The following is a 461373-nucleotide window of genomic DNA, read 5'->3' as shown; positions in this document are numbered from 1 at the left end:
GCCTCGACGTGGTTGCCCTGCTGGAGACGCGCATTGCCCAGCGCGAGCCGCGTCCCGAAGTCGTCCCCCGCCTTCAACGCCGCCACGAGCCGCTCGATCGCGCCGGGCAGATCCCCCTCGGCGAGCTTCCGTTTCCCGAGGCCCGCGAGCGGCCCCGCCGCGCCCGGCCGCAGCACGAGCGCGTGCTCCAGCGCGGCCTTCGCCTCCGCCGCGGCCTCCGGGCGGTCCAGGAGGAACGCCCCGAGTGCCGCCTGGGCCGCGAACACGTTCGGATCGACCTTCACCGCCTCGACGAGCTTCGCCCGGGCGCCCTCCATGTCCCCACGCCGCGCGAGCACGTTGCCGAGCGCCGCCAGGCACACCGCTTCGAGGCCCTTCTCCGTCCTGCGCAGAACCTCCGCCTCGTACGCCACGTCCTCCAGCGCGTCCGCGGCGACCCGAGCGGGGCTCTCGGCCATGAGGGTGACCCGCGCCCGCATTTGCGCCCGTTGCACGCGCGGATCACGCGGCGCGAGCTCGTGCGCGTGGGCGTAGGCGGCGAGGGCCTCCCCGTACCGACCCTCCACGAGCGCGCGATCCCCCCGGCCGAGGTGCGTCACAGCGAGGTCGGGGAGCGCGTCGCACCCCCCGACGAGCGCCGCGACCAGCAAAAGGGGCCGCAAGGCAGCTTGGCAAGCCGCGGCGCGAGCGGCGGTTCGGCGATCCATCGGCATGCCGTTGTACTCCGCCCGGTCGCCCCCGCGAAAGCGTCCCGACTGCCACGCAGCTTGACAGCTCACGCGTGGTCAGGGTTTTCTGCAGATATGCGCCTCGATCGCCGCCTGGGGCGGACTCGGTCGATCCTGGCCGGGGCCGTGGTCTTCCTTTTCGCGTGCCCTTCGCTCGCGCAGGAAGCGAGCGCGACCGGCGCCCTCGAACGTTTCCAGCCCTCCGTCGCCGGCGACGCCCTCTTCGGCGTCCCCTCGCCGGGCGTGTCTGGACACCTCGTGCCCCGCGCCAAGGCCGTCGTCGACTTCGGCCTGAGCCCGCTCTCGATCCAGGAGGGCGACACCCGCTACGCCATCGTCTCGCAGCAGACGTTCCTGCACGTGAACGCCTCGCTCGCGCTCTGGGATCGGCTGCTCGTCTCGCTCGACATGCCCTTCGCGCTCGCGCAGGGCGGCGAGAGCCCCACCGTCCTCGGCGCGCAGTTCGCCTCGCCGCAATCGGCCGAGGTCGGCGATCTGCGCATCGGCGCGCGCGTGCGGCTCTTCGGCGCGGATCGCGGCGCCTTCCAGGTCGGCCTCGGCGGGTACCTCTACACGCCCACCGGTCCGAGCGGCTACGCAGCCGAGGGCGCGGTCCGCGGCGAACCCCACGTCGTCCTGGGCGGGCGCGTCGATCGGTTCCTGTACAGCGTCTCGCTCGGCACGACCCTGCGCGCCTCGGCCCGTCCGCACACGTTCGACGCGCGCGCCGGCGCAGCCGTGGTGTTCGGAAAAGACTTCTTCCAGGTCGGCCCCGAGTTCTCGCTCTCGACGCCGTTCGCGCGCGAGATCCTCGTCGACACGCCGGACACGCGGATCTCGGTCGCGTCCCCGGTCTCGGCCGAGCTCCTCCTCGGCGCCAAACTCCGCCCGCTGCCCTTCCTGGTCGTCGGCGCAGCCGCGGGCCCGGGTCTCACGCAGGGTTATGGAACGCCCGTCTTTTCTGCGGTCGGCAGCATCGGCTACGAGCCCCAAGCCGCCCCAGCCGACAAGGACACGGACGGCGACGAGATCCCCGACAAACGCGACGCCTGCCCCGATACGCCAGGCCCGGCGAACGACGATCCCCACAAGAACGGCTGTCCGGTCGACACCGACGGCGATCGCATCGCGGACAAACAGGACGCCTGCCCGAACGAGCCAGGCCCGAAGAACGAGGATCCGACGAAGAACGGCTGCCCGCCCGACACGGACGGCGACACCATCGTCGATGCGAAGGACGCCTGCCCGAGCGAGCCCGGCGCGAAGAGCGCGGATCCCAAGAAAAACGGCTGCCCCGTCGACACGGACGACGACAGCATCCGCGACGCCGTGGACGCCTGTCCCAAGGATCCCGGCGTGCCGAACGAGGACCCGAAGAAGAACGGCTGCCCGCCCGATCGCGACGCGGACACGGTCCCCGACAAGACGGACGCATGCCCGGACGTGCCCGGAAAACCCGACGAAGAAGCCAGGCTCAACGGCTGTCCGAAGGTCGAGGTCACGTCAAAAGAGATCATCATCCGGCGCCAGATCCGCTTCCGGTTCGGGCTCTCGAGCCAGTACCAGACGGTGGATCCGATGAGCGACGACCTCCTGCACGAGGTCCGCGACGCGATCCTCCAGCACCCCGAGATCGAGCTCATCGAGGTGCAAGGCCACGCCGACGCGGTGGGCGCCGACGAGTACAACAAGATCCTCTCGCAGAGCCGCGCCGACTCGGTGCGCGCCTGGCTCATCAAGCGCGGGATCCCACCCGAGAAGCTCATCGCCAAAGGCTACGGCGCAACGGTGCCCGTCGACTCGAACGAGTCGAAGGAAGGACGCCAGCAGAACCGCCGCGCAAACTTCGTGATCATCAAGAAAAAGGAGCCTTGAACCTCGCCCGAGGCCGGCTCTAGAATCGACCCATGGCTTCCCTCGCGCGTCTCTCGGTCGGATCCCTCGCGATCTTCGCGGTGGTGGGCGTCCTCGGCTGCGACGCAGGAGGCCTGCTCGTCGTCGAGGACAAAGAGAACGAGCCCCCGCCCGTCGCGGCAAAGGGCCACCCCGCGACGGAAATCGTCGCCGGCGGCACCCAGGTGCGCAACGGCAAGTACAAGCTCATCTACACGATGGGCCAGCCAACGCCGCAAAGCGTCCAGCAATTGCCCGAAGGCCGACGCCTGAACGGCGGCATGCCCGGCGCCACGCAAGAGCCCTGAGGGGCCGCCACGCCGGGGCAGCGCCCCGGCGCAACGGCCTGCGCGGAGAGGTTCGGCTATTGCCCGTTGTGCATGAGCGGCAGGAGCGCTTGCAGCCACGCGAGCGACGGATCCGCGGCTGCGCTTGGGCCCTGCGTGCTCGGGTTCTCGGCGCGCGCGGGCCTCGACGCGAGGTCGTCCGGCGCGATCCCGAAGCGTAGATCCGCGTAATGGGAGAGGCGCCCGTTCTGCATGAGCTCGTCCGCGCGGTTGCAGACGATGTGCCACTGGAAGGGCATGTTGGACGCCCCGCCGCCGAGCTCCACCACGTCGAAGCCTGTCGCGGTCTTGTTCTTCACGACCACGCCGCGCGTTTGCTCGTTGTCCTCGAGCTGGATGAATACGCGGAGCGGGTGCCGCTCGTCGATCTGGACGTTGGCTGTGAAGATGGGGTCGAGCTCGACGTGGGCGAAGCCGTGGTCGAGCTGCGCCTCGCCGTAGTCCTCGAAGAGGACCTCCGGCGCCTCGGGCGCGTAGAGGGTCACGCGACGCTGGCCCGTGGCATCGGTCGGGTCGTGGACGTTCGTCGAGACGGTGCCGGCGCCGAAAATCTTGAATTGCGTGAGGCCGTTCCAGTAGTTGACGCGGACGATGGCGCCGAGGTTGTCGGTGTACTCGGCCTGCGCGACGCCCGTGGGGGCGAGGCTCCTCGAATAGGTGCCCGTGTCCCAGCCGGTGAACGAGCCGCCGGAGCCGGCGACGAGGATGTAGCCGTTGACGTTCTGGCCCGCGCCGTGGATGGCGGTGCCGCTCGTGTTGTTGTTGTCGCCGTACACGGCCGCGAGGCCCCTCTGGCTCGTCACGCCATACACGCCCGCGCCCCCCTCGTCCCCGATACCGGCCGCCGCCGAGTTGATGCCGACGATCGCGGCGCCGGTGGTGGTCGTGTTCTCGGTGAGGATCGTGCGGACCGTGCTCGCCGAGGTGACGTGGAACGGGGAGTTCGGGGCGGTGGTGCCGAGGCCGACGTTGGTGCCGTTGTCGAAGAGCCGCGAGTTGCCGCCCGTCGTGGCGCTCGTGAACTTGATGACGTAGTTCGTCGTGCCGTTGATGTTTGCCGAGCCTGCCGGGCCCTGCAGACCTTGCGGCCCCTGGATGCCCTGCGCGCCCTGTGCCCCCTGCGCGCCCGTCGCGCCCGTCGCGCCGGCTGGACCGATCGGCCCCTGCGCGCCCTGGATGCCTTGGGGACCCTGCGCGCCCACGGCGCCCGTCGCGCCGATCGGCCCCTGCGGGCCCTGGATGCCTTGGGGACCCTGCGCGCCCACGGCGCCCGTCGCGCCGATCGGGCCTTGCGGACCCATCGGACCTGTCGCGCCGGCGGGTCCCACCCCTCCCACGGGACCCGTCGCACCCTGCGGACCGATGGGTCCAATCGCGCCGGTGGGGCCTACAGCCCCCTGCGGACCGGTCGCACCTGTCGCGCCGGCGGGTCCCACCCCTCCCACGGGACCCGTCGCACCCTGCGGACCGATGGGTCCAATCGCGCCGGTGGGACCTACAGCCCCCTGCGGACCCATTGCACCTGTCGGGCCCATGGGTCCGACGTCCCCTTGCGCACCCGTCGCACCCTGCGGACCGATGGGTCCAACCGCGCCGGTGGGACCTACAGCCCCCTGCGGACCCATCGCACCTGTCGGGCCCATGGGTCCGACGTCCCCTTGCGCACCCGTCGCACCCTGCGGACCGATGGGACCCACCGCGCCGGTGGGACCTACAGCCCCCTGCGGACCCATTGCACCCGTCGCGCCCATGGGTCCGATGGCTCCTTGAGGACCGGTCGCCCCCTGCGGACCCATGGCTCCAACCGCGCCGGTGGGGCCTACAGCCCCTTGCGGACCCATCGCGCCCGTCGCGCCCATCGGCCCCATGGGACCCACCGCGCCGGTCGCGCCCGTCGTACCCGTTGCGCCCGCGGGACCCATCGGACCCATCGGCCCCGCCGGACCCATCGCGCCGGCCGGACCCATCGGGCCCATCGGCCCCGCCGAACCCATCGGCCCCGCCGGACCCATCACGCCCGTCGGACCCGCGGGCCCCACCGCGCCCTGCGCGCCGACCGGACCTTGCGGACCCGTCGGGCCCACGAGCCCCGTCGGCGGACCGACCCACTCGCCGTTGTTGTTGATGACCTCGGTCCCGTTGATCGTGACGCTCGTCGGGTGGATGTCCCCGTTCACGTCGTTCGCGAGCAACGCGTACGGCACGCTCTGGATGGGCGCGCGGGGTTCGAGCTCCGGATCGTTATCGATCGTGATCCCCAGGTACCGCACCGAGCCGTCGAAGAGTTTCTCGAACGGCACGATCGAGCCGAGCGAGACCGAGTAAAACCCCTCGTCGAAGTCGACCTTGTGCTGCTCGCTCCAGAGCGGTGTCTGCGCGTTCGCCGCGTCGTAGATCGCGAACGTCACCGTGAGCGAGCCGTGGATCGGCGCGTCGTCCGCGTCGAAGAGCCGCCCTTGGTTGGTGATCGTCACGGGCACGGCCGCGCTCGCGCTCATGGCCGCCGCCGACACGCTGCCTGCGAGGAGTGCAGCCGTGAGCCACCGCCGGATCGAGTGAGTCCTCATGCCAAGCGCTCCGCCGAGTCGAAAGGATCCAGAAGCCGATCCGCGAACGCGCGCGCGTTCGATCGAGCGCGCGTGGATCTCCTCTCGATCGTAAACGCCTCGCGAGAAAACAGTCAATCGCCGCGGTGGCGTTGCGGGCGTGGTCTTGCGAGCCAGCCGAGGACCACCACGCCGAGCAGATTCGCCGCGAGGTCGCCGAGGCTGAAGGTCCGCGCCGGCGAGAACCTCTGCGCGCACTCCTCGATCGTGGCGAGGAGCCCCACCACCACGGGCCCCGCCGGCAGCCCGATCCACGGCACGCGCGCGTCGCCTGTGGCCCGCCGCGCGAGGAACGAGGCGCCGCCGAGCAGCCCGAAGTGCAGCACCTTGTCGAGGTAGGGCGTGGACAGGACGGCGAGCGGCAGCCCCCGCGCATACGCGAGGCCCGAGATGATCCCGAGCAGCACCACGTACCCCGCCAGGGCGAGCCGCCACACGCGGACCGAGCGCTGCACGCTCCTCTCCGGATTCGTGCCCACAAACGACGAAGGGCGCCGCGTGTTCTGCGGCGCCCTCGTCGTCCTTCGTGCCGGTGGAGCTGAGGGGAATCGAACCCCTGACCTCCTGACTGCCAGTCAGGCGCTCTCCCAACTGAGCTACAGCCCCGTCGTGCTTGGGAGGCGCAGTATCTACAGCCTCCCAGCCCGTTTGTCTCCTGTTTTTTTAGCGATCCAACCTACACCGGAGCACTTTTCCGCCCGCGCGGGGGACCGGGGGGGGACCGGGGGGAGGTCTGGACGGTCAGAAGCCCATCAACTTGGCGATGTAGTACTTCATGGTCTCGGTCGTCCCGCCGCCGATGCGGAAGAGCCGCTGGTCGCGCCAGGCACGGGCGATCGGGAAGTCCTCGATGTAACCCCAGCCGCCGTGGAACTGCAGACACGTGTCCATGATGTCGCTCACCACGTCGCCCACGAGCACCTTCGCCATCGAGATGTATTTCACCGTGTCGAAGCTGACCGCCTGCTTCTTCACGTAGCGCTCGTCGTTGTAATGGTCGACGCACTTGTACACGAGGGACTTCGCCGCCTCCGCCCGCGTGTAAAGGTCCACGAACTTGTGCTGCCAGACCTCGCGCTTGAGGATGGGCTTGCCGAACGCCACGCGATCGCGGCCGTATGCGATCGACTGCTCCAGCATGTAGAACCCGCCGGCGAGCGCGCTGACCGAGCCGATGAGCCGCTCGCTCTGGAAGTTCTGCATCAGGTACATGAAGCCCATGTTCTCCTCGCCGAGCAGGTACCGCTTCGGCACCCGCACGCCGTCGAGGAAGAGCTCCGCCGTGTCCGAGGACTTGTTGCCGATCTTCTTCAGCTTCTTCGAGACGCTGAAGCCCGGCAGGTTCGTCGGGACCAGGAAAAACGAGCAGCCGTGCGCCCCGCGGTCGGGGGTCGTCTTCGCCAGGAGCGTCACGAAATCGGCCCGCGTCCCGTTCGTGATGAACGTCTTTTGCCCGCTGAGCACGTAGTCGTCGCCGTCCTTGCGCGCCGTCGTGAGGATGCCGGCCACGTCGCTGCCCGCCGCAGGCTCGCTCACGCCGAGCGAGATGACCTTGTCCCCCGCGAGCACGGGCTTCAAAAACTCCTCGATCTGCTCCTTCGTCCCGAGGTCGCTGATCACCGGGGTCGCCATGTCGCTCTGCACGAGCAGGCCCATGGTCACGCCGGCCAGGCGTGAGCGCGGCAGCTCCTCCGCCTTCGCCGCGCTGAACCAGTAGTCGAGCCCCATGCCGCCGTGCTCTTCGGGGAAATGGGCGCCCAGGATGCCGAGCTCACCGGCGCGCTTGAACACCCAATTCGGGAAGCACTCCTCGTCCTCCCATTCCTCGGCGTGCGGCGCGAGCTCCTTCTCGGCGAACGCGCGGACGGTCTTCCGGAACTGCTCGTGCTCCTCGGTGAACGGCTGCCACATGGCCACGAACTCCTCGGTTTTCGCCGGCCCCCAGGGCGCTCTCACCCCATGATTTCCCGGCGTTTCTACGATGATTCGTACACGAAATATTCACGGGCGCAAGAGGAAGAAATGTGAGGTCGTACCCCGGCCGGCGAAGCCGAGGGAACCGCGCGCCCCCGCTCCCAAGCTCTGCTAGCCTCGGTCCCCCCGGATGCGGTTCCTCCTCCTCTCGCGCAACCAGAACCTCTACTCGACCAGCCGGATCGTCCTGGCCGCCCGCGCGCGTGGCCACGAGGTCACGGTCATCGACCCGCTCGACCTGCAGATCGTCGTCTCCAAGGGCCGATCGAGCCTGCTCCACGAGGGCAACCCCGTGCCTCGGTTCGACCTCGTGATCCCCCGCATCGGCGCGAGCATCACGAACTACGGCCTCGCCGTGGTGCGCCAGTTCGACCTCATGGGCGTGCCCGTGCTGAACAGCGCGGTCTCCATCGCCCGGAGCCGCGACAAGCTGCGCGCGCTGCAGCTCCTGAACCGCAAGAACATCGACGTCCCCGCGACGATCTGCGCGCGGAGCCCGGCCGGCGTCGACTCGGCGCTCGCCCTCGTCGGGTGTCCCGCCATCGTCAAGCTCCAGCAGGGCACGCAGGGCATCGGCACCATGATCGCCGAGACCCCCCAGGCCGTGCATTCGCTCCTGGAGACGCTCTGGGCCATGGGCCAGGACATCGTCCTGCAGGAGTACGTCCGCGAGTCGAAGGGCCGCGACATCCGCATCCTCGTGGTCGGCGGCCGCGTGGTCGCCTCGATGCGCAGGGTCGCCAAGCCCGGCGAATTCCGCTCGAACCTGCACCGCGGCGGCAAGGGCGACAAGGTCAAGCTCCTGCCCGCCTACCGCAACGCGGCCATCCGCGCGGTCAAGGTGATGGGCCTCGAGGTCGCCGGCGTCGACATGCTCGAATCGAAGAAAAAGCCGAAGATCCTCGAGATCAACAGCTCCCCCGGGCTCGAAGGCATCGAGCGCGCGAGCGGCATCGACGTGGCCTCGGCCATCATCGAGCACGCCGAGAAGTACGCCCTGACGCACGGGCGCATCTCGCAACGCGAGGTCGATCTGCGCATCACGAACGTGATCCACGACGAGCGCATGCCGCCCCGGCGTCTGCCGCCCATCCCCACCCGCATGAACGGCCGTCTCAACGGCCGGGCCCGCGGAGTGCCGTCTTGAGCCTGCGGATCGAGCCTACGGAGGGCGCGCTCGTCCTCACGATCGACCGACCGAAGACCCGCAACGCCCTCGACCGAGACCTCACCCGCCGCCTCGCCGAGGCCATCCGCGTGGCCGAGGCCGATCCCGCGGTCCGCGGCATCGTGCTCACCGCGACGGGCGAAGAGACGTTCGTTTCAGGCGGCGATCTCCACGAGATCAGCCGTGCCGTGCGGGAGCAGGCGGGCCCGTCCGTGGTGCTCGACATGTACGAGGACCTCGTGCTCCTGGAGACGAGCGCGCTGCCCGTCGTGGCCGCGGTGCAGGGCGACGTCTACGGCGGCGGCTGCGAGCTCTTGCTCCTCTGCGACATGGTGATCGTCGAGGCCCACGCCTCGCTCGCATTCCGGCACGCCCGCATGGGCCTCTCGCCGGCCTGGGGCGGGCTCACGCGGCTCGTCGAGCGCGTGGGGCCGATCGAGGCGCCGCGGCTCATGTTCTCGGCCGAGAAGATCGGCGCCGAGGAGGCCGCGCGGATCGGGCTCGTGAACGAGGTCGTCCCCAAGGGAACGTCACGCGAGCGGGCGATCGAGCGCATCGGGCGGATCGCCGGCGGCGCCCGTGACGTGGTCGCGGCGCAGAAACGCGCGCTCACGGCGGTCCGCGCGGCGATGCGCGGCGACGCGATCGAGCGCGAGCGGGCGACCTTCGCCGAGGTCTGGGGCGGCCCGGCTCATCAGGCCGCGCTCGACGCGTTCTTCAAGCGACGCGGATAGGTTCTACGGGACGTACACGAACCCGTGCGCGCCGCGCCCGATGCGCCAGCGCTTCGAGGCCACATCCCAGTTGAAGGACGACACGGGCCCGCTGCCCGCGGCCGTGCCCACCTTGCGGGCGCCGCGTGGGCTCGCCGTGATCTCGTAGACGTCGCCGCCGGGCAGGATGCACCCGTGCGTCCCGCCGTCGCGCCGGGCGTATTTCTCGCCGAACGAGGCCTCCGCGGACGTGTCGATCGGCGCCTCCAGCGCGCCGCCGGAGGCCAGGTACACGAGCCGGAGCTTGTTGTCCTTCGAGGTCACGATCGCGCGTGTTCCGCCGTCGAACGGCAGGATCGCGCGCATCCCGAGGCCCGGAAGATCCCCGAGGATCACCGTCTCCACGTCCGCGGCGGGCGCGCCGTGGGCCACGCGGTGGACCATGCAGACGCCCGTGTCGCAGAGCACGTACACCGTGTCGGCGTCGAGCGCGCTCGCCGAGAGCGCGGCGGGCGCGGCGTAATCGGACGAGCGCAGCGCCTCGCCCGTGCGCGGCACCCAGCGGTAGAGCGTGCCTTGCGGCGCGATCAGCAGGTCGCCCGAGGGCACGAGCGCGATGCGGATCTTGAACGAGCCCACGCTGCTCATGAGCGGCCCGAACTGCGGCCCGAGCCGCCCGTCGAGGGCCACGGCGCGCACCCGGAGGTCATCGACGGCCACGTAGGCCGCGCGGTCCACCGCGGTTTGCCCCGCGCAACAGGCGATCTCCACGACGTTGCCGCCGAGCTCGATGGGCGACCGGATCGAAGGGGATCCGCGCAGATCGTCGACCCGCCAGAGCATGTTGTCGTCCCCGCCGCCGATGAGCGTCTTCGTGACGGGATCGTAGGCGACGGCTTGCTGATCGCGCATCGTGAAGAAGGGTCGGTTCGTGGACCGCCAGCGCTCCACGAGCGGCTCCGAGCCGAACACCTTGCGGCCCTTCAAGACGTCGACGATCGCGAACTCGTCGTCGTCGCTCGCATACGCGACCTCGCCGGGCCGATCCGGCATGGGGAAGACGTCGTTCACGTCCTCGTCCGTGTCGAACACGTGGGTCTTGCCCGTGGCTACGTCGAGGAGCGTCACCGTATCGCTCTCCGAGCCAAACGCGACGTGCTTGCCATCCGCGGAGAACCGCATGCGAACCGGCACGTCGACGGTCGCCGCCGCGCTCTGCTTGAGGCTCGGGTACTCGACGACCCGCACGCGGCCGCCGGAAAGCGTATAGGCGAACCGCGTGCCGTCCGGCGCCGCGGCGACATCCAGCACGGGCCCGGGGACGAGGCGCGAGCGCTTCGCCAGGGTCTTCGTATCGTGTTGCCAGAGGCCCGTGACGCCGGCGACGACGAAGGACGACCCGTCCCCGATCGGCGCTGCGGCCGTGGCCGAATGCGGCACGAAGCGCGTCTTGCCGTTCGCCTGCTTCTGCAGCGCCCCGCGCATGGGCAGCCTGCTGTCGAGGCTCAGGCTCGGCTCCTGCGCGCTCCCGTGGACGGGTTGACGTTCGGCCTGCGCGCCCTCGGGCGCGAGCGGCGCGCTCGGCTCGCCCTCCTCGGCCTCGGCCTCGGATGCGCCCGCGCCGCCGCCGACGCCGAGCGAAGGCCCCGTCGTGGGCGGTGACGATCCCGGCCCCGGCAGCCCCTTCATCAACGACGTGCACAGGCCCATCGGGCAGCCGCAGCACCCCGATGCGCCTAGCACGAGGGGAAACAGGATCCCGGCCGTGACACGCGCGAGGAGACCGAGGAGGTGGGTGCGCACCCGGACATGAGAGCGAAAGGGCGGGCGCATGGCAAGCGAGGCCGCAGCGAGACCCCGGCGAAGCGCGGATACCCTCCACGAAATCGAAAGGACGCGACCCGCAGCACCGCCATGCAAACGGCGCATTGGCTGTCATGGGCCTGACAGGCACGAATTATAAATTGCAGGATTGCAATGACGTAGCGTACGGTGGTAACAAGATCGCAAGCAGGACAACTCATGCTCCAATCCTTTCTCGACGCATGCCCGGGCATCTATTTCGTGACGAGCCCCGAGGGCGTCATTACAATGGCGAACCGGGAGGCCGCGCGCTTCTTCGGCGAGAAGGGCGCGGTGGGGCGCTCGCTCGTGGAGACGGTGCATCCCGAGGATCGGGGCGCCTTCCAGGCGTCATGGGCGCGTCTGCCGAAGGACGGCGAGGCGCTCCGCGCCGTGAGCAGGCTCCGGGGGGCGGACGGGCACGACCAGGCCTTCTCCTGGAGCGCGCGCCGGGTGAGCGATGGCCCCGCAATCCACGCCGTGCTCCTCCCCGCCGCGCCTGCCGCGCAGCCGAGCGAAAATGATCCGGAGCGGATCCTGCGCGTGCTGCTCGACAACCTGGACATCGCGGTGACCGTCGTGGATCGGAACGGCTATGTCACCTTGAATGACGGCAAGAGCCTGATCACGAGCGGCCTCGGACCCAACTTCAACCTCGGCAAGCACCTCCCCGAGGCGTACGCGCACGATCCCGTGATCCTGGAGAACGTCGAGCGCGCCCTTCGCGGCGAGGACCGTCACTACATCGTCGAAGCGCACGGCGTCCTCTGGGAGAACTGGTTTTCCCCGGTCAAGAACGCCGACGGCGAGGTCGTCGGCGCCATCTGCTTGTCGTGCGACAAGAGCGAATCGAAGCGCGCCATGCAGGACATGCAGAACAGGCTCCATCTCATCGAGCGTCAGCAGGAGGTCATCCGCAACCTGGAGACGCCGATCATCGAGGTATGGGACCGCGTGGTCACGCTCCCCATGGTGGGCGTCGTCGACAGCGCCCGCGCCGCGCGGGTGATGGACGACCTGCTCACGGCGGTCTCCCGGCAGAGCGCTCGTTATGCGATCCTGGACCTCACCGGCGTCGAGATCGTGGACACGGCGACGGCGGCCCACATCCTCTCGCTCATCTCGGCCATTCGCCTGCTCGGCGCCGAGGGCATCATCACGGGCATCCGGCCGACCGTCGCGCAAACCGTGGTGAGCCTCGGGCTCGACCTGTCACGCGTGATCACCTGCGCGAACCTGCGGGAGGGGCTCAGGCTCTGCATTCGGCGGATGCACGCGCAGGCGCAGGCGGATGCGAGTGTGGGGGCGCTGGTCTGAATCTCCTCAGGTGCGCGAGGCAGGAGGCGGGTGGGGGACCGATCCTCGTTTCGCGTCTCCACCCGCCCCGGGCCTCTACGACGGCTCCTCCCTCGGCCCGGAGGAGCACCCCCGGGGTGGCTTCCCGCTCGGTGCTTCCCTCGCGGAGCCTGGGAGGGGGTGCTTTCACGCTATCTGTCTTGCGGGAGGGACCTGCTTCGGGGTGGGAAGACGTTATGCGTGGAGGAACGGATGCCTGCCCTTGGGTGCCTCGTCTCTTCGCTCCCGAAAGCAGGATCCACCCCCAGGGTCGTCATGTGCGGTGGATTGAAAGAGGGGCGGCAGGCCTGGGGTCGCATTGGGGCGTAGGAGCCTGAAGGAAACCCCGACGCGGGGCCTCGGCATTGCGGGGCGCAGGGAGAGAGGACCCTGGCCGGGGTGGGCGGTTCTTTTCGGGAGAGGGGAAGGGGCCTCGATGGGGCTCGACCGAGCGTTGCCGTCACATGGCGAAGACGATGGCTCGATGGAGGTCCACGGCCTGGTCCCATGCTCCCGGCGGCGGTTCCTCCCCCTGAATGCATACTCTCCGCCCGTCGAGCGCGATCCATACGGACCTGGCAAAAGCTGACAGCAGGACTTCGCCACGCATGGAGTGCTCCCCGTGTTGTGGCGCCGCGACGACTCGCTCGAAAAGTTCGGTCTCCGAATGTCGCGCATCATGCAGCCAGTCGATCTCGCTTCCGATGATCCACCAGCCGTCCCGCTGCCGGATGGTGCAAGAGCCACGACCCAGTTCCAGCACGTCGGCCATCAAGTAGGCGAGCAAGTAGATGGGCTCGAGCTTGCCCAGGGGGAAGAATTGCTGAGGTCGTGCGCGAACCCACGGGAGAGCATCCACAGGTTGGAGATTCATGCCGTCGTCACGGGGTGAAAGGCGCGACGGTGAAGCCGCATATGACATAGGCTATGCCCCAGCGATGTCCCTCGGCAAGCGCCCGACCAAGATGGAGTCCAGCGCGCTATAGATACTGGTCCCAGCCAGTTGAATCCTGTCACCGAGAAGATAGACGCGGCCTATGCCGTCGATGGCGAGAAATACCTCACCATTGTACGCCTCGCCCAGGGGAAAGAGATCACTCCCAACCTGATCCCGGAAGTCACCGAACCGGTCCTCTTCGCCGCTCGCAAGCTCCGGGTCCACGTCGAAGCCACCGCGGGCGCACGCGAGACCGGGCCCTTTGCAGTCCACACGAAGACCGCCAAACTCCTCCAGAGCTTTTTCGGCCGCCATCGACATGCGAAACCCGTTGGGGGTTTCCAGCTTTTGCCGCCACCTTGCAACACGCCGCGTATCTCGGCGACCTTTGTGCCATCCGGCGGCCATCAATCGGGCTTCGGTTTGTGCAGACCATTCCAGAGACTCGGACCGCTTCAGCGCCTCCTGCCACGCTCGCTCGAACTCCTCCACGGAGATCTCGTGCTCTTCACCAAGCTCGAGGACCTCGAAGGGTTGATCCGCGAGATACTTGTTGTGAGCCTCGTCCCCCCACCGCCACGTCTCACCATAGACCTCGACCTGGCGACTCGGCCAGCCGTCCGTGACCTCCATGTATGCGGTTCCCACTCCGAGTTCGGACTCGGCGTAATGCTTGAAGTATTGCTTCATGGCAGCGTCTCTCCGGCTCGAAGGGAGCGGCGGTAACCGAAATGAACTCACCAGAGCTTCACGTCGTGGTTGCCGAGAACCCGCTCGCCGTCAGCTCAAAGAGCAGGCCCTGGAGCGCGATAGCCATCGCCTCCGCTTCGGTGTCGGCGTACGAGCGGCTGCTGATCACCCGCATCGTCTCTCCTGCCAACACCGTCTGTGCGGGTGTCAGTGGTGGCATGACCATGTTGGGGTCGTAGACGTGGGCGGTAGCTACCGCCATCCACTTCCGGGGCGGCACGTCCGGGTCCGTGGGAGCGTCAAGGATTTCAAATGCCGTAATTTGGCACGAAATCCCGCGTCGATGGGTCTTCGTCGAGTCGGTCATCTACATGCTCCCCACACGCAAAAACCCATGTTGGGTTCGAGAATGTCTTCCAGTAGCGTCGGTCGCGTCACTTGCCATGACGTGGGCCTAACATACATTCCAGGCGTTTGTGGGTACAGAACGAGACGCGGTGCGTTCCCGCCGGGCGGGATCACGAGTCCACCGCTTCCGAGTGTGCCCCTCATCGCAGCCTGTTGAGCAGCCGCCTCGGGCAAAAAATACGACAATGGGATTTGAAGCCACGTTCCCGGCGGAATTTTGGTCGAACCCGGAATGGTACCTCCATGCCCTTCAAACACTGGCTTTTCGATTGAGCCCCGAATGACCTGTCCTGGCAGCGGCGGCGAGACGATCTTCGCTCCGCTCGCCGGTCCTCGCACTGCCCCAGCAGCCAAATTCCTCCCACCGCCCACGAGCACCCCACCCGCGACGGTCTGCACCACCATCTTGACCGCGTGATACCCATGCGCCCCCGCCGCCCCATAATCTCCTCGATCGACCGCGTCCTTTAGCTCGCCCACACTCCGCAGCGGATTGAGCATCCCGAGCAGGGCCTTCGCTGCGCCTGCAATGCCCCCCTCCTCGTAGCCACCGACGCCCGTGGATATCACGCCGGTCCAGAGCTGGAACCCCTTGTAGGCGAAGTAGAGGTTCGGCGCAGCGAGGATCGCTGCGCCGGTGATTGCCGTGTCGATCGTGTCCTCCACCCATTCCGAAGCGAACCCGCCGAGCGTGTCCAGGGCGACGTCCCAGCCGTCCTTCCTGTCCTGCTCTCCGCCCCCGGGCGCGGGGGCCGCGCGGAATGCCGTGGTGGTCCCCCAGGATCCGAAATCGAGCGCATCACGCAGCGCCCCCGATTCGGCCGCCTCTGTCGCCTCTTCCTCCTGGTCTGCAACGACCTCGACAAACGCCGCGTGGCTTTCGATGTATGTGCCCCCATCCCCGGACGCTTGATAGTAGGGACCGTACGCGGTGAGCTCCGGACTGAACCCGCTCGGATCCGTGAACGTCAGCGGATTGTTCTCGACGTACGAATACGGATTCCAGCTCTGCGCCGAATAGATATTCGGGACCAGCGGATCCGGCGTGAGGAACCGCCCGATCTTCGGGTCGTACATGCGACCGCGCATGAACACGAGACCTAGCTCCTCGTCCCCGAGGTGCCCGGTGAACCCGAGCGACGTCTCCGACGAGAAGGGGCCCGCGGGCGGCGTTCCCCATTGCGGGTTCCGTCGCGCGCCGAACGGATCGTAGCTCCGCCGCTCGACCGCCGTCCCCGTCTCGTTCGAGACGACATCCACGGAGCCGAGGTGATCGACGTGCAAATACCGCCGCGTCGTCGCGGCTCCGGAACGCGTCACGACGGCGACCGTCCGCTCGCCCGACCTGACGTGGTACCGGTGTTCCACAGCCCCCGTGGCGAAGTTCGTCACCCGTTCGTAGAGCTCGTCCACGTAGACGGATACGAGATCCCCAGCCGTCTTCCGGATCCTTTGCTGGTCCCCGTCATAGTCGAACAGCACGTCCCCGGCGCCATTGGCAAAGGTCAGGCGCTTCGGCAGGTCGAATGCTGTGTACTCGACCGTCGCGTCTGGTCGCCCGATTTGATTGCCGACCGCATCGTGCGCGTACGCGCCGAGCTGCGTGCTCTCGAGCACGTGCGGTCGGCTGAGAGCGTAGTCGTACGCGCCCGCGCCGGGCGACGACAGCAGGTTGCCGTTCGCGCCATAGGTCCACGACCGCGCGCAGGGCGCTTCCCCGTCGAACGCCGCGCACGAGAGGCGCTGGAGCTCGTCGTACTGGAACGTCTCGACCTGTGGGACGAGGTTCCGTAGATCCTCGCGCCGCGTGACATTCAGCGCCTCGTCGTACCCGAACGAAAGATGCTGGAGCGTTGTCGCGGTGGTCGTTCGGATCGAGGAAATCCGGCCCCGGGATCCATCGTAGACCCGCTCCGTCTCGGCACCATTGCCGAAGAGCTCCCCGGTGATCCGGCCGGCTCCGTCCACGCTCGTGATCGCCCACGTATCCACGAGGCTGCCGACCTCGTGTACCCTGACGAGGTGCCCGGCGTCGTCCCACACGTTATCGATTCCGAACGAAACACCCGCCGCCTCGGGGTACGTCACCCTCGAGAGTCGGCTTTGGGCGTCGTAGTCGAATCCGATCGTGAACGTCTCCACGCCGATGCCGAGCTCGGTCGCGATGGGTCGCCCCGCCCCGTCGTAGCTCCACCGCTTGGTGTGGCCCTTCGGGCTCTGGACCTCGTCCATCGCACCGATCCCATTCGGCGCCGTGTCCCAGGTCCAGAGCGTCTCCCCGTCGGCGTCGACGCGCCTCGTCACACGCCCGAGGCCGTCACGTTGCGAGAGCGTCTCCCGCCCGAGCGCGTCCTGTGTCCACCAGGACTCGCCGAATCCGGTGTAACGCGTCACTGTCGTGCCGCGGTCCGGTTCGTGGAGCGTCCGAACGCGCCCGAACGCGTCCCGCTCCATGGTCGTGATCGTCATGGCATTGCTGCCGCCGTCGGGCTCCGTGACCGTCCACAGCCCACCGAACGGTCCGTATCCATACGTCGTTTCTTTATCGTTGGCGTCGATGACCTTCACGATGCGGCCGAGACCGTCCACGTGCGTGACGGTGTGCCCTCCACGCGCATCGAAGATCCACACCTCCGAGCCCTCGTGCTGCGTCCTCGTCACGCCCCCCCAGGGAGAGAAGTGCTTCGTGACGCGGCCGAGGCCGTCACGCTCGAACCGGTGGTAATGCCGATCGGCCCCAGGCGTTGTCTCCGCCGTGGGCACGAGCGCACGCTCGACGTGTTCCCCGAACGAGTCGTATGTGATTTCGTGGAGCGTCCTCGGACCGAGCACGCCGGCCAGCGTGGTTCCACGGGACCATTGCCGGATCGGACGCCCAAGACGATCGAGCTCGACCTCTTCGGCCCCCCACCCCGGCGTGGTTGTGCGTACGCGGACCACGTTCGCCGCGTCGCGCAGAATCATTCTCGTCGTCTCGACTCCACCCGGCCGCTTTTCCTTCACGACCCGACCAAAGTCGTCGAGCGCCCATTGCGTGGCGCGACCATTTGGATCGATCACCGTGAGCGGGGCGCCGAACCCTGGATGATACTTCGCGAAGCTCAAGTGCCCCTTCGCGTTACCGCTCGCGTACGGAAAGATGCCTTCCGGCTCGTAGGCCGTACATGTTGCACGTCGCCCCTCGAACGCATCACGCGCGACCGTCTTCGTGATGTTGCCGAAGACATCCCGGCCGAACGAAACGTCCACCCACGAGTCAGGGTCTCCAGGCGAACTGACGGTCATCCCCGACAGGCGACCGCTTCCATCGTACGTTCGTGCCGCCGTGCGGCAAAGTGTACGTCCACCGGCAGTGCTGCAATGCTCCTGGGTCTCCAGAAGTCCGATTTGCCATGTCGCCGTGTCATTCTCGAACGTCCGCTTCACCTCCTCGATCGTGTCCGCCTGCGAGTCGAGTGTGCCGCCGAAAAGGTCGAACTCCCGTGCGACGAGCGTCTTCTCCGCGAGCGCGTTCCCGAAGTCGTCCGTGTCGAGGAGCATGTGGATCGACTCGGAGAGACGCGTCGTGTCCGCGGTCCCTCCGGACGCGGCCTTGGCATAGAGCTCAAAGCGCCCCTGGAAATCCGCAGCCAGCACCAGCAGATGGAGCTCTCCCTGCTCCACTCGCTCCCGGCGGTACACCGGCATCGTGAAATGGCTCGCCCCCCCGCTCGACGGCATCAATTGATGCATGATCGAGCTGAACGAAAGCTCGACCGTGACATCGTCCGTCCTCCGCGTCGTTGCCCACCGCATGACCTGGGTCGGCTGACCGGCAAAGGGAAAGGTGCGAAAACCCGGATCATACGTCTTGTTGTCGTAGATCTCGATCCGCCCTGCATCCTTGTCCACGTCCCGCACCACCCGCTCGGCGAAGCCGAGAAAACCGCGGCCGAGACGATGGAAGCGCGCATCCTTGTAAAACAGATCGTAATGGCGCGGTTTTTCCCCCGCCGTATCGACCTCGTACGCCGCGACCACCCGCCGCGGCCCTGCCACGCACCGCACGGGGTACTCGCACCCCTCCGCCCGCTCGTACACGCTCGGATCCGCGAGCGTCGCGTACTTGATCGCCACGCCGGGCCGGAACTCCGGATCGCCGGGCTGGTGGCGCGCCATTCCATCCGTCACCGACGCGAGCGTGTCCACGTGCGCCGCGCGGTTGAGAAACACGCGAAAATTCTCATCAATCGGAAGGAGAACGTCGTTGGCGCCGTCCCCGTTCGCCTCCATCACACGCGCCGCGAACGGATGCGCGATGGTAACCCCTGCCGCGGTAAGGAGCGTGCTGAACGTGATTTCCGGTACATCGACGATCGCGAACGTCCCATCCCCGCGCGACCGCAGCACCGACCAGTGGGGCACGCCGCCCGCGAAATGGTTCAACGGGATCAGCAAATCCTGCAGTCCATCGCCATCGAAATCGATGGGCGCCCCGAGCTGCGCGAACGTATCCGACGGGAGCAAGACGCCCGGCAACGCGTTCACGCTCGGCAAATACCCGGCGCCCGTGTTCAAGAACGTCGCGGGCTGGCCATTCGAAAAGCCCGTCTGGACCGCGTCAGGCAAGCCGTCGCCGTTCACGTCGAGGAAAAACATTCCGCCGCCTGGCGGCACGGTGGGGAGGTCTTGCGCTGTCGCTGCGAAGCTCCCCGGCCCCCGCCTCGTGACGGCGACGTATTCATTGAGGAATTGCGGGGATCCGTCCGGCAGGATCTGCACGTCGGGGACGACGAGCTCGCTCTTTCCATCTCCATCCACATCGACCGTGTAGAGATCCGAATTGCAGGGCTGGATCTCCAGCGTCGGGATGACCTCTGTCGTAGCGGCAAAGCCGCCGGGCGTGGGCGCCCACGGGCGGTACGTCCATGCGTAGAGAACCGGCGCCTTCGTGCACGTGACGAGATCCGCCATCCCATCGCCATTCATATCCGCGAGGTGCGCGGAGGCGTCGGGGCCCCGGAGGCCCGTCGGGATGCTTTGGCTCCCGGGGAACGGCCGCGAGACGCCGGTATTATGCAGGTCGAAGGTGCCGTCGGCCTGCGCGCGGAGCACCTGCCACGTCGTCGCATTGCCGTTCATGTCGTGCAGGAAAAGATCGAGCTTGCCGTCGTGGTCGATGTCGATCGGGGTGCCGCGCTCGAGAATCGGCGTGGAGTAGACGTCGAAGTCGAGAAAGAACGCTCGCTCGAATTTGGCGGCAAACGGGCTGGCCGTAAAGAAGTACGTGACTGGCGGCGGTGGAACCGTCGACTCGCCGTCGGCCATCACCACGTCATCGAGCCCGTCTCCTTCGAGATCCGTGGTGATCACGGAAGCGGTCGCGTGAACGGGGACCTTGAGTGTTGTCTGGACGTCCTCGAACCCGAGCGGCGGCATGTTCCATCCAAACCGCGTTGCCGGCTTGCAGAGGCCTTGCGCCGAGCATTCCTTCAGCGAGGAGAGCAGACTCCGGCCCGTCGTCGAGCTCGATGTATATGCGAGATCGTACCGCCGGACGATCGTGTTGAGGGGCGCTCTCATTTCGATGCTGGAGAGCAGCCGCGACGTTCGCAGCTTCATCCCGCCCGTGAACGTGGTCCGTACGAGCGGCGCCGAGCGTTCGTTGTACACGAACACCACCGAACGCGTCGGAGGCAAATTCGGGTGCCCCGTGTACGAGATTCGATCGGGCAAGATCTCGGTCGTATAGGGGTGCGCCGGATCTACGATATTTTTATGGTTGTGGTATGTGAACCCGATCCAGTTTCCGCTTCGATCCGTCGATCGCGCTGCCCACCACGCCCGGACCGCTCCATTCGAGGCTAGCGCCTTGCTGTCTTCCGTCGTTCCGTAATCGACCGTCAGCCCTTCTTTCGTGGTTGCACGCAGGCTCGACGGTCCCAGCGTGGGATCCCAACCGGCGGGGAAGAAGGCGAGCACCTTCGTGAAGGACTCGGGGATCGTACGATATTCGATGACGCCTGCCCCCTCGCCGACCTTCACGAGCCGCCGCCCATCGATGCACAACGGATCTTTGTCGTCGTACGCAATCGGCGCGATCGCATCATCCTGCGCCTGGTTCTTCGGGCAACGCGTCACCCGCGAGAATCCGGACAATGAAATACCGAATCCCACGACACCGTCCCCGGATCCGTCGTACTCGAGCGCAATTCTGGGCGACATCCCTGCGCGCCCAGGAGCGGCTTCGAGCGGCAACACGTATCGCGCGTCCCCCGTCGCCGTGACGCTGAACGATCCCGCGGTGGCCCCGGCATCGGACGGCTCGCTGGACGAGCTCAGGTCCGCGGGAAACGCTGCTCCCGACGTGGGGCACTCCGGGTCTGGCTGAGGGCCAGGTGTCGGTCCCGGATGATTCGGTCCCCCTTGGGCCAGGCGAGCTTCCTCGAGCCTGGGTTCGCCGTGCCCGGTGCAAGCGGCCGTCGCGAACACGGTTACAACGAAGAAGAGGAGGGGGAGAAGGTGCTTTCCGGAAGTACGCCGAGATACGCGGGGGGCGACCATGGCGCGCACTAAGCCTGCGCACGAGCACGTCTGTCGGCTGCCATGCTCCCGCGGGCACACGGCTTCACCACAAGCTTGCGCCTAGATCCACCAGGGGAAGCGCGTCGCCCATCTCTCCTGGGTCGTCGCCCCGGTGCTCGTGGTCACCGAGCCCAAGCGCTCCAAATGTGTTGCCGCCCCAGCATTTGACGCGACCTTCCTGGAGGATCGCACACGTGTGGGAGCCGCCCGGAACGACGGCGACGGCCACAGCGTCTGCGCCGAGATCGATGTAGGGCAGGTGATCCCCCATCTCGTCCGGACCGTCACCGCGGGCCTGCGTGTCCCCAAGACCGAGCCTGCCATACCCGTTGTGGCCCCAGCATTTCACGCGCCCGCCGTCGAGGACAGCGCAATTGCCTGCGATAGCGATCGCCGTTGCGCCGGCTCCAAGGTCCACGGCCGGCAAAACGTCGCCCATCTCCCCCGGCTCGTCTCCCCTATGGAACGTATCCCCCTGCCCGGTCGAACCGTCGGTGCCGCCGCCCCAGCATTTGACACGACCATCGTGGAGGAGCGCGCAGGTGTGGTTGCCCCAGGCTGCGATGGCCAGAGCCTTCGCGCCGGTCCCGAGGTCGATGGCAGGCAGCGCGTCGCCCATCTCGCCCGGGCCATCCCCTCGCGTCTCTTTGTCCCCGGTTCCGAGCTGGCCTGAGGAACCGTTCCCCCAGCATTTCACGCGCCCGTCCGCGAGCAGCGCGCAGCTATGGTACTGGGCCGCGGAGATGGCGACGACGACCGCGCCGGCACCCAGGTCGACGGCCGGCAATGCGTCGCCCATCTCGCCCGGTTCGTCTCCGCGGTCCTTCGTGTCGCCCAATCCGAGCGCACCATAGGTGCCGTATCCCCAGCATTTGACGCGTCCGTCCGCGAGCAGCGCGCAGATATGGGAGACGCCCGCCGCGATGGAGATCGCGGTCGCGCCCGTACCGAGATCGACGAAGGGAAGCGCATCGCCCATGTCCCCCGGCTCATCTCCCACGGACTTGCTGTGACCAAGGCCGAGGACGCCGTTCGAGTTGCCGCGACACGTCCATCACGGAGCAGCGCGCAGGTATGCCCACTGCTACTGACCACATCGACGACCCGCGCCGCCTCCCCAAGCTTGACGGCCCGCAGGTGCTTGCCCATCTCGCCGGGTTCATCCCCCAAATCCTCGAACTCCTCGCTTCCGATCCTGCCGCTCGATGCGCTGCCCCAGCAGCGAGCTTTCTCATCCGAAAGGACCGCGCAGGTGAATCCGCCGCCTGCGCTCACGAGCTTTCGGTGCCTGCACCAGGGCGAGCACAAGGGACCGCCATCGCACTCCTCCCCGAGGTCCCGCTGGAGGAATCCATCGCCTTCTCCAGGGAATCCCCCAGGGGGGAGGAGGACAAGACGACAATCCTTAAACCAGGTCCCTGAAGGGATCAACCCAAGAGAGAGAAGGGCGACATGCAGAGCGGCGTGCAGCGTCCGTCGGATCGGCATTGCCGTCTTCGCAGGTCTCGCCGAAGGCGAGGACGCCGTCGCCGCAGCACAGGGTGGCTGCCCGTGCTCATCGCAGGACTGAGCGCCGCTCGCGCAGATGCCCACGTTCTCGGTGCCCGCTGGGCCGGTGTAGCAGGCGACCGGGACGAAAGGGACGCAAGCCGTGGGCTCATCGTCGCCTGAGGTGACCGTGAGGGGGAGATCGGTGCGACCGCCACAGGAAAGGAGGGCGGAGAGAAGCGCGAGGACGAGGGGGCGCGTGTACGGGGAGGACATGGGGGAGAGGTGCAAGCTCGCCCACCACATCTACGAAGGCGTGTCAAGCGCAACGAGCCGGGCGCGTGGTACCCTCGAGAATCTCAGCCTTCGCTCGTGCTTGCGCCGGACGTCGCGCCCGCGGGCACCTCCGGGCTATCCGCCTTGTCCTTGCTGGGCTTCGTGCTCTCCCATTCGCGGATGGGCCGGAGCAAGGCGTCGGCGCGCGCGGCCGTCTCGGGCTTGCCGCGCTTGACCGTGCCAGCCACCTGGATGACGTAGGCACGAATCGAATCGAGCAGCGTGTCCTTGCTATCGCGCACCTCCGGCGCCTCCTCCGGGACCTCCGTCGTACCGATGACGGCCCCATACACGGCCTGCATGTGCTTGAGCAGCCCGAGGACCGGGCTCGCGCCGATGGCGTCGATATGCGCGTTGAGCCCCTCCCGCTCAATGGTCGAGAGCTTGGTCTCGATCGCCGCCCACTCCTCCTTCACCTTCAGGTTCACGAACTTCCGCCCATCGGGAAAGACGCGATCCATGAGGACAACCGCGTCCTGCCCCGCCGGCAGGAACTCCGCGAGCGAGGCCCACGCCGCGCAGATATCGTGGAAGGCGCCGCCGACTTTATCCACGCGGCGATCCGCCTCCTTGACCGTCAAAAGGCCGGAAGGCGTCTTCGCGACGGCCTGCAGGAGGACGATGCGATCCGCGACGATCTGCGCGACGGCCTCCGTCACGCTCGCAGGGAGATCGTTGTGCTTGGAGGCGGCCGACTCGACGGCGCTCGCAAGAGCGATGGCGCCATTCGAATCCACGCGGGGGAGCTGGACGAGATCAACAGGGGCGAATGTACGGGACATAGGTGCCGCACCGTACGCGCTTCTGGCCGCTCATGTCCAGCCCGTCGGACGTGAGGGCAGACACACGCCACGTTGACAGGATCCGAAGTGTCTGATCGCCTTGGGCGATGACGTCTCCACGCCTGCGGAACGTCCTCTCGTTCGGGGTCCTCGGTTGCGCGACGGCGGCGCTCGTGCCCCTCGGTTGCGCGGCCAAGATCCTCCATCCCGCGCAGCCGGACGACCGCCCGCGGGTCCCCGACGCCACCGCGGAGCGCTTGCGCGCGTGCGTGGAGGAGTTCGGTGGCGACCTTCCCCGGGGGTACTACACGTTCGACTATACCGTGACGGTCGATGAAGAGGGCGGCGTGGTCGATGTGGCGTCGAAGGGCGTGCCCCACGCGGATCTCGCGGGGTGTACGCGAATCGCGCTGCGAGGCATGACCCTCCCGGAGGAACTCGTCAGGCTGCGCGGACTGCGCCTGCCCGAGTCGCCCGCTTCTACGCACGGGCAGACGGCGGCCGAGCGTGGGCTCGTCGGCAACCCCGGGGTGCTCGTGGCCGTGGCGATCGCCCTCGCCGACCTCATCATCGAAGCGGGCCCCATCGTCGTCGTGGTCGCCGCGTCGGTGGAGATTGGCAAGTCGGAGATTGCGGAGGCGGCTCGGAAGCGGCCCAAGCCGAACCTGAATAACTGCCTTGATGCTGCCGCGGCCGGCGGTGTGCTTTGGCAGAACTTGTGCAATTCGATCCCCAATCCCCGCGCCCGTGAGAGGTGCTGGAGTCTAGTGAATGAAAGCGAACAGGAAAAGCGCGGTTGGTGCAACGAGAAATTCGGGAGGTGGTAATGTCCAAGCCTAAAAAGATCACCTCGAGAACCAAAGGAACGCGCTGGATGGCCGAGCGCCGTCTCGAGCGGCGTGATGCCGTCGGGGGCATCGTGGTGGTCCGCATCGGTGTTCCTGTATGGCCCCCTGGCGTCGGGCCCTGGAAATGCCCGTTCATCATCCTGGGGCTTGGCGACGAATCGATTCAATTTGGTTACAGCGAAGATTCGATGGGGGCCATCCAGAATGCCTTGAGTGGCATTCGCAGCAAGCTCGTGCAGAGCGGAATTCCGCTTCGATGGGAGCTGGAGGGGGCTGAGGAAAATGACACTGGGTTTCAGATGGCTGTACCCTCCGCATATGGCCTCGGTTTTCAACAACACCTTGAAAAAATGATTGAAGCGGAGATGGAGGAGCGCGCCCGTCTCTTTCGCGAGCTCATCGAGCGTCGCAAGGCTCGACGCAAGGCGGCAACGAAGGCGCGGGCGAAGCCACGAACGAAATGAGTCTTGGAGAACGGACGAGCGCGGGCGCGCGGGTCTAGACCGGCGGCTCCTCGTTGTTCTCCCGCGCCGCGCGATTGCCGAGCTCCAGCAGGAGCGACCCGGGCAACGTCGTATTGATCTCCCGGCCTCTCCACCGCTCCTCGCTGTGACCCGGCGGCGGCAACATGCGCGCGATCGCCGTGGAGATCATCCCGAACAACCGCGGCATGAGGCCATGCAGGACCGGCAAGATCCGCCCCACGAGCCCGAGGTGCACCTCGCGTCGCCCTTCCCGCGCTGCGCGCACGATGCGCGCGGCCGCGACCCGCGCGTCAATCGAGAGCAGCGGCAACGACGAGAGCACACTGAACCAGGCGAACTCCTCCTTTTGCCGCCCGAGAAACTCCGCATTGTAGAACGAGCCCGTCCGCATCGGCCCCGGCACCACCGTCGTCACCTTCGTCCCACGCGCCCGAAGCTCGGCGGCGATCGCCTCCGAAAAACCCACCATCGCGAATTTCGAGGCCGTGTAGCCGAGCATGTGCGGCAGCGGCACGCGCCCGCCGACCGAGGTCACGTTCACGATCCGCGCGTCCGGCCCGAGGTGCGGCAGCGCCGCGAACGTCATGTGCACCGCGCTCCAGAAATTCGAGCGCATCGCCTCGTCGACTTTCGCCGTGTCCATCATGTCGAGCGGCGCCACCTGGATCACGCCCGCGTTGTTCACGAGCACGTCAATACGCCCGAACCGCGACACCACGCTCTCCACGAACGCAGCCGCATCCTCCGCCTTGCCGAGGTCACGCGCCTCGCCGAGCACGTCCGCGCCGTGCCGGCTGAGCAAGAGCCGCGTCGCACGATCCACGGCCTCCGCGTCCCGCCCGCAGATCGCGACGTGCGCCCCCTGCCGGACGAACTCCTCGGCCATGAGCAGCCCGAGCCCGCGCGACCCGCCGGTCACGACCGCGACCTTGCCTTCGAGGCGAATGGCGCGCGCCCGCCGAGCGAGCCAGCCGATCGACAAACCCAGCACCGACAGCCCGGCCAGCGCGGCCATCCGCGACATGCGCCCGTGTAGAAATCGCGCCACGGCTCCCCCCCTGGCTTTCGAGGGGCAAACCGCGTACCACGACGAACGGGCGCTCAGACCCGGTCGTCCATGCAATGTTACAACTGGAAAAACTGGCGGATCTTGGCGAGCAGCGCCGAGCTCTTCGCTTCGGCCTCGGCCCGCGTGCTCCGGGAGGCGCGCGCGGAGAGGTTCTCCTCCAGGGCGATCTGCCGATCGACGAGGGAGCGCGTGATCTGCTCGACGAGGCGCGGATCCGCGGCGAGCACCTCCTGGAAGGCGCCTTTGTTCAGCTCGACGAGCTCGCAGTCCGTCGTCGCTTTCACCGTGGCGGCGCGCTTCTCGCCCGTCATGAGCGACATTTCCCCGAAAAACTGCCCCGGGCCGAGCCGTGCCACTTCGGCGACGCTCCCGCCCTCGCCGCGGCCCACGATCACCGCGAGCTCGCCCTTCTGCACGATGTAGAGCTCGCTGCCCGTCTCGCCCTGCCGAATGACGGCCTCGCCGGGCATGAAATGGCACGTGCGCGAGAGCCCCGCGAGCCGCTCCAGCGAGGGCTCGGGCAGCGGCGCGAGGAAATCGACCGCCTTGAGCGCCGCCTTCCGGCGCCCCGTGTCCTGCTTCGCCTCCTCCGCGCGCGACTCCGCCGTCACCGCGTGCATGTGCACCGTGCGCATGCCGTACGGAATGGAGATGCCGGCGCGCTTGAACGCGTGCCAGATCCGGTGTCGCACCGTGGAGTCGATCCGGTCGCGCAGCGCGAAATCCTCGATGAAGTAATTGACGACGTACTCGATGCCATTGTCGTTGAATCCGCGCGTCTGCGCCGCGGGCGGCGGCTGCGAGAGGATGCCGGGGATTTCCTGAATCGACTGGAGCAGGGCCTCCTCCACGACGCGCGGCGAGGCATCGTAGGGCGCGTGCACCGTCACCGTGCGCCGCGCGATGTTCGTGGGCTTCGTGAAATTGCGGATCGTCGTCTTCGCGAGCACGCCGTTCGGGATGATGAGCTCGACTTGCTCCAGCGTGAGCACCGTCGTCGCGCGCCAGTTGATCTCGATCACCCGGCCGATGAGCTTCACATCGGCGTCGAGCCCGATCCAGTCGCCGACCTCGAACGGCCTCTGCGCCTGGATCGCAAGCCCGGCGAAGAGGTTGCCCAGCGTCTCCTGCAGCGACAGACCGATCACGGCCGTGAGCAGCGCCGACGTCGTGAGCAAGGAGCCGGGCTCGACGCCCACCTCGCGCAGCACGATCGCCAGCGCCCCGAGGTAAACGAGCCCCTGGACGATGTCGCGGATGATCCGCGGCAGCGGCTTCGACAAGCGCGCGCGGACGATCCCGTCGACGACGAGCACGAAGAGCGCGCGGGCCAGCGAGAAGAGCAGGAAACACAGGCCGAGGACCTCGAGCCCGCGCTCGATCTTCCCTTCCGGCAGAGGCAACCGGACGAGCAAGGTGAGGATGTGCAGCCCAAACAGCACGAGCGGCGTCCGCAGCGTGGCTTTTCGCTCGGCGCCCGGCAGGACGAGCGCGCAGAGGAGGAGCACCACCGCGCCGATGCCAATGCCGATCGCGCCCGTGCCGAGGGTATGGACGACGTGCTGGGAGAAGTCGGAGCTCACGTTTTGCAAGGAAAACCCGGTCTGGCGGCGCCCTCAGGGGCAGCCCTGGCCCGCCCCGTCACAATCGTTGAAACAGGACTGGCAAACGAGGCAGATCGCGGTCTCGTTGTAAAGATCGAGCCCGTCGGGGAACGTCTCCAGGCACTTGTTGAAGCAAGCCTGGTCCTGGCAGCCCGGCAGGCAATTGAGCAGGCCCTCGCAGTCCGGCACCGCGAGGCACTTGGTCCACAGCCCGTTGCACGCGCCGTTCGTCGAGCACTCGACACAAAACCCGCAATCGCCCTGGTTGTCGCAGGCCATGGGGCCGCTCGAGACGCTGCTGCTCACGACGCTCGGGCCGCCGGGGCCCGGGCCCACGCTCGACACGCTGGGGCCGGGGCCCACACTCGAAGTCATGGATGCGGGGCCGTCGGACGAGGACTGGCTCGCCCCGCCGGCCCCGCCCGTCCCCTCGCTCGGCGCGTCCACGACGACCTTCGCGCCGCAACCCGCGGCGAGCCCGAGCCCAAGGGCGACCATCGAAAAAGCGACGGCGTGCTTCATCGCGCGCAGCATACATCGGGTCGGTTGGGGGCCGGCAGGATCTTTCTTCCCCCGGGCGCCGGTTCGAGGCATGAATGGGGCGATGGGCGAGGCCCTCTCCCGCGTCCTGGATCCTGCCGCGCTCGACGCCTGCGACAAGCCACGCGGGCGGCACGTGATCGAGGTGCCGCGCGGCTGGGCCGGCGCCGTGATCGAGGTCGTGATCCCCGCGCGCGTCGCCTGCGCCCGCTGCGACGGCGGCGGCTGCGACGGGTGTGGTCGGCGCGGAGGCCACCGCGTCCCGGGGGATCCGACGGCGCGCCTCGTGCGCGTGCGCCTGCCGAGCGAGATGGAAGGCGGCGTCATGCTGCGGATCCTGCGGCCGTTTGGCGAGGATGGCGTGGGGATCGCGCAGCTCCACCTCGAAGCGCGCGCGGGCGCCGCCGCGAGCACGGGCGTCACGTGGTGCGAGGCCGCCGTGCCCGAAGAAGAGTCACGCATCGAGCGCGCCGAGCGCGCCGAACCTCGTGTCGCCGCGTCGCTCTTCGGCGCCCGGAAGGCCGCTGCCTACGCGACGATCGCCGTCGCGCTCGCCGCGCTCGTCGCGTTCGCCGTCGGGCGCTGACATCCGCTCGCAGCGGCGTGTACGATGCCGGCATGTTGCTCGGCTTCGGCCCTCGCGCACGCGCGTATGCCTCGTGGTCCACGTGGGTCCTCACCGCGGGGCTCGTCGCCGCTTGCGACAAACCTGCGACCGGCCCCACGCCCCCGGCCCCGTCCGCGTCGGCCTCCGCGCCCGCGCCCGCGCCCATCGCGGCGCCCCCAGAGCCACGGCCGGGCGAATACGACGAGCCGCGCCGCGTCCTCGCGCGCATCCAGGGCAACCTCGAACGCGTGGCCGACGGAAAGGAGCCCGTGAAATTGCCTCCCGGCGTGGAGGCGCACCCGTTCGATGCGCTCGTCGGGGCGTACAAGGCCGTGCTCGCGGGGGATCCGAGCGCAGCGGACAAACTCGCGGCGGTGGCCGAGCAGGCGCAATCGAAGCTCGACGCGCTCCTCGCCGCGGGGCGGCGTGAGGGCAACGGGGGCAAACCCAAGGACGGCGACACGGCCGATTACGTGCGTCGCGTCGGGGCGATCGCCAAGGCGAAAGCCAAGGGGCCCGAGGGGACGATGACTCAGCTCGTGGCCACGATGCGGCTCGTCGACGCCGCGCTCGTGCTCGCGAGTGCGGACGACTATCGGAACGTCGATTACGACCTCTTCAAGCGATCGGAGGGGTACGTCCTCCGCGAGACCGACCGATACCGCGACGGCGATTGGCTGCGTCTGCCCTGCCGCACGATCCTCGGCCGTCGTGCCCTCGTCGAGGGGGCCGCGAAGCGCCTGGACAAGGCCGCGGGCCCGGTCCTCGGCTGCCCCACGCCCGCGGGCCGGGAGCTCGATTTCGACCTGATGGAGCGCTTCGCGAAGGAGCCGGCCGCGAATGTGGCGGAGGTGCTCGCCAAGAAGCCCGAGCCGCCGAAGGAAGAGCTTGCTGCCGCTGAGCCAACGGCGCCGCCCGAGCCCTGGGATCACGACGCGGCGCTCCTCTACATGGGAGACAAACCCGACGCCGCAGAGAAGCCGCTCGAAGCGGCGGCGAAGAAGAGCACGGAGGGCAAGCTCGATTACGCGCTGTTCTTGCACGCGTTCCGGGCACAATCGGCCACGCGCGACGCGAAAATCAAGAACCTCCTCGGCGAGGTCGAGAAGATGAGCCGCGCGGCGGCGAAGAAACGCGACGACGAATTCATCCTGAAGGACGAATCGGTTGGTCTCCGCGCGTACGATGGCACGGACGAGAGCCTGCTCGGGATCCTCCGGGTCGCTTCCTCCACTGGGGCCGCGAATTCATCATCGGCCTTCTATGGCATCCCTTGCGCGGTGCTCGTCGCGCGGCCGAAGCTCCTCGAAGCAACGACGCCGCTCTTCGGGGGCAACCGCGACAATTTCCTCCCGCGCTCGGGTTGTAGCTGGGGGCGCGGCTTCGTGCGGGGCTTCCCCGACCGGGAGCTCGACGCGTACACGAAGGCGAGCGTCGAGGCCGACGGCAACTTCTACCTCAACCACGGCGGCACGCTCCGCTTCGCGCTGGCGGCCGCGCTCAAGGAGCAAGAGGAGACGATGCGGGTCGACCCGAAGAAGTTCCTCGCCAAACCCGAGCCGGCCATGGCGCCTTACGAGACCTGGTCGTACATGACGCCCGAGAGCCGTGCCATCTTCGGCCGGCTCTCCCGCCTCGCCGAGGCCCTGGAGAAGAAGCTCGTCGCCCATTATCAGACCCGTGGCCTCGACGAGAAGCAGGCGAAACACGCCGCGCACGTGGGCCTGTTCGAGGCCGTCTGGGGCGCCTCGTGCGGGGACGCGCCGCCGCGCCGCTCCTTGCGCAAGCTCGTCACGGACGGCGCGCCGGCCGCGGAGCTCCGCGTATTCATCCAGGCCGGCGAGCCCCAAAACGCCGCGCGCCTCGCGCCCTTCGAGACCTGCGCGAAGACCACGGGCAAGGATCCGCTCGTGCACATGGCGGTGCTGAACCCCGCAGCGCTGCCGGTCCTGTGGGAGATCTCGGTCGAACCCGGGAAGGAGAGCGAGCTCGACCTCGTGGTCGATCCGAACGCGCCGAACGATTTCGGAAAAACCCCGCTCATGGCGGCCGCGCAGCAGGACCGCGTGGAGGCCGCGCGCCTCCTGCTCCAGCGCGGCGCGGCCGTGGATCGGACGACGTTTCAGCCGCACGATCCCAGGCTCGCGAGCGACGCGCGCACCGCGCTCATGTACGCGGCCGCGCGTGGCTCGCTGCCGATGATCCGGCTCTTGCTCGACGCGGGCGCCGACAAATACGCGGCCGATACGAAGGGCCGGCGCGCGTTGCATTACCTGCTCGGCCACGGGCCGGTGCCGGCGAACCGTGTCCTTTCACCGGTGGAGCTTACCGAGGCGGCGAAGCTCCTCTTCTGAAGGCAAGATCGGCGAAGGCTCCCCCGGCGAGACAATCCACACCCGCCGCATCGCGCGCGTCACGGCCACGTGGAGCGCTCGCCGATGCTCGGGAGCGTCCGGCCAAACCTTCGCGCTCGCGTCCGGGATGATCACATAATCGAACTCGAGCCCCTTCACCTCGGAGACCTCGGTCACCTCGATCCCCGGCCCGAACGAAAAATCCCCGTCCCGCACGAGGCGGCACGGCATGCCTCGGGAGACGGCCTCGTGCACGGCCCGCGCGGAAGGCTCGTCGCGCGCGATCACCGCCACGGAGGCATAGGGATCGTCGGCGCGCAAGTGCCGCAGTGCCTCGCAAAGGACCGACGCAGCGTGCCCCTCGCCGGCCGTGATCGTCCGCAGCACGTCCGCGCCTTCCCGCGGCGCGCGCGGCACCTCCGCGGGCGCGTCGGCGCCGAGGATCACGTGGGCAAATTCCACGACGGGCCGCGGCGAGCGGTACGACGTCTCCAGGAATGCCGGCTCGCTCCGCACGGCGAGCGCCTCCATCACGGCCTCCCACGAGCGGAAATGGCCCGACCGATCGATCCGCTGCGCCGCATCCCCGGCCACCGTCACGCTCCCCTCGGGATCGAGCGCGCGCCCAATCACGCGGAGCTCGATCGGCGCGAGCTCCTGGGCCTCGTCGAGCACGATGTGCGCATATCGCGACAACGCTCCGGCCCGCGTCGCGCTCGCGCCCGTCCGGCGGTGGAGCAATTCGAAGAGGAGCGCATAATCCTCCACGTCCACCGTGCCCGACGTCTCCTCGGGCGTGCCGGCGTCGAGCGTCCGCCCATCGAGCGTGGCGAGCCTGTCCGCGTCCACGTGCGCATAGGCCTCCTCGCTCGTCATCGCGAGCTGCTGCTTCGTGTGCGCCGCGACCTGCTCCACGATCCCCGCGGGAAGATCGCCCTCCGACGCCTCGACCGCGCGCGCGAGCAGCGCCCGATCCCCGACGAGCCGGCGGTGATCCCCCCGCACCCGCGCGAGTTTGTCCTGCTCCTCGGCGAGCGCCTCGCGGAGGAGCCGCCCCTTCTCGCCGGTCGTTTCTCGCGCCAACCCCGCCTCGATCGCCCGCAGCCGGTCTCGCAGGAGGGGCTCGTCCCGCGCTTCGAGCGCCTTCCGGAGCGCGCCGCGGAAGCCGAGCAGGCGGTCGAGCTTGCGCGCGATCGCGCTCGTGCCCTCGTCGATCAGCCGATCGATCGCCGCGAAAAGCGCGGGATGCCGCTTGAGGCGGCTCGCTGCGAACGGCGGATCCGGCGGCTCATGGTGCGGCAACCACGAAAACACGCGGCGTGCCTCGGCGCGGATCCAGTCCTCGAACGTGCGGACGAAGACGCCCTCCACGGCGAGCCCTTCCAGGATCCGCTCGGACAAACGACGGAGCCCCGGCTCGGGCACGAGCACGAGCATACGTTTGGCCGGAAAGACCTCCGGGAACCGCTGGCGCAGCGCGGCCACGCGGTGCAGCGCCACCGTGGTTTTTCCCGAGCCGGCCGAGCCGAGCACGAGCAGCGGCGCGCGTGGCTCCCGATCGACGAGGGCCTGCTGCTCGGCGTCGAGCGTGATGAACGGATTGCGTGTCTCCGGCGTCCGCCGCGGCGACGTGGGATCCACGAGCCGCGGGGCCCATGCGCGTGGCTCGAAGCGCCAGGTCTCCCCCTCGTGCAGCAGCACGCCGCCCGGGACGGTGATGCTCGCGAGCGCCCCGCCCTCGAACGTCAAGAGGCGCCGCTCTTCGACTTTGCCCTCGATGACACGGCCATCCACCTCGATCTCGTAGTCCTCGCCCTCCTCGCACGAGAAAAACACCTCGGCGATCGGCGATTTTCGCCATTCCACGATCGTGACGCCGCGCTTGCCGTCGAGCAGCGGCGCCGCGCCGAGCAGCACGTCTCGGACGCGGCCCGCCACGCGGACGCGCAGATGCGCGAAATAAGGCGCCGCCGGATCTGGCAGCGTGTCCACGCGCGCCCGCGAAAGCCGTGCCCGCTCCTCGTGCATTTGCGCGAGCAGCGCCGGCCTATCCTCTTCTCCTGCCGTGTTCCATTCGTCCCGGAGCGCGCGCAGGCCCTCCCCGTCCGGCCGCGCGCCTCTGCGAGGGCCTCGCGCCTCTGCGAGGGCCTCTTGTGTCCGCGCGAGGAGCCGGAGCTCCTCGGCGACAATAGGCCCGGGTTCGCTGGAAAAGGGCCGTTCGCCCGTACCTTCCATGCTCCCTCCCGCCGGGTGACGGAAAGGTCACCGGCGAGGCGGAAACTACGGGCGAGGCCCCTTTCGAGCAAGACTTGAAAACGAGAATGTTTTTGCTAAGATGTATGGCGTTGGTGAGGGGGACGATTCGTCACTCGGTGACGTAGACGGTGCCGAGGCACATCTCGTCGTTCGTCCCCTCGCCCCAGTTGATGTCGTACATCTCGGGGTTGTCCCAGGTGCACTTCAGGTGGAGTTGATCGCCCGGCTCGAAGCGGGTGGGCGCCTTCAGGCGATAGCTCCCCTGCCAGTGGAAATTCCAGTCCGGGATGTCGAGGAGGCATTCCTCCGCGCCGCCGCGCACGAGCTGGAGCGAGCTGCTTTTGCCGCGCGTGTGCATGTGCAAGCCGCCGCTGTAAATGTTGACGGGCGTGTTCGACGGCAGCGCGCCGCCCGTGGCGAGGCTCAAGTACGCCGTCGGATCGGCCGTGACCTCGTGGACGATGTCGCTCGTGTGCGCGGGGAGCGTCATCGTCTGCTGCGTGACCCAGGAGATCTTCGTGAACGGCATGATCGCGGCCTTCTTCTCCACGGTCTTGTCCGTGCGCACGAGGATCTTCGTCCGATCCGGGACCGGCGCCGCCGACAACGTGTTGTAATGCATTTGCACGATGAGCTTCGAGCCCGGGGGAATCTCGATGCCCGTGCCCTCCGGATAATCGGCGCCGGTGCTGCCAGGCACCCACGCGCCGACCCAGCCCGCAGACGAAGGCCCGCCGCCGGGGCCGCCATAGCAGGTCCAGCCGACGCCCGGCTCGGCGTCGTCGAGCGCCTGAAAATCCGCGAGTTTGTCCGGCTTCGCCACGAACGCGATGACGTGATGGACGATCGGCCGCTCGCCGGGCTCGACGCCGAGGCCCGTGATGTACGTCGTCTCCTGCGCGGGCCAGTCGACGAAGAAGCAATGGTAATCGTCCGGCGAGATTTTCGGCGTGTAGGCCTCGGGAATCGGCAATTCGAGGTCGATGCGGGAGAGCGTCTCCGCGGTGTCCTCCACGGGCACGGGCGCGTCCGCGGGGTTGCCCTCGGGCGCCCCGTCCGCTATCCAGCGCGTGATCGTGCCGATCTGCTCGTCCGTGAGCGAGCGATCGCCGAGGTAATCGTTGCAATCGTTGTCCGCGGGCCAGGGCGGCATCGTTTTCGCCACGACGGCGGCCTCGACGGCCCCGCGCATCGCCTGCACCTCCTCGTACGTCGTGAGCGCGAAGGGGCCGACGCCGCCCTCGGCGTGGCATTTTCCGCATTTCGTGTCGACGAGCGGCTTCACGTCGCGATGGTACGTCGGTCCCCCCGCCGCGGGCGTGCCCGGCCCGCCGCTGCTTCCACCATTCGTGCAACCCGCCACAACGCCGAGCCCCACGAGCACACACGCAATCCGGACGCCGTCGAAAGCAAGCATGTTCTCCTCCTTTACCGCGGTTGATTCCGCGCCGCGCGCTCGAGCATTCCTTCGAGCTCGATCCACACGGCGCGGGTGGCCTCGTCCACCGAGAGCTCCTGGTTCCTCCGGAGCTCCTCCCACATCAAAAAACTCGCCGCCGCCGCGAGACCCCCGAGCAGCACGCCCCGCATCTCCTCCGGCGCCGCCTCGATCTCGGGCTCGAACACCGCGCGAATGGCGGCCCGGTGCATGCGCGCTGCCTCGCGGAGCTGTCCCGCGAGGAATGCCGAGTCGTATGAGAACAGCACAGCCGCGCGGCGCACGGGCGCGACGAGCTCGTGGAACCGACAAATCCCCTCGGCGAGGGCTCGCGCCCGCTCCGCCGCCGTCCCCTCCCGCGAGAGCTTCGGCCAGAGCGCCATGACCGTCTCCATCCGGCGCCGCGCCGCACACGCGAGCAGGTCGTCGAGGTCCGTGAAATGGTTGAAGATCGCCCGCCGCGACACCCCCGCGCGCTCGGCGATTTGCTCGGCCGAAGGACGCACGACGCCCTCTGAAAGCAGCGCGAGCAGCGCCTCCACGATCGCCTCCCGCGTGCGCTCGGCCCGCGCGTGTCGCCCATCGGCCTGCGTCTGCGTGGCGGGCTCCTTCGCGTGGGTCACGAGGACCACTCTACCTATATGCACTCATGGTGCAAGTAGTTTTTTTGCACGCCGAGTGCATGTTCTCTCGTGTTAGAGGCCTCGCATGCCCGACGTCCACCTCGAACGCGACGGCGCCGTCGCCACGCTCGTCCTCGACGACGCCCGCCGCAAAAACGCCATGAGCCCCGAACTCGGGGACGCACTCGCCGCGCGCGTCCGCGAGATCTCGCGTGATGCCTCCGTGCGCGCCGTCGTGCTCGCGGGCGCGGGCGACGCGTTTTCCGCGGGCGGCGACCTCGCCATGCTCGAACGCCTGCGCGCCGCGAGCTTCGCGGAGGCGCGGGCCTTCATGCTCGGGTTTTACCATCGGTATCTGTCGATCACGGAACTCGATGTGCCCGTCGTCGCGGCCGTGCGGGGCCCGGCGATCGGCGCGGGGCTCTGCGTCGCGCTCGCCGCCGACCTCGTCGTCGTCGACGAAGACAGCCGGCTCGCGCTGAATTTCGCCTCGCTCGGCCTGCACCCGGGGATGGGCGCGACGTACCTCGTTCCACGCCGCGCGGGCGCCGAGCGCGCCGCGGAGCTTCTGCTCACCGGCCGCCGCTTCACGGGGCGCGACGCCGCCGCCTGGGGCATGGCCCTCGAAGCGCTCCCCGGCGATCGCGTGCGCCCCCGCGCCGCCGAGCTCGCCGCGCAGATCGCGGAATCAGCCCCGCTCGTGGTGCACGCGCTGAAACGATCCCTCGGCATTCACCGCGGCGCGCTCGCTGAGGCCCTCGACCGCGAGGCCTACGAGCAGGCCGTGAGTTATGCGAGCGAGGATCTCGGCGAAGGCCTCAAGGCCGCGAGCGAGAAACGAAAGCCTGCCTTCTCCGGTCGCTGAATCCGCGATTCACGCGTTTCCCGCGGTCCGTCCCCGCGGCCGCGCGCCCGCCGCCCGCGCCGGCACGCGCATGCAGGCGCGCAGCGCGGCGCGCAGATCCGGCCACATGCGCGTGCCGCCGAGGTCGGCCGAAAGCGAGACGAGCGCCTGCGCCACCTTCGGCTGAATGCCCGAAAGCGCGCCGTCGGCGCCAAGAAGCTGCACGGCCCGCAGGATGCGCACGATGTGCTCGGCCACGGCCCCGTCGACCTCCTCCACCGCCGTGAGATCGATGATCACGTGCTGGCTCTGCGTCCGCACCACGGTATCGAGCAATCCCTGCATGATTCGCTCGGCGCGCTGATCGTCGAGCACGCCCACCACGGGGAGCGTGATCACGCCGTCCCATACCTCGATGATCGGTAACGAGAGGTGCTGGATCTGCTCCTTTTGCTCGGCGATGACGCGGAGCTTGTCCTCGATCTCCTGCTTCGCCTTCATGCGCGCCGTCACGTCCGTGATGAACCCCTCGAGCGCGACGAGCGCGCCCGACGCGTCGAATACGCCGCGCCCCTCCTCCTCCACCCATCGCAGCTCACCGGATTTTGGAAAGATGCGATATTTCAGGCTGTAGGGGATACGTGCTGCGACCGCCGCATGAATTTCGCCCCACACGCGCTCGGTGTCCTCCGGGTGGATGAGGGCGGCGACCGAGACCCCAGCGGCCTCGCCGACCAGCTCGTCGGCCTTGTACCCACAGATGAGCTCACAACCCGCGCTCACGAACTCCATGGTGTACCGTTCGTCGTTGCGACACCGGTAGACCATGCCCTGCAGGTTCCCGAGCAGCGTGCCGAGGAACCGCTCCCGCTCCCGCGCCTCGGCCTCCGCGCGCCAGAGCGCGGTCACGTCGTGCGCGACAATGCGGAAGAGCCGATGTTCGGCGAAGGAGACCCCGCGCCATTCGAGCCAGCGCAGATCTCCCTCGGGCCGCACGAGCGGGAGATCAAAGGAAACGATGTCCCGTGTCGTCCCGCGCGCGAGCGCCGCCGACGCCTCCACGCGGGCGTCCGGCGCGAAGAGCGCGACGAGCCCCGCGGCTTGGAGCTCGTCCTCGCTCCGCCCGGCGACCTGACAAAACGCCGGGTTCGCGCAGACGATCCCCCCGTCGAAATCCACTTCGAGGCAGGGAGCGGACTGGAAACGGAAAAATCGCTCGGCACTGGGATCTCGATGCGTCGTCATACAAATGGCACGCGGGTCCGAGATCCATCTCAACCGCGGGGTAGACCCAGGTCAAGACCAACCAGCGCGAAATCGTGCGCGAAGAAAAGTGTCAACCGCGCAACGCCGCCATTGCGACAGCCGGGATACGCCCCCATCCAGGGCGGGCATAATACCGAAGCAGCCGCTCCGCCGTGACGGCCATATTGCGGTGATCGTAGAAGAAGGGTGGCCGTGGAAACGTCTTCAGCGGTCCCCGAAGAACCGCCTTCTCGATACGCCCGAGCATGACGGTGTTGTGGACGAATCCGATGCCGCTCTTCACGTCGGCGAGCGTCACGCTCGGATGACCCCCCCAGGGCGCCGTGACGGTCCCGTACACCAGGCCGGGCCAGTGATTCACGGCGACGGCGCCATAACGGAGCTCGTCGATGGCACGCTCCAAGGCAGCCCCGACGACAGGATCTTCTTCCAGAATGTTCGGACAAACGATCGACGCGGAGAGCGTGCCCCAAAGGGTTTCGTTGCAGAAGCGCGTCGCGGCGGCGAGGAACTCGGCCGGATCCTGGGAGCCGACCGACACCTCGCTGACGATGCCGCAGAAGGGCTCGGTCGAAAACAGCGGCTCGCGCGCGTCCGCCGCGTCGAGATCGGTGATCATCGTCCAGGGCAAGGTCCCGGGGCTCGCCTCGCCGACCAAGCGGACGTGGTCGTGCCCCTTCACGAGCGAAGCGTGGCGCAGCGGCGCGCCCGGGTAATACGCCTTCCTCGGGCGAACCTCGCCGAGGGCCTGCTGGAGTTTGTCGAGGAACAGGTCCCGCTGCGCCCAGCCGCGGGCGAGGACGAGCATCTTGGCGGCGTTGCAGTTGAACGAGGCGTTGTTGACGATCTGCGTGGCGATGCTGCGTGCCTGGAACCAGAGCTCGTCCTCGGCGTAGAGGTACGGCACGACGACGACGGGGCTCACGTTGCCGAGCTCCGAGGTGATGGGCTTCTTCAGGACGGGATCGTTCGCCGCGCGCCGGGCGTCCTGCTCCGCCCCGGGTTTGCCCCACACGATGATGTCGTGCGTGTGCTGCGAGCCCGTGATGTGCACATGCGAGACCAGGCGATGCGACGCGAGGTAGCTGCCGACCTCCGGCCCGCCGTGCACGATCCGGACGAACCCGCGCGAGACGAGCGGCGCGAGCATGTCTTCGAGGATCGGCCCGAGGTACGCGTTGACCGGGCTCGTCTTCAGGAGGACGACACGGCCCTCGTTGAAGAGGGTGTGCAGCGTATCCATCGGCCCGATGCTCGCGACGTTGCCCGCGCCGAGCACGAGCGAGACGCCGCCCTCGGGGTCGGCTTGCCGGTAAAACGCGGCCTGCTCGGCGCGGACATCGGCGCGGCGGACGCCACGTTCGAGGTGTACGTCGCAGGTGAACCCCGAGAGCAGCGCGCCGTCCGAGCCGCGCATGGGGAAGACGCGGACCTTCGTGCGGCCGTCGTCTTCACGGACGGCGCGGAAGGGCAGGCGGGGCGCGCCGCGCGCGGCGATCTGGTCGAGGGCGTCGGCGAGGGCGGCGACGTTGCTCGCGATGGTGCAGGGGCCGGCGAGCCACTCCTCGCCGGCGATGGGGGCGGCGGGGTCGATGCCTTTTTCGAGGCAGCTCGCCTGGACCATTCGCAGGGCGGCGGCCTCGACGCGCGGCAGGACCTCCTCGCGCAGGAGCCGGGCCTTGTCCCGCGGGGGCAAACGCGCGAAGGCGCGGGCGCTGTCACCGAGCTCGGCGAGGGCGCGGTCGAGGTCGTTGTGGCTGGGCTCCACGCGGGACACGGGGCGGTCTTCGGCGACGCTGACGGTCATGAGGGGCGCGAGGGTAGCCCAGGCGGCCGAGGGATTCGACCCGAACACGCTGGCGCGTTGCTTGTATCGTGGCGCGTGGGGCCGGGCTCCGGTACATTCGCAGACGATGGCACGTCGTTCTTCGCCTTGGATCTTGCTCGCCACGGTCACCGCGGCGCTCAGCGTGACCGCGGCCGCGCCGGCGCAGCAGCCTTCCCCCCCGGGGACGGCGACAGCCCCCACCGCGCTCCCGACCCCGCCGCCTCCGCCGGCGCAGGGACAACCGCCGCAACAGGGCACGCCGCCGCAAGGACAACCGCCGCAAGGACAACCGCCGCAGGGCACGCCGCCGCAGCAGCCCGGCTACCCGCCGCAGCAGCCGGGGTATCCTCCGCAGCAACCGGGATATCCGCAGCAATATCCACAAGGGTACCCGCAGCAACAGCCGGGCTACCCGCAGCAGCAGCCGGGATATCCGCAACAATATCCGCAGGGGTATCCGCAGCAACAACCGGGCTACCCGCAGCAGCAACCGGGTTACCCGCAACAGCAGCCGGGGTATCCGCAGCAGCAGCCGGGTTACCCGCAGCAGCAGCCGGGTTACCCGCAACAGCAACCGGGGTATCCGCAGCAGGGGTACCCGCAGGGCTATCCGCAGGGCTATCCGCAGGGCTATCCACAAGGGTATCCGCCGCCGGCCGGATATCCGAACGCGGCGGGCACGGGCCCGACGCCGCCTCCGCCGCCGCCGCCGCCGAAATGCTGTCGCTGGTCGGCGCGCGTGAACCCCTTCGACCTGCTCTTCCGGCGCCTGAGCTTCGAGGCGGAGGTCGCCGTGTGGGGCCCGATCGCGCTGCAAATCTCGCCGACGTGGATCTGGGGTTCGCCCACGGAAAACCTCGACGCGAGCGGCTGGGCGCTGGCCGGCGACATCGGCGTGTATTTCGAGGGCAAGGCGCTGCGTGGCTTCTGGCTCAAGGGCCACGTCGGCTACGAGAGCTTCGACGCGACGGTGACACACCCGCAGCTCACGAACGTGAGCGCGACGCAAAACGTGAGCTCGATGATCCTCGGCGGCATGATCGGCAACACCACGGTCTTCACGCGCGACGGCGGATTCTCGCTCTCCGGCGGCATCGGCATCGGCGTGGCGCTGGCCGATCCGGTCACGGTCATTGCGGAGTCGAAGGATCCACGCTTCCCGAGCGTGGGGGTGACGTTTTACGACAAGGAAGGCGCGATTCAGATTTTGGGGACGTTCGGGCTCGGTGTGACGTTCTGAGCGATCCGCCGATCACGGGTCCGACGCCGATCCTCATTTCGTCTTGAACCGCAGGACCCCGTCGGGCACGAGCAAGGCGGGGTTCGGCGCGGTATTCGTGCCGGGCTCGAGGTAGGCGCGAAACGCGATGACCGCGACGCTGCCCGGTGCAATGCCGTTCGGGCACGGCGCGTCCGGGACCTCGAGGCAAAACGCCTCGCCATTGCAGGTTTGCGCGATCTTGTAAGCGTAGAGCTTGTCCACGAGCGGGTGGTTCGGCAGGTACTTCGCTGCGCTGCCTTTCCAGCTCTTGCTCGAGACGGCGGCGACCCCGACGAGGTGCTGGAGCGCGTACACGCTTGCATTCGCGTACGTCGCTTTGCCCGTCTGCGAATGGTCGACCCCGTGGACGATGATGAAGTCTTTCGCATTCACGGGCCACAGGAAGGGCCCCGTGGCCGGATAAATCGTGTCGCGATTGTCGCCGGCGCAGCTCTTCTCCCCGGCGATGCAGGCATACGGATCGGGCGTCCCTTCCGTCATGGTCTCGATCGTCGCGTCATGCGTGCCTGCATACGCCGCGAGGATCGCTTGCTCGAGCTCCGCGGCGGCCGCGGCGTAGGTCGGGTTCTCGTCGTTCGTCGCGTCCTTGGGTCGCGGCGTCGCTTTCCCATAAGGCTCGGCCGCGACGGGCGGCGTGGAGGGGGTCAACCGATACACCGTGACCGGCGGCGCGTTCAACCAGGCGTCTCCGGCGGCCGCGTCCTCGAAGATCGCGGAGCGGAAGAGGACACCGAACGTATCGTCGGTCTCCTCGAGCCCGAGGTGCGTGTTCATGGAATCGATGGGCGCGATGTTCACGGCCGAGGCGGGGATGCCGGACGCGATGGCCGCCTTCTTCACGCGCTCGCCGATGGCGGCGTTGGGCGTGTGCACGACGAGCGCGCGGCGGCCGTACTTGACGCCGTCCATGGGCCCGTCGACGCCGATCACGCCGATGTTGAGCGTCTCGGCGAGGCTCGCGAAGACCGGCGTGCGCGTGTTCGTGCCGGTGCCGTCGTCGCGGGCCATGAGGTAATCGGTGAATCCGAAGTAAGCGACCGACGGCGGCGTTTCCCCGAGCCATACCACGGCCTCGTCCGCGCGGAGGCGGTAGGTATTGGCGAGCCCGCCCGCGTCCTCCTCGGGGTTCGGCGTGGTTTGTCCAGGAGCGCGGGGGAGGTAATACGCGGCATAGGGGCTCGACGGATTGTTTCCTGCGCAGGATTTGCCCTCGCCGCAGCAATCGGCGAGGTCGAGGAGCTTGAACGTTCCTTCGCGCACGGAGAAGCTGTCGGCTTCGAGCGCCGCGACGAAATCGACGGGCGCGCCACCGGAGCCGCCTTGGCCGGAGCCGCCCGCGCCGCCTTGGCCTTGGCCGCCGGCGCCGCCCGAGCCCCCGGGCGTGCCGGAGCCGGAGGAACCGCAGGCGGCGAGGGTGAGGCCGAGGAAAAGGAGAGGGATGTGCTTGGTCATGGCGGCTTCGTCACCCAGGAGGGGTGGAAGGTTAAAATCTCGAGGGCTCGTTTCCATTCGACCCAAGGCGACACCGGATTGCTTGCTGGCTCGCCGCCCTTCCCCTCGCTCGCCAGCTGTGTTAGGCGCCCTCACATGTCCCACTCTTCCCTCGATCCCGCCCTTTATGCCCGCGCCCCGGTCATGACCCTGGAGGGCGGTATCACCTTGTGCCGCGTCCTCGCGGAGTCCTGCCCCGCGGGGATGCCTTCCTCGGTGACGAAGGCCGCCAAACGGCTCGTCGATACGGCCGAAGCCGCGCAGGTCGCGCACACGGCGCGCAAGAAGGCGCTCGGCAAGGGAACGGACGAGGATTCGCGGCCCATCGACCGTGCGGGTGACAATTCATGGAGCGCGCTGCGCGGGCGGCTCCAATCCTATGTGATGCTCCCCGAGGCCACGTATCCGGACGCGCGGCGCGCGAACGAGATCCTCGCGAATCTTTTCGGCGAGGGTGGCCTCTCGTTCTTGACCGAGTCCTATCCCGAGCAATACGCCATCGCCGAGTCCGTGCTCCGGCGCATCGACGGCGAGGCATTCGCGACCGATATCGACCGAATCGCGGGCAAGGAGTTCCTCGACAACGTGCGCACGCAGCACGTCGCCTACGGGAAGATGGTCGCGGGGCTCCTCCAGCGCGAAACGGCGCTGACCGAGGACCTCGGCGAGCACGTACGCGCCATGGGAGAAGCCCTCGTCGAGTACGCGACCAAGGTGCTCGCCACGGTGGAGCGAGACGAACCCGCGACGATCACGCGGGCCCGAACGGCACTGCGGCCGATCGACGCGTTCCGCGAGGCGACGCAAAAGCGGCCCTCGGGGGGAAGCGGGTCCGAAGAGGCCGGAGGGCCCGCCGCGAACGGGTGAAGGCCTCACGCGGTCGTCGATCGGCATGTCCGGGGCCCCCGCAAGGGGCGCGAGGAGGCCGATCGACGTGGAAGGCGCAGCATCGATGGCGTTCCGGGAGGCCAGGAGGCTCGAAGGCGCGGCTTCAAGGAGGTCTCGGAAGGCCGGAAGGTCTCCGGAACAAGCCGGTAGAGGACGCGGGAAGGAGGATCGGTCTGTTCGGAAGTGGTTTCAACCTGATCGGGAAGCCTTTGTGCTTTCCAGATCACAACTTTTAGGGGGCAAGCTCATGACGCATCACAACCTGACATCCCTGCCGAGAGACCTTCTGTGGCTGCGCCGCCTCTTCACGGTCTTCGTGCTGCTCGGGTTGTATTCTGCGAGCCGTTCATGGCGAACACTTGACGCATGGCACCCTGTCCCCAGCTTCGCCATGCTTTACCACCTCGTGCTCCTGGCGCTCATCGGGATCGCATGCGTGGCGGCGTGGCGCGGCCACTTACGTGCCTGCCTTCGTGTCGCTCGTCATCGTCGACCGAGCGATCAGTGCATTTGGCGCGCTCTGGTTCTTTCTGGAGAGGGCTCTACCCAGTTCGTATTTTTATTCGAGCGACCATCTGGAATATAATGTATGGAATCTTGGATGCCTTCTACGACGAGGCTTACAACAGGGTGTACGCCCCCACCTACCTCTCCCGCAACCTCCCCGTCTTCGCCTTCGCGCTCTTCTCCGTCGTCTACCTCGCCCGCCGCTTCCCGCCCCGCCTCACCGCCCCTTCGAAGCCGTCTGCCGCCGAAACACCCTCTCCCGCAGCAGATTGAATCCGAAGATCGAAATCGCCGCGAGCACCGCGCCCATCGCGAGCCGCTCGTCCCAGGCGTGTAGTTTCCCCCGCGCCGACTCGACCGCCTGCCCGAACAGATACCCCGCCCCTGCCACGACCACGGCCCACAGCGCCGCCGCCATCGCATTCAGCACGAGGAAACGGGCGGTCGGGATGCGGCTCAGGGCAATCGCGACCGGCGCCACGTTGCGGATCCCGTAAATGAAGCGGAAGCCGAAAATGAACAACGTCGGGTAACGCTCCAGGAGCGCCGTCGCCCGCGCGAGATGCGCCCCGAGCTTCGGACGCCGATCGACGAAGGAACGCCCGAAGCGCTTGCCGAGGAAATACGCGATCTGGTCGCCCGTGGCGGACCCGACGAACGCCGTCAAGACGACCCAGGAAAATCGCAGATGCTGCTGGTGGGCCGCAAAGCCCCCGAGCATCGCCACGGTCTCGCCTTCGAGGAACGTGCCGATGAGCACGGCGACGTACCCGTACACTTGAATGAGATGCTCCACGTCCCCCCCGTGGCGTCACCCGCTCAGAACACGATGCGCCCCATCGAAAGCCGCACGCCCGCCGATTTCGGCGTCGCTTGCACGAGCTTGATCTCGGTCTTGTTCAAGAGGACGAGCGTGATCCCCGTGGCCACCAGCGCCGCGCCCACGCCGAGCGTGACGAAGCCGCCCGTCGTGAGGGCTTTGTTTTCGCCCTGGATCACCTTTCCTTCGCTGTTCAGCGTCGCGCCGTCGGCGCTGTACCCAACGCCCAGCATGATCGCACCGCCGAGGACGGCCGCACCGCCAAAGCCGCCGAAAAGAAACCCGAGCTGCCGGCCCAGGAAGCTCCCGCCGTCCACGTTCGCCACGACGTCGCCGCCCACGTTCGACAGCAAAAACCCCCGCGACGGCACCATTCCGTCGGCGCCGAAGAAAAAAACCTCGTTTTTGCGGCCGTCCACGATCCGATCGCAGGGCGCATCACACGCCGTCCGCACGAAGATCCCCTCGCCCGCCTGGTCCGAGACCACCCCCGCGATTCGCAAGAGCTTCACCCCCGGCCGGTCCGCCTCGATGTGAATCCGCGGCGTGCCTTTCCCCGGCGCCTGCGCGGGCTCGTGCGCGGGCTCCTTTGCCGGCTCCACGGCGGGCGGCGCAGGCTTCGGCTCTTCGGGTTTGGCAATGCCGGACGGCGGCGCCGTGGGCTCGGCGGCCTCGGGCACCTTCGGCGACGCAGGGTCCTGCCCCGGCGCGGGCGGCGTGGGCGGGGCGCCAGGCGGCGCCGCGGGCGCATCGGGCGGGCCCGGGATGGCCTGGGCAAACGCGGGCGGCGCGAAGGCAAGGGCGGCAAGGACGGAGGCGAGGCAGGCAGAGCGCATGAGGCTCTCCGATACCGGCGAAACGCGCCTCCGGCAAGGGGAAATACGATCAGCGCCGCCACTTCCGGCCGAACAGGAATCGAATCGCGCCGGGCGCTCGCCGACGCCAGTTTTTTTCGTTGTGGGCGCCGCGCTTTGCCGCGACGAACTTCAGCGAATGCGGGTCGTAGCCTCGCTCGACGAACCTGTACGCGAGGCGCTCGGCCGCCCGCAAGAGGCCGCCGCCCGCCTCCAGCGCGCCCGCGTCGAGGTAGATGCGCGAGGCGCGCGGGCGCGGGTGCGAATCGATCCAGTCGAAGATCGCGCCGCTCCCGATCTGCAGCGACGGCGACATGCTCATCGCCAGCCCGAACCGATCCGGCGCGCGGAGGTGCACATAAAGCGCGGCGAGCCCGCCCATCGAGGAGCCGCCGACGCCCGTGTCGGCCGGATCCGTCGATACCCCGAAATGATGCTCGATATGGGGGCCGAGCCCGCCGCGCATCCAGTCGAGCAAAAGCTCGAGCCTGCCGGGCCCCGTGCGCGTCGGGAACGGCGAGAGCTCCTCGATGCGCTCGTGCCCGCCGTGGTCGATGCCCACGATCACGGGCACACGCTCGCCGCGGGCCGCGAGCCGCGACCCCACGTCATGCAGGTGCCAGCCGCCGGCGAACGAGGGTTCGTCGTGGAAGAGGTTCTGCCCGTCGAAAAGGTAGAGCACGGGCGGCTTCATCGGCGAGCGTCGCGGCGGGACGTACACGCGCACATGGCGCGCCGAAAGGCCGGGGACGTGAAACGGGCCGAGGAGATGTACGGTGGGTTCGGACATGAGGTAGTCGAGATTGCGCGAACAGGACACACCTGCACGTCCGCGCGAGCGTGCGGTGTTGTCCCACATTTTCGGTGGTCTTGCGAGGCCGCGCGCATGGATGGTAAGGGACGAGGCGATAATGACCCACGACGTCGAAGGCTTGATCCGCGGGGCCGGCTTGCTCGAAGGCCTCGGGCCGGACGCGACGAACAGCCTGCTCGAGCGGATCGTCGTCCAGCGGTACGAATCCGGCGCGCAGATCGTGCGGGAGGGTGAAATCGGGGACGCGGCCTTCGTCCTGGTCGAGGGCATTTGCCAGGTGTTCGGCGCGCGGCCGGGCGGCGGCGTGATCCGCCTGGCCCGCCTCGAACCCGGCGCGCTCTTCGGCGAGCAGGCCCTGCTCGGCCGCGCGGGCGGACGAAGGGCGGCCACCGTACGCGCGACGGGCCCCGTCGCCGTGGCCCGCATCGCCGCCCAGGATTTCCGCAATGTCCTTCCGCCCGACCACCCGCGCCGCGAGGCCCTCGTGCGCCTCGGCGAGGAGCAGCTCCGCGACCGGCTCGTGCAGCAGTCGAGCTTGTTCCGAGCATTGCGTGCGCTCGGGGGGGCCGAGGGCGGCGAACACGACGGACTCGGCGCCAAGCTCGTCACGTACGAGCGCGGCGAGGCGCTTTTTTATCAGAGCGAGCCCGCCGACGCGGTGTACGTCGTCATCTCCGGGGCCGTCGGCGTATATGTCGAGAAAGACGGGCGCCCGCAGCTCCTCTCGCGCGTCGAGGCTGGCCATTGCGTCGGCGAGCGGGGCCTCTTGCGCCGCGAATCCCGCTCGGCCACCGCCGTCGCCGAGGACCCGGTCACGGCCTTCCGCGTGCCCGGCGATCGATTCCTCGCGATCCTCGAGCAATCCGCCGAGCTACGCGAGTATTTCGACAGCCTGGAGAGCGTGTACGAGCTGCCCCACCGCGGGTTCGTCACCATCTTCGCGGGCAGGTTCCTGGGCAAACCCTGCATCACCTCGTTGTATCACCTGCCCCGCGGCCGCCACGCCGTCGCCTCGCACGTCCCGGGCGAGGAACTCCACCACCTCGCCGTCAGCGAGCCGGGACTCGAAGGCCCGCCCGACGAGCGCGGAAAATACCGATTCATCGACGCGCGCCGCGGCCTCGAACGCGAAATCGTGGTCACGCCCAACGACGGCCGTATCCTCTCGTTCACCGCCCGCGGCGACTGGGTCGATCTCCCCAAGCTCTACGCGCTCGCCCTCGAAGGCGGCTCCCTCTCGCCCTGGCAATGCGCGGCCTTCACCGAGACGGGCTCGATCGACCTCGAAGCGCCGCCCTCGCTCCGGCCCGACGACGAAATCGTCTGCACCTGCATGCGCGTGCGCAGGCGCGACCTCCGCCGCGCCATCCTCGCCGGCTGCAATACACCCGAGGCCATCCGCGACCGCACCCGCGCCGGCAGTGCCTGCGGCGCGTGCCTGCCCCGTATTGCCGACATGCTCGGCAAGAGCACCTGGACCTCGGCCGAGATCGTCTCCGCCACCGACGTTTGTCCGGGCGTACGCGCGTTCCGCCTCGTCCCCCGTGACGGCGAGGTCCTCCACGCCGAGCCGGGCCAGCACGTCGTCATCCAGGCCGAGATCGACGGCCGCTTCATCGAACGCCCGTATACCCTCTCGGCGCCCACGTCGAGCGGCCATTACGAGATCACGGTCAAGCGGCTCCCGGGCGGCGTGTTCTCTACCTGGCTCTTCGAGCGCCGCCCCGAGGACGCGCTCATCCGCGTCTCCGCGCCCGGCGGCCATTTCACGATGCCGCCGAACGATCGGCCCGTCGTGTACCTCGTCGCCGGCATCGGCGTGACGCCCGCCATCGCGGCGTGCCGCGCGATCCGCGAAAAGGGCAGCGCGCGGCGCGTCCACGTCGATTACTCGGCGCACAGCCCCGCCTCGGCCCCTCATGCCGACGAGCTCCACGCGCTCGCCGCCGCTTGCCCGAACGTCACGGCCCGCATTCGTTTCACCGAGGTATGGGGCCGGCTCGGCGCCGCCGAGATCGCCTCGCTCGTCGAGACCCACCCCGACGCCGATTGGTTCCTCTGCGGCCCCATCCCGTATCTACGCGCGATGAGCAACCTCCTGCTCGAACAGGGCGTGCTCGATACGCATCTCCACATCGAGGAGTTCATCGCGGGCAGCGTCGTCGTCGCGCAGCCCGGCCGCAGGCCCTCCTTGCTCGCACCTGCGACGCTCGTGCCCCCCGCGCACGTGCCGCCTTTGCACCTGCCGCCTTCGTTTCCCACGAGCCTCCTGCCGAAACCCCCGCCGGCCGTCGACATCTCGTATGCGCCGAGCTCGTCCGCGCGCCCCGCCGCGCCGCCCCCCACGACGCCGCCGAGCGCCCCTCCACCGCACGCCTCGGGCATGCTCCCGCCGGCCCCGGGCACCCTTGCGCCGCCCTCGTCCGCCCCCGCCTCGTCGCCGATTCCCTCCTCCAAATCACGCGCGGATGGCGTTTGTCCCTTTGCGCACGGCACGCACCGGGAGGACGGCCTCGGCGTCATTCCGCCCGTCGTCGCAGGGCAGGACACGAGCGTCGCCGAGGAGGCGCGGGCCTATCTCGCCCAGTTTTACCGGGAAAAAGGCGCGCCCCGGGCGTTCGAGGTCCGATGGGCCCAGGTCTCCGCCGAGCTCCAGCGCACGGGCACCTACGTCCAGACCTACGACGAGCTTTCCTTCGGCGCCAAACTCGCCTGGCGCAACTCCACCCGCTGCATCGGGCGCCTCTTCTGGAACGGGCTCGAAGTGCGCGACATGCGCCATCTCACGGACGAGGACGAGATCCTCTCGGCCCTGGTCGAGCACATCGAGCTCGCCACGCACGGCGGAAACCTACGCGCCATGATGACCGTCCTCGCCCCGACCAACCGCGCCGGCGAGGGGCCACGCATCTGGAACGGCCAGCTCCTGCGTTATGCGGGATACCCAAACCCGGACGGCACCGTCACCGGGGATCCGATGAACGTCGAGCTCACCACGAAGGCGCTCGAGCTCGGCTGGAAAGGCGGCGCACGCACGCGCTTCGACCTGCTCCCGCTCATCGTAAAGCTCCCTGGCCGCGAGCCGCGCTGGATGGAGATCCCTCGGCGCGTCGTGCGCGAGGTGCCGCTCGCGCATCCCGATCTGCCGTGGTTCGCCTCGCTCGGGCTCCGCTGGTACGCGCTTCCGGCCGTCTCCGAGCTCCTGCTCGACATCGGCGGCGTGAAATATCCTGCCGCGCCTTTCAACGGCTGGTACATGGCGACCGAGATCGGCGCGCGCAATTTCAGCGATCCCTATCGGTACAACATGCTCCCTGTGATCGCCGAGCGGCTCGGGCTCGACATCCAGCGATCCTCCTCGCTCTGGCGCGACCGCGCGCAGGTCGAGCTCGTACGGGCCGTCGTGCACTCGTTCGAGCGCGCGGGCGTGAAGATCGTCGACCACCACACAGCCTCCGAGGATTTCGTGCAGTTTGCCCAGGCCGAGCAAGGCCAGGGCCGCTGCGTGCACCTGCGCTGGAGCTGGATCGTCCCGCCCATCGGCGGCAGCGCGACGTCGGTGTTCTACATGGATGAGGACCGTCACCCCGACGTCATGCTCAAGCCGAACCTCTTCTATCAACCGAAGCCCTGGACCGGGGCCGCCTGATCCTCCGCCGTAGCGGACGTCGACTTTCTGCCTGGGACAGGCTCATCGCACGGGCAGCGGGATGCAAGCGCGCAGTATTTCGTCGCAGGTGGGTGTTCCCCTACGGAATTGTCAATGGAATGGCGTACATTTCCTGCGATTGTTTCGCGAACGTGTCGAGACAGACTATGCAACGGGTAAAAACCATGTAGGCTGCCTGCTGGGGTGTGATTCACCAGGAGGTCCGTCTCAATGGCTCCGCACGTCCTGCTCGTCGATGACAGCACCACCGTTCGTATGGTCATCGCCGCGGAGCTGCGGGAAGCTGGCTTCCGGGTGACCCCCGTGCCCACGCTCGATGCGGCGCGGCGCGCGATCGCGCAGTACCGCGACCGCGACCCGTTCCAGCTCGCCATCCTCGATGTGCTCCTGCCCGACGGCGACGGGATCGACCTGCTCCGCGAGATTCGTCGGGATCCGGCGCTCGAGCGCCTGCCGGTCATGATCCTCTCGAGCGACGCGCGCTTCGGCTCGCGCCTCCGCGGCCTCGGCGTGGGCGCCGACGACTTCGTGGGCAAACCGCACTCGAAATCGTACCTGATCAACCGCGCCCACGCCCTCACCGGCAACCCGCAGACCGAAGCCGCCCCGCGCGCCTGGCGCGTGCTTCTCGTCGACGCCGACGGCGCCCTGCGCGAGGCGCTCGGGAAGGTCCTGCGCATCGGGCACGGCTGCGACATCGTCTCGCTGGAGAGCGTCGACCAGGCCGCCCAGTTCCTCGACCTCGAAGGCGCGGGCGTCGACGGCGCCGTGGTCGACCGGAGGTGCTTCCTCCGCGTGCTCGGCCTCCTCCGGTCGAAGCAGCCGAACGGCGTGCCCATGATCGTGCTCGACGATTCTCCCTCGGCCACCTGGCCTCCCGCAGTGACGGCAAAGCGCAACGCGGCCCTCGCCTCCGCGCTGGTCATGCCTCGCACGATCGAGCCGAGCACCGTGGCCGATGTCCTGGTGCACAGGCTGGTCGAAGAAGCCTCGCCTGCCGTTTCATCGAGCAGCAAAATTCCGATTGCTACGATTGACGCCGTGCGTCGCCTCGCGCGGGGCGCCTGAACCATTCGTGAGTTCACCCCCACCGAAATGACAGAAAGCTGAAACTCCTGGGCGGAGGCGGCGGGGTAGCCTTCGTTGCCTTGTCCAAGTCCACCGTCGATCCGACCGTGCTCGACATCGAGCTCCCCGCGGTGCCTTTTCCATCGGTCCGCGCGTCGGCGCCCATGCCGCCCGCACGGCCCGAGAACTGGACGCGCAGCCTCTTCCACGTCCTCTCCGCGCTGGTCGCGCTCGTCATGCTCCGCGTCGTGCCGAGCCGCGGGTGGTTGATCGCCGCGAGCGTATCGCTCTGCGTGTGGGCCTGGTCCTGCGAGATCGCCCGCCGCCTGAGCCCGGCCGTCAACGAGAGGATGATGAAGTTCTTCTCGCGCGTCGCCCACCCGATGGAGCGGCACCGGGTGAACTCGTCCACCTGGTATCTCACGGCCCTGGTCGGCCTCTCGCTCTTCGCGCCCTTTCAGGCGGCCGAGCTCGGCGTCGTGATCCTCGGCCTCGCCGACCCGGCGGCGGGCTTCATCGGCCGTCGCATCGGGCGCACGAAGATCCTCGCGAACCGCTCGCTCGAAGGCACGCTCGGCTTCTTCGCCGTCGGCACGCTCGCCGCGCTCGCGACGCTCACGGCCTTCCACGGCCTGCCGCTCCCCGCGATGCTGCTCATCGCCTCGGCCGGCGCGGCCGCGGGCGCGATCGCCGAGCTCGTCTCCTCGCGCCTCGACGACAACTTCACCATCCCGGTCACGGTCGCGATCGCCAGCTCCATCGCAGGCGCGTTCGTCCCGGCGTCCTGATCTATCCTGGGCGTCCATGCGCCCACTCCTCGGCTTGCTCGCCTTCCTCCCGTGCTTCGCCGCGTGCAGCGACGAGCCGCCCGGAGGCGCCCCGCCGCCCGCACCCGACGCGGGCACCGACGCCGGCCCCGTCTCCTTCCGCAGCGCCCTCTACCCCGAGGATTGGACGCCCTCCTTCACGGACGCCGAAGGCCACTTCCTCCACGACTTCTCCTACGCGGGCTACCACCTCGCCGAGGCCCCGCCCGGCGCGCCCGCCGCGGCCCCGACCTTCGACGTCGTCACGCATGGCGCGGATCCCACCGGGCAGATGGACGCGACCTTGGCCGTGCAGGCGGCCATCGACGCGGCCGCGGCCCAGGGCGGCGGGATCGTCACGTTCCCCGAGGGCCTCTATCGGATCGACGACAAGCTTGTCGTCGCTGCGTCCGGCGTCGTCCTGCGCGGCGCGGGCTCCACGAAATCGCGGCTCCACTTCACGCGATCGGCGGGCATGAGCTACGACGCGCACCTCGCCTTCGTGGGCAAGGCCGAGCCGAACCTCGAGCTCCCGCTCGCCGTGGACGCGACCTCGCGCGCCGACGTCGTCGAGGTCGAGAGCGCCGGGGACCTCGCGCCCGGCGACGACGTCCTCCTCGGCTGGACCCTCACGCCTGCCTTCATCGAAGAGCACGGCATGACGGGCACGTGGACGGCCTTCAACGACACCTGGCAGCCCTTCTTCCGCCGGACCGTCGTCGCCGTCGACAAGACCTCCTCCCCGCACCGGATCACGCTCGACGTGCCGCTGCGCTACCCGGCCAAGCTCCGCGACGGCGCGAGCCTCCAGCGCGTCACGGGCCTGCTCCGCGAGTGCGGCGTCGAGTCGCTCGGCATATCGAACGCCGTCTCCTGGGCCGAGGCCTGGGCCGCGTCGCAGGTCCACGCGATCGACCTCCGGCGCGTCGTCGACTGCTGGATCAAGGACGTCGCGTCGTTCCCCTCGCCCGCCGCGCCTGCCGAGGGCCCAGGCAGCGGCGCGCACCTCGCCTCGGGCGGCATCCTCCTCGAAGAGGCCACGCGCGTCACCGTCGAGCACGTCTCGCTCGGCCTCGCGCAAAACCGCGGCGGCGGCGGAAACGGCTATCTCTTCGAGATCCGCCGCTCGAACGAGATCCTCGTCGCGGACAGCGAGGGCGACGGCGGGAGGCACAACTTCATCCAGAATTGGGGCTTCGGCACGACCGGCTGCGTCTTCTTACGCATTCAAAGCAAAAACGGGGAATCGCTCACCGACATGAACGACGCCTCGGGCTTCACGGGTTTGTCCGAGTTTCACCACTCGCTCGCCATGGCGAACCTCATCGACGCCTCGACCTTCGACGACGGCTTCTCCATCGTGAACCGCAACGACGAGAGCACGGGCGCCGGCCACACGGGCACCGAGAACGTGCTCTGGAACAACCGCGGCAAGGGCGCGCTCCGATCGCTCCAGTTCGGCACAGGATACGTGATCGGGACCGAGGGCCTCTACGTCACCACCGAATCGCCGCTGCCGATGGCCCTCGGCACCTTGCCCGTCGACTGGGTCGAGGGCCTCGACGAAGGCGACACGCTCGACCCGCCTTCGCTTTACGAAGATCAACGCAGCCGCCGCCGCGCGCGCTGACGCTACACGAGCGCCCCCCGACTGGCCTCGTTCGCTCGTACGAGCCGCAAGAGCTCCTCGGACACGCTCGACAGCTCCGAGGCCGTCTGGAGCGTCTGCTTCGCGCTCGTCTGCACCTCGCGCGCGGCCTCCGACACGGACTGCATCGCTTGGTTCACCTGCTCCATGGCCGTCGTCTGGTGCCGCGTGCTCGCCTCGATCTCGCGCGACGAGCGCGCCGTGTCCACCACGTACGTGCGAATGCGCTCGAAGCTCGCGCCCACGTCCGCGAAGCTGCGCGTGCTCGCCTCCACGGCTTTTGCGCCGTTCTCCGTGGCCATCACGGTCGTGTTCGTCGCGCCCCGCACCTGCTCGACCAGGTGCTGGATGTCCCGCGCGGCGCCGGACACGCGATCGGCGAGCTTCCGGATCTCGTCGGCGACCACGCCGAAGCGCCGCCCCGCGTCCCCTGCGCCCGCCGCCTCGATCGTCGCGTTGATCGCGAGGATGTTCGTCTGCTCGGCGAGCTCGCGGATGATGTCCACGATGCCCCCGATCTCCTGGGATCGCTGGTTCAAGCCGAGCATGTGCGCGACGACCCGATCGACATGCTTGCGGGTCCCATCGACGGTCTCGCGCGCCGCGGTCACGGTCTGATCGCCGCCTCGCGCGGCTGAGGACGTGTCCTCCGCGATGCGACTCACCTGCACGGCGCTCTCGGCGATCTGACGCGAGGTGGCCGTGAGCTCGCGGATCGTCACCGACACCTGCTGCGAGGTCGCGACCTGCTCGTTCGTCGAGCTCGCTTGTTGCGTCGCGGCGGCCTCGAGCTCACGCGCGGCGGCGCGCATGCGCGCGGCGGCGGACCCGATCTGCCGGTTCAGCACGCGGACGATGAAGGCGCCCAGGCCGCTCACACAGACGAACGCGAGAAAGCATGCGCCCACGAGCGTCCGGGCGAACGAACGCACGAGCTCGTCGACGGCCGCAGCCCGTATCCCGAGCAGCGTGCGCTCCTCGGCGATCATCTCGTCGATGATGGCCCGCACCGCGTCCATCGTGCGTTTGCCACGCCCCGTGGCGACGAGCTTCACCGCGGACTCGAGCCCCTCGCTCTTGCGCGCGTCGATGGCGCCGGAGAGCGCGATCCGCTCCTCTCCGACAAGCTTTTTCAGCTCCGGAAGGCGCTGCTGCTGGCGCTCGTTGTCGCTCGTCAGGCGCTCGACCTCGGCAAGCGCTCGCTCGATGGCCTCGTCTCCCTCGCGGTAAGGATCCAGGAACGACTCGTTCCCGGTGATCACGTAGCCGCGCTGGCCGGTCTCCATGTCCTGGAAGGCGGAGAGCGTGCTCGACAGCGCCGTCAGGACCTCGCGGGTGTGCCCCACGGCATCCGTGGCCACGAGGAGCCGCTGGGTCGTCACGTAGGCGTACGAGCCGATGAGCACCAGAAAAATGAGAGGAAGCGCGATGGCCGCGCTGAACTGCTTGCCTACTGTCCAGGTCCTCGACCCTGCCATGCGTCCCATCCTCCAACGGCTTGCGAGCTCCCCTCGCGGCCTTACGCCGATTTCGATAGCGGCCCAGGGTTTACTTTACGACACGGAAGCACCCAGGACGTACGCATTCCGAGGGCGTCGTGAATCTTCGAAGGACGCACGGCCCATCGAGCGTCAGCGCAATGACGCCGAGCCCCGAATCCCACGACATTTCGCGAATGGCATTCGGGAGACTCCGGGCTTCGCCGCTTTTTTTCCCATCGTGGCGGCCCGGACACACCTTTTCGAGATCAGGAGTCGTCGTTCTCGTGGGTGACGCTCTCGAGGGCGAGCACCGAAGTTATCGAACGTACCGGCGTTTTCGTTCCGCGAGGAGCCGCAACGAACGAAACGAAACCATGCGTATCGTTCTGCAACGAGCCTCCGCAGGATTCAGCACTTTCGTGCGAAGTTGGATGAAGACCCCATGTGCGTTGCCTCGCCGGGAGGAGCGCAAGGGTTGCACGCTTCACGCAAAGGTTGCAGGAAGGGGCTCGACAAGTGGGAGGGGAGGCTTGTATATGACTTGGCAAACGTCTTGCCAGGCGCCGCCCCTATGACCACGCCCCTCCTCGTCTCGACGCTGATGAAATCCCCCGTGCTGTCGGTGACGCCCGACACGCTCGTGGATGAGGCTTACCTGCTGCTCGCGTCGCGACGCATCTCGTCGGCGCCCGTCGTCGACGACACGGGCAAGGCGCTCGGTGTCGTCTCATTGACCGACCTCCTGCGCATCGGCCGCCTGCAACCGGCCTCGCTCGCGGGCATTCAGCCGATCGACCTGCCCACCGAGCCCGTCTCGGATCACATGCACAAGGGCGTGCTCACGGTCTCGCCGAACGCGCCCGTGACGGCGGCGGCGCGGATCATGGCCGACGAGCACGTGCATCGCGTGTACGTCGAGCAGGAAGGCAAGCTCGTCGGCGTCTTCAGCATCGAGGAGGTGCTCTCCTCCGTGCGCGCGCTCCGCCTCGAAGCGCCGATCGGCGACGTGATGACGAAGCCTGTGATCTCGCTCCCCCTCACGGCCACGATCGCCGAGGCCACCTCGCGGCTCGACCGCGCGCAGGTGACGGGCGTCGTGATCGTCGACGAGTACCGCCACCCGGTCGGCGTCTTCACGCAGGTCGAGGCGCTCGCCGCGCGCAGCTTCGTGCCCGATACGAAGGTCGAGGACGTGATGAACTACGGCATCCTCACGCAGCACGTGAAGACGCCGCTCTACCGCGCGGCGGCGCACGCCTTCGAATCGCGCGCCCGCCGCGTGCTCGTGCTGGAGAATGGCGAGCTCGTCGGCCTGATCACGGGCCTCGACTTCGCGCGCGTGCTCGCTCGGGCCTGATCAGTACGGCTTCTGCCCGACGTAGTTCCCGGGCGGATCGTAGTTGCAAACCCAGAATTCCCAATCCCCGCCGCCGAGCGGCGAGCCCGTGCTGCATTTCGCCATGCCGCACCCGAGCCTCGTCGTCTTCGCCCAGACGACCTGGGTGTAGTGGCCGCACACGTCCGAACATTCGTTCGACGAATAGATGTAATCGGCCTTCTCGGAGACCCAGTTCGAGACGACCTTCTCGGCGGTCGAGCCATTGGAGCTCGCGTAGAGGTTCTCGCCGTAGTCATTGCTGCTGTGCTCCCATACGCATTTCTCTGCGTAGGCCTGGGCGACAGCGGCGATCTTGGACGACCAGACGAGGGGCGGCAGCGGCTCTGCGGCCGGCGGATCGACGGACGCGCGCGCCGCGTTGTGGGCCTCCGTGATCCCTTGCATCGAGGCCGGCTCGCCCGCATTCGTGTTGCCGCCTCCCTCGTCGTCAGAGCAGCCCGCGGCGGCCAGAAGGAAAGGAACGAGCACGAGCCCATAGAAAGGTGAAATGCGTTTCATGGCGCGATCGTGGCACGCCGCGGCGTCGGGACGCAAGACGCCTCGGGGCACGCCTGCCGGATCAGCGACGGTGTCCTGGAAAGCGCTGCACGACGCAGGCTCTGCATCACCTCTCCGTTCCACAGGGAGACGAGCGATGACGACGCGAGCGAGCCGATCATCGGCGCCTCGTACGCCACGGGATGCACGCTGCCATCCGGGTCGATGCACGCCTGCTCCCATTCCATGCGACACGTCAGGAAACGCGTGCGATTGGCGAAATCGTCGGCCGCGCGAAAAACCTGAAACGCGGGATCATCGCCGGCCACGCAAGGACAGGCGCCGCCGGGATCGAGATGATCCACGAGCACGACGCCCGCCGGCGCGAGGATCGCCCCGAGCTCGCGGATCCCACGAAGCACCCGCTCCCCCCGCGGATCGATCCATTCGACCTGCGCCCGCGTCGTGCACGGAAAAACCTCCTCGACCTTCAACCAATCGACCCCGAGCGAAGCCACGAGCCTCCCGAGCGCGGGCAATTCGTCCACGTTCGAGGCCGTCACGACCGTCGAGATCCCGATCCGCACGTCGACCCCACGCGCCGCGCGACGCCGGATCATGCCCTCGATGTTCTTCACGAGGGTCGCGAACCGCCCGCCGATCCGGAGCCCGTCGTTGGTCCCCGCCGTCGCGCCGTCGAGCGAAAGCGAAAGGCTCGTCAGCCCGAGATCACAGAGCGCATCGAACCGCGCCTCGTCGAGCGCCATTCCATTGGACAGCAAGTGCACGTCCGTGCGGCCCGGACGACCCGCGCGGCCTTTCTGGATCGCCGCGAGCACCTCCGGGAAAATCGGCGCCACGAGCGCCTCGCCGCCGTGCACGAAGCCCACGTACGCGGCGGCCGCGAACGGCTCCCGCAGCGCGTCGAGGAGCCACGGCTGCACCGTGCGTGCGCGCCCGCTCCGCGTCTTCTCCGGCGCGTCCGTGATGCAATGGGCGCAGCGCAGATTGCACCGCTCGGTCACGGTCACGTAAAGCCGCACGGGCAGCGGCGCGACCACGCGCCCCGCGCGAAACGCGTCGCCGGACGTCTCCGACGCCGAGGCCCCCTCAATCGCAATCGCCGCCGCGCCCTCGCCCCGCCCCGCGCCTTGGGGCGCCTCCGGCCTCGGAATCGTGAACCATTGCCCTGCCCCGCCCGCGCGCCCGACGAGCCGCCCCGATTCCAATCGAAACACGTACGAGACGCGCCGCGCCGACGCCGGCAGCCGCGCCTCGAAGACAACGTGCTCGTCCTCCTCCGCATCGACCCGCATGGCCTCCTCGCGCATCCCTGCACCCTCGTCCCACCGCACGACGAGGCCGCTCCCGTGCCCGCGACGGAGCGCCGCGCGAATGCAGAGCCGACCGTCCTCCTCCACGCCCACGAACGGGCGCACCGGCGCGTGCAGGATCGGCTCGTCCGCGCCGCCCACCACGAGCACGTTGTTCCGCAGGCCGCCCCGCGCCCGTGTTCGCGGGTTGTCCGGGTCGAGCTCCCAGCGCGCGCCCTCCACGTGCAGCTTGTACTCGTGCACCCCGATCGCCGCCTCGATCGTCGCCTCGAACGACCCGTCCTCGCGCCGCGCCATCGGCGTCGGATGGAACGCCGACCATTCCCCGCAGATCGACGCGAACGCCGCGGGCCGCTCCGGCCGGTAGAAAAACGTCACGGGAACAGGAGCCACCCGCGTACGATACGCGAATCCGCGCCACGCGGGAGGGCCCTCCGGCTTCGCGGGACTTCTTCCACCGGAGTGTTCACGCGCCTCCGGAAAGCGTGGACAAGGGCCCTACCTTGTCTCTTCCCTGCCCCTCGGCTCCGCTGTAACCTGCGCACAAGGCCATGGTCCAAAAACGTCCGCATCCTGGGCGATCCCGAGCGCGGTGGCTCGGGTTTTCAGCGGCAATCGCCGTCTTCGGCGCTTCGCTCACCGCATGCGTCGGCGTCATCGGCGACGCAGACGAGGACACGACCGAAGCGGAGTCGCTCGTCCTCGCCGCGCCCGCGCTCCCGCGCCTCACGGCCGCGCAGTACCAGAACTCGCTCATCGAGCTCTTCGGCGCGAGCATGCCGAAGGCGCCGCTCGAAGATGACACGAAGCCGTTTCTCTTCTACAACATCGGCGCTTCGAGCACGACGCTCTCCGAGTTCGGCGTGCAGCAATACGAGGAGTCCGCCGACGCCATCACGCGCTACGCGTTCGCCGATCCGGCCCGGCGTGCGGCCTTCGTCGGCTGCGAGCCCGCCGCGCCCGGCGACGCCTGCGTCGAGAGTTTCCTGCGTCGCTTCGGCCGGCGTGTCTTCCGGCGCCCGCTCACGGACGAGGAGGCCGCTCGCTGGGTCGGAATCGCGCAGACCCTCGCGGATCCGAGCGCGTGGGAGGGCCTGCGCCTCGCCGTCTCGGGCTTGCTCCAGTCCCCTCATTTCCTTTATCGGGCCGAGGTCGGCGTCCCCGACGATGCTGCCCCCGGCCGGCGCAAGCTCACGGGATACGAAATGGCCACGCGCCTCTCGTTCCTCCTCTGGAACCAGGGCCCGGACGACGCGCTCCTCGACGCCGCCGAAAAAGGCGAGCTCGACAAACCCGAAGGCGTCGCCGCGGCGGCCGAGCGCCTGCTCGACGATCCACGCGCGCGCTCGGCCATGCAGGCGTTTTTCCGGCAATACCTCGACCTCGGCCGCCTCGACGGTGTCCAGCGCGACCCGGCCGCGTATCCGTATTTCACGCCCACCCTCAAGGAAGCCATGCGCCGCGAGGTCGAGCTCCTCGTCGACGACGTCGTCTTCGAAAGCCGCGGCGACGCGCGCAGCATCTTCAGCACCCGCAAGACGTTCGTGAATGCGGACCTCGCGGCGCTTTATGGCATCGAGGCGCCCGGCGCGACGACGGACATGTTCGTCCCGGTGGAGCTGCCCGCGGACGGTCCGCGCGCCGGCCTGCTCACGCTCGGCGCGTTCCTCACCATGAATGCCCACGAGACCCGCACCTCGCCCACGGCGCGCGGCAAATACGTCCGCGAGCGTGTCCTTTGCCTGGAGGTCCCGGCCCCGCCTCCGGGCGTCGACACGACCCTCGATCCACCGATGGGCGACCCCAAAACGGTGCGCGAGCAAATGGAGGCGCACCGCACGAACCCCGCCTGCGCCGCGTGCCACAACTTCATGGACCCGCCCGGCTTCCTCTTCGAGCATTTCGACTCGTCGGGGTATTACCGCACCGTCTTCGCGGGTGACGTGCCCATCGATTCGTCCGGCGACCTCGACGCAAATCCCTCGCGAATGCGCGCGAGCTCGCCACGGTCCTCGAAACCGAGCCCCGCGTCGGCCGTTGCATGGTCCAGCAGCTTTATCGCCACGCGCAGGGGCGCGTCGAGACGAAGGGCGAGCGGCTCGCGCTCGAAGACCTCGCCTCGCGCTTCGCCGGCGCCTCCTTCGATTTCCGCACCCTCTTGATCGAGCTCGTCACGCACGACGCCTTCCGTTACATCGGCAAAGAGGAGAGACCGTGAAGACCACGCCCCTTTCCCGACGAACCTTCCTCCGGGGCGCCGTGGGCGGCACGGCCGTCGCCCTCGCCTTGCCCACGCTCGAAGCAATGCTCGGAGCGCGCGGCGCCGAGGCCGCGTCCACCGGGCCGATCTTCGGCATCTTCTTCTGGGGCGGCGGTTTGCCCTGGCACGACGGCCACGGCGCGCCCCAGGCCGGCCACCCCGACCTCTGGACGCCCTCCACGACCGGCAAGGACTATACGCCGAGCGAGCTGCTCGCGCCGCTCGCGCCCTATCAGCCGAGCGTCGTGACGGGTTTGACGCCGCATACCGAAGTGCCGGATCTCCCGGCGGGCCAGAGCGACGGGCACATGCGGGGCTTCATGGTCTCGATGACCGGCGATCGCATTCGCCCCGAGGGATTCGATCACCCCTCGCACACGCTCACTGCGCTGCGCCCGACGCTCGACCAGTACATCGCGAAACACCCGGATTTCTATGGCCCGGAAGCCCCGCGCTTCCGCTCCCTCGTCCTCGGCGCGAGCACCGCGCGCTTCCACGATTACGGGCACTGGAACGCAATCTCGTACAACGGTCCGGACGACCTGAACCCGCCGATCCTCGATCCGGGGCAGCTTTATGATCTCCTGTTTGGCGTCGCGGCGGACACGGCCGGCATGAAGCGCCGGGCGCTCCTGCTCGATGCGGTCCTGGAGGACGCGAAGAGCCTCTCGGGCCGCGTCGGCGCGGCCGACAAGCAGCGCATCGAGGCACACCTCGAACACCTCAACACCGTCAAGAACCGCCTCGAATTCTCGGGCGAGTCGTGCGCGCCCCCGGGCAAACCCGCGCCGAACGAGGAGCTCGTCGCAAAGACCGAGATCATGGGCTCTTTGCTCGCCTCGGCGCTCGCCTGCAACATGACGCGGGTCTTCTCGTTCATGCTGAGCTCCCCCGCGACGACGCACGTCTTCGGAAACCTCGGCGTGCCCAACGATTTTCATACCACCGTCCACGAGGGTGCCTGGGAGCACGCCCGCGCGGGCATCCTGTATCAAATGCAGGCCTTCGCGGCGTTCCTCGGCCGGCTCCAGGCCGTCGTCGAGCCGACGGGGGGCACGCTGCTCGATCGCGCGCTCGTCTTTGGCCTCTCCGAATATGGCGAGGGGTATCAGCACAGCGTCGCCGAAATGCCCTGCGTCCTCGCGGGCGGCGCCAATGGGAACATCCGCCGCAACGTCCACGTCCGCAATCCCGGCGGCAATTACAGCAAGGCCCACGTCACCATGCTGCGCGGCGTCGGCCTCGAAACGCCGAGCTTCGGCTGGAACGGCGGCCAGACGTCCGAGGCCTTCGGCGACATCCTCGTGTGAGGCGCGTGCCATTGCCTTCCCATCCCCCCTCGTCTTTGCGAACCCTCGGCGCCGCGGCATCGCTCCTCGCGTCTTCGCTCCTCGCCCCGCGGACGGCGTTCGCCGTCCAGCCCACGGGATACCTCGACAACGCCGGGTGCGACGCCATCGCCGGCTGGGCCCAGGATCCCGACGTCCCGAACCAGCCTATCGACGTCCACGTCTATTACGGCGGCCCGGCGGGCACCCCCGGCGCGCCTGCCATCGCCGTCCGCGCGAACGTCCACCGCGACGATCTCTGCGCGGCCATCGGCTCGTGCGAGCACGGCTTCTTCGCCCCCTCGCCGCTCGCCCTGCACGACGGCAATGCCCGCGACGTCTACGCCTACGGAATCGACACCGGCGGCGAGGGCAATCCGGCGCTCGGCAACAGCCCTCGCACGCTCCAGTGCCCGCCCGCCGCGCAATCCGGCGTGCGTCGCAAGGTCGTCGGCGCCCCCACGTACGACGCCTGGCGATTCTCGTCTTTTTGGGACCTCTTGCCCCTGCCCGCGGCCGACGCCGACCTCCTCCCCGACGGCCCGGATATCCCCGACAAACCCGAGCTCGTCCAGGCCGACGACGGCACGGGGCAGGTGTGGCTCGTGGACGGCGGCGTGCGCAGGCTCGTCACGCCGGGCGCCGCAGCGACCTGGCGCTTCGACCTCGGAACGGCCGCCGTACGCCCCGCGGCCGACGTGGTTGCCCTCGTCGAGGGAACGCCCCTTCGCCCGCGGCCCGTGCTTTTCATTCGTGGCGCGCTTTACCTCGTGGACGACCCGCAACCCGTCGTCCCCGGCGGGGCGAGCTCCTCGACGTCGGGCGCTGGCGGCGCGGGCGGAGGCGACTGGGGCGAGGGCGGTGAGGGCGGCGAAATGACGCCGGCCAACCCTTCCAGCGGCGGGTGTACGATGCATACACCCGAAAGCAATGACGCGCCTGGGTTTTTCCTGCCAGTCCTCGCCGCAGCCGCCATCGCCGCGCGGCGCACGCGCCGAGCGTAACGCCTACTCTCCGGCCATCGGCGGCATCGGCCGCGGACCGGGCGGATCGAGCGGCGCCTCCTCGCTCGGGTTCCCCACGAAACGCGGCGCGCCTCGCTCGTCGATCGCGACCCGCAAAAACCGATGCCCGGTCACCCCCTCCCGGGTCACATCGAGTTCCAGGAGCGTGCCCGTGTGGCTCCCCGTCCGCGTCATGCCCGAAAACACGAAATTGCCGATCCCGTGCGCGATCAGCCGCCCTCGATATCGCTCCGCCGGCTGCACCACGTGGGCATGCGCCGCGATGACCGCATCCGCCCCGGCGTCGATGAGCTCGCGACTCGCCTCGCGCTGATACTTCGTGGGCGTGAGCATGTATTCGATCCCCCAGTGAACGAACACGATCACGACATCGGCCCGCTCCCGCGCCCGTTCCACGTCCTGCCGCGACCGCGCACGACCTCGATCCACGTGACCGATCAACGCGATTCGTACCCCGGACACCTCCCGCACCACGAACGCCTCACGCCCGGGGCTCGCCTGCGTCGTCCCGAAAGCGCCGAGCCCCGCGGAGTCGAGGCGCTCGAGCATCTCGAAATACCCCGCCTCCGACATGTCGAGCGTGTGGTTGTTCGCCACCGACACCATATCGAAACCCGCGTCGCGCAAGAGGCGCGGTGTCTCCAGCGGCGCGACCAATGGCTCGGGAATCGCGGGCTCGCCCTGCGACGTCACCACGCATTCGAGGTTTCCCACGAGAAGATCGTACGACCGCAGCCGCTCGGCCACGTGCGCAAAAGGAAACCCCGCTTCCAAACCTTTCTTGATCACCGCCCCGACCCCGAGCGCCATCGACACGTCGCCCACGAAAGCGACGGTCGCGCGCGGCTTCTGTGCCGCGGGCGGCGCCTCCAGGGACACGGGCGGCGGCGCGGGCCTCGGAATCACGCTCGCGAGGGGGACCGGACGGCCGGGCGCCCCCGACGCGCCACTCGAAGACCACGCTGCCGCGAGCACGAGCCCGAGGAGCGTCAAAGCCGAGGCGCGGCGCGCTTGCATTCCGCCGATACCCTACACCATCCCCTCTCCGCGCGAAAAGTTCCGGAGCGCTCAGACCGCGAGCACGTCCCGCAGATCGAGCCCTGGGATCACCTCCGCGTGCTCGTGCACGAGCCGCCGCACGCCCTCGGCCAGCACTTCCTCGATCTTGCTCCGGACGAGCCCGGGTACGACCGTGGCCTCGGACGCCGGATCCTGGACCGCGAGCGCGAGCCCCGCATCGAGCGCCACCTCGCCCCCGGCGAAGCGCACCACCCCCGCGACCACGCGCACCAGCGATTCGAGCCCCGCGACCTCCTCCAGCGTCCCACGCAGCCGCAGCCGCGACAGCGTCACGGCCCCGCCGCGATCGATACGAATGCACGTGAGTTCCACGAGCGGGCTTCCGCCGTTGACGACCGAAAGCGCCTCGCTCGTGATCGTGATCGATTGCAGGTTCGCGGCCTGGACGCGCGCCGCGTTCGACGTCCCTGCGGCGATCGTCGCGAGGTTCCCGCTCCCCTTGATTTGCACGTGGATCGCCCCGCCGGCCGCCACCGAGAGCCCCGTGCCGTTCTGCTCGTACACGAAGGGCTCGCGCAGCGCGAACGTCGCCTCGGCCGCGGGATCCCCGAGATCCGCAATGGATACGTCCGACGTTCCGCTCGAAGGCGCGCTCCGGAAATTGTCGGCGATCGCCTCGAGCGTGGCGAGCGCGGTCTCGTCCCGCATCGGATCGTAGCCGGGGACCGCCATCTTCGTGCCGCGCAGGCCCGCGGCGAGGATCTCCACGATCTGCTTTTTGGCCTCCCCCGTGAAATCCAGGAGCCCCTCGCCCGGGCCGTCGATCGAGGAGACCCACGCCTCGATGCCCGCGTCCGAAAAACGCACGTCCGCGCCCCCGAACAGCATGTTCTTCGCGGGCCACAATGCGTCGACGACGATCGGCGGATCACACCGCAACGTCAGCCGATCCTGCGCGATCCGCAGCCGCACGCGGCTCGCGAGCTCGGTCCGGAGCGCGCGGGTCCAGGTCCGGCTGAGGTTCTTGCCGCGGGGCAGCGTGAAGGACAAACCAATGTCACGAAGCTCCACCCCCGCAGGGAGCTGACCGAGGAGCTTGCTCGTCGTCGGGTCCGCCATGTCGCCCATCCCCACACCCCTGTACGAAGTTGCGAGACCGATGAACTTTTTACCGCGAGTGGGTACCAAAGGCAACACCCACCCGGGCAGCAATTCTTCACCTTCCGGGAGTTGACTTTGTGACCGCCGGTCACTAACACGGGGTGACCACCGGTCATTACCAAGGACGGGTCATGCATCTTCGCCGCTTCTTAATCAGGACCGCCATCCCTTCCCTCACCTTCGCCCTGCCGGCCCTCGTGGGCTGTGGCGGCACGGAGCCCGCGGGGCCCGAGCAGCCCGGACAGGAAGAGCTGCTTGCGCCCCCGGAAGCGGGCAAGGGCGTGCAGTTCAAGATGGTCACGAAGCTCGACGCCGGCACCGAGGGTGAGCATTGCATGTTCGTGCAGGCGCCCGCCGAGGGGCTCTTCGTCAGCCGCGACGAAGTGCGCTACTCGAAGGGCAGCCACCACTTCCTGCTCTACCAGACGAGCTACGAAGAGATCCCGACCCAGAAAGAGGACGGGACCGTGGTCGATACGAGCGGCGTGTTCGACTGCTCCGACGGCGCCACGAATGGCTGGGCCGTGGAGAAGCTCGTCGCCGGCTCGCAGAACGCCGACGGCGACTCCATGCTGCGCTTCCCCGAGGGCGTGGCCATGAAGGTGCGCCCGGGCGCCGTGCTCCTCATGAACGCGCATTACATCAACGCCTCGATGAAGACCATCGAGCCCGAGGTCCGGGTGAACCTCTACACGGTCCCCGAGGCCGAGGTGAAGACGGAGGGCGACATCCTCTTCCTCTACAACCCCTTCATCCACGTCGGGGCGCAGGCCGAGGGCCGCGCGCGCATGCGTTGCCCCGTGCACAAGGACATCACGATCGCGAACGTGCAATCCCACATGCACGCCCGCGGCGTCGGGTATGCCGCGTCAATCGAGGGGAAGGCGGATCCGTTCTACACGAGCACCGAATGGGAGAACGTGACCGTCAAGGATTTCGGCGAGGGCCTCAAGATCAAGGCGGGCGAGCGGTTCGATTACTGGTGTGACTACTCGAACGCGCAGGCGAAGGACGTCTTCCAGGGCCCGCGCTCGACCGACGAGATGTGTATGCTCATCGGCTCGTATTACCCGGCGGATCCGGCCACGTCGAACTGCCTTGCCGAGCCCTCCGCTCCCAACACGCCGAACTTCATCGGCGGCGAGTGGGTGGGCAATGGCAAGGCGACGTGCGCCGAGTCGTTCGCCTGCGTGCAGCAGGCCATCGGCGGCATGGGCGGCCTCGAGGCCATGACGCCCTGCGTGACGAACGCCGACGAAGCGGTCTCGCGGGAGTTCTCCGACGCCTTGCGTTGCTTCTTCAAGCTCGGCCCGGGCCAGGATCCGGCGATCGTCTGCAAGACCGAGTTCGACGCCTGCCTCGCGAAGTGACCCTCCCCGTGCGGATCACGCTCGCCCGAGCGTAATCCGCCCCCTCTCCCTGCCTCAATCGAGCGACAAGAGCCCTCGCCGCACCGCGAGCAGGATTGCGCCCACGTGCACGCCGTGGATGATCTGCCCACGTTCGATCGCGGGCACGATCTCTTTCGGCTCCATCAGCGCCACGTGAATGTTCTCCGCGGGATCCATCCGTTGCTCGGAGGCCCGGCGCGCGCCCGCGGCGAAAAAGAAATGGGCGCGGTTCGTGTGCCGGCTCGGCTCCGTGTTCGTGGTCAGGAGCGGCAGCCAGGTCGCCGCGACGAACCCCGTCTCCTCCTCGAGCTCGCGCCGCGCCGCCTGCTCAGGCGTCTCGCCCGCGTCGATCACGCCTGCCGGCAGCTCCCGGCTCACACGCGCCGCGCCGTGTCGATACTGATCGACGAACACGACCTGCCCCTCCTCCGTCACCGCCAGCACCGAGGCCCAGTCGGGCGCCTCGATCACGTGGAACTCGTCGATCTCGCCGCCGTGCGGCAATGCGATGCGCTGCTCGTGGACGGTCAACCATCGACGCGCGACGATCGGGCGGCTCTGCATCACGGACCAGGGCTTCATGCGCCCTTCCCTAGCCTCCCTCCGCGGCCCCCGCAAGGCCGCCGTCGCGATCCGCCCATCCGAGAGGGGCCCTGCCCCCTCACGATTGCATCGCGCGAAGCGCCGCGACCGAATGCAACGTTTCCCTTCACCCGCCGGTTTGTCAGGACGCGCAGCACACCCGGAGCCTGTGTCGCCGAGGCGTGGACCGGACAACGTCCTTTCTTCTTTTTGCGCGTTTTTCATAGATCTTCACGATTTCGACGAACCATGGGGCGCTCAATGGAACTTCGTTGGCGTCGGCACCCGGACCGGTGAAATCGTGCGCTTGCATTGACGCACATGCGCGCGCCCTGCTTCCTTGCGTCATCCACATTCTGTCCCGATGGCTCCACGTGGATGCCGGGCCATGGAGGAAATACGATGAGCGCTGGTACGAAGAACATCGGCTTTGCGGGCCGATCCGTGGTTGCTTTCGTCCTCGTCTCCGGCGCGCTCGGCGCCGGGTGCGCGGGAGCGCCGAGCGGCGACGAGGCCGTGGCCGACACGTATGCGAGCTTCGAAGAATTCGAGGCCGTTACGTATCGTGAGCCAGACACGGGCATCTACATCGTCGACGGCGACACGCCGATCGACGACGTCAAGAAGCTGGAGGAGTTTTACGAGACGTACGTCCGCCACGGGGCGCTCATCATCCACCGCGCGGGCGGCCAGGATGCAAAGTGGAACGACACCCAGAAGCTCAACCTCACGTACTGCGTGAGCACGACCTTCGGCACCCGCTACGACGCGGCGGTCCAGGCCATGAAGGACGCGACCGCTGCCTGGGAGGCCGTGACGAACGTGAAATACCAGCACGCGTCCGCCCAGGATGGGAGCTGCACCGCGCAGAACAGCAACGTCCTCTTCGACGTGCGGCCCACGAATTCGGGCGGCCAGTACCTCGCGCGCGCGTTCTTCCCCGGCGACGCCCGCAGCAGCCGCAACGTGCTCATCGACAGCGGCGCATTCGGCAACAACGGGCCGACCACGCTCACCGGTATTCTGCGGCACGAGCTCGGCCACACCCTCGGCTTCCGCCACGAGCACACCCGCCCCGAGGCCGGCACGTGCTTCGAGGACAACCAGTGGCGTGAGCTCACCCCCTACGACTCCAAGTCGGTCATGCATTACCCGCAATGCAATGGGACGGGCGACAAGACCCTGAGCCTGACCGACAAGGACAAGCAGGGCGCCGTTCTGGTCTACGGCGCGCCCGGCGGCGCGCCCCCGGCCCCGGAGCCCGGCGATCCCGGCCCCGGCGACCCCGGCAATCCTCCGGCTCCGGGCGGCTCGCCGACCACGCAGAGCTTCAGCGGCACCGTGAGCAAAACGCAGCTCGCGCAGCTCGCCCCGCTCTCCGTGGCCGCGGGGACGACGTTCCAGGTCACGATGACCGGAAAGGGCGACCCCGATCTTTACGTGCGGTTCGGCGCGCAGCCCACGGCCTCGAAATGGAACTGCCGCCCGTACAAGACCGGCCCGAACGAGGCGTGTAGCCTGACCGTTCCTGCGGGACAATCCCAGGCGTTCATTGCGGTGTATGGATACAACTGGGGCCAGTATCAGCTCTCCGTGACCTATACGGCGCCCTGAGCCCGACACGCCTTCGCAGCTCCGCGCGGCGCCCCTCCCGCCGCGCGGGGCTGCCGCTTTTCCCGGCGCCCCTGCGGCGCCGGTCCCGCCTCGCCGGGACGCGCGCGAACTGGTTGAACGGAACCCAGCGTTTCCGTACCATCCCGCCCGCAAGTCCCCCACGTCCCTGTTCGAGGCGAATTCATGAAACGCTCGGGAGCCTTCCGGACTCTGCTCGGAGTCCTTTTCCTTGTCACGTTCCACGCCGGCTGCGGCGACGACGGCCCGCAACAACCGCCGCCCGCCGTGGACGCCGGCAGCGAATGCCCGCCCTCGCAGCACCCCGACGGGTTCGACGGCTGCACCTCCGATCCATGCACGCCGAACCCCTGCACCGAGCCGCGCCGCACCACGTGCAAAGACGAAGGCGGCATGGCCTCGTGCCAGTGTGATCCGGGCCATCACGACGAGGCCGGCGCGTGTATCCCGGATACCACCTGCACGCCCACGACCTGCGGCGGACACGGCTCCTGCGACGCGACGAGCGGAACGGTCATCTGCACCTGCGATCCCGGCTTCGCGGGCGATCATTGCGTGGACTGCGACACACAAGGCGGATACATCCCCGACGGCCAGGGCGGGTGTACGAATACCCCTTGTGAGCCGAACCCCTGCTCTTCCGACAAACCCATGTGCTCAGTGCAAGGCGGCATGATCGTGTGCGGCTGCGGCGCCGGCACACACGACGAAAACGGGTTTTGCGTGCCCGACGCGACGTGCATGCCCACGACCTGCGGCGGACACGGCGTGTGTATCGACGCGGGCGCCGGCAGCCTGAGCTGCACCTGTGACCCGGGCTGGGCGCCGCCGAACTGCGGGACGTGCGACGATGCGATGGGATACCACCCCGACGGCGCGGGCGGCTGCACGCAGGATCCTTGCTTGCCGAACCCCTGCAAGGAGCCGCACCAGACCGTTTGCAGTGCGCCGAACGGGATGCCGGTGTGCGGCTGCGACGCCGGGTATCACGACGAGGGCGGCGCCTGCGTCGTCGACGAGGTCTGCGCGCCCGCGAGTTGCAGTGGGCATGGCGCCTGTTCGGATGCCAACGGCGTCGTCGTTTGCACTTGCGATCTGGGGTATGCCGGCGATTCCTGCGCCGACTGCGACGTGGACGCGGGCTATCACCCCGACGGCATGGACGGTTGCACGCAGGATCCCTGCTTGCCGACCCCGTGCGTCGCTCCCCACAAGACCGTATGCACGCCGAACGGCCCGCTCGCGGTCTGCTCCTGCGATTCCGGGTATCACGACGACGGCCAGGGCGGATGCACCAACGACCCTTGCAAGCCCGACCCCTGCCTCGCGTTGAACCAGGCCTGCAAAAACAACGGCGGTGTGGCCGAGTGTTACACACCCGCCTGCAATGACGGCAACCCCTGCACCACCGATACGGTCGTCAATGGCGCGTGCACCTACACGACGCTGCCGAACGGCGCGGCCTGCTCCACGACGCTCTGCTTGACGGGACAAACCTGCCAGGCAGGCACCTGCACGGGCGGCACGGCCCTCACGTGCAACGACGGAAATCCCTGCACCGTGGACACCTGCAACGCGCTCACGGGCTGCGCGAACACGGTCGACAACACGCTCCTTCCGGACGACGGCATTTTCTGCACCACCGATGTCTGCCAAAACGGCGCGCCCAAGCACACGGCGACGAACGCGCTCTGCAACGACAACCTTTATTGCACGGGCACCGAGAGCTGCACGCCTGCGAACCCAAGCGCGGACGCGAAGGGCTGCATCCACACGAACGTCCCCGTGGCGCCGCCCGCACCCGGCCCCTGCGCCTCCTATGGCGCGTGCAATGAGGCCACGCAGAGCTTCCCGCTGATCCCGAAGTCCGCGGGCAGCGCCTGCAATGACGGCATCCCCTGCACACAGGGCGACACATGCGACGCTGCCGGCGTCTGCAAGGGCGCTCCGACCGCGGGTTGTGCAGGGAACCTCGATTGCGCGACGACCACGCCGATGCCTGGTGGAATCGACGTCCCGCTCGGCACCGTCTCCGGCACGATCACGCTCGGCGGGCAGCCGCTCCCTGCGTCCAGCTACTATGCCGGCGCCATATTTTACCTGAAGGCCCGGGACACCGGCGCGCAGCATGCCGTCGCATCCTTTAACTACAGCGGCAGCGGCTACATGCTCAATGGCCCTACCTGGACCACGAGCTTCCTGCCCGGCATCTACGACCTCTGGTACCGGAAAAACTGGGACAACCAGTACAACACTGTCTCCGCCACCAGCAGCGGAGATCCCAATCCGAACGGCATGCGGATCCTCCAGACGAACCTCGTCCTCGGCGCGGGCGCGAACACGTTGCACATCAATGTCCCGACGGCCACGGTCTCGGGCACCATCACGCTCGGCGGACAGCCGCTCCCCGCGACGAGCTACTACGCCGGCGCCACGTTCTACCTCAAAGCGAAGGACACCGGCGCCCTTCATACCGTCGCCTCCTTCAACTACAGCGGCAGCGGCTACATGCTCAACGGCCCCACCTGGACCACGAGCCTCCTGCCCGGCGATTACGAGCTCTGGTACCGCAAAAACTGGGACAGCCAGTACAACACCGTCACCACCACCGGCGACGGCGATCCCAATCCCAACGGCATGCGGATCCTGAGCAAGAACGTCACGATCACGCCCGGAGCCAACACGCTGAATATCGATGTCCCGCAGGCCACGGTCTCGGGCACCATCACGCTCGGCGGGCAGCCCCTCCCCGCGATGAGCTACTACGCCGGCGCCACGTTCTACCTCAAAGCGAAGGACACCGGCGCCCTCCATTCCGTCGCATCCTTCAACTACAGCGGCAGCGGCTACATGCTCAATGGCCCCACCTGGACCACGAGCCTCCTGCCCGGTGAATACGAGCTCTGGTACCGCAAAAACTGGGACAGCCAGTACAACACCGTCACCACCACCGGCGACGGCGATCCCAATCCCAATGGCATGCGCCGTTTGAGCGGAAGCGTCACCATCACGCCCGGAGCCAACACACTGAACATCGATGTCCCGCGGGCCACGGTCTCGGGCACCATCACGCTCGGCGGACAGCCGCTCCCCGCGATGAGCTACTACGCCGGCGCCACGTTCTACCTCAAAGCGAAGGACACCGGCGCCCTCCATTCCGTCGCATCCTTCAACTACAGCGGCAGCGGCTACATGCTCAATGGCCCCACCTGGACCACGAGCCTCCTGCCCGGTGAATACGAGCTCTGGTACCGCAAAAACTGGGACAGCCAGTACAACACCGTCACCACCACCGGCGACGGCGATCCCAATCCCAATGGCATGCGCCGTTTGAGCGGAAGCGTCACCATCACGCCCGGAGCCAACACACTGAACATCGATGTCCCGCGGGCCACGGTCTCGGGCACCATCACGCTCGGCGGACAGCCGCTCCCCGCGATGAGCTACTACGCCGGCGCCACGTTCTACCTCAAAGCGAAGGACACCGGCGCCCTCCATTCCGTCGCCTCCTTCAACTACAGCGGCAGCGGCTACATGCTCAACGGCCCCACCTGGACCACGAGCCTCCTGCCCGGCGATTACGAGCTCTGGTACCGCAAGAACTGGGATAGCCAGTACAACACCGTCACCACGACGACTGTCGGCGATCCCAATCCAAACGGCCTGCGGCTCCTCGACCTCGACGTCACGATCACAGCCGGGAACAACACGCTCGACATCGACGTGCCCATGACCACCCTCTCGGTCCCGATCACACTCGCCGGACAGCCGATCCCCCCGATGAGTTATTACGCCGGCGCCACGTTCTACTTCCGCGCCATCGATACGGGCGCCCTGCACGCCGTCGCGTCCTTCAATTACAGCGGCAGCGGGTACATGCTCAATGGTCCCACCTGGACGGCGAGCCTTCTGCCCGGCGTCTACGATCTCCTTTATCGAAAAAACTGGGACAGCCAGTACGACACCGTCACCGCGACGACCGTCGGCGATCCCAACCCGAACGGCTTCCGCAGACTCGGCGCCTGCCTCGCCGTGCCGTGAACCTCTCGCCGACGCCCGCCCGCTCCCGCGGTTGACCGCGCCCCGGGGCTAGGATATCCCCGCGCCATGCGAACGCGCTCGGTCCTCCTCGCCCCCTTCTTCTTCCTCGTCGTCGCCTGCGGCGGCGGGGCCGCTCAGGAACCGAAGACGTCCGCCGACGCAAACACGAGCGAGACCAGCGGCGACGGCAAGCCCCGGCCGCCCGAGTGCGAGGCCGTCGGCAAGCACCTCGTGGCCCTCGAAGATCGGCCGAAAGGCAACGGCCCGTCCGAGGAAATGCGCTCGCTCACGGGTGCGTTCCTCCGTCTCTCCGACGCGCTCAAAAAGGAGCCCATCGAGACGCCCGACTTCAAGGAGGCCGTCGCCGAGCTCGCCACCCAGGCCGAGAGCTTTGGCAACCAGCTCAAGTCGATGGGCCCGATCGTCGACGAGATGGAGCAGATCAAGGGCCAGCTCAGCGCGTGGGAGAAGAAGGTCACGTCCACGGCGAACGCGTTCGACGCGACGTGCAACAACGGGCCGAAGGCCGAGTGTGATGCCCTCGGCGTCGAGCTCCAGAAGGTCCCCCGCATGGAGGGCGAGAAGTTCGCCGAGCATGCGGCCGCGATCGAGAAGTTCATCGCAGCGATGGAGAAACTCCAGGTCAAGGACGCGAAGGTGAAGTCGAGCCTCACGGCCATGCTCGGCGCGCTCAAGGAGGGCGTCCCGCCCATGCGCCGGTTCGCGACCCTGCTCAACGAGTCGAAGAAGGTCGACCCCGCGGGCGACGAGTTCAAGGCCAAGGTGAACCGCGTCGCGGCCATGTGCGGCGTGAAGCCGGAGGAGTGAGCTTCTCCTCGCTCGCCATCGCCCCTCGATGTCCGCGCCCGCCCAAGCCCTCGGCGCGCCCGCGAAACCCTCCGGGCTCCGCGCCTTCTTTGGCCTCGATCTCCTCGACAACCGTTACCCCGCGCTCCACGGCCTGCGCGTCGTCGCGATCGTCAGCGTCGTCCAGTACCACGTCACGTGGATCTTCTGGGGCGAGCAAGGCATCCCCCTCGATCGCGGCTTCGTCGACCGATCCCTCTCGATCTTCTTCGGGATGGATCTCTTCTTCCTCCTGAGCGGCTTCCTCATCGGCTCGATCCTGCTCCGCTCCCTCCAGAAGAACGGCACCCAGGATCTGCGCCGCTTTTATCTACGCCGCGTCCTGCGCACGTTCCCCTCGTACTACGTGGTGCTCACGATCCTCGCGCTCGCGCTCCCGCTCACGGCGACGCAACGCGCGCACCTGCCCTACGAGTACACGTACCTGACGAACTTCGTCTCCTTGCACCGCCCCGACATCATCATGTTCTGGGGCTGGTCGCTCTCGCTCGAAGAGCAGTTTTACCTGACGGTCCCGCTCCTCTTTTTCGTGCTCCACCGCCTGCGAAGCGAGCGCGCGCGCTTCTGGCTCCTCGGCGCGCTCTTCCTCGCGGCGCTCGTCGTGCGGCTCGTCATCTACTTCCGTTACCGCCCGTGGAACGATTTCATCCTCTACGGCGCGCTCTACTTCCGCACGCACACGCGCTTCGACACACTCGTCGCGGGGATCCTCCTCGCCTTCATCCACCAGCGCCACGGCGAGACCGTGGGCCGCTTCCTCGCGCGGCCCTTCCACCGCGCGCTCCTCGCGATCCCGGCGCTCACGTGCCTCTGGCTCCTCTTGAACCCCGCGATGTTCGGCGAAGAGCACGTCCAGCTCGTGCACGTCTTCGCCTGGGGCACCGTGACGAGCCTCATGTACCTCTGCGCCCTGCCGCTCCTGCTCCACGGCGACGGGTGGATCCACCGTGGCCTCTCGGCGCCCTTCTTCCGCCGCGCCGCGACGCTCGGTTATGGCGTCTACCTCGTGCACATCCCGATCATCGACCACGTCGTCCTGCCCGCCGCGAAGGCCCTCCACGCGAAGCGCGTCTCGCTCCTCCTCGTCTGGCCCGCGGCCCTCGTGGCGACGATGCTGATCTCGTTCGTGATCGGCTACGCGATGCACGTGCTCATCGAAAAACCCTCGCTCCGCCTCCGGGAGCGCTTCGCGGGTTAGGGATCGAAGGGCTTTCCGAACCCGCGCGGCGGCAGCTCCGCGAAGGTAAAACCCTTCCGGCCCTCGGTGATCCACGAGAGCGACGGCGAATCGAGATCCCGATCGAGCACGAAGCGCGCCGATCGCGGGCCACGCGGGCCGACGTCGAGGACCGTCACGCGGACGCCGGGCACCGTGAAGACCTCACCTTGCGCGATCGGGGCGTCGTAGCTGCGGAAGAGCGCGCCCGATCCCATCGGGAAGAGGCTGTGCTCCGGGGGCACACGGATGTCGAGCGTGCGCGCGTCACGCCGCAGCACGAGCGCGTGACCCGTCTGCGCGAGGATCCGCCAGCGCGCGGGCAACCGGCCCCGATCATCGAGCGCGAACGGCAGGAAAAACGCGCTCGCCATGCAGCGGAGCACGACCACCTCGGCGTCCTCCGGCGCCTCGATTTGCCCGCGCAGCTCGGCCGAGTGCTTCGTGAAGTCATCGGCGGATCGCTGCTGCCTCCGCGCCATGAGCCACGCGGTCCCGGGCCCGTGCACGAGGTGCGCGAAGCCGAGCGCCACCGCGGCGAGCCCCGTGAGCTGCGCTGCCGCGCTCCTCGGCCCGCGCGCCGCCTCGTCGCTCGCCGGGGAGAACCAAGCATATTCGAGGAGCATGGCGACCGCCGGCGCGATGCCGAGCAAGCTCGCGCCGAGCACACGCGGCGAGGGCACCACGGGCAATACCGGCACGAGCGCGAGCACCGAGCCGAGGAGGAGCCACGCGATCCGCGGGCGGCGCGCCTCGTCCTGCGCCGCGTACGCACGCCGCAGCGGCACGTAGAGCAACGCCGCGGTGCCGACCGCGAGGAGCACGGGCAGCACGACCGGTGTGTTGTTGGGCAACAGCGTCTCGTCGTCGAGCGCGAGCCAACCATCCGCGACGAGCGTGAAGAACCTCCGCGGTACGGCGCGCAAGAACAAGCCCGTCTCGCGGAACGGATCCGTGTAGAAGCCCGAGCCGAACGAGCCATACCCGCCCCGATGCCGCACGTAGAGGTACGCGACCGTGGGCAACACGAACGTCGAGACGAACGCGGCGCGCCGGAGCAGGCTCTCGCGTTTGCCCACGATTTCCAGGGCGAGCACGTAACCGCCGAAGCACACGGCGTACTCGCCGGAGAGAAGCGCCAGCGTGAAGAGCAGCGTCGCGAGCGCGGCATCACGCAGCCTTCGTTCCTCGCGGAAACGCGCGTGCGCGGCGAGGGCCGCGAACCCGAACGTGAGCGAGAGCAACGCCTCGCGGTTGGCGAGCCAGGCCAGTGGAATCGCGTGGGCGGGCGCGAGCGCGAACACGGCCGTCGCGATCGCCGCCGCTCGCGCCGAAAGCGCGCGCCGGAAGAGAGCGCGCGCGCCGAGCACCATCGCCGCCCACCAGGCGAACGAGTGCAGGTGCATCAGGAGCGGCGCGCCGCGAAACGCTTGGTGTTCGAAATAATGAAGGGCGCTCGCGAGCGGGCGGAAGAAGCGGATCTGGAGTTCGGGGTGCGCCCACCACGGGAGCATGCCGCGCTCGGTGAGGGCCGCGCGATCGGCGTCGTTGATGAAGTCGTACAGGTCGAACGGGCCCCGCTTGCCGGGGAACGTCCCCTCGATCATCGACGCCTGGAGGTAATCGTCGAGCAGGAAGGGCGTACGGATCGCGGGGAGGTAGACGATGACGCCGAGCAGCAAAATGAGTCCGAGGCCCATCCAGGTGCGTCGACGTTGCATGACTTCTGACAACGCTGCAATTGTCGCGCGGGGCTGCGGCGTGCGGGAAGAGCGAGGGGCCGCGTCGTTCGTCATTGTCGAGAGCCACAAGGAGAGAGTTGTGGAGAGCGCGGCATTCGGGTACTCTCAGACCACAAACTCGTGAAATACGCTAGCGTCACCTGGTTGGTCCTCGGTCTCTTGGCAGTGAGCTTCTCCGCCTGCGCGACCTCCGAGCGCCCGGAGTTCGGCAACCAGCCTTCCGGCGGCGAAGGCGGCGACGGCGGTGACGTCGGACCCGGCGGCGGCGGCGGGGCCGGCGGCAGCGGCGGCGACGGCGCGGGCGGGAGCACGGCGTCGAGTTCCAGCAGCAGCAGCAGCGGCGGCGGCGCGGTCTGCGTGAACCAGTGCAACGCCGACGCGGACTGCCAGAATAGCTGTCCCGCGGCCCCGCAAGGCGGCGCCAACTGCTGCGACGTCCCGACCCATGGCTGCTACATCGTCGGCTCGTTGTCCTGCCCGACGGGCCAGGGCGGCAGCGGCGGCACGCCCATGTATTGACGGATCTCGGTCAACGTGGGGGCTCGTCCCCCACACCCCCCGCAAGACTTCGTCAAAAGCGTCGATCGACCCGGACGGCAATCGTCGGCCCGAGACCCCAAGCGGCTCCGCGGCATGGGTTGATGTCTCCATACTGACAGGGAAATCGATCGACCACCCACGCGGCGCCTGCCGATGCGCCGATGGCGAGCGAACCCGGCTCGCCATGCCCGTGGATCCATTGCCGAACGCCGAGGGTCGCATAGGCCCATAGATCGAGGCCATACCCGCCGTCCATGGTGACGGCCAATCGTCGCGTCACCGGCACGTCGAGCCCGCCGGTCACGTGCGAGAGCGCGAACTGCGTCTGCTGCGTGTAATAGTTTCGGATCAGCGAATACCCCAGCTCCGCCCGCAAATGCGCGCCGTCCAGGCTGCCAAGCCGCATCGCCGGTGCCACGGAGAGGCCACTCGGACCAAAATATTGCATTCGCCCCCCGATGCCGAGGCCGACCTCAACGTAATCGGAGGAGAACGCCCCGCGCAGCCGGGCATGCACGATGGTGCCCGGCCCCTCAGGGACGAGGACGAACGCGAACGGAGAGAGCTCGAAGCCGAGCTTGAAGGGCCGCTGGAAATAATACTCGACCGAGAGATCCCCGATCGCGCCCCCGCCCGGCCCGATCATGTTGAAGAACGGGCGCACGGTGCCCTGCACGCGGACCATGTTCCGCGCGAGCGGCGGGAGCATCCACGACCGCTTGACCTCGGGCGGGGCCGTTTCCTCGGCGGCCTCGGCCCGCGTCGCCCCCGCGGCGAGGGCAACCACGAGGGCGGCTGCATGCAAGCGTGTCTGCCTCATCCGCGGACCCTCGCGACCTCGAGCTCCTCGGCGTAACGCAGGAGCGAGCGGAGGCGCTCCTCGTGCGAGCGCGTGTCGATTCGATCCTGCGGAATGGCGCCTGCGCGGAGCGCCGCTTCGATCCCGGGTTGGCTCGTGAAATGGAAGCTCACCTCCTCCACGCGCCGCCGGTCGATGTCGACGCGGGGGAGCCTGCCCACGCGCCGGGGGGGCAAACCCGCCCGCGCGGGGTCGATGCACGACGTGAGATCCGCCGCCGCATCCATGCGAGGCCCGAGGCTCTCGATGCCGAACCGCGTGGCCAGCGTGGCCGCGATCGAGACGTGCTCGAATTGCGTGGAGACGACCTCCCCCGCGCGCACGGACGGGCCGATCACCAGGGAGGGGACACGGAAGCCGAGCTGGCGGAACGCCGGGCGCGGGTCCTCCGTGGTCGGCGGGGGCACGTGGTCGAAGAACCCGCCGTATTCGTCGAATGTGATGAGGAGGAGCGAGCGCCCCCATTGCGGGCTCTCCTGCATCGACCGCACGATGCTGCCGAGCAGGGCCTCGCCGAGGGCCAGGCTATGCGGCGGGTGGAGGTCGGAGGACCAGAAATCCGGGTCGATGAGGGAAAAGTTGGGCAGGTTGCCGGTGCGGGCGTCGTGGAAAAAGGTCTCGATCCGCGTGCAGACCATCGGATCGTTGCCCCCGAGCGGGCGCCCCCGGAAGCCCGCGTGATACCAGTGTGCGGGCCCGGCGGTGTACGCCTTCGCGGACCAGCAGCCCTTGCCGAGCTTTTCCCATAACGTCGCTGGCCCGTCCGCGATCGGATCGTTCGTCGTGATGCCCTGCGACGTCGCGGCGTGCAGGAAAAACCGGTTCGGCCAGGTCGGCCCGAGCACGGACGAGAACCACCGATCACAGACCACGTATTGATCGGCCAGCGCATAAAAGAGCGGAATCTGGCTCCGATCGTGGTACGTCATCGCGTCGCGCTGCCGCCACCGGACTCCCGTGTTCGCCCGCAAGAACCCGTCGTTTCGCCCTCCGGCGAAGGCCACGTGCGCCGCGTCCCAGGTGTGCAGCGGGCCGTGGTGCGCGCACGGAGCTGCTGCCCGGTGCATGGCCATGGTGGTGCCGTCGTCGTCCGCGTTCGTCTCGCCGCCTTCGAGCCCGTCGACGGCTTCCCGCGCGGGGTAATCGGGGTCGAATGCGAGCGCCCCGAGGAAGTGGTCGAAGGAGCGGTTCTCCATCATGACGACCACGAACGTGTCGATCCCGGCGAGCAATCGCCTCGGCGTGGGCGCGCCGCTCGCGTCGAAATCGGGGCCCACGGCCGGCGCCGCGGGTCCGGCCTCACAACGATCGGGCCCCGCCGCGCACCCGCTCCCGAGCGCCGCGGCGCCGATGCCTGCCCCGAGCCCCTTCAGCGCCGCGCGGCGTGACACCTGTCCCGTGAGCCCTCGCAAAGAATGTCGTCGTATCATGGCTGAGCCCGTCAATATCATCATCAGCACGACTTCGACGACGAGCAAGCTCGATCGGCAGAGCGCGAAGCTTTCGACCCCCGGGAATAAAAGGATCTTGCGTTATGGCGTGATATCGAGGCAGGGGGCGTCGAACGCCCGGTCCGGCGGAGCCGCAGATTCCGGGAATGCCAGAGTTGCCTACGCCGCGCTCGCGAACGGCGTCCGCTTGTGCGGCAGGCCGGTGAGCTTCGCGTAGAGCCCGAGCGCCTGCGCGACCACCTGATCCATGTTGGAATATCGGTACGTCGCCAGTCGACCGATGAAATGGACGCCGGGCGTGGCCGCCGCGAGCGCCTCGTATTTCCGGTAGAGCTCCGCGTTCTCGGGCCGCGGGATCGGATAGTACGGATCACCCTCGGCGCGCGGATATTCGTAGACGAGGGTCGTCTTCGGGTGCTCCTGCCCCGTCAGGTACTTGAACTCGGTCACGCGCGTGTACGGGTGCTCGTTCGGGTGGTTCACCACGGGCGCCGGCTGGAAGACCTGTGTGTTCTTCGTCTCGAACCGGAACTCGAGGGAGCGGTACGGGAGCTTGCCGTAACAATCATCAAAATATGCGTCGATCGGCCCCGTGTAGATGACCTGCTCGTGCGGGATCGATTTCTTCACCTCGCGAAAATCCACGCCGAGCATGACCTTGATGTTCGGGTGGTCGAGCATGCGCTCGAACATCCGCGTGTAGCCGTGGAGCGGCATCGCCTGGAACGTGTCCGTGAAATACCGATCGTCGCGGCTCGTCCGGACCGGGATGTGCGCGGTCACCGAGGCGTCGAGCTCGGAGGGATCGAGACCCCATTGCTTGCGCGTGTAGTTTCGGAAAAACTTCTCGTAAACCTCGCGCCCGACCTTCCCGACGATGACGTCCTCGCTCGTCCGCACGCGCGGGGCCTTCTCGGCCCGCTCGGCGAAGAACGCTTCGAGCTCGAACGACGTCAAGCGGAGGTTGTACAAGCGATTGATGGTATCGAGGTTGATCGGGATCGGAACGAGCTGCCCGTCCACGGAGGCGAGCACCCGGTGCTGGTACGGCCGCCACGCGGTGAAGGACGAGAGGTACTCGAAGACCTCCTTCGAGTCCGTGTGGAAGATGTGCGGGCCGTACTTGTGGACGAGCAGGCCCTCGTCGTCGTAATGGTCGTACGCGGTGCCTCCGATGTGCCGGCGCTTGTCGAGGAGCAGGACCCGCTTGCCCGAGCCGCGCGCGAGCCGCTCCGCCAGAACGCTGCCTGCGAACCCAGCGCCCACGATCAGCCAGTCGAACATGGATCCTCCGGGGCGCCGCTCCGGACGAACACCGCGGCGCAATGCATCGAAGGGGGCATGGGTGCCCTCCTAGGGCTCGCTGCGCGGGCGGGAAGCCCCTTCGTTCGAACGGGCGGCTCAAAGCCCCGTCGGGTACGTCTCCGGCGCCTCGCCGGCATCCCAGCGCGCGGTCTTTTCGAGGGGCTCGACTGCGCGCGTCAGATCGAAATGAATGACCGCGTCGAACTGGGCGGCGAGATCGGCATAAAAATAATGACTCGCCCGCTCGCTCGCCGGCAGATACACGACCCCGATCGCCCGCTCGAGCCGCTGGGCGTGAAGCGGCGAGAGCCTCGGATCCCGCAGGAGGAGCGCGAACTTTTCGAGCCCCGTGGCGTGCAGGATCGCCTCGTAGCTGTCGGGGCGGGCGGGACGCACGCGTTTTTGCTCCACCTCGGAGCCCCAGCCCGACGCCGCGGAGACCATCCCCGCATACGTGGTGAACCCGATCGAGAACACGTCCGGATGGCGCTCCTTCACGATCTGGCCGACGTTGAGCTCGCCTTCGCGGGACATCTGCGTCGCCCGCGCGTCGCCGAGGTGCGAGTTGTGCGCCCACACGACGACCTTCGCGGGGGCGCCGCGACGACGCCCGAGGTGCGCCCGCAGCGCATCGAGCGCCTCGGCCATGTGCTCGTCGCGCAGGTTCCACGAGGCGGCCCCGCCGCGGAACATCGCACGATAGTAACGCTCCGCATTCTTCACGAGGCGTGCATTCTGCTCGGCGAAAAATGCCTCGTCCTCGCCCTCCTCATCTGGACCGCGGCGAGCGTACTCGGGCGCGCGCCGCTCGATCTCCATGAGCTGCCGGACGACCTCGTCCTCGCACGACGCCACCATCCCGAGGCTCGTCGCATACCCGTACGCCTGCGTGTCGCGGCCGAAGACCTCGAAGCACCCGTACCGCCGCCGCGCGATCTCGGCCCCTTCGGGATCGATCCGGTCGAGATAAGCGAGCACGGCCTCGATCGACGTGTTCATGCTGTAAAGATCGAGCCCGTAGAACCCGGCGGCGCGGTGGGGGTGCGCGTCATTGTGCTCCCGTAGCCACTTCACGAAATCGAGGACATCCGTGTTTCGCCACATCCACGCGGGGAAGCGCTCGAATCCGCTGAGCGCTTCGAGTGGCCCGGGGTCGGGGCCCCTGCCTCGGACGAAACGATTGATGCGATAGGCGTCCGGCCAGTCGGCCTCGACCGCGACCGCGCAGAAGCCCTTGTCCTCGATGAGCCGGCGCGTCAGGCGCGCGCGCTCGTTGTAGAACTCGTGCGTCCCGTGCGACGCCTCGCCGAGAAGGACGAGCGTCGAATCCCCGATGGCATGGAGCAATGCATCATGGTCGTGTCGCGTCCCCTCGAGCGGGAGAGCGCACGCCGCCACGGTGCGAGGCAGTGCCCCCTGGAGCGGCGCATGCGTAGCCATGTTCGCGTCATGATACGTCACGGTCGGAATCACAAGATGCCATTGAGGCATCACGTATGTGGAGGCCGCGCGAGCGCTGCGCGCTCGAGAAGCCGCTCGCGCGCGCAAAAGCGCGGCCTGCACGCTCGCCCCGCGCCCGCGATCCAGAGCCACGGATGCGCGTCGCCTCCTGACAACAATGAATGTTCGCCTAAGTAAAACTTCGTTGCGCATGACGAAATCATGTTTGGCTGGGATCGTGGTTGTGGCATAGTCTCGAACATGCCTAGAAGAAAGACGGCTGCTCCCTTCACTTCCAAGATTGGTGCCCGTATCCGCGCGCTGCGCGTCGAGCGGAACCTGTCCCTGGCCCAGCTCGCGGACGCGGGTGGTCTATCGAAAGGCCATCTTTCCAGCGTCGAGCATGGGCTCGCGGCGATCACGGTCGAGACGCTGGAGCGCATCGCGCGTGCGCTCGAAGCGCTCCCGATGGATCTCGTGACGTTCCCCGAAGAGGACGATCGAGGCCGGATCGCGGATCTCGTGCGCAGGTTGCCGAAGAAGGAGCTGCCGAAGCTGCGCCGCGAAATGCTGGCGCGCGCTCCGGCGGAGGCCCAAGCCCCGACGCGTCGCCGTACGAGCGCGCGCGCTTAGACCTAGGGGTCTCCAGGCAGCTTGGGTATTTTTTCGTAATGCCTCGGGTCGGAGGGCTGCGTCTCCGGGGGCGTCGGCGTATGCAGGGCATTCGGGGGAATGTTGCCCTCGGCGTCGGCCTGCGGCGCCCGCGGCGGGCCGTTCGGGGGAACCTCGGGCTCGCTTCGATCGTCGGGTCTCGATTTCTCCTTCCGTATCACCTTCGTGCTCCTGTCTGCCGCGGGCGCAGCCTCTCGCGCCCGGACGCGCCCCGGGAAGCAGAGGTCATGCCGACATCCCTCGCGTCCGCTCGCCACATCGCGTCGATGTGCCGGGCGCGCTCGGGGAGGGACATCGTTTCAAGGATACCGCGAGGACGCGGGTGCCCTTTTCTTCCGGGGGCGGCGTCGTGGTATACGGTGTTATTCGGACAGGAGAGTGAATGAATCTCCGCCGGCTCGGGGCATTCGCCCAACGTCTCGTGCTACCCGCCGGCCGGATACCAGTCGTTCCCCTGATCCGGCGCCCGCGTCATCTTGATTTCCCACGCAGCGCCACGGCGAGCCGCCGGGCCTCGGCCACCGCGCGATCGTCGGTTCCGTGCATCGAAATCGACACACGCCCGCCCGGAATGGGCGACTGGACGAGGGGCACGCTCATCGCCTTGTCGTCCACCACGATGGCGAGTCGTTCCTTCACGTGCTCCCGCGTGGCCGCGTGAAACCGCTCGCCGCCCACGGCGTCGAGCGTCACGAGCACGGCCGGCGGCTGTATCGGCCCTTTTCCGTCGTCCTCGAGCACGATCGCGTCGACCACGTTTGCGTGGGTCACGATCGCCTCTCCCGCGACCACGTACGTGCGAAGGCCAATGGGCCGCGGCTCCCCCGTCTCGTCGTCCTCCATCACGTCGCCGAGGACGAACCTGCGGCCGGCCGGGAGCGGTAGTGTCGAGAGCCACGGCGAGAAGCGCTCCTTGGCCTGGACGTACGTCTCGCCCGGCTTCTTGACGAGCATGGCGTACTGGAACGTCGCGGGAAAACCCGACCGCGAGAGCCTCTCCTCGGCACGCACGGATACACTCTCGGGCAGCGTGCCCGCGGGCTTCGCGAAAGGGTCGAAGTCATCGTCGACCACCACGATCTCCATCGTGATCGGCCGCAACCCCGCGAGGTCCACCGCGTCGTCCTTCTTCTTCGTGCAAGCGGACGGCGACAGGGCGAGCGCGACGAGGAGCATGCTTCGAGCACGAACGAGCATGCTCGATTTCGTATCCCAGGCCGCCCGGCGCCGTCAACCCTGGTCGTGTGCAACCGCAGACAAACGACAAGCACAGCAAGCAGGTTCGTCCCGGTGAAGGCACGTTCGTCGCGGAACGTGGTCTGCATGCAGAACCGCCGCTCCAGCATAGGTGATCAGGGTTTGCCCGCGGACTGGGTTCGTCCGTGTGAAACGGAGGCACCCGAGGACTTCCCGCCGCGCGTCCCGGTGACGTCCACGAGCCTGCGCAGCGTCGGGTACAACCCCGAAGCGCACGAGCTCGACCTTGAATTCAAGGACGGCAGGCTCTACCGCTACAGCGGCGTGCCCCCGGAGGTGCACGACGAGCTGCTCCACGCACCCTCGCTGGGTCGGTATTTCCTGGCGAACGTGCGTGGACAGTACCCGTGCGAGCGGCTCTGCTGACGCGCAGAGCCGCCGAGGACCCGCTCAGCGCGGGTCGAGACGTAGCAGCGGCGCGCTCGCGATGGGGTTCCAGGTGAAATCGCCGCCGAGCGAGTACACGAGCGCGACCGGGATCTCGTACCGCTCGAGCGTATACGTGATCGTCACCTCGAGGTCGTCGCTCCCCGTGACGAGCGCCTTGCACGCCTCGCCCACGGCCTTTCCATTGGACGGGCTCTTCGTCCCGCGGTTCGTCGCGATCTTCACCTCGGCGCACGCGAAGGCCTTCGCGAGCTTCTCGCGCTCGCCTTTCATGCCGCTCTTGTATTTCGTCTCGGCCGCGCTCTTCGCGGCCTTCGCCTTCGCCTCGGCCGCCTTCGCGTCCGCCACCGCGGCGGCGTCTCCGCCGTCGACCTTCTGGAGGTCCCCGGCCGCCTTCTCGTATTCGCTCGACGCGATGTCGAACGGAACCCGCAGGCGCCGGTCGATGCCGTCGCCCTGCAGGTGCAGGTTCCACGTCACGCTGAGCTTGCGTTGCCCCTTCGAAAGCGCCGAATCGTCCACGTGATCGGTGATCGTCGCGTTCTTCACCGAGCCGGAGAGCTCGTTCTTCGTGAACGTCACCTCCGGCCTCGCCCCCGGCACGTCCTCGCGGGAGATGCCGAGCAGGCTGAGCTTCGCCTTCGCCATGTCCTGGTAGACGACCTTGTTTTCCTTGACGTACACGAGGACGTTGCCCGACGCGTGCACCATCTCCCCGCTCGGGAGCTTGACCATTTGCATCGTCATCGACGGCGGCGGCAGATCGAATTCGAGCGGCGCGCTCTCGAGGATGTCCGCCCGCGTGTAGCGAATCGGGTAGCGCAGCTCGAGGTGCGTGAGCGGCACGGCGGGCGCGTCCTTCGAGGCGTCCTTGGCCGCCGTCATCGTGAGGACGTTGTTCCGCGCGCTCCGATTGCCCTCCGCCTCCTCGCGGACGGGCACGAAGGCGATGTGGCCCGACGCCTTGTCGCGGATACGCACGGAATCCCCGACGAGCGCCAGATCGAAGGCGCCCTCGTCGAACACCGACGCATACGATTTCACGAACACCTTGTTCGCCTTGACCACGATGCGGCCGCGGATCTGCGAGGGCGGCATGTCCGCGATCACGACCGACTCGCACTCGTTCTTCCGCGACATGAGCCGGATCTTCTCCCCCGGCCGCCAGACGCTCTCGTTCGTCGAGTTGCTCTCGTTCCGCCACGCCGAGGGCTTTTCGCCCGTGAACGGGTCGGCCTTCGCGTCGTCGGGGACGTTGTTGAACTGGAGGGTGTACGTGGTGTTGTAGAGATCGCCGACCGAATCGGGGCCGAACTTGCACTCGACCTCGCGGTCGCCATTGACGAAGCGCAGGCTGCCCTCGAACCACGCGTCGGAGAGCACCTCGCCCGTGTCGTTCGTCGCCTCGATGATGATGCCGAGGCCATACGCGGAATTCTGGTCGCGCGTGCTGAACGTGCCGTTGTCGCGCACGCTCGGCATCGCGCGCTCGGACGAGTACGGGTGGAAGAGCTGGAGGTCCTTGATGCTGACCTGAATGCTCTTCGTCGAGGGGGGCGTCGTCGGCTGCACGGCCGCCCCCTCACTCCCGCCAGCGGGCGCCGCCCCCGTGGATGCAGGCGCGGCGGCCGACGAAGCACCGGAAGTTCCCGGCGCAGCGCCCCCCCCGGCGCCCTCCTTGTTTCCACACCCCACGCCAGCCCCGATGAGGGCGGCAAGGAGTACCCAGCCCATGCGAATGTGATTGTCCGGACGCATTGCGGGCCAACGTCTGCGAAGTGACCAGCCCTTGTCAAGCGATTTTGCGCCTGGCGACGCCCCTCCGATACGAAACGGTCTACCTCGCTCGCCCGCGTCGGCGCCCCATGGCAAACCCGAGAAGGAGCGCCGCCGTCGCCGCCGGGAAGCCTGTCGGCGTGATTCCGTTCATCCTGCAACTACAACCGCCGCCCATGATCAGGTCGCTCCCGCCCGCGCCGATACTCGCGTCCCCGCCCGTGCCGGCATTCGAGCCGCCCACGCCCACGCCGCCGCCGCTCCCATTCCCGCCGGCGCCGCCGCTGCCGCCCACGCCTCCCATACCCCCCGTGCCGCCGCCTCCGCCCACGCCGTCGTGCATGCACACGCCCGCCGCGCACGTGCCCCCCGGGCAGGCCGCGCCATCGGGTTTGGCTGGGTACACACAGACGCCGCTCACGGCATGACAAGCGCCCTCCTCGTGGCAGGCGTCGGGCGGCGCACACGTGATCGCGTTCGCGCCGAGGCAAACGCCGGCCTGGCACGCGTCCGTCTGCGTGCAGGCATTGCCGTCGTCGCAGAACGTGCCCTCCGGTTTGACCGGCGCGGAGCATTGCCCCGTGACGGGGTCACACGTGCCGATGTCATGGCAAGCGTCGATCGGCGCGCAGACGACCGGGGTCGTTCCGACGCACGTGCCCGCCTGGCAGTTGTCCGTCTGGCTGCACGCGTCTCCGTCGTTGCACGCGGCGCCGTCGGGCTTCGCGGCATTCGAGCAGCCGGTCACCGGATCACACACGCCGGCGACGTGACAATCGTCCGACGGGGCGCAAACGACGGAGCTGCCCATGCACGTCCCCGCCTGGCAAACGTCTCCGGTGGTGCAGGCATTTTCATCGCTGCAAGCCGTCCCGTCCGGCGCGCTCGGGTTCCCGCAGAAACCGGTCTGCGGATCGCAGGTGCCCTGCACATGGCAGACGTCGTTCGGCGGGGGACAAACGACGGGGACGGTCCCGACACACACGCCGCTCTGGCAGACGTCATTCTGGCTGCAGGCATTGCCGTCCTGGCACGTGTTGCCGGTGAGCAGCGCGCAGGTGCCATTCGTGGCGGCGCCGGCAGCCACGGAGCAGGCGTCGCAGGCGCCGGCGTTGCACGCGGTATCGCAGCAGACGCCATCAACGCAGTAGCCGCTCTTGCAATCGAGGCCAAGGGCGCAGGCCGCGCCGAGCGCGTCGGCCCCGGTGAGGAGCTCGGCGGTGCCGATGTACCCCAGGCCATGCTGCCCCCCTGCGACGAGGACCGTGCCCATCCCGAGCAGCGCCGCCCCGTGGCGATAGCGTGCGCCGACCAGCGCGCCGGCCGGGGTCCAGAGGTTCGTCTCGACGTGATAGATGTCCGTGGTGCCCGACGACGAGGTGTCGGGGCGCATCCCGCCCGCGACGAGCACCTCGTTGCCCGGGAGCAACGTGGCCGAGTGGAGGCGTCGTGCCTCGCTCATCACGCCCGCGGACGTCCAGGTGTTCGTCGCCGGATCATAAAGCTCCGCGGTGTCGAGGGCGCCATTCGAGGAGCTCGTCCCGCCCACGACGAGGACCTGGCCCGTCGGCAGGAGCGTCGACGTGTGCTGCGCGCGCGCCGCATTCATCGGCGCGACGGCGGTCCAGGCGTTTGTCGTCGGATCGTAGATCTCCGCGGAGACATAGGCCGACGAGGTCGGGGTCGGCGCGCCGCCGATGGCGAGCACCTTGCCATTCGGGAGCGCCTGCAGCGCGTGGGTTGCGCGTGGCTCGTTCATGGGCCCGGTCGGCGTCCAGGTATTCGTGCTCGGATCATAAACCTCCGCCGAGGCCATCGCCGTTTGGCCGTACGTGAGGCCGCCCGAAGCCATCACCTTGCCATTGGCCATCAGCGCGACCGAGACGGCGCAACGCGCGACGCCGAGGGGGGCTGCAAGGGACCACGTCTTCATCCAAGGCGTATGGATTTCGGTAAACCTGAGGCAATCCGAGCCGCCGTCCCAACCTCCGATGATGAGCACCTGCCCCCCCGTGAGGACGGCCGATTGGTGCCCGGCGCGCCCGTACATCACGGACCCCGCATACGTCCAGCTCCCGGTGGCGGGATCGTAAAGCTCGCTCGACGCCACATAACTCATCCCATTGTGCCCCGAGGTCACGAGGACCTTGCCACTCGGGAGCAAATTCGTGGTGTGATAGGCTCGTGTCGCATTGAGGGCCCCGGTCGGCGTCCACACCGGATCGACGAGCACCTCCTCTCCGTTTGCGTCGTCGACCCATACCTCGATCGTATCGCCGCGCGCGACGAGCCGCGCCGCGACGGGCCGGCCCGATGCCGCGAACGCCTCCGGCGCCGTCACGCGGATTCGCGACGCGCCGCGGCCATCGAGGAGCTCCACCGCGTCCCCCGCCTGCCGTACCTCGGCGCCCTCGATCGACCAAGCGACCGCTGCGTGATCAGGCGCCGCGACGCCCGGCTCCAGCCACAACCATTCCTCGTACCCCGCTCCCGTCACCGTCCAGAACGAAGTCCCGTCCGCTCGCCCGTATGCGACCGCATGCGCGGCGATCGCGCCCTCGCCGCCCGCGCCGATCTCGCGCACGTGCACCGAAACATCCCCGGGCAGCTCGAAGCGCACCGGATCCTCGGCGCGACGCGGGAAACGCGCGCTGAGGCCGCTCGGCAAAGACCTCGCCTCTTCGTGAACCTCCTCGCTCGGAGCCTCGCTCGGGAAGGCCGGCGAGCGGACCCAGCGCGCCTTTTGCGCGCCGCTCGGCGCCGGGGAAAACCCCTCGTCGCTGCCCACGAAGAGCGCGTCCGCGTCGAGGATCCGCGCCGCCTGCGCCGGGAAACGCTCGCGCAGCGCCGCCGCCTCGCGCAGGATCACGCGAGGCGTGAATTCGGCGCGCGCGGGCCCGGACGACGCACCGAGCGGCTCCTCGCTGCTGCACCCCGCGCCGCCCCAGGCAGCGCCGAACGGAAGCAGGAGCAGCGGCACGAGCAGGGCACGCCGGTACGGGCGAATCGATTGCATGCAGTGGATCTCCTGAAGCAGGTCGGAAAGCGGAGCATCGAAGACCTGGGGACGCGCGGCGTCAAGCCCCTCCCGCGTCAATGGCCAGGCGCTGCGCTTTCGTATCGCACGGAAACGACCTTCACGACGCTTGACGGACTGCGCAAAACTCCGTGAGATTGATTCCTTCCCTCGTCATCCCGGCGAGGGGCGCGCGCTGGAGATTCTCATGCTTTCGAAGATCACGCGTTCGACTTCATTCGCCGTGGCCCCCGTGCTCCTGGGGCTCCTCGGAGCGTTCGCTCTCACGCAGGGCTGCGGCACGGATCCCGGGCCGGGCGCGAGCGGATCGACCTCCACGGGGACCAACACGGGCGGCGCAGGCGGCATCGGAGGTACGGGCGGCGTCGGAGGCACGGGCGGCGACGGGGGCGCCGGAGGGAGCGGCGCCGCGGATGCGGGTCCGCCCTGGGATCCGACCGTTGGATGGACCAACTTCAAGGAGAGCGACGACACCCAAAAGGTCTACGTATCCAGCTCGGACGGCAACGACGAGAACGACGGCCTTTCCCCGGAGAAGGCCGTCAAGACGATCGCCAAGGGCAAGCAACTCCTGCGCGATGGCTTCCCGGATTGGCTGCTCCTGAAGCGCGGCGACGCCTGGAACGAGGGGCTCGGCACGTGGACGCTCTCGGGCCGAGGCACGTCGGAGTTGATGGTCGTCTCGACGTACGGCGACGCCGTTGCGCGCCCGCTCCTCAAGACGGGCGCGAAACGCGGGCTCTCCGCGGACGCCGGCCCCACGCTCCAGCACCTCGCTTTCGTGGGGCTTCATTTCCACGCGAACACCCGCGACCCCGCGAGCCCCGATTTCGTGGGCCCGGCGGGCGACGAGGGCGTGGTGTGGCTGGCGAAGGGCGGCGACCTGCTCTTCGAGGATCTGATGATCCAGTCCTACACGAACAACCTGAGCCTCCAGGGCGTCGAGGGCAAAATCAACAATGTCCGGCTGCGCCGCTCGGTCATCGTCGACGCGTACAAACTCGAGGATCCGAATCCGAGCGTGATCACCGACGACGCCGAGGGCTTTTATGCGATGAACGTCGACGTGCTCGTCCTCGAAGGGAACATCTTCGACCACAACGGCTGGAATTCGCAGGTGCCCGGCGCGAATGCGACGATCTCCAACCACAACGTCTACATCCAGTCGTCTTGCTCGAAGGTGACGATCCGCGGCAACATCACGACGCGCGCGGCGAGCCACGGGCTCCAGGCGCGCGCGGGCGGCACCGTGGACGGCAACCTCGTCGTCGAGAATCCCATCGGCTTCTCGTTTGGCTTGACGAATGGGCCGGCGACGCCGGTCTCCGGCGGCGTCACCGGCACCGTGACCGGCAATGTGGTGAGTGACGCGGGCGACATCACGGAGGCCGAGACGCGCGGGGTCGGCATCCAGATCGGCAACATCAAGTCGGCGGTCGTCGAGAACAACATCCTCACGCACGACAAGACCGCGGGCGGCAATCACGTCGCCTTCGAGCTCACGCGCAAATACGACCCGATGCAGGTCCCGGACGAGGCGATCAAGGACCTCACGATCCGGAACAACATCGTCTACGACTGGCGCGGAGGGATCCGCTTCTCCACGACGGCGCTCACGAACGTGAAGGTCGAGTCCAACGATTTCCAGTCGCCGCTCCGGGGCGAGGAGCTCGCGCGGTTCTTCAACCAGCCGTACAACGCCGGCGTGACCTTCCTCGCGAACCACTGGCATTCGAGCGCGGCCACGAAGGGCTGGTTCGAATTCGGCGCGAACGCGACCGGCCAATCCTACGACGAGTGGCTCGTGACGTCGAAGGAGATGGACGCCACGAAAACGGCCGTCTCGTACCCGGATCCCGAGCGCAACCTCGGCACGTACCACGGGTCGATCGGCAAAGAGGCCACGTTCGACGCCTACATCGCCGAGGCGCGCAAGCAATCGCGCTTCAACTATCGATACGAATACACGGTCGAAGCGCCGGTGACCTACATCCGCCAAGGGTTCGTCAAGAACTGACGGATGGGAGCGCGCTCCGCCGCGGGCGCGCTCATTCCTCCCCTCCCCTCCCCGGGACACGCTTGACATGCCGGGCGAAGTTGGTCTTCTTGCCCGTATGCCGCGCGTGTTCTGTTCGCTCCTCCTCGCGCTCTCGTTTTCGCTCGCGGGCTGCACGGACGCCCTCCGCGGCAGCCCGCTCTCGGAGGCGCCCAAGCCCGTCGGGGTGATCGCCCGCGCGACGAGCGCCGAGCCCGGCGGCTTGCGCGTGCTCGCGAATGGCAGGTCGCAGCAGTTCGGGACGGAGGGCGCGTGGCTCGCGACCGACGAGGACGAGCTGCGCTCGCTCTGGCGCGCCGTCCACGCAAAAGGCCCTCTGCCGCGTGTTGATTTCGACACCCACGTGGTGCTCGGCGCGGCGTATGACGGCGGCGCCTGCGAGCCGGAGATCGATGCGGTCGAGGTCGACGCCGCGGGCACGTTGAGGCTTTCGAGGAAGTATTTCGGCGGCGAGTGTATTTTGATCGCGGTGGGCATCGCGCAGGTCATCGCCGTCCCTCGACGGATCTTGCTGCCGCGGTTCGTGTACCTCGCGGATCCGCCCCACGCGGGGTACGCATTCGAGTTGCCGGCGGCGAAACCGAAGGCGTCGGCGCCGTCTCGAACGCCTCCGCCGATGGCTTCCCTCGAACGCCCCTCCCTGCCTGCCCCGCTCGGCGTGGTCGCGCTCCCGCCGCGGGGCCATCTCGCCCTCCGCACGCTCGACAATGAGCGCGCCGTATGGGTCGTTGTCCAGCGCTCGGGCGCCATCTCGGTCCTGTCCGCCGACAAGCCCGCGTACGACGGTATGCCTTGGCTCCGCCGGAAGGTGCAATGGCTCCCCGGGATCGGTCGATTCGACTCGGAGCACGACGCGGCGGGGCGATCGGTCCACGGCCACGCGCCGCTCGAAGCGCGTCTCTTCGCGCGGCTGAGCGACGGGCGTATCGCCATCGGCGAGCCCGCTCCGCTCGCGCCAGGTCCCATCGAGCCGAGGACCGAGGCGCCGACGCTGGAGGGTCCGTCGGATCCGTACACGGGCCTGCCGCTCCTCCCGATCGACGAGCTCCCGGAGGGCCGCATTTCGCTCGTGGACAGCATGCTCGTCCTCGGCGCTTCTGGCCCGATGCGCCTCTGCACCCCGCCGACGCATCACAAGCTCAGCGACCGATTCCGAGGTTGTCCGAACAATGCCCCCGCGGTCGTGGGATCCCCTTCGATGGAGCGACCCAGGGTGACGGCCCTGGGAGCGCCGGTGCTCGTACGGCAGCGCCAAGGCGCGATCGATCTCGCGATCCTGGCATCCGACGGGATCGGCACGTACCCCGGAGGGGACCTCCCCCGGCCGGCCCCGCGAGGCCCGTCACGCGCGCGTGGCGCGTTGACGCTCGGCGCCGCGGCGCGCGGAAATACGAGCGGCGCGCACGACGGTTTTTCCCTGGATTGTGTCATCGCGGAAGGCTCGCCGGACGAGACCTGGACGTTCACGGCCCCGCACGCCGGCCTTTATGCCTTGCAGCTCGACAGCGAGTACGACGGTGCGCTCGCGCTTTCCCACGCGGGCGGAGGGCTCCTCACTTGCAATGATGATCGGGCCGGCTACTACAGCTCGTCCATCGTGCACGTTTCCCTCGCGCGAGGCGCCAAGGTCCAGGTCGTCGTCGACGGGTTCGGCGGCGACGCGGGCGCGTACACGCTGCGCGTGCAGGAGGAGGTGCCGCTCGCGAATGGCGGCATCCTCGAGATCGGCCGCGAGGTCGCGGGGGATACGTCGAAATCGACCGACGACTCCGCGCTCTGCGCATCCTACGGCAACGATGACGAATGGCTCCTCGAAATCAAGGAGACCGGCGATTACCTCTTCCGCGTCGAGACGCCGGGCTGGACGCCGGCGCTGTCCGTCTTCGTCGAGGGCGAGATGGTCCCGAGTGTGTGCGTCAGGGAGCGCGCGCCGCGTCGCCCGTTGATCACAAAACAGAACCTCATGGCCCGAAAATACAAGATCATCGTCGACGGGCCCAGAGAGAAGGACGCGGGGCCCTATCGGTTGCGGGTCGAACGAAAAACCCCGTAGCGACCTCGCAAGGCGCGCCTGAAGAGGAAAACACGGGAGGACATGGATGCGGCTTTGACGTCCCCGCGGAGCGGCTCGACGTTCGCGCGCATGACGTGGTCCCCGAGAGCGATTTCCGGTCTGGTCGTTTCGTCCCTCGCAGCCTTTGTCGGGTGCGGCGCGGATCCCTCGCCCAACGACAACCACGAGCCTCGCGTCGGGAGCGAGGCCTTTGCCTCGTGCCAGACGACCAGCCCTCGTGCGGGCAGGCTCGACGATACCTTCGGCGTGAACGGAATGGCCCGCGTGAGCTTTGGGGCCGACGACGACGGCGGGTATTTCGGGCTGGATGTCCAGGGGGATCGTATCCTCGCGGCGGGCTGGGGCGCGGGAGGGCTCGGCGGCATTCGTTTCCGCCTGGCGCGGCTCACCCTGTCCGGGAGGCTCGATCCGACGTTCGGCGCCAATGGCACGGCCGGCGCGGGGTTCGCGTCGTCGACCGCCGACGCCGCGTATGCCTACGCCGTCGGGCACCAGAGCGACGGCGGGATCATCGCAATGGGCTTCCGGGAACCGTTCCAGAGCCAATCCGCGAACATCGCGCTCGTCCGGTTTTCGCAGAACGGTTCGATCGGAGGCGCAGGGTTCGGCACCGACGGGAAAAGCCTCATCGACCTCGGCGGCGAGGAGTCCGTCGCGGATGGCCTGGTTCTTTCGGACGACAAGATCCTCGTGGTCGGGAAGCGCGGCGCGGAGCTGCTCGTCGCCCGCGCCACCCCTTCCGGCGCGCTCGATACGACATTCGCCGCGCCCCATGGATATTTGACCATCCCCGTGGGCATCTCCGCGGAGGCCCGCTCGGTCGCTCTCGACACGAGCGGCCGTATTCTGGTGGCCGGCACCGCGGACCTGAGCCAAAAAAACAGCATCGTCGTGATCCGCGTGACGGCGGACGGCGTGCGCGATCCCTCGTTCGGCAACGACGGCGTGGTCGTGGCCGGCGCCGCGATGAACAGCGAGCGCGCCGTCTCCGTCGCGCCTTCTTCCGACGGCACCATTGTCGTGGCCGGCGACACCGGCCCGGGCGGGACCAAAGAATTCGTGGTCCGTCGTTTCCTCGAAGACGGCAGCCCCGACCTCTCGTTCGGCTCCCAGGGCCGCGCGGCGTGGCTGCGCGGGGCGGGCGACATGCAAGCCGAGGACATGGTCGTATTGCCCGGCGGAGGCATCCTCGTGGCCGGCAATGCGACCGAAGGCGTCGCGCCCGTCCTCGTGCGCTACACGTGCGACGGGAAGGTCGACACCACGTTCGGGGTGCACGGCATCCTGCGGGTTTACCTGGGGGAGGACGGGGTCCTGCACACGGTCCGTCTCCACGCGGACGATCGGGTCCTCCTCGGCGGCGCCGATGTGGGGATGAGCCCGGGTCCGGGGACGTATGGAGTGGTCGTTCGCATGTGGATGTAAAGAAACGGTCCACGCGCAGCGACACGTGTGTTATGGGACGGCATGCTCCCTCTGCCGTCCGTGGACGCCGCGCTCCCCACGATCCACCGGCTCCTCGTCCGGTTCGACGATGCGCTCACGCGGCTCGGCGGTCGCCCGAGCGCGCTCGAGCTCGAGCGCCCCACGTTCCTCGTCCATGAGGCCCTGTCGGGGCAGGCCCGCGAATTCCACAGCCACGCGCACGTGCTCACCCTCACGGAGGGGATGGGCCCCGTCGAGACCCTCGCGGGCATCTTCCACGATGTCGTGTACGTGCAGGTAGATCAGGGTTTTCCTCGGATGGTGAGCGATCTGCTCCGCCCGCTGCTCACGCACGTCGATGGAACCGGTTATCGGCTCGGGCTCGGCGTGCTGGAGGACCCGGCCGCGGCGCTCGTCGCCCGGATCTTCGGCCGCGAGCCCGGCGACGAGCTCACGCCGCTGACCGGCCTGAACGAGCTCGCGAGCGCGTTCGTCGCCGCCAAGTGCCTCGCGCCGTTCCTGCCGCCCCGCCACCTCGCCGAGATCGCCGCCGGCATCGAGGCGACGACCCCGTTTCGCGAGACGACCACGTTCGATCGCCTGACCGGGCGCCTGCGGGACCTCGCGATCCCCGGGCTCGACGCGAATGCCTGCGAGGACGCGGTGCGCGCGGCGGTGCGGCTCGCGAACCGCGACGTCGAGAACTTCGCCGAGTCCGATCCGGCGCGATTCCTCGACAATACCTGGCGGCTCCTCCCCGAGACGAACCCCGCGCTCCACATGCCGAACGTCTATCGAAACGGGGAGTATCGGCTCGCCTTGCAGCGCATGGAGGGCTTCCTCTCGACCCTCGCCGCCGAGCGTGTCTTCCATGCGTTCCGCGGCGAACCCTCGCCGGAGGTCCATGCCCGGAGGATCGCCCAGGCCCGCCGCAACATCTCGCTCGCCGTGCGATACCTGCGGGCGAAGCTTTATACGATCGCGCTCATCGAGGCGTTCGCCTGCGCCACGGGCGGCGACGCCCCCATCGAGCTCTTCCTCGGCGGCATTCCGGACGAGAACAACACGAACCCCGTGCGGGCCGAGCTCTTCCTGCAGCCGGCGCCGGATTCCTCCTCGGACCTCGATCCCGTCCTGCTCCGCCTGCTCGAAGAGGGCCGCGCGAGCCCTTCGAGCTTCGACCTCGGCGCCTCCCCGTATACCGCGTTCCTGTACCGTGCGTTCGGCGAGCGCGCGCTGATGGAGCGGCTCGAATCCACGCGGCCGTGGATCCGCGGGCGGGTTCCGGCGCGAGATTGGCTGAACACGCAGGCTTGCCCGCCGATCGCCGCGCTCGCCCGCGCCATCGCCCGCGTCACCATGACGAGGCGCGAGGCGCTCGAAAAGCTCGCGGATGGGATGAGCCTTTCGGTGGGCTGACCGAGCACGCCAAACAGCCTGTGGCTGGCTGACGCGGGGCGTCGAGCTCAGAGGGGTTCTCCAGGCGCACGCGACACCATTGACGCGACTCCCTGGACACGCGTAGCGTGACTATGTCGAGGGGGATCTCGCGCGGGTTTTTTCCCGGCGGCCCCCGCGAGAACGAGACGCCCATGAGGTTTCGCACGATTCGCCGTCTGCTTGCGGCCACGGTTCTGGTGGGTGGCCTCTGCGCCATCTCGAACGCGGACGCGGCCGTCCCCCTGACGATCACCAACCAAGGGCGGCTCTTCGACGCGGACGACGCGCCGATCAACGGCTCGCTCACGGTGACGTTCGCGATCTACGACGCGGCGAACGCGCAGACGCCGCTCTGGAGCGAGCAGCACAAGGTCGACTTCGACGAGGGGTTTTACTCGGTCTCGCTCGGCTCGATCGTGCCGTTCGAGAAACTCTTCGACGGCTCGGTGCGGTACCTGGGGATCACGATCGATAGCGATCCGGAGCTCGAGCCGCGCGCGCCCATCCAGAGCGTGCCGTATGCGCTGCTCGCGAACGACGTGAACGGGGACATCCACCCGACGAGCGTCACGATCAACGGGACCGAGGTCATCAACAACAACGGCGAGTGGGTCGGTCCGCCGACGGGGCTCGAGGGTCCCACGGGTCCGCAAGGCCCGATCGGCGCGCAGGGCGCGGCGGGCCCCGCGGGTCCGACGGGCGCCATGGGTCCGGTCGGGCCGATGGGGCCGACGGGCGCGGTGGGCCCGGTGGGCGCGATGGGTCCGATGGGGCCGGCGGGGCCGATGGGACCGATGGGTCCGATGGGTCCGGCCGGCGCGATGGGTCCGGCGGGTCCGATGGGGCCGATGGGTCCGATGGGGCCGGCCGGCGCGACCGGCGCGACCGGCGCGACTGGCGCGGTGGGTCCCGTGGGGCCGATGGGCGCGACCGGCGCGATGGGTCCGCAAGGGGATGTAGGGGCCACCGGACCGGTTGGACCCATCGGGCCACAGGGTGCGACCGGTCCTCAAGGGGACGTCGGACCCATGGGCCCCACGGGTGCGATGGGTCCGCAGGGGGTCGTAGGACCCACCGGACCGGTTGGACCCATCGGGCCACAGGGTGCGACCGGTCCTCAAGGGGACGTCGGACCCATGGGCCCCACGGGTGCGATGGGTCCGCAGGGGGTCGTAGGACCCACCGGACCGGTTGGACCCATCGGGCCACAGGGTGCGACCGGTCCTCAGGGAGACGTCGGACCCATGGGGCCCACGGGCGCGATCGGTCCCCAGGGGGTCGCAGGCCCCACCGGACCGGTTGGACCCATCGGTCCACAGGGTATCACCGGTCCTCAGGGGGACGTCGGACCCATGGGCCCCACGGGCGCGATCGGTCCCCAGGGGGTCGCAGGCCCCACCGGACCGGTTGGACCCATCGGTCCACAGGGTATCACCGGTCCTCAGGGAGACGTCGGACCCATGGGCCCCACGGGTGCGATGGGTCCGCAGGGGCCCGTCGGCGCGACCGGCGCTGTCGGACCGCAGGGGCCCGTCGGCGCGACTGGCGCCATCGGTCCGCAGGGGCCCGTCGGCGCGACCGGCGCTGTCGGACCACAGGGGCCCGTCGGCGCGACTGGCGCCATCGGTCCGCAGGGGCCCGTCGGCGCGACCGGCGCCATCGGTCCGCAGGGGCCCGTCGGCGCGACCGGCGCGCAAGGCCCCGTCGGCGCGACCGGCGCGCAAGGCCCTATCGGCCCCACCGGCGCGACCGGCGCCATGGGTCCGCAAGGCGCGACCGGCGCACAAGGCCCCATCGGCGCGACCGGCGTGCAAGGCCCCATCGGCGCGACCGGCGTGCAAGGCCCCATCGGCCCCACCGGCGCGCAAGGCCCCCAGGGTACCCAGGGCCCGATCGGCCCCACCGGCGCCATCGGTCCGCAAGGCCCCGCAGGCACGGCCGGCGCCACCGGCGCCCAGGGCCCCGCGGGTCCCGTCGGCGCCACCGGCGCGCAAGGCCCGCAAGGCGCGCAGGGCCCGCAAGGCGCGCAGGGCCCGCAAGGCCCTGCCGGCTCGGCCAACATCAATGGCACGGTCAATACCGTCATCAAATTCACCGGCGCCACCACCGGCGGCAATTCGAGCATCACCGACGACGCCACCACGGTGACCACCACCGGCCGATTCGACGTCACCGGCGGCGTGGGCACGGTCTACGACACGGCGTCCATCGAGGTCCGCACGACCGCGACGCCGCGCATTGCCTTCCACTGGCCGGGCGTCGTCGCCTCGCAGCTCGGCATGGGCAGCGACGGCATCGTCCGCACGTACAACAACCCCGGCACGGGCTACGAGCAGTTCGCCGCCTCGAACATCCACGCGAACGGCTACCTGCGCATCGCCTCCGGCGCCGACGGCGCCGGCAACATCCGGTTCACCGCGGCGAACCCGTACATCGTGGCGAGTTCGTACGTCATCGTTCCAGGCGGCGCCTATTTCAACTCCGGCACCGTCTACTTCACGGCGCAGGCGCAGTTCCGCGGCGGCATCCACAACGACACGGGCGCGTATCTACAGTACGACGGCGGCACGTCGGGCATCAACTATTTCCCCGGCACCATCGGCGTCGGCACGGCGAACCCGGCCGAGCAGGTCCACGCGACCGGCAACATCCGATCCGACGGCATCGTGTACTGGGGCAATGGCCTCACGCGGACCGAGACGAAGGACAACGCCGACGCGACGGGCTCGCGAAGCGGCTTCTTCGAGACCTCCGCGCCGGTGAATTACTATCCGAACGCGTCGGGCTGGCAGCACCTCATCGACGTGCGGCATTCGAACGGCGGCAACAACTACGCCATGCAGATCGGCGGCAGCTTCTTCGACCAGGACCTCTGGTATCGAAAGACGAACAACGCCGGCAACACGACCTGGCTCCAGCTCATCGGCGCCGGCCCGAGGAACTGCACGGCTCCGTTCAATGCCTATGGCGTCACCACCACGACGAACCTGGGAGGCATCACGCGCTCCAATACGATCTGCGTCACGCCGTATTTCTCCCAGCAAAACTTCAACAACGCGCAAAACGTCTGCGCCGCGCTCGGCGGGCATATCACGACCTACAACGAGCATTACCGGATCCTGCAGACGTACGGCACCGGTGGACAGCTCAACGGCGACTGGCTCGGAAATCGCTCCGGCGACGACGACGCGTACTGCATCAACAACACGGGCAACCTCACCAACTTCGAGGGCAACTGCGACAAGAACGAAAACCACTGGTTCCGCTGCGCCCAAAGCTCGAATTACAATGAATGAACGTGTCAGGCGCGCGCGGATCCTGACGATCGTCGCGCTCGCGGGCCTCGTCGTCGGGTCGGCCCTGTTCATCCACGCGCGCCTCGCCGAGGCGCCGGAGGCGCGAGGCCCGGCGGCGAGCCCCGTCGGCGTCGAGCACGCGACTGTCGCGTCCCCGGGGACGACGCGTCCCACGGCAAGGACGGCGACGAACGTGGCGACCCCGGAGCCCGTGATCGCCGCGCCCGAGGAACCACGGAAACCGCTCGATCCGAGCGACTACGTGCGCAATGGCTCCAAGGAGCCCCTCGTGCCGCGCGAGCTCCATGTCGACGTCGAGGTCTCCACCACCCGCGGCGTGCTGACGGCCGAGCCGCTCGTCCCGCGCGTCCTCGAGGTGAACGCCGAGGTCGGCGCCCGCGACGCCGTGACAACGGAGCCGCTCACACCTCGGGTCCTCGAACTCCCGCCTGGGACCGACGAACCCTGAGGCGACAGCGCCGAGCGGCCTTTTCTCCCGGCCGCCTCGGGCGTAGAACGGCCCCGATGATCCCGAGGCCCCTCGCCCGCGTCCCGCGGCTGCCTTCGCTCCTCCTCTGCGCCGTGATGCTCTGGGCCTGCAACCGCACCCCCGAGCTCGCGCGGGAGCACCTCGCGCAGGGCGACGTCGCCCTCGAAGCGGGCCGGTACCCGCAGGCGCTCGCGGCGTACGGCCATGCCCGCGAGCTCGCCCCCACGGACCCCGACGTGCAACGCGCCCTCATGCGCGCGCGGGTCCACCTCATCGCCGAAAGCGCATCACGCATCGCGCCCGAGGCCATCGACGACGCTCGATATGAGGCCGAGCTGCTCCTCGACATCGACAAACCACGCGCGGCCGTGTATCTGACCGCGCTCGGCAACATCCTGGCCCGGCAGGGCGACGCCGAGGGGGCGAAGATGAAGTTCGCCGAGGCGCTCGCGCTCGACCCGAGCTCGGCGCTCGCGCACACCGCGCTCGGGCTCGTGCTGATGGGCCGCAAGGAGGACGCGGCGCGCGCGAAATCCGAATTCCAGCTCGCGCTGAAGGCGAAGCCGGAAAACGCCGGGGCGCTCGTGGGGCTCGGCCAGATCGAGCTCGCCGAGGGCAACATCCCGGGCGCCGCCGAGCACCTCGAAGCGGCCCTCCGGATCGCCGAGAGCTTCGACGCGCGTCTGGCCCTCGGGAGCGCGCGGGCCACGCAGCAGAAGAATGGCGAGGCGATCCAGCATTTTCAGCGCGCGACAGAGCTCGACCCGAAGAGCGCCGCGGCCGTGGGTTCCCTCGGCCAGGCCTTGCTCGGCGCGGGCAAGCTCGAAGACGCGGAGCGCGCGCTCCGAGCCGCGGCGTTGATGCGCCCGGATCCGGAGACACGCAATGCGCTCGGCTTCGCGCTCGTGCGGCAGAAAAAGGCGGCGACCGCGCTCGACGTCTTTCGCGGCGTGCTCGCGGACGACGTGGCCTCGGCGCCCGCGCTCCTCGGGGCCGGCGTCGCGAGCGAGGACCTCGGGCAAAAGGAGCAGGCCGTCGCCTTCTATCAAAAGCTCCTCGGGCTCCCGTCGAGTGGCCCCGGCGCGCGCATGCTCGCGGACCTGCAGCGGCAGGCGCAAAGCCGGGTCACGGCGCTCGCGGCGGCGCCGCCTGCATCCGCCTCGGCCTCGGCGGGCCCGGCGGCGCCGCCCCGTCCGAACGGAAAGCAGCAGAATCCGTTTTAGCTTCTTCGCACCCGACAACCGGCCGGATCCGTGGCCCTTCCAACCACTTCGCGGGCGTGGTAAACAAAGAGGCCATGACGCGAACGAAAAAAGCTCTGATCGCGGTCGGCGCGCTCCTCCTGGCGGGAGGCGCGGCGTTCGTGGGGTGGATGGGCCCGCGCAACGTGATCGGCATGTTGCGGTACGACCAGCGCGAGGAAGGGCAGCTCAAGGTCGGCGAGGCGGCGCCGGACGTGGAGATGGTCGCGCTCGCGGAGGGGCGGCGGGAGAAGCTTTCGGCGTACATCGGGGACAAGCCGCTCGTCCTGATCTTCGGCAGCTTCACATGACCGCCGTTCCGGCGCTCGGTCGAGCGTCTGAAGGCGATGTCCGGGCGTTATGGCAAGAGCGCCCGATTCCTCACGGTGTACATCAAGGAGGCCCACCCGACCGACGAATGGCAGATGGACGTGAACGAGGAGCACAACGTCTGCTACCCGCAGCCGCGGAGCACGGACGCGCGCGTCGCCATCGCCGCCGATTTCGTGAAGCGATTCCAGTACGACATCCCGCTCCTCGTGGATCCGATCGAGAACCCCGCGAACGCGGCCTATGCGGCGTGGCCGGAGCGGCTGTACGTGATCGACGAGAAGGGGCAGGTCGTTTACAAGGGCGGCATGGGCCCGTTCGAGTTCCACCCGGAGGAGGTGGAGGCCTGGCTCGCGCGTAGGTTTCCGGGGGATTGAGGCAAGCCTTCAGCGGACGCGAAACACCGGGTGCTCGTCGCCGACGGCGGGCACCGGCAAGAGCCCGTTTTCGACCGCGCCGTCGTCGCTCTCGGGCTCGCAGAGGTACACCGCAATCGCGCCGAGCGGCTGGTTCGTATCGACGCGCGACCATCCCGCGGGCGCGCTCCGGCGATCCCTCTTCCATTCCACGGCGACCTCGCCGACGGCCGCCGCTTCCAGAATCCCGCGCCCTCCCTCCGTGCCGAGCGAGGTCACGCGCGCGACCTCGACGTCGTACGCGCCCTCGGCCGCCGCGACGCGCAATCCGTGGCGGCGCAGGTGCTCGGCCACCGCGGGCGGGACGAGGTAGGCGCGGGGCCGATCGACGAACACGGTGCCCTCGAAACGCCCCAAATAGGGGATTTGCACCGCGACGGGCGCGCCGTCCAAGGTGCGGGGCGAGCGCGTGAGGACCTCGACCGGTGTTTCCATGCGATCGAGGCGATAGCGCACGGCGACCCGATCCGGCGGCGCGGCGCTCGACGCGACGACCTGGCGAATGTCGTCCGCGTGCTTCGCGGCCCAGGAGAGCGTCTCGATCTGCCACGCGGTCGCGGTGCGGACACGCTCCTCGAACGGCAGGTAGCTATAACACTCGAGGAGCAAATCGAGCCGGTTCGTGAGGCCGCGGTAGTTCGAGCCGAAGCGCGGGTGGTGTGGGTACGTCATCCAGCCGAGGTCCACGGCCGTCCCCGCGTCGACCTCGCCGCCCGCGTCGAGCACGCGCTCGTCCTCCACGAAATTGCCATACCATCCGCTTTCGAACCCGCGGGCGCGCACAGCGGCGATGACCTCCGGCACGAGGCGCTCGCGCATGAAATCGATCGGCTCGCGCCGCCCGGACGCGACGGTGTGCGGCACGTCGACGGTCATGTGGAAGCGGTGCACCGAGCCATTCGTCGCGTGGTTGTCGATCGTGAGGTCGGGCGCCCACGGAAGGCAGACGTTGTCCTGCAAGGCCCGCATCTCGGGCGCAGCCTGGCGCATGTAATCGCGGTTCAGGTTGATGCCCTGGCTCTGCGTGCGCGTCCCGACCACGGGACCGACCTGGCCGGCGAGCTTTTTCAGATCGAGCCGTCGATTGGCGGGGTCGAGCGCGTCGTTGCCGTCCGGGTTGAAGAGCGGGGCGACGAGCAGCGTGATCGTGTCGAGCCAATCGGGATGGCGGCCGTCGAGCAGGTCACGGACGAGCGCGAGGCTCGCCTCTTTGCCCTCGACCTCGCCGGGGTGAATGCCGTCGAGCATGAGCACGACGGGGCGCTCGCTGCGCCGGGCCTCCTCGGGCGTACGGACGTGGTCCTTCGAGAGGATCAGGAGCGGCAAATCGCGGCCGCCGGGCGAGGTGCCGAAGGTCGTGACGTGGAGGCGCGGGTCGTTCCGTGCTTCGAGCGCGCGCACGAAACGCATCACGTCGGCGTGGAGGGAGGTCTCGCGGAAGGAGGTGGACTCGGCACGGGTGAGCAGCATGCGGCGTGAGGTAGCACAGAACGACGGCCGCGTGGACGGGCGCCCATCGTTATGCCGCAGCATGCCGCAGCGCGATCTAAAGCTCGGACATCTTCTTCCCGCCAGACGCCTGCTCCTCGATCGGCGGAGGTGGAGGCGGAGGCGGAGGCGGCATCCCGGGGAACATGGCCGAGCCGAGCACGAGGGCAATCCGGCCCATCGAGCGAAACGAATAAAGCAGGCGACGGACGAAGCGCCGCCAGGCCCTTCTCCGAGGGCTTTGCACCAAAGGCGACATCGCTTTCTCCTTGCTGTGGAATCGAAGGCCGCGGGAAGGGCCGTCGAATTCAGCAAAGGAGAGCGCAGTGAAGGAGCCAGCGATCCGCGGGGACGCGCGTGGCGCCCGGATCCGCCGGGAGCGCCGCCGTCGCCTGGACGAACGAGGCCACCTGCGCGGGCCGGGCCTCGACCTCGACCGCAGCCTGCGGCGCCTCGGCGTTTTGCGACGCGACCCCGCGCGCCGCCGCGGCGTACGGAGCTGCCCCCGCGTACGCGATGAGCACCACCGTGTCCGGAACGACCGGCGCCGAGCGCGCGGGAGCCGCCGGTAGCATCAGCATGAGGCAGGCGAAAAGCACGCGGAGCGCGCGCACGATTCGCCAGGGGTGCGGATGCATGGGCGGAGCGTAAGGCGAGCTTCGCCGCGGCGCAACACCCGCCGCGCGCGACGGCTCGGCCACGCACGGGCTTCCCCGCGGAGCCGTGGACAGCCGGGTCCGGGAGGGCTACGAGAATCGAGCCATGCCCCGGCCCATCGCCCCGTCCGAACGCCGCGACACCTTCGAGCGCGACGGGTTCCTCGTCTTGCCCGGATTCGTCTCGGCCGAAGCGTGCCTCGCGCTGAAGCGCCGTGTCGAGGAGCTCGTCGACGCCTTCGACCCGGAGGCGCACCGCTCGATCTTCAGCACCCACGAGCAGACGCGCACCTCCGACGACTATTTCCTCGCATCGGGCGACAAGGTCCGTTTTTTCTTCGAGGAGGGCGCGCTCGGCCCGGACGGCCGCCTGCGCGTGCCCAAGGAGCGCGCGCTCAACAAGATCGCCCATGCGATGCACGATCTCGATCCGGTCTTCGATCGATTCTCGCGCACACCCGCCCTCGCCGCGCTGACGGCCGAGCTCGGGCTCTCGCGCCCGGTCCTGGTGCAATCGATGTACATCTTCAAGCAGCCGCACATCGGCGGCGAGGTGGTTTGCCACCAGGACGCGACGTTCCTCTACACCGAGCCCATGACCGTCACCGGCCTGTGGTTCGCGCTGGAGGACGCGACGATCGAGAATGGATGCTTGTGGGTGGTGCCCGGCGGGCACCGGCAGGGGCTCAAGAAACGTTTTTTGCGGGACGAGCGCGGCAGCACGCGGTTCGAGGTGCTGGATCCGGTCCCCCTCGTCGAGGACGGCGCCTTTCCCCTCGAAGTCCCGGCAGGCACGCTGGTCGTGCTGCACGGGCTCTTGCCGCATCGAAGCGAGGAGAACCGCTCGGCGCGGTCACGGCACGCGTATACGGTGCACGTCGTCGAGGCGGACGCGTATTACGCCGCGGACAACTGGCTCCAGCGGCCGGACCTGCCTTTGCGTGGGTTTTCCTGAACGGAGCGGGCGTCCTCAGCTCCCGCCGAGGATGTCGTACAGCTCCTTCTTCGTGGCATCGTCGTCCGCCTTCACGGCGACGAGCGTCGTCCCCACGAGCCGCGCAGTCCCCTGCGATCGCGATCGCTCGATCGCGAGCACGCCGGCGTCCCCCGCGAGGAAACGGTGGTTGTACACGACGCCGCTCGGCGAGAGCCTGCCACCGGAGCGGTCGCCCATCTCGGCGAGGTCCCATTTCTTCACGGCATCACCGAACTCTTCGCAGAGTCGCCTCCCGATTTCGTCGAATCGGCAGCCCCATCGGACTTGCTGCAACCGTAGCCGGTCGTGGTGAGAGCGAGCACGAGAACCAGGGAGTTTCGCAGGCGCATGAATCCTCTCGAAGGGGAATGATCAGACCCGGTGGAACCGAGGGCGGCGCCCCTTACCAGGCATGTCGTCCCGATGTCAAGTTGATCCCTGCAGGGACGGCCGCGCCGACCGGCGAGGCCCGGAAGATCGACGCGTACGTGACGAGCGCCAGGTAATACGAGCCGAGCGGCGTCATGTGCACGTTGTCGCTGAAGATCCTGTCGAGCTTCTGCGGCGTCGTGCCCGTGATGCCTTGCACTTCGTCGTTCAGGATCCGCTCCACGAGATCAACGAGCGCGCGCCCGCGGGGAGCACCTCGACCCTCCCCCCCGCCTCGGCCGCGAGCGAGAGGTTCACCTTCGTCGCCACGCATTCCCCTTTTCCCCCCCACCCCCCCCCCCCCTTCCCCCCCCCCCCCCCCCCCCCCCCCCCCAAGCTCTATTTCCACTAACGCGTAGAGCGCGTTCTTCTCGTGGTTGATCCACGTCGTCGGGGCATTCTTGTCGACGTCGAGCCAGCTATGGTAACACAGCGTGTGCCCGGCCGGGTTGCCGTCGATCAATCGGTCGTGGAAATGGCGCAGGAACCCGAACGTATCCTCTTCATGTCGCTGCCTTCGCGGTTCTTCCCGGTGCTGTATCCGGGCCAGCCCGGCGCGTCGAAGCTCCCGCCTTTGGTCCTCACGCGGATGGGCGATCCGATGCCGATCTGCTCGTTGAAATTGAAGTCCTTGCCGAGGCTCTGCGCGATGGTCAGGACGTGGTCCGGCAATGGATTGTCCGTGAGGCTGTGCCCGGACAGGAACATGCGCGCCGACGTGCGCTCCGCGAGGCCCCCGCCCCCGCCGCCGCTGCCCATCCCGCCGGTGCCGCCCATCCCGCCGCCGCCTGCACCACCGCCACCGGCGCCGCCATTCCCGCCCGCGCCGGTCCCACCGGCGCCGCCCGTATTCGACGACGACGGGTCATCCGAGCATCCGGACGCCGCGACCACGGCAGCCACGCCCGCCAGCACGAGCGAAATCCACCGACCCCTCCAGCCACGATGATTCATGATCTCCTCCAGAAAAGGCAAGAACCGTAACGACTCGTTTGAGTCCTAACGGTCCGTGCCATTCCCTGTCAAGGAGCAGGAAACCGGGCTGGTTACCGCTTGCGTTTCCGCTTCTCGCCGAGCACCGCGCGTTTCGTGGCGAGGTACGCGCCCGCGTCCGCCTTCTCGCCGTGCGCCCAGTTCTTCATGAGCGGGACGATCTCGTCGTCCCACGGATCCGCGAGGCGCAGGCGCACGAAGTCCGCGTAGAGCGCCGAGAGCGAGGTCTCGAGGTCTTCGAGCAGCATCATGCGCTCGTAAAAGACCTCGTGTTTCTCGTCGTTCTTCTTGAGCTGCGTGGGCAACTTGAGGCCCGAGAGCGCCAGCGAATCGGCCTTGAGCGTCCAGGCATACTCGCGCTCCCCGTGCACGAGGCGCATCTTCGCCTCCTTCGGGAGCTTGCCCTGCCGGAGCGCCTCTTTCGCCTCCGGCGACGAGGCCGGAATCGCGCCCTTGAGCCGGCTCTCTTCTTTCTCCAGGACGAGCGTGATCTGCGCCTCCAGCCACATCGAGACCGGATCGGCGCCCGTCGGGTGCAGGTTCGTCTCCTGCATCTCGCTCTCGAACCAGAGCCAGACCACGAATTCACGCCCCATGAAGCGGCGCCCTTCGATGAGATCCAGGAGCTCCATCAGCGCGCCTCCTCTTCCAATCGGGCAAGGATCGTCGGTTCGAGCCCGGCCATGGCCCGCGCCTCCTTGGCGTCGAGGCCGAGGCGATCGGCGGCCGTGCCCGGGCTCTCGGGCACGAGGTCGACCTTGAACGTGCGCTTGAAGAGGTCGTCGAGCAGGGCCGCGATGCGCTCGGATTGGCTGTACAGGTGGAGCACGTTCGTCCGCAAATTCCACACGACGTCGTAACTCTTGAGCGAGGGCACGAGCTGGCGCCGCAGCTTGCGCACGACCATCGTCTTCAACTCGGCCTTCGCCTGCCTGCCGAGGCGCTCGAGGCCCCTCTTCGCCAGGAGCGCCTGCTCGGCGTCGCGCAGGTGGGCCTTGAGCAGCGGGCCGGGGATGACCCACCGATCGAGGCGCAAGCCCAGACAAACGTACTCGTTGTAGAAGACCTTTTCGTGATCGAGGTCCGTGACGAAGGGATCCTCGATGCTGGCCCAGCCCGCGCCCTCGTTTTTCTCGTCGTCGGGCGAGAGGGGCTGGAAAGCGTTGGCACGGATGCGCTTCAGCGTCGTTCCGGGAACATCGTCGGGGATGTCACCAGTGACGTAGAAGCGCGAGAACGTGAGGCTACCGCGGAGCGCACCCAAGGTGGCGCCCATCTACGAGCTTCGCCGCGCGGAGGCAAGAAGGTTCGACCCGACCCCGTGGTCAGGCTCGTTCTCCAGGCCACTTCTCCACGAAGACGCGAACGACCGAGGGCTTTTGGTGGTGGTCCCTCCTCCATTCGACCTCGTAGGTCTCACTCCCGATCTTCATGGAGAGCGAGAACGGGCTCTCGAACGACTCGGGGTCGTAGTCACGCAAAAAACGCTCGCAACGCGCGAGCCACGACACGGGGCTCATGCCCGGCGGCGTGGGGACACCGAGGCGAAACCAGTCGACGGATACCCAGGCGCCGACGACCTCCTCGTCCTCGGCCGCCTCCGGGAGGAAGTGCTTGCGCTCGGGATCCCGCAAATAACGACGGAGCGCCTCCGCAGCGTCGTGATAACCGAGCAAGGTCCCGAGCCCATGGGCTTCGAGCCACGCGTGCTTTTCCGCGTACCCGTCGGTGCCGAGAAAGCCGTACACGTCCAGGGAGACGAACAACTGTGACCGGCCTGCCGACTCGCACCCCTCCTCTGCGCCTGTCTTCCCCACCTTTCGCGCGACGTCGTCGAGCTCCACGGCGCTCCTTTCGAGCTCGACGACCTCGTCGAGGTCGAGGGTTTCGAAGGGCGACTCCACAGGAGGCTCGCGCGCCGGCTCGGCCGTCTTGGGGAGCTCTCCGTTCAGCTCGCGCAGCGCTCGAATGAGGCGAAGAAGGGTCGTGCCCGGCAGGATCATCCCGGGGCCGAGAAACGTGGAGGCGACCCCCCATGCATCGTTTGCATCGAACGTCTTGCCGGTGAGGATGCGCCAATCGAGCCGCTCGACGTACGTGACCTCCTCGGGAGCCACGGGAGCGGCGCCGAGCTCTTGCACGAAAGGCGGCTTCCTCCGATGCTCAATCGCCTCCTCCAGCCCGGGCCACCCTCCCCCGGCGGCGAAATTTACGATCCAGGCCAGCGTGCATAGGGGATCCTTCTTCGCGTCGTCCGTCGAAAGCTCCCACCTCCCCGCATGGGACTCGAGAGCGAGCAACAGCCCGTCCACGCGCAAGGATTTCCTTTCCCCCGCCGCCATCTCAACGCCCCGGCTACACGGCCACGCCGAGCCGCTTGCACACCTCGACGAGCGCCACCTCCGCGCCGGCGGCGATGGACATGATACCCGGCTGGTGGATGCGCGGCGTGGGGTCGATGTTGAAGACGGGCACGCGCCGCGCACGCGCGGATTGCGTCACGAGCTCGGTCACGCCGACCGAAAAGGACGTGCCCGCGAAGATCACGAGCCGCGCCTGCACCTTCGCAGCGTCGAGCACCCGACTCCACTGGTAGTCGTCGTGCCCGGCATACACCTCGTCGAACCAGAGGACGTGCATCCGCAGAAACGAGCCACACGAAGGGCAACGCGGCACGTTCGCCTCCACGGGGTTTGCCCGGAACGCCGTGAGGTCGACCTCGGACGCGGCGATCGATCCCTCGAGCGCGCCGAGCTCGCAGCCGCTCCGGGAACACCGATACCGATCGCTCGTCCCGTGGACCTTGACCATGCGCTTCGACCCGGCCTGCTCGTGCAGGGTGTCGACGTTCTGCGTGACGAGGAGGAAGTCGCCGCCCCTCTCCGTCTGGAATCGCTCGAGCGCCGCGATGGCGTGATGCCCCGGGTTCGGCTTCGCGCCGGAGACCTTCTCGAATCGCGAGAGATACCATTGCCACGAGCCCGCGGGGTTCTCGCAGAAAAACGCGCGGGTGCCGAGCTCGGTGACGTCGCGCTTCCAGATGGCGTCGGGATCGTTCCCGCGGAACGTGGGGATTCCGCTGGCGTGGCTGACGCCGGCGCCGGTGACGATCAAAATCTGTTCGGGCTGCGTGGACCGTACGTCGTCCGTGAGCGCGTCGAGAGCGTCCTGCATGCGGAGGAGGTTAGCACGGAAGGCCGACGCGATGAGCGTCGAGGAGGACGAAGCGGCCCCCCCCGGGGCGGCTTCAGGCCTTGCCCGCGCCGCGCGCCGAGAGCTCCCGCCGGAGCTTCGGCAGCTCTTTCTTTCCGATCTTGGTGCGAATGATGTCGGCGATGCGACCCCGCTCCTCGTCCTCCGGGAACGTGAGCAGATCCATCGCCAATACGTCCAGCCCTTGCGCGATGCGCACGAGCGTCTCGACCGTGATCGCCGCGAGCCCGTGCTCGATGCTGGAGAGGTGACCCTTCGACAGTTGACCGACATCGGCAACGTGCTGGAGGGACAGACCCCGTTCGAGGCGCAGCACGCGGATGCGCGCGCCGACCTTGGCTGCGGCGGGAGAAGGTATGGTTCGTCTGGGCATGACGTTACGATGCCACAACATCCCTCCGGCGACAAACGAAAGTTTGGCGGCGGGTAGTGGGGACCACGCGCGGCGCATGTGCTGCACCACCCCGGCCCGCGCCCGCGAAGGTCAGCGACGTGTCGTTCCGCGGGCCGTCCGGCACAGGCGAAACCCAATCGTCGGATCACTCGCCCTGTCGGGCGCGTGCCCCATGCGGAAGGAGACACGCACCGCCCACGCGCAATCGGCCCACGAGCCCCCGCGGAGCACCCGCTGCTTCACCGTCGCGGGGCCCGTGGGGCGCGCACGCGGGCTCTCGGCGTAAGACGCGGCGTCGTATCCGTCGGCGGTCCATTCCCGGACGCCGCCGCTCATCCCGTGGAGACCGTAGCCGTTCGGCGGGAAGTCCTGCGGCGGACGGATCGAGAACGCCTCGAATCGATCGAAGTCACAAAGCTCGGGCGTGGGCGGATCGTCCCCCCACGGATAACGACGACCGACGAGCCCGCCCCGCGCAGCCTTCTCCCATTCGGCCTCGGTGGGCAAACGGTAGGTCACCCGATCGTTCGAGAGCGCCTTTCCAAGCGCGTTCGCCTGCGCCCACGAGACCGCGACCATCGGCTTCTGGTCGTACGTCCAGGGGCGCGTCGCGTCGCTCGGCGGGACCTCGTGCTCGAGGAGGGTCTCGCTCGCGCAATACTTCCGCCGGATCTTGTGATCGTTGTGGAGAAAGAACAGCTCGTCGTCGTACTTGCCCGTCTTCGGATCTCGGATCGGCTTGTGCTGCGGCATGCCGTAGGGCGGCGGGGACCAGCCGAGGAGGGCGTGATACGCGGACCACGAGATCGGAACCTCCGTGATCCAGAAGGGTTCGAGCTCGACCGCGTGCACGGGGCGCTCGTCGGGGTCGCCGTCCTCCGCGCCCATGAGAAAAGGCCCCGCGGGCACGTACCGAAAGACGAGGCCGTGCTCCTCGATGCGCAGCCGATCGAGGAGGAGCGCGCGCGCAGAGGCAACGTCGGAATCGTCCGGGGCGACGCGGAATGCAGCGTCGCAGGCGGTCGCGGCCTTTTCAAGCTCGCCGTTCGCGGCGAGCTTCGCGGCGAGGTGCAAGAGCTCCGCGGCCGAGGGCAAGACGTGATCGGCCGAGAGGAGCCATTCCGTGTCGAGGGGCTTCATGCGAGCCTCCGCTGGGCGCGAAGCACAGTGAGCGGATTGCGGCGCGCCGGGACTTTCTCGTGCTCGGCGAGCCAGGGATCGGGGGCATTGACGTCGCCGGCCATGACGAGCGAACGCGCGCGGCAGCCGCCGCCGAACGTGGCCGTGCCGGTGCCGTCGCCGGGCAGGCCGCGGATCCTGCGAAACCTTTCGCCCTCGCTCCAGATGTGATCGAACGGGGCGCGGCGGACGTTGTCGGCGACGAACGTGGGCCCGAGGAAGCTGCACGGGTTCACGTCGCCGCCGACGGAAATGGAGCAGACCGTATTGCCCGCGCCGCACCCCCAGTTGTCTTGGACGACCGCCTGCGAATCACGGCGGCTCTTCGAAGAGAACGGATCGATCGCGCGCACGGCGGCGGGGCGGCCCGCTTCGTCTCCGCCGAGGGTCCAGATCGCGTCGAGCGCGCGCTCGTAATCGCCGAACGACGGCCAGAGCTCCTCCCGCGCCTCGGCCGAACCCACGGGATAAAGCGGCCGGAACACGGCCGTGAACGCGCCCGTCCGCGCGGCGAGCTCGGCGAACGCGCGTGCCTCGTCGGCGTTGTGACGCATCACCGTGAACGCGAGCGAGAATCGCGCGTGCGCCCGAAGCATCACGAGCTTCTCCAGCACCCGATCGAACGTCCCCGCGCCACGCACCGCGTCGTTCGTCGCGGCCGTCGCCCCGTCGAGGCTGACGTTGAGCCAGACGAGCGACCGTTCGCCGAGCTTCTTCGCGGTCTCCTCGGTGAGCATGAGCGCGTTCGTCGTGAGGCACGGGTGCAGGCCGTGGCTCGTCGCGAGATCGAGGATGTCGAAGAGATCCTTGCGGAGCAGCGGTTCTCCGCCGGTGAGGCCGAGGCGGAACGATCCCATCCGTGCGAGGGTGGCGAACAGCGTATCGAGCTCGGCGAGCGTGAGCGGGGGCTCGCGGCGCGGGAGCTCGCCCGCAAAACAATGCGAGCACGTGAGGTTGCACGCGGCGACGACCTCGAGGTGCACGGCGAGCGGCCCCGTGAGGTGATCGGCCGGCGGCACGACGTCGAGGGCCTCGCCGTCGAACCGCAAATCGTGGGTGAAGAAATCCTTGTGATAAAAGGCCGCGGCGAACGCGCCGAGCGCATCCCGGCGCTCGGGTGGGGCGGCGTCGATCATCGCGCCGATCGACGTCGAGCGGGCGCGGAGGAGGACGTCGGTCGCTTCGTGATCGAATGGGAAATACCGGGAGGTTCGCCGATCGAAGACGGTCGAGCCGAAGAACTGCGGCACGAGCACGAGGGGCGGCCGCGGGCTCACGGGGCACCTCCCAGCGCGAGCTCGAAGGAGCAACGCACCCACAGCGGGCCTGTATGTCCAGGCAAACCGACGATGCACGCGCCCGTCTCTTGCACCTGCTTGAGGTGCCAGTCTTTCTTGGGCTCTTTCGTCGCGGCGCTCATGCGGACGAGGGGCTGCCAGCGGCCGTCGTCGAAGCCAGGCAGGCGCCAGCCATCCCCTCTGGGCTGCTTCGTCGATCCGACCATCACGGCGCCCGCGCCCGAAAGAGCCTGGATCTTGCGGCCTATCGACCGCGATCGCGCGGGATCGGTGGCCCCCTTGGCGTCGTCGGAGTACCCGAACGAGAGCGCGAGTTGCGGCGGGAGATCTTCCTTGGGGCGCACGTAGAGCGCGAGCACGTGGCTGCCGGCGCGCGCATCGACGCGGCTCGACGTGAAAGGCGCGCCGTCGAAGAAGAGGTCGGCTTGCCCCGTCGTCCAGAGCCACAGGTGGAGCGGCAGCGCCTCGTGCGGGTCGATCCATCGCAGGATCGCGCCGCCACACCCCGCCGGCACCTCGCAGCTCGAGTATTCTTCGAGCACGAGGCGGCCCGACGACTTCTCGTAACGAGACACCGCGTTGACCTGAACCTCCCGCTTCTTCGCCATTCGCGGACGGTATCACGCACCCGTTCGCTGCACGACAGGGATTCGCACGGCTCCCCTTCCGTCTGGCGCGGCTCGTCCCCGCCCTCGAATCCGCGGGATACACCGTGACGTACCACGAATTCGACGGGGGCCATTACGTCCCCCAGGGCATGCTCCGGGAGGCGATGGATATCCTCCAGGCCCCGGGCGGCGTGATCAGTGCCGCCTTCGGTTCGTCTCGAACCCGCCGACCATGATGGCGTGGTCGAGCGGCTCGGCGCGGCCGAACGTCTCGGCGCGCGCCTTGTCCGCGCAAGGGCCGCAGAGCAGCACCTTGCCCACGTCGACCGCTTCGTACAGACGAACCTCCCCGAGCGCCGCGCAGCTATAACAAGCGCCGACGCCGCGGACCGCCCCGCTCCGCCGGGAGGCGAGCGTGGGGAGAGAATGGCGCTCGGCAGGCGCGCGAGGCCGCACCATCCCCACGGGGGCCCGCTCGGGCATCGGCGCGACGCGGGCTTTCCCGTTCGGACCGACCTTCACGAGTTTCCGCGCCTTGCCTTCTCCGGCGGCGCTCGTGGGTGCGTGCCGCTTCATCCGTTCCTCGAAACGGATATACAGAAGCTCCCGGGGCCTGTCCAGACCGGACGCCCCGGAGGCTCCTTCACGCGGCCGCGCGTGTGCTAGCGAATCGCGGACGCCTTCCGCTTCCGGGCCACGCGCCTCCGCCGCGCGAACGTCGCCGCGGCGAGCACGAGCGAGCCGAGGAGCAGCGGGGACGCGCCGCCTGCGGCCGTGACCGAACAGCCGCCATCAACCTCGTCACCGCTCTCTTCCGATCCGCACTGCGACTCGCCCCAGACGGCGTCCTTCTTCTCGAGATAGTCCGAGCATGCGGAATTCTCGCCGCCGCTGGTCGTCGCGAGCATTGCGTTGATCGCGTCCTGCTTCGAGATCTTGGGCACGTCGAGCCCGCAGGAGAGCTTGACGGATCCCGTCGCGTCGAGTTGCACCGCCCCGACCGAGGAGTTGTTTTCGGTGATTCCGACGAGCACCGGAGCACCGACCGTGGAACCTGCGTTGTAGACGTCGATCGTGTCGCCCACCATCGGGGAGGTGAGGACAGCACCATGAAGGACGTCGACCTTCGCGGTGGCCATGCCCCCCGCTTGGATCGCCGTCACGGTCGCCTCGGCCACAGCGACGACATCAACACCATTGTTCTGGCAGAAGCAGGCGTCGGCCTTGCTGACGAAGCAATACGACGGCTGGATCCGTGCCGCCTCGGCCGCCGTGAGCCCCGCCCGATCGAGCCAGGCGCGAAGCGCGGCGTCCCCCTCGATCTCGCGAACGAACGCATTGTTCGCCGCCTTTGCCACGCGCGCGACGAGATCGGTCTCGCCGGTCGCCTCGATGAGGTGCGCCATCGCGCAACGCGTCCCGAAGGCGTCCACGAAATAGGGCATGCGGATCCCGGGGAAATCGAGGTTCCGCGGGAAACGCCCGGTGCGGGCGTACCGCTGGAGCTCGGCGATCAGGCCCGCGCGCGCCGCGCGTTGGTCGGGGGACAGGTGGCTCGTGTCGTGCGCGCGGAGCTCGGCGAGGACCGCGCGGAAATGGGCGACGAGGCGCGCTTTCTCCCTGGCGAGCGGGGAGCGCCCATGGCGCAGAGTGGCACGCCGGCGGGCAGCGGGAGACGAGCGACGAGACGTGGAGGTCAAAGCGAAGATCATTCTAGCTCCTTCGGGGCGCCCATGCGCGCCCGGTGATCCCGCATCTAGCATGAGTCATGCCGTCGCAAAAAGCGCGTTCAACGCAATGGCGAGCCAGCCGGCGAGCAGCAGGAGGCCGCCGAGGGGCGTGACGGCGCCGAGCACACGACGGCCGGTCAACGTCATGACGTAAAGGCTGCCTGAAAAAAGAAAGATACCGCCGAGGAAGAACCAGGGCGCGAGGGCGCTGCCTTCCTTCGTTGGCGTGGGGTGCAAGGCCGTGAGGCCTATCGCGAGGGCGTGGAGGAGGTGATATTGGGATCCGGTTTGCCACCAGGTGAGGCGCTGCTCGGCGTCCGGGAACTGCGTGACCCATTTCTTGAGCCCGTGCGCCCCGAACGCGCCGAGCGCGACCCCGAGGAAGCCGACCACGCCGGCGAGCAGGAGGGAGAAACGTTCCATGCGCAGAGCGTGACGCGCGTGTCGCGATCGTGCACGAGCCGGGAGCGACGAAAGTACCTGGGACGGAGCCGGTCTGTCGCGGTATGTTGCCCCCACCGATGAAGCGCCGCGCCGCCGTCCCGTTCGCGCTCGCTCTCGCGCTCTCCGCCTGCGCGCCCACGCAGTGGCAGAGCGCTCCACCGTGCCTCAGCGGCTCGGTCCCCCAGGTCGGCCGTCCCGTCCCCGACGAGATGTTCGCCCTGATGCGGCGCGAGTGGGACCGAGCCGCGCACGCCCCGCTGCTCGTGCGGGCCCACATCCTCGAGACGATCCCCTCGCTTTTCCCCGACGTCAGCGACCTCCTCCTCGCGCCCCCCTGCAACAGGGAGCTCGAAGCGGAGAGCGCAGCGGCATTCGACGAAAAACCCCTCGTCTTTTCGCGGTCGCTCGTCGCGCGCATCCGCACCGTGCACGACGCGAAGATCCTCATGGCGCTCGCCAAGCGGGACGAAGCAAGCATCACCGCGTATGAGCTCGGCCCGGACGAACCCGGGCCACGCCCCCCGAAATCTTACGTTCGGTATCTCGCGCTCGCGAGCATTCCCACCTATTGGATCGTCGACAACGACCCGGAGGGCCGGCGGCTCCTGCTCGATCGGGTGCGCACGAGCAAGGACGCGCGCGAGCAGCTCCTCTTGCACGGCGCGGCCTCCGCCGTCTATTCGCAGATGTTATGGGGACATCCCACACGCGCGGAGGGCGAAGAGGGGCCGGCGATCCTCCGTGGCCTGCTCCCCGAAGTGAAGCGGAGGCTCGAAGGCCCGGCGGACGCGGCCTCGCTGGAGCTCGTGATCCTGCAGCTAAACGATCTGGGCGCCTTCGGCGTGCGGTTTGGCCTGGAACAGGAGGCGCGCGCGCTCGTGAACGAGATCCTCGCGGCGAAAGGCGAGGTGCCGCTGACGCGAGGCGTTCCGGGCGCGGCGCGGGATCTCGCGGAGGTTGCTCGCGCGGCGCTTTTTGATCTCGACACCCCCCAGAAAACGACGAGCGTGGCGGAGCTGCCACCGCCGCGACGAAACCAATTCAATACCAAGCTGGAGTTGCGTTACGTCGAGCCCGCGCGCGGCAAGGTCCCGGAGGCCGCCGCGCTCGCCCGCGTGCGCGAGCTCGACAAGGAGCTCGAAACGCTGCGCTTCAACGCGCCGCGGTGCTACGTCCTCCGCGAGCTCGGCCATTGGCTGCCGGCGGCCGAGGCGTCGCAGCGCTTCGACGCGTTCATCGCGCCCATCTTCGAGGGGGAGCGTATTCGCCTCGATACCGAGACCGTTTGCCGCATGCGGGTCGCGCTCGGCCTCGACGGCGTGGACGAGGCGCGACGGGTGAAGCTTCTCGAAAAGCTCCTCATGGCGAAGCCCGAGCAAGTCGGCCCGCGGGATCGGAGCCACGACGAACATGGCGCGGGCATCGCTTACCCTGCCGAAGAGCAGCCCGTGTGGACAGCCGCGGCGGGCGAGCTGCTCGCTCACCCGGAATGGATCGAACGGCACGCCGGGGTGCGCGCCTGGCTCGAAGAAAAGGCCCTCGCGCCCATCCCGCTCGATGCTGCGACGGCGGAGGCGTGGACGTACTTCCAGCCCTCGTTCGAGCGTGTGATCACGTTCCACGCCTCCGGCGCGCCGGGCGCGTCGATGGATACGGCGCGCGCGATTCTGCGCGGGTACCTGCAGCCGCTCGACCCGGCGGACCAGAAAAAGATCTCTCACATCTACTTCGGCGAGGTATCAAGGGCCCGCATCCGCGCGCTCGGCGAGTACGGAAAGCTCGTCGGGCTCGCGCCGGAGGTCACGGCGTCCCTCGAAGAACGCAAAACGGACCGCACTGCGGCCCTCGCGCTCTACATGCTGAACCTCTAGCGGTGCCCGGCGAACGGACGTAACATCCCGCCCCAGGAGAAGACCCTCGTATGACCGATCGAGCCAAGTACAACATCAACCTCGATGTGAAGTTCCAGCACCTCGAGCGCATCGACGTTCCCGCCGTCGTCGCCGCATGCACCGAGACGTGGCAAAACCGGACGCTAACGCAGGTCAATGGCAGCGTGGTGCGGCTCGGGGTGATCGAGGGCGATTTCCACTGGCACAAGCACGACGACGATGACGAGTTTTTTTTCGTCCTCGAAGGCAAGCTCCTCATCGATCTGGAAGATCAGACGATCGAGCTCGGGCCGCAGCAGGGCGTGACGATCACGAAGGGCGTGATGCATCGACCGCGGGCCCCGGGGAGGACCGTCATGCTCATGGTCGAGACGACGGCCATTCAGCCCACGGGCGATCCGTGAGGGCCCCGGGGGATCCGCCACGCGGGGCCGCGCGTACGTGGGGCGAGATGCGACGTTTTCTGCTTCCCGCCCTCGTGCTCGCCCTCGGCTGTGGCGCGACGCCCCAGGCGTCCCAGGTGTCCCCGCGCGGGCTCGTGCGAGCGGGGACACCGGACGCGGTGAACCTCGCGCTCGCGCGGGCGAAGGAACAAAAGCAGCTCTTCACCTGGCATTCGTTTTCGCCGGAGACCTTCGCGCGCGCCCGCGCCGAGAGGAAATTCATTCTCCTCGATGGCGCGGCCTCGTGGTGCCACTGGTGCCACGTGATGGACGAGACAACGTACCACGACGAACGCGTGGGCCGTCTCCTGAACGAGAAGTTCGTCGCCATTCGGGTCGACATCGACGAGCGCCCGGACATCGGCGAACGGTATGTCGACTGGGGCTGGCCAGCGACGATCCTGCTCTCGCCCGACGCCGAGGAGATCGGCAAATACCGCGGATACCTGCCTGCAGACGAGCTCTTGCCCATCCTCGAAGCGATTGCCACAACAAACGCGGAGGGCGGCGACAAAGCGCAGGACCCGACGCGGACCGTGCCCGCGCCCGAGGCTTTGCCGTGGATCGCGGCGCGCGTATCGATCGACATGGATCGTTATTTCGACCGGGAAGAGGGGAGCTGGGGGAATTTTCAAAAATCCCCGCTCGGGGCGAACGTGCTCTTCGAGCTCCGGCGCGCGGCGCACGGGGACGAACTCGCGCGCCGGCGCGCCGTGTTCACCCTGGAAAAGCAGCGCGCGATCCTCGACCCGGTATGGGGCGGCATCTACCAGTATTCCGCGGGCTCGACGTGGACCGAACCCCATTACGAAAAGCTGATGCCGTACCAGGCGGCGAACCTCGAAGCCTACGCCGCCGCGCACAAGGCCACCGGCCGCAAGGATCTGCTGGAGGACGCCCGCGGGATCGCGCGGTACCTGTCGACCTTCCTGTCGAACGCCGAGGGCGCTTTCCTCGTGAGCCAGGACGCGGACGTGGGCGCACACGAGGAGGGAAAACCGTTCATCGACGGGGACGTGTATTATCGCCTCGACGACGCCGGGCGGCGCAAGCTCGGGATTCCGCGCGTCGATGATCACGTATACGCCTACGAGAATGGACTCGCCATCGCGGCGATGTGCATGCTGTTCGAGGCGTCGGGCGACAAGGACGCGCTTGCACGGGCGGAGCGGGCCGCCGCCCTCGTGACGGCGAGCCACGTGGGGACCGACGGCGCGGTCGAGCATGACGCAAAGGCGCGTTCACCCGTGCATTACCTCGCGGACGCCGCCGGGTTCGGCCGGGCGTTCGTGCGGCTCTTCGAGGTCACGCAAAACGCGGCGTACCGCGACGCTGCGCTGCGGATCGCGGATGCCATGGAGAAGACGTTTCTCGACACCGCGACAGGGGCGTATTTCGCGCACACGAACGATCCTTCCGCCGTGGGGGTGTTCGCGCGGCGCGAGCGTCCGTTCGCAAGCAACACGCTCGCCGCGCGGTTCCTCGCGGGGCTCGGTCGGATCACGGGAGATCAAGCGTTTGCCACGCGCGCGAAGAGGACGCTCGTGGCCATCGCGAGCCCCCGCGGCGTGGCGGAGCAGGGCCGGATGATCGGGGAGTTCTTGCTTGCGCTCGACGAGGTGGGGGTCTTTCCGTGGCCGGGCGCGCGCTAAAGGAATCGCGGGTCTTTCAGGGCTTCCCAGTCGTATCCCCAGAACGAGATCTCCTCGTCGTCCCTGAAGACGTCCCATACCTCGACGGGTTCCCCGTCCTTCTTCAGCGCGTCCCCCAGCCGGACAGGGTTGTGGCTCGTGCCGCAGAAATACACCTCGCCTTCGGCGCCGGCCGCGCGAATCTTTGCGTTCGCATCGTCGAGGATCGCTTGCAGATATGGGCCATAGTCGCGCGTGAAGAAGAGGTCTCCGTCGGAAAAACCATACTTGTTGGCGACGTTCTCCACGGCATGGTGATGCTCGACCACGAGGTGGCGCCATGCGCCGTCGGGTCGCGCGAGGATCCCCCGGGCGGCGTGTACGAACGGGATCAGGAAGAAGTCGCGGTCGATGCTCGGGGGCGCATCTCGCGTGGCCTGCGCGGAAGGGGCGAGCGTGACGCCGCAATACCCGAGCACGTCGCCGACCCAGGGGCACGGAGATTCGACGTCAAACCACGTGGCGGCCTGCCACGTGCGCCGGGCCTCGTCGGGATCGAGGATTCGATAGGTTCCGATGGTCTCTTGGATCGGATCAAACGAGACGAGCGAGAGCATCGAGCCGAGCGGCTTGGGGCTCATCCGGTGCGTCTGCACGATCGACCCGTCGGGCCGCAGAACGATGCGCTCCCATTCCTCGACCTCTTCGCGAAACGCCTGCCGGACATCGGCGCTCGTCTTGCGCTTCCCGCCCCACCTTCCGCCCGTGTCACGGCGCTCCAGGATCGAAAAGACGATCTCGACCGGAGAAGGGACGTCCCTGCGACACGATTTCATCCCCCATGCCTATCACGATCCACCCGAGGCAGCGACCTCCGTGGGTCTTGCAAGGACGAGCGGGCTCGTGGAACACTGCGTCGCCGCTCCGTGGCAGGAGGACGCGTGAAACCCTCGATCCTATCCGTATCCGTCGTGTTGATGTTCGCCGCCTTGGGCTGCGCGAGCGCGCCGCCGTCTCCGCCGGTCGCTTCCGTGCCGCCGCCTGCGGCCGCGACGGCTGCGCAGGAAAAACCAACGGCCGACCCCTCACCGCCGCCGCCGCCCCCCGCGACCAAGCCGAAGGTCTTCGGGTTCCGGGATTTTCTGTCCATTGCAGGCGTGCGCGCGGGGGCCACGCTCGACGACATCGAGGCGGCCTGGGGCAAGGGGGAACGGACGAAGGACAAGATCCGGTACAAGGACGGGCCCACGGTGTCGGTCATGCCCTCGGGAGGATTGATGATCGACATCCATCTGGGCGCTGCGGACTGGGTGAAACGGTACGCAGACGGGCCGCTGTCCATCTGGGGAAAAACCTGCGAGGAGGCCGCTGACGCGCTCGATTTCACGGATTCCGTCGGCGGTTACACGACCTGCAAGCATTACGAGAAGGATCTGTTCCTCGACGTGACCCTCATGTGCGGCCAAGGCCGCGTGAACACGGTCGCCGTCGTGTGGTATCCGTTCGACCCGGGCAGCGCTGTCAATCCACTGCCGCAGGATCAATGTAACTGATCCCTTGAACCCCAAAGCCATCCTCGATCTGCTCGCCGACGGCTCGATCACGGCGGACGAGCGCCTCACGCAGGCGATCGGCTCGGGGAGCATTCCTGCCTCCGTGCTCCTGCGTTTCGCCTGCGATTGTGCCGACCGAGCCCTGGAGAAGGAGCGGGAAGCGCGGCGCGAGCCGGAGGCTTCGAGCGTGGAGGCAGTCCGGCAGACGCGGCAATGGATCGAGGGACAATGGCCCTGGAAGCCGACGCGGAACGAGGACAAACCTTCCCCCGGCGGGCCCTTCGGCAGTATCGCCATGGCGGACGCCATGTTGGAGCGCAATCTGTCCCCGGCGCGGGTCCTCGCGCGCGTCGGCGCAGAGGCGCGCCGGGACGTCGAGGCGTGGGAGGCCCGCGCGCCGGCGGCCGCGGCCGAGGCAGCGGCGCTCGTCGCGGAGGCGGCCGCCGAAATGGCCGAGGCCGAGGCCGACGCGGAGCACGAATGGAAGGTCGAGGAGAGCTGGACCGACGTCGAGCTCGATGCCGCCATGCAAGCGGCCGCGGCCCGGGGACCGGGCGCCTGGGCCGCGAAATCCGAAATGGATTCGGGGGCCATCGCGGCCCGGCTGTCTCAGCGACGGAAGGCAGCGGCGAGCCGCGCGGCGGTGGACGTGTCGCGCCTCGCCGCGACCCGCGCGGCCGAAGACGCGGCAACGTCGATTCCCGTTGATACCTCGGCCGGCTTCACGTCGTGGCTTCGATCCCTGTGGACGCCGCGAACCCCTTCGCCCGATCCCGCGGCGGCCCGCGCTCGGGCCGAACAGGCCCGCAGCGAGGAATACGCCTGGCATGTCGCACATCTCTGCGCATTGTTGACGCAGGACGAACCGGAAACCTGAAATCGATTCAGGGGACGAGCAGGAGCTTGCCGACGACCTTGCCGGCTCGCGATCGGACATGCGCCTCCTCGGCCTCCGCGAGCGGGAATTTCGCCTCGATGATGGCCTCGATCTCGCCCTTCGCGAGCGCCGCGACGAGCGGCGTGAGGCTCTCGCGCGTGGGTTTGCCGAGGAGCGTCTTCGTCCGGCGCGAGAACAAGAGCGAAGGATAATCGGCGGGCCGGATGACCACGAGGCCGAGCAACCCCGTCGCGTTCAAGAGCTTTTGGCACGCGGACGACGGGTACACCACGGAGCCGATGGCATTGAGCACGAGATCAAAGGGGCCGAGGCGGGCAGCGGCTTCGAGCGGGTCGCCTGCATTGTAATCAATGGCTGTGGCGCCGAGCCGCGTGACGAGCGGCACGTTCCGCGCCGAGCACACGGCGGCCACGGTCGCGCCATACGAGCGGGCGAGCTGCAACGCAAAAAGGCCCACGCCACCCGAACCACCGAGCACGAGCACCCGCGCGCCGGGCCGCGACGGGATACCGGCCTCCTGGAGCCAGCGCCAGGCCGTCACGCCGGCGACGGGGAGGCTCGCGGCTTCGTCGAAGGAGACCGACGCGGGCAGCTCGGCGCATTGATCGGCGCGCACGATGACCTCGTCGGCATAACTACCGCGCTGGTTGCGTGAAAAATCGGTGCCGCCGACGACACGGTCGCCGACCTTTGGTGTCTCGACGCCGCTCCCGACCTCGACGACCTCGCCGGCGAAATCAATGCCAACGACGAGCGGGCCGGACGGGCCGATGATTCGCTGCGCCGTGCCGAGCGGGCCGCCCTCGCGCATTTTCCAGTCGACGGGGTTGACGCCGATGGAGCGGACGCGGACGCGCAGCTCGTCCGCGCGGAGCGGGCGCGAAGGCAGCTCGACGAGGCGCAGGGGTTCACGGGACGAACGGGAGGTTGCGACAATCATCACGCGCCTCCGTGGTCAGTTCGAGCTCGTGTCGAGGGAGCCACTCGCGCGCCCCGATGCGTCGACCGAAGAACAGAAGGTGTTTTTCGAGGAGGAGAACGGCATGCGGGTCACGCTGCCCTTGCAGGTCGAGGCGCCTTTTTTCCCCTCGAACGTCCAGTCGAAGAGCCCCGACGGCGAGACGTGGAGGTCGGTATAGCCCTCCTCCGCGAGGGAACCACGCACGCTCGAAAACCCCATGGCCCAGTAGAGCGGGACGCACAAGATCACGCCGCCAGCAATGAGGAGCTTCTTCCGGCGTTCCTTCGCCGCCGCTTGCTCGAGCGCGGCGATGTCGGGATCCTTCTGGTGCGAGGAGTCCATGACCTCGCGTACCACATCCACCCGACCTATGCGAGCAAATAGGGTTTCGACAGTGCACGTCACCCCGACTCGACGCTGCGAGTCGGGCGGGGCAACGCGGCGGCTCGGCGCGCGGCGCTGCCGTCCTCGGTGAGCTTTCGAATCGCGAAGGCGAGGCCGTCGCGCAAGGTCGCCAGCGTGCGCACGCGCGAGATGTCGAGGCCGAGGGAGACCATGGTCTGCGCGACGTTCGGGCGAATCCCCGTGATGATTCCTTCCGCGCCGAGGAGACGAACGGCGGTGATGATATTCAGCATATGGCCGGCCGTGGCCGTGTCGACGACATCGACGCCCGTCAGATCGAGAATGGCGAAGCGCGCCTGCGTGCGCGAGACCTCGGCGAGGAGGTCGTCCGTGACCCGCGCGGCGCGCTTGCTGTCGACGACGCCCACCATCGGCAGCGTGAGGACGTGGTCCCATACCTGGATGATCGGGGTCTCCAGGTTGAAGATGACCTCCTGCTGCCGCTGAATGAGGGCGAGCTTCGCTTCGAGCTCCACCTTGGCCTGGTGCGCCTCGGTGACGTTCAGGCTCAAGCCGAGGACACCCGAGCCCTTTTGGTCGTCCTCGCCGAATGGAATGACCCAGTTATCAAAGACGGCACCATTCATGTGCGAGCGATCGCGCGCCGCGTTGCCCAGAAGGGCGCGCTGCACGAGGCGATCGCCCGGTGAAATGTCGAAGACACTTTTTCCGAGGAGCGTGCCCCGTTCGAACCCGGCCGACGCGCAGCCCAGGCCGTCGTGGAACGTGAATTCCCCTTTCTCGTCGGTCGCCCATACGACGACGTCGAGGTGATCGAGGAGGCTCTGGAGGATCCGCGCCATGCGAAGCCTCTCCTTCTCGGCGGTGAGCCGCGCCTCCTCGGCGCGCAGCCTTTGCTCGCGCTCGGCCTCGTAGCGCCTTCGCTCCCCGAGGTCGCGGCAGACGGCGACGGCGCCGCAGATCTCCCCGTCCGCGTCGCGGATCGCGCGCGCCGAGCATTCGACGTACCTGCCCGCCGGCAGCCGCTCGCTCCGCACGAAGAGCTCGACGGCGTCGGCATTCTCGCCCTGCAAAGCGCGAACGAGCGGCATTTCGTGCGACGGGAAGGGGGTCACGCCATCCCCATGAAAGAGGCCGTATCGCACGGACCACTCCTCCGGGACAGCCTCGCTCGCCCGCTCCCCGAAGATCGCGGTCGCTACGGCATTGAAATGAAGGAGGCGCCCATCGCGGTCGCAGATCACCACGCCGTCCGCCAAGCTTTGAATCGCCGCGCGCAGGAGCCGCGTCTCGCCGTCCTGGTCGGAAGGGCTCTCCTCGTGGTGGTATCCATTCGTCTCGGCCGGCGCCGGTAGGGCCAAACGTGCTTCGAGCTCGGCGACCCGCGCGCGCAACTCCGCGCACTCCTGTTCATAGGCAATCAACGACACGCTGTCCTCCCCCCTCGGTCCCACACGAAAAGTGTCGTGGAACAGATTGTCGTTCACGTTATCTGCGAATTACGTCGCTGCGTCAACGGACTGACGCGTCGAAGATGTGCCTACCCCGACATTCATGCGCGACCCGCAAGTCGGGAGAAGCCTGATTCAACGATACCTGCGACGACGGGAGGAATTCGAGGGAGGCGCGATTCAGAGGGCCTTGGGGCTGCGGGTCGGCCGAGGAAGCGATCCGGTTCCGTACGCGGCGCCGGAGGATCCGGCGAGCTCTCGAATTGCGAACGAGAGGCCGTCGCGCAAGGTCGCGAGCGTGCGCACGCGCGAAAGGTCGAGCCCGAGGGAGATCATGGTCTGCGCGACGTTCGGGCGAATCCCCGTGATGATCCCTTCCGCGCCGAGGAGACGAACGGCGGAGATGATATTCAGCATGTGGCCCGCCGTGGCCGTATCGACGACGTCGACGCCCGTCAGATCGAGGATGGCGAAACGCGCCTGCGTGCGCGAGACCTCGGCGAGGACGTTGTCCGTGACCCGCGCGGCGCGCCGGCTGTCGACGACACCCACCATCGGCAGCGTGAGGACGCGGTCCCATACCTGGATGATCGGGGTCTCCAGGTTGAAGATGACCTCTTGCTGTCGTTGAATGAGAGCGAGCTTCGCCTCGAGCTCGAGCTTGGCCTGGTGCGCCTCGGTGATGTTCAGACTCATGCCGATGACGCCCGCAGGCCTGCCGTCGTCGGTCACCGGAATGGCCCAATGCTCCCAGGCGACGCCATGCACGCCGTTGCGGTCGTGCCCGGGGACGCCCGCGAGGGCGCGGTGGATGAGCAAGTCGTCGGGGTATACGTCGCGGGCGTTCTTGCCGACGAGAGCGCCCCGCGCGATCCCCGCCGCTTCGGCGCCGCGGCCGTCGTGAAACGTGAAGACGCCTGTTTCGTCGGTCGCCCATACCACGATGTCGAGGTGCTCGAGCAGGCTCTTGAGGATCCGCGCCATGCGGAGCCGCTCCTTCTCGGCGGCGAGCCGCTGCTCCTCGGCGCGGAGCCGTCGCTCGCGCTCGGCCTCGTAACGCCTGCGCTCGCCCAGGTCGCGGCACACGACGACGGCGCCGCAAATGACACCATCCGCGTCGCGAATGGGACGCGCGGAGCATTCGACGTACATGCCGGCCGGCAGGCTCTCTCGCCGCACGAAAAGCTCGATGCGGTCGACGTTCTCCCCCCGCAGCGCACGATGGGACGGAAGATCGTTCATGGGGACGTGGGTCACGCCATCCGGGAGAAAGAGGCCGTATCGCGTGGACAGCTCCTCGGAGGGGACGTCACTCGACCGCTCGCCGAAAATCAGCGTCGCCGCGGCGTTGAAGTGGACGGTCCGGCCGTCGCGGTTGCAAATCACGATGGCGTCGGCCAGGTTATAGAGCGCTGCGCGCAGAAGGCGCGCCTCGGCATCGGGGTCGGAGGGGGCAGCTTCACGACGGTGGCCATTCGTCACCCCAGGTGGTCGAACGGCGAGGCTCGCCTCGAGCTCGGCGACCCGCGCGCGGAGCGCCGCGCACTCGTTTTCCATCGGAAGATACACGCTGTCCTCCCCCCTCGTGATCAGGTGGATCCGAGCGCCAATTGAATCACCCTACGAACACGACACGCAGCCGTCAACGGATTGGCGCGCCGAGCACAGAATCGTCGGAACGGTGCGTCCCGCGATTCCGGGCCGCGCCGAGGTCACGGACCGGTCCCCCCGCCGGCTCGTCGCCCGCGAGACCCGTCCGCCGACTTCGGCACAGCGACGTTGGTTACATCACACTCCCGATGCTACCTCCGGGTGAGAATCGTCACGTTCGGTATCGATGGGCTTGGACGCGGACGGCGGTTTCAGGCATGAGCACGCCATGTCCGTACCGGATCTGCCGAAGCGCGCGCGTGTCGTCGTCGTCGGTGGCGGCGTCATTGGCTGCTCCGTCGCTTACCACCTGGCTCACATGGGCTGGAAGGACGTGGTCCTGCTCGAACGGGACCGCCTCACCTCCGGCACGACCTGGCACGCCGCCGGGCTCATCGTGACCTTCGGCTCGACGTCGGAGACGTCGACGGAGATGCGCAAGTACACGCGTGATCTCTACACCCGCCTCGAAGCGGAGACGGGCCTCGGCACCGGGTTCAAGCCGGTCGGGTTCATCGAGGTCGCGGCGGATCCGGACCGGCTCGAAGAGTACCGTCGCGTCTCGGCGTTCAACCGCCACTGCGGCGTGGACGTGCACGAGATTTCGCCTTCGCAGGTGAAGGAGCTCTTCCCGCTCGCGCGGACCGACGACATCCTCGCCGGCTTCTACGTGAAGGAGGACGGCCAGGCGAACCCGGTCGACATCACGATGGCGCTCGCGAAGGGCGCCAAGATGCAAGGCGCGACGATCCTCGAGAACGTGCCCTGCACGGGCGTGATCACGAAACGCGGCGCCGTCGCCGGCGTGCAGACGCCGTTCGGCGACATCGAGGCCGAGTACGTGGTGAACTGCGCGGGCATGTGGGCGCGGCAGCTCGGCGCGAAATCGGGGGTCAACATCCCGCTGCAATCGGCCGAGCATTATTACCTCATCACCGCCAAGATCCCCGACCTGCCGAAATCGATGCCCGTGCTCGAAGACCCGGGCTCGTACGGGTATTACCGCGAGGAGGTCGGCGGCATGATGGTGGGCCTCTTCGAGCCCCTCTGCGCGCCGTGGAAGATCGAGGGCGTACCGGATGATTTTTCCTTCGGCGAGATCACCCCGGACTGGGATCGCATGGGCCCTTATGTCGAAAAGGCGATGCGGCGCGTGCCCGTCACGCTGGAGGTGGGCGTCCGCAAGTTCTTCTGCGGCCCCGAGAGCTTCACGCCCGACCTCGCTCCCGTGGTCGGCGAGGCGCCGGAGATCAAGAATTACTTCGTCGCCGCGGGCCTGAACTCGATCGGCATCCTGACGGGCGGCGGGCTCGGGCGCGTGCTCGCGCACTGGATCATCAATGGTCGCCCGGACGTGGACGTCACGGGGATGAACATCGACCGGCTGCACACGTACCAGGCGAACCCCGAATACCGCCGCACGCGCACGGTGGAGTCGCTCGGGATGGTCTACCAATGCCATTACCCGACGCGCTCGATGCAGACGGCGCGCGGCGCGAAGACCTCGGCCATTCACGAGCGGCTCGCGGCCCAGGGCGCCTATTTCAAGGACGTGAGCGGGTGGGAAGGCGCGGACTGGTATGCGCCGCCCGGCACCCTCCCCAAGGTGGAGCGTCTTTCGTGGGGCCGGCAGAACTGGTTCCCGTCGTGGGAAGCCGAGCACCGCGCCTGCCGCGAGGGCGTGATCCTCATGGACATGTCGTTCATGGCGAAATTCCTGGTGCAGGGCCGGGACGCGGGGAAGCTGCTCGATTACATCTCCGCGAACAGCGTCGACGGCGCGCCGGGCGTCATCACGTACACGCAATGGCTGAACGCCGGCGGCACGATCGAGGCGGACCTCACGGTCACGAAGCTCGACGACGAGCGATACTGGGTCGTCGCCTCGGACACGGCGCACCGGCACGCGCTCGCCTGGATGCGCCGGCACACGAAGCCGGACATGCACGCATTCGTGACGGACGTGACCTCGGGGTATGCGCAGATCAACATCCAGGGGCCGCGCTCGCGCGAGCTCATGCAAATGGTGACCTCGGAGGACATGTCGAACGAGGCGTTCCCGTTCCGCGCCGCGCGGGAGATCGACATCGGGTTCGCCCGCGCGCTCTGCGTGCGTATCACGTACCTGGGCGAGCTCGGCTACGAGCTCTACATCCCCACGGAGCAGGCCACGCACGTCTACGATCGTCTCGTTGAAGCGGGCAAACGCGTGGATCTGAAGCACGCCGGGCTCAAGGCGCTGGCGAGCCTCCGTATGGAAAAGGGCTATCGCGATTACGGCCACGACATCGACAACACCGATTCGGTGCTGGAGGCGGGGCTCGGCTTCGCGGTCGATCTGAAGAAGGCGGACTTCCTCGGGCGGGAAGCGGTGCTCGCGAAAAAGGCCGCAGGGCCGCTCACGCGCCGGATCGTGCAGGTGCTCGTGAAGGATCCCGAGCCCTTGATGTTCCACGCGGAGGTCGTGCGTCGGAATGGCAAGCCCATCGGCTACGTGCGCGCGGCTTCGTACGGGCACTCTGTCGGGGGCGCCGTCGGCCTCGTCATGGTGGAGGCCGGCGCGCCCGTCGACACGAAGTACCTCGAACAGGCCACGTGGGAGGTCGAGATCGCCGGCAAGTTGTACCCGGCCGTCGCCTCGCTCAAGCCGCTCTACGATCCAGAGGCGAAGCGCGTGAAGGCGTGAGCGCCCGAAACGTGTGAGCGGGCCAAGCATCCCCGTTGACGGCGGGGCGCCGTTTGTCTTTCCTAGGCGCCATGGCCGCGATCGAACAACTCGCAGAGGGCGTCAGCACGGTCGACGAGCTCCTCGCCGAGCCGCTCCTGGAGCCGGATCCCGAACGTGAAGATTGGGCGCAAGCGCGCCCGCGTGTCGTGTTCGTCCGTGATGCGGTGGAGCGGGACGTGCTCTCGCAGCTCGACGACGCGCTCTTCGCCGCCGACGACGAGCTCGCCCCGCGCATCAAAGGCCGCGTGGCCGCCCTGCTCGGCGAGGTCGCGGGCCTGAAAGCCGCGAGCGGCGATCTGGACGGGGCGCGGCGCCTGCTCGGCAAGGCCACCCCGCTCGCGCAGGCGCCCGAGGCGCGGGCCGAGCTCGAAGCGGCCGCGGAGGAGCTTCCGGTCTTCGCTCGGCTCACGCATGCGCGGTGGCTCCAGCGGGCCGGCCATTTCAAGCGGGCCGATCGCGCCGTCGCGCAGGGCCGCCGGCACGTGAAGAGCCGCGCGCTGCGTGACGCCCTCCGCGAGGTCGAGCGTTCGCCGCGCCCACTCGAACGCGCGCCCACGCTCTTCACGCTGAACGGCATCGGCTTCCGGCTTTACGGCGAGCGCGACCGCTGGCCCGACGGGTCGTACGTCGCGACCTACTGCTTTTGCGTGGTGTTCATCCCGATCGTGCCCGTCGCGGCCTACCGCGTCCGGCAGGTGAGCACGATGAGCTACCAGTTCCTCGCGAAAGAGCCACTCGGGCCGATCGCGAAGGTTTGGCGCGGCGTCGCCCTGCTCGGCACGCTCGGCGTGGCGGCCTCGGTGGCCCTTTCGAATTACCTCGACTCGCCCGCGCGCAAGGCGTCCGTCGCGCTCGCGGAGGCGCGCGAGGCCGAGGCGAAGGGGGATGCCGAGGGCGCGCTCTCGCAGTATCGGCTCGTGCTCGGGACCTATCCCGACGAGGTCGACGTGGACGAGGTCGCCGCATCGATCGTGCGCCTCGTGACCGCGGAAGGCGTGCACGAGCCTGCGACGGTGGCGTCGCTCGAAGCGATCGGCCGGGTGATGAACGCCTTCAACGAGCTGCCGGCCGACGCGAGGGACGGCAAGGCCGCGGTCTTGCTCGCGGAGCGGCTCTCGGCGTTCGCCGATCAAATCGGCGAGGATACGCCGGAGAAGGCGGCCGCGGTGCTCACCGTGCTCGACATGGCCGCGCGCGTGGCCGAGGGTCGCGCGGAGGCGACGGCGATCGTGGAGCGGCGCGCGCGTCTCCGGAAAAACCTCGCCGACGGAATGGCGGGGAGCCGTCCGATCGGCGCCCTGCGCCATTACGTGGCGCTCGGGGATGCGGCATCGATCGAGGCGGCGAAGAAGATCCTCGATGGCTTCGGGCCCGCGCCGTCGCTATGGATCGAGGCCGAGACCGAAGCCACGACGTGGGCGGAGCAGGCCGCGAAGCAAGGCCAGGCGGACGCCGCAGCCGACGTGAAGAAGCGCCTCGAAGAAGCGCGGAAGCAGCTCGCGGAGGATCGGGCGATCCTCGAAGCAAACGACGAAGTGGCGCTCGTGGTGGCGCTCACGCAGCGACGGGACCATCAGGAGCTCGCGGTGGGGATGGCCGCGGGGCAGCGGAGCCGCGGCGATACGAAGGCTGCATTGAAGCTGCTCGGCAGGCTCGGTCCGCCCGGCCGACTCACGGCGCTGGCGCAGCAGGCGCTCGCCGATACGCACGCCGAGGCGGGGGACCTCGACAAGGCCGACGGGATCCTCACGGCCCTCGTGAACGAGCGCCTCTCCGACTTCCAGGAAGCGCAACGCGCGTTCCGCGCGGCGAGCTTGAAGGTCGAGAGCCGCATCACGGCCGAGCTGCGCTCCGGAAACGTCCCGAGCGACCTCCGCTCGAAGCTCCAGAGCGCGACGGAGGCGCAGGGGAAAGAGCTCATCCAGGCCTATGTCGCCGAGCAATACCGCAAGGACCCCACGCTCGCGTCGCTGCAGGACGAGTTCCTGCGGCACGAGGCGGTGATCCCCGCGACCATCTCGCTCGGCATGATCAAGCTCCGGCGAGCTTCGACGACGACGGGTGACACGCAGCGGGCGCTGCTCGAACAGGCGGAGCGCGCGTTCCTCGCGCTGCGCGGCGAGGCGGCGGGGGATCCGCTGTATCACCTCGGCCTCGGGCAGGTGTATCACCGGCTCGGGCGGGCCGCGGACGGCGACGCGGAGCTCGAAGGGCTCCTCCAGAAAAAGGACGCGACCCTGTCCATTCGCGTCGCGAGCGCCTATCGCGAGCTCGGCCTGGAGCCCAAAGCGCGGCAGGTGGTGGAGGCCGTGTACAACGACACCAGCGTGGCTCCGGACAAACGCTACCTGGCGGCCTCGCTCCGCGCGAACCTGTCGACGAGCTTCGAAGACCGCGAGAAGTGGCTTGGCCTCGCCGATCCGAACTCGCCCTTCGTCAAGGCGCAGCTCCTGCAGGTGAAGGGCACGCGGGCGGTTTCGCAGGGCAAACTCGCGGAGGCCGATCGGGCGTTCGCCGAGGAAGCGGCCTTCCACGAGAAGGACGCGGCGCGGGACGCGTCGGCGGCGAACAACGCGGCCATCGCGCACACAGGGCGTTACCAGGCGACGGGCGACGTCGCCCACCTGCGCGCGGCCGTGAAGGGCTTCGAGACCGCGGTGCGGCTCAACGGCGACAGCGCGCTCGTGCTCGGTCACCTGGCAGACGCGCTCGCTCACCTGGCGATCGTGACCGTGCTCGATCGATGGGTGGACACGCGGGCCTTGCGGCTCGATCCGAGCGACGCGTGGAAGCTCGCGTGGGCGATGCTCGAAGGGCCGCTCCGCGCGGAGATCCTCGCGGCGCTGGAGAAGGACCCGAACCAGCACCGCGCGCTTTCGGTCTCGCGAACGGAGCAGATCCTCGCGCCGCAGAAGGCATCGGCGTATCGTCGCGAGCTCGATTGGCTCAGCCTGCGCGCGGACGGCAAGGGCCTCGGGGAGCTCTCGGCGCGGCTTCAGGCGCTCCCGCCGTTCGATGCGCAAAACGCGGCGGCGGCGCGGGCGGCGTGGCTCGCGGGGGAGCAAGACGCAGAACTCGACAAGGCCACGAAGCGCGAGGCCGAGGTCTGGCGTAGCCGCATCCCGGAGCTGGAAAAAGCCCGAAAGGCGCCCACGGCGGCGGCGGCGTGGTTCACGCTCGGGGATCTCTTTTGGTTGCGGACGATGGTCGACAGCTCCGCGGAGAACCTCGACGAGATGGCGAAGGCCTACCGGCGCGCGCACGAGCTCTGGCCCGAGGGCATCCCGCCGCGATCGTTCAGCGACGGCCTCACCGCCGTGGCGATTGGCAAGGCGCGGGCCGTCTCCCCTGCCCTCGCGAAGGCGTGGGAGACCGAGCGCCGGCAGTTCTCGACCCTGCTGGTCGCCTACCGCGCGAGCCTCGGACCGGACGCCGCGGAGGTGCTCGCGGCGCTGCGCAAACAGCCCGAGCTCGCCGAGGCGGCGACGCTGCGACGAGGCAAGCTCGACGGGCGGCCGAGGCTCGCGGACTGGATGCTCGCGCGCCTCGCAGGCGACGCGGAGCTCGAACAAGAAGCCGAGAAGGTGTTCGATAGGGACGTGGTGCGCCAGAGGGCGGAGATCGATGTGCGCATGTATCCCGGGCAGCCGGAGGGGCCATTCGAGGTCGGTTTGATGCGCTCGCGGGGGAAGACGCCCTAGCGGCCCGATGCTTGACAGACCAGTCCAGAACGGCTACAGGTTTGAGGACGCGCATGGCCCGCCCGAAGGAGTTCGACCGCGACGAGGTGGTGAAGCGGGCCATGGCCGTCTTCTGGGAGAAGGGGTACGAGGCGACCTCGACGGACGATCTCCTGCGCGCGATGGGCATCGGGCGACAGAGCATGTACGACACCTTCGGCGACAAACACCGGCTCTACCTCGAAGCGCTGCAGCGGTATCAGGCGGAGAGCGGCGCGCAGCTCATCGAGCGCCTGCAGGCCGGGGAATCATCGCTCCTGGCGATCGAGCAAGTCTTGATGGCCGTCGCCGCCGAGACGCCCGCCGAACGCGCGCGGGGATGCATGTACGTGAGCTCCATCGTGGAGCTCGCGCAGAAGGATCCGGAGGTCGCGTCGCTGGCGAGGTCCGGCACGATCCTCTGCGAGACCGCGTTCGAACGGATCGTGCGTGAAGGCAAGCGCAAGGGCGAGATCCCTCCCTGCGTCGACGAACGGAAAGCCGGGCGTTTCCTGCTCGCCACGGTGCAAGGCCTGCGGGTCATGGCGAAAGCCGGCTCCACCCCCGAGACCCTCCGCGACATCGCCGCCGTCGCGCTCACCTCCCTGAAAGCTCGGTAGTCCCTGCGCGGGCGCGCGAAGGCGTGCTCTCGCGTGTTCGTTTGCTTCATTCTGGACAGTTCAGTCAACCAAGGAGTCCGCTGATGTCTCTCGATCGCTACTATCTGCTGGGCCGCTCGGGGCTTCGTGTCAGCCGCCTGGCCCTCGGGACCATGACGTTCGGCACCGATGGAGCCTGGGGCGCGTGGGGTTCGACGGAAGAAACCGCCCGCGCCGTCTTCGACCGATATCTCGACGCAGGCGGCAACTTCCTCGACACCGCGGATCTCTACACGCGCGGGACGAGCGAGACCCTGCTCGGCAAGTTCATCGCCGAGCGCGGCGCGCGGGATCGGGTCGTTTTGACCACCAAGTACACGTACGGCCTCGACCCGGGCAACCCGAATGCCGGAGGAAACGGCCGCAAGAACATGATCCGCGCGGTGGAGGCGTCGCTCCGGCGGCTCGGGACCGATTACATCGATCTGTACCTCCTGCACACGTGGGACCGCCTCACGCCCGCCGAGGAGGTGGTGCGCACGTTCGACGACCTCGTGCGCGCCGGGAAGATCCGTTATGCCGGGCTGTCCGACGTGCCCGCATGGTATGCCGCGCGCGCGCAGACGTTCGCCGAGGCGCACGCGCTCACGCCGTTCATCAACCTGCAGCTCCAGTATTCGCTCGTGGAGCGCCACATCGAGCACGAATTCGTGCCACTCGCGCAGACGCTCGGAATGGGCATCACCGCGTGGAGCCCGCTCGGCGGGGGCCTGCTCTCCGGCAAATACCGGCCAAGCCAGGGGCGCGGCGAGGGCGAGGGGCGGCTCACGACGAACGATGCCGGCAGCCAGCTCGGGCTGTTCACGGAGCACAACTGGGGCGTCGTGGCGGCCGTGGAAAAGGCGGCGAAGGAGCTCGGCCGCAGCATGGCGCAGGTGGCGCTGAACTGGACGGCGACGCAGCCGGGCATCGGCTCGGTGATCCTGGGCGCGACGAAGCTCGCACAGCTCGAGGACAACCTCGCCGCGCTCGATTTCGAGATTCCGGCCGAGCTGCGCAAGGAGCTCGATCGAGCGAGCGCGCATCCGCGGCCGTTCCCCTACAAAATGTTCGGGGATGCCTACCAGAGGCAACTGCACGGCGGGACCGCCGTGGGCGACAAACCGGTCGGGTATACGCCGCCGGTGTGGACGGGAAATCCCGCTATCGCGGGCTGAACGCCGGTGAAGGCCGCGGCTGGCGGGGTCAGTCGTCCTGCGCCGGAGAGAAAGGCGCGACGGGCGCGGATTCCTCGATCTCTCGCTTGGGCGGGGGACCCACGCGGAGGTTCGAGTCGATAAGAACGGCCTTACGCGGGCGCGGTGCGCCGACCTGCGCTTTGCAAAGCGCCTCCACGACACGGTTGCGCAACGCGTCGTTCATTTCCTTGTTCTCGCCGGGCGGCACGCGCGCGCTGATACGCAGGACGATCGAGCCCTCGTTCAGCTCCTCCACGCCGACCTCCACGTTCGGAGGTGCGCCCGTCCGCGCCTCGACCTCCTTTTCGGCGATGGTCGTGAGGAGCGCACGCACCCGCGGCACATCCTCTTCATAAGGCACGTGCACGTCGACCACCGCGTTCACGTACGAGCGTGAATGGTTCGCGACCTTGCGCACCTCGCCGTTCGGAATCGAATGAAGCACGCCGAGCTCGTCGCGGATCTTCGTGATCCGAACGCCGATCTCCTCCACGCGCCCCTGGATGCCGCCGATCTCCACGAGATCCCCAACGAGAAGCAGGTTCTCGAAGAGGATGAAGAAGCCGGCCACGATGTCACCCACGAACGTCTGCGCGCCAAAGCCAATGGCGACGCCGATGACGCCGGCGCCGGCGAGCAGCGGCGTGGGATCGATCGAGGCCTCGCGCAGGCCCATCACGAGGGCGGAGAAATAGATCGCATACCGCACGAAGCCCAGGGCCACAGGGACCAGGGTCTTTCGTTGCTGGAGCGTCTGGGGGTTCTCCTCGGCCACCTTCCCGAGGAAGAGGTCGTTGATGAGCAGCACGGCGAGCTCGACGAGGACCCGGCTCGCATAAAAGATCGCGATGATCCGGATTCCGACCCGACCCGCCTGGGAAAGCCACGTATCGGGGGTGAGCGCGTCCGCGACCCACGTCGCCGCCGTCAGGTAGACGCAATAATCGACGACCCGCTTTGTGATCCCGAGCAGGTGCGACAGGTTCCCAAGGTACCTGAGCGGACTCTCGAGGCGGGCGAGCCGCGTCGAGTTGTCGAAGATGACGTCGAGGAGGAGGTATCCGATCCCCGTCGCGAGGCGGCTGACGTAAAACGCGCCCAGCGTGTAGGTGGCGAGAAGGACGGTGCGCTGTGTCCCCGGCGCGAGCCCGCTCTTCTCGGAGATGAGGACCGCGGCAGCGCCGAGGATGACCAGGCGCAGCGCTTTGCGCAGGCGTATCGTGACCTCGGCGACCGGCTCGCGCCGTTTGTCGAGCCACTTCGAGCGCGCGACCGCCTGCCCCAGCCCGTCGGCGAGCCCTCGGGCGAGGGCGTCGACGAGGAGCGCGCCCACGGCGATACCGAGCGCGGTGAGGAGCCGCATCTTGGCGAGCGCGGGATCGTCCCCGACAAGCCCGACGAACGCGCTCTTCGCCACGTCGAGGGCGCGGATCCCGCGATACGTGGCGAAGGCCGCGCCCGCCATGAGTGCGGCCCCGACGAGCGCGACCCATACGAGCGCGCGACGACGCACGCGGCTCCGGAACGTCTTGCGCTCGTCGGCCGTGACGTTCTCGAGCGTCGGCGAGCGCAAGACGAAGGCGTAGGCCCGATGAATCACCCTGACCACGAGCTCCGAGAGGAGCATGAGCATCACGATCGCGATGCACAGGGCGACGAGGTTGTGAAGCAGCAGGTCGAGGTGCAGGGTCATCGGGGCCGCCGCGGCTATCGCCCGATCTGGACGTTCTCCAGGATGCCGAGGGCGTCAGGGACGAGAACCGCGGCAGAGAAATACGTGCTCACGAGGTACGAAGCAATGGCCTTCTCGTCGGTGCCCATCTTGCGGGCCGAGACGCCGGGCTCGATTTCCTCGGGCAGGCCCGTGCGGTGGAGGCCGATGACGCCCTGATGCTCCTGCCCGGTGCGCATGACCAGGATGGAGCTCGTGTCGTCCTCGTGGATGGGGATCTTGTCACAAGGCAAGATCGGGACGCCGCGCCACGCCGCGACCTTGCTGCCGGAGATCTCGACGCTGGTCGCGAGGACCCCGCGGCGGTTGCACTCCCGGTGGAAGGCGGCGATCGTGCGCGGGTGCGCCAGGAAAAATTGCGATTTGCGGCGCCGGCAGAGGATCTCGTCCATGTCGTCGGGCGTCGGGGGCCCGCTGCGCGTATGGAGGCGCTGCTTGAGGTCGGCGTTGTGCAGGAGGCCGAAATCACGGTTGTTGATGAGCTCGTATTCCTGCCGCTCGCGCAGGGCGTTGACGGTCAGGCGGAGCTGCTCCTCGAGCTGATCCATCGGATCGTTGAAGAGATCCGAGACGCGCGAGTGCAGCCGGAGGACCGTCTGCGCGACGTTGAGCTCGTATTCACGCGGGGCGGTCTCGTAATCGACGAACGTCCCCGGCAGCGTGGGCTCGCCGCTGTGACCGGCCGTGATCGCGATCGCCGCCTGCCCGAGTTTGTCCTGCGGCTTCTTGAGTCGCTCCTTGAGCGCTTCGACATGCGCGTGGAGCGCCGGGGAGCGTGTGATCATCTCCTCGAACACGCGCTGCGGGAGCTCGAGCACGATGCACGGCGTGACGGCCTTGACCGAATACGTCCAGACATCGTTCGACTCGACGACGGACTGATCTCCGAAATGGTCGCCGTCCCCGAGCACGTCGAGGATCGTGTCGTCGCCGTACTTGCCCACGCCGAGCTTCTGGGCCTTTCCGTGCGCGAGCAAGAAGACGGTCTCCGCGGGCTTTCCGCGCTCGGCGATCAGCGCGCCGGCCTTGTACTCCCGCTGGATGAACCGGCTCGCCAGGGCGTCGAGCACGGCGTCGTCCGAAAAGCCTTGCAGGAGAGGCAAATCGCAGAGCTCCTGCGGAATCACCTGCACCTTCGCCCCGATGTTGCCGAAGCTCAGCCGCCCGTCGCCGACGGCATAACTCAGGCGGCGGTTCACACGATACGTGCCGCCCGTGACCTCGACCCAGGGCAACATCCGCAAGAGCCAGCGGGGCGTGATGCCCTGCATCTGCGGATGCGACTTGGTCGTCGTCGCGAGCTTCCGCGCTCCGAGCGTCCCGAGGCTCGAACGCTCGACCTCGTTCCCGTTCCCAGGTTTTTCGGCGTTTGCCATGACGTACCTTTCCTTCTACGCGCTTCGGAGAGCAGGGAGCGCTCCGCGGTTCCCCCGCATTTTCACGGGGCATCCGCGGAGCGCCTACCGCTCGCGGCTCATTCGTGGGCGCGACCGATCTCGACGCTCTCCAGAACGCCGAGCGCGTCGGGGACCAGCACGGCCGCCGAGTAATAGAGGCTGACGAGGTACGAGATGATGGCCTTCTCGTTGATCCCCATGAAGCGCACGTTGAGGCTCGGCTCGACCTCGTCCGGAATGCCGGCGTGGTGCAGGCCGATGACGCCCTGGTTCTTCTCGCCGGCGCGCATGAGCAGGATCGAGGTCGTCCGCGTCTCGGAGACCGGGATCTTGTTGCAGGGGAAGATCGGCACGCCACGCCACGCCGGGACGTGATTGCCGTTCACCTCGACGCTCTGCGGATAGATGCCGAGGCGGCTGCACTCCTGGCCGAACGCCGCAATGGCGCGCGGGTGCGCGAGGAAGAACGTCGGCTCGCGCCAGACCGTGGCGAGAAGCTCGTCCATGTCGTCCGGCGTGGGCGGGCCGCTCCGGGTGTGGATGCGCTGCTTGAGGTCGGCGTTGTGCAGGAGGCCGAACTCGTGGTTGTTGACGAGCTCGTGCTCCTGGCGCTCCTTCAGGGCCTCGATGGTCAGACGGAGCTGCTGCTCGGTCTGGTTCATCGGCTCGTTGAACAGATCCGCGACGCGCGTGTGGATCTGGAGCACGGTCTGCGCCACGCTGAGCTCGTACTCGCGGGGCGAGGTCTCGTAATCGACGAACGTGCCGGGGAGGACGGGCTCGCCGGAGTGACCCGCCGAGATCTCGATCGCCGCCTCGCCCGTGTTGTCCTGCTTCTTCGTGGAGAGCGCCTTGAACTCGTCGAGGTGCTTCTTCAGCGACGGGTACTGCGCGACGACCTCCTCGAAGACGTTCTGCTGGAGCGTCAGGACGGTGCACGCCGTGACCGCCTTGGCCGTGAACGTCCAGTAGTCCTGCGTCTCCAGGAGCGCCTGGTAGCTGTAATGGTCGCCGTCCGCGAGGACCGCGAGGACCGTCTCGTCGCCGTACTTGCCCGCGCCGATCTTGTTGATCTTGCCGTGCGCGATGAGGGCGATGTGATCGGCCTCCTTGCCGCGCTCGGTGATGACCTCGCCGGGCTTGTATTCACGCTGCACGAAGCGGTTCGCCAGCGCCGTGAGGACCTCGATGTCCTCGTACCCGCGGAGGAGCGGCAGCTCGCAGAGCTCCTGCGGGATGACCTGGATCTTGGCGCCGGTGTTCGTGAACGTCACGCGACCGTCGCCCACCGCGTAGCTCAGGCGGCGGTTCACGCGGTACACGCCGTTGACGTGCACCCACGGCAAAAGCTTGAGCAGCCACCGCGACGAGATGCCCTGCATCTGCGGCGCCGACTTCGTCGTCGTCGCGAGCTGCCTTGCGGCCGCCGTCGCGAGGCTCGTGAGCTGCTGATCGATCGAACCCGACTTCCCTGAGATCGACATGAGTCCCTCTTTCCCGGACGGTTACGACCGCCCGTGCTTCACCGGCACGGACCGCGCCGTACCCATCGAAAGATCCGCCTTCGCAGCAGGAGCCACGGCCCCGGCCTTTCCGGCGCCGAAGAAACTGCTGATACGCGCCGCAGAGGCGCCAAACCCACGCGCGCCCTCGATCGCCCGTTCGATCGGGTGGCGCTCGAGCTCCGCGTCCACATACCGGCTCGTCACGACGTGCCAGTTGAGGACACCGGCCATGTACAATCGCTGCTTCTCGACATACCCGAGCACGGCCTCGCGGGCCTCCTTCTCGAGGTTGAATTCGTCGAGGATGCGGGGCAGCTCGGTCGCGACGATGTGCTCGAACTCCACGATGCGCGCCGTGAGCAGGTCATTGACGACCTCCTTGGCGTGCAGGGCGTCGCATTCGAGGAACCGCTCGACGACCAGCACGAGATTCGAGAGCTCGCCCTCGAACTCGATCTCCTTGCGGTACGAATAGAGGTCGTTGATCCACCCGCCGACGTCGGCCGTGGTGTTGTCGAGGCTGCGCATCGTGCGCGTGCGGAAGACCTCGGCCGGGACCACGTCGCCGAGCGTGAGCTTGGACAGGCCCATCGTGAGGTCGGCGCCGAACGTCTTGCGGCGCATCTCGACGTAATCGACCGGATCCGGGATCCGGTTCTGGGCCTGGTTCAGGAGCTCCCAGAGCCAGCTCTCGGTCATGGTCTCGATGCTGCGCCGGAGCGTCTTCCGCGCGTTCATCGACATGGGGGTCGCCGTGCGAATCCAGAGATCCAGGAGGCTGCTCTCGATGGGGTTCTCGGGCACCGGGGCGCCCGTGCAGTCGAGGGGCATGAACAGCGAGAGCCGGGCAACGAATCGCTTCGCGCCCGCCATGTCCCGTGTCGCGCCGAAGACGAGGGGGAAATAATCGTCGCCGTACGTCCCCCAGGTCAACCAGCCCGAGCTCAGATCGAGCTCGTGCGGGGTCGCGTCCGGGTGAATGCCCGCGGCGCAGATGGGAAAATCGAAGCCGATGAGCCTGCGCTCGTCCCAGACACCGGAGCCGAAGACGCCCGGCACAACGTCGAGCATCCCGAACTTGCGGGCCCATTCGACGGTGTTCCGGCGCGACGCGGGCAGATGCGGGCTCAAGCGGAGCTTGAACGGCATGTGGATCTTCGGCAGCGGCATCCGGCCCACGGGCCGGAACGGGGTGTGCGTGAGGGTCTTGATCCGCTGCAAACCCAGGGCGCCGGGCGTGAGCCTGATCCGGAACGCGGAGGTGCCAAGCCCCGTCGGCGCGCCGAGGAAATCGGGCACCGACGCGGATTTGTCCGCGTTTTCGTTCATGTAGCGGCTCGACCGCATGTGCCATTCGTGGCCGCCGGATTGCCAGTCCTGCAGGCCCTTGACGTACTTGGCGACGTCGAGGGCTTGCGCCGGCGTCAGCCCGTACTCCACGCAGAGCGCCGGCACCTCGACGAGCGCCGTGTTCTCGAATTGCTGGAGCCGCGACGTCAGGATCTCGTTCGTCAAATCGGCCGCTTTTTGCGTGGGGACGCCGAGGAAACGCTCGAGGACGAGCACGCAGTTCGCGTTCTCCCCTTCGTCCTCGACCTCGCGCTGGTACGAGAAGAGGTCATTTCGCAGGTGGACGCCGTCCGAGAACGTGTCGCGCAGGACCTCGAGGGGGCGCGTCGCGGCGACGGCGGCCGGGACCTCGGCGCCGACGGCGATCTCGACGAGGCCCGCGGACCAGGGCGCGCCGCCGACCTTGCGGCGCATTTCGATGTACTCGACCGGGTTCGCGACGCGGTTCTCCTGGATATTGGCGAGCTCCCACATGCACTCGAGGAGCAGGTTCTTGGTCGCTTCGAGGAAACGCTTGCGCCAGTCGACCGAGGTGAGCGGGACGGTCCGCGCCCACAGATCCGCGAGCGCGCGCTCGACCACGTTCGTCGGCTCCGGAGGCGTGCCCGTGGGCACCACGGGCATGAAGAGCGGCAGGCGATCGAGGTACGCCTTCGCGCCGCGCATGTCCTTGGTGCGCTTGTAGATCTCGAGGAAATGGTCGTCGAAGAAGAACACCCAGACATACCAATCCGTGATCAGGTCGAGCTCGGACGCGGGCGCATCGGGATGGGTGTACGCACAGAGCAGCGCGTAGTCGTGCGCGTCGAGGTCGCTCTCCTCCCAGATAGGCTTTCCCTGGGGGTTTTTCTCCAGGATGCCCATCTCGTAGGACCAGGCCTTGGTGTGCGCGCGTGCACCTTCGAGGTGCGGATTGATGCGCGCCGGATACGGCATGTAGAAGTCGGGCAGCGTAAAAGGTTGCATGTTCGCTGACTTCTCTCCGCGTCGACGACAATCATTGACGCGAGCGACGGTGACCCGATTGCCCTGTCGGTGCATGGCCCGGACGCACCTCGACCGATCCACACGCAAGCGTGCGGTGATGCGTCAAGCGGGTTGAATCACACAAACCGTTCAGGATCTTCCGGACAGGCGGATCTAGATCAGTATGTTCGCCCAAGTAAATTGAAATGTGACCGTCCGTGACGTTGTCATCCTGCTCGGACCTCGGTGGGTCCGGACGGGCGGGTGAATCTGTTTTATTTCCATGGACTTCCGTGTCGTGATGTTTGTCCACGGAGTTTGCCCATGAAGCCCATGACGCAAATTTTTCCGATGCCACCGGGGTCGTTTTGTCGCTGGAGGGCTCGTTTGAATGCATTTTTTCGTACAGTTACACGGAATATGAAGAAACCTTAAGGACGAGCCGGCACGGTGACGCACGGCAAGTTGTACGCACGAGCACAAACACTGGCGCGAGTGAGGAGCGGCCGTCGGGGCGTGCGTTCAGCGCCGCAGCGTCCGCACGAACGCCGGCGCCCGTCGTGCCTTCGTGGCCTGCTCGAATGCGAAAGCCATTCCGAGGAGCTCTCCCTCGGCATACGCGCGGCCCATGAATACGAAGCCGAGCGGGAGGCCGTGGCTTTCGCCCATCGGCACCGTGATGCTCGGCGTGCCGGCGACCGCCGCGACCCCATGACTCGCGCGCACGAAATGATCCCCGAGGACGTGGTCCGTGAGCCACGCCGGGGCCATGCTCGGCGCGACGACGGCGTCGAGCCTTTCACCGTCGAGGACCGCGAGCAGGCCCTCTTTCCCAGCGAGGCGCCGCGCGGTCTCGCGCGCGTCGAGATACGCCGCATCCGTGAGCGGCCCGAGCGCCTGCGCCTTCTCGAAGAGCTCCTGGCCGAAGAACGGCATCACGGCGTCGGCGTGCGCGTTGTTCCACGCAATCAGGGCCTCCAGCGACGCGTGCGGCGCGCCGCTCTGGCGGAGGTACGTATTCAGGCCGTCCTTGAATTCGTACAACATGATCGTGAACTCGGGTTCGTTCCAGCGGTCGTACGTGTCCATCTCGACGTCGACCAGCTCCGCGCCCTGCGCCCGCAACGTCGCCATCGACGCCTCCGCGGCCGCATCGACATCCGGATGGTATCCCATGGCCTGCCGGAGCACGCCGAACCGTTTGCCGCGGAGCGCGCCCGGCTTCAAAAAAAGCGTGTAATCGCTCGGGAGCGTGCCTTCCTTCGGCGCGGCCGGATCGGCCGGATCAACGGCGGCGAGGGCGCCGAGCAAGATCGCCGCGTCGGTGACGGTGCGGGCCATCGGCCCTGCGGTGTCCTGCGAGATCGAGATCGGAATGATGCCGCTGCGGCTGACCAACCCTACCGTGGGCTTGAGCCCCACGAGGGCATGGACGGCCGAAGGGCAAAGGATGCTGCCGTCGGTCTCGGTGCCAACCCCGATCGCGCCGAGGCTCGCGGCAATGGCCGCGCCGGTTCCCGAGCTCGATCCACACGGATTGCGATCGAGCACGTACGGATTTTTCGTCTGGCCCCCGCGTGAGCTCCACCCGGAGGTCGCGCGGGTCGACCGGAAATTCGCCCACTCGCTGAGGTTGGTTTTTCCGAGGATCACGGCGCCCGCCGCGCGAAGGCGCGCGACGAGGAAAGCGTCCTCTTGGGGCCGATGGTCGGCGAGCGCGAGCGACCCGGCCGAATTCACCATCCCGGCGACGTCGATATTGTCCTTGATGAGCACGGGAATGCCGTGCAGCGGTCCGCGCAGCTTCCCGGCCCTGCGCTCCGCATCGAGCGCCGCGGCGTCCGAGAGCGCGCGCGGGTTCAGCTCGATGATCGCGTCGAGCCGAGGGCCGGCGTCGTCGATGCGCGCGATTCGATCGAGGTACGCCTGGGTGAGCTCCCGCGCGGTAAGCGTGCCCTTGGCCATGCGATCACGCGCGTCCGCGGCGCTGAGCTCGACGATGTCGAGGGAGGTCGTGGCGTTCGCGTGGGCGATTCTCGATACGTCGGCGGCCCCGGCGCCGCCTTTCGCCGTCCCTCCGGCGCATGCTCCCACCAGTGACGCGCCGAGCAGCGTCGCGCCCACCATCCATTGCGAGTTTTTCATGACCACACGCCGTCGAGAGGCTGCCACAACGAGGCTCGAGAAGACAAGGCGGTTACTCGGATCCCTCCTGCGAGAGCAGCCGCTCCGCCTCCTTCAACGCCGCGCCCCGCTCCCGCGCGAGCAGCGGATTCTCGCGGAGCGCCGCTTCCAAGGACGCCTTGGCCTCCCGTGCCGCTTGCGTCCTTGCCTTTGCGCCTCGCGCGGCGGCGCGGGCGCGCAGGAGGTGGAGGGCGCCCTTCGACGCGAGCGCCGTGGCCAGGGTCGGATGGATGGCGAGCGCCTTGTTCGCCATCACGAGCCCCATCGCCAGTTCGTTTTCTGCGTTTTTCTTCCGTTCGAGGAGCCAGCCGGCGCGCAGCTCGTACACCTCGGCCAGCGCCTCGTAGACCTGCGGATTGGCGCGCTCCTTCGCGAGGATGGGCACGAGCGGCGCGAAGGCCGCGTCGAACATCGCGGAATCGGCCTTTCCATTCGCGAGGGCCCAGCGCAGCGCAAGGGTCTCCGTGCGCGTCTGCTCGACGCGGTAGTCCACGTCCCAGGGCGACGCCTCCGAGCTCTTGCGGAAAAACCCGCGCGCCACCGCGATCGCCTTTGTCGGGTCCTTTTCCTGTCGCAACAGGTAAAGCGCCTGTGTCATGGAGAGGAGCCCGTGGAGCTCGTCGTTCGCGGAGGCCGGCGCAAGCTGCTCCTTTTCATGGAGAAACGCCTCGGCACGCTCCAGGGAGGCGCTCGGATCTTGGCCGGCGTCGCAGGCGTGTAGGGCATCGAGCCAAAGCGCCCAGGCCGACATGTGCGCCGCGTCCAGCGTATTGTGCTCCTTGACGGCGCGGCGGACTCGAGCGCGCTCGTCACGGAAGCGGTCGGCGAGCGCCCGCTTTCCACGAAATACTGTGCCTCTCGGATCTGAGCAGCCGCCTTGTAGATGGCCGGGTACGTGAAGCTCGGGTTCTGTGTGATGGCCTGATCGCAGCGTTTCACCCCGCGCGCGACCGAAGTCGTGGGATCGAGACCTCGCCAGATCTCGCTCCTGGCGCGCTCCGCGGACAGCGCACAAACTTCGTTGTAGGGCCATAAGAAGCCCGGATCGAGCCGCATGGCCTCCTCGTGCGCCGCGACGGCGCGGTCGATCGAGGTACGCGCATCGAGCCCTCGGTTCATGAGGTGCATGACCTCCATCCGGTACGCGGCACCGACGAGGTAATGCGCCATCGCGTCGTTCCCCGCAGTGCGCGCAGCCTCCTCGGCTCGATCGATCGCTTTCCGGATGCCGCTCTCGGGGTCGTTCAGCTCCGGTCCATTCACGGCATGCCAGGCGTACGCGTGATAGACGAACGCCAGCTTGACGCGCGCCGAGCTGCGTTGGGCGTCTGCCGCGAGCGCCTTTTCGCAGCCCGCCCTGGCTTTCTCGAAGCTCGGCCGCAAGAGCTCGGGCCGCGTGTCCGACGCAAGCACGACGTGGGTCCAGAGGTCGCATTCGGCCTCGTGCACCGCCGGATCACTCCGCGCGATGGCGGCGGCCTCCGCATAGGCCGCCGCCGCCGGCTCGAACGAGCGCATCATCTTGTCGTAATCGAATGCGGCATCCCTCCCGAAACGTTTGCCCTCGGCGAAATGGGCATCTCCTTCGAGCTTCTTGGCCTCGTGGAGCCAGGGCGATTGCGCGAACGCCTCGCGCGCCTTCGTGAGCGCGACGTCGTTTTGCCCCTCGTGGAGCGCGATGAGCCCCTCCACGTACGCTGGCGACGAGAGCCGCGTCCCGAGCGCCGCGCGCAGGTGCGCGAGGGCGGGCGCCTTGTATTCGGCGTCGATCGCCGCGAGCCTCGCCTTCTTGCGCGCCTCGTCCTGGATTCGCTTCGTCTCTTCGAAAGCCTTCCGGTAGAGCTCCACGAGCGCGAGTCCCATCGCATACCGGAGCTCCGGCGACGTGTACCCGGCGGCCTCGGCGCGGCGCAGATGGGAGAGCGCCTCCTCGGGCTCCTGAAGCGCGAGAAAACCCCGCCCGATCGCGTAATGCCCCGGCCCCTCCCCCGCCCGCCCGAGAGTCGCCATGCGCGCCTCGATATCCCGCAACTGCTGCCGCACGATGCTCCGCTCCCGCTCGATATCGTGCAGCGGGAGGCTGTACGCGCGTGACAGGAAAAGCTCCATCTCTTTCACGTCCTCGCCGAGCTCGCGCGCGAGGGCTGTCTGCTCGGCCAGGGCTTGCCGCTGCCGGATCCAGAAGACGCCGAACACCAAGATCACCGCGAGCAGCGCCGTCCCGAGCGCGACGCGCACCTTGTGCCGCCTCGCGGCCTTGAAAAGGACGTACCCGAGCGACGCCCGGCGCGCCAGCACGGGCTTGCCGTCGAGGAACCGCTGCAAATCCTCGCCGAGGGCCAGCGCCGACTCGTATCGCCGCCCCTGCTCCTTTTCGAGGCACTTCATGACGATGGCCTGGAGGTCCTCCGGGACGTCCGGGCGAATCTTCCCGAGCGGCGGGGGATCCTCGGTCAGGAGCTGCTGCATGACCGCGAGCGCATGGGGGCCATCAAAAGGAGGCCGCCCCGCGAGCAGGTCATAAAGCGTCGCGCCCAGCCCATACACGTCGGTTCGCCGATCGAGCGTCTCGGCATCTCCGCTCGCTTGCTCGGGCGCCATGTACGCGGGTGTCCCGGCGAGCGAGGCCGTCATCTGGATCGACTTCCCCATTTCGCGGGCAATGCCGAAATCCATGATGTAGGGCTTGTAGGCCCCGTCCTCGCCCTGCTCGACCATGATGTTGGCGGGCTTCACGTCGCGATGGATGATGCCCAGCCGGTGCGCCTCGTGGAGCGCCATCGATACCTGCTGGACCGCGCGTACCTTCTGCTCGCGGGTCATCCGTTCGGCCGCGTAATCGAGCGGCTCCCCCGCGATGTATTGCATCACGATATAGGGACGGTCGCCGTCCGTCCCCACCTCGTGGACCTTGCACGCGTGCGCGTGCTCGATCTGGGCCTGCGCGCGCGCCTCGCGCAGGAGCGTCCGGTTCGTCTCCGGGTCCGCCTGGTGGAGAAATTTGACGGCGACGTCGCGGCCGAGGTGCCGATCCTTGGCGCGGTACACGGCACCCATCCCCCCGGAGCCGAGGAAATGGAACTCTCCGAAACGCGTGAGGAGCCCCAGCGGAATGCTCGACGGCCCCGGCGGCGTGCTCGAAGGCGTGGCGTCCCGCTGTGGGGTCTCCGGCAACGTAACGGGAGTCACAGAACGCACACGGACACCATGACCTATCGGGAAGGGGACTCGCCATGGGACCAAGGTCCCATGGTGTAACGGTTGCAAGAAGCCTACCGTAACGTTCGGTTACGGCTGAGAGCCAGGCCACAGACGCTCGCAGAATCGTCAGTACTGACGGATGGAGGCGCTGACCAGGGCACTCAGCGCCGAGCGCAGAGAGAAGGAGATCATGTTGTCATTTCGCTTGCTCACGGCTTTTTTTCTTGGAGCCGCGCTCACCCTCACCGGCTGCGCCACCGCGGTGGATCCGGGTGATTTCGAGGAGGCCCCGGCACTCGAGGCACAGGGCGGCCCCACCAAGGGCGCAGGGGGACTCAACGGCCTGCTCCCCGCCGACTACCACGCCAACGTCACCGCGCTCGTGACTGCGTTGGGGGGAGCCGCTGCGGATCCACAGAACCCATCGGCAGTCAACCCCGCGATCGTGGCGACGGGGCTGCTCGCCACCGAAGGCGGGCGCGAGGTCTTCTCGTACGCCGCGCGATGCACGCTCCCGGTGGGGACGCAGCTCACGAGCGGGGACCGCGTCTACACGGGCGGCGGGATCCTCAGCACGACCGGCTCATGGCCGAGCGCGGGCCTCACGACGTCGCAGAAGGAGGATGCGCTCACGTGCATGGTGACGCACCTGAACCCGTTCGGCGCCCATGTGCCGTTTTTCCTCTCGGGGCCCAGCATCGCCGGGACGGAGAGCGGGGACGCGCAAGGGTTCACCATCGAGGAGGCGATCTGGCAGGTGAAGCTCCAGGGCGCGAGCGAGACCCCCGTCTACTACGCCTGGCCTCGCGTGGACCTGCTCAACACCTGCGGGCTCCTGACGTCGGTATCTTGGATCACGCGCATCTGCGGTACGGCTCTCAACACTTGTGGTGTGCAGGTTCGTTACGATCGTGCCACCGCTTGCACGGGTTCGGATGGAATCTTCACCTGCAACGGCAAACCGGCCGTTCAGACCTCACTCGAGGAGAGCGACCTCTGCATCCTGCATCTCAACGTCCTTGGCATTCGCCTGCTGTAGCTTCGTTCGAGGCTGATGCCTCCTCGCCTCGGCGCCCGAGGACAGCAACCCTCACAGTCGCTCCAGAGATCGAACGTGGCTTCACGATGACGCCGCGCTCCATGTATCCTCCGGCCGCGTGAGCCGCCTCGCACTTCCCGCGCTCCTCGCCGTCCTCGTTGCGGCGTCCCCTCGCCCTTCCTTCGCCGCCGACGCGACCACGCTCGGCGCCCCCACGATCCGCGTCTTCGGCGTCGACCAGGGCCTGCCCCATAGCGTCGTCAACGCCATCACCTTGGACCGCGGCGGCCACATGTGGATCGGCACGCAGGCCGGCGCGGCTTATCACGACGGCCAGCGCATCACGCCCTTTCCCATCCCGACGGGAGGTTCGCCGAGCTGGGTCCAGGCGATCGCCGAGGCGCAGGACGGCGCCATCTGATTCGGCATGGTCGACGGCGCCGTCTTTCGGTTCGCCAACGGGGCTTTCCAGCGGTTCGGGGCCGCCGAGGGCCTCACGAGTGCGCGTCCGATCCGTTCCATCCTCGGATCACGCCGTGGGCCCGCGCTCTGGGTGGGCACGACTGATGGGCTTTATCAATTCGAGGGCGGGCATTTCCACCGTCTCGAGCTGGGACCTGGCTTCGAGCCCCCGGACGTCTTCACCCTTCGCGAAGGGACCTTGCCGTCCGGCGAGCCGACGCTCTGGGTCGGCACAGAAGGAATCTTTCATTGCGAGGATAAGCGCTGCGCACCCTTCCAGGCGGATGGCGCGGTGGAGGACGTGAAAGGCGTCTTTTCGATCTTGCAGACCACCGATGGGAACGGCAGGAGCGAGTTATGGGCGGGCGCGCGTTCCGGCGTCCTCCGATGCACGGACGGCCGGTGGGAGCGTGTCGCGGGGGAATCCTCGCCCGCGCCTCGTTTTGTGATCCGCGCGCTCGCCGAGACGGTGGATGGTGCGGGAGAACGTACGATCTGGGCCGGCACCTACGGCGGCGGACTCGCCCGCTTGTCGAAGGGGGAATGGGCGACGCTCACGACGACGAACTCCAATTTGCTCGACAACTTCGTCCTCGCGGTCGCGACGACCGGCCGTACGCTCTGGATCGGCGCAGGCGGGCTCGCGCAGCTCCGGCACGACGGGTGGGTGGCCTTCACGCCGCGCAACTCGTCGCTCTCCGGCACGATCGCGGGGCCCGCCGAGGTGCGAGACGCAGGAGGCGGGAGCGAAATCTGGTTTGGCGCGGACAACAAGCTCCTGCGGCTCTCGGAGCAGGGGATGGCGGCGCGGCCGTCTTCGATCCGGCGCGCGAAATCGAGGACGTCACGCCGAAGCCGCTCGTCCTCTCCGCGGTCCGCGCGGCGGGCGGGGCCCTCTTGCCGGACACCGCGCTCCCCTGGAATCAGAACACCCTCGCCTTCGATGTCTCGCTCCTCTCCTTTTTTCGCGTGCCCGACACACGATACCGCATGCAGCTCCTGGGGTTCGACCCTTCGCCAAGCGACTGGAGCGTGGACACGAAGGCGCGGTACACGAACCTCTCCGCGGGGACGTACACCTTCCAGGCCTGGGGCCGCGATTACGCCGGCAACGTCGCAGGGCCCGTGTCGATCGCGTTCCAGGTCAAACCAGCGCCCCGGCGGACGTGGTGGGCCTACCTCGGGTATGCCCTGACCGCCTCGGCGCTCGTGTACGGAGGCGTGCGGGTGCGGCTCCGGGCGCTCGCGCGGCGCAACGTGGAGCTCGAACAGCAGGTGGAGGAGCGGACCGCCGAGCTGAAAGCGGCCAAAGAAGCCGCTGACACGGCGAACCGCGCGAAATCGAGCTTCCTCGCCAGCATGAGCCACGAGCTGCGCACGCCGCTCAATGGCATCCTCGGGTATGCGCAGCTCCTCGCCCGGGCCCCGCGGCTCTCGCGGGAGGAGCTCGCGGCGGGGCTCGGCGTCGTGCAGCGCTCGGGGGAGCACCTGCTCGGGCTCATCGACGATGTCCTCGATCTCGCCCGGATCGAGGCCGGCAAGATGGAGCTCGTCCCGGCCGAGGTCCACCTCCCGGCATTGCTGCAAAGCGTCGCCGATCTTTGCCGGGTGCGCGCGGAGTCGAAGGGGCTCGTGTTTCATTACGTGCCAGCCGAGGGCGGGCCCGGGGATCCCGCCCGACGATCTCGCGCGGATCTTCGATCCATTCGAGCAGGCCGGCGACCGGGGGACACGCGCCGAGGGTGCCGGGCTCGGGCTCTCGATCAGCCGGAAGATCGTCGAGCAAATGGGCGGCCGGATCGACGTGGCGAGCACGCTCGGCGAGGGCAGCACGTTCACGGTGGCGCTCCGCCTTCCCGTCGCCCGGGAGAAAACGTCGGCCAGCGAGCCGGGCCCCGCCGAGGTGATCACCGGCTACGAGGGCGCGCGGCGGAGGGTGCTCGTCGACGACAACGAAGGCAATCGTGCATTCTTGCGAGACGCCCTCGGCCCGCTCGGGTTCGAGGTCGCCCTGGCCGAGGACGGCGCGCAGGCCCTCGCGAGGATCGAGGCGCAGCGGCCCGATCTCGTGATCCTGGACCTCGCCTTGCCCGACCTCCCCGGCGACGAAATCGCGCGCCGCCTGCGCCGCCTCCCCGCGCTCGCCGGGTTGCCCCTCGTCGCCTCCTCCGCGAGCGTGGACGAAGCGCAACAGCAGCGCGCCAAGGACGCCGGCTGCGACGCGTTCCTCCCCAAACCCGTGCGCCTCTCCGCGCTCTTCGACGTGCTCGCGCGCCGCCTCGCCCTCACCTGGATCCACGCCGCCCCCGCGACGACCGAAGCCGAGGACGAACCCGCGCCCCGCATCGAGCCGACGGCGGAGGTCCTCGCGCGCCTGCTCGACCTCGCCGAGCGGGGGCGGATTCCGGAGCTCTTGCAGGAGCTCCAGGGGATCCAAGCCGAGGACGAACGGCTCGCCGCATGGGCGGGCGAGGTGCGGGCGCTGGCCGAGGCATTCCGTCTCCACGAGCTCTGCGCCGCGCTCGCGCCCCGCGTGTAGGACTTTGGTCCCATGTCGCGCCGAGCAGCGGCCTGGTACACCCAGCGCATGCGTGAGGACCTCCCGATTCCCGCGGAGCGGCGCGCTCGGACGAGCCTCAGGTGTCTTGCACGCGATCCACGAGACGCACGAGTTCGGCCACCGATTCCGCGCCGAGCTTTTCCATGACCCGGCCCCGATGCACCTTGATCGTCTTCTCGGCCGCGCCGAGCTCCACCGCGATCTGCTTGTTCAGAAGGCCCCGCGCGACGAGCAGACACACCTCATGCTCGCGCGGGGTGAGCGCCGCGAACCGAGCGCGAAGGGCCGCCTTCTCCGAGCGCACCGCGCGCGCCTCCGCGTCCCGCGCGAGCGCCCGCTCCACCGCCGCGAGCAGATCGGTATCGTCGCAAGGTTTGGAGAGAAAATCGACCGCGCCGCCCTTCATGGCGCGCACCGAGCTCGGCACGTCGCCGTGCCCGGTCAGGAACACCAGGGGCAGCTCGAAGCCCCGCCGCGCGAGCTCCTCCTGCAGGTCGAGCCCGCCGATCTCGGGCATGCGCAGGTCCACGACCACGCACCCCGGCCGACCCGAAGGCGCGTGGTCGAGAAACCCGCGCGGGGAAGCGTGCGCCTCGACCGCATACCCCGCCGAGCGCAGGAGCCGCTCCAGGCTGCGCAGCACGGAGGGATCATCATCCACGACGAATACGGTGCGCTCCGTTTGTGCCATCGCTTCCTGGTCCTGAGACAATGACGTTACGCTGCTGGCATTCCTCCCCCATATCTCCGACCCTGTCAACGATGCGCGCGTCCCTCGTCTTGCTCGTCGACGACGACCCCCAAAGCCTGAAGCTCCTCTCCGACGCGCTCGCGGGCCAGCCCTTCGCCCTCGCGGTGGCGCTCGACGGGGCGATGGCGCTCCGGCAAATCCAGCGCGAGGAGCCCGATCTCGTGCTGCTCGACGCAATCATGCCCGGCATGGACGGCTTCGAGGTCTGCCGGCGCCTCCAGGCCGATCCGGCGACACGCGACATCCCGATCATCTTCATGACGTCGCTCGCGGACACGGCGAGCCGGGTGCGTGGGCTCGAGCTCGGCGCGGTCGACTACGTGACCAAGCCGTTCGTGCGCGCCGAGCTCGCGGCCCGCGTGCGCGCGCAGATCGCCGTGCGCGCCGGGGCGCGGGCGCTCGCGGAGAAAAACGCCGAGCTCGAACGGGCCGCCGCAGAGCTCGCCCGCGCGAAGGATACCCTCGAAGCCGAGGTCGTGCGCCGGACCGACGAGCTCATGGCCACGAACCAGCGCCTCACGCACCTGAACCGCGTGGCGGCGATGAGCGAGCTCGCGGCCTCGATCGCGCACGAATTGAACCAGCCGCTCGCCGCGATCCTGAGCAACGCGCAGGCGGCGCGGCGCCTGCTCCAGAAGTCACCGCCGGATCTGATTGAAGCGCTCTCGGCGCTCTCCGACATCGTGGACGACGATAGGCGCGCGGCGACGATCATCCAGCGTATGCGGGCGATGCTGAAGAAGGGGACGCCGCGCGCGGATGGGCACAACCTGAACGAGCTCGCGAGCGAGGTGGCGCGGCTCGTGGGGAATGACGCGCTCCTCCGGGGCGTGGCGCTGCGGCTCGACCTCGCGCCGCGGCTGCCCGAGGTGCGCGGCGACGGCATTCAGCTCCAGCAGGTCGTGCTCAATCTGGTGGTCAATGCGCTCGACGCGGTCGCGGATCGCCCAGCCGGCGCGCGCCTCGTGGTCCTGCGGACGCGCGTCAATGGCAAGGACAAGGTGGTGCTGTCGGTGGAGGATTCGGGCAAGGGAATCGCGCCGGGCGAGATGGAGCGGGTCTTCGAGGCGTTTTTCACGACGAAGGCCGAGGGGCTCGGCGTGGGGCTCTCGATCAGCCGGTCCATCGTGGAATCCCACGGGGGGAGGTTGTGGGCCGAGAACAACCCCGGCGAAGGCACGACGTTCTTTTGTGCGCTGCCGACGGGGGAGGAGAAGGGCGGGTAGCGGCTGTTGGAGCTACCCCTCGTCCACCCGGATCGGCGCCTCCGCTTCCGCTTCCGCTGCCGCTTCCGCCTCCGCTTCCGCTTCCGCTTGTCGGACGCGGATTCAATGGCGCTCTCGTCCGGGGGGGTCGAGCATGCCCGCGTGCTCGGGTGGCGCAAGGCCAAGCCGTCCTCGCCGTCCTCGCGCTTCGCGCTCCGGGCGGCTCCGGGCGGTGCGAGGCTTTGCCTCGCAGCCTCGCACCACCCTCCGCGCGCGGGCGTGGGACAAGGGTCCCCGGTCGGGGAAGGAGGAAGCAATGGCTCTCAGGATCTACAGCGTGACGATCGAAATGCTGCGGCGGCTGCGGCCGGTCATCGAGAAGGTCGGCGGGAGGGATGCGAATCTCGCGGATCAGCTACGGCGCGCCGCCACCAGCGTGCCGCTGAACTTGCACGAAGGCGCATATTCGCAAGGGCGGAACGAACGGGCACGATGGCATACGGCGATGGGCTCGGCGGCGGAGGTTCGGGCGTGTCTGGACGTGGCAGAGGCACTCGGGTACGTGGATGCGGTGGATGATGAGCTGCGCGATTCGCTGGACCGGATCATCGCTACCTTGCACCGGCTCGTGCGGCGGTGAGGCGTAAAGCGGGCCGTCCTTCACGGGGCGGCCCGCAGCTTTCGCCGAGCGTCAGAAGGGGGCGTGGAGCGCCAGACGGTTTCGCGCCAGTTGCAGGCAGGCGTAGGCGGTTGTGAGTCGGATTCGAAGCATTCGGGCGATTTCCGGCATCGAGCGGCCCTCGATCTCATACGCAACCAGCACGGCAGCGACCTTGCGACCGAGTTTGCGAAGGGCCCTCGCAAGGAGGTGGGCGGCGTCGATGACCTCGATCACCCGCGGAAAGACCGCAGGCTCCGGGAGCTCTCCCGCGAGCTCTTCCGTCCGATACCGCGCGAGCTTCCGATGATTCGATGCGATGTAGAGCGCCACCATGGAGAGCCACAGTCGCGCCTGTTCGCCGAACGCGACGCTGTCGCGTCGCCTCCAGGCAACAATGAACACCTCTTGCACGAGGTCGTCCGCCTCCCGCTCCGGAACGCCGCGCTTCAGAAGGACGCGTCGAACGAAGTCCCAGGATTCGCGGTAAAACCGCGCGAAGGTCGCCTCCGGGTAAGGAAGGGTTGCTGGTTTCTTGGCGGATTCAGGATAGACGTCTACGTTGCTCACAGCTTGTGAACTCCACTCGGTTTGGTGTTTGCAGGTCAGACGCCGGTCGGTGTTGAAGGCGCCGGCTGGCGTCGCTTGTTTTGTCTCATGAATTGGGGCGCGAATCAACGCCGAAATGTGGGGATTGGTTCGTCGCGGGACATGTCACGATCCGCCGCGAATGGCGCGAGGTGCATCGTTATGGATGCTGCGATCCAGGCCGTTTGGCGGGCCGCCCGGTGAAGGACGGCCCGCCTTGCGGGGGTCACGATGCGCGGCGGTAGACCAGGCGGCCCAGGGTGGCGATGACGTGGTCCATGCGATCGAGCACGCGTGCATCGACCGCACCGATGTAGCGCATGGCCTGGGCGACCTGGACGCAGGCGAGCACCTCCCGAGCGGAACCGAGGGCCGTTTGATAACGCTGCCGTTTATGTCCCGCCGTGTTTCCGGCTCCTTCGGCAATGTTAACCTTTCGCCAAACGGCGATGCCGGTGCTGATCCTGGAGGGAACGGTGAAGTTGCCGGCGCGGAGGACGCCCGCAGGTGCGGCGGAGGCGTGGGCGCAGGCGAAGAACGCCAAGGGGCACCTGTGCGGCTGCGGGTGCGAGGGGAGGATCGTGGTGCAGCCGTGGCATCACTCCATCGGGATCCCGCGGTTCATCCGGTGGCATCAGCCGGATGTGTCTACAGCTTGGGCGGAGGCCGAGAACGCCAAAGGGCGGCACGTGTGCGCGTGCGGTTGCGGGAAGCCGATTCGGGTGCTGCCGCGGCATCATCGGCCCGGCGTAGGGATTCCGCGGTATTTGCGAGGGCACGATCACCGCAATCGTCGTTCGCGGCAGTGACGACCGGGTGGCCCCGAGAGGTTACTCAGTCGCTCATCACGTCCGAGCTGACGGTCGTAGAGCTCGCGGACTTCGCTCCCGGTCGCTACCAGCACATTTCAAGGATGCCATGACCTTGGGCACCGCCATGCGGCCTTGCGGGGCAAGCAGATGCACCGGCAGCGGCGGATGCTCCGCGTCGGCGGGGACGATCGACAGTGAATCGCGGCGCGAACTGGACGGTGCGGGGTTTCGACGAGCCCTTGGCTGGCGTGAAGACCCAGGAATCGAGCCCGAAATGATTTGGTGCTTGGCGAGATCGGCGGGCCTGCGGGCTCCTTGATGCGCGGGTGGGCGGCGAGATAGCGGGGCGAAGCGACGTCGACCGAGTCGAACCGCTGAATCACCGTCGCTGTGCCCGTGAAGGCCTCTTTCACGCTGGACAAGCCAAACGCGCGCTTCGCTCGCCAGCGATAGCTTCGCTGCAATTCCCGGACAAACGCATCCACCGCGAGCGCACATGATTGCCGGTCGTACCCAGCAATCACGCGCAAGCCACCGCGCCAGTCCCTCTGAGGTCCGGCGACCGTCTCCGTTGGTTTGGACGATCGCGAATGGATCATCGACGACCGAAGATGGAAGACGTCGCGTCGTCGTGGTAGGCTCGGGATATGACGTTCGTCTCGCTACGGGGAGCGCGCCTAGGGGAAGCCGACCTTCACTGGGAGCGCATGCGCAACCAGGGCGACCGCGGCGGTGCCACGTGAGTCGAGACGACGCGACGGTCTACGTCGTCGACGACGACGCGCGCGTCCGTGCCGGGCTCTCCACGTTGCTCCGTGCTCTCGGGTACCGCGTCACCCTCTTCGAAGACGCGGACCAGTTTCTCAGGGCCAAGGTGGAGGATCGTGCATCCTGCCTGTTGCTGGACCTGCAACTACCCGGCATCGATGGGCTCGAGCTTCAGCGTCAGCTCCTGGCGCAGGATCGAGCGCTCCCCATCGTCTTCCTCACTGGACGGGGAGACATTCCGAGCTCGGTGCGAGCCATCAAGGCGGGCGCCGACGATTTTCTGACCAAGCCGGTCGTCGCGGACGAGCTCGCGGCCGCGGTCGCGACCGCCATCGAGCGGGACAGGCAAGCACGCGCCAGTCGGCGGGAGCTCTTGGAGTTGCGTGGGCGATACGAAGCGCTCACGCCACGTGAGCGCGAAGTGATGGCGCGTGTCGTCGACGGACTGCTCAACAAGCAGATCGCGGCGGAGTTCGGCACCGCGGAGTTCACAGTCAAGGAGCAACGCGGTCACGTGATGCGCAAGATGAAGGCGGGGTCACTGGCCGAGCTCGTACGCATGTCCGCCCGGCTGGGGCGCTGAATGCCGCTAGGGCGCGGTGCGCGCGACCGCCTCGGCGATCGTGTCGAAGAGCACGGCCGCCACGGGCGGCTTCAGCAGGAAGGCGTGCGCCCCGGCGTCGAGGGCGCGGGTGCGCAGTTCTTCGTTCTGCCGCGCCGTGAGCACGACCGTCGGAATCGTGAGTGGCTTTCCAAGCTGCGCCAAAAGCGCGAGTCCGCCCATTCCGTCCATTTCCAAGTCGAGAATCAGGCATCGAGCCTCGTCTCGCTCCGCACTCGCGAGGAAGGCTTCGGCGCTCCCGAACGTCGCGACGCGGAAGCCGGCGGACCTCAACAGGCTGCTGAGAGACTTCAGGATCCCAAGATCGTCGTCGACGACGGCAATCAGTTCGCGGGCAGACGCGCGCACGTATCCCTCACGTTCGAGCGTGCTAATGCCGGCACGGGCTGTGCGTGCGAGGCCACCACCTGGTACAGGCTAGGCGATCCGTCGCTGCCGCTCCACCCCACCAAGGTAGGGTTGAGGTGCGACTCGCCAGAACGCGCCGGGGGCAGGTCGCCGCTCGGTCGCGCCAGCTCCTGGTGGGCATGGGGGCGTTCGATTCGTGGAGCGGGCGAAGCACGCCGGAATGCGCAGGTCGGGAGTTTCCGCCGTGCGCGGCCCGCGCAGCTCGGGAGTAAGGGGTGGCGACCATGATTCTTGAGCGCATCGCGCTACGTAGTTCGTTCGCGGAGTTTCGGACGCCACCCGAAGCGGAAGTCGCTCGCCTGGCCGAGGAGCTGCTCGAGCGCGCTCTGGACCAAGCGAACGCATTCGGTGGGGCCGTGTACCTCGCAGCGCCCGAGCCACCCGCGATGGCGAAGGAACGCGTCGACGGAGAGCTCCCGCGTGAGCTCCTCGAGCTCGTGTGGAACGGGAGCGAGGCCCTGCGGCTCGCGACGGCAGGCGAGGTCGGTGAGCAGCTCCTGATTCCGCTGCGCCACCAACTCGGGCCGATCGGGGTGTTGCAGGTCGTCTTCGAGCACGGCCGTTCTGTGGGAAACGAAACGCTGGCCGCACTCTTGCCGCTCATCGAGCGATTTGCTGCCGCTCATGAGAGAGCACGCCTCGGCGCCATGCTCGAGCGTGAGCGACGCGCACGGCTCGATGCCGAGACCGTGCTCCGCGAGACCACGAGCATGCTCGTGAAGCATCAGCAGGTCGGGAGGATGGGAGACTTCCGGTACAACACCCGCACGCGGCAGTCGTTCGCTTCGCTCGAGTGCTACAAGCTCTTCGGTCTGGATCCGACGCTCGCGGTGGTCGATTTCGAGGTGTGGGCCGAGAAGATCATCCCCGAAGACCGACAACGCACGGTGGACGAACTCACCACGAGCGTCGCCAACCTGCTGCCCATGAACTTCGAGTATCGGGTCGTTCTCGATGGGCAGATTCGCCGGCTCCAGTGCATGGGTGACGTGGACCGCGATCACCACGGCGACCTCTACTACTACGGCGTGCTCACCGACGTGACGGAACGGCGGGAGACCGAGGCGGCCCTCCGCCGGCAGCAGTCCGAGCTCGAAAACGCGCTTCGTCTCGCGTCGCTCGGGGAGCTCGCGGGTTCCATCATTCACGAAATCAATCAGCCGCTCACCGCGATCGCGGCGAGCGCCGAGGCCAGCCTGCGCTGGCTCGCCCACTCGCCTCCGGAGCTCGACGAGGCGAGGGAGGCCGCGGAAGGCGCAGTCCGGGACGTCCACCGTGTCGTGGCCGTGATGAACGGTCTGAGGTCGCTCGTGAGGGGCAGCGACCTTCAACGGAGCCGCGTTCGAATCAACGACCTGTTGCGCGACGTGCTGGCCATGACGCGCGTGGAGCTCGACCGGGCGCGCATTCGAACGCAGGGGGAGCTGGAGGACGTCCCGGAGGTCGACGGTGACGTCACGCAGCTGCAGCAGGCCATCTTCAATCTCATCCGAAACGCCATCGACGTGCTCGAGCTCGTGGCGGGTCGCGAGCGACGACTCACGCTTCGCAGCGCGGTAGACGGTGACGGAGTGCGGGTTTCGATCGTGGACGTCGGAGATCCGATCTCCCCCGCGCAGCAAGCGAAGCTGTTCGAGCCGTTGTTCACGACGAAGGTGGATGGGCTCGGCTTCGGTCTGACGATCACGCGCAAGATCGTGTTGGCCCACGGAGGCCGCATCTGGGCGGAGCCCATGCAGCCATTCGGCATGGCCGTGCATCTGGTACTGCCTCGCCTCTGAACTCCTTTCTCGCTGCGACGAGTACGACGAGACGCAGACCCTACCAAGAGAGGGTGGAAGAGGCGCGTCTCGGCCTATAGGTTAACAGCACGAATCAGCGTCGTTGCCGACGAGCGAGCCGCGTGTCGCGCGTTCGAATCGTCGCCGGCGTCGCCGTCTGCCGTCAGCAGGGACCGCTCGCGATCCATTCATCGGTCATTGCTTGCACGCGAGAGCCGTGGATGCACCCGCGCGCCCGCGACGGCGGATCTTGCTCGATACGCTGGACGATTGCGAATGCAACAAGGAGAACGGGGATGTTCCAACGCAGAATGAGCACGAATCACGGCTTCCAGGCGACGATCAGAGCCCGCGACGGAAAGTCGGATGAGCTGATCCAGCTCCTCCTCAGCGGCACGCCGACGAGCAATCCGGACTGCGTTCTCTACCTCGTCTGCCGCTCCGTCGACGACCCGAGCGTGATCCACGTTATGGAGGGCTGGACGACGAGGGACGCCCACGCCGAGCACTTCGCGCGAGAGGAGACGAAGGCCCTGGTCGCCAAGATCGGCCCACTGCTCGTCGATGCCGCGCGATACCAGGACGTCGTGCCCGTCGGCGGGATCGTACGCGGATGACAGTTCTCGCGGACCGCTGCGAGCGCCGCGACGGAGCTGCAGCGCGACGCATGACGCCACGCGACCCGTATGGGTCGTCCACTTCCAACCACGTCCGAAACAGAGAATGAGTATGAAGACTGTACTGATCACGGGTTGCTCGTCTGGGTACGGGCTCGAGACGGCGCGCTACTTTCACGAGCGCGGCTGGCGGGTCATCGCGACGATGCGAACGCCACGCGAAGATCTCTTTCCGCGTTCGGAGCGTATGCGCGTCCTCGCGCTCGACGTGACGAGCTCCGCGAGCATCGCGAACGCGATCGACGCGAGTGGACCCCTCGACGCGCTCGTCAACAACGCCGGCATCGGCGTCGTCGGAGCGTTCGAGGCGACGCCGATGTCGCACGTCCGCAAGGTTTTCGAGACAAACACGTTCGGCGTGATGGCGATGACGCAAGCCGTCATCCCGCAGTTCCGCGCGCGCAAGTCGGGTGTGGTCGTGAACGTGACCTCCAGCGTGACGCTCACCCCGATGCCGCTGACGTCGGCCTACACCGCCAGCAAGATGGCAATCGAAGGTTTCACGGGGTCGCTGGCGCTGGAGCTTCAGGCATTCAACGTGCGCGCCAAGCTCGTTGAACCCGGATACGGCCCGTCCACGAATTTCGCTCAGAACACGGACATCCCGGTCGCGGACCTGATTCCCGCGGCCTACGCCGCGTTCGCCGAACCCATCTTCGCAGGCTTCGCGAATCCGCCCGCGGTGACCACTCCATCGGACGTGGCCGACGCGGTGTGGAGAGCCGCGAACGACGTTTCCAGTCAACTCCGCTTTCCGGCGGGCGCGGACGCTTTGGCGCTCGTCTAGCGATCGCAATCGAAAGAGACAACTCGACAAAGTGAGATACGAACCATGGAAAACCTGAATGCGGAACGTCGGCTCTTCATCAATGGCGCGTTGGTCGACGCGGAGGGGGGGCGAACCTACGACGTCATCAATCCCGCGACCGAAGAGATCGCGGGGGTCGTGGCCGCGGCTTCCTTGGCCGATGCCGATCGCGCGCTCGCTGCCGCTCGTCGCTGCTTCGACGAGTCGGATTGGTCGACCAACAAGGCACGGCGCATCCGAGCGCTGAGCCAGCTTCGTGATGGCCTCAAGACCGCGTCCGACGAGTGGCGGCGTCAGATCGTCGCCGAGAGCGGATGCCCGATCGCCTTCACGCACGGACCGATGCTCGACAGCTCGGTCGCGGATATCGATTACTCGCTCCGGCTCCTGGCCACCTATCCGTTCGAGCGCGAGCTCGAGGACCTGGGCTCGCCCATGGGCGGCGCCGCGCGCCGCCTGGTGTGCAAGGAGGCCGCTGGCGTGGTGGTGGCCATCACCCCTTGGAATGCGCCGGTGCAAACGAACCTGCAGAAGACCATTCCCGCGCTGGCGGCCGGCTGCACGGTCGTGCTCAAGGCCGCTCACGACACGCCGTGGGCGGCGACGATGCTGGGGCGCGTCGCCGCGCAGTGCCCGGACCTGCCGCCGGGGGCGTTCAACGTGCTGACGTCGTCGGCCGACGGATCGCTCGGCGCCATGCTCACCGCCGACCCTCGTGTGGACGTCGTCTCGTTCACGGGGTCGACGGCCACGGGACGTCGGGTCATGGAGAGCGCAGCGAAAACCATCAAGAGGACGCTGCTCGAGCTCGGCGGGAAGTCCGCGATGATCATCCTCGACGATGCGGATTTCTCTCGCGCCCTGATGGGCGCCAGCTTCGTGTGCGCGAATGCCGGCCAGGGCTGCGTGCTGAACACGCGGCTTCTCGTTCCGCGCTCGCGTTACGACGAGGCAATCACCATTCTGGAGTCGATCTATCGCAACGTGCCCTACGGCGACCCGACCGACATGAAGAACATCATGGGCCCGATGATCAACGCCGCACAGCGTGAGCGCGTTCTCGCCTATATCGAGAAGGGAAAGGCCGAAGGGGCGCGGCTCGTGGTGGGCGGGGGCAAGCCTCAGCGCTTCGCGAAAGGCTACTACGTCGAGCCCACTCTCTTCGCCGACGTCGAGAACACGATGACGATCGCGCAAGAAGAGATCTTCGGTCCCGTCCTCGTCGTCATCCCCTTCGAAGATGATGAAGACGCAATCCGGATCGCGAACGACTCGATCTACGGCCTTTCCGGGTCGGTGATCTCGGCCTCGCCCGAACGCGCCATGAAGGTTGCCCGCCGTATCCGCACGGGTTCCATGAACGTGAACGGGGCGTTCTTCTTCTCTCCCAACGCTCCCTTCGGCGGCTACAAGCAATCGGGCATTGGCCGCGAGATGGGGCTCGAAGGCTTCGAAGAGTATCTGGAGACGAAGACGATCGCGGTTCCGGTCGAGTTTCCGACGGCCACGATCGCCCACGCCTCGCCGTAACGGCTGCCGATCGGACGCCGCTCGCGTCGTCCGACGATTCGACGTTCGCGCCGTGTCCTTCGTCTCGTGCGCGTCGACGCTCGCGCTCCAACGCGAGCGCGTCAGCGTGCGAGTACGTCGGATCGCGCATGGCCGCTGCCCGACACCGCCGACCCCAACGAAGGAAGGGGACGTGTCGGAAGCGTCGGGCAGTGGCCGCGCGGCGCCCGCGTGACTTCGTGAGTCCGTCTGGCGGTCTCGTCGGAGTCACGCACGGCGATCGCACGCCTGCTCAGATGAACCGCAAGGAAACGACCGCAAGTACGAGGCGCACGATGCATACGGATGAGACTCGAATCGGTGCGGGAGTGGCTGCACCGCGACAATCGACACAGGCGACCCTCGGGCGTTGGCGTCCACTCGTCACGTTCCTGCCGATCGGCGTCGCCGTGGTGAGCGGCATTCACTATTACCTGTGGATGCGTCTCGTCCGCGACGTCGGCTTCCCGACCTCGATCGACCACGCGCTGACGGTGATGCTCGTCCTCGCCGCAGCAAGCGTTCCGACGGGCGTGGTCGCGAGCCGTCTGGTTTCGCCGCGTTGGTCCGTCTGGTGGCTCGCGCCTGTTTACGTCTGGATCGGGACTGCGTTTTATCTCCTGCTCGCCGCAGGCATCATCGACCTCTTACGCCTCGTGCTCGAGCTCGTGACGTTCGAACAACCGGAGATCGAGCGCATCGGTCCCGAGGCGGGCGCATTTCTCATCGCGACGTGCGGCGTCGGGGCCGCGACGTTGGCAGTGCTCGAAGCGCGCACGCTTCGTGTCGAGCATGTGGAAGTTCCTCTGTCGAAACTCCCGCGAGCGCTGGATGGGTTCCGAATCGCTCAAATCTCGGACGTCCATGTCGGTCCGATCGTCGGACGTAAATTCCTGGAGCGCGTCGTCTCGAAGGTGAACGACCTCGACGCGGACGTCGTGGTCATCACCGGCGATCTGGTCGACGGAAGCGTCGAGGACCTCGCACATGACGTCGCTCCGCTCGCCAGCCTCGCGTCGACGTTCGGCACGTTCTTCGTGACGGGAAATCACGAGTACCACGCAGGCGCGCCGGAATGGTGCGCACATCTTCCGACGCTCGGCGTCCGTGTTCTCCGCAATGAGCACGTCGTGCTCGACCGTGACGGGCATGGGTTGGACCTGGCGGGCATCGACGACTACGAGGCGACCCACTTCGACATCGGTCACGGTGCCAATCTCGCGAGAGCCACCGCAGGGCGTGACGCGAGACGGCCTCTGATCCTCCTCGCGCACCAACCCAAGGCAATCCACGAGGCCGTTCGATACGAGGTCGATCTCCAGCTATCCGGGCACACGCACGGGGGACAACTGTGGCCGCTGCGCTGGCTCTTGCGGCTGAGTGATCCATTCGTCGCTGGCCTCGGCAGGTTGGGCGACACGCGAGTCTACGTCAGCCGCGGGACTGGGCACTCGGGGCCTCCGATGCGTCTCGGGGCTCCTGCAGAGATCACGCACATCGTGCTGCGAGCCACCTGACGGACGGTGTTGGCAGGAAGGAGTCCGGGACTCGGCGAGCTCAGGGTGTTCGACGCGGAGACAACTCCGCCGCCAGGCGTGCCGCAAGCCGCGCGGGGAACCTGAGTAGTCTCATAGCGTTATCGCTTCTTTAGGCGAAAACTTTCCACCGCTTCGGCGACATTCAGCGCCACGCTATGCATGGCCCTGCGCAATTGCCGACCGAGATCCGAATCCCTTCGTTCGATCAGCTCCGCGAGCCCTGCTGCGTCCCCGGCCATGACCAAAACGACCTCGTAAATCCTCAGCATGACGAAACCCTCCGCCCGACGACCCTTTCGCCGGGACCCCCATCCCACACCGTCGCGCGCAGTCCTCTTCAAGGCTGCGCAGCACCGCCCGGAGCCGCCCGGAGCAGCACGCAGTGCTGCGAGGACGGCGAGGACGGCTTGGCCTTGAAGAGGCCGAGCACGACGGTACGCTCGCCGTCCCCGAGCGGGATCTCTGAATACCGCTCCCGCTGCCGCTTCCGCGCTTCCGCTCCCGCTTCCGCTCCCGCTTCCGCTTCCGCTCCCGCTTCCGCTCCCGCCTCCGCTTCCGCTTCCGCTCCCGCTTCCGCTCCCGCCTCCGCTTCCGCTCCCGCTTCCGCTCCCGCCTCCGCTCCCGCTCCCGCTCCCGCTCCCGCCTCCGCTCCCGCCCGTCGCGTATCTCCGCGCGGGCGGTAAGCGGCACGCACAGGACGAGGAGCACGCCGAGGAGGAAGAGCCGCTCACCGCAACGCATGCGAGCCAGGACACCGAAAGCGTGGACCCGGAGGCACGTTTCTACCGAACCACCTCACGACCCGCCGCGCGCCGATCCCGAAAGGTCGAACCGGCCGCCGACCCTTCCTCGCGAAAAAACGGCTCCGTTTTTTGTCGATCGACCCTTCCTTCACGAAACAACGGAACGCCCAACGGCGCCACGACCCCTCCTCGCCGGGCCGCGCCCTTCCTCGGCGCGCCGCGGACCGGTCGGAGCCGGTTCTCGGGCCCGTTGGTTCGCGGACGACCCTTCCGCGGCGGATTCAGGGGAGGTCTTCCGCGCGAAAGACGCGTCGTGGGGCGATGCAGGGAAACGTTGGTTCGGCGAGGAAGGGTCGAAGGCGAGATCGGACGTCCGAGTTCGGCCGGCGGTGGGTCGAACGCCTTATTTTTCGCCCGTTCCGGTGCCGCCGCGCTTCTTGCCGGCGCTCGCGTCGGGGATGATCTCGTGGATCTGCGCCTCGGTGAGGCCGAGGTTCTTCAGGTCGCGCTTGAAGTTCTTGAGGCGCGCGTGCGCGCCCCGCACGGCGGCGCGATACCCGGCCTCGGCGACGACGAGGGCCGCCTCGATGGGTCGATACGACTTCACCGCGGCTTCGTACGCCTCGCGCTTCGCCTCGATGGCCGCGGCCCAGGCATTCCGCTTGGCCTCGGGCCATTGCGGCGCGTCGGCGGCGACGATGCGGGCGCGGAGGACCTGCATGAGCAAAGGCTGCCCGAGCGGGTCGCCCGCGGTATACGTGCCAATCCCCTCGGGAAAGACCGCGTCCATGTGCGAGCTCTGCTTGGGCCGGCCGAGGGCATTCCACATCTCGTCGCGGATGTTGCCAATGAGGCCATCCGCGTCGTGATCGATGCCGGCCACGGCCGCCCACGCGAGGGACTCGGCCTTCTTCGCAGCCTCGTGAATCGCCTTCGCGTCATCGATCGCCGTGACGCCCGGCTGGAGCCGGAAGAAGGCCGCCTCGGCCACCTCGCCCCCGCGCGCAAGGGCGATCTCGTGCGCCGTATGAACATCCCCGTCGATGCGCTCGATGCTCGCCGTCGCGGCAATGACCTCTCCCATGAAGAATCCCTCCTGTTTGCAAAAGCCGTACGCGAGGGCACCGTGTCGCAAAAGTGGGAGCGGTGTCAAGGGGGAATTGTGGGCGTGGACGCGACCGCAGCCGACACGGCCGAGGGGACGACGAGAAGGAACGGGGGGGGTGAGACCTCGCGGAGCGTCAGCCGGCGGGCAGCGGGCGTGCGGAGGGATGGCCGTGCCCGCCGATCTTCGGCAGGCGGAACCAGAATCGGCTCCCGCGGCCGAGGACGCTGTCGACGCCGACGTTGCCGCCGTGGGCCTCCACCACTTCGCGGACGATCATGAGCCCGAGGCCCGTGCCCGCCATGCCGCTGTTTGCCCGCGCATAACGCTGAAACAGCTTCGGGATGTCATGCGACGGGATGCCGCTGCCCGTATCCTCGACCCCCGCCTCGATGTACGTCTCCGTCTCCGCGAGCGTGGCCGTGATCTTGCCGCCGCGCGGGGTGAACTTGATGGCATTCGAGAGGAGGTTGGCGACGACCTGCCCGAGCCGCCGGCGATCGGCCAGCACGACGGGCCGCGACAGGGGCCGCATCTCGAACGAGAGCTCGCCCGAGACGAGCAGCGGACGCAGGACGTCGGCCACGGAGTCGACGAGCGACACGAGGTCGATCTCTTCCTTCATGAGCTTGAAATGCCCGCCCTCGATGCTCGCGAGGTCGAGGAAATCGTTGATCATGCCCACGAGCATTCGGATCGAGCCCTGCATCTTGTGCAGGTCGACGACGGCCTCGCGCGGCAGGGGCCCGTGTTTGCCCAGCAGGATGAGCTCGGAGCGCATCAGCATCGCGCTGAGCGGCGAGCGCAGGTCGTGCGCGATGATCGAATAAAAATCCAGCCGTCGGACCTCGGCCATCCGCCGGGCGGTGACATTGCGCAGCGCCAGGATGGTCGAGCCGCCGCCGAGGTCGACGGGAAACACGCGGACCGTGGGCGCATAGACTTCGCCGTCGATGGTGATGTCCGGCAGCGCGAATGCCTCCACGCCGGTGGCGGCCGCGAAGAGCTCGACGGAGAGCTCCGGCAAGAGCTCGCAGATCGACTGGCCAAGGAGCCGCGCCGGCGCCCATCGACCAAGCGCCTTCTGCGCCTCCGGATTGGCATACGTGATCCGCTGCCCCTCCCCCAGGACAAGGAGTGCGTCCGGAACGTTCGCCAGCAAATGGCGTACGGTCGCCTCCGCCTTCTCGGCGCGGTCGAGCAACGTTATCGAGCGCACGAGCGCATCGACCCGGGCCTCGAGCTCGTTCGTCGCGTACGGCTTCGACAGATAATCGTTGGCGCCAGCCGATAGCCCCTCGACCACTTGCTCGGTCTGCTGTTGGGCAGTCAGCAACAGAATACCCATGCGAGCGTGCGCACGGTTCGAACGAACGAATCGACAAACCTCGATGCCAGAAACGCCGGGCATCACCCAATCGAGCACGATCACGTCCGGCGCTGAATGGCTCCCCAAAGCCTCCAGGACGGCCGTCCCGTCAGGAAAAACCTGAACCTCGTAATGATTTTCCAGTGCGCGGCGAGCTCGCTCGGCGTCGAGCGCGGAGTCATCGACAATCCAGGCGACCCGTCTCTGGGGAGCGTGGCTTGCAGCAGGCATGGTCATCGTTCGCTACACTGCGGCCTTCCCCCTGTCAAATGTGCAGCGGCCGAATTCTGCGTCGAGACGAACGCACGCGCGCTGCAATGCGTCGCGATTGTGGAAGTACAGCAAAAAGCTGTCGTTCATTGTGCATGGGCGTGCTTGACGGGCTCGGACGAGGGAGCTAATGGACCGGGTCCTCGGGGGGGTCGCGTGACGGAAATTCTCGTCGTCGATGACAGCAAAGTGATGCGCGAAATGATCGTCGCGTGTCTTCGCGTGGGAGAGGACTTCACGTTCACCCACGCCGCGAGTGGTCTCGAGGCCATCGAAAAGCTGGCGCTCAAGGCCTTCGATCTCGTCGTGCTCGACCTGAACATGCCCGACATCGGCGGTTTCGAGGTCATCGAGTTCATCCGGGGTCAGGACAAACTGCAACGCCTGCCCGTCCTCGTGGTGACCACACGTGGCGACGAGGGATCCCGCACGCGCGCCCTCGCCGCAGGCGCTTCGCAGTTCATGACGAAGCCTTTCACGCCCGATGCAATCCTGGCGAACGTGCAGTCGATGCTGCGCCTGGATGCGGCGGGGCTCCATGAGTAACGCGTTCCATGCGTAAGGCGTTCGACGCGAGCGAATTTCTGGCCGGTTATCTGGTCGAAGCCGAGGAGCACCTTTCGGCGTCGACGATGAACCTGCTCGCCGTCGAGACCTCTCTGCGCAAAGGCGAGAACAACCCGCGGGCCGTGCGCGAGCTTTTTCGCTCGCTCCACACCGTCAAGGGGCTCTCGGCAATGGTGGGGATCGAGCCCATCGTGGACATCGCCCACACGATGGAAACGGTCCTGCGAAAGGCCGATCGAGCGGCCGGGGCGCTCTCGGCGAAAGCCGTCGAGGCGCTGCTCGCGGGGCTGCGCGCCATTGGCGAGCGGGTGCGCGCGCTGTCGACGGGCGCACCCGTGGCGCCCGCGCCCCCGCAGCTCCTCGACGCGCTCGCAGCGCTGGAAATCACGAAGGACGAGGCGCCCGCCACGGTCGAGCTCGACCTCGATCCCGGTCTGCTCGCCAAGCTCTCGGCCGCAGAAAAAGCCCAGCTCCTCCAGGGCACGGAGAACGGGCGCCGCGCGCTGCGGGTCGATTTCGTGCCGTCGCCCGCACGCGCGGCCGAGGGGACGACCATCACGAGCGTGCGCGAGCGCATCGGCGCATTCGCGGAGATCGTGAAGGTCGTGCCGCTCTCGATCCCCACGAGCGAAACGGCGCCCGGGGGGCTCGCCTTCGCCCTCCTCGTCCTGACGGACGCGACCGACGAGGCGCTCGCGGCCGCAGCCGCGACCCAGCCGGAGCACGTCCAGGTGCTGCACACCCGGCGCGTCGACGCGGCCGACCCGCTCGCCGAGCCAGAGGCCGCCGAGGAGGACGTCGGCGAGGGGCGAAAACGCGGGATCGTGCGCGTCGACGTGGCGCGCCTCGACGACGCGCTCGAGCGGCTCTCGGCGCTCGTGATCACCCGCTTCCGCCTGGCGCGCGCCGTGGACGCGCTCGCCGCGCAAGGCGTGAACGTGGGCGAGCTCGGCGAGATCGTGAAGGGCTACGGCCGGCAGGTGCGTGATCTGCGCGGCGCGATCATGCGGGCCCGGATGGTGCCCGTGGCCGAGCTGCTCGACCGCGTGCCGCTCATCGTGCGAGGCCTGAGCCGCGCCACGAAGAAGCCGGTCCGTGTCGTGATCGACGCCGGCAAGGCCGAGCTCGACAAGGCGGTGGCGGATCGGGTCTTCCCGGCGATCGTGCACCTCATCCGCAACGCGGTCGACCACGCGATCGAGCCCCCATCCGAGCGGCGGCGCCTCGGCAAGCCGGAGGAGGGCCTCGTGCGGGTGACGTGCTTCGAGCGCTCCTCGAACCAGCTCGAGCTCGGCATCAGCGATGACGGGCGCGGCATCGACCGCGAGGCCGTCGCGCGCAGGGCGACACGCCCGGTGCCCGCGGACGACGCGGCGCTGCTCGATCTCATCACCCTGCCCGGCCTGACGACGCTCGACCAGGCGACGAAGACGAGCGGACGAGGGCTCGGGATGGACATCGTGAAGCGCGCGGTGGTCGAGCTCGGCGGCGAGCTGTCGCTGCGGACCACGCCCGGCGCCGGGACCACGTTCACGCTCTGCATCCCCCTCACGATCACCATCGTCGACGCCTTCTCGTTCGTCTGCGGCGAGCAGACCTTCGTGGCGCCTGTCGCGGCGATCGAGGAGGTCGTCGAGCTCGCGCCGGAGGCGCTCGTGCGCGGGCCTTCGCGGCATACGCGGTTCGGCGAGGTGCGGTTCATGGAACGGCGCGGGGAGATCGTGCCGCTCGTGAACCTCGCGTCCGTCTTTTCGCTCGCGTCCGGAGAGGAGCCGAAGGCGCTGGTCGTGCGGCGCAACGGAGCGCCCCTGGCGTTCGGGATCCAGCGGATGGTCGGGCAGCAGGAGGTCGTCATCCGGCCGCTCGAGGACCCGCTCGTCAAGGTGACCGGCGTCTCGGGCTCGACGGATCTCGGGGATGGCCGGCCGACGCTGGTGCTCGACCTGATTGCGCTGAGCGGGGCGCTTTCCCAGAACCGCACGGAGGTGCCCGTATGAGCGAGCTCTACGTGGTCTTCAAAGTCGACGAGGGGGAATACGTCCTCCAGGCCGCGGACGTGCTCCAGATGGAATCGTTCGGCGGCGCGACGAAGGTGCCGGGGACGCCGCCCTACGTCGCGGGGCTGATCCACATGCGGGGCCGCGTGGTGCCGGTCATCGACCTGCGACGGCGGTTCGGGCTTTCGAACATCGAACCGACCCTGGATTCACGGGTCATCGTGGTCCAGAGCGGCGAGCGCACGGTGGGGCTGCTCGTCGACAGCGCGCGGGAGATCATGAAGATCCCGCCGGAAGGGCTGCAAGCGCCGCCGGCGTGGATGGGGGGCGACGGCGCCGGTTTCGTGAAGAGCGTGGCCCACGTCGAGCGCAGGCCAGGCGAGAAGCGCCTCGTGATGCTGGTCAATTTCGAAAAAATCATCGGGCAGGAAGGCATTTATGGCGACGAACGGCACGGCTGAGATCGACCTGGCGCTCTCGAAAGCTGCGGAGGCCGAGCGGGAACTGCGCCGAACGGCGACGCAGGCGGACGCGATCGAGCAGGCCGCGTCGCGCCTCGCCGAGGGGAGCGAAGGGCGGGCGTCCACGGGCCAGGAGCTCCGCGCGTCCCTGGACGAGCTCGCCGACGAGGTCGAGGCGACCAGCATCGGCCTGCAAACGCTCGCGCGCGCGCAGCAGCGGATCCGCGAGGACGCGGGCGAGGTGCTCCGGGGCCTCGAATCCACGGCGAGCGGCCTCCAAGAGCTCGCGCCGAGCATCAACAGCGTCAAGAACGACACCGAAGCGCTCGCGTCCTCGGCGGAAGGGACGGCGGCCGGCACGGAAGAGATCGCCCGCTCCATCAAGGGGGTCGGTCAGAACGCCGAGGAGCTGGCGACCGCAAGCGAGGAGCTGCTCGCGACCACGGTCTCGAACACGAAGGACCTCACCGATCTCGCCGAGCGAGGCGAGTCGAACGCGGCTTCGATGGAGGAGATCGCGACGACGATCGAGCAGATGGCCAAGGGCATCGGGAGGCTCTCCACGGATGCCAAGGGCGTCGGCGAGCGGATCCTCGGCATGTCGACGGCCGTGACGAGCGCGGGCACGGCGCTCGAGCGCGTGACGCGTGACGCCACCGAGATGGCGGCCGCGGTCGAGGAGACGTCCGCCACGGCCGAGCAAATGGCGCGATCCATCAAGAGCGTCGCCGAGAGCGCGAAAGCCCTCGAGGAGGCAGCGGCGTCCAACGCAAGCACGGTGACCGAGATCGCGGCGTCGGTGGAGCAGGTCGCCGTGACGGCCGAAAGGAACGCCGCGGTGATCGAGGCGAACGCGACGGCCGCGGAGCAACTCGCGCGCTCGGCGCAGGCGATGGCGCAAGGCGCCAACCAGATCAACCAGCTCGCCGCGACGAGCGCCGCCGCCTCCGCGCAGGTCGAGACGTCGACGCGGCGGATCGTCGACATCGTCGACAATGCGCGGAAGACGGCCGACCAGAGCGTGGTGATCGCGCGCGAAGGGGCCGCCACGGTGGGCAAGTCCATCGCGGGCCTCGGGAGCATCCGGCAGGCGATGGTCGAGTCGGCGGGCGTGATGAAGGAGATGGGCCGCCGCGCCGAGGAGATCGGCGACATCGTGCAGACGATCAACATGATCGCGGACCGCACGAACCTCCTGTCGCTCAACGCCAGCATCGAGGCCGCCCGCGCCGGCGAGCACGGGCGTGGCTTCGCCGTCGTCGCCGAGGAGATCCGCGCCCTGTCCGATCGCGCGGCCGCGGCGAGCGCCGACATCGCGAAGATCGTCCGGGGCCTGCAGGGCACGGCGCGCGAGGCGGTCACGGCGTCCGTGGACAGCGTGAAGACCGCGGAGGAAGGCTCGCGCCTCGCCGCCGACGCCGAGCGCGCGCTCGGCACCATCCTCGAAGGGGTCGAGGGGCTCGGCCGGTCGGTCCGCGACGTCGAGCGGGCGAACGGCGAGCAGGTCCAGGCCGTCTCCTCGATGGCGCAGATCGCCGCGCGCGTGAACGACGAGGGCAAGGCGATCGCCCGCGCGGCCGCCGAGCAGACCAGCGCCATTCAGTCGCTCGCACAAGGCAGCAGCGAGATGCGCCGCATGGCACGGCAGACCAAGGAAGCGACGGGCGAGCAGGCCCGCAGCCTGCGCGACGTGGTCCGCGCCAACACGCTTCTCACGGCCAACACCGAAAAGGTCTCGCGCGCGATGGAGGAGCAGGCCGCCGCAGCGACGCAGCTCGCCAAGGCGGCGGTGCAAATGCGCTCGCTGACGCACCAGACGAGCACGGCGATGGGCGAGCAGACGCGGGCGCTCACCGGGGTGAGCGCGCTCGCGCAGGAGGTCACGAGCGCCGCGCAGCGGATGGTCGCAGGCCTCGCCGAGCAGGCGGCCGGCGCAGCCGAGGTGGCGCGCACGGTGGATGACGCGCGCAAGCAGGCCTTGCAGGTCGCCCGCGTCGTGGCCGAGCGTTCGCGCGCAGCCAAGCAGCTCGACGCGGCCTCGCGTCAGGTCGCCACGCTGGCGGCGGCGGTGAAGGCCGCGGCGGTCGAGCAGGCCAAGGCCGCCGCGGCGCTCGCGAAGGAAGGCGAGGCCGTGCGGCGTATCGCGAAGCAGGCCGCGCGCGCGGTGGCCGAGCAAGCGGAGACGGTCGCCCAGCTTGCCACGGCCGCGGCGAGGCAGACGACGACCATGCAGACGATCGCGAGCGGCTCCGCGGAGCAGACGGGCACCGTGGAGAAGCTCGCGAAGACCTTCGTCGACCTGCGCGGGCGCACGCGTGCCGTCGCCGGAGCGCTGCTCGTGCAGGCGCGGGATGCGATCGCCACGCGGGACGCGCTGGGCCACGTCGTCGGGCAAATGGCGCGCATCCGGGATGCGAGCACAGGGCATGCAGACACCGTGGCGAGCCTGTGGTCGGCGCTCTCCAGGCTGCGGGCGCCGAACGGGACCGCCGGAGGAGCGGCATCGGAGTCATGAGCACGTCTCCGGGGGGCTTCACGTTCTCGGAAGCGGAAAAGCAACGCATCGAGGCGATCCACGCGCTCGAGGCGGTGGGCGCGTCCAGCGTGCCGGCGCTCGTCGAGATGCTCGCCGACCCGAGCTGGACCGTCAGGCGCAAGGTGGTCGCCTCGCTCGCCGCGATGGGCGACGTCGCGGTGGAGCCGCTCTGCCTCGCCCTGCGCGAGCGACGCGACAACGAGGCGCGCATCGCGGCGACCGTCGACGCCCTCTCGGCCTCGACCGGGAGCGCCGACCCCGCGGTGCTCGGGCTCGCCAACGCCGACTCCCCCGCGGTCCTGGCGGACGCGGCGCAGATCCTCGGCCGTCGCAAGAGCACGGCCGCCCTGCGCAGGCTCTCCGAGCTTGTCTCGCATCCCGACGACAACGTGGCCGTCGCGGCGATCGAGGCGCTCGGGCGCATCGGGGGCAGGCGGGTGGTCGAGTCGCTCGTGCGGGTCGTGACAGGGGGCAACTTCTTCCGCACCTTCCCGGCCATCGACGTGCTCGGGCGCAGCGGCGATCCGCGCGCCGTGGAGCCGCTCGCCGATCTGCTGCTCGACATGCGGTACATGCTCGAAGCGGCGCGTGCGCTCGGCCGCACTGGCAACCGGGCCGCCGTCGCGCCGCTCGTGCGTCTGCTCGCGCGGCCCGGCGACGCGATCGTCCGCGCCGTGGCCCTCGCGCTCGCGGAGCTACGCGAGAGGCACGCGGAGCTCTACGGCGTGGTCGCGCCGATCGACGAGACGTTGCGCCGTTCGGTGTCCGTGCCGGCGACCGTGCGCCGGTTCGTCCAGGGCCTGCGCGGCGCGGGGCAGGCCGAGCAGATTGCGATCTGCGCGGCGCTTTCGGCGCTGGGGAGCGACGCCGCGATCCCGGATCTGCGGGCGATGCTCGATGGCCCGTCCGCCGTGGCGGCCGCGGCCGCCGCCGCGCTCCTCGAGCTGGGTCAGAGCTCGGATGCGCGCGTGCTCGATGCGCTGCGCGACGGCGACGGTCCTCGGCGGCTGCTCCTCCTGCCGCTCGTCACGAGCAGCGCCGCGATGGCGGAGGTGGTCCGCTGCCTTGGTGACGAGGCCCCCGAGGTGCGCGCCGCGGCGTGCGACACGCTCGCTCGAATCGGCGATCCTTCCGCGGTCCGCATGCTCTTTCCGCTCCTCGCGGACCCGAACGGCCGCGTCGTGCACGCGGCGAGCTCGGCGATCCAGTCGCTCGGCAGCGCGGACACCGAGGCGCTCGCGCTGGAGGCCGCTCGAAGCGAGCACCCCGGCGTCCGCCGGGCAGCGTTGCGCATCCTCGGTTATTTCGGTTATGACGCTGCATTGCCGGTGTTCCTCGACGCGCTGACCGATGCGGATGCGCGTGTTCGGGAGGTTGCCATCGCTGGGCTGCCCTACCTCGACGCGCCCTCGGCCCTCGACGCCCTGTTTGCGCTGGCGAGCGGGCCCGACGCGCGGGCGCGCGCCGCGGCCGTGCGCGCCCTGGGGCAATCGACCGCCACGCCTCGTGTCGTCGCTTGCCTCATGGACGCGCTCGGGGATGCGGATGCCTGGGTCCGCTACTTCGCGTGCAAGTCGCTCGGGCGGCTCGGGAACGAGGCGTCGGCCCCACGGATCGCCGCGCTGCTCGACGACGAGGCCGGGCACGTGCGGGTGGGGGCGGTCGAGGCGCTCGCGCACCTGCGGGGCGAGGTCGCCGTCACTGCGCTGCAGAAGGCCGCCGAGGAGCGGGATCCGGACGTGCAGCGCGCGGCCCTCATCGGCCTCGGCCTCACGGGGCGGCCGGAGTTGATCCCGCACCTCCTGGCCGGGCTGGCCTCGCCCGACGCCGCGACCCGGATCGTGGCCGTCTCGGCGATCGCAGGCCTGCCTTCGCCCGAGGTCCTGCCCGCGCTCGTGCGGGCGGCGGGGGACGGCGACGAGAGCGTCGCCGCGACGGCCATGGGCATCCTCGCGCAGCGGCCCGGGGTCGAGGCCACACGTGCGCTCGTCGGCCTCTACGCCGCGAACCCGGCGATGACGCGCGCCTTCACCGCGCTCTGCGCGCCCTTGCCGGGCCGGATCGAGGGCATCCTCGATGCGCTCGTGACGGCGGACGACGAGCTCTCGGCGCAGCTCGCCTCGGCGCTGGCGCGGATGCGCCGCGAGAGCGCGAACGAGGCGCTCTTGGCGGCGCTCGGCCTCCCGAACCCGGCGGCTCGCAAGGCGGCTGCGACCACGCTCGCTGCGCTCGGCACGTGGCAGGCCCACGCTGCGCTCGAACAGGCGGCGCGCGTGGATCCGGATCCCGAGGTCCGACGGGTGTGCTCCCTCGTCGTGGCGCAATGGGCCGCATGAACGGCTTGCCGATGTCCCCCCAGGTCTTCGCCATCCTCGGCGCGTTGATCGAGGAAAAGCTCGGCATCCATTATGGGCCGCTCGACAAGGATCTGCTCGGCGACAAGGTCGCGCTGCGCGCCGTCGAGGCGGGCTTCGATTCGCTCCTCGATTACTACTACTATCTGCGTTACGACCCCGCCGGTCCGGCCGAGCTCGACGCGCTGGCCGACGTCCTCGTCGTCGGCGAGACCTATCTCTTCCGCGAGCTCGATCAGCTCGAGGCCCTCGTGCGTGACGTGCTGGTGCCCCTCGTCGAGGCCGGCAGCCCGCGCAGGCCGCGTATCTGGTCGGCCGCGTGTGCGACCGGGGAGGAGCCGTACAGCATTGCCATGTGTCTCGCCGATCGTGGCCTGCTCGATCGGGTGGAGATCGTGGCGAGCGACCTGAGCACGCGCTCTCTCGCGGCGGCGCGCGCGGGTGATTACGGGCCCCGGGCGCTGCGCAGCCAGGTGAAGGTCCCGCCCTTCGCCTGGCGCTTCCTGCAGAAGAACGGCGAGCGCATCGTGGTGAGCGAGGAAATCCGCAGAACCGTCGATTTCCGGCGCATCAATTTGCTCGACAGTGATTCCATCGGAAAACTCGGTTTTTTCGATGTCATCGTTTGTCGCAATGTGCTCATTTACTTCCAGGACTCGACAGCACGACGCGTGATCGACATGCTCACGGGGGCCCTCGTGCCCAGCGGCACCCTGCTCGTGGGGGTGTCAGAGTCGCTCTTGCGGCTCGGCACCGCGCTCCGATGCGAGGAGCGGGGCGGGGCCTTCGTCTACCGAAAGGCGGGCTGAGAGCGCACGCATGGAACGGCCAATCCGGGTGCTCGTCGTCGATGATTCGGCTTTCGCGCGCAAGGTTTTGCGGGAGGTCCTGAGCAAGCAGCCGGGCCTCGAGGTGGTCGATATCGCGCGGGACGGCCTCGACGCGCTCGAAAAGATCGCCGAGCACCGGCCCGACGTCGTCGTCCTCGATCTCGTGATGCCGAACCTCGACGGCATCGGCGTCTTACGCGCGCTCCCCACGACAGGCGCGCCCGCGGTCGTGGCGGTCAGCATCTCGGACGCGCAGAGCGAGCTTGGCCAAAAGGCGCTCGCGTACGGGGCGGTCGACCTCGTCCAGAAGCCCACCTCGCTCGCGACCGATCGGCTGTACGAGGTCTCGAACGAGCTCGTGGTCCGGGTCCTCGCGGCGGCCGCTCTCCGGCGGGGCGCGGAGCATCCGCGCGAAACGCCGGCCGCGCGGCCCATCCACAGGACGAGCCTCGTCGTCGTCGGGGCCTCCACGGGCGGCCCGCAGGCGCTCACGCGCCTGTTCACCTCGTTGCCGCGTGATTTTCCGGTCCCCGTCGTCGCGGCCCTGCATATCCCGCCGGGATATACGGCGGCCCTCGCCCGTCGAATCAACGAAGCGAGCGCGGTCTCGGTCCAGGAAGCTCTCGACGACCAGGAGCTCGCTCCCGGCCTCGTGGTTCTGGCGCGTGGAGGAACGAACCTGCGGGTCGAGCGCCGGGCGGAGCGCCCCTACGCGCGCCTCGAAACGGGCTACGTCGGGGGGTTACACCGCCCCTCGGTGGATCTCCTTTTCCGCAGCGCCGCCGAGGGATTCGGGGCCGGCGTGCTGGGCGTCGTGCTGACGGGAATGGGCGACGACGGCCTCGAAGGCGCGCGCGCCATTCACGCGGCCGGCGGGAGGCTCCTCGTCGAAGCGGAATCGTCTTGTGTGGTCTACGGCATGCCGCGGTGTGTTCGCGAGGCGGGCCTCGCGCTGGGAGAGGCGCCGATCGACAAGATGGGCGACCTGCTCGTGTGGCACGCTGCCTGAGCCCGCGCGTTCGGCTTGCTTGACATGCGACCGCGACCGCCGTCTCATCGGACGACGAGCCTGCGCTTTGATGACCTCGTTCAAATATCCCCGAGACATGATCGCGCCGCTGAAGGCGCGCTGGTACGAATGGGCGCGACAAGAAAGCGAGCCTCCGGCGCTCCCGAGCGACGACAAGCTCGCGCTCCTGCTCGAAGTCGCATACCACGCGAGCTACACGGCGGACGAGCGCCGCGGCACCCAGTTCCGCGCCGTCGTTTGCAGCCCCGACCTGCGCGAAACGGAGATCGATCACCCCCTCCGGATCGACCCGCCGAGGATCTTCACGCCGCATGAAATCATGCGCCTCGCGCCGGCCGCGGACGCGGCCAAGGTCATGCTGACCGTCGATCCACGCGGGGAGGAGCCGCTCATCTGGGGATTCTGCAATGGCGCGGACATGCAGCTCACCGTCTCCGTGATGGCGCCCGGGAAGCTCTCCGTGGGGCGCAACATGCGCAGCCTCGTGGCCCTGGAAGACGGGCGCATCTTCGAGGAGGGCGAGCGGCTCGGCGTCTTTCAATCCGTGATCGAGGCGCTCGCCGAGGCGACCGACGCGTTATGGGACGGCGTCAACTGGCGCGGGAGAACCTGGTCTCCCCAGGTGAATTACCCGGCGCACCTGCACGATATCCTCTCGACGATCCGCAAACTCGGGCACGGGGGCACGGTCCTCGTCATCCCCGATCGTGAATGCAAGTCCCTCTCCTGGCGACAGCTCGTCAAAATCAAATATCAGTGCCAGGATGATTCGGTCTGGCCGCTCCTGCGAAAATCAGTCTTCCAGTTCGACGAGGATTCCCCAGGCCGAGGCGCCATGGAGTTCCAGTATGCGGAGGACAAGGCGCGCCGCCTGCTCGAACGGCTGCCCGGCCTCACGGCGGTGGACGGAGCGCTGCTCCTCACGGACCGATATCGAGTGCTCGGATTCGGCGTCGAGGTGCTCGCGCAGACCGAGCTCGAAACGATCTTCCTGCCGGACGGCACGTCCCGGAGCGTCGAGGCCTACGGCACGCGGCATCGATCCGCGTTCCGCTTCTGCGCGGCGTACCCTCGCGGAGCGGCTTTTGTTTGCTCGCAGGATGGCTCGATCAAATGCGTGCGCAATCGGGATGGAAGGGTCACGTTGTACGAGTGAGGGAGGTACGTCATGCGAAGAGGATTCTTGTTCTCGCTGTTCGTGCTGGTCGCCGGCTGCGCGGAAGGCCCGGGGGCTCCGCAGCAGCAAAATGAAGCTTTCCAGCCCGGACTTCAGTACGCCGGAGCGATCGCCACCGGAAACGCGGGGGCGCCGGGCATCGAGCTCTCGGCCCCGCTCTTCCCCGACGCGCGTGTCTTTCAGATGTTCCAGGATGCGAGCGTGTATCCCGCGCTCTCCGAGGCCGAGCGCGCCGCGCTCCTCGACGACGTGTACACCTTCGAGGAGCTCGTGCCGCTCTGCGCGCCCACGCACCCGGCCATCAAGCAGCAGGTCCCGGGCGGGCCGCCCCTCACGCAGGCCGAAATCGCCGCCAATTACGACGAAGTGGCGCGCTGCGCGTACGAAGATTACGGCGCCAAACCTTATTGGGTCCCGCAGCACGTCGATGACGTCGACGTGTGCGCAGCGAAGCTCGGCGCAGACTGGCGCATGCCCACCGAGGCCGACGTCAGCGCGTTCGAGGAGAGCGACTTCGCGTTCTTCGAGGCGACGCTCGCGGCCCAGCAGGGCCAGGATTCGTTCCCGCTCCACTTCTATTATTCGCTCGACGTCTACGTGCGCGCCGACGACGGCGCGCTCGCGCTGGGGAACCTCGCGCCGGAGACGGACCACGTCGTGCCGCTCCCCGTCTCCGGCGCCGCGATGAACGAGCTTTACCTCGGGAATGGTCAACCCATCGGCCTACGCTGCCTCCGGGTCGAAAGCCCTGCGCCTTGAGGTCACGCACCGCATTCGGCTCTCCCACATCCGTACGCTCGTCCGCCCCGTCGCACGTCTAGCACGAAATCCTTTCACGCACCGGCGAGCGAACTCGTGGCGTCCGCCGGCGGGGTACGTGGCTCGCGCCCCGAGGTGCTATGCTCGCGGGGAGGGTCGAAGAAATGGCCGCGCCGGACATCCTGCTCATCGGACACGTCGCCCGGGATCTGCTCAGCACCGATCCGAACGACGGCTACCGTCTCGGCGGCACGGTGAGTTTTGCCGCCGTCACGTCCGTGAGGCTCGGGCGTAGACCCACGATCGTCACCGCGGCGGCGCCGGGCCTCGACGTCTCCGAGCTGCCGCGCGAGGTCGAGCTCCACGTCCTCCCCTCGGAGGCCACGACCACCTTCGTCAATACCTATACCGAGGCGGGCCGCATCCAGCATTGCAGCATGCGCGCGCGCCCGATCACCGCCGCTGATATCGATCCCTCGTTGCGCCGACCGCGGGCCGCGCTACTCGGGCCCATTGCCGACGAGATCACCCCCGACGTGGCCCACGTCCTCGCCGAGGAAACGCTGGTCGTGGCCACGCCCCAGGGATGGATGCGGCGCTTCGACGAAAGTGGACGCGTCCATGGCAAACCATGGGAGAGCGCGCCCGAGATTCTCCCGCACGTGGATGCCGTCGTGCTCTCGCTCGAAGACATCAACGCGGATCTCCGCCGCCTCGACCCGATCGTCGCGCAGGTGCCCCTCGTGGTCGTCACCGAATACCGGGACGGGAGCACGCTGTACCGACGCCGCGACGACGGGTCGATCTCCGTGACGCGAATCCCGCCCCGCCCAGCCCGGGAGATCGACCCCACCGGCGCCGGAGACGTCTTCGCGACGGCCTTCATGATTCGTTTCCAGGAGACCGGTGATCCGGTGGAAGCGGCGCGCTTCGCCAATGTCACCGCCTCGTTCGGCGTCGAGGCCGTCGGGGTGGCCGGAATTCCGAGCCGCGACGTGGTGCTCGCGTATATGCAGGAGAACCCCTTTCGCGGCGGCGCGCACGGGTGACGTGTGGCAAGATGGGACTCCGCCCCATGCCTCGCCCCCGCCCCCTCGCGAAACGCCCGATCCTCCTCGCCGCCCTCGTCCTCGCGGCGGTCGCCCTCCTCGTGCTTTTCCTGCCGCCTTCGAGCCTCGCGAAGCCCGCCTCCTGCGAGAAGCCCGAGATCGTCATCCGCAAGAAGGACGCCGCGCTCGATCTGCACTGCGGCGGAAAGCTGTTCCGTACCTTCTCGGCCACGTTCGGGGCGCAGCCCGTCGGGCAGAAGGAGCGCGAGGGGGACGAGCGCACGCCCGAGGGGGCCTATCGCATCACGAGCAAATCGGAGAGCGAGCGATTTCATCGATTCCTCGGGATCTCCTATCCGGAGCCCGTCGACCTCGCGCGGGCGAAGAAGAATGGGATCGACAAACCTGGCGGCGGCATTGGCATCCACGGGACGAAACGGAAGCTCGTGGCGCTCGCGCGGGCGTGGATCCGCCTCTCCAGCGCGACCGGGCTCGGGCAGGTATGGGGCCCGACGGACGGCTGCATCGGGCTCGCCAATGAAGACGTCGACGTGGTCTATGCCCTCGTCCCCGTCGGCACGAAGGTGACGATAAAGCCCTGATCGTGCGAGAATGAAGGGGCCAAGGACCCGCCGCGCATGAGCTTCAGCAACGCCACCCCCTACGTCGCGCTCGACGTCCCCACGACCGGCCCTGACGGCCACGCCCTCGTCGTCGCGGTCGTCAAAGCGACGTTCGACATCCTCCCCGGCGGACGTATCGCCCCCTCGGACGACCCCATCCCGCTGCGCCCGAACGACATTCCGCTCGACGCCCAAAACCCGAACGGCAGCATCGTGCTCCCGTCGGACCTCAGCATCGAAAAACACGGCGCGGACGTCATCGTCACCGGCGACGCCGTCTCGAAGCGCCGCGCCGAATCAATGGACGTCGTCGTGAAGGTGAAAGACCGCACGGTCCAGCTCCGCGTCCACGGCGAGCGGCGCTTCACCCAGGGCGTCGCCGGCGTCGTCGTGGGACCTGCCGTTCCCTTCGAGCGCATGCCGATCGTCTACGAACGCGCCTATGGGGGCATGAGCGAGGACCTCACGCTCATCGAAGAGCGAAACCCTGCCGGCGTGGGCGTCGCCAAGCGCAAACGAGACCTCCTCGATCGACCCGCCCCACAAATCGAGCACCCGCTCCGTCCGCACAAGGACGCCGGAGACAAGCACCCGCCCGTGGGCCTCGGTCCCATCATGACGCATTGGCTCCCGCGTCGAACCTGGGCCGGGACGTTCGACGAGGCGTGGCAGAAAACTCGAATACCCCTGATGCCGATCGATTTCGACATCCGGCACAACAATGCTGCGCATCCGGATTTGCAGCTCGACGTTCCGCTCGCGCCGGGGGACCTGTTATCCATCCTGGGGATGCACGAGGAGGGCGTGATCTCGTTCGAGATCCCTGCATTTCCGGTCATCGTGCGAGGACGCTTCGACGGTGGGGACAAGGTCGTCGAACGTCCCGTCCTTGATACCCTCGTCGTTCATCCGAACGAACGGCGCTTCGAGGTCATCGCGCGCAAGGCGTTCCGCACGGGCCGCGGGAAGCGGGTATTGCGGGAGCTTCAGGTGGATCTGAGCACTTGATTTCGGAGTGTCCTTCTTATACGGCCCATCGCGGCTGCCACCACGTCCCCCGCATCGCCGCGTGATCCCGCTCCCGCGCCGCGTGCACGAGCCCGGCGAGCGCGCGATCGAGCTCCTCCCCCCACGCGGCCCCATTCGTGGGCGCGCGAATTCCCGCGCGCACCGCCAGCTCGTCGAGCCGCCGTTCGACCTCGCTCCGATCGAGCGCACCGGAAGCACACTCCTCGGCGACCCGCTCCGCCGTCCACGGCTCGCCGCCGCGATATCGAACGCTCGAATCCAATCGCATCGCCTCGATCGCCTTCCGCCAAGCGCCCGCATCCTGACGCAGCGAAGGCGCCACCCGCTCGCCGAACAACGTAGCGAGCGCAGCCTCGGCGGCATCCGCGAGATCCTCGTTCGCGAGTTGCCGCAGAAGGTATGGCCACGTCCCCGCATGCCCAAATCGCGCGAGCGCCGACAGCGTCGCCGCCGAAGGAGGCGTCCGCGCGAGACATGCCGCGAGCGCGGCACGATCCGATACATCGCCCGCGAGCACGAAAATCTCCGCGCCAAACAACTGCAACCGGGCCGCATGTGGCCCGCCGTCACGCAACTCGAAATACGGCTCCTGATGACCCGCAGGAAGCATCGTCCGCGCAGCCGCCCATACCACTGCGGGCGCAGGATGCCCGAGGCACTTCCCGAGCAGCGGCACGAGGCGCGCCGCGTCCTCGGCGGGCAGTGCATCCACCACCTCGGCAGCCGCCGCTGCGACGGACGAATTCGGGTCGAGGAGAAACCCACGAATCTCATCGACCCCAAGCACGTCTTGCCGCCCGAGCACGAGCACTCCCACGGCGCGCACAACCGGATGCGGCGAGACGAGCAACGTCCTGCAAACGCCATTCCGATCGGGATGCGGCGCGACCAGGAGAGCCTCCGCGGCCGCGCGCGCGTGGTCCACCGCCGTCGGCAAAAGCGCCGTCAAACCGTGCGCCATGGCGTCGAGCGCGTCGCCCCCGGAAAAACACGCGAGCGTGAACACCGCCGCCCGCATGCCGACGGATTACTCCACGTTCGTGCCGGCCTTCGAGGTCGGGGAGAGCGACAGATCCGGCTTCTCGTAATTGTAATCGCGCAGCGTCACCTTCCCGGGCCTGCGCTTGGCGAGGATACGCGCGTCGAAGGCCGCCATCTCGAACATGCCGAGCGCCGACACGTCGACCAGCGGCAGCGGCTCCCCCAGCGCGGCGAGCGAATACGTGGTGGAGTCTTCGAGCACGATCCGTTCGACGCCCTCCTCGTCGGCGTCGAACCGAAACACGAGCCCCTCGTCCTCGCACATCCGCTGCACGAAGGCCGCGTCGCTCTCGGCATACTGGACGACGTATTCCCGTTCGAGGTGCGACTCGTAAAGCCGGAGCTCGACCTGCCTCCCATCGTACCCGGCTTCGAGCAGCACCTTCTTCACGATGTCGGGAATCGTCATCTTCTGGAAAATGCGCGACCGCGTCCGGAGCTCGACGGCCGCGAGGCGCGAGCGCACCGTGGCGCGGTAGCGCCGCTCACCGTTCGGATTCGCCGTGACCACGGCCGAAAACCGCGTGACGATTTCCCCGACGACGCACGCCCCGTTCCCTCCCTCCAGCACCACCGCGCAGGGTTTGCCCACGACATCAGCCGGGGTGACTCCTTCTGTCGAAAAGAGGTCGAGCGCCAGCTCGGTGGATTGCCCGAGCCGCTCCGTCCCGCGCAGACTCCGGCAGGAGAGGGTTTCGGCGCCGTCGACGAGAAACCGCACGTTGTGCACGGTCTACCTCCGGGGTTTCTTCAATTTCACGACGTGAATCGTGGCTTTGTTCACCGGCACGGGCGCAGGCGCCTTCCACTTCGGCGGCTTCTTTTTCGAGACCGGCACATACCCCGGCGACGCTCCCGGAAACCCTTCCGGCGCCCCCGGAAGCTGGGTTTTCCCCGAAAGCAGCGCCGCAAGCACGGCGCTCGTCGACCCGCCGAGGTCCACGGGCAGCGGACAACCCCCGTCCTCCCCCGGAGGCCCGAGATGCACGACCTTCCACCGATCCGGCGCCCCTGCCCCCAGCCAAAAAAGCGCGCTGCCATCCCCGAGCACGGCCCAGGCGACCCATTTCTGCCCGCGGGGCGGGTAGGCCGCGAGCGCCGCGTGCCGCTCCGCCTGCTTCGCGAGCAGCGGTGCGACCACCGGGTCGCTTGTTTCCATCTGGAACCTCGAATCACTCCCGAGCAGCGCGAGGTGTTCGAGCCGCGCGAGTGATTGCCTGCCGAGTTGCGCGCCCGGCTCGTCGGTGAATGGACTCAGGATCCAGACGAACCCGCCGAGGCAACCTGCCCCGTATTCCTCGATGAAGGCCTTGTAATCCGACGGAAAACCATGCCCGAAGAGGCCCTCCACTTCGGCCCATCCGAACTTGGCGGACGCGCCCTCGGGGCGCGCCGGCTTGGGGAGCAGCTTGATCACGCTGGCGATCGACATGGCCTACTTCCCCTTCCCCGCGCGCGACGTCGGCTCGTGCAATGCAAACGCTGGCCGAACCGGCTCCTCGTTCACGCCCGCCTGGAAAATACCCCAGGAGATACGCTCCGAAAGGACGTCGTACAGAAACACCGACATCGGCCCCACATACTCCGCGTACTGGCCACGTGAATCCGCGACGATGGTCCACTTGTCCGGCGTGCCCTTCGTCAGCCAGCAGAGCGCATCGCCGTTGACGGTATACCCCCACGGCAGCAGCCCCCCGGGCTCCGGAAACACGGGATACGGCAGGTTGTTGACCTCCCCGAACGGCACCGGAAGATCTCGCGCACCCGGCACCTGCGCGTTCCGGCGCACGAGATGCAGCGCAAACAGCATCAGCCGCATGCGCTCCATCCACGGCAGCTTCGCCGAGAATGGATTCATGACGTGGAGGTACCTGTTGATCCAGCCGGTGCCGTACGTCCCGACGAACTGCTTGTAATCCCCGGGCAGCTCCGTTCTCAGGAGCGATTCCGCAGGCGCCCAGTCGTTCTTCGCCGGAGCCTCCTCGGGCTTCTTCGGCGGAAGCAGCCATTTTGTGAGAGACGCCATCGAGCTTGCCATGGTTTGTCCTCAAAGGAGCGGGAGGCTGAACGGGCTGCCACTGCTAGGGTTGGCGCTGAGCGTGACCGACTTGGGCCGACCGTTGCCGTAGTTCGTGATGGAGATGTTGTAGTCGACCGGCCCATTCTGCGCAGCTTGAAACACGCGATCCTCGAACATCCGCATGTCCGTCTGGTTCGCTGCGGCTTTCATCGTGACGAGGTTTTGCTCCCAATCCCCGGGGCCGCCCATCCGGTTCGGCCAGAGGTGCGCCCGGTCGTACCCCGGGCTGATCTATCCGGGCGGGAGGATCGCGCCGTACGCATCGGTTCCGAGCCCGGATTGACACATGTCTTTCGTGATCCTGGCCTGCATGCTTGATGTAGCCATTGGCGTCGGTCGTGAACTTGACGAACCCGAGCCCCGGACAAGGGGCGAGACCAAGCGGATCGATGGTGGTCGTCGGATTGCCACCGAAACCAAACAGGTCCGGAGACCCGTGCAGACCGAGCGGATCGGGGCTCAGCCAGCGGCCGACGCGTGGATCGAACATGCGATGCCGCGTCGCCGTGAGACCGGTTTCGTCATCGGCATATTGACCGAGGAGCCGCAGCGGGGTCCTCGCGGCGGGGTGCCCTCCTGCGCCATTGCCTTTCTCCTGAAGTACACGGCCGAAAACCGAGTGCTCCGCCGTCCACGCGACCTCGCCCCGCGTATCGATGAGGTCCTTCGCCGTGCCCAGGTGATCGGTGACGTAGAAAAACGGTTTGCCGTCCTCCTCGTGCAGCACGGGCACCGGCGAGAGGGGCTGCCCCACGAGACGAGGTGGAGGGTCCACGCGGGCAGTTCGTTCATCGCCTCGACGCCGCGCGCCCGCAGGATGCGGGTGCCTTCGGGGAGGGCGTCACTTGCGAGCTGGAGTTCGATCGTCACCGTCGACCTGTGTACGCATCTTCGCGGATCCTTCGCGTGTTCACAAGATAGAATGCCCACGAGACACGAGCGAATTCAATCCGGGCGCAATAAAACGACGTATTGTCCTTCGTGCTGGTCGACGCGTGCGCGGCGTGTCTAGAATGTCCACGTGCAACCGCCCTCCCCCGCGACGACGCCCCCCGTCGACGCCTCGGGCGAGCCCCCTCGCGCGCATCCTCGGCTCGCGGGCATGGCGCTCGCGCAGCTCGCCGGCGTGCGCGCGGGCCTCGCGGCGGGCTTTCCGCTCGAAGACGCGCTGCAAAACGAGGGCGTGAATCCAGCGCGCTACGCCAAGGCCGAGGCCGCGTGGGACGAGCGCCTGGCGGAGGACGACGCCGAGGAGTTACAGCATCTCTTCGACACGTGCCAGGCGGACGCCGCAGAACGCTACCGAAGGCCCGTTCCGCCGCTCGACGAGGACATCGGTGCTTGGCTCGATTTCGCCAGGCACTTCGCCGCGCAGGAGGAACCTCTGCCTTGGCTCGCCGGGTTCGGGCTCCGCCTCGCCGACGTGTTCACGCTCCATCGTTGGTGGTCAAAGCGCTTGGCGGAGGAGCCGTCCCTCCGCGAGCATGCGCATCGTTTGCTCGCCGCGACGCCGGGCGACGTGCCCACGCCTCGGCCGGGACAAGGCATCCTGCGTCCGCCGGCGCCGCTGGGGGAGATGGTGGATCTTCCGGAGGACGAGGAGCCGATCGACGACGAGGATGTCGGCGATGACGACGACGCGCCCGAGGCGGATCCGGCCGACTTTTTCGCGCCGTTGCCGCACGAGGGAGACGCAAAGCCGATGGCTCCCGCTGCTGCCATCGAGCCGCGGCCCCAACCCCCGGCGCCGGATCCGGATCGGCCCGTGGATACGCTGCCGCCAGGATCTATTGCGGGGGCGCCGTCGATGCCGTTCCAAAAGCTCCCGCTGCCGCAGCCGCTGGTATCGTTTGCGCCGGAGCCCGCGGAGGCGGAGCCCGTGGATCGGCTCGCGCAGACGCTCCCCGCGCCGGTCTTCGTTCCGACGGATCCCCTTCCGTTCCAGCGTGAGGCGACACTGGCCACGGGCGACACGAAGGGCTTGGATCTGGGCTCGACGTTGCCCGTTGGATTCGTCGCGCCGCGCGAGGCGTTGCCATTCCAGGAGCCAATCAAAGGCAAACCCGCGGCCACGAAGAACCAGGCCAGGGCCGTCACGCAGCCACTCCCGGTCTTCGTTCCCGGGGAGGCATTGCCTTTTGAACCGAAACATGATGAATCGACAAACGAGGATACGGGGCCGGCGACAACCCCCCTCGATGGCTCTGCGCCGCCCGAGCTGTCGCTCGAAGCCCACGCGGAGTTGTGCGCGAAGCTCGCGGCGTCGCCAGACGATGCCGAACAGATCTTTGCGCAGTTTGGTTTGGCGGAACCGCACGCGAGGAAGGCCGTGGACGAGGCGTGGAAGGAGCGGCTCCGGAAGGCCCCGGCGCTCTACCAGGAATGGCAGCGGCTCTATCGGATGTTTTCCGAACGTTGAGGGCAACGCATGAAAAAGGCTGCGTTCGGATGTGCGGGGATCTTGCTCGTGTTGCTTGGGATCTCGATCGCAGCCGTCCACGTCAGCGTGCGGCAGATCGAAAAGGCGTCGCAGACCATGTTCCAGCAATTCGCGGTGGGCGCCCCGGTGATCCCGTTCTCTCTCGAACCGGCCGGGCGCACCCACATTTCATTCCGGCACGACGATCAGAAGCCGTGCCTGACCGCGACCGCCGAGCATGATCGTGTGACGTTTTCGTACGAGGATCGGCATGAGATCGTCGCGCCTTGCACGGAGCTCTCCGTGCATGTCTTCCCCTCCATCCCGATCCCGCCGCGGGCCTCGTTCGTGGTTCGTTACGATCCGAACGGGAACGTCTCGAAGCTCGAAACGCCTCATGTCTGGGATTGAGGCCCGCGGCGAGCTCTTCCGGATCAGTGTGCCGTGATCCAGCTCCGGATCGGCTCCCAGAAGAGCGTTTCCGCGTCGTAGCCCTGGAAGATGTCGGTATGCCCGATGTCGAGGAGGCGGTACTCCTCCGGGTAATGCTGAACGACGTGGTTCGACACGTCCTGGCTGCCGAGCAAGGAGGTCGTGTAAATGCCGGCCGCGCCAAACCCGCCGCCGGCGCCGACGTAGAAGGTCGGGACCGTGATGTCGGCGAGGTGATCGTCGAACGGCACGTCATCCTGCGGGTCGTCACAGGTGGCCGCGTCCGCGTCGGCGATCATGGCCCAGGGCTGCCAGGGTTTGGCGCGGGCGAGCACGTCGAACCAGACGGCCGGATCGGCATACGCGAGATCCTGCACGCCGGCCGCATCCCATAGACCGCCCGTAAGGTGGTACGAGGGCACCGGGGGCTGGGGCATCAAAAGAAAGGTGGCCGCGCCGAGCGTCATGGCGGCGTGCTCGTTGTCGAGGCCAGGGAACGCGGGCGACGGGCCCGTGGGGTCGATCTGGGCGAGGAAACCGAGCGGCCCCACCGACCCGCCGAGATTGTTTGCATATTGCCCCGACGCGACGAGCGCGCGCTCGTCGGCTCGACGCTGGCAGGCGCCCGCGCGGAAATCCGGGTCGTCCGTTTCGAGGTAGATGTCCACCGGAATCAGGCCACCCACGTGGCGCAGACCGGGGGGCCGCTGGCTCTCTGCGCCCGCATAAGCATACGCGAGCTGCCCGCCGCGGCTCCAGCCGAGCAAATGGAGACGGCCGTGCCCCTGCCCCGAAAGCGCGCGGACCACACGGGCGACGCCGAGCGCCGTGCCGATGTCGCGCACGTCCCGCTGAAAACCCCAGTTCTGCATGAACGAGAGATTGGCCTCGCTCGCGGGGACGCGGGTCCAGCCGAGATCAATGCCCCATACGTCGATGCCGTTCGAGGCGAGATGAACCGGCAGGCTCGCGCCGTCCGGCGAGGGCCCCGCGGCGAGGAAGGCCGCCTCGAAATCCCAGGCGTCGCCATGGACCATCATGATGGCCTTGCTGGTGGGAGCAGGCACGTTCGGCGCAGATTCGCGCACGACACGGTGGAGGCCGATGACGTCGTAAGAGCCGGGGCCGACGCGGAGATCGACGCTGTATTCGACGATGTCCCCCACGAGGACCCGCCGCGAGATCGCGGCAGAGAGGCTCTTTTGCGGCGCATCACAATCAGCTTCGTTCGACTCACAGGCAATGGCAAGCGCTCGGGCCAGGCTCGGTCCGGCGTCGGCGGTCGAGGAAAGCGCAAGGATAGGCGCGAAGGCGAAAATCGAAAGAATGGTATGTCGGATCAAGATGTTACCTCTCGGTAGGATGACGGAGCGCGCTTGGCAAGAACCGCGCCGGCCTTGGGAGAGGCATCACTCCAGGGTTCCAGGCTCTCGGGGTTGTGCAGGATTTGCGCTAACTGTGCCAGATTACGGCAAAAGGCACACTCCCTGGCAGCTTCCGCCTCTGGCTCCGCCTGCTTGACGAGGCGCTTCTCGTTGGCGATGGCGGCCAGAGGTCGAGGACCATGAAGTCACCTTCTCAGGATCATGCTGGGAGCGGAGACACCCGGGGCGGAGCGATGTAGCGTGAATTCACGAAGGCGCGAGTTCGACTTCCATTCCGAAGTGATCGGAGACGAACGTGCCCTCTTCGTCGATCGGCTCGACGCCGACGAGCGTCGCCGCGCGGGGCGACCAGGCGCGGCTGCGCAGAAAAACGCGGTCGATGCGCTTGTGGGAATGCTTGCCATGCGTCACGTAACGCATGAAGTTGATGTTCGTGTCGACCGTGTAGCCCGGACGATCGCCGTGCAATGCAGGCCAGACATCGACGAACGTGGGGTCGAGCGCGGCGTTCTCGGCTGCGGCGTCCGGCGCGAAGTTCATGTCGCCCGCAAAGACCACATCGGGGTTCGACGCCGCGAGGTAGGGCTGGATGATCCCGAGCTGCGCAACACGCGTCGACGTGCACTCGGACGTGCTCTCCAGGTGTACCGTTGCCACGGTGATCCCACAGGAAAGCTCGGCCGAAAGGAGGCGTCGACCCATTTCGGTCGGTAAATCGAGCATGACGAGGCGCCGAATGTGGACCCTCGAGAGCAGCAAGACGCCGTAACGCCCGAAGGTGCTGCCGTCGACGTCGGAGACCTGATAACCGGCGCGAACCCAGGGGGCATCCACGATTGCGGCAAGGAGCTTGCGGGTGACCTCCTGCAACAAGATCACGTCGGGGCTCCGGCGTGAGATCTCCGCGAGAAGCGCTTCCTGACGCGCGCGGAACTTGTGGGCGCCAAACCACACGTTCCACGTGAGAAGCTTCAAGGGGCCGGCGGCCATTGGCCTCGCAGGCCCGGCGGCCTGCCATTCCGCTCGGGCGAAGGCGTGAGGCTGGATGACGGTGGGGCTCGGCGCCTTCGACATGGCATACCTTACCACCGTCCAGGAGGGCCGACCAGACCCCGCCGAACCGAGCAAGCAGCAGGCATCCCCGTCGTCACGAAGACGTGGTAGCCTCCGGCGCACGTCATGTTGTCTTCGTCGTTTCACCGCATCTGCCACGAATCCTGGGAGCTGATACAGGTTTTCCGGGGGCCCACGATCCCGCGTGAAGGGGAGCTCTTGCTGCTCGAACAGGGCGGGCAGGAGACCAAGTATCGCGTCATCCGGGTGATGTACAAGGCCGCCCCCGGAGGCGAGCTCCTGGCGACCGTGTTCGTGGCCCCGGCTTGAAAGACGGGCGGAGCGCCTGATTTAGAGCACGAACCGCGCAGCCGCCGCGGCGGCCGCGCCGATCGCCGCGCCCGCGAGCAGCCAGGCCAGGCGCGAGGGGCGCGGGGATTCACTTGCGCCGAGGGGAAACTCCACCGCGTGCACCCTCTCGGACTCGGCATCGACCAGCAAAACACCGTCCACGTCGAAGGCGATGCGGTATTCGAGGAGCTGACGGCGCGTGCCGGGTGTGTCGATACGCGGTGCGGCGCGGCCCGTCTTCACCTCGGCCACGAAACGTTTGTCGCCCCAGCCCACGAGGTAATCGGCGCGCAGATCGATCGCCACAGGATCCCCGTCGACCCGCACGCCGTACGTGACGGCCACCTGCCGACCGAGAATGGTGAAGCCGAGATCCCGAAGCAAGCCCTCGGCGCGTAGCTCGCCTGCCGCCCCTCGCTCCCGGCGAATCGTAATCGTACGCCGCCGCCAGAAGCCACGCCAAGCAATACGCGCGGTCTGCACCAAAGCGAGCAGCGCCGCCGCCGCGAGGAGGACGATCAGGACATCGGGCGGGAGCGCGCGCAGATCCACCTGCACGTGCATGACGACAGGCGCGCGCCGTGGGCCAACTTTTCGGCGGTTGCATCGTTATCCCCCGCGCGCTCTCGGGCAGCGCCACCCGCGGGATCCGGGGAGGCCGCGGCTCAAAACGCGAGGCACTCCTTCAGCAGGGCGAGGCCAAACGCCCAGTGGCCGTCGGCTGTGCCGAGCTTCAGCGCGCCGGCTGCCATTCGCTGATAGAACTCGCCGAGCGAGGGCGTCGCGTCGAGCGTCTCCGCGCCGGTGGCCCCCGCGTGTTGCCTCTGGCGGGCAAGGTCGAGCTGCATCACGCCGGCGAGCGCCGCGACCAGCCGGCGGGTGTACCTGAAGCGACGGGGAAGCTCGACGAACGGGCGACCGTCGTAAGCCGAGAGCAGGCGCAGGCAGGTGCCCTCGTCCATGCGCAGGAAGACGGAGAGCACCGCGAGATCGTAATCGGGATCCATGGGCCCGGCCGTGGCCCAATCGAGCACCAGGATCGACGCGCCGTCGTAGATGAGATTCGAGGGATTGAGGTCGTTGTGGCCGAGGACCAGGGCGCCTTCGCGGGGCGGCGACTCCTCGGCGAGCGCGCGCTGCACCGCCTCGCCGGCAAAGGCCGGGAGGGCGATGCCAGCCTGGAATCCGTTCCATATCTGGAGAAGGAATGCTCGGGGATCCCGCTCGCGCGCGCCCTCGGGGACGGGGAGCGCGTGGATGCGGCGCACGGTATGGCCGAGCTGGGTGAGCGCGGCATCGTGGGTGCGCGGGTCCCGATAGAAGGCTGCGAACGAACGGTCGGCGACGAAGGCGGTCAGGACCGCGCGCCGCGGCTCGTCGACGTGGACGATACGAGGCGCGAGGCCCGTGTCGGCGGCGAGCCGCTGGATGTGGAGCGTATTGCGCCAATCGTCGGCGCTCTCGCTCTCCGCGGCGACCTTGAGCACGAACGCCTGGCCGGCGGCCTCGACGCGGTAAACGCCGGCGCCCGAGAGCCCCGCGGCGATCGGCGTGATCGTGGTGGTGGGTCCTCTGAGGTCCGAGGGGAGGAGGTCTTCGAGGGTCATGATCGGCTCCGCGGGCGCCAATGCTTTGGCAGGCCGCACCGTGCATAGCATATGCCCGGCATCGGTGGTCCCAAATCAGTCGGCAATGAACAGCCGCCCGCCGCGCTGGACGAGCAATGCATGCGCGCGCACGGTGTCCCGCAGCATCCACAGGATCGCCCAGGTTGGCCTTCGCCCACGCGCCCATCCACGTGCCGGTCCCTACGCGCATCCTTTCCCCTCAAAGCACCCACGCCGCCGCGTCGTAATCGTGCACGAGCCACCCTTTCGCCGGCGCCCGCGTTGCTCGCCAAAGCGAGGCTGCGCTAAGGTACGCGGCTCGCGTGCGCTGACGCTCGATGAGCGTGGTCTACAAAACATCTACAGAAGCACATGACCTCATCGACCTTCAGCGAACCTCATTCGAGCTTTCTGCCCTACTACCAAGAACTGGCGCGAAAAGGCGAGGTTCACTTCGAAAATTCCAGGGGGATGTACCTGGTCCTTTCGCACCGGCTCGTCCGAAAGGTGCTCACCGATCCGCATACATTCTCCTGTCGAAACGGGATCGAAGACGTATTCAAGGATGCGACACCGGCCCCGGCGCTCCTGGGATTGGATCCCCCGGACCACACCCGCCTGCGCGCTCTCGCCGCAAGCGCGTTCACTCCGCAGACCATCGCGAGGCTGAGGCGGTGTACCTACGAGATCGCCCATCGGGTTCTGAACGAGGTGATCGAGGCCGGCGCGATGGATGTCGTCGCCGACATCAGCGACAAGATCCCCCTGATGCTCATCGCGGGAATCTTCGGCCTTCCCCTCGACGATTGGGAACACTTCCTCCGCTGGTCGCATTGCATCGCGGCCGCCGCCGCCCCGACCGTGACCCGAGAGCAAGGGACCGACCACCGGGTGCCGCTCCTGGAGATGCGCCGGTATTTGCTCGCGGAAATCGAGGACCGCCGCACGCGACCCACGGAGGATCTCTTGAGCCGATTCGTTCACGCCAACGTGGAAGGAGCACGGCTGGACACGGAGGAGGTTCTATCCCTCACGATGCTCCTCGTCTCAGCGGGCCACGGCACCACGGCGAACGGGATCGCACAAGGAATCCGCTGGCTCCTCGCCCATCCGGATCAGATGGACAAACTCCGGCGTGAACGTCGCCTGCTCCCCACGGCCGTGGAAGAAATCCTTCGTTATGATCCGCCCATGTACATGGTGCCGCGCGTCGTGACGCGCTCGGTGGAGCTCGCAGGGCACACGCTCGAAAAGGGAGATCGGCTGCTTTACGTCGCGGCCACCGCGAACCGAGACGAAAAGGTGTTTCCGCATCCGGACCGATTTGACATCACCCGCGATCCGAACCCGCATCTGTCCTTTGGGTATGGGATCCACTTCTGCCTCGGCGCAGCCCTCGCCCGGCAGGAGCTGCGGGCCGCGCTGGACGTGATCCTCGACCGGTGTCTTCATCTGGAGCGAGCCGACACAGCGCCGATCGAGCATGGTGGCGCGGTGCATCTGAACGGTCTCAAGCAACTGCGCGTGAAATTCCAGCCCGGCCCGCAGTGTTCTGCCGACGTGGCGGCGGCCTGACGTCCCGGGTGCGGCCCCGCCCGATCCGGATCGCCTTATTTCTTCCCCACCGGCCAGTAGAGCCTCCGCAACGGCACGAGCGCCCGCGTCTCCGCGTCCAAACTCTCGTAGTGGTCCACGACAAGCTTCCGCAACGCCGGCAGGCTGATCAACGTCGTCGCCACGTCCGCGCGATCCGCCTCGTAGTGCGCGTCCTTCGAGAACCCGCCCGTGCTCACGTAGAGGCACTTGTCCCCGCGCTTGCGCCCACCAAGGAACGCGCGGATCTCCTTCGCGCCCATGACCTGGCCGCGATGCTTCACCTCCACGAAAATCCGCGGCTCCTGCAAGCCGAGGCCATCGGGTGACGCGAAGATGTCGACGCCTCGGTCGGGCCCGCCTTCCGCGACGGTCGTTCGATACCCCATCGCGCGGAGCAGCCCCGCGACGAGCTCCTGCATCTGGCGCCAGTCGAGCGCGTTGATCGCGTCCTCGATGAACTCGTCCGCGCGCTCGAACGTCTCTGCGAGCAGCGCCGCCTGCTCCTCCTGCTCGGCCTCGAGCTTCTGCTTCGGCACGGGTTTCGGGGCTGGGACGGATGCACCAAAGGGGACGGCGTGCGCGCGGAGATCCTTCTCGGCGTCGGCGCTGAGCTTGAACAACGTCTGAATCGCGCCGAGGGTGTTGCGTGTCTTCGTACTCAGGAGATCACGGCTGACCTCGTGGGTCCACTCGACGCGACGAACGGCGGGCAGGTCCTCGATGAGTTTGTCGTCCCAGTAGTACTCCGAGGTGACCTTGCCGAGGAGATACTTGCGACGCTCCCGGTCAAACGTAACGACCTCATCGCCGAGCTTGATCTCTCCGATGAACCGGAGGAGCTGCCCCGCCCACGACGCGCGGCTGCCCTCCTTCTCGTCGGGGTACTTCTCGGCATAGAGCTCGAGCAAGGCTTCCTTCTTGATGGTCGGCGGCACCGCGCCGAGGAGCTTGTCCCCGAGCGCGACGATGCCGTGACGAACGAAGTCCTCGATGTTTTCGCTCCCGCGGCCAGCGCGGATCATCCACATAGGCTGGGAGGGTAGCGTGAATCGGGTCGGCAGGAAATGACATCAGCAGCCTCTCGTCCTGGTTGGCCGAGGGACGCCCAGCGCACGCGCGATCAACTCGAAGCCCTTTTCATTGCGCTAGGCTTCGATTTCCGTCTCGAGGCCACGGAGCCGCACCTTCTGCCAGGATGACGACATATCGTGATGCTCACGAATAAAATCGCGTGGCAAGGTGTAGAACTCGGGCTGGGCCTCTCCGGTGGTCCCGTCGTGCTTCCCCGAGAACTTGCCGATATTGAGAAAGGCGACGACGAGAAAATCGAAGGCGTCGAAGCTCGCTTCTTTGATGGGAACACCGCGGTCGCAATCCGTGGCGTAGCGGCTCTTGACCTGCACGCGGAGCTGGGGGCACTGCGAGCCGTGCGGGGTGGGGCGCGGGGCGGGGTGAATGCAGAGGAGGTCGTAGCCCTCGTTCCCCGGAGGAGCCTTGTACGTGAGGATGTTTCGCCGGAGGAGATGCCCCATCACAAGGTATTCCGCAGCGAGGGAGACCACTGGGAGGCGAAGCCAGTCCTTTTCTATGCTGGGGGATCGAGGGGGCATCCCGGCGAGGATAACCTATCCCGGGCAGCGGCGCTCAGGAACTGGCGCGTCGATAGGGTCTCACCGGGACCTTGTGCTTGCCTGCTCGCCCCCTCACCCTCCGTGGCCCTTCGATATGCGCGATGGTGTCCACGTCTGGCTCCCTCCCATGAAGCTTGGCGCGTGCTCCGATCGTCCCTCCGAGGTCCGCTCAGGCTTCTGCCGGCTCCCCGCCGTCGTCCCCCTTCCGAGCTGCCTCGCGCTCGTACGCGGAGATGATCGCCGTCCGCATCTTGTGCAGGTCCGAGAGAGTCGGGAGGAGGAGCCGACTGTCGCCGAACCGCGCGCTCTCGGCGATCTCGATACCTGGCGCGAGCTTCTTCGCCTCCTCGGGCTTCACGTGCCGCAGGGCAACCCACATCGGCTTTTCTTCGAGCCCGAGTCGGACGAACCACTTGCGCGTGTTGTCCTGATGGATCGTGAAATACGTCTTGGAGTCGCGATGACCAATCGGAGCATTGGGAACGGCCTCGCGCACCCAAACGACGACCATCTTCATCGCCTCGAGCTCCTCGGGCGTCGTGACGATGCCGGCGCGCTGGTCGGCCGCGGGCTGTGCGGTTGCCTGGGCTGGCTCTGCCTGCGGCTTCGCGGGAGCCGGGGATTGCGCCTTGGCAGGCGGAGGCGGCGGCTCGGGGTCCGGCTCGGCGGAGCGGTCGAAAGATCGCGCGACGTGATCAACGATGGCGGATTGCAGAGCCTTGCGAAGGATCGGGGTCAATCGCTCCACGACCTTGGCGGTCACGCGCGGCACGGCAGGAATCTCACCGGCGATGAACCGGACGAATGCATCACTCGGCTCGCGAAGTTGCGTGGACACGAAGGAGAGGATCGCGTTGTAGTAGACCATTTCCTCGGCGAGCGCGGAGATGTCTCCCGGGGAAAAGTCGGCTTTCCGAAAACGACGAAGGACATCCACTTCGGCAGGCTTGACCGAAAGCAAGTCGATGCTGAGCCATGGATTCTGGTCCATGATATTCGGCTGTTGCAGGTCCGTGAACACGCGGATCTTCACGCCGTCCGTGATCATTGCCACACGCACGGACGGAGTCGCGTTGAAGTATCGGCTGACCTGTCCGCCGTGGTCTTCGAGAACAGCGCCGACGGGCTTGCACTCGATGAAAATCGCAGGCGCACCATTGATACAGATGGCGTAGTCGATTTTCTCGAACTGCCCGGCCTTCTTCACGGCGAAGTCGGCGACGTACTCCGGCCGCACCTCGCGCGGATCGAAGACGTCGTAGCCAAGCACCTGCAGCAGGGGAACGACGAGGGCCTGCTTGGTAGCTTCCTCACCCTGCACGTGCGGGATGCGGTTGCGGATCCGATCGATGTGAGTCGCCAGATCATCCTGGAACGCCATGAATCCTCCTCAAGTGCCCAGGATGCTAAGCGAGGACACGCTCGCTTGTCCAGAGAGACGTGCGGAGGTTCACGAGGTTGGCCGGACGCTCAGGCCACGAGGCAGAAGGCTCCCCGAACGCCCCCCACGCGCTGAGCAAGCGGCCACGCTTGGAGGGTACCCGTGCAGCGTATCGAAGGGTGTCTGGACCGGTTCGCCACGGTTCGCGCCCGCCTCCCACGTTTCACGGCCCCCCTCGGCGATTCGCTCCTGGAGGGCCAGCGCGAATCGCGGCTGCGTTCGTTACACCAGGAACGGAATCAACGGAAACAGGCGAGCAGAAGACGCAGCCCTTGGGTCCCTGCAGGCGTTGAACCTCGTGCAGGTGTTGCAGGAAAGGACCTCAGGAAGCCTGAGCCCCCACCTCCGCCCAAGGCTTCCCATCCACGACGAACTGCCGGTATGATCGTATCGCCTTGATCGCATTCCACCCGAGCGCCCCGATCACCTTGCCGTTGTTCCCGTACAAAGCGACGAACTGACGCTTCTCGGGATCCCCCTCCACCACGGCCACCTCGGCCTCCGGCAGGAGGACGCCAAATGTCTGGATCTTCGTCTCGTATTGGTCCGTCCAGAAAAACGGCACCGGCGTGTAAGGTTTGTCCTTCCCGACGATGTTCGCGGCCACGGCCATCGCTTGCTCGACCGCGTTGCTGCGGTTCTCCAGGCGCAGCCGCGCCCCGATGCCCTCGTGATGAAAGCTCGCCGCGTCACCCACTGCATACACGCCTTCTGCCGCTCGGCAACGCGCGTCGCATACGATTCCGTCGGAGAGATCGAGCCCGCTGCCCGCGAGCCAGCCGGTCGCGGGGCGCGAGCCAATCGCCACCACGACCATCTCCGCAGGTAACACCTCGCCATTCTCCAGGAGCACACCGGAGACGCGGCCGTCGTCGCCGCCGACGAGCTCCTTCACCGCCACGCCAAGCCGGAGCTCGACGCCTTTGTCCGCATGCAGCTTGGCCAGAACCCCGCCCACGAGCGACCCGAGCTGGCCCGCGAGCGGCGCCGATTGCGGCCCCGTGAGCGTCACCGTAAGGCCCATGCTCCGCGCCGTCGCCGCAATCTCCGTCCCCAGCACGCCATCACCGACCACCACCAGACGCGGGTTCCTGAGCAGGTCCGCGCGCAATGCGACCGCCTCGTCCATCGTCCGCAAGACGTGCACGCCCGCCCATTTGTCCTGCCCAGGAAAACGCCGCGGCTCGATGCCCGTGGCCAGCACGATCACGTCCGCGCGCAGCACCCGCCCCGCCGCCGTGTGCACCTCGCGCGCCGTGAGGTCCAGACGAACCGCCGGATCACCGAGGATCACCTCCGCCTCGAGCTGCGCCACCGCGGACTCCGAGCGCAGAAATGTCTTTTCCGGCTCCATCGCGCCCGACAGGACCTTTTTCGAGAGCGGCGGCCGATCATAAGGCAGGTGCCGCTCCGCCCCGAGCAGCGTCACCCCGCCCGCGTACCCCTCACGTCGGAGCGCCTCCACGACCGAGAGGCCTCCAAGGGAAGCGCCAACGACAAGCACGCGCGACGGGGTTTTCATCACGCGCTCTCGCCCAGCCGAATCGCAGCGCCAGGGCAAACGGCGACCGCCTCCCGAACCGCCCCATACTGCGCCGGCGGCGGCTCGTCGTCGAGCACGATCACGATCCCATCCTCCCGCTGATCGAAGACGCTCGGCGCGACCATCACGCATTGGCCCGCGCCGCAGCATTTGTCGTATTCCACGATCACTTTGAGCTTCGAATTGGTTTCCATGCGTTTCTCCGCTTCCGTTTCATTTCGTCAGGGTCACCGGAGCCGTCCAGAGCCCGACCAGCGCGTCCAGGAGCCCTTCCGCCGCCGCGTCCCACGTGGCCCGCGGCGTGGCGCTTCCCGCTTGCAGCGCGCGCTCTCGCTCCGCGCACATGTGCACGACGAGGTGCCGGCACATGTCGCCGCGCTCCTCCAGCACGCCCTCGGGCCAGATCGGCATGAACCGCTCGAGCCCCGCGATGCTCTTCTGCATGGCCGGCGTGCCCATCATCTCGTCCGTCACGAGCTTGCGTAAAACAGGGTCCGTCATGACCTGCGCGTAGAAACGCGCGAACCAGCTCGGGTTCCCGAGCGAGGCGATATGGTCGACCGTCGGCCGCACGAGGCACGCGAGCCAATCGCGCAGGTCCGACGAACCCTTGATCTCCGCCAGCATCTCCTCCCGCCGCCGCTCGATGAATGGGACATGCCGCCGCACGATCGCGAGCACCAGATCGCTCTTGGTGCCGAAGTGATAACCGACCGCGAAGTTGTTCGCCTGGCCGGCCGCCTCGCTCACCTGGCGGTTCGAGACCGCCGCCACCCCGTGCTCGGCGAAGAGCCTCTCCGCCGCGTCCAGGATGACCTCTCGCGTATCGCTCCCCTGCGAATGCCTCATTCTCGAGCTGGCCATGCTCACCAGCGTACCAGGACCTTCTCGATTCCGCCGACGAGCAAGCCCTCGCGGCGCGGCAACTCGCTCGGCGCGACTGCGAGATCGAGCGAGGGCAAACGGCGCAGGAGCACGCTCAGCACCGTCTGCAGCTCGGTCCGCGCGAGCGCCTGACCCACGCAGGAATGGGCCCCCGCGCCGAACGTGAGGTGCGGGTTCGGCGAGCGGTTCAGCACCATCTCGTCGGCCCGCTCGAACGCCCGCTCGTCCCGGTTCGCCGCGGCCATGCTGCAAATGATCGTCGAGCGACTCGGCACCTTCGTGCCCGAGAGCTCGATCTCCTCGCTGATGAAGCGCGGCAGCCCGAAGCCCGCATTGGCGTCGAAGCGCAGCACCTCTTCCACCGCGCTGCGGATGAGGGAGGGCTCGGCCACGAGTTGCTCCCAGCGCCTCCGATCCGAGAGCAGCATGCCCATCATCTTGCCGATCATGTTCGAGGTGGTCTCGTGCCCGGCCACCAGGATGCCTTGCGCCGTCATCAGGAGGATCTTTTCGTTGATCTGCTCGCCCTGGTCGGCGGCGCGGATCAGATCGCTGAGCAGATCATCCCCGGGCTCGGCGCGCTTCTTCGCGATGTGGCCCATGAGGTAATGGACGAACTCCATCTGGGCCTTGTCGACCTCCTCCTGGGTGAACTGCGTCATGGTGAGCATCGAATTGGACCAGTGGGCGAGTTTGTCTCGGTCGTCCACAGAGATGCCCAGGATCTCGGCGATCACCCACACCGGCAAGGGGAAGGCGAGCTCACTCACGAGGTCGGCGGGCGGGCCTTTGGCGACCATCTTGTCGATGAGCTGATGGGCCATCGCCTCGATGCTCTGCTGCATGGCGGAGATGCGCTTGACGGTGAACCACCGCATGATGAAGCGCCGCCATTTCTCGTGCTGCTCGCCGCCCGCGAGCTCGGCCGCGTCCTTGTTTTCGAACACGCTGCCGCCCTCGTTCGTCGTGATCCTCGCCGCGCCTTCCTCAGCGAGGTTGCGGGTGAACCGCGGATCCGAGAGCACCTGGCGCACGTCGTCATAACGCGTGACCAGCATCGCCTTGTCGCCGCTCGGCAGCCGAATATGGGCAACCGGGCAACCCTGGCGGAGCTTTGCCCACTCCTCCGGCGGGTCGACGGCAGTGGGGGCGCGCAACGGATAATCCAAGACCTGCTCGCTGCTATCAGTGCTCATCAAGACCTCCAGCCACGGTTCTAAGGCACGCGACTTATGAAGTCAAGTGACTTAAACAAGGACGGGAAATTCTGATGCGGGGATGCGCCGGGGGGGGCGCCGCGCAGGGAACAGGGCGCGGGCGAGCGAGTTTTCTAGGCGCTGACGAGTTTCTGCCCGGCCTGGCCGCGGGCCTTGCGTCCACGTAGGCCCCCGATCAAAAACTCGGTCGTTTCGTCCGCGATCAGGTCCGGCGGCTCCCCCGAGACGATTGCTCGGCGCGCAGCGACCATGACGCCGACCATCATGTCGACGAGGCGCGGCACATCGGCGACGGGACGGAACACGCCCGCTGCAATGCCTTGCTCCACGATGCCTGCGACGATCGTGAGCACGGGCGCGAAGCATGCGGTGAGGGATGCGCTCACCTCCGCGGGCAACAGGGTCTCCGTCATGTTGACGATCGGGAGCCCGCGGACGCCCGGGACGAGGGCCGCCAACTGGCGCCGAACGACGAGCGCGAGCCGGTCTTCCGGGTCGTCGATCCCCGCGCACGCCTCGACGAGCGCGGCCACGAAGGGCTCGACTTCGGACTTCACGACGGCGACGAGCAGTGCATCCTTCGTGGGCGCGTAGTTGTAGATCGTATTCCGCGCGATTCCGGCGCGCCTCGCGACGGCGGCGAGGGACAACGACGCGTAGCCTTCTTCTTCGATCGCCTCGAGCAAGCTGTCACGCAGCCGTTTCCAGATGATGTCCCGATGCTCGGCGATCGTAGGCGCGTCGATCCTGGGCATTTATGTGGTCATCCTAGGCAGCAAACTCGACGTTCACCGGTCCGGAGAGGAACTGCTCCAGGGCGGTGGGGGCGCCTTCCGAACGTTTCTTGCCCTGGGCCCGCGGCATCAAACCCTTGCAGAGGATGTCGATGCTCGGACTGCTCGGCGTGAAGAACTGCGCTTTGATCAGCGCAGACCGCTGATGCTGGCAGGCAAAGGGCATCAGCCGGTCCTCCCACGTGCGGAGCGCAGTGTCAATCTCGTGGGGATGTCGCGAAAGGAGCTCCCCGAGGAGCGAGCCACCGGCGAGTCCCAGCGACGCGCCCATTCCGGAGTAGAGCGTCATGCACCACGCGGCGTCCCCCAAAAGGACCGTGCGACCGGAATGCCAAGAGCGCATGCTCACCTGGTTCACGGAGTCGAAGAGGAAGTCCTTGGCACCCTCGAACTGCTCGAAGACGTGCGCGAGGGTCTCGCCGAGCGGCTCGGGGCCATACGCGCGCCTGAGCACGGTCCCGACCGGCGCGCGAACTGCGCGTCGATATCACGGGTGCGGTAGGAAAAGAGGGCGGTCGGCGGGCGGTCCTCGAACGGAAACACCCACAACGAGCGGCCCGGCTCGGCGAGCACGATGCCCATCGTTGACCGGGAAGTACGGCACCTGTTTGTCGAGCTGGAACGCGCAGATCATCGCATGGAGCGGCTTCAGGTAGCGCTCGTGCGGGCCGAAGACGAGGCGCCGCACCGTCGAGCGCACCCCGTCGGCGCCCACGACGAGGTCGAATCGCTCGTCCCGCACTTCGCCCGTCTGCGAGTTCTGCGTCGTGACGATCGCGCCGCCGCCGACATCGACGATGGCCGTGGGCACGGTTCCGTAGCGCACCTCCACGTCGCCCAGGTTCTCGAACAACGCGGCCTCGATGTCACCACGGAGCACGCCTTGCGGGTCGCCCGGTTGCTCGAGAAATCCATTGATCCTGTGCCGGTCGCCGGCGCGCGTCACGTCCCAGGTCTTTGCGTTCTTGGGCGTGCGCGTGTGGAGATCGGCCATGACGCCGAGCCGCTTGGCGGCGCTCAACCCCGTGCCGAAGAGTCCAATGAAATAGCCGCCGAGACGACGTTGCGGCGCCCGCTCGATCAGGGTCACCTGCCATCCCGCTCTCCGCAGTCCAATCGCCGATGCCATGCCGGCGACGCCAAGTCCGACAACCAAGGCTGAACGTTGTCTGCTCATGGGAAGCTCCCACGCTTGTTGGACAGACTACAATGGATCGCTTTGCGCTCGCTCGTTTTTACGACGGACCGTCGCAAAGATCAAGGACAAGGCGAAATGGCTCCAGAAGCGCCCTCCAAAGCGCGCCCCGGTATGCGGGAACACGCCGCAGACGGGGCGGTTCAGCCGCGGCGGAGGCCGGTGGCGCTGGCGAGCAGCATATCGCGCACGGATTGGGCGCGGTCACGCGAGACGGGCACGCACACGCCGCGCCGCTCGGGGCCGATGCCCACGCCGACGAATATGCGCGTATCCCCTCCGTCGCGCTCGAGCTCCTTGATGTAAGCCGCATTGACGAGCCAGTTTCTGTGGACGCGCGTGAGCGCTCGCCCGAAGGACGCCTCGATCGACGCCAAGGAGAGGTCGAGGTCGAACGTGCCGTGGGGCGTGTGCACGGACGTGAGCCGATCGGCGGCCTCGAACGCCCATACCTCGCTGGGCTCGAGGAAGACGAGGTTCTTGCCCCGGCGCGCGACGATTCGCAGCGGGCCCGCGGCCGGCGACGGGCGCTTGCGCGCGTGGAGGCGGCGCAAGCATTGGTCCACGCGCTCCTGCGTGAAGGGCTTGAGCAGGTAATCGTCGACGCCCAGCGCGAAAGCCTCGATTGCATGCTCCTTGAATGCCGTGGCCAGCACGAACATCGGCCGGCGGGGATCGTGCACCGAGGCGCGCACCAGATCGAGCCCCGTGGCGTCGTCGCTGCCGGTGAGCGCGATGTCCACAAAGACGACATCCAGCTCGGGTCCGCCCGCCGCGAGCTGCAGCGCCTGTCGCGCCTCGCCCAAGCTGGCGACGGCGCCGACGACCTCCGCGAGGCCCGACGCTTCGATGAGCTCGACCAGGTAATTGCGGGCAGGCCACTCGTCCTCGACGACGAGCGCACGGAGCCGGTAGGCATCCCCCGCCGTGGGAACCATGTTCATCGAGAAACCTCCAGGGTCGCGCCCATCGTGCGCGGCGCGTGCAGAAGGACGCAGGGGAGCTCGACGGTGCATCGTGTCCCCTCGGCCGACGATTCAATCTGCAAGCTCGCATCCGTGTACTTGAGCTCCATGCGCCGGCGCACCGCGTGCAGACCCAATGCCCCCGAGCGCGTCGGCTTGGCCGGTATGCCAGGGCCATTGTCCTCGACCGTGCAGACGAGGCGCCGCAAGGCCCCGTCACCGCTCTCCGTGATCGCCGCGCACACCCGCACCTCTCCGCCCCCATCTCGTCGCAGGGCGCCATGCTTCACGGCATTCTCCACGAGCGGCTGCAGGAGCAGCGGGGGCAAGAGGACATCGGTCGCTCGATCCGCGATGTCCCATTGGAAGCGCAGCATCCCGGCGTGGCGCGATTCCAGGATTTCGGCATACCGTTGAAGCCAGGCGATCTCCTCCCTCAGCGTACGCATCTCGTCGACATCGTGCAGCGCGTCGCGCAGGAGGTCGGCCAGGCAAGCGAGAAGGCGGCGGGCTTCGCGAGGATCCTGCGTGACGAGGCCCGCGATGGCGTTGAGGGTGTTCAGCAGGAAATGGGGCTCGAGCTGCGCGCGCAGCCGGACGAGCTCGCCCGCGGTCCGCAGCCTGTCGGCCTCGAGCTTGAGCTTCTCGGCCTCGAACGCGCGCCGCCGGGCATCCTCCGTGGCGAAGGGATACAAGAACGCCAGCGCCCATATGGCGCAAATGAAGAGGCCGAACGTGATACCAAACCGGATGACGCGCGGATACGTCGCGGGGGGCTGCCCGGCGGGCGGTGGGATATGCAACCACTGCTGCACGAACCAGAAGCCCACGATGAGCATCGTGCCCGCGATGGAGGCGACGGCGAGGCTCACGAGCAGGGTCTTCGCCGAGCTGAGGCGCCGGCGCGTGGCCCAGTGGAAGACCCCCGAGAGCGCGAGCAGGAGCGCAGGCACGCCCGTCGTCAAGAAAAGCAGGTTGGCCGTGTTGTTTCGTTGTGGGTCGGAGGGCGTGAGGGGCCAAAAGAAGATGGCCAGGATGACGGCCGTCGTCGCCACGAAGCGCTTCCAGCCGAAGAAATACACATAGGGGGGCGAATCACTCGCGGAAGGCGCGCCTCTGGACAGCTCGGGCTCGGGAACGCTCATATGCAACTTATACAGCTACCGGCCGTCCCGCGCGGGGAAAACGTGGATCGGACGAGTGGCCGTGTTCCCCGGACGAGCCGGGTCCTGCCGGGGACGAGCCGCGCAGGACCGGACAGGAGCCCCGATTTGCCCGGCTTCTCGCTTCTATGCGCCGTGACGTCGACGTGGTTTGGCAGGACGACCGACGCGGCATTGATGCCGTATTCGTTGTCACGGGCACACGAAGGGCCCGGCCTTGTTGCAATGCGACGATCAGGAGTCGGCTTGCGGGGGCGGCGCCGTCGAAGGCTCGGATGCACGTTCGGCTGCGCGAGGCCGTGCTTTCCAGGCATGCAACAGGGCGAGCCCGGCCGGGAGCAGGACGACACAGGCGACGAGGTTCACGCCAAGGCCGAGCAGCGACAGCGTGCCGACGCTTGCCAGGCCTGGGTGCGTCGCCAGCGCGAGCACGCCGAAGCCAAAGCCGTCGGTGAGAATGGCGCCGGTGACATCCCAGCCCGTGTGTTGCCACACTTTTTCGAGCGACTCGCCCGCGTCCACACGCGCGAGCAGGTGCGCGCCGTCGTCCACGCTGATCCCGAGAAGGATCGGCAGCACGATCATGTTCAGATAATTTAGCTGGGCGCCGAAGACGGGGAGCAGCGCGATCGTCACCGCGAGACAGAGGACGGCCGGCGCAAGCGCGAGCAGCGCGAGCCGAAAGCGGCCGAGCGTGATGTAAAGGACGATCAGGACAAACACGCCGGTGGCCACGAGGATGCGCGGTGCGTCGCGCTCGATCGTCTCGAGCACGTCGGCGAGCACCATCGGTTCGCCGGCGGCCGCGAGCGCCTCGCCCCCAGGCAGATCGATGCGACGGAGCTGCGCCGCGAGCCGCTTGATCCCGGCGGCTTCGCCCATGCTCACCGTCGGGTAGAGCAGGACGAAGTGCACGGGGTCGGCGCCGGGGTGGGGCTCGAAGGTGTGGCGCAGCGCGGGCGGCAGGTCGGGAGGGCCGAAGGGCTCGGCCGCGGCCATGCGCTGAAGCCGTTCGAGCCGACCGCGCGTGTCCGCGTCGAGGCTCTCGGGGCGAATCCGGGACGTGATTCGGGCGATGTCGCGCAGGAGCGGGCGCTTCGCTTCCTGGTCGGTCGGGAGCAGATCGGCGCGCGTGGCGATCAGGCCGATGGAGGCGTCGGGGCCGAGCGCGTCCATGCGCGCGCGCACAGCGGCAGAGACCTCGCGCGCCTCGGCCTCGCTGCGGGCGAGCACGACCATCGGGGTCTGCGAGCGGCCGAGCAGCGCGTTGACCTCGCGGTCGCGGCGGAAGCTCGGCAGGTCGGCGTCGTCGAGGTGGGAGAAGTCGGCGTCGAAACGGGCGCGGGGGAGCTGGGTGAGCGCAAGGCCACACGCGACGAGGAGGCCCCAAAAGAGCACCGGGGCCGCGCGGTGCATGAAGCGCACGCCGGGGAGCTCCACGCCGGCGCGCACGGGCGAGAGGCGTGGCGCGTGGCGCGCGAGCACGCCGAGCAGCGCGGGGAGCAGCGTGACGTACGCGAGCAGGACAAACAGCGTGCCGAGCGCGGCGAGCAGGCCGAACTCGCGGAAGGCGCGGAAGTCCGTCCAGGTGAGGCAGCCGAACGCCGCAGCAGTGGTCAGCGCGGCGGCGAGCGAGACGCGGCCCGCTTCGCCGAAGGCGCGACGGATCGCCTCCTCCTCGGCTGCGCCGGCGCGTCGCTCCTCCTCGTAGCGGCCGAGGAGGTGGACGCCGTGGTCCATGCCGATGCCGACGAGGATGGCGCCGATGAAGGCGGTCAGGATGTTGAGCGTCCCGAAGAGCGCGCCCGCGGCGCCGTATGCGAGCGCGAGGCCCGCGTAGAGTGGCGCGAGCACCAGGCCGATGGCGAGCACGCGCCGAAAATGGAAGGCCAGGTAGGCGATGACGAGGCCAAGCGCGAGCGAGGACGTCAGCGCGAGGTCGCGCCCGAGCACCGCCTGGAGGTCGACGCGCTTCGGGTAGCGGCCGGTGAGCTCGACGCGGAGATCCGGCGCGTAGGCCGTGGGCTGCGCCTCCTGGAGCACGCGCTTCACGTCCGCGACGACCTGCTTCGCGAACGTGAGGTCGGAGGCCAGCCGGGTCGGGCGGACGAGGACGGCCAGGGTCTTGCCGGTCTCGTCCTCGTGGTACGGCCCGCGCCGCGCGCCGCCGGTGTCTTCGAGGCGCTTCTTGTACTTGGCTTCGAAGTCCGCGACGTCGACCGGGGGCGGCTGTTCGTCGTCGATGTCGATGTAGGAGCGCTCGATCTCCCAGCGCTGGCGCGCAGCGAGGCGATCCCGAAGCGTGGCGAGGTCGGGCTGGTCCGCGAAGTAGAGGGCGCGATCTTCGAAAAACTCCGCCGGGAAGCGGTGGTCGACGTACTGCACCGTCTCGAGCTTTTCGAGGCGGGGCGTGATCTCGTCCGCGAAGCGCCGTCGCGCGGCCTGGTCCCCGCCCTCGACGAGGAGCACCACGTACCCCACCCCGCCGAAGCGCTTCCGCAGCGCCTCGATGCCCTGCACGCTCGGGTAACTGGGCGGCAGGAGCTGGGTGATGTCGGGATCGAGCTTGAGCCGGCCGGCGGACCAGGTGCCCAGCGCGGCGGCGAGGGCCACAAGCACGATGGCGAGGCCGGCGTGCCGAAACGCGGCGACCGCCACGCGCGCGAGGACCGCGCGGATGGCGGCGGGCACGGGGCCGAGGCGCGCGTCGCCGTGGTGATCAGGCGCGGCTGACATCACGCTCCCTCGGGTCGCTCAGGGGGACCTCGTCGTTCGCGTCGTTCGCGGCGGGCCCGAGCGCGAACACGTGGTCGCGGAGCAGAGGGTAGTTCCAGGTGACGAACACGACGAGGCGGGTGAGGACCCAGGCGAGGCGGTCGTTCATGGCAGGCAAGAAGAGGAGCACGGCGACGCCGCCCGCATTGAGGGCGGCGCTCGATCCGGAGACGAACAGGAAGCGCATGGCCTGGCTTCCGCGCGGGCCGGCCTCGGCCTCGAAGGCCCACACGCGCGAGAGCGTGAAGGCCACGATCCCACCCGCCACGCAGCCCACGCCCGTGGCGAGCGGCGGCGGCGCGCCGGTCCCGATCATGAGCATCTGCACAACGGCAAAATCGAGCGCCGTGGCGAGCGCGCTCACGGCAATGGTCCGGGGCAACGACCGGCGGTCGTCGCGTGGCAAGCTGCCGCTCAACGCGCGGACCAGGAACGCGAGCCGCTGGAATGCGGTCGCGTGTGACGTGAGCGCGATGAGGGTGACGCCGGCGGCCGCGATCCAATGCGGCGGGCGCGGGTCCTCCGGCGAGACGACGGCCTCCAGAATGGGGCTGAGCGCGACGGAGAGGCCGAGCACGAGGATACGCTCCGCGCGCTGCATGAAGCCCACGTCCTTCATGGTGGCGCCGAGCGCCTCGCCGCGGGCGCGCACATAAGGGACGAAGAGCGAGCCGGTGAGCGCGAGCAGGCAGGGCAGGAGCACCCAGCTCTCGCGGTAATACCAGGCGAGGCCCACGAGCACGGCCGACTCGCAATAACGATCGAGCACCGAGTCGAGCGCGGCGCCGCTCGGCGAGGCCTGCCCGGTGGCGCGCGCGACCCGCCCGTCCAGATAATCGAGCGCGCCCGCGCTGACGTAGAGCCACCCGCCCAGCGCGAAGCGTCCCGCCGCAATGGCGACCCCGCCGCCCGCCGCGAGGCCCACCGCCAGCGTGGTGATGGCATTGGGAGGCACCCCCGCGGCAGCCAGCCCCTGCCAGAGCGGACGCATCAGCCAGGCGAAGAAGTGGCGCGCGCGCGCAGTGGTCAGCCCGCCGAGCCCACGCCCGTCGGCCTCCTCGTCGTGGAAGCGGCCCCAGGCCAGGGTGCGCACCACATAAGCGGCGAGGCCGATCAACGCGTACGCGATGAGGAGCAGCGCGGGCGCGGCCGCGGTCCAGATGCGCAGGGCGGCCGAGAGACTGCCGGTGAACCAGTCGGAGAGCACGCTCATACCGAGACCTCGGGGGAGGCGCCGTCTTTGCGCGGCGCCGGTTCGAGCAGCGCGCGCTGCGCGAGGTGGACCAAGCGATCGGCGGCGAAGGCCACCGCGACGCCGGCGATGATGTCGAGGATGTAATGGTGCCGGAGGTACATGGCGGAGAATGCCATGACCGCGGCCCACGCGACGGTGAATGCGCGCAGCCGGCCGCCCAGGGACCAGGAGACGAACGCGGGCAGCACGGCATATCCCACGTGCAACGAGGGCATGGCCCCGAACACGTTGGAGCTGCGCGCATAAAACGTGTGAAAAATGCGGACCCCGAACAGGGCGTCGAAGCGCGCTCCTCCGGCGGGATTCGAGGGCGCGTCGAGCACCGCGGGACCTGCGCCGTAGAGGTCGACGTACCAGGGCGGCGCCGCCGGCCAGGCGATCCAGATGATCCAGCCGAGCAGGCTCGCGGCCGCGAAGCCCCATGCCAGCCGCTGCATGCGCTCCTGATCACGAACGTATAGGTACGCCCCGACCGCGAAGACCTGGATCAGGTAAAGGAGGTAAACGACACCGGTGAGCGCATCGACGGCCGGGTGCATCGCGCGCGCGACGAGCTCCGAAATGGGCACCCGTCCCGCGCTCGTGCCGATACCGAAGAGCGCGCGCTCGGCCTCGAAGAGATCGGCCACGTGGACCTCCCCGCGCAGGTGAATGAACAGGCGCAGAAAATCGTAGGCGAGTCCGGTGAGCACGAAGGGCGCGGCGATCGCCGCGAACCGCCGCGCGCGCGGCCCGGTCCAGACGAGGACCAGGAACATGCCCACGAAGAAAAAGTGCTCGGGCCGGAGCCCCAGCGTCGCGTGAATCAGCAGGAGCAGGAGCGGAGCGCCCCCGAGGGACGCCCACGCCCACGCGCTCCCCTCGCCTGTCGGCCGTAGCTTCATCACTCGCCTCGCCACGTCGCCGCCGGGATCAGTCGTAGTATTCGTTGCCGAGGTGCGTGATCAGCTCCTCGCCGATCATCCACCGCAGCGTGTTCTTGAGCTTCATCGATTGGATGAAGAGGTCATGCTCCGGGTAGAGCTCCGGCGCCGTCATCGGGCTCTTGAAATAGAAGCTCAACCACTCCTGCGTCCCCCGCATCGACGCGCGCGACGCGAGGTCGAGCAAGAGCGCCAGGTCGAGCACGATCGGCGCCGCGAGAATCGAGTCTCGGCAGAGGAAGTTGACCTTGATCTGCATCGGATACCCGAGCCACCCGAAGATATCGAGGTTGTCCCAGCCCTCCTTGGCGTCGCCGCGCGGTGGGTAAAACTCGATACGGACCTTGTGGTAGATGTTGCCATAGAGGTCCGGATACCGAGGGGGCTGGAGGATTTGCTCGAGGACGCCGAGCTTGGAGACCTCTTTCGTCTTGAACGAGTTCGGATCGTCGAGCACCTCGCCGTCGCGATTGCCGAGGATGTTCGTGGAGAACCACCCCTGCAACCCCAGGCTGCGGGCCTTGAGCCCCGGGGCGAGGATGGTCTTCATCAGCGTTTGTCCCGTCTTGAAATCCTTGCCCGCGATGGGCACGCCCATCTCCCGCGCGAGCTGCCAGGCAGCGGGAAAATCGACGCAGAGGTTCGGCGCCCCATTGGCGAAGGGGACCCGCTCCTTGAGGCAGGCCCAGGCATAAATCTGCGCGCTGGAAATGCTCGGATCGTCGGCGGCGAGGCCCGCCTCGAAGGCCGCGATGCTCTGGTGCACCTCGCCCTGGGCGATGTAGACCTCCGTGCTGCCGCACCAGATCGCCACGGCGCGCTCGGCCCCCTGGCGCTGGATGAACCCGCGGATGTCGTCGCGGACCTGCTCGACCATTTCCGCCTTGGATCGGGCCGCCTTGACGTGCGTACCATGGAGGCGGCGCACGTATTCCGGGTAAAACGCGCCGGCCATGGGCTTGATTTGCGCGAGCTCCGCGGCCACCGCGTCGACGTGGCGCGCTTCGAGCACCTCCGCGTGCCGCGCGACCTCGAGCGCGTTGTCGGGGAAAATGTCCCAGGCACCGAACACGAGATCGTCGAGCGACGCCAGCGGGACGGCCTCGTGGACAAGCGGGAAGCGGTCCTCGGTGCGCTTGCCGAGGCGAATGGTGCCCATTTGCGTGAGCGAGCCGATCGGCTTGGCGAGCCCTTTGCGAGCGAGGAGCACGCCGGCGATGAAGGTGGTGGCCACGGCGCCGAGGCCAGGGAGCAAAACGGCGAGCTTGCCGGTGGCGGGGCGAATCGTCTGCGGGCGTTCTCTCACGGCTCTCCTCGGTTCTCGGCAGCAGGGAAGCTGCGCACGTTCGATTTCTGGGGACTGACGCGGCGCTTGGGCACTTCGATCCGACGAGCGGCCCGATCCCTCCGACGAGCCCGCCCTTTTGGGCCACGAACCAAGAGGCGCGCAGAAACCTCCGGCGCGTCGGTTTTGGTTCGGTCATGCGTGACACGACCGCGGCGTGAATGACCTTCAGGGCGCTTGCTCGGCATGGGGGTCGCTCGTCCGTCCCCCCACGCCCCTCTTTGCCCGCTCCGCGCCCGACCCTTCGTCGAAAAACAGCTCTTCTCGAAGGAGACCCGCGTTAGTTTCCTGCCATGCGCTCCGCGTCCACGCGATGCGCGCCCCTGGGCCGCGTCGCGAGGTATCGCTTGGCGGCGGCGACGGCCTCCGCAGAACGACCGGCGCGCTGAAGCGCGACAGCTCGCAGATAATCCGCCTCGTCGGTCCGCGCATCCGCCGGGTACGTCGACACGAACAGCTCGAATCTGTCGGCGCTGTCGGCGTAATTGCCGCGACGAAGCGAAGCCATCGCGTCGGCAAACGCGCGCGACGCGGCCGAAGGGACACGCGCAGGCGGCGGAGGCGCAAGGGTGGGCGTGGAAGGAGACGTCCCCCAGGAGCTCTCTTCCATGACGTTTTCGTTCGTGGTGTCCGACGGGCGGTCCGGCATCCCCCCATGGCCGCGCACAGCCACGGTGCGCGCCGACGTTTTTCCTTTCACCGGAGCACTCGGGACGACCGCAGACGACGTGGGTTCCGGCGCGGGTTTCGCTACGGGTTTTTCCTGGTCGGCCGCCTCGACGACCGCGTCGCCCGTCGCCCGCCAGGATCCACCTGCCGGAATCACCGCCGTGAATCCCGCATACTGAACCTCGGCCGTCCCTTGCTCCACGGCCACGCTGCGGATCCGGCCTTCCTTGGCCTCGATCCGCAAGGAGGTCGCGCGGACCTCGATCTGCGCGTCTTTCGTGCGCACGACGAACCGCTCCCCCGCCGCGTGCCGGCTCCGCGCCACGTCGAGGGCGCCGTCCTCGAGGATCACCTCGTCGAGGCCCGCGCTTCGATTGCGCGCGAAACGTGCGTCGTCCGACGGGCGCACCTGCGGCTCGAACGCGCCTTCGAGGCGCGGCGGCGCGCTCATGTGCAGCGCGATTGCGACCCTGTGGGTCCCGGCGGTCCATTGCCCGCCATAAAAGCCGCCCGCCACCGCGATGCCCAGCGTCGCCGCCGCGAGCACGAACCGCGTCTTCTCGAACGAGACACGTGGGGTCGGGAGCGCCGTCGCTCGTTCCAGGAGGGAGACACGCGCCCGCTGGTGCGAAAGCTGCGTCGCCCGCTCGCGTGGCGCGCGCACGGCATCCCCGATTCGCGTGAGATCACGCGCGAGACCGGCGCATACGGCGCACGATTTGAGGTGGCGCTCCATCGACGCCCCCTCCTGCAGGCCGAGCCGCCCATCCCGGAGGGCCTCCACGAGATTCATCCACGGGCACTCCGGAGACGTCATCGCTCCCCCCTTTGCAGCGTTCGCCGAAGCTCGGCCCGCGCCTCGTGCAGGCGCCGCCAGACCGTGCCGACCGGCGTGCCCAGGATCTGCGCGACCTCCGGGCCGGACATGCCGTTGTATTCGACCATCACCAGCACGATCCGCCGCTCGTCGGAGAGGCGCGCGATCGCGGCCTGCAGGAGCGCCTCCTCCTGGGCCTGGTTCACGCGCTCCTCCGGGCTTGGCCGCGACGCCGTCGGGGCTGCGCAAAAGGCATCGTAAAGCGCGCGCAGCCGCGCGAACGTGCGCTTGCGCCGCCGGAGGAGCTGCGTCGCAATGCCCATCAAAAAGGGCAATGCCGAGGCACGCCCGTCGAACGAGGCGGCCGCGCGTGTCGCCGTGAGGAACGTCTCCTGCACGAGATCGTCGACATCCGCGACATTGGGCGCGGCGCGCAGGAGAAACTGGCGCAAGGGCTCGTGGTAACGATCGAAGAGGATGCCCAGCGGCCCGAGCTCGCCCTCGGCGATTGCAAGGAGCAGCTCCGCATCGCTGAGCGCGGCGGCGTTCGAGAGGCGCTTGGTGGCGAGCGTGCTCATCGAATCGCCATCTCGATCCCGACCCCGAGGCCGATCGTGTAGCCCGGAAAAGGCCCCGTCGACCACACGCGCGCGCTTGGTGAGATTTCGCCGTCGAGGGCGATCAATGCGCGAAATGCGTCGGTGAGCGGGACGACGACCTGGGTCTCCAGGCCGATCCGGAAATTGACACGCGTATCCTGGTCGAACTTCTTGTCGCTTTCGAGATCCTCCTCCGGCACCACGCTCGTCACCACCGCGAGGGAGGGCCGAAGCGCGGGCCGCAGCTCGACGGATCCGATGGTGAACGTGCGAAAGGCCGAGGCGCCAATGCACAGCTCGCCCGTCTGCGGCAGCCCCTCGACGAGCGACATCGACAAACCATCGAGGCGGAGCCAAACCCCGCCCCCCCACGACTGGAACGGCACCGCGGCCATGAGGGTCGCCCCGCCCCAGATCCGGTGCGCCGGCCCCGCGTAACGGGGTCCGAGGAGGCCGCCGAGAAGCACACGCGGCGGCCGTTGCTCCTGCTCCGGCGTGGGAGGAGGCGGCATGCTCTCGGGGCTCGGAGGAAGCGGCTTGGCGAGGAGCGCCTCACCAACCGGCCCGACTTCGTCTGGCGAGACGACCTCACGCGTGACGGCATGCCCATCCGCGTCGACCACCGTGACCTTGGCCGTTCCCTCCCCGACGACCAGATCGACCTCGCCGCCCACACAGCTCCAGGGCTGCCCCGATGTGCCGGTCGCCGCGACCAACGCCTCGACCGCGTGTCGCCAGGCCTCAGGCTGGGCAGACACGTTTGCCCCGAGCCGCGCCGGCGTACACGGCTGCGGGGGCGTCATGCTCACCGGGGTGGGGAGCATCGCCGAGAGGCTCAGGCCGAGAAGCGTCGTGGGCAGCGTCAATGCAGCGAGGACTCCACCCCTTCTTACCCGCTCGGCAGCGAACCCTTCGGAGAAAAAAGAACAACGGCTGAACGCTCCGACGTGCCCCGGAGCACCCGTACGCCCGGTTCTGCACAAAAGATGACAAAGGCCTCGGACTGCTGATAACGGCTTGTCATCGTGACCACCGATCATCGACCTTGGCCCGTACGCCTCGTGGGCGCTGGGAAGGTACCGGTCTCCACGGGTGCCGTGTTGTGGCGCTCGCAGGGAGCGAGCGACGCGCGTCTCACGATCCTCGTCAAGGCCACGTTCGCCCTGGTCCGCGAGGGCGTCGTCACCCCCCACGCACCCGACGCGCTCGTCCTCCATGACATCCATCATGCGGGCGATCCGCGCTTCAGCCTTGCCGCCGCGAGTGACCTCGCCCCATATCGTGCAGGCGCGGAGGTGCTTGTCGTCGGTCACGCCTATGCACCCCCTGGAAAACCTGCGACCTCTGCAGGAGCGCGTCTCGTGCTCCACCGCGAGGGTCAGGTCCTCGTCCAGAAGACCATCGACATTCACGGCGAGCGACGCATCGACCGCACCGGCCGCACGACGGATCCGGCGCCCTTCCAGCGAATGCCGCTCGTGTACGAACGCGCCGTCCTGGAGCCCGAGACCAACCCCGTCGGTCTCGACCCCGCGCGTGGCCACGCGCCCAACCTCGTCGATCCACGCGACCCCGCGCGCCCCGCTTGCTTTGGGCCCCTCGCGCCCACGTGGCCTTGCCGCTCGAAATGGTTGCGGGGCCTCGATCCCCGCAATGCCTCCGGCGCTCGCCTCGAGCTCCCTCCGCAGGTCTCGTTCGATTACTTCTACGCCGCCCCCCCCGATCAGCGCACCACCTTCCTCCGCGGGGATGAATCCATTCAGCTCGGCGGCATGCATCCTGTCTTGCCCATCCTCCGCACGCGCCTTCCCGGCATCCGAGCGCGCGCTTGCGTCTATCGAGGCGCATCCGTCGGGCAACCGCTCGATCTCTTCGCGGATACGCTTCTCATCGATACGGATCGACAGGTCTGCTCCCTCGTCTTCCGCTCCAATGTCGCCGTCACGGACGCCGAGCTCCCGACCCTCGTGGTGGCGGCCGGACTCGAGCAACACGGCACCCCGATCGATTTTCCCGATCGGCTGCCCACGATGACCACGACGCACCCCGCCGTCATGCCCGACAGCGATGACGACGAGGATTTGGCGGAGACCCGCACCCTCGTCCGGAGCTCGCCCAGCACACGAACCCCCCCGAGAAAGACGCCAGACGCGTCCGCAGAGGACGACGAGGAGCGTTTTGCCGCGACGCTCATGCTCGACCAGGGCAGCAGCACCAAGGGGCCCGCGCTGCCCTTCACCCCGAACCCGCGCATCGCCGCAACCCCGCCGCCGCTCCTGCCGACGCCGCCCGCGCCGCCGAAGCGCGTGAAATCCGAGGAAGAGAACCTTGGGGAAACGCAGGATCTCACCGCGCTGGCAAGCGCCGTGAAGCGCGCGAGCCTACCTTTCGCCAGCGCGGCGGCCCCGCCAAACCCCATCGTGGAGGCCCCCGCCAAGCAGCCGCTCGTCGCGCCGCCCCGGCAGGCGGAGCCGGACGACGAAGAACGTTTGGCAGGCACATACATTCTTCCTCGAGGCGGCCTCCCCGTGGCCCGAGAGCCGGCGTTGCCGTTCGTCCCCGGCAGCGGCGCGGCCGCGCTTCCTCCGCCGCTCCCGCAAGCTCCGCGCATCGTGGACGCAGAGGACGAGGAGCCATGGAGCGGCACCCTCCACCTCACCGCGGAAGCCCAACAATCCCGCGGCCCGGTATTGCCCTTCATCACGGCGCCTCCCCTGCCTCCGCCGCCGGATGCGCCCCCTCCGCCGCCGGAGATCCCGCGTCGATCCGGCGATACGATTCCCACGTTCGGGGAGGCTCGCCTCGCCGTCGTCACCTCACCCTGGCAAGTTCGTCCCCCGCGCGACTCGATCACGGTCATCGTCAAAGCGACCTGCGCCATCGTACCGGGAGGCGCAGCGGAGCTCTTGCCCGAACCCGATCTTCCCACGGGAGACATCCACCACGACGATGATCCGCAGAAAGGCTTGCTCCACGCGTCCGATATCGCGATCTTCAAGCCCAAGGCGGACGTCACGCTCGCAGGCCGTGCCTACGCGCCGGGCGGCAAGGGGACCGCGTGCGAAGTCTCCTTCCGCTTCGGGCGAGGGAAAAACGCATTTGCGCGCCGCCTCGCGGTATTTGGCGACAGGCACTGGGAGAAGGGCCTCGTCACACTGGCCCCGACGGCCCCGCGCAGCTTCGACTCCATTCCGCTCGGCTGGGAGCGCGCCTATGGCGGTTCCGGCTTCGACGACAATCCGCTGGGCACAGGACATGGCGCAGCGGAGGGACCGGATGGAATGGCCCGGCTCCCCCATATCGAGGATCCCGAGCGCTTGATCAAGGGCCCCTCGGATAGCCCCCGGCCTGCCGGTCTCGGGCCGATTCCAGCGCTCTGGAAACAACGCTGGTCGAAGCTCGGTACGTACGATGCGCGCTGGCTCCAGCGGCGGTGGCCCTACTTTCCGGAAGACTTCGACTGGGCGTATTTTCAGGCTGCACCTGCTGGCCAGCAGCTCGACCACCTCGCCGGGGACGAACCCTTTGATATTCGCGGAATGCGCAAAGATCACCCGCGCCTCGAAGGAACCCTCCCCGCGATGCGCGCGCGGTGCTTTTATCAGCGCACCGAGGAGGCTGGTGGACAATTCGGCGAGGTGAGGCTCGTGCTCGATACGGTCCACTTCGACGTCGAGGCGATGAAGATCCAGCTCGTATGGCGCGGGTTGCTCGAGGTCGAGGACGACGATGCGCCCGAGATCGCCGCGCTTTTTGCCTTTGCCGAGTCCCTCGCCGATCCGAGCGCCGCCCTTCCCGACGCGCGGGAGGCCTTCCTGGAGGCGCTGCGGGCCGAAAACGAGGAGAACGCAGAAGAAGAACCGACCGAGAGCGAGGCCGAGGGGACCGAGGCCCCACCCGCGCCCGAGAAGGATCCGGACGAGGCCGCTGCGGAAGCCAAGCTCGCGGAGCTGCTTGCCGAGGCCGAACGACGGAGTGCCAAGATCACGCAGGAGATGCGCGCCGCAGGCATCGAGGGCCTCGCATCCCCGCCGGCTTCCCCGCCCGATCCTGCGCATGTCCTGGAGGCATTGCGCAAGGCAGGCGCGACCGAAGAGCAGGTCGCCGAAATGGCCGCTCTCTTTGCCCCCGAGCCGGCGAATGACCAGGTTCAACCCGAGCCCGCGCTGCGCGCCCGCGTGATCGCCATGCTCGCGTCGGAGGAGCCCTTCGATCGAATGGAACTCGAAGGTGCGGATCTGTCGGGCCTCGATTTCTCCGACCGGTCCCTGGTCGGAGTCGACCTGCGCGGCGCGAAGCTCCGCGGCTGCCGGTTCGTCGCGGCCAACCTCACGGAGGCCTTGCTCTCCGGCTCGGATCTCGCGGGCGCCGTGCTCGACGGCGCCGAGCTCCAGGCGGCCGATTTGACGGACGCGTGCATCGAAAACGCAACCTTGAAAGGGGCGAAGGTCGATGGTGCGGACCTGTCGAATGCCCGCGGAGCGCGGGCGCGCCTCGATGGCATTCGCGGGGAAGGAGCCCTTTTTGCCGGGGGAACGTGGGATGGAGCCAGGTTCGACGGGGCCCTCCTTCCCAAGGCCGACTTCACGGGGGCATCGATATCGAATGCGGTGTTCAATGGCGCCGATCTCTCCGACGTGACGCTTTACGACGCGCGCGGCGCCTCCGTTTTGTTCGAGGAGGCGCGCATGAAAGATGCGCGCTGTGACGGCGCCGAGCTATCACGCGCGAAGTTCCGCAAAACGAACGCCGCGGGCTCGACGTGGGAAAACGCCAAGCTCGACGAGACGTCTTTTCTTGGCGCGAACCTGTCGTCCTCCAATTTCGCCCGTGCGTCGTGTCGACGCGGGAGCTTTTCCGGCGCCGACCTGAGGGAGGCGAACCTGCGCCGTGCGAAGCTGGAGAAGACGGCGTTTCTCGGAGCAAACCTCATGGAAGCGATCCTCGAGCGCGCGGATCTCTCCGGCGCCGACCTCCGCAAGTGCAACCTTCATGGCGCCGAGACGTGGAAGGCGAAGCTCGACGGCGCCAATCTCGATTTTGCCATTGTGACGCAGACCAAGCTCGGGAGGCGCGCATGATCCGAACACGCGAAGCGTTCGAGGCCCGTGCCTCCTCCGGTGGCTCATTTGCAGGCGAGGTCATCGAAGGCGTTTGCCTCGACGGATTCTCCGGAGAAAACCTCGACTTCAGCCGCGCCGAGTTCCGTGCCACGAGCGCGCGGGGCGCCAGGTTCGAGCGGTGCATCTTCACAGGGGTACGGCTCATTCACGTGGATTTCTCGGGTGCGCAACTGCTGGGAACGAATGCAGCGGGCCTCGTGGCGGCGACGCCGGAAGGTGGAATGCCGAATGTGCTCCGTGGCATCATCCTTTCGGGCGCAGTGCTCTCGCAAGCAAACTTCGCCGGGGCAACCTGCGACGGGGCAGACCTCTCCGGCGCGGTCCTGACGGATGCGACCTTCGAGAACACGGGCGCGGAAGGTGCGAATCTCTCCAGCGCGCTGCTCAATGGCGCGAAGCTCGCGGGGGTGAACCTCACAAGGGCAAAGCTCGACGGCGCCGTGGTTGCTGGGGCCGATCTGAGCCTCGCGGATCTCCGGAGCGCGTCCCTCGCGAACGTGGACCTGAGCGACGCAACCCTGGGAGGCACGAGCTTCCTCGGCGCGCATTTGCCGGGAGCAACGATTCCCACGCTCGACTTCCGAGCCCACGGGTCGCCCGCGAATCTCACGGGCGCGAACGCCCCGGGCGCGCGGCTCGATGGGCTCGATTTGCGGAGCACCGTGCTCGCGGACGCGAACCTCGAAGGTGCGTGCCTCGAGAATGCATGGCTCGAAGGAGCGAATCTCGAAGGCGCCCGGCTTTCGGGGGCCTCGATGGCGGGCACCCGGCTGGGCAAAGCCAATCTGGCTCGGGCACACCTCGGCAGCGCCGACCTCTCGCAAAGCGATCTGCGTGGCACCCTTCTTTCAGGAGCGGACCTCGCAGGCGCAAGGCTCGCAGGCGCGAACCTCGACAGGGCACGCCTCGACGGCGTGTCGTGGCAGGGGACGGATCTGTCCGGGGTCTCGTTCGGCGCGACGCCGCTCGCCGGTGGTCACTTCGCAGGCGCGCAGTTCGGTCCCGCCAAACTCGATGGACTCGACATGTCGGAATGCGATTTGCGCGGGGCCTCGCTGGCCGGAGCCTCCCTCGTCGGGACGAACCTCGAGCGCTCGGACCTCGGAGACGCCGACCTGGGCGGGTGCGATTTGCGGCGTGCGAATCTCGCCGCAGCCTTGCTCGAACGGACGCGGCTCGACGGCGCGGTCCTCGCCGGCGTCGATTTGACGCAGGCCATGGTGGACGGGTGCTCCCTCGACGCTGCCGATCTCACAGGCGCTCGTATCGAGGGCGCGGTGCTCACGGGCGTCGACCTCTCGCGCGCGCGGATCCAAGGGGCGCATCTTGTGCGCACATTGCTCGACGCGTCGCATTGTGATGGTGTCGATTTTCGCGGCTGCGTTCTTTTGGATTCCACGTTCGACGGGGCCACCATGGAACGAGCAAATCTCGCCGAGGTCGTTGCGACGAACGCTGGTTTCGCTGGCGCGAATCTACGTGGCGCGAAGATGCTCCGTATCCACGCGAAGGGCGCGCACCTGCGCGGCGCAAATCTCGACGAGGCCGACCTGCGCGAGGCCATCCTCGAGGACGCGTGTATCGAGGAGGCGACGATGCGCAAGGCGAAGGTCGACGGCGCACGGCTCGCGGAGGCGCGGCTCGTCCGGTCGGATCTGCGCGGCACGACGTTTCGCGGGGCGAAGATGAAGTTTTGCGACCTATCGCATGCGCGTGCCGAGGTCTGCGATTTTTCAGACGCGGATCTGGAGAACACGAAGATGCACCGGACGGCGCTGGACGGCGCGATCCTTCGAGGTGCGAGCACCACGCGGAGCGAAGGCACGGACGCGGAGCGGGCCCGGGCCGAGGATTTCAAGGCAGGTGCGTGAGGAGTCATGAGCACGACAAAAGAGAGCGCGGCAGAGGCTTGGCACGACGGTGACGACGAGGCGGCGCCTTCGGGCGTCATCGCGCGAAAGGTATTGCGGTCCTCGGACGGCGCATTCGCGGAGCAACGCGGTGACGCGATCGAACTGCGGGACGTCGAGGGACGGCTCCTCGTGCGGTACGAAAATGGAGCGGCGGAAATCGCAGCGCCAGCGGGGGATCTCGTCTTCTCGGCCCCTGCCGGGCGTGTCGTGATGCGCGCGGGGACGGACGTGACGATCGAGGCGGCGCGGGATCTGACGCAACGTGCGGCACGTCTCGTGGAAACGTCGTCCGGGGGCACGACGTGGACTGTCGCGCCAAACGGTGCGAGGCTGCGAGCAGATCGGGCGGAGCTCGAAGCGAAGACGAGCCATTTCGTGACGGGCGCGGCGACGGTGGTGGCGCAGCACATCGTGACGACGGCGCAGCGGATCGCGACGAGCGTGGAGAAATACGAGCTCTCGGCGACGAAGCTCGTGGAGACGACACGGGACGCATTCCGCGAGGTAGCGGATCTCGCGGATACGAAAATCGGCAGGGCTCGCACGCTCGTGCGCGGCCAATTCCTGCTCCGCGCGCGGCGGACGCAGCTCGTCTCGAAGGATGAGACGAAGGTGGACGGCAAAAAAGTGCTGCTCGGCTGAGCGAGGAGAGCGAACCATGCACATGCCCGGCTCCAGCAAGAAGGGGGGACAAGCGTTTGCGTTCCCCGACGCATGCAAGACGCCGCCTGCACCAGGCGTGCCGGTCCCGTATCCGAACATGGGCAGCGTATCGAGCGCGGACAAGACCATCAACGTCGTGCTCATCGAGAACAAGGATACCGTGGTCCTTTCGTCGAAGATCCCGAACTCGAGCGGCGACGATCCGGGCGTGCTCAAGGGACTCGTCTCGAATACGCACAAGAGCTCGGTCAAGTTCAAGAAGGGAAGCTCCAAGGTGTATGCGAAGGGGAAGAAGGTGGTGCACCACCTCTCGACGACCTCGCAGAATGGATCCAACTCGAACGCGCCAGTGGGCAGCCAGGTGAAGCCTTCGCAAACGAAGGTTCTCGTGGCGATGTGATGTCGAAAAAGGACGGCTCCAGATGACGGAAGACAAACGACTCGAGGGGGTCGAGCTCTCCTTCGTGTCCGGGGGGCTCGAGGATCGAACGATCGAGCTGCACGGCGTCTGCGGAAGGGAACGACTCTCGCGCCTGTTTGAGTTCGATTTGCTGATCGCGAGCCCCGAGGGGCCTCTCACGGACGACGAGCTGGACTCGCTTCTGCGTACGCCGTGCGCCATCTCGATGGGCCCCAAGGACGGCGACGTGGTGCACGGAATCCTCGAGCGAATCGAGATGCTCGACGCTACGCGGGGCGTCGCGGCACGCTACATCGCTCGATTGGTCCCCTCCGTGTGGCTCTTGACGCTAGGGGCCAGCAACAGAGTCTTCCAGGACGTGAACGTGCCAGAGCTCGTCGAGGCCGTGCTGGTCGAGTATGGTCTGGCGAAGGGAGAGGATTTCGAAATCCTCGTGAGCGGCAAGAGCCCGAAACGAGACTATATCGTCCAGTACGAGGAAAGCGACTGGGACTTCGTGCAGCGATGGCTCGAGCACGAGGGGTTCTTTTACTGGTTCGAGCATGGCGAAGAGGGCGAGAAGCTCATCATTGCCGATGCGAACGACGACGCCACGCCCATCGAGGACCCCAGGAAGCTGAGCTACCGCGAGCGGAACAACCTGTCGACCGGTGGGCTTCCGACGATATGGGATTGGGGACTCGTGCAGCGCAGGATCCCGGCGCGCCTGGCCGTGGTCGATTACAATTACCGCACGCCTGCCGTCACGCTCGCCGCCAAGGTGGACATCGACACGAAGCGTGGCTTCGGGAGCCTGTTCTCGTACGGCGAGCATTTCAAGACGGTGGGCGAGGGAAAGACCATCGCGAAACTGCGGGCAGAGCGGATCCTGGCGGAGCGGCGGACGTACTCCGCGCGAACAGATTGCGCACGGTTTCGCGTGGGGCACACCTTCGAGCTCCTCGATCATCATGACGACGCGAACGACGGGATGTACCTCGTGACGTCGATCGAACATCGTGTCGGGTATCCCGTGCGCGCGAACGAAGAGGAACAACCGAAGGCGAAGACGCGCTACGTGGCGCGCTTCGAGGCGATTCCGCTCGACGTGCCATTCCGGCCGGAGCGGGTGACGCCGTGGCCGAGCATTCACGGTGTCCTTCACGCGCACATCGCCGCGGATACGGAGGGCGAGACGGCGCAGATTGATGATCAGGGGCGGTACAAGGTGCGACTTCCGTTCGACGCGAGCGGGCGTCGGGGGACGAAGGCATCGCGGTGGATGCGAATGGCGCAGCCGTACAGCGGGTCCGGGTATGGGACGCATTTCCCGCTGCACAAGGGGGCCGAGGTGCTGATCGCGCACGTGGATGGCGATCCGGATCGTCCGCTCATCGTGGGCTCGGTGCCGAACCCGCACACGTTGAGCCCGTCCACGTCGAGCAACGCCACGCAGTCGGTGATCCAGACCCATTCGGGGATCCGGGTCGAGATGGAAGATCGACAGGGGTGATCGAAGATGCCGCCTCGAGTCAAGAACAAGGCAATCAAGCTGACGGACCCGGTGCTGACCGGGAACATCGAGACGGATCTGTCGGGAGACGCCCCTGCGACGCCGACGGACGGGCCGAATCGGTACACGATTTACGTGCCGACGGACAATGCGACGTTGAGCTTGGGGGAGGCGGGTCCGGAGAAGACGCGTATCCACGAGAGAGGGATCACCGGACGCACGGATACCCACGTCCATTTTCACGTGACGAAGCATGCTCCCACGGTTCTCTCGCTGGGAGGGCCAGCGACTGCTTTCGTGAGCGACGAGGAGGCGATCCCGAGCCACGATCCCAAAGTACCGAAGCAATCGCACGGGTACTCCATGGTAACCAGCCGCTCCGCCTGGCACGACGCTCAGGATCAAAATTACATCGTATCGCGGAGCTGCGATGTCGTGCTTCGCGCCGCAGGCAACGCAAACGTGACGAACCTCGTTCAGGCCGATCTCGGGACGGTCGTCGTGTCGGCGGGAAGGGCCATCCGTGTCGGGACGAAGGGCACGGTATCGATCGTCGCCGACAAGGCGGTGAACATGGAGGACCCAGCGTACGAAGTGGCCGTCGCGGGGGCCGTACGCGAGACGTGTGATCGCGGGTTCGAGACCGATTGGATCGCGTACGTCGACAATCTGCAGAAGGTCATCCTCGGCGTCGTCGCCGGCATCACGACGTACCGCGCATTTCGCACGTACGCCAAGGACAGGGAGGCAGGCGAGCTATGGGAGGGGATCACCGGCGTCGCGAAGCTCGGGATCGATGCATATCAATTTGTCAACTTCGCCAATGGCGAAGTTGACAAATTGAAGAAAAAAAAGGAGGAGACGTCAGACGTCAATATCATGGCGAAGAACAGCGCCAAGGTCCTCGGCGAGAACGTGACCGCCCATGGGACCATGGGAGCGACGCTCTCTTCTTCTTTCTCAGTCGATATCCTGGGCCCGACCACGGGAATGAAGGCGCTGCTCTTCGCCGGTATATGGGCCGGCGCCGGCACCAGCGTCGAGGCGCTCGGAAACGTGGACGTGGGGTCCGCACTGGGGAACGTCGGCATCGAGGGTAAGAAGAATGTCGACCTCTGCTCAAAGAAGGCGAGCGTAACCGCCGTCGCAGCGAAGAACGTGCAGCTCGGCGCAGGTGAAAAAGCAATGCTTCACGGGAAGCGCCAGGTATACTGCGGCAGCGGAGGCTCGACGGGATACGGGCTCCACGCCACGGCGGACAAGCTTCATCTCGGCCGATTCACCGCAGGCACCAATCTGGGTAGCCCCGGGCCCGACGACGACAAGAAGGTGTTCTTCGACTCGAGCCGGGTGGGAATCATGCACGGCAAGAGTTCCGTTCAGGTCTACACCACCATCATCAAGATCGAGGCCAAATCGCAGCTCATGTTGCGCTCGAACAACCACGACATCCAGTTGAAGGGCAAGAAGATCCGTCTCGGCTGACGATCCACCCTGCACCTCGACGCAGTGGCCCTTCGCCGCAGGAGCACCGAGCCCAACGCCCGGCTCGATGCTCCTGCGCCCTCCGCTCAGAGCACCATCACCTCCGCCGCCGTGAGCGCTCGATTGAACAGCTTCACGGCATCGAGCGATCCCTGGAAGTAGCCGGGCCACCCCGGAGCATCCGAGCGACGCCCAAACGCCAACGGGATGTCGTTCGAGATGTTCCCCGGCCGGGACAGGGGATTATGCGTGCTCATGAGGACCTTGTCGCGGTAGACCTTGATACCGTCCGGTTGATCCCGATCGACCGTCACGACCACGTGATGCCACTGGTCATCCGAGACGTGCACTCCCGTGTAGTAATTCGCCCATCCCCCGTCCGCGAGCTGAAAAATCAAACCGTCGGGGAATGAGCTGATGACGAATCCTCGCACGGGCCCGGAGACCTCGACACGTTTGTCCAGGATCACGCCGCCCGCGACCGTACGGATGTAGAAGCTGAACGAAAAATCGCCCGCGCCGAAGTTCAATCCCGGGTCGCTCGGGACGCTCACCGAGTCGTTGATCCCGTCGAAGGAAAGCGCCCCGGCAAAGACGCCTGGCACGGGCGTGGGGCCGTTCGCCCAGATTCCATTGAATCCGCCAATCTCGTCCACGCTCGTGGGCCCTGTGTTCTCGTCGAAGGGCCAGCAGGCGACCTTCCCAGGCACGCCGTCCATGCAGGCGCAGGTCGGCGTGCCGTCGCAGTTCTCGTCGATGCTCGCGGTCGAGCAATCCTCCGGCGCCGGCAAGACCTGCCCCACGCACGGTCCATACCCGAGCCCATCGGCAGCGCAGGTGCGCATGCCGCTCTGACAAACACCGACGCCCAGCGTTCCCGGAGGGCCCGCGTAACAGAAGACCGTCTCGCCGGGCGTGCAGGTGCAATCGTCCCCTTCCTCGTTCGTGAGGCCATCACAATCGTCGTCGATGGGGGTCGCGCAGAGTTCGGGCGTGGGCGTCACCTCGCCCGCGCAGGGCATCCAGCCGGTGCCCGTCCAGTCGCACGTCCTCGTGCCCGCGTGGCAAGCGCCGACGCCTTCGGTGCCGAGAAGGCCGGTGTATGCGCACGTCGTCGATTGCACGTCACCAAGGCAGATGTTCGTGAACGGGATGAGCGTCGTGGCGAGAACGGTGCAGCCCGCTCCATTTCCCGCGCAATCGCCGGCCGGACCCGATCCGGTCACCGGAACGACCGTGAAGGGGCTCAGCGGATTGCCGACGTAGAGGTTCGCCGTGCCTCCGAGCATGATGTCGACGCACGCATACCCGCTGCCGTCCGTGACCTGCGGGGTCGACGCTCCCGCGTAGCTCACGCCGTAGGCCTGCACGGGGACGCCCGGGATCCCCACGCCGCTATCTTCCTGCACCGGCAGGATGAAGCAATTCTTGTCGGTCCACGGCCTGTCCGCATTCCACCACGTGAAATGCTCCACTTCTGCCTTCCACGCCGTCTTGCCCACCTCCACGAGCGAGGACTGGAAGACGCCCGCGCCGTCCTCGCGCCAGATCCCGTCGTCGAGGTCGAGCCACCATGCGGGCATGGTATCTCCGAGCGTCACCTTCGACGCGAGCGTCGGGGAAAGCACGATCTCCAGCATCGCCTTCTTGCCCGGGGCAAGCTGCAAGGGCAAACCATTTTGCCAGATCGTCACCTCCGCCATCCCGAAGCTCTCGAGCGAGACCAGGTCGCCCGATCCCGTGAGCGCCTCGAGCGGCCCCGGCATCGTGGTAAGCCCGGCCGATGGATCCAGCGGCACGATCGTCGCCGTCACCGTGCCCGAAACGGGCTCGCCATTTCGATCCACGAGCGCGTTCGAGGGAATCGTGACATGCACGTTGCCCACGTCGAGCGCCGCCCCGACCGCGGCGTCGAAGGGAATCGGCGGCGGGAGCGGGTGCAGGCGCACCTCGACGCCCCCATGCACCCCATTGGGGACGTCCACCGCCACCGCGGCGGGCGCATACCCTGGGCGCTCGACACGCGCCGAGAATCGCCCGGCCGCGAGGTTGTCCAGGAGGAGATACCCGACTCCGTTGGTCGGAAGGGGCGAGGACGTGCCGGCAGGCGTGACCGCGGCGGAGGGAATGGGCGCACCATTCACGTCCATGACACGAAGGAACACGCTCGTCCCCTCGGGCACGTCAGGCTCCAGGTCCGGCGTCGTGTAACAGACCTGGAGCCGCGGGCGGAACTTGGCGCTCCCATGCTCCGCGGCGCGGATCTGCGTCGTGCCCTCACCCTTTTGCTCGATCAGGAGCCCGTGATTCGGGCTCTGGTGACTGATCCATTGCTGTGCAATCGCCCCGACGTCGAAGAAGATGGGACCGGTGTGATTCGCTCCCCCGTTGGAGGCCGAGGCCAGGACGACCGGGTCGAAGGCCCCCGCGAAGTTGTTCCACGTCACCTTGGCTTCGTCCCAGGCCGCGTTCGCGCGGTGGAGGCGAAGCGCTGCGGCGCCGTCGTTCGATTGCCACAAGGCGAGCGTGGCAGACTCCACCGTGGCATAGGGTGGAATGGGGCTCGTGTCGACGCGGAGCAAGGTATGCCGCTGCATACCCGCTGTGTTGCCAGTGCGGTTGATATTGTCCGTGCCCGAATTCTTGTTCGGCTGCTTCGCGTTGATCTCTGCGTCTGCTATGTCACCAGGGCCGCCTCGCTCGAGGACGACACAGGTGGGGAGCGCGCCTGGGGCCGATACGAGCGCGCCTGGGGCGGCAGCGAGCGCGCCCTCGGGCTCATCGGGCGGTCCGATGCTGCATGCTGCGAGGCCCAGCAAGGGCGTGACGAGGGAGGCACGACGGAGGACGGAGGTCATGGTGGGAGGCTCCTTCATGAAGAGACACGTCTCGGGGGCATGACGAATGCCGGGCCGACGTGTGGGCTTTCCGTTGGATTGTGCAGCAACGTCCATGCCGCACGCAATGTTCTCGCACACGGTCGATCCGTTCAGCGGAATGAACTGTTACCACAAGGCTCGTTGATGCGAAGATTTGTGGTCCGCGGCGTGGGAGAGTACCGTGATCCGGTCGTGCGCGTGGACCGCCGGCTTGCGCAAATTGCGCGAGGCCGTTGCGCGTCGCGCGCGACCGTTTGGCGCCGCTTTTTGTCCTGACGAACATCCCTCCACCGGCGGGCATCATGCTCCCGACCGGCTTTCATCGAGGTGCTCCCATGCGTCTTCGAATCATTCCCTTGCGCCGTCTCCTCGCTCCGCGTTCGCCCTTCGTTGCCTCTCTTCTCTGCGCTGCCGCTCTCGGGCTCGGCGCTCGGCATGCGCACGCGGGGGCGATGGTCAACGATCTCAATTGTGGAACGAACGTACTGGCCCATAACGACGACGCATCCGCGACCGACGTGCCGCTCGGGTTTCCCGTGCTGATCAACGGAGGCACGTACACCACCGTCCACGTGAACAACAACGGGTACGTCACGTTCGGCGCCGCGCCACCGGCGTACTTCGATTACACGAACCTTCGGCTCGACACGACGTCACGCGCGGTCATCGCGCCGTTCATGGCCGACATCGATACGCGGAACGTGGCGTCGGACGAGGTCACGTATGGACACACGACCTACGGGGGCCGATCCGCGTTCTGCGTGAACTGGGGAAACACGAACGGCGTCGGGTATTACGACATGGGGGTCGCTGCGCTCAATCGATTCCAGCTCCTCCTCGTGGATCGATCCGACGTGGGGTTCGGCGACTTCGACATCATCATGAATTACGATCACATCGGGTGGGACGGGCAGGATCCGACGCCCCCGAGCAACCTTCCCGTCTGGATCGGGGCCTCCGAGGGCTTCTGGACGGGGTTTCCCGGATCCGGCGTGGATCCAGGAGAGCTTCGTGACGGCGAGGCGAACGCGCTCGTCGGCGGCAGCCTGAATACCCCCACCCTCGGTCGATACATTCATCGTCCTCGGGGCGGTCTTCCTCCCCAAGCGGCGGCGGTTTCAGGCACCCTCTACTCTCCCGCGGGCACACCGCTCGCGGGGGCGACCGTGCAGTTCTGCGATAGCAGCGGGACGTGCTTCTTTGCGACCACCGACGCCGACGGGGTCTACACGGTTCCCATCGATGTCGGCGCCACGGACGGCGGACCGCTGACGATGACGGCCAGTGCTCCGGCAGGATCCACCTGGATTCCCCCCTCGACGCCGATATCCGTGACGCCCGCGGTCGGGCAGGCCTACACCGGGCGAGACGTGCTTTTCCTGGGGGGCACGGGCCCGTCCCAGGCTGTCCTTACGCCGTCGCGTGAAAGCGGTGTTCCCGATTCCCCCGCCGTCTTCTGGCAAGATCCGCTGACGCTCATGATCAACGGTTGTACCGGGGGGAGCATATGTTACGACGTCCTTACCGGTTTTGGTTCGACATCGGGCACGGCCATCGAATCCGGCTGTTTGACCGAGAGCTTCCCGGGCTCGGGGTTGTTCCAGGGGGCCGTCGGCCCATTTTACCCCAACCATGGCTGGGTGAGCATCGTCTTCACGTCCTCGGCGGTGGATGGAACCGCTTGTTCCATTCCAGCGCCGCCGCTCGACGTCTACATCGATCCCAGCGGGCACGTGAACAACACGAATGGCAATCGGATCGCGAACGCGCTCGTCACGTTGTACCGCTCGGATGATCCTTGGGGGCCTTTCCAGGTGGTGCCCGACGGCAGCACCATCATGTCCCCGGCGAACCGACAGAACCCGATGTACTCGAACGAGCGCGGCCATTTCGGGTGGGATACCCTCGCCGGATACTATATCGTGCGCGCCGAGAAGCCCGGATGCACGGCGATCGACGATCCTGCGATCCCGTACGCCGAAACGGACGTCTTGCCCGTGCCTCCGCCCGTGACCGACCTCGATCTTCGCCTCGATTGCAGCGCGGTGCCTCCTCCTGTGATCACGGCGCCGACGTCGGTGACGGCCGAGGCGACGAACAGCTCCGGCGCCGCGATCGTGTACGAGGCGAGCGCCGTCGATGCGGCCGACGGCCCGGTGGAGGTGACGTGCGCGCCCGCTTCGGGCGCCCTCTTCCCGCTCGGCACGACGATGGTGACGTGCGAGGCCATGAACTCGTACGGGAACGTCGCGACGCTCGCATTCCCTGTGACGGTCGCGGATACGACGACGCCCACGCTTTCGCTCCCAGCAACGATCGAGGCGTACGCGACAAGCGCCTCCGGGGCCATCGTGTCGTATCAGGCCACGGCCGGTGATTCCGTCGACGGCGCGGTCGTGGTGTCCTGTGTACCTTCCAGTGGAACGACCTTCCCGCCGGGCGAAACGACGGTGTCGTGCCAGGCCACGGACGCGAGCGGGAACATCACGCCTGGCTCGTTCGACGTGCGCGTGACGTTCGATTGGGGAGGTGTCTTGCCGCCGCTCTCGGAGTGCGGGACGAATACGTTCAAAAGGAACCACGTCGTCACCGTACGGTTCGATCTCGCGGGGGCGAGCGCGGGCATCTCGACGCTGGACGCGCAGCTCTTCGTGGCGCGGGTCGTGGGCGGTGTCGTGGAGCCGGAGTCTCCGGCGGTGAGCGTGAACGGCGCGGGGAACGTCTTCAAGCCGGTCGGCCCCTGGGGGACGTATCAGCTCAAGCTTGCCACGAAACATCTCACCCCGGGGACATACCAATTGCGGATCGATCTCGGGGACGGAGTGCCCCATACGGTATCGATGAGGATAACACCTTGACCCCGCTTCCAATGTAGCTCCGCGAATACGCCGGGACCGATGGGCGCGTGTTTATTGGCCACGATCCTGCTCTCTCGTACAGTGGGAGGCTCCCATGCGCTCTCGCCTGTCGTTTTGGGCCATCGGTCCCGGCTGTCTTCTTACGCTCGTCGGGTTTGCACCTCGCCGCGTGTGGCGGCGAGCCGACCTCGGGGGGAGCCGGGGCGACGGCGGCTTCAGGGGGCAGCGGAGGCGCAGCCGCAGGCGGAAGCCGAGGCTCCCCCCATTCATGAGCCCCAGGGCACGAGCCTCCTCCTTCAGGTCCATTTTCACGGCGAAGCTTGATCCAAACGGTAACGGATAGCATCGTTATTGCAGGATACTCTGTGGACGCCATCGACTTCGGCGTAGGCCCTGTCATGAGCGCTGGCCAGTCAGGCTTGTTCCTCGCCAAGTTTACACCTTGAGCACATCCAATACTTGTCCTCCATCTCGGGCGTCCTGTAGGATCCCACCACCACCCCGCTATCCTCCACCGCCTTACCATGCGCCGACGCCCCCTCCTCCTCGCCCCCTTCCTCCTCGCTCTCGGCTGCGCCGATCCCGCTTCCGCGCCCGAATCCTCTTCGACCCCCGCATCCGCTTCCGCAATCCGCGTCTCTTTCCCCGACCACGCCCCTCTCGTCCTCGACCGCGGCCCCGGCTTCGTCCGCGCTGCGTCCGGCTTCCTTGCTGCATCGGCAAACCGCCCCGCGGGCATCGACCTCACCCTCCCCGACCGCGGCGACGCCCCCCTCCACTTCCGCGCGCCTTCCGGCGTTGAAATTGACGTCCGCGAGCTCGACACCTCCGGCCCCGCCGTCGTCGAATCCCACGCCGTCGCCTACGCCCGCGCCGGCGGCACCGCCTTCTGGACGGCCGCGCCCGACGGCTTCGAGGAATGGATTCACCTGGAGGCAGGCGTCGCTCGAAGGAATACCCCTGTCCTCGCTTGGGACGTCTCCGGAGCCCCGATCGCGCAGGATGGTCCCTCCATCGTGGTCCTGGACGCCAAAGGGATTCCCGCCCTCCGCGTCACCGCGCCCTTTGCGTTCGCCAGAGATGGCCGCGAGGTCCCTGCGCGGATGGTCGCACGCGATCAGCGTATCGAACTCTTCCTCGAGACGGACGGCGAGGAGGTGCTCGTCGATCCGGGCTGGGTCGCCGGCACGGCCCTCGGCACGGCGCGCCGCGATCACGCAACGACGAAGCTCGCCACCGGTGATATCGTCGTCACCGGCGGCACGGGAAGCACACCCACCGCGTCGGTCGAGCAATGGAGTGTGGCCACAGCGACGTGGACGGCCAAGGCAGCCATGAGCGTCGCGCGTACTGGACACACGGCGACGCTCCTCCAGAATGGCCTGGTTCTCGTCGTCGGCGGCACGAATGCCGGCAACTACCCGCTCATCACCGAAAGCCTCGACGCCAAGAGCAACGTCTGGACCACCAGTCCCTCGCTTGCGACCGGACGCGCTTATCACACGACGACGGTCCTCGCAGACGGCAGGATCCTCGTCGTCGGCGGCACGAACGCCGCCGTCCTCAATTCGGTCGAGCTGCTCGATGCGGCAGCAGCGGGCCCCTTCACGATCAAGCCCCCCATGAGCGCGACCCGTCAGCGCCATGCCGCGACGCTGCTCCAGGACGGTCGCGTGCTCGTCACGGGCGGCAGGAACACGGCGACCCTGCAGACGTACGAGATTTACAACCCCGCCACGGACACCTGGACCACGCCGAAGAACATGATCACCGCGCGCGAGCAGCACACGGCGGTGCAGCTCGCGGATGGGAAGGTGCTCGTCGTCGGAGGCAGGACGAATGGCGCGTTGCAGGCGACGACGGAGGCCTACGACCCGGCCACGGATACCTGGACGGCGCTCGGCAACCTCGCGACCGCAAGATACGCCCATACCGCGACCCTGATGCCGAATGGCAGCATTCTCGCGGTGGCCGGCTTCTCGTCGACCTTCACGGCGACCACGGAGTACACGGGGGCTGGCAGCCCCTTCGGCACGTGGGCCGCCGGGCCCGCTCTGACGATCGCACGCAATCTGCATACGACCACGTTGCTCGACGACGGGCGGCTGCTCGTGGTGGGCGGCTTCAATGCGGCGAGCCTCTCCAGCGTGGAGATCCTCTCCCCGGGCGTGAACGGCGTCGCGTGCGCCGCCGGGGTGGAATGCCAGAGCGGCTTTTGCGTGGACGGGGTCTGTTGCAACACGGCCTGCAATGCGGGCGTGTGTGACGCCTGCTCCGTGGCCTCGGGCAGCGCGACGGATGGCGTCTGCTCCACGTTCAGCAACAAGCCTTGCGACGACGGCGACGCCTGCACGCTGGCCGATACGTGCCAGGTCGGCGTGTGCGTCGGCGCGGATCCGGTCCCGTGCCAGCCGCTCGATTCATGCCACGACGCAGGGGCGTGTGATCCCAAGACGGGCCTCTGCTCGAGCCCGATCAAGCCCGACGGCACGAGTTGCGTCGATGGCAATGCCTGCACGCAGACGGACGTCTGCCAGTCCGGCAAGTGCGTCGGGACGAACCCGGTCCCGTGCGAGCCGGTCGACCCATGCCACGACGTGGGAACGTGCGACGTCGACACGGGCCTCTGCTCCAACCCGAACAAGCCCGATGGCGCGGCTTGTTCCGATGGCAATCTCTGCACGCAGATCGACGCGTGCCAATCGGGGGTGTGCATCGGGGAAAGCCCCATCGTGTGCAAGGCGCTCGATCAGTGCCATGATCCGGGGACCTGCGATCCCACGAGCGGCATCTGCTCCACCCCGAACAAGCTGGATGGTTCCAGCTGCAATGATCAGAACGCGTGCACGCAGACGGATGTCTGCATGGCGGGCACGTGCAGCGGGACCAATCCGGTCGTCTGCACGGCGATCGATTCATGCCACGAGGTCGGAAAGTGTGATCCCGTGAGCGGCCTGTGCTCGGACCCCACCAAACCCGACGGCGCGCCCTGTGTCGACGCGAATCTCTGCGTGACGGGCGACGCGTGCAAGGCAGGTGTCTGCGCGCCCGGCGCGACGCCCGTGGTTTGCCCTGCGCCCGATGCGTGCCATGGTCCCGGGGCGTGCGAGCCTGCCACCGGGTCCTGCGAGGGCCCCCCGCTGCCCGCGGGGACCAAGTGCGCGGCGCCCGTCTGCGAGGGCTCGGTGGCCTACCCGGAATCGCAATGCGACGGAGCAGGCACGTGCGCTCCCCCGAAGGGGATTGATTGCGCGCCTTATGCTTGCCTTGGCGGCGCCTGTATCAACGAGTGCGCGGTCGATCAGGAGTGCGCCACGGGGGCGCTCTGCATCGAAGGCCTGGGCCAGTGCTCGAACGACGCCGATGGAGACGGCAAACCGAACGTCGAGGACAACTGCCCCAAGGTGCCAAACCTGGACCAGACGAACAGCGACCTCGATCCGCTCGGGGATTCTTGCGATCCGGACGACGACGACGACGGCATCCCTGATTTCGATCCCGCGGGCAACCCGCTGGATCTGTGCCCCACCATTCCGAACGGCAGCCAGAACGGCGACGGCGACGGCGATGGCGCGGGCGACGGGTGCGATTGCAAGACGAATTCGACGACGTTGAGCGACGGCGTTCCTTGCGACGACGGCAACCTGTGCACGGTGACCGGCACGTGCCAGAATGGCGCCTGCGTGGATGCACAGCCCAAGAACTGCCCCGCGCTGGGGCCCTGCCAGGTGGGGCTGTGTGACCCGAGCACCGGCAACTGCCTCGGCGCTCCCGTCGCAGACAACACGCCCTGCAAAGATGGAGACTCCCAAGGCGTTTGCCTGGCCGGGAGCTGCTTCATCGAAAGCGGCAGCGGCGCCGGCGGCAGCAGCGGCAATGGCAGCGGTGGCAATGGCAGCGGCGGCGGCTCCGGCGGCAGCGGGAGCGGCGCCGGCGGCGCGAGCGGCAGCGGGAATGGTGGCGGAACCGGCAACGGCGGAGGCGGCGCCCAAAACGGAAGCCCCGGCGGCGACCCGCACGTCCGCGGCGACGGCTTCTCCTGTGCGGCCAGCGGCGACGGCGCCTCGAACCCCTGGCTCGTGGCCCTCGGCCTTGTCTGGTGGGTCCGACGCCGTCGCATGAGCCGCTAGGGTCTCGCGGCCCCGCGGCGCGCGTTCCCCCCAGGAAACTGTGCAGCCGGCGGAAAAGCATGTAGCATGCGCTGCGGCACATCATGAGCGTGACCGAGCCTCCGCAGCCCAGCCTCGCGAACCCTCACGAAGGGGACGTGCTCGCGGGCAAATACCGCGTCGAATCCATCCTCGGAAAGGGGGGCATGGGCGTGGTCGTCGCGGCCATGCACCTGCAGCTCGGGCAGCGCGTCGCCATCAAGTACCTGCTCCAGCCGGACAACACGGATATCGTCGCGCGCTTCCTGCGCGAGGCGCGCGCCGCGGTGCGGCTGAAAAGCGAGCACGTGGCGCGCGTGCTCGACGTGGGCGAGCTCGGGAGCGGCGCCCCGTACATGGTCATGGAGTACCTCGAGGGCGGCGATCTCCTGCGTCACCTCAAGACACAAGGCCCGCTGCCGATCCCCGAGGCAATCGACTACATCCTCCAGACCTGCGAGGCCATCGCCGAGGCGCACGCCGCGGGCATCGTCCACCGCGATCTCAAGCCGGCCAACCTCTTCCTGACGACGACGCCCGACGGCTCGAAGAGCGTCAAGGTGCTCGACTTCGGCATCTCGAAGGTCAGCGAAAACGAGTCCGAGGGCGGCGACGGGATGCAGCTCACGAAGACCGAGATGGTCCTCGGCTCGCCGCTTTACATGTCGCCCGAGCAGCTCAAATCGAGCAAGGCCGTGGATCCGCGGAGCGACATCTGGGCGCTCGGGGTGATCCTCTACCAGCTCCTCGCCGGGAAAGTCCCTTTTCATGGGTCGGCCTTCTCCGAGCTCGTCCTCAAGGTCAACCTCGAACCTCCGTCGCCCCTCTCGCAATACCGGAGCGACATCCCGGCCGAGCTCGAGGCTGCGATCGTCAGGTGCCTCGAAAAGAAGCGAGAGCACCGATTCAACAACATCGCCGAGTTCGCCTTGAGCATTGCCGAATTCGGTCCGCCGACCGCGCGCATCTCGGCCGAGAAAGCCAAGCGTGTCCTCGAGGCCTCGGGCGTCGCCGTGCAGGCGCCCTCCGGGCCGAGCCGGAGCTCCACATCGTCGATCCCAGCCGCGATGCCTGCCGTAACCGCCGCGACGAGCGCCCCCGCGAACACGCAGCCGGGGGCGAGCGTGCCGCCGCCGCCGCTGATGCCGGCGGACGGGAATACCGGGTCGAGCCTGCCGACGGTGGCGGTTTCGAAGGCGGGACAGGATGTCGCCGGCGAATCGGGTTCGTCCGGGAAACGCACGGGTCTCGTCGTGGGTGCGGTCGCGCTGGTCGGGCTCGTCGCGGTCGGGAGTATCTTCTTGTTCCGAGGTTCTCCAGAGAATCGCGTCGAATCCACCGTGACACCGGACAACGCCGTCGCAGCACCTACCGCGAAACCGTCCGCCGCCTCCGAGCCCGAGGTGAAACCTGCAGCGGCGCTCGTGGATACCGAAGCTCCGGCGCAGAGCGCTTCCGTGGCGGCGAGCGCATCCGCTTCCGCCGCGGTGTCGTCCCAGCCCGCGGCGACACGCCCGCCGTCCTCCCTTCCGGGGACGAAGAGCGGCACACCCGAAAAAGCCTCGCCGCCGCCGACCCCGACGACCAAGAGTTCTTCGAAGAATCCTCTCACGATCGGAATCGAGTAGGAGCACACCGCCGATGGCGCGTCCGTTTCAGAAAACCCTGGCGCGAAGCCTGCTGGTTGCCGCAGCGACCGTGCTGGTCGCCGGAGCCACGTCGGCACAACCCGCCGCAAAGCCCCCGGTCGCGGCGGCCAAGAAGACGGCAACCCCCAAGAAGGCCGACGCCGCGCCGGCGCCGAAGCCGCCCCCTCCGCCGCTCGCGGACGTGCTCACGGGCGCCGCGAAGGACGAGTATATCGGCGGGAAGATGCTTTACGAAACGAAGGACTTCGCCAATGCGCTGGTGAAGTTTCGCAAAGCCTATTCGCTGACGCCCGAGCCGCGGCTGCTCAAGAACATCGCCGTCTGCGAGAAAGATCTTCGCCATTACAGCCGCGCCCTCGCGCTGCTGGAGGAGTACCGCGGCAAGGCGGGAGATGCGATCACGCCGGAGGAGGAAGAGTCCCTGAAGGCGCTGGAGGCCGCGCTCCGAACGCTGACGAGCGAGGTGACCCTCGTCGTGAGCGAAGCGGACGCCAGGGTCTCGGTGGACGGCGAGCCCATCGGGACCGCGCCCATCGCCAAGCCCGTTCGAATGGATGTGGGCGAACGAAAGATCACGGTCGAGAAGCAGGGCTACAAGCCGCTCGAGATCAAGAAGACCATCGACGGCGGCACCTCGCTGACGCTGGTGGCAAAACTCGAGCGCGACTGGCGTCGCGGCCGGATCGTGATCGAGGCGGGGCCGAAGGATCTCATCGCGATTGACGGCAAGGTCATGGGGCTCGGTCGGTACGAAGGGTACGTGCAGACCGGTGGCCATTCGGTGCGGGTGAGCGCGCCGGGAATGGCCGTGTATCAAAACGAGGTGGTCGTGCAGGACGGCGAGACGCGCCGCGTGCCGATCACGCTGAACCCGCTCCCCGCGCCGTCGGACACGTCGAAATGGCTCTGGATCGGGGGCGGGGTCCTGCTCGCCGCGGGCGCCGCGATCGGGGGCGCCGTGCTCTTCAGACCCACCGAGGTGCCGCCGATTGACGGGACGATCGGGACCGTGCCTCTCTCGTTCGGAGGTCGTCGATGAAAAGGTCTCACGCGACCTGTGCCCTTCTCGCGCTCGCCCTCGGGTCTTTGCTCTCGTGCTCGGCGCAGCCGCGAGGTCAGGTCATCCTGGCGCTGCAAACGGACATGTCCTTGCCAAAGGACATCGATCGGATCCGTATCGTCGTGAGCTACGAGGATACGGGCGGGATCGTGTTCCAGGAGAACTACGATCGAATCGTGGATCCCGGCAATCCGAGCCCCATCCGTCTGCCCGCCACGCTGAGCATCATCGCCAACGAGGAAGAGAACCGACCGATCCGGGTGAAGGTGCTCGCGTTCCGAGGGCTCCTGACGCAGGGCAACTTCGTGGATCCAATCATCCGCGTCGTGCGCGACGCGGTGACGACGGTGCCCAGGGACCGTGTGGCCACGCTGCCGGTGCCCATCGAATTCCTGTGTGACGGCGCGGCCAAACCGAAGACCGATCCCTCGGGCAAACCCGTTCGCGACGACGACGGCAAGCTGATCTACGAGAGCACGTGCGGCGATGGGCTCACGTGCAAGGCGGGCAAGTGCGTGACCGAGGTCGTCCCCGAAACGGAGCTCGTCACGTACGAGCCCGAGGAGACATTCGGGGGAGGCACGGGGAACGGGGACGGCACGTGCTTCGATACGGGCACGTGTTTCGAGGGAGCGACGGGGCTCGCGCTCGATCTTGCAGCCTTCGACGCGGATGGCACAACGTGCCGCGCGGCGGTCCCGAGCGGGATGTTCACGGCCGGCGTCTTCAATGTCGGACTCGAGACGCAGGGCAGCGGCATGTGCACCGCAAAGGGTTGTTTCGTGGCGCTCGACGCCCAAAGCGACGGCGGGTGGAAGGCCGAGAGCGAGACCGCGGTCGTGCTCCCGTCCGCCGTCTGCGAGAAGTTCAAAAAGGCGGAGATCGCCCGTGTCGTCGGTACACCCGTGGGGCCCGCGCCTTGCGAGCAGAAGCGCACGTCGATTCCGACGTGCGGGCCGTGGTCGTCCGCGGGGACGGGCCTGTACACGCCGCCGGACCCGAAGGACCCCACGATCGTGGTCGGGGGTCAGGTGAACCCCAATGCGATGGCGGTCGACACGACGGGAATCTACTGGACGATCCAGGGTGATCTCGCGACGAAGGAGGTCCCCGGGGCCGTGAAGATGGTGCCGAAGACCGGCGGAACCCCTGCCGTCGTGGCCGTCACGAAGGGTGTGCCGCAGGGGCTCACGATCGATCCTCGTGGATTCGTTCTCTGGACGGATGCCACGGACAATGCGAATGGGAGCCTCGGCTGGGCGCCGTTCGGAGAGCCGAGCGCGCCGTCGGAAAATGCCCTGATCCAGGGCCTCCTCCAGCCCGCGGGCGTCGCCGTGCATGGCAAGCGCGTCTTCGTCACGGAGCTCGGCGGAGATCGCGTGAGCGGCGTGGAGTCGGGCGTCGATGCTTCCGGGGCGCTGACCAAGGGCGTCGCGATTGCGATCGAGAACGTGAATCCAGCGGGGGTCGCGCCGTTCAGCGTGGCCACGGCCATGGTCCAGAGCGGCATGAAGACGCTCGTCTGCTTCGGGTACCAGGGGACGACAGGCAATGCCGACGGCGTGGTGGCCTGCAACGACGGTGCGTCGAGCTTCGTCGTCGCGACCGGGCAAAAGACTCCACGCTCGCTCACGTTCGAGCTCGATGCCGAGCAGAACCCCGTGTCCCTCTCCTGGGCGGAGTTCGATCCCCAGGGCTCGATCTTCCGCGCGGTCTACACGCCAGGGGTGGGCTTCTCGCAGGGCCAGCCCATCCTCGCGGCCGTATCGCGCCCCGCGGGGCTCGCGCTCGACCGGAGCGGTCCGAGCCCGATCTTGTATTACACGAACGCCGGAGACGGGAGCGTGAAGGGGTACGACGTCGTGCAAAAAACGACGTTCGAGGTCGCCTCGAAACGAAACAATCCGAGCGCCATCGCGGTCGACGACGCATTCGTGTACTGGGTCGAAGGGGGCACGCCGAACACGAAGGAGGGCGCCATCTTCAAGGCGCCCAAGCCGCCGATGCCATGAGCCCGCGGGGGACGAACCCCCGCGGCCTTTCACGACGTCCGGCTCGCCCTCAACCGCCTTGGGGCGTGGTCGGACAACCGTTCTTCTCTGCCTCCCCCTTCGTGTCGGGGCAGACATCAATCGCATCGGGCACGTTGTCGCCATCCCGATCGGGCGGGCATCCGAATCGCTTGGGATCTCCGCTCGCAGCGCCGGGTTCCTCCGGGCAAACGTCGTCGAGGTCGACGACGCCGTCCTCGTCACGGTCGACCTTCGGGCAGCCATTGCGTCCAGGCACGTCGCTCTTCTCGCCGAACGCGTGAGGACAAGCGTCTGCCGTATCGATCAGGCCGTCGCCGTCGGTATCGGTGACCTTCGGCGCGACGCTCTTCGGCTTCGGGGTCTCGGGCGACCAGGCCACGAGGCCCAAGGCGCGAAAGGTGGGCGTGCCGATCGCCTCGCTGAGCCCTGGCCCGACCGCGGCGCCGACCCAGAGCCCGCCGATGGCATTGCCGCGGATCCCGAGCAAGAGCTCCGCGTTCGTCGCGAGGCTCCGTGGAATCGTCCGGTTTTCACCCAACCGGACCAGCCCCTCCTGGAGCGGCGTGGACGCCGAGAGCTCCGGACCGATCCGAAGGTGATCGTCGAGGAGCAAGAATGCGATGCCGGCGCCGTAGGAGAGCGTCGAGGGGTTGTCCGAGGTACGAAAGACGGGCCGAACCGCGGCGCTCCAGGCGACATGCCAGAATCGACCGCCCAAGAGCAATTCGGGCGAGAGGCGAACGCCGTTGTCGCCGACGAAGGCCCCCGCGGGCCCGGTCGGCGCGTGGAGGGTGGCGCCGGCGGCCATCTGAAAGGCATCCTCGGTTTCGCCGAAGAGCCGAATGCGAGCGCCGAGACGCAAATCGCCGGCCTGAACGCCCGTGGGGGACGGGAAAACGGTGTTGCCGAGGATGGGGCTCTCGCCTTGCTGGAGGACGGCGAGGGGGAAGGAGGCGGAGACGAGGAGGCGATTCCAGAGGGCGAGGGAGGCGCCGATGTGGAGAAACGCCTGGGCGCCGACGATGGCGCGCTGCGAGGTCTCGGTGCCGCCGTCGGCGAGGGCGGCGACGAGCGGGTTGTGAGCGTAGTCGAAGAGGACGAGGCCGCGGGGGACGAGATGGCCGTTCGTCTGGGGGGAAGGAACGCTGAAGAAGGTGTCTCCGGCGGGCGCAGGATCGAGTTGATTGAGGGCGATCCCGCCGGAGGTCTGAGCGTGGGAGGGGCGCGGGGCGAGGAGAGAGAGGCCGAGCGCAGCGGCGCCGAGGACGCGGGAGGACATCGTGGAGCAGTGTAGTTGGGCGGGTGAAGAAGGGGAAGTTGTTGGGGTTGGCAGGCGGCGACTGGAGGGAGGGGGCCCATTCCGCGCGCCTATCACGTCACGTCGGGCCGCTTCTCCACCCCATCGGCCCCTCCCCCGGCGAGCGATACGTGTCGCCGACCCTGACCCCGACACCAACGGCCTTCCTACCATCCGAGCCGTCGTCGCTCGTCGTTCGCCCCGAAAAAGCACACCTGCTCGTCAACCATGTTCAGGCTGTTGTCGCGGAGGAGCCAGTCGGGTTCTCCCTTTGCGACCTTGCTCCAGTTTGGCGGCCTGTTCCGAAACAGGATTCCGGCTCCCACGCTCCGGGCAGGATCGAAGAACACCATCTCCATGGCTTCCGGACATGAAGCGGAGCCCAGGTATTCATCCACGTACTTCCGCCACGCTCGCCGGATCGCCTCCTTGCTGACGTCCGGCCCCTCGTCGACCGCGATCCGCAGATAATATCCGCGCCTCACATCGGAACCGCTCGTGCATACCGAGGATCCGTCTTTGGCCCACCCGCGAACCTGATTGTCCCAGGGCTCCGGCGTCGGGCACGTCCTTTTCGGGTCTTCCGGAACGGGTCGAGACCCCTCGGGCGTCTCGGGAGAGGGAAACGGAGTCGGAATCGGAGCCGGAGGGGTATCGACGATCGCTGGCGCATTCACCCGCTCTGCGCAGCCCCCACTGACACAGACGAGCGCGCCCTCGCACTGGGTATCCTTTTCACAGGAATCGCCGAGAGCTGCCTTCACGCAAGTGTTGTCCTTGCAGATCCGTGTCGCCGGGCAGTCCGACGATTGGCGACATTCACGACATGCCTGGAGCGTGCATACGCCCGTCGCGCAGTCCTCGTTCGCCGTACACCGCTCGCCCATGACACTCTTCGCCAGAGCACAGCGCCGCGCCGTACAGATCCCGGAGCCGCACTCGTTCGCGCTCACGCAGGGCTCGCCGAGGCCACGAGGCCCGACCGCGGAATAGACCTGATAACCGACAGGGACCACGAGGAGTGCCGTCGCAGGGACCGCCAGGTAGCTCCACGCACGCGAGCGGGCACGCGGCGTGGGGAGCGAGGGGCGTGATTGCGCCGTGCGGACCGTCGTCGGCCCGCTCGATGCCCCACCGTGGTGCGAAGCCTGTTGCGGCCGAGGCATCGGCGGCGCTTGCGTCTGCGCCGCCACCGGAGCCGGCGTTGGCGTACGCGCCCCCGCAGCCTGCCGCCAGCACCACGGGCAGAAAGACAAGCGCCGATCGAAGATATGCTCTGGGTTCGCAGGGCAACCGGCGCGGAGAATCTGGCTCCATGCCTTCAATACCGAGCGCCATTCGCGCGCGGTCGGACGTAGCGCCGGCTGAAAGTGCCCCTCGTCGAAGCAGCGATGGAACAATGCCAGTACCTCGGGCCCCAGCATCTCCCTCGGAGGGCTCGCGCGCGGGAGCTCGACGTCGACCTGCCTCGACGCTGCGCGAGGGAAGAGTCCGTGCTTGATACGGCTCGCGACGTCGGCCGGCCCAGGACGTCCCTTGTCGATGCCCGCATAAGGATGCTGGCCCTCCATCAGGAGCTCGTAGAGAAGGATGCCGAGAGAGAACAAGTCACTCGATGGGTCCCGCCGCACGCTCGCGAGGTTCTGGCCAATGAGCTCGGGTGCGAGGTACTCCGGCGTTCCGACGGTGCACGGATGGTATTGTCCTCTCCCGTCGACGAACTGGAACGAATCGACATCGATGAGCGAAACGTTCGTGTTGCCGAGGACAAGCACGTTCTGTGCATTGAGATCGCCCACGATCAGCCCTTGGTCGTGAGCGAAATCGACGGCTTTGGCAAGGTTACGAGCAATGCTGACGAGACGATCGTAGAAAAAGGCGCGCGTTCTCCTGTCGTTCTTTCTGGATGCCGGATGCTTGAGCTTGTAGAGCTTCTCGGCGTCGTGGATGCGCGGCATGACGTAGCCGATGGGCTGCTCCGCGGCGTCCAGGATCAGGTCCTCGGGCCACGTGAAGATCGTGTGGCTTTGAAAGCTCGTTTGCCTGGGCCTGTGCACCAGCATCTCTTGCACCTTCGGCACGATGGCAGCGCGCTTGTGCTCGAAGAAAAACTTCGCCGCCAGACGCGGATGGCTCGCAAGAAAGTAAGCCTCGCCCTCTCCCCCGCGGCCGATTCGATTCCCTACCTCGATGCGTTCTCCGCCGAGCGCAAGGCGATACGAGCCTTGAAACCCGCCGTTCATCGCTTCCTCTCGAACCGGCAAAATCCACCGATGCAGTGCAGCGGCTCCTCACAATCGGAGCTTCGAGCACACGCGATGCCCTCTGCGGACCGAAACCACGTCTTCGCCAGGAGGACGCTCGCGGCGGAGCCAACCAGGAGGAGGAGAAACATCCCGAGAACGACCGACCGGAGCCTGGAAGTGGGCGGATTCGGTCCTCTATGCGCGGGGGGCGTCGCTGGAGGTGGCGTCGCTGGAGGTGGCGGCTCCGCGGGTGGCGACGGATCGCTCTCTCCTCTCGCCGAGGCGATCTCCCGTGCACGGGAAGCCGCGGTGCCCGGAGCCGATTCCGGTTTCGCGGGGATCGGCTCGACCGTCTTGCCAGCGGCGCGAATGGCGACGGCGAGCGTCAGATCATCATCCGAGCGCTTCTTGACCCGCTGCTCGAAAAGCTCGCCTATCTCTGCCGCGAGTTTCGTCTCGTCGACCCTCGCCCCGAGATCGAAAATGGGAAGAAAAAACCTGTCGTAGGGCTCTCCACGCGGAAGTGACAGTGCCAAGGCCTCGAGACCGTCCGTGAAAGCCGCGACCGCCGTGGGTGATTGCGGAACGAACGTGAACTGCGCACTTTCGAGTGCCCCCCTCGACGTCAAGGGAAGCACCTCGTTTGCATACTCCCCCTTCTTCGGCAAGGTGAGCGCTTGCAGATCCGCAGTGCCGAAGAGAGCGACGATCGCCCCGTCGCCAACTTGAAAGGCTGCGGCACTTTCACCTGTCGCGGCGACGATCAACAAGGTCGAGGCGAAGGCACGAAGTTCTTCCGTCTCGCGCTCTGCCAGCGCACGGACCTCGAGCAACGCCCGCTCTGCCGCCTCTTGCAGCAGCGCGCGCCACTCTGCTTCGCTCGCGTCGCGTGCGACGGCTTTCTCGATGAGAAAGCGAACGGCCATCTCGGACGCGACGCGCGCGCCGTCCTCGGAGCGTGGGGCAGAGCCGACACCGTCCGCGACCGCAATCACGCATAGATCGCCGTTCACATCGTGGTACGAGGCGTCCTGACACGGTACCCCCCGAGCGATATGGCTCGTGCCCGCTACGGATACGCGCGTGACGCGCCAAGCCGCTACCGTCGCATCCTCCCTCATCCGACCGTGCCCCAGCCGTCGACGCGTGGCATCGAGACCTGTGCCCCTGGGTTCGATTGGGATACGGCAATGAGACTCTGCGAGATCCAGTTGAACATCCCCTGGAACGCATGGATTCCGCGAAGCATCAGCGGCTCGCGCTGTGGTGAAAGCTGACGAAGGATCTTGAGATCGACGGGGTCATCCGGGGTCTCGACGCCCACCATGAACAGATCGACTCTCGTTTTTCCGGTGGCCGGGTCGCGGGCAGTTTGCTGCACGCGCGTGACGGCCGCTGGGATATCGTTGTAGTCCGTCGGGCGCCCGTCGGTGATGCACCAGAGCCAGGGCGCATAATACAGTACGCCCGCCTGCCGGTACGTCTCTCGGCGACGCTCGATCAGGTCGAGGCCGCAATGAATGGCCGCTGCGAGATAGGTTCGCCCACCGGCCACCAGCTTTGGCGGCGCGAACGCGTCCGGCCGCGAGAACGTCACCAAAGGCTCGACCGTGGCGCCAAACTTCACCACCGTCAGTTCGACGGCATTGCGGGCTTTATCGTGATCACACAGATCCGTCCTGAGCATTTCCAGGCCGTAGTTGACCATGTCGATCTTCGGCCCCTGCATCGATCCGGAGGTATCCACCAACAAGACGAAGTGGCATCGCGGCTCGGGGTTGTCCTGGAAGTCGACGTACCTGACCAGTTCGGATGTCATGTCGCACCACGCGTGAGTAGGGATCGAGGTTCCTTGGCGACGTGTGGCGTTGCCATGCGACCAACCGTACATCAATCATGGTCTGGAGGGAAGAACGTTTCCACTCTGTACTGCCCTGCCTAACCAACGGGGTCTCCATCGGGTCAGGAAAAACCTGATGGAACCCTGCCGGCGACGTGCCGTCGTCCCCCTCCCTCAGGCAGACGCCACGATCGCCGGGGTCTCCTCGTCCCACCCTGACCCTCACGCGCGGAGACTGAGATGAAGAATCCTTGCCCAACGGAGATGCGGATGGGATTGTCGGCCGCAAAATGACGGTCCCTTACGGCTTCGGGCGTTCTGTTTTCACGCATCCCTATAGTGCCCTGGTGCTCTCGGGGCCCCGCTCCGGGGGCGTTCCGCCGGGCGGCCCAGGTCGCGGCTCCCTCCGGGCAGGGTCCTGTCGCTGGGAGTGACGGGCGCGCCTGTTCGCGTTCTTCTTGCTCGGTTCGACAGGAAGAACTAGGCTCCGCCGCGGGGACGACGGACACACCTGTTCGCATTCTGCCGCCTCGGTTGACCGGCGGAGAGGATTCCGCTCATCCTTCTGCGCCCCGTTATCGGCCCGCAGACACGAGAAAAGATCACCGAAGGAGATAGGACGAGCATGAAATCGAACAGCCGGATGATTGCTTTTTCCCCCGCAGTCCTGGCGCTCGCATTGAGTGGTTTCCTGGTTGGCTGCAACAAATCGTCGACGGATTCGGCCGCGCCTGCAGGCTCCGCGGCCGGCGCGTCGGCGGCTTCAGGCAGCGTTTGCGACGTCGCTGCCTTCGAGAAGGAGCAAGACGAGAAGGGCCGCCAGAGCCACACGCCGAGGAAGCTCACCGGCTGCAAGCTCGAGTCGTACAGCCCGAAGAGCAAGACGGCGCAGTTCTCGGGCAATGGGAAGATGAAGCTGTCGTGCGTGAACATCCCCAATCCGGAGGGGATGCAGGTCGGCGACCTCGCGGACATCGAAGGCAAAGAGGATGGCGCCGGTTTCGTCACCCTCTACGACTGTACCGTGAAGAAGAAGTGACGCATCGCGCGTCGGCGCGCAGCTCCCCGCCAATGCTCCTGCATCCGCCGCAGGAACCCTTCCTCGCTCGGGTCGCCTGAGCCCGATCCAATCCCGAACGCCCCAGCAAAATTTGTCACCCCACGCACTTGTTGGGCGACGCACAGCCATGAGCTCGACCCTGGCCCGTTGGCGATGCCAGCGCCGGTGGATCTCGGGAGCGTCATCCGAACGACAGCGGGCTGAGCAACGAAAATAGCCTGCCGACCGAGAGCTGTGGTAGTCGTCTGTACATGGGCCTCGGTCCCGGATACCCGGTTTCGAAGCACGTGAAACTCGTGCGCCTGCTCGGCAGGGGCGGCATGGGAAGCGTGTGGATCGCGGACCACCTCGGGCTGAAAACGCAGGTCGCGGTCAAGTTCGTCTCGGATGTGCACGCCAGCGACCCGGCGACGCGGATGCGCTTCCAACGCGAGGCCACGAGCGCCGCGCAGATAGGGAGCCCCCACATCGTAAATATCCATGACCACGGGATCACGGGCGATGGGATCCCGTACATGGTCATGGAGCTCCTCGATGGGGAAGACCTGTCGGCGCGCATCAAACGAGCAGGCCCCCTGCACCTCGACGAGGTCGCCAAGATCATCTCGCAGACCTGCAAGGCGCTCGGCAAGGCCCATCGGCTCGGAATCGTGCATCGTGATGTCAAGCCGAGCAACATCTTCCTCCTCGACACGGAGGGAGACACTTTCGTCAAAGTGCTCGACTTCGGCATTGCAAAGCCGGGGGGCGGCGAATCGAGCGAAGTGACGAGCACCGGGATGATCGTCGGGACCATCCTCTACGCGAGCCCCGAACAACTTCTCAACGCCAAGAGCGTGGATTTCCGCGCCGACCTCTGGTCCTTGGGCGTCGTCGCCTACCGCGCGATGACGGGGAAGCTCCCCTTTTCGGACGAAAATGGGATCGGCGCATTGTTTCTGGCCATGCAAGCTGGCCGCTTCGCTCCGCCGAGCCAGATCGTGGACACCATTCCGCCCGAGGTCGACGAGTGGTGCAAGCAGGCCTTGGCGCACGATCCTGCGGCGCGCTTTGGCTCGGCCCGAGAGATGGCAAACGCGCTCTACGCGGCCCTGGGGCGGACGTCGTCTCCTTCCCTCACGCGTGCTCCCCACAAGGCGGTCGACTCGTCGCGTCACGTCGCCCGCGGAGAATCGACGGGGGGTGGATCCGCCGTCGGAGGGAGCGTACGGCGGGAAGAACACGTCACGGTTCTCGAAAACGGGTATCGGTCGTTTTCGTCGGACAACGACGACGCCCGCCTCTCCACGGAGGATTCCGCGCATCACGGCGAGGACGCGGGCTCCCGACACGCGGCGAAAGATCCGAGCTCCCTTGGAGGGGCCGCCTCGGCGACGACGTACGTCGGTGAGGCGGCCGCCCACGCGTCGGGGCGGCCGGGGTCGGGGCGACGACGGGCCGTGATCATCGCGGCGGTGGTGGGCCTCGCGGGGGCAGGCGCGCTGGGGTTTGTCTTCCTGAACCGCCCCGTGAAACCATTCGCCGGGGCATCGACGCCGGCCATCGAAAACGAACCCGGCGTGACCGCGGCGCCCGCGAGCGTGACCACGAATGCCCCGAAGGAGCCACCTGTGGTCGCGCCGGTCTCGAGCCGCGTGGAGCTCGCCCCGAGTACGCTCGCCCCGAGTCCACCCGCGCCAAGTGCGTCCGCAGCCAATGCCTCCGCTCCGAGTGCGTCCGCGCCGGTGGCAAGCCCGAAGCCGTCGGCAAAACCAGGCGGCCCTCCGCGAAGCACTCCGCTACCCGAGAAGGATTATGGATTCTGAACGGTCGGTGATTTCGAGTCGCGTCACGCTGGTGCGTTTCTTCAGGGGGCTTGCGAGGGTGTCGAGCGCCGCGGCGTTGTTCGTCACGACGGCTCTCCTCGCCCCGCCTCTCGCGCTCGCGGAGCCCTCCTCGGCGGACAAGGAGACCGCCCGAAACCTCATGAAGGAGGGCGACGCGAAGTTTGCCACGAGAGACTACGCAGGTGCCCTCAAGGCGTATCAGGCGGCCCATGCAATCATGCAGGTCCCGTCCACGGGCCTTCCGCTCGCCAAAGCACAGATCGAGCGCGGGCTGCTCGTCGAGGCGCGCGATACCTTGTTGCAGGTGTCACGTCACCCCAAGGATGCCAACGAGCCTGCGGCATTCGCCAAAGCCCGCGAAGAGGCCGCGGAGCTCGCGCAAAAGCTCACGACACGTATCCCGTCCCTGGTCATCGTCGTGGACGGCGCCTCGACCGATGCTGCTGTCGTCGCCGTGGACGGCGCGTCGATACCCGCGGCGGCGCTCTCCGCGCCACGCAAAGTCAATCCTGGCTCGCATACGATTACTGCCTCCGCAAGCGGATTCCATCCCGCGAGCACGACGGTCAATGTAAAGGAAGGCGCAAACGAGAAGGTGACGATCAAGCTCGTCCCGGCCGATGGCAGCAAGCCGCCGCCGGCCCCGGCTGCGCAGACGATCGAGGGCGGCGGGAAGATCCGAATCGAGAGCTCTGCGAACGAGGGGAACGTCTTTATCGACGGGCGAGCCGTGGGTGCAACGCCGCTGGAGGTGCCCGTCACGGCGGGCGTGCACGAGGTCGAGATACAATACCCGGGCGGCTCCCGCGAAAAAAGGCAGGCGACCGTCGTCGCCGGCAAGACCGAACGCGTGGAGTTTCGACCGTCCCCCATGGATGAAGTGGCGCGGCACCGCAAAGGCCTCCACTTCGGCGGGTCGTTCAGCCCCGCAATGGCGGTGTATACCGAAGGGGGCGCGCTCATGTTCGGCGCGGCGGGGGGTTTCGTGATGAACATCGGCATCACGCCGACGTTCGATTTCCGGACGGGCGGCACGCTGACCGTCGTGCACCGATTCGTCGAAGATCCGGACTATCAGGTCACCCAGGTCTCCGTCGTCGTGCCGGCCATGCTCCGCGTCAATTGGAGCCCGTGGTTCTCCTCGGCCGCAGGGCTTTCGGCTGGGTTCGTGGCGGATCTGCAGCAGGACCCGGTGCTCTTCGGCGCGTCGGTGGGCCCGGAATGGTCGCTCATCTCCATGTGCGCCGGCGACCGACGTCAATACGAGATCTCGTTCAGTCAGGGTCTACGGTTCGGCCACGCCCGAAATGATTTTCATCAATCGGTCACGTTCACGTATCTCTCGCCCGATTGATGGGAGGCGTGCCGCTCGGTGCGGTCGATGAGGCCCCTCCTTGCCCACGCGCGCACGAGCCGACGAAGCCCCTGCGGTAGCATCGTCTACCAGCGGAAAAATCCCCTCCCCAAAGACGCCGGCCGCCAATGGGCTTATCAGCCCGGAACGGACGTGCACACAAGCGTTCCAACGCAGGTGCCCTACCCGGACGCGAACCGGGACGAGAGCTGCGCCCACGGAGGGTCTGTCAGGTCCACACCGTGCGTATGTCCACCACGAAAAATATGCAACCGCTGAAACCGGGGATCGTTCGATTGATCCTAAACCGGATGGCCATCCTGGACAGTTTAGGAGATGACTTCTGCTGTCCGTTTCGGTTATGATCGATCCGCGAGCACATTTATCCACCTACTTTGAGGACACGGACGAATGAGACGCTGGACTTTTTTCGCCATCCTGTTCGCCGTCACGCCCTTGGCCGCTTCGGCCGAGCCTCCTCCGCCCTCGCCCGCGCAGGCCGGGGCACCGTCGACGGTGCGCGCTCCGGCGCCCGCGAGCTCGCTCGCGTCGGAGGGTTTCACGCTCCTCGGCGAGGAGAAGGGCGTCCGCGTCCACCGCCGCGAGAAGCGCTCCGGCGTCGAGTTCGCGGCCGAGGCGAGCTTCCCGGCGCCGCCCGAGCAGGTGCGCCGCGCGCTGCTCGATTACGCGAACCACCAGAAGTGGCAAGAGCGCCTCAAGGAGAACAAGGTCCTCGCCCGCAACGCCGACTCTCTCTTGGTCTATCAGCGGCTCGACCTCCCGGTGATCGACGATCGCGACTACACCATTCAGGTCACCTGGGGCGCCGAGGGCCCGATCCTGTGGATGCGCTTCTCCGCCGCCAACGAGCGCGGGCCAAAGCCCGTGGCCGACGTGGTCCGCGTGAACACGCACGAGGGCGGCTGGCGATTCGAGCCCGAAGGCGGCAAGGGCACCCGCGCCGTCTACCGCTTCCACCTCGATGTCGCGGGCAACGTCCCCTCGTGGCTCGGGAAGGGCCAGGCCAAGGACGACATCATCGACTTCTTCGTTCGGCTCAACAAAGAGCTCCCGAAATACCGCTGACGCGCAAGCGCCCCATCGGCGACCTCACGCCACGCGATCGTACGGTCCCCATGTTCGCACGCTTGCTCGGCGGAGGGTCCTCGCGGTAAAACGGCGCCCATGCAGCGCCCCGTTTGCCAAGCCCACCCCGGACAGCCCGCGGCGGCCTCGTGCAGCCAATGCTTCGTGGCCCTCTGCACGGTCTGCCGGCAGTTCGACGGCATGCAGCCCGTTTGCCCCAATTGCCTGCGCAAGCAGCGCCGGGCGCCGCTCGTACGTGCCCTCGTCGCCCTCGTCGTGCTGGGCGGGGTCGGGGGTGGTGGCTATTGGGCCTACCGCACCTACCAGCCGCGCTACGACTACGGGGCCGCCTCGAACTCGGTGCACAAGCTCGAGGCCGAGCTGCAGAAGGAGCCTTGCGACCGCCCGAAGACGCTCGAGCTCCTCGAGACGATGCTCGCGGCCGGCGATAGTCGCGGGGTGCTGGCGCGGGCCGCCACGTTTTCCGCTGCATGCGGCGAATTCGTGCAGACGAGGCGCATCACCTACCGCGCGCACCAGCGCCTGGGCGAGGCGGACGCGGCGGCGGCCGATCTGACGGCGCTGGTGAATTCCGAGCCTTATCAATTCCATTATCGTGCGTGGCGAGGCGTGGTGTACCAGGAGAAGGGCGACCTCGACCGCGCGGCGGAGGATTTCCGCCAGGCGCTCCTGCTCTACCCGAAGCTCACCGACATCCCGCTCAACCTGGCGACGGTCTACGAGAAGCAGGGCAAGCCCTGCGAGGCGGCATTTCCGTTGCAACAGCTCGTCTTTCATCACCCGCGTGCGCCCTGGACGCCGGGCATCCGGACGCGCATCGCCGATCTCCTGCAAAAAGGGGGCTGCTCGGTCGTGGGCGAGGGCCGCGCGGCGCTGCGTATGGAGCCGGGCCAGCTCCAGATTCGCGCCAAGGTTCGCCTCGACGACAAGGAGACGGCGTCCTTCGTGGTGGATACCGGGGCGAGCTACGTGACGCTGCCGCGAGCACTCGCGGACAGGCTGGGCCTCGACCTCACCGGGGCACCGAAGGTCGAGCTGCAGACGGCGAACGGGCGAAAGGACGGGCTTTTCATCCTGATGAGCTCCATCGCGGTGGACAAGCTCGCGGCGAAGCGCGTGCCGGCGGTGGTGGTCGACGATCTCGGCGCGGGCGTCGAGGGGCTTCTGGGGTTGAGCTTCCTGTCGCGTTTCGAGCTCCGGCAGGCGGATGGGGTGATCGAAATCGCGGTGCCGACGCCCTGAACGACACGTCAACGAGCACGAGGGGAAGACGATACGCAGCCGAGGACGGATTCCATGCATGTGATCGAGTCCCTGCAAACTGGACGGTTTGGAGTCACGTTACAATTGCCTTCCCACCTGAAGGTTTGCCGCGACGAGGAGGAATGCGCCGAGCTCGTCGATGAGCCGAAGAATGTGGTGTGGTGGTTTTTCTTCTTTCCCGACCTCCATCTCGACCTGCGCGAGGAACATCGAGGGGACTTGAGAAAGTCGCTCGAATACTACGCGCGCTCGATGTTCGATGACATGTTTCATAAGCGTGACCATGCCGACAAGGAGCGTCCGCCTCGAACCGCGGATCCCACGTGGTCTCCGATCATCGATGTCGAGCCTTTGAACATTGGCGATGCGAAGGCCCTGCTCCGGACGGCCCGTCCCAAGAGGGAAGCTTCCGTCGCGTATCGTTTTGCGGCACGGACGGGGTCGAGCGGCTGTATGTGAATTGCTGGAAGGACGTCGCCCGAGATGCAGCGACCGATTTCCCAGAGGTGGCCGAGTCGATAGCACGGATGCTTCACGAGGACAGCGGCATCCAAGACACGCGCGTGACGGTCGAGACGCTGGCCTCCCTTCATCAACGGCCGCAGGCTAGGCCACCGTCCACGAACGCGCGAGCTGACAGCGTCGCCGGCAAGAGGACGAAGTCACCTGCCTCCAGGAGGCTTACACGCCTTTCGCAAAGCGCATCTTCGCTTCTCTTGGGCAGACGGCTGCAGTGACGAGCGAGGCCGACGTGGCCGATGTGGTGTGGCGTGCCGCGAACGACGCGACGGGGAAGCTCCGTTTCCCAGCCGGTCCCGATGCGGTGGCGCTGGTGTCCTGAAAGATTCCCCGCTGCCAGGGCCGCCCCTTTGACGTCCAGCACGTAACGGTTTGGCGCACGCTGACAAACCTTTCCGTGGCGCATCTGGTAAAATAGCCACCCGCTGTGAGGGCGAGAGCACGGGCGTGTTGCGCTGGGTCGAGGTCATGAAACCTGCGAATGTTTGCCGTTATAATGGAAGATCGTTGGGATCTGTTACAGGGGGCACTTGTCGCAAGGAATACCGTGAAAAATTCCCGTAACGTAATTTCCGGGCACAAGTTGCACATCCATGGGCAGAAAAATGCCGCTTCGACGTCGGCACGCGACGTGTATGGCGAACCGCCGGACATCAAAGGGCGGGTAGCCCCCAGGAGCAAAGAAAAATGAAACTGTATCGCATGCTTTTCGCCATGGCGTTCTCGGCGATGTCGATGGTTGCCGCCGTCGGTTGCGGCGATGAGGACAACAAGACGGTCTCGGACCTCGATCTCACCCCCGACACGAGCTCGATGAAGAAGGGTGAGACGCTTCAGTACACGCTGAAGGTGATGTATTCCGACGGGACGTCGGACGGGGATATGTCCAGCCACGCCGATGTCGAGTGGATCTCGAGCGACGCGGCGACCGCCACGGTCTCCGCTGACGGCCTCGTGACCGCGATCGACGAAGGAACGGTCACAATCACCGCCCGCTTCGGCGGCCAGGAAGAGTCCGAGTCCCTCGTCATCCTGCCCTGAAGTCAGCGCTGATTCAGGTTTGGTGAGAGGCCCGATCTCGGGGAGAGCGGGCCTCTCCGCTTTGGGACAGGTTATGGCTGGCTTTTGGAGGGCTCAAAAGATGCGTGGACATGACGAGACAGGTGGGACGTGGTGAACGCCGCTCACCGCCTGCACGCCAGCATCGGGAGGATCGCGTCCTCGATCAGGTGCGTCGTCTGCTGGTGCATGCCGCGCATGTTGTAGTTCGTGCGGGTCACGACCACCGCCGCGTCGAGCGCCGGGAACATCACCACCGCGTTGCCGCCGTTGCCGCCCATGAACCAGCCCGTATGCGCGCCGCACGGCGTCTGATACACGCGCGTCCAGAAGAGGTAGCCGTAGTGCTGCTCGGGCATCGCCTCGCGGTGCACCTTCAGCGCCGCGTCGACGAAGGCCGCGGGCACGACCTGCCCCTCGCCCGCCCGGCCGTGCGCGAGCACGAGCCGCGCGATCGCCGCGAGATCGCGCGTGCGCAGCCGCAGCCCTCCGCCCGTCATGATCTCGCCGCTCGGCGATCTCGAGAACTCCCAACGCGTGATCCCGAGCGGCGCGAACAGGTGCTCCGCCATGAAGCGGTCGATCGGCTGCTGCGCTGCGCGCTGGACGATCTGGCCGAGCAGGAAGACACCCGCGGTGCAGTAATGCCACGGCCCGCGCCCGCTCGCGTCGCGCTGGTAGCCCGCGCGCACCGGCAGGTCGACCGCCCACCGCCCCCATACCTCTTTCGGGTACATGTTCTCCTCGTTGCCGGGCGATGCTTCATCGTCGTCGTTGCAGTCGAGCGCCGACGACATCGTCAACAGGTCCTCAATCGTGATCGCCGCCTTGCCCGGCTCGTCGTGCGCGAACGGCGCGAGGTCCGCCAGGTACGCGAACGCCGGCGCGTCGAGCCCCGGCAGCGCGTGGCGCTCGATCGCGATCCCGACCGCGAGCGCCGTCAACGATTTCGTCGCCGAGCGCGTGTCATGCAGCGTCTCCGGCGTCGCGCCGGCGAAGTATTGCTCGTACTCGACCTGACCGCCGCGCATGGCGAGCACACTCGTTGTCTTCGGCGCGTCGCCGCGCGCGAGCGCCTCGGCAATACCGTCGTGGCGCGCCGGTCTGGCGCCACATCCCCACAGAAACAAGGCAATGAGCACGATCCACATGCCCATCGCCTTGTCATGTCGCGCCCTCCGCGTCTTGTACGCGCGCAACTTCGTGCTCCGCCTGCGGGCTAGCCACGGTACTGCCGGCGGTACGCGCCCGGGCTCGTCGCGAACGTCCGCGCGAACGTGCGCGTCAGGTGGCTCTGGTCGACGTAGCCACACGCCGTCGCGATTTCCGCGAGCGGCCGCCCGGTCGTTCGTACCAGCAGCGCCGCGCGCTCGATCCGGCAGCGCCGTACGTAGTCGCCCGGCGTACAGCCAAAGAACCGCCGGAACATGCGCGCGAGGTAGACCGGGTGCACCCCCGCCGCCGCCGCGACCTCCGCCATCGTCAGCTCGTCGCGCGACCGATCGTGCAGCACCTCGCGCGCCCGCGTGAGCCAGCGCGGTGGCCGCCGCTCCACCGCGTGCGCGCGGCTGAACGCGCCGACCAGCTCCAGGCATAACGCCTCGAGCGCCAGCGCGTCGCCCCCTTGCGCTGCGGACGCCGCGATCCGGTGCGCGATCGCGAGGGCCCCCGGCTCCCACATGCGGATTGCCGCCTCGCTCGGCACCGCCACATCCGCCGCCTCCGCGAACCGCGCCGCCGACACCGACACGCCCGCAAACCGGCCGCAGTGCTCCGGGAATGTGTCCTGGTGCGTCGTCCCCGGCGGGTTGTAGATCAGCGCGGGCTCCGCGTGCAGGTGCCCCGCACCACGCGCCGACGACACATAATGGCCGTCGAGCAGCAAGATGAAGTGCGCGTCCTCGTGCGTGTGACGCGCGACCGGCCGCGCTGGATCCGCCGCCGCAATCGAAAGCGAGAAGCCCGCGACGTCGCGGCGCACCTCACGCGTGCCGAAAAAGTCTCCGTGCCGCAGCGTCGGCTGGACCACTGATTGAGGATGCGACACCAGGCGTGAAATGAATCAAATTGATTCGAAAAGTCAAGCACAATCGTTCCAATGACGACGCGCAGGGGTTCGTCGGGACGTATCGCTCGGCAAAGTTCCTGCGACAGGAACGCATCTCCGTGACGTGGGTGAATCACGAGCATCACGAGGGCGGCGACCACGCGCGGGATCTCCCTTCCTCATGCCGAGACGAAACGCGACTCCGCGAAGCAGCCGTCGCCCTCGTGATGCTCGTGATCCGATAAAATCGCTCCCGGAAGGGTGCAACGGGCGCAGCTCGCCCAGAGAGGTGCCCTCGCGCCCTTCCGGGAGCGCGCAACGTATCTTTTCGACGAACCCGATCCGCGCGTCAGCGCTGGCCGGCCAAGGCCCGGAGCGCCGCGGCGCGAAGGTTCTCCCGATCCTCGTCCGGCTGCCGTCTCGCGCGTGCGTCGAGCTCCACGAGCTCCAGGACACGTCGAGCATTCCCACGACGCAATGCCGCTTTCGCCTTGAAGAGCCATGCATCCGACAGCGAAGCCGTATCGGAGCTCGGTCTATCGGACGGATTCGCGCCGGACCGCGGCTTCGTCGTCGGCACAGAGACAATCGTGACCGACGACAACATCACCGGAGGAGGCGCACATGCGCTCGACTCCATCCGCGGCGCCTCCGCATTCCCCCTCGGCTCCGCCTGCACCACGACCGCCCCCGGTTCATTCGCCGAAGCGGATGGCCTCGGCTGCGTGATGACCAATGCGAGGACGCCGGCCGCCACGCTCGGCAATACGCGGAGCGGCGCGCCAAGCACACGCGCGCTGACACGAAAGAACCCGCGCACCCGCCCCTCGAATGCCTCGGCCCCTCTCGCCGCCGCGAGGAAACTCCCGAGCCCGACCAGGACCACCACGCTGCGAATGCCGCGGGGCCGCTTGATCGTGTCGAGCGTCGTCAGCTCAAAAAGAGCCATCTTTCGACCACGACGCAGCCACGTCTCGACGGACTTGACGCTCGCGCCGATCCTCGCTGCGGTCTCCTGGGCGTTCTCCCCGAGTGCGTTGCCCTCAATGGCGAGCCGATACTCCGGCCGCAGCCGCGACCAGATCGCCTCGATCCTCTGGCGCTCCTCCAAAGCCATGATCGCATCCCGCGAATCGGGCACGAGCAACTCCATGGCTGGCCCCTCGACGAGCTCCTGCCGCGCCAACGCCCTGCGCTCCTTGATGTGCGTCAGGATGCGGAAACTCAGGATTGCCAGAACGATCTTCTTCCGTTCGTCCGGCGCGCTCGGCAGTGGTTTCTCCCGTGCATACACGTCGACAAAAACATTCGCGACGATATCCTCGGCGTCCTGTTCGCGAACCCCCTTCGCTACGGCTCGTTCATAAAGAATCGGGACGAGCGCGATCAGCTCATCGTATTCTTCTTTTTTGGGTTGGTTCACGGTAAAACCTCTCGGGGTCGCGCCAACGTCCCCTCACCCATGAGAGGGTCGATGAGGCCCAAATCCCTTCAACGATCGACATGCACCCCGAAAAATTCCGGGAGACCGTGTTCCACCGAACCAAACGGCACACAAAACTAGGTTTTACGGTCCTGGCTCCCGCATTCGCCATGTTGGCCGAAGCCCCCGCGAACGCCGAGCCGTCCCACTACCGGGTGGAGCTCTCTGCGAAGCGGCTCCCGGCGTGCGACCGCCTCGAGGACTTCGAGGGCCTCCTCGATCTCGTGCTCGCGCAGCCGCTTCTGGAGCCACCTGCGTCCCGGGTCCTTTCGGCGCGCATCGTCCGAACGTCAACGGGTGGGTACGGCGTGGATCTCGTGTTCAAGGACCGCGACGACCAGGTGCTCGACACCATCCATCGCGAATACCCGGCCGCGACGTGTTGCCACGAGGTGCTCTACAAGGCGGCGCTCGCAGCGGCGCTCTGGATGGAGAAGCGCGAAACGCCGCCCCCGGAGGAGCCACCGGTGCCTGCAATGGGGACCGAGCCCTGCCCCGCGCCGAAGCCGCCTCCGCCCGCAGCTCCGCCGCCATCGACGCCCACGGAGCCTCCCTCGCCCCCGCTGCCGGTCGAGCGTCGATGGTTCCTCGGGGCCGGAGGGCTGTTCGCGGTCGGCATCACCCCCGAGGTCGTCGGCGGCGCGCACATCGGCGGCGGGTATCGCGTCGCAGAGCGGTGGACGATCGAGGCGAATGCGCGCGCGACGTTTCCGCGGAGCACGCGGCCTCTCGGAACGACGCTCGTGCATGTGCACACGGCCTCGACCACGCTCGGCCCCTGCTATCTGCGCGGATCGTTTGGCGTGTGCGGACTGATCGTGGCCGGCGCAACGTGGGCCGAGACCGTGAACCGGACGTACCCCACCCCGATCCGCCTCCACTTCTTCGGCGTCGCCATCCGCGGGCTCCTCGAACATCCGATCGGCGATCGACTGAAGATCCGAATGGACGCAGAGCTCGCTGGAAACCTCTTTCGATCGAGGTTCAAAGCCGAAGAGAAACCGACGCGATGGCGCACCGAGCCGGTGACGGCAAACTTCGGTGCGTCGCTCCTTTACTGGTTCTGATCCGATTCAGATCATGGGCTCGCGGCAGCAGAACGTCGTCGCGCCCGCGAGGAAGACCTCGCCGACCGGTTCGCTGCCGTGCGGTTCGCAGGTGCCAGGCTGATAGGCGAGCACCTCGGCTGCGATGCCAGCGAGCGCGACGCCAGACATCAGAGGGAAGCAGCCCCCTCCCATCTCGGGCGAAATGTCAACGGCCAAACGCTCCGTCATGCACGCCGCGTCGCTGTACACGTGGACCTTGACGGAGCACATCGCGCCGGTCGGCGGATCACACGAGCAAGCCTCGCACTGCCGCTGATCGTCGACCTGTCCGTAGAGGAGGCGCTTGTCCGGCCAGCCTTCGGGACACGGTTCGTCGCCCGCGTGCATCAAGCACATGGCAAACGGCGCGCCCGAGAGCGGCAGACAAACCTCGTCCTCTCCTTCACATGCCGGCCAAGGCGCACGGGCGCAGGCGCGGGCGAACGGCGCGCCAAACCCTTCGGGGACCAAACGGGCCGGTCCGGGCGGAGGATCACTGCCATGTGGCGTACAGGGCGGCTCCTCGATGGTGGGCGCGGAGATGTCGATCCCTCCGACACACGGCACGCCGCCACACTGGAGACCTGCCGGGATGGAGTTCGTCGCGGAACAACCACCTTCCCAACTCGCAGGAGGGTCGAAAGGAGTATTGACACCGCCGCCCGCACATGAATCGGAGGTCACCGTCCACGTCGTGGGCACGTGGCATCCTCCTCCTACGGGTGAATCACACGTGCACGTCGGGCATACGGGCCCCCACGCCGGGGCGGGTCTTCCCTCGAAGGCGATCTCAGGCGCGTCCTCCGGACAAAAGGGCACGTCGATCTCTGCGCCGGTGGCGAGCAACACGGGCGGCCAGTCGGGAGCAGGGACCACGCACGTCCCATCCGTGCAGGAGGATTGCGAGCCATCGCCCGCCTCGGTGCCGCCATCGACGCACTCGGGGAGCGGCGGAGGAGCACCGTCCGGGCAGTCCTCCGGCCAAGGGCATGGACAACACTTCGGGGGCGTCCCCGGCGCGCAATCAGAACCGGGATCGCCGTCGTCAAACCAGCAACCGGCCCCCAGGAACGATGCGGCAGTCGCCAACGTCACGAGCCATGCAGCGAGGTAGAGGCGGACGTGCATCTTGGAGTGATGCTACCGAGCGCCTTGTGACGCGTCAAGGCCGGAGACAAACCCAGGAGAGTCGGATCATCGGGCCTCTGCCGCCGCTACCGTGTGACCGGACAATCGGGTTTGACGGAAGGGTTTGTCGGTGGAGGCAAGGCGTGGTAGGGGTGGGTTGACGACCTCCGTCGGGAAGGACCAGACTGTGCCTCGACAAGAAAAACGCGACGCTCAAGAGACTCGTGTCCGGGTGGGTGCCCGCGTCCGTGAGTTGCGCCTGCATCGGGGGATGACGCAGGCGGAGCTCGCGGAGGCGAGCGGCTTGTCCAGGGGGTATCTATCGAGCATCGAGCGCGCCCGCGTCAACGCGACGATGATCCCCATTTACCGCATTGCGGCAGCGCTCGATGTCGTGCCCATGTTCATGTTTACAGGTGCCAATGACGACGACTTGTCGCGCGAGTTCGACAAGCTGAGGTATCTTCCGGCACGCGAGGCGACACAGGTGCTGGAGGATTGGGCGAGAAAAGTTCAGCGTTCCTTCGCTCGTGGGCAATGACTCATTCGTCAGGGACGGTTGCGGTTCCGGACGCGGGGTCGCGCGCGTCTCCGTGGATTGAGTCTCGCCCCCGTCGACCTTGACCGCGAAGGGCAAGCACGTTGCAACATGCTCGTGGTTGGACTACACGAGTGTGACCATGAGCACTCGCCCCACCCTTCCGAGCGACAAGGTTTCCCCCGAGGTCCACGACCTCATCGCATCTTTCCACCGAGGCATTGTCGACGAAGTCGCAGCCGCGGTCACGCGTGATCCCGTCGTCGTCGTCGGCATGGCGCAAAATCCGGTCGTGAAAAACGCCCGCAAATTGCTCGACCAGGCAGGCGTCAAGTATACGTATCTCGAATACGGAAGCTACTTTTCCCGCTGGAAGGAACGCCTCGCCATCAAGCTCTGGGCAGGTTTTCCAACCTTCCCGATGGTGTTCATCGATGGCATCCTCGTCGGCGGACACAGCGAGCTCAAAAAAATCGAGGCGGCCGGCAAGCTCAAGAAATAGGCACGGCTTGCCACCATCTCACCCCCGACACGAGCTCGATGAAGAAGGGTGAGACGCTTCAGCACACGCTGAAGGTGAGGTCTTCCGACGGGACGTCGAACGGGGAGATGTCCAGGCACGCCGATGTCGAGTGGAGCTCGAGCGACGCGGCGACCGCCACGGTCTCCCCTGACGGCCTCGTGACCGCGATCGACGAGGGAACGGTCCCAATCACCGCCCGCTTCGGCAGCCAGGAAGAGTCCAAGGCCCTCATCATCCTGCCCTGAAGTCATCGCTGCGCTGGTTCAGGCTTGGTGACCGACAATCGGTCGTGTACCACGTGTGAATGCGGCGCGCCCCAAGGGAGCGGGGGCTGCGCGGACGCGGTTCCGGAGGTCCAGGCCTCCGGGGGGGAATCGCGCGGACGCGGTTCCGGAGGTCCAGGACGCCGGGGGGAATCGCGCGGACGCGGTTGGCAAGGGTGAGGACGCGGTGACCAAGGGCGAAGACGCGGTTGCCGAGGGCGAAGACGCGGTTGCCGAGGGCGAAGACGCGGTTGCCGAGGGCGAAGACGCGGTTGCCGAGGGCGAAGACGCGGTTGCCGAGGGCAAAGACGCGGTTGCCGAGGGTGAGGACGCGATGGGGATCCGCGCGGAGGCGGTTGCCGAGGGTGAGGACGCGATGGGGATCCGCGCGGAGGCGGTTGCCGAGGGTGTAGACGCGATGGGGATCCGCGCGGAGGCGGTTGCCGAGGGCTCGGGCTCGGAGAGGGGAGGGCGGGGACGCTCGAGGCATCGCTCCGACGCGGTTGCCGAGCGGCTCGGGCATGGTGGGGGAACCGCTGGGATACGACGAGGGGAGTGCTTGCCTTGCTTGAGGAATCCCGCGCCCCGTCACCCTTGACTTCGCCGGGCGAAGGAGCGAGGTGTGCAGGATGCACGCTCCCATTTCCCAAGACAAACCCTCCCTCGCGCGCCGGCTTTCCGGCGCTCTCCTCGCGATCGCCGTGCTCGTCGGCCCTGCCTCCGCGGCCGCGGACTTGATCGGACCGGCGGAAGAGGCCTGTCAAAACAAGGCCGCCGGTGATGCGTGCGCCGAGCCCGCAGGCGCGGCCGGCACGTGCGTCGCCTCCGAGGCCCTCGGGGGGCGGCAGCGGCTCCGCTGCGTGGTGGGCGCGAATGCCCCGACCGCGGCGAAGACCGCGACCCCGCAGGCCGCCGACGCAAAAACGCCGGCGCCCACGCCGTCCGCCGCGACCGCGTCCGTGGCCGAGAAAAAGGGCTGCTCCGTGTCCGCCGCGGGAAGCTCGAACGAAGGCGCGCCGCTCGGGATCACCGTCGCCCTGGCCGCGCTCGCCCTTTGCCGCGCGAAGCGCCGCGCGCGGCCCGCGGGGTGAGGGGTGGACTGATTCTGGGCATTCGTTCGATCCGGTCCCGGGCGTCAGGGAGAGCGCGGGACCGGCGAGACGCAGCGGGTCAGTGATTCACGGCATGGCGAGAAAACGTGGGTCAGCGCTTGGCTGCTTCGGCGGTCACACGTGCGCTGCGGCCTCGGTTGAGCCGGCCCAGATGAAACCGCATCCCACCCACCAGGCTCGCATCGGGCCGACCGCCTCCCGCGTCGGCGCCGCCCCACGCCCATTCGACACGTCCGCGAAGCTCGAACGTGAACGCATCCCAGTATCCGCCGCCGGGGGAGAAGCCGAGCGCGCCGATGGCGCTCGCATGGTGGAGCCGCTCGCTCAGCGGCTCTCCGAAGAGCGGCGTGTACAGCAGCTCGAGGTCTGCATCGAGCCTGGGGCGCTCGGCGACGGCGCGAATGCGCATACCGGCTGCCGGCCCCACTCCGGCGTACACGGTCGAATCGAGGGCCGATTTCCACAGCCAGTGAGGTGCGACGGTCAGGCCTCCGATCCCCTCCAGGACCAACGGGCCGCGCGCGTTGCCCACCACGGTCACGAGGGCCAGCGCGTCGAGGCGAAGCCCCATGAGCCCCGACTTGCCGAACGCGTCGAAATGCGAGCGTCCCATGAAACCGAAGCGGGAATCCTGGCGAGGGTAGCCGCCAAAGTCGACGCTCACGGCAAATGCAGTCATGCGCTGGCCAGCGCCCATGTCCATCCCCAGCGTCCCGTAACCAGGATCCTTGGTGGAGAACGTCGCCAGGTACGGTACCGCTCCCGGGATGGCACCCAGGAGCGCCAGGAAAGGTACGAAGGCTCCGTTCCAACCCTCCTCATCCGTGGCATGGGCACGGCTCGAAACGGCGATGCAGGACAGGCCCACCAGCAAGGCACACAGGTGGCGAACGGAGGCGGTTTGCATCCGGTGCCTGGTCTCGGTGGTGCGCTCGAAGACGGTATCTGACGACGCCGACCGCGCCCTCATAACATCCTGGAAGCGCGGAGGTCCCGGGTCCGATGCCCCGCGGGGCCGGGAGCGCTCGAATGGGCAAGGGTTGGTGCTACTTCGTGGGGGGTTACGTCGTGGCGTTTGCGAAAGAGTGAGTCCACGAGGGCTCGAGCTTGAAGCAGCAGCGCCGGCCGCCCACTTAACATTTTTTAATGGAGGCTCGCGACGCGGCGCGGAGGGCGTCTGGCGGGTCGAGACGGCCCTGCGCGCGCCCGCGAGGGCTCCGCGTGCGCACCGAGGATGGCGAGCGCTCGTGAGCCGTCCCAGTGTCACATGTTCTGACACGCGCTCCGACCAAGGGTTCGAGGGCGAGTCCGCTCGTCCCCGTTACCAGAGCGTTACCACGAATTCATTCCCGCCACGCCTCGTCCCGTCTTCTCCCGGGCACTTCGTGGAACCCCCTCGCATGGGCGAAAGTGCCCGGAACGACGCTGATTTTGCAGTCGTTCTCGTGACTTCGCGAGGGGCCTCGAAGACCAGCGCCGCCAGCATCGCCGCCCGCGGCCCATGCCCACCGGCCGCGGAAGCCCTGGCGTCCCCGGCGACCATCCCGGCGGCGGCTTCCGGCGAGCTCACATCCCCCGCCAATCCGCCCGCCCCGTCGCGTTCGTCGAAACAGAAGCCGAGGCGCGCGCTTTCCTGGACCCGTGCCGAAGGCACGAGGCCGGCATGTCGACCGCGCCGTAGCGATTCCCATCTCACCGCGGCTGTCACGCGGGCATGACGGTGGAACGCGCACGTGACACCACGCTGTCACGGCGCCATGTCGCTCGGGGACGGCCCACGATGGCGCTCCCCGCCCGCGGCGCCACGAGAGCCGCCTGCACGCCTCTCCACAGCGTGGCACGCAGGTTGCCATGACCCGCCTCGAACCACGTCGACCCGTTTCCCTTCACCGGATGGCCCCCACGAGGAGTGCGCCGTCGCGTGGAGCCGGGCCGACTCCATCCCCCAAGCTTTGCGAGGCCTCCCATGCGCTCGACACGACTCCATTCCCTCTCCTTCGCCCTCCTCTCGCTCGGACTCACCCTCGTCGCCGGATGCAACCCTCCGCCCCCGCCCAACGATTGCGAGTCGGATGGGAGCTGTCCCGCCTGCGAAGTGGGCGATGAATCCGACGAATGCATCGAGCCCACGGTGTGCGATCAGGAGCCCTGCAGGTACGTCTTCTCGTGCATCGCCCCCGCCCCCGCGCCCACGGCGTCAAACCCCGATCCCGATCCCCTCCGTCTCTGCAATGGCAACACCCTCGCCATGCAAGACGGTTACCGGACGATGTGCGAATACAGTCAGCAAGCGGCCGACGCCTTCTGCTTGAGCGAGTGCATGACCGCCGGCGCCCAGAATGGCTACACGCTGCAGGAGACGATGGTCCTCTGCCAGAACTCCACGGCGATGCCGGAGCTCTGGTACGTGAATGACGAACAGGTCGTCTGCAAGAACGCGCCCCCGGGGAACATCCCCTTCAGTTACAAGCCAGAAGAAGTGTGCCCGGCGGCGGACGGCGCCGATCCGAACGCCCCCGAGCCCACGGTCGAACCCGACGAGGATCTGGATCACATCTTCTGCCACGGCACGGCACAGCCCAGCAGCGCGCCGGCCAGCGCCGACCCCTACACCTTCCCGAATGCCACGCAGCTCAATTACTGGCTCGAGACGTGGGAGCTCGACGAGTGGCATGCCACGCCGGGGTATGTCGGGTATGACACGAACTGCGGCTTCAAGGTGTACCGAATCCTCTACGAGCTGTCGGGCCTGAACGACGATCAGATCTGCCAGGCCAGTTGCGCGGAGCGCGTCGCCGCCCTCGAACTGGACGCACAGAACCAGAACCCGAACGATCCGGAGGCAGCCCGGATCCTGCACGACAACTGTGACAGCTTCATCGCCGAGACCATGTGCAACCAGGCGGGGCCCCCGCCGCTCGTCGGACCGATCACCGTGCCATTGACCCTGGCGGCATCCCTCCAGCAGGGCAGCACCTACACCACCACCAGCTTCAGCGGTACGCTCACCTATTCCACCTACGACTGCGCGCCGGGGACTCCCAATTGCGGCATCGTGATCAACAACGTGTCGCTCGATATGACCTATCCGGTGAGCGGCACGTGGCAGTCGAGCTCGACGAGCCCCGGCACCCCCTTCTCCTCGAGCAACCTGAGCCTCGACATCCCGCGACCCGCGTCGGGCGCCTACTCCCTCGTCACGAACGCCTTCTCCCTGGACCCCTTCACCGTGCCGCTCCACGTGGAAGGCGCGCTCACGGTGGGCAGGCCGGGCAGCACGGGCAGCTTGCAGTCGATCGATATCGATACCACGAACACCGACGCCATCTCGGGAACCATCGAGAGCGACGGCTCGGTCACCCTCTACGGGTCCTTCGACTTCGGCCCCGGCGTGGCGCTCCACTTCGGCACCCCCGGTCCCATGTGAGCGAATCCCCGCGCAGCCCGGCGGCGACGAGCAAGATCAACGGCTCGTCGCGCCGCCGGCGGCGAATCCTACCTGGACCCCGGCCGCGCCGCTCGTTCAGGGGTGGTTGAAGGTTCCGCAGTAGAGCGAATCACCGGCGCCGCCCAACCTGCCCGCGTCGATCTCACCCCCACAATCCGCGAAATCGGCCAGCGCTGGACCCGCGGCGACCTCGCCCGCGGCGCGATCACCCTCGACAAGAACAAGACCGCGGCCGGCATCAACCGCGCCGCCCTGTTCGAGCGCACGAAGGCGCGCCAGCCCATCCGCATCCACGACACGCGGGCGACGTTCATCACCATCGCCCTGGCAAACGGCCGCTCCGAGGCGTGGGTTCAGGATCGAACCGGCCACAAGTCGAGCGTGAGGATCAATCGCTATCGCCGCGCCGCCCGCACCGCCGCCGAACTCAATCTCGGCGACCTCGCACCGCTCGATCGCGCCATCCCCGAGCTCGCCCGCACGATGCGACCCGAAAAGGCGACGGAAAAGGCGACACGCTCCGCGATCCCCGCCCTGCTCGCTCAGCTAAAAGACCACCGATTTCCGCTCAGTAGCCCCACCCGGACTCGAACCGGGACGCCCTTTCGGGCAGAGGATTTTAAATCCCCGGCGTCTACCATTCCGCCATGAGGCCCAATCTACCGTACCTCCGTCCCCTCTCGTCCACCTCGCTCCGCTCGCGCCTCCGCTCCCGCTCGCATCGACCTGCCTGTATACACCTTCTCCCCCGGTCATGACCACCCCCACCTCGGACCCGCCTCCCCCTCCCCTCGCCCCCCTTCTCGACGCCCGCCTCGAAGCTGCCCACCTCTGCCCGGAGACCGGCCTCCTCACCCTCGCCTTCTACATCGGCCGCAGGCTCTCCCTCGGCGTGGGCCTCGGCCCGCATGTCACCGGATTCGGCTTCCTCCCGCGCCTCCCGCGGGCGCGCGCCACCTCCGCCCACCCCCTCGTCGCGGCCATGCGCGCGCACCTCGTCGATCACCGGGTTCGCTCGATCCACCTCCAGGACGGCGCCCTTCACCTCACCTTCGATCCCCCCGACGACGCGCTCCCCGGCGCGCGCCTCTCCCTTCGCGTCGGACGACGTGGCCAGGCCTCTGTCTCGTCTCCTTCCGGGGCCGTCGTCGTCTGGCCGCTCGATCCCGAGGGCGCGCCCCCGCGTGACGGCGTCGATCCATCCCGCTGGCTCGACGCCGCCGACACCCTCGAACGCCACGGCCTCGCCATGGTCGAGGCCTCCGATGCGCGCGCGCTCGACCTCCTTCGCGCGGGCCTCCTTCGTGCGGCCAAGGCCAAGCTCAAGGCCCTCGAACGGCGCGCCGAGGCCGTGCGGCAGGATCTCGCGCGCCTTCAGGATGCGCCGCGGCTCCAGAAGATCGGGCGGCTCCTCGTCGCCCAGGGAAACAAGGTCCCCAAGGGCGCGACCAAGGCCACGCTCGACGACTGGGAAGAAGGCGGCACGATCGAGGTCGCTCTCGCGCCGGACAAACCCGCGAAGGCCCAGGCCGAGACGTTTTTTCAGAAGGCCCGGCGACTTCAGCGCGGCGCCGCCGTCATGGAGAAGCGGCTCGCCGAGACCGAACGCGCGTGGGAGGCCGTTTTCCCGCTCGTCGACGCGATCGCCGAGGCCCCGGCCGATCCCGCCGCCCTCGACGCGCTCGCCGAGACGGCCAAACACGCCGGCGTCTCCGCCTCCGAGATCGAGGCCGCTTCCCGCGGCAAGGCCACCCGCCAGCAGGACAAGGAGCGCAGGCCGTACCACACGTTTCGTGATGCGCTCGGACGAACCATCCTCGTCGGCCGCGGCGGCAAGGACAACGACGAGCTCATCACGCGGCATGCGCGCCCGCACGATCTCTGGCTCCACGCCAAGAACATCCACGGCGCGCATGTCATCGTGCCCCTCGACAAGGGGCAGAATTGTCCCGCCGAGCTGCTCGTCGACGCCGCCACCCTCGCCGCCCATTTCAGCGACGCACGCGGCGAGAGCGCCTGCGAGGTGAGCTACGTCGAGCGCCGGCATGTCCGAAAGCCCAGGAAAAGCGCGCCCGGCGCCGTCACGTTCGATCGAGAGAAGATCCTCACCGTGCGTGTCGAGCCCGAGCGGCTCGCGCGGCTCCTCGCCTCGAAGCAGGAGGCGTGAGCTGTGCGTTTCGACCCGACGAGGGCGACATGATCTTGCTTATGGTCGATGCGGAACGGTAAAGATCGCCTAGCATGCTCGCAATGCGCACGGCCGCCTCGCTCCTCTTCCCCTTTGGCCTCAGCCTCTCCCTCGCCCTCGCCGGGTGCGGCGGCGGAGAGACGCCCGAGCCGAAAGATCCTTCGTCCGAGGGCACCTCGGGCAAACCTCAGCCCCAGGCCGAACAAGGGCCGGACGCCGCGCTGCTCGGTGAGATCACGCAGCTGAACCAGCTCCTCTCCGCGATCGACAAATCCGATTCGGGTCGGCCCAAGGCGCTCGCTCGGCTCGGCGAGCTGCTCGCGGAGCTCTCGAAGAACCATCGCGACCGCGCCCTCGCCGCCGATCCGAACGTCGCCTCCCTGCCCCCGCCGGCCGAGCCGAAGGCGCCCGAAGGCGAGACCGAGGCCCCCGCGAAGGCCGGCCCCGTCCTCCCCCCGCGCAACGCCGCCGCCGTCAAGCGCCTCAAGCCCGACGCGCAGAAGCTCATCCAGAAGGCCGACATGTACGCCGCCGAGGCGATCAAGGCGCACAAGAAGCTCATCGCCGATCATCCGGACTACAAGGAGATGGACAAGGTCCTCTTCCGGCTCGGCGGGCTCTACGTCGCGTACGGCCAGGGCGCCGCGGCGCGGCCCGTTTACTTCGAGCTCATCGAGAAGCACCCGAAGAGCCCCCTCGTGCCCGAGGCGTACTGGAACTTCGCCGAGTTCTTCTTCAACGCAGAGGACCACGAGAACGCCTACAAGCTCTACGCGCGCATCGTCGAGTACACGCCGAGCGAGCGCACGAGCGTCGCGGGCTACCGGCTCGCGATCTCGCTCCACAAGCTGAGCCGCCTCGACGAGTCGTGGAAGGCGCTCGAAGGCGCCGCCAGCGCGGCCCGCATCCACGGGCCCGCCGGCACGGTCGACGAGATCTACCGCGACGCGCCCAAGCTCGCGGCCACCCGCAAGCCGCTCAGCGCGAAAGACGCCGCCGCCTTCTTCGTGCGCCTCGCCGAGAGCAACGAGGACGTCATCAAGCAGGAGCTGAACCGGCTCTCGCAGATCCTCGAAGACGAGGGGCGGCCGCTCGAAGCGACCGAGGTCCTTCACGTGATGATCGACCGCTACAAGGCCGAGAAATGCGCGATCCAGGCGCGCGCCATCGAGATCGCCACCCGCAGCGGCAACAACGCGATCCGCGCCGACGAGGTGAACCGGAGCCTCCGGCTCGGTTGCAAGCCCTGACCCAAATCCACGCTTGCGTGTTCTGCCGCGCCGCGGCGATGATGCGTTTCGGGCGCACGGCGCGGGAGACGAGCAGCGATGGATGGCAAGCGTGACATGGTTGTGGGCGGGCTCTGGTGCGTGGGCGGCATCGTCATCACGGCCGCCACGTACGCGAGCGCCTCGAACGGCGGCGGGAAATACGTGATGGCGTGGGGCGCGATCATCTTCGGAGGGATCCAGTTCGTCCGAGGGTTGATCCGGTCCGCGAGTCGGAGCTGATCGGGAAGCGAGGCGCGGGGGGCGGGAGGGCCCCCCGGCTGCGACGTCACTTCGGCTGCGATTGCGCGCAGAACCCGCCGATGCACTGGTCCTGGGGCGCGCCGCAGCAATCGGCGCCGGTCGTGCATTTCTCGCCGATCTCGGAGCACTTGCCCGCGGGCGGCGGGACACAGACGTAGGTGCCGCTCCCGTCGGGCTGGCAGAAGCCCGTGCAGCACTCGAAGCCCTGCGCGCAGGAGTTGCCCTCGCCTTTGCAGGCCTCGAGCGACCAGTAGCCGCTCATGTTGATGGTCGAAAGATCCTGGCCGCGCAGCAGGAACGCCGGGTGGCTCGGGTCCTTGCCGGGCGTCGGGTTCACGTCGATCGCCGCGACCCAGAGCTGCTTGCGATTCTCGTAGGTCGGGTTCGTCGCCGAGAGCATGCGGTTGCCGTAATCACGCGGGCTGACGAAGACGACCCACATATAGCCGCCGACCGCGATGGGGTTCACCGTCGGCTGGTAATTGATGCGGCGGTTCTTCTCGTCGAGGTATCCGACGCCGTTCGCCGCGTCGAGCGGGATCTCGCCGACGGCCTTGGCCACGTCCGCCATGTAGAGGTCGTTCAGGCCGACCTGGTTCGCGCCGTACTTCGCGCGGCTGTAATCGCCCTTCTGGTAGAGGAGCCATTGCGAGTCGGGCGAGAAGCTCGGGAACGCGATCGCGAGGTTGCCGGCGGCGACGATCTGGCGGCGGTTCGCGAGCGCATTGGTTCCCGCGTCGAAATCGAAGACGTCGAGGTCGCCGCGCCAGAACTCGACGGGGTAGGCGCCCGTGACGTAGCTGGAGAACGCGAGGAGCTTGCCGTCGGGGGAGAAGGCCGGGTCCGCGGTATTGTCGGCGATCCCGTCGAGCGCGCTCGGGATCGCCGCGCCCGTGGTCGCGTCCTTCATGCGCATGCGGAGGTCGACGTCGTTTTGCACGGCGACCTTGCCGTCGGGCGTGAGCGCGACGAAGAGCGTCTGCGAATTGTACGACGAGACCTGGATGACCTGCGGATCCGGCAGCGTGAGGTCGATCGTGCCCCAGGGGCTCGGCGCCTGGCCCTTGCGCTCGAAGACGGCGGCGAGGCGGCTGCCGTCCTTGCTGACCACATGGCAGGCGACGCAACGTTTGTTGTTCACGCCCTGCGACCAGGGAGGCTGGTACTGATCGTAATCGGGCGGCGGCGGCGCGCCGAGCTGATCGTACGAACCCGAATCGAAGACGACCGACGGGTTCGCCGACCCGGGCGAGATCTTCATGAGCTGGCCCGTGTTGACGGCCCAGTAATAAATGGAGCCGCGCAGGCTGCCCTGGGCGATCGACCACGTCTGGCTCGCCGGCGCGTACGCCTTGCCGCCCGAGAAACGCGAGACGGAGACCTGCACGGGCTCGCCCGCATTCGAGGCCGCCAGCTTGCCCCAGAAGTCCTCCGCCATGAGGAAGGCGGACGGCGGATCGGCCTTCACGTAAAACTTCGCATCGACGTACGATTGCTGGAGGTGGACGAGCCACGCGTCGCCCGGCGCGCCGCCATTCCACATGATCTCGGGTGCGAGAATGCCCCGCGCGAAGACGGTCTTGTCGTAGGGGTACACGATCGAGCCCGAGGGGCCCGGATCCGGCGCGTCGAAGGCCGCTTGCTCCTCGGGCGTGAGCCCGCCCGCGTTCTCCACGAATGCGAGCTTGACCGTGACGTCCGCGGAAGCCGTGAGCCCATTCGAGCTCGCCGTCACCTTGCCCATGCCGCCCACCGTGCCCGTCGGCGAGAGCTTGCCCGTGCCGAGGCCCACGAGCGCCACGTCCGGCCGATCGAAGGTCCAATCCGCCGATACGACGGCGGTCGTCTGGTCCTGGAACGTGGCAATGGCCTGGAAGTCGACGGGCGCGGCGACACCATTCTGCACGACGATCATGGCCGTTGGCGGATCCACGGTGAGCGAGACGACCGGGCCATGATCGACGAACAGCCCGTCTTCGCCCGCGTCGGGCGCGCCGCCGCCCGAGCCGCCGGGCCCCGCGGCGCCGGTGCCGCCGCCGCCCGCGCCCGACGAATTCTCCCCGCCCCCCCCGCACGCATACGCGGTGATCGCCGCGAACATCACGAACCAGCCCAATCCAAGCGAGCGACGTCTCATCTCCCTCGACCTCCGTGCTCGACGCTATCACGCGCCGAGCACGGCCGGGCGGTTCGTCTCGCCGGACGACGCCGAGGCCGCGCGCGAAGAGAAAAGCGGGCCTACCCCACCAACCTCGACACGCGCGGCGAATGGACGAAGACGCGGAGGTGTTCGCCGAAATGGAGCGCGCGCTCGAACGAGCGCCTCCGGCCGGGCCCCGTCAATCGGAGTCGCGCGCCACGACCAGCCGATCGTGCTGGATACGCCCGTTCCGTTTGTGCGCCAGGTGCTGCGTGATCACCTTGTCGCCGGCCGCATAGGTACGCACCTCGGTGAAGGCGACGGCCTCATCCGTCTCCATCTCGTCGATGATGTCCGTGCTCTTCACCTCACGATGCCACCCGCCGACCGGGTCCCGCAGGAACTCGTCGCGGAGCTGCTTCAAGATGGCCTCGCGGCCGTGCACCACGATGGGGTGCGCGGGCGGGTTCAGGCTCGAGACCTCCTCGAGGATCGCGTCCTCGGCATAAAGGTCCGCGAGCGCCTCCACGTCCCGCATCTCCAGGGCGTGGCGAATCTGCCCCATGAGGGGCTGCTCATTGGCCTCTCGGCGACGGATCGAGCTCTCCATGAATGGCTCCCTGGTGCGTGCCCTCGGGGTTGTCGATGGGGATATGGGGGCGGTAGCTCGGCTTGCCGAGCGAGAGCCCCCATCCCTTGCCCGCCGGGCGCTCGGAGACCGGAAACATCACTTTGCTCGCCCCGACTGGACGCGTCATAAGAAACGACCATGGTGCAATCGCCCTCCACGGTCGTGCTCGGTGACGTTCACCTGACCCGCTCGGTGCCACGGGCCGTGTCCGAGGATCTCGCCCGCCTGGTCGACGCGCACCCGGGCGCGCGAATCGTGTGCGCCGGCGATCTCTTCGATCTTTCGGCCGATCTGCCCCGCCTGCCGCTGCCGCGCGCGGTCGAGGCGGTGTTCGAGGCGCATCCGGCCGCCAAAGCCGCGTTCGGCCGGCACCTCGCGCGAGGAGGCGAGCTCTGGCTCGTGAGCGGCAACCACGACGCAGCCCTCGCGCTGGCCGATTTCCGGAGCGCCCTCGTGACGGCGCTCGATCCGCCGGCCGAGGCGCGCGCGCGGCTGCGCACGACCCCTTGGTTCTTTCGCGAGGGCGACCTCCACATCGAGCACGGCCACCTCTACGACCCCGACAACGCCCCAGCTCACCCGCTCGTCGTGGGCGAAGCGAGCCTCGGCGTCCATTTCGTCGAGCAATTCATCGCGCCGACAGGCGCCTTTCGCTACCTCAACATGAACGACGAGACGCCCCTCCGGCTCTTCCTCTCCGCGTTCTCGTTCTACGGCCCGCGCGCGCCCTACGTGATCTATCGTTATTTCCACGCTGCCATTCACGCGATGCTCCGCAGCGGGCGGACGTATCAACGGCGCGCGGAGGACGAGGCGCCGCTCGGCGCGGAGGAGGCCGCTCGTTTCATCGCGGAGCTCGGCATTCCGCCCGAGCTCGTGGGCACGATGCTGCCGCTCGGCGCGCGGCCGACGATGGCCAGCTTGAGCCGGACGTTTTCGCGTCTCTATTTCGATCGGGTGCTGTCCACGCTGGCGATGAGCGCAGGGCTCTCGGCGGCAGCGCTCGGCAAGAAACGGGCAGGCGGAGCGGCGTTTTCGATCGGGGCGCTCGCAATGACGCTGAGCTGGGCGCGCGGGCACAACCGTTATGCCGGGTCGGTGGCCGAGCAGCTCGCCGAGGGCGCGGCGCGGATCGCGGACACGACGGGCGCGCGGCTCGTGGTGTTTGGTCACACGCACCGCGAGGCGCTCACGGAGCGATATGCGAATACGGCGAGCTTCGCGTTTCCACGCAATACGCCGGGTCGGCCGTACCTGGAGATCGAGCAGACCTATGGGGTGCCGCGGGCGGTGCGGCGGTATCTGCCGATGGAGCCGAAGGAAGCGCGCGCCTAGGCGCCTACTTCGCCGGACCGGCGTGCGCCTGGATTACGGCCTCCACGAGGTCCACCACGATTCGCGTGTCCTCTGCGCGCAGTGCCTCGTCGTCGCCTGCGCATGCAGCCTCGACGCGCGCGCGGAGGTCCGCCCGCAGCACGAGTCGCGCTCCGCCGCAAGCACGACAGACGAGCCCGCCGGCGAGCGCATCCAGACACGCGGGCGCCTCTGCCGGGCAAACGCGGCTGCACCGCACGCATCGATCGAGCACCAGGCCGAAGCCCATATCCGAGAGCAAACGCAAGCCTGATGTCGCGAGCTCTGCTTCGGGCGAGCGCGTGGACGCGGGTGTGTCGAGCGCGTCGAGCAGTTCGTTTACGGTGGCGAAAAGCCCCGGCTCGCGTGTGCCCGGCGGCGCGACCGATCGGACCCAGCGCAGCGCTCTGCCTGCGGCTTCCAGACGATCGAGCGCAGCGACGAGGTGCATGCGCGGGTGCGCGATTGCGGCCTCGCCGAGCACGGCCAGGTCTTTTTGCTCGCGCTCTTCGAGGGTCACGCGAAGCAGGTGCATCGGCTCCAGCGCGACGAGACGCTTGTTCGATCGACGGGCCGATCGCGCCACAGCCGAAACGATTCCCCGCGCCTCCGTGAAAAGCGTGACGATGAGATCGGCCTCGCCCACGGGGACCCGCCGGACGAGCAGCGCTTCGGTGCGCAGAATCTTTTTGAGGAGGGCGCTCCGGCCCCGGCGACGCCCGCTTGGCTCGGTCACGCCCCGAGCATAGGGCTCGAGGATACGCCCTGCGAGTCCCCCACCTGCGACAATTCAGGGGGCATATCGTGCCCGCGCGGCCGCATGACGATGCTCAGGGCCAGCGTGAACAGGATCAGCAGGAGGACGAAGGCCATCGCCACGCCGAAGCGTTTGCCCTGCGAACCTCCAGCGGGGGAGGCAATGGGAAGTGGAGTGACCACGGCGACGCGGCGGCTCGCGGTATAACGCGCGAGCACCTCTTCCACGGGGAGGGAGACGGCCCGCGCGTAGGCGCGCAGGAACCCCCGGACGAACACTTCACCTGGCAAATCATCGAAATGATCCGCCTCGATTCGCTCGATCGAGGGGACGGGAATGCGGGTGGCGCGGGAGACTTCCTCCACGCTCATTGCCCTCGTCTCACGGGCATGTCTCAGGTAGCGGCCGATCGACTCCATCCCTACTTCACCCGTTCATTCAATCGATTCGATTGACTCCCTTTTGCACGTTTCAAACAAGCCGCGCAAAGACTCATTGCAACGATCCGAGTTCCGCAGCGCAACGCTTCCCGGCCACTGTCGCCGGGGCCACATCGCGGCATCGTTCGAGATCTTCCCGGGCGAGATCTTGCTGCCCGAGTTTCCCCGCCACGCGAGCGCGGGCGGCGAACCCCTCCTGGAGGTTCCGACACTGAGGTTTATCTGTCTCGAGCGCTTTCGTAAAGGCCTCTCGCGCAAGCGCAAGCTCGCCTTTTTTCTCGTACGCCAGCCCGAGCCGGTAGTTCCCTACACAAAACAGCGGCTGCGCCGCGAGAGACCGCCGAAGCGCGTCGATCGCCTCGTCGAGGCTCCCACGCGAAAGATATGCCCAGCCAAGATTTCCCCACGCCTGCTCGGGGGAAGCATAAAGAATGTCCTCGGCCAGCGGCTTGAGGACGGCCACAGCTTCGTCGTACTTTTTCCGATGCACGAGAATGACGCCGAGCGCGTTCTTCGCGTCGCGCATCTCGGGCGCAGACTCGAGCGCGGCGCGCGCGTGGCGCTCCGCCGCCTCGAAACGGCAATCCGTCGACGTCTCGTCCGACGCACAGAATGCCAAAAGAATGACGGTGGAGAGGTAGTGCGCGTCGGGGTTCGTCTCGTCGATCCGGAGCGAGGCCTGCGCATGGCCGAGCGCCTCGCGCAGCCGTCCTCCCTCGAACGCCTCCCGCCCGAGGTCGTACTCGGCACGCGCCTTCGCGTCGACGCCGTCCACACGCTCCTGCGCGCCGCTGCACGCCGGCGCGAACGTGAGCAGCACAGGGAACAAGACCGAGCAAGCGAGCGCCGCAGGGCCACGCATCCTGCGCGACCAAACGCCCGTTTTCTTGCCCGTTTGCCCCTGGATCATGCGTCCTTACTGATCGAGATGCCCTTGTTTCGTCGAAGAAGGACTCTCCCGATCCGCCCCTGGGCTCTGCCCGAGGCCCAAATCCGGGCCAGTCGCCCGGGAAAACTTGGGTAACCCAGGCTGGAAGAAGCGTCAACCCGCAAAAGACGCCCGCCCCCACGCACCGGAACAAAGAAACACACCTACACCTGGAAAGGGTGGCGTGGGGGACACAAGGCGTGTTATGCGGGAAGATTTCGCGTTGCTTTGAGGCGAAACATTCGGACGGACGAGCGCAAAATCACGCCTCGTTCGCGACTTCGTCCTTCTGACCGAGCAGGCCGTAGAGCTTTCGCAGGCCCTCGATGTCCGGGACCTCGAGTCGCTCGTCGGCGACGCGGATGTACTGGCCCTCCCGGAGCTTCTGCACGCTGCGCTTCACGGTGTCGACGTCGAGGCCCACGCGCGTCGCGAGCTCCATCGGCGAGACCGAGAAGAGCGCGTTGTTGCCCCCCGGCTCGCGCGTCTGCTGCGCGAGCTTGAGGAGCGCGCTGACGATCTTCGACTGCACGTCCGTGAGCATGATGAGCTCGATCTGATCCTCGGCATCCCGCAGCCGTCGCACGAGCTGCTTGACTATGCGCGAGGCGATGCCCGCGTTGTGCTCGAGCAAGTTCTGCAGCGTCGCCTGGTCGATCGCGAGCGCGAGGCCGGACGAGAGCGCGACCGCGGTGGAGGAGCGCTCGGCGCCAGGCAGCAGGGCCGACTCGCCGAAGAGGTCGCCAGGCTTGAGCACCATCAAGCTGCGCTCGGCGCCGCGCACCTTCTTGATGAGGCGCACGCGGCCCTCCTCGAGCAGATACGCCTCCGTGCCGGGCTCGCCCTCCCGGTAGATCACCTCGCCGGGCTGGAAGCTCTTGCCGAAGCGCGCGATGAGCACACGCGCCGCCTCGGCGGCCTCGGGATCTTCGTCGAGTAGGTCCATCCGGTGGCGAGTCTACCTAGCTGGGCCCGCCCGATGCCATCGGCTTCGCGTCGGGCGGACGGACGTAAAGCGGCTCGACATGCTCGGCGTCGAAGTCACCGCCGGCCACGAGCCGGCCGAGCGCGACGCGCCCCACGGCCGCAGCGTCGGGCAGGTCGGTCCCGGGGGATCGGAGGACGAAGGCTTCGAGCCCCGGATCCTCGGCCGCGACCTCGCCGACAACACGGAGGAGCCCGCCCGGCGGAAGGGAAGCACCCGGGCCGGCAAGCACGAGCGCGGCCACGTCGGCGCGGGGCACGTGGCGCGGGGCCCAGCAGACGGCGCCGTGCGCGTCGAAGGCGGCGAGGAAGAGCTCCTGCTTCTTCGCGTCGAGGGCGGCGACGACAACGTCGTGAGGCCCGGCCCGGCCGCTCGCGAAGGCGTCCGCGGCCATGGCTTCGAGCGAACCGACGCCGGCGAGCGGCGCGCCCTGGCCGATGGCCATGCCCTTCGCCGCGGCGACGCCGACCCGGACGCCCGTGAACGAGCCAGGGCCGATGTCACAGGCGAAGGCCTCGATCGACGCCGCGGAGACGCCGGCCGCGGCGAGGGCCTCGGCGGCGGCGAGGAAGATGCGCTCGGCGTGGCCTGCGAGGTCCGTGTAGACGGACGCGCCGAGGAGCTTGTCACCGTCGAAGACGGCCGCGCTGCCGCGAGGCGTGGAGGTGGAGATGGCGAGGAGCCTCATGGTAACCTGGAGGGGGTTTGGGGGCCTAGCTCGGCTTGTCCAAGCAGAGCCCCCAAGCGAGAACCAAGAACCGGAACCGGGGAACGTGGGCGCGCGGGCGTTGTCCTGCCCGACGGACACTACGAGCGCGAAGGCGCGAGGACAACCGGGATGGCACGCGACGGATCCAGCACGACGTGGGTGATGCAGGGGGCGGTCATCGTGTCGATCCTGGCGCACGCGTCGCTGATCGCCGCCGCCGGGCTGCGGAAGGAGGGCGCCCCCGAGGAGCTGGCTCCCCCGGCTGATACCTGGGCCGGGACGACGGCCGCGCCGATCGGCGGCGAGCTGCACGAGGTGGACGTGACAGGCAGCGAGGTGGGCGGCGCACCCGTCGAACCGCCGCCGCCCGCACCCGCACCCGCCGCCCCGAGCGAGCCGCCCGCAGCCGCCCCGAGCGAGCCCGTCGAGCCGCCGCCGCCGGCCCCACCCAAGGTCGACCCGCCGAAGCCGAAGGCCGATCCGCCCAAGCCGAAGGCCGATCCGCCCAAGCCGAAGGAGCCGAAGGAGCCGAAAAAGGATCCGGAGGAGCGAGTCCCCCCCTCCGAAGAGCCAGTCCCCCCCTCCGACGAACGATCCCCCAGCTCCGACGAGCGATCCCCCAGCTCCGGCAAGCGATCCCCCGTATCCCAAAACACATCCCCCCGCACCAAAACGACGCCCCCCGTATCCGAAAACACATCCCCCAGCTCCGAAGACAAAAATCCCCCGGGGGGATCGTCTCCGGGAGGCGGGGGCTCGTTCGGCGCAGAGGGGGCGTCGTCGGTCCGCGACCTGGGGCGAGCCTTCACACGCGCCCTGCCGATGGCCAGCGGCTCGGACGCGGCATGGGGGAAGCTGCCCGTCGGCAGCGGCGGGTCGGTCGAGGTGGCCATGATCATCAGCGAGGAGGGCAAGATCACCGGCGTCGAGCCGCTCGCGCCCAACCCGCCCGCGCACCTGCTCAAGGCCGCCAAGAACACCATGGCCCTCCTCCGCGGCGGGACCTTCGCGCTGCAAGGCGGAGCCGTCACCGCAGGCAAGCAGATCCTCCGGCTCTCCGTCGAGCTCAGCGACACAGAAGCACCAGAAGATCCGAGCGGCGCCGGCGCCTTCGGCCTCGCCCACCGCTGGGAAGGCAAGCGCGGCGTGGCCTCCTTCACGCAAACGAGCGGGCGTCACGTCGAGATCACCGTCCAGTTCCTACGCGTCGAGCTCTGACCGCACCGTCTCCGCCGCGCGGAGGCGCGGAGCCGGGGTTTCACCCCGGGCCCCGACCAGGGGTTGTCCACCCCTGGACCCGGACCAGCGCAAGCGCTGGACTCGGGGTCGATGAACTGCGCGATGCGCAGTTCATCGAACAGCCAGGGTCAAGACCGGCAACGACCCTGCCCACCAAGACCGCAGCGCTGACGTTTCAACCGGCAACGTGCCCGTCGCCAGCTTGGAACCCACCTCCATGGTCTTGCCACCGGCCCGTTGGAAGAACTGCGCGTTGCGCAGTTCTTCCAACGGGCCAGGCCGTGCCTGGTTCGGGTCGAGGGGCGAACAGCCCCCGCGGGGCCCGGGGCAGCGCCCCGGCGCGACGACCTGCGAGGAGACCCATGGGCAGAGGCTCGCTTGCGACCCAAGGGGACGGCTTTACGTGCCGTCCATGACGTCCTCCGCGCTGGCCTTCACGCTTGGCCTGGCCCTGGCTCACGGGGTCCCGGCTTGCAGCAACCGCGCTGATGCGACCATGAACGACCGCGCCATCACGCCCATGGCGGCGGCGGCGTTGCCCCCGGCTCCGCCGGGAGAGGCGGGCGTCGCGCTCGACATCTCGGCGCTCGTCGAGCATGTGCGGCCGACCGTGGTGAGCATCGCGGCCACACGTGGGGCCGAGGAGCGGGGGGATCCGCAGCGCGTGCGCGCGGGCGGGACGTCACGTGCGATCGAGCGGGCGGTGGGATCGGGCTTCATCGTGAGCACCGACGGGCTCGTCGTGACGAACGCCCACGTGGTGCACGGCGCCGAGCGCGTGCGCGTGCAGCTCTCTGACGGGCGCGAGCTCGAAGCTTCGGTGCTCGGTGAGGATGAGAAGCTCGACGTGGCGCTGCTCGCGCTGCGCGGCGCGACGGGCCTTGCGGTTGCGCAGTTCGGGACGAGCGAGGCGCTCCGCGTGGGCGACTACCTCGTGGCCATCGGAAGCCCGTTCGGCCTGCGGCACACGGTCACCTTGGGCATCGTGAGCGCGAAGGAGCGCGTCCTCGGGCTCGGGCCGTTCGACCACCTCATCCAGACCGACGCGAGCATCAACCCTGGTTCGAGCGGCGGCCCGGTCTTCGATGGGCGCGGCCGCGTCGTCGGCGTGAGCACGGTCATCCATGCGCGCGGGCAGGGCATCGGTTTTGCGATCCCGATCGACGACGTCCGCGCCGTGATCCCGGAGCTGCGCGACGCGGGGCACGTCTCGCGCGGCGTGCTTGGGGTCGCGTTCCAGGCGATCTCGCACGAGCTCGCGCGGGCGCTCGCGCTGCCGGGGCCGACGGGCGCGCTCGTGACGGACGTCGAGGCGGACGGGCCGGCGTCGAAGGTGGGGATCGAGCCGGGCGACGTGATCTTGTCGGCTGACGACGAGCCGATCGATCAGGCGGCGGAGCTCGCGCGGCTCCTCGGGCACAGAAAGCCCGGCGATTCGATGCGGCTCTTGATCCGGCACGGCAAGGACGAGCGGGTCAAGCGCGTGGTGCTGGCGAAGCCTGTGTCCGAGGAGAAACCGGCGCAGAAGCTGGAGGACGTCGGCCCGCGCAAGACCATCGGCGTGTCGGTGGGCGACGCGCTCGGCGGCGGGGCGCGCATCGAGGGGCTCGATCCGCGCGGCGCGGCCGCGGGCGAACTCGAAGTGGGCGACATCGTGGTGGAGGTCAACGGCCAGCCGATCGAGGACGGCGCGGGCTTCCTGCGCGTGGTGGACAAGGCGAAACGACCGGGGACGCTGCTCGTGCGGCTGCGCCGCGACGGCGAGGCGCTCTATGCAGCGGTGCGCGTGGAGTGAGGTTCAGCCGCCGGGCTCGAGCCTTCGGCGAATCGTGCGGAGCAGCGCGTCGGCGGCCGGCTTGTAGGCGAAGGTCGGCTGCACGGGCGAGCTCACCTTCTCGGCGCAGATCGAGGCGACGACGGCCTGCGTGCCGAGCTCCTTCATGACGGCGAGCGGGCGCGTGGCGGGCACGGCGCGGGCGAAACGTTGCGTCGCGCCGTAGCTCCCGTCGGGAGCTTGGCAAACGGGGTTCGTCGTGACGTCCGTGCCCGCGCACTCGCAGTCGGCCTGCCCCGTGCACTCCTTGGGCACGCGCAGCGGGAAGATACACGCGTACTGGAGGTCGTCGCGGGCGGTGGTCGTACGCTCGTGGCCGTTGATGGGGTTTTCGAGTGCGCTCGCCGAAGGCGGCGCGAGCGGGATGCCCGTGCGCGGGTGGATGCCTTCGCGCGGATCGATCGAGGGGCGCATCAGCGGATCGGCGGGCGGCTCGCCCGTCTCGGGATCCCCGAGGAGGAGCGACCAGTCGAGCTCCGTCGCCGGCAAGAGGCCCGTCGCGAGCGCCTTGGGATCGACCGCGATGTCCTGCCAAGGCACGCCGAGGATGCCGGCGAAGAAGACGAGCTCACGCGGGCGGCCGCTCTCGAAGAGCGGGTTCTTCACGAGCTCGCCCGCGCGGTTCGGGATGACGTCGCGCGTGAAGCCGTCGACGTACCGCGAGGTCGGGTAGAGGAAGTCGATGCCGAAGCGACGCTTCTGATCGAAGCAGCGGAGGTTGAGCGGATCCTCGATCGCCGTTGGGAGCTTGGTACACGCGGGATCGACCTCCGTACCGAGGCAACTGACTTGCGTGGGCTGCGCGCACGAGGCGCAGCAGGGATCGTTCGGGTTCGACGCGCACGCGCTGCGGGCAGGCGGCATGCGGAAGGGCTTGCCATCGGTGCCCGTGCCCTGGTTGACGGCGAAGTACTGGCCGCCGTCACGCGTCGAGCAGTCGTCCTCGTCCGTGAGGAGCAGGACGGCGACGACCGAGTCGGGGCGGAGGAAGTCGGCGCGTTGCTGGAGCAGGACGTCGTCGACGCCGCTCGGGACGGCCTTGTTTCCTTCCAGCGTCATGTCGAGGTACGGCTCGGGGTCGACGAGGAAGCGGTAGATGCTCTCGAGCTGCGCCTCGAAGCCGCAGCCCTTCGTGCCGACGCCGCCCACGACCTCGGCGAGCTTCGCGCCGAGCGCGCCGAGATCCGCGTCGCCCGGCGGGTCCGACGCCTGGCCGGGATCCCACGCGAGGAAGCCCTTGTTCTCCCAGGTGGGCACGGCGCCGCCGCTCGCCGCGCGGGTGAGCAGCCGCGCGCGGTCGTTGGCGCTCGGGTCGAACGTCGTGCTCGCCGGGCTGCAGATGTCCGCACCGTGGCCGCCGATGCTCGTGGAGATCACGCCGATGTGGATGTCCCTGACAGGCGCGAAGTCCCGCACGCCGACGGGGCAAGGCTCCTCGGGGCTCGCCGTCTCGGAGACGATGGTGCCGAAGCCGTTCACGCAAGCGGGGCGCGTGAGCCTGTCGAGCAGGTAAGGCAACGTCTCGACGAGCAGGCCTTGCGCGGCGTCGAGGTTCCGCGAGTTGTCCACGACGAGCAGCAAATCGAGCTTGTCCGCACGAGCCGCCGCGGGGGGCGGACCCGTGTCGATCGGCGGGACGGAAACATCGTCCTCGCCTTCGAGGGTGATCTCGAGGCCCGCACGACCCGCACATCCGAACGGCAGCGCCGCGGCAAGCACGAATGCCGCGGCTCGATTCCACGAGCGCATGATGCCCCCGAGGCTACATGGTCGCCCGGGAGGCTGCTACGTTAGCGCCATCATGGGAGCATCCTCCCGATCGACTTGCCCGCAGTGCGGCCGCGAGGCCGTGCTCGGGCCCGAAAATCCCGCGCGGCCCTTCTGCTCGGCCCGGTGCAAGGTGCTCGACCTGGAGCGTTGGCTCACGGGTGCCTACCGTGTCCCCGGCCCACCTGTCGACACGAGCATGCTGGAGGGCGAGGGGGCGCGCAGGGAGGACGATCCCGACGAACCGAAGGGAGACGAAGAAACGTGACGACGAAACGCACGACCCGGCTTGCCGGGATCACGCTCGCCTCCGCGGTCTTGCTCGTATCCTTGGCCTACGTACGGACCGCAGACGCACAGGACATGTCGGCCGGAGGGCTTTCGCCGCCGCCCCCGATGGCGCCCTCGGCGAGCCAAGCGCCGGCCGCCTCGGAGACCTCGCAAGACCTCGACGACGCGAAGAAGGGCGACTCGGGCCGCGGCCTCGAGTGGGTGTACCTGGAGGCCGAAGGCGGCTTCCAGCACGTTGGTCTGCGGACCTTCAACATCGACGAGCAGAGCTTCAGCGCGGGGTTCATCGAGACGCAAGCGAGCGGCCCGGTGATCGGCGTGGGGCTCGGCTTGCGGCTCGTGTTCATCACGATCGGCGCGCGCGGCCGCGTGGGCTTCTTCAACACGTGGGACCTCTTCAGCGTCGGCGGCGAGATCGGCCTGCACCTGCCGCTCGGCAACCTGGAGCCGCACTTCGAGCTCGGCGGCGGCTACACGGCGCTCGGCAGCTTCAAGAGCGCGCTCCAGAGCGGCGCGGCGGCGACGGCCCTGGAGAACACGCAGGTCCACGGGTTTTACGTGCGCGGCCAGGCCGGGCTCGACTACTACATCACGCCCATGTTTTCGCTCGGCGTGAGTGCGAGCGCCGAGATCCTCGGCCTCACGCGCCCGGGGCTCGATCCCTCGAAGGTCACGGAGATCCAGGGCGACCCGAATCTCACGACCCTCGAACGAGCACGCGCAGAAGTGCTCAAGGCCGAGGGTTCGAGCTACGGTGCCGCGGTCACCGGCACCGCCGTGCTGGGGCTCCACTTCTAGACCGTTGCTCGCCCTCCAGATCCTCCTCGGCCTGCTCGCCCTCGCAGCGCCCGTCGCGCTGTACGTGGGGTTTGCCTCGCGCGACACGCTGCGCCCGTCGAGCCCGCGCTCGGTCGTGGCGACGTTCGCGCTCGGCATGCTCGCGTGCATCCCGGCGGAGCTCTGCGAGCGCGCGCTCACGGGCGTGCTCGGGCCGCGCAAGCTCGACGTGGGGATCGATCTCGCGGCGCTCGTGTACGCCTACCTCGTGGCCGCGCCGCTCGAAGAGGCGCTCAAGGTCGCGGCCGCGACGCCGGCGTTCCGCCTGCGCGTGGGGCAACATCGGCCGATCGACGCGATCTCGTACGCGGCGGCCGCGGCGCTCGGGTTCATGACGCTGAAGAGCGCGTTGTTCCTGATCGGCCTTCCCTTCTCGCTCATCGCGCCGGCACGCACGGCGCTGACGACGCTCGCGGCGACGTGCCTCGCGACGTGGTGGGGCTTCGCGCTCGGCCGCGATGGGCAGGGCCGCATGGGCGGCGGCTGGTTCAACGGGGCCTGGGCCCTCGCCGCGGCCGGCAACGCGATCGCGCACCACGTCGCGTTTGCCCGGGGGCCGGCGTCGGTGCTCGCGACGATCCCGATCCTCGTGGTCGCCGGCGTCATCGCCTGGATCGGCGTCCGCGACGTGCTCCAGCGGAGCGCGGAGGCGGAGAAGATCGAGCCACGCGAGCGCGAGCACGAGCCGAAGAAGCCGCGCCTCTTGCCGCTCGCGCCGCCGTCGCTCCGGGCGATGCGCGAGGCGCTCCGGCGCTCGGAGCGGCCCCTCTCGTTCTTCTGGATCGGGCTCGGCATGCTCGTGACGACGGGCATGATCACGGCGATGCTCGTGGGCGCGGTGCTGCTCGGGCGACGGCTCGGCTTCCAGTTCGCGGCCATCGATCGCGACGCGTCGAACGCCGTCGCGCCGCTCCTCCTCCTGGCGAGCGCGGCGCTGCTCTCGTTCCTCTTCGCGGGGTGGATCGTGGCGCGCGCGTCGGCGGCGCGGAGCGTGCTCGAACCGGCGATCAGCGCGCTCTTGGCGATCGTCGGGACGATCGTGCTGCTCGGGCTCGCGGCGCCGGTGGCGGTGGTGATCGCGCTCGCGTGCGCGCCGCTCGCGTTCGCGCTGGCTTGTCTCGGGGCTTGGCTCGGGCTGTCGGACGCTTAAGACGTCGTCGCCGCAGACGCCGCGGGGGCGGTCTCGTTCTCGTGGCCGAGCTCGGCTTGAAGCTCCTTCAAGAGCTCCTGCGCGCGGGCCGAGATCTGCTTCGGCACCTGCACCTGCACGACGACCTGGAGCGAGCCGCGGCCGCGGCCGTCGACGCGCGGCATGCCCTTGCCGCGCATGGTGATCACCTCGCCGGGCTGCGTGCCGGCGGGGATGTCGATGCTGACCTTGCTCTCGTCGGGCAGCTCGATCTCGGACGTGCCGCCGAGCGTCGCGCTGGCGAACGACACGAGCGCGCGCGTGACGAGGTCGGCGCCGTCGCGCTCGAAGCGCTCGTCTTGCAGGAGGTCGACGTCGACGTAGAGGTCGCCGGGCGGGCCGCCGAGTGCGCCGGGCATGCCTTGTCCGGGCACGCGGAGGCGCTGGCCCGCGTCGATGCCGGCCGGGAAGTTCACCACGACCTTGCGCGACTTCTCGACCGCGCCGGCGCCGTTGCACGAGGGACACGGCGTCTTCACGACCGTGCCTTCGCCGCGGCACTCGGGGCACGTCTGCGTGAACATGACGAACCCACGCGCGGTGGACACCTGCCCGGCGCCTTCACACACGCCGCACGTCTTGCGCTTCGTGCCGGGCTTGGCGCCGCTGCCCTGGCACTCCTCGCAGGCAACGGGCGTCCGCAGCACGACCTCGCGCTTCGTGCCGGTCATCGCCTCGCGCAGCGTGAGGCGTTGCTCGACGCGAAGGTCTTGCCCGCGCGCCGGGCCACGCGAACGACGTTGCCCGCCGCCGGCGAACCCGCCGCCACCCGCGAAGCCGCCGAACAGCTCCGAAAAGATGTCCTGGAAGTGCGTGAAGATGTCCTGGCCGCCCATGTCGGGCATGCCCTCGACGCCGGCGTGACCGTAGCGGTCGTACCGAGCGCGCTTCTGGTCGTCGGACAGGACCTGATAGGCCTCGGTGGCTTCCTTGAAGCGCGCCTCGGCCTCCTTGTCGCCCGGGTTCCGGTCAGGGTGGTTCTTGAGGGCAGCCGCCCTGTACGCTTTGCGGATCTCGTCGGTCGAAGCTTCCTTCGACAAGCTGAGAACCTCGTAATAATCCCGTTTTTGGCTCATGATCGCGGCGACCGGGGCGGCGGCCGCACAGGCCGCAAGGCCGTGAGACGATAAGTCGCCCCTAGGGGCTGTCAACCAAGCCAGCGTACCCGGCTTGGCCAGCCCCCCCTACCCGGATTTACTGACCACGGCGCTGGAACGCCGGCGTATCCCAGTCCGCGTCGAGCGGCGGAACGAACGTCGCGCGCTCGCGCGAGGGCGTCCCCGAGGCGCCCGACGAGAGCGAGGCCGGGGCCGGCTGCTGGGCAGGCGCGCCGCGACCGCCGCGCACCGTGTAGGCCGGCTCCTCGCGCTGCGGCTGCGGCATGCTGCGCTGCGGCGCCGAGAGCGGCGGCGGGTTCGAGCGCGACCCTCCGCCCGTGAGGGCGCCCGAGAGCGCGCTCGAGAGCGAGGGCGCCGTCGAGATCGGCATCGCCTGCGGCGTCCGCGCGCCGGTCACCAGCGCGCCCGAGGCCTGCTGCGCGGCGTCGGAGGCGCTCGGGTCGAAGCCCGTCGCGATGACGGTGACCTTGATCATGTCGCCCATCGTCTCGTCGATGGTCGCGCCGAAGATGATGTTCGCGTCCTCGTGCGCCTGCTCCTGCACGAGCGTCGCGGCTTCCTCGATCTCGCGCATGCGCATGTCGGGGCCGCCGACGATGTTGATGAGCACGCCCATCGCGCCCTCGACCGAGATGTCGTCGAGCAGCGGCGAGGTGATGGCCATCTCGGCGGCGAGGCGCGCGCGGCCCTGGCCCTTCGCGCAGCCCGTGCCCATGAGCGCGCGGCCCATGTTGCTCATGACCGTCTTCACGTCGGCGAAGTCGACGTTGACGATGCCGTTCTGCGTGATGAGGTCGCTGATGCCCTTGATGGCCTGGTAGAGCACCTCGTCGGCTTTGCGGAAGGCGTCCACGAAGGAGAGCTCCTCGTCGCCGAGCGTCAGGAGCTTCTGGTTCGGGATCGTGATGAGCGTGTCGACGTGCTCGGAGAGCATGGCGAGGCCGAGCTCGGCGCGACGCGCGCGCTGCTTGCCCTCGAAGAAGAAGGGCTTCGTCACGACGCCGACGGTGAGGCAACCTTCCTCGCGAGCGAGCTGCGCGATCACCGGCGCCGCGCCCGTGCCGGTGCCGCCGCCCATGCCGGCGGTCACGAAGACCATGTCGGCGCCCTGGATGAGCTCCTTCAGGCGTTGCACGTCCTCGAGCGCCGCTTTGCGGCCCTTCTCGGGATCGGCGCCTGCGCCGAGGCCACGGGTGACGTTCGAGCCGATGTGCACCTTGATCGGCGCGATGCTCGCCGACAACGCCTGGGCGTCGGTGTTCACGACCTGGAACTCGACCCCTTCGAGGCCGAAGTTGATCATCGTGTTGACGGCATTGCCGCCCGACCCGCCACAGCCGATGACCTTGATACGGGCGTCGTAACCCGCGTGCTCGTCGGCAAACTCGATGGAGAAACTCATGAAACGCCTCCCGGGAATTCTTTCCGGCCGCTCGGGGCCAAGGGAGCCTCGCCTGCTCCCAGGGCGACTCCATGGGGTGCCTCTCCCCCATGAAACCGCCTATCAATCACTCACGCTTCGCTATCTCGACTTCGTTTTACGAAATTTACCCTCGTGCGTCAGCTCAGAAAGCTGCGCGCAACCAATTCCAGAACCGACCGCCTTGCCGTTTTTCGACGACCGTCTCCTCGGAGAGCTCTCGTCGATCCGGCCTCGAAGGCGCCGTCACGCGCGGCGCGGTCTGGCGCGGCGGAGGCTGCGACTCCACGACGACGCGCGGCTCGCGCGCCTCGCGGAGCTGGTTCGCTCCGTAGTGGAGCAACCCCACGCCCGTTGCATATTGCGGGCCCGCCACGAGCTGCGTGATTCCACGCATCCCGACCGGTACGCCGAGACGAACCGGCATACCCAGGATCTCCTCGGCGAATTCGCTCATGCCTTCCATGAGCACCGCGCCGCCCGTGAGAACCGCGCCCGCCGCGAGCTGATCGAGCAGGCCCGCATCCTCGATGCGCTTGCGGATCACCGCGAAGATCTCCTCGATCCGCGGCTCGATGATGTCCGAAAGCACCCGACGGGGCACCTTGCGCGGCGGATGCCCACCGACGCCCGGCACCTCGACCTCCTCGTCGTCCGCGACCATCCGCCCGAGCGCGCAGCCGAAATTGCGCTTCAGCCGTTCCGCCTCGGCCATCGGCGTGCGCAGGCCCGCCGCGAGATCCGCCGTCACGTTGTTTCCGCCCGCCGGAATAACGCTCGCATGCGCGATTCCGCCGTCCACGTAAATCAGCAAATCCGTCGTACCGCCGCCGATATCGATCACGGCGACGCCGATCTCTTTTTCGTCCTCGGAGAGAACGGCTTCGGCGCTCGCGAGCGGCTCGAGGACCACGTCCGCCACGGTCAATCCGCAGCGCTCCGCGCAACGGACCACGTTTTGCACGCAAGACGTCGCGGCCGTGATGAGGTTCACCTTCACGCCGAGGCGAACGCCGCTCATTCCCACGGGATCACGAATACCGTCCTGGTTGTCGACGGTGAACTCGCGCGGCAAGGCGTGCAGGATCTGCCGATCGGCGTCGATCGGAATGGCACGCGCGCCTTCGAGGACACGTGTCACGTCGACGTCCGTCACCTCGCCGCCGCCCACCGCGACCACGCCGTCCGAGGACTGGCCGCGGATGTGGTTGCCGGCGACGCCTGCATACACCGTGCGAATCTCGACGCCGGCCATCGTCTGCGCGGCCTCGATGGCCTCCGCGATCGACCGGACCGTCCAGTCGATGTTCGCCACGATGCCTTTTCGCAGCCCGCGGCACGGGACGTTGCCCACGCCGAGGATGGTGATCCCATCGGCGTCGACCTCGCCGACGACGGCAGACACCTTCGTCGTCCCGATGTCGAGACCAACGACAATCTCGCTCTGCTCCATCCTGCTCTTCATTCGCATCCACCCGATACGGAGGCCGTGCGCCTCGCGAAGCAGGGCGACGCTGACATGGCGAGCGGGGGCTGGCCAAATTTCGAGAACGACAACGAGCACGAGACGCGGCGGATCATCGCATCCTCACGACGACCCGCTCGGGGTGTGCTTCGTTGTCCAGGAAGATCACCGCGGGATTCGCCTTGCGCTTGGCGAGCTCCATCAGAACGCGCGCGGCCTGCTCGATCTTCTCGCGAAACCTCGTCTGGCCCAGGTAAAGCGAGATCGCGTCCTTGCCGATCGTCATGACGATCGTGCCGTCGCGCTCGAGGTGGACCTCCTGGATCGGGTAGCGCTTGCTGATGCCCGCCCGATCCATGTCCTCGACCACGTCGAGCGCACGCCGCAGCGCGTTGACCACGCCGGGACGGTCCGCGGCGACCTTTTCGGGCGTGATGCCGGTCACGACGGGCAGGTCGATCGGGTCCCCGTCGGCGACACGCTTGAACGGGTCGCCGTCGCGCGTGACGAGGTAGAGCTCGCCGCCGATCGTGGCCACGGCCCAGGCCTCACGCTCGACGACCGTGATGCGCACGGTCGACGGGAGCGTGCGCGTCACCTGGGCCTTTTCGACCCAGGGCTCGGTGGTGATCGTGGCGCCCGCCGTCTCCAGGTCGAGCTCGAAGATGTTGCGGCCCACGGTGACGCCGCCCGCGCCGGCGACCTGCTCGGCCGGCAAACGGCGGTTTCCGTCGACGAGCACCGTGCGAATCGCGAAGCGCGGGCTCGTCATGATGTACCGGCGCGCGCCCCAGGCCACCGCGACCGAGGCCGAGAGGACCACCATCACGCCGAGGAACAACGAGAGCGCGCGCGGAAGCTTCGGCCGCGGGAGCGAAAGGCGCGGCTTCGCCTTGGGCTTCGGCGGGCGGATCGTGCTCGTCGTGGCCCCGGGCGGCGGCGGCGAGTCGTGCTGGGGCTCGGGGTTTGGGGCGGAGGACGCCGAAGGCGATCCGGAGCCCCAAATGTTGACCGGATCCCTTGGAGCAGCAACGATTGGCGGCGTGGAGGGCTTCTTCAGCCGGCGGTTCGTGGGCAGGGCGTCGCTCATGGACCGCCTTCCCGGCTCGCGGGCGGAGGCTCCGTGACGCCTTCGAGCCGCGCGCGCAGGCCCTTCAGCATGTTGTTGATGTCGCCCGCGCCGAGGGCGATGACCACGTCGCCGGGGCGCGTGACCTTCGCGAGGACCTCGGGCAAATCGGCCTTGTTCGGCACGTACGTGGCGTCGTGGTGGCCGTGCTCGCGGATCGACTGCACGAGCCGCTCGGCGTTCACGCCGGGCAGCGGCGCCTCGCCCGCGGGGTAAATGTCCGTGACGAAGAGGACGTCCGCGAGGTTGAAGGCGCGCGTAAAGTCCTCGAAGAGATCCTTCGTGCGCGTGTAGCGATGCGGCTGGAACGCGACGACGATGCGGTGTGCGTCATCGGGATACGCGCGGCGCGCGGCCTCGATCGTGGCGCGGATCTCGGCCGGGTGATGGCCGTAGTCGTCGACGAGCGTGACGCCCTGGTGCACGCCGACGACCGTGAAGCGACGCGCGACGCCGCCGAAGGTGGCGAGGGCTTGCTTCGTGACGTCGAGCGGGACTTCGAGCTCGTCGGCGACGGCGATCGTCGCGAGGCAGTTCAGCACGTTGTGCGCGCCGGGCATCTTCACGGTGAAGCCGCCGAGCGGCTGGCCGCGGCGATACGCGTTGAAGCTCGTCTCCAGGCCGCGGAACTGGATGCCGCGCGCGCAGTAGTCCGCGTGCGGCGAGACGCCGTACGTGACGTGGCGGCGCGGGATCCGCGGCAGGATGTCCTGCACGTGCGGGTGATCGAGGCAAAGCACGGCGAGGCCGTAGAAGGGTACGCGCGCGGCGAACTCGATGAAGGCGTCCTTGATCTTCTCGTGGGTGCCGTAGTGATCGAGGTGCTCGGGGTCGATGTTCGTGACCACGGCGATCGTGGGCGTCAGGCGCAAGAACGAGCCATCGCTCTCGTCGGCCTCGGCGACGAGCAGATCGCCGGCGCCGAGGCGCGCGTTCGAACCAAGCGCGGCCATCTTGCCGCCGACGACGACCGTGGGATCGAGGCCGGCGTGCCGGAGCACCGTGGCGACGAGCGAGGTCGTCGTGGTTTTTCCGTGCGAACCCGCGATGGCCACGCCGTACTTCACGCGCATCAGCTCGGCGAGCATCTCGGCGCGGCCGATGACGGGGATGCCGAGCGCGCGGGCCTCGACGAGTTCCGGGTTGTCCGCGCGGATCGCGCTCGAATACACGACGACGTCGACGCCGCGGACGTTCTCGGCGCGGTGGCCGATGTCGATGCGCACGCCGAGCGAGGCAAGACGCTGGGTCGTGGAGCCGCTCTTCACGTCGGAGCCGGAGACGTCGAACTCGAGCGAGCGGAGGATCTCCGCGAGGCCGCTCATGCCCACGCCGCCGATGCCCACGAAGTGGATGTGCCGGACGCGCCCGCGGAACATCATGCCGTCCTTCCCCGGGCTTTCTCCCGGTGTTTCGACTCCCGCAAACGCGCGAGCTCGAGCAAGTCCGCCGCCACGGCCTTCGCCGCGTCGGGCGCCCCGATCTCGGCCGCGGCGCGCGCCATGGAAGCGCGCCCCTCGGGCGAACCCGCGAGCTTGCGGATCTCCTCCGCGACCCGATCGGCCGTGGCCTCGGCCTGCGGCAGCGCCACGGCCGCGCCGCGCTTCTCCAGCGAGCGCGCGTTCTTGAGCTGATGATCGTCGGCCGCGAAGGGATACGGGACGAGGATCGCGGGGCGACCGACGGCGCAGAGCTCGGCGAGCGTGGAGGCGCCGGCCCGCGCGATCACGAGGTCGGCCGACGCGAGCGCGCGGGCCATGTCGTCGATGAACGGGACGACCTCGGCGGCCCCGGACAAACCGAGCGACTCGTAGAGCGCGCGCGCCTCGGCCTCGCGCTCGCGGCCCGTCTGGTGGACGACGCGCAGGCCCGGGACCTGGTTCACGACCTGGGAAATCGCGCGCGGCACGGTCTCGTTCAAGGCCTTGGCGCCCTGGCTGCCGCCGAGGACGAGGATCGAGAGCTGGTCCTTCTGGACCTCGTACGGCGCGGGCGCGAAGGCCTTGCGGAGGGGCACGCCGAGGCGGCGCACGATGCTCGGTCGGAAGAAACGATCGACCTCGGGGAACGTGGTGTAGGCGCGCACGGCGAACGGCGCGAGCAGGCGGTTCGACAGGCCCATCACGCTGTTCGGTTCGAGCACGGTGACGGCGACGCCGAGCGTGCGCGCCGCGAAGCACACGGGGCCGCCCGCGTAACCGCCCACGGAGAGGACGGCCGACGGCCCGAGGCGGCGGACGAGATCCCGCGCGGCGGGGATCGAGGCCGCGGCGTGCTGCGCGCCCTTCAGGAACCCGGAAACTCCTCCGCCGCGCAGGGGCAGGATGTCAAGGAGCTCGAGCTCGCCACCTTGCTCGGGCACGACGCGCGCTTCGAGGCCGCGCGCGGTGCCGACGTAGACGACACGCGCCGAAGGGTCGGCGGCACGAACCGCCTCGCCCACCGCGAGCATCGGGAAGACGTGGCCGCCGGTGCCGCCGCCTGCGAGAAGAAGGGTCGTCACGCGCTCGCTCCCTCCGCGGCCGCGGCCCCATCCTGGGCCTCCGTGGCGATGAGGGCCGACGCGCTCGGCGCGCCCTCGCTCGTGCGCACGGGCGCGGGCTTCTCTCGCGGAACCTCGTTCGTCCGCGGACGGCTGACGCTGAGCAGGACGCCCGCGCCGGCGGCGTTCACGAGCAGCGACGAGCCGCCGTAGCTCATGAACGGCAGCGTGAGGCCCTTCGTCGGCAGGATGGCCATGGCGACGGCGAGGTTCACGAGCGCCTGCACGCCGAAGAGCGTGGCGATGCCGAACGCGAGGAAGCTGCCGTAGTCGTCGTGCGCTTCGAGCGCGATCTTCACGCCACGCGAGACGATGACGAGGTACGCGGTGACGAGGCCGAGGATGCCGAGGAAGCCGAGCTCCTCGCCGATGATCGCGCTGATGAAGTCCGTGTGCGCCTCGGGCAGGTAAAGCACCTGCAGGCCCTTGCCGAGGCCGAGCCCGGTCCACCCGCCGGAGCCGAAGCTCATGACGGACTGGAAGGGCTGATAGGCGAGGTCCTGGCGGTGGTTGTCCATGTCGATGAACGCCAGGTAGCGCCGGTAGCGGTAGTCGCTGAAGGCCACGAGCGCAGCCGCGCCCATGCCGAGCAGGGCCGTGAACGCTGCGATGTACGGCAGGCGCGCGCCCGCCACGAAGAGCAGCGTGAACGTGAGGAACAGGAGCACGACGGCGCTGCCGAAGTCGGGCTGCTTCAAGAGCAGCATGATGAGGAAGCCGACGACGATCAGGTGCGGCAAGAAGCCCACGGAGAAGCTCTTGATCGTGTCGGCCTTCTTCGAGAGCGAGTACGCGAGCCAGAGGACGATGCCGAGCTTGGCGGTCTCTGCTGGCTGGATGTGCACGGGGCCGATCGCGATCCAGCGGTAGGCGTTGCCGGCCTTGTGGCCGAGGCCGAGGATCGTCAGGCCCAGCATGAGCGTGACCGCGACGAGGATCGGGTACGTGAAGGGCTTGAGCTTGCGGTAGTCGAAGCGGCTCACGAGCCACATCGTGAAGAGCGCGACGAGCGCGTAGACGCCCTGGCGCTTCAGGAAGAACTGCGCGTCGTGGTACTTCACGGTCGCTTCGATCGCGCTCGCGCTGTAGACCATGACGACGCCGAAGCCGACGAGCGCGATGACCACGGCCGCGAGCACCGAGTCCACGGGGCCGGCCTTGCTCGAACGGAGGAGCGCGGTGACGCCGTTGCCGGCGCCGGGGCTCTCCTTGCGCGGCGCGCGGGCCTCGTTTTTCGGCGGCGCGGGTGGCGGATCGCTCGGCGGAAGGAGGCGGTTCTTCGGCGGGGGCGCGCTCGAATGGCGGCGCTCGCCGATCGCATGGTTGCCCGAGAGGACGGCGCTGCTGCTCACGACCGAACCTCCAGCATGGACTGGACCGCCTGGGCAAATTGGTCGCCGCGATCCTTGTAATCGCGGAACATGTCGAAGCTCGAACAGGCGGGGCTGAGCAGGACGGCGTCGCCGGGCTGGGCCAGTCGGCGCGCGATCTGCACGGCCTCGGCCATGGATCCGGCGCGCTCGATGGGGAGCACGCCCTGCGCGGCCGCGGCGATCCGATCAGCAGCCTCGCCGATGAGCACGAGGCCGCGGCCCTTGTCGCGGAGCGCGTCGACGAGCGGCTCGTACGCGCCGAGCTTGTCCTTGCCGCCCGCGATGAGGACGGCCTTGTCCTCGGTGAGGCCACGGAGCGCGGCGACCGACGCGCCGACGTTCGTGCCCTTCGAGTCGTCGTAGTAACGTACGCTGTCGTTCACGCCGACGAGCACGGTGCGATGGCCGAGGCCGCGGAAGGCACGGACGGCGCGCGAGAGCCAAGCGTCCGCGCTGTCGTCGAAGGGCACGTCGAACGCGGCCACGACGCCGAGCGCCGCGCATGCGTTCTCGACGTTGTGCTTGCCGGCGATCTGGAGCGCGTCGAGCGGGAAGCTGTGCCACGCGTCGCGATGCACGATCGAGCCGCCGACGGGGCGCACGGTGGCGGCCTCGTCGGTCGCGCTGAACGTGACCACACGGGCGCCGCCGCGGGCGGCCTGCTTCGCGCAGAGCGGATCGCCGTGCGGGATCACGGCCGTATCCTCGGGACCCATGGGGACGAAGGGGTTGCCCTTCGCGTCGGCGTACGCCTGGAAGTCCGGGTACCGGTCGAGGTGATCGTCGGTGATGTTGAGCAACGCGTGGGCGCGGGCGTGCAGCGTGGGCACCCGCTCGGCCTGGAAGCTCGAAATTTCGAGGACGATCGCGTCGAACGATTGCCCCACGACCTCGGCGAGCGGCGTGCCGAAGTTGCCGCCGATGAACACTTTCTTCCCCGCCGCTTCGAGCATCACGTGCACGAGCGCGGTCGTCGTGCTCTTGCCGTTCGTCCCGCCGATCAGCGCGATGGGCGTGCCCACGAAACACCGCGCCGCGAGCTCGAGCTCGCCGATGACTTCGCCGCCCGCCCTCTCGAACGCTTCGAGCGCGGGGAACGAGGGCACGCCCGGCGAGATCACGACGAGGTCGACCCCGTCGAAGAGCGAGGCCGGGTGTCCGCCCGCGGCGAGCGTCGCGCCTGCGGCTTCGAGGGCGAACGCCTCCTTGGACAAACGCTCGCGCGGGGCCGCGTCGGTCGCCGTGACGCGCGCGCCTTTCTCCAGGCAAAGCCGCGCCGCGGCCACGCCGCTGCGGCCGAGCCCGATCGTGAGGATCTTTTGACCTGCAAGATCCATCGGCCTCACCGGAGCTTCATCGACGCCAGCGAGACCAGCGCCAGGAGGATGGAGATGATCCAGAAGCGAACGATGATCTTCGGCTCCGCCCACCCCTTCTTCTCGTAGTGGTGGTGGATCGGCGCCATCAAGAACACGCGCTTGCCCGTGAGCTTGAACGACGTCACCTGCGCGATGACGCTGATCGTCTCGACGAAAAAGACGCCGCCGAGCAGGACGCTCAAGAGCTCGTTCTTCGTGAAGATCGCCAGCATGCCGAGGCCCCCGCCGAGGGCCAGCGATCCCACGTCGCCCATGAAGACCTGGGCTGGGTAGGTGTTGTACCAAAGGAACCCGATGCCCGCGCCGATGACCGAGCCGCAGTACACGCTGAGCTCGCCGGCCGAGGCGATCTTCGGGATGTCGAGGTAGTTCGCGAGCGAGAAGTTCGCGATGGTCGCGCCCGCGACGTACGCCCAGATGAGGTACGTGCCGGCGTTGATCATCACGGGGCCGATCGCGAGGCCGTCGAGGCCGTCGGTGAGGTTGACGGCGTTCGACCAGGCCACGACGACGAAGACCGCGAACGGGACGTAGAACCAGACCGGCAGATCGATCGAGTGCTTCGAGAAGGCCGCGAACGGGAGCGCGAGCCGCGTCTTGATCTCGGCCCAGTCGGCAGGAAGCTTGGACGTGAAAAGAAACGTGTACGAGATGGCCGAGCCGCCGATGAGGACCTGCCCGATCAGCTTGTACCGGCCGGGCAAACCGCCCGTGTTCTTGCGCTTGATCTTGAGGTAATCGTCGAGGTAGCCGATGACGCCGTAGCCCGCCGTCACCGCCGTCGTCGCGAGGACGAAGGGGTTGCGCAGGTCGGCCCAGAGCGCCGTCGGCAGGAGCAACGAGAGCAGGATCAGCGCGCCGCCCATGGTCGGCGTGCCCGCCTTGACCTTGTGCGTCTCGGGGCCCTCCTTGCGGACGACCTGCCCGATCTGCTTGCGCCGGAGCTCGCGGATGAACCACGGCGCCAGCACGAACGTGAGGATCATGGCGGTGATCGTCGCCATGATGGTCCGGAACGGGATGTACCGGAGGACGTTCAGCCAGGAGAGCGAGCTGTAATGAAACTTGAGGGGGTAGAAGAGCTCGTAGATCACGAGGTCACCTCCGCGAGGGCACGCACGATTCGCTCGGTTCCGACGCCGCGCGAACCCTTCACGAGGACCAGATCCCCAGGCTGAACGGCGAGCGCGGCGGCTGGGGCCGCGTCCGCGCTCGTCTCGAAGAACTGCGCAGGAATGCCTGCTTCCGAAGCACGATCGGCGATCCGCCGCGCGTCGCCGTTCACCGCGATCACGAGCGCCGCGCCGCTCTGCGCCGCGACACGCCCGACGTCGTCGTGCCCGCGCGCCGACTCGTGGCCGAGCTCGTACATCGCGCCGAGCACGAGCACGAGCCTGCGGCCCGCGTCCCGCGCGAGCTCGGCCGCGGTGCGGATCGACGCGGAGGAGGAAGCGGGATTCGCGTTGTAGCTGTCGTCGATCACGACGACGTCCCGCGCGAGCTCGCGCGGGACGAGGCGACCGCCGCCGCCGCCCACGTCCGCGAGAGCGAAGGCCTCTTCGACGACCTGCGAGGTCACGCGCTCCCCCGTGAGGGCCTCGGCGGCCGCCACGGCCGCGGCGCAGGCGTAGGCGCCGGCCTCGCCGATGAGCGGCGTCCGGAACCAGAAGGACGAGCCGTCGGGGCGCGCGAGGGTGACGCGCGACGAGGAAAAACCGTCCGGTCGACGCTCGACGATACGCAGATCGACCTCGTCGCCCGTGCCGTAACGGACACGGCGCGCCGCGGGCGTACCTTCCATTTCGGCGACGACACGCGCATCGTCGCCGTTGCCGACGGCGATGCCCTTGGGCGAGAGCGCTCGAAAGAGCGCACCCTTCTCCCGCGCGACGCCCTCGATCGAGCCACACCCCTCCACGTGCGCGGCCGCGACGAGCGTCACGATCGCGATGTCCGGCTGGGCCATCGCCGCGAGGGACATGATCTCGCCAGGCCGGTTCATGCCCATCTCGACGACCGCGTACTTGTGGTTTTCGAGCCCGAACAGCACCATCGGCACGCCGACCTGGTTGTTCAAGTTGCCGCGCGTCGCGTGCACCGCGTCCGGGAAGAGGCGATCGAGGAGCGCAGCGGTCGCCGTTCGTGTGGTGGTTTTCCCCGCGGAACCCGTGATCGCGACGATCTTGCGGTCGTCGCCCTTCCCGCGCGAGCGCCACTTCGCCACGTGGGCCCGCGCGAGCGCGCCGAGCGCATCGATCGTCGAGCGAACCCGCATCAGGGTGAGGCCCGGGACATCGTCGACGGGCCGCTCCACGAGCGCGGCGCGGGCGCCTTTTTCCGCGGCCTGCGCGAGGTAGTCGTGCCCGTCGAAGCTCTCGCCCTGGAGGGCGACGAAGAGCCCGCCAGGCACGATCGTGCGCGTGTCGGTCGAGACGCCTTGCACCGAGCCGAGCAGGAAGAGGCTCCGGTTGTAGAGGAGCTCTCCTTCGACGATCTGGATGAGATCGAGGGCCTGGAAAAAGGCTTGATTCGTGGGAATCGGCGTTCCCATCAGGCCTCTCCCCTGCGCAGGCGGAGCGCGCGCTCGGCCTCGACACGATCGTCGAACGGCAGCGTGACCGCGCCGATGATCTGGTACGGCTCGTGGCCCTTGCCCGCGACGAGCACGACGTCGCCCGACGCCGCTTCGAGCACCGCGCGCTCGATGGCCTTCGCGCGATCGAGCTCGACGTGGACGATCGCCCGGCCGCCCGCGAGCCCCGGCAGGATCGCCTCCGCGATGGCGCGCGGATCCTCGCTGCGCGGGTTGTCGTTCGTGACGAACGCGATGTCCGCGCCGCGCGCCACGGCCTCGCCCATGAGCGGGCGCTTCTTCGGATCCCGATCCCCGCCGCAACCGAAGACGCAGTGCACGCGACCTGGTCCGAACGCGCGCACGCTCTGCAACACCCGATCGAGCGCATCCGGCGTGTGCGCGTAGTCGACGAGCACGATGACGTCGTCCCGCGACGGATCGTCGCAACGCTCGAGCCGCCCCGGCACCCGGATCGACCCCGAGAGCGCACGCGCCGCCGCGTGGAGGTCGATCTCCAAGAGCCAGCAAATCGCCACGGTCGCGAGCAGGTTCTGCACGTTGTGCGCGCCGACGAGCGGCGACCGGATCGAGAGCTGCCCCGCGGGCGTCCGCGCCACGAGCGAGATGCCCGACGCCGTGTGCTCCACCGAGACGGGCGCGATGTCGGCCTCCTCGGTCGAGATGCCGATCCGCGTGGAGAACCGCGCGATCGTCGCCGACGACGGACCCCCGAGGCCACGCGGCGCGAGCCTCTGGACGAGCTCGGGGCCAAACGGATCGTCGACGTTGATCGCCGCCGAGCCGGGGGCGAGGTCGACGAAGAGGCGGGCCTTCGCCTCGGCGTAGGCCTCCATCGTGCCGTGGTAGTCGAGGTGATCCTGCGTGAGGTTCAAGAACGCCGCGACGCGGAAGCGCACGGCCTCGACGCGGCGCGCCGCGACCGCGATGCTCGAGACCTCCATCACGAGGTGCGTCGCGCCGCGAAGATGCATCGCCGCTGCGATCCGCGCGAGCTCGTCGGCCTCGGGGCTCGTGTGCGTCGAGGGCAGGTCGAGATCGCCGAACCGATACCCGAGCGTGCCCACGATCCCCGGCCGCTGGCCCGCGGCCGCGAGGCACGCCTGCACGAGGTGCGTCGTCGTCGTCTTGCCGTTCGTCCCGGTGACGCCCACGACCTCGAGCGCGAACGTCGGATGCCCGTAGATGGCCGCCGACGCGTACGCGAGCGCGCTCGGCACGTCCGCGACCTCGATCCGCGGCAGGCCGTTCGTCTCGACGTTCACCCCCGGCGCCGTGAGCACCGCACTCGCGCCGCGCCCGATCGCGTCGGCCACGAAGCGCTCGCCGCTCGTACGCGCGCCCGTCCGCGCGACGAAGAGATCACCCGGACACACACGCCGCGAGTCGTGGTGCACGCCCGTGAGAAAAACGGTCGGATCCCCGAAGGCGAGCTTCGCGCCCGGGATCTCGTTCACGAGATCGCCGAGCCTCCGGCCGAGCTTCGCCTGCTTGCACGAAGGAGGCGCGCCCTCGCTCACCTCCCGCGGGTGGAGGAGCTCTTCGTTCGTCCTTTCGTTCGTCATGACGAGGGCTCGAAGAAAAGCTTCACCGCCGAACCTTTGGGCAGCACCGTCCCCGCCGCCGGCTCGACCTTCGACAGGCGGCCCGTGCCGAACGCCGTGGGGGTCAGGCCCGCCGCGGTCGCCGCGCGGATCGCCTCACGCACCGGTTGTCCGGTCAGATCCGGGACGCGCGTCTCGCCGCTCTTCATCGGCGCCGACGGCGTCACGACGCCTGGCGTGATCGGAGCCACGGCCGCGCGCGCCTCCGTGAGGACCTGGTACGTACTCGACGCCGGATCCCCGACCTTCGCTCGATCCGAAACCTCGCTGAGCTTCATGGGCACACTGCCGCGAGGTGTGACACCGAGGTACCGCAGCGCCATCTCGCCGATGCGTCGGAACACCGGCGCGGCGACCGAGCCACCGCCGTAGGTGCCGCCGAGCGGCTCGTCGAGCACCACCGCGATCACGAGGCGCGGCTTGTCCGCAGGGACGAACCCGACGAACGAGGCGACGTAGTGCGTGTCCGTATACCTCCCCGTCGCCGGGTCGATTTTCTGCGCGGTCCCCGTTTTCCCGGCCACGCGGAAGCCTGGAATCGCAGCCTCGACGCCCGTGCCTTCGCCCTCGGTGACGGCGACGAGCATCTCCGACATCATCTTCGCGACCGACGCTTGCACCGCCTCGCGCCGCACGCGCGGCTGCGTCTCCGTCAGCAACGTGCCGCCGCCGTCCGTCACGCGCTTGATCAGCACGGGCTCGAGCAGCTTGCCGCCGTTCGCGATCGCGACCATCGCCATCGTGAGCTGCAACGTCGTCACGCTGATGCCCTGACCGAACGAGGCCGCCGCCGTCTCGACCGAGACCCACGGCCTTGCACGCGGCCTGAGGACGCCCACGCTCTCGCCGGGGAACGGGATGCCCGTGGTGTCGCCGAACCCGAACCGACGGAAGCCCTCGTAGAGCCGCTGCTCGCCGAGACCGAGCGCGATCTTCGACGTCCCGATGTTCGAGGACAAACTGAGGATCTGCGTGACCGTGAGCCACTTGGCCGGGTGCGTGTCGTGGATGACGACGTTGTCGATCGCCATGTTCCCCTCCTCGCAGTAGATCGAGCCGGTGGGGTTCACGCTGCGCGCGGCGAGCGCGGAGGCGATCGAGAAGACCTTGATCGTCGAGCCGGGCTCGAAGCGATCGACGACGCAGCGGTTGCGACGCGCGTCGGGGTCGGCTGTGCCGTAGTCGTTGGGGTTGTAGCCGGGCGCGCTCGCCATCGCGAGGATCTCGCCGGTCGAGGGATCGGCGACGACGACCGCGCCGCCCGTGGCCTCGTAGGTCTTCATCGCGGCATCGAGCTCGCGCTCGGCCGTGAACTGGATCCCCTTGTCGATCGTGAGGAAGACGTTGTGGCCCGCGAGCGCGGCCTCGTCCTCGATCCCCTCCGAGAAGATCAGGCGGCCCGAGCGATCACGCAGGCCGCGCACCTCGGAGCTCTTGCCGCGCAGCTCGTGATCGAGCGCGAGCTCCAGGCCCTCGCGCCCCTCGCCGTCCGGCGAGACGAACCCGATGAGCGGGCCGCCGAGCTCGCGGTTCGGGTAGAACCGGTGGCCCTCGCCCTCGATCTGGAGCCCGCGCAGCGGGTAACGCTGGTTCTTCTCGCCGAGCCCGCGCACGGCCGCGACCTCGGCCTCCGAGACGCGCCGCTTCAGCCAGACGAAGCGCCGGCGACGGCTGATCTTTTCGACGACCTCCTCCTGCGGGAGGTTCAAGGCCTGCGCGATGCGCTCGCCGTACTGCTGGATCCGCATCGGCAGGTAGCGGTCCTCGATGCCACGGAGCAGCTCCACCGCGTCGAGCGAGACGCTCGGCACCTCGACGCTCTCCGCGAGCGACGCGCCGTTGCGGTCGTAGATCGTGCCGCGCTTCGGCGTCACGTGCAGGCGCCGCTGCCGTTGCCGCTCGGCGAGGTCGTACCAGTCCTGCCCGTCCTCGACCTGGATGCGGTGCGCGCCCGACACGATCACGCCGAGCCCGAGGCCCATCATCCCGCAGAGGATCCCCATGCGGATGCGGATCCAGCGCGCGCGCTTGGGATCGAGGTTTTTCACGGAGAACCTCCGGGCACAGGAGAGCCAGCAGCACCCGACGGTGCAGCCGGATCAGGCGGGGGTGAGGGGGCAGAGCCCGGCTCGCCGGGCGGAGCCCCATCCGTGGAAGGCTCGTCCTGGATCTTCACGACCCAGCGCACCGGGATGACGCGCTCGGGCGGCGGCGGCGTCATGCCGAGCAACGTCCGCGCGACCATCTCGACACGCTGCGGGGTCTCGTAGCTCGCCGCCTCCAGCGAGAGCACGCGCTTCACCTCGCGCAGGCGCCCTTGCTCGGCGCGCGCGCGGCCGAGCTTGTAGCCGAGGTCCACGATCCTCCCGCGGAGCCCGAGGTGCACGACGAACGCCGCCACGCTCGCGACCACCGCGAGCGACCAGAGCGCGAGGAACGGCCGCTGCTTCATGCGCTCGTTCATGTGCTCGCTCATGCGAACACCTCTTCTGACGATCGGGGCTCCGAGTCGCCTTCGGCGCTCTGCGCCCCGAACCCCCGCCCGCCCTCATCCCCCGCGAGCGCGACGCGCCGCGCCGCCCGGAGCTTCGCGCTCCTCGCGCGCGGGTTCTCCGCGACCTCCTCGTCCGACGCGACGAGCGGCTTCTTCCAGAGCGGCTCCCACACGCTCGCCTCGCGCAGCGCGTGCTTGACGATCCGATCCTCCAGCGAGTGGAACGAGATCACCGCCACGATGCCGCCCATCTTCACGACGCGGCTCGCCGCGCGGAGCAGCGCTTCCAGCTCGTCGAGCTCGCCGTTCACCGCGACGCGCAACGCCTGAAACGTCCGCGTCGCCGGATCGACCCCGCCCACGCGCGACGGCCCCACGGCCCGCACCACGGCGCGACGCAGATCCAGCGTCGTCTTGAGCTCCCCGTTCGCCAGCGCTTGCTTGATGCAGCGCGCCACCCGGCGGGACCTTCGTTCCTCGCCGTAGTGGTAGATCACGTTCGCCAGCTCGTCGTCGTCGAGCCGCTCGATCAGCTCGAGCGCCGTCTCGCCGCTCGACGGATCCATCCGCATGTCGAGTGGACCTTCGGCGCGGAAGCTCATGCCGCGCGTCGCGTCATCGATCTGCATCGACGACACGCCCACGTCGGCGACGAGCCCGTCCACCGGCCCCACGCCCATCTTCGCGAGGTGGTCCTCGACGTCCGAGAACCGCCCGTGCACGAGCGTCACCCGATCGTCTCCCCAACGCTCGGGGGCTCCGCTCGGCAAAGCCGAGCTAGGCCCCCGAACCCCCCACTCCGCGAGGCGCTCCTTGGCGAGCGCGAGGGCCGTCTCGTCACGATCGACCCCGATGAGCCGGCAGCCCGGGGCTGCTTCGAGGATCGCCTCGGCGTGACCGCCTGCGCCGAGGGTCGCGTCCACGTAGAGGCCGCCAGCGTGGGGTGCGAGCGCCTGGACCACCTCGCGGCGGAGGACCGTTACGTGGGGCGCCTTGTGCGGCTCGGGGGATGGGGCCTTGTCTCGCATCGGCACGACGTTCACCACGTTCATAGGCGGAACTGCTCCGCGATCGCGGCCTTGAAGCTCGCGAGCTCGGCCTCGCTCATCGTCTGGGCGGCCTTCCACCGCTCCTTCGACCAGAGCTCGGCCGTCGCGCCCATCCCGGCCCACAGGACTTCCTTGTGCAGGTCGGCGTGCTCGCGCAGCGAGGGCGGCACGAGGATCCGGCCTTGTTTGTCGAGCTCGCACTCGACGGCGGCCGACAGGTACTTCCGGCGGAAGGCGACGACGTTCGGCTCGAACTGGGGGAGCGCCGCGATCTTGGCTTCGAGCTCCTCCCAGGCGCGCAGGGGGTAGCAGTGCAGGCAGGGGTCGAAGAGAGCGGGCGTCAGGATCAAGCAGACCTCGCTCGCGGGGGCCGGGGGTTTGGGGCACAGGGCGCCGTCAGGCGACCCGGAGCCCCAAGCGGCATCGAGCACGTCGCGAAAGCGCGCGGGCAGGCTGGTCCGCCCTTTCGCGTCGATCGCGTGCTCGAAATGACCGCGAAACATGGTTCCCACCGAGTCGGCTCCGCTCGTGCCTGCCAGCCAGGCGCTTTCCCCGCGCCGGAGGGACCCGGCGGGTCATGGGCATCTTTGCCACTTTTCCCCACGGGGCACCGCCACGCTACGGAGAGGGCCCTTGGGTGTCAACAGTTTGCATTTTTTGTGGAGTTTGGCGGATCCCAAGGAAGGTAGGAATCCTCCCCTCTCCCACCTTTCCGGACCAACCCCGACGCGACGAACGGGCCCGCCGGAGGCGAGATCCAGGCTCCGGTGGGAAGAGGTGGTGGACTCAGGAGTGACCACCGGGGGTTTGGGGGCATAACCCGGCTTGCCCAGGCGGAGCCCCCAAGCGCCGATTGGGTGGATGGCGGATGATCCGGAACCGATGCGCCTCTGCACGAGTGCGCAGGTATGCCGATAACGATGGAAATGGCCAAAAAAGCGGCGCCGTTTGGCAAGGCCGCTTTCTTCCCTCCCTCTTCGCGGAGCGGAGGAGGGAGGGACGGGGTGGGTAAGGTCGGAGTGGGGAGGAGTGGGGGCGCGAGGAGCGCGAGGAGCGCGGGGGGCCGGGAGGGCGTCCCGGCCGGGGCCCTCTCAGGCGGCCACGTTGTCGTGGATCCAGTCGATGATGCTCTTCAGCGGGGTCCCGGGGGTGAAGACCCCCTTCACGCCGGCCTCTTTCAGCCGGGTGATGTCGTCGTCCGGGATGATCCCGCCTCCGAACACCACGATGTCGTCCGCGCCGCGCGCCCGGAGCGCCTGGATCACGGCGGGGAACAGCGTGTTGTGGGCGCCGGACATGATCGACAGGCCCACCGCGTCCACGTCCTCCTGGACGGCGGCGCTGGCGATCATGTCGGGCGTCTGGTGCAGGCCCGTATAGATGACCTCGAACCCCGCGTCTCGCAGCGCGCGCGCGACGACCTTGGCGCCGCGGTCGTGACCATCGAGGCCGGGCTTGGCGACGAGGATGCGGATCTTTCGTTCGGTCATGGCGATTCGATACCGTCCTCTCCTCTGGAAATCAAAGGCGATTCGGGCGCGCCGTTCATTGCGCAGCGAACACGAAGGGGATGTTCACCGGGGTCGAGCCCCCGGAGACCGGGAATTTCCACCCCTTGATGCGGGCCGCGATGCAGCTCGACAAGCCCGGGTAATCCTTTTCCGCCCCGCTCGCGCTCACCGATTGCACGGCCCCCGAGGGCGCGATGACGATCGAGGCCGAGACACGCGCCGACGAGCCGCCCATGCCCTTCGTCGCGTCGAGGGCCGGCTGCCAGCAGCGCCGCTTGACGAGGGGCCGGTTCGCCTCGACGACGCCGCTGATCTCGCCCGTGGAGAGCTGCCCCGTGCCCGCGGTCTGCGCGCCTCCCGCAGGTCCGCTCGTCGGGCCGGTGACGTTCGGGCCCTGGAAGCCGGACATATCGATGGCAGCGGCCGGCGTCCCCGTCTTGGCCGCCGTGGGCCAGGGGCCGCCGAGCGGACGGTTCGACGCGCCGGTCTTGGGGGCCTCGGCCGGGTCGCCGGCGGCGACGGAGGCCTCGGTCGTGGGCCCGCCCGAGGGCGGAGGCGCGGCCGCGGCGGCGCTCGCGGAGGCGGTGACGTAGACGATCTGCGGGGCCGGCGGGGCTGGGCGGAGGAGGAGGAAGGCCGCGACCCCCCCGAAAACGGCGCCCGCGGCGATGAGCGCGAGGGCGGCGGGGTGGAGGGAGCCTTTTTTGCGGCGGCCGAGGAGGGCGTCCTCGTCGATGTCGTCCGGGACCTCGGGGGCGACGGTGCCGAGCGAGGTGGCCGGGGCGCGCGGGGCCGGCGCGGGTTCCGGGGCCGGCGCGGGAGCCGGACGGACGAGGGTCGCGGCCGCGTCGCTCGTGGTCGCCGCGCCGGGCGAGGCCAGGGGCGCCTCCGCGAAGGGGTCGCGCATCGCGAAGGGGTCTTCGAGGATGTCGAGCGCGTCGGGAGCGGCCGCGGGTGCGTTGTTTTCCGTGGAAAACGTCTCCGCGGGCGCCGCGGAGGCGTTGCCCACCGGCAAAGGCGGCGGCTGCGCGGGCGCCGCGGAGGCGTTGCCCACCGGCAAAGTCGGGCTCGCGGGCGCCGCGGAGGCGTTGCCCACCGGCAAAGGTGGGCTCGCGGGCGCCGCGAAGGCGTTCCCCACCGGCAGAGTCGGGCTCGCGGGCGCCGCGAAGGCGTTCCCCACCGGCAGAGGCGGCTTCGCGGGCGCCGCGAAGGCGTTGCCCACCGGCAGAGGCGGGCTCGCGGGCGCCGTGGAGGCGTTACCCACCGGCAGAGTCGGCTTCGCGGGCGCCGCGAAGGCGTTGCCCACGCGCGGCGGCGCGAGCGGGCGCGGCGCGGGGGGCTTCGGCGCCGAAGGACCGACGGCCGCGGCGCCGATCCCGGTGGGCCGCGGCGGCAGGCCCGGGGCTGGGCGGACGTCGTTCACGTGCCCACAGGAAGGACACGTCACCCGGCCGGTCGCGCCGGAGCCGAGAGGAGATTTGCACTTCAGGCAGGTGGAAGTCATCAACGCCGCCGCGGCAAGCCTGGGATTCTACTCGACTCGGCCGCGTGACGAAACTTCCGGGAGCATTGCGACCCGCGCGCGGCCACATTGAACCGAGGCGGGGGTCCGTTCATCTGTGAAGCTGGAGGAGCCTCCGTTGGACACGCCGAGCGACGATTGGAGCTACATCGGGGCGCACCCCATCCGGTTCGAGCCCCCGGACATCGTCCTCTGCCGGCCCAACGGATATCTTTCCGGCGCTGACGTACGCGGTGTGCTGGACTTCAGCGAGAAGCGCGCGGCCCAGCTCGGACGCAGCATCTTTTATCTCGGGGATTCGTCGAGGATCACGGGGTACGCGATCTCCACGTCGCTCCAGATCTTCAATTCGCGGCCGACACAGTACATGCGCGGCACGGCGATCTTCGGGGCGAACTTCCAGCAGCGCATGCAAAACAGCGCGGTCCTGCGGGCCGCGCGTCGGCTCGGGCTCCCGATGATGCGCCTGCCGATCGAGACGTTCCCCGACGAAGCCTCGGCCCGCGCCTGGATCGACGAATTGCGCCGCCAAAGCTAGAAAAGCACACCCATGCAAACGCCGAGCGACGGTTGGGACTCCCTGGGCCCCCACCCCATCCGGTTCGAGCCCCCGGACCTCGTCCTTTGCCGCCCCACCGGCGTCGTCACCGCGGACGACGTGCGCGCGGGGCTCGCCTATCTGGAGAAGGCGTCGAAGCAGGTCGGGCACGGCGTCTACTACATCGCGGACCTCACGAAGCTGACGAACTACGCGCCCTCGATGGCGGTGCAAGGCTTCAAGAGCTTCCAGGCGGGCACCCTGCGTGCGTCCGCGATGTTCGGCGCGAACCTCTACCAGCGCGCGGTCTTCGACATGATCCTGCGCGCCACCCGGCTGCTCGGGCTGGAGATCGGCCGCATCCCGATCGAGTCGTTCCCCGACGAAGCCTCGGCCCGCGCCTGGATCGACGAGCTGCGCCGCAAAGACTAGAGCAGGCCGACCAGGATCTCCTTGATGGATTGGCGCGTCGGTTCGTCCGGCGCGGCCCGGAGCGCGCGCTCCCATACCTCGACGGCTTTGTTGCGGAAGCCGGCCTTCTGGTAGAGGACCGCGAGGTTCTTCAAGGCCGGGAAGTGCCGGTCGTTGATGCGCAGCGCCGTTTCGAGCTCGCTGATCGCGTCGTAAATCTGGCCCCGCTTGCCGAGCAAGAGCCCGAGGTGGAAGTGCAGGCGATACGCGAGCGGATCGATCTTCGTCCCCTCGCGGAGAAACCCGATCGCCTCGTCGAACTTGCCGGCCTGGTAGGACGCGATCCCCGCCGCGAGTTTTTTCTCGGCCTCCGCCGAGATCCGCTCCGGATCGACCGGCGCCGCCTTGCCCTGCGCCTGCTCGATCGCGCGCTCGAGCGCCTCGATCACGTCCGTCACCCGGAACGGTTTTTCGACGTACGCGTCGACCTTGTAACTCGCCTTGAGGTCCTCCGCGAACCGCCAGCCCCGGTAGACCGCCGAGACGATCACGATCGGGATGTGCCCGTACCGCTCCGATCCCTTGAGCTGACGCGCGATGTCGAACCCGTGCAGCTCGCCCGGGAGCATCGCGTCGAGGACGATCGCGTCCGGCACGTCCTCCTTGAGGATGCGCAGCGCCGCCTCGCCGCGGTCGGCTTCGAGGACACGGTAGCCGCGTTGTTCGAGGACGAGGCGGAGGATGTTGCGGATCTCGACCTCGTCGTCGACGACGAGCACGGTGCGCTCGCCCGGCTGGCGCGGCGGCCGGAGCGCGCCCGGGCCCGCGATGACCGAGAGATCCCGCGGCGCTTTGCCAAAGTCGGCGTCGGAGACGTCGGCGTCGGCGGCCGCGCGTTGCATGGCGTCGTCGACGATGGCGCCGATCTGGTTGCGGGTCGTGACGCGCTTCGGCGGCGGGATCGCGGCCTGCGAGCCCTCGGCCGCCGTGGGCATGGGGCCAAGGATGCTGCCTTCGAGCGGCGGCGTCTCGGTCGTCGCCCCACCCTGCGTTCGCGTGGGCAGCGGGATGCCGGCCTTGCGGCGGACCTCGGGCGGGCAGTTCGGGCCGACGTAGTGCGATTCGCCGCGCTCGCGCATTTCATACGCGGCCGGAATGACCTTGAGGAGCTGGCCTTCGAGCGCGACGTACGGGAAGACGCGCTTGCCGGTGGTGAACTCGATCTCGTCGATGATCTTGCGGTTCGTCGGCGCCGCCATCGCGAGGTGGACCTTGTCGTCCCGCACGAGGACGGGGAGCAGCTTGTGCTGGATCGCGACCCCACGCGGCACGATCGCGAGGTCCGTGAGCTTCAAGCAGACCTGCTTGAGGTCGACGCCCGGCACGCCGTTCTGCTCGCTGAGCGCCTTCAAGGCGGCGAGCTCGCTGATCGTGCCGGCCTCGGTCAAACGCGACGCGAGGGGGACGGGCGAGCCCTTGCCCGCGGCGAGCGCCCGTTCGAGCTGCTCTTCGGAGAGCGCGCGTTGCTGGACCAAGATCTTGCCGATCGGCTTTTTCGTAGGAATTTCCACGCCGTCCCGCGCCTCGGCCTCCACCGTATCCGAGGGGGAAATTCCGGGCAAGATGCGCACGGGCGCGCCGGGGCCGAGCAGGAGGGTGCCGCGCCGAGCCCCACGTTTTCCGGGTTTCCAGGCCATGACAGCCGACAAGCGCTGGTACGGCGCTCGCTCGGGTGCGTGGGGTGCGACTCGATGCGCTGCTCAAGCGGTATTTTCCGGTTGTCGTGGGTCTGCTGCTCCTGGCATCGGCGTATTTTCAGGCCAAGGGGCTCGGCGACCTCGTCGGCGCGACGATGACCAACGGCGCCCCGGTGACGAAGCGGCCGGGGCCGAAGATCGCCGCCCACCATGAAGAAGAGCCGGGCCGGCCGCGCGGAGACGTGATCCTCGAGCGCAATCCGTTCGACTCGATGACGGGACCGCTGATCATGCCCGAGCAGCCGCAAGGGCCGCCGCCGACGCATCCGCTCGACGATCCGCCGTGCGAGGTCGGCATGGTGACGCTGATCGTGTGGTCGGAGGAGGAGCCCGCATGGTCGTTCGCGGCGATCGCAGGGCCGGAGGGCGTGCATCTGCATCGCCAGGGCGACCAGCTCGGCGGCTTCCAGGTGGCGCATATCGGGCCGGATCGGATCTGGCTCTCCCGCGAAGGGCGGTTTTGTCAGATCGAGGTGCACGACGCGGAGCGGCGCAGGGCGATGCAGGGCATGCCGCCGCCGATGCACCAGCCGCCGATGAACCAGCCACCGATGAACGGGGGGCCCCAAGCGGCGCCGCCGGCGACGCAGGGGAAGAGGCCCAAAGGACAGCTCCCGCCGCACATCGCCGAGCGGATCCGGCAGACGGGGCCGAACCAGTACGACATCGACCGCACGGTGGTGGACGAGATCCTGACGAACCAGGCGGAGTACCTGCAGAAGGTGCGCGTGCTGCCGGCGAAGCAGGGCGATCAGACGACGGGCATGCGGCTCATGGGCGTGCGCAAGGGGACGGCGCTCGACGCGATCGGGCTGAAGCACGGCGATCAGCTCCAGCGCATCAACGGGTTCGAGATGACGAACCCGCAGAGCGCGCTGGAGGCCTACGCGCGGCTGATGTCGGCGAACCAGATCCGCGTGGACGTGGTCCGCAACGGGCAGCCGACGACGCTGGAGCTCAACATCAAGTAGCGCGGGCGGGCTCGGCCTCCGCCGCGCCCGCTTCGAGCCCCGCGAGCCACTCCTTCGCGAACGCGTCGTAGCGGCCCGCGAGGATCGCCTCCCGCGCCTCGCGCACGAGCGTGCCGTAGAGGTGCAGGTTGTGCACGGTGATCAGCCGCGAAGGGCATCGCCGCGAGCTCCTCGGCATGCGCGCGCCGGAGCGCGGGGTCGGTGCCGCCCTGCACGATGCCGAAGACCGCCTGATCCGGCCGCTTGGCCGCGAGGCAACGCCGCGCCCAGCGCGTGGTGCGCGCGCACGCGGCCTCGAAGTCGGCGCGCGAGGCGTCGCCGGGCGGGCAGATGTCGAGCTGCATCGCGATGTCGGCGCCGATCTTCCCCTGCACCTGCATCGCCACCTCGGGCGTGAGGACCTTCTTCGCGCCGTCGAGGTGCGAGCGGAAGACGAACCCGTCCTCGCTCGTCTGCCGCCGCTCGGCGAGCGAGAAGGCCTGAAAGCCGCCCGAGTCCGTGAGCATCGCGTGGGGCCACTTCGTGAAGCCGTGCAGGCCCCCGAGCTCGGCGACGACCTCGGGGCCGGGCCGGAGCCAGAGGTGGTAGGTGTTGCCGAGGACGATGCGCGCGCCCGTGGCCGCGACCTCGTCCGGGCTCATCGTCTTCACGCTGCCCTGCGTGCCGACGGGCATGAACGTCGGGGTGGGGACGTCGCCATGCGGCGTGGTCAGGACGCCTGCGCGCGCCGCGCCGCTCGTGGCGAGGGTGCGGAAGGCATATCCGGGCGTGCTCGGCCCGCTCATCGTTGTCTCCTCAGAAGCATCGCGTCGCCGTACGAGTAAAACCGGTACCTCTCCTCGATCGCGACGCGGTAACTCTCGAGGACGCGCGGGAGCCCCGCGAAGGCGCCCACGAGCGCGAGGAGCGTGGACTCCGGCAGGTGAAAATTCGTCAGCAGCCGATCGACCACGCGAAAGCGATAGCCCGGCTGGATCAAGAGGCGTGTCTCCCCCTCCCGCGCGACGACGTGCCCCTCGTGCTCGGGGTCCGCGGCGCTCTCCAGAGCGCGCACGCTGGTCGTCCCGATGGCCACGATCTCCCGGCCTTTCTGCCTCGCGCGCGCCACGGCCTCGGCTGTCTCGGGCGGCACGCGGTAGACCTCGGCGTGCATCGGGTGATCATCGAGATCGGAGACTGTCACCGGCTGAAACGTGCCAAGCCCGACGTGCAACGTGACCCGCGCAAGCTCCATCCCGCGCGCGGAGAAACGCTCGATCAGCGGCTCGGTCAGGTGCAGACCCGCGGTCGGCGCGGCGACGGCGCCGGGCTCGCGGGCGTAGACGGTCTGGTAGCGCGCGCGGTCGGTCGCGTCGTCGTCGCGACGGATGTACGGCGGGAGCGGGATGTGGCCCGCCGCCTCGACCGCGTCGGGGACGGAGCGGCCCTCGGGCGAGAAGAGGACGACGTCGAAGAGGCCTCGTTCTGCGCTTGGGGGCTTCGCTCCGGCAAGCGGAGCTGCGCCCCCAAACCCCCCGTCCCGGCCTTCGATCCGCGCGACGAGCGAGGCGGGGCCGTCGATGGTGATCTCGGCGCCTTCGCGGAGGGGTTTCGACGAGCGGCCGAGGGCGCGCCATCGCTCGGCGGGGAGGCGCTCGCCGTTGCGCTCGACGTGCGCGTCGGCGACTTTCCGGACGAGGAAGATCTCGACCTTGCCGCCGCTCGACGCTTTGCGGCCGAGGAGGCGCGCAGGCAGGACACGCGTGTCGTTGACGACGACGAGCGCGCCTTCGGGCAAGCGATCGGGCAAGTCGCGGATGAAGGCGTGTTCGAGGCGGCCGGGCGCGTCGTCGACGACGAGCAGGCGCGCGCTTTCACGATCCGGGGACGGATGCGCGGCGATGAGCTCGGGCGGTAGATCGTAGGCGAGGAGGTCGCGGCGCACGCGCGGCTGTTAGCACGCGACTTGCGCAGGCGCCGGGGTCTTGGCTTGCAGCAGGCGGCTGAGCTCGGAGAGGGCGTAGGGCTTGGGGATGAAGCCGGCGGCGCCGCAGTCGGCGCGCTCCATCTGGCGCGACGAGAGGTGGTAGGCGCTCGCGAGGTAGACGCGCACGTTCGGGAACATGCGGCGGATCTGACGCACGAGGTCTAGACCACTCATGCCTGGAAGCATCAGGTCGACCATCGCGACGTCGACGGCCTTCTCGCCGAGCAAGCGTAGCGCCTCTTCCCCGGACGCGGCGCCGACGACCTCGAACCCCTCCAGCCGAAGCCCGATCGAGAGCGTCTTGCGTTGATTCTCCTCGTCATCGACGATCAACACGCGCGGCATGGGTAAGGACCCCTTCAGAGACGACGCCGACACGAAAGCGCTCGGGTTCGTCTTTGCCGTTTTTCGAAGCAACACACGTTCCATCGATGGATCCCGGGGCAAACCTCCGGTGATCGACGCCGCAACGCATCATCCGGGGCAGACGATGTTCGCCTCGAACATTGCATGTCGGAAAGGTGCTTCGCTCGGGACATTGCAAATCTGCAATGTCCCGGGGGCGGGCTCCGGAGGGGGCGGGCGGGTTCAGACGGGCGGATACGTGATCGCGAGCCGTGTCATCTTGCGCCAGAGCGTGGTGGCGCTGATGCCGAGCACCTCGGCGGCGCGCTCGCGGCTACCGTCGCACTCGCGCAGCGCGGCCTCGATGGCTTGACGTTCGGCGGAGTCGACCACGTCGGAGAGGGCGCGGCCGCCGCTCGTCGGTGCTGTCTTCTGCGAGGGGCCGGGGGCCAGGCCGAGGTCGTCGATCGTGATCATGCCGCCGCCCGAGAGCGCGACGGCCTGCTCGACGAGGTTCTCGAGCTCGCGGATGTTGCCCGGGAACTCGTAGTTCGACACCGCTTCGAGCACGCCGTCGCCGACGCGCGCCTTCGTGCTCATCTTGCGGTTGTACTTGTCGAGGAAGAACTCGAAGAGGACCGGGATGTCCTCACGACGCTCGCGCAGCGGCGGCAGGATGAAGCGCGCCACGTTGAGGCGGTAGTAGAGGTCCTGCCGGAAGCGACGCTCGGCGACGGAGGTCATGAGGTCCTGGTTCGTCGCGGCGATGATGCGCACGTCGACGCGGATCGGCTTGTTCTCGCCGACGCGGCGGATCTCGTTCTCCTGGATCGCGCGGAGCAGCTTCGCCTGGAAGGTCAGCGGCGTCTCGGCGATCTCGTCGAAGAAGAACGTGCCGCCGTCGGCCTCCTCGAAGAGGCCCTTGCGCGCCGAGACCGCGCCCGTGAACGAGCCACGCGCATGGCCAAAGAGCTCGCTCTCGAGGAGCGTCTCGCTGATCGCGGCGCAGTTGACGGGGACGAACGGGCGATCGGCGCGCTTCGAGTTCGCGTGGATCGCCTTCGCCACGAGCTCCTTGCCCGTGCCGCTCTCGCCCGTGATGAGCACCGTCGCGTCCGTCGGCGCGACGCGCACGATGCGCGCGAGCACCTCGCGGATCGCTTGCGAGCGGCCGATGATGTTCTCGAACTTGTAGCGCTCGCGGAACTCGGTCGCGAAGAGCGAGACCTGGCCCGTGAGCCTGCGGTTCGCGATCGCGCGCTCGACCTTCACGAGCAGCTCCTGCTCCGTGAAGGGCTTCTGGATGTAGTCGAAGGCGCCGAGGCGCATGGCCTCGACTGCGCTCTCGATCGTGCCGTACGCGGTCATCACGATGACCTCGGTCATCGCGTGCGTCTCTTTGACCGCGCGCAGGACGCCGATGCCGTCGTTGCCGCCCATGCGCAGGTCGGTCAGCACGAGGTCGTAAGCGCCCTTCGAGCCGCGGTCCGCGCCTTCTCTTCCGTCGCTCGCCTCGTCGACTTCGTAGCCCGCGCTCCGCAGCATCATCGCGAGCGTCGTGCGCATGTTGCGCTGATCATCGACGACGAGAATCTTCGCCATGGGTTCCCCCGGCCTCCGTCTGGGGGCCTTTGCACGTGCAGTCGATCGCGCGGCCCCCCAGGGACCTGGTGCCGCGCGACCCTATCATCGCCACGATTGCCTCGCGCGTCAGCTCTTGCAGTGCGAGAGCTGGCGCGAAAGGTAGAGCGGCTCGCCCAGCTTTTGAACGAGATCGATCTGGGTCTCGAGCCAGTCGATGTGCTCCTCCTCGCCCTCCAGGATGCTCCGGAGGAGCGCCTCGCTCTGGTGGTCACCCTTCTCACGACAGAGAGCGATCGAGCTGTTCAGGCGCGTCACGGCCGCATATTCGAGGTCGAGATCGCTCTTGAACTGCTCGGGCACGGTCTGGCCGACGTTCAGCTTGTCGAGGCGCTGCAGGTTCGGCAGGCCTTCAAGGAAGAGGATCCGCTTCATGATCGCCTCGGCGTGGCGCATCTCGTCGATCGACTCATCGCGGCTGCGCTCGGCCAGCGCCAGATAGCCCCAGTTTTCGCACATCTTGGCGTGCATGAAATACTGGTTGATCGCCACGAGCTCGGCAGCGAGCACCTCGTTCAGCGCGTGGATGACGTCTCTGTCGCCCTTCATGGAAACCTCTAGCCTGCAAGGGTTACGGCTCCGGCGATACGGTAGCCGCGATGTCCGCCTAGCACGCTATCGGAAAAATGGGCAGGCGAGAGAGGGCTCTCGAAACAAAACAACACCGTCACGCGACAAACGCTGCCGCGCGCACGGAACGTTGGAGATGTCGAAAACCGTTATCGAGAACCGAACGAGCCGAGCCGAACCCTCAGGCAGCCGAAGAGGCGGATCGAAGCATGCGGAGCCGACGAACCCCGCAACTCGGGGCGGAATCGACACCTTCCGTGGAGACCGGTCCATCCCCCTCGACGAGGGACTTCACGGTCGCCCGACACGAGCCGCAACGAGTGCCGGCCCGCGTCTTTTCCATGACTTCATGGGCCGTCGAGGCACCAGCGCCCACGAGGTCCAAGATGTCCTTCTCCGAAACCGCCTCACAGATGCAGACGTACATAGGTGCTTCCGACCGTCCGGCGTCCTGTTGATGTTGAGAATAGCTTTCAACATCAACGAGGTCAATACCGTTGGCCAGGATCGATCGTCTGTTCGAGGCGGAGCGGTCACATGGCGAGGCCGCCGTCGACGTCGATGGTGCGGCCGTTGAAATACTCGCACTCGATGACGAAACGAACGGCGAGCCAGAGGTCCTCGGGCAAGCCGATGCGGCCGACGGGGATCGCGGCAACGAGCGCGTCTTTCGCCTTCTGGTTCATGCCCTGGGTCATGGGCGTCTCGACCATGCCCGGCGCGACACAGCCGACGCGAATGCCGAAGGGCGCGAACTCAAGGGCCCACGTCTTGGTGTTGGTGGCGAGCGCGGACTTCGCGGCGCTGTAGTTCGACTGTCCGCGGTTTCCATGGCGCGCGATCGAGCTGATGTTGACGATGACGCCCTTCTCGCCGCTCGCCGCCATCTTGGCGACGACGTCGCGGACCATGTAGGTCGCGCCCGTGAGGTTCACGTCGATGACCGCCTGCCATTGCTGGGCAGAGAGCTTCGTGATCGCGCCGGTCGTGCGGTCTTTCTTCACGAGCAGGCCGTCGCGCAGGATGCCGGCGTTGTTGACGAGGCCGTTCAGGCCGCCCATGGCCTCGTGCGCAAAGTCGACAAACGCGGAGACCTCGGCCTCGCTGCCGACGTCGATGCGCTTCGGGTGGATCTTGCCGCGGAGATCCTTGGCCTCTTCCGCGAGCGAGGCGAGCGCCGCCTCGTTCACGTCGCCCGCGACCACCTGTCCGCCCGCCTCCGCGAGGCGATAGGCGTAATGACGGCCGAGGCCCGAGGCGGCGCCGGTGACGATGAACTTGGTGTCTTCGAGTCGCATGGTCTCCTCCAGGAAGCGAGGGCGCGCGAGCCCTCGGATGCGGGGTGATACACGGGCGGATGGAGATCGGGAAGGCCACGCTTGCGCCGGGTGGCCCCGGTGATATTTCCCGAGCCATGCTTCGCCGCGCGCTGCTCGTTTTGTGCATGGCCGTAGGCTCCGTGGCCGCATGCAACCGCGACGTGCCCGTCCCCGCCGCGTCCGATCCCGACGGCAAGGACCTGGTGGAGGGCGCCGTCGTCGCGGCCGCCGAGTCGAGCGGAGGGATCCGGCTCTACAAGATCGTCCACGTCGACGACTACCCGGAGCCCGCAGGCCCCGAGTACCACATGATCGCGTACAACCCGAAGGTGCCGACGTTCCAGGACGCGGCGAACCTGTGGAAGCACAAGCGGAGCGAGGTGACGGTCGCGATCGACCACATCTTCGTGCGGCTCGTGAGCTTCGGCAAACGCGACCACCGCGTGCTGTTCGTCGAGCCCGTGACGGACGAAGAGAAGGCGCCGTACCTGAAGGCGAAACACTAACGCGTACGCGCGGCGATCGCGGTCGCGAGCGACTGGATCGCCTGCGCGTGCAGGCGGCTCGCCCAGCTCTTGCTGATGCCGAGATCCGCGGCGATCTCGTCGAAGTCCTCTCCCTGGAAGTAGTGCCGCTCGACGAGCTTGCGCTCGCGCTCGGGGAGCGCGTCGATGGCGCGGCGAAGGGCGTGCGCCATCTCGGCGCGCGAGATGTGCTCCTCGGGCGTGCTCGCGCCGGAGACGAGGCCAAGCGCGAGGGCCACCGCGTGCGCTTCGAGGAGGCGATCGAGCGCGGAGACGTGGTCGTCCTCGGAGAAACCCGCGTCGTCCGGCGCGGAGGCGAACTCGATGGAGACGCGCTCGGCGCAGAGGAGGGCCGTGGCGCGGGCGAGGGCCCGGCGCGAGCGGCGCTCCCGCTTGATGCCGTCGAGGATGGCCCAGCGGACCTTGCGAGCGACGTACGTGGGGAGGGACGCGCGGGCCGGATCAAAGGTGCGCGCGGCTTCGAGCAAGCCCTCCTGGGCACTCGCGCGCATGTCCTCGATCGGGATCATGTGCCCGAGCCTGCGCACCATCCAGCTGAGGACGTGCTCCATCACGGGCTTCCCCTCGTTGTAATAACGCTCGATCGCGGGGTCTTCGCCGAGCGAAGCGACACGAAGGGTCACTCGTCGGCCCCGGACCCAGCGCGCCGCGAACGAACGCCGCTGGCCCGACGAACCTCGGGCGCCTCGTCGGGCTCGAAGGCGGCCCCGACGAACGCCTCGCCGCTCTGCTCGACGTGCCTCGGCGCGGCACGACGAAGAAGGCGCGCGGCGTGCTCGTCGGTCGCGAGACGCTCGGCGAGCTCATTCCGCAGGAATTCGAGGTCCTCGCGGGCGAGGAGGTCGCGGTACGGGGCGACGGCTGCGTCGATGCGCGACGCGACCCAGGGGTCGGCGAGGAGGGGGTGCATCGGTAAGGAAAAACCTAGCACCCGGAGGAGCGGCGAAACAAGGGGAAAGGAGGGGCCCGAGGTTCGATGGGACGAACCTGGTTTTTCCGCGGGGTTTTTCCGAGGGGCTCGGGCGAACCGAGCGCCCAGGGCTCACTTCGTCGGCGGGTTCTCCCCGTTGAGACACTCGTCGAACGCCTTCACGCTCTTCGCGGCCATCGCGCATTCGAGCCGCGTGCGCTCGGCCACCTTGCCGACGAGGCTCTCGATGCAGCCGTTCGCCCACGGCTCGCCCATCTTCCCGACGACCGCGTCGATGCTCTTCACGGCCTGCTCGCGCTGTTTGTCCGTGAGCCTCTTGTCGAGCCCGGCGATCTGGTCGGCTCGTTGCACCGCGACGTACTGCTTGCCGAGCTCGATGCAGTCCTTCTCTGTCAACGTGTAGTCGTCGACCGCGCCGTCGTCGGTCGTCTTCTTCGCGCCGTGCGGGAGCGGCTTCGGCTCGGGCGCCGCCGTGTCCGCGCCGGTGTCGTGCGGCTCGCTCGGCCCGTCGTCCGGGGCAGAGTCGTTCTGTTTCGTGGCGTCTTCGGGCGGCGGCGTGGAGGCGCCGCAGCCGAGGGCCCCGAGCGAGAGGAGCGTGACGAACGTCGTGGCGTGGACGGTCGCGGCGAGCGTGGACAGCAGGGAACGGCCGTTCATGGACGGAGAAGCGTACGCCCGCTCCTTTTGGGCTGTCCATCCTCGCCGGTACGTCGGTGCACGGCCCGAGGTCGGTTCCAGGGTGATCGCCGTTGGCAAAGCGCGTGCAGGCAGGTCGCACGGGGCGGAGACCAATGCGATCGTTCTGGGTTTACATCCTGCTCGTCGTCGGTGCGGTGCTCCTGCTCGGCTCGCTCGAGGGGAGCGAAGAGCGAATTCCTTACGCTCGGTTCCGGGACATGGCCGAGCAAGGCGTGCTCACCGAGGTGCAGATCAAAGGGGATACGTACATCGGGCGCACGGCGCCGAACGCGCCCGTCGGCACGTCGCAGACGTTCCGGACCGGGCGCATCGAAGGAGCCGAGACGGCTCTGCTCGCGACGCTCGACGCGAAGGACGTCCCGTACACCCGGGTCTCCGACGGCGGGCCGTCGCTGTCGATGATGCTGCTCTGGGCGCTCCCGCTCGTGGGTGTGCTCCTGCTCGTGGGCTCGATGTCGCGCAAGGCGCCGACGCCGAACATCACGAACCCCGCGCTGAACTTCGGCAAACACAAGGCGCGGCTCTACGTGGACAAGGGGGCGCCGATCACGTTCCGCGACGTGGCCGGCAGCCACGAGGCAAAAGCGGAGCTCGCCGAGATCGTCGAGTTCCTGAAGGCGCCGGAGCGATACCGCAGGCTCGGCGGGCGGATCCCGAAGGGGTGCTTGCTCGTGGGGCCGCCCGGAACGGGCAAGACGCTGCTCGCGCGGGCCGTGGCCGGCGAGGCGAACGTGCCGTTCTTCAGCATCTGCGGCTCGGAGTTCGTGGAGATGTTCGTCGGCGTGGGCGCGGCGCGCGTGCGCGATCTGTTCACCCAGGCGCGCGAGAAGCCTGCCGCAATCCTGTTCGTCGACGAGCTCGACGCCGTCGGGAAGGCGCGCGGCGCGGCCGGGCCGATCGGCGGCAATGACGAGCGCGAGCAGACGCTGAACCAGCTCCTCACGGAGATGGACGGCTTCGACGGCGCGACGGGGCTCGTGGTGATCGCCGCGACGAACCGCCCCGAGATCCTCGACCCAGCGCTCACGCGCGCGGGGCGCTTCGATCGGCGCGTGTACGTCGATCGGCCGGACCTGCGGGAGCGGCGCGAGATCCTGGAGGTGCACGCGCGAAGGGTGCTGCTCGGGCCGGACGTGAACCTCGACGACATGGCCGCGCAGACGACGGGGCTCGTGGGCGCGGATCTCGCGAACCTGCTGAACGAGTCGGCGCTGCTCGCGGCGCGCAGGCACGCGACCGCGGTGAGCAAGCTGGATCTCGACGAGGCGATCGAGCGCGTGATCGCGGGGCTGGAGCGCAAGAGCCGAAGGCTCGGGGCGCACGAGCGGGTGGTCGTGGCGTACCACGAGGCGGGGCACGCGATCACGGCGGAGCTCTTGCCGACGCAGGATCCGGTGCGGAAGGTGTCGATCGTGCCGCGTGGGATCGGCGCGCTCGGCTACACGCTGCAGAAGCCGCGCGAGGATCGGTACTTGATGAGCCGGCAGGAGATCCTCGATCGGCTCGTGGTGCTGCTCGGCGGGCGCGTGGCGGAGCAGCGGACGTTCGGCGACGCGTCGACGGGCGCGCAGGACGATCTCGTGAACGCGACGGACATCGCGCGGCGCATGGTGCGCGAGCTCGGGATGGGCGGCTCGGCGCTGGGGCTCGCGTCGTTCGATCCGCGGCGAAGCGTGACGTTCGAGCGAGGCGGCTACGACTACAGCGAGGAGACGGCGCGCGTCGTGGACGCAGAGGTGGGGCGGCTGCTCGCGGACGCGGAGGCGCGGACGAAGGCGCTCATCAACGAGCACTTCGAGGCGCTCGAGCGGATCGCGCGACGGCTCTTGGAGGTGGAGACGTTGTCGGGCGAGGAGGTTCGCGCGCTGCTCCACGCGCCGTCGGCGGAGAAGCCGAAGGGCGCGGAAGCGGAGAACGTCGACGTGGCGATCGAGGACGTGCCGACGAGCGAGGCGAGGCCGCGGGCGGCTTGTCGGTAGAAGCGTCGATCAGGGCGCGCCGGTCGCGGGCTCTTCGTCCTCTTCGTCGTCACCGAACAGAATGCCTACCTGGAGCGGGATCGCGTCGAACGGCTCGGCGCGAACCCGCTCGCCGCGTTCCGCGATCAGAATCTCGGTGTAACCAGCCGGATCCCAGCGATACACGGACAAGCTCTCTTCGACAGGATCGACGATCCAGTAGTGAGGAACTTCGTGCCGGTGGTAAACGCGCTTCTTCTTGACGAGATCGTTGCGGCGGTTCGTCGAGAGGATCTCGCAAACCCAGTCGGGGCGAATGCGGATCGGAGCGCCACGAAGCCCCTCGGGGAGGCGCTCGCGCCGCCAGCCAGCGACGTCGGGGACGAAGGTGTTCTTCCCGTCGAAACAGACGTCGATCTCGGTGCCGAACCACCAGCCGCCAGGGAAGCGGCCACCAGGGCGACGATCGAACGGAGCCATCCAAGTGGACAACTTGAACTGCCCGTGACCGTGCTCCCCCGTCGCTGCCCCCTTCTCGTAAATCACGCCCTCGATGAGCTCGTGCCGCCGCTTCTCCTCGGGGATGGCGTACAGGTCCTCCAGGGTCGCGAGAGGCACAGCAGGAGGAGCCTTGCGAGCCGGCACGTTCATGCGTCGGAGGATACTCGATCCCCACGCACCCCGCCCCGCCCCCTCACCGAATCGCGCGGAACACCCGCTCGAAATCGAGCCCTTCTCCCCGGAACATCACCCCGAGCACCTGCCCTCGCACGAGCGTGCTCGGCACCGTACCCATCACGCGGCTATCGAGCGACGCGGGCCGGTTGTCCCCCATCACGAAAAGGTGATCCCGCGGCACCACCGCGGGGCCGAAGTCCTCGAAGTCGCGACCTCCCGACTCGTGCGCGAGGCCGCCGAGGTGCTCCAAGAACCGCCCGTCCGGTAGCCTCTCGATGCGCTGCGGACGACCGTCGATGTAGAGGATCCCCCGCTTCACCGCGACGGTTTGTCCCTCCGTCGCGACCACACGCTTGACCAGCGGGATCGCGCCGCCGCGCGGATCCGCGAAGACCACGACCTCGCCGGGACGCGGGCTCCTGTGATGGAAGAGCCACGCGTCGGTGAAGGGCACGCGCAGGCCGTAGGCGGCTTTCGCCACGAAGATGCGATCGCCGGGCTCGATCGTCGGCCACATCGAGCCCGTGGGCACGTGGTACTGGTCGGCGAGCGAGGCGCGCGCCGCCGTCAGCACGAAGACGAGCGCGACGAACTTGAGGGTCCGCTTGAAGAGGGCCGCGAGGAGGCGCTTGCGTCGCGACGCGACGGGCGGCGTTGCCTCTTCGGAGAGCGTGAGGGAAGGCTCGAACGAAGCCATCGCGTGATGCTCGGTAGCATCACGGTCGAGGCCGATCCAGCCTGCGCACATGACGAACGCCCACGCCTCCGCAGCGAAGCTCACGTTGTGTGGATCGATTTCGCTTTATCCGGTTTCGCTCGGTGCAGCGATGCACCTCGCGGGCTACCGCGCGCTCGGCTTGCCGTTCACGTACGTACCGTTCCGCGTGACCGATCTCGGCGGCGCGATCACGGGCATGCGCGCGCTCGGGATCCGCGGACTCGGCGTGTCGATGCCGTACAAGCAGCAGATCCTTCCGTTGCTCGACACGATCGATCCACTCGCCGCGAAGATCGGCGCGGTGAACACGGTCGTGCAGGAGGACGGGCGGCTCCTCGGGCACAACACCGACTGCGTGGGCGCGGTGCGCGCGATCGAGGAGATCGCGCCGGTGAAAGGCGCACGCGCGCTCGTGCTCGGGGCCGGCGGGGCCGGGCGCGCCGTGGCGCACGGGCTCGCGGATGCAGGCGCGGAGGTTGTCGTGACGAACCGGAGCCTCGACAAGGCCGAGGCGCTCGCGGCCGAGATCGGGGGACGCGCGGCCGGCGTGGAGGAGGCACGAAACGCGGGGCGCTACGACGTCGTCGTGAATGCGACGTCCGTGGGCATGGGAGAGATCGCGGCGGAGAGCCCCGTGCCGGAAGAGGCCATCCCCGCGGGGCTGCTCGTGATGGACATCGTGTACAAGCCGATCGAGACGGCGCTCGTCCGCGCGGCGACGCGACGAGGCGCGCGCGTGATCCACGGCGGGCGCATGCTGCTGCACCAGGCGGCGCGGCAATTCGAGCTCTACACGGGCGAGCGAGCCCCGCTCGACGCCATGGATGCCGCGCTGCGGGAGCAGATCGCCAACCTCGGGTGAGCGCGGCCTGCCCCTCCCGTTTTGTTTGCAGAGCGTCATCGTCTGCCGGCATGCTCCGCGCCGTGGATCGCCGGGCCCAGTTGATGCCGCTGCTCGCCGTCGTGGCCCTCGGATGCAGCGACGAGGCTTCCCCCGCACCCGCGCCCACCGCGACGAACGTTGCCGCAGCCGCGCCCGCGTCCGCTCCCGCTTCCGCCGCCGCTCCCGCTTCCGCAGCCGCTTCCGCAGCCGCTTCCGCAGCCGCTCCCGCACCCGAGCCTCCGCCCGAGGGCATGATCGCCCTCCCGCCGGCCGTCTACCTCATGGGCTCACGCGCGACCGAGGGGTTGCCCGAGGAGCGGCCGATGCACGAGGTCGTCCTCGCCGGCTTCTACCTCGATCGCACCGAGGTCACCGTCGCCGCCTACCGCGCCTGTGTCGCCGCCGGCGCTTGCACCCCTTCGCACACCGGCGAGCCCTTTTGCCCCCGAGACGCCGAGGGCACCGCCGATCACCCCATCAGCTGCATCGACTTCCACCAGGCCGAGGCCTACTGCGCCTTCGCCAAGAAGCGCCTGCCCACCGAGCGCGAGTGGGAGTACGCCGCCCGCGCCGGCAACGAGCACCGCAAGTTCTCCTGGGGCGACGACCCGCCCGACGAAAAACACGCCTGCTACGACCACCCCGGCACCTGCCCCGTCCGCTCCTTCCCTGCCGGTGCCTTCGGCCTGTACGACATATCGGGCAATGTGTGGGAGTGGACGTCCACCGTCTACGGCCCCTACCCGGACGAGGCCACCACCGGCACGCACCGCGTCTACCGCGGCGGGAGCTGGAGCCGCCGGTTCCCCAAATGGCTCCGCACGGCCCTGCGCAATCGTTACGAGCCGCACAAGTGGAGCGCTTCGCTCGGCGTGCGTTGCGCGAAGTCGCAAACCCCCCTCACCTGCCCTCCCGAGACCGAGGCCCGCGGCGATGCCTGCGTCCGCGTGAAGGGCGATCCCCTTTGCGAGCCCGGTTTCGCGTGGAATGGACGTGCCTGCTCCCTCGGCGGCGTCGCCCTGCCCGTTCTCGCCGAGGGCGCCCCGACCCCAGCCGTCTCCGCCGCCACCGCCTCCGCCGCCACCGCCACCGCCGAGCCCTCCGCCGCCGAGCCCACCCCCGTGCGCCGCAGCCGAACGCCGCGATTCGACGACGATTGCAAGGCGCACTACACTGGACGCCCTGCCGCCTACCGGTACGAGGGAGGCACGTTTTACAGCCGGAACCCGGTCATCGCGGGCGACGGCTGCACGAAACGGGATATGGGAGAGAACTGGACGAGCGCCTGCTGTTCGGGCTAACGCCTACCTGGGTGGCGCGGTTTTCACGGAGCCACAAGCGCTCGCTAGCCGTCGCAGGTGGCCCAAGGCCGCTCGCCCATCTAGGCTGTCCGCCTCTGGGGGACCCGCTGCGTTCGGACGAGCCGAGCCACCGCGCCCCAAGGCCTCTGTTTTCCCATGCTGCCCTACGAGATTCGCGCCGCCACCCTCGGTGATGAGGAGCAAATGCTCCGCGTCGCGCGACACCTCAACTCGGTCAACCTGCCGCACGATCGGGACGAGATTCACGAGATCGTGAGCCTCTCCCACAAGAGCTTCACCGGCGAGATCAAGGACCCGCGCCTCCGGCAGTACGTCTTCGTGCTCGTCGACCGCGCGAAGGAGCACATCGTCGGCACCTCGATGATCATCGCGCAGCTCGGCCGACGGGGCGCGCCGTACATCTACTTCGACGTGCTCGACGAGGAGCGCTACTCGGCCACGATCGACCGGCACTTCCACCACACGCTCCTGCGCATCGGCTACTCGTACGACGGCCCCACCGAGATCGGCGGCCTCGTGATCATGCCCGAGTACCGCCGCGCCAGCGACCGGCTCGGCACGTTCATCTCGTACGTCCGGTTCCTCTACCTCGCCGCCCACCGCGACCTCTTCCAGCAGGAGGTCCTCGCCGAGCTCATGCCCCCGCTCGAACCCGACGGCACGAGCCATCTGTGGGAGGCCCTCGGCCGCCGCTTCACCGGCCTCTCGTACGGCGAGGCCGATCGGCTCTCGAAGAAGAACAAAGAGTTCATCAAGGGCCTGTTCCCCGAGGGCGCGATCCACGCGACCCTGATGCCCGAGGACGCGCAGAAGGTCATCGGCAAGACCGGCCTGCAGACCCGCGGCGTCGAAAAACTCCTGCGCCGCATCGGCTTCCGCTACGCCCACCGCGTCGACCCCTTCGACGGCGGCCCGCACTACACGGCGCGGATGGACGAAATCAGCCTGATCGCCGACACGAAGCGCACCCGCGCCGATCGCCCCTTCTCCCCGACCCCCGGCGACCGCAAAGGCATCCTCGCCGTCGAGATGCCCGAGCCTCCCTTCTTCCGCGCCGTCCTCGGCAACCTGCGCGAAGGCCCCCGCGGCGTCGCTGTCGACGACGAAGCCTGGGAGTCGCTCAGCCTGCACCACTCGAGCCCGCTCATCGTGCTCCCGATCGAGTGACGCCACGGCACGCCGAGCCGTCGTGCTCGCCCCCTTGTGTTCTGTGCATTCTTTCGCTACAGAATTTTTAGTACACAAGGGAGGCACGCATGGTTGCGCACCTGGACCCTCTGCACTCCGTCCCCACCGAACCTGATCCCCCCTCGCGTGTGCAGGGGAACAAGGCGCTGACACACGCGCGGGCCGACCGAGACCGGTGGCTCTCCGCGCGCGAGCTCGACATCCTGACGGCGGTCGCCGAGGCCGCCCTGCCGCCGGGGCGTTTCCTCGAAGGGGCGGGCCGAGAGACCGCCGAGGCCACGCACCGCTACCTGTCCGACATCCCGCGGGAGGGGATCCGCGTCTTTCAGGCCGCCCTCTGGGCCGTCGAGCTCTCCACGCTGCCGACGAAACGCCGCCCATTCTCCGAGCTTTCGCGCGAGGCGCGCCTCACGGCCATCGAGGGCTTCGAGCAATCGCGCGTGCTGCCGATCCGCGAGGTCCTGCGGGTCCTGCTCACGCCGCTCAAGGCCATGCATTTCGACCGGCCCGACATGTTCCGCCATGTCGGTTGTCGCTACGAACTCGAAACGGTGCGCGACGAAAAACCCCGCTGGCTCGCCCGCGTGACCGATGGACGCGAAATCGAGGAAGATCTCGACCTCGAATGCGAGGTTGTCGTGGTCGGCACAGGCGCGGGCGGCGCGGCCGCAGCCTACGAACTCGCCTCGCGCGGGCGGGCCGTGCTCATGCTGGAGGAGGGCCATTACCACCGGCGATCGAGCTTCAACGGCAGGCCCTCCCGCGCGTATCGCGACCTGTACCGCGACAAGGGAATGACCGTCGCCCTCGGCAACGTGAACATCCCCGTCTGGGCCGGCCGCGCCGTCGGCGGCAGCACGGTCATCAACTCGGGCACCTGCTACCGCGCCCCGGCCCGCACCTTCGCGTACTGGCGTGATCACCACGGCCTGCCCCGCGACTTCTCGCCCGAAGGCCTCAGCCCCTATTACGAGCGCGTAGAGGCCATGCTCGGCGTCGCGCCCGCGAACCCGCTCCACCTCGGCAAGATCGCCGGCATCATCGCGCGTGGCGCCGAGCACCTCGGCCTCCGCCACCATGCGCTCACCCGCAACGCCCCCGATTGCGACGGCCAGGGCATCTGCTGCTTTGGCTGCCCCACGGGCGCGAAACGATCCACCGACGTGAGTTACGTGCCCGCCGCGCTCGCCCGCGGCGCCGAGCTCGTGACGGCCGCGCGCGTCGATTTCGTGGACATCGTGGCCGGCCGCGCCCGCGGCGTCACCGCGACACTCGACGCCGAACGGACGAAGGGCCGGCCCCCGCGCCTCCGCGTCCGCGCGGATGCCGTGATCGTCGCCGGCGGCACGCTCATGACACCGCTGCTCCTGCGCCGCAGCGGCGCCTGCCTCTCCTCGGGGATGCTCGGGAAAAACCTCTCGATCCACCCCGCCTCGAAAGTGATGGCGCTCTTCGACGACCGCGTCGATCCATGGAACGGGATCCCACAAGGGTATTCGATCGACCATTTCGCCGAGGAAGGCCTGCTCTTCGAAGGCAGCTCGCTCCCCTTCGACGTCACCGCGCTCGGCGTGCCCTGGTCCGGCCCGAGGTACATCGAGCTGATGGAAAAATACCCTTACCTCGCGTCGTTCGGCTTCATGGTCCAGGACCATAGCCGCGGCGAGGTCCGCACGGGCCCCGGCGGCCGTCCGCTCCTGCTCTACCGCATGAACGAGCGGGATACACGGCTCCTCCAGCGCGGCGTCGAGATCCTCTGCGAGGTCTTTCAAGCGGCCGGCGCGCGCCGCGTTTTGCCGTTCGTCGCCGGCCACGACGAGGTGAACACGAAGGACGCGCTCGCCCGCCTCCGATTGAGCCGCATCCACGCCGGAGACATCGAGGTCACGGCGTACCACCCGCTCGGCACGTGCCGCATCGGAACCCATCCCGCCCGCTCCTGCCTCGGCCCCGACCACGAAGCCCACGACGTCGCGGGCCTCTACGTATGCGACGGCAGCGCCATCCCGTCCTCGCTCGGGGTGAACCCTCAGATGACCATCATGGCCATGGCCCTGCGCGCCGCCGAAATCCTCCATCAGCGGCTCGGCTAGACGAATTGCCGCTTTAACAGACGCCGCCATAGGGGATGCGTCGAATTGCTAGACGTATTGCCGCTTTAGCAGACAATTCTCCTCCCTTTCGGACATTTCTTGTCCGTTCGAGCGCTGTCCCAACGCTTCCACGTCCGTCCGAGCGGTGGTAAGGTCGGTCGCCCGAGGGACGGTCCCCGGGGCGATTCCAGCGGATTACTTCCTTCCCAAAACTGCGGCATGGTCGCCTGAAAAAAATACCGCGCGGGCGGCCGGATTGCCGACGAACGCGGAAGACCGTGAGGCGGGGGACGGACAGGAAGCACGCGAATCGCGGATGTGCCTGCTTACAGGAAGGTTTCAAAAACGATGAGCAACAAGGCGCAGGCCCCCCGAGGGGGGTGGCGATGGGCGCTGACGGCGGCTTTCATGAGCCTCGCCGTGGCCTCTTGGACGGGGTGTAGCGACGGCGGGTCGAACACGACCGGCGGCGGCGACGGCGGCGCCGGCGCGACCGGCGGCATGGGCGGCATGGGCGGCATGGTCAGCGGCACCGGCGGCACCGGCATGGGCGGCGGCGACCCGTGTCCGGCCGGACAAACCGACTGCGACGGCACGTGCACGCTCACCGATATCGATCCGAACAACTGCGGCGCGTGCGGCACGGCCTGCGCGGCCGGCGAGGTTTGCGCGGCGGGGATGTGCGGCCTGACGTGCGCCGGCGGCACGACGAACTGCGATGGCAAGTGCGTCGACACGACCATCGACCCGGCGAACTGCGGCACGTGCGGCACGGCCTGCGCGGCCGGTGAGGTCTGCTCGGGCAGCCAGTGCGGCACGCAATGCGTCGGCGGCACGACGAAGTGCGGCGACGAGTGCGTCGACACGACCCTCGACCCGGCGAACTGCGGCATGTGCGGCACGGCCTGCGCGGCCGGCGAGGTCTGCGCGAACGGCCAATGCGGCCTCGCCTGCGTCGGCGGCACGACGAACTGCAATGGCAAGTGTGTCGACATCACGATCGACGCGCTGAACTGCGGCATGTGCGGCACGGCGTGCCCCGCTGGTCAGGCTTGCTCGAATGGGCAGTGCGCCACGCAATGCGTCGGTGGCACGACGAACTGCATGGGCAAGTGCGTCGACACGACCATCGACCCGACGAACTGCGGCATGTGCGGCACGGCCTGCGCGGCCGGCCAGGTCTGCGCGAACGGCCAATGCGGTCTCGCCTGCGTCGGCGGCACGACGAATTGCAATGGAAAGTGCGTCGACACGACGGTCGACCCGCTGAACTGCGGCATGTGCGGCACGTCGTGCCCGAACGGCCAGGTCTGCTCGAACGGGATGTGCCAGCTCGCCTGCGTCGGCGGCACGGCGAACTGCAATGGCAAGTGCATCGACTTGTCGCTCGACCCGCTGAACTGCGGCGCCTGCGGCGCGGCGTGTCCCTTCGGCGAGGTCTGCACGGCCGGCAAGTGCCAGCTCAACTGCGTCGGTCAAACGACGAAGTGCGGCTCGCTCTGCGTCGACATCAAGACGGACACGGCAAACTGCGGCATGTGCGGCAAGGCGTGCGCCGCCGGTCAGGTCTGCTCGAACGGCGCCTGCCAGCTCACGTGCGTCGGCGGCACGACGAAGTGCGGGAACACCTGCGTCGACACCGCCACCGACGGCGCGAACTGCGGCGTGTGCGGCAAGGTCTGCGCGGCCGGCGAGGTCTGCGCGGCCGGTCAATGCAACCTGAACTGCGTCGGCGGCACGACGAAGTGCGCGAATACCTGCGTCAACACGAAGAACGACCCGGGCAACTGCGGCGCCTGCGGCAACGTCTGCGCCGCCGGTAACGTCTGCACGAACGGCCAGTGCGCCGCGCAATGCGGCCCCGGCACCACGAAGTGCGGCAACGTCTGCGTCGACACGAAGCTCGATCCGAGCAACTGCGGCACGTGCGGCAATGCCTGCGCCGCCGGCCAGGTCTGCTCGAACGGCACCTGCGGCACGACGTGCGCGGCTGGGACGACGAAGTGCGGCAACGAATGCGTCGATACGCAGACGGACGAGGCGAACTGCGGCATGTGCGGCACGGCCTGCCTGGCCAGCGTCGCCTGTTATGCCGGCGTCTGCCAGCCGCCCGGTGGCTGCGACACGCTCGGGAGTTGCGGCACCTGCAATCAATGCGCGTTCGACGGCGTCTGCTCGGACGAGCTCTCGACCTGCGCGAACAGCCAGGATTGCGTCACGCTCTTCAACTGCCTGAACCCCGCGAGCGGCGTCTGCGACGCAAACTGCGAGAACATGTGCCTGCAGCAAACGACGCAGGCCGCCGTCGACGAGTACAACAACATCCTCGAGTGCCTCTTCTGCCAGGAGTGCGGAACGAGCTGCGGCGTGGACCCGGTGGCGGCTGGCTGCCCGGCGAGCTGCGACAACAACCCCAATGGCTGCAACGGCTGCTACGCCTGCGCCGCTGGGATGGGCGGCAACTGCGAGGACGACCTGCAGATCTGCCTCGACAACCCCGAATGCATCGCGCTCGATAACTGCTTGGTGGCGTGCCCGCCCGGCGATCAGCAGTGCCAGATCGCCTGCGAGCAGGCGCACGTGTTCGGCATCGCCGACTACAACGCCATCGTTCTCTGCGGCTTCTACCAAGAATGCCCGAACGACTGCCTCAGCCCGTGAAGCCCTGAGCGTTTGTCCGGATCCCGGAAAGCCGGGACCCGGACAATCGTGGTACCCGGGCACACCTCGGGTGGAGTAAGCTCCGCCCATGCCGAAGACCCCTCCCCCAAAGCGCGGCCCTGGCCCGAAGAAGAAGCCGACCGGCGTCGAGCTTCCCCCCGCGCAACGATTTGCTCCCCTCGCGATCGGCCTCGGCATCGGCATGATGGTGATGATCACCGTGACGGCGCTGCGAAGGCGGCCCGCGCCGACGACCGCCCCCTCGGCCGACCCCGCGCTTGAATCCCCCCAGCAGCGAAGCGACAGGCTCGCCCGCGCCTGCGAGGCCGCGCGCGCGATGCTCTGGACCGGCGGCGCCTGGGGCGCGATGCCACTCGAAGGATTCACGGTGCGGCTCTGGCTCGGCCCGAGCAACGGGAAGGTGGTCACGCATCCGGTGATCGAGGCCGCGAGCCAGAAGAGCAAGCTCGGCGAGGACGCCGACGCGATCCTCGCGAAGGTGAACGACGGGGCCGTCTCCGTCGTGCGGTACGAGCCGAAGGGCGAGGTGGAAATCGCGTTTTCGGAGGGGTACGCGCGGGCCTTTTTCGAGCTCGAAGGCCGCAATCGGTTCATCGGGCTGGGCGAGCGAATCGCCCGCGAGACGGGCGCCGACGGGGCCGCGCTGTATGCCGGATGCAGCCACCTCGACACGCGCGACGTCGGCGCCTGGTTCCACGGCAAGGACACGAAAAAGGCCGCCGCGGCCCTGGTCTACGTGATGGGCCGGCCCGGCGACGTCCGGACCCCGAAACACGTGCCCGCCGCGAAGGACCTCGCCACGATCCAGGCCGCGACGGCCCCGCTCGCCGACGCGACGATCCTCGACCTCGTGCGCGACGACGGCGCGCGCACGGTCACGACCGACGGCGTCTCCATCACGTTCCCCTACGCGAATCCGGTGCGCGCGGCGCAATCGAGCGCGAAGATCGCGGAGAAGCTCGTCCTCCCCTGAAGAATGGTACGGGGAGACGAACGCTCCCCGGCCAAACCCTAGGCTTGGGCCTCGGCCCTCGCCTCCGGCGCCGCGCCCGCTTTTTCGGCCTCGTACGGGGAATGGCCGCGACGAACGTCACTCTCGATCCGCCCGTCGGTCACCGTCACCATCCGCGGCATCGACTCGGCGAAGCTCGGGTTGTGCGTGACGACCACGATCGTCGTGCCGTGCTTGCGGTTGATCTCGAAGAAGAGCTCGTGCATCGCCTTCGAGGTGCTCGAATCGAGGTTGCCCGTTGGCTCATCAGCGAGCAGGAGCTTCGGCGAGAGCACGAGCGCGCGCGCCAGCGCCACGCGTTGCTGCTCGCCGCCCGAGAGCTCGCCGGGCCGATGCGTTACGCGGTGCGAGAGGCCCACCTCGTTGAGCAGCGCCGTCGCGGGCGCCTCCATTTCTTTCCGCGATCTGCCCTGGATCAGGCCGGGCATCATCACGTTCTCCAGCGCATTGAACTCGGGCAGGAGGTGGTGGAACTGGAACACGAAGCCAATCGTGCGGTTCCGGATCGCCGCGAGGCGCGCGCTCGGCAGACCCACGAGGTGCTCGCCCGCGAGCTTGATCCTCCCGCTCGTCGGCAGATCGAGCGTGCCGATGCAATGGAGCAACGTGCTCTTGCCCGCGCCCGAGGGGCCGACGATCGCCACGACCTCACCTTGATCGATGACGAGGTCGATCCCTCGGAGCACGTCGAGCCGGCGCCCCATGTGGACGAACGACTTTTGCAGATTCTCGATGACGATGAGCGGCTCGCTCATGGGCTCACTCGTAACGGAGCCCGTCGACGGGCGAAAGCCTCGACGCCGCGCGGGCCGGATAAAGGGTGGCGATCGTGCAGATGATGAGCGCGGCGACTGCGACCATCGCGTAGTCGCTCCCGTTCACGTTCACCGGCAATCGATCGATGTAATACACATCGGGATCCAATCGGACGCCGAAGCGCGCGAGGCCCGAGCAGGCGGCGAACGCAGTGCCCACGCCGAAGACGGTGCCGATGCCTCCAATGATGACGCCTTCGAGCATGAAGATGCGCATGATCGCGCCGTCGGAAGCGCCGAGCGCCTTCAGGATCGCGATCTCCTTGCCCTTCTCGGTCACCATGAGCAGCAGCGTGCAGACGATGCAGAAGCTCGCGACCGCGATCGCAATCGAGAGGATGATGAACGTCGCGATCTTCTCCAGCTTCAGAGCGCTGAAGAGGTTCTTGTTCATCTCCACCCAGTCGCGGACCCGGAGCGGCTCCTTGCCCGCCCCCATGTCGAACTTCGCAGCCGCGGCTTCCACGATCGGCGTCACCTCCGCGACCCGCTCGGGATCCGGCACGCGCACGTCGATCTGGCTGATGTTGTCGCCCATGCTGAAGAAGCTCTGGGCCACGTCCAGCTTGATGTACGCGTGCGTCGCGTCGTACTCGTACATCCCGCTGTAGAAGATCGCCGCCACGCGGAACCTGCGCGTCCGCGGCATCACGCCCATCGGACCGAGCTCGCCCATCGGCGAGAGCAACGTGATCTCGTCGCCCACGAGCACGTGCAGACTCTTCGCGAGCTCCTTGCCGATGATCACGCCCGGCAGGACCTTCACATCCTTGCGCAGCGCCGCCTTCACCGCCGGGTCGAGGTCCGCCGAGGCGCGCAGGTCCGGCCCCTTGAAGTACGGCTCGCCCCCGGGGCCCCGGCCGATGATCGTGTCCGCCGGCAGATCCGCGAGTTTGTCTGGATCATCGAGCCAGTCGAAGTTACCGACCTCGATGTTCTGCTTGAGGTCGATCACCTGCGCGATCGTGTTCGTGTCGATGCCACGCACGAGCGCGCCCGCGGTGTTCGACGCCGACGAGCCCATCGCGTCGCCCGCCACGACCGGCGTCGCCGCCCCGCCCTTCGGCGCGACCGCGAGCCGGATGCCGTCGAGCTTCTCTTCCCAGTCGCCGTAGCCGCCGGGCTGCGTCACGTCGACGACGATGTGCGCGTTGTTGCCCAGGATCTTGCGCTTCAGATCGGCGCCGAAGCCGCCCATGATGCTCGTCACGGAGCAGAGCGCGCACGAGCTCACGGCGACGCCGGCCATGCTGAGCACGCTGATCACCGTGAGAAACCCGCTCTTCGTGGCGCGCACGTGCCGCGCGCCCACGTACGAGCTGAAGCCACGACGCTCGAGGATGTCGAGAATCACCGGCAGGAACGCGGCGAGCACGACGAGCAGGAAGATCACGCCCGTGCCGAGCGCGGAAAACCCGACGATCTCGTCCCGCAGCCGGAACGGCGCGAACCGCTCGCGCGTGGTCTTCGCCGCGAGGGTCGAGAGCCCGACGAAGGCGAACCCCAAGATCGACCCGAGGATCCAGGCGATGCCCCGCGGGGAGCCCGCTTGCAGGCGTCGGAAGCCGCGCACGCCGATCCACACCGACGCGAGGACGGAGAGGACACGCAGGACGAGGAAGGGAAGCTCTGCGATCAACTGCCGCTCGCCTCGGGCCGAAGGAGGGGGAACAGGATGACGTCGCGGATCGACGCGGCGCCCGTGAGCAGCATCGTGAGCCTATCGACGCCCATGCCGAAGCCGGCGGTCGGCGGCATGCCGTACTCGAGCGCGCGCACGTAATCGGCGTCGTAGTCCATCGTCTCCTCCGCGCCCTTGGCCTTCTTCTCGACCTGCGCCCGGAAGCGCGCGTCCTGATCCTCGGGATCGTTCAGCTCGCTGAAGGCGTTGCAGAGCTCGCGGCCGTCGACGAAGAGCTCGAACCTATCGACGAGCGCTTCATTCCCGTCCTTCTTCCGCGCCAGCGGCGAAACCTCGAACGGGTAGTCGATGATGAACACGGGCAGGCTCTTCGAGCCGTCGTCCGTGCGGTAATCCGCGGTGAGGAAGGGCTCGGCGAGGTACTCGTAGGCGCAGAAGACACGCTCGCCGTCCGAGTCGCACTTCTTCATGCCCGAGCGGAAGTTCGCCCAGTCGATCTCGCGCTTCTTCTCCTTGGCGGCCTTCGCCCAGGCCTTGATCGGCGCGTCGTCGTCGGCGACCTTCGTGGCGACCTCCGGGGGCAAACCCGAGCGGGCGAGGGCGTTCTCGATGGCCTTCGCCATCGGGACCCGGACGAACCGCTCGAAGGACCAGGTGCGCGCCTTCGCCCAGCCCGCGTGCTCCTCGGGCAACGCCGCGGCGAGCGCCTCGTCGACGGCGCGGAGCATGGCCTCGGTCTGGTCCATGAGCGTCTCGTACGTGGCGTAGGCCTGGTAGTACTCGAGCATCGTGAACTCGGGGTTGTGCCGCGTGGAGAGCCCCTCGTTCCGGTAACAACGCGCGACCTCGTAGACGCGCTCGAAGCCGCCCACGACGAGGCGCTTCAGGTAGAGCTCCGGCGCGATGCGCATGAAGAGCCCCATGTCGAGCGTGTTGTGGTGCGTCTTGAAGGGCCGGGCCGCGGCGCCGCCGATGATCGTGTGCATCGTGGGCGTCTCGACCTCCAGAAACCCTTTGCCGTCGAAGAAACGGCGCAGCGCCGAGATGAGGAACGTACGCGCCCGGAAGACCGTGGCGACCTCGCGGTTCGCCACGAGGTCGACGTAGCGCATGCGGTAGCGCGCCTCGACGTCCTTGAAGCTCGTCTTCGTGGGCAGCGGGCGATAGGCCTTCGTGAGCAGGCGGAAGCTCGTCGCCTTGACGCTGAGCTCCCCCTTCTGCGTGGCCATGGCCGTGCCGCTCGCCTCGATGATGTCGCCGAGGTCGATCTCCTCGTGCAGGCGCGCATAGGCCTCGCCGAGCACGGCCTCGTCGCAGTAGAGCTGAAGCTCGCCCGTGCGATCGCGGAGACGCACGAACGAGACGCCGCCCATCTGCCGCAGGAAGAGGACCCGGCCCGCGATCCGCAAGGGCTCGGGCGCGACCTTTTCCGCGTCGTATCGTCCCGCGGCGTTCTTCGCGCCGTCGAACTGCGCGCGGGCCGACGCGAGATCCACGAGCGGCTCGCCCGACGTGACGTCGTTGGCGAACGGGTTTTCCCCGCGCCCGCGGATCTTCGTGGCCTTCTCTTTCCGAACGGCGATGAGGGTCTCCTCGGCGTGCTGCGTCGCAGCCGCAGCCGAAGAGCCCCCCTTCTTTTCCTGCTTGTCCTCGCTCACGCGTCGTCCTCTGCGACCACCTGGCCGCCCTTTTTCAGCGTGCCGCCCGCCGCGGCCAAGAGGTACGCCTCGATGAACGAGTCGAGATCCCCGTCGAGCACTGCATCCACGTTGCCGGACTCCGACGCGGTCCGCACGTCCTTCACGAGGCGGTAGGGCGCGAGCACGTAGTTGCGGATCTGGCTGCCGAAGTTGATCGCGGTCTTCGAGGCCTGGTACGCGGCGTTCTCGGCGTCGCGCCGCGCGAGCTCGCGCTCGTAGAGCTTCGCCTTCAGCATCTTGAGCGCCATCGCCCGGTTCTGATGCTGGCTGCGCTCGGCGCGGCAGACGATGTTGATCGTCGGATCGGGCAGGTACCGCAGCCGGACCGCCGTCTCGACCTTGTTCACGTTCTGCCCGCCCTTGCCGCCGGCGCGCATCGTCGTGATCTCGATGTCCTTCTCGTTGATGTCGATCTGGATGTCGTCCCCGACGTCGGGCGTGATCTCGACCGCGGCGAACGCGGTTTGTCGCGTATGATCCGCGTTGAACGGGCTCATGCGCACGAGCCGGTGCACGCCGGTCTCCGAGCGCAGATACCCGTAGGCGCCCGGCCCCGACACGGTGAACGAGACAGCGTCGATGCCGGCCTCGTCGCCGTCCTGGTAGTCGATGATCTCCGTCTTGTAGCCGCGCCTCTCACAGAAGCGCAGGTACATGCGGAGCAGCATCGAAGCCCAGTCCTTGGCGTCCGTGCCGCCGGCGCCCGGGTGAATGCTGACGATGGCGTTCGACTGATCCGCGGGACCGCTCAGCATCCGTTCGAGCTCGGTCTTGCGCAGACGCGCGTCGAGGTCGACGACCTGCTTCTCGCAGTCGGCCATCGCGGCTTCGTCGTTCTCGGCGGCCGCGAGCTCCAGGTACTCGGCGGTGTCGTCGATCGCGCGGCCGAGTGTCTGCGCGACTTCGAGCTTTTGCTCGACGTCCGCGCGCTTGCGCAGCGTGGCCTGCGCCTTCGTTTGATCGTTCCAGAAACCAGGCTCGAGCGACTTTTGCGTCAGCTCGGCGAGCATGCGCGTGAGCTTAGGGACGTCAAAGATGCCCCCTTAGCGCAGCATAGCGCCTTTTGAGGTCTTCGATTTTCTCGCGGGTCTCGGACAGCATGGGCGGCGGTTTATTCGATTTCCGCCGCCCACGCCAGGGGGTTTGGAGCTTGGTGGTCCACGATCACGTGGGATCGGGGCCCGGCGTCTTCTCGCCGTTCGCGGGCAGCTCGGGCTTCTTGATGTACTCCTGCGGGATCTCGCCCGTCAGGGATTTCAAGAAGGCCACGATGTCCGCGACATCCGCCTCGGGCAGCTCCTTGCCGAGCTGGTGGTAGGCCATCGCCTGCACCGTCGTCTCCAGGCGATCGAAGGCGCCGTCGTGGAACCAGGGTCCCGTTTGCGCCACGTTGCGCAGCGTCGGGACGCGGAAGACCATCTTGTCCTCGTCCTTCTTCGTGACGTCGTAGCGGCCGAGATCCTTCTGGTTCGGGTACGCCTTGATCAGGCCGAGCTTCTGGAAGGTCGAGCCGCCGAGCGCGCTGCCGCTGTGGCACGAGGTGCAGCCGTTCTGCACGAACTTCGTGAGGCCCGCGCGCTCCTGATCCGTGAGCGCCGTCTTGTCGCCGGCCATGTACTTGTCGAAGCGCGAGGGCGTCACGAGCTGCCGCTCGAACGCGCCGATCGCCTTCGCCAGGTTGTTGTACGAGATCGGCTCCTTGTCGTCGGGGAAGGCCTTCTTGAAGGCGTCCTCGTAGCCCGGGATCGACTCGAGCACCGCGACGACGCTCGCCTCGTCCTTCATGGCCATCTCGACCGGGTTCAGGATCGGGCCCTTGGCCTGGTCTTCGAGCGTGCCCGCGCGGCCGTCCCAGAACTGCGCGACGTACCCGCCGGCGTTGTACACGGTGGGCGCGTTGCGGCCGCCAAGCTGGCCTTTGTGGCCCTTCGAGACCTTCGTGCCGTCGACGCCGAACTTGTCGAGCAGGTGGCACGAGTTGCACGAGAGGTCCTGGTTCTTCGAGAGCCGCGTGTCGTAGTAGAGCATGCGGCCGAGAGCGACCTTGTCGGTCGTGATCGGGTTCGTGTCGGTCTCGCCGCTCTTCGCCTCGTACTTGGCGGGCAGCGTGCCGAAGTTGTTCTTCATGTCCGCGAGGTCGAGCTCCGCGAGCTTCGCGGCCTCGGTCGAGGCGTTCGCCCCCTTCTTCTTCTGCTGGAACGGGAGCGGCGTGGCCTCACGCTCGCCGCAGCCGGCGCCTGCGAACGCCGCGGCAGAGACCAAGAGCAGTGGCAGGAACAGGGCGAAGCGCATCGGTGACGTGTCTCCTCGCAACACGGAGCCCAATTGCATGGGAAGCGGCTCCTCGGCGCTTCTCTCTAGGTGACAACACCACGCGGCGTCAACGATCGGCTGAATGGACGACGGATCGAACCCAAGGTGCCCCAACGGAACGGAAGCTCCGCGCCCTCGGTCGGGCTCGCCCGCCGCAGCGTCACCATCGGGATCGCGCGGCCGCAGTCGGGTCGGGTAGGATGCGGAAAAACGGGGAGGAGACGCCGTGGGAGGGATGCGGACGACGTGGGAGAAACGAGCGTGGCGGTTCGGAGGGGCGTGGCTCGTCGCCCTCGCGGGTTTGCTCACCTCCGGGGAGGGAAAGGCCGCTGACGAGGCAGCCTTCGAGAGGGAGCTCGCCGCGCAGATCGAGAAGCTCGATCCCGACGCGGCGAAGCTGTTTGCCGAGGCGAACGCAGCGCGCGAGCGGAACGATCTCGCCGGCGCCGCGGGGCTTTACGAGCAGGTGCGCGCGCGGGTGCCGAAGTTCTCGGCTGCGACGCGACGGCTCTGCACGGTGAAGCTCCACCAAGGCGCGCGCAACGAGGGCATCGCGCTCTGCCGCAAGGCGCTCGAAACGGAGGACGTGGCCGAGAACAAGGCCGCCCTCGCGCAGGCGCTCCTGCTCCGGCCGCAAGGCGCGACCCCGAGCACGTCGGAGGTGCGCGAAGCGTTCGAGCTCGCGAGCTCCGCCGCCGCGCGAAAACCCGACGACAAGTTCGCCCAGCTCCTGCACTGCGAATCCGCGCTCCAGTACAGCCGCTTCGATCAGCTCCGCAGTTGCTCACGCGCGCTCGAGCGCATCGCGCCGGAGTTCGCCCCGACGTACCTCTACGCGTCGATGGTCGATGCGTCCGAGGGCCACCTGGACAAGGCCATCGAGACGCTCGAACGCGCCAGATCGCTCGGCCTCGACGACCAGACGTACACGGCGCTCAAGGGCCAGTACGAGGAGGCGATGCCGTTCCACGAGCGATACGGCATGACGATGCTCTACGGATTCCTCGGGTGGCTCGCAGGACTCGTCGTGCTGCTCGGGCTCGGGGGGCTGCTGAGCAAGCTCACGCTGCGCGCGACGACGGCCGTCCCGAAGTCGGCGGACGAGAACGCGACGGGCGCGGACAAATGGCTGCGGCGCATCTACGGCGTCGTGCTCTGGGCCTGCTGCGCCTACTACTACATCAGCCTTCCGATCGTGATGTCGCTCGTGCTCGTCGCGGGCGGCGGCATCATCTACGGCTTCCTCGCGATCGGTCGGATCCCCGTGAAGCTCGTGGCGATCGTCGCGATCTTCACGCTGGTGTCGTTGTGGGCGATGCTGAAGAGCATCTTCTTCCGGCGGAAGGAGGGCGAGCCGGGCGACAAGCTCGACCTCGCCGAACACCCGAAGCTCCGCGCCGTTCTGGAAGAGGTGGCCGGGCGCATCGGCACGCGGTCCGTGGACAACGTGTACATGACGCCGACGACGGAGGTTGGCGTCTTCGAGCGCGGCGGCCTTCTCCGGCAGCTCACGGGGCGCACGGAGCGATGCCTCGTGCTCGGCGCGGGCGTGCTCGACGGGTTCTCGATCGGCGCGTTCAAGGCCGTCCTGGCGCACGAGTACGGGCATTTCCACAACGAGGACACGGCCGGCGGCGGCTTCGCGCTGGCCGTGCGGCGAAGCGTGTTCACGATGGCGCTCTCGCTCGCGCAGGGCGGCGCGGCGGGCTGGTACAACCCGGCGTGGCTCTTCGTGAGCGGGTTCCACAAGATCTTCCTGCGGATCTCGCAGGGCGCCTCGCGCTTGCAGGAGGTGCTCGCGGACCGATGGGCGGCCTTCGCGTACGGGGCGGAGGCGTTCACGCAGGGCCTCAAGCACGTGATCGAGCGGTCGATCCGCTTCGACGTGCACACGCAGGTCGCGCTCTCCGAGGTGATCCAGGAGAAGCGCGCGCTCGCGAACCTCTACCGCTACCGCGTCCGCGGAAAAACCCCGGAGGACGCCGAGATCGAGAAGGCGGTCGACGAGGCCATCCACGCCGAACCCTCGCCCTACGACAGCCACCCCTCGCCCGCGGATCGTTTCGCCTGGGTGAACGCGCTGCCGAAGCGCGCGATCGAAGGCTCGCCCGACGACACGCTGGAGGTCTGGGCGCTGTTCGGCGACCGGGCGAAGCTGGAGAAGCAGATGACGCAGAAGATCCGCGAGGCCGTGGCGATGAACCACGGCGTCGTGATCCCCGCGGGCAAACCCAAGGCGAAGGCGAAGAAGGACGAGGCCGAAGAGGAGACGGACGAGGCGGAGGAGCAGGCCCCGGCTGGGGCCGTTTGACCTCCCCCACCTGAGCCCTCCCTCTCCACGCGGTGGAGAGGGAGGAGAGGATCACGCCATTTCGAGGAAGAGCCGATCCGGGTTCTCGAGGTACCCGATGATCTCGTAAGCGAACGCCGCGCCGACGTGACCGTCGATGATGCGGTGATCGAAGGACAAACTGAGCAACATCACGTCGCCGATCACGATCTGACCGTCGCGCACCACCGGCTTCTGCTTCATCTGGTGGATGCCGAGGATCGCGACCTCGGGAAAGTTCAGGATCGGCGTCGCGAAGAGGCCGCCCTGCGCTCCGAGCGAGGTGATCGTGAACGTCGAGCCGCCGAGATCCTCGGCCCGCACCTTGCCGGCCTTCGTGTCGTCGCCGAGGCGCTGGATGTCCTTGGCGACGTCGAGGATGCTCTTGCGATCGGCGCGACGCACGACGGGCACCATGAGACCCGCCTCGGTGGCGGACGCGATGCCGATGTCGTAGTAGCGCCGCTGCACGATCTCCTGCGTGGTCTCGTCGAAGGCGCTGTTCAGCGAGGGGTGCTTCTTCAGCGCGGCGACGACGGCCTTCACGAAGAACGGCAGGAACGTGAGTTTCACGCCGGCCTTGTCCGCCGCGGGCTTCAGGCGCGCGCGGAGCTCCTTCAGCGCCGTCACGTCGCACTCCTCGACGAACGTGAAGTGCGCCGCGGTGTGCTTCGAGCGGGCCATCTGGTCGAAGATCCGCTTGCGCACGCCGCGCAGCGGGGTCCGCTCCTCGAGCGACTCCTCGCCGGCCGGAGGCGGCGGAACACGCACGGGCGCGGGGGCCTTCGCCGTGACCGGCGCCGACGCCGCGGGCTGCGGCTCGGGCGCTGCAACGGGCTTCGGCAGAGGCGCGGAGGTCGTCGGGAGCGACTCCGGCACGTGCGAGGCCGCAGCCGTGTGCATCGCGAGAGGCGCCGTCGTGGGCGCGGCGATCGCGCCGCGGACGTCGTCCTTCGTGACCCGCCCGCTCGCGCCCGTGGGCGTGACGCGGCGCAGATCCACGCCGAGATCCCGAGCGAGCTTGCGCGTCGCCGGCGTGGCGAGCGGTTTTTCGTTGTAGTACGCGGCCACGGGCGCCGCCGTGATCCCGTTCGTCGTGTGCGAGGCCCCGATCGGCATGAGATTCATGCCGGGCAGGTCCTCCTTGATGTCGCCGACCGCCGTCGCGGCCGGACCATCACTGTTCGCAACCTTCGGCGTGCTCGCCGCCGTCGGCTCGGCGGCCGCGGCGGGCGCGAGCGCGGGCTTGTCGCCGTCGAGATCGAACACGACGAGCACCGAGTGCACGGCGACGATCTGGCCCTCCTTGGCGCGCGTCTCCACGATCTTGCCGGCCTTCGGCGCCGTGATCGTGACGGTCGCCTTGTCCGTCATCACCTCGACCATCGGCTGGTCTTCCTTGACGACGTCTCCTGGCGCGACGAGCCACTTGACGATCTCGCCTTCGGTGACGCCCTCGCCGATGTCGGGCAGCTTGAACTCGAAGCTTGCCATCTCAGTACCTCGCGGTCTCGATGATCGCCGGCAGGATGCGGTGGGAGAGCGGCAGGTACTCCATCTCGAGCGTGTACGGGAAGGGCGTGTCGAAGCCGGTCACGCGCTTCGGCGGCGCCTCGAGGTGGAGGAAGGCCTTCTCGTTGATGAGCGCGACGATCTCGCCGCCGAGCCCGCAGCTCTTCGGCGCCTCGTGCACCACGACCACGCGACCCGTCTTCTTCACCGAGGTGATGATCGTCTCGATGTCGAGCGGCCAGAGCGTGCGCAGGTCGATGACCTCGCAGTCGATGCCCTGCGCCGCCGCCTGGTTCGCCGCGTCGAGCGCCTCGTAGAGCATCGCGCCCCAGACGACGATCGTGACGTGCTGGCCCTTGCGCACGACGCTGGCTTTCCCGAGCGGCACCGTGTGATCGCCCTCGGGGACCTCGCCCTTCGCCGCGCGATAGATGCGCTTCGGCTCGAAGAAGAGGACCGGATCCGGGTCGCGGATCGAGGCGAGCAAGAGGCCCTTCGCGTCCGCCGGGTTCGACGGGCAAACCACCTTGAGGCCCGCGACATGGATGAACTGCGCCTCGGGCGACTGCGAGTGGTAATGGCCGCCGCGGATGCCGCCGCCGGTCGGCGTGCGGATCACGAGCTTGGCCGGATACTCGCCGCCCGAGCGATACCGGTACTTCGCCAGCTCGGAGACGATCTGGTCGTACGCGGGGAAAATGAAGTCGGAGAACTGGATCTCGGGGACGGGGACCAGGCCGTAGAGGGCCATGCCGATCGCCGTGCCGATGATGCCACCCTCGGACAGCGGGGTGTCGATCACGCGCTCGTCGCCGAACTCGTCGAAGAGCCCCTGCGTGACGCGGAAGACGCCGCCGACCTTCCCGACGTCCTCGCCGAGGACGACGACGCGATTGTCGCGCCGCATCTCGTGGCGGAGCGCGTCGTTGATGGCCTGGACCATGTTCATCTGAGGCATCGTGCTATCTCTCCGTGACCTTCTCGAAAGGAGGGCGGGTTTCCCCGAGGATCAGTGGCCGTGCCCCTTGGCGCGGGGTCCACGCAGAAGCTCGTCCCGCTGCTCTTGCAGGTGCCAGGGGAGCTCGCCGAAGACGTCCTCGAACATCGACTCGAGCGCGGGCGCGGCCGTCTTCTCGGAGACCGCGATCGCGGCCTTGAGCTCGGCGTCGAGCTCGGCCTCGAGCTCCTTGTCCTGCGCGTCGGTCCAACCCGTCGTGCGCTCGATGTACCGGCGCAGGCGCGGGATCGGGTCGAGGCGGCGCCAGGAATCGAGGCCGGCTTCAGGCCGGTACGCCTTGGGATCGTCGCTCGTCGAGTGGCCTTCGAGCCGGTAAGTGAGCGCCTCGATGATCGTCGGGCCTTCCCCTCGCGCGGCGCGGGCGACCGCGTCGCGGGTGACCTTGACGACGGCGAAGAGGTCGTTCCCGTCGCAACGGACGCCCGGGACGCCGTACGCGATGCCCTTCTGCGCGAACGTCTCGCTCGCGGTCTGGCGCTCGGTGGGCACGCTGATGGCCCAGCCGTTGTTGCGGCAGAAGAAGACCGTCGGCGCCTTGAAGACGCCCGCGAAGTTCATGCCGTTGTGGAACTCGTTCGAGCTCGTGGCGCCGTCGCCGAAGTACACGAGGACCGCCGCGTCCTCCTTGCGGATCTTCGCGGCCCAGGCGAACCCGACGGCCTGCGTGATCTGGGTGCCGATGGGCGAGCTGACCGAGCCGAACTTCCCGCTCTTCCACGTGTAGTGGTCCGGCATCTGGCGCCCCTTCACGGGGTCGTTCGTGTTGCCGAACATGTTGTCGACGTACCGCTGGAGCGGCATCCCACGCCAGAGCGCCGCGGCGAACTCGCGGTAGCACGGGAAGATCCAGTCGTTCTGCCGCATGGCGAAGGCACTGCCGAGGATGCTCGCCTCCTCGCCCTTGCAGCCGATGTGGAAGCCGATGCGCCCCTGCCGCTGGAGGAGCACGAGGCGCTCGTCGAGCAGGCGCGCGCGGACCATCGCGCGGTAGAGGGTGAGCACCTCGTCGCTGCGAAGACCAGGATCGTTCGCCGGATCGAGGGTGCCGTCGTCGCGGAGAACACGCACGACGTCAGGCGCGTGCGCGTCGAGCGGATGCCGCGCGACCGGGTGGGCGGAGCCTTCCATGCTGCCCCCTGAGGCAGAGGAGGCGAGGCTCGATGCGGGTTGGGTGGCGGTGCTCATGATGGCGCCCGGACCCTAGTCAAAGGGCGACGGAATGACCAGGGGACAAGCGCAGATCACGCCATTTTACAACACGCCGCGTCGAGATCGTTGCATCCGCGAAAAGCCCGCAGAACGGCCGGCAATCATTGCGCGATTTCGTGCTGCACCCGCAGCATGACGTGGTTGGCGTGATGCGCATCCGGGCGCTCACACCGCCGCGCGCGTGATGCGCGTGATGGAGCAAGCGCGAGCGCCAGCTTTCAGACGGCGCCGAGGGCCTCGGTGGCCTCGGTGATCGCCGCGTCGACCGCCGCCGAACCGAGCGTGAAACGCTGCGCGAGCCGCTCGAGCAAGGCGCGCTCGGAAGGACGGATGCCGCCCGACGCGCGCGCCATGATCGCCGCGATGCGCAGCACTTCCTGCTGGTGATCACGATGCGTGATCATCTGCGCGATGTGCGCGACGCGCTCCTCTTCGCTCTCGCGTTTGTGCGCCGAGGCGAGCTCACCGAAGAGCGCCTCGATCTGCTCCGCCGAGACCTTGCCATCGCAGCCGATGCCCACGATGGAGCGGAGCACGGCGTCCTCGGTCGTGGTGAGCGGACCATCGGAGGCAGCCACGAGGTACGCGCTCTCGACCGTGCCCTCGAAGAGCGCAGCCGCCGCAGGATCGAAGCCGGAAGGGGCCGTGGCCTCGTCCCCCATGGGGCGGCTCTGCGCGAGGCGCGCAGCTTGCGCCAGGATCGAGTGCTGCACGCCGCGCGGGGCGTTCGGCCCAGGCCGTGCGATGCACTGCGTGACGCGCTCGAGGAACTTCTCGTCAGGGGAGCTCATGCCGGGGTCCTTCCCTAAGACGCCCCTTTTCACACACTCCGACCCAAACGCCAAGCCCCGGCGCCCAGGACGTCAGCGCCGCACGAGCGACGCCGCCGGAACGAGGCCCGCCGACGCGGCCCTGGCGCCGATCGACGCTCGGGGCTTCGGGTCGCCTTCGGCGCCCTGCGCCCCGAACCCCAGCGGGATCTCGACGCTCGCAGGAGCGCCGAGCTCCAGGGCGACCCGCGCAGCTTCCCGACGCGCGACGTCGAGCCGCGCATCGAGCTCGGCCTGCACGTCGCCGCCCTCACCGCCCTTGCCTCGCAAGAGGCTGCGCAGGAACACCTCGGCGGCGCGGTAACTCGACCGAACGAGCGGGCCGGACGCGGCGTAGAGGAAGCCCATCGCGAGGGCTTCTTCCTCGTAGCGCGCGAACGTCTCCGGCGGGACGAACCGCAGGACCTCGTGATGCTTGGGCGTGGGCCGGAGGTACTGGCCGATCGTGACGACGTCGACGCCAACGCCACGAAGATCCCGCATCGTCTCGACGACCTCGTCGTCCGTCTCGCCGACGCCGACCATGATCGAGCTCTTCGTCAGTTGCCCCTCGATCCCCTGCGCCCGCGCGCGCGCCTTCGCCCGATCGAGCACAGCGAGGGACTGATCGTAGCTCGATCGCACGTCACGCACGGTGCGCGTGAGGCGGCGGATGGTCTCGACGTTGTGCGCGAAGACGTCGGGCCTGGCGTCGACGACGGTGTCGACGGCGGAGAGATGTCCGCTGAAGTCGCCGACGAGGGTCTCGACGAGGATGTCGGGGCGGAGCGACTTCAAGCGCTGCACCGTGCGGCCGACGTGCTCGGCGCCGCCGTCGAGGAGGTCGTCGCGGTTGACCATGGTCATGACGACGTACTGGAGGTCGAGCCGAGCGATCGCGCGCGCGACGTGCTCGGGCTCGCGGGTGTCGACGGCGCCGCGCGGGTTGCCGGTGGTGACGGCGCAGAAGCGGCAGCCGCGGGTGCAGACGTCGCCGAGCAGCATCACCGTCGCCGTGCCCTCGCGCCAGCACTCGCCCACGTTGGGGCAACGCGCTTCCTCGCAGACGGTGTGGAGATCGAGCTCGCGGAAGGTCTGCTTGAGGTGATGGTAGGTATCGCCGCCAGGCGCGCGGACTTTCAACCAGGGAGGCTTGGGGACGAAGCGGGAAGCGGCGGTCATGGATTCCGTTCTGGAGCCGAGGGGAGATGGCGGCAAGGGACTCGCGTGGCCGGCGAGCGTCCGGTCACGCGGGGCTGCGCCGAACGCGCGCGCGGGTCTTCGCTACGCGCGGGGAGGAGGAGGAAGGGCGCGAAGGCGGCGCGGCGCGGCGCACCTCGCCGAACACCTCGTCCAGGGTCTCGGCCGTGAGCAGGCGGACGCCCCAGCGGCTGAGCGTGGCCTCGTCCGCGTCGGCGATCTTCGTGCGCGCGGAAGCCGGCAAGGCGCCGAACCGCGCCGTGAGGAGCTTCCGCAAGAGCCGCGCTTGCCCCTCCATGCGACCTTCGACGCGTCCCTCCATGCGACCTTCGACGCGTCCCCGCTCCTCGACCTTGTCTAGCCAGGTGATGATCACGTCTCGCACCTCCGAACCCGTCGCGCTCTCCAGGATCTCGCCGACCTTCTCCGCGCCGATGCGCTGGTGGGTAGCAGCAAGATACCGTAGCAGCACTCCGAGCGCAGCAAGGCCATCCTTGGCCAGCAGCACCTCGTCGAGCGCCTGCCCGATCCGCTCGATCTCCCGCTCGAACCGTGCGTCGTCGCCCGCGACGGACAGACACCACAACACGACCTGACCGAGCGCCGTGAGCGCCCGCTCCACGAGATCCCCCGCGCGCCCGCCGCCAAGGTCGATCAGCCGCAGCTCGAACTGCGGGACGAACGGGGAAAGCCGCGGACGAACCGTCGCGTCCATCGGCACGAGATCCTGGAAAGCCGTCGCCGCCGTCCAGCCCGCCTCGCTGTGATGCACGACGATGGGGATGATCGGCGGCAGCTCCTTCAGAGCGGGTTCGTCGCGGACGAGCTGCTCCCATAACCGAAACATGTAGACGCCCATGCGAAAGACCATGAGCGGGTCGACGTCGCGCTGCTGCTCGACGAGGGCGTGAAAGTAGACGGTTTTCCCGCGGATGCGCGCCGAAAAGACAAGGTCGCCGTGGCGGTGGCGGAGCGCGCGGTCGACGAAGCTGCCTTGTTCGAGCCGCAACGTGCCCCAGTCGATCACGTCCGCGAGCTCCCTCGGCAAGGCCGCCCGGAGCAGGCCGACGGCGTGCTCGCGCTGGGAAAACGCCCACTTGAAGAGCGCGTCGTGCGGTTGGGACAAGGGATCCGGACGGCGCGGCTTCGGCATGCCCGGGACGTTTGTCCGGGTTCCCCCGGACGAACAAGTTTTACGAGATGGCAGCCCCGGGCCAACCCGGCCGAAGCGGCCTACACCCCGCTCGCCTCGCCCGCCCGCGCGATCTCCCCCGGGGCAAACTCGCCCCGCTCCGTGAAGATCGCCGTGATCAGCTCGGCCGGCGTCACGTCGAACGCCGGGTGCCGCGCCGGCACGCCTTCCGGCACCAGCACCGCGCCGCCCACCCGGACCACCTCGTCCCGGCTGCGCTCCTCCAGCGGGATGTGATCACCGTCCAGCGTCGCGAGGTCGACCGTGCTCCACGGCGCGGCCACGTAAAATGGGATGCCGTGGTGCTTCGCCAGGCAGGCGAGCCCGTACGTGCCGATCTTGTTCGCGATGTCCCCGTTCCGCGCAATGCGGTCCGCGCCCACCACGATCGCCGTGACCTCGCGCCGCCGCAGGAAATATCCGGCCATCGAGTCCGTGATCACCTCGACCGGGATGCCGTCTTGCGCGAGCTCCCACGCCGTCAGCCGCGCGCCTTGCAGGTACGGCCTCGTCTCGTCCGCCAGCACGCGCACGCGCTTGCCCGCCTCCGCCGCCGCGCGGACCACGCCGAGCGCCGTGCCATACCCGCCCGTCGCCAGCGCGCCCGCGTTGCAATGCGTGAGGATCGTCGCGCCGTCCGGGATGCGCGCCGCGCCGACCCGACCCATCCGCCGGCACGCCTCGAGGTCCTCCACGTGGATGCGCCGCGCGAGCGCCGCGAGCTCCGCCACGCGCACCTCAGCCGAGTCGCCCGCGTGCGCCTCGGCCGACGTGAGCATACGCGTGACTGCCCAGGAGAGGTTTACCGCCGTCGGCCGCGCCGCCACCAGCATGCTCGCCGCGGCGCGCAGACCGGCGACGTAACGCTCCGCGACTGCCGGGCGCAGCGCGCGCGCTGCGAGCACCATGCCGTACGCCGCCGCGATCCCGATCGCCGGCGCGCCGCGCACGACCATCGCGCGGATCGCCGCCGCGACCTCCTCGGCCGAGCGCAACGTCACGTAGACCTCGCGCGCAGGCAGATCCCGTTGGTCGAGGAGGAACACGCGGTCGCAGCTCTCCGCGAGCTCGGCCGCCGAATACCCCGCGCCCGAGAGCGCCGGGGCTGGATACCAGGGCGGGGGCGCCACCGTGGTCACGCGTGCCCCCCGTGCCCGTTCTTCGGGCCTTCTGCGGCGCGGGCGAGCTCGAGGCGACCCCGGATCTCCTCCGCCACCATGGCGAAATCCTCGGCCGCCTCGGCCTTCTTCCCCTCCAGGTAGGCCCGGAGCCCCTCGATGGCCGTGAGCGCGATGCTCGCGTTCACGCCCTTCTGCGAGAGGGACTCGATCACGTCGCCGTTCTTCAGGAGATCCTCGAGATCGTCGAACACGCTCGCGATCTCCCGGGTCGGATCCACCGCGAAGGTGATGCCCGATCCGATCGTTCGGTCGTCGTCGTCGTCGCTCGAAGCCATGGCTTCACTTCTTCTTGTCGGTCGTCTCGGTCGTCGTCGGGAGCGCCGAGAACGGGAAATGCGGCGGCTCATGGCCAGGCGCGCACTGGTATTTGGAGAAATCGGTCACGCCTTCGCTGCGCAGGAGCGTCTCGTCGATCCAGGCCTGGCCCGGCCGCGCCGAGGGCTCCTTCGTGATCAGCGCGAGCGTCGCGTCCGCGAGGATGTCGGCCTTGCGCCAGAACTCCGGGCCGCCGAGGCCGAAGTTGATGGTCGCGTAGCTCTCGATCGCCGTCGCCGGCCAGAGCGCGTTCGCCGTCACGTTGTGCGCCTTCGCTTCCTCCGCGATCGCCAGCGCGATCATCGTCATGCCGAACTTGGAGACCGCGTAGGCCCCATGGTGCGCGACCCCGTTCGCGTCCACCGGCGGCGACATCATCACGATGTGCCCCCACTTGCGCTCGATCATGTGCGGCAAGGCCGCCTGCGCGAGCGCGAACGACGCCCGCACGTTGATGCCCATCACGAGGTCGAACTTCTTCATCGGCGTCCCGGTGACGTCCGCCCACCAGAGCGCGCCCGCGTTGTTCACGAGCACGTCGAGCCGACCGAAATGCGCCACGGCCTCGGCGACCGCCGCCTGACACGCGTCCGCGTCGCGCACGTCGAGCTTGATCGGCAGCGCCCGGCGGCCGAGCTCCGCGACCTCCTTCGCCACGCTGTGGATCGTCCCCGGCAGCCGGGGATTTGCCTCGACCTCCGACTTCGCCGCGATGACGACGTCAGCGCCCTCCCGCGCACAAGCGAGCGCGACCGCCCGACCAATGCCCCGCGAGGCGCCCGTGATGAAGACAACCCTGTTCTCGAGCCGCATGGCGGGTTCCATACTGCACGCTGGCACCCTCCGCGACGGATTTCGTCGCCCGAGGGGCACGCGCGGTCAGCGCCGCCCTTTGCTCCGCTTTCGGGTCCCTTCGACGATTCGAGCCGCGTCGCGGGGGGGCTTCTTGCTTGCCTCCAAGAGCCCATCGATCCGCGCTGCCTCCGCGTTTTTCAGGCCTCCCCGGCGCAGGGCCGTGATGGCCTGCGACACGACCTCGCGCGTCTCCGGGCGCTTCGAGGCCGTCTTCGCTTCGACCCACGCGACGACCTCGGGGAAGCGCGCTGCGAGCACCGCGACCTCGGCCGGCATTCCCTCGCGGAGGGTGCGCAGGCCCTGCGATCGCTCCGCCGCGCGGGGTGACACGTCGGCGAGCGTGAACGCCTCGTCGAGCCGCGCGATCACCTCCTCCGGCCCGCGCAGCCGATCGAGGACCTCACGATCCGCGAGCGCTTGGAGCACCACGTGCGCGTGGAAGTAGCCGTCGGTCCACGACGCGAGCTCGGGCAACGTCTCCTCGCCCCGCTCGCGGAGCACCTCCCGTAGCGCGGAGACAATGCCCATGCGGACGAGGTGCCGCGGCTCGTCTGCGAGGTCGTGCAGCGTGCCCATGGCCCCGCGCCGGTCGAGCCCCACGAGCGCGCGCTGGGCGAGCGCGTGCGCCGCGACGATCACCGGATACTCGCCGGGGCATCCGAGCAGCGCGCGGACGAGCGCGTCCGCCTTGCCTCGGCGTGACGCGATGGCGATGCCCACGGTGCGGGCGAAGTCGAGATTCGGGCGCGTGCCGGGCAGGTTCGAGTGCCGATCGAGCAAATCGAGCAGGCCGCGCAGGGGTCCCCCTGCGAGGACCTGATCGAGGGCCGCTTCGAGCTTGCTGGGTTGTGCTTCGGGCATTTCTCAGAATCCGATCGTGGCGCCCACCTCGGGCGTCAGCACGAACGTGACCACGGGGAGCGTCACGTTCGCGCGCAGGCCGACGCTGATCGCGACCCGCTCGAGCGGCGCATACTGCAAGCCGCCGCCGAGCGCGAGAAATCCCTGCCCGGCTTGCTTGTACGCCTTCAAGGACTGCACCCGCGGCTCGACGCGGCTGCCCTCGTACGTCGGGTTGCCCGGCTTCGTGCACGGGCTGTTCTGATCGCCCGGGTTCGCCGCCCCGCAGGCGACGCCGTCCTCGAGCACCTGCACGTTGACGGGCGTATCGATCTGCGCAAGCCCAGCCGCGGCGAAGACGAACGGACGCGCGCCGAGGCTGGCAAACGGGTTCTTGCCGATGAAGTAAGTGCCGCGCAGCTCCGCGTGTACCGGCAGGAAGCTCGCCTCTTCGGCGCTCGACGTACGGAACGCGAAGCCGATGCGCACGCCTGCCAGGATGTTGTCGAGGAACAGCCGGTCGTAGCCGGCCATGACGCGGATCGTGGAGAGCGCCAGGCCCCCTGAGACGTTGTTCGCGACGCCGGGCGTGGGCGCGCCGAGGTAACGGCTCCCGTCCTCGCGCACGCACACGAAGTGATCACGCTCCTGCACGTCGACCGCGCAGACGTCCTTGCCCGAGAAGATCGAGATGTCCGGCGAGATCGTGAGCGAGACCCAGTTCTTCCGCGGGCCCGTGTCCTTCGGCTCTTCGAAGGCGTCCGGCTTCTTCGTGCACTCGCCGCTGATGCACGCGTACCCCGCGTTGCACTGGTTGTCGTCGAGGCACTGCTTCGGCCCGGACTCGACCTTCACGCAGAGCTCGGGCGGGGCGAAGCCGGGCCAGCTCGGCGGCTCCCCCTCGATGCGCGCCTTGATCGCCGTGCTCAAGGGCTGCGCGCGCGAGCCCGCGCCCGTCACGATGGCGCCGTCTGCATCGGTGATCGTGATGTAATAGTCGAGCTTGCCTTCTTTCGTGACGTCGGTGCACGGCACGTTGATGCCGAAGCCGAACTCGCCGACCTTCTTCATCACGAGGGTCTTCCAGTCGCTCGCGCCCGGGGCGAGGAACGTGACCGTGACCTTCTTCGCGTCCTGCAAGAGCTCCGGCGCGAGCCGCACGTAGAGCGGCAGGGGCGTGTTGACGCGCTGCTCGGCCGGCGGCGTGTGGGTCATGCCCTGGCCCGAAGGCGCGGCTTGTCCCCCCGGCGCGGACCCGGGCGCGCCGTCGAGCTTGAGTTGCTTGCGCGCGTTCTCGTAGGCGTACTTCACCTCGCCCGAGCTCATGTCCTCGTCGGGCTTCGCGGCCTTGTCGAGGGTCAGCGCCTCGACGAACACCTCACGCGCGTCTTCGAGCTGCTTCTTGCCGCCCGCGAGCACCACGCCCAGCGCCACGAGGGCCCGCGCCTTCACGCTCGGCGTGCACTTGTCGGCGCCGCACGCATCGATCGCGGCCCGGAGTCGCTTTTCAGCCTGGTCGAACTTCGTCTCCAGGTAGTCGACATCCATCGCCTGCGTGATGGCCTTCTCGGCCTGCGCGTCCTTGGGCGCCGCCGCGTGCGCGGGCAAGGCGCAGAGGAGCGGGGAGCCAACGGCGAGCGCGAGCAGGGCGCGAGGGAAGAAACCCAAGGGACGCATCGGGCGAACTCTACCTTAACGGCGCGGGACAGGGCGAGAGCGGTGCGCGCTAGCTCCCGAGGATCCGCTTCGACAGGGCCTTCACGTCGTCCACGAGCCTCGGACTCTTCAGGGTCTTCTCGATCCTCCGGACGATCCGCCCGCGCCACACCTCGGGCGCGCTCCGGAGCGGGTCGAGCAAATCGCGCTCGATCTCCGCGAGCACCTCGCGCTGCGGCTTGCCCTCCTTCGTCTTGTCGAGCAGGGCCCCCAGCCGCGCGACGACCTCGGGCTCCGCGTCGGCCGCGCGGGGCTTTGCCTCGCCTCCGCTCGACGGCACGCGCGTCAAACGACCGTAGCCGGCCGCCGTCTTCGCGCCGATGCCCCACGCCCCGAGGGCCTCTTCGATGTACTTGCCCACGCGCTCGGCGAGCTCCTCCTCGCCCTCCGGGACGCTCCAGGCGATCAGGAACTCCGACCCGGGACGAACCGTCAGAAAGGAGACCGGCGTCGGGCTCTCGTAGTCGCTGGGCGGTGTTTGCGAGCTGTAGTAGCTGCCGTGGTGGACGGTCAGCACGTCGAGCCCGAAGGGCTTTGGCGCGCCCTCCGGGCTCCAGAGCGCGTCGTGAAAGATGACGCCGCCGCGCTGCGCGCTCTCTCCGGCGTCCGTCGCCGGCGCGCCGAAGATCCTCCGGTAGACGTCCCCGGGACCACGCTCGATGCGGCGCCCGTCCCATTGCACGCCGCGGAAAGGCTCGCGCTCCGGGTCGACTTCACCAGGCGCGGGCCCGTACGTCGCCTGCACATACGCGGCCACGAGCCCTTTCAACGACGAGCCGGGGATCACGGGGACGCCCCATGTCCGGTGGAAGGTGAGGCCCACCTCGGTCGCGGAGGGAACCCCGGTCCCCACGAGCAGCCGCGACCGGGCCCTCATCCGGAAGGAATGGGCCTTCATGCGCCCGAGCGCGGCCTCCCAGCGCCGGAAGGCTTCGTCATATCCCTTGGGCGTGGAGAGCTTCACGATGGACTGGAGCCGCCGGTCGAGCTTCTTCCGCTCGTCCTCGGTGCCCAATACCTTCGCCGGCGCGTACACGTCGTGCACCAGCCCCGCGTGGGTGTCCGTCTGGACGTCGAGCTCGTCGAGCACGTTCCGCACGGCGTCATTTCCTTTCCGGGATCGTCGCCTGGACGGCCCGGCGAAACCAGATCGCGAGCTTCAGGACCTCTCGTGTCACGAGCATGTATTCGGGCACCTGGAGACCACGAATGTCCCCGGGCAGCGTATCGCCCTTCCTTCCATCGAGGTGGGGGAGCGACGCCGCGGCGAGATCGTCGAGGAACCGCCCGGCCGCCTTGGTTCGGGGCTTCTCGCGCTCGATGAACGAAATGGCCGCCGCGAGACCATTGCGCTGCACCGTCGGGGCGAGGCCATGGACGAGGACCTTGTACTCGTCCTTCAAGCCGGCCTCCACGGCGGCCTTTACCCTTGCGTAGGCGTGGAGCGCTCGCTCCTGATCGCGCGTGCGGGGCATCAGCGATCTCCCTGGGCCGGGAAGGGCAGAATGCGGCACTGGCCTCGCCCGATGGTGGCTTTGCCGCCGAACTGCACGTATTCGAGCTTGTCGAGCGCCGCATCGAGGACCGCTTCGGCGCGCATCTCGACGCCCTTCTTGTAGCTCCGGTCGGCCGCGAGCACGCCAACGAGCAACGTCTCGGCGGGCAGGCTCTCCTCCGTCCACAAGGCGCCCTCCGCGACCGTTCCCCTTTCGGGATCGATACGGATGCGTGTATCGACCTGGGTCGCCGTCTCCCACAAGAACGTCATCGTCTCGTCGTCGACCACGACGAGGCGCCCCTCGAACACCCCGCGCTCCGCCTCGGGGAACCGTTCGAGCAAGAACTTCGACCACGACGCCACGCGCTCGTCCTTCTTCGCTTCGAGGTCGAGATCCTCGAGGTAGACCTTGCCGTCCGTGTGCTGGTTCTTCGGCTCACGCGACACGAGCGCACGCGGCCCGTCGAAGGGCGCGATGGGCCCGGGGAGCCCGGCCACACCTTCGAGATCGCGCCGTGCCCATTGCAAGAGCAGCGGCGACGTCACGAGGGCGAACGTGCCTCGAAAGCTCCGCACGGGCAGCGCGAGCAGCCGCGCATCCGAGGCCACGACCGCGCCTGCGTGATCGAAATCGGTATCCCCCTCGGGCCCCTTGATCTTGCGCAGGGGCCCGAAGAGCGCGAGGAAGGTCGCGTCCGCCTCTCCTCGCCTCCGGCGCTGCTCCTCGCGCAGGACGCCTTTGATTGCCGACCCCGGGACCAGAGGGACCCCCGTCGACCGCATGCGCGCGATGGGCAGATCGATGACGTCCACCGCCTGGCCCGTGCCGACGTGCAAAGGCGAGAGGGCGTGGAGCAGATAGGGGCGGGTCTTCATGCGTTTTCCTTGCGCTCGGGGATCCATCGACCGGGGAGCACGACACCGAGGCCGTCCTCGGTCCCGCGCCCCCATTGCGTGAGCCAGAGCGCGCGAAGCTCGGCTCGCTCGAAAGGGGCGCCGTCCTGCTTGACGAAGAAGTACACCGAACCCGCGGGCACGAGGCGGCGCGTGGGCTTCGGCGCGCGCTTGGCCATGTCCCAGCCCGAGACGTCCTCGGGCCCCGGGACGAGCGCGGACCGAAGCACGACCTTCCCATCGACGTGCGGCAATCGGCCGACGTAGACGTGTTCCGCGGTGGCCTCGAATCCATCCGGCACGACGCCGCGCTCGAAATGCGCAGGCGTCGCCAAGACGAGGCGCAGGCCCGGCGTCGCCACCAGCCGATCGTCCGGGGGTGCGAAGAGGGCGGCTTCGACGGCCTCCTGGGGCGCGAGGCGGCGGCGGTTGCCCAGCGTGATCGGTCCGGGCGGGAGCGTCAGCCCCTCGGGGAGCTGGACGGAGACGCCGAGGGCCCAATCGCCCCCCTCCGAGGAGGTCGTCTCCACGATTTCCGAGGAGAACATCATCGATGGTGTGGCGGTGAGCGTGTCCGGCTCGAGGGTCACGTGCACGTCCGTGCGCCGGGACGGCACGAGCGTCGGTGCGGCGTGGATGCTCGGAATCTCGTCGCTCCACAGCCATTGCATCATGGCGGCGTCGGACCAGAACGGCGGAGGCCTCTGGGCCTTGCCCTTCTTGCCCGGGTACGGGCGCCACAGGGCTTCGAGCGCGGGCTCCTTCTGACCCGCGAGCGTGCCGCCGCGCGGGGGCTCGGGGGAGAGCCGCGTGAGGAGCGACGCCTCGCCCGAGGATGTATGGAGCGCATCCGAAGGCGTGGGCCATACGCGGTGCTCCGGCGCGAACGCATGGCCACGCGGCCTGTAGAGGGTGATGACCTTTTCCAGCGCGAGCGCGCGTGTCCTCTCCTCGTATTCGCTGGGCGGGAGGAGCCGTCCCTCGTGCTCCATGATCCCTCGCCCGAGGGCTGCGCGGAGCGCGCCGCGAATCGTGGGCGGCAGGGGCCACGCGTGTCCATGGCCGCGACCGATTTCACTCGTGTAATACCCGCGGCCATCCTTGCTGAAGATGCCGTCGCGGGGACGGAGGGCGAAGTGGACCAGGCTCATCGCGCCTCTCCCTTCTTCACGCTCGGCTCGGCTCTCGCGAGGAAGGCGGCCACTTCCATGCGCCCGCACCACGCCTCGATGGCCACATGCATCCGAGCGTAATCGTCCCCTTCGAGGTCGAGGCCAAGCGCGGCCGGGTCCGGGGCTGCGGCCCCCGCGCCGAGCTCGGACCTCGCGAGCGTCGCGCTTGTATCGAGCCGGAGGAGCCGCGCCCAATGCGCGGCGTCGTCGAGCCGTTCCTCGCGATGCGGCAAGCGCCGCAGCATGGCGGCGACCTGGTGGACCTTCTTCATGGGCAGCGTGGCGAGCGTGGCGATGTCCTTTTGAAGGATCGATAGGGGGTCGGCATCGAAGCGCGCGATATACGCCTTGCGCGCGCCGGTATGCATCTCGACGAGGAGGGCGAGGGAGTCTCGTTCGACCTTCGCCGCTTGCTCCGCTTCACGGCCGAGGGCCAGGAGGTCGCCGAGGCTCTCGAGCACGTGCCCGAGACCGATCCCCACCGACAACGTCGGCCGGGGCGCCGCGCCGGGCAGCGATTCATCCATGAGGGCGATGAATTGCTCGCGCAGCGCCTTCGCACACGCGAGCGCGTCCGGGATCGTCACGAAGGCGAGGACATCGTCGCCGCCCGCGTACACGACGACGCCGTGGTGGTCCCTCTCCACGATCTCGCGCGCGATCTCCGGAAGCCGCGAGAGCTTGCGCGAAAACCGCTGATGCGCCTCGGCGCTCTCCAGGGAATCGATCGCCGCGCCCATTCGATCGCCGTCCGCGACGAGGCAAGCGACGTACGGGTGCGGCTCGCCGAGGAGGTCGTGGAGCGGCTCGATGTATTGCTTGCCGAAGGCGCGCGGTGATTCGGGAATGCCCAGGTCGTCGAAATACGGCTCCCATCGGTCGGGGAGGAAGATCTGCGCGTCGAAGGGGAACGGCTCGACCCACGGGCGGCCCTTCGATCGAACCTGCGGAAAGCCGAGGCGCCTGCATGCCTCGAGGAGCTTGCGCATCGGCTCCTGGCATTGGGGTGTCTGCCGCGCGCGCGTGGTGTACGCGGCGAGCCCGATCGTGGGAAGGGGGACGAACTGCCCCGGCTCACCGCCCGCGCGCTTCAGCAGGCCGATGGCGTCGAGCTCCTCGCGGAGGCCAATGCGATATTGCTGGAACAGAGGATGCTTGCGCGTCTCCTTGCGGGGTTCGCCGCCCACGAGGACGGTCTCGCGCGCGCCGTCGAGGCTCGACTTGTGCGCGCCGCCGCGCTGGCGCTCGAAGGGCACGAAGTCGCGGAGCGTCTTTCGTGCGGCAAGCTCCTCCTCGACCCGTTCGCGCGCGCCGCGGTAATCGTCTTCGGAGAGGGGCACGTAGGCCGCGAAGAACTCGACGAGCGTGTCGATCTGCTCGTCGGCCGCCTCCCTCGCCGCGGGGTCGAGAAGGGCGGAGAGCTTCTCGCGAAGGGTCTCCCAGCGCGCGCGGAGCGCTTTGTTCACCGCGGTGCGCGCCGCCTCGGCAGCCGTCTTGGGATCCTGCTCGACCTCGGCGAGGATCTTGTTGGCGATGTCGCCCGTGAGCTCGCCTTTTTCGTCGAGCGCGGGGAAGATCAGCTTCGTGCCGGGAATCGACGCGAGCGCGCGCGCCGCGGCCCGGCTGAGCTCGACGAGCAGATGGCTGCCAAACCAGAGGTCACGCGTGCGCCGCGCCTGGGCGATGAAGGCCTGCACCGGCCCGATGTGCACGAGGAGGAGGTGCGGCATGTCAGCGAAGCTCCGTGACGCGGGGCTGCCGCGTGAGCCAATCGAGGAACGCGTCCTTCAGCGAGGTTTTCCCCTGGAGCGGGCGAAAGCGGGGCGTCTCGCCCTGCCCGACGAGCTTGTCGAAGGGGGCCTCGGATCCGGGGACGGCGCTGTTTGCCCCTTTCCACTTCAACACGACCTTCGCCCCTGCGGGGTAGCCGCGATGAAGCCAGAGCGCCATGGGGGCGAGGCGATTGCCAAGGAGCGGGAGCGGCTTGACGATGAGGGGAGACGCGAGGCGATCGTAAAGAGGTCCCCCGGGCGTGAGGCGGAACCGGAGCTCGAAATCCTCGGGCTCGGGATGCGGGTAAAGCTCCTTGTGCCTGTCTCTCCGCTGGAATTGGCCGATGATGGGAATGCCGAACGCCGCGCGAGCCCAGGCGGGGTCGCCGTTGTACCGGGGCGGGTGTTGCCATTGCGTCTGGCCGGGGCGCATGCGCGCGAGGTGGCGCATCTTGTCGGGCTCGGGCCAGTTCGAGCGGCCGGGACGTCCATCCCCCGGCACCCGAGCGGAAGCATCGGCGGGTGCATTCTTCTGCCGAGGCGTGCCTTGGCGGAACTCACGCAGCCATCCGAGCGCCTCGTGCCAGGCCCCCTCATCGGCGCGTGGCTCGCCGACGAAGAGGCGGGCGCCGCGCAGCGAAGGGGTATCGCCGGGGCGCAGGCCGTCGATGCGGGCAAAAAGGGGTTCGCCGAAGAGGCGCGTGAGCTCGGCCATCGTCGCCTCGCGGGGAGCCAATTCGCCGCATCCCGGCCCACGACGGTCAAGCTGCCGAGGCCGCGGCGCGTGCGTGAGCCATATCCGCCGAAGAGGAGGAAGGCACGGAGCGCGTTCCGGATCTCGGGCTCGTGCGCCTCGGGCACCTGCACTTCGAGGGTGAAGGAGAGGCCAGGCTTCCAGCGGGGCGCGGGGGGTTCGCCGTTGCGTGTGGCGCGCGCGGGCCAGAGCGCGTAGGCGTCGGGCTGCCGGAGGTTGATATCGTTCGAATCCTTGTTTCCCGGTCGGACATCGAACACGCACACGTCGACGGGCGAGCGTCTTCCCTCGCTCCCCGCGGCAGCGCCGAAGCGCTCCCCCTCCGCTTTCGCGAGCTCCTTGGCATCCGGATACGAATGGCCATAGAGCGCGCGCCACCAGAAGCGGAGCGCGCCGCGAAGGCTCGGCGGCCGGATCGGGACCTCGTCGTCGAGCTCGCGGGCCACAGAACCGCCGCCGAGAATGGGCGTGACGGTGCAGAGCTCGACCCGGAGAGCCTTGCGCACGGGGCCTCCGAGGAAACGACGTGCGCGTGGTTTCGGATCCGGAGGGAGGGAGGTCCCCATGAGGTAGGGACTAGAACAAATCGATGTCCGGAACGCAAGCCTCTTCGCGAGGCTACCCACAGGCCGCGCGCACAGGTAGGCTGCCGGGGGGTCAGGAGCGAGGTGGATGGTGCGCAGGTGGATCGCGGGCGTGATGGTGGGCGCGTGGCTGGGTGTTTCGGGCGCGGCGGCCGCGGCGGAGGAGAGCGCGGCGGGGGAGAGGCTGGTACGCGCGGAGCTGGAGCTCAGCGCGACGAAGGAGAAGATCACGAAGCTCGAAGGGAAGGTCGAAGAGCTGACGAAGCAGCGTGATTACGTGCTCGTCGCGCTCTCGGTCGGAGGCACGATCGTCGCTGTGCTCAGCGCCCTCTTTTGGGTCTCGCTGAGAAAGCGGGTCAACGAAAAAGGATTCGAGGGGCTCGTGGACGCGGCCGTGGACAAGCTTCTCAAAGATGATGCGTCGCGGATGACCGGCGCCTTCGAAGGGTTGAAGGCGGAGATCCTCCGGAAGGTGCGCTGCAAGGACAAGGCGATCGCGCTCGTGGGGGAGCAGGACGCGGGGCGGGTGAAGGCAGCGCTGGAACGGCTGGGGTTCACGCGGTTCGTGGAGCGCATCGAAGTGGCCGACGTGATCGTGTTTCTCGGGGCAGAGGTTTGCAAAAAGGAATACACGAAGGCGATAAACGACAGGAGACCCGCCGTGGTCCTGTATAGCCCCGGGGTGGCCTTGCCGCCTGGGATCATCGAAGAGCTGAGCGAGCGATCGGTGGCGACGTTCGCGCAGACGCCGGTGACGGCAGCGCAGCACGCAGCGACGCTGCTGATGCTGACGCAATCGATGTCGTGAAGGGAGGCGGCGCGGAGGCGGGTCTCGGGGCGGGTCGCAGGCTTCGTCGGAGACGACCGCGCCGGTCGCCGCATGGCGACCCCCGCGCGTCACGATGACCTGTGCCCGTCGCCACGCGGCGACCCCCTCGCGTCACGGTGACATGTGCCTGTCGCCACGAGGTGACCCCCTCGCGTCACGATGACGCGTGCCCGTCGCCACGTGGCGACCCCTTCGCGTCACGGTGACGTGTGCCCGTCGCCACGAGGGGACCCCTTCGCGTGACGGTGACGTGTGCCCGTCGCCACGCGGTGCCCCCCTCGCGTCACGATGACGCGGAGCTGTCGGCACGAGGCGACGGGGGCGGGGCGGGGTTTCGGGGTCGGAGAGGGCGTGGAGGAGGGCAAGGGGCAATGCCTGAGCGGCATTTCTTGCAGAATGCAGCAGTGGAACTTGCTGCATCTTATGGCCGTCCTGTGGTGTTCAACGCCTCATCGGCATCCGTGCAGAATGTAGCTGCCAAGGACATCCAGGAGATCGACGACCGCGAGTTGTGCTCAACGCCTTAACGGCATCCCCGCAAAAAGCAGAAGGACAACAACGTCAGTGGGGGCTGCGAAGTGAAGTGCTCAACGCCTTACCGGCATCCCCGCTGAACGCAGCGGGCGGTTCTACATCCTGAACAACACCAAGTTCTAGTGCTCAACGCCTTACCGGCATCACCGCGGAACGCAGCTACGAGGCCACGGCCTACCTCGACTGGGAGGGGGAGTGCTCAACGCCTTACCGGCATCCCCGCTGAACGCAGAGGGCGTCAACCAATACGCCATCACCGTCAAGGCCGAGTGCTCAACGCCTTACCGGCATCCCCGCGGAATGCAGTGGCTCCGACAAGCCCGAGAGCGACAGCGTGATCAATAAGTGCTCAACGCCTTACCGGCATCACCGCTGAACGCAGCGGCCACGCCGATCGGCTCGCCCCCACGGAAGGCGAGTGCTCAACGCCTTATCGGCATCCCCGCTGAACACAGAGGCAATAACGTGACCTGAGAGGGACGGATCGGGTGCTCAACGCCTTACCGGCATCACCGCTGAACGCAGTGGGGCCGGCATTCTGGGCGCAAGTGGCGGCGCGGTGCTCAACGCCTTGCCGGCATCCCCGCTGAACGCAGTACCCGGGCAACTTCGGCACGATCGTGCTCGCCGCTCCGTGCTCGACGCCTTACCGGCATCCCCGCTGAACGCAGGTACGAGGGCACGGCGACGGCCGGGGACGCGGGCACGTGCTCAACGCCATACCGGCATCCCCGCTGAACGCAGAAAAATTCGGGCCGTTCCAACAGACCGACTGCGGGTGCTCAACGCCTTACCGGCATCCCCGCTGAACGCAGTTCGTTTCGATGAAAGCCATCAAGAGGGCGATTGCGTGCTCAACGCCTTACCGGCATCCCCGCTGAACGCAGCCCCTTTACGTGTTCGACGGATCCCGGAAATACGGGTGCTCAACGCCTTACCGGCATCCCCGCTGAACGCAGCATCGAGGACACGCTCAAGGACATCGCAAATTACGCGATGTGCTCAACGCCTTACCGGCATTCCCGCTAAACGCAGCCTCAACTATGTCTAGACACCAAACCCACTCTAGACGTGCTCAACGCCTTACCGGCATCCCCGCAGAACGCAGAAGTTGCCGACTGGGAAGGCGCCAAGCATCTTCATTAGTGCTCAACGCCTTACCGGCATCCCCGCAGAACGCAGCAACGGCACAGCCGGCGCGCTCGACGGACTCACGGTGTGCTCAACGCCTTACCGGCATCCCCGCAGAACGCAGAACTCCTGACCCCGAAGGGTGGCTGGCTCAACAAGTGCTCAACGCCTCACCGGCATCCCCGCAGAACGCAGAAACTCACCAGGATGCTGGATGAGGTGATGCCGCGGTGCTCAACGCCTTACCGGCATCCCCGCAGAACGCAGTATGCCAACGTTGCAGCGCTCGAGCGTGGGGATGCGCGTGCTCAACGCCTTACCGGCATCCCCGCAGAACGCAGGCCTCACCCCCGTCGAGCTGATAACTCCACGGGAATTGGGCCACTGATTCAAGCACCTTCGCTCCGACCCTCGTGGCGCCCTCGCCTGGCAGCACGACCGACCTTCCAGACCCTCGACTTCACGTAGCTTCGCCACGATCAAGCACCTCCGCGCCTCCCTTGGAATTGTCAAAGACCAACGAGATCGGGCCCCTGGGCTTCCTCCACGGCCCCCCCGGAACCTTGCCGGAGGACGCGCGCGGAGATCCTTGATCGGCCCGATCTCACCGTCCGTGCTTCACCCTCGTACCACGGTCGCCCCCGACGTGTCATCCGTTTCCCAGCCTGATGACACGGCTCCCGAAAGCCCGAGGCATGCAAAGGATCACGCCGAGGCACCTTCCGACACGATCGCCCACCGCAATCGCGATGTGCTCCCGGCAGGTCGACGGACCACGCTCTTGGGTCGTTGCTCCGATGGTCATCTCACGCGCACCACATTCGCGCGCAGGAGGTCTGGATTGCGCTCCATGAAGCTCGCTCGATAAGCGTCATTCGTGAACTCGAGCGTGACCTGCCGGATGTCCCCGCTCATCCACCGGCGCCGAACGCCAACCAAGCGGACGGGTTGAAACGCGGTCGTCTGACCCTTGCGAGGACGCCGGACGCCACCATACCACACGGTGCTCGCAGGCTTCCTGGTCCCTCTGGGCCTCGGCTTCGTTGACGTGCGGGTGGTCGATCCGGAGGGGGCCGGGATGCAATACGAGGGCGCCCTGCAGAGCCGCGCCCTTCGGCCCTGCAGGGCTTGACATCACACGCTTCGGGTTCGCCCCCGAGGGGCCTCCAGCGCGCGGGATCAGGGGGGGAACTTGGCGAGGAAGATACCGTGGCTGGAGGGGCTCATGAGGGGGCCGTTGCCGAGGTCCACGGGTCCCAAGAAGGATCCGGTGAGCAGGACGTTGCCGTTGCCGTCGATCGCGGGCGCGATTCCTTCCAGGTTGTCTGCAAAGCGCCGGCTCCAGAGATGGTTCCCGCTCGCATCCAGCTTTGCCACGAAGATGTCCTGGTTCTCTGCGCCCTCCACGGTGAAAGTCATGCCGCCGAAGTTCACGGTGCCGTTGAAGGATCCCACGAGGAGGACGTTGCCGGCGCCATCGACTGCGGTCGCAGTGGCAGCCTGGTAGTTCGAATCCCCGAAGCGTTTGCTCCAGACATGATCGCCATTCCCATCCAGCTTCGCCAGGTAGATGTCCGAGTTCCCCGCACTGGTGAGGGGGTCGCCGCCAAAGTCCACGGTGCCGACGAAATACCCGGTGAGCAGGACGTTACCTGCGCTGTCGATCGCCATTGCAGCGGCGCCCTGGGAACTGGCTTCCCCGAAACGCTTGCTCCAGACGTGGTTTCCATCGGCGTCCAGCTTGGCCACCACGATGTTGTCACTCCCCAGGCTCGTGAGAGGCCCACCGCCGAAGTCCACGGTGCCAGAGAAGTCTCCGGCGACCAGGACATTGCCTGCGCTGTCAATCCCCATCTTGTTGAAGCTCAGGATGTCTGTACTCCAGAAGTGCTTGCTCCAGAGGTGGTTGCCGTCAGCGTCCAGTTTGGCCACGAAGGCATCGTGATTCGGACCCATGCCCGTGAGAGGCCCACCGCCGAAGTCCACGGTGCCCCGGAACGATCCGGCAAGGAAGATGTTGCCTGCGCTGTCGGTGGCCGTCGCAGTGGCGTACTGGGAATTGGAATCTCCAAAGCATTTGCTCCAGAGATGGTTCCCGTTCGGGTCCAGCTTCGCTACGTAGATGTCCCGGTACCCCGCGCTGGTGAGAGGTCCGCCGCCAAAGTCCACGACGCCTTGAAAATGCCCGGCGAGCAAGACGTTGTCCGCACTGTTCGTCACAGTCACAGTGGCGGATTGCTCATAGGAGCCTCCAATGCGTTTGCTCCAGAGATGGTTCCCACCCGTGCCCAGCTTGGCCACGAAGATCTCCGAGCTATTCCCGGCCGCGCTGGCGAGAACCCCACCGCCGAAGTCGAGCTGTCCATTGAATCCGCCAGCGATCAGCGCATTGCCCGCGCTGTCGAGCGCGAACCCACCGACCCCTTTGGAACCTTCTCCCCCGAACGCCTTGCTCCACAGCGTGCATTGGGTCGTCCCGTCGCAGTCATCGTCCTCCGGCGTGGCGCAACTCTCCTGCTGCGGCTTCACCTCCATGAGGCACGGCCCCAGGAACCCATTCACGCACGCTCGCGTCCCCGCCGTGCATATGCCGACGCCCAGCGTGTCCATGGGCCCCGTATAGCAGGTAGCCGTACCCCCCGCCTGGCACGCGCAGTTATCGCCGTCCTCGTTCACGAGCCCATCACAGTCGTCGTCCAGCGGCGAGTTGCAGTCCTCAGCCTGGGGCAGCACCTCGCCGGCGCAGCCGACCCAGCCCGTCCCGCTGCCATTGCAGTACCCCTTCATTTGCAGGCAGATCCCCACGCCTTCCGTGCCCGCGGGGCCGCTGTACCCGCAATCCTGCCACGCTCCCGGCGTACACACGGAGCCGAGCGGCAGCGAGATCGGGCTCAGGATCGTGCACTCCGCGCCATTGCCCCCGCAATTCGAGGCCGGCCCCGACCCGGTGACCGTCACCGTTGCGAATGGCGCGGTCGTCGGACCGACCTGGATCTGCGCCGTCCCGTTCAGCATGATGTCCACGCACGCGAGCCCGTTCGCGTCCGTCAGCACCGCGGACGACCCGCCCAGGTAGCTCACCCCCGACGCGCTCACCGACGCGCCGGATGGCGTGTCGGACCCATCGGCCGAGACCACCGGCACGAGGAAGCAATGTTTCTCCGTCCACGGCCTGTCGCAATTCCACCACGAGAAATGCCCCACCTCCGCCACCCACGCCATATTCCCAGGTTCAGCGACCGAGCCCTGGATCACCCCTGTGCCCTCTTCGCGCCAGATCCCCGCGTCCAGATCGAACCACCACGCCGGGATCCATTCCCCCTCCTGCACCTTCGCCGCCACCGCATCCGGCAGCACCAGCTCCAGCGTCGCCCGCGCTCCCGGTGCAAGATTCACCTTCTGGCTCCCCTGCCACAACGTCACCTCCGCCATGAACAGGCTCTCGAGGCCGACCGTCGCGCCATTGTCGGCGGAGATCCCTTCGAGCGGGCCGGGGGCATTCGCGAGGCCCTGACTCGGATCCAGCGGCACGATGGTGGCCTCGACCAGCCCCGTCACGGGCTCGCCGTTTTGATCGACGATCGCATCTGAGGGAATGGTCACGTGGACCGGTCCTTGATCGAGCGCGGCGCCAGCGCTCGCGTCGAAGGGAATCCGCGGGGGAAGGGGAAACAGGTGCACCTCCGCCCCGCCGTGCGCGCCCGGGGGCAATTCGACGACCACGCTCGCGGGCGTATACCCGAAGCGCTCGACGCGGGCGGAGAATCGACCGGGCGTGAGGTTCTCGAAGAGGATGTAACCCGCGCCGTCGGTCGGACGTGGCGTGCCATTTTGGGCGGTCACGACTGCGGAGGGAACCGGCAGGTTCTCCGTATCGAGGACCTGCACGAGCAGGCTCGTGCCCACGGGCTCCTGGATCGAGCCTCCGCCGGAGCCGCCCGCACCTGCCATGCCGCCCGCGCCGCCCGCGCCGCCCGCGCCGCCCATTCCGCCGGAACCACCCGCGCCGCCGCTCCCGCTTCCGGCACCTCCGCCGCTTCCGCCGTCGCCGCCGGAGCCGCTCGCGCTTGCGCCCCCGCTCCCGTTCCCGCCAGTGCTTCCGCTGCTCGACGAAGCGGCGCCCCCGCTCGTCCCCGGTTCCGGCTCATCGCTGCATGCCGCGAGCGGCAACAGCAACACGGTCGTCGCGAGCCAACCCAAAAACCGACCCATCATAAAAGATTGCATACGTGCACTCCGGCTTCCCGGAGACACCCTAAGCAAGTCGGACGGCTCGGCCCAAAAAACAGACGCGGCACCGCGGCCAGATCCGTCCAGCTCCCCGCCCCTCATCCCACCGCTTGCAAGGCGCATGGCGACGCGCTGGCTCGCCGACGATCCAAGGTTCCACACCGTCGGCGTAGGCCCTGGTTCGGCGGCGGTCGGACGAAGCGCTCAGCCTTCCGCGTCCATATCCACGGAGCACGGTCGCCCAGCGACGGCAGGCTTCGCTCGCTGCGACGCAGCTCTCCTCGTGAGCATCGCCTGATCCCGTCGAGCGCGCTCAAGCTCGTCCTCGGCCTGGTCACGCCACCTCCAGCGCCAGCGCAAGAACCGCCGCGCGAAGTAGCGTTTGTATCGTCGCTTCTCGCTTGGCTTCGGCCCCTGCCGCCGCCGTTTGCGGAGCTCGCGGAGCGCGCCGCCACGGCTCATCCGCAGCTCATCAAGCGCCTCTTCCAGCTTTCCGTCCACCACCAAGATATCGACTCGACACCGAACCGAATCCGTCGGCATGTCGCTCTCGAGCGCCTGCTCTCGGGCAAGGCGCGTCGGGCAAGGAAGAGTGTACCGTCGGCGATGAACGCCCCGCAAGCGGAACCGCCGCGCTCCGACATCAGCCGCCCAATGGCCGTTCAGACGTCGGCGGACGCGAAGGGTGATCCGCCATCACATCCAACCCGTCGCACGGCTGCACTCCTATCGCGAAGATCCACCCTTTGCCGAATCCCCACTCCGCTCCCCCCTCCGCACCAGATGCCACGCGCTGAGCGGCACCATCACGAGCGCCACCAGATCCGTCGGATCCGCCAGGTTCCGGAACGATCTCCCCCCGCCGAACGGCGCATCCAGCGCCCCGAGCAGCGCCCGGTGCACGCCCGTGAACGCAGGCCATGTCTTCAGCAGCGCGAAATACGCCACGCTCACGCCGCAGGCCAGCCAGATTCCACGGCGACCCACGTGCAGCCCCACCCGAGCACCGCACAGCCGCGCAATCGTGCGCAGCCATTCCGCCGCGGCCACCAGGAACACCGGCAAGAGAAAACAAATCGCCAGATCCGAGAGCTTGCCGCTCACCACCCCCGGATGCCTGCGTCGCAGCCAGAAGACATTGAACGCGAGCGCTGCCGCCGCGAGCCACGACCATGGATGCAAAAGCGCCCGGCCCGGGACGTCGCCGCGCTCCCGGGGCTCAGAGCGCACGCCAGATGATCCTGTCCGTGAGCCATTCGACCGGCGCGTGATCGTCGGTCAACACCGGCGTGCCCGCAGGCCAGGCCGCAGGCCGCATCGGGGCGTGGCGCCCGGCGAGATCCCGCAGCACGGCGCCCGTCTGCGCCGAGACCGAGAGCCCCGCCATCCCGACTGCCTCGGCGGGCGCGTGCTCGGTCGCCACCAGGATCGTGTTCGATTTGCCCGGCGGATCCGCCGCCTGCACGTGCGGGAAGACCTGCGCCATCGTGCGCGCGAGCGCGTGCACCACGCCGCGCTCCTCGCCATGACGGCCCGCATTCACCATGAGCACGCCGCCCGGCGCAAGGCAGCGCCGCGCCGCCGCGAAAAACTCCACGGTCGCGAGCTGGAACGGCACGTACGGGAACTGAAACGCATCGAGCACGATGACATCCTGTTTCCCCGGCGCGCGCTCGGCCTCGGCCAGGAGGAAGGGGCGCGCGTCGTCGATCCTGACCTCGACCCCCGGCAACGCGAACCCGAGCCACGTGCGGCCCGCCTCCACCACCGCCGCATCGAGCTCCACGCCCACCACCGCCGCCGCCGGGTAGAGCCGCCGGAACACCTCCGCAGACGTGCCGCCGCCGAGCCCGAGGAGCAGCACACGCTCGGGCACGGGCCGGGTCCCGTAGCTCGGCGCCATCGCGTAATAGGCCCACACGTCGCGCACGGGCAGCTCGCCGTCGAGGCGCGCGAACGATTGCACGGCAAAGCCGTCGTTGACCCGGATCTGCCGCTCGCCACCACGCTCGACCACCGCAATATGGTTATGACGCGACTCGCCTGCCCAGAGCAGCCGCCCATGCGCGGGCGCAGGCGTGGATAGCGGCGCGAAGGCGAGCGCCACGGTCAGCGTCGAGGCCGCAGCCCCGACGATCGCCTCCCGGCGCGCGCGGGCGCGAAAAGCGAACACCGCGGCGCTCACCGCGAGCAGCACTGCGGCCACGTCGAACGTCGCGCGTGTCCCCAGCCAAGGCAGGAGCACGAGCCCCGCGCCGAACGTGCCCACGAGGCTCCCGAGCGTCCCCAGCGCCGAGAGCCTCCCCGCGAGGCGGCCGAGTTTTCCCGTCGCCTCGGCGTCGCCCGCATTCCCGGCCGCGTGCATCACGAGCGGGGGCAGCGCCCCCAGCGAGCCCATGGGGAGCGCAAGGGCGAGGGCCGTGATTGCCGCGAGCAACCCCAGCGAAAACGCGTTCCCCGTGCGGAAGTGCGCGAGGCTCGACGAGAGCACCCACGGCACCACGCGCGGCAGCGCGGCGAAGAGCAGCGACGACGCCAGCATGAGGCGCACGATCCACCGCGAGGCCGCGCCGCGCGCGCTGAGCCAACCGCCGAGCAGGTTCCCGAGCGCGAGGCTCCCGAGCACCGTGCCGATGAGCATCGCCCACGTCGTGGTGCTCGTCCCCAGGTGCGGCGCGAGCAGCCTGCCCGCGGCGATCTCCCCGTTCATCACGGCCACGCCGCCGAGGAAGCTCAGCGCCATCCATGCGGCGAGCCCTTGCGGGCGCGTCGCGTCGGTCATTGCACGGCCGTCAGGCGCGCCGTGCACGTGCCGGCGTTGCTACCCGTGCCGTCGTCGACGAGGCAATGCACGTCCTTTCCGACCTCCGTCCTCAATTGGACCTTGCACGTGACCACGACGCCGGGCGCCCCTCCGCCGCCCGCACCCCCGCCGCCCCCAGCGCCGCCGCCTCCGCCTCCCCCGCCCGTCTCCCCGGTCGCAAAGGCCGGGAGCTCTAGGGTGACCCCCGTGCTCACGAACGGCTCGTCCTCATCGCTGCACGAACCGACCACGCCCCCGGAGACCGGAGCGACGTCGCCCGAGACCTTGGTGACCGACAGGCTCGCCGCATCCGCGCTCACGCCCGGCTGCATGGAGCCATGGATGCGGATGCGACCACTGAGGTTGCCGCCGCAGGTCGTGGTGATGTCGAAGGTGCGGTCGAAGGACGACGGCGCACACTGCTCCTCTGCGCTGTCGGCCAGGAGCAACGAGAACAGGCCCGCTGTGGCGAGGAGGCTCACGGGATGACGAACGGTGCGAAACAGCTTCATGGTGTCTCCTAAGGAAGGCAAAGGGCTGCGCCCGTGCCCGGGCGGAAGGGCGCGCTCGGCGCGCCGCGGCGAGTATGCAAAATCCCCGCCCCGAGGTCCAGCAGGGGCGAACGCCCTGAAAGCTGACCCACCGGCGCATCCGCAGGAGGAGTCTCCCTGTAGGACCAAGCCTCATGGCGAGGCGCGGAGCCCGCGTCCATGATCACGCTGGCGTCCTGGGGGGGAGGTCGAGCATGACATTGGAGTTCAAAGGCGGTTCACCCACGTCGAGCCGCGGGCCCGAGCCTGTGTCCACCATCCGCTACGTCACGCGGCGCATGATGGAGGCCGAGTGCCCTGGGGTCTACGAGCAGATCCCGTGTCAGTTTCGCGATCGCTTGCCCGCGCGGGTGCGGTCTTCCGCCCATAACGCGGACATTTTCTGGGCCGGGTTCAACGTCTTCCCCGGCCTCGTCACGGACCTCTTCCAGCGCTTGAGGTACGTCGAGGGGACGGAGTGGCCCATGTGGAAGCTCGTCGCGGCGTTTTATCTGGTCGAGGCGCGCATCGGCGAGAGCGCCGTGAAGCGCGCAGGCGAGAAGATCCATTCGACGATGTCGTGGCCTCCCCATCTGCGCACGGTCGCCGACGCCTTGCGGTACACGGAGACGGCGTATTACGAGTCGCACCTGCGCGCGCCTCGCTGGCTCTCGGGTTGCTGGCGCGTCGAGCGCGAGACGGAGGCGCGCATGGTGCTCGTGGACGACACCCCGTACCCCTGCCGCGTCAATGAAGGCGTCGTGGCGGGGATCACGCGCGCGTTCTCGCATCAGAAGCCCAGGTATGGAATCCGCGACCCGCACGAGGCGAAGCGCGCGGGCGGGACGGTCACCCGGTATGACATCTCGTTCATGCCGGCCTGAGAGGGTGTTCCGCAGGCTGCTGCGCGGCTCGACGCGTCGGTCGGCCTCGCTCGACGTACAGTGTACGCCTCGCTCGGCCTCCCTAGCATCGAGCCGCTCGCGACGCCTGCGGAACACCCTCTGAGGGCCGCGCTGGGCTCTGCAGAAGGTCGCCCCGGCCACCGCGCCCCCCGAAGAAGGGCGGTCGGCGCGCGGCGGCGAAGGCGGACAGCGTGGACGCGGACGGGAGGGTCGCGGATCTCGCCATGCACGCTGGCGGAGCCGAAGTATCTTCCGACGTAGATGAAGGAATCCGACGTCCCCCTGGACCTTGAAGAAGAGTCCCGTCGCCTCTGGAGCGAGTACCACGCGGCCCGTGAGGCAGGCTTTGCCGGCTACGACTTCGAGGCGGTGAGCTTGAAGCTCCGCTCGCTGCGCCGGAGATCCTCGAAAGCCGGATGGACTGTGGTCACCCAGCAGCTCGGCGATCTCGCGCAGTACGTCTTGCTCGCGAAAAAGAAGCAGCAGACGCCCGAGCAGCGTTTGCGCTCGTTCTGGCCGGCGCTCGTTCCGTCGGTGATCGAGGCCGCGCTCCGTCAAGCCGAGGAGGCATTGAAGGAGCGCTCCCTCCCGAAAATTCGCCGCGCCATCTCCGCCTTGCGCTGCACCGAACAGCCCGAACACCTCGCGGAGATCGCCGAGGAGGGGCTCGCCGAGGAGTTCGCGCCTCTCATCCCCGGCGCGGTGGCGGACGAAGGCATGCTCGTCCTCTCCGCCGAGCACGAAGCGCTCATCGAGCGGGGGCGCCTCATGCTCGTTCGGCTGCACGCCGCCGCCGGCGGACGGCGCGGCTAGAGCGCATATCCTCCTCCCCTGGCAACCTGGGTCCACTGGAACGTCCGCGAATTCAGTTCCCATCGGCGCCAGCCCCCGCCTTCATCGCCGAATCGAATGCTGACAGGCGGCCCCCATTGGATCATGGGGTTGGGAACCTCGCGGTCGGGGCCCGCGGGGACCGGGGTCGCCATGCATCCAAGGATCGGGCTTGTCGCGCGCGCGCCGGTCGGGCCGACCCGAAGGAGCCAGTACCCGTAGGCGCCGCACTCGGGGCTCCCTTCGAATACGGCGGCAAACAGCAAATCCAGTTGCTGTCCGCGGACGTGTGTCCCCACGAGCTCGAGGTCCTTGCCCTTCCCTAGAACGGAACGCAGCTCGAGATGGCCAGGCGAACACAGCCCGCTGGCAGGAAGGGCAGGCGCATCGCATGGCGGAGGGAACACCATCTCGCTGCCCACGGCGATGGATTCGACGAACTGGGCGTCGGAGGCACCTGCGCGAAAACGAAGGACCACTCGCTTGTCGCCGACAGCAAACTCGGCCGGGGCCACGGGTCTCTCTCGCGTGGGCGGTGTGGATTCGTCCGAGGGCAGGACGCTCCTCTCGGCTTGCGGCATGGCGCCGGTGCCTTTCTGCGAGGCCACCGGCGGGGCCACCGGCGGGGCCACCGACGGGGCCACCGGCGGGGCGGGCGCCGGCGGCGAACCGGGCACGGAGCTGCCGCCGCAGGCCGTGAGTCCGATCAGAGCAGCCCATCGCACCGCTTTCGCCATCCCTACGGGCCACGACGGCTCGGAGGGGGGCACTTTGCGGGGGACAGGAAACACAGGCGCTCTTTGGATGTCAGGAACGTTCATGGCCTGAGCTCGATCCGCCGCCCCGCGGAAAAAAAGACGGGGACCGATGAGTTTGGCCCTGGCCGAGGGTCCAAGGCGTCGAAGGAGGAACGGTATGGCCATGAAGGGCAACACGAAGATATTCCCGCATCTCTGGTACGCCAAGGAGGCAGAGGAGGCGGCGAGGTTTTACGCCTCGATTTTCCCGAACTCGCGGGTCGATCACGTCACCGAGCTCCAGAGCGAGACGCCCAGCGGGCCGCCGGGCTCCGTGAAGGTCGTGGACTTCACGCTCCTCGGCCAGCGCTTCCAGGCGATCAGCGCCGGGCCCCACCACGAGTTCAACGACGCCGTCTCCATGGTGGTGCTCTGCGACGACCAGGCGGAGCTGGACCGCTACTGGAACACGCTGCTCGAAGGGGGCGGGCGGCCGCAGGCCTGCGGCTGGCTCATCGATCGCTTCGGCCTGCGGTGGCAGATCGTGCCGGCCGTGCTCGACGAGATGATGCGCGACCCCGATCCGGTCCGATCCAAGAAGGTGTCGGACGCGGTCATGAAGATGATCAAGCTGGACATCGCGGCGCTCGAGGCGGCCTACCGGTCGTAGCGGCGCGGCCCAGAGGGATGCCGGGGCGTCGGGCCTCGGCTTCGGTGACGTGCAGGAGGTCGGGTTCGCCCCCGGGGGGGCCCTCAGGGGGAGAACTTGGCGAGGAAGATATCGTAGCTGCCGAAGGTACTCGTGAGGAGGCCGTTGCCGAGGTCCAGGGGATCATAGAAGCCTCCGGTGAGCAGGACGTTGCCGTTGCCGTCGACCGCGGGCGCGATTCCTGGCAAAAAGCCTGCAAAGCGTCGGCTCCAGAGATGGTTCCCGCTCGCATCCAGCTTTGCCACGAAGGAGTCTTCCAGGAAGTTCGCTGAGTTCCCCGCGGTGAAAGTGATGCCGCCGAAGTTCACAGTGCCAAAAAAGATTCCTGTGATGAGGACGTTGCCGGCGCCATCGACTGCGGTTGCAGTGGGAACCTGGGAGTCAGGATCTCCGAAGCGTTTGCTCCAGACATGGTTGCCGTTCCCGTCCAGCTTCGCCACGTAGATGTCCGATTTCCCCGCGCTCGTGACGGGTCCGCCGCCGAAGTCCAAGGTGCCGTTGAAATACCCGGTGACCAGGACATTGCCAGCGTCGTCGGTCGCCATCGCAGTGGGGTACTGGTAACCAGTATCCCCGAAACGCTTGCTCCATACGTGGTTGCCGTCGGCGTCCAGCTTGGCCACCACGATGTCGCTCGTACTCATGCTCGTGAGAGGCCCACCGCCGAGGTCCGCGGTGCCAAAAAGGTTTCCGGTGACCAGGACATTGCCTGTGCTGTCAGTCCCGATCTTGGCGATGGCCAAGCTGCTTGCACTCCAGTGCTTGCTCCAGAGGTGGTTGCCGTCAGCGTCCAGCTTGGCCACGAAGATATTATAATCCATATCTTCGTTTCCGAGAGGCCCACCGCCGAAGTCCACGGTGCCCGTAAACTCTCCGGCAAGGAAGACGTTGCCTGCGCTGTCGGTGGCCATCGCTGCGAGGAACTGGCGCTCGGAATCTCCAAAGCGTTTGCTCCAGAGATGGCTCCCGCTCGTGTCCAGCTTCGCTACGTAGATGTCCAAATCCCCCGCGCTCGTGACGGGTCCGCCGCCGAAGTCCACGGCGCCTTGGAAATGCCCGGCTAGCAAGACGTTGTCCGCGCTGTCGGTCGCAGTCGCGGTGACGAATTGAGCTAGTGCATTCCCGAAGCGTTTGCTCCAGAGATGGTCACCGTTCGCGTCCAGCTTCGCGACGTAGACGTCCAAGTCCCCCGCGCTGGTAAGGGGTCCGCCGCCGAGGTCCATGGTTACACTGAATCCGCCAGCAATCAGCACGTTGTCCGCGCTGTCGAGTACGAACCCATCGGCCTGTTCGGAACCTCCTGCCCAGAACCCCTTGCTCCACAACGTGCATTGGGTCGTCCCGTCGCAGTTCTCATCCTCCGGCGTGGCGCAAGTCTCCTGCTGCGGCGTCACCTCCATGAGGCACGGCCCGAAGAACCCATTCACGCACCCTCGCGTCCCCGCCGTGCATATCCCGATGCCCAGCGTGCCTTTGGGCCCCGTATAGCAGGTTTTCGTCTCCCCCGGCTGGCACGCGCAGTTGTCACCTTCCTCGTTCACGAGTCCATCACAGTCGTCGTCCAGCGGCGAGCTGCAATCCTCGGCCTGGGGCAGCACCTCGCCGACGCAGCCGGTCCAGCCGGTCCCGCTGCCGTTGCAGTATTCCTTCCCTCCCTGGCAGATCCCCACGCCTTTCGTACCCGCGGGGCCGCTGTATCCGCAGTCCTGCCACGTTCCCGGCGTGCACACCGAGCCCAGCGGCAGCAACACCGGGCTCAGGAGGGTGCACGCAGCGCCATTGCCACCGCAATCCGAGGCCGGCCCCGACCCGGTGACCGTCACCGTCGCGAACGGCGCGGTCGTCGGACCGACCAGGATCTGTGCCGTCCCGTTCAGCATGATGTCCATACAGGCGAGCCCGTTCGCGTCCGTCAGCGCCGCGGACGACCAGCCCGCGTAGCTCACCCCCGACGCGTTCACCGACGCGCCGGATGGCGTGTCGGACCCATCGGCCGAGACCACCGGCATGAGGAAGCAATGTTTATCCGTCCACGGCCTGTCGCAATTCCACCACGAGAAATGCCCCACCTCCGCCACCCACGCCATCTTCCCGGGCTCGGCGACCGAGGCCTGGATCATCCCCACGCCCTCTTCGCGCCAGATCCCCGCGCCCAGATCGAACCACCACGCCGGGATCCACTCCCCCTCGTACACCTGCGCCGCCACCGCATCCGGCAGCACCAGCTCCAGCGTCGCCCGCTTCCCCGGTGCGAGATTCACCTTCTGGCTTCCCTGCCACAGCGTCACCTCCGCCATGAACACGCTTTCGAGGCCGACCGTCGCGCCATTGCCGGCGGAGATCCCTTCGAGCGGGCCGGGGGCATTCGCGAGACCCTGGCTCGGATCCAGCGGCACGATGGTGGCCTCCACCGGCCCCGTCACCGGCTCGCCGAACTCATTGACGATCGCACCCGAGGGAATGGTGACGTGGACCGGTCCCTGGTCGAGCGCGGCGCCTGCCGTCGCGTCGAAGGGAATCCGCGGCGGAAGCGGAAACAGGTGCACCTCCGCCCCACCATGCGCACCCGAGGGTAATTCGACGACCACGCTCGCGGGTGCGTACCCGAAGCGCTCGACGCGTGCGGAGAATCGGCCAGGCGTGAGGTTCTCAAAGAGGATGTAGCCCGCGCCGTCGGTCGGGCGTGGTGTGCCCCCCTGGGAAGTGACGACCGCGGAGGGAACTGGCTGGTTTTGGGTATCGAGGACCTGCACGAGCAGGCTCGTCCCCACGGGCTCCTGGATCGAGCCTCCGCCCGAGCCGCCCGCGCCGGCCATTCCGCCGGAACCACCCGCGCCGCCGCTCCCGCCCGCGCCGGCCATTCCGCCGGAACCACCCGCGCCGCCCGAGCCGCCGCTCCCGCCCGCGCCGCCGCTCCCGCTTCCGGCATCTCCGCCGCTCCCGCCACCGCCGCCGGAGCCGCTCGCGCTTCCGCCACCGCTCCCGTTCCCCCCACTGCTTCCGCTGCTCGAGGACGCGACGTTCCCGCGCGTCCCCGGTTCCGGCTCATCGCTGCACGCCGCGAGCGGCCACAGCAAGGCGGTCGTCGCGAGCCAGCCCCAAAAGCGACCCATCGTTAACAATTGCATAGGTGTACTCCGGCTTCCCCGAGAGACACCCTATGCAAGTCGGACTCCACGGCCCAAAAAACAGCCGCGGGATCGCGGCCCAGGGAGCGGGATCAGGGGGGGAACTTGGCGAGGAAGATATCGGTGCTGCCGTCGGTGCTCGTGAGGAGGCCGTTGCCGAGGTCCACGGGTTCCAAGAAGGATCCGGCGAGCAGGGCGTTGCCGTTGCCGTCGACCGCGGGCGCGATTCCTTCCATTTTGCCTACAAAGCGCCGGCTCCAGAGATGGTTCCCGCTCGCATCCAGCTTTGCCACGAAGGTGTCTACAAGAGCGTTCTCTGTGCCCACCATGGTGAAAGTCATGCCGCCGAAATTCACCGTGCCCTGGAAGGATCCCACGAGGAGGACGTTGCCGGCGCCATCGACCGCGATCCTAGAGGGATACTGGTCGTCGGGATCTCCGAAGCGTTTGCTCCAGACATGATTGCCGTTCGCGTCCAGCTTCGCCAGGTAGATGTCCACGCCCCCCGCACTCGTGAGGGGTCCGCTGCCGAAGTCCACGGTGCCGTGGAACTCCCCGGTGATCAGGACGTCGCCTGCGCTGTCGATCGCTATCCCCATGACGTGCTGGGATTCAGACACAAAAACCTTGCCCCAGACGTGGTTGCCATCGGCGTCCAGCTTTATCACCTCGAGGGCGCCACCTTCGAGGATTCCAGCGACCAGGACATTGCCTGCGTTGTCAATCCCGAACTTGGTGGCGCCCAAGGCATCTGTAGTCCCGAGGCTCGTGCTCCAGAGGTGGTTGCCGTCCGCGTCCAGCTTGGCCACGAAGTTATCCGTGTTCTCGATAGGCCCCCCGCCGAAGTCCACGAGACCCATGACCACTCCGGTAAGGAAGACGTTGCCTGCGCTGTCGGTGGCTGTCGCAATGGCAGACTGAGCCTCGGAATCTCCAAAGCGTTTGCTCCAGAGATGATTCCCGTTCGCGTCCAGCTTCGCCAGGTAGATGTCCACGTCTCCCGCGCTGGTGAGGGGTCCGCCGCCCAAATCCATGGCGCCTTGAAAAACCCCGGTCAGCAAGACATTGTTCGCGCTATCGGTCGCAGTTGTCGTGCCGTTTTGATACAGTACATTCCCGAAGCGTTTGCTCCAGAGATGGTCACCGTTCACGTCCAGCTTCGCGACGTAGATGTCCATGCCCCCCGCGCTGGTGAGGGGTCCGCCGCCGAAGTCCAGGGATCCATTGAATCCGCCCGTGAGCAGCACGTTGCCCACGCTGTCGAGCGCGAGCCCACGAACCTCGTCGTAACCTCCTCCCGCGAACGCCTTGCTCCACAACGTGCATTGGGTCGTCCCGTCGCAGTCATCGTCCTCCGGCGTGGCGCAACTCTCCTGCTGCGGCTTCACCTCCATCTGGCACGGCCCGAAGAACCCATTGACGCATGCTCGCGTCCCCGCTGTGCAACTTCCGATGCCCAGCGTGCCCACGGGCCCGGTATAGCAGGAATTCGAATCCCCTGGCTGGCACGCGCAGCTTTCGCCTTCCTCGTTCACGAGCCCATCACAGTCGTCGTCCTGTAGCGACTTGCAATGCTCGGCCTCGGGCAGCACCTCGCCGGCGCAGCCGGTCCAGCCCGTCCCGCTGCCGTTGCAGTAATTCTTCGCTCCCTGGCAAATCCCCACGTCTTCCGTACCCGCGGGGCCGCTGTACCCGCAATTCTGCCACGTTCCCGGCGTGCACACCGAGCCCAGCGGCAGCAACACCGGGCTCAGCAGGGTGCACGCAGCGCCATTGCCCCGGCAATCCGAGGCTGGCCCCGACCCGGTGACCGTCACCGTCGCGAACGGCGCGGTCGTCGGACCGACCTGAATCTGCGCCGTCCCGTTCAGCATGACGTCCACGCACGCGAGCCCGTTCGCGTCCGTCAGCACCGCGGACGACCCGCCCGCGTAGCTCACCCCCGACGCGCTCACCGACGCGCCGGATGGCGTGTCGGACCCATCGGTCGAGACCACCGGCACGAGGAAGCAATGTTTGTCCGTCCACGGCCTGTCGCAATTCCACCACGAGAAATGCCCCACCTCCGCCACCCACGCCATCTTCCCAGGCTCAGCCACCGAGCTCTGGATCATCCCCGCGCCCTCTTCGCGCCAGATACCCGCGTCCAGATCGAACCACCACGCCGGGATCCCCTCCCCCTCCTGCACCTTCGCCGCCACCGCATCCGGCAGCACCAGCTCCAGCGTCGCCCGCTTCCCCGGTGCGAGATTCACCTTCTGGCTGCCCTGCCACAGCGTCACCTCCGCCATGAACACGCTTTCGAGGCCAACCGTCGCGCCATTGCCGGCGGAGATCCCTTCCAGCGGGCCGGGGGCATTCGCGAGGCCCTGACTCGGATCCAGCGGCACGATGGTCGCCTCGACCGTCCCCGTCACCGGCTCGCCGAACTCATTGACGATCGCCCCCGAGGGAATGGTCACGTGCGCCGGTCCCTGATCGAGCGCGGCGCCGGCCGTCGCGTCGAAGGGAATCCGCGGCGGAAGGGGAAACAGGTGCACCTCCGCCCCCCCATGCGCACCCTGGGGCAATTCGACGACCACGCTCGCCGGTGCATACCCGAAGCGCTCGACGCGGGCGGAGAATCGACCGGGTGTGAGGTTGTCGTAGAGGATATAGCCCGCGCCGTCGGTCGGGCGCGGCGTGCCACCCTGGGAAGTGACGACCGCGGAGGGAACCGGCTGGTTCTGGGTATCGAGGACCTGCACGAGCAGGCTCGTGCCCACGGGCTCCTGGATCGAGCCTCCGCCCGAGCCGCCCGCGCCTGCCATTCCGCCGGAACCACCCGCGCCGCCGCTCCCGCCGCTGCCGGCACCTCCACCGCTTCCGCCCCCGCCGCCGGAGCCGCTCGCGCTTGCGCCCCCGCTCCCGCCCGCGCCGCCGCTCCCGCTTCCGGCATCTCCGCCGCTTCCGCCGCTTCCACCATCGCCGCCGGAGCCGCTCGCGCTTGCGCCCCCGCTCTCGTTCCCCCCACTGCTTCCGCTGCTCGACGACGCGACGTTCCCGCTCGTCCCCGGTTCCGGCTCCTCGCTGCACGCCGCGAGCGGCAACAGCAACACGGTCGTGGCGAGACAACTGAAAAAGCGACCCATCGTTAAAAATTGCATACGTAGACTCCGGCTTCCCCGAGAGACACCCTATGCAATTCGGACGGCTCGGCCCAAGAAACAGACGCGGCACCCCCGCAAGATTGCGCCCGCTCCCCGCAAACCACCTCCTGCTCCGCCACGACCCGGCCCGCGGCCGCGCGCCCACGGATCTCGGGCGCCGTGAGCCGCCGAGCCCCGGGCGCGTCCTCCCGCCTGCGGCGCCCGAGGTCTCGCTCCGCGCTCACCCGCACCCGATCCACGACGCCGCAGATCGCCGATCCCACCGCGGGAACGCCGACCTGCGGCGCCGCAAGTCCCGCTCCGCGAGGCCGTCCCCCATCCTTTGGCGCCGCAGGACCCCGCGCGCGCTCACGAAAGCACGATTTGGCCGCCCGCCGCCCCAATTCGTCCCTTCTCTGCTCCGTCTGACGCCGCGGTAACCAGCCCACCCACCCTTTCGAGAGGTATTCCCATGGGAGAGATCATTCGCAAGAACGCGGCGGCCGACGACATCATCGCCGACGCCCAGACGACCCTGACCCAGGCCAAGGCCCGTGGAGGCCGCTGGCGCGAGCTCGCCGAGGTGCGCCTCGGCGCGGCGCTCGCCCTGCACGCGGGTATCGAGGCCCAGCGCAAGGCCGCCGAAACCACACTCGCCCCGCTGCGCGCCCATATCGACGCCCGCAACGACAAGGCCGACAAGACCATCGGCAAGGTCTACGACATCGTGTGGAACGAGATCGGGCGACCCGCCTACGATGCGGCCCTCGCCGTGATCTTCCCCGACGGCATCGCCTCCTACGCCGAGGGCGACACCCACGAGCAGCCCGAGCGCATGGAGATCCTCGTGCAGCTCCTGCAATCGGGCATTCACCCGAAGCTCTCCCCGGCGACCGCGACGAGCACCGCCGCCGAGATCATGGTGGAGAGCGAGGCCTTGCGCGCCGCCGTGGAGGTCGCCCGCAAGCCCGCGGCGCAGGTCAAGGTGCTGGGGCGCGTGCGCACCTCGCTCGCCCGCGTCGTGCACGCGGAGCTCTCGAATTTGAAGAGGCTTTACAAGATCGAGGGATTCAGCGAGGCGGAGATCCACGCCGTCATCCCTGACCGCCCCACGGCAAAGCTTGCGAAGAAGGCGGCCCCCACCGCATAACGGCTCGTTACGTCCAGCGGGGGGCGTTCACGCGCCCCCCGCGGACGTCCGCGGAGGCGGCTTGGGCAGGCAACCAGGCCACACCTCGAGGAAGTCGCGCAGCGCCGCGACGAACGTGCTCAGGCGCGCGGGCACGTGCTGGCTGCGGGGATACACCGCGTACATTTGCTCCGCGGGCATCACGTACGCCCCGAGCACCTCCTCGACCTTCCCCTCGGAAATCACGGGCGTGGCCAGGTAGTCCGGCAGGCAGCAGATCCCGCAGCCGGCGACGGTGAGGTCACGCAAGAGCGCCCAGCTATTCGCGGTCGCGTGGCGGTGCACGATCGAAAGCTTCGTGCCGCCGCGGGAGAAACGCCACGTCGCCGTCTCGCGCCGGGTGCCCATCACCAGGCACGTATGCTGCGCCAATTCGCGCGGGTGCGCGGGGACGCCGTGACGCGCGAGGTAGTCCGCGCTGGCAACGAGGCGGCGCCGCGAGGGCGCGCCGAGCTTGCGCGCCACGAGCGAGGCGCTGTCGCACGGCTCGACCTCCAGCACGACATCAAAGCCGTCGCGCACCGGATCGACACGCTCGGAGACGAGCTCGACCTCGACAGCGACGCCCGGGTACGCCTTCGCGTAACGCCCGAGGACACGCCCGAACACCACCTGCCCGAACTCGACCGGCGCGGCGACCCGCAGGCGCCCGCGAACTTCGCTATCGCGTGACGACACCCCGCGCTCCGCCTCGGCGAGCGCGTCGAGCCCGGCGCGCACCTTCTCGAGGTACACACGCCCCTCGTCGGTCAGGCGGACGCGCCGTGTCGTGCGCTCGAGCAGGCGGACGCCGAGGCGACGCTCGAGACGACCGACCTGCACGCTGACGGTCGACACCGGCGCGGACAGAGCGAGGGCGGCGGCGCGGAAGCTGCCCGTCTCGGCGACACGAGCGAAGGCTTCGATGGCGGCAAAGTCGGGGCGGCTGTTCATGGCGCTGGACAGACTGATCAACCTGCCTTCATTGTTCAAGCTGCGGCGGCTGCCTAGACTGCGGGCATGACCGAGCCCACGAAGCTTTTCTACACGCCCGGGGTCTGCTCGCTCGCGCCGCACATCGCACTACGCGAGGCCGGCGCGACCTTCGAGCTCGTCCGCGTCGACTTGAGGAGCAAGAAGACCGCGGACGGCGACGATTTCGCGCGTTTGAACCCCAAGAGTTATGTGCCCGCGCTGCTGCTTCCGGACGGCGCCTTGTTGACCGAGACAGCGGTCTTGCTGAATTACATCGCCGACACCTGGCCGGAGGCCAAGCTTGCCCCGCCGCGCGGCAATCTCGTGCGCGTTCGCTTCGATGAAGGGTTGCAATTCATTGCCACCGAGCTGCACAAGGGGTTTGCACCGTTCACCCTGATGCCCAATGTGAGCGAGGAGTCGAAGCGCTGGGCCGCGCAGCGCCTCGCGGGCCGCGTCAGCCTGCTCGCCGAAGCGCTCGCCGATCGCCCGTTCTTCCATGGCGACGCGTTCACCGTCCTCGACGCGTACGCGTACTTCGCGCTGCGAACGTATCGGCACCTGCTGCGGGTCGATTTGCCGGGCGCGCTGGGTTCCTACCTGGAGCGGCTCTCCGAACGCCCGGCCGTCCGCGCGACGCTCACGGCGGAAGGTATTGCCTGAGGCTGCGGCGCTCGCAGGCGTCCTGGTCCCTCTGGGGTTCGCCCCCCGAGGGGCCTTCAGGATGCGGGATCAGGGGGTGAACTTGGCGAGGAAAATATCGTAGCCGGTGGTCCAGAGCTGGCCGGTGCCGAGGTCCACGGCCTCCAAGAGGGAGCCGGTGAGCAGGAGGTTGCCGCCATCGTCGAATGCGGGCGTGATCTCGTGCAGTCTGCCCGCAAAGCGTCGGCTCCAGAGATGGTTCCCGCTCGCATCCAACTCGACCATGAAGGTGTCTTCGTCGAAGAACGCTGGGTCTCTCGCGGTGAGAGTGATGCCGCCGAAGTTCACGGTGCCCTGGAAGTATCCCGTGATGAGGACGTTGCCGGCGTCATCGACGGCCATCGCAGCGGATTCCTGGTTGGCAGGATCTCCGAATCGTTTGCTCCAGACGTGGTCGCCGTTCCCGTCGAGCTTCGCCAGGAAGACGTCCCAACTCCCCGCGCTCGTCAAAGGGTTGCCGCCGAAGTCCACGGCGCCAGCGAAATACCCGGTGAGCAAGACGTCGCCTGCGCTGTCGATCGCCATCGCACCGACGCGCTCTTCACTGACATCCCCGAAACGCTTGCTCCAGACGTGATTGCCATCGGCGTCCAGCTTGGCCACCACGATGTCGTCGGATCCCAGGCTCGTGAGAGGCCCACCGCCGAGGTCCACGGTGCCCGAGAGGTTTCCGGTGACCAGGACATTGCCTGTGCTGTCAATCCCGATTCCGGCGGGGATGATGTTCGCGAAGTGCTTGCTCCAGAGGTGGTTGCCGTCAGCGTCCAGCTTCGCGACGTACGTGTTCCAGCCCCCCGCGCCGGTGAGGGGTCCGCCGCCGAAGTCCACGGTGCCATTGAAATCCCCGGCAAGCAAGACGTTGCCTGCGCTGTCGGTCGCCGTCGCACTGACGAACTGGTCGTTGGAATCTCCAAAGCGTTTGCTCCAGAGATGGTTCCCGTTCGTGTCCAGCTTCGCGACGAAGATGTCCCAATTCCCCGCGCTTGGGAGGGGACCGCCGCCGAAGTCCACGGCGCCTTTGAAATCCCCGGCAAGCAAGACGTTGTCCGCACTGTCGATCGCAGCCGTATTGGCGTATTGGTTATTGGTGTCTCCAAAGCGTTTGCTCCAGAGATGGTTCCCGCTCGTGTCCAGCTTGGCCACGAAGATATCCGAGCCAGAGTTCCCCGCGTTGACGAGTGGCCCACCGCCGAAGTCTATAAATTCATCGAATGCACCAGCCATCAGCATGTTGCCCGCGCTGTCGAGCGCGAGCGCACTGACCCAATCGGGACCTCCTCCCCAGAACACCATGCTCCACAGCGTGCACTGGGTCGTCCCGTCGCAATTGTCGTCCTCTGGCGTGGCGCAATTCTCCTGCTGCGGCTTCACCTCCATGAGGCACGGCCCGAAGAACCCATTCACGCACCCTCGCGTCCCCGCCGTGCATAGACCAATGCCCAGCGTGCCCGCGGGCCCCGTATAGCAGGTTTTCGTCTCCCCCGGCTGGCATGCGCAGTCGTCCCCTTCCTCGTTCACGAGCCCATCACAGTCGTCGTCCAGCGGCGAGCTACAGTTTTCGGCCTGGGGCAGTACCTCGCTGCAGCCGGTCCAGCCCGTCCCGCTGCCGTTGCAGTACTTTTTGCCTCCCTGGCAGATCCCCACGCCTTCCGTGCCCGCGGGGCCGCTGTACCCGCAATCCTGCCACGTTCCCGGCGTGCAAACGGAGCCGAGCGGCAGCGAGATCGGGCTCAGGATCGTGCACGCATCACCATGGCCACCACAATCCGAGGCCGGCCCCGATCCGGTGACCGTCACCATCGCGAACGGCGTGCTCACCGGACCGATCTGGAGCTCTACCGTCCCGTTCCGCATGACGTCCACGCACGCGAGCCCGTTCGCGTCCGTCAGCGCCGGGCTCGACCAGCCTGCGTAGCTCATCCCCGACGCGCTCACGGAGATGCCGGAGGCCACGTCGGACCCATCGACCGAGACCACCGGCACGAGGAAGCAATGTTTTTCCTGCCACGGCCTGTCGCAATTCCACCAGGAGAAATGCCTCACCTCCGCCACCCACGCCATCTTCCCGGGCTCGGCGACCGAGGCCTGGATCACCCCCTCGCCCTCCTCGCGCCAGATCCCCGCGTCGAGATCGAACCACCACGCCGGGATCCATTCCCACTCCTGCACGTTCGCCGCCACCGCATCCGGCAGCACCAGCTCCAGCGTCGCCCGCTGCCCCGGTGCGAGATGCACTTTCTGGCTGCCCTGCCAAAGCGTGACCTCCGCCATGAACAGGCTTTCGAGACCGACTGTCGCGCCATTGCCGGCGGAGATCCCTTCGAGCGGCCCGGGGGCATTCGCGAGTCCCTGGCTCGGATCCAGCGGCACGATGGTGGCCTCGACCGTCCCCGTCACCGGCTCGCCGAGGTCATCGACGATCGCCCCCGAGGGAATGGTCACGTGCACCGGTCCTTGATCGAGCGCGGCGCCAGCGGTCGCGTCGAAGGGAATTGGCGGGGGAAGGGGAAACAGGTGCACCTCCGCCCCGCCATGCGCGCCCGGGGGCAATGCGACGACGACGCTCGCGGGCGCATAGCCGAAGCGCTCGACGCGGGCGGAGAATCGACCGGGCGTGAGGTTGTCGAAGAGGATGTAGCCCGCGCCGTCGGTCGGGCGCGGGGTGCCGTCTTGGGCGGTGACGACCGCGGAGGGCACTGGCTGGTTTTGGGTATCGAGGACCTGCACGAGCAGGCTCGTCCCCACGGGCTCCTGGATCGAGCCTCCGCCCGAGCCACCCGCGCCCGCCATTCCGCCGGAACCACCCGCGCCGCCCGCACCTGCCATTCCGCCGGCACCACCCGCGCCGGCCATTCCGCCCGCGCCGCCGCCGCCGCTTCCGCCCGCGCCGCCGCCGCCGCTTCCGCCCGCGCCGCCGCCGCCGCTTCCGCCCGCGCCGCCGCTTCCGCCCGCGCCGCCGCTTCCGCCCGCGCCGCCGCCGCCGCTCCCGCCCGCGCCGCCGCTTCCGCTTCCGGCATCTCCGCCGCTCCCGCCACCGCCGCCGGACCCGCTCGCGCTTGCGCCCCCGCTCCCGTTCCCCCCACTGCTCCCGCTGCTCGACGACGCGACGCCCCCGCTCGTCCCCGGCTCCGTCTCATCGCTGCACGCCGCGAGCGGCAACAGCAACACCGTCGTGGCGAACCAACCCAAAAAGCGACCCATCGTTAAAAGTTGCATACGTGTACTCCGGCTTCCCCGAGAGACACCCTAAGCAAGTCGGCCAGCACCCCCCAAAAAACAGACGCGCCCCCTCCCCCGCCTCCCCACCACTTCCACCCAGCTTCTCCACACACCTGTGGAAAACCTGGGGGCCCCCGCATCCCCCTCGGCCTTTCCCCTCCGCCCGCCCTGCCCCTCCGCCCTTCCCCGTAGTAACAGGAAGCCCGTGGACGTTCTCGACAAGCGCGGGGGGATCCCGCTCGTCTCGCGCGCCGCGCGCGGGGATACGCTCCTCGGCTCGCACGACGCTGGCTCGCTCGCCGAGCGCCTCGTCGCAGCCGGCGGCGCCCCCTCGGCCGCCCGCTCGGCCGCCGCCCGGATCGTCCGTCACGCGTTCTTCCGCGACCTCGCCGAGGTGCCCTGGGGACCCGCGGTCTTCGCCGGCCTCGGCATCGGCGCCTGGGCCCACGAGGCGCTCGCCGCGCTCGACCCCGCGCCCGCACTCACGCTGCACGAGCGCGCGCCGGCCGAGGACGGCACGATCCGGCTGCTCTTTCGCGCCCGCGACGGCGCCCTCGTCGAGTCCGTCCTCATCCCCGGCCCCGGCCGCACCACGCTCTGCATCTCGAGCCAGGTCGGCTGCGCGCGCGCCTGCGCCTTCTGCGAGACAGGCCGCCTCGGGCTCGAACGTCAGCTCGCCGCAGGCGAGATCATCGACCAGGTCCGGCTCGCCCGCGCGCTGTGGAACGAGGCCGGCGGGGCGCCGCCGCTCTCGAACCTCGTGTTCATGGGCATGGGCGAGCCCTTCGACAACCTGCCCGAGGTGATGCGCGCCGTGCGCCTGCTCACCGACGATCGCGCGTTCGCCTTCGCGCCCTCGCGCGTCACCGTGAGCACCGTCGGCGTCGCCGACAAGCTGCCCGCGTTTTTCGCGGGCGCGCGCGCCGAGCTCGCCGTGAGCCTCAACGCGCCGGACGACGAGCGCCGCCGCGCGATCATGCCCATCAACGCGCGCTTCCCGCTCGCCGCGCTGCGCGACGCGATCCTCGCCGCGCTCCCGCAAGGCCGCCGCGTGCTCTTCGAGTACGTGCTCTTCGACCGCTGGAACGACGCGCCCGAGGACGCCGATCTGCTCGCCGCCTACGTCCGCGGGATCCGCTGCCGCGTGAACGTGATCCCGTGCAACCCGGGCCCCGATCCTGCGCTCCGGCCGCCCGCGCCCGAGCGGCTCGACGCGTTCGTCGCGCGGCTCTCGTCGCACGGGGTGACGACGCTCGTCCGCAGGCCCCGAGGCCGCGACGTGGGCGGCGCCTGTGGCCAGCTCGCAGGCGCGCGCCGCGCCGAGCGCGAACGAAGCGGCGTGACCGAAGGCGCCTGACGCGCGTCGCGCCCCCGCGAAGTCCCTGCCCTGGAGGAGTCCGCATCACGGGCGTATCGGCGCGCGCGTTTTTTCGCTCGCGACGCCGATGCGCCCGGCCTAGAAAAGAAATGGGCCGGCGCATTTTCGCGCCGGGGCGGGCAGCGCTTCATGAGCACACCTTCGTCGCCTGACAATTCCGGCGAAGCCTACGGCGACACGACGTCGATGGACGAGTTCGGCAACGCCTCCGATACGATCCCGACCAGCATCTCGAGCGCACCCGAGCCAGGCCTCGTGGTGGGCGGCACCTACCGCATCGACGCGGAGGTCGGGCGCGGCGGCATGGGCGTCGTCTACCGCGCGCGTGACATCTGGCTCGATCGCACGGTCGCCCTGAAGCTCATCGTCCCGACGTGGGACGACGCGCTCGCGGAGCAAAAGCTCCAGCACGAAGCGAAGGCGCTCGCGACGCTGCGTGATCAGCACGTCGTGCAGGTGTACGCGTTCGGCCGCCACGGCTCGTCGTACTTCTTCGCGATGGAGTACGTCGAAGGCCGCTCGCTCGAAGCGATCCTCGACGACTACGAGCAGCGCAAGAGCTTCCTCCCGCAGCACCGCGCGCTCACCATCCTGAGCCGCATCGCCGACGGGCTCGACGCCGCGCACGGCCGAGGCATCGTCCATCGTGACGTGAAGCCCGGCAACATCGTCATCGAGGAGGACACCGGCAGGCCCGTGCTCATCGATTTCGGGCTCGCGCAGCAGTCGTCGGATCCGAATCCCGAGACGATCGAAGGCACGCCGCTCTACATGGCGCCCGAGCAATCGGGGTTCGGCGGGCACGGGATCACGGTGGGCCCGTGGAGCGACCTCTACGCGCTCGGATGCGTGGCGTTCGAGCTTCTCACGGGCCGCACGCCGTACCCCGTGCGCAACATCCTGCACCTCCTGCAGGCCCACCAGCACGCGCCCGTGCCCCTCGCCTCATCGGTGCGCCCCGAGCTCGCGCCCTTCGACGCCATGCTCGCGCGCGCGCTCGCCAAAAACCCCGTCGATCGCTACCCGAGCTGCGGGGCGTTCGCGCGCGACCTCGTCCGCGTCAGCTCCCCCAAGGCCGCCGCGACGCCGTCGAGCGAGGCGCCGCCGCCAAGCACCCGGCTGCCTGGCGAGAACATCCTGCGACCGCTCCGCGTGCTCGCGGTGGACGACGATCCCGCGTTCGGCAAGTTCGCCGCCAAGGCCGCCGAGCTCGCCTTGAAGGGCCGATCGGTGCGCATCCGCGTCGCGCGCTCGGGTCAGGCCGCGCTCGATGCCGCGCGCGAAGAGCCCCCCGATCTCCTGCTGCTCGACCTCGACATGCCCGACCTCGACGGCGTGGACACGCTCTCGCACCTGCGCGCCTTGCCGCGCGGCGACCACGCGCGCGTCGTCGTCCTCAGCGGCCGCGTGGGCCCGCAAGAGCGCTGGAAGTTCGCCGTCCTCGGCGTGCGCGAGTTCGTGGCGAAGCCGATCGATCTGCGCCGCCTCGTCGACACGATCGACGGCATCGTCGAGCGAGCCGGCTGGGGCGCGGCGCCTACGGCATGAGCTCGGCCACCGCGCGCACGCACGCCGCGCGGGCGCCCGCGACCGCGCGCTCGATCTCGGGCCACGCTTGCTCCGCGGGGAGCCAGCCACCCTGGATGCCGAGCAGCCCGTCCTCGATGAAGCCGGCCGCGTCGCTGATCTCCTGAAAGCGGTACGAACCCGCGGTCCCGCGCAGCGCGTGCGCCCTCGACACGGCGGCGCGCATCGCGTTCTGGGTCCCCTGCTTCGCCGCGAACACGACCTCGGCGAGCTGCTGCAAGAGGTCCGGCAGCTCCGCAAGGTACTCCCTGCGTAACTCCAGGAGCGCCGCTCGGATCTCGTCGTCCTTCGTATGCGCCATCGGGTTCGTCGATGATATGCGCGGCCGGCGAGGAGGGCCCTAGATTTCGACGCGCGGCGACGCCTCGCGGAGGGCTCCGCGCTGCGGCACCTCGAACCAGAATGTGCTGCCTTGCCCGAGCTTCGACGTGACGCCGATCGTGCCGCCGTGTTGCTCGACGATCGCCTTCGAGATCGCGAGCCCGAGGCCCGTACCGCCCATCTTGCGACGGTGATCGCCGTCGAGCTGCTCGAACCGGTTGAAGAGCCGCGCGAGGTCCGCCTCCGCGATCCCGGGTCCCCGGTCCCGCACGTCGAAGCGCACGTGGCCGGCCGACGTCACCTCCACGCCGAGCTCGATCCGCGCCTCGGCCGGCGAGAACTTGAGGGCATTGGACATCAGGTTCGTGAGCACCTGAGCGATCCGGTCCTCATCCACCACGAGGTCGACCTCGCCCCGCACGTCCGCCCAAAGCTCGACCTTGGCCTCGGCCGCCACGGGCGAGAGGCTCTCGACGAGGCTCGACACCAGCCGCCGCACGTCGACGTGCTTCGGGGACAGCTCGAGCTTGCCCGCTTCGATCTTCTCCAGGTCGAGGATGTCGTTGATGAGCCGCACGAGCCGATCGGTGTTGGTCCGGGCGATCTGCACGAGCTCCATCGCCTCGTCGGGCAGGCGGCCGAGCACGCCGCCTTCGAGGAGCCCGAGCGCCCCGCGGATCGAGGTGAGCGGCGTCCGGAGCTCGTGCGAGACCGTCGAGACGAACTCGTCCTTGAGGCGCTCGATGGCCTTGCGTTGCTCGATGACCGCCTGCGCCTCGCGCGCCCGCGCCACGAGCTCGCCGTTCAGCTTCACGAGCCGCCCGTTCGCGCGGCGGAGATCGATCTGCGCGGCCACCTGACGCGCGAGCGCCGAGAGCGCGCTCCGTTGCGCCTCGTCGAGCTGGCGCGGGCCGTGGTCGATGACGCAGAGCGTCCCGACGTTGTGGCCATCCGAGGTCGCGAGCGGCGCGCCGGCGTAAAACCGCACGTTCGGCGCGCCGGTCACGAGCGGGTTGTCGGCGAACCGCTCGTCGTCGTACGCGTCGGGGACGAGGAAGAGCTCCTGGCCGAGGATCGCGTGCGCGCAGAAGGCCACCTCGCGCGGCGTCTCGCTCGCGTCGAGCCCGACCCTCGCCTTGAACCACTGGCGATCGCGATCGATGAGCGAGACCAGCGCGATGGGCGTGCCGCAGATCGAGGCCGCGAGATGCGTGAGATCGTCGAAGGCAGGTTCGGGGGGCGTGTCGAGGAGCGCCGCATCGCTCAGCGCCGCGAGCCGCTCGATCTCATCGCCAGGGAGAGGTGCTGCTTTCATGAAGTTCCACCTCACTCCCTTGCACGCGGTGCGCCACGATCAAGGTCGTGTGCTTGCGTACGAGGCGAGGATGTCGAGGATTTGTCCGGGGAGGGACATGGGGTCGAAGGGCTTGGGGATCACACCTGCGGCGCCGAGCTCGCGGTACCGATCGACCTCGTGCTTCTGCACCTTCGCGGTCATGAAGATGATCGGGATCGCGGCCGTGACCTCGCGCGCGCGGAGCTCGCCGAGCGTCTCTTGGCCATCCATGCCGGGCATCATCACGTCGAGAAGGATCACGTCGGGTGATTCACGCGCCGCCGCGTCGAGCGCTTCGTGCCCCGACGACGCGAGCACGACCTTCCACTTGCCGACGCCCTTCAAGCTCAGCTCACCAATCCGGCGGATGTGCGGCTCGTCGTCGACCAGCAGCACCTTCGAAACGGGCATGCGCGTCCCCTCCAAAATGAACGAGGCCCGCGAGCATACCCTGATGCGCGCGGGCCTTGCCGAGCTGATGGCTCGGGATCGTACTACTTGGCGGCAGGCGCGGCCTTCGGCGCCGGCTCCTTCAGATCGAAGGCCGGAGGCGCCTTCGGATCGCAGTCGGGCGGAGGCCCGAAGCCGTCGGCGTTGAACTTGTACTCGACGTCGCCAGAGCCCTCGGGATCCTGCTTGCTGATCGCCTCGATGCGCACCTCGTGCTCACCCTTGCGGGCCGGCGTGCAGTACGAGAGCAGGTAGAAGCGCTTCATGTGCGACTCGATGCGCGCGGCCATCCGGTCGAAGGCTTCCTTGACCTTCGCCTGATCCGTCGCGAGCTCGGTCCCGTCGCGCCCGATGTCGTCGAGCTTCGCCTTGCCGATCTCGGCGCCGACGCCGATCGCATAGATCTGGTAGTTCTCGTACTCTTCCTTGTCCATGTCGTCTTTCATCTGGTCGCGGGTCACGCGTGCAGCGCGATCCGTGCCGTCCGAGAAGACGACGAGCGAGCCGAACTTGAGGGGACGCTTGTCCTTGTCGAGCTCCTTCTTGAGCGTCGCGAGGCCCTCGACGACGGCGCCGTGCAGGTTCGTCGACGGGTCCTTGGGCTTGTAGCTGCGCAGCCCTTCGAGGCCGCCTTCGACCGAGCCTTGCGCCTCGGTGAAGGGCACGACCGAGTGGATCTTCTCCGAGCCGTCGAACGCGTACACGCCGACCTTCTGCGTCTTGCCGACGCGCTCGGCGAAGGCCTTGGCGGCGTCGACGAGCGCGTCCGCCTGCCCGGACTCGGTCACGCTGCCGCTCATGTCGACGAGCAGCATCGTGTACATGACCGCCGCGACCTCGGGGTTCTGGATCGTCTGCTTGCTCTCGAAGGTCGAGACGATCTCTCCGTCCTCGTAGATCTTGAAGTCTTCGGCCTTGAGGCCACCGACGGGCTTGTCCTTGCCCGCGTCCACCGTGAAGAAGACCCATACGTTGTTGGGTTTCTTCTGCGCCGAGTTGATGAGCCGGACGTTCAAGCCACCCCCGCACGCGACGAGCACGAGCGCGAGCAGGGAGCAGAGCGTCACCCAGGCGTAGGAAAAGGTACCCGCGCCGCGCGCGGCCGTGTTTCTGTCGTTCACGGACCGCATTAGGGCAGCACCTCCGCGGCCCTGTCAATTCGCGGGCGCGTGGAATGCGCCGTGACCACGAACCCCACCCCGGCCCCCACGAGACGCAAGATCTGCACGTTCGCGCAGAAGGGGCCCCCGACGAGGGCGCCGTTCCGGGCAAAAAATCCGCGGGCTCCGCGGGGAAGGTCACGGCAGCAAGGCTCTGGCGGGCGAGGCTCACCCAAAAACCTCCTGATCGTGAGGCGTTTCCGCTAACCTCAGGGCATGGCTCGTATCCTGGTCGTCGAGGACTCCTCTGCGTTCCGGGCGTTCATCCGCGCGGCGCTCGAGGATGCGCCGGGGCTCTTCGCAGCGAGCCCGGACGACACGCACGGTGAGGTGGAGGTCGTCGAGGCAGCCAGCGGATTCGACGCGTTGCGCCTCCTGCCGCGCGGGAACTACGACCTCGTGATCACCGACATCAACATGCCGGACATCAACGGGCTCGAGCTCCTTCGGTTCATGCGCGACAGCGAGCGGCACCGCAAGGTCGCCACGATCATCATCTCGACGCAGTCCTCCGAGAAGGACCGGGCGCGCGGCCTCGCGCTCGGCGCCGACGCGTTCCTCGCGAAGCCCTTCACGGTGGAGGCGCTGCAGCGAGCCATCACGACGATCCTGCAAGCGCGCAGTTCCCTTCCGGCCGAGAGCAGCGAGGGGTCGCGTTGACGAGCGAGAGCGAACGCGCGCGCGAGGAGTTCTTCTCCGAGGCGCAGGAGATCGTCGAGGGGCTCGGGCGAGATCTCCTCGCGCTCGACGAGGCGCAGAAGGCCGGCCACGTCGATCCGGATCTGATCAACGACGTCTTCCGCGCGGTGCACACGCTGAAGGGCCTGGCGGGCCTCTTCGGCGCGACGCGGATGTCGAGCCTCTCGCACAAGCTCGAGGAGCTGCTCGACGATCTGCGCCTCGGCAAGGTCGACGTCACGGCCCCCGTGCTCGACCTGCTCTTCCTCTCGGTGCAGCTCTACGGAAAGCTGCTCCAGGCCGAGAAAGAGGGCCGCGATCAGCCGATGCCCGAGCTCGAAAAGCTGCTCACGCAGCTCGATCGCGGGGCGGGCGCGGGCGGCACCGCGGGCAACGGCGGGCACATCATCGACCCGAACCTGCTCGCGGTGCTCACCGAGTTCGAGGAGCACAAGCTCAAGACGAACATCGCGCAGGGCAACACGCTCTACCGGCTGAAGGTGCGGTTCCAGCTCGCGACGATCGACCAGGGGCTCGACGAGCTCAAGGCGACGGCGAAGCCGCACGGCGACATCATCACGTACCTGCCGGCCAGCGACGGCGACGACATCGACTCGATCACGCTGGAGATCCTGATGGGGTCGCGCGCCTCGGCGGCCACGCTGCGGAACGCGCTCCACCACCTCGGCGTGGAGGTCGAGGAGCTGCCGCGGCAGGGCGGAGGTCCCGCGCCCGCACCCGCGCCGGCCGTCTCTACGCCTGTCCAGGCGCATCACATCCCCACGCCCACGCCTTCGCCGCCGCCCGTCGCGCCGAGCCACGTGCCGAGCGCCATGCCGCCGCTCGGCCACATGCCGCTCGACATGACGGCGCCGCACGCCTTCCCGGCGCCGCGCCTCGACGCGGGCGCGAGCATCCCGCCGAAGGCCCAGGAGCTCGGCACGATCAAGAGCGTCGCGCAGACGGTGCGCGTCGACATCCAGAAGCTCGACGTGCTGATGAACATCGTCGGTGAGCTGTCGATCGTGCGCACGGAGCTCGAGCGCCTGCTCGAGAAGATGCGCGACGCGCACACGAACCGCGAGCTCCGGATCAACCTGCACCGGCTGCAGCGTGACTTCGAGCGCAACGTCATCAGCCTGCGCCGCGGGATCCTCGAGGTCCGCATGGTCCCGCTCGGCCAGGTCTTCGACAAACTCGCGCGCGTGGCCCGGCAGATCAGCCGCGAGGCCGGCAAGCAGGTGAACCTCGTCATCACGGGCGCCGAGACCGAGGTCGACAAGCTCATCGTCGAGGAGCTCAGCGATCCGCTCATGCACATGATGCGGAACGCGATCGATCACGGCATCGAGGAGCGCGAGATGCGCGAGGCGGTGAGCAAGCCCGCCGTGGGCACGATCGCGCTGAACGCGTTCCAGAAGGGCAACCACGTCGTCATCGAGATCGAGGACGACGGCAAGGGCATCGACACCGAGCGCCTGCTGGAGAAGGGGATCCGGATGGGCGTCGTGCAGGCGGACGAGGCGCGCACGATGAGCCGCCGCGAGGTCCTGAACCTCATCTTCGTCCCCGGCCTCTCGACGAAGAGCGCCGTCAGCGAGATCAGCGGCCGCGGCGTCGGCATGGACGTCGTCAAGACGAACATCTCGAAGCTCGGCGGCGTGATCGACGTCCAGAGCGAGCCGGGCATCGGCACCAAGTTCACGGTGACCTTGCCGATCACGCTGGCGATCATCAGCGCGCTGATCGTGAAGGTGAGCGACCAGCAGTTCGCCATCCCGCTCGCGAACGTGCAGGAGGCCGTGTGGCTCGACGCCGAGGCGGTGCGCGTGATCGACGGACGCGAGGCCGTCACCTTGCGCGGCAGCACGCTGCAGCTCTGCTACCTGGCCCGCCTCTTCGGCCTCTCCGACACGCCGGACGCGGGCGGCACCGGCCCCTTCGGCTCGGGGTTCGACATGTCCCCGATGAGCCAGGCCCCCGGCGTCCCGCCGCGCGGCTCGCTCCGCAGCGAGAGCATCCGCCAGGACTACGCGGCCGCGGCCTTCCCGTACCGCCCGGCCAGCAGCTCCTCGCCCTCCGCGCGGACGGCGCTCGCGCCGCGCCAGAAGCGCCGGTTCATCGTCGTCACCGCGGTCGGCACGCGCCGCCTCGGCCTCGTCGTCGACTCGCTCGTGGGCGAGCAGGACGTCGTGATCAAGGGCCTCGGCCCGAGCCTCAAGAACGTCGCGGGCTTCGCGGGCGCGACGCAGCTCGCCGACCAGCGCATCGCGCTCGTGCTCGACGCGCCGGCGCTCGTCGAGGAGATGTTCGCGCACGCGGATCGTGCCCGCATGCACGGAGGCACCCATGGCTTCTAACCTGGCCCGCCGCACCACCTCCGCGGTGCTCCCCGCCGCCGCGGGCACCAAGCGCAAGAAGGCGCAGCGCGATCGCGGCCCCATCACCGAGTACCTCGCGTTCCGCCTCGCGGGCGACGTCTACGCCGCGCCGGTCTCGATCATCCGCGAGATCTTGAAGCTCCACCCGCTCACGCCGGTGCCGCGCGCGCCCGCGTCGATCATGGGCATCATCAGCGTGCGCGGGCAGCTCGTCACGGTGATCGACCTGCGCCGCCGCCTGCGCCTCTCCGAGGGGCCCGTCACCAGCAAGGCGCGCATCCTGCTCGTCGATCCGATGGGCGTGGAGCTGCTCGGCCTCTACGTCGACGAGGTCCTCCAGGTCTACCGCCTCGCCGACAGCGAGATCGAGCACACGGCGACGGCGCTCGGCGGCGAGGTCGCGAGCTACATCGCGGGCATCGCGCGGCCCGCGCAGGCGCAGGCGTCCCCGCAGGAGGGCAAGGGGGTTGCCCTGAAGAGCGTCGGCGTCGTTCGCCAGAACGCGTCCGTGATCATCCTGCTCGATTTGAAGGTGGTGCTTTCGTCCTGACGGCTCGCCGTTCGGGAGAGACGGACCCAGCACATGCCCGACTATGGCCAGAGACACCGCGCCGATCCGCAGAAGAGCCTCGTCGGCTTTGTCGTGGGCGACGTGCACTACGCGATCGGGATCGGCCAGGTGCGCGAGATCGTGAACCCCTTGCCGGTCACGCCGCTTCCGCACACGCCGCCCGAGGTCTCGGGCGTGGCCGATCACCGCGGCGACGTCGTGCCCGTCCTCGATCTGCGCATCCGCTTCGGCATGCCGCCCACGTCGCCGACCCGCTCGACGAAGTGGATCCTCGTCGACGCCGGCGTGCGCATGGTCGGCCTCGTCGTCGACGCCGTCTCCGAAGTCTTCGGCACCGGCGCCGACGAGATTCGCCCGACGCCGCCCGTCGGCGGGGGCCGCGATTTGCGTGGCATCTCGGGCGTCACGAACCACAACGGGCTGCTCGTCTTCGTGCTCGACACGAAGCGGTTCACGGAGATCGTCGACGACATCGCCGATGTCCTGCCGCCGGTGGACGACCTGTGAGGAGCACGCCTTGACCCCTCCTTCGAGCCCTTCCATCTCGCCTGCGCTGATCGAAGCCGCTCTCGACGCTGCGGACGCCGAGGAGCGCCGCCAGGCCACCTCCCTCGCCGCGGAGCTGCCGCTCTACGACGCGCTCCCGCTCCTCGTCCGCGCGCTCGGCGACACCGACTGGCGCGTGCGCAAGGAGGCCACCTACGCCGCGCGCGCCTTCATCCCCGCGCCGAGCCTCATCGCGGCCATGGTGAAGACGTTCGAGCCCTGCGACAACGTGGGCCTGCGCAACGCCTCGATCGAGGTCCTCGCGAACTGCGGCAGCGCCGCCACCGCGCCCCTCGAAGCCTCGCTCGCGCGCCTCGACGCCGACGGCCGCAAGCTCGCCGTCCAGGCGCTCGGCTACACGCGAGATCCGCACGCCCTCGTCATCCTCGAGCGCTCGCTCCGCGACCTCGACGAGAACGTCCGCCAGGGCGCGGTCGAGGCCATCGCGCAGCTCGGCCCGATCGCGCCCGTCGAGGTCCAGCGCCTCCTCTTCCGTTGCCTCGACAGCGCCGATCCCTTCGCCAAGCTCGCCGCGCTCGAAGGCCTCAACGCCCTCGGCGCCATGATCCCCTGGGAGCGCCTCGCACCGCTCCTCGAGCACCCTTCTCTGCGCTCCGCGGCCCTCTCGGCGGCCGCCGCCTCCGAGAGCCCCGCGGCCGCCCCGGCGCTCGCCCGCATGCTCCACAAGGCGCGCGGCGGCACCTTCATGCTGGCCATCGCCGCGCTCGCGCGCCTCGCCGAGGGACCGCTCCTGCCCGCCGTGACCGAAGCGCTCGCGGCCGAAGGCCCCGAGCTCGGCGAGCGCCTCGTCCGCGTCGCCACGGCCGAGGGCACCGATCCGCCGCATCACCGCGCCATGGCGCTCCTCCTCGCCGCGGTCGCGCGTGCGCCCGGCGTCGTCGACGCGGCGGCCGCTGCGCTCGCCGAGGAGACCTTCACGGAGCAGGCCGAGCGCGCGCTCTTCCTCCTTGGGCCCGCAGCGCTGCCCGGCCTCGTCGCGCGCATCGCCCCCGAACAAGGCACGACGCCGCTCACCGCCGACGTGCGCGCGGCCCTCATCGAGGTCGCCGCCAGCATCGCCCTCGCGCCCGGCGCGCCCGAACGGCCCACGGCGCTGCTCGAAGCCCTGCGCAAGGCTGCGCTCGACGACGAGCGCCGCGTCGCCACGAGCGCCCTCTTCGCCCTTTCGAGGCTCGGCACCGAGGAGGACCTCGCGCTCGCCGCGCGCCTCGTCGCCTCGCCCGTTCGCCCCGTCGCGCATGCCGCCGAAGGCGCGCTCGCCTCGCTCGCGACCCGCCACGAGAAGGCCGCGCGTGCGCTCGGCGATACGCTCGTGAACGGCCCCGGCGACGACGCCTTCGCCGCCGCGATCATCCTCGGCGCCCTCGCCGCCACGCGCCGCGCATCGAGCCCGCCCCCGTCTCCCGGCGACCTCGGCTTCCTCGCGCGCGCGGCCGCGGCCGAGGACGTGCGCACGCGCCGCGCGGCCATCGGCGCCGTCGCCGAGATCGGCGGCGACTCTGCGCTCGACGTCCTCTCGCTCGCGCTCGCCGACGAGGAACGCGAGGTCCAGCTCGCCGCGGCGCGCGCGCTCGGTTACCTCGGCGCGGCGGCGCGGCGACGTGAGACATCGCCCGACGCGCACGAGGCGCCGAGCCTCCGCACCATCCTCGACGTCGCGGGCCGCTCCATGGATGCCGAGCTCGTGGCCACCGCGATCCGCGCCCTCGGCGAGGCCCTCTCCACGATCCCACCCGAGGCCGCGGGGCGCGCTGCGGCCTCGCTCATCGACGCCCTCGCGCCGCTCGCCCGCCAGGCCGAGGCCGCCGTGGCGATCGCCGCGGCCGAGGCCATCGGGCGCCTGCGCTGGGGCACGTCGGGGCGGCAGGCCGCGCTCGTCGCGGCGCTCGATCACCCCGATGCAGCCGTCGTCAAAGCGGCGCTGCTCAAGGTCGAGACGAGCGGCCCCGACGGCGAAGTCCTCCTCCGTCTGCTCGACCATCCTTCGCCGGACGTCCGGCTCCTCGCGGCCGAGACGATCGCGGCGAGCGACAACTCGACCTTGCGTGAGCGCCTGGCGCAGCGCGCGTCGCTCGAACTCGATCGGGACGTCCGCGACACCCTCGAGGGCGCGCTCTCGTCGATCCGCTGGCGAGGAGAAAGGGGTTTCTTCGGGCCGTGATGCGCTTCCCGGATGAGATCCGCCTCGCGCCGGACGAGTTCCGCCTCTTGCGGGATCTCATCAACCAGCATTGCGGCATCTCGCTGAGCCCGGAGCAGCGCCCCGTGATCGAGCGGCGCTTGCGCGAGCGCCTCAGCGTGCATGGCTTGCACTCGTTCGGCGAGTACTACCAGCTCCTCCGCTCGCCGGATCGGGGCCGGGCCGAGCTCGACGAAGCGCTCGATCTCGTCACGATCAACGAGACCTATTTCTACCGCGAGGACTACCAGCTCACGGCGCTCCGCACCGAGCTCTTCCCGATGCTCCGCCGCCCGCCGCTCTCCCGCGAGAGCCTCTCGATCTGGAGCGCGGGCTGCTCCACGGGCGAGGAGGTCTACTCCATCGCCATCACGGCCAAGGAGGCCGGCTTGTCCGGCCGCCGCGACGTCCGCATCTTCGGCAGCGACATCTCGCGCCGCTGCGTGGCGCACGCGCGCCGCGGCGTGTATGGCTCCTCGTCGTTCCGTGCGATCCCCATGGACCTCAAACGGAAGTATTTCGTCGAGAAGCCCGACGGCATGCACGTGCAGGACGATCTCCGGGCCTGGTGCCACTTCGGGCACCTGAACCTGCTCGATCCGGTCCGGGCGTCGGTCGTGGGCCGCGTCGACATCATTTTCTGTCGCAACGTTCTGATCTATTTCGACGACGCCTCACGGCGCCGCGTGATCGACATGTTTTACGATCGACTCCTCCCGGGCGGCTTCTTGCTCCTCGGCCACTCGGAGTCGCTCCTCAACGTCTCGACCGCGTTCGAGCTCGTCCATTTGCGCGACGACCTCGTCTATCGGAAGCCCATCACGGCCTCGCGGTTTGCCCCGCAGGGTCTGGAGGGCGGGACGCACGGATCGGGGAAGCCATGAGCACTTCGGCAAGGGATGCAGCAGAGGTGAAGCGGTGGTGAAGACCGGTCCGCTGCGGGTACTCGTCGTCGACGACTCCGCCTACAACCGAAGGAACATCGCGGACATCCTCAGCGGCAGCGACGAGGTCGAGGTCGTCGGCAAGGCGGGCGACGGTGAGGAGGCCTTGCGCCTCGCGTTGAGCCTCAAGCCGGACGTCATCACGCTCGACCTCGAGATGCCGAAGATGGACGGCTTCACGTTCCTCCGCATCCTCATGGTCCGCCAGCCGACGCCCGTGATCGTGGTGTCGAGCTACAGCCAGAAAGAGAACGTCTTCAAGGCCCTCGAGCTCGGCGCCGTCGACTTCGTCGCGAAGCCGAGCCAACGACTCGCGCCCGACGCCTCGCTCCGCCGCGAGATCCTCCAGAAGGTCCTCCTCGTCCGCTACCTGCGCCCGCTCGCGGCCGTGAGCCAGCGCAACAGCGCGATCCCGCCGCTCCCGCGCTCCACGGCCACGCCGCCGGTCCTCTCCACGCCGCAGCCCGAGCAGCCGAGCGCGCGCTCGGTCGCCAACATCGCGGCGCGCTTCATCGTCGGCATCGGCTCCTCGACGGGCGGCCCGACGGCGCTGCTCGAGATCCTGAGCCGCGTCCCCGAGAAGTTCGCCGGGGCGATCCTCATCGCCCAGCACATGCCGGAGAAGTTCACCCGCACGTTCGCCGAGCGCCTCGACCGCAAGAGCGCGATCCGCGTGTCGGAGGCCGTCGACGGCGACATCGTCACGGCGCGCCGCGCCTTCATCTGCCCTGGCAAGATGTGCATGGAGGCGGTCGTCTCGCAGGGCCCGAGCGGCATGGGCTGGAACGAGATCCGCCTGCGCGTCGGCCCTCCCTCGCAACACGACCGTTACATCCCGAGCGCGGATCGCCTCCTGCGCAGCCTCGCGCCTGTCGGCTCGCGGGCCTACGGCGTCATCCTCACGGGCATGGGCGACGACGGCGTGGCCGGCGCCCGCGCGATCCGGGCAGGCGGCGGCACGATCATCGCCGAGAGCGAGGAGACCGCGGTCGTCTACGGCATGCCGCGCGCGGCGGTGAAGGCCGGCGTGGTGAACGAGGTCATGGGGCTGCCGCAGATCGTGGACTGGGTGGCGCAGCTGTCCTGATCACGAACGCCGCGAACGCGCCTTTTTGGTGCTCTTTTTCGCAGGTGCCTTCCGCGGCGCCTTCGCCGGTTCTTCCGCGGCGACCGGCGCTTCCTCTTCGACCTCTTCCCACAGCGCCGCGAGATCCAGCTCGATCGCATCAAAGGGCTCGGCGCGCACGATCGCGCTCCCGCCATACACGCCGAGCAGCACCCAGCGGCCTTTCTCCAGCAAGAACACTTCGAGGGTGCGCGCGATCGGATCCACGAGCCACGCATGTCGCACGCCGTGGCGCGCATAGGCCGGCATCTTCTCGGCGCGATCCACCGTCACCGTGCCCGGGCTCAGGACCTCGCAGACCCAATCCGGCGCGAGGGTGTACCTCGCCGTGCTCGGCAAACGCGGCATCCGCTCGATCCGCCAGCCGGCGATGTCGGGAACGAGAACGTCCTCCTCGCCCTTGGGCCCGAGCAAAAGCTCTGGTTCATCGTAGATCCGCCACCCGCCCGGCCCCCCTCGACCACGCTGAAATGGGCCCATGAGGTCGCCCCCGAGCACGGACGATGCGTGCGCGTGCCGCGGCGCCGGACGCGGAAATGCGTACAGCGTACCGTTGATGATCTCACCGACCTTGTTGTTCGGGATGGCCTCGAGATCGGCAATCGTCGCGCGCACACGCTTCTCCGCAGCTAGGCCCATGTGCGGCAGACTGCCCCCTCCACGCATCCGAAGCAACCCCACGCCCCCGCGCGAAAGTTGACCCCGCGTCCCCACCGTGAGACACCCGCCTTCGGGTCATGCGCTTTCCAAAGGCCGCACGCGTGTTCGTCACGGCCGGCTGGCTCCTCGCCGGCGCGCTCGTTTCTCCGCCGAGCCTCGCCCAGCCGAAGCCCGCGCCTGTCGGGGTAAAGCCTGCGGCCGCCAAGCCTGCGGCCGCCAAGCCCGCGCAGAAGCCCAAGCCCCAGGCCTCCGCGAAGCCTGCGCAGAAGCCCGCTGCCAAGAAGCCCGCCGGCAAAAAGCCCCTCGCGCGCAAGCCCGGCGAGCCCGGCGAGCCCGACGAGAATGCGCGCCGCGCCATCGCTGGCTTGCCGCCAACGCAACATCGCGGTGTGGACGAATCGGCCGAGCTCCGCGCCCTCCGCGAGCTCGACCTCGCCCTCTTCTCCCCAGCCCCGAATGCCGGCGCGCCTTGGCCCTCGGACGACTTGCCCACGCTCGATCGGGGCGGCCCTGTCCTCCTCGCCACCGGCGTTCCCCCTTCGGCGCCGCTCCCTGCGCCGCTCCAACCGCCGGCGCCGGCCGACCTCTCCTTCCTCAAAAAGCTCGACCTCCCCGACATCCCCGTCCGCTGGGATGCACGCGTCCTCCGTTACCTCGAGTTTTACAAGAACAACCCCCGCGGCCGCTCCATGGTCGCCTCGTGGGTCAAGAAGAGCGGCCGGTATGGCGCGGCCATTCGCCGTGTCCTTCGCGAGCAGGGTTTGCCCGAGGACGTCGTCTGGCTCGCGCTCGTCGAGAGCGGATTCGATCCGACCATTCATTCGCCCGTCGGCGCCGCCGGCCTCTGGCAGTTCATGCCCGAGGGCGCCCGCATCTATGGCCTGACCGTCGACCGCTGGATCGACGAGCGCCTCGACCCCGAACGCTCCACCCTCGCTGCCGCGCGTTACCTCTCCGACCTCCACCGCCGGTTCGGGACCTGGGAGCTCGCCTTCGCCGCGTACAACATGGGGTATGGGGGCCTCCTCGCCTCCATTCGCAAATACAACACGAACGACTTCTGGGAGCTCAGCCGCCTCGAAGCCGGCCTCCCGCTCGAAACCGCGCTCTACGTCCCCAAGATCGTTTCCATGGCGATCGTCGCCAAGAATTGCGCCGTCTTCGGCTGTGACGGCGTCGAGCCCGAGCCTGCGATCACCTTCGACAAAGTCGCCGTCGGCCCCGGCGTCGCGCTCCGCACCGTGGCCACCGCGGCCGGCGTCGACCTCGACGCCGTCGAGGACTTGAACCCCCAGCTCCCCGTCGGCCGCACCCCGCCGCTCGGCCCCGACGCCAAAGAAGGCGCCTCCTTCGTCGTCCGTGTCCCGCCCGGCACCGGCGCCCGCGCGGCCAAGACCGTCGCCAAGCTCCTCGAACGCGAGGACAAACTCGAACGTCACCTCGTCCGCTGGGGCGAATCGATCGAGGACATCGCCGCCCTCCGCGGCACCACGAAGAGCACCTTGCTCTCCTTGAACGGCCTCCGCTCCGGCGAACAGGCCCGCCCCGGCACCGTCCTCCTCGTCCCCGAAGCCGGCCCCGACAAACCCACCGTCGCCAGCGTCTTTTCCGGCGTGCGCGGCGAGAAGCCCGTCATCGTCGTCCCGGCCGAGGCCTTCGCCTACTCCGATCGCCGCCGCGTCTTTTATCGTGTCGTCGCGGGCGACACCGCGCGCGAGGTCGCCTCCGCGCTCTCCGTCTCTGCCGCCGAGCTCGCCCGCTGGAACACGCTCGACGCCTCGGCGGCCCTTCATGACGGAATGACCTTGCAGGTCTTCGTCCCGCGCGAGCGCGCCCTCGCGAATGCGCTCGTCCTGGAGGAACCCGAGGCCCGTGTCCTGCCCGTCGGCTCCACCGAGTTCTTCACCCATTTCGAGAACCTGAAGGGCCGCAAACGCCTGGAGATCGCCGCCGGCGAGGGTGACACCTGGCGTGGGTTGTCGAAGCGATACAATCTCAGCCTCGGCATGCTCGAACGCATCAACCACCGCTCGCGCACGAGCCCCCTCGCGCCGGGCGACAAGGTCGTCGTGTACGTCGCGCAGCCGGCCCCGCCCAAGGCCGCGCCGGCCCCTGCCAAGGAGGCCCCGGACGACAAGGCCGAGGCTGTCGCCGTCGCGGCTCCCGTCGAAGACAAACCCGCGCCGAGCGAGGACCTCGACGAGCCGAAGCCCGAGAGCAAGCCCGCGGCGGACGAGGGGCCGACGAAGCCCGCGACGTTCCGCAACGAGACCCCGCCCGCGCCCAACAAGCCTGCGCCCGACAAGCCCGTGACGGCCAAGCAGCCCCCGGCGGTCGCGCTCCCTCCGCCTGCGCCCTGATTTTCTCGTAGCCAGCCACCGGGCTCGCGCGCGATGATGGAGTCGATGCGCCGCGCCAGCTCTTTGCTCCTCGCTTTGCTCCCGACCCTCGCCTTCGTCGGCTGCACGCCCGACGAGGAACCGCCGCCCCCGCCCCCGCTCCCGGGCCCCGCGGAATGGAACCGCGACGTCGTCCCGCCAAGCGACGACGACGCCGCCGCGAAGCGGACCTCGTGCGGATACACGGCGGGCATGCTCCCCGCGGAGACGCAAGGAAAGTCGCGCCCCTACGGCGCCGAGATTCCCATCGACCACATCGTGGTCATGATGATGGAGAATCGCTCCTTCGACCATTACTTCCAGAAGCTGCCCGAGGCCGGCCAGGACGACGTCGACGTCGCGCCCGAGAACTTCACGAACCCCGACGACACCGGCACCGCCGTCGCCACGTTCCGCGACAGCCAGCTCTGCTTCGTGGACACGAACCACGAATGGACCGGCACGCACGAGCAGATCAACGGCGGCAAGATGGACGGTTTTTTCAAGACCAACGACGGCTGGCACGAGCTGCCGAGCGCCGGCGCCCCCGAGGACATGCTGAGCGGCCGCCGCGGCCTCGGCTACTACACCCAGGACGATCTACCGTTTTATTACTGGCTCGCGAACGAGTTTGCCATCGCGGACCACTACCATTCCTCCGTCCCCGGCCCCACGTGGCCGAATCGCATGTACCTCTACGCGGCGAGCTCCTTCGGGGCCGTCCACAACAGTTTCGTCACGCCGGACAAGACGCTCTTCGATTACCTCGAAATGCGGCAGGTCTCCTGGCGCGTGTACGTCTCCACCACCCCCGGCGCCGCGATCTTCGTCGAGAAGTACCTCCAGTACAGCAAGGACGAGCACGGGCATTTCGTTCCGATCGAGAATTACTTCTACGACCTCGAGACCGGCAACTTGCCCCAGGTCGTGTTCGTCGATCCGGGCATCGCGCGGGAAGGTTATGCGCAGAACGACGAGCATCCGCCCGCGGTCGCCATGCTCGGCGAGCAGTTCTCCGCCACCGTCATCGACGCCCTCGCGAAAAGCTCGGCCTGGAGCCGCTCGGCCCTCTTCCTCACGTATGACGAGCATGGCGGCCTCTACGACCACGTCGTGCCTCCGCCCGCCTGCCCGCCCGACGACATCGTCCCGAAATTGGAGCCGGGTGATACCGACGCGAAATTCGACCAGCTCGGCGTCCGCGTCCCCCTCCTCGTGGTCTCTCCCTACGCGAAGAAGCATTTCGTCGGTCACAACACCTACGACCACACCTCGATCGTGCGCTTCATTGAGGCCCGCTTCCAGATGCCGGCCCTCACGAACCGCGACGCGAACGCCGAGGCGCCCTGGGAAATGTTCGATTTCGAAAACCCCCCGCACGCCGAGCCCCCCACGTTCGCGATGCCCACGGTCGACCAGGCCAAGCTCGATGCCTGCAAAGCGCTCTACGAGCCCTGAACGCCTCTCCGCGCTCGTCCTCGCGGCCCTGCTCCTCGCGGGCTGCCCGGACGAGCCGGAGGGCCCCGCCCCCGCGGACGCGAGCGCGAAGCCGGTCGTGTCCACGGCCCCGCCCGAACCTCCGCCCTCCCCGCTCACGCGTGTCGTCGAGGAGCCTGCGCGCCGCGGCCTCGAAGCCCTCGAATCCCTCGTGGCAGCAATGCCCCAGGGGCGTGGCGACACGAATTCCCATTACCTCGCCCTTCGCCGCTCCCTCGCCGCGGGGGCGCCGATCTGGCGCAGGCCGGAGAGCCTCGGCGGCGAGGTCGTCTTCGGCCCTCCGCGCTCCATCGACGAAGGCGGCGGCGCGCTCCTCCGCCTCGACGCCGCCCTCGTCCTCGGGGACGCCGCGGCCGCGCGTATTGAAATGGTCACCCTCGACCGCGCCTTGCGCCTCTTCCAGAGCGAAGCGCGCCGCATTCCGACCGTGCCCGGGGTCGTCGCGCATGCGCTCTCGCTCGCCGCGTACGACCTCGGCGCCCTCGCGCTCGAATCGTTCCAGGGCGTCCCTGAGGGCTCCGCCGCCGTCCTCGCCGATCTCCGCGGCACCCTCGATTTCATCGAATCCGCCTCCGCGGCCCTCGCGAACCCCGGGACCGCTGAAACCCCGGCCGCCCTCGAATCCGTGAAACAGATCACCCGGCCCCTCCGCGCGCGCCTCGACGCCGCGAAGACCGCCGACGACCTCGACGACCGCGCGAGCTTCGTCCTCGCCACCGGCCGCCTCGGCGCCGCGCTCCGCCGCCTCGTCGCCGCCGCCGGCCTCCCCGTTCGAATGCCTTACCGCGCCCGGTTCCCGGTCGCGAAGATCGACGCGGACGAACCCGTCTCGGCCCTCACCCTCCCCGCCCCGCGCATCCGCCCGCGCGGCGCGAGCGGCGACGAAGCCACCTGGGCCGCGCTCGGCCGCAAGCTCTTCTTCGACAAACGATTGTCCAAGAACAACGCTCGCTCCTGCGTCACCTGCCACGTCCCCGAAAAAGGCTTCGCCGACGGCCTCGTCCGCCCGCCTTCCCTCGATCCGGCCGTCACGCTGCGCCATACCCCGACCTTGCTTTATGCCCCGCTGCACGCCGCCCAGCTCTGGGACGGCCGCGCGCTCACGCCCGAGCGCCAGGCCCTCGGCGTCATCCGCGCCCGCGCCGAAATGGGCCTCGAAACGGACGAGCTCCTCCGCGCGATCGAAACCGCCGCGGACCTCCGCACTCTCTTTCAGGCGCTCCCCACGCCCGGCGTCACCACCGACAACGTCGGCCGCGCGCTCGCCGCCTTCGAATCCGAGGCCTTCGTCCCCGGCGACGCCCCGATCGACCTGTTTGCCCGCGGCGACGAACCTGCGCTCTCGCCCTTGCACCGCCGCGGCCTCGACGTCTTCGCCGGCAAGGGCCGCTGCGCCCGCTGCCACATTCCGCCGTTCTTCGGCGGCTCCCGCCCGCTCGATTTCGCCGTCCCCATCTTCGCCGTCCTTGGCGTCCCCGACAAACCCGGTGGCACCACCCTCGATCCGGACCGCGGCCGCGGCGCTTTCACCTCACGCCCGGCCGACGAGGGCGCATTCAAGACCCCGACCACCCGCGACGTCGCGCGCACGGCGCCGTATTTCCACCACGGCGCCTTCCGCACGCTCGAAGAGGTCGTCGATTTCTACGACAAGGGCGGCGGCAAGGGCCTCGGGATCCCCGTCCCGAACCAGGACCCCGACGTCCGCGCGCTCGGCCTCTCCGCCGACGAAAAACGTGCCCTCCTCGCGTTCCTCCGCGAGGCGCTCCTCGACAAGACGCCGCCCGAGAAGCTCGCCAGCCCCCCGCGTTAATCCGTCGCCTTCGCCGGCAACTCGAAGAAAAACACCGCCCCGCCTGCCTTCCCGTTCTCGTATCCCAGGCGGCCGCCGTGCATCACCACGATCGTCTTTGCGATGTAGAGCCCGAGCCCCGTCCCGCCGATGCTGCGCGTGCTCGACGCGTCGGCCTGCGAAAATCGCCGAAAAATCTTGTCCCGGAACGCCTCCGGCACCCCGGGCCCCCGATCCGCCACCTCGACACGGAACCCCTCGGCGATCGATCGCGCATGCACGCGCACGACCTCCCCGGCCGGCGAGTGCTTGATCGCATTCGACAGGAAATTCAGGACGACCTGCTGAATCCGTTGCGGATCGACGAACACCGGCATCCCCGCCGGCACGTCCGCCTCCACCACGATCTCCTTCGCCCGCGTCGCCGGCGCATAAAGCTCCACCGCGCCCCGCACCACGTCCGCGAGATCCACGTTCGCGAACTTCAGCGAAATGCTCCCCGCCGCGAGCTTTCGCACGTCGAGCAGATCGTCCACGAGCCGCCCGAGCCGCTGCACGTTCTCCGACGCCATTTGCAAAAGCTCCGCCTGGAGCGCGGGATCCTTTCCCGCCACGCCGCCCACGACGAGCCCGATCGCGCCTCGGATCGCGGTCAACGGCGTGCGCAATTCGTGGCTCACCACGCTCACGAGGTCGTCCTTCGCGCGCTCCGCCTCGATACGCGCCGTCATGTCGTGCGCGCTCACCAGAATGCTGGGTTTGCCCGTCACGGCGTCCGGAATCGGCCGCGCCGCGACCGAAAACCACCGCGTCCCCTCGGTCGTCACGACCTCCACGTCCTCGAAAAACGGCTCGCCCCCCGCGACTTGCGCGAGCACGCGCGCCCCCTCCGCGGGCTCGGCGAAGATCCCCGCGAACGAGAATGCATTGCCGAACGTCGCGCGCGCCAGCGTATTCGCTTGCAGAAGCGATCCGTCGAGCGCGTGTGTCGTCACCACGAGCGGCGCATACCGGACAGCCTCCGCCGCGCGCACCACCTCGGGGTCGATCGCGTCGCGAATCGGCGTCGCCTCCACGAGCAGGCCCCCGCGGCCGTCGGGCAGCGGAAATGCCTTGAAGCTCATGTGCACACGGACGGGTTCTCCCTTTGGATAGATCGTCCGCTCCGACCCGAAGCGCTCGCCGGTCGTCACGCGCTCGCGGAGCTGCTGCAACGTCGCGCGGATCGTCGGCGACGGAGCGAGGTCCCGGTTGACGAGTTCCCGCACGTCCTCGGCGCGCCAGAGCGCCACGGCTGCGCGGTTCGCCCACACGATACGCACCGCGTCCGGGTCCGTGATCCAGACGGGCTGGTCGAGCAGATTCAGGATTTCGAGGCGGCTATCCGCGAGGGGCGAGAAACGCATGGGCGACTCCCGCAGGCGATCCCCTCCGCGAAAAGCGAGGGGCCGGCGCGAGGCGACGCTCCATCCTAGTCGCGGACGCGGCCGTGGTGGGGTAAAAACGACGGCGCGTGGGTGTCGATGGACACGTCCATCGGGGACACCCGCGCAGACGGTAGTGGATCGACGTGGAGCGAGGACCCCGGTGAGCACGATGGACAAACGACGGGACCCGAAGGCGCAAGGACCAGCGCCCGAGCAAGAGGAGCCTTCGCCGCTCGACGAGGAAGAGCTCGACGAGGGCGAAGAAGGCGAGGAGGACGAGGACGAGGACGAGCTCGCGCCCACGGTCGTCCTCGGTCGATTCGGGGATCTGCGCGGATTCGCCGACGCCGCGCTCGTCAAGAAGTACGCCGAGCGGCCCATCTGGTTCCTGATCGAGGACGACGCGGACCTGATGGAGCTCTTTGTGCGGCACCCCGAAAAGCCCGTCCCGCGTGGCGCCGCCGAGGCCTTGCTCGGCGTCCTGCGCTCGTTCGCCGCGGCCGAGAGCGAGGCGCTCCAGGGCGTGCTCGGCCCGACGGACCAGATCGGGTTCGGGTATCACGAGAATGCCTCGTTCGACGACGTCGTCACGTCGTTCGAGGAAGACGGCTTCGAGGTCGCGTTTGCCCTGTACGAAGGGAAGGTCGTGCCGGAGGACGAGGACGACGAATGAGCGTGGGCGTGGGGGGCGAGAGCTCAGCTTGCCGAGCGAAAGCCCCCTCGTTCAAACCGCCCAGGTGATCCGGACCGTGACGGCCCTTTGCGGCGTCCCGTCGCGCTCGCCGTCAGAAATCGGGGCCGACCACGAATACCGCACGTCCCGCGCGCCGGCGGCGCTGAGCGCGCCCTCGATGAACCCCTCGTTGCACCACACGTAATACCCGAGCGTGGGCGCCGGCATCCCGGCGAACCGCCCCTCCACGAGCCCCTCGCCGGCGGGCGACATCTCCGCGCGGCATTGGTCGAAATACCGCTCGAAGATCCGCGGCAGCCGGACAGCCATGTCCGCGACCGACGAGCTGCGCATCTGGGCGCGATAAAGCCCCATCACGTTGTGCTCGCCTGCATGACGCGCACGCCCCCGCACGAGTTTGTCGAAGGGCGTCCCCTCGACCTGCGCAAGCGCGCGGGCGAAATGGATGATCGGCACGATGTCGTAGCTCGACGCCGCGAGGAAAATCGTATGTTCGAGAAACGCCTCGACCTCGGGGTGGGCCATCGCGGCGTACACGGCCGGCAGGCCACCGGGCGTGCGTTTGGTCGCGTGCTCGAAATACCCCATGTACATGACGCCGCGGACGCGAAACGGACCTTCCCCGATTCGATGCCGCCCCGGCGACAGATCGCAGGCCCACGTCTCTTTGGACATCGCGGCGGAGTCTATCGAGCCGTTCGTGCCCCCGCAAGCGCGCCCCCTTACCGCGCGCGCCACGACGAAAAGATCCGTGCCGACGGACGTGAGCGGGCCCAGCACGCCAGAATCGCTCGAAGCCCAAGGCAATCGATGCCCACGCGTCCAACGATGCCGCGATGCCCCGTTCCGCCCGCCTCGCGAGCGCCCCCGCGGCGCTCTCCCTGCTTTTTGTCCTCGGATGCAGCGCGCCGACCCTCCCGCGCGGAGGCGAGGCCGCCGCGCGTGGCGCCGTGATCGCCGCGCCAGACCCGCCCACGTCCGAGCCGGCGAATCCCGGCTGCGAGACGTCCCTTGTCGTCCTCGAACCCCACCAGGGCGATACTCCCTTTTCCGCATTCCGCCTCGTCAACAAGAACCCCGACCCCATCCGTGGCGCGCGCCATTGGCCTGGCCTCTTCGGCACGATCGAGCGGCTCGGCCTCGACGACGTCTATCGCGCTTTTCCACCCCGCCAAGGGTATTGCCTCACCGTCTCCGCCCAGCCCGAGCTCGCCCCCTCCGCGGCGACGATCGTCTCCGAGCTCCCCCTCATGGGCGGCGAACGTATCCTCCCGCCCGGCCGGTATCGGTTCGTCGTGCCACACCTGCGCGACACCCACCCGGACAAACTCTTCGCGGCCACTGTCGCCTTCGAGGTGCGTGGCCTCGATCCGACCGAAAGCGAGGAGCTCGTGCGCCTGCTCGACCGGGAAGACGTCCGCGCCTGCCCCCTCGTCGCCTCGTATTTGCTCGACACCATCGAGCGCGTGGCCGCGCCCGAAGCTCTCCCGCGTCTCGAATCGGTCCACGCCGAGACCCTCGACGAACGCGCGCGCCTGTATGCCGTCCTCGCCCATTTCCCCGAGCACGTCCCGCGCCTCGCCCGGATTGCCGCCGGCGCCTCGCCCGGCTCCCTCGCCGCCGCCGTCGTCCTGCTCGAAGAGGGGGCCCGCGGCGCCGCGCTCGCCGCCGCCCTTGCGCGTATTGCGTCGTCCCTCGCGGCCCCGGACGAGCCCCCGATCCGCACCGCCTATGCCCTCGCGCGCGAGGCCGACGAATGGCCACCCGAAATCGCCCCCCGCCTCGTCGCGCGCCTGCTCGCCACGCGCTCGCCCGAGCTGCGCCTCTCGCTCGCGACGGCCCTCTCCGCCGCCGGCAAGGACGTCCTCGGAAAGGAAGCACGCCCGGCCGTGAAAGCCATGCGCGCGGCGGCCCGTGCGAGCGCGGACGCGCGTATTCGCGAGGCCTTGCTCGACATGGCCGGCGCCCTCGCCGAGGACCTCGGCGACGAGCCCCCGCGGGATCGCCCCGGCCTCGGGCTCCAGGCAATGCCCGAGCTCGGCGGCGCGGCCGACGACCCTTGCCACGTCCTCTTCCAATCCCTCCGCCCCCATCCTCTCTTGCGCCATACCCCCGCGGCGTGGCCTCATGGCGAACGCGAGCCTTTGCGTACGACGTTTGGTGCGTCGGGCGTGGAGCTTTACCGTCCTGCCAAAGACGAATGAGCCGGGGAACCTCGGGCCTCCTCATCTGTCGATCTCGATGTCCCCATGCGTTTCCGCCGCCCCTCGCCTGCCGCCGCCGTGCTCGTTGCCCTCGCCGCCGCCTCGGCGGCCTGTTTTCCCGGCGCACTTCCGCTGAAACCTCCCGCGGCGCCCGTCCGGGGCGAGCTTGCCCCTCGCACGGCCCTCGCCCCGCGCGCCCCGGAGGCCGGCCCGCTTCGCGTCGTCTTCGCCGGCCCGAACGGCGACACCAGCACGAGCCCCGAAATCACGCTCGTCTTCAGCAAACCCATGCGCGCGCTCGGCGCGGATTCCGGCGCGCCCGACGCCCCGGTCCAGATCACCCCGGCCCACCCGGGCGCATTCTCCTGGGTCGGATCGAGCGCGCTCCAGTTCGTCCCGTCAAAACCATTTCCTCCCGCCACGCCCTTCCGCGTCGAGGTCCCCGCAGGCACCCGCGCGCTCGACGGTAGCGCCCTCGAAGCCCCGTTCGTCCTCTCGTTTTCGACCCCGCGGCCCACCCTCTCCGGCAGCGAGCCCGCGCAGGGCGCCACCGGCATTCGCACGGACGCGCCAATCACGCTCTTCTTCACACAATCCGTAAAAGCCGCGGAGCTCTCGCGCGCCGTCACGATCGACGCGGGCCGCGGCCCCATCCCTTTTTCGATCGTCGAGGTGACCGCCGATCGCGCCGTCCTCGCCCCGCGCGCCCCGCTCCCGCGCGACACGAACGTCGTCGTCCGGATCGACGCCTCGCTCCGCGGCGCGGAGGGCGAGCTCTCGGCGGGCAAGGCCGAGGAAATCCGATATCGCACCCTCGGCCCCGCGGGCCTCGTCTCCGTCGCTTGCCAGCCGCATCCTCTCGAAAAGGATCGCTGCGACCCGACCCACGGCACCGTCACGCTGACGTTCGCGACGCCCGTCTCGGACGAGGTCCTCGAACGCGCCATCGTCATCGAACCCAGCCCCGGCTCGTATTACGTGTCCGGCGCCTACGAGGACGGTGAATCGAGCCGCGAGGTCTACATCCACGGAGAATTCGCGCCGGGCCAAACCTATCGCGTGGAGCTCCGCGCCAATGGCGCCCGCCGCGTCTTCCAGGACATCCATGGCCAGCGCCTCCCGATGGCCGTGAAGCGCGAGGTTCGTTTCGGGGACATTCCCGCCGACCTCGTCATCGGCGCGAGGGGCACCTACTGGGTCCCGGAAAAGCGCCTCCTGCCGATTGGCGTGACGAACACCGTCGACGCGACCATCTCGTTGCTCCCGCTCGATCCAACCCAAACCCTCGCGCGGCTCGCCGGAAACCAGGTCCCGCTCTCGCCCTCGTCGAGCTTCGTGGCGCGCACGGGCAAACGCAACCAGGACCGCTGGTCTGACCTCGTCGTCCAGGATCACTTGCCCCCAGGCGTCACGAGTGGCCCGGTGCTCGTCCGCGGGACGTATCGCAGCGCGCCGGGGCAGCCGCCGCAGACGGTCGAACACGAAATGCAATTGACCGACCTCGGCCCCTTGACGAAGATCGCTCCGGACGAGGCGCTCGTTTGGCTGACCCGCCTCTCCAACACGTCGCCCGTGAAAGGCGCGCGGGTCGAAGTCCACCACATTCCTCGCGGCGGCCGCCCCTCGATCCTCGGCGCGACCTTGGCCGACGACACGGGCCTCGCGGCCATCCCCTTGCGAATCCCCACGCGAAAAGCGGGCGAGCCCGAGGCCAAGCTCGTCGTCGTAGCGCGGAGCGGCGACGATTGGATGTACCAATCCCTCGCCGCCCCCCGCGCGCCGGAGCCCGTCGGCCGCCTCTTCTCCGCCCGCGGCATCTATCGACCCGGCGAACGCGTGGAGCTCAAAGGAGTCCTTCGTGTCCCCGTCACGGCGGGCCTCGATACGCCGAGTGGCCGTGAGGTCACGTTGCGCATCCTCGACTCCGAGCGCCGCCCGATCAGCACCTCGCGCCACGTCCTCTCGCGTTTCGGCACCTTCGCCACCATCGTCCCCCTCGCCGAGGACGCCCCGCTCGGGTATTACCGCGCCGAGGCCGAGCTCGACGGCGAACGCATCTATTGGGGCTTTTCCGTGGATCATTACCGCCCCGTCGAGAGCAAGGCCACGGCGCTCCTCGACAAACAGATCTATGAGCAGGGCGAGCGAATGACCTGCACCGCGCAGGGCGAGATGCTCTACGGCGCGCCGATGGCCGGCGGCCGCGCCTCGATCGTCGTGACCCGCGGCCTCGGCCAGCCCAGCGTCCCGGGCCTCACCGATTACGTGCTCACCGAGCACGACGCGCGGGCGCCCGTGGCGAATATCGCCCAGGGCACGGGCAAGCTCGACGGCCAGGGCGCCTTCTCCCTCGTGATCCCGGTCGTATTGCCCGGCCAAATGACGGTCGAGTCGGTCGCCTGCAAAGTCGAGATCACGGATCTCAACCAGCAGACACGCTCCGCAGAGGGGAGCGCGCTCGTTCACCCCGCCAGCGTGCTCGTCGCGCTCGCCGACCCGGAGCAGTCTTCGGTCAAGCCGGGCGACAAGATCACGCCGACCGTGCTCGTCGTGACCTCGGCGGGCGACCGGCAGGCGCGCCCGGTCCACCTCGAATTCTCGCGCCGCCGCGCCGGCCGCGCAGGCATCCTCGTCGAGGACAGCCCGCTCGGCGCCTGCGACGTCAAGAGCGGCCCCGCGCCCGTCGGCTGTGACTTCGTGATTCCCGCGCAGGATGTCGAGACGGAAGACGACGCCGAGCTCATCGTCCGCGCCACGACGAAGGACGAAAAGGGCCGCCGCGCCGCAGCCTCGTATTCGCTGCGCGTCGAGCGGCCGGTCCCGCCTGCAAGCCCGTCCCCCGCCTCCCGCCCGCCGCCGCCGCCTCCGCCGCCGCCTCCGCCGCCGCCTCCGGAGCTCGCCCTGCGCCTCGAGCACATCAAGCATCAGGTCGGACAAACCGCCCGCGTCGTCCTCGAATCTCCACATTCCAAGCCGACCGAGGCCCTCGTCACGGTCGAGCGCGAGGGCCTGCTCTTCCGGCGTGTCGTGTCCCTCGCGCCCGCGGGCACGCAGACGACCGTCGAGATTCCGATCACGTTCTCCATGATGCCCAATGCGGACATCACGGTCACCACGTTCCTCGGCAACCGCTCGGAATCGCGGACGGCTCCGATCGAGGTCGAAGCCAAGGCCCGCAAGCTCGGCGTCGAGGTGCGCCCGAGCAAGCTCCAGGCGGCGCCGGGCGAGACGCTCGACGTCGAGGTCATCACCAAGGACGCCACGGGCAAACCCGTGCGCGCCGAGGTCACCTTGTGGGCCGCGGACGAAGGCTCGCTCATGCTCACCTATTACCTCACGCCCGATCCCTTCTACGCGATCTATGCACCACGGGATGGGAGCGTCTCGACAGAGGACGTCCGGAATGACCTCCTCCGCACGTTCTCGGGGGGCCACCGCTCGAAGCCACCCCAGGTCCGCATGGGCGCGACCAGCATCGGCCCCCGCCGCGGCGATTTCCGACAAACCGTGGCCTTCCTGCCGGCTCTGCTCACGGACGCGACGGGCCGCGTGAAACGCCGCATCACCTTGCCCGACGGCCTCACGGCCTATCGATTCATGGCCATGGCCGTGGCCGAGGACGATCGTACGGGCTCGGACGACTCCACCGTCGTCACGTCGAAGCACCTCATGGCCCGCCCGAGCATTCCTCTGGCCTTGCGCGCCGGGGACCAATTCGAGGCCTCCGTGATCGTGTCCGCGCTCGACATCACTGGCGGCAAGACCGTCGTGACCGCGAGCGCCGAGGGTGGCCTCACGCCCGCGGGCCCCATGCGCCGCGAGGCCACGGTCGACCCCGAGCATTCCGCGCTCGTGCGTTTTCCCTTCCGCGCCGACGCCGCCGGAAAGGCGCGCCTCTCCTTTGATGCCCGCCTGGAGGACGATGCCGACAGCGTCGACCTCGAAACACAGATTGGCGTACCCACGACACTCGAAACCGCCTCCCTCACGGCGAGACGTCCTCGGCCATCGCCGAGCGCCTCGGGGATCTCGCGGGCCTGCGAAATGACACCGGCGGCCTCACGATATCCCTCGCATCGACCCCGCTCGCGGGCCTCGGCGCGGGCATCGAGCAGCTCGTCGAATACCCGTACGGATGCACCGAGCAAACCGTGAGCCGCATGGTCCCGCTCCTCGCGCTCCGCGACCTCGCCGATTCCCTCGGCGTGCCGCTCGTGCCCGAAAAAACCAACCCACCCAAAGGAGGCGACGTCGACGCCGCGCTCCGGACCTCGGTGGACCGGCTGCTCACGCACCAGCAAAAGGACGGGAGCTTCGGCCTCTGGCCCGGCTCCTCCGAGGGAGACTTTTACATCACGGCCTATGCATTATGGGGCCTCGACGAAGCGCGCCGCCGCGGCCTGCCTGTGCCCGAAGGCGCCCTCGACCACGCGACCCGCTCCCTCGTATCGAGCCTCGCGGCCCCCTTCCCCGCGGCGGACCCTTCTGCACTCGAACGAGCCGCCTTCGCGCTCGACGTGCTCGCCAGGGCCCGCCGCGCCGACGAGAGTCGAATGCGCGCGCTCTTCGGCGAACGCGCGCGCATGCCTCTTTTCGCGCGCGCCCTCCTGCTCCACGCCTTCGTCCTTTCGGGCCGCGCCGATGCGGACGAGGCCCGCGAGCTCCTCCGCGACCTCGAAACGAACATCCGTATCGACGGCCCCGCGGCGCACCTGGCACGTGCATCCGAGACCCAAACGCCCGTGCACGATTTCGACTCCAGCGTGCGCGCCGACGCCGCGGCGTTGCTCGCGCTCGTCGCGACGAACCCCACACACCCGCTCGCGGCCCGCCTCGCGCGTGGCCTCGTCGACGCGCGCGCCGGCGGCGCTTACCGCACGACCCACGAGGCCGCCTGGGCCCTGCTCGCGCTCGACGCCTACCGCAAGAAAAACCCGGCGCCCCTCGATCCCGTCGAGGCGCGCGTGTTCCTCGGCGATACCTTGCTCGCGGACGCGCCCCTCGGCGGCGAGTCCGGCAAGATCCGCCGCGCGGCATTCGTGCCCATGCCCGCTCTCCTTCGCGGCCGCGGCGCGCCGCTCACCTTCGAGGCCGTGGGCGGAGGCCACCTCCATTACGAGGCCATCCTCCGGTATGCCCGCCTGGAAATGCCACGCGAGCCGCTCGACGCCGGGTTTTACGTGACGAAATCCTTCCGACCCGTCGCGGACCTCGGCGGGCCCGTCCTCGCGGCCAGCGCCGAGGCCGAGCCCCGCTTCGATCCCGGGCAGGTCGTGCTTTGCGAAATCGAGGTCGTCACGCGCGAGCCGCGCCGCTTCGTCGTCCTCGAAGACCCGGTCCCCGGCGGCCTCGAACCCATGCGGCTCGCCCACCAGGTCGGCGGCCCGTGGCTCGCGAGCCTGGAGGCGACGCCGGCCGAACGACGCGAAATGCGCGACGACCGCGTCGTTTATTTCATCGACCGGCTCCCCGCCGGCATCCGGAAATTCCGCTACCTCGCCCGCGCCGCCCACATCGGCCGATTCGTGGTACCACCGACGCACATCGAGGAGATGTACACGCCGGAAACGCTGGGGCGTACGGGTGGAACGTACGTGCGGGTGGGCGCGAAATGAGCGTCCTCAGGCAAAGGCGTGGATCCATTCCACGGCCTCGGCACGGGTCTCGAATACCCCGAAATGCTCGCCGCGGTTCTCCTCGGTGACCATCTCGCCGAACCGGCTGCTATAGCTGACGCTCCCCGGAGGGCATACCACGGCGAGCCGAATCCGATAGTTCCGCAATTTTTGCAGCATGTCCCCGGCCACGCGCGAGCTGAGGTCGAAGAAGGCCGCCGGCAGGTTCGACGCGTAAAGAAGGACGCATCCTGCGCTGCTTCCGAAGCAGGCCTCAATCACGCGATCCACATCCCGCGCGCTCGTCAGGAACGCCTGGTCCGGCTGGCCTTCCACGACCGTCACACCCCCCTCGTCCACGATGACAGGCTCCATGGCCACGCATCTAAGCCGAGGGGATCCTGGCTTGTCAATCGCGCCGCAAAGACGCTACCGGCAAACGGCCTCCGCCACGAACGAGGCCTCCCAGGTTTTCGGCACGTCGCACGGCGTCGCATACACGCAGCACTCGCCCGTCTCCGGGTTTTTCGCGTACGTGAGCGCCTGCACGCAAGCCCCGACGACCTCGACCCCCTGCGCCTTCGGGCAAGCGCTGTTCACCTCGCGAACAGGGTTCGAGGGGAGACCGCCTTTCGAGCCGAGAGGCCCCTTCGAGGGAAGCCCACCCTTCGAGGGAATCTCCGATTCCTTCTCGCCGGCCTCCTTGCCGACCTCGATCGGCGTGGGCTCCTTCGTCCCCTCGCCCTTGCCGATGTCGCTCGGCACCGGTTGCTCGATGCCCTTGCCCTCGATGCCTTTGCCCTCGATTTCCTTGCCTTCGACCTCCTTGCCTTCGACCTCCTTGCCCTCGGACAACGCGCCGCCCGTCAAGTGACCGGCGTCGCCCTCGACGGGCACGAACTCCACGTCGTCGGCGAGCGATTCATCCTTCTCTCCGCCTTTCGAGGGCACCTGGGGCTCTCGGCCTTTCGAGGGCACCTGAGGATTTCTGCCCTTCTCGGCGCCCGACGCGTTCCCCCGCCCCAGCGCGAGATCCTCGTCTCCCCCAACCGAGCAAGCGGCGAGCACGAGGCCGAAGAGAGGCAGCACCGCGGCACGCGCGATCGTGAATGAACGCATGGGCATTCCCTCCATCCTGGACTTTCCCCGACTGCCCACGACGGCAGCCGCCCGAGGGGTTGCAAAGCAAGGACCACGCTGATCCGCTGAGAAACCCGTGCGCGGCCGCTTGCTTGGAACAAAGGCCGGCGTGCATTTCCAGAAAGCCCGCTTCTATCGCTCGGGCGCACTCACCTATCAATAGCGAGCGACTTGACACCACCACGACGCTTCTCCGACACTGCCCGGCGATGCGGCGCGCCCCTGGACGCCCGCGAGGAGGGTTTCGTGGCGGAGGACGAAGACAAGCCGTTCGATGGGGAGGTGGTGGTTCGAGCGTCGCTGGAGCGGGAGCTCCGCGCGCAGGGGCGCACCTCGCCGCTCCCGCCGTGGCTCCGGTATCCGGAAGTCCCGCGGTACAGCATTCACTGGCGCATGGGCGGCGGCGAAAGCTACATGATGGCGTGGTGGCAATGGGCCGAAGGCCGCTCCGCCGAGGAAAAGACGACCTACTTCCGCGAATTCGCGCCCATTCCAGTCGAATGGGTCGATTGGGTCGGAATGCAAATCCGGGACGACCCGGAGGACGACGAGAGCGCCTCGTTCGACGACCTCCTCCGGAAATGCGGCGAAGTCATCGCTCACCTCGGCCTGTACGACATCGAAGCCTGGCAGGCCTACCTGAAGGCCGACGCCATGAGCGAATAAGGGACTCTCCCGCTCGCTGGAAGGAGAGGAGTTCGACCATGAGCGCACACAGCAGCCAGATGCACATCCGCGGCGACATCGAGATGCACGTCGACATCCACGGCGAGGGCGAGCCGCTCGTCCTCTTGCACGGCTTCACCGGATGCGGCCGCGACTTTCGTCATTTCGGCGAAACCCTCCACGAAGGGTTCCGCGCCGTCGTCCCCGACCTGCCCGGCCACGGCCGTTCCGGAAATCCCCGCGGGACGTTCATGTTTCGGGACGTCGCCCGCGACATGTACTCGCTCCTCGACGAGCTCGGGATCGATCGATTCCGCGCGCTCGGCATCAGCGGCGGCGGCAACGTGCTCTTGCACATGGCGACGCAGCAGCCGAGCCGCGTCGAGGCCATGGTGCTCGTCGCGGCGGCCCCGTACTTTCCCGAGCAGGCGCGCGTCCTCATGCGGCAGATGACCGTCGAAGGAAGGTCCGAAGAAGAATGGCGCGAGATGCGCGAGCGGCACGTGCGCGGCGACGCGCAAATCGTGGCGCTGTGGGATCAGGGCCGCGCGTTCGCCGCGCGCCACGACGACATGCATTTCACGCCCCCACACCTCGCGACGATCACGGCACGGACCCTCGTCGTCTACGGCGACCGTGACCCGCTTTATCCGGTCGAGCTCGCCGTCGAGATGTATCGAGCGATCCCCGACGCGAAGTTGTGGGTCCTGCCCGGCGCAGGCCACGGCGTTGCCTTCGAGGAGCACGAATCGTTCGTCCGCGTGGCGAGGAGCTTCCTGCGGACCCCATGACCGCTCAGGAACGCCCTGTGTCCTGCCGGGAGCGCGGTTGCTTCGGGGCCATCGCGACGACCACCTCCGCGACCTTGTGAACCGCGGTCACGTCGGAGCGGACGCTGTTGAAAATGCCCGTGACGAGCTCGCGTGAAGGGAGCGCGTCGTCGACGACCAGCACATGCAGGTCGTCGCGCCGCGGCGCGGAGGTTCCCTCCACGATGGTGACCTCCGAGGCCTTTGCGACGCGCAAAGGCAGCTCGACCGTGAACGTCGCGCCGAGCCCCTTCCCCGGGCTCTCCGCGACCACCGCGCCGCCGTGCGCCTCGACGAGATACCGCACGATCGAAAGGCCGAGGCCGAGCCCGCCATGGCTCCGGGTCGACGAGCTGTCGCCTTGCCGGAAACGCTCGAAGACGTGCGGCAAGGTCGCAGGCGAGATCCCCACGCCGTCGTCCTTCACCCAAAGAAGGGCCTTGTCGCCGTGATGGCAGCCGATCTCGACGGTGCCCCCGGGCGGCGTGAATTTGAGCGCATTGCCGAGCAGGTTCTCGATGACCTGCCGCAGCCGGAGGTCGTCGCCGAAGACAGGAAGCGGCCCGCTCGTCTCGAACGCGGTTTCGAGGCGGATCCCCTTCGCCTCCGCGAGCGGGCGCATCGCGCGCACGGCCTGCGTGAGCGGCTGCATGAGGTCGACATCCGCGGCGTCGAGCTGGAGCGTGCCCGCGATCATGCTCGTCATGTCCATCAGATCCTCGATGAGGCGCGCCTGCGTCTGCGCATTGCGCTCGATGGTCTCGAGCGCCTTGCCGCGGCTCGCCTCCGGCACCGAGTCCCGCCGCAGAATGCCGGTCCAGCCGAGGATCGCCGTGAGCGGGGTGCGGAGTTCGTGCGAGATGACGGCCAAAAATTCGTCCTTCAGCCGGCTCGCCTCCTGGACCGCTCGATAAAGCCGGGCGCGGTCGATCGCCATCCCCGCGCGCCGCGCGAGCTCCTCGGCGAGAGCGCGCTCCGGTTCCGCCACGAATCGCCCGGGCGCGACGCCGAGGAGCGTCATGTGGCCGAGCGCATGCCCCTGAATCACGAGGGGCACGACGAGCAGCGAATGAATGCCGCGCGCTTCGAGCTCGCGGCGCGGGGTCGGGTCGAGCTCGCCAAATCCGAGCGCGCGCCCCGGCGGAACGAGGCCGAGCAGGGCCTCGGCGAACGCTGCCCCCCGGCCGAGCGCCGCGAGGCAATACCGCTCGCCGGCCTCCTCCACGTGAATGGTGCACCCTTCGGCGAACGCCGGCACGAGCAGCCGCGCCATGGCCGCGAGCGTGCTCTCGTACTCCAGCGACGCGCCGAGAATGCCGCTCACCTCGGCGAGGAGCCGCTGCCCCTCTTCGGCCTTCCTCCGCGCGGTCACGTCCCGCGAAATGCCCACGAGGCCGACGACCCGCCCCTCCTCGTCGAACCAGGGCCCCTTCATCGATTGCCAGGACCGCGTCGTGCCATGGCTCGTGGTCGAGGTGCATTCGTAGATCGTCGTGCGCCCGCTCGTCATGATCTCCCGGTCGCGCTGGGCGATCTCCTCGGCGTCGGCCTGCGCGAAGAGCGCCTTGTCGTCCTTCCCGACGACGTCCTCGGGCACGAGGCCGAAGACCCGCGCGCCCGCCGTGTTGATCATGACGTACCGGAGGTTCAGATCCTTGACGAAGACACAATCGTGCGTGCCCTCCGTGACGGCGCGGAGGAGCTCATGGCTCAGCCGCAATGCCGAGAGCTCCGCCTCCTCGGCGAGCACGCGCGCGAGCACCGGAGCGCAATGCTGGGCCAGCCGGGACAAACGTACCTTCGCAGGCCCCTCGCGGCGCAGCCCCTCGAACGTGACGACGCCGAGCACTCTGTCGCCGACGGCGAGCCGCGCCGCCCACGCCTCGCGCCCCGCGATCCGCAACCGCGTGGGCCCCGGCGCGGAGAGCGCCGCGGCGAGCCCCCGCGGGGCTGGATCATTCGTGCCAGGGACGGAGAGCTCGTCGGCCACGAGGACGGCGAGCGAGCCGGACGTGGCGCCGAGGGCCCGCGCGCCCTCCGCGGCGACCGCCGCGGCGACGTCCTTCGACCTCCGGCACGCGTGCAGCGCAAACACGAACGGCGCGAGGGCGGCATCGGCCCCCGGATTCCAGCGTTTGCCGCGACCGCGTGAATTCCTGGGTGAAGGCAACGACAGATGTTGCCAGAAGACGGATTTCCCATCGAGCGGGCGGAAACCGGATTGTCGAATCCGGCATCGCCTGACGAATCCCGTCCTCCAGGAAGGACGGCCGCGAACCCTGCTTCAGGCCTGCGCCGCTGCGGTCGTCATCACCCGGGGTTTGCCCGTGTGTCCCCACCGTGCGAGGCTCACGACGCGCGGCACATGCCTGCGAGGAGCGCTCCGAACGAGGATTCGAGCTCGCCGTAAAAATCGACGCGCAGCGGGGCCATCTTCGGCGCCGCGAGCACCTTTTTCATGGGCCCGACCGGGTGCCCCATCGGCCAGAGGCCCGAGACGAGCGCGCCGAGCCGCAGGATCGCCCGCACCCCGCCGCCCTCGGGCAAGGCCGGCAGCGCCGCCTCGAATGCCTCCCCCGCGCGGACGATATGCTCGAGCTCCCACCGCTTGGAGGCGCGCGCCGCCTCGAGGGAGAGGTTTTGCTCGATGTCGCAAGAGTTGCTCGCCAGGAGCCGCAGCATAGGCTCCCGCGGCGCGAGCGTGCGCACGACGAGCGCGGCCACGTCATACGGCGAGGTATCGGGAGCGAGGCCCCGGAGCAAGGGCATGATCTCGTCGAACCAAGCGCCGAGCGCCTGGATGAAGAGCGCCAGGAAGACTTCCTCTTTCGTGGAAAAATATCGATAGACGCTGCCCTTCGCGAGCCCGGCGCGCTCGGCGACCTCGCCGATCGAGATGTCGGCCATCGCTCGCTCCACGAAGAGCTCCGCCGCGGCCCCGAGGATCGCCTCCCGCCGCTGCTCCTTTTGCTCGGCGCTGTGCGCCCTCTGCCATCCTTCGCCCGCCTGGGGCTTGCTCGTGCTGCGCATGTCGACAACCCCGTAACGGATCCGCGGTCGTAAGCGACCGTTGATCCGCCGTCAAGCGTGTACGGGACCGATGGTCACTTACGGTCGTGGTAAACCTGAGCGCATGGCCACGTCGTTCGCGCTCGTCGTCCTCGAAGAGCTGCCGCGGGACCTTGGCCGCGTCCTCCCGCTCCGCGAAGGCGCCCAGGTCCTCGGGCGCACGGAGGGCGCCGATATCCGCCTCGTGTCGGACACCGTCTCGCGGCGGCACGCGCGGATCACCGTGGCGGAAGGGCGCGTCACGATCGAGGACGTCGCGAGCACCTCGGGCACGTTCGTGAACGACGAGCTCGTGCGCGCGTCGCAGGAGCTCTCGCCGGGCGCGCGGCTCCGGATCGGTCGGATCGTCCTCGAGCTCGTGCGCGCCGAAGAGGCCGACGCGCGGAGCCTCGCGGCCTTCGGGCGAGGCCACGAGGACGGCTGACGGTCAGAGAATGGGAGATTCGGACAGACCGACCCGCGTCAGGCTTTTTTCGGGCCGGTCACCGGGACGAACGAGCCATGCTGCACGCGATCGGCGCCGGGCTTCGGGAGCGCGCCGGGGAGGACCGTGATCTTGGCCTCGCCCACGATTTGACCCCGCGAGGCGACCCACTCGTTGCGCTCCTCGATCCACGCCGTGCACGCCGCCCGCACCTCGTCGGAGATGCCGCGCGGATCGTCCTGATCGGCGAGCTGCAGGCCCGTGTCGTACCGGAAACGGACCTCCATCGGGCGGTTCGGGTCGAGCGACTTCTGCGCCTCGCGATGCGCCGCGCGCGCCGCCTCGTTCTCCTTCTCGCGCGCGAGCGCCTGCGCCTCGGCGGCCTTCTCGCGCGCCTCGGCGAGGGCCTTCTCGGCCGCTTGCTCCTCGGGGTCGAGCGGCCGCATCGCGCCCTTCAGGCGGTCGTTCTGCTCGCGCGAGAGGCCCTCGAAGACCACGCCGAGCACGTCGGTGAAGCGCGGGCGCTCGCGGAGCCACGCCGCCGTCGCCTCCTCGTCCGGAAACTCCTGGAAAGACGTCTCGCCGGTCTTCAGGTTTTCGAGCTTGAGCATGATCTTCATGGCCCGCATCATCGCCGGGCTCGAAGCGCAAGGCAAGGGCATGCACCTTGCTGTCCGCGGGCCGAGGAGACGCTCCGATGCTTGCAGGAAAATGCGCGTTTATCGGGATCGTCCTTTCGACCGTCTCGCTCTCGTCCTGCTCCCCGGGTCCCCGGGAATTCGAGGATGGCATGTCGATCAGCCCGAGGCGTGCCCTCTGCGCCCCGGGGCTCGTGCGGCGGGGCGATACCTGCGAAGAGCCTCTATGGGCGGAGATCGCGCCCCTGCCCGGCAGCGCATTTCGTATGCGCGACGTCGCGGACGTGGATGGCCAGGAAGCATGGATCGTCGGCCGAGGCGGGCTCGTATTGCACAGCAGCGACGGCGGTGGGAGCTTCGAGCGCGTCGACGCGGGCACGACCGAGGACCTCGCCTTCGTGTGGGCGGACGAGCACGCGATCGTGCTGACGGGAGCGCGGCGCGCCTGGGTGTCTCTCGACGAAGGCAGGACGTTCGCCCCTTCGCCCGAGGCGCCCGAAGAGCTCACGCGGTGCATCCATTTCTTCGGCCGCGTGGTCTGCGGCTCCGCGCAGGGCGGCCTTTACCATACGAAGGGCGGCGATTCGTCGTGGGTGTACGTTCCCTTCGGCGGTCGCACGGTGGTCGAGGCGGGGCCGGGGTATCTCGTGGCCGCGACCGAAATCGGCGCGACGGCGCGGATACGGGCGACGCAGGAGCCGGACCTGCACACGTTTTACGGGGACACGCAGATCCCCCTCGCGTACCCGGGCTCGGTCGACTCCTTGTGGGTCTCGCGCAGCGAGCTCTACGCGTGCGTGGTGGCCGACGACGATCCGAGCGCGCGCGGCGGCCTGGCTCTTCATTGCTCGACCACGCGGGGCCATACGTTCGAGGCGCGGGGGTCGTATTGGCCCGAATGCGCGCGGGGACAACGCATCGCCGGCACCCCCGACGCGCTCCACGTGATGACGTATTGCAACACCGTCGACATGCCCACCACGTTCGAGGTCTGGTCCTCGGGCGACGGCGGGCAGACGTTCACGAAAGGCATGTGGGGCGCCGAATTCGAGAGCTCGTGGCGCGGCGCGAACCGCATCAGCTTCGGGACCGCGAACCACGGGCTCCTGCTCACGCACCGGCTGCGCCGCTCGACCGACGGCGCGCGGAGCTCGGCGCCGATCGAGCAAAACGCGATGTCCGCGGATTGGCCCGACGGCCTCAACGAAAACAAAGCGATCTTTTTCCCCACGAAGACGCGTGGCTACGTGATCACGATCCAGAACACGACCGCAGTGTTCAAGTCCCGGCTGTATCGCACGGACGACGCGTTTCATTTCGACGAGGGGACGGACCTCCCGGCGTTCACGGACGACGCGCCCTACCCGCCTTCCCTCGCGGCGCACGAGGATCGGCTCTGGCTCGCGTTCCCGAGCGAATACGTGCAGCAAACCTTCCTGCGCAGCGAGGACGGCGGAAGGACGTTCCTCCACGACGGGTTTCCCGCGCAGGGGCAGCCGCTCGCGGCCGCCCTGCTCGGGCCGGGCGGCGTCGGGTTCGTCGCGACCGCGCGCGGCGCCGTGAATGCACGCCCGCTCTACCGGTCGAAGGACGGCGGCGCCACGTTCAGCGAGCTCGCGCTGCCGGACGGGACGTACATCCGCCATATGCGGTTTCTCGCATCGGGCCGGCTCGTCGCGGTCGGCGAGAAGGGGCTCATTCTCACGAGCGACGACGCCGGGGAGTCGTTCGTCGGTCGTCGCGGCGGGATGCCCGACGAGGAACAACTCGTGTCCGTCGATTTCGCGCCCGGCACGCAGGTGGGGTGGGCCGGCGGCGTGACGGCGGCGGGCGAGCCGCTCCTCTTGCGCACCGAGGACGGCGGCGCGACCTGGGTCCCGCAGGCCCCCGGAGGATCGCCGGGCGCTCGTATCGTGCAGGTCGCGGCCGCGACGCCGTCCCATGCGAGCGTCGTCCTCGAAATGCAGGGCGGCGAGCGTTCGCTCGTGATGACGCAGGATGGGGGGCAATCGTGGCCTTTGCGGGAGACGCCCGGCGGCGACCCGCTCCGGGCGGTCGCGCGGCTCCCCGACGGCGAGACGACCTTCGCGCTCGGGTCCTACGGCGTCTATCGCAGCCGCACGCCCTGAGCCACGCGCCTCATTCCGACGCGAGCTTCCTCCGCAGGAATGCGCGGACCTTGTCCCAGGCGTCCGCCGCGCTCTTCTCGTCGTACCGCGGCTGCGAGGGGTTCGCGAAGGCGTGCGGCGCGTCGTAGCGGTAAATCGTATGCGTGACGCCGGCCTGGGTGAGGGCCGCGTCGAACGCGTTCACGGTTTCCGGCGGGATCGCCTGATCCTTGTTCCCGAAAAGGCCGAGGATCTCGGCCTTGATCGGTTTCAGCTCGGCCGGGTCCGTGACGAGGTGGCCATAATAGATCACGGACGCGTCGAGGTCGGGCTCGTGCATGGCGAGCTGGAGCGACCAGGCGCCGCCGAAGCACCAGCCGATCACGCCCGTGCGCTTCGCCTGGATGCGCGGGTCTTTCTCCAGGAAATCGTGCGCCGCGACGAGCGTGGCCATCGCCTTCTTGTTGTCGACGCTCTTCATCATGGCCATCGCCTCGTCCGGGTTCTTCGCGATCTTGCCGCCATAAAGGTCGACGGCGAGCGCGGCGTATCCGTCCTCGGCGAGCCGGTCGGTCCAGTGCTGGATGTGCTCGTTCAGGCCCCACCATTCGTGGATGACGAGCAGGCCCGGCACGGGCGCGGTTTTTCCTTTGGGCAGGCTGAGGTAGGCGCTCGTGCCGTCGATCGTGACGCGCTCGCCGCGTGGCGCCGGGGCTTTTGCGGCATCGAGCTGGTGCAGCGCCTTGAAAGCCTCCTCGGAGAGCGTGCCCCTCATGCCCTCGGCAGGCGACGTCGTTTGCCCCGTGGCGGGCGCGGGGTTTGCCGGCGTGGGGCTGCCGGGCTCGGGCGAGGGCGCGCCGCCGCAACCGGCGAGGGCGAGCACGGACAGGCCCACGGCGAGGGCGCGGGCCGAGCGGAAGAGACCTTCGAGCTTTCCGAACCTCATGGCGCGCACTCTACACCGAGGCGCGGCCTTGGGAACGCCCTTCGTTCGTCCGCGCGAGGCCGCCGTCCGGGGCGAAGACAAGAAGGGCCGAGCTCGTCTAGAATGGCTCGATGCGATACCAATCCCTCGCGCTCCTCATCCCGTTTGCCCTTGCCGCGTGTGGTTCGGAGGGCGACCCCTCGAAACCCACGGCGTCCACGCCTGCATCGATCCGCCTCGATCTCGCGCGGCAAGACGGGCCCGCGCCGTATCCCGTCGAGGTCACGGCGCGCGTGACGTCGAGCGACGGAAAACCCGTGCCCGGGCTCTCCGTGGAATTCACGGCCGAGGGCGGGACGGCCGGCGCGGTCTCCGAGGTCTCCGCGGGCGCCTATCGGGTCACGGTCGAACCCGCGCTCGCCGCGGGGGATGCCGGGGAAGTGGTGGTGCGGGCGAAGGTCGCGGATCTCTCGGCGGAGGCGACGGCCGTCGTGCTGCCGGTCGTGGGCGCGGCGTGGGGGCAGCCGGAGCGTGTCCCCGGGCTCGTCAATACCGCCGGCACGGAGGACTCGGCCGAGGTGAGCCCGGACGGGGAATGGCTCATCGTGAGCACGTATTCACCGGCCGACCTGCTCTGCTGCATTGCGGGCAAAGACCTGCCCGGCTGCACGGGCGAGGCCGCGAGCCCGATGTCCCCCGAATGCAATGCGACGCACGGCCCGTACGCCGCCCCCGAGCGGCCCGACATGCCCGGCGCGGGGCGGATCCTGTCGCCGACCCAGATCGACCACACGATTCCCCAGCTCGGCGTGACGCAGGAGCTCTTCGCCTTGCCGCCCGTGGCCGCGTACGGGTTCCGCAGGCAGCCGGACGGCTCGTTCGCCGCGCCGTTCGTGATCGCGATCGACATGAACGGCTACACGTATTCACCGTTCGGCTTCACGTACCTCGGCGCGCCGAAGGACGGCGCCGCGTCCGTGCTCTTCGCGTTCGACCCGCTGCACGGGGCGGACACGGGGCCCGATCTGTATCAGGCCGACGTCAAGCTCGGCGCGCCCGTGAGCCTCGGAAAGTATTCGTTCGAAAACAACTTCCTCATCGCCGACCCCTTCCCCCTCACGCAGCTCCCGCTCGTGCCGCTGGATCCATTCCACTCGAATCCCGCGTTTGGTCACGGCTACGTCTGGTTCGATACCGAGGGGCCGGTGGAGAAGGACATCTTCGTCGCCAAACCCTCGGGCGCGCTGCCGGGCGCGACGTTCTCCGAGACGGTCGTCGCCGCGATCAGCAAGCCCGACGTCGAGGAGTTCCAGCCCTTCGTGGACGAGGCCGCGTCGAAGCTTTATTTCTCGCGTGGCTTCCGCGACATCTCGACGAGCGCGTATTCAGGCGGGGATCCTGCGCTGCCGGCGTCGTTCGGGGATCCGGTGGTCGAGATCGGGCTCGACGCGCTGCCCGACGGGCCCGGCGACATCGTGGCGCTCGGCGAGCCGAGCGTGGCGCGGACGGGCGACGGCGAGGAGTGGCTTTACTTCGTGTATTACGTCCGGCGGGAGGGTCATTACGACGGCTCGGTCGGGCGGGTGAAAAAGCGCTAGAGCGCAGTCCCACGGGGGCTCACGACTGGCACGCGCCTGCCACGACCACGCGAAGGCCCGGCGCCTCACCGGCCTCGAATCGGACCTCCCAGCCAAGCCGTCGAGCGGCCTCCAGCGTGACGGTGAGTCCCAACCCGCCGCTCCGAGGGCGCGCTCCGTCGCCGCCGAACGTGGCCTCCTGCAAGCTCGCAAGCTGGTCTCGCCCGATGCCCGGCCCGTCGTCGGCGACGCTGAGCTCGAACGTGTCGCCCTCTCGTTCGAGGACCACCGCGACGTGACCACCGTCGCGACCGTGGCGCACGGCATTGTGAACGAGGTTCGCGATCGCTCGCTCGGCCAGCGCGGGCGCGCCCGACGTGATCACCGGCCGTTCGGGGAACGACGCCGCCACCTCCATGCCGCGGAGGGCACCGAGCGCCGCGAACCGGGCCTCGAGCCGCTGCACGATCTCGCACAGGTCGACGACGCCTGCTGCGGAGGATTCCAATCCGCGCCGGAGCAACGTCCCCTGGTGCAGGTTGTCGACGAGAGCATTCACGTACTCGGCGTCATCGAGCGCCCGGCCGACCGCCGGTCCACCGCGGAGCGGCACGAGATCCTGCACCGCGAGCACCAGCGATGCGAGCGGCGTCCGGAGGTCGTGCGCGATCTCGGCGAGGTGCCGCTCCAGCGCCACTTGACGCTCCCGCAGCTCCGCCTCGTTCGTGAGGATTCGTCTGTGGGAGGCGTCGAGCACGGCGGCGATGGCCCCGAGCGCGTCCGGGATCTCATCGGTGGCGGGGATGTACGCGGTGGATCCCACCGCCTCCGCCGCGCGCCGGATCTGGGCAATGCGATGCAAGAGCGGGTGCAGCACGAACCAGGTGGCGAGGCCGACCAGGAGGAGCAGCGAGAATCCCGTGCCGAGCACCACCCCAAGACGGGCCGCGCTGCCCATCTCCGGGGGCGGCGCCCCGACGCGCACCCGAATCAGCGCGCACGGCCCTGCCTCGGCCACGCGCTGCACCTCGACGTGGTCGGGGCCCGGCCCCCCCACACTCACGGCCCCCCCGTCGCGCACCGCCTTCTCGACCAGCGCGCGTTCAAGGAGCGGGGCGCTCGTGTTCCTCGAGTGTCCTTCCAGGTCGTAGGCCCACGCGTCGCCGAACTCGAAGATCCCCTTCTTCCAATGTGCGGGATCTGCCTCGCATGCCGTGAGATCTTCCACGGGAACGGTCCATCGCTCCAGAAACGGCACGCGGTTCACGGAAGCAATCGTGGTGGCGAGCAGGACCACGACCGTGGCCGCCCCCGAGACGACCATGGCCAGGACCACGCGAGCCCGAAGGGACAACCTCACTTACGGCTCCTCGACGGGGGTGTATCGATAGCCGATGCCCCACACCGTGGTGACTCGCTTGCCGTCATGGCCCAACTTCTTCCGAATCCGGGAGACATGGGTATCCACGGTGCGTTCGGTGACGCCGGCGTCCTCGGTGAGTGTGCTCTCCGCAAGAGCGCGCCGGCTCACCGCCCGCCCCGGACGCTCGACGAGCCACGCCAGGATGTTGAATTCGAAGCGGGTGAGGCCCATGTCATCGCCGTCGCGTGTTGCGGTTCGACGGTCGAGGTCGAGGAAAACGGAGCCCACGGCCAACGTTCGCGGAGGGGCCTTCTCGCGAAGCGCGAGGCGGGTCCGGAGGCGCACGACGAGCTCCTCGATCCAGAAGGGTTTGGGGACGAAGTCGACCGCGCCGAGCTCAAAGCTTTTCATTCGCGACGTCAGCTCCGTGCGTGCGGAAAGGACGATCACCGGGGTCGATACACGCCCGCTCACCGCGGCCAGCACATCGAAGCCAGTGCGGCCGGGGAGCATGAGGTCGAGCACAAGGGCGTCGAAGGGCTGGAGGGCGAGCCGCGTGGCCGCGTCCCCGTCCATCGCGACGGTGACATCGAACCCAGCACGCGCGAGGCCGCTGACGAGCCCTTGGAGGACCTGCATATCGTCCTCCACGACGAGGAGGCGGGGCTTGGCCTTGGGGTCGCTCACGTCACGATCATTTGGCGGTGCTGGCGCAGTGGTCTTTGACATCGGCCACGGCGGCGTCGCATTCCTTGCCGTTGGCACAAGGAAACTCCTGCCCGTCGGCCACGAAGTAACATTCGGTGGAGTTGCAGCAGGTCTCCACGCTCTCACAGCTGTCGACGGGGGCCGAGGTGCACTCGTCGAGTGGGCTTGCGGCGCAGGCCACGAGGGAGAGGAAAAGGGCGATCAGGCTGAATCGGGCGATCATGTTCACCTTCCTCCCGCCGGTGGCAACCCGCTGGGCACGCGCTCCGGGATTGTTTTATCAAACGTCCCGTCGGAGAGCGCCTCGAAGAACGCGAGAATGTCATCCCCTTGGCCGTGCGCGACCTCGACGTCCCCCTCGACCAGCGGGTCGACTTTGATGTGGTGATCGATGTTGTGATAGAAGTCCACCGTCTCGCTGAGCGTCGCGAACACGCCGTTGTGCATGTACGGCGCGGTGCGGGTCACCATGCGCAGCGATGGCGTCCGGAACGCGCCGCCTTCGGCTTCGGGGAATACGGATTCGCCGTAGGTGGTCTCGCCGAGGCGCGCCGGCACCTTGAGGTTGTGCAGCTTGTAGTCCGATAGCATCGGGCCGGAGTGGCAGCCCGCGCAGCCCTGGAGGATGAAGCCGTGCAGGCCCCGGATCTGCGACGTGGTCATCGCTTCGTCGTCGCCGGCCATGTACCGATCGAACGAGCTGTCCCTCGGCACCAGCGTGCGCTCGAATGCCGCGAGCGCCTTGGCGAGGTTCGTCGCATTCACGCTCTCCGCGCCGAACGCCGCCTCGAACAGCGTGGTGTATTCGGGGATGCCCACGAGACGTGTGACGAGCTCGCCCATGATCTCGTCCTCGCCGAACGCCGTGCCGCGCATCTCGTCGGCGTTCTTCAGCGGCCCGAGCGCCTGCGCTTCGAGCGACTCCACGCGATTGTCCCAGAACATCATCGCCTGCTCGGGTGGCACCGCTCCGTCGACCGTCAGCCCGTTGAACGCGGTGCCGAGCACGGTCGGCGTGTTGCGCGCGGCGCTGATGAAGCGACCGCCGACCCCGAGGGGAAACGCGAGGCCATCGGTGTACGCGAAGTCCGGATGGTGGCAGCTCGCGCACGCGACGTCGCGATGGCCCGAGAGGATCGGATCCCAGAACAGCATGCGCCCGAGCTCGACCGCTTCGGGGGTGGTCGGATTGTCGTCCGGCGCCGGGACGTTGTCGGGGAGCGAGGCGAGCGTCTCTCGCGCATCCGGCGTCAGGGTGCACCCGGCGGCGACCAGCGCGGCAAGGAGGCAGCACGTCTTCACGGCCTTCACGGCTGCCTCCGGGTCCATACCTGCCTCCCCATCCACACCATCAAGGTGTCGTCCCATGGCAGGGTCTCGGCTCCAGAGTATTTCTTGTAGAACTGCGAGGGGAGCAGGTTGAAATCCACGCCCAAACCAAGGTCGAACCCCCACGCGCGAACCCCGATCTGGAGCTTGGCCGTCATCGTCGCGCCGACGTCGGTGGCGCTGGCGATCCTCTCGGGCAGGACGACGCTCATTTGCTCGACGTAGGGTATCGTGCCGAGGCCGACCTGGGCCCACGGTCCGACGTTTTCCCACGGAAAGACCCGCAGGCTGACGCCGAGCGGGACAAGGTACCGTTGCGACCCCTGGGCCCAGATCACGCTCATGGCGGCGTTCGCGACCACCTGCGTATGGGTGCTCGTTCTCCATCCGACCTCGGCGCCCACCCACGGGGCCGGGTTCTCGTAGATCAGGAACGTGGGAAACAACGCGCCGGCCGTCACGGTCACGTTCTCCGGGCCCAGCGCTTGGAGCCTGCCGTGGTCGTCGGCACGAGCCTCGGCACTGGAGGTCAGCGCGAGGATCAGAACCATTCCGAGAATACGCAGATGAGGAGGTGGTCTTGAAGGTAGGAGGAGGCGGTCTTGAAGCATGGAGCGAACCTACCGCGGTCCTGTTGAGGAACTGTTGAGGCCCGCGGCGTGGTTTGGCGGTCGACACGAGGCAACACCCGCGGGAGACGAGAACCCCCGGGGGTCGACACGTGGCGACACCCTCGGGAGACGAGGACCGGCGGGGGTCGACGCGAGGCGACCCCCTCGGATCACGCTGGCGCGCGGGGGTCGCCACGTGGAGACCCCCTCGGTGCACGACGACAGGCGAAGGTAGAAACGTGTCGACCCCCTCGGTGCACGATGACCGGCGGCGGTCGACACGTGGCGACCCCCTTGGTGCACGATGACCGGCGGCGGTCGACACGTGGCGACCCCGTCGAGAGACCGTCGCGACCTCTCATGTCCCGCGAAGGAGGTCCTGCGCGCATCGACGCAGCCTCTCCGAGGGCGCGCCTTCGGCGAGGCGGACGAAGAGGTGGTCGAGCTTCGAGAGGTTGAGTTCGCGAGCGAGATCGACATGCATGGCGCGCGCAACGACTGCCCAGTTGACACGCCTCATTCGCCGCTGCAGACAACCCTCATTCCTGCGATATTGATATTGAAGTCATCGAAGATGGAAGAGGGGGAATGACCATGACGCAGAACAAGAGCTCGTACGTCTTCTGTCTCGCCTTACTTCTTCTCGTTTCTCCCGCGGCCCGCGCATCGGACGGTGATCGCTGCAGTCCGCAGATCGCGAACAACGCGGCGGCTGCCGGCGTCTGCAGGCCCGTTTGCTCGGGGTTCGGGATGGCATTCGCGGGGAACTGGAGCAACGTTCGGAATCACCCGCCCGTGGCATCGTGCATCGCGGCGAACGCAGGCCTGGCCGTTTGCGGCTGCACGTATACGACGCCGGCGCCGAGCGGCGTGATTACACCGACGGTTGAATACGTCGACGCGACGCCGCCGCCGCGCCTCCCCATCGGCTTGACGGCAACGTGTCTCGACGGACCGGACACATCGAACAGCAGCGGGAGATGTCCCGTCGTGGGCACCGGCAACGGGATCGCGTTCTGGGCGTTGAGTTATGCCGACAACAGGAATGGCATGGCCATCGTCGGATACGACGCGGGCGGCAACGTCGTTTCTCTCCTCGAGAGAACGGGAGCGCATTACGTGTGGGACATCGCCGTGGATGCGACGAACCGGACCGTCACCTTCTTTGGCCAGTCGAACCAGACCATCACGCTGAACTGGAACGATCTGTTCGTTCCTCAGATCGGCAGCCGCACGAATGCGAGTTACGTCCTCTGGCCGACGGCCACGAGCGGTACGGCGTCCTGGACCAACGGCGCCGCGAGTTACGGGACCGCCGCCCCCTTCGGCGCCGGTGCGAATCAACTGCTCGACCCGTACGTGGAGCACGCCGCCGGCATGCAGCTTTGCGCCGCAAAGCAAAAACCGTGGTTCGACTTCACCACCGCCACCGTTGCCACTCCGTATTCGACGGTCACGTGTACCCAGCCGCCTGACCCGGCGCAACCGACGTACAACGCGGCGATGGTTGCATTGCTGAACGCCGCGGTCCGTGATCACAGTCTGATGGCTGCCTTGCGCGCAGCCACGACGGACGAACAACTCATCGCAGTCGCCGCCAGCAAGGGATACACGATCACCGAGGCCGACATCCAGCAAAGCCGAGGAACGCGCCCTCCGACGACGGGGTCGGTGTCGTCGAGATTGGTGGCGGCGGCGAGCAACGCAACGTCCTGCGGCAATGTCAATCAGAGCCCGTGCATCACGTGCACGGAGGAACAGTGCGTCTATTGGCCGTTCAACTTCTGCTGCATCAAGGAAGCGTGTTCGTGTGTGGGGTATGGGACCACGTGCGCATCGGGATTGAGCGTCGGCGCGAACGGCACCTGCCAGCCCGCCTGTCCCACGAACCAGATCTGCAAGGAATTTCCTGTCTTTTATGAATACAACGACAACGGCACCGCGGCCAACGGCGTGTGCGAGTCGTGGCTGAGCAAGCCCGATTGTGCAAAGGGCATCCCGAACGACGCTCTCGACTCGTATGAAGTCATTTTCAAGAGCGACGGGCTCGCGTACTACAAGTCCGACAATACCCTGGTGAATACGTGGACGGGGGGCCAGTACAGGGAAACGCTGTACGTGATCGACGGAAGAACCAGCAAGATCTACCTGGTCAACGTCGACGGGCGTTACATCCAGGTCCGCGGAACGGCCAACTGCATTCCGGCGTCCGTCGCACCGGGCGGATCGACCGCGAATTGCACCAAGCCGAGGCTGACCACGCACGCAGGAATCCTGATGGGATCGGTCTACGGATTGCCGACGCCGAACCAGGAGCCGGCGGCGAGCGTTCAGCAACGGATCGCCGTCATCGGTGCAGGCACGATCCAGGTCACGAACGGCGCGATTCAATGGATCACGAATGACAGCGGGCACTTCAAGCCGACGCAGGACAACCTGAAAAACAGCATCGCCGTCTTCAAGAGCGCCGGATTCCCGAACTTCCCGCCGCTCGGCGACTGCACGTACGACTTCCGGCCGGTCGCAGGCAAAACCGGGGTCTATCGTCAGGACGCGCTCACCACGACCCATTGCGGGTTGTGAGATAGCCCCCAGGCATCTTCAGGGGCGGTGTCGCGCGGCGCCGCCCCCCATGCACGGCTAAGAGCGTAAACGGCTCGTCGTCGTCGGTGTTGTGTCGACGATACGTCTCCACACGCTACATGCTCGGTCGGGAGGTCCGCGCGGAGAAGGGGAAGGGGGTGAGGTTCCGAGCTACCGCTGGCTGTGGAACACCCTCTGAGAGATTTTTCGACCCTGGGAACATCCGCGCGCGACCGGGGTCCGACTGCCCCGTCCCGCTGGATCCGCGTACCGGAGCGGACCGAGCTCCGGCAGGAGCCGCGGCGGGGCGACACACGACCCACGAACGACCCTGACAAACGGAGGTTTCCCATGGGAGAGGCATTCAGGCTCGGCGGTTTCGGGATGTACCCGACGCTCTTCTTCGGCATCATTCTGTTCGGCGCGGCCCTCGGTTACGCGAGAAACCCGGGGAAAGGGCGGCTGCTCCTGCCCGCCGTGCTCGCGTTCCTCACCCTGACCGCGGGCTTCCTCGGCTTCTGCACGGGGATCGTCACGACGCTGATGTACGCGGCCGAGCGCCCGGAGATGGCCGCGGTCGTGGCGATGGGGACGGCGGAGTCGCTGATCAATGTCTGTCTCGCGCTGGCGATGAACGTGATCGGTGGAATCGTGGTCGCGGTGGGCGCCTACCGGCGCGGCCGGAAGGAGCCCGAGCTCACGAAGGCGGGCGCGACGGTCGCGTCGAGCGGCTGAGCCCCACGCCCTTCACTCGCACTTCGCGTCGCACGCGGCCTGATCCTCCACGCCGCAGGTCTGCACGAGGCAGGCCGCGCACTCGCCGAGATCCCCCCCCTGGCACCGATTCGCGCAGTCCTTGCCGCGCTTCACCTCGTGGCAACGCACGAGCGCCGAGACCTCGGCCGCGATGGCGGGGCAGGCGCGGTGCACGCAATCGTAATACGCGTAGCCCACGCCCTTCTCGCCCTTCAGCGCCTCCCCGAGGCAAGTGACGGTCTCCGTCCCGCTGGCCTTCCCGCTGCCCACCCACGTCGCCGAGGGCGCGCCGCTCTCGTCCTCGCACCGCTCGAACCGCTCGTTTTTCGGGAAATACGGGCCGATGAGCTGGCACATCTCGTCGGACGAGGAGAGGCCATACGCGATGGGCCGCGCCTCGGCGTTGCGGTAATTGCAGCGGATGTCGAGGGTGCTTCCCCGCGGGAAGAGCAGGGGCGGGTCGAGCTCGCGCACGGGCGGCTCCTGCCAGGACGTCGTCGAATAAATGGATGTGGTCGTCCCGTCGGGCCCGTGGAGCGAGGCGTCGAAGGAGGCGCCGCGCGCGTGCATGTGCGATTGCAAGCTCACCACCTGCACGTCGGCGGGCACGGGGCAACGCATGCGCGCCGCGGCCTCGCCGAAGGGCGACACGCGGAGGACGTGGTTGTCCATGTACAAGAGGCCGGCCTCGATCTTGAGGTCCTCGCGGGGCATGGTGTAGACGTTGATGCGGGCGTCGACCTCGAGCGGGGCGGTGGTCGTATTGAGGTAATGGGTGCTCATGACGAGCACCGCGGCGGGCTCGACGATGACGCCGACGCCGTCGGGCAATCGATGGAGCATCCCCACGCTGCCGAAGCTCTCGGAGCCGCCGAGCACGGCGTCGACCTTCCAGCGCGCGGTGGCGCCCTCGGAGCAATCGTGCTCCGTGAGGGCGTCCACGGCAATCCCCTGCTCGTCGTGCGACGGAATCCCTTGGTACGGGGTCCGGTAAAGCAGGACGTGATGTCCGCCCTGGCCGAACACGACGTCCTGCCCCCGGATCACGAGCCCCTCGGGCGGCACCTGGAAGAGACGGCAACCGTAGGATTCGGTCCCCGGGGCGATCGTGGAGGTCATGCGATATTGAAGGCCCGAGCCCTCCGCAGGCGGGTCGAGGAGAGATTTGCCCACAGACTGGGTGGAGGGCTCGTCGGGCGCACACGCCGGCGCGAGGAGCGCGGCAATGAAGACGATGTATTTGTTGGATTTCAATCGGTTTCCCCCGTCGATCATGAGCCTTCTCTTCGCAGAAGTGCCCGGACCCGCAGGGGATTTGCACACGACGTGCCCGGCCGTTCGGGCCGGTCGTCCGCCACGAACGATGTTTATTTCGGGGCTGGCGCCGGCGCGGGGGTGGCGGCGGCAGGAGCAGCCTCCGGCGCGGGCTTCGCGGGCTTCGCAGGCTCGGGCGGCGCCGGGGGTTTTCTGGAGTATCCGAGGCCCAGCGTGAGCATCATTCCGTTACGTATCTGCCATTGATCGGTGAGCTGGGGCTGGCGGACGAGCTTGAGTTCATAATCAAGCGTCGCCCACTCGACGACTTTGAAGGAAATGGCGGCGCCGATGTCCAGGTTCGTGAGCTGTAACGGGTTCTTTTTGCTTTCCCCTGCCGCGGGGATGTCATTGTTCCACGCCGGGATCAGCGCACCCACGCCGACCTTGTAGGAGATCTTCTTCTCCGAGAACGAACCCCACATTTCGAGCGAACCCTCGACGCCGAGCTGGAGGACGTCGCGCAATTCCTGCACCTCGACCCGATCGGCCGTGGCCGCGTCGTCCTTCAAGATGAGCTGTCCGTCGGCAAACGTCTGCAATCCGCCGACGCCGATGCGGGTCTCCAGGTTGAATCGATCCCCGGAGACAGGACGCGCGAAGGGGCCGATGGTCTCTTTCAGCGTGAGCGGACGAAACGGGTCGGTGAGCGTGAGGCGGCGCGAGGTGACGGTGTCGACCGTACCGGCGACGCGGGCGATGGTGTACGTGGTGTCCGTGGGGCGGACGTCGAATCCCCGGAAGAGCGGCGTGCCCAGGGTGACGCGGGCGAAAGGGCCAAACCAGGGACGCACGAAATAGAGGTACGTGCTCTCGATGGTGAATGCGTCGGCGCTCTTGACGGGCTCTTCGAGGGCCGGCGTCTTCGTGAGCGCCTCGTTGATGCCGAGGACGGTGCGCCATTCGTGGCCTCTGCGCCGGTACGTCGCGACGCCGTCGAACTTGAGGCCCACGGTGAGCGTGGAGCCATTCGGCGTGACGCCGACGACATCGCGCGTGTCCACGAGCGAGAACGTGGCGCCGTTTTTCATGGTGATCTCGAGCCCGTCCTGCTTGGGCGGGTCGGCGATCGCGACGTCCACGTATTGTTTGGTGGCGGCGTTCTGTGCGTGGGAGGCCGCAGGCGCGGAGAGGAGGGCGGCCAGCATCGCGGCCGAAAGGAGTGTACGTCGGGACATGGTTCCTCGGGACCGGAGGGTGTACAGGGGCGAAGTTCTGCGCGCAATGGCAACCGACGTGCCAGAGGGTGAACCCCCGAAAAGACCGAGGAACTCGCGTAGGGAGGTCGGGCGCTGCGCGGGTCGATGATGTCTCGACGCCGCGACGGGTGAGGCCTCCGGTCCTCAGCCCGGGGTCAGGGGCGCAGGGAATCCGCGGCGCGCATGGGCGCAACGCTGGCAGGATCGCGGTAGACTCTCGTTCGTGTCCACGAAACGAACCCTTCCTTTCGCGGGGGTGATCGGCTTGCTCGGAATGCTGGCCGCCGCACCCGCGCACGCCTACTGCCGGACCAGCAACACGACCACGCCGACGTTCGAAGGGCACGTCTGCACGCCGTCCCATAAAGACGACAGCGGCCTTCCCCTCTTTTGGGGCATGCCGCGGATCACGTACTCCGTTCAGATGGACGCCTCCAAGGACGTCCCGTTCGACACGGCCCGTCTCGCCGTCCGCACGGCCTTCGACGCGTGGACGTCCGCCGACTGCGAGGGACAACCGCCACGCCTCGAGCTCATCGAGGGCGCCCCCGCGCTCTGTGCGCTCGACGAATACAACAAGGACCGCGGCAACGCGAACATCATCTTTTTCGTGGACGAAGGCTGGAGCGACGACACCTCCAAGCTCGCCATCACGACGGTGACGTTCGACGTGAACAGCGGTGAGATCTACGACGCCGACATGGCGCTGAACACCACGGACTGGCCCTTCACGACCGACGGCGCGCCGGACGGCATCGATCTCCTGTCGGTGCTCACCCACGAGGCCGGCCATTTCGTCGGACTCAGCCACTCGCCCGACCCCGAGGCCACGATGACCGCGCACTACCACCCGCCGGAGCAGCTCGACCTGAGCAGCCTCGCCGAGGACGACCGCGCTGGCATCTGCGCGATGTACCCGCCCGGGCCCATCGCTGACGGCTGCGACGCGACGCCGCGGCACGGCTTCTCCTCCCTGTGCGCCGAAGACCAATCCGGCCCCGTCCTCGACGCGCCCCCCACCGGCGAGCGCTGCTGCTGCCTGGAAGGCGACGTGTGCGTCGACGGCGTCTGCGTCGAGGCGCCGGGCGGCTGCGCCTGCACGACGTCCCCCGCCCCGCTCGGCCCGGGGGTCGTTGCGCTCCATCTCGCCGCGCTCGTGGCCTCCCTCCTGCGACGTCGGGCCACCGGGGGCAGGAGGGCGCCGGCCCCCGCGTGACCGTTCAAGCGCGAGCGGGCCGTCGGGTCAGAGGCCGATGTTCATCACGGGGAAGAAGGGGAGCCCGCCGTGCTTGGAGAGGTTCACGAGGCCGATCTGGACGCCGCGGAGGCGCTCGGTCTGGTTGATGAGGCCGATCTGGACGCCGCGGACGTGCTTCGAACGATTGTAGAGGCCCATCGTGGCGCCGGTGAGGCGTTCGGAGAAATTGACGACGCCGAGCTGCATGCCCGTGACCTCCTCGGCGCTCGAGAAAAACCCGGCCTGGAGGCCGTGGATGTGGTCCTTCACGAGGTTGACGAAGCCGAGCTGCGCGCCGAACTGGTCGTCGCCGGTCATGTTGAGGACGCCGATCTGCGAGACGCCGTAAAACTCCTGGCGCACGCCATTGAAGCCGCCGATCTGGAAGACGCCCCGGAAGTCGTCGTCGACGAAGTTGAAGAGGCCGCCGAGCTGTAGGACGCCCGAGAAGGAGTCGTCGACGTAGTTGAAAAGGCCACTCGTCTGGAAGACACCCTCGAACTTCTCGTCGACGTACGCGCCGAGGCCAAACTGGCCGAAGCCGTGGAAGCCCTCGTCGGTGAGGATGTTCGCGACGCCGGCCTGGAAGACCCCGTAAAACGCGTCGCCGGCGATGTTGACGACGCCGAGCTGGCCGAGGCCGTAAAACTCCTCGTCGACGCCATTCAAGAGGCCGACCTGGAGCGCGCCGTAGAAGTGCTCGTCGGCCAGGTTCAAGAAGCCGAGCTGGGCGACGCCGCGGAAGTCGCCGTCCTCGACCGAATTGACGGCGGCGAGCTGCGCGATGCCGGAGAAATGGCCGTGGTCGATCTTGTTGTACGCGCCGAGCTGGAGCGCGCCGACGAACCCGCCGCCACGCGGGCCGCCGCCCTCCCAGTCGAGGCCCGCGCCGATGACGTTGTAAGCGCCGAGCTGCAAGGCGCCGATGAACGCGTTGGTGCCGTTGCGCGTGCCGATCTGCGCGAGGCCGAGGAAGCGGTGCGTGTCGTTGCGGACGAGGGCGTACTGCGCGACGCCCACGAAAAGGTCGGTGACGACGTTGCGGTAGAGGGCGATCTGCGCGCCGCCGTAGAAGTCCTGCACGAGGTTCCGGCCGAGCGTGAACTCGACCCCGCCGCGGAAGGTGAGTTTGACGTTGGTGTTCAAAAGGCCGACCTGCGCGAGGCCCGTGAAGTGCAGGGCCTCGGCGCCGAAGAGGCCCACCTGCACGCCGCCGTAAAACTCCTTCGCGGAAGGCGTGAGGAGCCCGAGCTGGGCGACGCCGGCGAAGAGGTCGGCCTCGGGGAAGACGCCCGGGTGCAGGAAATACCAGCGGCTCGGCTTGGGCGGCAGCGGCGGCGGCACGTACGGCGGCGGCACGTACGGCGGTGGCGGAGGCGGCGGCGGGATGTCCGTGGCGACCTCGGGGGGCGGCGGCGGGACCTCCAGGGGAGCGTCGATCGGCGGCGGCGCCTGCTCGGGCGTAGAGGCCGCGGCTTCCTGGGCCCACGCGCAAGGCGCGGTCGCGGTCGTGGTGCCCAGCCCGACGAGGAACGCGACGAGCCCCCTGCGCCTCGGATTGCAAATTCCCATGTCGTTCGGCATGAACGCGGTGCTCCGAGGGGAGCTTACAGGAAGGCTGCCGAGGAAAACCAGCGCGGAGGCGGCTACCGGCGGAACGCGCTCGGATCGACCTGGTACTTGAGCATTTCGCCGAGGAGGTCGTCCTCCGTGGCGACGACGCAGAAGCCGAGCTTCTCGAGGATGCGGCGGGACGCGAGGTGCCAGGTGAACGTCGAGGCCCGGACGGCGCGGACGCGCGGCTCGGCGAGCGCCCACGCCACGGACGCACCCACGGCCTCGAAGCCGTAGCCCTGTCGCTGCGATTCTTCTTCGATGCCGTACGCGACCTCGACGAGGCCCTCGGCGTCCGGTCCCCCATGAAAAACCACACTGCCGATGACCCGCGGCGAAGGCTCACGCGAGAGGGCCACGCGATCCCCCCACAGCCGATGGTCCGGATCGGCGCGCACAGCGTCGATCCGCGCGAGGAACGCACGCTCGACGAGCGCGCGGCCCGGCCACGCGGCGGGCATCTTCGCCCCGAGGAGCGCTTCGGTTTCCGCGCGGCGCCCATCGAACACGGCCTCGACGACCTTCACGGTCATGGGGACCATCTCAAGGCGGTCGGTGATGATCTTGGGGCACGACACGCACTACATTTCTCAAAGCTTCGGCGCTCTCGCAAGTGTCAACGGCCGACGCGCTGCGGCGAAGCGCTTGACAGCAGGCGCGCCCGGGTATGAAACCAATGGGCGCGCATGGCCCCGAGGACCAAGCCCCTGCCCGACGGAACGCTGGTCGCGCGGCGGTTTCTGATCCGCTCGCTCGCCGGCCGCGGCGGCATGGGCGAAGTCTACCGCGCCCGCGATCAGGAGACCGGAGAAGAAGTCGCGCTGAAGCTCCTGCATACGGACGCGACGTCGCTCGATACGGAGCGCTTCGCCCGGGAAGCACGAATTCTGTCCGAGATCCGCCATCCGCGTGTCGTGTCGTACGTGGCGCACGGACAGAGCGAAGAGGGCGCGCATTTCCTGGCGATGCAATGGCTGGAGGGCGAGGACCTCGCAAAACGGCTGGCGCGCGGGCCGCTGTCGACCCGCGAGGCGCTCCTGCTGCTGCGGCGCATCACGGAAGGGCTCGCCGCGCTGCACGCACGCCGCGTCGTGCACCGGGACCTCAAACCCTCGAACGTGCTCTTGCGCGGAGGAGACATCGATCAGGCGACGATCGTGGACCTCGGCATCGCGCGATCGATGGGGCCGCCGACGGGCATCACCGCGACGGGTCGATCGATCGGGACACCCGAATACATGTCGCCGGAGCAGGTGGGCAGCGAGCAGCCGATCGGCCCGGCCTCGGACATGTTTTCGCTCGGCTGCATCCTGTTCGAGTGCCTGGCCGGTCGGCCGCCGTTCGTGGCGGCGGATCCGGTGCTGGTGATGTCGAAGGTCCTGAGCGAGGAGGCGCCCGACCTCCTGCCGCTCCGGCCCGGGGTGCCGCCGGCCGTGGCGGCGCTCGTGCGGAGCCTCTTGCAGAAGGACGCGGACAAACGCCCGGCGAGCGTGTCGGACCTGCTCGACGAGCTGCCGGCGTTGTTCGAGCTCGGCGCGCGCAAAGGGGCGTTCTCGCCGGCCGTCGCGCGGGATTTGCAGGAGCTCGTCAGCGTGCTCGTGCTCGCGCCGCCCGCGGGGGCGCCGCGCGAGGAGCTCGCGCGGATCCTGCTGCGAAACGGGGCCTTTTCGCAGGGGTGGCAGCCGGAGGGGTGGATCGTGGCGGCGTTCGCGCGGTTCGGCGGGGACGCGACGGATCAAGCAGCGGCGGCGGCGCGCGCGGCGCTCGCGGTGAAGGCGGCCGCCCCGGAGGCGACGATCGCGCTCACGACGGGGCCCGGGTTCGTGTCGGGCGAGCAGCCGGTCGGGGAAGCGGTGGATCGCGCGGTGGAGGCGCTTCACGAAGAGGACGCGCCGCGCGGGGTGGTGCTCGTCGACGTGGTCACGGCGGGGCTCTTCGGAGGTCGCTTCGAGACGATACGCGAGGGCAGGCGGCTCCTGCTCACCGGCGGCGGGACGGGGCAGGACGAGGCGCGGCCGCTGCTCGGAAAAACCATGCCGTTCGTGGGGCGCAAGCGCGAGCTCGACCTGCTGCTGCGGGTGTTCGAGGCGACGCGGGAGGAGCCGCTTTCGAGGGCCGTCGTGCTGGTCGCGCCGGCGGGCATGGGCAAGTCGCGGCTCCTCGGGGAGCTGCACGCGCGGATCGAGGCGCGCGAGGAGGAGGTGCTTTTCCTCGTCGGTCGGAGCGAGCCGCTCGGGACGAAGGCCTACGCGATGCTCGCAGACGCGCTGCGAGGGCGCGGGCCGCGGGAGCTCGGGACGACGAACGAGCGGCAAGTGGCGTCGGGCTTCGTGGATGGGCGAATCGCGCGGGCGCAGATCGAGCAGACGTTCCTGGAGTACGTGCGCGCCGCCTGCGCCGCGGGGCCGGTGGTGCTGGCGCTCGAGGACGTGCACCACGCCGACGCGCGGAGCGTGCGTCTCGTGGAGCGCGCGCTCGTGGAGCTCTCGGATCAGCCGCTCTTCGTGCTGGCGCTGGCGCGGCCGGACGTGGAGGACGTGTACCCGCGCATCTGGGGCGATCGGGCCGAGCGGATCCTGCTGTCGCCGCTCGTTCGTCGCGACGTGGAAGAGCTCGCGCGCGCGGCGCTGGGCCCGGACGAGAGCGAGGGGGTGGTGGAGCGGATCGTGGAGCGCGCCGCCGGCAATCCGCTGTTCGTGGAGGAGCTCGTGCGCGCGGCGCAAGCCGAGGGCGAGGAGGGGGAGCGGCCGGCGACGCTCGTGGCCATGCTGCAAGCGCGGCTCGGGCGGCTCGCGCCGGACGCGCGGCGGGCGCTGGTCGCGGCGAGCATTTTCGGGACGCGGTTCTGGCGTGGTGGCGTGCTCGCGCTGATGGATCGGGAGGGGCAAGGGGCCTTCGTGGATCAGGCGCTCGCGGCGCTGGTGCGCGCGGAGCTCTTGGAGAAGCAACGAACGAGCAAGCTCGCGGGGGACGTGGAGTACGCCTTCCGGCACGTGCTCGTGCGCGAGGCGGCGTACGGGCTGCTCGGCGAGGAGGAGCTCGCGCTCGGGCACGCGCGGGCGGCAGCGTTCCTGGAGGTCGCGGGCGAACACGAGGCGGAGGTGCTCGCCGAGCACTGGCAACGCGGCGGCGACGCGGCACGCGCGCGGGTGCTGCACGTGCGCGCGGCGCGCGAGGCGTTCGAACGGAACGACCTCGCAGGGACGCGGGCGCACGCGGCGAAGGCAGAGGCGCTCGGCGCGGAGGGGGCCGAGCTCGGGCTCGTGCGCGGGATGGCGTGCTGCATTCTGTACTGGAACACAGCCTGGGCCGAGGCGTGCCTGATGGGGATCGAGGCGCTGCCGCTCTTGCCAAAGGGCTCGACGTGGCACTGCCGGGTGCTCGGGCTCGTCTGCACGCTGACGGGGCTCGGGGTGAACGCCGAGGCGTTCCCGGGCTACCTCGACGAGCTGCTCACGGTGACGCCGGAGCTGGAGGCGCAAGGGGCCTATGCAGAGTGCCTCGGGCGGCTGCTGTGTCTGCTCGCAATGCGGCTCGATCGAGGCGAGTCGCACAAGGCGCTCGATCGAATGCGCGAGACGCTGGAGCGAGCGGGCGCGGTGGATCCGAGCGCGCACGGGTGGGCGCGGCTCGCAGCCTACGAGTACGGTCGGACGACGACAAACGAGCCGCTCGTGCTGCTGGAGGTCATCGAGGACGCGACGCGCGCATTCGAAGCGGCGGGGGACGCGCGGATGCGGGCGCTCTGCGTGGCGCGCGTCGGCGAGGCACTCGGATCACTCGGGGCGCTGGGCGAGGCCGAGGCGCGGTTCGCGGAGGCGGAGGCGCAGGCGACGGCGCTGGACGATACGCTCACGAAGACCGGGGTGCGGCTGCTCCACGCGGCGTTCCTGGCCGAGCAGCCCACGCAGGAGGCGCGCGAGGAGGCACGCGCGCTCGCGGAGGCGCTCACCGCGGAGGCGGGGATCGGGCCGTTCGACGTGGGGATCGCGTGGGGGATCGCGGCGCGGGTGTCGCTCGCGGAGGGGGACGCCGCGCGGGCGCTCGCCGAGGTGGATCAGGGGCTCGGGCTCATCGATCGCATGGGCCTGCGGCGGCTGTCGCTCACGGCGACGCGGATTCGCGCGCTTTCGCGGCTCGGGCAAGTGGCAGATGCCGAAGCGCTCGCGCGCGCGGCGCTCGGGGAGATGCGGGCCGCCGGCGGCCTCGGCGCGGGCGAGGTGGATTTGCGGATGGCGGCGGCCGAGGCGCTGCGCGCGGCGGGCGACATCGACGCGTTCGAAGGGGAGCTCCGCGCGGCGCTGCGGCTGCTCGGGCGTGAGCTCGCGGATGTGCGGGATCCGGAAGGACAACCCCGGCTCCTGCGCGACGTGCCGGCAAACGCGCAGGCCGCCCGCCTGGCGCGGGAGCAATTCGGCGAGAGCGCCGTGCTCACGTGGCTGGCGAGTTAGCGCGCGAGATTGCGCAGGCGGCGTAGCCGAGGACGACCGGCCCCTCCCGCGTGGCCGTGGGCGTGGGGGTCCAGCCACGCGCGAGGCGCGCTTCGAGCATCTCCGCCGCGGTCGGCTTGTGATCCCAGACGGCGACCGCCGTCAAGCCGCCCAGTCAGGTCGTGTCGTAGACGAGATACACGCCGGCCGGATGTTCGAGGACGACGTCGTGGTTGTATTCGTCCTGCACGACCACGTCCGCGACGAGGCGCGGCGGCGTGAGCGCGAGGCCCCAGCGGACCACGTCTTCGAGGGTGCGTTGCGAAGCGACGAGCGACTCGATCACGCGCCGCGCGCCCGGTTCCACGTCCGTCCGCCATTCGATGTCCATGGCCAAGGGATCGTGACGCGTCCGGGCGCGCGCTGCAATGATCGACCCTACTCGACGTTCGTGTTCAGGATGCCGCCGCTGCCACCCTCCCCGCCGCCTGCCGGTCTGCGTCCGAGGATCGGGCCGTCGTCGACGGGCGGGCGGACGCGGCGCATCGACGGCATGATGACCGGGAGGAAGCCCTGCGTCGCCTGGAGGACGGTGGCGTCCCCGGCCGGCCCGTAGTTCTCGATGACGACGTTCTGGCCGGCCAGGATCATGCCGAGCGACGAGAAGAGCGCGCGCCCGGAGTCGAAATCGTCCCGGCCAATGCCGGGGACCTCTTTGAGCTCGACCTCGTGGATCGTCCGCGGGATGCCGTCGTTCAGGTACTCCTGGTCGAAGCTCGGGCAGGGCGCGGCGACGCAGACGACGCCGTTGTGCCATACACGATGGAACTCGCCGCGGAGCTCGGCCGTCTCGAGGGCGACCCAGGCAAACCGGAGCGTGAGCGTGCCGAGGCCGCTCTGGCCCGGGGAGAGATCCCCAAAAAGGACGGCGCGCGTCGATTCTCGCCGCTCCCCGATGGCCTCGCGGATCGTGCCCTCGACTTCGGCGAGCTGGAGGAGGCTGGAGAACTTGATATCAGCGACGTAACACTCCTCGGCGACGGTGCCGTCGGCGCAGACCGTCCGGTCCCGATTGACGGCGGAGACGTAGATTCCCCCGCAAAGGGGATATGCACAGCGGCGAAGATCCTGCCGGGCCGTGTAATAGGTCGCGTAGGAGATATCGGCTTCGTGCTCTGCCGTGGCCTCAGGTGCCTCGGAAGCGTCGGAGCCGAGACATCCTGCAAAAAGAGGCGTAATGGCAAGAGAGGCAGCAACAAGGGTGCGGTGGGGTGACACGAATACCTCCTCCCGCCGCTCCCCAGCAAGCCGGGTGCCGCCGTCCGGTCTCGCCCAAAACCGGCCGGGCTAGTATTTCTGGAGAAATGCCCGGAGGCTCGGTTCGAGCCTCTGCCGCTGGGCCACGCAAAGCGAGATCGCCTCGAGGGACTGCGCGAGGGATCGCGGAGCGCCGACGATCTCGGAGGCGCGTCCCTCGAAGACACGCGCGACGGCGGCGCGGCTCGTGTCGTCGCAGGCGCCCTGGAACAGGAGGGGGAGGTAGCCGAGCGTCTCGCTCGGCATACGCGCGACGAGGGTGCTCCAGTTCTTTTCGACGTATCCGAGGGATCGATCGAGCATTCGCTCGTCCTGGCCGAGGAGCCACACGGCTTCGCGCGGATCGAAGCCGCCGTCGAGCACGAGCGCGAGCGATTCGTCGACGAGGGCGTGATCCCGGAAGCTCGAGAGCGCTTCGAGGAAGACGCCGCGGCGGCGCTCGTCGCGTTCTTTCTTGACGGTCTCGCGCAATCGATCGAGGAGCGCCCGATCGCCGCCGTGCCGCGCCGCGAGGGCGAGCGCAGGGCCGGCGATGTCGAGCGGGGCCGCGCCCGGGTCGGCAAGGAAACGCGTGGTGAGGGCGCGGATCTCGGTGAGCAGGGCCGGATCCTCGCCGCGATCGGCGACGAGCGAGACGAGGAGGGGGCGGAGGAGCGTGGTGGCCTCGTCCTCGCCGGGCTTCGGGAGGAGCCCGAGGGCGCGGGCGCGCTTGCCGAAGGTGCGGGTGACGAAATTCGCGAAGCGCGGCCGGAGGTCGGCAGGGATGTGCACGTCGCGGACGCGGTCGACGAGCGTGGCGGCGCCTCGTTCGAGGTAAGGCTCCGGCTCGGCGACGACGTTCGGGACGAGGGAGAGCACGTCGCCGGGGCCGAGGGCGCCGCTCTCGACGAGGGCCGAGGCGTCGTCGAGGAGGGCGAGGCGCTCGGGCAACCCGAGGAATTTTCCTTGCTTGCCGAGGAGGCGCGCGAGGGCGTCCTTGCCGAGGTCGACGTGATAATAACCGACGCCGGCGTCTTTCAGGGCAAACGCCGCGGGGCACGATTTCGCCTTGTCGAGCGGGAGCTCGGCCGTCTTCGTGGTGAGCAGCGTGCAGGCGCGCGCCTCGGGGCCGGTTCCATACCGGAGACAAACCGGGATCTGCCAGGTCGATTCGGCCGCGCCCGCGGATCCGGCCGGGAGCCAGCGCGATTGCGAGAGTTTTACGGTGGGGGGTTTGCCCTTCTCGCAGGAGAGCTCGGCCTTGACGAGCGGGACGCCGGGCTGATCGAGGAACGTGGCGAACGCGGGTCCGATCTCGGGGCCGGTTTCGGCGGAGAGCGCGCTCAGGAAATCGGCCGCTTTTGCATTGCCGTGGGCGTGCTCGTCGAGGTACCGGCGGACGCCGCGCTGGAACTTCTCGGGGCCGACGTACGCCTCGAACATGCGGAGGACGGCCGCGCCTTTCTGGTAGGTGATGCTGTCGAAGGCATTGGCGATGTCGTCCTGGGTGCGGATCTCCTGCCGGATTTTGCGCGCGCTGAGCAGGCCGTCCTCGCCCATGGCGTACGAGGCCGAGGCGACGCGGCGGATGTCCTCGTGCCAGGACGGGGCAAAACGCTCGACGGCCTTGCTGCCCATCCAGGTGGCGAAGGCCTCGTTGAGCCAGATGTCCTCCCAGTAGTCCATGGTGACGAGGTTGCCGAACCATTGATGGGCGAGCTCGTGGGCCATGGTGGCGGTGAAGCCGCGCCGGAACATCGGCGTCTCGTCGGCCGGCGCCGCGAGCGAGCCGCGGGCGCCATACGTGATGAGCCCCGGGTTTTCCATGGCGCCGAACGAGGCGAGGCGCGGGACGGCGACGACGTCGAGCTTTTCGTACGGATAGGCCGATCCGAGGTACTCTTCGAGCATGCCGAGCAGCGGCGGCGTGGTCTTGGCCGCAAACGAGGTTTTGCCGGCGGTGCCGCGGGGGACGGCGAAGCGGACCGGGATCTTGTTTTTCCCGGCCGTCCCCGCATCAACGAGGTCGAAGGGCCCGACCGCGAATGCGACGAGGTAACTCGGCAAGGGCTGCGTGGGCGCAAAACGGACGAGCTTCATGCCGCCCGGCTCCTTGGTCTCGCCGAGCGCCGGCGTATTCGAGAGGGCGACGTCGGTCTCGCGGACGCGGAGCGAGATTTGCCAGGGGACCTTCACGCCCGGGTCGTCGATGCAAGGAAAGACGCGGCGCGCGGCCGTGGCCTCGAAATGGGAGAAGATGTACGAAACGCCGTCGGCCTCCTCGCGGAAGGCGCCGTGATCGTCGAGGGACGATATCGCGCCGCGGTATTTGACGACGAGGCGCGCCGAGCCGGCCGGCGCCGGGGTGTCGAGCGCGAATCCAACGAGGTCGCCTTCCGTGGGCACGACGCGGAGCGGGAGGTGCTTGGCCGCGGCCTCGATGCGCGCTTCCTCGACGGTGAGGCGCTCGGCGTGGAGCCAGATGACGCGCGTGGGCTCGGCGAGGCTCAGGTCGATGGTGATTTCGCCGCGGAGGACGTCGTCGCCTGGGACGAGGGCGAGCGTCGCGGCATAACGAAGCGGATGCGCGGCACGCGGGAGGCGCAAGCCGGTCGGAGGCGCGGGGAGGTCGGGCGCGGGCGCGGCGGCCTGGGGTTTGGCGGCGGCGGGGGGCTCCGGCGGCGGCGCGGGGGGCGGCGGAGCAGCACTGCAAGCGACGGTCGTGGCGAGGAGCGCGAGGAGCGAGCGAGGGGATTTCATGATTCGGCTCGAAGGGCGGGCGGAAGCGCGCGCATGGTGGCACGAGGCGCGCTCGAGATCACGATGGTTCGGAGGCTGCGGCGGCCGCCACCCCTCGCCATGGCGCCGCCATCCCGGAAGAGGGCATTTTCATGCACGACAGCGGCGCTTTTTCCTGGCACGTCGTTCGCTCAGGGGCGGGGCATGCAGCCCAGGAAGCGGAAGGGCGAGGCGGGGCTCGACGACGACGTCGATCTCGTGCTCCGCCACGTGTCCCGGCAATTCCCTCGCGAGGTGGCGCGCGCGCTCTGCGACGCGGGAGAGCCAGTCGAGCCCCTCGGATGGGTGGACACGCAGGTGACGGGGCGCCAGCGGAGGCTCGATCGCGCGCTTTCGGTGAAAGTCGGCGACGAGCGGAGGCTGCTCCACGCGGAGTGGACGCTCACGATGAACGAGACAATCGCGTTCCGCGTGTTCGAATACCACAACCTGACGGCGCTCGCGGCGGCCGACGAGGCGCGCGGAGGCCGAGGCACGCCGCTGCCGATCGAGAGCGTGGTGATCGTCCTGTCCGGTCGGGAAGAACCATGGCCGACGCATGCCGCGTACCAAACGTCCCCGGCGACGTCCCCGTTTTGCGGGGTACGTTTCCGGATCGAGCCGGTCTACCAGCGCACCGTGGCCGAGCTCGAGGCCCGCGGGAGTCCGTTCTGGATGATTTTCACGCCCCTGGCCGTGGACGCGGATGCGCGCAATCTGGAGGCAGTGCTGGATGCCCTGCGTGCCCGGACGAACGAACGCGACTTCGCTGAGCTCGGCGCGGCGATGGTCGCACTGGCGGGTGCGGATAAGAGAGAGCGACGGCTCGCGGACGTGGTACACTCCTGTTTGTCGCGGGAGATCGTCATGCAAAACCGGATCTACAGAGAAGGAAAAGCGATGGGGATCGAAGAGGGGGTTGTCCAAGGCCAGCTCGCGGTGTTCGCGCGCCAGGTCGAGCGACGGCTCCGTCGTCCCCTCCGCACAGACGAACAGGAGCGGCTCGCCGAACACCTGCGGGTGGACGGTCCCGACATCGTCGCCGATGCGATCTTCGACGTCGAAAGCCGCGAACTCTGGCGCTCCCTTCTGACGCCGAGAACGTCGACGCAATGACACGCCGCCATTCTCGGATGCGCCCGTAGAGCAGCCGGTCCGTGGTATACCCGGGCCATGCAAAAACGACAGGTGTTCTCGGGCGCGGAGTGGGAGGCACGCGTGGGGTATTGCCGCGCCGTGGCAGTCGGGCCGCACGTGTACGTGGGGGGGACGGCGCCCGTCGCAGCAGGCGGAGGGACGCACGCAAAGGGGGACGCGTACGCGCAGGCGATCCGGTGCTTCGAGATCATCGAGGCGGCGCTGCGGGAGCTCGGCGGCTCCCTCGCGGACGTGGTGCGCACGCGAATGTACGTGACCGACATCGAGCGCTGGCCCGAGATCGGGCGCGCGCACAAGGAGAAAGTCGGCGCCCATGCGCCCGCCGCGACGATGGTCGAGGTGCGGCGGCTCATCGCGCCGGACATGATCGTGGAGGTCGAGGTCGACGCTTACGTCGAGGGCGCGGGCTGAAAGCGGCGCGCGCGCCGTCGGCTCATTGCTCGAGCACGAGGATCGATTTGTCGTAATAGGACGCGACGACGGCGCGGGAGCTGTCGCGCGTGACGTCCACGGCGCAGACGCCCGGGCCCGTGGGGATCGTGGCGACGATGCGGAGCGGGTCGCCGGCGATGACGGCCACGCCGCTGCCCTTCGGAGGCCGCTCAGTGCCGCCGAGCGCGACGAAGAGCGTGCGACCGTCGGGCGAGGCCGCGCCCGCACACGGTGCGCCGTCGAGCATGAGCGTGCTCGTGACCTTCATCGTGGCGAGGTCGACGACCGTGACCGTGCGCGCCTTGCTGTCGAGCGTGACGCCGAGGCGATCGTCGTTCAGGAGGAACCCCTGCTCCGGGCTCAAGCCCACGGCCGTCGATTTGACCTGCGTGGTCGCGGCAATGTCGAGGAGCACGGCCTTGTTCGAGACGCGGTCCGGAAAGAAGAGCGTGCTGCCATCCCGGGAGATCGCGCCGGCGCGTGGCTCGCGGCCGACGAAGATGCTGCGGCGCGTGGCGCCAAAGGGCTCCTCGCTCGGGTCGAAGAGGTCGATCCACGCGCCCGCAGCGCGACCGCCGTGCGAGAGCGCGCCCATCGCCGCGATGTACGGGCGGTTCTCGGCGCGGACGAGGAAGAGCTGGCCCGTCGCGTGCGGCAAGGTGATGTCCGCGAGGCGCACGCCCGTCGGCAGGTCGAAGCGCGCGACACGCTTGCCGTCGATGGTCGAGGCCACGACGCTGCGGCCGTCCGGCATCGGGACGATCTGGCCCGGGCTCTTGCCGACATCGAGCAGCACCGGATCCCGATCCCACGCCGACGTGTCCATCACCGGGATCCGCGCCGCGTCCTCATGCCGGAGGACCGCGACGTACCGGTCGAACACCATCCGGATCTCGTCGCCCTGCGCCGGCATCGACGCTTTGTGCACGAGCTCGCCCGTCTTCAGCTTGTACTCGCGCAGCGTGGCGTCGTCGGCGCTGACATAGACGCTCGTGCCCTTCGGGTGGAAGACGACGTCGAGCGGATGGGCGTCGCCGAGGCGGATCTCGCGGGTCTTCCAGCGCTTCTGCGGGTCGGCCGGCGTGGGCTCGGGCTCGGCCTCGATCTCGGGGCCGATCGAGCCGGGACGCGGCGCGCCCGCGGCGCTGCTCGATCCCGAAGGATCGAGGTTCGTGAGCGGCGGCGCCTCGCCGACGGGGGATTCGCGCCCGCCGACGACGACGGCGAAGAGCGTCCCGGCGAGCGCGATGCCGCCGAGGATCACGCGCGGTACACGCGGCTGCGCCTCCGGGACGAGCCACGCCTTGCACGCGCGGCACTTGTGCGCCCCGAAGACGATCGGCGCTTTGCAGGCGGGGCACGGGACGCGCTGCTGGCTCATCGCACCACCCACGCGACCTTGGCCCAATCCGAGAAGACGAGCGCCATGCGGCCGTCCGGCGTCAGCCGCACGCGCTTGGGTTCGCCCGAAAGCGGAAGGAGCTTCACCGCGTAGGACTCGAGATCCACGAGCGCGAGCGAGCCCGCGCCGTCGCCCGTGAGCGTCACGAGCGCCTGCTCGCCGTCGGGCGTGACCACGAGGTCGGTCGCCCGTCCGTTGAACGGGATGTGCCGCGCGAGCTCGCCCTTCGCGAGGTCGAAGACCTCGAGCGCGCGTCCCTCGTGGCAACGCACGAGCGCGCGGCGGCCACGACGCACGAGCTCGATTTGCTCGGGCTCATCACACGTCTGGATCCGCTCGCGGCGCCGCACCGCGCCCGACGGGAGCCATTCGAGCGGCACGAGCGCGTCTTCGGCGCGGAGGACGACATAACTCGCGCTTCCGTCCGGGGTCATGAGCACGCTGACGGGGTTGCCCAGCATCGACGTGCGCACGCGGTCCTGCTGCGACGCGAGGCGGCTCGGATCAAACGCGTACACGGCGCCGCCCGCGGGATCACGCAGGCCCTGCAGCGGGACCTGGCCCGTCGTGCCGAGCGCGCGCGTGCCCGTGTCGTCGACGCCCATCGGCCCCACGGGATCGTCGCCGAAATGGATGCGGTCGATCTCCGCGTGGTACTCCGTCGCCAGGATCGAAACCGCGTGCGCCGACGGCAGCGACACGAGCGCGCGTCGGCCGTTCGCCCCGACCGACACCTGCCCGACCATCGCGCCGAGATCGATCGTCTTTTGCAGGCCTGTCGTCGCTGCGTCGACGACGTAGAGCCGCTGCGGCGAGGTCGCGTAGACGTGCTCGCCGACGCGGTAGAGGCCCTTGATCTGCGGCGCGTCGCTGACCAGCGTGACGAGCGCGCCCGTGCGCGCGTCGTGGACCTCGATGCCCGCGAGCAGCGCGAGCGCGAAGCGATCCGCGTCGAGCGGCAAGGCGTCGGAGACGTCCTTCGGCAGGGCGAAGGGCCCCGTCACGAGCGGTTGCTCGCCGAGGTGTCCGACATCGTTTGGTTTTTGCCAGACGCACTGGCCGACCTGGCAAGCCTCGCCGTGCCAGCAGGGCGAGGTGCAGGTCGGCGTGACGACGCTCGGCGAGCGCGAGGCGGCCTTCGGCGGGAGGAAGCGGCCCGGGGCGAGGCTCCGCAGGGCGATGCCTGTCGCGAGCACGGAGGCCATCGCGAGGCCCGTGACGAGCGGACGCCAGTGGAGCGACAGCCAGCTCGGCGCCTTGACCGTCACCGCGCCCGTGCGGAGACTCTTGCTGCCGGCGAGGGGCTCGTCGCACTCGGGGCAGAGATCGACCCCGGGCGCCACGAGCTCCAGACACGTCGGGCACCGCAGCCGCTTCTTGCCGGCGTCGCGGACGGAGATCGGCGCGCTGGTCTTGGCGGGTATCGGAGGAGGCGGTGCGGCGTCGTGCACGTTCGGCCGGTGAATACCCCGAGCGCGTCCCGGCGTCGAGGGGGGCGAAGCCGATCCGCCCGCGGCGGTGCTGGAGTTTGGTGCGAAGGCCGCCGTGAGGCGAGCCGAAGCCCCAATGTGGACGTAAGATGCGCGGCGTGACTCTGCGAACCCTCTCCCCGCTCCTGCTCGTCTCTGCGCTCCTCGCGAGCGCGTGCGGCGGGAGCCAGCACGCGGACGGCGGCAGCGCCTTCGAGATCCAGCGGCCCAAAGAGATGGCGGACCTCGTGCCGCGTGAACGCGAGACCGTCGAACGTCTGCTCGACGAGCAGATCGCGCCCTGCCCCGACCAGGCTGTGCCGCTCTCTGTCTGCCTCGACGAAAAACGTCCCTGCAAGGCCTGCGATCCGGCCGCGCGTTTCCTCACGGAGCGCGTGAAGGCAGGTCTCGGCCGCGCCGACGCCGCGCGCGCCTACGAGATCCGCTTCGGGAGCAAGGTGACCACGGTCGACGTCGCCGGCTCACCGATGAAGGGCTCGGCGTCCGCGCCCGTCACGATCATGGTCTGGTCGGACTTCCAGTGCCCCGCGTGCCGCCGGATCGTGCCGATCGTCGAGCGCGTCGCCGCAGAGCACGAGGACGACGTGCGCCTCGTGCACAAGTTCTACCCGCTGCCGAGGCACACCCATGCGGAGGTCGCGGCCCGCGCCGCCTACGCCGCCCAGCGGCAAGGGCGCTACTGGGAGATGGAGCACGCGCTCTTCGAGAACCAGGACAAACTCGGCGATGCCATGATCGGCGAGATCGCCGAGGGGCTCGGGCTCGACATGGGCAAGCTGCGCGCGGACATGCCATCCGAGGCGGCGACGAAGACGATCGAGCGGGACAAGGCCGACGCGGATCGAGCCGGCCTGATGGGCACGCCGTTCATCCTGATCAACGGGCGCGAGTTCGACCTCGGCCTCTTCAAGCCCGAGCCCGACCTCGACGCGTGGATCACGATGGAGATCGAGCTCGCCCGCGGGCGCTAGAGCATCGACCGGTTCGATGCTCGGAAGATCGCGAAGCGAGCTTCCCTCAGGGGGTGAATCGTCCAGGCTTTGCCCGGACGAGAGGGGGACGCGAGGCGTCCCCTTCGGGACAAGAGAGCTAGAACATCAAGCGGTTGCTAACCGATCGATGTTCTAGCGGTTGACGCCCGCGACGATGATCGCGGCGATCCACACGAGGATCGCGGAGCCGGCGAGGATCAAGGTCGCGAGGTCGTCCCGCCAGCGCACGCGCAGCGGCACGAGGTCCTTCTCGGGCAGCGTGACCGTCTTGACGAGCGCGTGGATCGGCAGCCCGCCCGGCCGCATGCCCTGGGGCATCGAGGCCGGGTAGAGGCCCATGCTCTGGAACCGCGCCACGCCCGCGCGTTGCCGGTCGCCGACGCCGGGCACCGCGCTGCCGATGGCCATCGCGCGGAACCACGGCACACGCTCGTAGGCGTTCGGCATCGCGAGCACGCCGAAGAGGATGCGGAGCCGATCGAGCAGTTCGCGCACCTCCACGAGGTGCTGGTAGGCGCGGATGCGCGTCTCGACGTGCTCCTCCCCCGAGAGCTTGGCGAAGCAGAACATCTCGAAGCGCGCGGCGAGCCCGTCGATCTCCTCGCGGATCTTCGGCAATGCGTCCTGCGGCGCGACCTCCTGGTGCAGCGTGAAGCCCCACGGATCCTCGCGCTTGCGCTCGGCCGTCCACTGGAACACGTCGGCGAAACCCCACACCGTGTCGAAGCGCGTGAGGATCACGTACGTGGGCACGTCGCCGCCGAGGTGCCGGCCGATCTCCACGAGCACGTCGCGGTAGTTCTTCGCGTACGCCTGCACGCCGGCCTCGTCGAGGTCGGCGAAGGCCGCGACGTTGAGCACAAGGAGCAGCGCGTCGAGCGGCTCACGTGGCCGCTTGCGCAAGAGCTCCTCGCAGAGCGCCTGGAGCAGAGCCGGATCGCGACGCGGGCCCATGACGTGGCCTTCGGGCTCGATGAACACGCACTCCTCGGCCATCCAGTACGTGCAGAACGGCGTCGAGGACGCGGGCGGCAAGGGCCCGTCGCCGCCGGACCACGAGAGGAACTGCGAGCGGATCGCCGTCGATCGCCCCGTCCCCGGATCCCCGACGACGAGGTAGATCGGCACCTGGTAGGGCGGCTTCTTGCCCGGGTGCTTCTGCCCGATCGTCGCGAGCAGCGCGTCGATCTCCTGGGTGAACGGGCCGATCACGTTCGCCATCACTTGCCCCCGACGGCAGAGACGATGATCAGGATCAAGCCCACGACCACGAAGAAGATCCCGATCCCGCGGCCCATCCAAAGCGATTTCCACCAGGGGTTCTGGTGGTCGATCGGGCGCACCGTCTCCTCGCGCACGGGCCGCAGCGCGCCCGCGTGCCAGTCGCGATCCGGGTCGACGCCGAGGATCCGCGCGACGTCGATGCGCGTCTGCGTCGCGCCGTACTGCACCTGGCCGGGCAATCCAAACCTGCCGAGGAAGCCGAGGCCGAGCACGACGTAGTACGTGGCGAGCACGCTCTTCGGGCCTTCCTTCACGCGATCGAGGCGCTGGTAGAACTCGACGCCCGCGTTCGTCGTGTGCCAGCGCGTGGCCTGCAGCGAGTATTGCGACCAGAGGGGGCGCAGGTCCGGCAGGCTCATCGCGATCTCGTCGATGATCGCGGCGATGGCGAACTGTCCATCGTCGGACGAGACGACGGGCAGCTCGTCGGAGGCCTTCGAGCTTTTCAGCTCGTTCATCAAGGAGTTTGCCTGCTGGAGCAGGTGCTCCGCGGGCGGACGCCTCGGGGACTGGCGTACCGCGCAAATCCAGAGGAGCAGCTCCTCGCCATACACGCCGATCGAACGTTCCACGCGGCCGGGGAGCATAACGCGAGTCGCGCCCCGAGGAGGAAGACTTCTGTCGTGATCGAGCTCTGTTCGGCGGCGCCCACCACGCATATGCTCCCGGCCCTCTGCCGAAGGAGCGTTCCTCATGTCCGAGATTCAAAGCGTGATGGCCCGTGAGATCCTCGATTCCCGTGGCAACCCCACCGTGGAGGTCGAGGTCAGGACGACCAACGGCCTGGGCCGCGCGGCGGTCCCGAGCGGGGCGTCGACGGGCGCGTACGAGGCCGTCGAGCTGCGCGACGGCGACAAGAAGCGGTACCTGGGCAAGGGCGTCTCGAAGGCGGTGCGCAACGTGGAGACCGTCCTCGGCCCCGCCGTCGTGGGCATGGACGCGCTCGATCAGTCCGCCGTCGACAAGGTCCTCATCGAAGCCGACGGCAGCCCGAACAAGGGCAAGCTCGGCGCGAACGCGATCCTCGGCGTCTCGATGGCCGTGGCGCGCGCCGCCGCCGACACCGTGGATCTGCCGCTCTGGCGATACCTCGGCGGCGCCGCCGCGCGTGTCCTGCCGACGCCGCTCATGAACATCCTGAACGGTGGCGTGCACGCCGACAACGGCCTCGAAGTGCAGGAGTTCATGATCGTGCCCTACGGCGCGGTCTCGTTCGACGAGGCGTTGCGCATGGGCGTCGAGATCTTCCACACGCTCAAAGGGATCCTGAAGAAGGGCGGGCACGTGACGGCCGTCGGCGACGAGGGCGGATTCGCGCCGCGCCTCGCCACGAACGAGTCGGCGCTGCAGGAGGTCATGCGCGCGATCGAGGCCGCCGGCTACAAACCCGGCGAGGACATCGGCCTCGCGCTCGACGCCGCGATGAGCGAGTTCTTCGACGCCGACAAGGGCATCTACACGTTCGACAAGGGGCCGAAGACGCCCGAGGAGCTCGTCGCGGTGTACGAGGAGCTTTCGAAGCGCTACCCGATCGTCTCGATCGAGGACGGCTGCGCGGAGAACGACGACAAGGGCTGGAAGCTCATCTCCGAGCGGCTCGGCAAGAAGGTGCAGCTCGTCGGCGATGATCTCTTCGTCACGAATCCCGAGCGCCTCGCGCGCGGCATGTCCGAGGGGATCGCGAACGCCATCCTGATCAAGCTGAACCAGATCGGCACGGTCACCGAGACGCTCGACTGCATCCGCACCGCCGGCGAAGGCGGCTATCGGTCGATCATCTCGCACCGCTCCGGCGAGACGGAGGACACGTTCATCGCCGATCTCGCGGTCGCCACGAACGCGGGCCAGATCAAGACGGGCTCGTCTTCCCGCTCGGATCGCGTGGCGAAGTACAACCAGCTCCTTCGCATCGGCTTCGAGCTCGGCGAGGGTCAGGTCTTCGCCGGCCGCAAGCCGTTCAAGCGCTGATACGCGCGGAGGCGCGCACAAAACAGAAGCGCCCCGAAGCCTTGGCTCCGGGGCGCTTTCTTTCGGGCCGGCTCTCGCCGGGCCCTCACGTCCTACCAGCGATCGCCGCGATCGCCGCGACCGCGATCCCGACCGCCGCCGCCGCCGCCGCGACCGCCGCGCCGATCGCCGCCGCGACCGCCGCCGCCACCACCACGACCGCCGCCGCCGCCGCCACCGCCGTAGCCACCGCCGCCGCCGCCACCGCCGCCCATGCCGCCGCCGCCACCGCCGCGGAAGCCACCACCACCACCGCCGCCGCCGCCCGGCGTGCGCTCACGCGCCTCGTTCACGGTCAGGGTGCGCCCGTCCAGGCTCTTGCCATGAAGCGCGTCGATGGCCGCCTGCGCTTCCTTGTCGCCCGCCACGTCCACGAAACCGAACCCGCGCGATTGCCCCGTCACCCGATCGGTCATGACCTGGACACCGACGACCTCCACACCGGCACTCTGGAAAGCGCTGCGGACGCTCTCCTCGGTGGAGTGGAAGGCCAAATTGCCCACGTACAGTCGCTTGCTCATCCTCAGACCACCCGATGCACGACCTCTCCTGACCTTCCCCGGATGCGACCCGGGCCGTGCATCGGATCGCTTCGAGACCACACAGACGAGCGACCGTCAGCCGATACAGATCGAGCGACCGCGAGCAAAGCGGGCTGTCAGAGTTCGACGACGAACGGGCCTAGGGCGATCATGAGGCTAACGCCGCGCTCACCAACGCGCAAGCAACTATCGCGACGCGGGAAACGCCGGTTTCCACTGCCGATTCCCCGCAATCGGCGCGTCCGTCCAGGGTAGCCCGCGTCCGCTCTCGCTCACCAGGAGACCTTACCGATCCGGGCTCGGCGCATCAGGGAGGAATCATGCCGTTCCACAAGATCCTCGTGCCGATCGACTTCGAAGAGACCTCGGAGCACGCGCTCGAACATGCGATCGAGCTCGCCACGAAGCTCGGCGCCGCGGTCACCGTCGTGCACGTCTACAGCCTGATCGTCTACAGCTTCCCCGACGGCTCCTACCTCCCCGCGTCCGAGGTCGCGGAGAGCGTACGGCAGGCCGCGCAGCGAAGGCTCGACACCGCCATCGAGGCGCGGCGGGCCCGCGGCGTCCGGCTCGACGGCGTGCTGCGCGAGGGGCGCTCGGCCGACGAGATTTGCAAGACCGCGGCCGAAATCTCGGCGGATCTCATCGTGATGGGCACGCACGGCCGCAGCGCCATCGGCCGCGCGCTGCTCGGCAGCGTGGCGACCGCCGTCCTTCGCCAAGCGCCCGTTCCTGTGATGACAATCCGCAAAAAGGCGGCTTGAAATGCTCAGCCGCGCGAGAGCGCGCGGATGGCCTGCATGCGCGAATCCTTCTGATCCGGCGGCAGGAACACGGAAAGCGCCTGCTCGATCGAGCCGAGCGCGCGCGCGAGCTCCGAGGGGCTCATCGTCTCCGCCGTCACCCCCACGCGCGAGCACGCGCGCTTGATGGTACCTCGGGCAAACACCTCCGAAAGACCACTGGCGGCAATCACCTTGTCGAAGAGGGTTTCCGGCGGGCTCATGTTGGGGGCGATTACGCTCGTTCCGTCAAGCCGTGAAACGTCGCGCTCGGACGCCCGACGTCGGGTCCACGTGTCCCTCGGCCTGGGCAATCGGTAGATCGCGATGAAATGTCGTGTGGGTTCCCACGCATCGCGCCGATCACGTTCGAGGTGGTTACCAGAATCGCCGAGCCGCCGCAACCCTGGAGACCTCCCCCACGGATCGACGGCAGATCACGGGCAGATTTGCAAGCTGTCCGCAGGAACACGGGCAGCTCGGACCCGCGGACACATCCCCCGCTCCCGTGCGCGCCACGGCCATTGTCGCATCTTTCCGATGCAACTTTCACATCGTCGTTGCGGACGAGCGCCACGGCGGGCCATCCTCACGCTCGCTTGAGCACGACGGTGGAGCTGTCCGAGGCGCGGCCGACGGGCCGATCGAGGGCGCAAGGACGGCCCCTCGGCAAACTCGGCCTGCGTGGGGCGGCGGCGACCTACCTCCTGCTCATGGTGGCGCTGCCCGTGGCCACGCTCGCGCGGGAGGGGCTCTCGCAGGGTCTCGCCGAGCTCGGACGGGCCCTCGTCCACCCCGTCGCGCGCGGGGCCATTTTCCTGACACTGGAGACGGCGCTCGTGATGGCCGCCGTCAACGCGGTGATGGGCACGCTCATCGCATACGTGCTCGTCCGCTACCCCTTCCCCGGGCGCAAGCTGCTCGACGTCCTCATCGACCTGCCGTTCGCGATCCCCACGCTCGTGACGGGGATGATGATCGTCACGCTCCTCGGGCCCCACGCCGCGCTCGGGCAGCTCTTCGAGGCGGCCGGCATGCGGGTCGTGTACGCCCCGCCGGCAATCATCCTGGCGCTGCTCTTCGTGACGCTCCCGCTCGTGGTGCGCACGGTCCAGCCCGTGCTGCTCGAGCTCGACGGGGCCGACGAGGAGGCCGCCTACACGCTCGGCGCGAGCGAGTGGACGACGTTCCGGCGGGTGACGCTCCCCGCGATCGCGCCGGCCATCGTCTCGGGTGCGCTGCAAAGCTTTGCGCGGGCCCTCGGCGAGTTCGGCTCGGTGGTCGTGGTGGCCGGCAACATTCCACGGCGGACGCTGACCGCGGCCGTGCACGTGTTCGGGGAGGTGGAGTCGGGCGACGTGCACGCGGCGAGCGCGATGTCCCTCGTGCTCGTGACGATCTCGTTCTGCGTGGTGCTCGTCGTCTCGGCGCGGCAGCGGGGGGCCCATGGCTGAGCGAGCGGGCGGCGGAAAGGGCCGCGTGCGCGTCGTCCTGATCGGGGTGGCCGTGCTTTACGTGGGCGCCCTCGTGCTCCTGCCGGTCGGCTCGCTCCTGCGTGGCGCGCTCGGCGGCGGACTCCGGCCTTTCGTCGAGGTGCTCGCGCGGCCCGATGTGCTCGCCGCGCTCGTGATGACGGCCAAGCTCACGGCCTTCGCGGTCGTGGTGAACGGCACGCTCGGCACGGCGCTCGCGTTCGTCCTCGTGCGGGATCGGTTCGTGGGAAAGCGTGTCCTCCACGCGCTCGTCGACGTGCCGTTCGCGCTCTCGCCGGTGGCGGTGGGCGTCGTGCTCCTCTCGCTCTTCGGCAAGGGCGGGCTGCTCCGGCCGATCACGGACGCGCTCGGCTGGGAGGTCGCGTTCGCCTGGCCGGCGATGGCGATGGCGACGGCGTTCGTGACGCTCCCGTTCGTGGTGCGTGAGGTCGGTCCGGTGCTCGAGGAGATGGGCACGGATCAGGAGCTCGCGGCGTACACGCTCGGGGCGTCGCCGTTCGTGACGTTCTTTCGTGTCACGCTGCCGGGGATTCGCTGGGGGCTCGCGTACGGCACGACGCTGACGATGGCGCGGGCGATCGGCGAGTTCGGCGCGGTGCTCCTGGTCTCGGGCGGGATCGCGGGGAAGACGGAGACGGCGACGGTCTTCGTGTACCGGGCGCTCGAAGATCGGGACGACCGCGGCGCGTACGTGGTGGCGACGGTACTCGCGCTCGCGTCGATCGGGCTTCTCTTGTTGCTCGACGTCATGCGACGAAAGCGTGGCTCACGCGCGGAGCCGGGAAGGTAGGCGCTCGTGGGTATCGTGGCGCGTGATCTCGTGAAGCGTTTTCCCGGCGGGAGCGGGCGGGCGGTCGACGCCGTGTCGTTCGAGATCGAGGCGGGCGAGCTCGTGGCGCTGCTCGGCCCAAGCGGCGGCGGCAAGACGACGGTGCTGCGGATCCTGGCGGGGCTCGAATCGCCCGATGAAGGGCGCGTGCTGCTCCGCGGCGTGGACGTGACGGACGTGCGCGTGCAGGAGCGGAACATCGGCTTCGTGTTCCAGAGTTACGCCCTGTTCCGGCACATGACGGTGCGTGAAAATGTCGGGTTCGGCCTGGAGATCCGAGGCAAGCCGCGGGTGGAGATCGATCGCGTGGTGAGCGAGCTGCTCGCGCTGGTGCGGCTCGCGGAGCTTGGCGAAAGGTACCCGCACGAGCTCTCGGGTGGGCAGCGGCAACGTGTCGCGCTCGCCCGCGCGCTCGCGCCGGGGCCGAGCGTGCTCCTGCTCGATGAGCCCTTCGGCGCGCTCGACGCGAAGGTGCGGCTGGAACTCCGCGAATGGCTCCGGCGCCTCCACGAGGAGCGCGCGATCACCACGGTGTTCGTCACGCACGATCAGGAAGAGGCGCTCAGCGTCGCGGATCGGGTCATCGTGATGAACCGCGGCAAGGTGGAGCAGATCGGCACGCCCGAGGAGATCTACGATCGCCCGGCGACGGCGTTCGTCGCGGGGTTCGTGGGATCGATCAACGAGCTCGAAGGCGAGGTGCGTGGCGGGCGCGCGGCGCTCGGGAGCCTCGCGGTGCACGCGCCGCCAGGCGCGGGGGACGGGACGAGCGTGCGCGCGTTCGTCCGTCCGCACGACGTCGAGCTCGTGGGCGTGTCGAGCCGCGCGGAAAAGCGCAGCAGCGTGGAGGTGGCGACCGCACGGGTCGAGCGCCTCGTGCGGGTCGGCTGGATGGTGCGGATCGAGCTCACGCTCGACGACGATCAACCGCTGACAGTGGAGCTCACGAAGGATCGCGTCGCCGAGCTCGGGCTCGCGGAGGGGGAAGAGGTGTTCGTGAACCTGCGCGACGCAAAACTCTTCGTGCAGGACTATTCGATCTAGCTAACGCGCAGGCCGGGCGAGCGCGCCGAGCACGCGCTCGGCCTCCTTGATGCGCGCGTCACGCTCAGCGAGCTTCTTGCGAAGCCGCGACGCCTCCTCGTCGGCCGCGTCGATGGCGGCCTGCTGGGCGCGGAGCTGGGCCTCGCCGTCGGGCTTGACCTTGCCGAAATAGAAGCCGAAGGCCGCGGCGAAGAGGAACATGGATCCGAGGGCGCCGAGGCGCACGGCGCGGCCGAGGCGCTGGTTCTGTTTGTCCTCCTTCAACGCAGCGAGGGCGCGCTCGTGCGCCTCGACGATCCGCATCACCTCGAGGCGCGCGTTCGCTTCGGCCTCAGCACGCGCGCGTTCGACGGCTGCGAAGCGAATCGCCTCGATCCGCGCTTCCTCGGCGCGGCGCTCGGCGTCCATTCGCGCGCGCCGCTCGGCCTCGATCCGGGCGTGCATCGAGGAGGCTTCACGCGCGTGGCGCTGGGCCTCTTCGTGTTCGAGCCGCCCCGCGGCCTCGTTCTCCGGACGAACGCGCGCCTCTTCCAGGCGCGCGAGGTACTTCAACGAAAAGAGGAGGGCGCCCTCCTGCATCGTGGCCATGCGCGACGACTCCTTCGGTCTGAATGCCCCACGCCGCGGCGCCCCAGGCGCTGCCGGGCCGAGGGTGTCCCCTTGGACGCGCGGTTTCGTGCGCCCTTGGGTGCGCCGACCGCGCGGCGGGATCCAGGCCACGGGCGTGCTACGATTTCAGCATGAATGGCTTCATCGAATCAGGCGCGGAGCAAAGGGTGGGCGGCGGCGAGAAGCGCGGGGCGCGATGGGCTCTCCTCGTCGGGGCCGCGATGGCCATGGGCACGTTCGGGTGTTCGTCCGTCGTGAGCGAGTACGACGTGGACGCGGAGTTCACCGTGACCCCCAAGGTCGACGGGTCCTTCTTCTGGTGGAACGAAGTCACGCTGGAGAGCGACGTCAACTCGTACGGCGCGGCCCGGCTCGGGTTCGTGCGGATCTCCGTGGCGCCGCCCGCAGAGGACGTCACGTTCGTCGACGAGATCCTCGGCGAAGCCGTGACCTCGACGGGGCGCACGCCGCTCGTCTCGAAGTCGGACATGCCCCCGAAGGAGCCCGACGTGATCCTCGACGTGCTCCACGACGGCGACATTCGTCCCTTCTTCGAAGACGGCAAGAAGGTCCGCGTCGAGTGGAGTGGCCGTACGAACCCGAACTTCCTGGCGTGGCCGACGGACGGGATCGACGTCTCCGTGAAAGTCAGGCTCGTCCTCGACTGAACGGGCGCGCCGCGGGGGCGCTTCCGCCCTCGCGGCGTATGGAGCTATCCTCGCGAGCAGGGAAAGGCCGATGCGATCGAAGACGGGCATGTTTCGCTGGATCGCGCTCGGCGTGGGGGTCGCCGCGATCGGCGGCGTGGCGGCTATTACGTTCACGCGTGTCCCTCCCGAGCGCACGGCCCTCGCGGCGCCCTTGTCGCTCAACATCAAGATCGAGCCGCCGAAGCTCGGCCCGCCGCACTTCGCCGAGACGCTCGACGTCTCGACGTTCCAGCGCGGCAACCTCCACACGCACAGCCAGTGGAGCGACGGCGATCGGCCGCCGAAGGACGTCTACACCTGGTATCGCAGCCACGGCTACGCGTTCCTCGCGCTCACCGATCACGACAACCGCGTCAGCCCCGAGACGTTCGCGGCGCTCGAAAAGAAGGGGTTCGTGATCATCGGGGGCGAAGAGATCACGATGATGGCCGAGGGCAAACCCGTCCACGTCAACGGCCTCTGCACGAAAAAGACGATCGGCGGCGGCCGCTTCAGCACGAAACGCGAGGCGCTGCTGCACGGGCTCACCAAGGTGCACGACCAAAAGGGCGTCGCGCTCGTGAACCACCCGAACTTCGACTGGGCGCTCACGCTGGACGATGTGCGCGTCACGCGCGGCGCGGAGCTGCTCGAGATCTGGAGCGGCCACCCGTACGTGAACACGGAGGGCAACGCGGAGCGGCCGTCCCACGAGGCCGTGTGGAACACACTGCTCGACGAGGGGTGGACGATCGCGGGCGTGGCGGTCGACGACGCGCATCACCTCGGTATGACGAAGCCGAACATCAAGCCGGCGCGGCCTGGAAAAGGCTGGGTCCAGGTGTTCGCAGAAAAGCCCGAGCGAGCGCACATCTGCGAAGGGCTCGCAAAGGGTCGGCTCTACGCGTCGTCGGGCGTGACGCTCACGCGGATCCGCGTGACCGAGAACAAGCTGAGCGTGTGGCCGAAAGAAGAAGGCGCGGTCGTCGTGTTCATCGGCGACGGCGGCAAGGAGCTCGCGAAGGTGGAACCAGGCGCCGAGGGCGACGCCTCGTACGAGCTCCGCGGCGGCGAGACCTGGGTGCGCGCGCGCGTCTCGCTGCCGGCCGGGAAGATGGCCTGGACGCAGGCGTATCGCGTCGTTCGGTAGCGCGCGTTTTTCAGGGACGCGCGTTCGTCGCGACGATCAGGATCGCGGCTGGCCTTTGCGGCGCGCGAGGAGGATCTCGGCCGCCGTGAGCGCGCGGGGCTGCGGCGGTCCCGCGGGCGGCGCGGCGCCGGCGGGCGGGGGCGCGGCCGCGGTCGGGGCCGGGATGTGTGGCCTCGCAGCGGCCGGTGGAGGCGCATGCGGGGCCGGCGCGGAGGTCTGCGCGAGCGCGGCGGCCGAGGCCGCGGGGAGCGGGGCCTCGCGGGCGGCGCGGTCGCGGGCAGCACGCTCTTTCGCTTGGAGGAGCGCGCCGACGACGGCGTCGGGCGAGCGCGGATCGGGGCGCGCGTGGGCCTCGGCGGGCTTCGGTTGCAGCGCGGCGCGCGTGCGCGCGGCCCACGCGAGGACGGGCTCCGGCAAGGCGAAGCGGCGCGCCGCGACCGCGAGGAGGAGCGCGAAGCCGGCCATTGCGATCAAGACGGGCGTGATGTCCTGGTAGGAGAAACGCCGCGCGGCGCGGTCGCCGAAGATGCCGGCGAGCGTGTCGCGCCGCTTGCCGCCCGTGAGGTCCGCGATGCGGCCGAGAAGCGCGGCGTCGGAGCCCGTGGGCCGGAGCTCCTCGCCGGCGGTGAGCGCCGCGCCCGCCGTGCCGACGACGTCGCCCGACTGCTCATCCTTGGCGATCGCGATGTACGTGCCGGGGCGCGAGAGCGGGATCGAGGCGGCATACGCGCCGGCGCCGGTGGCTTCGAGCGCGGTCTCGCGGACGAACCCGTCGGGCCCGGCGACGCGCACCATCAAGCGGCGGAACGACTGCGCGCGGCCGTCGTCGCCGACGACCGTGGCGCGCACGTGAAGCTCGCCGCCCGAGGCGTCGGCCTCGACGCGCACGCGGCCGTCCTCGCCCTTGCGCGTGAGGTCGCGCGCGAGCTGGCCGACAAGCCGCGCCGCGCCGGGCCACGTGGTCCAGCGGCGGCCCCAGCGATCCTTGAGGTCACTCGTGAACGCGCCCGATCGACCGACGCCCGCCGACCACACGGCGAGGATCGGATCGCCCTCGGGCCCGGTCATGAGCACGCTCGCGCGGCCCTTCGGGATCGTCACGACATACCCGTCGAGCGAGGGGGCCTCGTCGAGGGGAACGCCCGAGAGGATGGGCGAAGGTGCGCTGCGGGAGACGCGGAATTCTTTTTCGACGATCGACGAGCGCGCGGCGAGGATCGTCTCCTGCGTGAAGACCGCGGGCAGGCGGTTCGCGTCCTCGATGAGGTAGAAGCGGCCGCTGCCGAGGCGCGAGAGCGTCTCCAGCTCGGGCACGTCGCCGCCGTTGCCAAGCGCGACCACGCTCGTCGTGATGCCGGCGCGCAAAGCGTCGGAGACCATCGTGCGGCACGGGCCCATCTGCTCGGCGTCGGAGCCGTCGGCGAAGAGCAGCACGTGCTTGAGGTTGACCTTCTCCTTCGCGAGCGCGGCGTACGCGGCTTCGAGCGTGATGTCGACGAGGATGCCGCCGCCGCCCGGACCCACGCCGCGGATCGCTTTGTCGATCGCGGCCTTGTCGCTCACCGGGCCGAGCGGGACGCTCCAGTGGACGTCGGTGTCGACATGGAGCACGCCGAGCCGGTCGCCGCTGCCGAGCAGCGCGGCGCTGCGCGCGGCCGCCTCGTTCGCGAGCTCGAGCTTCGTGTGCGCGCCGGCCGTGGCTGCCATCGAGCCCGAGATGTCGATCCCGATCACCTCGGCGAGGCTCGCGCGGCGCCGCTCTTGTTTGAGATCAAAAGAAACCGGGGAGACCTCTTCGAGCGGCGTGCGCGCGTACCCGCCTGGGCCCATGCTGCGATCGCCGCCCATGAGGAGC

General features: G+C 68.4%; 377 protein-coding genes, 2 tRNA genes and 7 pseudogenes (2 of these 386 running past the window's edge). 162 read left to right on the top strand and 224 right to left on the bottom strand.

From position 1 onward, the window contains the following. On the bottom strand, nt 1–707 hold the 5' portion of the coding sequence (locus POL67_RS10480) for a tetratricopeptide repeat protein (RefSeq protein ID WP_271917099.1). 469 nt of this gene lie to the left of the window's left edge; only the first 707 of its 1176 coding nucleotides appear in the window; its start codon is at nt 705–707; the stop codon falls past the left edge of the window. A gap of 147 nt (nt 708–854) precedes the next feature. On the opposite strand from POL67_RS10480, the gene POL67_RS53520 reads away from it, so the two are divergent. Together POL67_RS53520 and POL67_RS10470 are read left to right on the top strand one after the other, a co-directional pair. Continuing rightward, a complete protein-coding gene (locus POL67_RS53520; RefSeq protein WP_271917098.1) occupies nt 855–2603 on the top strand; it encodes an OmpA family protein in 1749 nt (582 codons plus the stop codon). Nucleotides 2604–2635: 32 nt separating this feature from the next. Next, nucleotides 2636–2929 (top strand): hypothetical protein, encoded by a 294-nt coding sequence (locus POL67_RS10470; RefSeq protein WP_271917097.1) that lies wholly within the window; start codon nt 2636–2638, stop codon nt 2927–2929. A 56-nt stretch (nt 2930–2985) separates the two neighbouring features. Here POL67_RS10470 and POL67_RS10465 read toward each other — a convergent pair whose 3' ends face one another. The 4 genes from POL67_RS10465 to POL67_RS10450 form a co-directional block, all read right to left on the bottom strand. Continuing rightward, nucleotides 2986–5535 (bottom strand): DUF8740 domain-containing protein, encoded by a 2550-nt coding sequence (locus POL67_RS10465; RefSeq protein ID WP_271917096.1) that lies wholly within the window; start codon nt 5533–5535, stop codon nt 2986–2988. A 113-nt stretch (nt 5536–5648) separates the two neighbouring features. After that, the gene (locus POL67_RS10460) at nt 5649–6029 is read right to left on the bottom strand and encodes a VanZ family protein (RefSeq protein WP_271917095.1); all 381 of its coding nucleotides are present in this window, start codon (nt 6027–6029) and stop codon (nt 5649–5651) included. A gap of 78 nt (nt 6030–6107) precedes the next feature. Then, nucleotides 6108–6180: transfer RNA gene (locus POL67_RS10455), tRNA-Ala, on the bottom strand. 135 nt (nt 6181–6315) lie between these two features. Then, nucleotides 6316–7485, bottom strand: coding sequence for an acyl-CoA dehydrogenase family protein (locus tag POL67_RS10450; protein WP_271917094.1), 1170 nt, complete (start codon nt 7483–7485; stop codon nt 6316–6318). Between the two features lie 193 nt (nt 7486–7678). Between POL67_RS10450 and POL67_RS10445 the strand changes: the two genes are divergently transcribed. Together POL67_RS10445 and POL67_RS10440 are read left to right on the top strand one after the other, a co-directional pair. Further along, on the top strand, nt 7679–8695 hold the full coding sequence (locus POL67_RS10445) for an ATP-grasp domain-containing protein (protein WP_271917093.1): 1017 nt from the start codon (nt 7679–7681) through the stop codon (nt 8693–8695). After that, entirely contained in the window at nt 8692–9450 is a 759-nt protein-coding gene (locus POL67_RS10440; RefSeq protein ID WP_271917092.1) for an enoyl-CoA hydratase/isomerase family protein, read from the top strand. The genes POL67_RS10445 and POL67_RS10440 overlap by 4 nt, the downstream gene beginning before the upstream one ends. A gap of 3 nt (nt 9451–9453) precedes the next feature. Here POL67_RS10440 and POL67_RS10435 read toward each other — a convergent pair whose 3' ends face one another. Then, the gene (locus tag POL67_RS10435) at nt 9454–11232 is read right to left on the bottom strand and encodes a WD40 repeat domain-containing protein (RefSeq protein ID WP_271917091.1); all 1779 of its coding nucleotides are present in this window, start codon (nt 11230–11232) and stop codon (nt 9454–9456) included. A gap of 219 nt (nt 11233–11451) precedes the next feature. Between POL67_RS10435 and POL67_RS10430 the strand changes: the two genes are divergently transcribed. Then, the gene (locus POL67_RS10430; RefSeq protein ID WP_271917090.1) at nt 11452–12588 is read left to right on the top strand and encodes a PAS domain-containing protein; all 1137 of its coding nucleotides are present in this window, start codon (nt 11452–11454) and stop codon (nt 12586–12588) included. A gap of 478 nt (nt 12589–13066) precedes the next feature. Here the strand turns inward: POL67_RS10430 and POL67_RS10425 are convergent, their stop codons facing one another. From POL67_RS10425 to POL67_RS10400, 8 genes and pseudogenes are all read right to left on the bottom strand, one after another. After that, the gene (locus POL67_RS10425; protein WP_271917089.1) at nt 13067–13480 is read right to left on the bottom strand and encodes a hypothetical protein; all 414 of its coding nucleotides are present in this window, start codon (nt 13478–13480) and stop codon (nt 13067–13069) included. A gap of 51 nt (nt 13481–13531) precedes the next feature. Beyond that, the gene (locus tag POL67_RS10420; RefSeq protein ID WP_271917088.1) at nt 13532–14233 is read right to left on the bottom strand and encodes an SUKH-3 domain-containing protein; all 702 of its coding nucleotides are present in this window, start codon (nt 14231–14233) and stop codon (nt 13532–13534) included. A 58-nt stretch (nt 14234–14291) separates the two neighbouring features. Beyond that, entirely contained in the window at nt 14292–14600 is a 309-nt protein-coding gene (locus tag POL67_RS10415) for a hypothetical protein (RefSeq protein ID WP_271917087.1), read from the bottom strand. Beyond that, nucleotides 14597–21184, bottom strand: a complete 6588-nt coding sequence (locus POL67_RS10410) for an RHS repeat-associated core domain-containing protein (RefSeq protein ID WP_271930783.1) — start codon at nt 21182–21184, stop codon at nt 14597–14599. The genes POL67_RS10415 and POL67_RS10410 overlap by 4 nt, the downstream gene beginning before the upstream one ends. Nucleotides 21185–21248: 64 nt before the next feature. After that, nucleotides 21249–22184 carry an RCC1 domain-containing protein gene (locus POL67_RS10405; RefSeq protein WP_271917086.1) on the bottom strand — a complete coding sequence of 312 codons (936 nt, stop codon included), beginning with the start codon at nt 22182–22184 and terminating at the stop codon, nt 21249–21251. Between the two features lie 230 nt (nt 22185–22414). After that, nucleotides 22415–22480 (bottom strand): annotated as a pseudogene (locus tag POL67_RS54185) (hypothetical protein); the annotation flags it as partial. Nucleotides 22481–22610: 130 nt separating this feature from the next. Further along, nucleotides 22611–22745 (bottom strand): hypothetical protein, encoded by a 135-nt coding sequence (locus POL67_RS54180; protein WP_373372406.1) that lies wholly within the window; start codon nt 22743–22745, stop codon nt 22611–22613. A gap of 307 nt (nt 22746–23052) precedes the next feature. Next, nucleotides 23053–23811 (bottom strand): hypothetical protein, encoded by a 759-nt coding sequence (locus POL67_RS10400; RefSeq protein ID WP_271917085.1) that lies wholly within the window; start codon nt 23809–23811, stop codon nt 23053–23055. Between the two features lie 107 nt (nt 23812–23918). Between POL67_RS10400 and POL67_RS10395 the strand changes: the two genes are divergently transcribed. Together POL67_RS10395 and POL67_RS10390 are read left to right on the top strand one after the other, a co-directional pair. Then, nucleotides 23919–24638, top strand: coding sequence for a hypothetical protein (locus POL67_RS10395; protein ID WP_271917084.1), 720 nt, complete (start codon nt 23919–23921; stop codon nt 24636–24638). 47 nt (nt 24639–24685) lie between these two features. Further along, nucleotides 24686–25123, top strand: coding sequence for a DUF6968 family protein (locus POL67_RS10390; protein WP_271917083.1), 438 nt, complete (start codon nt 24686–24688; stop codon nt 25121–25123). A gap of 34 nt (nt 25124–25157) precedes the next feature. Here the strand turns inward: POL67_RS10390 and POL67_RS10385 are convergent, their stop codons facing one another. The 3 genes from POL67_RS10385 to POL67_RS10375 all read right to left on the bottom strand — a co-directional run bounded on the left by POL67_RS10385 (nt 25158) and on the right by POL67_RS10375 (nt 28339). After that, nucleotides 25158–26192 carry an SDR family NAD(P)-dependent oxidoreductase gene (locus POL67_RS10385; RefSeq protein ID WP_271917082.1) on the bottom strand — a complete coding sequence of 345 codons (1035 nt, stop codon included), beginning with the start codon at nt 26190–26192 and terminating at the stop codon, nt 25158–25160. A gap of 77 nt (nt 26193–26269) precedes the next feature. Then, nucleotides 26270–27796, bottom strand: a complete 1527-nt coding sequence (locus tag POL67_RS10380) for a mechanosensitive ion channel family protein (protein WP_271917081.1) — start codon at nt 27794–27796, stop codon at nt 26270–26272. Between the two features lie 33 nt (nt 27797–27829). Continuing rightward, nucleotides 27830–28339, bottom strand: a complete 510-nt coding sequence (locus POL67_RS10375; RefSeq protein WP_271917080.1) for a hypothetical protein — start codon at nt 28337–28339, stop codon at nt 27830–27832. 70 nt (nt 28340–28409) lie between these two features. Here POL67_RS10375 and POL67_RS10370 point away from each other — a divergent pair, with 70 nt between their 5' ends. Together POL67_RS10370 and POL67_RS10365 are read left to right on the top strand one after the other, a co-directional pair. Beyond that, nucleotides 28410–28943 (top strand): hypothetical protein, encoded by a 534-nt coding sequence (locus POL67_RS10370; protein WP_271917079.1) that lies wholly within the window; start codon nt 28410–28412, stop codon nt 28941–28943. Between the two features lie 32 nt (nt 28944–28975). Then, nucleotides 28976–31318: an ankyrin repeat domain-containing protein gene (locus POL67_RS10365; protein ID WP_271917078.1), complete on the top strand. Its 2343-nt coding sequence runs from the start codon at nt 28976–28978 to the stop codon at nt 31316–31318. Here POL67_RS10365 and POL67_RS10360 read toward each other — a convergent pair. From POL67_RS10360 to POL67_RS10350, 3 genes are all read right to left on the bottom strand, one after another. Next, nucleotides 31277–33553, bottom strand: a complete 2277-nt coding sequence (locus POL67_RS10360; RefSeq protein WP_271917077.1) for an ATP-binding domain-containing protein — start codon at nt 33551–33553, stop codon at nt 31277–31279. The two genes, POL67_RS10365 and POL67_RS10360, sit on opposite strands and share 42 nt — an antisense overlap. A 130-nt stretch (nt 33554–33683) precedes the next feature. Then, nucleotides 33684–34991, bottom strand: a complete 1308-nt coding sequence (locus POL67_RS10355) for a monooxygenase (protein ID WP_271917076.1) — start codon at nt 34989–34991, stop codon at nt 33684–33686. An 11-nt stretch (nt 34992–35002) separates the two neighbouring features. Further along, entirely contained in the window at nt 35003–35635 is a 633-nt protein-coding gene (locus tag POL67_RS10350) for a TetR/AcrR family transcriptional regulator (RefSeq protein WP_271917075.1), read from the bottom strand. A gap of 85 nt (nt 35636–35720) precedes the next feature. On the opposite strand from POL67_RS10350, the gene POL67_RS10345 reads away from it, so the two are divergent. Further along, the gene (locus tag POL67_RS10345) at nt 35721–36500 is read left to right on the top strand and encodes an enoyl-CoA hydratase/isomerase family protein (RefSeq protein ID WP_271917074.1); all 780 of its coding nucleotides are present in this window, start codon (nt 35721–35723) and stop codon (nt 36498–36500) included. Between the two features lie 9 nt (nt 36501–36509). Here the strand turns inward: POL67_RS10345 and POL67_RS10340 are convergent, their stop codons facing one another. Together POL67_RS10340 and POL67_RS10335 are read right to left on the bottom strand one after the other, a co-directional pair. Next, nucleotides 36510–37724 carry a PAS domain-containing protein gene (locus POL67_RS10340; RefSeq protein ID WP_271917073.1) on the bottom strand — a complete coding sequence of 405 codons (1215 nt, stop codon included), beginning with the start codon at nt 37722–37724 and terminating at the stop codon, nt 36510–36512. Between the two features lie 91 nt (nt 37725–37815). Next, the gene (locus POL67_RS10335) at nt 37816–39552 is read right to left on the bottom strand and encodes an aldehyde dehydrogenase family protein (protein ID WP_271917072.1); all 1737 of its coding nucleotides are present in this window, start codon (nt 39550–39552) and stop codon (nt 37816–37818) included. A gap of 106 nt (nt 39553–39658) precedes the next feature. On the opposite strand from POL67_RS10335, the gene POL67_RS10330 reads away from it, so the two are divergent. Continuing rightward, on the top strand, nt 39659–40813 hold the full coding sequence (locus tag POL67_RS10330) for a hypothetical protein (protein WP_271917071.1): 1155 nt from the start codon (nt 39659–39661) through the stop codon (nt 40811–40813). 33 nt (nt 40814–40846) lie between these two features. On the opposite strand, the gene POL67_RS10325 is transcribed toward POL67_RS10330, so the two are convergent. Next, nucleotides 40847–42307, bottom strand: a complete 1461-nt coding sequence (locus POL67_RS10325) for a hypothetical protein (RefSeq protein ID WP_271917070.1) — start codon at nt 42305–42307, stop codon at nt 40847–40849. Nucleotides 42308–42442: 135 nt separating this feature from the next. Between POL67_RS10325 and POL67_RS10320 the strand changes: the two genes are divergently transcribed. Continuing rightward, entirely contained in the window at nt 42443–43213 is a 771-nt protein-coding gene (locus POL67_RS10320; protein WP_271917069.1) for a hypothetical protein, read from the top strand. Nucleotides 43214–43958: 745 nt separating this feature from the next. On the opposite strand, the gene POL67_RS10315 is transcribed toward POL67_RS10320, so the two are convergent. From POL67_RS10315 to POL67_RS10305, 3 genes are read right to left on the bottom strand one after another with little or no spacing between them, the layout of a single operon-like run. Then, nucleotides 43959–44537, bottom strand: a complete 579-nt coding sequence (locus POL67_RS10315; RefSeq protein WP_271917068.1) for a DedA family protein — start codon at nt 44535–44537, stop codon at nt 43959–43961. A 23-nt stretch (nt 44538–44560) separates the two neighbouring features. Continuing rightward, nucleotides 44561–45397 carry a hypothetical protein gene (locus POL67_RS10310; RefSeq protein WP_271917067.1) on the bottom strand — a complete coding sequence of 279 codons (837 nt, stop codon included), beginning with the start codon at nt 45395–45397 and terminating at the stop codon, nt 44561–44563. A gap of 49 nt (nt 45398–45446) precedes the next feature. After that, on the bottom strand, nt 45447–46205 hold the full coding sequence (locus POL67_RS10305; protein WP_271917066.1) for an alpha/beta hydrolase: 759 nt from the start codon (nt 46203–46205) through the stop codon (nt 45447–45449). Nucleotides 46206–46326: 121 nt separating this feature from the next. On the opposite strand from POL67_RS10305, the gene POL67_RS10300 reads away from it, so the two are divergent. The 4 genes from POL67_RS10300 (at nt 46327) to POL67_RS10285 (ending at nt 53403) form a co-directional block, all read left to right on the top strand. Continuing rightward, nucleotides 46327–49878, top strand: coding sequence for a nitric oxide synthase oxygenase (locus POL67_RS10300; RefSeq protein ID WP_271917065.1), 3552 nt, complete (start codon nt 46327–46329; stop codon nt 49876–49878). A 231-nt stretch (nt 49879–50109) separates the two neighbouring features. Further along, the gene (locus POL67_RS10295; protein ID WP_271917063.1) at nt 50110–50967 is read left to right on the top strand and encodes a response regulator; all 858 of its coding nucleotides are present in this window, start codon (nt 50110–50112) and stop codon (nt 50965–50967) included. Nucleotides 50968–51047: 80 nt separating this feature from the next. Beyond that, nucleotides 51048–51755: a diacylglycerol/polyprenol kinase family protein gene (locus tag POL67_RS10290; protein WP_271917062.1), complete on the top strand. Its 708-nt coding sequence runs from the start codon at nt 51048–51050 to the stop codon at nt 51753–51755. Nucleotides 51756–51771: 16 nt separating this feature from the next. Next, nucleotides 51772–53403: a glycosyl hydrolase family 28-related protein gene (locus tag POL67_RS10285; RefSeq protein WP_271917061.1), complete on the top strand. Its 1632-nt coding sequence runs from the start codon at nt 51772–51774 to the stop codon at nt 53401–53403. Nucleotides 53404–53405: 2 nt separating this feature from the next. Here POL67_RS10285 and POL67_RS10280 read toward each other — a convergent pair whose 3' ends face one another. After that, nucleotides 53406–54899 carry a CHASE3 domain-containing protein gene (locus tag POL67_RS10280; protein ID WP_271917060.1) on the bottom strand — a complete coding sequence of 498 codons (1494 nt, stop codon included), beginning with the start codon at nt 54897–54899 and terminating at the stop codon, nt 53406–53408. A gap of 574 nt (nt 54900–55473) precedes the next feature. Here POL67_RS10280 and POL67_RS10275 point away from each other — a divergent pair. Then, on the top strand, nt 55474–56259 hold the full coding sequence (locus POL67_RS10275) for a CBS domain-containing protein (protein WP_271917059.1): 786 nt from the start codon (nt 55474–55476) through the stop codon (nt 56257–56259). On the opposite strand, the gene POL67_RS10270 is transcribed toward POL67_RS10275, so the two are convergent. Next, nucleotides 56260–56799: a CAP domain-containing protein gene (locus POL67_RS10270; protein WP_271917058.1), complete on the bottom strand. Its 540-nt coding sequence runs from the start codon at nt 56797–56799 to the stop codon at nt 56260–56262. It lies immediately after the preceding gene. Beyond that, on the bottom strand, nt 56796–58505 hold the full coding sequence (locus POL67_RS53515) for a radical SAM protein (protein WP_271917057.1): 1710 nt from the start codon (nt 58503–58505) through the stop codon (nt 56796–56798). The genes POL67_RS10270 and POL67_RS53515 overlap by 4 nt, the downstream gene beginning before the upstream one ends. 158 nt (nt 58506–58663) lie before the next feature. Between POL67_RS53515 and POL67_RS10260 the strand changes: the two are divergent. From POL67_RS10260 to POL67_RS10250, 4 genes and pseudogenes are all read left to right on the top strand, one after another. Beyond that, a pseudogene (locus POL67_RS10260) lies at nt 58664–60028 on the top strand (DUF1592 domain-containing protein); the annotation flags it as partial. 122 nt (nt 60029–60150) lie between these two features. Continuing rightward, a pseudogene (locus POL67_RS54175) lies at nt 60151–60330 on the top strand (DUF1585 domain-containing protein); the annotation flags it as partial. Continuing rightward, complete coding sequence (locus tag POL67_RS10255) at nt 60327–61682, top strand: DUF1552 domain-containing protein (RefSeq protein WP_271917055.1); 1356 nt, start codon at nt 60327–60329, stop codon at nt 61680–61682. The pseudogene POL67_RS54175 and the gene POL67_RS10255, both read left to right, overlap by 4 nt. Nucleotides 61683–61693: 11 nt before the next feature. Continuing rightward, nucleotides 61694–62704 carry a hypothetical protein gene (locus POL67_RS10250; RefSeq protein ID WP_271917054.1) on the top strand — a complete coding sequence of 337 codons (1011 nt, stop codon included), beginning with the start codon at nt 61694–61696 and terminating at the stop codon, nt 62702–62704. A 3-nt stretch (nt 62705–62707) separates the two neighbouring features. Here POL67_RS10250 and POL67_RS10245 read toward each other — a convergent pair whose 3' ends face one another. Then, nucleotides 62708–63742 carry a CapA family protein gene (locus POL67_RS10245; RefSeq protein ID WP_271917053.1) on the bottom strand — a complete coding sequence of 345 codons (1035 nt, stop codon included), beginning with the start codon at nt 63740–63742 and terminating at the stop codon, nt 62708–62710. Nucleotides 63743–63793: 51 nt separating this feature from the next. Next, nucleotides 63794–64864, bottom strand: coding sequence for a hypothetical protein (locus POL67_RS10240; RefSeq protein WP_271917052.1), 1071 nt, complete (start codon nt 64862–64864; stop codon nt 63794–63796). Between the two features lie 173 nt (nt 64865–65037). Between POL67_RS10240 and POL67_RS10235 the strand changes: the two genes are divergently transcribed. After that, nucleotides 65038–66276, top strand: coding sequence for a hypothetical protein (locus POL67_RS10235; RefSeq protein WP_271917051.1), 1239 nt, complete (start codon nt 65038–65040; stop codon nt 66274–66276). A gap of 54 nt (nt 66277–66330) precedes the next feature. On the opposite strand, the gene POL67_RS10230 is transcribed toward POL67_RS10235, so the two are convergent. Further along, nucleotides 66331–66879, bottom strand: coding sequence for an NUDIX hydrolase (locus POL67_RS10230; protein WP_271917050.1), 549 nt, complete (start codon nt 66877–66879; stop codon nt 66331–66333). 402 nt (nt 66880–67281) lie between these two features. Between POL67_RS10230 and POL67_RS10225 the strand changes: the two genes are divergently transcribed. The 4 genes from POL67_RS10225 to POL67_RS10210 all read left to right on the top strand — a co-directional run bounded on the left by POL67_RS10225 (nt 67282) and on the right by POL67_RS10210 (nt 74617). Beyond that, nucleotides 67282–68493, top strand: a complete 1212-nt coding sequence (locus POL67_RS10225) for a matrixin family metalloprotease (RefSeq protein WP_271917049.1) — start codon at nt 67282–67284, stop codon at nt 68491–68493. Nucleotides 68494–68676: 183 nt separating this feature from the next. Next, complete coding sequence (locus tag POL67_RS10220; RefSeq protein ID WP_271917048.1) at nt 68677–72552, top strand: MSCRAMM family protein; 3876 nt, start codon at nt 68677–68679, stop codon at nt 72550–72552. Between the two features lie 66 nt (nt 72553–72618). Continuing rightward, nucleotides 72619–73380, top strand: a complete 762-nt coding sequence (locus POL67_RS10215; RefSeq protein ID WP_271917047.1) for a hypothetical protein — start codon at nt 72619–72621, stop codon at nt 73378–73380. Nucleotides 73381–73408: 28 nt separating this feature from the next. After that, the gene (locus POL67_RS10210; protein ID WP_271917046.1) at nt 73409–74617 is read left to right on the top strand and encodes an acyltransferase family protein; all 1209 of its coding nucleotides are present in this window, start codon (nt 73409–73411) and stop codon (nt 74615–74617) included. On the opposite strand, the gene POL67_RS10205 is transcribed toward POL67_RS10210, so the two are convergent. After that, nucleotides 74614–76356 (bottom strand): hypothetical protein, encoded by a 1743-nt coding sequence (locus POL67_RS10205; RefSeq protein ID WP_271917045.1) that lies wholly within the window; start codon nt 76354–76356, stop codon nt 74614–74616. The genes POL67_RS10210 and POL67_RS10205 overlap by 4 nt on opposite strands. A 141-nt stretch (nt 76357–76497) precedes the next feature. On the opposite strand from POL67_RS10205, the gene POL67_RS10200 reads away from it, so the two are divergent. Next, nucleotides 76498–76896: a hypothetical protein gene (locus POL67_RS10200; RefSeq protein ID WP_271917044.1), complete on the top strand. Its 399-nt coding sequence runs from the start codon at nt 76498–76500 to the stop codon at nt 76894–76896. Between the two features lie 52 nt (nt 76897–76948). Here POL67_RS10200 and POL67_RS10195 read toward each other — a convergent pair whose 3' ends face one another. The 4 genes from POL67_RS10195 to POL67_RS10180 all read right to left on the bottom strand — a co-directional run bounded on the left by POL67_RS10195 (nt 76949) and on the right by POL67_RS10180 (nt 81972). Beyond that, on the bottom strand, nt 76949–77737 hold the full coding sequence (locus POL67_RS10195) for a hypothetical protein (protein ID WP_271917043.1): 789 nt from the start codon (nt 77735–77737) through the stop codon (nt 76949–76951). Then, nucleotides 77734–79206, bottom strand: coding sequence for an alkaline phosphatase family protein (locus POL67_RS10190; RefSeq protein WP_271917042.1), 1473 nt, complete (start codon nt 79204–79206; stop codon nt 77734–77736). The genes POL67_RS10195 and POL67_RS10190 overlap by 4 nt, the downstream gene beginning before the upstream one ends. Before the next feature lie 180 nt (nt 79207–79386). Further along, nucleotides 79387–80511, bottom strand: coding sequence for a UDP-galactopyranose mutase (gene glf / locus POL67_RS10185; protein ID WP_271917040.1), 1125 nt, complete (start codon nt 80509–80511; stop codon nt 79387–79389). A 117-nt stretch (nt 80512–80628) separates the two neighbouring features. Next, a complete protein-coding gene (locus POL67_RS10180; protein ID WP_271917039.1) occupies nt 80629–81972 on the bottom strand; it encodes an erythromycin esterase family protein in 1344 nt (447 codons plus the stop codon). A 261-nt stretch (nt 81973–82233) separates the two neighbouring features. Here POL67_RS10180 and POL67_RS10175 point away from each other — a divergent pair, with 261 nt between their 5' ends. Then, on the top strand, nt 82234–82605 hold the full coding sequence (locus POL67_RS10175; RefSeq protein WP_170229229.1) for a helix-turn-helix domain-containing protein: 372 nt from the start codon (nt 82234–82236) through the stop codon (nt 82603–82605). 510 nt (nt 82606–83115) lie between these two features. On the opposite strand, the gene POL67_RS10170 is transcribed toward POL67_RS10175, so the two are convergent. Further along, a complete protein-coding gene (locus tag POL67_RS10170) occupies nt 83116–83841 on the bottom strand; it encodes a SecDF P1 head subdomain-containing protein (RefSeq protein ID WP_271917038.1) in 726 nt (241 codons plus the stop codon). Between the two features lie 126 nt (nt 83842–83967). Here POL67_RS10170 and POL67_RS10165 point away from each other — a divergent pair, with 126 nt between their 5' ends. Then, nucleotides 83968–84267, top strand: coding sequence for a KTSC domain-containing protein (locus POL67_RS10165; protein WP_271917037.1), 300 nt, complete (start codon nt 83968–83970; stop codon nt 84265–84267). Nucleotides 84268–84291: 24 nt separating this feature from the next. On the opposite strand, the gene POL67_RS10160 is transcribed toward POL67_RS10165, so the two are convergent. Next, entirely contained in the window at nt 84292–85860 is a 1569-nt protein-coding gene (locus POL67_RS10160; RefSeq protein WP_271917036.1) for a hypothetical protein, read from the bottom strand. A gap of 265 nt (nt 85861–86125) precedes the next feature. Beyond that, on the bottom strand, nt 86126–89080 hold the full coding sequence (locus POL67_RS10155; RefSeq protein ID WP_271917035.1) for a Kelch repeat-containing protein: 2955 nt from the start codon (nt 89078–89080) through the stop codon (nt 86126–86128). Nucleotides 89081–89288: 208 nt separating this feature from the next. On the opposite strand from POL67_RS10155, the gene POL67_RS10150 reads away from it, so the two are divergent. The 8 genes from POL67_RS10150 (at nt 89289) to POL67_RS54515 (ending at nt 101830) form a co-directional block, all read left to right on the top strand. Continuing rightward, a complete protein-coding gene (locus tag POL67_RS10150; RefSeq protein WP_271917034.1) occupies nt 89289–91118 on the top strand; it encodes a right-handed parallel beta-helix repeat-containing protein in 1830 nt (609 codons plus the stop codon). Nucleotides 91119–91224: 106 nt separating this feature from the next. Then, nucleotides 91225–93210 (top strand): hypothetical protein, encoded by a 1986-nt coding sequence (locus POL67_RS10145; RefSeq protein WP_271917033.1) that lies wholly within the window; start codon nt 91225–91227, stop codon nt 93208–93210. A 276-nt stretch (nt 93211–93486) separates the two neighbouring features. Beyond that, entirely contained in the window at nt 93487–94656 is a 1170-nt protein-coding gene (locus tag POL67_RS10140) for an NHL repeat-containing protein (RefSeq protein WP_271930782.1), read from the top strand. 42 nt (nt 94657–94698) lie between these two features. Further along, nucleotides 94699–96075 carry a hypothetical protein gene (locus POL67_RS10135; protein ID WP_271917032.1) on the top strand — a complete coding sequence of 459 codons (1377 nt, stop codon included), beginning with the start codon at nt 94699–94701 and terminating at the stop codon, nt 96073–96075. A 173-nt stretch (nt 96076–96248) separates the two neighbouring features. Next, a complete protein-coding gene (locus POL67_RS10130; protein ID WP_271917031.1) occupies nt 96249–99392 on the top strand; it encodes a DUF8740 domain-containing protein in 3144 nt (1047 codons plus the stop codon). Further along, entirely contained in the window at nt 99385–99861 is a 477-nt protein-coding gene (locus tag POL67_RS10125; RefSeq protein ID WP_271917030.1) for a hypothetical protein, read from the top strand. Before POL67_RS10130 ends, POL67_RS10125 begins: the two co-directional genes overlap by 8 nt. Nucleotides 99862–99917: 56 nt before the next feature. Next, nucleotides 99918–101105: a tetratricopeptide repeat protein gene (locus POL67_RS10120; protein WP_271917029.1), complete on the top strand. Its 1188-nt coding sequence runs from the start codon at nt 99918–99920 to the stop codon at nt 101103–101105. Nucleotides 101106–101179: 74 nt separating this feature from the next. Next, on the top strand, nt 101180–101830 hold the full coding sequence (locus tag POL67_RS54515) for a deiodinase-like protein (RefSeq protein WP_465251809.1): 651 nt from the start codon (nt 101180–101182) through the stop codon (nt 101828–101830). Between the two features lie 9 nt (nt 101831–101839). On the opposite strand, the gene POL67_RS10105 is transcribed toward POL67_RS54515, so the two are convergent. From POL67_RS10105 to POL67_RS10095, 3 genes are all read right to left on the bottom strand, one after another. Beyond that, the gene (locus POL67_RS10105; RefSeq protein WP_271917027.1) at nt 101840–103339 is read right to left on the bottom strand and encodes a M14 family metallopeptidase; all 1500 of its coding nucleotides are present in this window, start codon (nt 103337–103339) and stop codon (nt 101840–101842) included. A gap of 76 nt (nt 103340–103415) precedes the next feature. Then, nucleotides 103416–103538 (bottom strand): hypothetical protein, encoded by a 123-nt coding sequence (locus POL67_RS10100; RefSeq protein WP_271917026.1) that lies wholly within the window; start codon nt 103536–103538, stop codon nt 103416–103418. Nucleotides 103539–103665: 127 nt separating this feature from the next. Further along, nucleotides 103666–103995 carry a hypothetical protein gene (locus POL67_RS10095; protein ID WP_271917025.1) on the bottom strand — a complete coding sequence of 110 codons (330 nt, stop codon included), beginning with the start codon at nt 103993–103995 and terminating at the stop codon, nt 103666–103668. Between the two features lie 124 nt (nt 103996–104119). Between POL67_RS10095 and POL67_RS10090 the strand changes: the two genes are divergently transcribed. Further along, complete coding sequence (locus POL67_RS10090) at nt 104120–104968, top strand: phytanoyl-CoA dioxygenase family protein (protein WP_271917024.1); 849 nt, start codon at nt 104120–104122, stop codon at nt 104966–104968. A 15-nt stretch (nt 104969–104983) separates the two neighbouring features. On the opposite strand, the gene POL67_RS10085 is transcribed toward POL67_RS10090, so the two are convergent. The 14 genes from POL67_RS10085 to POL67_RS10020 all read right to left on the bottom strand — a co-directional run bounded on the left by POL67_RS10085 (nt 104984) and on the right by POL67_RS10020 (nt 115256). Then, complete coding sequence (locus POL67_RS10085) at nt 104984–105211, bottom strand: hypothetical protein (RefSeq protein ID WP_271917023.1); 228 nt, start codon at nt 105209–105211, stop codon at nt 104984–104986. A gap of 181 nt (nt 105212–105392) precedes the next feature. After that, nucleotides 105393–105602, bottom strand: a complete 210-nt coding sequence (locus POL67_RS10080; protein ID WP_271917022.1) for a hypothetical protein — start codon at nt 105600–105602, stop codon at nt 105393–105395. A gap of 275 nt (nt 105603–105877) precedes the next feature. Beyond that, nucleotides 105878–106372: a hypothetical protein gene (locus POL67_RS10075; RefSeq protein ID WP_271917021.1), complete on the bottom strand. Its 495-nt coding sequence runs from the start codon at nt 106370–106372 to the stop codon at nt 105878–105880. Between the two features lie 92 nt (nt 106373–106464). Then, complete coding sequence (locus POL67_RS10070; RefSeq protein WP_271917020.1) at nt 106465–107043, bottom strand: hypothetical protein; 579 nt, start codon at nt 107041–107043, stop codon at nt 106465–106467. Further along, a complete protein-coding gene (locus tag POL67_RS10065) occupies nt 107043–107675 on the bottom strand; it encodes a hypothetical protein (RefSeq protein WP_271917019.1) in 633 nt (210 codons plus the stop codon). The genes POL67_RS10070 and POL67_RS10065 overlap by 1 nt, the downstream gene beginning before the upstream one ends. 61 nt (nt 107676–107736) lie before the next feature. Then, on the bottom strand, nt 107737–108552 hold the full coding sequence (locus POL67_RS10060) for a hypothetical protein (protein WP_271917018.1): 816 nt from the start codon (nt 108550–108552) through the stop codon (nt 107737–107739). Nucleotides 108553–108766: 214 nt separating this feature from the next. Continuing rightward, complete coding sequence (locus tag POL67_RS10055) at nt 108767–109585, bottom strand: SIR2 family NAD-dependent protein deacylase (RefSeq protein WP_271917017.1); 819 nt, start codon at nt 109583–109585, stop codon at nt 108767–108769. A 73-nt stretch (nt 109586–109658) separates the two neighbouring features. After that, nucleotides 109659–109997: a helix-turn-helix domain-containing protein gene (locus tag POL67_RS10050; RefSeq protein ID WP_271917016.1), complete on the bottom strand. Its 339-nt coding sequence runs from the start codon at nt 109995–109997 to the stop codon at nt 109659–109661. A 111-nt stretch (nt 109998–110108) separates the two neighbouring features. Further along, nucleotides 110109–111158 carry a formylglycine-generating enzyme family protein gene (locus tag POL67_RS10045; RefSeq protein WP_271917015.1) on the bottom strand — a complete coding sequence of 350 codons (1050 nt, stop codon included), beginning with the start codon at nt 111156–111158 and terminating at the stop codon, nt 110109–110111. Next, nucleotides 111155–112474, bottom strand: coding sequence for a radical SAM protein (locus POL67_RS10040; protein WP_271917014.1), 1320 nt, complete (start codon nt 112472–112474; stop codon nt 111155–111157). The genes POL67_RS10045 and POL67_RS10040 overlap by 4 nt, the downstream gene beginning before the upstream one ends. Next, the gene (locus tag POL67_RS10035; RefSeq protein WP_271917013.1) at nt 112471–113103 is read right to left on the bottom strand and encodes a hypothetical protein; all 633 of its coding nucleotides are present in this window, start codon (nt 113101–113103) and stop codon (nt 112471–112473) included. Before POL67_RS10035 ends, POL67_RS10040 begins: the two co-directional genes overlap by 4 nt. A gap of 195 nt (nt 113104–113298) precedes the next feature. Further along, a complete protein-coding gene (locus POL67_RS10030; protein WP_271917012.1) occupies nt 113299–113679 on the bottom strand; it encodes a hypothetical protein in 381 nt (126 codons plus the stop codon). 86 nt (nt 113680–113765) lie between these two features. Then, nucleotides 113766–114815 (bottom strand): MYXO-CTERM sorting domain-containing protein, encoded by a 1050-nt coding sequence (locus POL67_RS10025; RefSeq protein WP_271917011.1) that lies wholly within the window; start codon nt 114813–114815, stop codon nt 113766–113768. A gap of 54 nt (nt 114816–114869) precedes the next feature. Beyond that, nucleotides 114870–115256, bottom strand: a complete 387-nt coding sequence (locus tag POL67_RS10020; RefSeq protein ID WP_271917010.1) for a DUF423 domain-containing protein — start codon at nt 115254–115256, stop codon at nt 114870–114872. Between the two features lie 98 nt (nt 115257–115354). Here POL67_RS10020 and POL67_RS10015 point away from each other — a divergent pair, with 98 nt between their 5' ends. Genes POL67_RS10015 through POL67_RS10005 form a run of 3 tightly spaced genes read left to right on the top strand, consistent with a single transcriptional unit; the run spans nt 115355 to nt 119264 of the window. Further along, nucleotides 115355–117148, top strand: a complete 1794-nt coding sequence (locus POL67_RS10015) for a hypothetical protein (RefSeq protein WP_271917009.1) — start codon at nt 115355–115357, stop codon at nt 117146–117148. A gap of 50 nt (nt 117149–117198) precedes the next feature. Beyond that, on the top strand, nt 117199–117573 hold the full coding sequence (locus POL67_RS10010) for a cupin domain-containing protein (protein WP_271917008.1): 375 nt from the start codon (nt 117199–117201) through the stop codon (nt 117571–117573). Nucleotides 117574–117620: 47 nt separating this feature from the next. Beyond that, complete coding sequence (locus POL67_RS10005) at nt 117621–119264, top strand: DUF255 domain-containing protein (protein ID WP_271917007.1); 1644 nt, start codon at nt 117621–117623, stop codon at nt 119262–119264. Here POL67_RS10005 and POL67_RS10000 read toward each other — a convergent pair. Next, nucleotides 119261–120079 carry a hypothetical protein gene (locus POL67_RS10000; protein ID WP_271917006.1) on the bottom strand — a complete coding sequence of 273 codons (819 nt, stop codon included), beginning with the start codon at nt 120077–120079 and terminating at the stop codon, nt 119261–119263. The two genes, POL67_RS10005 and POL67_RS10000, sit on opposite strands and share 4 nt — an antisense overlap. Nucleotides 120080–120220: 141 nt before the next feature. Here POL67_RS10000 and POL67_RS09995 point away from each other — a divergent pair, with 141 nt between their 5' ends. Both POL67_RS09995 and POL67_RS09990 read left to right on the top strand, forming a co-directional pair. Then, nucleotides 120221–120796, top strand: a complete 576-nt coding sequence (locus POL67_RS09995) for a hypothetical protein (RefSeq protein ID WP_271917005.1) — start codon at nt 120221–120223, stop codon at nt 120794–120796. 4 nt (nt 120797–120800) lie between these two features. Beyond that, the gene (locus POL67_RS09990; protein WP_271917004.1) at nt 120801–121673 is read left to right on the top strand and encodes a hypothetical protein; all 873 of its coding nucleotides are present in this window, start codon (nt 120801–120803) and stop codon (nt 121671–121673) included. Between the two features lie 7 nt (nt 121674–121680). On the opposite strand, the gene POL67_RS09985 is transcribed toward POL67_RS09990, so the two are convergent. The 4 genes from POL67_RS09985 to POL67_RS09970 all read right to left on the bottom strand — a co-directional run bounded on the left by POL67_RS09985 (nt 121681) and on the right by POL67_RS09970 (nt 126041). Beyond that, nucleotides 121681–122634 (bottom strand): NAD(P)-dependent alcohol dehydrogenase, encoded by a 954-nt coding sequence (locus tag POL67_RS09985; RefSeq protein WP_271917003.1) that lies wholly within the window; start codon nt 122632–122634, stop codon nt 121681–121683. A 15-nt stretch (nt 122635–122649) separates the two neighbouring features. Next, nucleotides 122650–122997: a hypothetical protein gene (locus tag POL67_RS09980; RefSeq protein ID WP_271917002.1), complete on the bottom strand. Its 348-nt coding sequence runs from the start codon at nt 122995–122997 to the stop codon at nt 122650–122652. A 59-nt stretch (nt 122998–123056) separates the two neighbouring features. After that, nucleotides 123057–124451: a PAS domain-containing protein gene (locus POL67_RS09975; protein ID WP_271917001.1), complete on the bottom strand. Its 1395-nt coding sequence runs from the start codon at nt 124449–124451 to the stop codon at nt 123057–123059. A 201-nt stretch (nt 124452–124652) separates the two neighbouring features. Beyond that, entirely contained in the window at nt 124653–126041 is a 1389-nt protein-coding gene (locus POL67_RS09970; RefSeq protein ID WP_271917000.1) for a PAS domain-containing protein, read from the bottom strand. Nucleotides 126042–126351: 310 nt separating this feature from the next. On the opposite strand from POL67_RS09970, the gene POL67_RS09965 reads away from it, so the two are divergent. From POL67_RS09965 to POL67_RS09950, 4 genes are all read left to right on the top strand, one after another. After that, complete coding sequence (locus POL67_RS09965) at nt 126352–128808, top strand: GcvT family protein (protein ID WP_271916999.1); 2457 nt, start codon at nt 126352–126354, stop codon at nt 128806–128808. Nucleotides 128809–128879: 71 nt separating this feature from the next. After that, the gene (locus POL67_RS09960; protein WP_271916998.1) at nt 128880–132551 is read left to right on the top strand and encodes a tetratricopeptide repeat protein; all 3672 of its coding nucleotides are present in this window, start codon (nt 128880–128882) and stop codon (nt 132549–132551) included. A gap of 53 nt (nt 132552–132604) precedes the next feature. Next, nucleotides 132605–133189, top strand: a complete 585-nt coding sequence (locus POL67_RS09955) for a TetR/AcrR family transcriptional regulator (RefSeq protein WP_271916997.1) — start codon at nt 132605–132607, stop codon at nt 133187–133189. Nucleotides 133190–133272: 83 nt separating this feature from the next. After that, a complete protein-coding gene (locus POL67_RS09950; protein ID WP_271916996.1) occupies nt 133273–134385 on the top strand; it encodes an aldo/keto reductase in 1113 nt (370 codons plus the stop codon). Nucleotides 134386–134413: 28 nt separating this feature from the next. On the opposite strand, the gene POL67_RS09945 is transcribed toward POL67_RS09950, so the two are convergent. The 7 genes from POL67_RS09945 to POL67_RS09915 form a co-directional block, all read right to left on the bottom strand. Beyond that, nucleotides 134414–136099 carry a mechanosensitive ion channel family protein gene (locus tag POL67_RS09945; protein ID WP_271916995.1) on the bottom strand — a complete coding sequence of 562 codons (1686 nt, stop codon included), beginning with the start codon at nt 136097–136099 and terminating at the stop codon, nt 134414–134416. Between the two features lie 14 nt (nt 136100–136113). Continuing rightward, a complete protein-coding gene (locus tag POL67_RS09940; RefSeq protein ID WP_271916994.1) occupies nt 136114–137514 on the bottom strand; it encodes a family 2B encapsulin nanocompartment shell protein in 1401 nt (466 codons plus the stop codon). A gap of 98 nt (nt 137515–137612) precedes the next feature. Beyond that, on the bottom strand, nt 137613–139019 hold the full coding sequence (locus tag POL67_RS09935; protein WP_271916993.1) for a family 2B encapsulin nanocompartment shell protein: 1407 nt from the start codon (nt 139017–139019) through the stop codon (nt 137613–137615). 21 nt (nt 139020–139040) lie between these two features. After that, nucleotides 139041–141356, bottom strand: a complete 2316-nt coding sequence (locus POL67_RS09930) for a family 2 encapsulin nanocompartment cargo protein terpene cyclase (protein ID WP_271916992.1) — start codon at nt 141354–141356, stop codon at nt 139041–139043. A gap of 522 nt (nt 141357–141878) precedes the next feature. Then, complete coding sequence (locus POL67_RS09925; protein WP_271916991.1) at nt 141879–143501, bottom strand: amidase; 1623 nt, start codon at nt 143499–143501, stop codon at nt 141879–141881. 52 nt (nt 143502–143553) lie between these two features. Then, complete coding sequence (locus POL67_RS09920; RefSeq protein WP_271916990.1) at nt 143554–144138, bottom strand: hypothetical protein; 585 nt, start codon at nt 144136–144138, stop codon at nt 143554–143556. After that, the gene (locus POL67_RS09915) at nt 144135–146738 is read right to left on the bottom strand and encodes a serine/threonine-protein kinase (protein ID WP_271916989.1); all 2604 of its coding nucleotides are present in this window, start codon (nt 146736–146738) and stop codon (nt 144135–144137) included. Before POL67_RS09915 ends, POL67_RS09920 begins: the two co-directional genes overlap by 4 nt. Before the next feature lie 193 nt (nt 146739–146931). Here POL67_RS09915 and POL67_RS09910 point away from each other — a divergent pair, with 193 nt between their 5' ends. Both POL67_RS09910 and POL67_RS09905 read left to right on the top strand, forming a co-directional pair. Beyond that, nucleotides 146932–147780, top strand: a complete 849-nt coding sequence (locus POL67_RS09910; protein ID WP_271916988.1) for a hypothetical protein — start codon at nt 146932–146934, stop codon at nt 147778–147780. A gap of 118 nt (nt 147781–147898) precedes the next feature. Further along, nucleotides 147899–148201, top strand: coding sequence for a two-component regulator propeller domain-containing protein (locus POL67_RS09905; RefSeq protein WP_271916987.1), 303 nt, complete (start codon nt 147899–147901; stop codon nt 148199–148201). 548 nt (nt 148202–148749) lie between these two features. On the opposite strand, the gene POL67_RS09900 is transcribed toward POL67_RS09905, so the two are convergent. Beyond that, on the bottom strand, nt 148750–148920 hold the full coding sequence (locus POL67_RS09900; RefSeq protein WP_271916986.1) for a hypothetical protein: 171 nt from the start codon (nt 148918–148920) through the stop codon (nt 148750–148752). Between the two features lie 312 nt (nt 148921–149232). On the opposite strand from POL67_RS09900, the pseudogene POL67_RS54170 reads away from it, so the two are divergent. After that, nucleotides 149233–149721, top strand: a pseudogene (locus tag POL67_RS54170) (sensor histidine kinase); the annotation flags it as partial. Nucleotides 149722–149749: 28 nt separating this feature from the next. Continuing rightward, entirely contained in the window at nt 149750–150781 is a 1032-nt protein-coding gene (locus tag POL67_RS09895) for a response regulator (protein WP_271916985.1), read from the top strand. Between the two features lie 97 nt (nt 150782–150878). Here POL67_RS09895 and POL67_RS09890 read toward each other — a convergent pair whose 3' ends face one another. Next, nucleotides 150879–151493 (bottom strand): response regulator transcription factor, encoded by a 615-nt coding sequence (locus tag POL67_RS09890; RefSeq protein WP_271916984.1) that lies wholly within the window; start codon nt 151491–151493, stop codon nt 150879–150881. 71 nt (nt 151494–151564) lie between these two features. On the opposite strand from POL67_RS09890, the gene POL67_RS09885 reads away from it, so the two are divergent. Further along, nucleotides 151565–152779, top strand: a complete 1215-nt coding sequence (locus tag POL67_RS09885; RefSeq protein ID WP_271916983.1) for a response regulator — start codon at nt 151565–151567, stop codon at nt 152777–152779. Between the two features lie 295 nt (nt 152780–153074). Beyond that, nucleotides 153075–153398: a four helix bundle protein gene (locus POL67_RS09880; RefSeq protein WP_271916982.1), complete on the top strand. Its 324-nt coding sequence runs from the start codon at nt 153075–153077 to the stop codon at nt 153396–153398. 51 nt (nt 153399–153449) lie between these two features. Here the strand turns inward: POL67_RS09880 and POL67_RS09875 are convergent, their stop codons facing one another. Next, nucleotides 153450–153986 (bottom strand): RNA polymerase sigma factor, encoded by a 537-nt coding sequence (locus tag POL67_RS09875; protein ID WP_271916981.1) that lies wholly within the window; start codon nt 153984–153986, stop codon nt 153450–153452. Between the two features lie 244 nt (nt 153987–154230). After that, nucleotides 154231–154548, bottom strand: coding sequence for a four helix bundle protein (locus POL67_RS09870; protein ID WP_271916980.1), 318 nt, complete (start codon nt 154546–154548; stop codon nt 154231–154233). Nucleotides 154549–155312: 764 nt separating this feature from the next. Between POL67_RS09870 and POL67_RS09865 the strand changes: the two genes are divergently transcribed. Further along, nucleotides 155313–156167 carry a response regulator transcription factor gene (locus POL67_RS09865; protein WP_271916978.1) on the top strand — a complete coding sequence of 285 codons (855 nt, stop codon included), beginning with the start codon at nt 155313–155315 and terminating at the stop codon, nt 156165–156167. Nucleotides 156168–156173: 6 nt separating this feature from the next. On the opposite strand, the gene POL67_RS09860 is transcribed toward POL67_RS09865, so the two are convergent. Further along, the gene (locus POL67_RS09860; protein WP_271916976.1) at nt 156174–156554 is read right to left on the bottom strand and encodes a response regulator transcription factor; all 381 of its coding nucleotides are present in this window, start codon (nt 156552–156554) and stop codon (nt 156174–156176) included. Between the two features lie 284 nt (nt 156555–156838). Between POL67_RS09860 and POL67_RS09855 the strand changes: the two genes are divergently transcribed. From POL67_RS09855 to POL67_RS09835, 5 genes are all read left to right on the top strand, one after another. Next, on the top strand, nt 156839–158395 hold the full coding sequence (locus POL67_RS09855; protein WP_271916975.1) for a sensor histidine kinase: 1557 nt from the start codon (nt 156839–156841) through the stop codon (nt 158393–158395). 311 nt (nt 158396–158706) lie between these two features. After that, complete coding sequence (locus tag POL67_RS09850; protein ID WP_271916974.1) at nt 158707–159012, top strand: putative quinol monooxygenase; 306 nt, start codon at nt 158707–158709, stop codon at nt 159010–159012. A gap of 112 nt (nt 159013–159124) precedes the next feature. Further along, nucleotides 159125–159859 (top strand): SDR family oxidoreductase, encoded by a 735-nt coding sequence (locus tag POL67_RS09845; protein ID WP_271916973.1) that lies wholly within the window; start codon nt 159125–159127, stop codon nt 159857–159859. A gap of 45 nt (nt 159860–159904) precedes the next feature. Beyond that, complete coding sequence (locus tag POL67_RS09840) at nt 159905–161410, top strand: aldehyde dehydrogenase family protein (protein ID WP_271916972.1); 1506 nt, start codon at nt 159905–159907, stop codon at nt 161408–161410. Between the two features lie 347 nt (nt 161411–161757). Beyond that, nucleotides 161758–162945, top strand: coding sequence for a metallophosphoesterase (locus POL67_RS09835; protein WP_271916971.1), 1188 nt, complete (start codon nt 161758–161760; stop codon nt 162943–162945). Between the two features lie 119 nt (nt 162946–163064). Here the strand turns inward: POL67_RS09835 and POL67_RS09830 are convergent, their stop codons facing one another. The 3 genes from POL67_RS09830 to POL67_RS09820 form a co-directional block, all read right to left on the bottom strand. Further along, nucleotides 163065–163235: a hypothetical protein gene (locus POL67_RS09830; protein ID WP_271916970.1), complete on the bottom strand. Its 171-nt coding sequence runs from the start codon at nt 163233–163235 to the stop codon at nt 163065–163067. An 877-nt stretch (nt 163236–164112) separates the two neighbouring features. Next, entirely contained in the window at nt 164113–164793 is a 681-nt protein-coding gene (locus tag POL67_RS09825) for a hypothetical protein (RefSeq protein ID WP_271916969.1), read from the bottom strand. A 157-nt stretch (nt 164794–164950) separates the two neighbouring features. Further along, nucleotides 164951–166414: an ATP-binding response regulator gene (locus POL67_RS09820; protein WP_271916968.1), complete on the bottom strand. Its 1464-nt coding sequence runs from the start codon at nt 166412–166414 to the stop codon at nt 164951–164953. A gap of 195 nt (nt 166415–166609) precedes the next feature. On the opposite strand from POL67_RS09820, the gene POL67_RS53510 reads away from it, so the two are divergent. From POL67_RS53510 to POL67_RS09760, 12 genes are all read left to right on the top strand, one after another. Next, a complete protein-coding gene (locus tag POL67_RS53510) occupies nt 166610–166999 on the top strand; it encodes a response regulator (RefSeq protein WP_271916967.1) in 390 nt (129 codons plus the stop codon). 8 nt (nt 167000–167007) lie between these two features. Continuing rightward, a complete protein-coding gene (locus POL67_RS09810) occupies nt 167008–169017 on the top strand; it encodes a chemotaxis protein CheA (protein ID WP_271916966.1) in 2010 nt (669 codons plus the stop codon). Beyond that, a complete protein-coding gene (locus tag POL67_RS09805) occupies nt 169014–169478 on the top strand; it encodes a chemotaxis protein CheW (RefSeq protein ID WP_271916965.1) in 465 nt (154 codons plus the stop codon). The genes POL67_RS09810 and POL67_RS09805 overlap by 4 nt, the downstream gene beginning before the upstream one ends. Further along, nucleotides 169456–171993 carry a methyl-accepting chemotaxis protein gene (locus POL67_RS09800; RefSeq protein ID WP_271916964.1) on the top strand — a complete coding sequence of 846 codons (2538 nt, stop codon included), beginning with the start codon at nt 169456–169458 and terminating at the stop codon, nt 171991–171993. Before POL67_RS09805 ends, POL67_RS09800 begins: the two co-directional genes overlap by 23 nt. Further along, nucleotides 171990–174350, top strand: a complete 2361-nt coding sequence (locus POL67_RS09795) for a HEAT repeat domain-containing protein (protein ID WP_271916963.1) — start codon at nt 171990–171992, stop codon at nt 174348–174350. Before POL67_RS09800 ends, POL67_RS09795 begins: the two co-directional genes overlap by 4 nt. Beyond that, the gene (locus POL67_RS09790) at nt 174347–175177 is read left to right on the top strand and encodes a CheR family methyltransferase (RefSeq protein ID WP_271916962.1); all 831 of its coding nucleotides are present in this window, start codon (nt 174347–174349) and stop codon (nt 175175–175177) included. Before POL67_RS09795 ends, POL67_RS09790 begins: the two co-directional genes overlap by 4 nt. Nucleotides 175178–175187: 10 nt before the next feature. Next, the gene (gene cheB / locus POL67_RS09785; RefSeq protein ID WP_271916961.1) at nt 175188–176207 is read left to right on the top strand and encodes a chemotaxis-specific protein-glutamate methyltransferase CheB; all 1020 of its coding nucleotides are present in this window, start codon (nt 175188–175190) and stop codon (nt 176205–176207) included. A 97-nt stretch (nt 176208–176304) separates the two neighbouring features. Continuing rightward, nucleotides 176305–177384 (top strand): putative sensor domain DACNV-containing protein, encoded by a 1080-nt coding sequence (locus POL67_RS09780; RefSeq protein WP_271916960.1) that lies wholly within the window; start codon nt 176305–176307, stop codon nt 177382–177384. A gap of 12 nt (nt 177385–177396) precedes the next feature. Then, nucleotides 177397–178164 (top strand): hypothetical protein, encoded by a 768-nt coding sequence (locus POL67_RS09775; RefSeq protein ID WP_271916959.1) that lies wholly within the window; start codon nt 177397–177399, stop codon nt 178162–178164. A 164-nt stretch (nt 178165–178328) separates the two neighbouring features. Then, complete coding sequence (locus tag POL67_RS09770; RefSeq protein WP_271916958.1) at nt 178329–179213, top strand: PfkB family carbohydrate kinase; 885 nt, start codon at nt 178329–178331, stop codon at nt 179211–179213. Nucleotides 179214–179239: 26 nt separating this feature from the next. After that, complete coding sequence (locus tag POL67_RS09765; protein ID WP_271916957.1) at nt 179240–179815, top strand: L,D-transpeptidase family protein; 576 nt, start codon at nt 179240–179242, stop codon at nt 179813–179815. A 36-nt stretch (nt 179816–179851) separates the two neighbouring features. Further along, nucleotides 179852–180844 (top strand): DUF2169 family type VI secretion system accessory protein, encoded by a 993-nt coding sequence (locus POL67_RS09760; RefSeq protein ID WP_271916956.1) that lies wholly within the window; start codon nt 179852–179854, stop codon nt 180842–180844. Between the two features lie 16 nt (nt 180845–180860). Here the strand turns inward: POL67_RS09760 and POL67_RS09755 are convergent, their stop codons facing one another. The 6 genes and pseudogenes from POL67_RS09755 to POL67_RS54160 all read right to left on the bottom strand — a co-directional run. Continuing rightward, the gene (locus POL67_RS09755) at nt 180861–181883 is read right to left on the bottom strand and encodes a hypothetical protein (protein ID WP_271916955.1); all 1023 of its coding nucleotides are present in this window, start codon (nt 181881–181883) and stop codon (nt 180861–180863) included. Between the two features lie 9 nt (nt 181884–181892). Next, a complete protein-coding gene (locus tag POL67_RS09750) occupies nt 181893–182636 on the bottom strand; it encodes a type VI secretion system Vgr family protein (RefSeq protein ID WP_271916954.1) in 744 nt (247 codons plus the stop codon). 3 nt (nt 182637–182639) lie between these two features. Further along, nucleotides 182640–183338, bottom strand: coding sequence for an SMI1/KNR4 family protein (locus POL67_RS09745; protein ID WP_271916953.1), 699 nt, complete (start codon nt 183336–183338; stop codon nt 182640–182642). A 3-nt stretch (nt 183339–183341) separates the two neighbouring features. Continuing rightward, entirely contained in the window at nt 183342–183932 is a 591-nt protein-coding gene (locus POL67_RS09740) for a hypothetical protein (RefSeq protein ID WP_271916952.1), read from the bottom strand. 21 nt (nt 183933–183953) lie between these two features. Continuing rightward, on the bottom strand, nt 183954–184217 hold the full coding sequence (locus tag POL67_RS09735; protein WP_271930780.1) for a DNA/RNA non-specific endonuclease: 264 nt from the start codon (nt 184215–184217) through the stop codon (nt 183954–183956). Nucleotides 184218–184371: 154 nt separating this feature from the next. Beyond that, nucleotides 184372–184713 (bottom strand): annotated as a pseudogene (locus POL67_RS54160) (RHS repeat domain-containing protein); the annotation flags it as partial. Between the two features lie 294 nt (nt 184714–185007). Here POL67_RS54160 and POL67_RS09730 point away from each other — a divergent pair. Together POL67_RS09730 and POL67_RS09725 are read left to right on the top strand one after the other, a co-directional pair. Beyond that, a complete protein-coding gene (locus POL67_RS09730) occupies nt 185008–186405 on the top strand; it encodes a hypothetical protein (RefSeq protein ID WP_271916951.1) in 1398 nt (465 codons plus the stop codon). A 9-nt stretch (nt 186406–186414) separates the two neighbouring features. Beyond that, nucleotides 186415–186816, top strand: coding sequence for a hypothetical protein (locus POL67_RS09725; protein WP_271916950.1), 402 nt, complete (start codon nt 186415–186417; stop codon nt 186814–186816). 23 nt (nt 186817–186839) lie between these two features. On the opposite strand, the gene POL67_RS09720 is transcribed toward POL67_RS09725, so the two are convergent. After that, entirely contained in the window at nt 186840–188180 is a 1341-nt protein-coding gene (locus POL67_RS09720; protein ID WP_271916948.1) for a lipase family protein, read from the bottom strand. Between the two features lie 288 nt (nt 188181–188468). Further along, a complete protein-coding gene (locus POL67_RS09715; protein WP_271916946.1) occupies nt 188469–189296 on the bottom strand; it encodes an endonuclease/exonuclease/phosphatase family protein in 828 nt (275 codons plus the stop codon). A 105-nt stretch (nt 189297–189401) separates the two neighbouring features. Between POL67_RS09715 and POL67_RS09710 the strand changes: the two genes are divergently transcribed. Then, nucleotides 189402–189605: a hypothetical protein gene (locus POL67_RS09710; RefSeq protein WP_271916945.1), complete on the top strand. Its 204-nt coding sequence runs from the start codon at nt 189402–189404 to the stop codon at nt 189603–189605. A 21-nt stretch (nt 189606–189626) separates the two neighbouring features. On the opposite strand, the gene POL67_RS09705 is transcribed toward POL67_RS09710, so the two are convergent. Together POL67_RS09705 and POL67_RS09700 are read right to left on the bottom strand one after the other, a co-directional pair. After that, nucleotides 189627–190190 carry a hypothetical protein gene (locus POL67_RS09705; RefSeq protein WP_271916944.1) on the bottom strand — a complete coding sequence of 188 codons (564 nt, stop codon included), beginning with the start codon at nt 190188–190190 and terminating at the stop codon, nt 189627–189629. Between the two features lie 101 nt (nt 190191–190291). After that, nucleotides 190292–191233 (bottom strand): phosphotransferase, encoded by a 942-nt coding sequence (locus tag POL67_RS09700; RefSeq protein ID WP_271916943.1) that lies wholly within the window; start codon nt 191231–191233, stop codon nt 190292–190294. 471 nt (nt 191234–191704) lie between these two features. Between POL67_RS09700 and POL67_RS09695 the strand changes: the two genes are divergently transcribed. Beyond that, on the top strand, nt 191705–192808 hold the full coding sequence (locus POL67_RS09695; protein ID WP_271916942.1) for a cytochrome P450: 1104 nt from the start codon (nt 191705–191707) through the stop codon (nt 192806–192808). A gap of 35 nt (nt 192809–192843) precedes the next feature. Here the strand turns inward: POL67_RS09695 and POL67_RS09690 are convergent, their stop codons facing one another. The 19 genes from POL67_RS09690 to POL67_RS09600 all read right to left on the bottom strand — a co-directional run bounded on the left by POL67_RS09690 (nt 192844) and on the right by POL67_RS09600 (nt 212912). Next, entirely contained in the window at nt 192844–193857 is a 1014-nt protein-coding gene (locus POL67_RS09690; protein WP_271916941.1) for a restriction endonuclease, read from the bottom strand. Between the two features lie 117 nt (nt 193858–193974). Further along, on the bottom strand, nt 193975–194361 hold the full coding sequence (locus POL67_RS09685) for a hypothetical protein (protein ID WP_271916940.1): 387 nt from the start codon (nt 194359–194361) through the stop codon (nt 193975–193977). Between the two features lie 268 nt (nt 194362–194629). Continuing rightward, a complete protein-coding gene (locus POL67_RS09680) occupies nt 194630–195841 on the bottom strand; it encodes a type I restriction endonuclease (RefSeq protein WP_271916939.1) in 1212 nt (403 codons plus the stop codon). A 382-nt stretch (nt 195842–196223) separates the two neighbouring features. Continuing rightward, nucleotides 196224–197423 carry an NAD(P)/FAD-dependent oxidoreductase gene (locus tag POL67_RS09675; RefSeq protein ID WP_271916938.1) on the bottom strand — a complete coding sequence of 400 codons (1200 nt, stop codon included), beginning with the start codon at nt 197421–197423 and terminating at the stop codon, nt 196224–196226. Beyond that, entirely contained in the window at nt 197423–197638 is a 216-nt protein-coding gene (locus POL67_RS09670) for a ferredoxin (protein ID WP_271916937.1), read from the bottom strand. The genes POL67_RS09675 and POL67_RS09670 overlap by 1 nt, the downstream gene beginning before the upstream one ends. A gap of 19 nt (nt 197639–197657) precedes the next feature. Then, a complete protein-coding gene (locus POL67_RS09665) occupies nt 197658–198308 on the bottom strand; it encodes a TetR/AcrR family transcriptional regulator (RefSeq protein WP_271916936.1) in 651 nt (216 codons plus the stop codon). A 2-nt stretch (nt 198309–198310) separates the two neighbouring features. After that, nucleotides 198311–199525, bottom strand: a complete 1215-nt coding sequence (locus tag POL67_RS09660) for a cytochrome P450 (protein ID WP_271916935.1) — start codon at nt 199523–199525, stop codon at nt 198311–198313. A gap of 134 nt (nt 199526–199659) precedes the next feature. After that, entirely contained in the window at nt 199660–200301 is a 642-nt protein-coding gene (locus POL67_RS09655; protein WP_271916934.1) for a TetR/AcrR family transcriptional regulator, read from the bottom strand. 13 nt (nt 200302–200314) lie between these two features. Next, nucleotides 200315–200794, bottom strand: a complete 480-nt coding sequence (locus tag POL67_RS09650) for a Rossmann-fold NAD(P)-binding domain-containing protein (RefSeq protein ID WP_271916933.1) — start codon at nt 200792–200794, stop codon at nt 200315–200317. A 33-nt stretch (nt 200795–200827) separates the two neighbouring features. Then, nucleotides 200828–201517, bottom strand: coding sequence for an FAD-dependent monooxygenase (locus POL67_RS09645; protein WP_271916931.1), 690 nt, complete (start codon nt 201515–201517; stop codon nt 200828–200830). A 161-nt stretch (nt 201518–201678) separates the two neighbouring features. Further along, nucleotides 201679–202479: a LytR/AlgR family response regulator transcription factor gene (locus POL67_RS09640; protein WP_271916930.1), complete on the bottom strand. Its 801-nt coding sequence runs from the start codon at nt 202477–202479 to the stop codon at nt 201679–201681. Next, the gene (locus POL67_RS09635; RefSeq protein ID WP_271916929.1) at nt 202476–203645 is read right to left on the bottom strand and encodes a sensor histidine kinase; all 1170 of its coding nucleotides are present in this window, start codon (nt 203643–203645) and stop codon (nt 202476–202478) included. The genes POL67_RS09640 and POL67_RS09635 overlap by 4 nt, the downstream gene beginning before the upstream one ends. Nucleotides 203646–203897: 252 nt before the next feature. After that, nucleotides 203898–206399, bottom strand: coding sequence for an efflux RND transporter permease subunit (locus POL67_RS09630; protein WP_271916928.1), 2502 nt, complete (start codon nt 206397–206399; stop codon nt 203898–203900). Beyond that, nucleotides 206383–207651 (bottom strand): CDP-alcohol phosphatidyltransferase family protein, encoded by a 1269-nt coding sequence (locus tag POL67_RS09625; protein ID WP_271916927.1) that lies wholly within the window; start codon nt 207649–207651, stop codon nt 206383–206385. The genes POL67_RS09630 and POL67_RS09625 overlap by 17 nt, the downstream gene beginning before the upstream one ends. Beyond that, nucleotides 207648–208577, bottom strand: a complete 930-nt coding sequence (locus POL67_RS09620; protein ID WP_271916926.1) for a phosphatase PAP2 family protein — start codon at nt 208575–208577, stop codon at nt 207648–207650. The genes POL67_RS09625 and POL67_RS09620 overlap by 4 nt, the downstream gene beginning before the upstream one ends. A gap of 28 nt (nt 208578–208605) precedes the next feature. Continuing rightward, nucleotides 208606–209922 (bottom strand): inositol-3-phosphate synthase, encoded by a 1317-nt coding sequence (locus POL67_RS09615; protein ID WP_271916925.1) that lies wholly within the window; start codon nt 209920–209922, stop codon nt 208606–208608. A gap of 319 nt (nt 209923–210241) precedes the next feature. Next, nucleotides 210242–211447, bottom strand: a complete 1206-nt coding sequence (locus tag POL67_RS09610) for a FecR domain-containing protein (RefSeq protein ID WP_271916924.1) — start codon at nt 211445–211447, stop codon at nt 210242–210244. Beyond that, nucleotides 211444–212025, bottom strand: a complete 582-nt coding sequence (locus POL67_RS09605) for an RNA polymerase sigma factor (RefSeq protein ID WP_271916923.1) — start codon at nt 212023–212025, stop codon at nt 211444–211446. The genes POL67_RS09610 and POL67_RS09605 overlap by 4 nt, the downstream gene beginning before the upstream one ends. Next, nucleotides 212022–212912, bottom strand: coding sequence for a hypothetical protein (locus tag POL67_RS09600; protein WP_271916922.1), 891 nt, complete (start codon nt 212910–212912; stop codon nt 212022–212024). Before POL67_RS09600 ends, POL67_RS09605 begins: the two co-directional genes overlap by 4 nt. A gap of 231 nt (nt 212913–213143) precedes the next feature. Here POL67_RS09600 and POL67_RS09595 point away from each other — a divergent pair, with 231 nt between their 5' ends. The 6 genes from POL67_RS09595 to POL67_RS09570 are packed head-to-tail and all read left to right on the top strand — an operon-like array spanning nt 213144 to nt 223143. Further along, nucleotides 213144–217127, top strand: a complete 3984-nt coding sequence (locus POL67_RS09595) for a DUF2169 family type VI secretion system accessory protein (protein WP_271916921.1) — start codon at nt 213144–213146, stop codon at nt 217125–217127. Beyond that, complete coding sequence (locus POL67_RS09590; RefSeq protein WP_271916920.1) at nt 217124–219040, top strand: pentapeptide repeat-containing protein; 1917 nt, start codon at nt 217124–217126, stop codon at nt 219038–219040. The genes POL67_RS09595 and POL67_RS09590 overlap by 4 nt, the downstream gene beginning before the upstream one ends. 6 nt (nt 219041–219046) lie before the next feature. After that, a complete protein-coding gene (locus POL67_RS09585; RefSeq protein WP_271916918.1) occupies nt 219047–219724 on the top strand; it encodes a DUF3540 domain-containing protein in 678 nt (225 codons plus the stop codon). A 16-nt stretch (nt 219725–219740) separates the two neighbouring features. Next, the gene (locus POL67_RS09580) at nt 219741–220145 is read left to right on the top strand and encodes a DUF4150 domain-containing protein (RefSeq protein WP_271916917.1); all 405 of its coding nucleotides are present in this window, start codon (nt 219741–219743) and stop codon (nt 220143–220145) included. A gap of 22 nt (nt 220146–220167) precedes the next feature. Beyond that, a complete protein-coding gene (locus POL67_RS09575) occupies nt 220168–221658 on the top strand; it encodes a type VI secretion system Vgr family protein (RefSeq protein WP_271916916.1) in 1491 nt (496 codons plus the stop codon). Nucleotides 221659–221664: 6 nt separating this feature from the next. After that, complete coding sequence (locus tag POL67_RS09570; protein ID WP_271916915.1) at nt 221665–223143, top strand: hypothetical protein; 1479 nt, start codon at nt 221665–221667, stop codon at nt 223141–223143. An 86-nt stretch (nt 223144–223229) separates the two neighbouring features. Here the strand turns inward: POL67_RS09570 and POL67_RS09565 are convergent, their stop codons facing one another. Then, nucleotides 223230–226001, bottom strand: coding sequence for a DNRLRE domain-containing protein (locus POL67_RS09565; protein ID WP_271916914.1), 2772 nt, complete (start codon nt 225999–226001; stop codon nt 223230–223232). 473 nt (nt 226002–226474) lie between these two features. Between POL67_RS09565 and POL67_RS09560 the strand changes: the two genes are divergently transcribed. The 5 genes from POL67_RS09560 (at nt 226475) to POL67_RS09540 (ending at nt 237749) form a co-directional block, all read left to right on the top strand. Continuing rightward, entirely contained in the window at nt 226475–228880 is a 2406-nt protein-coding gene (locus POL67_RS09560) for an HYR domain-containing protein (protein ID WP_271916913.1), read from the top strand. Between the two features lie 524 nt (nt 228881–229404). Continuing rightward, complete coding sequence (locus POL67_RS09555; RefSeq protein ID WP_271916912.1) at nt 229405–233010, top strand: tRNA wybutosine-synthesizing protein 4 beta-propeller domain-containing protein; 3606 nt, start codon at nt 229405–229407, stop codon at nt 233008–233010. Nucleotides 233011–233093: 83 nt separating this feature from the next. Then, nucleotides 233094–234656, top strand: a complete 1563-nt coding sequence (locus POL67_RS09550) for a serine/threonine-protein kinase (protein WP_271916911.1) — start codon at nt 233094–233096, stop codon at nt 234654–234656. A gap of 13 nt (nt 234657–234669) precedes the next feature. Continuing rightward, a complete protein-coding gene (locus tag POL67_RS09545; RefSeq protein WP_271916910.1) occupies nt 234670–235716 on the top strand; it encodes a PEGA domain-containing protein in 1047 nt (348 codons plus the stop codon). Next, entirely contained in the window at nt 235713–237749 is a 2037-nt protein-coding gene (locus tag POL67_RS09540) for an NHL repeat-containing protein (protein WP_271916909.1), read from the top strand. Before POL67_RS09545 ends, POL67_RS09540 begins: the two co-directional genes overlap by 4 nt. 49 nt (nt 237750–237798) lie before the next feature. On the opposite strand, the gene POL67_RS09535 is transcribed toward POL67_RS09540, so the two are convergent. The 4 genes from POL67_RS09535 to POL67_RS09520 all read right to left on the bottom strand — a co-directional run bounded on the left by POL67_RS09535 (nt 237799) and on the right by POL67_RS09520 (nt 243132). After that, nucleotides 237799–239049, bottom strand: coding sequence for a thrombospondin type 3 repeat-containing protein (locus tag POL67_RS09535; protein ID WP_271916908.1), 1251 nt, complete (start codon nt 239047–239049; stop codon nt 237799–237801). 185 nt (nt 239050–239234) lie between these two features. Beyond that, complete coding sequence (locus tag POL67_RS09530; RefSeq protein WP_271916907.1) at nt 239235–241310, bottom strand: protein kinase domain-containing protein; 2076 nt, start codon at nt 241308–241310, stop codon at nt 239235–239237. Next, entirely contained in the window at nt 241307–242434 is a 1128-nt protein-coding gene (locus tag POL67_RS09525; RefSeq protein WP_271916906.1) for a PP2C family serine/threonine-protein phosphatase, read from the bottom strand. The genes POL67_RS09530 and POL67_RS09525 overlap by 4 nt, the downstream gene beginning before the upstream one ends. Beyond that, complete coding sequence (locus POL67_RS09520) at nt 242431–243132, bottom strand: vWA domain-containing protein (RefSeq protein WP_271916905.1); 702 nt, start codon at nt 243130–243132, stop codon at nt 242431–242433. Before POL67_RS09520 ends, POL67_RS09525 begins: the two co-directional genes overlap by 4 nt. Nucleotides 243133–243778: 646 nt before the next feature. Here POL67_RS09520 and POL67_RS09515 point away from each other — a divergent pair. From POL67_RS09515 to POL67_RS09485, 7 genes are all read left to right on the top strand, one after another. Further along, complete coding sequence (locus tag POL67_RS09515) at nt 243779–244192, top strand: hypothetical protein (RefSeq protein WP_271916904.1); 414 nt, start codon at nt 243779–243781, stop codon at nt 244190–244192. Between the two features lie 308 nt (nt 244193–244500). Continuing rightward, nucleotides 244501–246018 carry a serine/threonine-protein kinase gene (locus POL67_RS09510; protein WP_271916903.1) on the top strand — a complete coding sequence of 506 codons (1518 nt, stop codon included), beginning with the start codon at nt 244501–244503 and terminating at the stop codon, nt 246016–246018. Next, nucleotides 246008–247393 carry a PEGA domain-containing protein gene (locus tag POL67_RS09505; protein ID WP_271916902.1) on the top strand — a complete coding sequence of 462 codons (1386 nt, stop codon included), beginning with the start codon at nt 246008–246010 and terminating at the stop codon, nt 247391–247393. The genes POL67_RS09510 and POL67_RS09505 overlap by 11 nt, the downstream gene beginning before the upstream one ends. Before the next feature lie 411 nt (nt 247394–247804). Next, on the top strand, nt 247805–248479 hold the full coding sequence (locus POL67_RS09500) for an START domain-containing protein (protein ID WP_271916901.1): 675 nt from the start codon (nt 247805–247807) through the stop codon (nt 248477–248479). 99 nt (nt 248480–248578) lie between these two features. Next, nucleotides 248579–249742 (top strand): TIGR02281 family clan AA aspartic protease, encoded by a 1164-nt coding sequence (locus tag POL67_RS09495; protein ID WP_271916900.1) that lies wholly within the window; start codon nt 248579–248581, stop codon nt 249740–249742. A gap of 54 nt (nt 249743–249796) precedes the next feature. Next, nucleotides 249797–250222 (top strand): hypothetical protein, encoded by a 426-nt coding sequence (locus tag POL67_RS09490; protein ID WP_271916899.1) that lies wholly within the window; start codon nt 249797–249799, stop codon nt 250220–250222. A 747-nt stretch (nt 250223–250969) separates the two neighbouring features. Next, the gene (locus tag POL67_RS09485; RefSeq protein ID WP_271916898.1) at nt 250970–251323 is read left to right on the top strand and encodes an Ig-like domain-containing protein; all 354 of its coding nucleotides are present in this window, start codon (nt 250970–250972) and stop codon (nt 251321–251323) included. A 143-nt stretch (nt 251324–251466) separates the two neighbouring features. On the opposite strand, the gene POL67_RS09480 is transcribed toward POL67_RS09485, so the two are convergent. From POL67_RS09480 to POL67_RS09470, 3 genes are all read right to left on the bottom strand, one after another. Then, entirely contained in the window at nt 251467–252492 is a 1026-nt protein-coding gene (locus POL67_RS09480) for a serine hydrolase domain-containing protein (RefSeq protein WP_271916897.1), read from the bottom strand. A 68-nt stretch (nt 252493–252560) separates the two neighbouring features. Next, on the bottom strand, nt 252561–253370 hold the full coding sequence (locus tag POL67_RS53505) for a helix-turn-helix transcriptional regulator (RefSeq protein ID WP_271916896.1): 810 nt from the start codon (nt 253368–253370) through the stop codon (nt 252561–252563). A gap of 367 nt (nt 253371–253737) precedes the next feature. Beyond that, entirely contained in the window at nt 253738–254811 is a 1074-nt protein-coding gene (locus POL67_RS09470) for an RNA polymerase sigma factor (protein WP_271916895.1), read from the bottom strand. Nucleotides 254812–254981: 170 nt separating this feature from the next. On the opposite strand from POL67_RS09470, the gene POL67_RS09465 reads away from it, so the two are divergent. Beyond that, on the top strand, nt 254982–255938 hold the full coding sequence (locus tag POL67_RS09465) for a hypothetical protein (protein ID WP_271916894.1): 957 nt from the start codon (nt 254982–254984) through the stop codon (nt 255936–255938). A 6-nt stretch (nt 255939–255944) separates the two neighbouring features. Here the strand turns inward: POL67_RS09465 and POL67_RS09460 are convergent, their stop codons facing one another. Next, on the bottom strand, nt 255945–256661 hold the full coding sequence (locus tag POL67_RS09460) for a hypothetical protein (RefSeq protein ID WP_271916893.1): 717 nt from the start codon (nt 256659–256661) through the stop codon (nt 255945–255947). 556 nt (nt 256662–257217) lie between these two features. On the opposite strand from POL67_RS09460, the gene POL67_RS09455 reads away from it, so the two are divergent. The 5 genes from POL67_RS09455 (at nt 257218) to POL67_RS09435 (ending at nt 259502) form a co-directional block, all read left to right on the top strand. After that, nucleotides 257218–257628, top strand: a complete 411-nt coding sequence (locus POL67_RS09455) for a helix-turn-helix domain-containing protein (protein ID WP_308789518.1) — start codon at nt 257218–257220, stop codon at nt 257626–257628. Between the two features lie 79 nt (nt 257629–257707). Further along, nucleotides 257708–258127: a thioredoxin domain-containing protein gene (locus tag POL67_RS09450; protein WP_271916888.1), complete on the top strand. Its 420-nt coding sequence runs from the start codon at nt 257708–257710 to the stop codon at nt 258125–258127. Continuing rightward, nucleotides 258022–258393: an Ig-like domain-containing protein gene (locus POL67_RS09445; RefSeq protein ID WP_276076363.1), complete on the top strand. Its 372-nt coding sequence runs from the start codon at nt 258022–258024 to the stop codon at nt 258391–258393. Before POL67_RS09450 ends, POL67_RS09445 begins: the two co-directional genes overlap by 106 nt. A 205-nt stretch (nt 258394–258598) precedes the next feature. Next, a complete protein-coding gene (locus POL67_RS09440) occupies nt 258599–259009 on the top strand; it encodes a hypothetical protein (RefSeq protein WP_271916886.1) in 411 nt (136 codons plus the stop codon). A gap of 31 nt (nt 259010–259040) precedes the next feature. Next, on the top strand, nt 259041–259502 hold the full coding sequence (locus POL67_RS09435) for a hypothetical protein (RefSeq protein WP_271916884.1): 462 nt from the start codon (nt 259041–259043) through the stop codon (nt 259500–259502). A 112-nt stretch (nt 259503–259614) separates the two neighbouring features. On the opposite strand, the gene POL67_RS09430 is transcribed toward POL67_RS09435, so the two are convergent. After that, nucleotides 259615–260430: a hypothetical protein gene (locus POL67_RS09430; protein ID WP_271916882.1), complete on the bottom strand. Its 816-nt coding sequence runs from the start codon at nt 260428–260430 to the stop codon at nt 259615–259617. 1059 nt (nt 260431–261489) lie between these two features. On the opposite strand from POL67_RS09430, the gene POL67_RS09425 reads away from it, so the two are divergent. Continuing rightward, nucleotides 261490–262950, top strand: a complete 1461-nt coding sequence (locus tag POL67_RS09425; RefSeq protein ID WP_271916880.1) for a hypothetical protein — start codon at nt 261490–261492, stop codon at nt 262948–262950. A gap of 96 nt (nt 262951–263046) precedes the next feature. Here the strand turns inward: POL67_RS09425 and POL67_RS09420 are convergent, their stop codons facing one another. Then, on the bottom strand, nt 263047–263343 hold the full coding sequence (locus tag POL67_RS09420; RefSeq protein ID WP_271916878.1) for a hypothetical protein: 297 nt from the start codon (nt 263341–263343) through the stop codon (nt 263047–263049). Between the two features lie 200 nt (nt 263344–263543). Then, nucleotides 263544–263626: transfer RNA gene (locus POL67_RS09415), tRNA-Leu, on the bottom strand. 99 nt (nt 263627–263725) lie between these two features. Here POL67_RS09415 and POL67_RS09410 point away from each other — a divergent pair. The 3 genes from POL67_RS09410 (at nt 263726) to POL67_RS09400 (ending at nt 266670) form a co-directional block, all read left to right on the top strand. Next, nucleotides 263726–265138 (top strand): NFACT RNA binding domain-containing protein, encoded by a 1413-nt coding sequence (locus POL67_RS09410; RefSeq protein WP_271916875.1) that lies wholly within the window; start codon nt 263726–263728, stop codon nt 265136–265138. Between the two features lie 74 nt (nt 265139–265212). Continuing rightward, a complete protein-coding gene (locus POL67_RS09405; RefSeq protein ID WP_271916873.1) occupies nt 265213–266409 on the top strand; it encodes a tol-pal system YbgF family protein in 1197 nt (398 codons plus the stop codon). Nucleotides 266410–266487: 78 nt separating this feature from the next. Then, nucleotides 266488–266670 carry a hypothetical protein gene (locus tag POL67_RS09400; protein WP_271916872.1) on the top strand — a complete coding sequence of 61 codons (183 nt, stop codon included), beginning with the start codon at nt 266488–266490 and terminating at the stop codon, nt 266668–266670. A 46-nt stretch (nt 266671–266716) separates the two neighbouring features. On the opposite strand, the gene POL67_RS09395 is transcribed toward POL67_RS09400, so the two are convergent. From POL67_RS09395 to POL67_RS09385, 3 genes are all read right to left on the bottom strand, one after another. Then, complete coding sequence (locus POL67_RS09395; RefSeq protein WP_271916871.1) at nt 266717–268828, bottom strand: TolB-like translocation protein; 2112 nt, start codon at nt 268826–268828, stop codon at nt 266717–266719. Between the two features lie 202 nt (nt 268829–269030). Further along, nucleotides 269031–269396, bottom strand: coding sequence for a nuclear transport factor 2 family protein (locus POL67_RS09390; protein ID WP_271916869.1), 366 nt, complete (start codon nt 269394–269396; stop codon nt 269031–269033). Between the two features lie 10 nt (nt 269397–269406). Further along, a complete protein-coding gene (locus tag POL67_RS09385) occupies nt 269407–269559 on the bottom strand; it encodes a hypothetical protein (protein WP_271916868.1) in 153 nt (50 codons plus the stop codon). A 41-nt stretch (nt 269560–269600) separates the two neighbouring features. On the opposite strand from POL67_RS09385, the gene POL67_RS09380 reads away from it, so the two are divergent. After that, nucleotides 269601–270797: a metallophosphoesterase gene (locus POL67_RS09380; protein WP_271916867.1), complete on the top strand. Its 1197-nt coding sequence runs from the start codon at nt 269601–269603 to the stop codon at nt 270795–270797. Between the two features lie 4 nt (nt 270798–270801). On the opposite strand, the gene recO is transcribed toward POL67_RS09380, so the two are convergent. The 5 genes from recO to tsaB all read right to left on the bottom strand — a co-directional run bounded on the left by recO (nt 270802) and on the right by tsaB (nt 274613). Next, the gene (recO, locus tag POL67_RS09375) at nt 270802–271551 is read right to left on the bottom strand and encodes a DNA repair protein RecO (protein ID WP_271916866.1); all 750 of its coding nucleotides are present in this window, start codon (nt 271549–271551) and stop codon (nt 270802–270804) included. Beyond that, nucleotides 271548–271991, bottom strand: coding sequence for a helix-turn-helix domain-containing protein (locus tag POL67_RS09370; protein WP_271916865.1), 444 nt, complete (start codon nt 271989–271991; stop codon nt 271548–271550). Before POL67_RS09370 ends, recO begins: the two co-directional genes overlap by 4 nt. A 73-nt stretch (nt 271992–272064) precedes the next feature. Continuing rightward, nucleotides 272065–272922 (bottom strand): tetratricopeptide repeat protein, encoded by an 858-nt coding sequence (locus POL67_RS09365; protein WP_271916862.1) that lies wholly within the window; start codon nt 272920–272922, stop codon nt 272065–272067. 280 nt (nt 272923–273202) lie between these two features. After that, the gene (locus POL67_RS09360) at nt 273203–273886 is read right to left on the bottom strand and encodes a Crp/Fnr family transcriptional regulator (protein WP_271916860.1); all 684 of its coding nucleotides are present in this window, start codon (nt 273884–273886) and stop codon (nt 273203–273205) included. Nucleotides 273887–273902: 16 nt separating this feature from the next. Beyond that, nucleotides 273903–274613 (bottom strand): tRNA (adenosine(37)-N6)-threonylcarbamoyltransferase complex dimerization subunit type 1 TsaB, encoded by a 711-nt coding sequence (tsaB, locus tag POL67_RS09355; RefSeq protein WP_271916858.1) that lies wholly within the window; start codon nt 274611–274613, stop codon nt 273903–273905. A gap of 150 nt (nt 274614–274763) precedes the next feature. Between tsaB and POL67_RS09350 the strand changes: the two genes are divergently transcribed. After that, the gene (locus POL67_RS09350; protein ID WP_271916856.1) at nt 274764–275852 is read left to right on the top strand and encodes a hypothetical protein; all 1089 of its coding nucleotides are present in this window, start codon (nt 274764–274766) and stop codon (nt 275850–275852) included. Nucleotides 275853–276369: 517 nt separating this feature from the next. Continuing rightward, nucleotides 276370–277668 (top strand): trypsin-like peptidase domain-containing protein, encoded by a 1299-nt coding sequence (locus POL67_RS09345; protein WP_271916855.1) that lies wholly within the window; start codon nt 276370–276372, stop codon nt 277666–277668. A gap of 3 nt (nt 277669–277671) precedes the next feature. Here the strand turns inward: POL67_RS09345 and POL67_RS09340 are convergent, their stop codons facing one another. Further along, nucleotides 277672–279456, bottom strand: coding sequence for a hypothetical protein (locus tag POL67_RS09340; RefSeq protein WP_271916853.1), 1785 nt, complete (start codon nt 279454–279456; stop codon nt 277672–277674). Nucleotides 279457–279508: 52 nt separating this feature from the next. Here POL67_RS09340 and POL67_RS09335 point away from each other — a divergent pair, with 52 nt between their 5' ends. The 3 genes from POL67_RS09335 to POL67_RS09325 are packed head-to-tail and all read left to right on the top strand — an operon-like array spanning nt 279509 to nt 281752. Then, complete coding sequence (locus tag POL67_RS09335) at nt 279509–279742, top strand: DNA gyrase inhibitor YacG (protein WP_271916852.1); 234 nt, start codon at nt 279509–279511, stop codon at nt 279740–279742. Continuing rightward, a complete protein-coding gene (locus tag POL67_RS09330) occupies nt 279739–280563 on the top strand; it encodes a hypothetical protein (protein WP_271916851.1) in 825 nt (274 codons plus the stop codon). The genes POL67_RS09335 and POL67_RS09330 overlap by 4 nt, the downstream gene beginning before the upstream one ends. A gap of 4 nt (nt 280564–280567) precedes the next feature. Then, nucleotides 280568–281752: a PrsW family intramembrane metalloprotease gene (locus tag POL67_RS09325; RefSeq protein WP_271916850.1), complete on the top strand. Its 1185-nt coding sequence runs from the start codon at nt 280568–280570 to the stop codon at nt 281750–281752. Here POL67_RS09325 and dnaJ read toward each other — a convergent pair. From dnaJ to POL67_RS53500, 17 genes are all read right to left on the bottom strand, one after another. Then, nucleotides 281749–282867: a molecular chaperone DnaJ gene (dnaJ, locus tag POL67_RS09320; protein WP_271916847.1), complete on the bottom strand. Its 1119-nt coding sequence runs from the start codon at nt 282865–282867 to the stop codon at nt 281749–281751. The two genes, POL67_RS09325 and dnaJ, sit on opposite strands and share 4 nt — an antisense overlap. 118 nt (nt 282868–282985) lie before the next feature. Continuing rightward, on the bottom strand, nt 282986–284311 hold the full coding sequence (gene ftsZ, locus POL67_RS09315; RefSeq protein ID WP_271916844.1) for a cell division protein FtsZ: 1326 nt from the start codon (nt 284309–284311) through the stop codon (nt 282986–282988). Between the two features lie 163 nt (nt 284312–284474). Continuing rightward, entirely contained in the window at nt 284475–285794 is a 1320-nt protein-coding gene (gene ftsA / locus POL67_RS09310; protein WP_271916842.1) for a cell division protein FtsA, read from the bottom strand. Between the two features lie 112 nt (nt 285795–285906). Beyond that, nucleotides 285907–286884: a cell division protein FtsQ/DivIB gene (locus POL67_RS09305; RefSeq protein ID WP_271916840.1), complete on the bottom strand. Its 978-nt coding sequence runs from the start codon at nt 286882–286884 to the stop codon at nt 285907–285909. After that, a complete protein-coding gene (gene murC, locus POL67_RS09300) occupies nt 286881–288305 on the bottom strand; it encodes a UDP-N-acetylmuramate--L-alanine ligase (protein WP_276075533.1) in 1425 nt (474 codons plus the stop codon). Before murC ends, POL67_RS09305 begins: the two co-directional genes overlap by 4 nt. Beyond that, on the bottom strand, nt 288302–289426 hold the full coding sequence (murG, locus tag POL67_RS09295; protein WP_271916838.1) for an undecaprenyldiphospho-muramoylpentapeptide beta-N-acetylglucosaminyltransferase: 1125 nt from the start codon (nt 289424–289426) through the stop codon (nt 288302–288304). The genes murC and murG overlap by 4 nt, the downstream gene beginning before the upstream one ends. Continuing rightward, nucleotides 289423–290817, bottom strand: a complete 1395-nt coding sequence (gene ftsW / locus POL67_RS09290; protein WP_271916837.1) for a putative lipid II flippase FtsW — start codon at nt 290815–290817, stop codon at nt 289423–289425. The genes murG and ftsW overlap by 4 nt, the downstream gene beginning before the upstream one ends. Beyond that, entirely contained in the window at nt 290814–292175 is a 1362-nt protein-coding gene (gene murD / locus POL67_RS09285; RefSeq protein ID WP_271916835.1) for a UDP-N-acetylmuramoyl-L-alanine--D-glutamate ligase, read from the bottom strand. Before murD ends, ftsW begins: the two co-directional genes overlap by 4 nt. Nucleotides 292176–292180: 5 nt before the next feature. Then, nucleotides 292181–293311, bottom strand: coding sequence for a phospho-N-acetylmuramoyl-pentapeptide-transferase (mraY, locus tag POL67_RS09280; protein ID WP_271916831.1), 1131 nt, complete (start codon nt 293309–293311; stop codon nt 292181–292183). Next, on the bottom strand, nt 293308–294768 hold the full coding sequence (locus POL67_RS09275; RefSeq protein WP_271916829.1) for a UDP-N-acetylmuramoyl-tripeptide--D-alanyl-D-alanine ligase: 1461 nt from the start codon (nt 294766–294768) through the stop codon (nt 293308–293310). The genes mraY and POL67_RS09275 overlap by 4 nt, the downstream gene beginning before the upstream one ends. Then, nucleotides 294768–296375, bottom strand: a complete 1608-nt coding sequence (locus POL67_RS09270; RefSeq protein ID WP_271916827.1) for a UDP-N-acetylmuramoyl-L-alanyl-D-glutamate--2,6-diaminopimelate ligase — start codon at nt 296373–296375, stop codon at nt 294768–294770. Before POL67_RS09270 ends, POL67_RS09275 begins: the two co-directional genes overlap by 1 nt. Continuing rightward, complete coding sequence (locus POL67_RS09265) at nt 296372–298462, bottom strand: PASTA domain-containing penicillin-binding protein (protein WP_271916825.1); 2091 nt, start codon at nt 298460–298462, stop codon at nt 296372–296374. The genes POL67_RS09270 and POL67_RS09265 overlap by 4 nt, the downstream gene beginning before the upstream one ends. Beyond that, on the bottom strand, nt 298459–298890 hold the full coding sequence (locus POL67_RS09260; RefSeq protein WP_271916823.1) for an FtsB/FtsL family cell division protein: 432 nt from the start codon (nt 298888–298890) through the stop codon (nt 298459–298461). The genes POL67_RS09265 and POL67_RS09260 overlap by 4 nt, the downstream gene beginning before the upstream one ends. Then, nucleotides 298887–299960 carry a 16S rRNA (cytosine(1402)-N(4))-methyltransferase RsmH gene (gene rsmH, locus POL67_RS09255; RefSeq protein WP_276075532.1) on the bottom strand — a complete coding sequence of 358 codons (1074 nt, stop codon included), beginning with the start codon at nt 299958–299960 and terminating at the stop codon, nt 298887–298889. The genes POL67_RS09260 and rsmH overlap by 4 nt, the downstream gene beginning before the upstream one ends. Continuing rightward, nucleotides 299957–300460 carry a division/cell wall cluster transcriptional repressor MraZ gene (gene mraZ, locus POL67_RS09250; protein WP_271916821.1) on the bottom strand — a complete coding sequence of 168 codons (504 nt, stop codon included), beginning with the start codon at nt 300458–300460 and terminating at the stop codon, nt 299957–299959. The genes rsmH and mraZ overlap by 4 nt, the downstream gene beginning before the upstream one ends. A gap of 588 nt (nt 300461–301048) precedes the next feature. After that, nucleotides 301049–301447, bottom strand: coding sequence for a cobalamin B12-binding domain-containing protein (locus POL67_RS09245; protein WP_271916819.1), 399 nt, complete (start codon nt 301445–301447; stop codon nt 301049–301051). Between the two features lie 55 nt (nt 301448–301502). Further along, complete coding sequence (locus POL67_RS53500; protein WP_271916817.1) at nt 301503–302891, bottom strand: AgmX/PglI C-terminal domain-containing protein; 1389 nt, start codon at nt 302889–302891, stop codon at nt 301503–301505. 217 nt (nt 302892–303108) lie between these two features. Between POL67_RS53500 and POL67_RS09235 the strand changes: the two genes are divergently transcribed. Both POL67_RS09235 and POL67_RS09230 read left to right on the top strand, forming a co-directional pair. Continuing rightward, nucleotides 303109–303528 (top strand): SpoIIAA family protein, encoded by a 420-nt coding sequence (locus POL67_RS09235; protein ID WP_271916815.1) that lies wholly within the window; start codon nt 303109–303111, stop codon nt 303526–303528. Nucleotides 303529–303540: 12 nt separating this feature from the next. After that, nucleotides 303541–303960 (top strand): SpoIIAA family protein, encoded by a 420-nt coding sequence (locus POL67_RS09230; RefSeq protein WP_271916813.1) that lies wholly within the window; start codon nt 303541–303543, stop codon nt 303958–303960. On the opposite strand, the gene POL67_RS09225 is transcribed toward POL67_RS09230, so the two are convergent. Further along, nucleotides 303957–305636 carry a response regulator gene (locus tag POL67_RS09225; RefSeq protein ID WP_271916810.1) on the bottom strand — a complete coding sequence of 560 codons (1680 nt, stop codon included), beginning with the start codon at nt 305634–305636 and terminating at the stop codon, nt 303957–303959. The genes POL67_RS09230 and POL67_RS09225 overlap by 4 nt on opposite strands. Before the next feature lie 44 nt (nt 305637–305680). Between POL67_RS09225 and gspC the strand changes: the two genes are divergently transcribed. Continuing rightward, nucleotides 305681–306667 (top strand): type II secretion system protein GspC, encoded by a 987-nt coding sequence (gene gspC, locus POL67_RS09220; RefSeq protein ID WP_271916808.1) that lies wholly within the window; start codon nt 305681–305683, stop codon nt 306665–306667. On the opposite strand, the gene POL67_RS54150 is transcribed toward gspC, so the two are convergent. The 8 genes and pseudogenes from POL67_RS54150 to POL67_RS09185 form a co-directional block, all read right to left on the bottom strand. After that, on the bottom strand, nt 306660–306845 hold the full coding sequence (locus POL67_RS54150; RefSeq protein WP_373372405.1) for a hypothetical protein: 186 nt from the start codon (nt 306843–306845) through the stop codon (nt 306660–306662). The two genes, gspC and POL67_RS54150, sit on opposite strands and share 8 nt — an antisense overlap. Next, nucleotides 306826–307452, bottom strand: a pseudogene (locus POL67_RS09215) (tRNA guanosine(34) transglycosylase Tgt); the annotation flags it as partial. The pseudogene POL67_RS09215 and the gene POL67_RS54150, both read right to left, overlap by 20 nt. Beyond that, nucleotides 307449–308591 (bottom strand): tRNA preQ1(34) S-adenosylmethionine ribosyltransferase-isomerase QueA, encoded by a 1143-nt coding sequence (gene queA / locus POL67_RS09210; protein WP_271916803.1) that lies wholly within the window; start codon nt 308589–308591, stop codon nt 307449–307451. The pseudogene POL67_RS09215 and the gene queA, both read right to left, overlap by 4 nt. Nucleotides 308592–308600: 9 nt before the next feature. Then, nucleotides 308601–308978, bottom strand: a complete 378-nt coding sequence (locus tag POL67_RS09205; RefSeq protein ID WP_136927623.1) for a response regulator — start codon at nt 308976–308978, stop codon at nt 308601–308603. Between the two features lie 243 nt (nt 308979–309221). After that, on the bottom strand, nt 309222–310580 hold the full coding sequence (locus POL67_RS09200) for a sigma-54-dependent transcriptional regulator (RefSeq protein WP_271916800.1): 1359 nt from the start codon (nt 310578–310580) through the stop codon (nt 309222–309224). Between the two features lie 108 nt (nt 310581–310688). After that, nucleotides 310689–311168 (bottom strand): bacterioferritin, encoded by a 480-nt coding sequence (gene bfr, locus POL67_RS09195; protein WP_136927625.1) that lies wholly within the window; start codon nt 311166–311168, stop codon nt 310689–310691. Nucleotides 311169–311370: 202 nt separating this feature from the next. Further along, a complete protein-coding gene (locus tag POL67_RS09190; RefSeq protein WP_271916797.1) occupies nt 311371–311616 on the bottom strand; it encodes a (2Fe-2S)-binding protein in 246 nt (81 codons plus the stop codon). Between the two features lie 106 nt (nt 311617–311722). Continuing rightward, nucleotides 311723–312487, bottom strand: a complete 765-nt coding sequence (locus POL67_RS09185; protein WP_136970288.1) for an SDR family NAD(P)-dependent oxidoreductase — start codon at nt 312485–312487, stop codon at nt 311723–311725. 116 nt (nt 312488–312603) lie between these two features. On the opposite strand from POL67_RS09185, the gene POL67_RS09180 reads away from it, so the two are divergent. Next, a complete protein-coding gene (locus POL67_RS09180; RefSeq protein WP_271916795.1) occupies nt 312604–313014 on the top strand; it encodes a hypothetical protein in 411 nt (136 codons plus the stop codon). On the opposite strand, the gene POL67_RS09175 is transcribed toward POL67_RS09180, so the two are convergent. The 3 genes from POL67_RS09175 to POL67_RS09165 form a co-directional block, all read right to left on the bottom strand. Then, nucleotides 313011–313676: a sigma-70 family RNA polymerase sigma factor gene (locus POL67_RS09175; RefSeq protein WP_271916794.1), complete on the bottom strand. Its 666-nt coding sequence runs from the start codon at nt 313674–313676 to the stop codon at nt 313011–313013. The genes POL67_RS09180 and POL67_RS09175 overlap by 4 nt on opposite strands. Further along, nucleotides 313673–313963: a hypothetical protein gene (locus POL67_RS09170; RefSeq protein WP_271916791.1), complete on the bottom strand. Its 291-nt coding sequence runs from the start codon at nt 313961–313963 to the stop codon at nt 313673–313675. Before POL67_RS09170 ends, POL67_RS09175 begins: the two co-directional genes overlap by 4 nt. Nucleotides 313964–314095: 132 nt before the next feature. Continuing rightward, complete coding sequence (locus POL67_RS09165; RefSeq protein WP_271916790.1) at nt 314096–314641, bottom strand: hypothetical protein; 546 nt, start codon at nt 314639–314641, stop codon at nt 314096–314098. A 134-nt stretch (nt 314642–314775) separates the two neighbouring features. Here POL67_RS09165 and ftsH point away from each other — a divergent pair, with 134 nt between their 5' ends. Continuing rightward, nucleotides 314776–316662, top strand: coding sequence for an ATP-dependent zinc metalloprotease FtsH (gene ftsH, locus POL67_RS09160; protein ID WP_271916788.1), 1887 nt, complete (start codon nt 314776–314778; stop codon nt 316660–316662). A 9-nt stretch (nt 316663–316671) separates the two neighbouring features. Here the strand turns inward: ftsH and POL67_RS09155 are convergent, their stop codons facing one another. Together POL67_RS09155 and lepB are read right to left on the bottom strand one after the other, a co-directional pair. Further along, the gene (locus POL67_RS09155) at nt 316672–317292 is read right to left on the bottom strand and encodes a Uma2 family endonuclease (RefSeq protein WP_271916786.1); all 621 of its coding nucleotides are present in this window, start codon (nt 317290–317292) and stop codon (nt 316672–316674) included. 43 nt (nt 317293–317335) lie between these two features. After that, nucleotides 317336–318100, bottom strand: a complete 765-nt coding sequence (gene lepB, locus POL67_RS09150; RefSeq protein ID WP_271916785.1) for a signal peptidase I — start codon at nt 318098–318100, stop codon at nt 317336–317338. Here lepB and POL67_RS09145 point away from each other — a divergent pair. The 6 genes from POL67_RS09145 (at nt 318066) to POL67_RS09120 (ending at nt 327178) form a co-directional block, all read left to right on the top strand. Further along, a complete protein-coding gene (locus tag POL67_RS09145; RefSeq protein ID WP_271916784.1) occupies nt 318066–318899 on the top strand; it encodes a shikimate dehydrogenase in 834 nt (277 codons plus the stop codon). The two genes, lepB and POL67_RS09145, sit on opposite strands and share 35 nt — an antisense overlap. Before the next feature lie 62 nt (nt 318900–318961). Further along, nucleotides 318962–320221 (top strand): formylglycine-generating enzyme family protein, encoded by a 1260-nt coding sequence (locus POL67_RS09140; RefSeq protein ID WP_271916783.1) that lies wholly within the window; start codon nt 318962–318964, stop codon nt 320219–320221. Nucleotides 320222–320377: 156 nt separating this feature from the next. Then, nucleotides 320378–321409: an arginine N-succinyltransferase gene (locus POL67_RS09135; RefSeq protein ID WP_271916782.1), complete on the top strand. Its 1032-nt coding sequence runs from the start codon at nt 320378–320380 to the stop codon at nt 321407–321409. A gap of 89 nt (nt 321410–321498) precedes the next feature. Next, nucleotides 321499–323523, top strand: coding sequence for a GMC family oxidoreductase (locus tag POL67_RS09130; protein WP_271916780.1), 2025 nt, complete (start codon nt 321499–321501; stop codon nt 323521–323523). A gap of 348 nt (nt 323524–323871) precedes the next feature. Beyond that, a complete protein-coding gene (locus POL67_RS09125; protein WP_271916779.1) occupies nt 323872–326184 on the top strand; it encodes an MXAN_6577-like cysteine-rich protein in 2313 nt (770 codons plus the stop codon). An 88-nt stretch (nt 326185–326272) separates the two neighbouring features. Further along, complete coding sequence (locus POL67_RS09120) at nt 326273–327178, top strand: hypothetical protein (RefSeq protein ID WP_271916778.1); 906 nt, start codon at nt 326273–326275, stop codon at nt 327176–327178. 38 nt (nt 327179–327216) lie between these two features. Here the strand turns inward: POL67_RS09120 and POL67_RS09115 are convergent, their stop codons facing one another. The 5 genes from POL67_RS09115 to POL67_RS09095 all read right to left on the bottom strand — a co-directional run bounded on the left by POL67_RS09115 (nt 327217) and on the right by POL67_RS09095 (nt 333666). Next, on the bottom strand, nt 327217–327972 hold the full coding sequence (locus POL67_RS09115; protein ID WP_271916777.1) for an ABC transporter ATP-binding protein: 756 nt from the start codon (nt 327970–327972) through the stop codon (nt 327217–327219). Between the two features lie 4 nt (nt 327973–327976). Next, entirely contained in the window at nt 327977–329671 is a 1695-nt protein-coding gene (locus POL67_RS09110) for an FtsX-like permease family protein (RefSeq protein WP_271916776.1), read from the bottom strand. After that, nucleotides 329668–331332 carry a lysine--tRNA ligase gene (lysS, locus tag POL67_RS09105; RefSeq protein WP_271916775.1) on the bottom strand — a complete coding sequence of 555 codons (1665 nt, stop codon included), beginning with the start codon at nt 331330–331332 and terminating at the stop codon, nt 329668–329670. Before lysS ends, POL67_RS09110 begins: the two co-directional genes overlap by 4 nt. Beyond that, nucleotides 331329–332475 (bottom strand): peptide chain release factor 2 gene (gene prfB, locus POL67_RS09100; RefSeq protein WP_271916774.1). Its coding sequence is split into 2 segments (ribosomal slippage): nt 331329–332405 and nt 332407–332475, totalling 1146 coding nucleotides; the frame shifts between segments, so codons are not numbered across the junction. The genes lysS and prfB overlap by 4 nt, the downstream gene beginning before the upstream one ends. Before the next feature lie 63 nt (nt 332476–332538). After that, the gene (locus POL67_RS09095) at nt 332539–333666 is read right to left on the bottom strand and encodes a cytochrome-c peroxidase (protein WP_271916773.1); all 1128 of its coding nucleotides are present in this window, start codon (nt 333664–333666) and stop codon (nt 332539–332541) included. Between the two features lie 256 nt (nt 333667–333922). Here POL67_RS09095 and POL67_RS09090 point away from each other — a divergent pair, with 256 nt between their 5' ends. Beyond that, nucleotides 333923–335998, top strand: coding sequence for a M48 family metalloprotease (locus tag POL67_RS09090; RefSeq protein ID WP_271916772.1), 2076 nt, complete (start codon nt 333923–333925; stop codon nt 335996–335998). Between the two features lie 51 nt (nt 335999–336049). Here POL67_RS09090 and POL67_RS09085 read toward each other — a convergent pair whose 3' ends face one another. The 18 genes and pseudogenes from POL67_RS09085 to cmr1 form a co-directional block, all read right to left on the bottom strand. Further along, complete coding sequence (locus POL67_RS09085; RefSeq protein WP_271916771.1) at nt 336050–337510, bottom strand: dihydrolipoamide acetyltransferase family protein; 1461 nt, start codon at nt 337508–337510, stop codon at nt 336050–336052. A 1-nt stretch (nt 337511) separates the two neighbouring features. Further along, nucleotides 337512–338486, bottom strand: a complete 975-nt coding sequence (locus POL67_RS09080; RefSeq protein WP_136927643.1) for an alpha-ketoacid dehydrogenase subunit beta — start codon at nt 338484–338486, stop codon at nt 337512–337514. A 51-nt stretch (nt 338487–338537) separates the two neighbouring features. After that, nucleotides 338538–339731, bottom strand: a complete 1194-nt coding sequence (locus POL67_RS09075; RefSeq protein WP_271916768.1) for a thiamine pyrophosphate-dependent dehydrogenase E1 component subunit alpha — start codon at nt 339729–339731, stop codon at nt 338538–338540. A gap of 242 nt (nt 339732–339973) precedes the next feature. Next, nucleotides 339974–340546: a tellurite resistance TerB family protein gene (locus POL67_RS09070; protein ID WP_271916766.1), complete on the bottom strand. Its 573-nt coding sequence runs from the start codon at nt 340544–340546 to the stop codon at nt 339974–339976. Between the two features lie 72 nt (nt 340547–340618). Continuing rightward, complete coding sequence (gene lipA, locus POL67_RS09065; protein ID WP_271916764.1) at nt 340619–341746, bottom strand: lipoyl synthase; 1128 nt, start codon at nt 341744–341746, stop codon at nt 340619–340621. Nucleotides 341747–341810: 64 nt separating this feature from the next. After that, nucleotides 341811–342917, bottom strand: a complete 1107-nt coding sequence (locus POL67_RS09060) for an Rpn family recombination-promoting nuclease/putative transposase (RefSeq protein WP_271916761.1) — start codon at nt 342915–342917, stop codon at nt 341811–341813. Nucleotides 342918–342997: 80 nt separating this feature from the next. Further along, nucleotides 342998–344095 carry an S-methyl-5-thioribose-1-phosphate isomerase gene (gene mtnA, locus POL67_RS09055; RefSeq protein ID WP_271916759.1) on the bottom strand — a complete coding sequence of 366 codons (1098 nt, stop codon included), beginning with the start codon at nt 344093–344095 and terminating at the stop codon, nt 342998–343000. After that, nucleotides 344092–344412: a hypothetical protein gene (locus tag POL67_RS09050; protein ID WP_271916757.1), complete on the bottom strand. Its 321-nt coding sequence runs from the start codon at nt 344410–344412 to the stop codon at nt 344092–344094. The genes mtnA and POL67_RS09050 overlap by 4 nt, the downstream gene beginning before the upstream one ends. Nucleotides 344413–344416: 4 nt before the next feature. Further along, a complete protein-coding gene (locus POL67_RS09045; RefSeq protein WP_271916755.1) occupies nt 344417–345265 on the bottom strand; it encodes an SDR family oxidoreductase in 849 nt (282 codons plus the stop codon). Between the two features lie 66 nt (nt 345266–345331). Next, nucleotides 345332–346168 carry a hypothetical protein gene (locus POL67_RS09040; RefSeq protein ID WP_271916752.1) on the bottom strand — a complete coding sequence of 279 codons (837 nt, stop codon included), beginning with the start codon at nt 346166–346168 and terminating at the stop codon, nt 345332–345334. Between the two features lie 3 nt (nt 346169–346171). Next, nucleotides 346172–347824 carry a hypothetical protein gene (locus tag POL67_RS09035; protein ID WP_271916750.1) on the bottom strand — a complete coding sequence of 551 codons (1653 nt, stop codon included), beginning with the start codon at nt 347822–347824 and terminating at the stop codon, nt 346172–346174. Nucleotides 347825–347873: 49 nt separating this feature from the next. Then, a complete protein-coding gene (cmr6, locus tag POL67_RS09030) occupies nt 347874–348962 on the bottom strand; it encodes a type III-B CRISPR module RAMP protein Cmr6 (RefSeq protein WP_271916748.1) in 1089 nt (362 codons plus the stop codon). A 4-nt stretch (nt 348963–348966) separates the two neighbouring features. Then, nucleotides 348967–349338: a type III-B CRISPR module-associated protein Cmr5 gene (locus tag POL67_RS09025; RefSeq protein ID WP_271916746.1), complete on the bottom strand. Its 372-nt coding sequence runs from the start codon at nt 349336–349338 to the stop codon at nt 348967–348969. Further along, the gene (gene cmr4 / locus POL67_RS09020; RefSeq protein ID WP_271916744.1) at nt 349338–350237 is read right to left on the bottom strand and encodes a type III-B CRISPR module RAMP protein Cmr4; all 900 of its coding nucleotides are present in this window, start codon (nt 350235–350237) and stop codon (nt 349338–349340) included. The genes POL67_RS09025 and cmr4 overlap by 1 nt, the downstream gene beginning before the upstream one ends. Next, entirely contained in the window at nt 350234–351406 is a 1173-nt protein-coding gene (locus tag POL67_RS09015; RefSeq protein ID WP_271916742.1) for a type III-B CRISPR module-associated Cmr3 family protein, read from the bottom strand. Before POL67_RS09015 ends, cmr4 begins: the two co-directional genes overlap by 4 nt. Continuing rightward, entirely contained in the window at nt 351403–353157 is a 1755-nt protein-coding gene (cas10, locus tag POL67_RS09010) for a type III-B CRISPR-associated protein Cas10/Cmr2 (protein ID WP_271916741.1), read from the bottom strand. Before cas10 ends, POL67_RS09015 begins: the two co-directional genes overlap by 4 nt. Nucleotide 353158: 1 nt before the next feature. Further along, the gene (locus POL67_RS09005) at nt 353159–353914 is read right to left on the bottom strand and encodes a hypothetical protein (RefSeq protein ID WP_271931060.1); all 756 of its coding nucleotides are present in this window, start codon (nt 353912–353914) and stop codon (nt 353159–353161) included. A gap of 50 nt (nt 353915–353964) precedes the next feature. Beyond that, a pseudogene (gene cmr1, locus POL67_RS54145) lies at nt 353965–354519 on the bottom strand (type III-B CRISPR module RAMP protein Cmr1); the annotation flags it as partial. Between the two features lie 106 nt (nt 354520–354625). Here cmr1 and POL67_RS08995 point away from each other — a divergent pair. After that, complete coding sequence (locus POL67_RS08995; RefSeq protein WP_271916739.1) at nt 354626–355345, top strand: hypothetical protein; 720 nt, start codon at nt 354626–354628, stop codon at nt 355343–355345. Nucleotides 355346–358210: 2865 nt separating this feature from the next. Here POL67_RS08995 and POL67_RS08990 read toward each other — a convergent pair. The 4 genes from POL67_RS08990 to POL67_RS08975 form a co-directional block, all read right to left on the bottom strand. Continuing rightward, nucleotides 358211–361258: a hypothetical protein gene (locus POL67_RS08990; RefSeq protein WP_271916737.1), complete on the bottom strand. Its 3048-nt coding sequence runs from the start codon at nt 361256–361258 to the stop codon at nt 358211–358213. Between the two features lie 729 nt (nt 361259–361987). After that, nucleotides 361988–362491: a hypothetical protein gene (locus POL67_RS08985; RefSeq protein WP_271916735.1), complete on the bottom strand. Its 504-nt coding sequence runs from the start codon at nt 362489–362491 to the stop codon at nt 361988–361990. Next, entirely contained in the window at nt 362481–364043 is a 1563-nt protein-coding gene (locus tag POL67_RS08980; RefSeq protein WP_271916733.1) for a fused MFS/spermidine synthase, read from the bottom strand. The genes POL67_RS08985 and POL67_RS08980 overlap by 11 nt, the downstream gene beginning before the upstream one ends. Continuing rightward, nucleotides 364040–364576: a hypothetical protein gene (locus POL67_RS08975; protein ID WP_271916731.1), complete on the bottom strand. Its 537-nt coding sequence runs from the start codon at nt 364574–364576 to the stop codon at nt 364040–364042. Before POL67_RS08975 ends, POL67_RS08980 begins: the two co-directional genes overlap by 4 nt. A 233-nt stretch (nt 364577–364809) precedes the next feature. Here POL67_RS08975 and POL67_RS08970 point away from each other — a divergent pair, with 233 nt between their 5' ends. Together POL67_RS08970 and POL67_RS08965 are read left to right on the top strand one after the other, a co-directional pair. Next, nucleotides 364810–365478 (top strand): hypothetical protein, encoded by a 669-nt coding sequence (locus POL67_RS08970; RefSeq protein ID WP_271916729.1) that lies wholly within the window; start codon nt 364810–364812, stop codon nt 365476–365478. Between the two features lie 282 nt (nt 365479–365760). After that, a complete protein-coding gene (locus tag POL67_RS08965; protein WP_271916727.1) occupies nt 365761–366312 on the top strand; it encodes a hypothetical protein in 552 nt (183 codons plus the stop codon). Here the strand turns inward: POL67_RS08965 and POL67_RS08960 are convergent. Then, nucleotides 366309–366845 carry a hypothetical protein gene (locus tag POL67_RS08960; RefSeq protein ID WP_271916725.1) on the bottom strand — a complete coding sequence of 179 codons (537 nt, stop codon included), beginning with the start codon at nt 366843–366845 and terminating at the stop codon, nt 366309–366311. The two genes, POL67_RS08965 and POL67_RS08960, sit on opposite strands and share 4 nt — an antisense overlap. Nucleotides 366846–367245: 400 nt before the next feature. Here POL67_RS08960 and POL67_RS08955 point away from each other — a divergent pair, with 400 nt between their 5' ends. Next, on the top strand, nt 367246–367737 hold the full coding sequence (locus POL67_RS08955) for a VOC family protein (protein ID WP_271916723.1): 492 nt from the start codon (nt 367246–367248) through the stop codon (nt 367735–367737). A gap of 83 nt (nt 367738–367820) precedes the next feature. On the opposite strand, the gene POL67_RS08950 is transcribed toward POL67_RS08955, so the two are convergent. Together POL67_RS08950 and POL67_RS08945 are read right to left on the bottom strand one after the other, a co-directional pair. Continuing rightward, the gene (locus POL67_RS08950) at nt 367821–370637 is read right to left on the bottom strand and encodes an SBBP repeat-containing protein (RefSeq protein WP_271916722.1); all 2817 of its coding nucleotides are present in this window, start codon (nt 370635–370637) and stop codon (nt 367821–367823) included. Between the two features lie 359 nt (nt 370638–370996). Beyond that, nucleotides 370997–374035, bottom strand: coding sequence for an SBBP repeat-containing protein (locus POL67_RS08945; protein WP_271916721.1), 3039 nt, complete (start codon nt 374033–374035; stop codon nt 370997–370999). A gap of 469 nt (nt 374036–374504) precedes the next feature. On the opposite strand from POL67_RS08945, the gene POL67_RS08940 reads away from it, so the two are divergent. Continuing rightward, complete coding sequence (locus tag POL67_RS08940) at nt 374505–375182, top strand: hypothetical protein (RefSeq protein WP_271916720.1); 678 nt, start codon at nt 374505–374507, stop codon at nt 375180–375182. A 27-nt stretch (nt 375183–375209) separates the two neighbouring features. Here POL67_RS08940 and POL67_RS08935 read toward each other — a convergent pair whose 3' ends face one another. Next, a complete protein-coding gene (locus POL67_RS08935; protein WP_271916718.1) occupies nt 375210–376154 on the bottom strand; it encodes a LysR family transcriptional regulator in 945 nt (314 codons plus the stop codon). A 66-nt stretch (nt 376155–376220) separates the two neighbouring features. Here POL67_RS08935 and POL67_RS08930 point away from each other — a divergent pair, with 66 nt between their 5' ends. Beyond that, nucleotides 376221–376838 carry a glutathione S-transferase N-terminal domain-containing protein gene (locus POL67_RS08930; protein ID WP_271916717.1) on the top strand — a complete coding sequence of 206 codons (618 nt, stop codon included), beginning with the start codon at nt 376221–376223 and terminating at the stop codon, nt 376836–376838. Nucleotides 376839–376907: 69 nt separating this feature from the next. Here POL67_RS08930 and POL67_RS08925 read toward each other — a convergent pair whose 3' ends face one another. Continuing rightward, complete coding sequence (locus tag POL67_RS08925; protein WP_271916715.1) at nt 376908–380078, bottom strand: carboxypeptidase regulatory-like domain-containing protein; 3171 nt, start codon at nt 380076–380078, stop codon at nt 376908–376910. 223 nt (nt 380079–380301) lie between these two features. Here POL67_RS08925 and rlmN point away from each other — a divergent pair, with 223 nt between their 5' ends. Both rlmN and POL67_RS08915 read left to right on the top strand, forming a co-directional pair. Next, nucleotides 380302–381453 (top strand): 23S rRNA (adenine(2503)-C(2))-methyltransferase RlmN, encoded by a 1152-nt coding sequence (gene rlmN / locus POL67_RS08920; protein WP_271916713.1) that lies wholly within the window; start codon nt 380302–380304, stop codon nt 381451–381453. A gap of 150 nt (nt 381454–381603) precedes the next feature. Then, complete coding sequence (locus POL67_RS08915) at nt 381604–383022, top strand: protein kinase domain-containing protein (protein WP_271916712.1); 1419 nt, start codon at nt 381604–381606, stop codon at nt 383020–383022. Here POL67_RS08915 and POL67_RS08910 read toward each other — a convergent pair. The 4 genes from POL67_RS08910 to POL67_RS08895 form a co-directional block, all read right to left on the bottom strand. Next, on the bottom strand, nt 383012–383362 hold the full coding sequence (locus POL67_RS08910) for an Hpt domain-containing protein (protein ID WP_271916710.1): 351 nt from the start codon (nt 383360–383362) through the stop codon (nt 383012–383014). The genes POL67_RS08915 and POL67_RS08910 overlap by 11 nt on opposite strands. Before the next feature lie 39 nt (nt 383363–383401). Next, nucleotides 383402–384697, bottom strand: coding sequence for a sensor histidine kinase (locus POL67_RS08905; protein ID WP_271916709.1), 1296 nt, complete (start codon nt 384695–384697; stop codon nt 383402–383404). Nucleotides 384698–384736: 39 nt separating this feature from the next. After that, the gene (locus POL67_RS08900; protein WP_271916708.1) at nt 384737–385129 is read right to left on the bottom strand and encodes a response regulator; all 393 of its coding nucleotides are present in this window, start codon (nt 385127–385129) and stop codon (nt 384737–384739) included. Nucleotides 385130–385212: 83 nt separating this feature from the next. Continuing rightward, nucleotides 385213–386289 carry a VWA domain-containing protein gene (locus tag POL67_RS08895; RefSeq protein WP_271916707.1) on the bottom strand — a complete coding sequence of 359 codons (1077 nt, stop codon included), beginning with the start codon at nt 386287–386289 and terminating at the stop codon, nt 385213–385215. Between the two features lie 255 nt (nt 386290–386544). Here POL67_RS08895 and POL67_RS08890 point away from each other — a divergent pair, with 255 nt between their 5' ends. Genes POL67_RS08890 through cheB (POL67_RS08860) form a run of 7 tightly spaced genes read left to right on the top strand, consistent with a single transcriptional unit; the run spans nt 386545 to nt 394735 of the window. Next, nucleotides 386545–386988, top strand: a complete 444-nt coding sequence (locus POL67_RS08890) for a response regulator (protein WP_271916705.1) — start codon at nt 386545–386547, stop codon at nt 386986–386988. Next, entirely contained in the window at nt 386985–389366 is a 2382-nt protein-coding gene (locus POL67_RS08885; protein ID WP_271916704.1) for a chemotaxis protein CheA, read from the top strand. Before POL67_RS08890 ends, POL67_RS08885 begins: the two co-directional genes overlap by 4 nt. Continuing rightward, nucleotides 389356–389937, top strand: a complete 582-nt coding sequence (locus tag POL67_RS08880) for a chemotaxis protein CheW (RefSeq protein WP_271916701.1) — start codon at nt 389356–389358, stop codon at nt 389935–389937. The genes POL67_RS08885 and POL67_RS08880 overlap by 11 nt, the downstream gene beginning before the upstream one ends. A 33-nt stretch (nt 389938–389970) precedes the next feature. Continuing rightward, nucleotides 389971–390465 carry a chemotaxis protein CheW gene (locus POL67_RS08875; protein ID WP_271916699.1) on the top strand — a complete coding sequence of 165 codons (495 nt, stop codon included), beginning with the start codon at nt 389971–389973 and terminating at the stop codon, nt 390463–390465. A gap of 10 nt (nt 390466–390475) precedes the next feature. After that, nucleotides 390476–392686 carry a HEAT repeat domain-containing protein gene (locus POL67_RS08870; RefSeq protein ID WP_271916698.1) on the top strand — a complete coding sequence of 737 codons (2211 nt, stop codon included), beginning with the start codon at nt 390476–390478 and terminating at the stop codon, nt 392684–392686. Next, nucleotides 392686–393588: a CheR family methyltransferase gene (locus POL67_RS08865; protein ID WP_271916697.1), complete on the top strand. Its 903-nt coding sequence runs from the start codon at nt 392686–392688 to the stop codon at nt 393586–393588. The genes POL67_RS08870 and POL67_RS08865 overlap by 1 nt, the downstream gene beginning before the upstream one ends. A 34-nt stretch (nt 393589–393622) precedes the next feature. Then, a complete protein-coding gene (gene cheB / locus POL67_RS08860) occupies nt 393623–394735 on the top strand; it encodes a chemotaxis-specific protein-glutamate methyltransferase CheB (RefSeq protein WP_271916696.1) in 1113 nt (370 codons plus the stop codon). Here the strand turns inward: cheB (POL67_RS08860) and POL67_RS08855 are convergent, their stop codons facing one another. Further along, nucleotides 394736–395389, bottom strand: a complete 654-nt coding sequence (locus tag POL67_RS08855) for a Uma2 family endonuclease (RefSeq protein WP_308789515.1) — start codon at nt 395387–395389, stop codon at nt 394736–394738. A 122-nt stretch (nt 395390–395511) separates the two neighbouring features. Between POL67_RS08855 and POL67_RS08850 the strand changes: the two genes are divergently transcribed. The 3 genes from POL67_RS08850 to POL67_RS08840 are packed head-to-tail and all read left to right on the top strand — an operon-like array spanning nt 395512 to nt 401122. Beyond that, nucleotides 395512–397794, top strand: coding sequence for a lytic transglycosylase domain-containing protein (locus POL67_RS08850; RefSeq protein ID WP_271916695.1), 2283 nt, complete (start codon nt 395512–395514; stop codon nt 397792–397794). Between the two features lie 45 nt (nt 397795–397839). Further along, nucleotides 397840–399270 carry a phospholipase C gene (locus tag POL67_RS08845; protein WP_271916694.1) on the top strand — a complete coding sequence of 477 codons (1431 nt, stop codon included), beginning with the start codon at nt 397840–397842 and terminating at the stop codon, nt 399268–399270. Next, entirely contained in the window at nt 399242–401122 is a 1881-nt protein-coding gene (locus tag POL67_RS08840) for a cytochrome-c peroxidase (protein ID WP_271916693.1), read from the top strand. The genes POL67_RS08845 and POL67_RS08840 overlap by 29 nt, the downstream gene beginning before the upstream one ends. Here POL67_RS08840 and POL67_RS08835 read toward each other — a convergent pair. After that, entirely contained in the window at nt 401119–402507 is a 1389-nt protein-coding gene (locus POL67_RS08835; protein ID WP_271916692.1) for a PAS domain-containing sensor histidine kinase, read from the bottom strand. The genes POL67_RS08840 and POL67_RS08835 overlap by 4 nt on opposite strands. 181 nt (nt 402508–402688) lie before the next feature. Between POL67_RS08835 and POL67_RS08830 the strand changes: the two genes are divergently transcribed. Next, nucleotides 402689–403201 (top strand): hypothetical protein, encoded by a 513-nt coding sequence (locus POL67_RS08830; protein ID WP_271916691.1) that lies wholly within the window; start codon nt 402689–402691, stop codon nt 403199–403201. A 51-nt stretch (nt 403202–403252) separates the two neighbouring features. Here the strand turns inward: POL67_RS08830 and POL67_RS08825 are convergent, their stop codons facing one another. Next, nucleotides 403253–403897: a hypothetical protein gene (locus POL67_RS08825; RefSeq protein ID WP_271916690.1), complete on the bottom strand. Its 645-nt coding sequence runs from the start codon at nt 403895–403897 to the stop codon at nt 403253–403255. Between the two features lie 161 nt (nt 403898–404058). Here POL67_RS08825 and POL67_RS08820 point away from each other — a divergent pair, with 161 nt between their 5' ends. Genes POL67_RS08820 through POL67_RS08810 form a run of 3 tightly spaced genes read left to right on the top strand, consistent with a single transcriptional unit; the run spans nt 404059 to nt 411041 of the window. Continuing rightward, entirely contained in the window at nt 404059–405426 is a 1368-nt protein-coding gene (locus POL67_RS08820; protein WP_271916689.1) for a hypothetical protein, read from the top strand. A gap of 45 nt (nt 405427–405471) precedes the next feature. Next, nucleotides 405472–409581 (top strand): Ig-like domain-containing alpha-2-macroglobulin family protein, encoded by a 4110-nt coding sequence (locus POL67_RS08815; RefSeq protein WP_271916688.1) that lies wholly within the window; start codon nt 405472–405474, stop codon nt 409579–409581. A 5-nt stretch (nt 409582–409586) separates the two neighbouring features. Then, nucleotides 409587–411041 carry an alpha-2-macroglobulin family protein gene (locus POL67_RS08810; RefSeq protein WP_271930774.1) on the top strand — a complete coding sequence of 485 codons (1455 nt, stop codon included), beginning with the start codon at nt 409587–409589 and terminating at the stop codon, nt 411039–411041. A gap of 6 nt (nt 411042–411047) precedes the next feature. On the opposite strand, the gene POL67_RS08805 is transcribed toward POL67_RS08810, so the two are convergent. Both POL67_RS08805 and POL67_RS08800 read right to left on the bottom strand, forming a co-directional pair. Further along, complete coding sequence (locus POL67_RS08805; protein ID WP_271916686.1) at nt 411048–411416, bottom strand: DUF4180 domain-containing protein; 369 nt, start codon at nt 411414–411416, stop codon at nt 411048–411050. 54 nt (nt 411417–411470) lie between these two features. Then, nucleotides 411471–412160 carry a hypothetical protein gene (locus POL67_RS08800; RefSeq protein WP_271916684.1) on the bottom strand — a complete coding sequence of 230 codons (690 nt, stop codon included), beginning with the start codon at nt 412158–412160 and terminating at the stop codon, nt 411471–411473. Nucleotides 412161–412427: 267 nt separating this feature from the next. Between POL67_RS08800 and POL67_RS08795 the strand changes: the two genes are divergently transcribed. After that, nucleotides 412428–412847, top strand: a complete 420-nt coding sequence (locus tag POL67_RS08795; RefSeq protein WP_271916681.1) for a hypothetical protein — start codon at nt 412428–412430, stop codon at nt 412845–412847. Between the two features lie 38 nt (nt 412848–412885). Beyond that, the gene (locus POL67_RS08790) at nt 412886–413638 is read left to right on the top strand and encodes an alpha/beta fold hydrolase (protein ID WP_271916679.1); all 753 of its coding nucleotides are present in this window, start codon (nt 412886–412888) and stop codon (nt 413636–413638) included. 4 nt (nt 413639–413642) lie between these two features. Here the strand turns inward: POL67_RS08790 and POL67_RS08785 are convergent, their stop codons facing one another. Both POL67_RS08785 and POL67_RS08780 read right to left on the bottom strand, forming a co-directional pair. Beyond that, entirely contained in the window at nt 413643–415751 is a 2109-nt protein-coding gene (locus POL67_RS08785) for a PAS domain-containing sensor histidine kinase (RefSeq protein ID WP_271916677.1), read from the bottom strand. A 254-nt stretch (nt 415752–416005) separates the two neighbouring features. Beyond that, on the bottom strand, nt 416006–416686 hold the full coding sequence (locus tag POL67_RS08780) for a TetR/AcrR family transcriptional regulator (protein ID WP_271916676.1): 681 nt from the start codon (nt 416684–416686) through the stop codon (nt 416006–416008). Nucleotides 416687–416789: 103 nt separating this feature from the next. Here POL67_RS08780 and POL67_RS08775 point away from each other — a divergent pair, with 103 nt between their 5' ends. Next, nucleotides 416790–417149 carry an FHA domain-containing protein gene (locus tag POL67_RS08775; RefSeq protein ID WP_271916674.1) on the top strand — a complete coding sequence of 120 codons (360 nt, stop codon included), beginning with the start codon at nt 416790–416792 and terminating at the stop codon, nt 417147–417149. A 38-nt stretch (nt 417150–417187) separates the two neighbouring features. On the opposite strand, the gene POL67_RS08770 is transcribed toward POL67_RS08775, so the two are convergent. Next, a complete protein-coding gene (locus POL67_RS08770; protein WP_271916673.1) occupies nt 417188–417769 on the bottom strand; it encodes a hypothetical protein in 582 nt (193 codons plus the stop codon). A 170-nt stretch (nt 417770–417939) separates the two neighbouring features. On the opposite strand from POL67_RS08770, the gene POL67_RS08765 reads away from it, so the two are divergent. Further along, nucleotides 417940–419916, top strand: a complete 1977-nt coding sequence (locus POL67_RS08765; protein WP_271916672.1) for a WD40/YVTN/BNR-like repeat-containing protein — start codon at nt 417940–417942, stop codon at nt 419914–419916. Nucleotides 419917–419926: 10 nt separating this feature from the next. Here the strand turns inward: POL67_RS08765 and POL67_RS08760 are convergent, their stop codons facing one another. Beyond that, complete coding sequence (locus tag POL67_RS08760) at nt 419927–420841, bottom strand: dienelactone hydrolase family protein (RefSeq protein ID WP_271916671.1); 915 nt, start codon at nt 420839–420841, stop codon at nt 419927–419929. A gap of 110 nt (nt 420842–420951) precedes the next feature. Here POL67_RS08760 and POL67_RS08755 point away from each other — a divergent pair, with 110 nt between their 5' ends. After that, nucleotides 420952–422418 (top strand): Ig-like domain-containing protein, encoded by a 1467-nt coding sequence (locus POL67_RS08755; RefSeq protein WP_271916670.1) that lies wholly within the window; start codon nt 420952–420954, stop codon nt 422416–422418. Nucleotides 422419–422437: 19 nt separating this feature from the next. Here the strand turns inward: POL67_RS08755 and POL67_RS08750 are convergent, their stop codons facing one another. The 5 genes from POL67_RS08750 to POL67_RS08730 are packed head-to-tail and all read right to left on the bottom strand — an operon-like array spanning nt 422438 to nt 426408. Next, on the bottom strand, nt 422438–423757 hold the full coding sequence (locus POL67_RS08750; protein WP_271916669.1) for a sensor histidine kinase: 1320 nt from the start codon (nt 423755–423757) through the stop codon (nt 422438–422440). After that, nucleotides 423758–424447: a response regulator transcription factor gene (locus POL67_RS08745; RefSeq protein WP_271916668.1), complete on the bottom strand. Its 690-nt coding sequence runs from the start codon at nt 424445–424447 to the stop codon at nt 423758–423760. Nucleotides 424448–424454: 7 nt separating this feature from the next. Beyond that, the gene (locus POL67_RS08740) at nt 424455–424691 is read right to left on the bottom strand and encodes a hypothetical protein (RefSeq protein ID WP_271916667.1); all 237 of its coding nucleotides are present in this window, start codon (nt 424689–424691) and stop codon (nt 424455–424457) included. Nucleotides 424692–424693: 2 nt separating this feature from the next. Further along, nucleotides 424694–425797, bottom strand: a complete 1104-nt coding sequence (locus tag POL67_RS08735) for a cytochrome-c peroxidase (RefSeq protein ID WP_271916666.1) — start codon at nt 425795–425797, stop codon at nt 424694–424696. After that, nucleotides 425776–426408: a hypothetical protein gene (locus POL67_RS08730; RefSeq protein ID WP_271916664.1), complete on the bottom strand. Its 633-nt coding sequence runs from the start codon at nt 426406–426408 to the stop codon at nt 425776–425778. The genes POL67_RS08735 and POL67_RS08730 overlap by 22 nt, the downstream gene beginning before the upstream one ends. A gap of 594 nt (nt 426409–427002) precedes the next feature. Between POL67_RS08730 and POL67_RS08725 the strand changes: the two genes are divergently transcribed. After that, complete coding sequence (locus POL67_RS08725) at nt 427003–428991, top strand: Nif11-like leader peptide family natural product precursor (protein WP_271916663.1); 1989 nt, start codon at nt 427003–427005, stop codon at nt 428989–428991. Nucleotides 428992–429342: 351 nt separating this feature from the next. After that, on the top strand, nt 429343–429726 hold the full coding sequence (locus POL67_RS08720; RefSeq protein WP_271916662.1) for a hypothetical protein: 384 nt from the start codon (nt 429343–429345) through the stop codon (nt 429724–429726). 12 nt (nt 429727–429738) lie between these two features. On the opposite strand, the gene POL67_RS08715 is transcribed toward POL67_RS08720, so the two are convergent. Then, on the bottom strand, nt 429739–431022 hold the full coding sequence (locus POL67_RS08715; protein WP_271916661.1) for a monooxygenase: 1284 nt from the start codon (nt 431020–431022) through the stop codon (nt 429739–429741). A 92-nt stretch (nt 431023–431114) separates the two neighbouring features. Beyond that, nucleotides 431115–432239 (bottom strand): hypothetical protein, encoded by a 1125-nt coding sequence (locus POL67_RS08710; RefSeq protein ID WP_271916660.1) that lies wholly within the window; start codon nt 432237–432239, stop codon nt 431115–431117. 244 nt (nt 432240–432483) lie between these two features. Between POL67_RS08710 and POL67_RS08705 the strand changes: the two genes are divergently transcribed. Further along, a complete protein-coding gene (locus tag POL67_RS08705) occupies nt 432484–433476 on the top strand; it encodes a matrixin family metalloprotease (protein WP_271916659.1) in 993 nt (330 codons plus the stop codon). 27 nt (nt 433477–433503) lie between these two features. Here the strand turns inward: POL67_RS08705 and POL67_RS08700 are convergent, their stop codons facing one another. Both POL67_RS08700 and POL67_RS08695 read right to left on the bottom strand, forming a co-directional pair. Beyond that, nucleotides 433504–435081, bottom strand: coding sequence for an LA_2272 family surface repeat-containing protein (locus POL67_RS08700; RefSeq protein WP_271916658.1), 1578 nt, complete (start codon nt 435079–435081; stop codon nt 433504–433506). 62 nt (nt 435082–435143) lie between these two features. After that, the gene (locus POL67_RS08695; RefSeq protein ID WP_506333365.1) at nt 435144–435644 is read right to left on the bottom strand and encodes a GNAT family N-acetyltransferase; all 501 of its coding nucleotides are present in this window, start codon (nt 435642–435644) and stop codon (nt 435144–435146) included. A 153-nt stretch (nt 435645–435797) separates the two neighbouring features. On the opposite strand from POL67_RS08695, the gene POL67_RS08690 reads away from it, so the two are divergent. After that, nucleotides 435798–439562 (top strand): serine/threonine-protein kinase, encoded by a 3765-nt coding sequence (locus POL67_RS08690; protein ID WP_271916657.1) that lies wholly within the window; start codon nt 435798–435800, stop codon nt 439560–439562. Here POL67_RS08690 and POL67_RS08685 read toward each other — a convergent pair. From POL67_RS08685 to POL67_RS08670, 4 genes are all read right to left on the bottom strand, one after another. Further along, the gene (locus POL67_RS08685; RefSeq protein WP_271916655.1) at nt 439543–439707 is read right to left on the bottom strand and encodes a hypothetical protein; all 165 of its coding nucleotides are present in this window, start codon (nt 439705–439707) and stop codon (nt 439543–439545) included. The two genes, POL67_RS08690 and POL67_RS08685, sit on opposite strands and share 20 nt — an antisense overlap. A gap of 9 nt (nt 439708–439716) precedes the next feature. Continuing rightward, nucleotides 439717–439932 (bottom strand): hypothetical protein, encoded by a 216-nt coding sequence (locus tag POL67_RS08680; RefSeq protein WP_271916654.1) that lies wholly within the window; start codon nt 439930–439932, stop codon nt 439717–439719. 47 nt (nt 439933–439979) lie between these two features. Then, nucleotides 439980–440819 (bottom strand): DUF6748 domain-containing protein, encoded by an 840-nt coding sequence (locus POL67_RS08675; protein ID WP_271916653.1) that lies wholly within the window; start codon nt 440817–440819, stop codon nt 439980–439982. A 69-nt stretch (nt 440820–440888) separates the two neighbouring features. Next, nucleotides 440889–443597 (bottom strand): M1 family metallopeptidase, encoded by a 2709-nt coding sequence (locus POL67_RS08670; protein WP_271916652.1) that lies wholly within the window; start codon nt 443595–443597, stop codon nt 440889–440891. Between the two features lie 450 nt (nt 443598–444047). Here POL67_RS08670 and POL67_RS08665 point away from each other — a divergent pair, with 450 nt between their 5' ends. Then, entirely contained in the window at nt 444048–444731 is a 684-nt protein-coding gene (locus POL67_RS08665; protein WP_271916651.1) for a hypothetical protein, read from the top strand. Between the two features lie 57 nt (nt 444732–444788). Continuing rightward, a complete protein-coding gene (locus POL67_RS08660) occupies nt 444789–445184 on the top strand; it encodes a RidA family protein (protein ID WP_271916650.1) in 396 nt (131 codons plus the stop codon). Between the two features lie 22 nt (nt 445185–445206). Here the strand turns inward: POL67_RS08660 and POL67_RS08655 are convergent, their stop codons facing one another. Beyond that, entirely contained in the window at nt 445207–446586 is a 1380-nt protein-coding gene (locus POL67_RS08655) for a YncE family protein (RefSeq protein ID WP_271916649.1), read from the bottom strand. After that, nucleotides 446583–448058: a YncE family protein gene (locus POL67_RS08650; protein ID WP_271916647.1), complete on the bottom strand. Its 1476-nt coding sequence runs from the start codon at nt 448056–448058 to the stop codon at nt 446583–446585. Before POL67_RS08650 ends, POL67_RS08655 begins: the two co-directional genes overlap by 4 nt. A gap of 137 nt (nt 448059–448195) precedes the next feature. Here POL67_RS08650 and POL67_RS08645 point away from each other — a divergent pair, with 137 nt between their 5' ends. Beyond that, nucleotides 448196–449068: a DsbA family protein gene (locus POL67_RS08645; RefSeq protein ID WP_271916646.1), complete on the top strand. Its 873-nt coding sequence runs from the start codon at nt 448196–448198 to the stop codon at nt 449066–449068. 153 nt (nt 449069–449221) lie between these two features. Here POL67_RS08645 and POL67_RS08640 read toward each other — a convergent pair whose 3' ends face one another. Beyond that, nucleotides 449222–450310: a type VI secretion system protein gene (locus POL67_RS08640; protein ID WP_271916645.1), complete on the bottom strand. Its 1089-nt coding sequence runs from the start codon at nt 450308–450310 to the stop codon at nt 449222–449224. After that, the gene (locus POL67_RS08635; RefSeq protein WP_271916643.1) at nt 450310–450945 is read right to left on the bottom strand and encodes a DotU family type IV/VI secretion system protein; all 636 of its coding nucleotides are present in this window, start codon (nt 450943–450945) and stop codon (nt 450310–450312) included. The genes POL67_RS08640 and POL67_RS08635 overlap by 1 nt, the downstream gene beginning before the upstream one ends. A gap of 121 nt (nt 450946–451066) precedes the next feature. Between POL67_RS08635 and eno the strand changes: the two genes are divergently transcribed. Next, nucleotides 451067–452341, top strand: a complete 1275-nt coding sequence (gene eno / locus POL67_RS08630) for a phosphopyruvate hydratase (RefSeq protein WP_271916641.1) — start codon at nt 451067–451069, stop codon at nt 452339–452341. Between the two features lie 92 nt (nt 452342–452433). Here the strand turns inward: eno and POL67_RS08625 are convergent, their stop codons facing one another. Continuing rightward, complete coding sequence (locus tag POL67_RS08625; protein WP_271916640.1) at nt 452434–452901, bottom strand: RNA recognition motif domain-containing protein; 468 nt, start codon at nt 452899–452901, stop codon at nt 452434–452436. Nucleotides 452902–453242: 341 nt separating this feature from the next. Between POL67_RS08625 and POL67_RS08620 the strand changes: the two genes are divergently transcribed. Then, nucleotides 453243–453686 (top strand): universal stress protein, encoded by a 444-nt coding sequence (locus POL67_RS08620; protein ID WP_271916639.1) that lies wholly within the window; start codon nt 453243–453245, stop codon nt 453684–453686. Between the two features lie 5 nt (nt 453687–453691). Here the strand turns inward: POL67_RS08620 and POL67_RS08615 are convergent, their stop codons facing one another. Beyond that, entirely contained in the window at nt 453692–453928 is a 237-nt protein-coding gene (locus tag POL67_RS08615) for a hypothetical protein (protein WP_136927744.1), read from the bottom strand. Nucleotides 453929–454303: 375 nt separating this feature from the next. Here POL67_RS08615 and cysT point away from each other — a divergent pair, with 375 nt between their 5' ends. From cysT to POL67_RS08600, 3 genes are read left to right on the top strand one after another with little or no spacing between them, the layout of a single operon-like run. Next, complete coding sequence (gene cysT, locus POL67_RS08610) at nt 454304–455158, top strand: sulfate ABC transporter permease subunit CysT (RefSeq protein WP_271916638.1); 855 nt, start codon at nt 454304–454306, stop codon at nt 455156–455158. Then, nucleotides 455151–455987 carry a sulfate ABC transporter permease subunit gene (locus tag POL67_RS08605; protein WP_271916637.1) on the top strand — a complete coding sequence of 279 codons (837 nt, stop codon included), beginning with the start codon at nt 455151–455153 and terminating at the stop codon, nt 455985–455987. The genes cysT and POL67_RS08605 overlap by 8 nt, the downstream gene beginning before the upstream one ends. A gap of 6 nt (nt 455988–455993) precedes the next feature. Then, entirely contained in the window at nt 455994–457070 is a 1077-nt protein-coding gene (locus POL67_RS08600) for a sulfate/molybdate ABC transporter ATP-binding protein (protein ID WP_271916635.1), read from the top strand. On the opposite strand, the gene POL67_RS08595 is transcribed toward POL67_RS08600, so the two are convergent. Continuing rightward, nucleotides 457071–457658, bottom strand: a complete 588-nt coding sequence (locus POL67_RS08595) for a hypothetical protein (RefSeq protein ID WP_271916634.1) — start codon at nt 457656–457658, stop codon at nt 457071–457073. Between the two features lie 152 nt (nt 457659–457810). On the opposite strand from POL67_RS08595, the gene POL67_RS08590 reads away from it, so the two are divergent. Continuing rightward, complete coding sequence (locus POL67_RS08590; RefSeq protein WP_271916632.1) at nt 457811–458347, top strand: hypothetical protein; 537 nt, start codon at nt 457811–457813, stop codon at nt 458345–458347. Between the two features lie 70 nt (nt 458348–458417). Further along, entirely contained in the window at nt 458418–459518 is a 1101-nt protein-coding gene (locus tag POL67_RS08585; protein ID WP_271916630.1) for a CehA/McbA family metallohydrolase, read from the top strand. A gap of 36 nt (nt 459519–459554) precedes the next feature. On the opposite strand, the gene POL67_RS08580 is transcribed toward POL67_RS08585, so the two are convergent. After that, nucleotides 459555–461373, bottom strand: partial view of a VWA domain-containing protein gene (locus POL67_RS08580; protein WP_271916629.1) — the 3' portion only. The gene runs 1325 nt beyond the window's last position; the window shows 1819 of its 3144 coding nt (coding positions 1326–3144); its start codon lies beyond the right edge, outside the window; it ends in the stop codon at nt 459555–459557.

The sequence above is a fragment of the Polyangium mundeleinium genome, assembly GCF_028369105.1.
GTDB lineage: Bacteria > Myxococcota_A > Polyangia > Polyangiales > Polyangiaceae > Polyangium > Polyangium mundeleinium.
Note: the sequence above shows the minus strand (reverse complement) of the source record. Positions and strands in the feature narration are given on the sequence as shown.

What these genes read in the sequence shown, in the direction of transcription:
- POL67_RS10395 (WP_271917084.1), top strand. Translation starts at nt 23,919, where the DNA reads ATGACGTCTCCACGCCTGCGGAACGTCCTCTCGTTCGGGGTCCTCGGT.
- POL67_RS09180 (WP_271916795.1), top strand. Translation starts at nt 312,604, where the DNA reads ATGCTTCGCCGCGCGCTGCTCGTTTTGTGCATGGCCGTAGGCTCCGTG.
- POL67_RS09930 (WP_271916992.1), bottom strand. Translation starts at nt 141,356, where the DNA reads ATGCAACCTTTTACGCTGCCCGACTTCTACATGCCGTATCCGGCGCGC.
- POL67_RS09305 (WP_271916840.1), bottom strand. Translation starts at nt 286,884, where the DNA reads ATGAGCGACGCCCTGCCCACGAACCGCCGGCTGAAGAAGCCCTCCACG.
- POL67_RS09955 (WP_271916997.1), top strand. Translation starts at nt 132,605, where the DNA reads ATGGCCCGCCCGAAGGAGTTCGACCGCGACGAGGTGGTGAAGCGGGCC.
- POL67_RS09540 (WP_271916909.1), top strand. Translation starts at nt 235,713, where the DNA reads ATGAAAAGGTCTCACGCGACCTGTGCCCTTCTCGCGCTCGCCCTCGGG.
- POL67_RS09775 (WP_271916959.1), top strand. Translation starts at nt 177,397, where the DNA reads ATGCGAAGAGGATTCTTGTTCTCGCTGTTCGTGCTGGTCGCCGGCTGC.
- POL67_RS09230 (WP_271916813.1), top strand. Translation starts at nt 303,541, where the DNA reads ATGCAAACGCCGAGCGACGGTTGGGACTCCCTGGGCCCCCACCCCATC.
- POL67_RS09810 (WP_271916966.1), top strand. Translation starts at nt 167,008, where the DNA reads ATGCGTAAGGCGTTCGACGCGAGCGAATTTCTGGCCGGTTATCTGGTC.
- POL67_RS08585 (WP_271916630.1), top strand. Translation starts at nt 458,418, where the DNA reads ATGCGATCGAAGACGGGCATGTTTCGCTGGATCGCGCTCGGCGTGGGG.
- POL67_RS09385 (WP_271916868.1), bottom strand. Translation starts at nt 269,559, where the DNA reads ATGTTTCCGGTCTCCGAGCGCCCGGCGGGCAAGGGATGGGGGCTCTCG.
- POL67_RS09515 (WP_271916904.1), top strand. Translation starts at nt 243,779, where the DNA reads ATGAAATCGAACAGCCGGATGATTGCTTTTTCCCCCGCAGTCCTGGCG.
- POL67_RS10130 (WP_271917031.1), top strand. Translation starts at nt 96,249, where the DNA reads ATGAGGTTTCGCACGATTCGCCGTCTGCTTGCGGCCACGGTTCTGGTG.
- POL67_RS10000 (WP_271917006.1), bottom strand. Translation starts at nt 120,079, where the DNA reads ATGAAATCGTGTCGCAGGGACGTCCCTTCTCCGGTCGAGATCGTCTTT.
- POL67_RS10125 (WP_271917030.1), top strand. Translation starts at nt 99,385, where the DNA reads ATGAATGAACGTGTCAGGCGCGCGCGGATCCTGACGATCGTCGCGCTC.
- POL67_RS09390 (WP_271916869.1), bottom strand. Translation starts at nt 269,396, where the DNA reads ATGGGGCAGATTCGCCACGCCCTGGAGATGCGGGACGTGGAGGCGCTC.
- POL67_RS09795 (WP_271916963.1), top strand. Translation starts at nt 171,990, where the DNA reads ATGAGCACGTCTCCGGGGGGCTTCACGTTCTCGGAAGCGGAAAAGCAA.
- POL67_RS10020 (WP_271917010.1), bottom strand. Translation starts at nt 115,256, where the DNA reads ATGGAACGTTTCTCCCTCCTGCTCGCCGGCGTGGTCGGCTTCCTCGGG.
- POL67_RS09555 (WP_271916912.1), top strand. Translation starts at nt 229,405, where the DNA reads ATGCGCCGACGCCCCCTCCTCCTCGCCCCCTTCCTCCTCGCTCTCGGC.
- POL67_RS09340 (WP_271916853.1), bottom strand. Translation starts at nt 279,456, where the DNA reads ATGCGCTCGTGGAATCGAGCCGCGGCATTCGTGCTTGCCGCGGCGCTG.
- POL67_RS09395 (WP_271916871.1), bottom strand. Translation starts at nt 268,828, where the DNA reads ATGAGACGTCGCTCGCTTGGATTGGGCTGGTTCGTGATGTTCGCGGCG.
- POL67_RS09680 (WP_271916939.1), bottom strand. Translation starts at nt 195,841, where the DNA reads ATGGCGTTCCAGGATGATCTGGCGACTCACATCGATCGGATCCGCAAC.
- POL67_RS09715 (WP_271916946.1), bottom strand. Translation starts at nt 189,296, where the DNA reads ATGTCGAAGGCGCCGAGCCCCACCGTCATCCAGCCTCACGCCTTCGCC.
- POL67_RS09070 (WP_271916766.1), bottom strand. Translation starts at nt 340,546, where the DNA reads ATGAGCTCCCCTGACGAGAAGTTCCTCGAGCGCGTCACGCAGTGCATC.
- POL67_RS08955 (WP_271916723.1), top strand. Translation starts at nt 367,246, where the DNA reads ATGGCCATGAAGGGCAACACGAAGATATTCCCGCATCTCTGGTACGCC.
- POL67_RS09130 (WP_271916780.1), top strand. Translation starts at nt 321,499, where the DNA reads ATGGTTGCGCACCTGGACCCTCTGCACTCCGTCCCCACCGAACCTGAT.
- POL67_RS08990 (WP_271916737.1), bottom strand. Translation starts at nt 361,258, where the DNA reads ATGCAATCTTTTATGATGGGTCGGTTTTTGGGTTGGCTCGCGACGACC.
- POL67_RS09940 (WP_271916994.1), bottom strand. Translation starts at nt 137,514, where the DNA reads ATGGCAAACGCCGAAAAACCTGGGAACGGGAACGAGGTCGAGCGTTCG.
- POL67_RS09185 (WP_136970288.1), bottom strand. Translation starts at nt 312,487, where the DNA reads ATGCGACTCGAAGACACCAAGTTCATCGTCACCGGCGCCGCCTCGGGC.
- POL67_RS09925 (WP_271916991.1), bottom strand. Translation starts at nt 143,501, where the DNA reads ATGAAAAACTCGCAATGGATGGTGGGCGCGACGCTGCTCGGCGCGTCA.
- POL67_RS08775 (WP_271916674.1), top strand. Translation starts at nt 416,790, where the DNA reads ATGGCCACGTCGTTCGCGCTCGTCGTCCTCGAAGAGCTGCCGCGGGAC.
- POL67_RS09545 (WP_271916910.1), top strand. Translation starts at nt 234,670, where the DNA reads ATGGCGCGTCCGTTTCAGAAAACCCTGGCGCGAAGCCTGCTGGTTGCC.
- POL67_RS10050 (WP_271917016.1), bottom strand. Translation starts at nt 109,997, where the DNA reads ATGCCCAGACGAACCATACCTTCTCCCGCCGCAGCCAAGGTCGGCGCG.
- POL67_RS10165 (WP_271917037.1), top strand. Translation starts at nt 83,968, where the DNA reads ATGCAGAACCGCCGCTCCAGCATAGGTGATCAGGGTTTGCCCGCGGAC.
- POL67_RS09710 (WP_271916945.1), top strand. Translation starts at nt 189,402, where the DNA reads ATGTTGTCTTCGTCGTTTCACCGCATCTGCCACGAATCCTGGGAGCTG.
- POL67_RS10400 (WP_271917085.1), bottom strand. Translation starts at nt 23,811, where the DNA reads ATGTCCCGTACATTCGCCCCTGTTGATCTCGTCCAGCTCCCCCGCGTG.
- POL67_RS09935 (WP_271916993.1), bottom strand. Translation starts at nt 139,019, where the DNA reads ATGTCGATCTCAGGGAAGTCGGGTTCGATCGATCAGCAGCTCACGAGC.
- POL67_RS10270 (WP_271917058.1), bottom strand. Translation starts at nt 56,799, where the DNA reads ATGAAACGCATTTCACCTTTCTATGGGCTCGTGCTCGTTCCTTTCCTT.
- POL67_RS10055 (WP_271917017.1), bottom strand. Translation starts at nt 109,585, where the DNA reads ATGCAGGACGCTCTCGACGCGCTCACGGACGACGTACGGTCCACGCAG.
- POL67_RS09125 (WP_271916779.1), top strand. Translation starts at nt 323,872, where the DNA reads ATGAGCAACAAGGCGCAGGCCCCCCGAGGGGGGTGGCGATGGGCGCTG.
- POL67_RS10275 (WP_271917059.1), top strand. Translation starts at nt 55,474, where the DNA reads ATGACCACGCCCCTCCTCGTCTCGACGCTGATGAAATCCCCCGTGCTG.
- POL67_RS09500 (WP_271916901.1), top strand. Translation starts at nt 247,805, where the DNA reads ATGAGACGCTGGACTTTTTTCGCCATCCTGTTCGCCGTCACGCCCTTG.
- POL67_RS09005 (WP_271931060.1), bottom strand. Translation starts at nt 353,914, where the DNA reads ATGGCCGAGCTCACGCGCCTCTTCGGCGAACCCCTTTTTGCCCGCATC.
- POL67_RS09880 (WP_271916982.1), top strand. Translation starts at nt 153,075, where the DNA reads ATGGCTCTCAGGATCTACAGCGTGACGATCGAAATGCTGCGGCGGCTG.
- POL67_RS08620 (WP_271916639.1), top strand. Translation starts at nt 453,243, where the DNA reads ATGCCGTTCCACAAGATCCTCGTGCCGATCGACTTCGAAGAGACCTCG.
- POL67_RS08625 (WP_271916640.1), bottom strand. Translation starts at nt 452,901, where the DNA reads ATGAGCAAGCGACTGTACGTGGGCAATTTGGCCTTCCACTCCACCGAG.
- POL67_RS08810 (WP_271930774.1), top strand. Translation starts at nt 409,587, where the DNA reads ATGGTCCCGCTCCTCGCGCTCCGCGACCTCGCCGATTCCCTCGGCGTG.
- POL67_RS09090 (WP_271916772.1), top strand. Translation starts at nt 333,923, where the DNA reads ATGCGGACGACGTGGGAGAAACGAGCGTGGCGGTTCGGAGGGGCGTGG.
- POL67_RS10390 (WP_271917083.1), top strand. Translation starts at nt 24,686, where the DNA reads ATGGCCGAGCGCCGTCTCGAGCGGCGTGATGCCGTCGGGGGCATCGTG.
- glf (WP_271917040.1), bottom strand. Translation starts at nt 80,511, where the DNA reads ATGTTCGACTGGCTGATCGTGGGCGCTGGGTTCGCAGGCAGCGTTCTG.
- POL67_RS09530 (WP_271916907.1), bottom strand. Translation starts at nt 241,310, where the DNA reads ATGAACGGCGGGTTTCAAGGCTCGTATCGCCTTGCGCTCGGCGGAGAA.
- POL67_RS10325 (WP_271917070.1), bottom strand. Translation starts at nt 42,307, where the DNA reads ATGACCAAGCACATCCCTCTCCTTTTCCTCGGCCTCACCCTCGCCGCC.
- POL67_RS10415 (WP_271917087.1), bottom strand. Translation starts at nt 14,600, where the DNA reads ATGACCGACTCGACGAAGACCCATCGACGCGGGATTTCGTGCCAAATT.
- POL67_RS08935 (WP_271916718.1), bottom strand. Translation starts at nt 376,154, where the DNA reads ATGAACAGCCGCCCCGACTTTGCCGCCATCGAAGCCTTCGCTCGTGTC.
- POL67_RS09885 (WP_271916983.1), top strand. Translation starts at nt 151,565, where the DNA reads ATGCGCGCGTCCCTCGTCTTGCTCGTCGACGACGACCCCCAAAGCCTG.
- ftsZ (WP_271916844.1), bottom strand. Translation starts at nt 284,311, where the DNA reads ATGAGTTTCTCCATCGAGTTTGCCGACGAGCACGCGGGTTACGACGCC.
- POL67_RS08700 (WP_271916658.1), bottom strand. Translation starts at nt 435,081, where the DNA reads ATGCCGAACGACATGGGAATTTGCAATCCGAGGCGCAGGGGGCTCGTC.
- POL67_RS09765 (WP_271916957.1), top strand. Translation starts at nt 179,240, where the DNA reads ATGCCTCGCCCCCGCCCCCTCGCGAAACGCCCGATCCTCCTCGCCGCC.
- POL67_RS10425 (WP_271917089.1), bottom strand. Translation starts at nt 13,480, where the DNA reads ATGAATCTCCAACCTGTGGATGCTCTCCCGTGGGTTCGCGCACGACCT.
- POL67_RS10285 (WP_271917061.1), top strand. Translation starts at nt 51,772, where the DNA reads ATGCGCCCACTCCTCGGCTTGCTCGCCTTCCTCCCGTGCTTCGCCGCG.
- POL67_RS08765 (WP_271916672.1), top strand. Translation starts at nt 417,940, where the DNA reads ATGTCGATCAGCCCGAGGCGTGCCCTCTGCGCCCCGGGGCTCGTGCGG.
- POL67_RS09780 (WP_271916960.1), top strand. Translation starts at nt 176,305, where the DNA reads ATGATCGCGCCGCTGAAGGCGCGCTGGTACGAATGGGCGCGACAAGAA.
- POL67_RS09825 (WP_271916969.1), bottom strand. Translation starts at nt 164,793, where the DNA reads ATGGGAGAGGTCATTGCCGCGACGGCGAGCATCGAGCGCATCGACGGG.
- POL67_RS09025 (WP_271916746.1), bottom strand. Translation starts at nt 349,338, where the DNA reads ATGCCCCGCACGCGCGATCAGGAGCGAGCGCTCCACGCCTACGCAAGG.
- POL67_RS09335 (WP_271916852.1), top strand. Translation starts at nt 279,509, where the DNA reads ATGGGAGCATCCTCCCGATCGACTTGCCCGCAGTGCGGCCGCGAGGCC.
- POL67_RS08910 (WP_271916710.1), bottom strand. Translation starts at nt 383,362, where the DNA reads ATGGCGCATACGAAGGACGACGAGATCCGAGCGGCGCTCCTGGAGTTA.
- POL67_RS10015 (WP_271917009.1), top strand. Translation starts at nt 115,355, where the DNA reads ATGAAGCGCCGCGCCGCCGTCCCGTTCGCGCTCGCTCTCGCGCTCTCC.
- POL67_RS09535 (WP_271916908.1), bottom strand. Translation starts at nt 239,049, where the DNA reads ATGTCCTCCCGCGTCCTCGGCGCCGCTGCGCTCGGCCTCTCTCTCCTC.
- POL67_RS09225 (WP_271916810.1), bottom strand. Translation starts at nt 305,636, where the DNA reads ATGGCCTGGAAACCCGGAAAACGTGGGGCTCGGCGCGGCACCCTCCTG.
- POL67_RS08980 (WP_271916733.1), bottom strand. Translation starts at nt 364,043, where the DNA reads ATGACCGACGCGACGCGCCCGCAAGGGCTCGCCGCATGGATGGCGCTG.
- POL67_RS09770 (WP_271916958.1), top strand. Translation starts at nt 178,329, where the DNA reads ATGGCCGCGCCGGACATCCTGCTCATCGGACACGTCGCCCGGGATCTG.
- POL67_RS09155 (WP_271916786.1), bottom strand. Translation starts at nt 317,292, where the DNA reads ATGAACGTGCCGGCTCGCAAGGCTCCTCCTGCTGTGCCTCTCGCGACC.
- POL67_RS09200 (WP_271916800.1), bottom strand. Translation starts at nt 310,580, where the DNA reads ATGGCGAAGATTCTCGTCGTCGATGATCAGCGCAACATGCGCACGACG.
- POL67_RS10150 (WP_271917034.1), top strand. Translation starts at nt 89,289, where the DNA reads ATGCTTTCGAAGATCACGCGTTCGACTTCATTCGCCGTGGCCCCCGTG.
- POL67_RS10330 (WP_271917071.1), top strand. Translation starts at nt 39,659, where the DNA reads ATGGCACGTCGTTCTTCGCCTTGGATCTTGCTCGCCACGGTCACCGCG.
- POL67_RS09585 (WP_271916918.1), top strand. Translation starts at nt 219,047, where the DNA reads ATGAGCACGACAAAAGAGAGCGCGGCAGAGGCTTGGCACGACGGTGAC.
- POL67_RS08925 (WP_271916715.1), bottom strand. Translation starts at nt 380,078, where the DNA reads ATGGGTCGCTTTTTGGGTTGGTTCGCCACGACGGTGTTGCTGTTGCCG.
- POL67_RS10280 (WP_271917060.1), bottom strand. Translation starts at nt 54,899, where the DNA reads ATGGCAGGGTCGAGGACCTGGACAGTAGGCAAGCAGTTCAGCGCGGCC.
- POL67_RS10230 (WP_271917050.1), bottom strand. Translation starts at nt 66,879, where the DNA reads ATGAAGCCCTGGTCCGTGATGCAGAGCCGCCCGATCGTCGCGCGTCGA.
- POL67_RS10215 (WP_271917047.1), top strand. Translation starts at nt 72,619, where the DNA reads ATGCGAACGCGCTCGGTCCTCCTCGCCCCCTTCTTCTTCCTCGTCGTC.
- mraZ (WP_271916821.1), bottom strand. Translation starts at nt 300,460, where the DNA reads ATGTTTCGCGGTCATTTCGAGCACGCGATCGACGCGAAAGGGCGGACC.
- POL67_RS09275 (WP_271916829.1), bottom strand. Translation starts at nt 294,768, where the DNA reads ATGGGAACGCCGATTCCCACGAATCAAGCCTTTTTCCAGGCCCTCGAT.
- POL67_RS08820 (WP_271916689.1), top strand. Translation starts at nt 404,059, where the DNA reads ATGCCCCGTTCCGCCCGCCTCGCGAGCGCCCCCGCGGCGCTCTCCCTG.
- POL67_RS10195 (WP_271917043.1), bottom strand. Translation starts at nt 77,737, where the DNA reads ATGAGGCAGACACGCTTGCATGCAGCCGCCCTCGTGGTTGCCCTCGCC.
- POL67_RS08730 (WP_271916664.1), bottom strand. Translation starts at nt 426,408, where the DNA reads ATGCTTCAAGACCGCCTCCTCCTACCTTCAAGACCACCTCCTCATCTG.
- POL67_RS08720 (WP_271916662.1), top strand. Translation starts at nt 429,343, where the DNA reads ATGGGAGAGGCATTCAGGCTCGGCGGTTTCGGGATGTACCCGACGCTC.
- POL67_RS09060 (WP_271916761.1), bottom strand. Translation starts at nt 342,917, where the DNA reads ATGCCGAAGCCGCGCCGTCCGGATCCCTTGTCCCAACCGCACGACGCG.
- POL67_RS09430 (WP_271916882.1), bottom strand. Translation starts at nt 260,430, where the DNA reads ATGCAAACCGCCTCCGTTCGCCACCTGTGTGCCTTGCTGGTGGGCCTG.
- POL67_RS10370 (WP_271917079.1), top strand. Translation starts at nt 28,410, where the DNA reads ATGAATGGGGCGATGGGCGAGGCCCTCTCCCGCGTCCTGGATCCTGCC.
- POL67_RS09865 (WP_271916978.1), top strand. Translation starts at nt 155,313, where the DNA reads ATGATTGCCGGTCGTACCCAGCAATCACGCGCAAGCCACCGCGCCAGT.
- POL67_RS10135 (WP_271917032.1), top strand. Translation starts at nt 94,699, where the DNA reads ATGCTCCCTCTGCCGTCCGTGGACGCCGCGCTCCCCACGATCCACCGG.
- POL67_RS09850 (WP_271916974.1), top strand. Translation starts at nt 158,707, where the DNA reads ATGAGCACGAATCACGGCTTCCAGGCGACGATCAGAGCCCGCGACGGA.
- POL67_RS09685 (WP_271916940.1), bottom strand. Translation starts at nt 194,361, where the DNA reads ATGGGGCATCTCCTCCGGCGAAACATCCTCACGTACAAGGCTCCTCCG.
- POL67_RS09670 (WP_271916937.1), bottom strand. Translation starts at nt 197,638, where the DNA reads ATGGAAACCAATTCGAAGCTCAAAGTGATCGTGGAATACGACAAATGC.
- POL67_RS09580 (WP_271916917.1), top strand. Translation starts at nt 219,741, where the DNA reads ATGCACATGCCCGGCTCCAGCAAGAAGGGGGGACAAGCGTTTGCGTTC.
- POL67_RS08880 (WP_271916701.1), top strand. Translation starts at nt 389,356, where the DNA reads ATGGCTTCTAACCTGGCCCGCCGCACCACCTCCGCGGTGCTCCCCGCC.
- POL67_RS10405 (WP_271917086.1), bottom strand. Translation starts at nt 22,184, where the DNA reads ATGGGCGATGCGCTTCCCTTCGTCGATCTCGGTACGGGCGCGACCGCG.
- POL67_RS10105 (WP_271917027.1), bottom strand. Translation starts at nt 103,339, where the DNA reads ATGCTGCTCACCCGTGCCGAGTCCACCTCCTTCCGCGAGACCTCCCTC.
- POL67_RS10180 (WP_271917039.1), bottom strand. Translation starts at nt 81,972, where the DNA reads ATGGCTACGCATGCGCCGCTCCAGGGGGCACTGCCTCGCACCGTGGCG.
- POL67_RS09075 (WP_271916768.1), bottom strand. Translation starts at nt 339,731, where the DNA reads ATGAGCACCGCCACCCAACCCGCATCGAGCCTCGCCTCCTCTGCCTCA.
- POL67_RS08725 (WP_271916663.1), top strand. Translation starts at nt 427,003, where the DNA reads ATGACGCAGAACAAGAGCTCGTACGTCTTCTGTCTCGCCTTACTTCTT.
- POL67_RS10095 (WP_271917025.1), bottom strand. Translation starts at nt 103,995, where the DNA reads ATGCATCCGCACCCCTGGCGAATCGTGCGCGCGCTCCGCGTGCTTTTC.
- POL67_RS10340 (WP_271917073.1), bottom strand. Translation starts at nt 37,724, where the DNA reads ATGACGACGCATCGAGATCCCAGTGCCGAGCGATTTTTCCGTTTCCAG.
- POL67_RS10355 (WP_271917076.1), bottom strand. Translation starts at nt 34,991, where the DNA reads ATGCTTGCTTTCGACGGCGTCCGGATTGCGTGTGTGCTCGTGGGGCTC.
- POL67_RS08850 (WP_271916695.1), top strand. Translation starts at nt 395,512, where the DNA reads ATGCGCTTTCCAAAGGCCGCACGCGTGTTCGTCACGGCCGGCTGGCTC.
- POL67_RS09855 (WP_271916975.1), top strand. Translation starts at nt 156,839, where the DNA reads ATGATTCTTGAGCGCATCGCGCTACGTAGTTCGTTCGCGGAGTTTCGG.
- POL67_RS08975 (WP_271916731.1), bottom strand. Translation starts at nt 364,576, where the DNA reads ATGAAGCTGTTTCGCACCGTTCGTCATCCCGTGAGCCTCCTCGCCACA.
- POL67_RS08825 (WP_271916690.1), bottom strand. Translation starts at nt 403,897, where the DNA reads ATGTCCAAAGAGACGTGGGCCTGCGATCTGTCGCCGGGGCGGCATCGA.
- POL67_RS09700 (WP_271916943.1), bottom strand. Translation starts at nt 191,233, where the DNA reads ATGACCCTCGAAGACCTCCTCCCCTCGGACCTCAGAGGACCCACCACC.
- POL67_RS09350 (WP_271916856.1), top strand. Translation starts at nt 274,764, where the DNA reads ATGGCACGCGACGGATCCAGCACGACGTGGGTGATGCAGGGGGCGGTC.
- POL67_RS10010 (WP_271917008.1), top strand. Translation starts at nt 117,199, where the DNA reads ATGACCGATCGAGCCAAGTACAACATCAACCTCGATGTGAAGTTCCAG.
- POL67_RS09165 (WP_271916790.1), bottom strand. Translation starts at nt 314,641, where the DNA reads ATGAACGGCCGTTCCCTGCTGTCCACGCTCGCCGCGACCGTCCACGCC.
- POL67_RS10240 (WP_271917052.1), bottom strand. Translation starts at nt 64,864, where the DNA reads ATGGCGGACCCGACGACGAGCAAGCTCCTCGGTCAGCTCCCTGCGGGG.
- POL67_RS10220 (WP_271917048.1), top strand. Translation starts at nt 68,677, where the DNA reads ATGAAACGCTCGGGAGCCTTCCGGACTCTGCTCGGAGTCCTTTTCCTT.
- POL67_RS09370 (WP_271916865.1), bottom strand. Translation starts at nt 271,991, where the DNA reads ATGGAGTCGATCGGCCGCTACCTGAGACATGCCCGTGAGACGAGGGCA.
- POL67_RS08605 (WP_271916637.1), top strand. Translation starts at nt 455,151, where the DNA reads ATGGCTGAGCGAGCGGGCGGCGGAAAGGGCCGCGTGCGCGTCGTCCTG.
- POL67_RS08970 (WP_271916729.1), top strand. Translation starts at nt 364,810, where the DNA reads ATGACATTGGAGTTCAAAGGCGGTTCACCCACGTCGAGCCGCGGGCCC.
- POL67_RS09805 (WP_271916965.1), top strand. Translation starts at nt 169,014, where the DNA reads ATGAGCGAGCTCTACGTGGTCTTCAAAGTCGACGAGGGGGAATACGTC.
- POL67_RS08905 (WP_271916709.1), bottom strand. Translation starts at nt 384,697, where the DNA reads ATGAAAGCAGCACCTCTCCCTGGCGATGAGATCGAGCGGCTCGCGGCG.
- POL67_RS09965 (WP_271916999.1), top strand. Translation starts at nt 126,352, where the DNA reads ATGTCCGTACCGGATCTGCCGAAGCGCGCGCGTGTCGTCGTCGTCGGT.
- POL67_RS08815 (WP_271916688.1), top strand. Translation starts at nt 405,472, where the DNA reads ATGCGTTTCCGCCGCCCCTCGCCTGCCGCCGCCGTGCTCGTTGCCCTC.
- POL67_RS08590 (WP_271916632.1), top strand. Translation starts at nt 457,811, where the DNA reads ATGAATGGCTTCATCGAATCAGGCGCGGAGCAAAGGGTGGGCGGCGGC.
- POL67_RS10365 (WP_271917078.1), top strand. Translation starts at nt 28,976, where the DNA reads ATGTTGCTCGGCTTCGGCCCTCGCGCACGCGCGTATGCCTCGTGGTCC.
- POL67_RS09640 (WP_271916930.1), bottom strand. Translation starts at nt 202,479, where the DNA reads ATGAACATGGTTCCCACGGCGGGGGATGCCTACCGGCTCCGTGCGCTC.
- POL67_RS09465 (WP_271916894.1), top strand. Translation starts at nt 254,982, where the DNA reads ATGTTGGCCGAAGCCCCCGCGAACGCCGAGCCGTCCCACTACCGGGTG.
- POL67_RS08695 (WP_506333365.1), bottom strand. Translation starts at nt 435,644, where the DNA reads ATGACCGTGAAGGTCGTCGAGGCCGTGTTCGATGGGCGCCGCGCGGAA.
- POL67_RS08770 (WP_271916673.1), bottom strand. Translation starts at nt 417,769, where the DNA reads ATGAAGATCATGCTCAAGCTCGAAAACCTGAAGACCGGCGAGACGTCT.
- POL67_RS09080 (WP_136927643.1), bottom strand. Translation starts at nt 338,486, where the DNA reads ATGCCTCAGATGAACATGGTCCAGGCCATCAACGACGCGCTCCGCCAC.
- POL67_RS09755 (WP_271916955.1), bottom strand. Translation starts at nt 181,883, where the DNA reads ATGCGGGCGGCGGTGTTCACGCTCGCGTGTTTTTCCGGGGGCGACGCG.
- POL67_RS09115 (WP_271916777.1), bottom strand. Translation starts at nt 327,972, where the DNA reads ATGAGCGAGCCGCTCATCGTCATCGAGAATCTGCAAAAGTCGTTCGTC.
- POL67_RS09890 (WP_271916984.1), bottom strand. Translation starts at nt 151,493, where the DNA reads ATGGCACAAACGGAGCGCACCGTATTCGTCGTGGATGATGATCCCTCC.
- POL67_RS10305 (WP_271917066.1), bottom strand. Translation starts at nt 46,205, where the DNA reads ATGTCCGAACCCACCGTACATCTCCTCGGCCCGTTTCACGTCCCCGGC.
- POL67_RS10465 (WP_271917096.1), bottom strand. Translation starts at nt 5,535, where the DNA reads ATGAGGACTCACTCGATCCGGCGGTGGCTCACGGCTGCACTCCTCGCA.
- POL67_RS08890 (WP_271916705.1), top strand. Translation starts at nt 386,545, where the DNA reads ATGGCTCGTATCCTGGTCGTCGAGGACTCCTCTGCGTTCCGGGCGTTC.
- POL67_RS08800 (WP_271916684.1), bottom strand. Translation starts at nt 412,160, where the DNA reads ATGCGTTCATTCACGATCGCGCGTGCCGCGGTGCTGCCTCTCTTCGGC.
- POL67_RS10360 (WP_271917077.1), bottom strand. Translation starts at nt 33,553, where the DNA reads ATGGAAGGTACGGGCGAACGGCCCTTTTCCAGCGAACCCGGGCCTATT.
- POL67_RS09760 (WP_271916956.1), top strand. Translation starts at nt 179,852, where the DNA reads ATGAGCTTCAGCAACGCCACCCCCTACGTCGCGCTCGACGTCCCCACG.
- POL67_RS08875 (WP_271916699.1), top strand. Translation starts at nt 389,971, where the DNA reads ATGCCCGACTATGGCCAGAGACACCGCGCCGATCCGCAGAAGAGCCTC.
- POL67_RS10175 (WP_170229229.1), top strand. Translation starts at nt 82,234, where the DNA reads ATGCCTAGAAGAAAGACGGCTGCTCCCTTCACTTCCAAGATTGGTGCC.
- POL67_RS09695 (WP_271916942.1), top strand. Translation starts at nt 191,705, where the DNA reads ATGTACCTGGTCCTTTCGCACCGGCTCGTCCGAAAGGTGCTCACCGAT.
- POL67_RS09610 (WP_271916924.1), bottom strand. Translation starts at nt 211,447, where the DNA reads ATGACGTCTCCGGAGTGCCCGTGGATGAATCTCGTGGAGGCCCTCCGG.
- POL67_RS10045 (WP_271917015.1), bottom strand. Translation starts at nt 111,158, where the DNA reads ATGAAGCCCCTCGACACGGAATGGCTCCTCTCGGCCGATCACGTCTTG.
- cheB (WP_271916961.1), top strand. Translation starts at nt 175,188, where the DNA reads ATGGAACGGCCAATCCGGGTGCTCGTCGTCGATGATTCGGCTTTCGCG.
- cas10 (WP_271916741.1), bottom strand. Translation starts at nt 353,157, where the DNA reads ATGCCGCACCTCCTCCTCGTGCACATCGGGCCGGTGCAGGCCTTCATC.
- POL67_RS09550 (WP_271916911.1), top strand. Translation starts at nt 233,094, where the DNA reads ATGAGCGTGACCGAGCCTCCGCAGCCCAGCCTCGCGAACCCTCACGAA.
- POL67_RS10140 (WP_271930782.1), top strand. Translation starts at nt 93,487, where the DNA reads ATGGCCCGCGTGAGCTTTGGGGCCGACGACGACGGCGGGTATTTCGGG.
- POL67_RS09565 (WP_271916914.1), bottom strand. Translation starts at nt 226,001, where the DNA reads ATGACCTCCGTCCTCCGTCGTGCCTCCCTCGTCACGCCCTTGCTGGGC.
- POL67_RS08865 (WP_271916697.1), top strand. Translation starts at nt 392,686, where the DNA reads ATGCGCTTCCCGGATGAGATCCGCCTCGCGCCGGACGAGTTCCGCCTC.
- POL67_RS09260 (WP_271916823.1), bottom strand. Translation starts at nt 298,890, where the DNA reads ATGAGCGAGCACATGAACGAGCGCATGAAGCAGCGGCCGTTCCTCGCG.
- POL67_RS09400 (WP_271916872.1), top strand. Translation starts at nt 266,488, where the DNA reads ATGGATGGCAAGCGTGACATGGTTGTGGGCGGGCTCTGGTGCGTGGGC.
- POL67_RS10075 (WP_271917021.1), bottom strand. Translation starts at nt 106,372, where the DNA reads ATGAATCATCGTGGCTGGAGGGGTCGGTGGATTTCGCTCGTGCTGGCG.
- POL67_RS09945 (WP_271916995.1), bottom strand. Translation starts at nt 136,099, where the DNA reads ATGACCCTGCACCTCGACCTGCTGCTTCACAACCTCGTCGCCCTGTGC.
- POL67_RS09820 (WP_271916968.1), bottom strand. Translation starts at nt 166,414, where the DNA reads ATGCCTGCTGCAAGCCACGCTCCCCAGAGACGGGTCGCCTGGATTGTC.
- POL67_RS09425 (WP_271916880.1), top strand. Translation starts at nt 261,490, where the DNA reads ATGCGCTCGACACGACTCCATTCCCTCTCCTTCGCCCTCCTCTCGCTC.
- POL67_RS10070 (WP_271917020.1), bottom strand. Translation starts at nt 107,043, where the DNA reads ATGGAGCTCCTGGATCTCATCGAAGGGCGCCGCTTCATGGGGCGTGAA.
- POL67_RS10320 (WP_271917069.1), top strand. Translation starts at nt 42,443, where the DNA reads ATGTCCCACTCTTCCCTCGATCCCGCCCTTTATGCCCGCGCCCCGGTC.
- murC (WP_276075533.1), bottom strand. Translation starts at nt 288,305, where the DNA reads ATGATGTTCCGCGGGCGCGTCCGGCACATCCACTTCGTGGGCATCGGC.
- POL67_RS09505 (WP_271916902.1), top strand. Translation starts at nt 246,008, where the DNA reads ATGGATTCTGAACGGTCGGTGATTTCGAGTCGCGTCACGCTGGTGCGT.
- tsaB (WP_271916858.1), bottom strand. Translation starts at nt 274,613, where the DNA reads ATGAGGCTCCTCGCCATCTCCACCTCCACGCCTCGCGGCAGCGCGGCC.
- POL67_RS10210 (WP_271917046.1), top strand. Translation starts at nt 73,409, where the DNA reads ATGTCCGCGCCCGCCCAAGCCCTCGGCGCGCCCGCGAAACCCTCCGGG.
- POL67_RS10235 (WP_271917051.1), top strand. Translation starts at nt 65,038, where the DNA reads ATGCATCTTCGCCGCTTCTTAATCAGGACCGCCATCCCTTCCCTCACC.
- POL67_RS09570 (WP_271916915.1), top strand. Translation starts at nt 221,665, where the DNA reads ATGCCGCCTCGAGTCAAGAACAAGGCAATCAAGCTGACGGACCCGGTG.
- POL67_RS08950 (WP_271916722.1), bottom strand. Translation starts at nt 370,637, where the DNA reads ATGGCCGGCGCGGGCGGGAGCGGCGGCGCGGGTGGTTCCGGCGGAATG.
- POL67_RS08690 (WP_271916657.1), top strand. Translation starts at nt 435,798, where the DNA reads ATGGCCCCGAGGACCAAGCCCCTGCCCGACGGAACGCTGGTCGCGCGG.
- POL67_RS09560 (WP_271916913.1), top strand. Translation starts at nt 226,475, where the DNA reads ATGGTCAACGATCTCAATTGTGGAACGAACGTACTGGCCCATAACGAC.
- POL67_RS10170 (WP_271917038.1), bottom strand. Translation starts at nt 83,841, where the DNA reads ATGCTCGTTCGTGCTCGAAGCATGCTCCTCGTCGCGCTCGCCCTGTCG.
- POL67_RS10205 (WP_271917045.1), bottom strand. Translation starts at nt 76,356, where the DNA reads ATGCAACGTCGACGCACCTGGATGGGCCTCGGACTCATTTTGCTGCTC.
- POL67_RS09995 (WP_271917005.1), top strand. Translation starts at nt 120,221, where the DNA reads ATGTTCGCCGCCTTGGGCTGCGCGAGCGCGCCGCCGTCTCCGCCGGTC.
- POL67_RS09485 (WP_271916898.1), top strand. Translation starts at nt 250,970, where the DNA reads ATGAAACTGTATCGCATGCTTTTCGCCATGGCGTTCTCGGCGATGTCG.
- POL67_RS10445 (WP_271917093.1), top strand. Translation starts at nt 7,679, where the DNA reads ATGCGGTTCCTCCTCCTCTCGCGCAACCAGAACCTCTACTCGACCAGC.
- POL67_RS09800 (WP_271916964.1), top strand. Translation starts at nt 169,456, where the DNA reads ATGGCGACGAACGGCACGGCTGAGATCGACCTGGCGCTCTCGAAAGCT.
- POL67_RS10225 (WP_271917049.1), top strand. Translation starts at nt 67,282, where the DNA reads ATGAGCGCTGGTACGAAGAACATCGGCTTTGCGGGCCGATCCGTGGTT.
- POL67_RS09920 (WP_271916990.1), bottom strand. Translation starts at nt 144,138, where the DNA reads ATGACACAGGCGCTTTACCTGTTGCGACAGGAAAAGGACCCGACAAAG.
- POL67_RS10120 (WP_271917029.1), top strand. Translation starts at nt 99,918, where the DNA reads ATGATCCCGAGGCCCCTCGCCCGCGTCCCGCGGCTGCCTTCGCTCCTC.
- POL67_RS09625 (WP_271916927.1), bottom strand. Translation starts at nt 207,651, where the DNA reads ATGAGCGTGCTCTCCGACTGGTTCACCGGCAGTCTCTCGGCCGCCCTG.
- POL67_RS10410 (WP_271930783.1), bottom strand. Translation starts at nt 21,184, where the DNA reads ATGGTCGCCCCCCGCGTATCTCGGCGTACTTCCGGAAAGCACCTTCTC.
- POL67_RS08595 (WP_271916634.1), bottom strand. Translation starts at nt 457,658, where the DNA reads ATGGCCACGATGCAGGAGGGCGCCCTCCTCTTTTCGTTGAAGTACCTC.
- POL67_RS09690 (WP_271916941.1), bottom strand. Translation starts at nt 193,857, where the DNA reads ATGTGGATGATCCGCGCTGGCCGCGGGAGCGAAAACATCGAGGACTTC.
- POL67_RS09845 (WP_271916973.1), top strand. Translation starts at nt 159,125, where the DNA reads ATGAAGACTGTACTGATCACGGGTTGCTCGTCTGGGTACGGGCTCGAG.
- POL67_RS09665 (WP_271916936.1), bottom strand. Translation starts at nt 198,308, where the DNA reads ATGGCCAGCTCGAGAATGAGGCATTCGCAGGGGAGCGATACGCGAGAG.
- POL67_RS09705 (WP_271916944.1), bottom strand. Translation starts at nt 190,190, where the DNA reads ATGCACGTGCAGGTGGATCTGCGCGCGCTCCCGCCCGATGTCCTGATC.
- POL67_RS09040 (WP_271916752.1), bottom strand. Translation starts at nt 346,168, where the DNA reads ATGCCCGAAGCACAACCCAGCAAGCTCGAAGCGGCCCTCGATCAGGTC.
- POL67_RS08915 (WP_271916712.1), top strand. Translation starts at nt 381,604, where the DNA reads ATGAGCACACCTTCGTCGCCTGACAATTCCGGCGAAGCCTACGGCGAC.
- ftsH (WP_271916788.1), top strand. Translation starts at nt 314,776, where the DNA reads ATGCGATCGTTCTGGGTTTACATCCTGCTCGTCGTCGGTGCGGTGCTC.
- POL67_RS09635 (WP_271916929.1), bottom strand. Translation starts at nt 203,645, where the DNA reads ATGAGCGTTCCCGAGCCCGAGCTGTCCAGAGGCGCGCCTTCCGCGAGT.
- POL67_RS09985 (WP_271917003.1), bottom strand. Translation starts at nt 122,634, where the DNA reads ATGATTGTCGCAACCTCCCGTTCGTCCCGTGAACCCCTGCGCCTCGTC.
- POL67_RS10245 (WP_271917053.1), bottom strand. Translation starts at nt 63,742, where the DNA reads ATGCAAGCGCGCCGCGCCTCGGCTTTGACGCTCCTCGGGCTCGTGCTC.
- POL67_RS10375 (WP_271917080.1), bottom strand. Translation starts at nt 28,339, where the DNA reads ATGAAGCACGCCGTCGCTTTTTCGATGGTCGCCCTTGGGCTCGGGCTC.
- POL67_RS09360 (WP_271916860.1), bottom strand. Translation starts at nt 273,886, where the DNA reads ATGGACCTACTCGACGAAGATCCCGAGGCCGCCGAGGCGGCGCGTGTG.
- POL67_RS09840 (WP_271916972.1), top strand. Translation starts at nt 159,905, where the DNA reads ATGGAAAACCTGAATGCGGAACGTCGGCTCTTCATCAATGGCGCGTTG.
- rsmH (WP_276075532.1), bottom strand. Translation starts at nt 299,960, where the DNA reads ATGAACGTGGTGAACGTCGTGCCGATGCGAGACAAGGCCCCATCCCCC.
- POL67_RS08715 (WP_271916661.1), bottom strand. Translation starts at nt 431,022, where the DNA reads ATGATCGACGGGGGAAACCGATTGAAATCCAACAAATACATCGTCTTC.
- POL67_RS09170 (WP_271916791.1), bottom strand. Translation starts at nt 313,963, where the DNA reads ATGCACCCCCTCCTCGCCGACCCCTGGGTCGCGTCGCGCATCGACGCA.
- POL67_RS09410 (WP_271916875.1), top strand. Translation starts at nt 263,726, where the DNA reads ATGACCACCCCCACCTCGGACCCGCCTCCCCCTCCCCTCGCCCCCCTT.
- POL67_RS09190 (WP_271916797.1), bottom strand. Translation starts at nt 311,616, where the DNA reads ATGTACGTCTGCATCTGTGAGGCGGTTTCGGAGAAGGACATCTTGGAC.
- POL67_RS09605 (WP_271916923.1), bottom strand. Translation starts at nt 212,025, where the DNA reads ATGAGCACGCTCGCCACCAAGCGCCTCTCGAACGCCGCCGCGCTCAGC.
- POL67_RS09405 (WP_271916873.1), top strand. Translation starts at nt 265,213, where the DNA reads ATGCTCGCAATGCGCACGGCCGCCTCGCTCCTCTTCCCCTTTGGCCTC.
- eno (WP_271916641.1), top strand. Translation starts at nt 451,067, where the DNA reads ATGTCCGAGATTCAAAGCGTGATGGCCCGTGAGATCCTCGATTCCCGT.
- POL67_RS09745 (WP_271916953.1), bottom strand. Translation starts at nt 183,338, where the DNA reads ATGTCGATCGCCAGCGTGATCAAGCTGCTCCCCAAGCCGGCGCGCCCC.
- POL67_RS08840 (WP_271916693.1), top strand. Translation starts at nt 399,242, where the DNA reads ATGCCTGCAAAGCGCTCTACGAGCCCTGAACGCCTCTCCGCGCTCGTC.
- POL67_RS09120 (WP_271916778.1), top strand. Translation starts at nt 326,273, where the DNA reads ATGCCGAAGACCCCTCCCCCAAAGCGCGGCCCTGGCCCGAAGAAGAAG.
- POL67_RS10190 (WP_271917042.1), bottom strand. Translation starts at nt 79,206, where the DNA reads ATGATACGACGACATTCTTTGCGAGGGCTCACGGGACAGGTGTCACGC.
- POL67_RS09895 (WP_271916985.1), top strand. Translation starts at nt 149,750, where the DNA reads ATGTCCTCGATCTCGCCCGGATCGAGGCCGGCAAGATGGAGCTCGTCC.
- POL67_RS10025 (WP_271917011.1), bottom strand. Translation starts at nt 114,815, where the DNA reads ATGATCTTCGCTTTGACCTCCACGTCTCGTCGCTCGTCTCCCGCTGCC.
- POL67_RS09790 (WP_271916962.1), top strand. Translation starts at nt 174,347, where the DNA reads ATGAACGGCTTGCCGATGTCCCCCCAGGTCTTCGCCATCCTCGGCGCG.
- POL67_RS10100 (WP_271917026.1), bottom strand. Translation starts at nt 103,538, where the DNA reads ATGGGCCGGATTGCCCTCGTGCTCGGCTCGGCCATGTTCCCCGGGATG.
- POL67_RS08660 (WP_271916650.1), top strand. Translation starts at nt 444,789, where the DNA reads ATGCAAAAACGACAGGTGTTCTCGGGCGCGGAGTGGGAGGCACGCGTG.
- POL67_RS09590 (WP_271916920.1), top strand. Translation starts at nt 217,124, where the DNA reads ATGATCCGAACACGCGAAGCGTTCGAGGCCCGTGCCTCCTCCGGTGGC.
- POL67_RS09480 (WP_271916897.1), bottom strand. Translation starts at nt 252,492, where the DNA reads ATGTGGATCGTGCTCATTGCCTTGTTTCTGTGGGGATGTGGCGCCAGA.
- POL67_RS09960 (WP_271916998.1), top strand. Translation starts at nt 128,880, where the DNA reads ATGGCCGCGATCGAACAACTCGCAGAGGGCGTCAGCACGGTCGACGAG.
- POL67_RS09520 (WP_271916905.1), bottom strand. Translation starts at nt 243,132, where the DNA reads ATGACATCCGAACTGGTCAGGTACGTCGACTTCCAGGACAACCCCGAG.
- POL67_RS09980 (WP_271917002.1), bottom strand. Translation starts at nt 122,997, where the DNA reads ATGGACTCCTCGCACCAGAAGGATCCCGACATCGCCGCGCTCGAGCAA.
- POL67_RS09490 (WP_271916899.1), top strand. Translation starts at nt 249,797, where the DNA reads ATGCATGTGATCGAGTCCCTGCAAACTGGACGGTTTGGAGTCACGTTA.
- POL67_RS08735 (WP_271916666.1), bottom strand. Translation starts at nt 425,797, where the DNA reads ATGGACCCGGAGGCAGCCGTGAAGGCCGTGAAGACGTGCTGCCTCCTT.
- POL67_RS08655 (WP_271916649.1), bottom strand. Translation starts at nt 446,586, where the DNA reads ATGAGCCAGCAGCGCGTCCCGTGCCCCGCCTGCAAAGCGCCGATCGTC.
- POL67_RS09830 (WP_271916970.1), bottom strand. Translation starts at nt 163,235, where the DNA reads ATGCTGAGGATTTACGAGGTCGTTTTGGTCATGGCCGGGGACGCAGCA.
- POL67_RS09910 (WP_271916988.1), top strand. Translation starts at nt 146,932, where the DNA reads ATGTTGTCATTTCGCTTGCTCACGGCTTTTTTTCTTGGAGCCGCGCTC.
- POL67_RS09085 (WP_271916771.1), bottom strand. Translation starts at nt 337,510, where the DNA reads ATGGCAAGCTTCGAGTTCAAGCTGCCCGACATCGGCGAGGGCGTCACC.
- ftsA (WP_271916842.1), bottom strand. Translation starts at nt 285,794, where the DNA reads ATGAAGAGCAGGATGGAGCAGAGCGAGATTGTCGTTGGTCTCGACATC.
- dnaJ (WP_271916847.1), bottom strand. Translation starts at nt 282,867, where the DNA reads ATGAGCCAAAAACGGGATTATTACGAGGTTCTCAGCTTGTCGAAGGAA.
- POL67_RS10345 (WP_271917074.1), top strand. Translation starts at nt 35,721, where the DNA reads ATGCCCGACGTCCACCTCGAACGCGACGGCGCCGTCGCCACGCTCGTC.
- POL67_RS10310 (WP_271917067.1), bottom strand. Translation starts at nt 45,397, where the DNA reads ATGCGCTCTGCCTGCCTCGCCTCCGTCCTTGCCGCCCTTGCCTTCGCG.
- POL67_RS08680 (WP_271916654.1), bottom strand. Translation starts at nt 439,932, where the DNA reads ATGGACATCGAATGGCGGACGGACGTGGAACCGGGCGCGCGGCGCGTG.
- POL67_RS09620 (WP_271916926.1), bottom strand. Translation starts at nt 208,577, where the DNA reads ATGAAGCTACGGCCGACAGGCGAGGGGAGCGCGTGGGCGTGGGCGTCC.
- POL67_RS09365 (WP_271916862.1), bottom strand. Translation starts at nt 272,922, where the DNA reads ATGATCCAGGGGCAAACGGGCAAGAAAACGGGCGTTTGGTCGCGCAGG.
- POL67_RS10030 (WP_271917012.1), bottom strand. Translation starts at nt 113,679, where the DNA reads ATGAAGCGGCACGCACCCACGAGCGCCGCCGGAGAAGGCAAGGCGCGG.
- POL67_RS08615 (WP_136927744.1), bottom strand. Translation starts at nt 453,928, where the DNA reads ATGAGCCCGCCGGAAACCCTCTTCGACAAGGTGATTGCCGCCAGTGGT.
- POL67_RS09050 (WP_271916757.1), bottom strand. Translation starts at nt 344,412, where the DNA reads ATGGCTTCGAGCGACGACGACGACGACCGAACGATCGGATCGGGCATC.
- POL67_RS09380 (WP_271916867.1), top strand. Translation starts at nt 269,601, where the DNA reads ATGGTGCAATCGCCCTCCACGGTCGTGCTCGGTGACGTTCACCTGACC.
- POL67_RS08805 (WP_271916686.1), bottom strand. Translation starts at nt 411,416, where the DNA reads ATGGAGCCTGTCATCGTGGACGAGGGGGGTGTGACGGTCGTGGAAGGC.
- POL67_RS09675 (WP_271916938.1), bottom strand. Translation starts at nt 197,423, where the DNA reads ATGAAAACCCCGTCGCGCGTGCTTGTCGTTGGCGCTTCCCTTGGAGGC.
- POL67_RS08640 (WP_271916645.1), bottom strand. Translation starts at nt 450,310, where the DNA reads ATGGCGAACGTGATCGGCCCGTTCACCCAGGAGATCGACGCGCTGCTC.
- POL67_RS08740 (WP_271916667.1), bottom strand. Translation starts at nt 424,691, where the DNA reads ATGATCGCCCGATTCAGCCTGATCGCCCTTTTCCTCTCCCTCGTGGCC.
- POL67_RS09145 (WP_271916784.1), top strand. Translation starts at nt 318,066, where the DNA reads ATGACGAACGCCCACGCCTCCGCAGCGAAGCTCACGTTGTGTGGATCG.
- POL67_RS10090 (WP_271917024.1), top strand. Translation starts at nt 104,120, where the DNA reads ATGCCCCGGCCCATCGCCCCGTCCGAACGCCGCGACACCTTCGAGCGC.
- POL67_RS08670 (WP_271916652.1), bottom strand. Translation starts at nt 443,597, where the DNA reads ATGAAATCCCCTCGCTCGCTCCTCGCGCTCCTCGCCACGACCGTCGCT.
- POL67_RS09950 (WP_271916996.1), top strand. Translation starts at nt 133,273, where the DNA reads ATGTCTCTCGATCGCTACTATCTGCTGGGCCGCTCGGGGCTTCGTGTC.
- POL67_RS08940 (WP_271916720.1), top strand. Translation starts at nt 374,505, where the DNA reads ATGGGAGAGATCATTCGCAAGAACGCGGCGGCCGACGACATCATCGCC.
- bfr (WP_136927625.1), bottom strand. Translation starts at nt 311,168, where the DNA reads ATGAAGGGCGACAGAGACGTCATCCACGCGCTGAACGAGGTGCTCGCT.
- POL67_RS09135 (WP_271916782.1), top strand. Translation starts at nt 320,378, where the DNA reads ATGCTGCCCTACGAGATTCGCGCCGCCACCCTCGGTGATGAGGAGCAA.
- POL67_RS09435 (WP_271916884.1), top strand. Translation starts at nt 259,041, where the DNA reads ATGCACGCTCCCATTTCCCAAGACAAACCCTCCCTCGCGCGCCGGCTT.
- POL67_RS09015 (WP_271916742.1), bottom strand. Translation starts at nt 351,406, where the DNA reads ATGAGCCTGGTCCACTTCGCCCTCCGTCCCCGCGACGGCATCTTCAGC.
- POL67_RS10430 (WP_271917090.1), top strand. Translation starts at nt 11,452, where the DNA reads ATGCTCCAATCCTTTCTCGACGCATGCCCGGGCATCTATTTCGTGACG.
- POL67_RS08790 (WP_271916679.1), top strand. Translation starts at nt 412,886, where the DNA reads ATGAGCGCACACAGCAGCCAGATGCACATCCGCGGCGACATCGAGATG.
- POL67_RS08845 (WP_271916694.1), top strand. Translation starts at nt 397,840, where the DNA reads ATGCGCCGCGCCAGCTCTTTGCTCCTCGCTTTGCTCCCGACCCTCGCC.
- POL67_RS10335 (WP_271917072.1), bottom strand. Translation starts at nt 39,552, where the DNA reads ATGACCGTCAGCGTCGCCGAAGACCGCCCCGTGTCCCGCGTGGAGCCC.
- POL67_RS09205 (WP_136927623.1), bottom strand. Translation starts at nt 308,978, where the DNA reads ATGCCGCGCGTGTTGATCGTCGATGACGAGGAGAATCAACGCAAGACG.
- POL67_RS08995 (WP_271916739.1), top strand. Translation starts at nt 354,626, where the DNA reads ATGGTGCGCAGGTGGATCGCGGGCGTGATGGTGGGCGCGTGGCTGGGT.
- POL67_RS08945 (WP_271916721.1), bottom strand. Translation starts at nt 374,035, where the DNA reads ATGGGTCGCTTTTTCAGTTGTCTCGCCACGACCGTGTTGCTGTTGCCG.
- POL67_RS09630 (WP_271916928.1), bottom strand. Translation starts at nt 206,399, where the DNA reads ATGTCAGCCGCGCCTGATCACCACGGCGACGCGCGCCTCGGCCCCGTG.
- POL67_RS54150 (WP_373372405.1), bottom strand. Translation starts at nt 306,845, where the DNA reads ATGCCGAGGAGCTCGCGGCGATGCCCTTCGCGGCTGATCACCGTGCAC.
- POL67_RS08780 (WP_271916676.1), bottom strand. Translation starts at nt 416,686, where the DNA reads ATGCGCAGCACGAGCAAGCCCCAGGCGGGCGAAGGATGGCAGAGGGCG.
- POL67_RS09345 (WP_271916855.1), top strand. Translation starts at nt 276,370, where the DNA reads ATGAACGACCGCGCCATCACGCCCATGGCGGCGGCGGCGTTGCCCCCG.
- lipA (WP_271916764.1), bottom strand. Translation starts at nt 341,746, where the DNA reads ATGACCGCCGCTTCCCGCTTCGTCCCCAAGCCTCCCTGGTTGAAAGTC.
- POL67_RS10300 (WP_271917065.1), top strand. Translation starts at nt 46,327, where the DNA reads ATGACCCACGACGTCGAAGGCTTGATCCGCGGGGCCGGCTTGCTCGAA.
- POL67_RS09525 (WP_271916906.1), bottom strand. Translation starts at nt 242,434, where the DNA reads ATGAGGGAGGATGCGACGGTAGCGGCTTGGCGCGTCACGCGCGTATCC.
- POL67_RS09740 (WP_271916952.1), bottom strand. Translation starts at nt 183,932, where the DNA reads ATGGCGTCTCTCACAAAATGGCTGCTTCCGCCGAAGAAGCCCGAGGAG.
- POL67_RS10035 (WP_271917013.1), bottom strand. Translation starts at nt 113,103, where the DNA reads ATGGCGAAGAAGCGGGAGGTTCAGGTCAACGCGGTGTCTCGTTACGAG.
- POL67_RS08760 (WP_271916671.1), bottom strand. Translation starts at nt 420,841, where the DNA reads ATGAGGTTCGGAAAGCTCGAAGGTCTCTTCCGCTCGGCCCGCGCCCTC.
- murD (WP_271916835.1), bottom strand. Translation starts at nt 292,175, where the DNA reads ATGGATCTTGCAGGTCAAAAGATCCTCACGATCGGGCTCGGCCGCAGC.
- POL67_RS09095 (WP_271916773.1), bottom strand. Translation starts at nt 333,666, where the DNA reads ATGCGCTTCGCCCTGTTCCTGCCACTGCTCTTGGTCTCTGCCGCGGCG.
- POL67_RS09575 (WP_271916916.1), top strand. Translation starts at nt 220,168, where the DNA reads ATGACGGAAGACAAACGACTCGAGGGGGTCGAGCTCTCCTTCGTGTCC.
- POL67_RS09045 (WP_271916755.1), bottom strand. Translation starts at nt 345,265, where the DNA reads ATGCGGCTCGAGAACAGGGTTGTCTTCATCACGGGCGCCTCGCGGGGC.
- POL67_RS09270 (WP_271916827.1), bottom strand. Translation starts at nt 296,375, where the DNA reads ATGACGAACGAAAGGACGAACGAAGAGCTCCTCCACCCGCGGGAGGTG.
- POL67_RS10295 (WP_271917063.1), top strand. Translation starts at nt 50,110, where the DNA reads ATGGCTCCGCACGTCCTGCTCGTCGATGACAGCACCACCGTTCGTATG.
- POL67_RS09655 (WP_271916934.1), bottom strand. Translation starts at nt 200,301, where the DNA reads ATGCCCAGGATCGACGCGCCTACGATCGCCGAGCATCGGGACATCATC.
- POL67_RS08710 (WP_271916660.1), bottom strand. Translation starts at nt 432,239, where the DNA reads ATGTCCCGACGTACACTCCTTTCGGCCGCGATGCTGGCCGCCCTCCTC.
- POL67_RS10420 (WP_271917088.1), bottom strand. Translation starts at nt 14,233, where the DNA reads ATGAAGCAATACTTCAAGCATTACGCCGAGTCCGAACTCGGAGTGGGA.
- POL67_RS08755 (WP_271916670.1), top strand. Translation starts at nt 420,952, where the DNA reads ATGCGATACCAATCCCTCGCGCTCCTCATCCCGTTTGCCCTTGCCGCG.
- POL67_RS10005 (WP_271917007.1), top strand. Translation starts at nt 117,621, where the DNA reads ATGCGACGTTTTCTGCTTCCCGCCCTCGTGCTCGCCCTCGGCTGTGGC.
- POL67_RS09495 (WP_271916900.1), top strand. Translation starts at nt 248,579, where the DNA reads ATGCAGCGCCCCGTTTGCCAAGCCCACCCCGGACAGCCCGCGGCGGCC.
- POL67_RS08930 (WP_271916717.1), top strand. Translation starts at nt 376,221, where the DNA reads ATGACCGAGCCCACGAAGCTTTTCTACACGCCCGGGGTCTGCTCGCTC.
- POL67_RS10155 (WP_271917035.1), bottom strand. Translation starts at nt 89,080, where the DNA reads ATGCAATCGATTCGCCCGTACCGGCGTGCCCTGCTCGTGCCGCTGCTC.
- POL67_RS09645 (WP_271916931.1), bottom strand. Translation starts at nt 201,517, where the DNA reads ATGAGCAGACAACGTTCAGCCTTGGTTGTCGGACTTGGCGTCGCCGGC.
- POL67_RS09660 (WP_271916935.1), bottom strand. Translation starts at nt 199,525, where the DNA reads ATGAGCACTGATAGCAGCGAGCAGGTCTTGGATTATCCGTTGCGCGCC.
- POL67_RS08835 (WP_271916692.1), bottom strand. Translation starts at nt 402,507, where the DNA reads ATGCGTTTCTCGCCCCTCGCGGATAGCCGCCTCGAAATCCTGAATCTG.
- cmr4 (WP_271916744.1), bottom strand. Translation starts at nt 350,237, where the DNA reads ATGAAGACCCGCCCCTATCTGCTCCACGCCCTCTCGCCTTTGCACGTC.
- POL67_RS08965 (WP_271916727.1), top strand. Translation starts at nt 365,761, where the DNA reads ATGAAGGAATCCGACGTCCCCCTGGACCTTGAAGAAGAGTCCCGTCGC.
- POL67_RS10450 (WP_271917094.1), bottom strand. Translation starts at nt 7,485, where the DNA reads ATGTGGCAGCCGTTCACCGAGGAGCACGAGCAGTTCCGGAAGACCGTC.
- POL67_RS09725 (WP_271916950.1), top strand. Translation starts at nt 186,415, where the DNA reads ATGAAAAAGGCTGCGTTCGGATGTGCGGGGATCTTGCTCGTGTTGCTT.
- POL67_RS10470 (WP_271917097.1), top strand. Translation starts at nt 2,636, where the DNA reads ATGGCTTCCCTCGCGCGTCTCTCGGTCGGATCCCTCGCGATCTTCGCG.
- POL67_RS09035 (WP_271916750.1), bottom strand. Translation starts at nt 347,824, where the DNA reads ATGCGTCCCTTGGGTTTCTTCCCTCGCGCCCTGCTCGCGCTCGCCGTT.
- POL67_RS09245 (WP_271916819.1), bottom strand. Translation starts at nt 301,447, where the DNA reads ATGACCGAACGAAAGATCCGCATCCTCGTCGCCAAGCCCGGCCTCGAT.
- POL67_RS08900 (WP_271916708.1), bottom strand. Translation starts at nt 385,129, where the DNA reads ATGCCCGTTTCGAAGGTGCTGCTGGTCGACGACGAGCCGCACATCCGC.